The following is a 461373-nucleotide window of genomic DNA, read 5'->3' as shown; positions in this document are numbered from 1 at the left end:
TGTGCGAGAGCGGCGATGTCGTGATCGTCACGATCAACTACCGGCTCGGCGCGCTCGGCTTCCTCGACCTGTCGTCCTTCTCCACGCCCGGGACCACCTTCGAATCCAACGTCGGCCTCCGAGACCAGATCGCCGCCCTCGAATGGGTGCGCGACTGCATCGCCGACTTCGGTGGCGATCCGGACTGCGTGACGCTCTTCGGCGAATCGTCGGGTGCGGGGTCGATCACCACGCTCATGACGGTCCCGAAGGCCAAGGGCCTCTTCCATCGTGCGATCGCCCAGTCGCCGCCCGCCACCTCGGTGTACGGCAGCGACCGTGCCGCGACCGTCGCGCAGCGCTTCCTCGAGATCCTCGACCTGTCGCCGTCCCGGGCCGCCGAACTACTCACGATGTCGACCGACACGCTGGTCGAGGCGTCGGAGGTGCTCGTCGCCGAGACTCCGACGAAGGTGCCGGGGACGCTCGCCATGACACCGGTCGTCGACCGCGGCCTGGTGCCGAAATATCCGGTCGCGGCCTTCCAGAAGGGGCTGTCGCACCGGATCCCGCTGATCATCGGCTCGAACAAGGACGAGCCGTCCATCTTCCGCTTCATGAAGTCCCCGCTGATGCCCGTCGACGACACGGCGGTGCAGGCCATGTTGGCGGCGTTGGCCGACGACCGGACGGATCTGCCTGCCGAGCGACTCGCCGAGATCGTCGCGGCGTATCCCGACCTGCCCAAACCCATCGGGGCGATGGCGCTCTCGCGCGACGCCGGTTTCCGCATGCCGGTGCTGTGGGTCGCCGAAGCGCACAGCGCGCATTCGCCGACCTGGGTGTACCGCTTCGACCACGCCACCCCGATGCTCAAGGCCGCCCGGATCGGAGCCGGGCACGCGACCGAATTGCCATATGTCTTCGGAAATTTCGGCACTCTCGGCCGGGATCCGTCCTTCTGGCTCGGCGGCCGCAAGGCCGCCGGTGAGGTCTCCGGTCGCGTGCAGCGGCGCTGGTTCGCGTTCGCGCACCACGGTGTGCCGGCGGCACTGGACGGTTCGAAGCACTGGCCGCAGTACGAGGCGGAGGAACGCTCGACCCTGCTCATCGACTCCACGGACAGGGTCGAGTCGGATCCGGACGGCGAGATGCGCCGGGTCTGGGGTACCGAGGTCATGGCCTTCACCTGAGCGCGCCCGCGCACCGGTGCGGCACGTGCTCCGATGGCACATGCCGTGAGATGACACATACGGTGCGTTGACCGGGTTGAACACGTGTGCAATCCTTGAAACGTGCATTCAACCGCCGCCGGTGACGACCTCACCACCCGTGCACGGATCCGCGACGCTGCCATCCGGTGCATCGCCGCGTACGGGGTCGGCGTGCCGCTGCGGACCATCGCCGCCGAGTGCGGCGTCAGCGCCTCGCTGATCGTGCACCATTTCGGATCCCGCGCCGGATTGAAGGAACACTGCGACCGGTACGTGCTCGACGGGATCCGGCAGGCGAAGAGTGCCGTCCTCGACCCGAAGGTCGGACCGGCCGCGCTGAACGACCAGATGGAACACATCGAGAACTACGCGACCACGGTCGCCTACCTCTTCCGCACCCTCCGGACCGGCGGCGCCCCCGCCGCCGACTTCCTCGACCGGCTCGTCGCCGACACCGAGGCCTATCTCGAGGAGGCTGTGGCCGCCGGAACCGTGCGGCCCAGCCGGTTCCCCTCCGAACGAGCACGTGCCCTCATCTCGTTCAGCGTCGGCGCCGTGCTCATGGACCTTCCCGGTCCCGACGAATACCTCGACCTCGAAACCTTTCCTGCCAGGCTGCGCGCCTACACCGAACGCCTCGCGCTGCCGATGCTCGAGCTCTACACCGAGCCGTTGCTGACGGACTCGACCCTTCTCGACGCCTGTCTGGCAGCGCGTGAGGCACCCCCCGACTCCTGACGGAGGAAAGATGGACACCCCTCTTATCGAAATCCGCGACATCGTCAAGACATTCGGAACCACCAGAGCTCTCGACGGGTTCTCGATGACCGTCGAACGCGGCACCGTCGCGGGATTCCTCGGACCGAACGGCGCCGGCAAGTCCACGGCGATCCGCGTGCTGCTCGGAATGCTGCGTGCCGATTCCGGCACCGCCCGTGTCCTCGGATTCGACCCGTGGACCGACGCCGTCGCGATCCACCGCCGACTCGCGTACGTGCCCGGCGACACGAATCTGTGGCCCACCCTCACCGGGGGCGAGATCATCGACGTCCTCACCCGCATCCGCGGGGGAGAGGCGCGCACGCGTCGTCGCGCCGAACTCCTCGAACGGTTCGAACTCGACCCGACGAAGAAGGCCCGCACCTACTCGAAAGGCAACCGGCAGAAGGTCGCACTCGTCGCCGCCCTCGCATCGGACGCCGAGCTCTACCTGCTCGACGAACCCACTTCGGGTCTCGACCCGCTCATGGAGGCGGTCTTCACCGACGAGGTGCGAGGGCTCCGCGACCGCGGCGCGACCGTGCTGCTGTCCAGCCACATCCTCGCCGAGGTCGAGAAGCTCTGCGACACGGTGACGATCATCCGGGCCGGACGCGACGTCGAGACCGGCACCCTCGCACAACTGCGGCACCTGACCCGCTCGTCCGTGCGGGCCACGACCACCGCCCCTGCCGAGCGACTGGCCGGGCTCTCCGGAGTCCACGACCTCTCCACCGACGACGGCAGGCTCGCGTTCGACGTCGACAACACCGCCCTCGCACCGGTCCTGCAGGAACTCGCCGGACTCGGCGTCGAGAACCTCACCATCACACCCCCGTCACTCGAAGAGCTGTTCATGCGGCACTACGGCGACACCTTCGACACCGGTGACGGGAACGGTGCCGGTGCCGGTGCCGTGGAGGAGGTGTCCTCATGATGACCACGACGACACCGACAGCAGTGCCGACCCCGAGCGGTACCTCCGCGACGTCCGCGGCACCGTTCACCGGGCTCGGCACACTGCTGCGGTTCTACCTGCGGTTGGACCGCGTGCGGATCACCGTCTGGACCCTCGCGCTCGCCCTCACGGTGTGGTCGACCGTCCTCAGCCTGGCCGCGGTCTATCCCGACGAGGCCTCCCGGCAGGCCCGCGCGGCCCTGCTGGAGAATCCGGCAGCCGTGCTCATGACGGGACCGGCCTACGGGATCGACAACTACACGCTCGGGGCGATGACTGCGAACGAGCTGAGTCTGACCGTCTTCGTCGCGACGGCGATCATGAGCATCCTGCTCGTCGTCAGGCATACCCGAGCGCAGGAGGAATCCGGCCGGCTCGAACTCCTGCGGGCTCTGCCCGTCGGGGCCTACGCCCCGCCGGCGGCCGCCCTGCTGTTGGTCTCGGTCGCGAATCTCGTGGTGGGTACCGGCATCACCGTCGCGCTCATCGCCGGCGGGCTCGATGTCGTCGGCTCGATCGCCTTCGGTGTGGCCTCCGCCGTCACCGGGGTGCTCTTCGGCGCAGTCGCCGCGGTGACCGCCCAGTTCGGCGAGCACTCCCGCTCGGCCACGGGCACCGCGCTCGCAGTGCTCGCCGCGGCCTTCTTCGTCCGCGGAGCCGGCGACATCATCGAGGCCACCGGGTCGTGGCTGTCGTGGCTCTCGCCGATCGCCTGGGCCCAGCAGACCCGGCTCTACGTCGACGAGCGGTGGTGGCCGCTGCTGTTGTCCGTCGCCACGACGGTCGTGCTGCTCACCGTCGCCGTTGCGCTGTCGCGGCGCCGCGACCTCGGAGCCGGTCTACGGGCGCCGAAACCAGGCCCCGCCGAGGCCGATTCCGCGTTGCTCGGTCCGGTGGGGTTGATCCGGCGCCTGCTGCGCGGAGCGTTCGTGGGATGGCTGACGGGACTGGTGCTGTTCGGTGTCGCGATGGGCGCCCTCGCCAGTTCCGTGGAGGATCTCATCGACGAGATGCCTCAGGTGCTGGACATGGTCGGCGTGGATCCCGACGCCCTCACCGCCTCCTTCGCCGGGATGATGCTGATGTTCCTCGCCCTCGGCGCCACCGCCTTCGGTGTGTCCGCGGTGGTGCGAATGCGCAGCGAGGAGGACGGCGGACGGTCCGGTCTCGTGATCATCACCGGAACTGGGCGCAGCGCATGGCTGTCCGCGGCACTCGGTGTGATCGTCGTCCAGATGGTCGTGGCGCTGCTCGTCTCCGGCGCCGCGACCGGACTGGGGGTCGCATTCGCGGTGGGCGACTGGGCGTGGGTGCTGCGGATGATCGCGGCGTCCCTGGCCTACGCGCCGGCGGCGATCCTCGTCGTCGCCGTGGCGTTCGCGCTGCTGGGCTGCGTGCCGCGCGCGACCGGGCTGGTGTGGGTGCTGGTGGTGTGGACGGTGTTCGTCGCGTGGCTCGGCGAGATGCTCGACCTACCCGACGAACTCGTCGCACTGTCGCCGTTCTCGCACATCCCGCTGGTGCCCGCAGAGAATGCGACGGCGATGCCGCTGATCATCCAGGCGGTCGCGGCGGTGCTGCTCGTCGCAGCGGCGATCGTGGGTTTCCGCCGCCGCGACGTGCAGGTGTGACGGATCAGTTGCGGTATTCGGGATGTTCGGAGACGAACTTCTCGACGTACGAGCAGGACGTACCGATCTTCAGTCCCTGCTTCTTGGTCTCGTCGAGGGCGTGCTTCACCACGACCCCGGCGAGACCCTTACCGCGGAACTGCGGGTCGGTGACGGTGTGGTCGAAGTCCCGCAGGTCGCCGTGCTGCGTGTAGTCGGCGTAGGCCGCGAGGTCGTCGCCGAGATAGAGCGCGAAGCGGGCCTTGTCGGCGTCGTGCTCGATCCGGGGTTCGGTGCCGTCGATGTTCTGCGTCATGATGTCACCGTACTCGGGGCGTGCTCTGGAGGAGTGTCGACGACGATCGCGTCGTCGTCGGTCAACGCCACGTGCTCGACGCCGTGCTCGCGCAGGTACAGCAGGGTCCGCTGTATCCCGTCGTCGGCCAGCAGCGAGTCGCCGGCGTGCGGCACGATCGCGTGCTCGACCCAGCCGAGTCCGTCCCACACCACCGGGATACCGCAGGTCGCGGCGACCTCGTCGGGGTCGTCGGAGAACTCGATGCCGCGCAGCGACGGTGTCGCGACACAGGCCCCGGCGCTGTATCCCCCGTACACGAGACGGTTGCTGCGCACCAGATCCGTGAGCACGGCGTCGCCTCCACTGCGGGCCAATTGCGCTCGCAGGACGAAGGTGTTGCCGCCGCGCACCCACACGGACGTGCAGCCCGACAGTCGCTGCCGCAGCGAGTCGGGATCGTCGAGGTGATCGCGCAGATCCACCTCCTCCGGAGCGAAGCCGAGCGACCGCAGCGGGCCCATCTCGCTCGTGACCGCCGCCGCGCGGGCGGAGGCCGGCCACGCGTCGGCGGCGTTCGCGATCACCGCGATCCGGCCCGGCGCCACCAGACGGACGAAGGTGTCCGGGTCGGCGCCGAACCGGTAGGAGGACAGGAACAGCCGCACGACGTCAGATCGTGAACGCGAGGTTGTCGACGATGCGGCGCCCGACCTCGGTGTCGCCGCCGAGGGTGATCTCGTCGATTCGGTCCTCGGCGCGCACGCGTCCTCCGGCGAGCCGAACGAACAGTCCCGAGTCCATCGCGATCGTCGTGGTGGCCGGTTCGGAGAGGGCCGGGACCTCGGTGGCCCGTCCGTGCACCTCGACGTGGACGGTGCGTGCGAGGGGACCGGAGAGTTCGATCGTGATGCGTGCTCCCTCGGGGGCCTTGCCGCGCTTGCCCACAATGAACGGAACCGCACCGAAGACCTCCGCGGATCCGAGTTCGGCACGCGGGCCGCCCTCGCTGCCCGTCCTGCCGAGAGCGTCGCAGATGTCGAGTTCGTGGAGCCAGCAGTCGAACACGCGGATCCGCATGAAGCGTCCGTAGGGCGCCGGCCCGACGGGAGTGTTCGACTGCTTCCCGAAGTCCGCCTGGGTCATCGCGCCGAGTTGCTCCGTGCGTAGGGCGACGATCTCCCGGTAGCGCTCGAGCACGTCCGGGCCGGGAACGGGACGCAGCGACTCCACCCACAGCTCGTTGAAGGCCGCGATGTCGTTGCGGACGTGGTCGAACGAGCGCACGTCGCGTTCGATGCGCGGCGCTTCGATGCCCGCGAGCATCGACTCGGTGCCGATGAGATGCGCAGTGATGTCCTTGACCGTCCATCCCGGTAGGCAGGTGGCGGTGGTCCACTCGTCCTCGGTCGGTCCCGAGAGCAGATCGTCGAGCACGGCGAACTGCTCGAGCAGCAGCGGCCGGATCGTGTCGATCGGGAACTCGGCAGCGGAGGTATCGGGGGTGGTGTCGGGCTGCGATGTCACTGGTGCTCCTCGGCGGTGAGACGTTCGAGACCGGCGCGGATGAGTGCCGCGGTGGTCTCGGGGTCGTGGGGTCGACGGCGGACCAGACCGATACCCATCCGGACACGGTCGCCGCCCCAGCGGGGCAGGACGTGCAGGTGGGTGTGGAAGACGGTCTGGAAGGCTGCCCGTCCGTCGTTCAGGACGAGATTGGTTCCGTCGGTGGCGAGTTCGGAACGGGTCATCGCCCGGGCGATCCGCTGTCCGGCGCGGAAGACGGCCGCGCCCGACGCCGGATCGAGGTTCTCGAGGCGTGCGGCGTGCACGCGCGGGATCACGAGGGTGTGCCCGCGCGCGATCGGCCGGATGTCGAGGAAGGCCACGACCTCGTCGTCCTCGTACACCCGTGTCGCCGTACCGCTGCCGTCGGCTATGGCGCAGAACACACAGGAACTCACCGGGTCACCTTAACGCGGTGTGTCGGTCCCGATCCCCAGCGCGTCGACGAGGACGGGAAGACCCACGGCGGCCGTGGTGCGCCAGGCGTGGTCGACCTGATCGCTCAGATCGGTCTCGCGCGGATCGATCTGTACCACCGGCACGCCGTGACTGCGCGCGAGCGACGGCAGGCCGGCCGCCGGGTAGACGACGCCCGAGGTGCCGACGACCAGCAGCAGGTCGGCCTCGCGCAGGGACTCGGTCGCGGTCTCCCACGGGTCCTGCGGCAGCATCTCGCCGAACCACACGACGCCCGGCCGGCCGTCGCCTCCGCATGCGGGGCACGACGGCGGATCGAGACGGGCGACGGGATCCTCCGGCGGATCGGGGAGGTCGACGGCACGCTCGCACCGGCTGCACCGCGGGGCGAACAGGCTCCCGTGCAGATGGGTGACCTCGTGGCTTCCGGCACGCTCGTGGAGGTCGTCGACGTTCTGCGTCACGATCTGCACGTGGGCCGCCCGTGCCCAGTCGGTGAGGGCCCGGTGTCCGGCATTGGGCTGTACACGCCGGACGAGCGCGACCCGCCACTGATACCAGGCCCAGACCGTCGCGGGATCGTCCGCCCACGCCGCTGGTGTGGCGAGGGCAGTGGCGTCGAAGTTCTCCCACAATCCGGTCTGCGCATCGCGGAAGGTGGGGACACCGCTCTCGGCGGACATCCCGGCGCCGGTGAGGACGGCGACGCGGCGGGCCGAGCGGGCGAGGTCGAGGACGGGTTCCGGCACGTTCATGGGGCCAGGTTAGGTGCTCGGGTCAGGAGGGATCCGGGATCGGGTGCTCCCTGCCGCATCGCGGGCACGGTTCCTCCTCGGAGGTGAGCATCGCCCCGCAGTCGGGGCAGAGGAGATGGAGCCAGCAGACCGGGTCGCCGCCGAGGTCGGCCGTGCCGGGGTCGTCGTCGACCGTGAAGTCGGCGGGCGTGTCGTTCGCGGGGTCCTTCCGAGGTTCGTGTGTCACGGACACCCCCTACGCGGGCTGCCGGACGAGCGCAAAGGCCGGGTCCGGTGACCGAGTATCTGAATCGATTCCGAAGTGTTCTGAATCGGTACACACCGCCGTTCGGTGCACACGGAACGAATCTGTTTGCACTCCGCCTTCTTTCGCATCGGGGGCCGCTCCCGGGCCGTTTTCGGGACCGATTCCGATCGTCCTGCACGGTCTTGCTCACCGGAGGAAAATGGCATTTGTGAGGTGAGCTGCCTCACAAACTTGCGCCGTCTTGCTGTTCGGACTCGATTCAGATGATCTGACCAGGTTGCGAGGTCACGGGAGGGCACGGTAGGTCTGCTTAAGCCTTTCAGTGCATGACAGGCCGTCACATGGCCTTCGATAACGCATCTTTCGCCGCCGATCGCGGCACGACGCGCACTTTCATCGACGCAGGAGTCAAGAATTGAGTACCGAAGGATCGAACACGGGGAGCGGAGCGCACCGCCGTCCGACCGTCGGCGTGGTTCGTGAGACGAACGACGGGGAACGGCGGGTCGCGCTCGTGCCGAAGATCGTGCCCTCCTTGATCGGCAAGGGTCTCGACGTCGTCGTCGAGTCCGGTGCCGGCCAGGGCGCGCTGATTCCGGATGCGGCCTACAAGGAAGCCGGCGCGACCGTCGGCGACGCCTGGTCCGCCGACATCGTCGTCAAGGTCGCTCCGCCGAGCGACGCCGAGATCGCCCACCTGAAGTCCGGCCAGCGCCTGATCGGCTTCCTCGCCCCGCGCAACGCAGACAACCAGATCGGCGCCCTCACGCAGGCCGGAGTCGAGGCGTATGCCGTCGAGGCCATTCCGCGTATCTCCCGCGCGCAGGTCATGGATGCCCTGTCGTCGCAGGCGAACGTCGCCGGCTACAAGGCCGTGCTGGTCGCGGCGAGCGAATCCACCCGCTTCTTCCCGATGCTCACCACCGCAGCCGGCACCGTGAAGCCGGCGACCGTGCTGGTGCTCGGGGTGGGCGTCGCGGGTCTGCAGGCGCTGGCCACGGCGAAGCGTCTCGGTGGCCGCACCACCGGTTACGACGTGCGTCCCGAGGTCGCCGACCAGGTCCGGTCGGTCGGTGCCCAGTGGCTCGACCTCGGCATCGACGCCGCGGGTGAGGGCGGCTACGCACGCGAGCTCACCGAGGCCGAGCGGGCCCAGCAGCAGCAGGCGCTCGAAGACGCCATCAAGGGCTTCGACGTCGTCATCACCACCGCGCTCGTGCCGGGCCGCCCGGCGCCGCGCCTGGTGACCGCCGCCGCGGTCGAGGGGATGAAGCCGGGTTCGGTGATCGTCGACCTCGCCGGCGAGACCGGTGGCAACTGCGAACTCACCGAGCCGGGGCAGACCGTCGTCAAGCACGACGTCACCATCTGCTCGCCGCTCAACCTGCCCGCGACGATGCCGGAGCATGCCTCCGAGCTCTACTCGAAGAACGTGTACGCGCTGATCGAGCTGCTCCTCGACGAGTCGGGTGCCCTGGCCCCGGACTTCTCGGACGAGATCCTCGAGGCCGCCTGCGTGACGCGTTCGAAGGAGAACTCCTAGATGTACAACGAACTACTCGCGAACATCGCGATTCTGGTCCTGGCCGGATTCGTCGGTTTCGCCGTCATCTCCAAGGTGCCGAACACGCTGCACACGCCGCTGATGTCGGGCACCAACGCGATCCACGGCATCGTCGTGCTCGGCGCTCTCGTCGTGCTCGGTCATCTCCCCGGTGATGCCCACTGGGGCATCAAGATCATCCTGTTCGTCGCTCTGGTCTTCGGCACCCTGAACGTCGTCGGTGGCTTCGTCGTCACCGACCGCATGCTCGGGATGTTCAAGCAGCGCAAGGACTCCCCGGCTGCACAGAAGAAGGGGGCTGACGCCTGATGGGCTACCTCGTCTCGGTCCTGTACATCATCGCCTTCGCGATGTTCATCTACGGTCTGTCGGGTCTGACGGGCCCGAAGACCGCAGTCCGCGGCAACTACATCGCCGCCGTCGGTATGTTCATCGCGGTCGTCGCGGTGCTCATCGACATCCGTGACACGGAGAACTGGGGTCTGATCATCGGCGGTCTGGCCGTCGGCATCATCCTCGGCGTCCCGCCGGCACTGAAGACCAAGATGACGGCCATGCCGCAGCTGGTCGCGCTGTTCAACGGCGTCGGTGGTGGCACCGTCGCACTCATCGCGTGGGCCGAATATCTCGAGTCCACCAGCTTCACGACGTTGGACGACGACCCGACCGTGGTCATGATCGTCGGTTCACTGTTCGCCGCGATCATCGGCTCGATCTCGTTCTGGGGTTCGCTCGTCGCCTTCGCGAAGCTGCAGGAACTGCTGAACAAGACTCTCGAGCGCAAGCTCGTCGCGTCGGCGAAGCTGTTCCAGCTGGCCAACATCGTCCTCGTCCTCGCGTCGATCGCCATCGCCGTCTACATCGGCATCAGCGCCGACGGTGACCCGCTGGCCTCGTGGTGGATCCTGGCGCTGCTCGTCGCCGCCGGCCTGATGGGTCTGTTCGTGGTGCTGCCGATCGGTGGCGCCGACATGCCCGTCGTCATCTCGCTGCTCAACGCCCTGACCGGTCTGTCGGCAGCAGCCGCCGGTCTCGCGCTGAACAACCAGGCCATGATCGTCGCGGGCATGATCGTCGGCGCCTCGGGCACCATCCTGACCAACCTCATGGCCAAGGCCATGAACCGGTCGATCCCCGCGATCGTCTTCGGCGCCTTCGGTGGCGGCGAGGCGGCCGCCGGTGTGGCCTCGGCGTCGGGTGGCACGGTCAAGGCCACCTCGGCCTCGGACGCCGCCATCCAGATGGCGTACGCCAACCAGGTCATCGTCGTTCCCGGCTACGGTCTGGCCGTCGCCCAGGCGCAGCACGCCGTCAAGGAGATGGCAGCGCTGCTCGAGGACCGCGGTGTCGAGGTCAAGTACGCGATCCACCCGGTCGCCGGTCGTATGCCCGGCCACATGAACGTCCTGCTCGCCGAGGCCGACGTCGAATACGACGCGATGAAGGAGATGGACGACATCAACGGCGAGTTCGGCCGCACCGATGTCACCATCGTCATCGGCGCGAACGACGTCACCAACCCGGCTGCCCGCCTGGACTCGACGAGCCCGATCTACGGCATGCCGATCCTCAACGTCGACCAGTCGAAGTCGGTCATCGTGCTCAAGCGCTCGATGAGCTCCGGTTACGCCGGTATCGACAACCCGCTGTTCACCGCCGACAACACGTCGATGCTGTTCGGTGACGCGAAGAAGATGGTCTCGGAGGTCACCGAGGAACTGAAGGCCCTGTAGGCCTTCCGGACCTGTCGCTGCTCCGTCACGGCGCCCACGCGGATCACCGCGTGGGCGCCGTCGGCGTCAGTACGGGAGCCAGCAGTGCGGCGAGGAGCACGCATGCGAGCGGTACGACCATCGCCGTCGTGAGGGAGGTCGCCTCGGCGATCCACCCGATGCACGCAGGGCCGGCCAGGAAACCCAGATAACCCAGACCGACGACGCGGGACATGTTCGCGCCGGGGGATCCCGAATCGAGATTGCCCGCGGCGCTGAACAGCTGCGGGAGGGCACCGGACAACCCCAGGCCGAACAATGCCCATCCGGCGAGTGTGAGGACCAGCCACGGCGACAGTGCCACGGCGCCGATCCCGACCGCGGCGACCAGCGTTCCGTATCGGATGACGGCGGCGCTGCCGAACCGGGCGGTGACCCGGTCGGCGACGAAGCGCCCGATCGTCATGGTCGCCGAGAACGCACCGAACGCGAGCGCGGCCACCGACTCCGGGCTGCCGAGCCGTTCCTGCACCTGCAGCGCGCTCCAGTCGTTCGCGACCCCCTCGCACAGCATCAGCGCGAACGCCACACCTCCGAGCAGCACCACGCGGCGCGAGTAACCGGCCCGGGGCCCCGGTGACGACGATCGGATCGGCGGCTCCGTCCGGACGAGGCGCGGCCCCGCCCGGCCCACCACCGCGGCCGCGACGACCCCGGCGACCGCGAGCGTGAGCGCGGGGCGAACCCCGGCGGCCAGGGCGGCCGCGCCCACCAGCGACCCGGCGATCCCGCCCGCGGAGAACAACCCGTGGAAGGCCGACATGATCGGTCGCCGGTACCGCTGTTCGACCACGACCGCCTGGGAGTTCATCGACACGTCCAGCGCGCCGTTCGCGAAACCGAACACTGCGAGAGCGAGTCCGAGCTGCCACGGCGCCGCGGCCAGGCCCGGCCCGACCACCGTCAGGGACAACATCAGAGCGAAGACGATCGTCGTGCGGTGGCTACCGATCAGGTCGGCGAGCCGACCCGTCACGTGCATCCCGCCGAGCGCCCCGAGGGCGAGCAGCAACAGCAACGATCCGAGTGCCGCGTGATCGATGCCCACCCGTTCCCGGATCGCCGGGATGTGGACGACCCACAGGGCGAGCAGGAAGCCGTTGAGCCCGAAGATCGCGAACACCGCCGCCCGGGCGTGCGTGAGCCGGTCCGTCGTCCGTTGCGAATCCACCACGTGGAGGCACGCTACCGAGCGTTCGCGGCCCCTACGTATCGGCGAGCAGCATGGGCACGGGATCGCCGAGGAACGCACCGATCGTCGCGAGTGCCCGTCCCGCCTGCTCCCCGTCGACGAGCCGATGGTCGAACGACAGCGACAACGTGACCACCTTCCGGATCGCGAGAGCACCGTCCACGACCCACGGGCGGTCGGAGATCGCTCCGACGGCGAGGATCGCCGACTCGCCGGGATTGAGGATCGGTGTTCCCCCGTCCACCCCGAACACCCCGACGTTCGTCACCGAGACCGTCGAACCCGTCAGCTCGGACGGCGTGGAGCGGCCCGTCCGCGCGCGGTCGGCGACCTCGGCGATCGACCGGGCCAGACGCGGCAACGACAGGCGCTGGGCCTCCCGGACCACGGGGACCTTCAGGCCGTCGGAGGTCGCAGTGGCGATCCCGAGATGCACGTCGTGGTGGAGCACGATCTCGCCCGTGTCGTCGTCCCAGTGCGCATTGAGCGACGGCTCGTCGGCGATCGCGTGCAACAGTGCGTGGGTGACGATGCTCAGCGCCGTCGGACGGACGCCTTCGAAGGCCGGCGACGCGCGCAGGGTCGACACCAGGTCGACGGTGGCGGTCGCGTCGCACGTGAGGAAGACGCTCGCGTGCGGGGCGGTGAAGGCGCTGCGGGAGACTGCCTCGGCGGTCCGCTTGCGCACCCCTCCGACGGGTATCCGTGTGGTCCGTTCGGGGGACGCCTCAGGGGCGGGTGAGTGTGGTCGTTCGGCGGTGGGTTCTTCGTCGTGGCCTGCGGTAGGTTCGTCGCCGTGTCCGGCGGTGCGCCGCACGTCGTCGCGCGTGATCACACCGCCGCGGCCGGTGCCCGTCACCGTGTCCAGATCGACCTCGAGGAGAGCCGCGAGTTTGCGTGCGCCGGGCTTCGCGTCGGGTCGTGCGGGAGGGGGATCACCGTCGCGGGCACGACCGGCGTCCGCCGAGGCACGGCGGGTCGCGCGTCTGCTCTGCGGGGCGTCGCCGGGTCCGTATCCGACGAGCACCGACGGTCGGGACGGGCCGTCGCTGTCACCGGCCGGTTCGGCGGGCCCGTCCTCGGTGGCGATCCGCAGCAGGGGTGCCCCGACCGGCACCGTCTGTCCCGGCTCGACCAGCAGTTCCTCGACCGTGCCGCCATAGGGCGACGGCAGTTCCACCGTGGCCTTGGCGGTTTCGACCTCCCCGATGACCTGGTTGAGTTCGACACGATCGCCGACCGCGACGACCCAGTGCACCCAGTCCGCTTCGGTGAGTCCCTCACCGAGATCGGGGAGACGGAATTCCTCTACTGCGCGTGTGGGATTCGTCATCGGTGCGCCTCACGCTGCGAGTGCGCGGTCGACCGCGTCGAGGATGCGATCCGGGTCGGGACGGTGGTGGGATTCGAGTTTGGCCGGGGGATAGGGGATGTCGAATCCGCCGACCCGCAGGACCGGTGCCTCGAGCTGGTAGAAGCACCGCTCGGTCGTGCGGGCGGCGATCTCCGCCCCGATGCCGCAGAAGACCGGCGCCTCCTGCACGACGACGAGCCGGCCGGTTCGCCGCACCGACGCCTCGATCGTGTCGAAGTCGATGGGGGACAGCGACCTCAGATCGACGACCTCGAGCGAATGTCCTTCCGCTTCGGCGATGTCGGCTGCGCGTAGCGCGGTAGCGACCAGCGCACCGAAGGTCACGATCGTCGCGTCCGAACCGGACCGGACGACCCGCGCGGACGTGAGCGGCAGGTCGGGTGCGGTCTCCGTGTCGATCTCACCGCGTTCCCAGTAGCGGTGCTTCGGTTCGAGGAAGATCACCGGGTCGTCGAGCGCGACGGCCTGCTGGATCATCGAGTACGCATCGGACGGGGTACTCGGGCTCACGACCCGCAGACCCGCGGTGTGGGTGAAGTACACCTCCGGTGATTCCGAATGATGTTCGACCGCACCGATGCCGCCGCCGTAGGGGATCCGGACGGTGAGCGGGGCCACCACGGCACCGGCCGTGCGGTAGTGGATCTTCGCGACCTGCGAGACGATCTGGTCGAAGGCCGGATAGACGAAGCCGTCGAACTGGATCTCGCACACGGGTCGGTAGCCGCGCAGCGCCATCCCGAACGCCGTTCCCACGATCCCGGATTCGGCGAGGGGAGTGTCGATCACACGACCTTCACCGAAATCCTTCTGCAGGGTGTCGGTGATGCGGAAGACGCCGCCGAGGGTGCCGACGTCTTCACCCATGATGACGACCTTGGGGTCGCGTTCGAGTGCGCGGCGGAGTCCGGCGTTGAGGGCACCGCCGAGGGTCATCGTCGTGGTGGTCATCGTCGCGCCTCCTCCGTGGGGCCGAAACTCGCCAGATATTCGGCGTAGTCCGCGCGTTCCTGTTCGACGAGCGGATGCTCGGTGGCGTAGACGTGGTCGAACAGGGCGGCGGGTTCGGGGTCGGGCATCCCGAGCGTGCCGCGCCGGAGCCGCATCGCGGCATCGTCGGCAGTGGTCCGGACCTCGTCGAAGAAGTCGTCGTCGGCGTGCCCTTCGCGTTCGAGCAGTCGTCGCAACCGATCGATGGGGTCGCGTGCCTGCCACTCCTCGAGATCGGCGGGTGTGCGGTAGCGGGTGGGGTCGTCGGAGGTCGTGTGCGGGCCCATGCGGTAGGTGAGTGCCTCGATGAAGAACGGACCGGCACCCTCGCGGGCATGCCGGACGGCACGCCGGGTCACCGCCAGGACTGCGAGGACGTCGTTGCCGTCGACCTGCACGGCCGGCATCCCGAATCCGGCGGCGCGCCGGGCGAGGGGGACCGGACTCTGCACGTGGGTGGGCACGCTGATCGCCCAGTGGTTGTTCTGGCAGATGAACACCACGCCGACACCCCAGCTGACCGAGAAGACCATGGCCTCCGAGAGGTCGCCCTGGCTCGTGGCGCCGTCGCCGAAGTACACGACGGTGGCGATCTCGGCTCCGTCGAGCTTCGCGCCCATCGCGTAACCGGTGGCGTGCAGGCCCTGGGCTCCGACGACGATGGCCGGGTTGGTGGTGGCGACCGTCTGCGGATCCCATCCGGACAGGCCGCACCCACGCCACAGGCGGGTCATGTCGGCGGGGTCGACGCCGCGGCACAATGCGACGGCGTGCTCGCGGTAGCTGGTGAAGACGTAGTCGTCGGGCGCGAGTGCCCGGGCGGAGCCGACCTGCGCGGCCTCCTGGCCCTGGAGCGGCGCCCAGAGGCCGAGCTCACCCTGCCGTTGGAGAGCCGTCGCCTCAGCGTCGACGCGTCGCGCGACGACCATGTCGCGGTAGAGCCCGCGCAGTTCGTCGGGGCCGACGTCGGCGACGAGTGGGCCGTACTCGGTGTCGAGGACGCGTCGCCCGTCGGGTTGGATCAACTGGACCGGATAGGCGGTCGGTACAACCATCGGATCACCTCGTCGGTGCGGATCCGGCGTGCCCTCGTGAGGCCCGACCGGATGATGTGTGCCGTACATCACATCATCCGGGCAAATCGCGCGTGCGCAATCGATCAGCCTGCAACCGTGCAGAAAGCACGGTTTCGGGGTGCTCCGAGCTGGCAGACTGCGAAGAATGACCAGTCTGGATGCCACCGATGCGCGTCTGCTGCTCGAACTCACGCGCACACCGCGGGCCACGGGAGTCGAGCTGGCGCAGCGTCTCGGGTTGTCCCGCAACACCGTCCAGGCGCGCCTTGCCCGATGGGAGGCCGAGGGCGTGCTCGCCTCGTTCGACCGGCGGGTGGACCCCGTCAGCCTGGGTTATCCGCTCGCCGCCTACGTGGCCACCCGCGTCGATCAGCACCGTCTCGACGAGGTCGTCGACGAACTCGCACAGATCCCCGAGGTCACCGAGGTCTACGGGCTGACCGGGCAGATCGACCTGTCGGTGAAGGTGGTCGCCCGTGACGCCGACGACCTCTATCGGCTCGCGGGCCGGATCCTGAAGATCCGCGGCGTCGAACGCACGGACATGTCGCTGGTCATGCAGGACCTCGTCCCGCAGCGCACGGCGCCGCTGCTGGCCCGGGCCGCCGGGCGCAGCGGAGACGAGGCGACCTAGAGCACTAGCGGCCCGCGTTCGGGGTGGCCAGCTGGGCGGCGGCCTTGCGGATCTGATCGGGGATCGGGACGGGGCGGCGCGTCTGCGGATCGACGTAGACGTGGACGAACCGGCCGGTCGCCGCCGGGATCAGGGTGTCGTCGGCCTCCCGGAAGATTGCGAGCGAATAGGTGATCGACTGTGTGCCCAGACGTTCGACCGCCAGTCCGACCTGCAGGCGGTCGGGGAAGGACAGCTCGGCGAGATAGCGGCAGGAGGTCTCGGCCACGACCCCGATCGCGTCGAGTTCGCGGATGTCGACACCGGTGGTGGAGATGAGCCACCCGTTGACCGCCGAGTCGAAGTACGAGTAGTACGTGACGTTGTTGACGTGGCCGTAATGGTCGTTGTCGGCCCAACGCGTCTGCATGGGCCACAACACCGGGAACTGCTCCGGCTCAGGCGGGGCGGCTGGGCTCGTCGGTTGGCGGTTGCTCACGTCTCGACGATAGTGCTCTCCGCACGTCAAATCAGACCAACCCCCACGCCAATCCCGAACCGAGACGCAAAACCCCCGAATCGGACGTGCACAGGGCGTGTCCGCCCGCCGGGGTCGTCCCGGCACGCACGGCGTGTCGCCCCAAAGCCGGAACGGCGTGTGCCGTTCGTGTCAGGATCGGGTCATGTCCGATACCCCCGTTCTTCTCTCCACCGTCGAACTCGCCGAGATGATCGAGCAGGGCCGGTCGCCGGTGATACTCGACGTCCGCTGGGCACTCGGCGACAGACACGGACGGGACCGATTCCACGAGGGGCACATCAGCGGAGCGGTCTACGTCGACCTGGACGAGGATCTCGCCGATCCGCCCGCACCCGAGCTCGGTCGTCATCCGCTGCCCGACATCGACCGTTTCCAGGCCATCGCACGCCGGTGGGGGATCGACGACGGTGCTCTCGTCGTCGCATACGACGACAGCGGCGATCTCGCCGCGGCCCGCGCGTGGTGGCTGTTGCGCTGGGCGGGGCACTCCGAGGTGCGATTGCTCGACGGCGGACTGCAGGCGTGGATCGCCGGCGGGCACCCTCTCGCCGCAGGACCGGGCGGCGAGAAGAAGCCCGGCAACGTGACGTTGAGCCCCGGCCACATGCCCACCATCGGTCCCGACGAGGCCGCGACCTACGCCACCCACGGAGTTCTGCTCGATGCGCGCGCCCACGCGCGGTACCGCGGCGACGAGGAGCCGGTGGATCGCCGGGCGGGCCACATCCCCGGCGCAGTCAGCGCGCCGACCACCGAGAACCTCCGTCAGGACGGGTCGTTCCTGCCCGCGGATCAGATCGCGCACCGCTTCTCGACGCTGGGCGTGAAGCGCACCGACGTCGCCGTGTACTGCGGATCGGGAATCAACGCCGCACACGAGATCGCCGCACTCGAGATCGCGGGCATCGACGCCGCGCTGTATCCGGGTTCGTGGTCGCAGTGGTCGGCGGATCCGAAGCGGGAGGTCGCCACCGGCAGTTGAGCGGCGACCCGCCGGCCGATGCGCAGTTCTCGTCGACGATTCGCAACATCGCCGACGAGAACTGCACTCCGGAGGCGGGACCACCGGTCGTGAATGGGACAGCTGCCACGGTAGGTGCTGCAGTCCTGGCGACCCTGCTCGGAGCGATCGTCGCCCACCTCGTCGAGGCCGCACCGGTGATCGCCGGCGAGTGCGAGGCGACCTACGGCGTCGACCTCGGCCCGTTCTTCACCGGCTGGTTCGTCGGCGACCTGGGGGGGCGACACCGTGACCACCACGTTCGTGTTCCAGTCGGCGCGAACGGCCGCGTGGGTCAACAACTTCGATCTGCAGAACCCCCGCCACGCACGACATCACCCGCGTCGAGATGACCGTCGCGGTCGATGCCGCCGCCGTGGTGCTCGACGGTCTCGAACAGGGCCATATCGTCTGACGGCCGAGTCCTCCTCCGTCCCGACCGTTCAGGAACGGGAGTACTCCGACGCGCGGCGCACCTGCTCGCGCGTCGGGGTCACTCCCGTGTAGAGCTCGAACTGCAGTGCCGCCTGCAGCGCGATGACCTCGTCGCCCGTGATCACAGGGATGTCGTGCTCGCGGGCGAATCGGACGAGTGGGGTGTCCGGCGGGACGGCCACGACGTCGAAGACCCTCGACGCTGCGGCCACGAAGTCGTGGGGCAGTGGCAGGTCGTCCGCTTCGGCGCCGCCCGCCATCCCGATCGGAGTGGCGTTGACGATCAGCCCGGGTGCGACGTCGCTCGTGTCGGCGCGCCATTCGTAGCCGTACTTGCGTGCGAGCGGTCGTCCGGTGTCCCCGTTGCGCGCGACGATCGTTCCGTCGGTGAATCCGTTGTGGCGCAGCGCCGCTGTCACCGCCTTCGCCATGCCGCCGCTGCCCACCACCGTGACGGGCAGGGCGGAATCGACGCCGTGCTCGACGAGCAGATCGCTCACCGCCTGGTAGTCGGTGTTGTAAGCGTGCAGGACGCCGTCGTCGTTGACGATCGTGTTCACGGACTCGATGGCCCGCGCCGAATCGTGCAGCACGTCGACGAGGGGCAGCACGGCTTCCTTGAACGGCATCGACACCCCGGCGCCGCGGATGCCCAGGCCGCGTATCCCCGCCACGGCGTCCTCGATGTTCGCGGGCGCGAACGCCTTGTAGACGAAGTCGAGGCCGAGTTCCTCGTAGAGATGGTTGTGGAACCGGGTGCCGATGTTGCTGGGACGGCCGGACATCGAGATGCACAGCCGGGTGTCCTTGGAGATGCGCTCGAGCATTTGCTCACCGTAGACCCTACATGTTCGGAAACAGCGATTTTCTCAGGAGAGCACGTTGTTCTCACAACAAAGAGCAAGATACTGCCCGATGCAAGGGAGACGATCTGGGTGCAGGAGGACTGAGATTCGAACGGGAAGGCGCGATCGTCTGGTGCATCATCGACCGGCCCGCAGCGCGCAACGCGTTCACCCCGGCGATGTACTGCGGACCCGAACGTGCGGTGCGACTGGTCGATTCCGATCCCGACCTCGCCGCCCTCGTCATCTCCGCCGTCAACGGCATCTGCCAGGCGGGGAGACTGCTGGTCGCGATGATGTCACGGGCACGACTCCGCCGCGCCCACCAAGGCACGGTGGTCGTCGACCGTGATCGGCAACGCGTAGCGCACCGCCACGGTCAGGTACCGGCCGGCGAACCAGCAGCGGTAACCGGGAGCCGGTGGCAGCCACTGGGCCGGCGTGCCGTCGCGCTTGTCGAGGTTGGCCTGCCCGTCGACAGCGACGAGGTTGTAGGTGATGTCGTTCGCGAACCGGAGTCGACGTTCGGCGGGCCATGCGGCGGCACCGAGATCCCAGGCCGCGGCGAGCGGATAGATGTGATCGATGTGCACGGCGTTCGCCTCGGCACGCCGGAACTCCACGCGCGCACCGGTGTACGGATCGTTCAGGACCCCACTCGTCACGACACAGTCGTCGGTGCCGGCCCGGAAGGTGGGGGAGGTGAGGTCGCGCGCGAGGACGTTGTTGCGGGTATCGCAACCGTCGTGCCCACCGGCCCCGGGATGGTCGTCGGACCAGGCCGGACCGAACACGCATCGCTCGCCCGCGCCGCAGCCCCGCTGATAGCCGGGAACCTTCCGGCGCTGATCGACCACCGTCACCTGCTCGAGCAGGAGATGCACCTCGGCTCGGGTGGGGCTGCCCGGCACCGTCCCGGACCCCGGCGCGGTGCGGTCCCACAACCAGGACACCGCCACCGCGACCACCACTGCCGCCACCCACCACGTCGCGTTCCCCCCACGCACGCGGCGATCCTGACATGCCCTGCCGACAGGATCTTCAGGGCACGGTGACGACGATCTTCCCGCCGACGTGCCCGGACTCGACGAGTTCCAGCGCAGCCCCGGCCTCGGTGAGCGGAAAGGTCCGCTCGACGCGCGGCGTCAGAACACCACGCTCGACGAGCGCCACGACCTGCTCGAACACCTCCCGGGTCCGTCGCCGCGTGATTCCCGAACCGCCCAGCTCCTCCGCGCGTGCCGGATCGGCGACACTCACGACCCGTTCCGGTGCCCGCGTCAGCGCGACCGCCCGCTCGAGCACGTCGCCACCGACGAGGTCGACGACCGCGGTCACCGCCCCGCACCGTTCCGCGGTGGCCGCGACCCGCGCGTCGAACCCGTCACCGGACTCGATCCACAGACCGCCGCACGATTCGACGAGATCCCGTTTCCCCGCACTCGCCACACCGAGGACGGCGGCCCCGGCGTTGTGCGCGAGCTGCGTCGTCGCCGACCCGACACCACCACCGGCACCCAGGACGAGGACGGTGTCCGCATCGACGATCTCGAGAGACTCGACGATGTCGAAGGCCGTTCCGGCCGCGACCGGAAGGGTCGCCGCCACCTCGAACGGCACCGACTCGGGCACGAGCGCAGCAGCCCGCGCGTCGACGAGGGTGTACTCGGCGTAGCCGCCGTAGCCCTCCGCGGCGGCCCCGAAGACGGCGTCGCCCGGCCGGAAGCCGGTGTCCGGACCGGCGGCCTCCACCACACCGGCGACCTCCCGGCCGAGGACCGCCGGGAAGTGCACCGTGACGCTGCCTGTGCGCCGTCCGGACCGCACCTTCCAGTCGGCGGGGTTCACGCCCGCGGCCCGGACTGCCACGAGGAGCTGCCCCGGACCGGGCGGTGGGACGGGGGTGTCGAACAGCTGCTGTGTCTCCGGACCGCCGTACTCCACGAAGCCGTATGCGCGTGCCATGGGACCCAGCCTGCCATCGGGGTCGGGTGCGGCTGGCACGATAGTGGGCATGTTGCACGGGCTGTGGTCACCGGGATCCGGCCTGATGCTGTGGTGGGACCCCGCCGCAGAGCCCGATCCCGACGCGCTGCCGTCTGCGCTGCGCCGGTGGATCGACCGCCCGTTCCGCCATCGCGTCACCCTCACCTTCCCTACGGAGACCGAGCCGAGCACGCTGCCCGCCGTCGCGGTCGCACCGGCGGACGCAGCCGAGCTTCTGCTGGACATGCCGCGGCGTCCCGGGGGTGTCGGCGGCGATCTGCGATATCTCGCGCACGTCGCCCGTGGCATCGAGAGGTGGGCGCAGGCCGGCCGCGTCGCACCGGAGCTCGTGCGTGTCGAGAAGCAGTGGTGGGCGCGGTGGCGCCTGCTCGGCGGCGAGAAGACGCGGGCCTGGTCCGCCGAACTCGCGGCCGCGATGTCTCCCGCGCAACGACAGCTCGGACGGCCCGTCGATCTCCTCGACGATCTGTGCCGCGAACTGACCGACCCCATCGTGCGCACCCTCCACGGCTCGTCGACCTCGCTGCACCCCCTCGTCGCTGCGCTGGCCGAGGGCAGTCCCCATCCCCGTGGCACCCAGCGCATGGCCGATGCGCTCGAGGAATGGCGCGCCAGCCTCGCCGGATACGAACCCGACCTCGTGCTGCGCCTCGTCGAACCGGACGACGTCGACGACGGGGTCGGAGCCGACTCCATCTGGCGGCTCGAGGTGTGCCTGCGTCCGGAGGGACAGTCCCCGACGCCGCTGCCCGTCGAGGACACCGACCCGCACCTGCTCCAGATCGGCGTGCGCAAGCTCGGGACCGCGCTCCAGGCCTATCCCCGCCTGCAGGACGTGCCCCGCGATCCCGACAGTCTCGACCTTCTGCTGCCCACCCCGGTCGTCGTCGATCTCGTCGAGCACGGCGCCCGGGAGCTCGACGCCGCAGGCATCGCGGTGCTGCTACCGCGCGCTTGGACCCGGGTCGATCCGTCCCTGCGTCTGCAGGTCGAGTCACCCGTCGCCCCCGTGAGCGCCGACGACAGCGTCGTCGGGATGAACGCGATCGTCTCGTACGAATGGCAGCTCGCCGTCGGCGACATGCTGCTCACCCCGTCGGAGATGGAAGAGCTCGTCGCGGCCAACAGCGACCTGGTCAAACTGCGCGGCAAATGGGTGCGGGCCGATGCCGAGGCGCTGGCCCGCGCGGCCCGGTACGTCACCGCGCATTCCGCCGAGGATGCGACCCTCGGGTCGTTGTTCGCCCAGTTCACCGGCGACGATGCTCCGCCCGCGGAGGTCACCGAGATCTCCGCCTCCGGCTGGGTCGAGATGCTGCTCGACGGGCAGGCGCACCCCGAGCCTGTCCCCGTGCCGGCGGGATTGAACGCCGAACTGCGTCCCTACCAGCAGCGCGGCCTCGACTGGCTCGCGTTCATGAGCCGGCTCGGTCTCGGCGCCGTGCTCGCCGACGACATGGGCCTGGGCAAGACCATCCAGGTGCTCGCGCTGCTCGCCCATGAACGAGAGTCGGGCCTGCGGAACGCCCCGACCCTGCTGGTCTGCCCGATGTCGGTGGTGGGCAACTGGCAGCGTGAGGCCGAACGGTTCGTGCCCGACCTGCGGGTGCACGTCCACCACGGCGCCCAGCGGCTGAGCGGACCGGCGCTCGCCGCCGCTGCCGCCGACCACGATCTCGTGGTGACGACGTACGCCATCGCCGCCCGCGACGTCGCGCAGCTCGCGACGCTGACCTGGCAACGCGTGGTCCTCGACGAGGCCCAGCACGTGAAGAACACCGCGACCGCGCAGTCCCGCGCCACGCGCGCCGTGCCCGCGGCGCACCGGATCGCGCTCACCGGCACACCGGTGGAGAACCGGCTCGAGGAACTGCGCGCGATCCTGGACTTCGCGAATCCGTCCCTGCTCGGCACCGCGGCGTCCTTCCGGGCCCGCTTCGCGGTGCCGATCGAGCGCGACCACGACGCCGTCGCTGCGGCGCGGTTGCGGGCGTTGTCCGCACCGTTCGTGATGCGCCGCGTCAAGACCGACCCCGACGTGATCTCCGATCTGCCCGAGAAGTTCGAGCAGACCGTGCGCGCCAACCTCACGGCCGAGCAGGCCGCCCTGTATCGGGCCGTCGTGGACGACATGATGCGCCGGATCCGGGACAAGGAGGGCATGGCCCGCAAGGGCGCGGTGCTCGCGGCGCTGACCCGGCTCAAGCAGGTGTGCAACCACCCCGCGCACTATCTGGGCGACGGCTCGCCCGTCCTGCGTCGCGGACGGCACCGCTCGGGCAAACTCGGCCTGGTCGAGGACATTGTCGAGTCGGTGCTGGCCGACGGCGAGAAGGTGTTGCTGTTCACGCAGTTCCGCGAGTTCGGTGAGCTCGTCGTGCCCTATCTCGAGGAGCGGTTCGCCACGACGGTGCCCTTCCTGCACGGGGGAGTGTCCAAGGGCCGGCGCGACGCGATGGTCGACGGCTTCCAGAGCGAGGGCGGACCGCCGATCATGGTGCTCTCGCTCAAGGCGGGCGGCACCGGACTGAACCTCACCGCCGCCAACCACGTCGTGCACCTCGACCGGTGGTGGAATCCGGCGGTGGAGAACCAGGCCACCGACCGTGCGTTCCGGATCGGGCAGCGTCGCGACGTCCAGGTCCGCAAGCTCGTCTGTGTGGGAACGGTGGAGGAACGTATCGACGAGATGCTTACCGGCAAGCAGGAACTGGCCGAGATTGTGGTCGGGGCAGGGGAGAACTGGATCACCGAGCTGTCCACCGATCAGCTGCACTCCCTGCTCACCCTCGGCGACGACGCGGTGGGGGACTAGATGGCACGGGGCAACGTACGCCGCTACGGCACGGCCCGCCGGATCGACGGCGGCATCGAGGCGCGCACCAAGCGGGGCTCGATCGGCCGCAGCTGGTGGTCGAAGGAACTGATCTCGGCGATGGAGGAGGTCGCCGAGAAGGGGCGACTGACGCGGGGCCGTGCGTATGCACGCGCCGGCCAGGTGATCTCCATGCGGCTCGAACCCGGAGCGGCCGTCGGCGACGTGCAGGGCAGTCAACTCACCCCTTTCACCTCGGCGGTGCGGGTGCGCACGCTCGACGAGGAGGCGGTGGGAGACCTCGTCTCGCTCGTCCGCTCGTCGCCGGGCATGCTGACGCGACTTGCGGCGGGCATCCTTCCCGAGGAACTCGGATCGGCCCTCCTCCCGCGACGCTCGGGTGAACTCGACTTCGACTGCACCTGCCCCGACGACGGGTGGCCCTGCAAGCACGCCGCGGCCGTCGCCTACCTGCTCGCAGAACACGTCGACGACCAACCGTTCGCGGTCCTGACCCTGCGCGGGGTGGACCTCGCGACGCTGATCGGCGGCGTCGACGATGCGGACGCCTACGAAGAGGTGGCCGCGGCGCGGGACTTCTACGGCGACGACACCGAGTTGTCCGAGCTGCCCACGGAACGGTTCCGTCCCGCGCTCGAGGACCTCGATCCGATGCTGCTGCGCCGCGCGTTGCGGGCCGGCGGAACCGACGAAGCCGTGGTGATCCGGGGGATCATCGACCTCGAGGATCTCTACCGCCGCATGCGTTGACCTCGATCGGTCGCCGGTGGTTGTGTCGTCCGTCCCTGGGGTATGCCGCCCGTGAAGGTGACGGCTCCGGTCGCGCCACCGACAGCACATGCCACGAGTGGAGGATTCATGCGGACTCCGGAAGCATCGTCGACAGCGCGGGAGAACGCCGAACGTGCGGTCGATGCGGTCCAGCAGGAGGCCGACACCTATCGGAACGGGGAGGATCGACCCCTCGGTGGATATGCGGTGCTCATGTCCGTGTACCTCACCACTGTCGGCACGCTCGGCGCCGTCGCGGCAAAGCGCGGGCGGCCGATGCCGAAGCCCGATGCCGGCGATCTCGTGGTGACCGCGCTCGCGAGCCACAAGGTCTCCCGGATCGTGAGCAAGGCGGCGGTGACCAGTCCCGTCCGCGCACCGTTCACGAAGTTCGACGGCCCCGGTGGTCCGGCCGAGGTGATGGAGCAGCCCCGCAAGTCGTCGCGGGTCCGTCACGCCGTCGGGGAACTGCTGGCCTGCCCCTTCTGCCTCGACCTGTGGACGGTGACGGCGATGGTCTTCGGCCGCGTCTACGCTCCGAATCTCACGCGTCTGGTGGCGGGTTCGTTCGCGGCGCTGACCGGAGCCGACTTCCTGCACCTGGCGTACGCGAAGGCGCAGCAGATCGCCGAGGGCTGATATCGGCCCCTCGCGCATCGACCGTGCGTGAGGGTGCCGGCGGATCCGGTCCGGTGTGACGGTAGACATACGTGGACTTCCAACTATAGGATGAGCGAAGACTTCGGGCCTGGGCCCGTTCGTGCCGAAATCGCACACCCCACGTCATCGCACACCAGTAAAGGACGGGATCGGACATGAGCGTTCGAGAATTGACCCACTTCGTCGGCGGGCAGCACGTCGCCGGCACCTCCGGCCGCTTCGCCGACGTCTTCGCCCCCAACACCGGAGAGGTCCAGGCCCGCGTGCCGCTCGCGGCCGACTCCGAGGTCGACGCCGTCATCGCCAACGCCGCCGAGGCGCAGAAGGTGTGGGCGTCCTGGAATCCGCAGAAGCGCGTGCGCGTCCTCATGAAGTTCGTGTACCTCGTGCAGGAGAACATGGACGAGCTCGCCCACCTGCTGTCGAGCGAGCACGGCAAGACCGTCCCCGACGCGAAGGGCGACATCCAGCGCGGCCTCGAGGTGATCGAGGTCGCGATCGGCGCCCCGCACCTCCTCAAGGGTGAGTACACCGAGTCCGCAGGCGGCGGAATCGACGTGTACTCGATGCGTCAGCCCCTCGGCGTCGTCGCCGGGATCACCCCGTTCAACTTCCCGGCCATGATCCCGCTGTGGAAGGCCGGCCCGGCGCTCGCCGCCGGAAACGCGTTCGTGCTCAAGCCTTCCGAGCGCGACCCCTCGGTGCCGCTCCGTCTGGCCGAGCTGTTCCTCGAGGCCGGCCTGCCCGCCGGTGTGTTCAACGTCGTCAACGGCGACAAGAGCGCCGTCGACTACCTGCTCGACGACCCGCGCATCAAGGCGATCGGCTTCGTCGGCTCGACTCCCATCGCGCAGTACATCTACGAGACGGCCGCGAAGAACGGCAAGCGCGCACAGTGCTTCGGTGGTGCGAAGAACCACGCGATCGTCATGCCCGACGCCGACCTCGACCAGGTCGCGGACGCACTCGTCGGCGCCGCCTACGGCTCGGCCGGTGAGCGCTGCATGGCGCTGTCCGTCGCCGTCCCCGTGGGCGAGGAGACCGCGGATCGTCTCGTCGCCAAGCTCACCGAGCGCATCGCCGAACTGCGTATCGGCACCAGCTTCGACGAGAAGGCCGACTTCGGTCCGCTCGTGACCGCCGCCGCCCGCGACCGCGTGCACGGCTACATCGCCCAGGGCGTCGAAGAAGGCGCCGAGCTGGTCGTCGACGGCCGCGACTTCGTCCTCGAGGGCCACGAGAACGGCTTCTTCTCGGGCGCCACCCTGTTCGACAAGGTCACCCCCGAGATGTCCATCTACAAGGAGGAGATCTTCGGTCCCGTGCTCACCGTGGTGCGTGCGCGCGACTACGAGGACGCCCTGCGCCTGCCCACCGAGCACGAGTACGGCAACGGCGTCGCGATCTTCACCCGCGACGGCGACACCGCCCGCGACTTCGCGGCCCGCGTCGAGGTCGGCATGGTCGGCATCAACGTCCCGATCCCCGTCCCGATCGCGTACTACACCTTCGGCGGCTGGAAGGCCTCCGGCTTCGGCGACCTCAACCAGCACGGCCCCGACGCCTTCCGCTTCTACACCAAGACCAAGACGGTCACGCAGCGCTGGCCGTCCGGTGTCAAGGAAGGCGACATCGAGGGTGCGCACGTGGCCGACACCGACCACTTCGTCATCCCGACGATGAACTAGGCGGTCCATCGATGTTCGTTCTCACCGACGACGACCGGGCGATCCGCGACACCGCCCGGGACTTCGCCACCGAATATCTGGCCCCGAACGCGGTCGAATGGGACCAGAGCAAGCACTTCCCCGTGGACGTGCTGCGCAAGGCCGCCGAACTGGGCATGGGCGGGATCTACGTCCGCGAGGACGTGGGCGGATCGGGGCTGCGACGCCTCGACTCCGTCCGCATCTTCGAGGAGCTCGCGAAGGGTTGCCCGTCCATCGCCGCCTACATCTCCATCCACAACATGGTCACGTGGATGATCGACAAGTTCGGCAACGACGACCAGCGCAAGCAGTGGATCCCGAAGCTCTGCACGATGGAGCACCTCGCGAGCTACTGCCTCACCGAGCCGGGCGCCGGATCCGATGCGGCGGCCCTGAGCACCAAGGCCGTTCGTGACGGCGACGAGTACGTGCTCACCGGAGTCAAGCAGTTCATCTCCGGGGCCGGCACGTCCGACGTCTACGTGGTCATGGCCCGCACCGGCGATACCGGCGCCCGCGGTATTTCGGCGTTCATCGTCCCGAAGGACACCGCCGGGCTGTCCTTCGGCGCCAACGAGAAGAAGATGGGCTGGAACGCGCAGCCCACCCGCCAGGTCATCCTCGACGGCGCCCGCGTGCCCGCCGAGAACCTCCTCGGCACCGAGGGCGGCGGCTTCCGGATCGCCATGCACGGCCTCAACGGCGGCCGCATCAACATCGCCGCGTGCTCGGTGGGCGGCGGCCAGACCGCCCTCGACCGGGCGGTCGCCTACCTCGCCGAGCGCAAGGCATTCGGCGAGCGGCTGCTCGACTCGCAGGCGCTGCAGTTCCGCCTCGCCGACATGCGGATCGAACTCGAGGCCGCACGCACGATGCTGTGGCGTGCCGCCGACGCTCTCGACCGTGGCGCCGACGACGTCGTGGAGCTGTGCGCGATGGCCAAGCGCTTCGCCACCGACACCGGTTTCGAGGTCGCGAACGAGGCGCTGCAGTTGCACGGCGGCTACGGTTACCTTGCCGAGTACGGGATCGAGAAGATCGTCCGCGACCTGCGCGTGCATCAGATCCTGGAAGGAACCAACGAGATCATGCGGGTGGTCGTCGCGCGGAGCGTGGTGGCTGCAGCGCAGAACGGAGTGGCATGACCGGGCAGGAACCCGAGATCCTCATCGACGTGAAGGACGGCATCGGCCGTATCACGCTCAACCGGCCCAAGGCCATCAACGCCCTCAACCACGCCATGGTCCTCGAGATGTCGAAGGCCCTGAGCGCGTGGGAGAACGACGATTCGGTGCGTGCCGTGCTGGTGCGCGGTGCCGGTGAGCGCGGCCTGTGCGCCGGCGGCGACATCGTCTCGATCTACCACGACGCCAAGGACGGCGGCACGGGATCGCAGGACTTCTGGCGCGACGAGTACATCCTCAACGCCGCCATCGGTCGTTACCCGAAGCCGTACATCGCGATCATGGACGGCATCGTCATGGGCGGCGGCGTCGGGATCTCGGCGCACGGCAACGTCCGGATCGTCACCGAACGCTCGAGCATCGCGATGCCCGAGACCGGAATCGGATTCGTTCCCGACGTCGGCGGCACCTACCTGCTCTCGCGCACCCCCGGCGAGATCGGCACGCACATCGCGCTGACCACCGGACGGATGAAGGCCGGCGACGCCGTCACCCTGGGCTTCGCCGACCACTACCTGCCGTTCGATTCGCTCGACAAGTTCGTCGCCGCACTCGAATCCGGCCCGCTCGAGGACGCGCTCGCCGAATACTCGCAGCCCGCACCGGAATCGGCGCTGCTCGGGCAGCGCGAATGGATCGACGCGGCGTACTCCGCCGACACCGTCGAGGAGATCGTCGAACGCCTTCGGGCTTCCGATGTTCCGGAGGCACGGGAGACCGCCGGCCAGGTGCTCGCGAAATCGCCTGTCGCGCTGAAGGTGACCCTCCGCTCGCTGCGTCACGCCCGGCAGCTCGGCAGCCTCGAAGAGGTGCTGAACGAGGAGTTCCGGGTCTCGACCGCCTCGCTGAAGTCGCACGACCTCGTCGAGGGCATCCGCGCACAGGTCGTCGACAAGGACCGCAACCCGCAGTGGTCGCCGGCGACCCTCGCCGATGTCACCGAGGCCGACGTCGACGCCTACTTCCAGCCGCTCGGCGATCTCGAACTCGGGCTCGCCGCTCCCAAGGAGAACGACCGATGAGTGAACTTCCCACCGTCGCCTTCCTCGGCCTCGGACACATGGGTGGGCCGATGGCCGCGAACCTCGTCCGCGCCGGGTACACAGTCAACGGTTACGACCCGGTTCCCGCTGCGCAGGAAGAGGCCACGAAGAACGGCATCACCGTCGCCGAGACCGCGACCGACGCGGTGCGCGGCGCCCAGGTCGTGATCACCATGCTGCCCAACGGCAAGCTCGTCCTCGACCTGTACGACGAGATCCTGCCTGCGGCCGAGGCGAACACGTTGTTCGTCGACAGCTCGACCATCGACGTCGCCGATGCCCGCGCGGCGGCGGAGAAGGCACGCAAGGCCGGTCACCGTGCCGTCGACGCCCCGGTCTCCGGCGGTGTCGCCGGTGCCGCCGCAGGCACCCTCGCGTTCATGGTCGGCGGCGGCGAGGACGACTTCGCCACCGCGAAGCCCCTGCTCGAGGCCATGGGACGTAAGATCGTCCACTGCGGCGGGTCGGGCAACGGCCAGGCCGCGAAGATCTGCAACAACATGATCCTGGGCATCTCGATGATCGCCATCAGCGAGGCATTCGTCCTCGGTGAGAAGCTGGGCCTCGACAACCAGGCACTGTTCGACGTCGCGTCCAACGCGTCCGGTCAGTGCTGGGCGTTGACGAGCAACTGCCCGGTGCCGGGCCCCGTCCCGACCACCCCCGCGAACAACGACTACACGCCAGGCTTCGCGGCCGCGCTCATGGACAAGGATCTCGGACTGGCCGCGAACGCGGTGCGCGCCAACGGTGTCGAGGCCGAACTCGGACTGCGTGCAGCCGAGCTCTACCATCGTTTCAACACCGAGGGTGGTGGAGGACTCGACTTCTCCGCCATCATCACCGACATCCGAGACCGCTCGACCGTGAAGGACAGCCAGTGACCGATTTCGAGACCATCCTGCTCGACCGCAAAGGCCGCGTCGGCATCGTCACCCTCAATCGGCCGAAGGCGCTCAACGCCCTCAACAGCCAGTTGATGCGTGAGGTCGTCGCCGCCGTCGAGGAACTCGACGCGGACGACGAGATCGGTGCGATCCTGCTCACCGGCTCGGAGAAGGCGTTCGCCGCCGGCGCCGACATCAAGGAGATGGCTCCGAAGACCTTCGCCGAGGTCTACGCGGAAGACCTGTTCTCGCAGTGGGATCGGCTCTCGTCCGTCCGCAAGCCGATCGTCGCTGCGGTGTCGGGCTACGCGCTCGGTGGCGGTTGCGAGCTGGCGATGCTGTGCGACTTCATCATCGCGTCCGACACCGCCAAGTTCGGTCAGCCCGAGATCAAGCTCGGCGTCATCCCGGGCATCGGCGGATCGCAGCGTCTCACCCGCGCCGTGGGCAAGGCCAAGGCCATGGACATGTGTCTGACCGGCCGCAACATGGACGCCGAGGAGGCCGAGCGCGCCGGACTCGTCTCGCGCATCGTTCCCGCCGCCGAACTGTTCGACGTGGCGCTCGAGACGGCGACGACCATCGCGTCGATGTCGCTGCCGGTTGCGATCATGGCGAAGGAGGCCGTCAACCGGTCCTTCGAGACGACGCTGGCCGAGGGCGTGAAGTTCGAGCGCCGCGTGTTCCATTCGACGTTCGCCACCGCCGACCAGAAGGAAGGCATGGCGGCCTTCGTCGAGAAGCGCGCGCCGGAGTTCAAGCACGCCTGATCCGCACCACCCGTACACGACGAAGGGCCGCCCCGAACGGGGCGGCCCTCCTCGTTTCTCGGCAATCTCTCGCGCCTCACCACTTGGAAGGCGCACCGCCGGTGTCGAAGTCGCCGGCGTCGTGCCGCATCGTCGCGATGATGCGCAGCAGTGTGTCGATGTGCTCCTCCGGAATGCCGGGCCGGGCGAAGACCTCCGTGTTGAGCTTCTCCGTCGCCTGGATCGCCAATGCCCGTCCCTCGTCGGTGAGTTCGATGAGTGTGGCCCGTCGATCGCTCGGATGCGGGGTACGCCGGACCAGTCCGGCCTTCTCGAGCCGGTCGACGGCATTGGTGACGCTGGTGGGGTGCACCTGCAGGCGCGCGCTGGCCTTCGCCATCGGCAATGCTCCCGACCTGGTGAAATGCAGCAGCGTGAGCAGTTCGTAGCGGGCGAAGGTCAGGCCGAAGGGCTTGAGCACCTCCTCGACCCGCGCCATCATGATCTGCTGTGCCCGCATCACCGAGGTGACCGCGGCCATGCCGTCCGCGACTTCGCCCCAGCCGTGGGCGGTCCACTGGCGGTGGGCTTCGGCGATGGGGTCGAGGGGGAGTGGTGCGGGCATGCCTCCATCATCCCACGGACGAACGCGCAGGTAGCCAGGGCACACCGGTTTCCGGTGCCTTTCCTGCCGGGTTCAGCGGTACGCGTAGTCGCGGAAACGTTCGTCGACCTCGCCCACACTCAGCCCGAACTCCTCGAGCGTGTACCGGTGCGCGGGTTTCCTTGCCCCGCTGCGGCTTTCTTCGTGCAGGTCGGCCATCGCGCGTTCGGCCTCCGCGGTGAACGGCAGACCGAACCGGTCGTACAGGCCGCCGACGGTGCCGAGCGGATCGGCGACGAAATCCCGGTAGTCCACGTCGACGAAACGAGCGGGATCGTGCCGGCGGCGCACCTCGGTGAAATGATCGAAACCCCGTGCCCAGAGGTCGAGCTGGCTGCGCCCGATCGTCTCACCGGCGAACGCGTCGGACCATCCCTCTGTGGCCTGCGCCGCGAGGCTGCACACCGACGGGATCACGGTGCGCGGATCTCGATGGGTGACGACGACGAGCGCGTCCGGATACACCGTGAGCAGTTCGTCCAGTGCGAACAGATGACTGGGATTCTTGAGCACCCACCGCTTGTCGGCGTCCGGCAGTCCGATGAGCTGCAGATTCCTCCGGTGCCGGGCATAGGCCGCGGTCCAGTCCTGCTCCGCGAGCCACTGCGAATAGGTGGGCAGGTGGGCCAGGCACTCGTAGGAGATCGAGCGGAACGACTGGCGCAGCAACTGCCAGCATTCCTCGACCTCGGCGGCCGACATGTAGTGCACACCCATGAATTCGGGATGCTCGACGTGGTGCTGTGCGAATCCGGCCTCGATCCCGGCGAAGACGGGATTCTCCGCCCAGGTCTCGCGAGGAGGTCGCGGTTGCGGCATCTCGGTCAGCCACATCTCGAGCCCCTGATGGGCGGGATCCGCGGCGAGTAGGCGGTGCAGTGCCGTCGTGCCGGTACGGGGCAGGCCGGTGACGAAGATCGGCCGGGTGACCGGGACGTCCGTGTGCTCGGGATGGGCAGACCAGGCAGATTCCGACAGCAACCGCGCCACGAGGGCGCCGCGCAGGAAGACCCGTGACATCTTGCTGCCGAGCGGGGTGAGCTTCTCGTCCCGCGCATACGACTCGAGCAGGACCTCGAGCCCGTCACGGTAGTCGTCGTCGCCGAAATCGGTCAGGCCCGTCAGGCGGGTCGCGGAAGCGTGCAGATCCTCGACGGTGCCGACGGTGGTGCGTTCGCTCATGTGCTTTCCCGTTCAGTGGTGGTATTCGCCGCAGTTGACGTCGAGGCACTGGCCGGTGATCGCCGACGCCATCGGCGAGGCCAGGAAGATCACCGCATCCGCGATTTCCTCGGTTGTCGGGAGACGCTTCAGATCGGAGGTGGCGGCGGTGTGCTCGTAGATCTGTTCGACGGTGGTGCCGTACTTTCCCGCCTGGTGTTCGAAGTACCCCTGCAGGATCGGCCCCCAGATGTACCCCGGTGCAACGGAGTTCACCCGGATTCCCTGCGGTCCGAGTTCCGTCGCCAGGGACTGCGACATCGCCAGCAACGCCGACTTCGCGAGTTTGTAACTGCCGTAACGTTCTTGGGAGTGCCGCAGCACCATCGAATTGATGTTGACCACCGCGCCGGCCGACTCGGCGAGGGCGGGGGTAAACAACTGCGTGAGCCGCAGCGCGCCGAGGACGGTGAGCTCCACGCTGTCCCGGATCTGCTGGAAGTCGGTGCGCGCCAACAGTTTCATCGACGGAACGGAGAACGCGTTGTTGACGAGCACGTCGACACCACCGAACTCCGAGACCGCAGACTCGACAAGGGCGGCGGCGGACTCGTCGTCGGTGATGTCGGTGGGCACGACCAGGGCCCGGCGGCCCGTGCTCTCGACTTCCGCTGCAACCTTCTCGAGCCGCTCCCGGGTCCGGGCAGCGAGCACCACGTCGGCGCCGTGTTCGGCGCACCGCAGCGCGAGGGTGCGCCCCAGTCCCGGGCCGACACCGGAGATCACGACGACGCGGTCGCGGAGCAGTCCCGCTGCCGCGCTCATGCGAGCATCCGATCGGCGACGCCCCGCTGACGGTCCGCGATGCGCTGCGCCCAGGCCTCGGGAGTGATGCGGTTCGAATCGTGGAAGGGCAGGACCTCGGAGAGTCGGTCGAACGGCACCACCTCGGCGGTCGGGCCGTCGGCTGCGGTGAGTTCGCGATCGAGGCGCTGCCAGCGGAACTGCAGGATCCCGCGGCTGCGGCCGAGGGTCTCGACCCAGTTGGTCAGCCCCGGATCGCGGGCCGAGACCACGATCCGGACCATCCCGTCGGGATCGACCTGCGCCTGACTGTTGTTCAGGGAGGTCTGGTGGTGGATGTAGTCCAGGGAGATGTACCAGAGGCTGCCGATCTGGAAGCCCAGATAGGGCGCGTCGCTCGCCGGGAGGGTCAGGACCATCGCCTCGTCGTCGCCGAGTTCGTAGTGCCCGACGGATGAGTACTGCGTGTCGAGACCACCTGGGGTGCGGCGCGGCTCGGTGACCGTGTTCACCGGCAGCTTCAGGTAGAACCACTCGGGGAACTGCAGCCAGGTCTTCACCCGCGAGACCAGTGCGCGACCGGCGCGTTCGTAACGGGTGACCGCGTCCTGGTGGGTGGGTTCGGGTGCCGGGGTGCCGAGACTGTCGAGCCGGTGGATGCTCAGCATGCCGCGGCGCTGCGTCCAGTCGCTGTAGACCTCGCGGACCACGAGCTGCGACGAGCCGGGCGCGAGCGGGAAGTAGTTACGTTCCGGGTCTCGTGGGCCGGGTCCGAACCGCACCTGGAAGGTGCCGTCGTCGGCGATGGTCAACGCGCGGTCGTCGAAGGCCGTGACGTTGCCGGGCACCTCGGCGTCGGTGTAGTTGCCGGCCAGCACCTGGAAACTGAGATCGCAGGTCGTGCCGCGGCGCCCGGCGACGACGTACTCGGCGTCGTCGCGTATCGATGCGCCCCAGTACAGGGTGTCGGGATTGTCGAGGCCCATCTTCGCGTAGGGGCCGGTGCCGGTGACGAAGACCGGATGGGATCGGCTGTACGCGAAGGTGGCGTGGACGCACGCCGAGATCCCGCCCGCCAGATATCCGTATCCCTCGACGAGGTCCTGTTCGGTGCGGATGTGCGGGGCTGTGGCGACGAGCTTCTCGGCCTCGGCTATCGCCGCGGTGAGCGGATCGGTGAGCACTACGATCTCCTGTGGTCCAAATATGTACCGCTGCGGTAGTCTTCCGCTGCGCCGAGAGTAGAACGTGTTCCAGGGAGGGTCAATGGCTCGTCGCGAGACCGAGACACTCGGGAAGCCGACCGCCGGGGCGGGAGCCGCCCGCCGGTCGCCGCCCACGGAACGCGTCGTGCAGGTCCTCGACCACCTCGTCGCGCGACCCGGCGTCCGGTTCGGACTGTCGGAACTGGCGCGCGATCTCGATCTGAGCAAGCCCACCTGCTTGGGCATCCTCACCGTGCTCGCCGACGCGGGTTATCTGATCCGCGACCCCGTCGACAAGACCTACGGTCTCGGGCCGGCACTGATCGTCGCGGGACGCGCAGCCCAGCGCGGCTTCGCGTCCGGGCCGGTCGCCCACCGGCATCTCGCCGCCCTCTCCGAGGAGTTCGCCGTGATGTGCTCTGCGTCGGCGGTCGTCGGCGACCGGATCGCGGTGCTCGACGTCATCGGTGGCCACGGCACGGCCGCGGCGGCACGCGTGGGGGAGGTGTACCCCTTCGCGCCCCCGGTGGGGCTGATGTACGTGCTGTGGGACACCGACGAGCGCATCGAACAGTGGCTGCGGCGAGAGCCGACCCTGCCCGTGACCGTCGACCGCGACGAGCTGTGGCGGATCGTCACCGAATGTCGCCGGACCGGTTATCTGGCGGAGTCCCTCACTCCCGGCGGCCGTCGCCTGTACGCGCTCATGGCGGGAGTGGTCTCGCACGACCTCGCGCCCGAGATGAGGGAGATGCTGGCGGAACTCGTGGCCAGCCCCGGCGAGCGCGTGCTGCTGCCCGACGCCTTCGCCGCGGGGGAGAAGCGGGCGGTCAACCTCGTGGCCGCCCCGGCCTACGATCCCGACGGCCACCAGTCGCTCGTGCTCACGCTGCACCTCGAGCGGGAGGTGGACGCCGCCGGGATCGAACGCTACGGCGCGGCGCTCGTGGCGGTCGCGGATGCGATCACCGCAGATCTCGGCGGACACCGGCCACTGCGCTGACGGAGGGCTGCGGAGACCACCCGTTGACCTGGAATTGAAACTCGTTCTACTGTTGCGGAGTAATCTTCGACCGCATCGGTACACATGTGTACCGAGCTGGGTGAGAGGGGCACGAGTGACCACGGTGCCACCGCAACGACCACCGACCTACGAACTTTCGCTGCTCGGTGCGCTCGAAGCCGAGTCCGTGCACATCTTCCGCGAGGTCGCCGCGACCTTTTCCCATCCCGTCCTGCTGTTCTCGGGTGGTAAGGACTCCGCGGTGATGCTCCACCTCGCGGCCAAGGCGTTCTGGCCGGCGCCGCTGCCGTTCCCCGTCCTGCACATCGACACCGGGCACAACTTCGACGAGGTGATCGACTTCCGCGACCGCACCGTCGAGCGCCTGGGGATCCGGTCGATCGTCGCCTCGGTGCAGGACGACATCGATGCCGGGCGTGCCGTCGAGGACGACGGACCGCACGCGACCCGCAACCGGCTCCAGGCCGGAACCCTCCTGCGCGCGTTGCGGGAAGGGGGATTCGACGCCGTCTTCGGGGGTGCTCGTCGCGACGAGGAGAAGGCCCGCGCGAAGGAACGCATCTTCAGCCTGCGCGACGAGTTCGGGCAGTGGGACCCGAAGGCGCAGCGACCCGAACTGTGGCAGCTGTACAACGGCCGGCACCGCCGCGGCGAACACATGCGGGTCTTCCCGCTGTCCAACTGGACCGAACTCGACATCTGGCGCTACATCCGCGACGAGGGCGTCGACCTGCCGTCCCTGTACTACGCCCACCGGCGACCGGTGATCGAGCGCGACGGAATGCTGCTCGCGCACAACCGTTTTCTTACCCTCCTCCCCGGGGAGACTCCGCGCGAGAGTCTCGTCCGGTTCCGCACCGTCGGTGACGCGACGTGCACCGGCTGCGTCGAATCCGCCGCCACCACCGCGGACGAGGTGGTCACCGAGGTCTCCGCCAGCAGGGTCACCGAACGCGGCGCCACGCGGGCGGACGACCGGATCTCCGACGCCGGAATGGAAGACCGCAAGAGGGAAGGCTATTTCTGATGTCCTACCTGCTGCGCATCGCCACCGCCGGCAGCGTCGACGACGGCAAGTCCACGCTCATCGGACGATTGCTGTTCGACTCGAAGGCCGTCTTCGAGGACCAACTCGAGGCGGTGACCCGCACGAGCCTCGACCGCGGCGCCGACCGCGCCGATCTCGCGCTGCTCACCGACGGCCTGCGCGCCGAACGCGAACAGGGCATCACGATCGACGTCGCCTATCGCTATTTCGCCACGGCGCACAGAACATTCGTCATCGCCGACACTCCCGGTCACGAGCAGTACACGCGCAACATGGTCACCGGGGCGTCCACCGCAGACCTGGCACTCGTCCTCGTCGACGCCCGCAACGGCATCGTCGAGCAGACCCGCCGGCACGCCTTTCTCGCGTCGCTGCTCGGGGTGCGGCACGTGGTGCTGTGCATCAACAAGATGGACCTGGTGGACTGGTCGCAGAGCCGGTTCGACGAGATCTGCGACGAGTTCCGGAATCTCGCGGCGAAGCTCGACATGCCCGACCTCGCCTTCGTTCCCGTCTCCGCCCTGCACGGCGACAACGTCGTCTCCCGCACCGCGAACATGCCGTGGTACGAGGGGACTTCGCTGCTGCACCATCTCGAACAGGTCCACATCGCGTCGGACACCAACCTCATCGATGCCCGACTGCCCGTGCAGTACGTCATCCGGCCGGGCGAGGGTGAACACCGCGACTTCCGCGGCTACGCCGGGACGGTCGCCGCCGGCGGATTCGCGCCCGGCGATGAGGTGGTCGTTCTCCCTTCCGGTTTCGGAACGCGGGTGCGAACGTTGTGGGGGCCGGGCGGGACGGAACTCGAGCACGCCTTCGCCGGTGCGGCGGTGTGCGTCGAACTCGAGGACGACCTCGACGTCGGACGCGGCGACATGCTGTGCCGCCCCAACAATCGTCCGCTCGTCGGCCACGAGATCGACGCCATGGTGTGCTGGTTCGACGAACGCTCCGCCCTCGATCCGGACGCCCGCTACGCCCTGCTGCACACCACGCGCTCGACCATCGCGCGGGTCGCGCGGCTGGACTACCGCCTCGACGTCAACAGCCTGCACCGCGACGAGGCCGCGACGACGCTCGGTCTCAACGAGATCGGCCGCGTGCAATTGTGGACGCAACAGCCGCTGCTGTTCGACCCCTACCGGCGCAACCGCACTACCGGAAGCTTCGTGCTCGTCGACGAACGCACCGGCAACACCGTCGCGGCCGGAACGATCACCGGCCCGACACTCGCCGACACGGCGGTGGTCTGGCACTCGGCGGCGGTCTCACGGCCCGAACGGGGGAGAGCCGGGGCGACGGTATGGCTCACCGGGCTGTCCGCCTCCGGCAAGTCCACCCTCGCCGTCGAACTCGAACGACGACTGCTCGCCGAGGGCATCCCCGCCTACCGCCTCGACGGCGACAACCTCCGGCACGGCCTCAACGCCGACCTCGGCTTCGGTCCGGAGGACCGCGCGGAGAACGTCCGCCGCGTCGGTGCGGTCGCACAGCTGATGGCCGACGCCGGACTCGTCGCGATCTGCGCGCTCATCAGTCCCTACCGTCAGGACCGCGACCGCATCCGCCGGCAGCACGAGGAGTCCGGGATCCGGTTCGTCGAGGTCTTCGTCGATACGCCGCTCGCCGACTGCGAGGCCCGCGACCCGAAGGGCATGTACGCGCGGGCACGTGCCGGTGAGATCACCGGTTTCACCGGCGTCGATGATCCCTACGAACCACCGTCCGATCCCGAGCTGGTCGTGCGCCCCCACGACGGCACGCCTGCCGTGCAGGCGGGCCTCGTCGTGGAATTGTTGAGGCCATGACGCACGACAACACCGACGACGCTCGGCTCGCGGCCGAGACGGCTTCCGGCGCAGGTGAACTGCTGCTCACGGTCCGCGCCATCGAATCGGATGCCCTTACCGGGCGCGAGCTGGGCCGGCGCGGCGACCACGCCGCCAACACCTACATCCTCGAACGGCTGGCGACCGCGCGGCCCGGCGACGCGGTGCTCTCGGAGGAATCCGCGGACGATCCGGCCCGGGTCGGCGCCGACCGCGTCTGGATCATCGACCCGCTCGACGGGTCGAAGGAGTACGGGATGCCCGACCATGTCGACTGGGCGGTCCACATCGCGCTCTGGGAGGCAGGACGAGGGCTCACCGCCGCCGCGGTCGCGCAACCGGCGATCGGCGTCGTCCACAGCACCGCAGATCCGGTCCCGGCGCCGCGGCCGGCCCGCCGTCGCCCCCGCATCGTCATCAGCGGGAGCAGGCCGCCCGCCTTCGTCTTCGATCTGGCCCGCGATCTCGGTGCCGATCTGATCCGGATGGGGTCGGCCGGTGCCAAGGCCATGGCGGTGGTCCGCGGGGAGGCCGACGCCTACATCCACGCCGGAGGTCAGTGGGAGTGGGATTCGGCGGCGCCGGTCGCGGTCGCGCGCGCTGCGGGTCTGCACTGCGCGCGGATCGACGGCAGCGAACTCGAATACAACCGGCCGCACCCGTATCTGCCCGACCTCGTGATCTGCCGCGCAGACTGGGCACCGGAGGTGATGGCCGCGCTGGCCGCGCACGCCACCGGGCCGACCGACAGCCCCCGCGCCGCGATGGCACGCGCATACATCCGATCCCTGGTCAGCCACGACGCGTCCCACGTCCGGCTCGCCGAGGACGCCTGGCGGGTCGAGAACGGGGAACGCACCGGCGACAGCGGCATCGAGATCCGCGACCGCCTCGAGAACGGCCCGGAATACCGGCCCATCCGCCGCGTCCGCGACCTGCAGTTCCGCGAATGGCAGCACAGTGTCGTCGCGCGGTTCGTCCTGGACATCGCAGCAGGTCCGGGCGCCGAGACGTCGGTCGCGGTGACCGAGCACTTCGACATCCCGGCGGGGGAGATCCGATCGATCGTGGCGATCATCGAGCCCGCGCAGGGTAATAGTTGAATTCATTGTTGTAGCTTTCGAACGAAAGTCACCATGATCGAGAGGCATCACCATGGCCGAAGCGCGTGATATCGGGGACGGCATCCACGTCGTTCCCGTCCCGGTGGCGGACCTGCCGGTCGGCGACACCCAGGTCTACGTGATGGAATCCCCGCGTGGCGTCGTCCTCGTCGACGTCGGCTGGAACGACGACCGGTCGTGGGCGGCCCTGCAGGACGGCCTGGCCACCGCGGGCCTGTCGGTCACCGACGTCGAGGGCGTGGTGGTCACCCACTTCCATCCCGACCACGTCGGGCTAACCGGACGCATCCGGGAGGCCTCCGGGTGCTGGGTCGCGATGAACGAGGCCGACTTCGCCCACCTCGAGGTCATGCTCTCCGACGACGATCGCCGTCCCCAGGAAGCCGAACTGCTGCGCCGCGCAGGGGCACCCGAGGACGCGATCGAGGAGTCGCTGGCCACCCTCGTACCGGCGGTCGGCCGTCCCGACGCGCTGCCCGACCGCAAACTCGGTGCCGACGAGACGATCCCGCTGACGGGACGATCCCTGCGCACCGTGCTGACCCCCGGCCACACCGCCGGCCACGCGTGTTTCCTGCTCGAGAAACACGGCGTGCTGTTCAGCGGCGACCACGTCCTCGCGACCACGACCCCGCACGTCGGCGAGTTCGATTTCCCTCTGCCGCAACGCGACGCGCTGGGGGAGTACCTCGACTCGCTGCGCGCGGTCGCCGGCCTGCCCGTGCGACGCGCACTGCCCGCGCACCGGCAGCAGATCGACGACCTGCCGCACCGCGTCGGCGAATTGATCGCCCATCACGACCAGCGCCTCGACGATCTCTACGACGCGTTCGGCGACGAGGAACTCACGCTGTGGGAGGCCACCGCCCGCATGCGCTGGTACCGGCCGTGGGACGAGACTCCCTTGCACGGCAAGCGGATGGCGCTCGCAGAGGGCTCGGCGCACGTCCGGCAGCTCATCGAGCGGGGACGGGTCCGTCGCGTGCCCGGTACGGAACCCGCCCGCTTCGCGCGCGTGCAGACCCGATGAGCCCCGACGAGCTGGTCACCGAGTTCTGCCGTCGCTGGGCCGATCCCGATCCTGCCGAGCTCGCGGCCTTCTTCGCCGAGGATGCGGTCTTCCACAACATCCCGATGGAACCGATCCGCGGCCGCGCGGCGATCGAGAAGTACATCGTGGGCTTCGTGACGTCCTTCGGGGCCATCGACTACCGCATCCACCACCAGGCGGTCTCCGGCAACGTCGTGCTCAACGAACGCACCGATGTGTTCACGATGAACGGCCGGACGATCGAGCTGCCCGTCACAGGCGTCTTCGAGATCGTCCACGGTAGGATCGCGGCCTGCCGCGACTACTTCGATCCCACACCCTTCACCACCGGAAACTGACCGGCCTCTGGGACACCGAAGGCCCTGGAACACCTGAAGGCCCCGCTTCATGAGAAGCGGAGCCTTCGTGGTGCCCTCGGCAGGATTCGAACCTGCGACTTCTTGCTCCGGAGGCAAGCGCTCTATCCCCTGAGCTACGAGGGCATCCGGACCACCGGATGACCGGAGGTGCGGGAGTTAGCCTAGCGCATCGAACGCTCAACTCCACATCGCCAGGTCAGAGCCGGTTTTCGGCCCGAAGTTGCGGTTCGCCCGCGCGAAGACTCAGTTGAGGGGCAGCGGTTCGGCGCCGCGCTCGGCGAGCAGCGACCTCATCAGGTCCGACTCACCCTGCTGCGTCGCGACCATCGTGCCCGCCAGATTGCGCACTGCCGAGGTGCTCGCGTACTGCTCGCCGTACTCCATCATCGGCAGACCACCTTCGTGGTGGCGCAGCATCAGCTGAAGGAAGAGCACGTCCAGTTCGGGACCGCGAGCGGCCCGGAGATTCGCGAGATCCTCGGAGGTCGCCATCCCCGGCATCAGGTGCGAGCCGTCCGAATCCTCGGACTCGGCGGTCGCACCGTGATCACCGTGTCCGTGACCCGTCTCCGTCTCGGTCATCCACTCCATGTACTCGCCCGTCGGCAGCGCCGGCTGTCCCCACAGTGACAACCAGCCCTGCATCTGACCGATCTGGTTCTGCTGGGTGGTGAGGATGTCGTACGCGATGTTGCGGATCCGATCGTCCTCCGAGTTGGAGACCACCACGGCGGCCATCTCGACGCCCTGGTCGTGGTGCACGATCATGTCCTGCGCGAATCCGACGTCCACCGAGCCGGCCTCCGGCGCCGCCTGCGCGGAGTCCTCGAAGGGGATCCGGGACAGGAACCCCGCGAGGAAACCGACGGTGACCGCAGCGACGGTGAGCAGCACCAGCAGCAGCCGGTTTTGCCCACCACGCTCGGGGGTGGAGATGTCCGAGGAGGTCTCGCTCATCGTCAGCTCCCGGCCGGTGCCTGCTGCATGTCGCCCGCGGTCTCCGCGTTCATCGGCACCGCGTCGGGGCCGGGCTCGGAAGCGTCGAAGGCCGGCGGGTTCGCCGGATCGAACGAACCGGGGATCGTCGAGCAGCTCGCACCCACCTCGGGGTAGGTGTACTGGTTCAGGCGCAGCGCGCTGATGAACTGGTCGATGCGCTCGTCGTCGACGCTGTCGACCTCGAGCCGGTGACCCCACGACTGCAGTGAGACGGGAGCCTCGAGTCCCGGATACGGTGACATCACCATGTAGGTGCGGCCGTCGACCTTCGCGCGGAGCGTGTCGACCGCGGCGTCGTCGAGCAGATCGGGGTTGTATGCCACCCACACGGCGCCGTGCTCGAGCGAATGCACCATGTTCTCGTTCCGCACAGGCTGCTCGTAGACCGTTCCGGTGCAGGTCGCCCAGACGGAGTCGTGAGGGCCACCGAACGGCGGCGACTGGTCGTACGCGACGCGCTGGCCCGGCGCGACGTGCACACCGGCCGGGTACTCCATCTTCAGCACGCCCTCGATGTCGTCCGACGGGTCCTGGTTGGACTCCGACGGCGTCCACGCCGACATCTCCTGCTGGTTCTGATACTTCGGGATGAGGCTCACAGCGATCACGGCGACCAGCACGACGACCAGGGCCACGCCGCCGATCGTCAACCACGGGATCTGGCGCTGCCCGGAGACCCCGGGAGCGCCGCCGCTCTTCTTCTTGGCGGCCTGAATGGCCTTCGACGACTTGGCTCCGGTCTTCTTGTTACCGGAGCCGCCACTAACCGAACCGCTGGGCATCGCTGTGTGCTCTTTCGACGGGTGGACAGGCGGACGCGCGCCCATCGGGCGCACAAACACCCACAACTCTACGGGCGTGCTCTCGCGCGGTGCCCCGACCTGCCGGTAGGGGGAGCGTCGGCGCCGCGATCGACCAGCCAATAGGATGGACACCTGTGACTCCCTCCGACCTTGCTCAGCTGCTCCGCGGAACCGCCGCCGGTGTCCTCACCGACCGTGGTCTCGACGCGTCCGTTCTTCCCGAGACCCTCACCGTCGAGCGCCCGCGCAATCCGGAGCACGGCGACTACGCGACCAACGTCGCGATGCAGGTTGCGAAGAAGGTCGGCGTCAATCCCCGCGAACTCGCCACCTGGCTCGCCGAAGCCTTGACCGCCGCCGACGGCATCGACTCCGCCGAGGTCGCGGGCCCCGGCTTCCTCAACATCCGGCTCGCCGCCGACGCCCAGGGAGCGATCGTGGCGAAGGTGCTCGCCGAGGGCGCCGCCTACGGCACCGGCAGCGACCTCGCGAACACGAGGATCAACCTCGAGTTCGTCTCCGCCAACCCCACCGGCCCGATCCACCTCGGTGGCACCCGCTGGGCCGCGGTCGGCGACGCGCTCGGACGCATCCTCACCGCCCAGGGCGGCGAGGTCACCCGCGAGTACTACTTCAACGACCACGGCGCGCAGATCGACCGCTTCACCCGGTCGCTCATCGCCTCCGCACTCGGACAGCCCGCCCCCGAGGACGGCTACGCCGGCGCGTACATCATCGACATCGCCTCCTCCGTGCTCGAGCAGCGCCCCGACGCCCTCGAGCTCCCCGAGGACGAGCGGCACGAGACGTTCCGCTCGATCGGCGTGGACCTGATGTTCGCGCACATCAAGCGCACCCTCCACGAGTTCGGCGTCGACTTCGACGTGTACTTCCACGAGAACTCCCTCTTCGAGAGCGGAGCCGTCGAGAAGGCCGTCGAGACCCTGAAGGCGTCGGGCAATCTGTACTTCGACGACGGCGCGTGGTGGCTCAAGAGCACCGATTACGGCGACGACAAGGACCGTGTCGTCATCAAGTCCGACGGCAACGCCGCCTACATCGCCGGCGACATCGCCTACTTCCAGGACAAGCGCTCGCGCGGCTTCGACCTGTGCATCTACATGCTCGGTGCCGACCACCACGGCTACATCGCGCGTCTGAAGGCCGCCGCGGCGGCGTTCGGCGACGACCCCGACACCGTCGAGGTGATGATCGGCCAGATGGTCAACCTCGTCCGTGGCGGCGAGGCCGTGAGGATGAGCAAGCGGGCCGGCACCGTGATCACCCTCGACGACCTCGTCGAGGCGATCGGCGTCGACGCCGCCCGCTACTCGCTCGTGCGTTCCTCGGTGGACCAGAGCATCGACATCGACCTCGAGCTGTGGGCGAGCACCACGAACGAGAACCCGGTCTACTACGTCCAGTACGCCCACGCACGACTGTCGTCGATCGCGCGCAACGCCGCCGATCTCGGCCTGACCGCCGAGGGCGCCGACTTCTCGCTACTCACCCACGAGCGCGAGGGCGACCTCATCCGCACCCTCGGCGAGTACCCCCGGGTGCTGGCAAAGGCGGCCGAACTGCGCGAACCGCACCGCGTCGCCCGCTATCTCGAGGAACTCGCGGGCACCTACCACCGCTTCTACGACGCCTGCCGGATCCTGCCGCAGGGCGACGAGGAGGCCGGACCGCTGCACACCGCGCGACTCGCGTTGTGCGCGGCCGCACGCCAGGTCCTCGCCAACGGCCTCGGCCTGCTCGGCGTCACCGCCCCGGAGCGGATGTGAACGCGCACCCCGCGGGACCGCGTCACGCCCAGATCCCGCACGCCCCCAACCTGCCCGAGCGCCCGGCCGACACCGCGGCGCTCAACGCGCTGGCCCCACACGTGTGGCCCCGCAATGCCGCGCGCGGCGAGGACGGCGTCATGCGCATCGCCGGTATCCCGGTGACCGAGCTCGCCGAGAAGTACGGCACCCCGCTGTTCGTCGTCGACGAAGACGACTTCCGCTCCCGCTGCCGGGAGATCGCCGAGGCCTTCGGCCCGTCGGCGAAGGTGCACTACGCGTCGAAGGCGTTCCTGTGCAGCGAGATCGCACGGTGGGTTCATCAGGAAGGGCTCTCGCTCGACGTCGCGTCCGGCGGTGAGCTCGCCGTGGCCCTGCACGCCGGATTCCCCGCCGGGAAGATCGCGATGCACGGCAACAACAAGTCCGTCCGCGAACTGCAGGCCGCCGTGACCGCCGGGGTCGGGCACATCGTGCTCGACTCGCTCGCCGAAATCGACCGGCTCGACGCGGTCGCCGGTGAGGCCGGTGTCGTCCAGGACGTGCTCATCCGCGTGACCGTGGGCGTCGAGGCCCACACCCACGAGTTCATCTCCACCGCGCACGAGGACCAGAAGTTCGGGCTCTCGCTCGCCGGTGGCAACGCCATGCAGGCCGTGCGCCGCGTCTTCGCGGCCGACAATCTCCGCCTCGTCGGCCTGCACAGCCACATCGGCTCGCAGATCTTCGATGTCGACGGCTTCGAACTGGCCGCCCACCGCGTCATCGGCCTGCTGCGCGACATCGTCGCCGAGTTCGGTGTCGACAAGACCTCGCAGATGAACATCGTCGATCTCGGCGGTGGTCTGGGCATCTCGTACGTGCCGAGCGACGACCCGCCGCCGGTCGCCGACCTCGCGGCGAAGCTGGGCGACATCGTCCGCACCGAGTCCGCGCTCGCCGGGCTGCCGGTCCCGACCCTCGCGGTCGAACCGGGTCGCGCCATCGCCGGACCGGGCACAGTGACGCTCTACGAGGTGGGAACCCTCAAGGACGTCGAGGTCGGTTCCGGGCACGTCCGCCGCTACATCAGCGTCGACGGCGGCATGAGCGACAACATCCGCACATCGCTGTACCAGGCGGAGTACGAGTCGCGCCTCGTCTCCCGCGTGAGCGACGCCGAGCCGGTGGTCTCGCGCGTCGTCGGCAAGCACTGCGAGAGCGGCGACATCGTCATCCGCGACGCTTGGATGCCCGCAGACGTCGCAGCCGGTGATTTACTGGCGGTCGCGGCGACGGGTGCATACTGCTACTCGATGTCGAGCAGGTACAACCTGCTTCCTCGCCCCGCCGTCGTGGCGGTCAAGGACGGCGTCTCGCGCGTTCTGCTGCGCCGCGAGACCCTCGAAGATCTGCTCAACTTGGAGGTTTCGGAGTGACCAGTGTAACGGCGACCGATGCTTCGGGCCGGCGTCCGGTGGGTGTGGCGGTTCTCGGACATGGCACCGTCGGTGCCGAGGTCGCGCGGATCATCCGCGAGGACGCCGCGGATCTCGAGGCGCGCATCGGTGCCCCCCTCGAGCTGAGGGGCGTCGCCGTGCGCGACGCCGCCCGCGACCGGGGTCTTCCCGCGGAACTGGTCACGACGAACGCCGAGGCGCTGATCCGCCGCGACGACGTCGACATCGTCGTCGAGCTCATCGGTGGCATCGAACTGCCCCGCAAGCTCGTGCGCACGGCGCTCGACGCCGGCAAGTCCGTCGTCACCGCCAACAAGGCACTGCTCGCCGCCTACACCGGCGAACTGGCCGAGGTGGCCGAGGCCCGCAACGTCGACCTGTACTTCGAGGCGTCCGTGGCCGGCGCGATCCCGGTGATCCGCCCGCTTACCCAGTCGCTCGCGGGCGACAAGGTCAACCGGGTCGTCGGCATCGTCAACGGCACCACGAACTACATCCTCTCGGCCATGGACGAGACGGGCGCCGACTACGGCGAGACGCTCGCCGAGGCGGGCCGCCTCGGATACGCCGAGGCCGATCCCACCGCCGACGTCGAAGGCTTCGACGCCGCCTCGAAGGCGGCGATCCTCGCGTCGATCGCCTTCCACACCCGCGTGACGGCCGCCGACGTCTACCGCGAGGGCATCTCCTCGATCACCGCCGCCGACCTCACCTCGGCGCGCGCGCTCAACTGCACGATCAAGCTGCTCGCGCTGTGCGAGCGCGTCCCGTCCGTCGACGGCAAGGACCGCGTGTCCGCCCGGGTCTACCCGGCCCTCGTGCCCCGCGAGCACCCGCTGGCCTCGGTCAACGGTGCGTTCAACGCCGTCGTCGTCGAAGCGGAGTCCTCGGGTCGGCTCATGTTCTACGGCCAGGGTGCCGGTGGCGCCCCCACCGCCTCCGCCGTGATGGGCGATCTCGTGATGGCCGCCCGCAATCGGGTGCAGGGCGGTCGTGGTCCGCGTGAATCGAAGTACGCGCAGCTGGAAATCGCGCCCATGAGTGACATCCTCACCCGCTACTACGTCAATCTGAAGGTCGCCGACCGCGCCGGCGTGCTCTCCGCGGTCGCCGCCGAGTTCGCCACGCGGGGCGTGAGCATCGCAGCGGTCCGCCAGGAAGGCGCGGGCGACGCTGCCCGTCTGGTGGTACTCACCCATCAAGCCACCGACCGTGCGCTGGCGGATACCGTCGCAGCGCTCGACAAACTCGAATCCGTGATCGCTGTGACCAGCGTCCTGAGACTGGAGGGATCCGCCGAATGAGCGCGGCCGAGAAGAACACCACCCCCGTACACACGCCGTGGCCGGGCCTGATCGAGGCGTACCGTTCGCGCCTGCCGATCGGTGACGACTGGAAGACGGTCACGCTGCGCGAGGGTGGCACGCCGCTGCTCCCGGCTCCGCGCCTGTCGGAGATCACCGGCTGCGAGGTGCATGTCAAGGTCGAGGGTCTCAACCCCACCGGCTCGTTCAAGGACCGCGGTATGACCATGGCGGTCACCGAGGCCCTCGCGACCGGCAAGCAGGCGGTGCTGTGCGCGTCCACCGGTAACACCTCGGCCTCGGCCGCCGCCTACGCCGCGCGCGCCGGCATCGGCTGCGCGGTTCTCGTCCCGCAGGGCAAGATCGCGATGGGCAAGCTCGCCCAGGCCGTCATGCACGGCGCGAAGATCGTGCAGGTCGAGGGTAACTTCGACGACTGTCTGGAACTGGCACGCAAGACCACCGCGGAGTTCTCCACCATCGGTCTGGTCAACTCCGTGAACCCGGTGCGTATCGAGGGCCAGAAGACTGCCGCCTTCGAGATCGTCGACGCGCTCGGCGACGCCCCCGACGTGCATGTGCTGCCCGTCGGCAATGCCGGCAACATCACCGCCTACTGGAAGGGCTACAGCGAGTACGCCGCCGACGGCCTCAGCACGCGCCGCCCGCGCATGCTCGGCGTCCAGGCCGCTGGTGCCGCGCCGCTCGTCCTCGGCCATCCGGTGAAGGATCCCGAGACCATCGCGACCGCCATCCGCATCGGCGCTCCCGCATCGTGGAACGGCGCGGTGGCCGCCAAGGAGGAGTCGAACGGCGCATTCCGTGCGGCGACCGACGAGGAGATCCTCGAGGCGTACCGGCTGCTCGCGAAGTCCGAGTCGATCTTCGTCGAGCCGGCCTCGGCCGCCTCCATCGCAGGTCTGCTCGCCGCGAGCAAGGAAGGCTGGCTCGAGCGCGGCCTGAAGGTCGTGTGCACCGTGACCGGCAACGGTCTCAAGGACCCCGATACGGCCCTGCGCGACGTGCCCGTGGTCGAGCCCATCCCGGTCGACCCGGTCGCGGTCGCCTCCGCGCTCGAGTTGGCCTGAGTTGACCGCCACGCCTTCCTCCGTTGGGAATCAGGACATGACGCAGACGTTGCCCGTGGGGCTTTCGGTGACGGCACGGGTTCCCGCTTCGAGCGCGAATCTCGGTCCCGGCTTCGATTGTCTGGGTCTCGCCCTCGGTCTGTACGACGAGATCACCGTCACGACAACGGCTTCCGGGCTCGACGTGAAGGTGGAGGGGGAAGGCGCCCAGGAGGTTCCGTGGGGACCCTCCCATCTCGTGGTCCGTGCCGTCGAGCGGGGACTCGAGGCCGCCGGTGTGTGGGCGGACGGACTGGACGTCGTGTGCCACAACGTCATCCCGCACTCGCGTGGCCTGGGATCCTCCGCCTCGGCGGCGGTGGGAGGGCTGGCAGCGGCCAACGGGCTCGTCCGCAAGATCGCTCCCGAGCGCGTCCTCGACGACGAGCAGCTCGTGCAGCTCGCCTCCGAGTTCGAGGGCCATCCCGATAACGCCTCCGCGAGCGTCCTCGGTGGGGCAGTGGTGTCGTGGACCGAGGTCGAAGTCGACTCCGAACAGCGGACCTACCGCGCGGTGAGCCTGCGTGTGCACCCGGACATCAAGGCGTACGCCTTCGTCCCGTCGGTCCGTTCGTCGACGGCCCACACCCGGGGCCTGCTGCCCGAACTCGTCCCACATCGGGACGCGGCGTTCAACGTCAGCCGAGCGGCTCTCGCGGTCGTCGCGCTCACCGAGCGGCCCGAGCTGCTGATGCCGGCAACGCAGGATCTGCTCCACCAGGCCCAGCGGGCACCCGCACTCCCGCTCACCACCAAATGGGTGGCCGCACTGCGCGAGGCGGGCATCCCCGCCGTCGTCTCGGGTGCCGGGCCGACCGTGCTCGCGCTCACGACCTCCGCGCTGCCCGACGAACTGCGGGCCGCCGCCGAGGCCGACGAACTGACGGTGCTCGAACTCGAGATCGCCGAGGGCGTCCAGGTCGACTGAGTAGACGCGCAGTGCTGGGGGACCGACGGATGGTGCCGGATGGAGGTCGACGGGTGGTGCAACACACACGTCCCATCTGGCACGGCGATTCTTGCTCTACGTACAGATCGTCGCTATTCTGTGGGGTGTCCGCACGTCGTGCGTATCAGTCGCCGGATTCTCCAGGGTAATCACTCCAGCTCCATCGGGGCGTCGAGCCTGGATCGATCCTCACCTGCTCCCGGATCCGGGAGGGGGACAGACCGCACCTACCGGGTTTCGGTGTGGTGGCGGACGTGCCGACCGTTCGTTTTCCCTGAACTCGTACGGCAAATCCCAGCTCAGTGGACGAACTGATCTGCGGGACGAACCCTCTGCTGCGCATGAGCGAGCGAGGGAAGGAAGGATCTCCGTGACAGATACGGACCTGATCACTACACCTGCTCTCGACATTCCCGAGGCCGGTAGCCGGACGACCACGCGCGGTCGCCGCGGAGCAGGCCTTTCGGGCATGGTGCTTGCCGAGTTGCGGACTCTTGCCGCCGAGCTCGGAATCAAGGGCACCTCCGGGATGCGCAAGGGTGATCTCATCGCTGCGATCAAGGAGAAGCAAGGAGGCGGCGCCGCCGCACCTGCCGAGCAGCCTGCAGCCGAGAAGACCGCTGCCCCCGAGAAGACCGACGCGGCAGCGAAGACCGAGACGGCGGGGAAGCCCGAGACTGCCGACAAGCCCGAGGGAGCACCCTCGCGTGGCACCCGCGGTCGCCGTGGCCGTGCCGCCACCGACGAGACCGCCGCGCCCGAGCAGAAGGCCGACGCCGCACCGGCCGAGCAGAAGGCCGACGCCGAACAGGCCGAGCAGAAGGCCGACGTGAAGCACGGTGAAGAAAGCTCGCAGGAGAAGCCGCAGGGCGGCCAGACCCCCAGTGGCGACAACGAATCCGACGGTAACCGCCGCGGCCGTGGCCGTCGCGGACGCCGCGGTGGCGACAACGCCGACCAGAACCAGCAGACCGAGGGTGCCGACGCGTCCGAGGACGGTCGCCAGGATCGCGACTCGCAGCGCGACAAGGTCCAGGATCGCGACTCGCACCGCGAGCGTGGCCAGGACCGTAACTCCGGCGACGGCTCCTCGCGCCGCGACCGTAACCAGGGCGACCGTAACCAGGGTGACCGCAACCAGGACGCCGGCGATCGCGACGGCGGTAACCAGGGTCCGCGCCAGGGCCAGGACAACCGTGGGGGAGACGACGAGGAAGGTGGCCGCGGTCGTCGGGGTCGTCGCTTCCGTGAGCGTCGTCGTGGACGCGACCGCGGCGAGAGCGGTTCGGACTCGCGCGAGCCCGAGATCCGCGAGGACGACGTCCTGCAGCCGGTCGCCGGCATCCTCGACGTCCTCGACAACTACGCGTTCGTCCGCACCTCCGGCTACCTCGCCGGCCCGAACGACGTGTACGTGTCGATGAACATGGTGCGCAAGAACGGCCTGCGCCGCGGCGACGCCATCACCGGCGCCGTGCGGGTCCCCCGTGAGGGCGAGCAAGGCAACCAGCGTCAGAAGTTCAACCCGCTGGTTCGTCTCGACACCGTCAACGGCCGCGAGGTCGACTCGGCCAAGCGCCGCCCCGAGTTCAACAAGCTCACGCCGCTGTACCCCAACCAGCGACTGCGCCTCGAGACCCAGCCGAACATCCTCACCACGCGCGTGATCGACCTGGTCATGCCGATCGGTAAGGGTCAACGTGCACTCATCGTGTCGCCGCCGAAGGCCGGTAAGACCACCGTCCTCCAGGACATCGCTAACGCGATCGCCGTCAACAACCCCGAGTGCTACCTGATGGTCGTGCTCGTCGACGAGCGTCCCGAAGAGGTCACCGACATGCAGCGTTCGGTGAAGGGTGAGGTCATCGCCTCGACCTTCGACCGGCCGCCGTCGGATCACACCTCGGTCGCCGAGCTCGCCATCGAGCGTGCGAAGCGTCTCGTGGAGATGGGCCAGGACGTCGTGGTGCTCCTCGACTCCATCACCCGTCTCGGCCGCGCGTACAACAACTCGTCGCCGGCATCCGGACGCATCCTCTCCGGTGGTGTCGACTCGACCGCGCTGTACCCGCCGAAGCGTTTCCTCGGTGCCGCCCGCAACATCGAGAACGGCGGATCGCTCACGATCATCGCCACCGCGATGGTCGAGACCGGTTCCACCGGCGACACAGTGATCTTCGAGGAGTTCAAAGGCACGGGTAACGCCGAGCTCAAGCTCGACCGGAAGATCGCCGAGCGGCGCGTGTTCCCGGCGGTCGACGTCAACCCGTCCGGTACCCGCAAGGACGAGCTGCTCATGAGCCCCGACGAGTTCGCCGTGGTGCACAAGCTCCGCCGCGTGCTTTCCGGCCTCGATTCGCACCAGGCGATCGATCTGCTCATCGACCGGCTCAAGAAGTCCAAGACGAACATCGAGTTCCTCATGAATGTGGCGAAGACCGCACCGGGGGCACTCGACGACTGACGTCGGCGCCCCGGGGAATTTCCTCCCGGGGCCCTACGTTTGGCATAATCGGCAGGCTCAGTCCGGCTCCGGTTCACGTCTTCGACCCGCGAAGGCGACCCGGCGGCCATGAAAGGGACACCATGAAGGCAGGAATCCACCCCAACTACGTGACGACGACCGTCGTCTGCGGTTGCGGTAACACGTTCGAGACGCGCAGCACCAAGGAGTCGGGACGTATCAACGTCGAAGTCTGCTCCAACTGCCACCCGTTCTACACCGGCAAGCAGAAGATCCTCGATACCGGTGGACGCGTCGCGCGCTTCGAGGCTCGCTACGGCAAGCGTGCTCCGAAGAAGGCCGCTTCCGATAGCTAGCTGTCACGCCGACGCCCGGTACTGCCCTCGTGCAGGCCGGGCGTCGGCTTTTTCATTGCAAGACCGAAATCAGAGCGGAGCACACTCATGGCGGGGCAGACCAAGCCGTCGGCCATCGACGACATCCTGGCCGAACACGCGGGTCTGGAGCAGCAGCTGTCCGACCCGTCGCTGCACGACGATCCTGCAGCAGCGCGTCGGGTGGGCAAGCGGTTCGCCGAACTCGCCCCCGTGATGTCGACCTACAACGCTCTGAAGCAGGCCCGCGAGGACCTCGAGGCGGCGCGCGAACTCGCCGCCGACGACGCGACTTTCGCATCCGAGGTCGACGACCTCGAGGCGCAGGTCGCCGAGCTCGACCGCTCGCTTACCGACCTGCTCGCCCCGCGCGACCCGCACGACAGCGACGACGTGGTCCTCGAGGTCAAGTCCGGTGAGGGCGGCGAGGAATCCGCCCTGTTCGCCGGCGATCTCACCCGGATGTACACGCGCTACGCCGAACGTGCCGGTTGGCGCGTCGAGGTCCTCGGTGCCACCTACTCCGATCTCGGCGGCTACAAGGACGTCACGCTGTCGATCAAGTCGCGGACCGACGTGCGCGACGGCGTGTGGTCCCGCCTGAAGTTCGAGGGCGGCGTGCACCGCGTCCAGCGTGTGCCCGTCACCGAGTCGCAGGGACGCGTGCACACCTCCGCGGCCGGCGTCTTCGTCTACCCCGAGCCCGACGAGGTCGAGCAGGTGCAGATCGACGAGAGCGACCTGCGCATCGACGTCTACCGGTCGTCCGGCAAGGGTGGTCAGGGTGTCAACACCACCGACTCTGCCGTGCGCATCACGCACCTTCCCACCGGCATCGTGGTGACCTGCCAGAACGAACGCTCGCAGCTGCAGAACAAGGCCCGCGCGATGCAGGTCCTCGCGGCGCGCCTGCAGGCAGCGGCCGAAGAAGCTGCCGAGGCCGAGGCGTCAGCGGGTCGCGCCAGCCAGGTCCGGACCGTCGACCGGTCGGAGCGCATCCGCACCTACAACTTCCCGGAGAACCGGATCACCGATCACCGCATCGGCTTCAAGTCCCACAACCTCGACGCGGTGCTCGACGGCGAACTCGACGCACTGCTCGACGCCCTGGGCGCCGCAGACAGAGAGGCCCGGCTCGCGGCGGAGTAACCGCGAACCGGGCTCGTCGCCAGGGGATCAGGCAGGAGTGTCGTCGCCCTGACCGGCCTCGCCGTCCTCGACCGCCGCCGGTGGAACGTTCGTGAGATCGACGCCCGGCAGCAGGAAGCAGCCCTCGCCGCCGGCGTTCTGATGGGCACCCCAGACTGCGCTGACGACGAGTCCGTCACCGGTCTGGAGAGCGACGGCAGGTTCCTCCTCGTCGATTGCGTCCGGAAGGACACCACCACCCAGCCGCAGCGTCCTCAGGTTCACCCAGCTGATCTGGCCTCCTCCGCTGCCCTCCTGCTCGATCTCGTACTCGATCTGGCCGGGCTCCGCGTCCTCCTCGGCGAGAGCGGTCTCCGTGTCGACCACGCCGATACCCGCCGGGCATCCGATGGGGATCGGCTGGAAGTCGATGGGCTCGGCACTCGCGAGAGCAGGGGCCGCGAAGGCGGTCGCACCCGCAGCGGCAAGGACGGTGATTCCACGCACAGTCCGCGTCTTCATGGAGCAATCCCTTTCTGTCGATGAAACCGACCGGAAGGTATCGGTCCTCGTTCGGGTGCCCATCCCGCCGTGCCGTCAATCACGTTGTCGGAAACACCCTCGATGTCCGGTCCGGGTGTTCTGCGTGCAATGCGAGGGCTACCTCGGCGTAGTGCAGGTACGAGGTCGTGGCACGCTGTAAGGCGTGAGCCGTCAACCTCTGCGCCTGGCCATCATCGAAGCGGCATCGGTCCTCGAGGAAGCCGGAGTCCCGAGTCCCCGGGTCGACGCCGAACTTCTCGCAGCGCACCTGCTCGGCATCGAGCGCGGGCGACTCGGTCTGGTCCCGCTCGTCGAGGCGACGACCATCGACGCCTACCGCTCGATGGTCGAACAGCGGGCGAAGCGGATTCCTCTGCAGTACATCACCGGCACCTCGCCGATGGGGGAGATCGACCTGGCAGTGGGGCCGGGGGTGTTCGTCCCGCGACCCGAGACGGAACTGCTGCTCGGCTGGGCGCTGGCCTTCCTCGAACGCCACGGCAGCCGCAACCCGGTCGTCCTCGACCTGTGCACCGGATCCGGCGCGCTGGCGCTGGCGATCGCGCATGCGCGTCCCGACGCCGAGGTCCACGCCGTCGAACTCGAAGCGAAGGCTCTCGCCTGGGCGCGTCGGAACGCCGAGACCCGCGCGGAGGAAGGGGACTCCCCGATCCGGCTGTACCAGGGCGATGTCACCGACCGCATGCTGCTCACCAACCTCGAAGGCAGTGTCGACCTGGTGGTCGCCAACCCGCCCTACATCCCGGAAGGAGCCGACCTCGAACCCGAGGTGGTCGAACACGATCCGCACTCGGCGCTCTTCGGGGGAGCGGACGGACTGTCCGTCATCCGGCCCATGGTTTCCAACATTGCGCGGTGGCTGCGGATCGGGGGAGCGGCAGCGGTTGAGCACGACGACACGCACAGCCTGCTGGTCGCCGAACTGTTCGAGCAGCGTCGGGTGTTCGGCGACGTCGTGCGGCACCCCGACCTCGCCGGGAAGGCCCGCTTCGTGACCGCGCACCGTGTTCCCACGGCGGTGGAGGCCGACCGCATGAAGTCGGTACGGTCTGCGGCGGACGGCTGACGGGCAGGACCCGTCCGGTGCCGATTGCGGCCGAAGTGGAAGAATGAGCGCGTGAGCACCGTGTACGACTGCAACAACGAAGCTTCGCGCGCCGCCGGACTCAACGCGGCGCGCGGCGCACTCAAGGCCGGACGACTCGTCGTCGTACCCACCGACACGGTGTACGGCATCGCTGCCGACGCCTTCGACTCCGACGCCGTAACGGCGCTCCTGCGCGCGAAGGGGCGCGGCCGCGACATGCCGGTGCCGGTCCTCGTCGGCTCCTGGACGACCATCGACGGTCTCGTCGCCTCGGTGCGTCCCGAGGCGCGGGAGTTGATCCGCGCGTTCTGGCCGGGCGGACTCAGCCTCGTGGTGCACCAGGCACCATCCCTGGCCTGGGATCTCGGCGACACCCGCGGCACCGTCATGCTCCGCATGCCGCTGCACCCCGTCATCCTGGAACTGCTGCGCGAGGTCGGTCCGCTCGCGGTCTCCAGCGCCAACGTCTCCGGTCGGCCCCCCGCCACGAACGTCACCGAGGCGCGCGAGCAACTCGGAGCATCGGCGAGTGTCTATCTCGACGGTGGCCCGGCAGAGCACGGGGTCGCATCGACGATCGTCGACCTCACGGGCGACCGCCCACGCATCCTGCGCGAAGGCGCGGTGACGGCCGAAGCACTCGCGGAGGTGCTCGGCGACGATCCCGAGCGCCTTCGGTCCGGCGGGGAGTAGCGGCGGAGGAACGGAGCACGTGACTGCAGCCGACACCACCGCCGTACTGCTCGCCCAGGCCGGGCGCGGCGCCGGCGTTCCCATCCGGGAGCTTCTCCTCGTCCTGCTCACCGCCGCGGTGGTGACCTTCCTCGCGACCGGTGTGGTGCGGATCCTCGCGCTGAAGTTCGGAGCGGTCGCCGTTCCCCGCGACCGCGACGTGCACGTGACCCCGACCCCGCGGATGGGTGGGGTCGGCATGTACATCGGCCTCGTCGCGGGAATCGTCTTCGCTCAGCAATTACCTGCTCTGACAAGGGGTTTCGAATTCACCCCGGATATGGGGGCGGCGCTCGCTGCGGCCTCGATCATCGTCGTCGTCGGCATCGTCGACGACCGGTGGGGACTCGACGCGCTCACCAAGTTCGTCGGCCAGGTCACCGCGGCCGGCGTGCTCGTGATCATGGGCGTGAGCTGGATCGTCATCTACGACCCGTTCAGTGCCTCGACACTCGTACTCGACCAGCTCCAGGGCGGTCTCATCACCGTCGCCGTCGCCGCGGTGACGATCAACGCGATGAACTTCGTCGACGGGCTCGACGGACTCGCGGCCGGACTGGGTCTCATCGCCGCACTCGCGATCTGCGCGTTCTCCGTGGGTCTGCTGCTCGATCAGGGCGGCGACGTCTCCGCCTACCCGCCGGCTCTCATGGCCGCGGCCCTCGCCGGCGCTTGCCTCGGCTTCCTGCCGCACAACTTCCAGCCCGCCAAGATCTTCATGGGCGACTCCGGGTCCATGCTCATCGGTCTCATGCTCGCCGCAATCTCCACAAGCGCCTCGGGCCTCATCCCGCTCAGCGCCTACGGTTCGCGCGACCTGCTCGGTCTGCTCTCGCCGCTGATCCTGGTCGGTGCCGTGATGTTCATCCCGATCCTCGACCTGCTCCTCGCGATCGTGCGGCGCACCCGGGCCGGCGTCAGCCCCTTCAGCCCCGACAAGATGCACCTCCACCACCGCCTGCTGCAGATCGGGCACTCGCACCGTCGCGTGGTGCTGCTGCTCTACCTGTGGGTCGGAATCCTGGCCTTCGGGGCTGTCGGTTCCTCGCTGCTCGACCGGCGGGCCGTGGTGTTGATCCTCGCGGGCGGTCTCGTGTTCGCCCTCGTCGTGACCGCTGTGCCGTCGCTGCGGCGGCACGACGAGTCGGGGGAGACGCCGCCGGAGCACTCCCGAGAGGTCGGTTAGGCTCGGATATCGTGACGAACCCGGATCATCCCGAACCCGACCACGGCCTGCCCTCGCTGCCCGATCCGATCGCGCCGATGCGCGCGGCCGTGCGGTACGGCGCCCTCGGTCTTCTCGCGCTCGCCGTCGTGGCGTCGGTGATCTCGGTGCTCGTCGCCGGGATGCCCGGTCTGTGGGGTGCACTCATCGGAGCGGCCGTCGGCGGAGGGTTCATCCTCTTCACCGCACTCGGCGTTCTCCTGACGTCGAAGATGCCGGCGATGACCGCCGGAGCCGTACTTCTCGGCACCTGGCTGCTGAAGCTGATCCTCGCCATCGTCGTGATGGGCTCGCTCGACTCGCTCGACTTCTACAACCGCAACGCGCTCGTCCTCACCATCGTGTTCGCCCTGGTCATCGTTCTGGGAGCCGAGACCTACGGGGTGCTCTCGCAACGTGCCCTGTACGTCGATCCCCAGGCATCGTCCGGATCCGACAACGACGATCGGTAGTAGCACCGCTTGTCCATAACCCCCCACGTAGGAACCCACCTACGCACTGTCGTAGAGCAGTTGGTAGGGTGAGTTCTACGAGAGTGACGCTGCCCGCATCGGGTTCGAAGAGGGTGCGCAGTTGTGACTTCGTAGGCGGTCGTGTTCAAATGGCCGCCGAGTCGACGAGAGTCGCCGACACCGGCAGGAAGCGGGACCGTTCACGCGGTTCGGACCACTGGCGAATACGCGAGCCGACCTGGTCGACTTCTGGATCGTCAATGTCCGATCGAACCGCAGACGGCATGCCTGCGGCCGACTACGGGAGAGAGCGCTGAGCGTCACCACCTTGGCAGCCGGAGAATTCCACGCGCCGTCACTAGCTGATTTTTTCCCACCGGCAGTCCTGTTCGAAGGAACCCCCTTCGAGATGGACCGGTTGATGCTCATCCGCGTCGCCGTCGCCCTGATCGTCGCGCTGTTCTTCTTCTTCGCGTTGCGGAGTCCGAAGATCGTGCCGCGGGGCGTGCAGAACGTCGCCGAGATCATGCTCGACTTCGTCCGGATCCACATCGCCGAGGACATCCTCGGTAAGGAACAGGGACGCCGGTTCCTCCCGGTGATCGTCACCATCTTCTTCCTGGTGGTCGGTCTGAACCTGACATCGGTCATCCCGTTCCTCAACATCTCGTCCAACGCACGAATCGGTATGCCGATCGTGCTCGCGGCACTCGCCTACATCGTCTTCAACTATGTGGGCATCAAGAAGTACGGATTCTTCCGCTACGTCAAGAGCAGCATCGTCATCCCGAACCTGCCGCCCGCTCTCCACGTGCTGGTGATCCCGATCGAGTTCGTCTCGACGTTCATTCTGCGGCCGTTCACGCTGACCATTCGTCTCATGGCCAACATGCTGGCCGGTCACATCATGCTCGTGCTGTTCTTCAGTGCCACGCAGTTCTTCTTCTTCGATTCCGACGGCTTCATGAAGGTGTTCGGCATCGGTTCTCTCATCGGCGGAATCGCGTTCACCTTCTTCGAGCTCCTGGTGATCGTCCTGCAGGCCTACATCTTCGCGCTGCTCACCGCGGTGTACATCGACCTGGCCCTGCACGCCGAAGAGCACTAGCTCGACGAACGGCACGACCCACATCTACACAAAGACTGACTCGGTTGCCGACTCCCGGGGCCGAGCCACAAGAAAGGGAATGGAACACCAATGAGCGTTGCGCTTCAGGCAGCAGACGTCCTCGCCCAGGAGACCACGATCTCGGGTGCAGGCGCCATCGGCTACGGCCTCGCCGCCATCGGCCCCGGCATCGGCATCGGCATCGTCGTCGGCAAGGCGATCGAGGGCATGGCTCGTCAGCCCGAGATGGCCGGCCAGCTGCGCACCACGATGTTCCTCGGTATCGCCTTCACCGAGGCCCTCGCGCTGATCGGCATCGTCGCCGGCTTCATCTTCTGATCCGACGATCACAATGGCTGACAGCATCCTGATCCTCGCGGCAGAGGAAGGGGAGACTCCCAATCCCCTTCTCCCCGCGACATACGACATCGTCTGGTCGCTGGTCGCCCTGATCCTCGTCGGATTCGTCTTCTGGAAGTTCGTGCTTCCGATGTTCCAGAAGGTGCTCGACGAGCGTTCGGAGCTGATCGAAGGCGGCATCAAGAAGGCAGAGGAAGCTCAGGCGGAGGCTGCGGCCGCGCTCGAGCAGTACCGTAGCCAGCTCGCCGAGGCTCGCACCGAGGCGGCGCAGATCCGTGAAGAGGCCCGTGCACAGGGCCAGCAGATCATCGCCGACATGAAGGCGCAGGCCCAAGAGGAGAGCGACCGTATCGTCGCCGCCGGTCACAACCAGCTGCAGGCCCAGCGCCAGCAGATCGTGGCCGAGCTGCGTAGCGATCTCGGACGCAGCTCCGTGGATCTCGCCGAGAAGATCCTCGGCGAAGCGCTCGCGGACGACGTGAAGCGTGCCGGCTCGATCGATCGGTTCCTCGACGAACTCGACTCCCTCAGCGCTGACTCTGCATCCGGAAAGTGAGCACCATGTACGCAGCAAGCCGTGAGGCACTCGCTCATACGCGTTCCGCGTTGCAGTCCGCCCTGGGCTCGGGTGCCGCGACTGCCGCTGCGGCTCAGGCCGGTTCCGAACTCTTCTCGGTGGTCGAGGCGCTCGACAGCCAGCGCGCCCTCCGGACCGCGCTGGCCGACGCCTCGGCCCCGGCTGCCGTTCGCGAGCGGCTGGCCGAGCAGGTCTTCGGCGGCAAGGTTTCGGCCCAGACCCTCGCGACCGTCAAGGCCGCAGCGGGGCAGGACTGGTCGGCACAGTCCGACCTGACCGACTCGCTCGTCCAGCTCGGCCGTGAGGCACTGCTGAAGGCCGCAGCGGACCAGGACCAGCTCGACACCGTCGAGGACGAACTGTTCCGCCTCGGTCGCATCGTGGCAGGCGACCCGGAGCTCGAGCAGACGCTCTCGGATCGCAGCACCCCGGCTTCGGCCAAGCGTGATCTGCTGACGCGCCTGCTGTACGGCAAGGTCACCGCAGTCACCGAGGCGCTGGCGGTCCACGCGGTCGGTCGGCTGAGCAAGTCGCCGGCCGAGACGTTCGACGAGTTGTCGGCGCTCGCCGCGGCCCAGCGGGACCGTGCCGTCGCGCACGTCCGCAGCGCGGCACCGCTCGATGCGAAGCAGGAGGAGCGGCTCACCGCGACCCTGACCCGCATCTACGGGAAGCCTGTGACGGTTCACGTCGAGGTCGATCCCGAGCTTCTCAGTGGATTGGTCGTCCGGGTGGGCGACGAGGTCATCGACGGTAGTGCCGCGGGTCGACTCGCTGCAGTGCGCAAGAGCCTCACGTAGTCCACTACCGAACACACACATAGATCTTTTCGAAGACCAGATACCGAGAGCAGGAAGAACATGGCGGAGCTGACGATCTCCTCCGACGAGATCCGTAGCGCGATTGACAATTACACCGCGAGCTACTCCCCGGAGGCCTCCCGCGAGGAGGTCGGCGTGGTCGTCGACACCAGTGACGGCATCGCGCACATCAGCGGTCTGCCGTCGGCGATGGCCAACGAGCTGCTGGAGTTCCCCGGTGGCGTCCTCGGCGTGGCCCTCAACCTCGAGGCCACCGAGATCGGTGCCGTTATCCTGGGCGACTTCCAGACCATCGAGGAAGGCCAGGAAGTCAAGCGGACCGGCGACGTTCTGTCGGTGCCGGTGAGCGACAACTTCCTCGGTCGCGTCGTGAACCCGCTCGGTCAGCCGATCGACGGCCTCGGCGACATCGAAGCCGATGAGACCCGCGCCCTCGAGCTGCAGGCCGCGACCGTGCTGGAGCGCCAGCCGGTCGAGGAGCCGCTGCAGACCGGCATCAAGGCCATCGACGCGATGACCCCGATCGGCCGTGGCCAGCGTCAGCTCGTGATCGGCGACCGCAAGACGGGCAAGACCGCCGTCTGCATCGACGCGATCCTGAATCAGAAGGCGAACTGGGAGACCGGCGACCCGAAACAGCAGGTCCGCTGCATCTACGTCGCGATCGGCCAGAAGGGCTCGACCATCGCGGGTGTCAAGCAGGCACTCGAGGAGAACGGCGCGATGGAGTACACCACCATCGTCGCGGCTCCGGCCTCCGACTCCGCCGGCTTCAAGTGGCTCGCCCCCTACACCGGTTCGGCCCTCGGCCAGCACTGGATGTACCAGGGCAAGCACGTCCTCATCGTGTTCGACGACCTGACCAAGCAGGCCGAGGCCTACCGCGCCATCTCGCTGCTGCTGCGTCGTCCGCCGGGCCGCGAGGCATACCCCGGCGACGTCTTCTACCTGCACTCGCGTCTGCTGGAGCGCTCCGCCAAGCTCTCCGACGAGCTCGGTGGCGGCTCGCTGACGGCCCTGCCGATCATCGAGACCAAGGCGAACGACGTGTCGGCCTACATCCCGACCAACGTCATCTCCATCACCGACGGCCAGGTCTTCCTCGAGTCCGACCTGTTCAACAAGGGTGTCCGCCCCGCCATCAACGTCGGTATCTCGGTTTCCCGAGTCGGTGGCGCCGCCCAGACCAAGGGCATGAAGAAGGTCTCCGGTTCGCTGCGTCTCGAGCTCGCGCAGTTCCGTGAGCTCGAAGGCTTCGCCGCCTTCGCCTCCGACCTCGACGCCGCGTCGAAGGCTCAGCTCGAGCGCGGTCAGCGTCTCGTCGAGCTCCTCAAGCAGGACCAGTACGCGCCCATCGCAGTCGAGGACCAGATCGTGTCGATCTACCTCGCCGGCGAAGGTGTCTTCGACTCGGTTCCGGTCGAGGACGTGCGTCGCTTCGAGACCGAGCTGCTCGAGGATCTGCACCGCAACGCCGCAGGCGTCTACGAGCAGATCGCCGGTGGCAAGGCCCTGTCCGACGAGTCGATCGAGGCCCTCCGCGCCGCGACCGCCAAGTTCAAGGAGGGCTTCATCGCCTCCGACGGCAGCCGTGTCGTGAACGAGGCAGAGGCCGAGGCCCTCGGTGCCGACGAGATCCAGCAGGAGCAGGTCTCCGTCAAGCGCACCACCGTTCGCAAGTGAGCGGGGAGTCCATGACCCAGCGTCCAGTGAAGGGAGTGTGATCGACGAATGGCGAACTTGCGCGAACTGCGCTCGCGGATCAAGTCGGTCAACTCGACCAAGAAGATCACCAAGGCGCAGGAACTGATCGCGACGTCGCGTATCACGAAGGCCCAGGCCCGAGTGGCAGCGTCCAAGCCGTACGCCGAGGAGATCACCAAGGTGCTCTCCGAGCTGGCGAGTGCGTCGGCCTCGTTGGATCACCCCCTGCTCAACGAGCGCGAGAACCCCAAGCGTGCCGCAGTGCTGGTCGTGACCAGCGACCGCGGTATGGCCGGCGGTTACAACTCCAACGTCCTCAAGGAAGCCGAGGAGCTGCGTCAGCTGCTCCTCAGCGAGGGCAAGGAGCCTGTGCTGTACGTGATGGGCGGTAAGGGCCTCGGCTACTACACGTTCCGTGAGCGTGAAGTGGCCGCTGCCTGGACGGGCTTCTCGCAGGACCCCCGTTACACGGACGCCGCGAAGGCGAGCCGTCACCTGGTCGAGCTGTTCATGGCGGGTTCGGGCACCGAGGTGCCCGCACCGAACGGCGAGGGCACCATCGAGGGCGTCGACGAACTGCACATCGTCTACACCCGCTTCGTGTCGATGCTGACCCAGACCCCCCAGGTTCGCAGAATGGCTCCGCTCGAAGTGAGCATCACCGAGGACGAGATCGACCTCGGCGAGGACATGCTCACCGACGGACGCCGCGCCACGGACAACGAGGGACCGCAGGCCGTGTACAACTTCGAGCCGGAGGCCGGAGTTCTGCTCGAGGCTCTCCTGCCGAAGTACATCAGCACGCGCATCTACGCGTCGCTGCTGGACGCGGCGGCCTCCGAGTCGGCAGCCCGTCGTACCGCCATGAAGGCCGCGACGGACAATGCCACGGAATTGGTGAACACCCTCAGCCGTCAGGCGAACCAGGCCCGGCAGGCCCAGATCACCCAGGAAATCAGCGAGATCGTCGGCGGTGCCGGTGCGCTCGCCTCGAGTGCAGGAAGTGACTGAACCACAATGACCGCAGCAGTAACCGACAACAACGCCGGTGCGGCGTCGGCCCTTGCCGGGCGCGTCGTCCGCGTCATCGGCGCCGTCGTCGACGTGGAATTCCCGCGTGGCGCCGTGCCCGAGCTGTTCAACGCCCTGCACGCAGAGGTCACTCTGCCGTCCGTGGCGAAGACCCTGACCCTCGAAGTCGCGCAGCACCTGGGTGACAACCTGGTCCGCACGATCTCGATGCAGCCCACCGACGGCCTGGTGCGTGGCGCCCCCGTCAGCGACACCGGCAAGCCGATCTCGGTTCCCGTCGGCGACGTCGTCAAGGGCCACGTGTTCAACGCGCTGGGCGACTGCCTCGACGCGCCGGGCACCGGACGCGACGGCGAGCAGTGGGGCATCCACCGCAAGCCCCCGGCCTTCGACCAGCTCGAGGGCAAGACCGAGATCCTCGAGACCGGCATCAAGGTCATCGACCTGCTGACCCCGTACGTGAAGGGCGGCAAGATCGGTCTGTTCGGTGGTGCCGGTGTCGGCAAGACCGTTCTGATCCAGGAGATGATCACCCGTATCGCGCGTGAGTTCTCCGGTACGTCGGTGTTCGCCGGCGTCGGTGAGCGCACCCGTGAGGGCACCGACCTCCACCTCGAGATGGAAGAGATGGGCGTCCTCCAGGACACCGCCCTCGTCTTCGGCCAGATGGACGAGCCGCCGGGCACGCGTATGCGCGTCGCCCTGTCGGCCCTGACGATGGCGGAGTACTTCCGCGACGTCCAGGGACAGGACGTGCTCCTGTTCATCGACAACATCTTCCGCTTCACGCAGGCCGGCTCGGAGGTTTCGACCCTCCTCGGCCGTATGCCGTCGGCCGTGGGTTACCAGCCCACGCTCGCGGACGAGATGGGTGAGCTCCAGGAGCGCATCACCTCGACGCGTGGCCGCTCGATCACCTCGCTGCAGGCGATCTACGTGCCCGCCGACGACTACACCGACCCCGCGCCGGCCACGACGTTCGCTCACCTCGATGCGACCACCGAGCTCTCGCGTCCGATCTCGCAGATGGGTATCTACCCCGCTGTGGACCCGCTGACGTCGACCTCGCGAATCCTCGAGCCGGGCATCGTCGGTGCCGACCACTTCCGGGTGGCCAACGAGGTCAAGCGCATCCTGCAGAAGTACAAGGAACTGCAGGACATCATCGCCATCCTCGGTATGGACGAGCTCTCCGAAGAAGACAAGGTCACGGTCGCCCGTGCCCGTCGTCTCCAGAAGTTCCTCGGCCAGAACTTCATCGTCGCCGAGAAGTTCACGGGTCAGCCGGGTTCGGTCGTGCCGCTCGCCGACACCATCGAGGCCTTCGACCGCGTGTGCAAGGGCGAGTTCGACCACCTGCCCGAGCAGGCGTTCAACAGCTGCGGTGGACTCGACGACGTCGAGGCTGCAGCCAAGAAGATCGCCGGAAAGTAGGCCACCGTGGCTGAGATGAGCGTGGACATCGTTGCCGTCGAGGAGCGTGTGTGGTCCGGATCGGCGACTCTCGTCACCGCCCAGACCACCGAGGGCGAGATCGGCATCATGCCCGGTCACGAGCCCGTGCTCGGCCAGCTCGTCGAGGGTGGCGTCGTGTCCGTCAGGACCGCGGACGGTGAGCGGATCGTCATGGCCGTCCATGGCGGATTCCTCTCGGTGACCGCGACGACGGTGACGGTGCTCGCCGAAGCCGCCGACCGCGTGGAGGACATCGACGTCGAGGCAGCCAAGTCGACTCTGAACGATGCAGATCGTGACGAGTCGGAGATCGCAGCGGCCCGCGGCCGCCTGCGGGCTGTCGAACGAGCCTGATCGTCGAACAACGAGAAGCCGCGACGGAGCCGACGAGCAGTGTCACCTGGATTTCTGATTCTCAGTATCCTTGTGGTGCTGCTCGCGGTCTCCGTCGCGGCTTTGTTGTACCGCCTCTTTGCCCTGCGCGGCGGGGGTACCGCCGCCATTCTGCGAGTGATGCCTCAGAACGAGGGTTCCGGCTGGAGGCACGGAATCGTTCGGTACGGCGACGAGACACTCGCGTTCTACAAGCTTTCGAGCCTTCGGCCCGGACCCGACGTACGACTGACCCGTCAGGGCATCGATGTGCGTTCGCGACGGAAGCCGGAAGGCAGTGAATTCGACATCATGACCGAGGACATCGTGATCCTCGATGTGATCGACCGCGACGACTCGTACGAGATCGCGCTCGACAGCGGCGCTTTGATGGCCTTCATGTCCTGGGTCGAATCCAGGCCCGACGGCCGGTCGCAGCGCCGCCGCCCCCTCTAGAGGGACTTCCTCACGCGCCCGCTCCCGGCTTCCACAGCACGTCGCCGTCCGGGTTCGCGATCCGGCCCAGGATGAACAGCAGATCCGAGAGCCGGTTCAGGTACTTCGCGGGCAGGACGTTCGTGTCGTCGGGAGCCGCGTCCACCGCCGCCCACGCCGACCGTTCCGCACGTCGTGCCACCGTCCTGGCGGTGTGCAACAGAGCCGCCCCCGGCGTGCCGCCCGGAAGAATGAACGAGTTGAGCGGTTCCAGCTCCTCGTTGAATTCGTCGCACCAGCCCTCGAGCCGGTCGATGTACTGCTGGGTGATCCGCAGCGGCGGGTACTTCGGGTTCTCGACCACGGGCGTCGACAGATCCGCGCCGGCATCGAAGAGATCGTTCTGAATCTGTCGGAGTACCGGGATGAGCCGTTCCGGGAGCGCTCCCAGTGCGAGGGCCACACCGATCGCCGCGTTGGTCTCGTCGCAATCGGCGTAGGCGACCAGACGAGGATCGTTCTTCGAGACGCGCGAGAAGTCGCTGAGCCCCGTTGTTCCGTCGTCTCCGGTGCGCGTATAGATCCGTGTCAGGTGGACTGCCATGCGCGTCACGGTACCGGCTCTGCTCTTCCCGCGGACACGCCCGTTACGCTGTGTCGTTGTGAGTGAACGCTTTCTTGTCACAGGTGGGAACCGCCTTTCCGGCGACGTCGTCGTCGGGGGTGCCAAGAACAGCGTCCTCAAGTTGATGGCTGCGGCGCTGCTCGCCGAGGGCACCACCACGATCACCAACTGCCCCGACATCCTCGACGTGCCCCTGATGGCCGACGTCCTGCGTGGACTCGGCTGCGAGGTCGAACTCGAAGGCGACGCCGTACGCATCACGACGCCTGCCGAACCCGAGTACCGCGCAGACTTCGCGGCAGTGCGGCAGTTCCGGGCGTCGGTCTGCGTACTCGGCCCGCTGGTTGCACGCTGCCGCAAGGCGATCGTGGCGCTGCCCGGCGGCGACGCCATCGGCTCCCGTCCGCTCGACATGCACCAGGCGGGTCTGCGACTGCTCGGCGCCCATTCGTCGATCGAGCACGGATGCGTCGTCGCGGAAGCGGACGATCTGCACGGTGCCACCATCCGTCTGGCGTTCCCTTCGGTGGGAGCGACAGAGAACATCCTCATGGCCGCGGTCCTCGCCAAGGGGGACACGACAATCGACAACGCGGCCCGCGAACCCGAGATCGTCGACCTGTGCAACATGCTCGTCCGCATGGGGGCACGGATCACCGGTGCGGGCAGTACGACGCTGCGGGTCTCGGGAGTCTCGTCCCTCCGTCCCACCGAGCACCGGTGCATCGGGGACCGGATCGTTGCGGCGACGTGGGGGATCGCAGCTGTGATGACGCGGGGCGATATCGCCGTCCGTGGCGTCAATCCGAAGCATCTCGCGTTGGTGCTGGACAAGTTGCGCAGTGCCGGCGCCGAAGTCATGCCGTTGGCAGACGGATTCCACGTCGTGCAGAAGGAGCGGCCCCGTGCCGTCAACTTCGCGACGCTGCCGTATCCGGGATTCCCCACCGACCTGCAGCCCATGGCCATCGGTCTCGCGGCCATCGCCGACGGGACGTCGATGATCACCGAGAACGTCTTCGAAGCACGGTTCCGGTTCGTCGAGGAGATGGTGCGTCTCGGAGCGGACGCCCGCACCGACGGCCACCACGCGGTCGTGCGGGGAGTGGAGCAGTTGTCGAGTGCTCCCGTGTGGGCATCGGACATTCGTGCGGGCGCAGGTCTGGTGCTCGCCGGCCTGTGTGCGGACGGGGTCACGGAAGTGCACGACGTCTACCACATCGACCGTGGTTATCCGCGGTTCGTCGAGATCCTCCAGGAGCTCGGCGGAACCATCGAGCGGGTGGGTGTCGAGGAAGGCCGACTCCTGTCTCACTAGGGAGGAAACCCTGTTCGGGCCCTGTGTCCGGCGTCACCGGAAGCGATTTCGGTCCGGTCGGCGCCTCTCGGAGACATTCACCTGGGCTTTTCTCGAGGACTACCACCTCTGACCAGGCGATTTGGCAGGGAGTTGATCCTCGCGTAACTTATTCCAGGTCAGAGCGACACGGACACCGACCCGGGCCGAGAGGAACGGGACAACGAGGTTGGACGAAGGCGCCTGAACTTGGTTACGAGCCCCCGATTCTTCTGGTAAGGTCGGTGGCCCCGGAGGTCGAAGAGACCTCCTGATGGACAATCACCCCGGAGTGAACGAACCGGAAGGTTCGGGAGCGATGGTGTGTGCGTGTTCTTTGAGAACTCAACAGTGTGCCGATGAATGTCAGTGCCAATATTATTTGGTACTCCGCTCCATCGTTTCGATGGGGTGGGTATTTGCTGATCGTCTCATTCTTCCGTCTGGGATGGTCAGTGTTTTTGAGCTAGTTTGAGTTTTTTTGCTAGTGATTTGACTCTTTTGTCTTTGACTGATTGCCCCTTCGGGGTGATTGTGAGTCTTCAACGGAGAGTTTGATCCTGGCTCAGGACGAACGCTGGCGGCGTGCTTAACACATGCAAGTCGAACGATGAAGCCCAGCTTGCTGGGTGGATTAGTGGCGAACGGGTGAGTAACACGTGGGTGATCTGCCCTGCACTCTGGGATAAGCCTGGGAAACTGGGTCTAATACCGGATATGACCTCGGGATGCATGTTCTGGGGTGGAAAGTTTTTCGGTGCAGGATGAGCCCGCGGCCTATCAGCTTGTTGGTGGGGTAATGGCCTACCAAGGCGACGACGGGTAGCCGGCCTGAGAGGGCGACCGGCCACACTGGGACTGAGACACGGCCCAGACTCCTACGGGAGGCAGCAGTGGGGAATATTGCACAATGGGCGCAAGCCTGATGCAGCGACGCCGCGTGAGGGATGACGGCCTTCGGGTTGTAAACCTCTTTCACCCATGACGAAGCGCAAGTGACGGTAGTGGGAGAAGAAGCACCGGCCAACTACGTGCCAGCAGCCGCGGTAATACGTAGGGTGCGAGCGTTGTCCGGAATTACTGGGCGTAAAGAGCTCGTAGGCGGTTTGTCGCGTCGTCTGTGAAATCCCGCAGCTCAACTGCGGGCTTGCAGGCGATACGGGCAGACTCGAGTACTGCAGGGGAGACTGGAATTCCTGGTGTAGCGGTGAAATGCGCAGATATCAGGAGGAACACCGGTGGCGAAGGCGGGTCTCTGGGCAGTAACTGACGCTGAGGAGCGAAAGCGTGGGTAGCGAACAGGATTAGATACCCTGGTAGTCCACGCCGTAAACGGTGGGCGCTAGGTGTGGGTTTCCTTCCACGGGATCCGTGCCGTAGCCAACGCATTAAGCGCCCCGCCTGGGGAGTACGGCCGCAAGGCTAAAACTCAAAGGAATTGACGGGGGCCCGCACAAGCGGCGGAGCATGTGGATTAATTCGATGCAACGCGAAGAACCTTACCTGGGTTTGACATGTACCGGACGACTGCAGAGATGTGGTTTCCCTTGTGGCCGGTAGACAGGTGGTGCATGGCTGTCGTCAGCTCGTGTCGTGAGATGTTGGGTTAAGTCCCGCAACGAGCGCAACCCTTGTCCTGTGTTGCCAGCACGTGATGGTGGGGACTCGCAGGAGACTGCCGGGGTCAACTCGGAGGAAGGTGGGGACGACGTCAAGTCATCATGCCCCTTATGTCCAGGGCTTCACACATGCTACAATGGTCGGTACAGAGGGCTGCGATACCGTGAGGTGGAGCGAATCCCTTAAAGCCGGTCTCAGTTCGGATCGGGGTCTGCAACTCGACCCCGTGAAGTCGGAGTCGCTAGTAATCGCAGATCAGCAACGCTGCGGTGAATACGTTCCCGGGCCTTGTACACACCGCCCGTCACGTCATGAAAGTCGGTAACACCCGAAGCCGGTGGCCTAACCCCTTGTGGGAGGGAGCCGTCGAAGGTGGGATCGGCGATTGGGACGAAGTCGTAACAAGGTAGCCGTACCGGAAGGTGCGGCTGGATCACCTCCTTTCTAAGGAGCATTTCTCCCGGCGAGGGGTCACACAGGTGACTTCCTCACGGGCAGAGACTGTTTCGTTCCCGCAGGTGGAACGGCAGAAGCTCATGGGTGGAACGCTGACAAGCACTCTTCGGATCGTCTCTTCCACCTGGAAGGGATCGAAGGGTTATATCGGTGCACTGTTGGGTCCTGAGAGAACACGCAATGTGTTTGATCAGCGACGATGATCCGCGAAACAAGGAAATCAGTTTTCTTGCGGTAGGGGTTGTTGTGTGTTGTTTGAGAACTGCACAGTGGACGCGAGCATCTTTGTTGTAAGTGTTTATGAGCGTACGGTGGATGCCTTGGCACCAGGAGCCGATGAAGGACGTGGGAGGCTGCGATATGCCTCGGGGAGCTGTCAACCGAGCTGTGATCCGAGGATTTCCGAATGGGGAAACCCAGCACGAGTGATGTCGTGTTACCCGCATCTGAATATATAGGGTGTGTGGAGGGAACGTGGGGAAGTGAAACATCTCAGTACCCACAGGAAGAGAAAACAACATGTGATTCCGTGAGTAGTGGCGAGCGAAAGCGGATGAGGCTAAACCGAGTACATGTGATACCTGGCAGGGGTTGTGTATTCGGGGTTGTGGGGTTCGTTGTGTCGGCGCTGCCATGCCGGCCGACAGTGAGAAATCGTCGTGTTAGTCGAAGTGGTCTGGAACGGCCTGTCGTAGAGGGTGAGAATCCCGTAGACGAAAACACGGTGACTGTCGATTCGAATACCCGAGTAGCACCGGGCCCGTGAAATCCGGTGTGAATCTGTCGGGACCACCCGATAAGCCTGAATACTCCCTGGTGACCGATAGCGGACTAGTACCGTGAGGGAAAGGTGAAAAGTACCCCGGGAGGGGAGTGAAATAGTACCTGAAACCGTGCGCTTACAATCCGTCAGAGCCGATGCACGATTCAGTTCGTGGTGGGTGATGGCGTGCCTTTTGAAGAATGAGCCTGCGAGTTAGTGGCATGTCGCGAGGTTAACCCGTGTGGGGTAGTCGTAGCGAAAGCGAGTCCGAATAGGGCGCATGTAGTGGCATGTTCTAGACCCGAAGCGGAGTGATCTACCCATGGCCAGGGTGAAGCGATGGTAAGACGTCGTGGAGGCCCGAACCCACTTAGGTTGAAAACTGAGGGGATGAGTTGTGGGTAGGGGTGAAAGGCCAATCAAACTCCGTGATAGCTGGTTCTCCCCGAAATGCATTTAGGTGCAGCGTCGCGTGTTTCTCACCGGAGGTAGAGCTACTGGATGGTCTAGGGGGCCCACAAGCTTACCGAAATCAGCCAAACTCCGAATGCCGGTGAGTGAGAGCGCGGCAGTGAGACTGCGGGGGATAAGCTTCGTAGTCGAGAGGGAAACAGCCCAGATCGCCGGCTAAGGCCCCTAAGCGTGTACTAAGTGGAAAAGGATGTGGGATCGCTGAGACAACCAGGAGGTTGGCTTAGAAGCAGCCACCCTTGAAAGAGTGCGTAATAGCTCACTGGTCAAGTGGTTCTGCGCCGACAATGTAGCGGGGCTCAAGTACACCGCCGAAGCCGCGGCACTCACACAACACCCATTCGTTCCTGCGGGAACGTGTGCAGTGGTGTGGGTGGGTAGGGGAGCGTCGTGCAGCCGTGGAAGCGCCGGAGTGATCCAGGTGTGGAGGCTGCGCGAGTGAGAATGCAGGCATGAGTAGCGAAAGACGAGTGAGAAACTCGTCCGCCGGATGACCAAGGGTTCCTGGGCCAGGTTAATCCGCCCAGGGTGAGTCGGGACCTAAGGCGAGGCCGACAGGCGTAGTCGATGGACAACGGGTTGATATTCCCGTACCCGTGTATTCGCGCCCAATGGCGAATCAGTTGTGCTAACCGTCCAAAAGTTTCCGCTGTTCCTTCGGGAATTGTGGGGATGGCTGCACGGGACCCTGATTGTAGTAGTCAAGCGATGGGGTGACGCAGGAAGGTAGCTGGGCCAGGTGATGGAGTACCTGGTGTAAGCCGGTAGGGCGAATGGTAGGCAAATCCGCCATTCATGCAGCCTGAGAGGTGATGCGTACCCGTTGAGGGGAATTCAGTGATCCTATGCTGCCGAGAAAAGCCTCTAGTGAGTTGGTACACGGCCCGTACCCCAAACCGACACAGGTGGTCAGGTAGAGAATACCGAGGCGATCGAGAGAACTGTGGTTAAGGAACTCGGCAAAATGCCCCCGTAACTTCGGGAGAAGGGGGACCACGCTCGGTGACGGCCCTTGCGGTCCGAGCTGGGGGTGGTCGCAGAGACCAGAGAGAAGCGACTGTTTACTAAAAACACAGGTCCGTGCGAAGTCGTAAGACGATGTATACGGACTGACGCCTGCCCGGTGCTGGAAGGTTAAGAGGACCGGTTAGCGGAGCAATCCGCGAAGCTGAGAATTTAAGCCCCAGTAAACGGCGGTGGTAACTATAACCATCCTAAGGTAGCGAAATTCCTTGTCGGGTAAGTTCCGACCTGCACGAATGGCGTAACGACTTCTCTGCTGTCTCGACCACAGACTCGGCGAAATTGCATTACGAGTAAAGATGCTCGTTACGCGCGGCAGGACGAAAAGACCCCGGGACCTTCACTATAGCTTGGTATTGGTGTTCGGTTCGGTTTGTGTAGGATAGGTGGGAGACTGTGAAGCTCATACGCCAGTATGGGTGGAGTCGTTGTTGAAATACCACTCTGATCGTATTGGACCTCTAACCTCGGACCATGATCTGGTTCAGGGACAGTGCCTGGTGGGTAGTTTAACTGGGGCGGTTGCCTCCCAAAATGTAACGGAGGCGCCCAAAGGTTCCCTCAGCCTGGTTGGCAATCAGGTGTCGAGTGCAAGTGCACAAGGGAGCTTGACTGTGAGACTGACAGGTCGAGCAGGGACGAAAGTCGGGACTAGTGATCCGGCACCGGCATGTGGAAGCGGTGTCGCTCAACGGATAAAAGGTACCCCGGGGATAACAGGCTGATCTTCCCCAAGAGTCCATATCGACGGGATGGTTTGGCACCTCGATGTCGGCTCGTCGCATCCTGGGGCTGGAGTAGGTCCCAAGGGTTGGGCTGTTCGCCCATTAAAGCGGCACGCGAGCTGGGTTTAGAACGTCGTGAGACAGTTCGGTCTCTATCCGCCGCGCGCGTTAGAAACTTGAGGAAGGCTGTCCCTAGTACGAGAGGACCGGGACGGACGAACCTCTGGTGTGCCAGTTGTCCCGCCAGGGGCATGGCTGGTTGGCTACGTTCGGAAGGGATAACCGCTGAAAGCATCTAAGCGGGAAGCCTGTTCCAAGATGAGGTTTCTCACCCCCTCGAGGGGGTAAGGCCCCCGGCAGACCACCGGGTTGATAGGCCGGAACTGGAAGCCCAGCAATGGGTGGAGGTGACCGGTACTAATAGGCCGAGGACTTACCACGAAGATGTTACGCGTCCACTGTGCGGTATCTGAAACAACACACACAGATCCGAAAATCCTGCAGCAGCAGGTGATTCGAGGAATCTGCGTGGACTATTGTTTCATAGAGTTACGGCGGTCATAGCGACAGGGAAACGCCCGGTCCCATTCCGAACCCGGAAGCTAAGCCTGTCTGCGCCGATGGTACTGCACTCGACAGGGTGTGGGAGAGTAGGACACCGCCGAACACCCGTTCCGAAAGGGGACCCACACTGTGGGTCCCCTTTCGTGTTCTCCGGGCTCTCTCCGGACCGTCGGATGATTTCATCTCACGGGAAAGTACTCACGCTCCGAACGGTTCTCGGGTACGGTGCGCCCCTTTTCCATCGCCGGCGCCCGGCCGATCACGACCTCGTAACAAACACGCCCTGTTCCAGGCTATGCCTACTTATGTCGGTAACGTCCGCTCATGCACGATCGCACGGTTCGTGTGGGTTCGGCGTGTGAGCGCCTGTCGGGGGCGTTCTCGTCGACGACGAGGAGGGGCGAGACGATGACGAATCGATCGACTACGGGTACCGCCGGCAAGTTCACGGCGGTGATCGCGGGACTGGGACTCATCGGCGCGGCCATCACAGGATGTACGAGCGTCGACACCGACACCGAGGGCTCGACCCTCGAACGGCTCCAGCAAGAAGGCACCGTCACCGTCGGGTTCGCCGGCGAGGCACCCTACAGCTTCATGCAGGACGGCGAACTCACCGGCGCCACCGTCGCTCTGCACCGCGAGATCTTCAAGAACCTCGGCATCGACAACGTCGAAGGTGTGGCCACCGACTTCGGTGCGCTCATTCCCGGCCTGCAGGCCGGACGATTCGACGTCGTCAGCGCCGGCATGTCGATCCTCCCGCAACGTTGCGAACAGGCACTGTTCAGCGAGCCGGAGTTCAACTACACCACCGCACTCATGGTCCCGCAGGGCAACCCGGAACAACTCGCCGACATGCAGTCGATCGCCGAGAGCGGCGTCCGGATGGCCGTCATGACCGGCGCGATCGAAGCCGACTACGCGTCCGCCCTCGGCATCGACGCGATGCAGGTGGCGTCTCCCCAGGACGGGATGGATGCCGTCGTCAACGGACGCGCCGACGTCTTCGCCCTGACGGGTATCTCCTTGAACTGGATGAAGCAGAACAACGAGGGTGCGCCCGTCGACGTCACCGAGTCGTTCGTCGCGGAGATCGACGGGGTACCTCAGGTGGGCGCCGGCGGGACGGTCTTCCGCAAGGAGGACACCGAACTGCGCGACGCCTACAACGAGGAACTGGCGAAGATCACGTCCGACCCGCAGAAGTACCTTTCGATCGTCGGCGACTTCGGGTTCACGGAGGCCGAGATGCCCGATCCGGGGCTGACGACCGAGATGCTCTGCGAGGGCGTTTCCTGATCTCGGCTGCGTCGTAATGGATTTCGGTTCGAAGATCGAACTGCTGTGGAATTCCTTCCCCCAACTGTTCGACGGTCTGCTCGTCACCGTCGAATTGACCCTGGGGAGTGCGGTCTTCGCGTTCCTGCTCGCAGTGGCCCTCGGGCTGGCGGCAGGCGCGAAGAACCTCGTCCTGCGTGGCAGCGCGAGAGTGTTCATCGAGTTCTTCCGCGGTACTTCGCTTCTCGTGCAGCTGTTCTGGTTCTTCTATGTTCTGCCGTTATTCGGGTTCCGGCTCGAATCGATCGTGTGCGGGATCCTCGCGCTGTCGCTCAACTACGGCGCCTACGGAGCGGAGGTGGTGCGCGGTGCGATCGCCTCGGTGCCGAAGCCGCAAATCGAGGCGGCGACAGCGCTGAATTTCGGCTACTGGCAACGCATGCGACGGGTGGTCTTCCCGCAGGCCTGGGCCGAGATGATCCCGCCGTTGACCAATCTGCTCATCCAGCTGCTCAAGGGAACAGCACTGGCGAGTTACATCCTCCTGCAGGACCTCACGTTCCAGATCGAGCAGCTCCGTAGAGGCAGTGGCGACACCATCTTCGCGTTCGGTGTGGGGTTGGTGCTGTACTTCGTGCTCGGCTATCTGCTGACGCTGCTGATGAATGCGCTCGAGGTGCGTGCGAAGAGCCGACTCGGGACCGGTCCGACGCTCCGTGAGATCTTCGGGCTCGCCCCGGTCTTCGATCAGCCGGTGGGGGCACGCTCATGACCGTCGACTGGAGTTGGCAACGCGCGGCCGACGCGCTTCCGGTACTGCTCGAAGGATTCCGGATCACCCTGCTGGCCACGGTCCTCGGATTCGTGGTCGCCGCGGTGCTGGGGCTGGTCGTGGCCGTCGCCCGCCGCTCGTTGCCGAAGGTGCTCGCGACGGCGCTGTCCGCCGTCGTCCAGTTCATCCGGCTCACACCACTCGTGGTGCAGCTCCTGTTCGTGTACTACCTGCTCCCGCAGTTCAGTGCGCTGCAGATCGGCATCGCGGTACTGGGGATCCACTACTCGACCTACATGGCCGAGGTGTACCGGGCGGGCATCGACGCCGTGCCGAAGGGACAATGGGAGGCGTGCCGCGCCCTGTCGTTGTCGCCGATGCGTACGTGGCGTGCGGTGATCCTGCCGCAGGCCGTGCGCCGTGTCGTGCCCGCGCTGGGCAACTACGCGGTGTCGCTGTTCAAGGACACCCCGTTCCTGTTCACGATCTCCGTCGTGGAGATGGTGACCGCAGCCCAGCAGTTCGGTGCGCGCAACTTTCAGTACCTCGAGCCGCTCACGCTGGCCGGCCTGATCTTCCTCATCGCCAGCTACCCGACGTCGTTGCTCGTCCGCCGATTGGAGCGTCGCCTTGCCTATTGAGATGCACAAGGAAGCCGGTGCCGACGGCGACTCGCTTCCCGCCGCCAGCTCCGATGGATCCATGATCCGTTTCGACTCCGTGGTCAAGAGATTCGGCGACCACGTAGTACTCGACCACTTGGACTTCACCGTCGCCCCGGGGGAACGGGTCACGTTGATCGGTCCGAGCGGTTCGGGCAAGACGACCATCCTGCGCCTGCTCATGACCCTCGAGAAGATCGACGACGGTGTGGTGTGGGTCAAGGGCGAACCACTCAGCCACGAACGCAAGGGGACGCGTCTCGTCCCGGCCTCCGAGCGCTACCTGAGGACGATGCGCCGCAGCATCGGCATGGTCTTCCAGCAGTTCAACCTCTTCCCCAACATGAACGTGATGGAGAACCTCACCGAGGCTCCGGTCCACGTCCTCGGTCGCAGTAAGGCCGAGGCACGCGACCGTGCGCGGGAGCTGCTCGCGATGGTCGGTCTGTCCGACAAGGAGACCGCCCACCCCACGCAACTGTCGGGTGGTCAGCAGCAGCGGGTCGCGATCGCCCGTGCCCTCGCGATGGATCCGGAGATCCTGCTGCTCGACGAGGTGACCTCGGCCCTCGACCCCGAACTCGTCGCCGATGTGCTGGACGTGCTGCGGACGATCGCCGAGACGACCGACATCACGATGCTGATCGTGACGCACGAGATGCACTTCGCCCGCGACGTCTCCGATCGAGTGCTGATGTTCGATCGGGGTCGCATCGTGGAGGAGGGGCCGCCCGAGCGCATCTTCACCAGCCCCCGGGAGGAACGCACCCGCAAGTTCCTCGACGCGGTGCTGGCGGGAGAGTGAGGCCTGCCGTCAGTCCGCGCGCGGAATCGCCAGGCGCGTCGGCTCGGAACGACCGCGCAGGGTGATCTCCTCACCCAGTTCCCACCGTGCGCGTTCGTCCTCGGGGGCGAGCTGCACGGTGCGGGCCGACGCCGCGACGTAACCCGGAACGGTCTTCGCGAGATCCGACAGCCTCGCTGCTTCGTTGACCGGATCGCCGATCACGGTGTACTCGAAGCGTTCCTGCGCGCCGATGTTCCCGGCGACCGCACGACCTGCCGTAACCCCGATACCCGCGCGACACTCCGGGACTTCCTCGGCGAGGCGTCGCGCCATCCTCCTCGCGGCGCCGAGCGCGGAACCGGCGGCGTTGTCGAGGGCGACCGGCGCCCCGAAGATCGCGAGCGCGGCGTCGCCCTCGAACTTGTTGACGAATCCTTCGGCCGCGTGCACCTCTTCGACGACGACCGCGAAGAAGCGGTTGAGCAGCGCTACCACCTCTGTCGGTGGGCGACTTGCGGCCAACGCGGTGGACCCGACGATGTCGACGAACAACACCGCGACGTCCCGTTCCTCACCGCCGAGGACACCGGGATTGGCCAGCGCCGCAGCCGCGACCTCCCGTCCGACATGGCGGCCGAACACGTCGCGCAGTTTCTCGCGTTCGCGCAGGCCTTCGGCCATCCGGTTGAACCCCGTCTGCAGCTGCCCCAATTCGGTTCCGTCGTAGACGACGACCGCGGTATCGAAATCGCCCGACGCGATGCGCTGCATCCCGGCGCGCACCGATTCGATCGGCGCGATCGTCGACCGGATCGTGAGGAACATCAGCAGCGAGCCGGTGAGCAGACCGAGTCCGCCGATGGCGAGGATCGTGATCGCCAGGCGCGTCGATGTGACGGGGCGGATGAAGCTGAACACCGCGATGAACAGCAGACCGACAACGGGCACCGCGCTGCCCAGGGCCCACGCGAGCATCACGCGTCCGGTGGTGCCGGCCAGGCGCGGGCGACGAGGCGTCCCGACCTCGAGCGCGCGCGCCGCGATGGGGCGCAGCGCGAAATCGGTGAACATGTACGCGAATCCGCACACCGTGACACCGGCCAGGGTGATGGTCAGCGCGACCTTCGGGATCGTCTGCGGGTCGATGACCCCGAACCCGACGGTGAACAGGATCAACCCGATGAACCACAGTGCTCCCTGCTGGAGGGTGGTACGCCAGGGCATCCGCAACGCGATCCGCTGTTCCTGCAGGGTGGGCGGCCGGTTCTCCAGCGCCCACCGCAGCCTGCGGAGGGTCGCCCGGGTACCGAGCACCGATCCGACCACGACGGCCGAGACCACGTAGACAGGAGCGAGGATCGCGGTGATGACGAGGAAGTCGGAGGTCAGTACGGACGGGCCCGGGATCACGACGTTGATGAGAGCGGCCACGATCAGGGCACCGACGAGATGCGTACCGATCAGGGAGAACGTCAACAGGGTCTGGATCCTGATGCGTTGCCGTCGGATCGGTTCGGCAGGCTCTCCCAGGATGGCCGATCCGAGCGGGGCCGTGCGGTGACTGCGTGCGGGCATGGTCGTTCGAGACTAGTCGAGTCGATCCTCTAGGGTGGCTGTGTGCGTCTTGTGATTGCCCGTTGCCGTGTGGACTACATCGGACGCCTGACGGCTCATCTGCCGACGGCCCGACGTCTCCTCCTCGTCAAATCCGACGGTTCGGTGAGTGTCCACGCCGACGACCGTGCCTACAAGCCTCTGAACTGGATGAGCCCGCCCTGCTGGCTCGAAGAGGAGTCCGTCGAGGACGCCGAGGCCCTGTGGGTCGTCACCAACAAGGCGGGCGAGCAGCTGCGCATCACTCTCGAAGAGATCGACCACGATTCGAGCCACGAGCTCGGTGTCGACCCCGGTCTGATCAAAGACGGTGTCGAGGCGCACCTGCAGGAACTTCTCGCCGAGCACGTCGAGACCCTCGGGACGGGCTTCACCCTGATCCGGCGCGAATACCCCACGGCGATCGGCCCTGTGGACCTGTTGTGCCGTGATGCCGACGGAGCGACCGTCGCCGTGGAGGTGAAGCGCCGCGGCGAGATCGACGGCGTGGAGCAGCTCACCCGTTATCTCGAACTGCTCAACCGGGACCCGCTGCTCGCACCCGTCAGTGGCGTGTTCGCGGCCCAGCAGATCAAGCCGCAGGCGCGGACACTGGCCACGGACCGCGGCATCCGCTGCCTCGTGCTCGACTACGAGGCGCTGCGGGGCACCGAGAGCACCGAGTTCAGATTGTTCTGATCGTGCCGCGCCGCAACAGATCCCGCACCGGCCGCAAGCGCGGTGGGGCGGCCGACGAATCCCCGACCTACTTCGGGGCGACGGTGCGCACCGAGAACGGTCCCGCGGGGGCCGAAGGGGAGCGCTTCACCGTGCGCACCGTGCCGGGTTCGCGTGCCACCAAGCCGTACCGGTGCCCGGGATGCGATCACGAGATCGCGCCGGGAACACCCCATCTCGTCGCCTGGCCGACCGATGCGCTCGGCGGTGCGGAGGACCGGCGGCACTGGCACAGCGGATGCTGGGCGGGACGCGGGACCCGCCGACCGACCCGACGCTGGTCCTAGCCACCCTCACCGGTCGCTGCACGCCGGTCCGAGGGCACCCGTTAGCGGACGGTGCCCGGCGCGGACGCTCGCGGCGCCGTATCGCGGTCGGTGATCGCCCGACGCACCTCGTGGACGGCCGTGCGGATGATGTCGCGGTAGGGATCGTCGGGGAGTGCGGACAGGTGGTCCTGCGCGCGGTCGAGATGATCCGCGGCCGCCCGGAACGATCCGAGTCGTCGGCCAGGTTCAGGTGCAGGCTCGGATAGAAGCCTGCGACCCGGAGGGTGTCGTGGTGTCGCTGTGCGCGCTCGTCGGTGAGGGCATCGGCAGCGTCGAGGGCGCGGATATTCCAGACCAGGGACTCGGCGGGATCGTCGTGCAGGTCGGATCGGTGGGCGCGAGCGTCCGGGTGGCGATCCGGTACCGGTCGGTGGCGGTCAGCCTCACGCAGCCGGATCCGGTTTCCCTGTGCACGCCGTTCAGTACCGGGATGTCGGGGTCGTGACCGGTGGCGGCGGAGACCTGATCGACGGCGCCGGCGAGGACGGGTCCGGGCACCGTGCAGATCACGCGACGCGATTCGGCCCGCAGGGACGCACCGAGCGTCTCGGCGGCCCGTCGGAGCCGCTCGGCCTCCGTGGTCATCCCGGTGACGTGGTCGTCGAGCAGTCGCGCGGCCTCGTCCGTGTCGGCGGCGAAGAACTCGCCGATGGCGGGCAGCGGCATCCCGATCTCCCGCAACTGCCGCAGCCGGCAGGCGCGGGAGACCTGGGATCGGCTGTAGAACCGGTATCCCGTCGACGGGTCGACCTGCGCGGGGCGCAGCATGCCGGCGTCGTCGTAGAACCGCAATGCGCTCGCGGTCAGTCCGACGAGTTCGGCGAACACGCCGATCGACATCATCTCCGGGTCGGTCACCGGCCCATCATGGAGCTTCGACCGACTCGAAGGTCAAGCCCGACGGCCGGCGACCGTCAGTTGCGGACCTTGCTGGCCACGGCGGGGGAGCGACCCTGCACACCGGAACCGACCGAGGGGGAGCGATGCGGTGCCGAGGCGTTCGGCGTACGCGGAGTGGACTGCGATCCCTGCCCGCCGGTGTTCGGCTGCGCGGCCGAGTTCGGGCCGGAGACCGAGCCGGGGGCATCGCTCTTCGGGATCCGCACCGTCCGGTCGGCCTGCGGCATGGGCGTGGTCTTGTCGGTCTGCGGCAGCGGCGTGGTCTTGTCCGCCTTCGCGTCGGCCTCGGTGGATGCCGGCTCCGTCGGGCTCTCGTCGTCCGAGCCCTGCTTGTCGCTGCCCTGCTTGTCGCTGCCCTGCTTGTCGCGCGCCGTGCCGAGGACGGTCGTGCGGGGCTCGTCGAGGGAGATCTCCCGGTCGAGCAGTTCGCCCTCGCGGTTGATGCCCGCGAGCAGCGTGGGGACGTCGTCGAGTTGCTCGCGAACGGCGTCGAGCTGGCCGAGGATGCGTCCGCGCAGCACGCGGAGCTCCTCGGTGAGGTCGCGCGCGTTGGCGACCTTCCGCTCGGACTGTTCGGTGGCGCGGGCGAGCCGTCGTTCGGCTTCCTGCGTGGCTTCCTCGATGCGGCGCTCGGCTTCGGCCTTACTCGTCCGTTCGAGTTCGTCGAGGGCTCCGAGCAGCTTCGTGCGACGCTCGGACATCGTGATCTCGAAGTCCTGCTGCACCTGCTCGCGCTTGGCCTCGGCCTCGGCGTCGAGTCGCTCGGCCTCCGCGCGGGCAGCAGCCACGATCCGCTCGGCCTCGGCGCGGGCCGCAGTCATCGTCCGCTCGTGCTCGGCAGCGAAGGCGACGCGGGTGTCCTCGAGTTCGGCGAGCTTCTTCTCGTAGTCGCCCCGGAGGCGGATGCCCTCCTGCTCCGCCAGCGAGATCATCTCGGCGGCGTCGGCCTCGGCGCGGGCCCGCAGCTCGGAGGCCTCGTCGGAGGCGAGACGCAGCATCCGGGAGATGCGGTCGCTCATGCCCTCGGCGGTGGTGGGCGGCACCGACAGACGGTCGACGTCCTTGCGGAGTTCGTCGATCTCGTTGCGGGCGTTCTCGAGCTGACGGGCCAGATCGCGGGCCTGCGCGGCGGCGGCGTCGCGGTCGGTGGCAGTCACGCGCAGCTCGGCCTCGAACCGGGCGAAGTAGTTGGTCACCTCGTCGCGGTCGAATCCCTTCCGCACGATGGAGAACGGCAGGTGGCTGGGTGCGCGATCACGATCGAAGACCATGGAGACAATCTACCCGGTCCCTGCGGGTACGACCCGGATGCGCTCCCGCCCCATCCGTCTTCGGGAGCGCACCGGAACGGCCGTCAGTGAGCGGGATGTGCAGCCGGCTCGACGAGCTCGACGAGGACGCCGCCCGCGTCCTTCGGATGCAAAAAGTTGATGCGCGAATCGGCGGTGCCGCGACGGGGTGCGTCGTACAGCAAGCGGACGCCGCGCTCACGAAGCGCAGTGGAGACGGCATCGATGTCGGAGACGCGGTAGGCAAGCTGCTGCAGACCCGGGCCATTGCGGTCGATGAACTTCGCGATCGTGGATTTCTCGTTCAGCGGGGCGAGCAGCTGGATCATGGTGGACCCTTCGAAGGTCCCCGGAACGGCCAGCATCGCCTCGCGCACGCCCTGCTCCTCGTTGACTTCCTCGTGGGTGGACACGAGACCGAGGTTCTCGGCGTACCAGGTGAGAGCGGCATCGAGGTCGGGCACTGCGATGCCGACGTGATCGATGGCGGTGACGAGTCCGGAAGCGAGAACGGACGCCGCCGGAGCGGATGTGGGAGAGGTCTCGGTCATGCTCTAGACGGTAGCGGTACCGTTGAGTGCACTCCTATCGGGATTCAGGTGAATATCCGAGTGGAGTTTTCCGATCACATGCCGATCTTTCGGAGGAATGTCCCGTGAGCAGTTCTGTCATCGTCGCCGGAGCCCGTACGCCCATGGGGCGTCTTCAGGGCTCGCTCAAGGATTTCTCCGGATCGGATCTCGGTGGCGTGGCGATCTCCGGTGCGCTCGAGCGCGCCGGTCTGGCTCCTGAGCAGGTCGAATACGTCATCATGGGCCAGGTGCTCACCGCCGGCGCCGGCCAGATCCCGGCCCGTCAGGCGGCCGTCGCCGCCGGCATCCCGATGGACGTCCCGGCGCTGACCATCAACAAGGTGTGTCTGTCGGGCATCAACGCGATCGCGATGGCCGACCAGCTGATCCGCGCGGGCGAGTTCGACGTCGTCGTCGCCGGCGGCCAGGAGTCGATGAGCCAGGCCCCGCACATGCTCGAGAAGTCCCGCGCCGGCTTCAAGTACGGCGACGTGACCCTGCGCGACCACATGGCCTACGACGGCCTGCACGACATCTTCACCGACCAGGCGATGGGCAACCTCACCGAGTCGGCCAACTCCGGCGACCGCTTCGTCTCCCGCGCCGAGCAGGACGCCTTCGCCGCCGCCTCGCATCAGAGGGCCGCCCGCGCCTGGAAGGACGGCCTGTTCGAGGACGAGGTCGTGCCGGTGTCGATCAAGCAGCGCAAGGGCGACCCGATCGTCTTCGCCGCCGACGAGGGCATCCGCCCGGAGACCACCACCGAGTCGCTCGGCTCGCTGCGTCCGGCCTTCTCGAAGGACGGCACCGTCACCGCCGGTTCGGCCTCGCAGATCTCCGACGGTGCCGCCGCGGTCGTCGTGATGAGCAAGGCCAAGGCCACCGAGCTCGGGCTGAGCTGGATCGCCGAGATCGGCCGCCACGGCGTCGTCGCCGGACCGGACTCGACCCTGCAGTCGCAGCCGGCACGGGCGATCGCCAAGGCCTGCGAGCGTGAGGGCGTCGACCCGAAGGACCTCGACCTGATCGAGATCAACGAGGCGTTCGCCGCCGTCGGCATCGTCTCAGCCCGTGAGCTGGGCATCGATCCCGCGAAGGTGAACGTCAACGGCGGTGCGATCGCGCTCGGCCACCCGCTCGGCATGTCGGGCGCGCGCATCGTGCTGCACCTGGCGCTCGAGCTGAAGCGCCGCGGCGGCGGTGTCGGCGCTGCCGCCCTGTGCGGTGGTGGCGGCCAGGGCGACGCGCTCATCGTGCGGGTGCCCGAGAACTGACCCCTTTCTCTGAAGCATGATCACGGCCCCGGCGCAAGCATGCCGGGGCCGTGATGTCTCTCACTGAACTACGGCTTGTCGTAGGCCTTTCGGCACAATGGCCGCATGACCAACATCCTCGACGTGTCCACGCCCGCGAAACGATTCCGGCTGATCGCGATCTGGGAAGCGGTGACCTGGCTCGCCCTCCTGATCGCCATGTTCTTCAAGTGGGTGCTCGGCTACGAAGAGGCCATCGCGATCCCGGGCATGGTGCACGGCGTGGCCGGCTTCATCCCGTTCGTGCTCATCGCGCTCCTCACGGCGTGGTCGTTGAAGTGGGATCTCAAGACGACCTTCCTCGCCCTCGTCTCGAGCGTGCCCCCGTTCGGCACGATCGTCTTCGAGCGCTGGGCCGTGCGCACCGGTCGCCTCGGAGAGCTGTCCGCTCCCGCCACCCGCGAGGACGCCACCGCGACCGTCTGACCTCACGGCGACGTCCCCCGGTCCGCGCAGCACGATTCGGACCACTCGTGACAAAATGGTGGATGTGACTCGACCCGGTTCCCGTCCAGCACGTTCTGCCGCCGTCGCCGCGGCGATGTCCGGCGCGGTGGATCTCTCACCGCTCAAGGAGAGGGCCTCCGCGCCGCCGCCTCCGCCTCCGTCCGGTGGCGACGGCGCCGCACCCGGTGCCATCGCCCCGATCGTGGACGTCACCGAAGCGACGTTCGAGACCGAGGTGCTGCAGCGGTCGATGCAGGTGCCCGTGATCGTCGACCTGTGGGCGACCTGGTGCGAACCGTGCAAGCAGCTCTCACCCGTTCTCGAGAAGCTCGCGAACGAGGCAAACGGTGCGTGGGTCCTTGCGAAGGTCGACGTCGACGCGAACCCGCGGATCGCCCAGGCCTTCGGCGTCCAGTCGGTGCCCACGGTCGTCGCGATCGCGGCCGGCCAGCCGCTCGCCGACTTCCAGGGCGTGCAGCCCGAGCCCGCGCTGCGTCAGTGGCTCGACGCCATCCGGAACGCCGTCGCAGGCAAGCTGTCGGGCCCGCCCGGCGCCGAGCCGGAGGAACAGCCCGCCGACCCGCGTTTCGAGGCTGCCGAGCAGGCACTCGAGAACGGCGACTTCGAGGGCGCCGAGGCGGCCTACCAGCTCGTCCTGAACTCCGAGCCGAACAACACCGAGGCGCAGGCCGCGCTGCGCCAGGTGCGTTTCCTGGCCCGCGCGAGCAAGATTCCCGAGGATGCGATCGAGCGCGCCGATGCCGCTCCGAACGACCTCGAAGCCCAGTTCACCGCGGCCGACGCCGAACTGTTCGCGCAGCAGCCGGAGGCGGCCTTCGGTCGTCTCATCGAGTTCGTGCGTCGCAGCGCCGGGGACGAACGCACCGCGGCACGCACCCGGCTCCTCGAACTGTTCGAACTGTTCGATGCCGCGGATCCGGTCGTGGTGTCGTCGCGCCGCAAGCTCGCGATGGCCCTCTACTGATCCGTACCGATCCGCCGGACCGGCCGCTCACCACTCGTGGTGGGCGGCCGGTGTCGTCTCAGCGGTAACGGCCGGTGCAGCCCGCCTCGCCGCCGAGGACGCCGGTGCGGAAGGCATCCACCCGCGCGAACCCGCTCGGCACCGTGTTGCCGTTGACGTCGCTCGCGGCCAGACCGTCGGTGAGCAGGCCCGAGACCGCCTCGTCGAGGTCGCCGGGGGACAGCCACACCAGCACCTGGCTCGGATCGACGTTCGAGGCGAGGGTGCTGTCCGGGCTCAGCGCGGCACTGATGACCCCCGACAGGCACGCCGCCCGCAGCGCCGTGCGCGGCTCGGTGAGCGACTGGCCGGCCTCCTTCTGCACCGCGAGAGCGTAGCGGGAGGCGACGAGCACGTAGGCGTTGTAGTCGCCGCGGACACCGGGATCGAAGCCGCTTCCCGGCGGGGCGGCCGTACCGCGCTCGCTCAGTGCCTCCATGTCGACGCCCACGGTGTTCGTCGCGGGGCAGTACGACACCGGTGAGGTGGCCCGGGCGTCCGAGCACCCGAGGTCGGCGCCCGACAGATCGAGTTGCGGCAGGGCGTCCAGGTCGAAGACCTGGTGGAACGACTCGAAGATCGCCTCGACCGACTCGTCGGTGACCGGCAGTTCGCCGTCGTCTGCGGAGTTGTAGTACTGCGGCAGGTCGGCGCGGCGCGACTCGATCTCGGCGGCGTCGATGCGTGCACATGAGCCGGCCCCGTCGGTGAATCCGATCTGCACGGCCGTCACGCGTTCGAAGGCCGAGCCGTGGATCGAGTCGGGGTCGTTCGGATCGGCGTCGCGGAAGAGCACCATCGACGCGAGCACGTTGTTCAGCCCGTCGGAGGTGTCGAGCTGGAAGTGCGTCGACCGGCCCTCCGCGACGTGCCGCATGAACGCACCGGCGAAACAGTCGGCCTGCTGCTCGAACACGATGCCGGGGTCGTCCTCGGCGACCAGCCCCGCCGTGTGCTGGACGGCGTGCCCGTATTCATGAGCGAGGACCGTCACCGCGGCCATCGGTCCGAAGCTGTCGATGAGCTGCGGCATCAGGTAGGTGCGGTCCCATCCGATCTCGTCACCACCGCTGCAGTAGGCCGCGTTGATGAAGTCGTAGGTGGGTTTGCCGCAGAAACGCGGGCCCCGTCGCTCGGACGGATCCCACGACACGATCGTCTCGACCGGGCGGAAGGTGCCCCGGGCGACCGACGCGAACTCCTGACGCCAGTACTCCTCGATGTCGGCGATCGCGTTGCCGGCCAGGACGTCGACGGGACCGCCGTCGGTGTTCTCGATCTCGATGTCCGCATCGGGCACCCCGCTGCGCGGACCCGACGCCCCGGAGGTGACGGGCAGCCCCGCCACGGTGAAGGGGTTGTCGTAGATCGACACCGCCGTTCCTTCGATCCGCTGGGCGCAACCCGCCAGCAGGACGACGGTCAGTGCGGGCACCACCAGTCGCGCGAACCGATGCGTCCGTCGCATGTCGTTGTGCTCCTGTCGTCGGGCAGCGTCACCTCCGCAACGACAACCAGATGGCACCGTGCGCAGGCAAGGTCACCCGAGCCGAGGCGGGACGCCCGTGCCACGAATGTTCGTCGGCCTCCACGGCCCCGAAGTTGCCCGCTCCGTTGCCCTGGTAGGCGGTCGCGTCCGTGTTGAGCACTTCCTCCCACGTGCCCGGTTCGGGCAATCCGACACGATAGTCGCCGTAGGTCGTGCCCGAAAAGTTGTGCAGGCACGCGACCACCGAGCCGTCGCTGCCGTAGCGCAGGAACGACAGGACGTTGTTGTGCGCATCGTTGGCGTCGATCCACGAGTATCCGCCGGGCGTGGTGTCGAGCGTGTAGAGCGCCGGGTGCGAGCGGTAGATGCCGTTGAGATCGCACACCAGGCGGTGGATACCGGCGTGGAGCGGTTCGTCGAGCTGCCACCAGTCGAGGCCGCGTTCCTCGGACCACTCGGCGACCTGCCCGAACTCCTGGCCCATGAACAGCAACTGCTTGCCGGGATGCGCCCACATGTAGGCGAGCATCGACCGCAGGCCGGCTGCACGCGTGGCGTCGTCGCCCGGCAGTCGCGTCCACAGCGTGCCCTTGCCGTGGACGACCTCGTCGTGGCTGATGGGGAGTACGAAGTTCTCGCTCCACGCGTACACGAGCGAGAACGTGATCTCGTGGTGGTGGTAGGTGCGGTGCACGGGATCGCGGCCGAGATAGCCGAGGGTGTCGTGCATCCAGCCCATGTTCCACTTCATGCTGAAGCCGAGCCCACCGACGTTCGTCGAGCGGGTCACGCCCGGCCAGGAGGTCGACTCCTCCGCGACCGTCACGATCCCCGGATAGTGCTTGTGGACGGTGGCGTTGAGTTCCTGCAGGAACTCAACGGCCTCGAGGTTCTCGCGCCCGCCGTAGATATTCGGCGTCCAGCCGCCCTCGGGGCGCGAGTAGTCGAGGTACAACATCGAGGCCACGGCGTCGACGCGCAGACCGTCGATGTGGAACTCCTCGATCCAGTACAGGGCGTTGGCAACGAGGAAGTTCCGCACCTCGGGCCGGCCGTAGTCGAAGACGTAGGTGCCCCAGTCCAGCTGTTCGCCGCGGCGCGGATCGGGATGTTCGTACTGGGGGCTGCCGTCGAAGCGCGCGAGCGCCCACTCGTCCTTCGGGAAGTGGGCGGGCACCCAGTCCATGATCACGCCGATCCCGGCGGCGTGGAGACGGTCGACGAACGCGCGGAACTCGTCGGGAGTGCCGAACCGGGAGGTGGGAGCGTAGTAGGAGGTGACCTGGTAACCCCACGACCCGCCGAAGGGATGCTCGGCGACCGGCAGCAGCTCGACGTGCGTGAAACCGGTCTCGAGGATGTACTCGGCGAGCTGATCGGCGAGTTCGACGTAGTTCAGGCCCGGGCGCCACGAACCGAGGTGCACCTCGTAGACCGCCATCGGTTCCTGCCAGGGCTGCGCTTTCTCGCGGGTCGCGACCCAGTCGTCGTCGTTCCAGGTGTAGCGACTCTCCGTGACCCTCGACGCGGTCGCGGGGGGCACCTCGGTGGCGAACGCCATCGGGTCGGCCTTGTCGCGGACGGATCCGTCGCGGCCGTGCACCCGGTACTTGTACAGCGCGCCCGGTTCGACACCGGGAACGAAGACCTCCCAGACACCGCTCGAGCCGAGCACCCGCATCGGGGCGGTGCGTCCACCCCAGCCGTCGAAGTCGCCGACGACGGTGACCCCGCGTGCGCCCGGTGCCCACACGGCGAAGGACGTGCCCGTCACCGGGCCGTCCGGGGTCTCATAGGTCCGCGGATGGGCGCCGAGCACCTCCCACAGCCGTTCGTGCCGGCCCTCGCTCAGCAGGTGACGGTCGAGCTCGCCCAGCGTCGGCATGAAACGGTAACCGTCCGCGACGACCTCGACGTGATCGAACGGGTAGGTCACCACGAGCCGGTAGTCGGCGAGATCGAAGACCGGGATCAGGGCGCTGAAGACGTCCTCGCCCACGGGTTCGAGCGGATGGTCGCGACCACCGATCCGGGCGGCGACCTTCTCGGCCCCGGGGCGCAGTGCCCGGATGACCGTCCCCTCCGGATGCGAATGAGCCCCGAGCACCGCGTGCGGATCGTGGTGCTCACCGGCGGCGAGCAGGTCGAGGTCCTCCGGTCGCGGGCTGTGGCGCCGGCGCGGAACATCGGCGCCCGGCGTCTGGGGCGGCACGGTCACGACTGCCTCCTGTAGGCGAGCGTTGTGCGGGTGGGGATGCCGATCGGGGGCAGGACCAGGATGTGCGCCACCGCCCGCCACGGCTCGAGGCGCACGTAGTTGGCCTGTCCCCACGAGTACTGTTCCCCACTCACCTCGTCGTAAACAGGGAAGTGGTCGTGCCAGTCGTGCCCGATCGCCGGCATGTCGAGCCAGACCGTGCCCTGTTCGGCCCCATAGGGGTTGAGGTTGATCACCGTGAGGACGCAGTCCCCGGTGGACGGATCGAACTTCGAGTAGGCGATGAGCGCGTCGTTGTCGACGTGGTGGAAGGCGATGTTGCGCAGTTGCTGCAACGCCGGATGCGCGCGCCGGATGCGGTTGAGGGTGGTCAGCCACGGTTCGAGCGACTCGCCGCGCCGGCGTGCCTCGTCGTATCGGCGCGGCCGCAACTGGTACTTCTCCGAGTCGAGGTACTCCTCGCTGCCCGGCCGCACCGCGAGGTGCTCGAACAGTTCGTACCCCGAGTACACGCCCCACGAGGGAGCCAGGGTGGCGGCGAGCGCCGCGCGCAGCGCGAACATGCCCGGTCCGCCGTGCTGCAGGGTCTCGTGCAGGATGTCGGGGGTGTTGACGAACAGGTTCGGCCTGGCCTCGTCGGCCTTCGCGGCGATCTCGGTACCGAACTCGGTGAGCTCCCATTTCGCGACCCGCCACGTGAAATACGTGTAGGACTGCGTGAATCCGCGTCGCGCGAGCCCATACATGCGGGCGGGCCGGGTGAACGCCTCCGACAGGAACAGCACGTCGGGATCGGTGCGCTTGATCTCGGCGATGAGCTGCTCCCAGAAGTTCGGGGGCTTGGTGTGCGGATTGTCGACGCGGAAGATGTCGACGCCCAACCGGATCCAGTGCCGGACCACGCGCAGGACCTCGGCGTAGATGCCCTCGGGGTCGTCGTCGAAGTTGATCGGATAGATGTCCTGGTACTTCTTGGGCGGGTTCTCCGCATACGCGATCGTGCCGTCGGGCAGCACGGTGAACCATTCCGGATGCTCACGCGCCCACGGGTGGTCGGGGGCGCACTGCAGGGCGAGATCGAGGGCGACCTCGAGCTCGAGTTCCTTCGCGCGGGCGACGAAATCGCGGAAGTCCTGCTCGGTGCCGAGTTCGGGGTGGATGGCGTCGTGGCCGCCCTCGTCGGAACCGATCGCCCAGGGCGACCCGACGTCGTCCGGGCCGGCGACGAGGGTGTTGTTCGGTCCCTTGCGGTTGACCTTGCCGATCGGATGGATCGGGGGGAGGTAGACGACGTCGAAGCCCATCGCCGCGATGCGCGGCAGATCTGCGGCGGCCGTGGCGAAGGTGCCGTGCCGCGGGGTTCCGTCCTCGTACCAGCCTCCGGTGGACCGGGGAAAGAACTCGTACCAGGAGCCGAACAGCGCGCGGCGACGATCGGCGAACGCCGTGAACGCCTTTCCACGCGTGATCAGCTCGCGAAGCGGATGGGCGCGGAGGATCTCGGTGACGTCGGGGGCGAAGGCCGGGGCGATGCGCTCGGCCAGCGGACGGTCGGAGCGCAGGGACGCAGCGACCGCGAGGAGAGCGGGACGGTTGCCGCGCGGTGCGCCTTTCGCGGCCTTCTCGAAGATCCGTGCGCCGACCTCGAGGTCGTTCGCGAGTTCGGCGGCGTCCTGCCCGGCGTCGGTCTTCGCGGTGACCGCGTGCCGCCAGGTCGCCACCGGGTCGCTCCACGCCTCGACCCGGTAGGTCCACGCACCGACGCTCGTGGGGGAGAAGGTGGCGTGGAAGGTGTCGGGTTCGGTGCCCGGAACCATCGGGATCCGCACCAGCCTTCCGGCGGATTCGGGATCGTCGGCCGGTCCTCGAACGGCGAGTGTCGCGGCGATCGCGTCGTGGCCCTCGCGCCACACCACGGCGGAGACCGGCACCACCTCCCCGACGACCGCCTTCGTCGGATAACGCCCTCCGTCGATGGAGGGTTGTACGTCGTCGATGGCGAGCCGACCTGTCACGCTAGCTCCGTTCCGTGCGGGTCCGGGTGGACGAGCAGGGCCGATGGGGGCAACGACCGTGTCTCGAACCACCGTAATGGAGGTCGCGCCGCGCGGCTGTGCATGCGGCGGGACCCGCGAAGGATCCCCTCTGCAGCGGCGAAATTATCTGTAACTCACCGTTCACTTCAATTGACCGGACGGCAACACCCCGCTCCCTACTGTTTGTTCTGCAAGAGGACAACAGCCTCCTCGGAGGCACGACGAAGGGAAGAACACATGGGTCTGGTTGCCGGGCTGATCGGAGTCGTCGGAGACCTGCTGCACCTGCTCCTCGGCGGACTCTGAGTCCACCGGTCGACGGGAGGTCGGCCGCAGGAGAGAAGGCCCCGCGGTGTGGCCCTCTCCGGGTGCCGGGCGATCCTGTCCGCGACCGGCATGGATCCGGGCACATGAGATCCGCCGCCCGGCCGTCACGAAGCTCGGTCGGTCGGTAGTGTGCACCCCGTGAAAGCACTGCGCCGGTTCACCGTACGAGCCCATCTTCCCGAGCGGCTGGCTGCGCTGGGAGCCCTGACGGCCAACCTCAGATGGTCGTGGCACCCGCAGACCCAGGACCTGTTCGAATCGGTCGACCCGGACCTGTGGCGCCGGTGCAGCAATGACCCTGTCCGACTGCTCGGCGAGGTGCCGCCGGCCCGACTCGATGCGCTCGCCGAGGACGGCGACTTCCTCGCCCGGCTCGACGCCGCTGCCGCCGACCTCGAGCACTACCTCACCCGCCCCCGCTGGTTCCAGGAACAGCAGGAGCGCGGCACGACACTGCCCGCCGGCATCGCCTACTTCTCCATGGAGTTCGGTGTCACCGAGGTGCTGCCGAACTACTCCGGCGGCCTCGGAATCCTTGCCGGCGACCACCTCAAGGCCGCCTCCGATCTCGGCCTGCCGCTCATCGGCGTCGGCCTGCTCTACCGGTCCGGCTACTTCCGGCAGTCGCTCAGCGCCGACGGATGGCAGATGGAGCACTACCCCTCCTACGACCCGCAGGGCCTGCCGCTGCGACTGCTCACCGAGGCCGACGGCACCGCCGCGCTCGTGCAGGTCGCCGTGCCTGGCGGGCGCACACTCGACGCGCGAATCTGGATCGCCCAGGTCGGGCGCGTCCCGCTGCTGCTGCTCGACTCCGACATCCCGTCCAACGACGAGGAGCTGTGCGGGGTCACCGACCGCCTCTACGGCGGCGACCAGGACCACCGCATCAAGCAGGAGATCCTCGCCGGCGTCGGCGGTGTCCGCGCGGTGCGCGCCTACACGCGCATCCACGGCCTGCCCGACCCCGATGTCTTCCACATGAACGAGGGACACGCGGGCTTCCTCGGCGCCGAACGCATCCGCGAACTCGTCACCGGCGCCGGACTCGACTTCGACGAAGCGCTCGCCGCCGTGCGGGCCGGCACGGTCTTCACCACCCACACCCCCGTGCCCGCGGGTATCGACCGCTTCCCGATCGATCTCGTGCGCCACTACTTCTCGGGCACCAACGGCGAGAACGAGTCGGCACTGTTGCCCGGCCTCACCGTCGACCGCATCCTCGCGCTCGGACGCGAGAGCAACCCGAACGTGTTCAACATGGCACATCTCGGTCTGCGCCTCGGCCAGCGCTGCAACGGTGTGTCGAAGCTGCACGGCGAGGTCAGCCGCGGCATGTTCGAAGGACTATGGCCCGGATTCGACGCCGCCGAAGTGCCCATCGGCTCGGTCACCAACGGTGTGCACGCCCCCACCTGGGCCGCGCGCGAATGGATCGCGCTCGCCAACCGCCTCGCCGGACCCGACCGCGTCGAGGAGGCCCGCGGCTGGGAACTGCTCCAGACCATCGACCGCAAGGAACTGTGGTCCACCCGGAACGCGCTGCGCGCCCAGCTCGTCGCCGAGGTGCGTCGCCGGCTGCGCGAGTCGTGGCTCGAACGCGGCGCCACCGAGGCCGAACTGGGCTGGATCGAGTCGGTCTTCGATCCGAACGTCCTCACCGTCGGGTTCGCGCGGCGCGTGCCCACCTACAAGCGCCTCACCCTGATGCTGCGCGACCCCGAACGGCTGCGCGCCCTGCTGCTCGACGACGAACGGCCCGTGCAGCTCGTCGTCGCCGGCAAGAGCCACCCCGCCGACGACGCCGGCAAGGCGCTCATCCAGCAGGTCGTGCGGTTCGCCGACGAGTACGACGTGCGGCACCGAATCGTCTTCCTGCCCAACTACGACATGTCGATGGCCCGCTATCTGTACTGGGGTTGCGATGTGTGGCTGAACAACCCGCTGCGCCCGCTCGAGGCGTGCGGTACGTCGGGCATGAAGTCGGCTCTCAACGGCGGTCTCAACCTGTCCATCCGCGACGGATGGTGGGACGAGATGTTCGACGGCGAGAACGGCTGGGCCATCCCCACCGCCGACGGGGTCGACGACACCCGCCGCGACGATCTCGAGGCCGCCGCGCTGTACGAGTTGCTCGAACGCTCGGTGCTGCCGCGCTTCTACGACCGCGACTCCGACGGTGTGCCGGCCCGCTGGATCGAGATGGTGCGCCACACGCTCGAGGATCTCGGCCCGAAGGTGCTCGCCTCGCGCATGGTGCGCGATTACGCCGTCGACTACTACATCCCCGCGGCCGCGGCAGCCTCGAAGGTGACCGCCGACGACTACGCGGGTGCGCGGGCGCTGGCCGACTACCGGCACCGCATCGAGGCGGCGTGGCCGGGAGTGCGTGTCGCGCAGGTCGATTCGACGCCGATTCCGGACGTGCCGCAGATCGGTCTGCCGCTGGGGCTGACCGCGCACGTCCAACTCGGCGACCTGACCCCGGAAGATGTCGAGGTGCAGGCCGTGGTCGGACGCGTGGGCTCCGACGACACGATCGGCGACCCCGTCACCGTGCCGATGCAGCACATCGGTACCGACCCGCTGGGAGAGGAGTTCACCGCGACCGTGCCGCTGCCGCTCGCCGGCGCCGTCGGCTACACGGTGCGGGTGCTGCCCAGGCACGGGCTGCTCGCCTCACCCGCCGAACTCGGCATGGTCGCGCTCCCGTAGGAGATCAGGACCCGCCGGGTGCTCAGCCGCGCAAACGCGTGAGTGCCCGGCGGACCACCGCCGGATCGGCCGTCTCCCAGAACGGCGGCAGCGACGCACGCAGATAACCGCCGTACCGTGCGGTCGCCAGGCGCGAGTCGAGCACCGCCACCACGCCCCGGTCGTCGGTGCTGCGCAACAGTCGCCCGACACCCTGCGCCAACAGCAGAGCGGCGTGATTGGCGGCGACCGCCATGAACCCGTTGCCGCCGCGAGCCTCCACGGCGCGCTGCCGGGCGACCAGCAGCGGATCGTCGGGGCGGGGGAACGGAATCCGGTCGATGATCACCAGCGACAGCGACGGGCCCGGAACGTCGACGCCCTGCCACAGCGACAGGGTGCCGAACAGGCTCGTCGCGTCGTCGGCTGCGAACTTCTCGACCAGCGCGCCGGTCGCGTCGTCGCCCTGGCACAGGATCGGCGTGTCGAGACGCTCGCGCAGCGCCTCGGTGGCGGCCTTCGCGGCGCGCATCGAGGAGAACAACCCGAGCGTGCGCCCCTCGGCGGCGGTGACCAGTTCGGCGATCTCGTCGAGATGCGAGGGCGGCAGACCGTCGCGGCCGGGTGGCGTCAAATGCTTGGCGATGTAGAGGATGCCCGCCTTCGCGTGATCGAAGGGCGACCCCACGTCGATCCCATTCCACGCGAGATCGCCCTTTTCGGAAGGAGGTTCGGCACCCGACGCGGAGGTGGTGTCGCTGCGGGCCGGCGACTGCGGCGGCAGACCCCAGTTGACCGCGAGGCCGTCGAACGACCCGCCGACCGTGAGGGTCGCGGACGTGAGGACGACGGTGGACTCACCGAACAACCGGCTGCGCAACAACCCACCGACCGACAGCGGCGCGACCCGCACGGTGCGGCGCACGTTGCCGCGGAACTCGTCGGCGGCAAGCCACACGACGTCGGGTCGCTGCGAAGGGTCTCGCTGCTCGAAGGTCGTCAGCACCCGGACCGCGCAGTCGTGCACCTCGTCGATCTCCGCGAGCGCCTGACTGCGGGCCGCGGCGACCTCGGGATCGGTGCCGGGCTTGGCCGGTCCGATCGCCGTGTGTACGGCCCAGGCGGCATCGCGGATCGAGGCCAGCGCGGCCGCCGCGCCCTCGGGCAGTTCGTCCCAGCGCCCAGCCGGCAGTTCTTCGAGGAACGACTCCCAGTTCTCGGCGGCACCGTCGAGCCGGTCGATCTCCTGGTCCTCGACGAGCTTGACGCAGCGCCGCGCAGCCGCCGACACCGTGCCCGGCGACAACTCGGCCGTGGCGACGTTCGTGATCCGATCGACGAGTTCATGGGCCTCGTCGACGACCACGACATCGTGCTCGGGCAGGATCGAGATGCCGGTGATCGCATCGATCGCGAGCAGCGCGTGGTTGGTGACGACCACGTCGACCTGCGCGGCCTCGGCGCGCGCGATCTCGGCGAAGCAGTCTTCTCCCACCGGGCACCGCGACTTGCCGAGGCACTCGCGGGCGGTGACGGACAGCTGACGCCACGCCTGATCGGAGACACCGGGGGACAGGTCGTCGCGGTCGCCGGTCTCGGTGGTGGACGACCACTCCGTCACCCGCCGCACTTCGCGGCCGATGCGCGAGAGGGCGAACGCGTCGAACAGTTCGGCGTCGGGCGTCTCCTCGGCGAGACCGGTATGGATCTTGTTCAGACACAGGTAGTTTCCGCGACCCTTGAGGATCGCGAAACGCGGGCGACGGCCGAGCGAACCGGCGAGGGCGTCGGCGAGTCGCGGCAGGTCGCGCTCGACGAGCTGCCGCTGCAGCGCGATGGTCGCAGTGGAGACCACCACGGTGCGACCCGTCTTCACCGCGTAGCGGATGCTCGGCACGAGATAGGCCAGCGACTTGCCGGTACCCGTGCCGGCCTGCACGGCGAGGTGTTCGCCGGTATCGATGCTGTGCGCGACGGCCGAGGCCATCGTCAGCTGGTTGCGCCGCTCCTTACCGCCCAGCGCGTGCACCGCGGTTCGCAGCAATTCTGGGACTTCGGGGAGATCCGGCACCGGCACAGGCTATCGGTCCCCACCGTCACCTTCGGTCTGCGGCCCAGCTACCTGTGACTTCGGTGATATCGGTGACGCAGGGAAGGTCGGTGACCAGCTCGACACCGGCCTCGCGCATCCGCTCGAGGGCTGGGCGGATCGTCGTCTCCGACACCCCAGCGGTGTACGGCAGCAGCACCCGGGCGCCGAAACCCTCCGCGATCGCGTCGAGCGCGGTGGCCCGCACACAGTGGTCGGTGGCGATCCCGACGATGTCGACGTCCGTCACGCCGCGGTCGCGCAACCACGACGCCAACGTCGTGCCCTCGTCGTCGATTCCTTCGAAGCCCGAATAGGCGGCGTCGTCGGCACCCTTCGAGAAGACGGCCTCGAACCGGTCCGTAGTCAGTTCGGGGTGGAAGTCCGCGCCCGGCGTCCCTGCCCGGCAGTGCGGCGGCCACGAGTCGACGAAATCGGGTTCGGGAGAGAAATGGTCTCCGGGATCGACGTGGTGGTCGCGGGTTGCGGCGATGTACGCGTAGTCGTCACCGTGCGCCTGCAGGAACCGGGTGATGTCGGACGCCACCCGCGAGCCGCCCTCCACGGCGAGCGAACCGCCCTCGCAGAAGTCGTTCTGGACGTCGACCACCAGCAATGCGCGCATGGCACTCACCCCTCACGGACGAAGCGGGTGGGGAGGGCGGGATCCCCGGCCGAGAGCGTCAGGCCCTCCCACGGCAGACGCACCATGCCCTGCCGGAGGTACTCACGGCTCTCCTCCAGGGTAGGCAGATCGCCGACCGCCTCGCCGCCGCGGACCAGCGGGATCATCAGTTCGTGGACCTGTGAACCCTCGCCCGGCGGGACCTGCTCGGCGCGGGCCGGGTACACGACCTCCTCGACGAGCGTGCCCGTCCTCCGCGCGTACCGGACGGCCCGCTTCGCGCCCCCTCGGGACTCCTTCGACGCACTGCGCTTCTCGACCGCGAGGCCGTCGACCTCCACGAGCTTGAAGACCATGCCCGCCGTCGGAGCCCCCGAGCCGGTCACCAGCGAGGTGCCGACGCCGTAGCCGTCGACCGGTTCGGCGCGCAGACCCGCGATCCCGTATTCGTCGAGATCACCGGACATCACGATCTTCGTGCGGGTCGCGCCGAGTCCGTCGAGTTGTTCGCGCACCTGGCGGGCGAGCACACCGAGATCGCCCGAATCGATCCGCACGCCACCGAGTTCGGGGCCGGCCACCGCGATCGCCGTGTTCACGCCCTCGGTGATGTCGTAGGTGTCCACCAGCAGGGTCGTGCCCACACCGAGACTCTCGACCTGGCTGCGGAAGGCGGACGCCTCGTCGCGACCAGCCGTCGTGGTGTGCAGCAGGGTGAACGCGTGCGCGGCGGTACCCGCTGCGGGGATGCCGTACCGCTGTGCGGCCTGCAGATTGGACGTCGAGTCGAAGCCCGCGAGATAGGCCGCGCGCGCCGCGGCGACCGCCGCTTCCTCGTGGGTACGCCGCGACCCCATCTCGATGAGCGCGCGGCCGTCGGCCACACTCACCATGCGCGCCGCCGCAGAGGCGATCGCACTGTCGTGGTTGAAGATCGACAGCGTCAGCGTCTCGAGTAGCACACACTCGGCGAAGGTGCCGCTCACCGACAGGATCGGTGAACCCGGGAAGTAGAAGTCGCCCTCGCGGTAGCCGTCGATGTCGCCGGAGAACCGGAAGTCGCGCAGCCACTCGACGGTGCGCGGAGCGAGAAAACCGGCGGCGAGTTCGAGTTCGGCCTCGTCGAACCGGAACGATCCGAGTGCCTCGATCAACCGCGCGGTGCCTGCGACGACGCCGTACCGCCGGCCCGGGGGAAGACGCCGGGCGAAGACCTCGAAGACGCACGGGCGGTCGCCCGTGCCGTCCGCCAGGGCAGCCTCGAGCATGGTCAACTCGTACTTGTCCGTGAACAGTGCGGTGCCGGGACGACCGGCACGGTGAATGACTTCGGGCACCCGATCACTGTAGAGCCACGGCCTCCGAGGCGGGTTTTTCGCCGTGCTCCGAAGTCGTACCCTGGGAACATGGCGCCGTGTAGTACGACCACTCCGCTCGACGTCCGATTCATGGCCGGCCAGGCCGTTCCGGCCATGGCGGGACAGGCCGTTCCGGCCGAGGCCGAAATCGTCGAGGAGATCGAAGCGGTCGACAGGCCATGGGTGACCGTGGTCTGGGACGACCCCGTCAACCTCATGCACTACGTGACGTTCATCTTCCAGAAGCTGTTCGGGTACAGCAAGGCCAAGGCCACCGAGCTCATGCTCAAGGTCCACAACGAGGGCAAGGCCGTCGTGTCGAGTGGTTCGCGTGACAAGATGGAACACGACGTGCAGCGTCTGCACGCCGCCGGACTGTGGGCGACGATGCAACGCGACGAATGATCCCCACAGGAGGGCCCGACCGACGTGCGGCAGTGGACCAGGAAGAACTCGCTCAGCGGCCCCAAGCTCCGGTCGGAGATGGACGCCCACGAAGCGTCGGTGCTGCGGTCGCTCGTGTCCTCCGTGCTGGGCATGCTCGAGGAACGCGCCGGACAGGCCCCGCAGGACGACCTCGCGGCGCTGACCGGCCTGCGCACCGGTAACGCCACCCCGCCCGAGATCCCGGCGCTGCGACGACTCCTTCCCGACTTCCACCGCCCCGACGCCGATGCCGTCGCCGATGTCGGCGACGACGCCGCCGACCTCAACGGTGCGATGCGGAGCCTGCACGAACCGAGCATCATCGATGCGAAGCTCGCCGCCGGCGCGGTCATCCTGCGCACCGTGCCCGAAGGCGGCGGCAAGGTGGTGCTCAATCCCGAACAGGCCGAAGCCTGGCTGTACGGGCTCAACGACGTGCGGCTCGCGCTCGGCACCACCCTCGGCATCGACGCCGACACCCCCGACGTCCTCGACGACGACGATCCGCGTGCCCCGCATCTCGACGTCTACCACTGGCTGACATGGATGCAGGACTCCCTCGTCCAGGCGCTTCAGCCGTGACCGTGCCGGGGCCGACCGATTCGCTGCTCGACGTGGCGGGTCTGAGTGTCGGTCACTGGCAGCGTCTCGATCCCGAGGTCACCGTCGGCACCCCCGAGATTCCCGGTACGGGCGCCGCCACGGGATGCACCGTCGTGCTCGCCGACCCGTCCGCCGTCGCATCGGTGGACGTGCGCGGCGGGGGACCGGGCACCCGGGAGACCGACCTGCTCGATCCGAGTCATTCCGTGCAGCGTGTCGACGCGGTCCTCCTCACCGGTGGCAGCGCATACGGGCTGGCCGCCGCCGACGGCGTGATGCGCTATCTCGAGAAGAACGGCAAGGGCATCCCGATGGGCGCGCCCGGCGCGGTCGTCCCGATCGTCCCCGGCGCCGTCATCTTCGACCTGCCGGTGGGTCAGTGGTCCGCGCGCCCGACCGCCGATTCCGGATGCACCGCCGCGGCCACCGCCAGCTCCACGCACCTCGAGCGCGGCAGCGTCGGCGCCGGCACCGGTGCCCGCGCCGGGGCGCTCAAGGGCGGCATCGGCTCGGCGAGCGTGCGGATCACGGACGGTCCCGCGACCGGGGTGACCGTGGCGGCACTGATGGTCGCCAACCCCATCGGCTCGGTGTTCGACCCCGTGACCGGACTGCCCTGGGGCGTCGACGCCGCGCGAGCCGAAGAACTCGGACTGTCGTCGCCCTCTGCGGCGGATCTGGCCGCGGCCCGCGCGCTCGGCGACAAGGGCACCGTCCTGAACACCACGATCGGTGTGGTCGCCACCGACGCACCGCTGTCGAAGGCGGCGTGCCGTCGCGTCGCGGTCACCGGGCACGACGGTCTCGGCCGCGCGATCCGTCCCGCGCACTCACCGCTCGACGGCGACACGATCTTCGCCCTCTCGACCGGCACCGCCGACGTCTCCGACGCACTGGGCGACGCCTCGTCGATCCTGGCCTTCGCCGCCGAACTGCCGATCCTCGCCGCGGTGTGCGAGGCCGCCGCGGTGGTGGTCGAACGCGCGATCGTCGATGCGATCCTGTCCGCGACCTCCGTGGCCGACATCCCCGCCTATCGCGACGTGCTGCCCTCGGTCTTCGGCCACTGACCGGTACGTGACGGCAGAATGGTGCCATGACCATTCCCAGCGGCACCGGCGCCGACACCCGCATCCGGCCGATCTGGCAACGTGCCGGACTGTGGATCGGCGGGTTCGTCGCGATGCTCTACGGCATCGAGACCGTCGATGCGGTGCTCCCCGCCGATCTCGACGCGGCCGGTGTCGAACCCCGCACCGCCGACGGGCTGTGGGGCGTGCTGTTCGCGCCGATCCTGCACGCCGACTGGGCCCACCTCACCGCCAACACCGTGCCCGCGCTCGTCCTCGGCTTCCTGGTGCTGCTCTCCGGCATCGGGCGCGGCCTGGCCGCGACCGCGATCATCTGGGTCGTCGCAGGAGTGGGGACGTGGCTGATCGCGGGCTCGGGCGAGACCCACATCGGAGCGTCGAGCCTGATCTTCGGGTGGCTCACCTATTTGATCGTGCGCGGAGTGTTCACCCGCAAGGCCGGGCAGATCCTGCTGGGAGTCGTGGTGCTGTTCCTCTACGGCGGCATGCTGTGGGGGGTGCTGCCGAGCGAACCGTGGATCTCCTGGGAGGGGCACTTCTTCGGTGCGGTCGGCGGCGTTCTCGCGGCGTGGGCGCTGTCCGCGGACGCGCGTCGCGCCCGTCGCACCACCCCCTCGGTCGTGCCGCGCTGACCACCCGCGCCGACAACCCGCCGATCGGCCGCGCGAAGTGGCCGAACGATCCGCGCGTCACACCTTCCCGGCCACTGTGAGTCTGCGCCGCAATACGCGCGTTGGCTTCATCGAGGGACCTTCGGCATGGCAGCATGGCTGATATGCGCATGACCGTTCTGGGGTGCTCGGGCAGTGTGGCCGGGCCGGATTCCGCAGCCTCCGGCTACCTGCTGACGGCACCGGACACCCCGCCCCTGGTCATCGACTTCGGTCCCGGCGTCCTCGGCGCGCTCCAGCGCCACGCCGACCCCGGCGAAGTGTCGATCCTCCTGTCCCATCTGCACGCCGATCACTGCCTCGACCTGCCCGGTCTGCTGGTCTGGCGCCGCTACTCGCCGTCCCCGCCGCAGGGCCGCGTCCTCACCTACGGTCCCGCCGGCACCGCCCACCGCATCGGTGTGGCGTCCGCGGAGATCCCCGGCGAGGTCGACGACGTCAGCGACACCCTGGACGTCCGGATGCTCGGCGACGGCGAGCAGATCCGGTTCGGGAGCCTGACCATCTGCCCCGGCCGCGTCCACCACCCGCCGGAGGCCTACGGCTTCCGCATCACCAGCGACTCCGGCCGCACCCTCGTCTACACCGGCGACACCGGCATGTGCGATTCGGTCGTCGAACTCGCCCGCGGCGCCCACGTGCTGCTCGCCGAGGCGTCGTGGACCCACGCGCCGGGGGAACGCCCCGAGGGCGTGCACCTCTCGGGCGCCGAGGCCGGTCGCGTCGCGGCCCTCGCCGGTGTCGGCGAACTCCTCCTGACCCACATCCCGCCGTGGACCTCCCGCGAGGACGTCATCGCCGAGGCCAAGGCCGAGTACTCCGGACCGGTCCACGCGGTCACCGCCGGAGACGTGTACCGCATCTGAAAGGCCCGCCCCCGGATCGCCTAGGCTCGGACGAGTGACGACACGAGAAGACGGCAGAGCGGACGACGAACTCCGGAGCATTCGCATCACCCGGGGTTTCACCAACCACCCGGCGGGCTCCGTGCTCGTCGAATTCGGACAGACCCGCGTGATGTGCACCGCCAGCGTCGAGGAAGGCGTGCCGCGGTGGCGTAGGGGCTCCGGTCTCGGCTGGCTCACCGCCGAGTACGCGATGCTTCCCGCCGCCACCCACACCCGCAGCGGACGCGAATCGGTCAAGGGCAAGCTCGGCGGCCGCACCCAGGAGATCAGCCGGCTCGTCGGCCGGTCGCTGCGCGCATGCATCGACCTCGCCGCCCTTGGCGAGAACACCATCGCGATCGACTGCGACGTGCTGCAGGCCGACGGAGGCACCCGCACCGCGGCGATCACCGGCGCTTATGTCGCACTGTGCGACGCGGTGACCTACCTGCGTGCCGCGGGCAGCCTCGCCGACCCGCAGCCCATCTCGTGCCAGATCGCCGCCGTCAGCGTCGGCGTGGTCGACGGACGTGTCCGTCTCGACCTGCCCTACGAGGAGGACGTGCGCGCCGAGGTCGACATGAACGTCGTCGCCACCGAGACAGGCACCCTCGTCGAGGTCCAGGGCACCGGCGAAGGCGCGACCTTCCCGCGTTCCACGCTCGACGCGATGCTCGACTCCTCGCTCGCCGGCATCGAGGAACTGTGCCGGATCCAGCGCGAGGTGCTCGCCGAGCCGTACCTGGGCACCCTGCCCGAGCCGGTCGAGGCGGAGGTCGTCAAGAAGAAGTTCGGAGTCTGACGTGCGGGTGCTGGTCGCAAGTCGCAACGCGAAGAAGCTGCGCGAACTGCAGCGCGTGCTCGACCGCGCCGGGATCGACGGCATCGAACTCGTAGGTCTCGACACCGTCCCGCCCTACCCGGAGGCACCCGAGACGGGGGAGACCTTCGAAGCGAACGCCGGAGCCAAGGCCCGCGACGGCGCAGCCGCCACAGGGATGCCCTGCGTCGCCGACGACTCCGGTCTCGAGGTCGACGCCCTGCGCGGCATGCCCGGCGTGCTCTCGGCGCGCTGGAGCGGACGCCACGGCGACGACGAGGCGAACACCGCACTGCTGCTCGGCCAGATGCAGGATGTGCCGGACGCGCGTCGCGGCGCGGCCTTCGTGTCGGCGTGCGCGCTCGTGGTGCCGTCGGACGACGGATTCGTCACGACCGTCGTGCGCGGCGAATGGCGCGGCAGCATCGTGCGCGAGCCGCGCGGCGAGAACGGTTTCGGCTACGACCCGGTCTTCCGCCCCGAAGGCGAGGAACGCACCGCCGCGGAACTGTCCGCGGAGGAGAAGGACGCACAGTCGCATCGAGGACGGGCACTCGCCCAGCTCGTGCCCGCCCTCGCTGCGCTCGCCGCAAGCGCCTGATTCGCGGCTCGCCGCGAGTCGCTAACGCGCGCCGGCCTGCGTCCCACGTTCCTCGCGCACGGGTTCCGCGGCGCCGGTATCCGATGCAGCAACAGCGTCGGATGCCGGCGCCGCAGTCGTCCCGGTCGTCGGTTGCGTATCCGGTTCGACGGGTTCGGTCGCCTCGTCGCCGCGGGAGAGTTCACCGCCCACAACGGGCCAGCCCGCAGCGACCAGCTGCTCACGGACGCGCTCGACGTCCTGCGGGTCCGGTTCCTCGTGGATCACCCCTGCCACGATCTTCCGCAGGGTGTCGTGGTCGACCTGCCGCTCCGGGTGCTCGGACGCGGTCGCCGCCGCCGTCTCGATCGCCTCGAGAAGTTCCTCGTCGGTGAGCCGACGCTCGAGCACGGCAAGCAACGCGAAGTGATCCTTGGCCGGGATCCCCTCGGGATATCCCGCACGCAACCAGTCCAGTACCACCCGTGGATTCCAACGCGCCATCGCCGCCTCCTCACTCACCGTCCCGCATCGGACCCTTCGAACCGAAGGGTCCGGCGGGAACCCCCTGTCAGGGCCACAGGGTTCCCGCCACGATAGCGAGGAACACCTGGTTCGCCCCGTCAGGGGAGCGACATGTCCCGCAGATACGCCGTGACCATGGCGGTGAGCTCGTCGGCCACGACGTCCCGATCCACCGGGGGACGGTCGAGAACACAGGAGACGGCCACGTTCTCGACCGTGCGCACGAAGATCCACGCGATCGCCTCCACAGGGCGGCTACCGCGTCCGCGGAGATGGAAACGCAGCGACATGGTCCTGACGAGATCGGCTCCCGGGCGCCGGTTGCTCGAACACCTCGGCGACCGTGCGGCACGCCGCGAACTGGCACCGAAGTTCGGTCCCGCGAAGCCGGACGTGGGTGCCCTGCAGGTATGACGAAAGCGGCCGCGGGAGGAGCATGGTGCTCCTCCCGCGGCCGCTTCGATCGGGAACTCGCGACGCGCGCCTACCGCGCAGTCAGCTCGCGTCGTGGGACGAGAGTTCGTCCCCTGCCCTGTCGTCCCCTACCCTGTCGTTCTCTGCCCTGTCCGTCTCCTCGAGGACCCAGCGCATCTCGACGACCGTGCCCTTCGGGCCGGCCGAGACCTGGACGTCGCTGGCCAGATTGCGGATCAGCGTCAGCCCGTGACCGCGTGAACGTCGGGCGTCGCTGTCGACGGCGTCGTGCCAGGAGCCGTGGTCGACGACCCGCACGACCACCTCACCCTCGTTGGGCAGATACGTCGCCTCGTAGTCGAGCGTGCCGTGCGCGTCGTCCGGCGCATAGGCGTGCTCGACGGCATTCGCGAGCGCTTCGTAGCTCGCGAGCAGTATGTCCTGTCGTTGGTCCTCGCTGAGGGGGAGCTTCGCCAGCCACCGCCTCGTGACGACCCGCAGGCCTGCAATCTCGGTCGGGTCGGCTCGTACACCCGACGAACGGATCTCGTCGGGAAAAAGCAAAGCTGACTCCTCGGGCGCAGACGACATGGCTCCTCGGTTCGTCGGGTACGGCGGTCTACTCGGAGACGCCTTCCGGCGAGTTACCGAGGCCGACGAGCGCGTCGTCGAGCTTCGGATGGATCGCCAGGACCTCTCCGAGGCCGAGGAGTTCGAGCGGGCGTGCCGTGGCGCTGCCATGTGCCACGACGGCGAAACCGGTGTTGTCGCCGGCTCGCTTGGACAACTCGACCAACAGAGCGATACCCATCGAAGCGAGGAAATCAACCCCGCTGAGGTCGACGATAAGTCCGGAGATGTCGGTGTCGAGGAGTGCAAGGGCTTCCTGCTCGAGGAGGGGGGCACTCGTCATGTCGACTTCGCCGTTGACGGACAGTACGGCCACGGAGCCGATACGGGTCGTGGAAACAGTCATATGCGGATGCGCGGTCATGGGATCGTTCACCTTGCCATCATGCAAGATCGTGCCGATAGATGCACATATCGGTCCGTCGGCCGAGGCCGCGACCCGCCGTGACCACCCTGTGACCATGCTGTCGCCGAGTCTGTAATGTTCCCTTTCGAGCAGGGAGGGAGGGGCGCCGAGTGGACATGCACCGAGCGCAGAGCGAGTCGGTCGAACCACCGTCGTTGCTCCTCATCGAGGACGATCCGGGCGACGCGCTCATCGTGGAGGAACTCGTCGTCGACAGTGCCCCCGAGATGACCGTCGTGTGGGTGCAGACACTTGCGCAGGCCCGCGACGAACTCGCCACGTCGGCTCCCGACTGCGTACTTCTCGACCTCCACCTGCCCGATGCGAGCGGCCTCGAAGCCGTCGCCCGCATCCAGGAAATCACCGATTCCGTCCCCATCGTCGTCCTCACCGGCCTCGCGGAGGAACAGACCGGCCTCGCCGCGCTGTCCGTCGGCGCCCAGGACTATCTCGTCAAGGGACGCGTCGAACCCGATCTGTTCGGCCGCGCCGTCCGCTACGCCATCCAGCGAAAGCAGACCGAGATCGCTGCGGCGGAACTCCAGGCGAGCCAGCTTCACGCGCAGGAGAACGCCCGACTCGAACGCGGCCTGCTCCCGTCCCCACTCCTGCGCGACGGGCAGGACTTCGACGTCGTCGCCCGTTACCGACCCGGCCGGTCGTCTGCTCTTCTCGGCGGCGACTTCTACGACGTCGTGCAGACCGGCGACGGCACCGTCCACGTCCTCATCGGCGACGTCTCCGGTCACGGCCCCGACGAGGCCGCCCTCGGCGTGGGCCTGCGCATCGCGTGGCGCACGCTCGTGCTCAGCGGGGTAGACGGTCCCCGCCGCTTGCACCAACTCGAGGAACTGCTCGTCGCCGAGCGCACGGAGAGTCGCTTCTTCGCGTCGATGACGAACCTCACGATGTGTGCCGACCACGGCACCGTCGAGGTCATGCGGGCCGGTCATCCCGGGCTGCTGCTCCGCCACCGCGGAACCATCGACTGGATCGAAGCGCCCGGTGGTCCCGCTCTCGGCCTGCTGCCGGGAGTGGCCACCTGGCCCGTCCACGAGTTGGATCTGCCCGAGGACGGCGCGATCGTGTTGTTCACCGACGGATTGTTCGAGGGTCATCGAGGCGACGGCCCGGAACGACTCGGTGAGGAAGGACTCCTCGAGCTCGCGCGCGAACGCGCCCATCTGCCGGCTGCCGAGTTCACCGACTCGCTGATCGACGGTGCCGAGAAACTCGCGGACAGTAGGGGAGGGCTGTCCGACGACGTGGCAGTCGTCCACGTGCAATGGAACAGGAAGTGATCATCACCGCATGACGAACAGCGACGCAACGGCGGAGACGGGGGACGTGCGTCGCCCTCCCTCTCGCAGGATGACGGTCCAGGCATGGTTCCTGCTCGTACTCGGCGTGATGGGTGTGTTGGTGGTCGTCGGCACCGTGGTCGGCAGCCACTTCCTCCGTGAGACGACCGAATACTCCAACTACGTGCGCGACCGGATCCAGCCCGCCCGCGTCGAGGCGTACCGGTTGCAATCGGCGCTGATCAACCAGGAGACGGGCGCGCGGGGCTACATCCTCGCCGCCGATCCGGATTTTCTCATGCCTTACGAAGAGGGGAGACGTGACGAGGAGGCCGCGGCCGCCGAGTTGCGAGCTCTCGTCGGCGACGAGGAGACGCTCATGGCGGACCTCGAAGCGATCGAAGCGCACGCGGCGGAATGGCGACGCGTGTATGCCGAACCTCTCATCTCCACGGTCGTACCGGGGGAGCCGCAGTTCGTCGACCCGGCCGTCGTCGCGGCCGGCCGGGACGCCTTCGACCGGATCCGGGCAGCGTTCGAGGTCCAGAACGCCGATCTCACGCAGGCCCGAGAGGACGGCATCGCGACTCTCGAGGACACCCGCACCACGCGCGACCGCATCCTTGCCGGCATGGTCGTGGTTTTCCTGCTCGCCGGCGTGGGCCTGGCAGTCCTGCTCCAGATGATCATGGTCCGTCCGATCCAGCGTCTGCGACAGGCATCGCGCAGCGTCGTCGCGGGCCAGAACTTCGAGCGCGAGATCGAGCCGCAGGGCCCCGCCGACATCTATGCGCTGGGTCGCGACGTCGAGGACATGCGCGAGCGGATCGTGCGCGAACTGCAGGTCGCGCACGAGCGTGAGGAGCAACTCGAGAACCAGACGACGGAACTGCGGCGCTCGAACTCCGAACTCGAACAGTTCGCCTACGTCGCCTCCCACGACCTGCAGGAGCCGCTGCGCAAGGTCGCGTCCTTCTGTCAGCTACTCGAGAAGCGTTACGGCGACAAGCTCGACGAACGCGGCACCCAGTACATCGCCTTCGCGGTCGACGGCGCGAAGCGTATGCAGGTGCTCATCAACGACCTGCTGACCTTCTCCCGCGTCGGACGCGTCAGCGACGCGCACGTCCGCACCGAACTGGATGTGACCCTCGACGCGGCTCTGACGAACATCTCCCAGGCGGTCGAGGAATCCGGGGCGGAGATCACCCGGCCCGAGTCCCTGCCGACGATCGTGGGCGATCCCACACTGATGATCATGTTGTGGCAGAACCTGATCGGCAACGCGATCAAATTCCGCCACGAGGACAGGCCCGTGGAGATCCGGGTCGACTGCGAGGAGATCGTCGACGGGGACGACGAGTTCTGGCGATTTTCCGTGCAGGACAACGGAATCGGTATCGCCGAAGAGTTCGCCGACAAGGTCTTCGTGATCTTCCAGAGGCTGCACGGCCGGGACGTCTACACCGGCACCGGCATCGGCCTGGCCATCTGCCGCAAGATCGTCGAATACCACGGTGGAGAGATCTGGCTCGACCCGCAGTATCGGGAAGGCAGTCGATTCTGCTTTACGATTCCCAAGGCAGGCGACGACATGTCTGCAACCGAAGTCGCTCTGAAAGGGGCATCTGCATGAGCGTTTCCGGGCGGCCGATCGACGTCCTCCTCGTCGAGGACGACCCCGGCGACGAATTGATGACGCGCGAAGCGTTCGAGGACAACAAGATCGGAAACACCCTTCACGTGGTCCGCGACGGCGAGGAGGCACTCGACTTCCTCTACCGGCGCGGAGAGTACGAGAGCGCCCCTCGGCCCGACCTGATCCTCCTCGACCTGAACCTGCCCAAGTACGACGGACGGCAGGTCCTCGAGCAGGTCAAGTCCGACACCGACCTCACCGACATCCCCGTCGTCGTCCTCACGACCTCGGCAGCGGAAGAGGACATCCTCCGCAGCTACAAGCTGCACGCCAACGCGTACGTGACGAAGCCGGTCGACCTCGATCAGTTCATCCACGCGGTGCGCCAGATCGACGAGTTCTTCGTGCAGGTGGTGCGCCTGCCGCGACGCTGAGCGCGCTCGTTCGCAACGAAATCGGGCGGATCCTTCGAGAGGATCCGCCCGATTCGTGTTCGTGGAGGTTACCGGCTCAGACGCCGAAGTCGGCCTTCACCTGCTGGGTGCGCTTGTGCTCGACGAAGAAGGACAGGAACGGGATGGTGCCCGCCAGGAGCGTCCACACCGTCCGGGCGATCGGCCAGCGCACCTTGATCGACAGGTCGAAGGTGAGGACCAGGTACACCGCGTACACCCAGCCGTGCACGATCGCGATCCAGGCCGGCACGTTCTCGACACCGATGATGTACTTGGCGACCATCTCACCGGTGAGGATCAGCAGCCAGATACCGGTCGCGTAGGCGAGCACGCGGTAACGCAGCAGAGCCGACCGGATCTTCTTGCGGTCGGCCTCACTGACGACGCGCGGCGTGGTGGCCTGGCCGGACGCCTGCTCGGGGGTCGTGCTCACTGAGCGCTCCTATCGGACCTGCGCGCGAGCTGCGCGAGGTACTCGTTGTACTCGTTGATCTGTTGTGCGTCGGGATCCGCGGCCTCCTGCTCGCGTGCCTCAGCGAGCGTGCGCGGACGGGTGGGAAGAAGATCCTCGGGAATCTCGGTGGGCTCGTCCGGCTCGGAGGGGCGTCGTCCGCCGGTGCTCTCGGCTTCCTGCTCCTCGGCCTCGAGGCGGACGAAGCGCCGGTAGGCGTAGACGCAGAAGAAGGCGAAGGCCGGCCACTGGAGGGCGTAGCCGAGATTCTGGTAGGTGCCGCCGACCGCTTCGAACCGGACCCACTGCCAGTAACCGAGGCCGAGGCATCCGGCCGCGGCCACCAGGACCAGGATGATCAGGGCCAACCGGCGGGGAGGGCGATGCTCGGACACGCCCTCGACGGTACCCGAACGGTGCACCGACCTGCCAAGACCGGTCGGTGCACCGTGGGTGAGGTCACGTGGTGCGCGAGGGGGGACTCGAACCCCCACGTCCTATGGACACTGCGATCTAAACGCAGCGCGGCTGCCTATTACGCCACTCGCGCGGACCTCCGCAGAATACGTCATCGCAGTCGCTCGTGGGCGATCCGGGCCTGCACGTTTCGTCCTGCCCAGGTGGGCGTCTGACTGTGGCAGTTCGGACACAGGAATCGGACGTTTTCCGGCCGGGAATCGTGCGAGTTTCCATCAATATGATCGACGTGGAAGGTTATCGGTTCCCCACGCCACATCGGCTCGATCCCGCATCCCTCGCACTTGTGGGGACGTCCCGACTCGACGAGTGCGCGACGCAACCGTTTCGGGGACTGTCGATTGGATCCGACCGGCTTGAGGGTGAGGACTTCGGTCCAGGCGAGCCGGTTGCGCGGAGGTCGGCCTTTCTGGTGTGCCTGCCCGGTGAAGTGGGACGTGTCGATGCCGAACTTTCGTATCCGGCGACTGATGTGCGCATGCGCGCCCCCGGTTGCTTGTATCCCGAGATATCGCAGCACCCCCGCCACGCTGACAGACTCCGCTACAGCCTCTTCGAGTATTTCCCGTGTGTACTTCATCCCTGCCCCCATCGAATGTCTGTTCGATCCGGCCGAAGGCTAACCGCGGGCGCCGACACGTTTTCGATCTTGCGATGCACGATCCGCGACGCCCGTCAATAGGTAACGATTTGATAACGAAAAACGTGAGGGATTCCTCGGGTTCGTGGACGTCCACGCATCGACGCAGCCAGGAGCGATTCGGGTTACCGACCAGTTACCTTCGAGGAAGCATGTGAGCGAAATCACTGGTGGGAGAGGTGCCGGGCAAACTGCGGGAAACAAAACATGAGGAACCCCTCATGATTTTGTGCGAACCTGGGCGTGCCCGAACAGCGGACCACTAGTCCAGCAGCACACCGGCGCGCAGCGCTGACACACGAAGCCTCGACGCCGGGGTGTTCAGGAGAGGAACCACACGCGTGACGATCGACGAGACCACACCAGGCGACAACGGACGGAACTCGAAGGCATCACGACGCACCACCGATCGGTCCACGGCAGCCGCTCCGGCCCGTGCCCTGGTCGACAAGCTCCTCGCGGGTGAGCCCTACGCGCTCGCCTTCGGCGGCCAGGGCGCTCCCTGGCTCACCTCGCTCGAGGAGCTCAGCCGCGACAACGGACTCGAACCGGTCCTCACCGACCTGGTCAACCGCGCCACCGCGCACCTCGCCCCGGTCGCGGGCGACCTCGTCGTGGTCCGCCCGACGGGCTTCGACCCCGTCGCGTGGATCCTCGAGGCCGAACTCGCCGACGAGGACGACGCGCCCGCCGGCCCCTCCGAAGCAGCTCTCACCTCTGCCGCCGTGTCGCTGCCCGGCGTCTTCCTCACCCAGGTCGCCGCGCTGCGCGCGCTCGCGAACCAGGGCCTCGACGTCGACTCCGTCGCACCGAGCGCGGTTATCGGCCACTCGCAGGGCGTCCTCGCCGTCGAGTCCGTCGCCGCCGCCGGCCGCAAGGACGCCGAAATCCTCGCGATCGCCCAGCTCATCGGTGCCGCCGCGACCCTCGTCGGTCGCCGCCGCGGCCTGATCTCCGGCGCCGGCAAGTACCCGATGCTCGCCGTCGCCAACGTCGACCCCGAGCGCCTGCGCGCGATCGTCGCCGAGGTCTTCGAGGGCCAGGACCCCGAGCGCAGCGCCGTCGTCGCGATCCGCAACGCCCGTCGTCGCGTCGTGCTGTCGGGCCCGCCCGCCGCTCTCGAGCGCGTGCAGCAACGCTGCGAGCAGATCTCCGCCGCGGAGATCCGTGAGCGCGAGGCCAAGAAGCGCGGTGGCGCCGTGTTCTCCCCGACCTTCGAGCCCGTCGCGGCCGAGGTCGGCTTCCATCACCCCGCCTTCGCGGATGCCGTGGAGCAGGTCGCCGACTGGGCCGCCCGCTGCGAGCTCGACTCCGAGCTCGCGCGCAGCCTGGCGCAGGCCATCCTCGTCGCCCCGATCGACTGGGTCGAGCAGGTCGACTCCGCCGTCGCGTCCGGTGCCTCGTGGATCCTCGACCTCGGTCCGGGCGAGCTCCTCACCCGCATGACCAGCTCGGGCCTGCGCGGTCAGGGCGTCGGCATCATCGCCGCCGCGACCCGCGGCGGTCAGCGCAATCTCCTCACCCCGGGCGCCGAGCCCGAGGTTCCGCGTGCCTGGTCGGAGTTCGCTCCGAAGCCGGTCGCGCTGCCCGACGGCCGCATCGCCGTCGAGACGGCCTTCACCCGCCTGACGGGCCGCTCGCCGATCCTGCTCGCAGGCATGACCCCCACGACCGTCGATCCGAAGATCGTCGCCGCGGCCGCGAACGCCGGTCACTGGGCCGAGCTCGCCGGTGGCGGTCAGGTCACCGAGCAGATCTTCGCCGACCACGTCGCCGAGCTCACCGAGCTGCTCGAGCCGGGCCGCGCCGTCCAGTTCAACTCGATGTTCCTGGACCCCTACCTGTGGAAGCTGCACGTGGGCGGCAAGCGCCTCGTACCCAAGGCCCGCGCGGCCGGTGCGCCCTTCGACGGTGTCGTCGTCACCGCCGGTATCCCGGAGCTCGACGAGGCCGTGCAGATCATCTCCGACCTGCGTGAGGCCGGCATCGAGCACGTCGCCTTCAAGCCGGGCACGGTGGCGCAGATCCGTTCGGTGATCCGTATCGCCAACGAGGTCCCGGACTATCCGGTCATCGCCCACATCGAGGGCGGCCGCGCCGGTGGTCACCATTCGTGGGAGGACCTCGACGATCTGCTCCTCGACACCTACGCCGAGCTGCGCACGCGCCCGAACTTGGTGCTGTGCGTCGGCGGTGGGATCGGCACGCCGGAGAAGGCTGCCGAGTACCTGACCGGTCGCTGGTCGACCGTCTACGGTTTCCCGGCGATGCCGCTCGACGGCATCCTCGTCGGTACCGCCGCGATGGCGACCCTCGAGGCCACCACGGCTCCCGAGGTCAAGCAGCTGCTCGTCGACACCCCCGGCACTCCCGACTGGGTTGCCGCCGGCACCGCGACCGGCGGTATGGCCTCCGGTCGCAGCCAGCTCGGCGCCGACATCCACGAGATCGACAACGCCGCTTCGCGCACGGGCCGCCTCCTCGACGAGGTCGCCGGTGATGCCGACGCCGTGGCCGCGCGCCGAGCCGAGATCGTCGATGCGCTGAACGGAACGGCGAAGCCGTACTTCGGCGACCTCGACACCATGACCTACCTGCAGTGGCTCGAGCGCTACCTCGAGCTGGCGGTCGGCGCGGACAACGGTGCCGAGTTCGACTGCGGCACCGATCTGGCGGACGTCCTCGCCGAGGCGCACACCAGCCCGTGGCTGGACGTGTCGTGGCGTGAGCGTTTCCGCGACATGCTGCAGCGCGCCGAGGCCCGCCTGCATCCCGTCTGCCGGGGCCCGATCCCGACGTTGTTCGACGACGACGCGGTGCTCGAGCGCCCGTACGCCGCGATCAAGTCGCTGCTCGCGCAGTATCCCGACGCGGGTGACGTCGTGCTGCATCCCGCCGACGTGCCGTTCTTCGTGTCGCTGTGCCGCACCCCCGGCAAGCCCGTCAACTTCGTTCCGGTCGTCGACCAGGACGTGCGTCGCTGGTGGCGTTCGGATTCGCTGTGGCAGGCCCACGATCCGCGTTACTCCGCCGACCAGGTGTGCGTGATCCCCGGCACCGTCGCCGTAGCCGGCATCACCCGTGTCGACGAGCCGGTCGGTGAACTCCTCGACCGTTTCGAGAAGGCCACGGCCGACGAGCTCGTCGCCGAGGGCGCGGAGCCGGTGGAGCTCGCCGCGCGTCGTCACCGCGACATCGCGCCGGGTCTGCTCGACGCCGTGCTGTCCTCGCCGGACGTCTCGTGGGCGGGTCGCCAGACCCGCAACCCGATCCACCGTCTCGGTGATCTGGACGAGTGGACCGTCGAGTCGGAGACCGCTGCTTCGCACGCCCCGACGGGTGCGACCCTGACGATCCTCGACGACGAGCACGTCGGCCTGCGGGTTCCGCTGGTGCGCGACAAGGCCGTCGAGATCCGCCTGACCGTGCCCGCCTCGGTCGTCTCCGGTGGCGCGCCTGTCGTCACCGAGGCCGACGCCGATGCGTCGATGTCCGCTCTGCTCGGTGTCGCCGCCGGTCAGGAACTGCCCGAGGTCAGGAAGGGCGCTGCCCGTATCACTCTCGGCTGGCTGCCGGAGAAGATCGCCGACCACGCCGGTGTCACCGGTTCGGGCCTGCCCGCCACCCTGACGCCGAGCGGCAATGGTGTGCCCGATGTGCTCGTGGGTGCCTGCTGGCCGGCCGTCTTCGCCGCGCTGGGCGCCGCCCGCACCGAGACCGACCTGTCGGTCATCGAGGGCATGCTCGACCTGGTCCACCTGGACCACGCGATCGACGTCAAGAACGGTCTGCCGACCGATCCCGCCTTCCTGGGCGTCAAGGCCGAGGTCACCGGTGTCTCCGACACCGACCTGGGTCGCGTCGTCGAGGTCGACGTGGTCATCACCGCCGACAGCGGTGACGGCTCGGGCGACCGGGTGGTCGCCACCCTGGCCGAGCGGTTCGCGATCCGCGGCCGCACCGGCACCGCCGATCTCGCCGATCCGGTTCGCGCCGGTGGCGCTCTCACCGAGGCCGTCACCGACACGCCGCGTCGTCGCCGCCGCGATGCCGTGATCGTCGCGCCGACCGACATGAGCGCCTTCGCGAAGGTCTCCGGCGACCACAACCCGATCCACACCTCCGACAACGCCGCGCTGCTCGCTGGTCTCGGAAGCCCGATCGTCCACGGCATGTGGCTGTCGGCTGCGGCCCAGCAGGTCGTCACCGCGATCGAGCAGGACGCGAAGCTGCCGGTCCGTCGCCTGACGGCATGGACCACTCGCTTCCTGGGCATGGTCCGTCCGGGCGCGAAGATCGACGTGCGCGTCGACCGCATCGCCACCGACGGTGGTGCCGAGGTCGTCGAGGTCGGCTGCCGCGTCGACGGTGATCTGGTGATGGTCGCGACCGGCCGTATCGCCGCGCCGAAGACCGTCTACGCGTTCCCGGGCCAGGGCATCCAGCGTCCCGGCATGGGCCTCGACGCCCGTGCCCGCTCGAAGGCCGCCCGCGAGATCTGGGAGCGCGCCGACAAGCACACCCGCGAGGCGCTCGGCTTCTCGATCCTGGCAGTGGTCCGCGACAACCCGACGGTCCTCAAGGCCCGCGGTGTCACCCACAAGCACCCCGACGGCGTGCTGCACCTGACCCAGTTCACGCAGGTCGCGATGGCGACCCTCGGGGTCGCGCAGATCGCTGAGCTCGAGGAGGCCGGTGCGTTCGTCGACGACGCCTTCCTGGCCGGTCACTCGGTGGGCGAGTACAACGCGCTCGCCGCGGTCGCCGGTGTGCTGCCGCTCGAGGCCGTCCTCGAGGTGGTCTTCCAGCGTGGCTCCGCGATGCACGCTCTCGTGCCGCGCGACGAGCACGGCCGCTCGAACTACCGCATGGCCGCGATCCGGCCGTCGCAGTTCGGTGTGGACGACGCGGATTTGCAAGCCTTCGTCGCCGGTGTCGCCGAGGAGACCGGGGAATTCCTGGAGATCGTCAACCTCAACCTGCGCGGTTCGCAGTACGCGATCGCCGGTACGGTCGCCGGCCTCGAAGCCCTCGAGTCCGTGATCGAGCGCAAGGTCGCCGAGTTCGGTGGCAAGCGCGCGTTCATCCTCGTCCCGGGCATCGATGTGCCGTTCCACTCGACCGTGCTGCGCGGCGGTGTCGACGACTTCCGTGAACGTCTGCTCGCCCTGCTGCCGCAGGAGATCGACCCGAACATCCTCATCGGCCGGTACATCCCGAACCTCGTGCCCAAGCCGTTCAACCTGGGTCGCGAGTTCATCCAGGAGATCGCCGACCTGGTGCCGTCGCAGCCGCTCGCCGACGTCCTCGCGGATTTCGACAGCTGGTCGGCCAAGCCGGTCGAGCTCACCCGCGTGGTGCTCGCCGAGTTGCTGGCATGGCAGTTCGCGTCGCCGGTGCGCTGGATCGAGACGCAGGACCTGCTGTTCGCCGACGAGACCGACGGTGGTCTCGGTGTCGAGCGGTTCGTCGAGGTAGGCCTCGGTGGCGCGCCCACCGTCGCGAACCTCGCGTCGCAGACGCTGAAGCTGCCCGGTCGTTTCGGTCAGCCCGTCGAGGTGCTCAACATCGAGCGCGAGGCGTCGATCGTGTACTCGACCGACACCGATCCCGCTCCGGTCGAGGACGACGAGCCGGTTGCACCGGCTGCCGAGTCCGCTCCCGCCGCTGCTGCGGCCCCGACACCCGCCGCGGCTCCCGCTGCGCCGGCCGGTGGCCCGACCCCGGACGACATCGCGTTCAAGGCCGCCGACGCCACCAAGGTGCTCATCGCCCTGTGGACGAAGCTGCGCCCGGATCAGATCGGCCCCGCCGACACGATCGAGGCGCTGTGCGACGGCGTGTCCTCGCGTCGCAACCAGCTGCTCGTCGACCTCGGTTCCGAGCTCTCGCTCGGCGCGATCGACGGTGCCGCCGACGCCGACATGGGTGCCCTCGCCGGCACGGTCGACCGTCTCGCCCGCACCTACCGCCCCTTCGGCCCGGTGCTGTCGGACTCGATCAACGATCACCTGCGCAAGGTGTTCGGTCCGTCGGGCAAGCGTCCCGCCTACGTCGCCGACCGCGTCGCCAAGGTGTGGGGTCTGGGTGAGGGCTGGGCGTCGCACGTCATCGCCGAAGCTGCTCTCGGCAGCCGCGACGGTTCGTCCGTCCGCGGCGGCGACCTGGGGGGCCTGACCGATGGTGCCCTCGCGGATGCCGCTTCGGTCGACAAGCTGATCGACGCCGCCGTGCAGTCGGTGGCCTCGCGTCGCGGAATCGCCGTGTCGATGCCGTCCGCCGGTGGCGGCGGGGGAGCGACGGTCGACGCCGCTGCCCTCGGCGAGTTCGCCGAGCAGATCACCGGCCGCGACGGGGTTCTCGCCAGTGCCGCACGTCTCGTGCTCGAGCAGCTCGGCCACACCGAGCAGGTCTCGGGCCTGGCCGACAAGGCCGACGACGAACTCGTCGACCTGGTCTCCGCGGAGCTCGGCTCCGACTGGCCGCGTCTGGTCGCTCCGGCCTTCGACGAGCGCAAGGCCGTCCTGATCGACGACCGCTGGGCCACCGCCCGTGAGGACCTGGCCCGCGTCTGGCTCGGGGAAGGGGCGAGCGGAGCGACGGGGGATTCGAACAGCTTCGACGTCGAACGCTTCATCGGTGCGGGTCGGACCGTGGCTGCGCACGCCGAGTTCTGGGGCCGCAAGGCCACCGAGGCCGGCCGTACGGAGCTCGCGCAGACCTACGCGGCGATCGCCGAGACCGCCGTCGTCACCGAGGGTGCCGAGTACGCGGACGAGGTCGCCGTGGTCACCGGCGCCAGCAAGGGCGGTATCGGCGCAGCCGTCGCCGCGAAGCTGCTCGCCGGCGGTGCGACGGTCGTCGTCACCACGTCCTCGCTGAACGACAGCCGCCTGGGCTTCTACAAGGAGCTGTACGCACGCAACGCTCGTGCCGGCGCCGCGCTGTGGGTGGTTCCCGCGAACATGGCGTCCTACAGCGACGTCGACGCCCTGATCGAGTGGATCGGCACCGAGACCGTGGAGGTCGCGGGTGGTGCGAAGAAGCTCATCAAGGACGCGCTCACCCCGACGCTGCTCTTCCCGTTCGCCGCGCCGCGCGTGGCGGGCTCGCTCGCCGACGCCGGTGCGCGGGCCGAGATGGAGATGCGGGTGCTGCTGTGGTCGGTCGAGCGACTGATCGCCGGACTGTCGAAGATCGGGTACGACCGCGACGTCGACACCCACCTGCACGTCGTGCTGCCCGGTTCGCCGAACCGCGGCAAGTTCGGTGGCGACGGTGCCTACGGTGAGGCCAAGGCCGCACTCGACGCGGTCATCAACCGCTGGAGCGCCGAGCGCACCTGGGCCGAGCGCGTCACCCTCGCCCACGCCCTCATCGGCTGGGTGCGCGGCACGGGCCTGATGGGCGGCAACGACCCGCTGGTCGAGGCTGTCGAGGCTGCCGGTGTCCGCACCTGGTCGACGGACGAGATGGCCGACGAGCTGCTGAAGCTGGTCGGACCGGAGGCCACGCGTCTCGCTGCCGAGGCTCCGCTCGTCGCGGACCTGACCGGTGGACTGTCCGAGGTGGACGTCGACCTGCCGGCGCTCGCGAAGCAGGCGCAGGAGGCGGCCGACGCCGTCGAGGCCGACGAGGACGGCACCGCGACCATCGCGGCGCTGCCCGAGCCTCCGCGCGCCGAGGAGCTGCCGACCCCCGAGTGGGGCACGGTCACCGCCGACCTCGCCGACACGGTCGTCATCGTCGGTGCCGGCGAGCTCGGCCCCTACGGCTCCGCTCGCACCCGCTTCGAGATGGAGGTCGACGAGGAACTGTCGGCCGCCGGTGTGCTCGAGCTGGCGTGGGTCACGGGCCTGATCGGCTGGGAGAACGATCCCAAGCCGGGCTTCTACGACACCGAGACCGGTGAGCTGGTGCCCGAGGCGGAGATTGCCGACCGCTACCACGACGCGGTGGTCGAGCGTTGCGGCATCCGCCGCTACGGCGACGACGGTGCGATGATCGACAACACGGCTCCGCTGCTGACCTCGGTCTTCCTCGACAAGGACCTGTCCTTCGTCGTCGGTTCCGAGGCCGAGGCCCGCGCGTTTGTCGACTCCGATCCGGAGAACACGGTCGCGTCGGTCGACGCCGAGTCGGGCGACTGGACGGTCACCCGCAAGGCAGGCACCGAGATCCGCGTGCCGCGCAAGGCGAAGCTGACCCGCACGGTCGGTGGCCAGATCCCGACCGGCTTCGACGTCACCAAGTGGGGCATCCCCGCCGACATGGCGGACTCGGTGGACCGGGTGGGTCTGTGGAACATCGTCACCACGGTCGATGCCTTCCTCACCGGTGGCTTCACCCCGTCCGAGCTGCTGCGCTGGGTACACCCGTCGATGGTCGCCAACACGCAGGGCACCGGCATGGGTGGCATGTCCTCGATGCGGTCGCTGTACATCGACACGCTGCTCGGCGAGTCGCGGGCGAACGACATCCTGCAGGAGGCCCTGCCGAACGTCATCGCCGCGCACGTCGTCCAGTCGTACGTCGGCGGCTACGGCGCGATGGTGCACCCGGTCGCGGCGTGCGCCACGGCTGCGGTCTCCGTCGAGGAGGGCGTGGACAAGATCAAGCTCGGCAAGGCCGATCTGGTCGTCGCCGGTGGTTTCGACGATCTCGGTATCGAGGGCATCGTCGGCTTCGGTGACATGTCCGCGACCGCCAAGTCGGAGGACATGCAGGCCAAGGGCATCAGCGATCGTCGCTTCTCCCGCGCCAACGACCGTCGTCGCGGTGGATTCGTCGAGTCGGCCGGTGGCGGCACGATCCTGCTCGCCCGCGGCGATGTCGCGCTCGAGATGGGCCTGCCGGTGCTCGGTGTGGTCGCCTGGGCCGGATCGTTCGCCGACGGTGTGCACACCTCGATCCCGGCGCCCGGCATCGGTGCGCTCGGTGCGGGTCGCGGTGGACGCGAGTCGGGTCTCGCGAAGGAACTGCGCAAGCTCGGTCTCACGGCCGACGACATCGCGGTGATCTCCAAGCACGACACCTCGACCGCCGCGAACGACCCGAACGAGGCCGAGCTGCACGAGCGTCTGGCCGGTGCGCTGGGCCGCAGCGAGGGCAACCCGATGTTCGTGGTCTCGCAGAAGTCGCTGACCGGTCACGCCAAGGGTGGCGCCGCCGCCTTCCAGCTGATCGGCCTGTGCCAGGTCCTCGCGCAGGGTGTGGTTCCGCCGAACCGCAGCCTCGACTGTGTCGACGAGAAGATGGCGGAGTTCGAGCACCTGGTGTGGCCGCGCACGCCGATCCGGTTCGGCGAGCAGCTCCCGCTCAAGGCGGGTCTGCTCACGAGCCTCGGCTTCGGGCACGTGTCGGGTCTGATCGCGGTGGTCCATCCGCAGGCGTTCGTCGAGGCGATCCCGGCGGAGCGCCGGGAGGTCTACCTGGCGAAGGCGGCCGAGCGCACCGTCGCCGGCAAGCGTCGCCTGGTGGACGCGATGACCGGTGGAGCGTCGCTCTACCAGCGGCCCGCGGATCGTCGTCTCGGTGACGATCACGTGCCGGCTTCGGCCACGCGTCAGCTCGAGGCGGACATGCTGCTCTCGCCGGAGGCTCGCCTCGGTGAGGACGACGTGTACCGCTCCGGTCTGCCCGGCTGCAAGTAGGCACGGGTCTCGGGATGGGAGTTGCGGGTGTCGGGTTCGACCTCGTGTCGGTGCCGGAGTTCGCGGAACAGCTGGGTCGGACGGGAACGACGATGCTGGCGAACTTCACACCGGGTGAGCGTCGCGACGCGAACACCCGCAGCTCCGATCCCGCCCGGCACTTCGCCGCCCGGTGGGCGGCGAAGGAGGCGGTGATCAAGGCGTGGTCGGCGTCGCTGTTCGGCAGCCCACCGGTGCTACCGGAGACGATCCATCAGCAGATCGAAGTGGTCTCGGACGCGTGGGGTCGCCCGAGCATCCGGCTGCACCGGCAGGTCGCCGAGAAGCTGACCGGCGTCCGGATCCATGTGTCGTTGACCCACGACGGTGACATGGCCGGCGCGTTCGTCGTCCTCGATGAGGTCGACGGCCGGCGTACGTAGATGTGGGGACTCAGGCCGAGGGGGCGCTGGCTTCCTCGGCCTGATCCGTTTCGGTGTCCTGCCGGCCGGCCTGTCCGCGTGCGGATTCCTCGCGTTCCTCGCGGCGTTGGCGTCGCTTGGCCTGAGCGCGTGAGTCCTGTTCGGCGATCTGCAGGTAGGCGACCATGATGCGCTTGAGTTCGACGACGGCGTCGGCGTGGGTCTGGTCGTCCTGCACCGAGAAGTTGAGCATCGAGTACACGATGTGGACGAGCACTTCGGCCATGAGCTTCCGGCGCGGTCGCGGGGTGTCCGGGGTGAGCGGTGCCAGCATCCGCGCGACCTGCTCGGCGAACTCGCGTTCGTGGATGGCGCCGGTGGCCCGGGTGGACGGGGTGGACTGCATCGCGAGCCACACCTCGCGGCGGGACGGATCGGTGGTCCACAGTCCGGCGAGGTGGTCGACGAAGCTGTTGAGGAAGCGCAACCAGTCGACGGACGGGATCTTGCCGTTGAACTGGGCGAGTTCGCTCTGGACGCCGACGAGGTCCTGCCGGTTGAGCTCGCACACGATCACGTACTTGTTGGCGAAGAACTGGTAGAGCGTGCCGATGGGGACGTCGGCGCGGGACGCGACCTCCTCACAGGTGAACGACTCGAAGCCGACCTCGGTGAGCAGTTCACGCGAGGCGGCCAACAGGGCGTCGAACTTGCGGCGGCTCCGTTCCTGGGTGGGCCGCCGACGCGGCACGAGCTCCTGGGGCTCGGCCTGAACCTCGAGCGCCGGATCGATCCGGCGCGGGGCGCGGCGGCCGTTCGTTGCTGACTCCACGCGCCCAGGCTAGCCGGACGTCCGTGCTTTCCCGAATACTTGTTGTGAGTCAGAGTGTCACAAACCGGGCAGCCACAGGTCAGCGTGCGGTCCGCTGTCGGAACAGTGCTGTGGCGGCGACCAGGCCGATTGCGGTGAACGCCGCGCACCACCCGATCGCGACGATCGCGGACGACCCGATCCCGGTGCCGGTGAGCAGTCCCCGGACGGTCTCGATCACCGGGGTGACCGGTTGGTGTTCGGCGAAACCGCGCAGCCATCCGGGCATCGTCTCGGGCGGGACGAACGCGCTGCTCACGTAGGGGAGGAAGAGCAGGAGGAAGGTGAACCCGCTCGCGGCCTCGTCATTGCCCGCGAGCATCCCGAGCGCGGCCGAGACGGCGGAGATCGCCAGGACGAACAACGCGATGACACCGGTGGCGGCCACCCATTCGACGAGGTGGGCGTCGGGCCGGAATCCCATGAGTGCGGCCACCACGAACACCACGACGGTGCTGGCGAGATTGCGGACCAGACTCGCGACGACGTGCGCGGTGAGCACGGCGGAGCGGGCGATGGGCATGGACCTGAACCGGTCGACGATGCCGCGGTGCATGTCGGAGGCGACCGCGACGGCCGTCTGTGCCGCCCCGAAGGACGCCGACAACAGCACGATGCCGGGCACGACGTAGTTGAGATAGTCGGTGCCGGTGTCGATCGCGCCACCGAAGACGTAGACGAACAACACGAGCAGCAGGACCGGCAGCGCGAGACCCATCAGCAGCGCGTCGGGGCTGCGGAGCATCCGCCGCAGGTTCCTGCCGGTCACGGCGGCGTGGTCGCGCGAAGCGAAGCGGAGCGGGGTGGGGTGCGCGAGGAGTGTCATCGGACGACCTTTGTTTCGTCGGTGGAGCCGGTGAGGGTGAGGAAGACGTCGTCGAGGGTGGGGGAGTGCAGCCCGAACTTCTCGACGGGGACCGCCTCGGCGGCGAGGCGGTCGAGCAGGGCGGCGACGTGGGGCAGATCGCCCTTGGTGTGGACCTGCAGTGTCAGTGCTGCCCGGTCGATCTCGCCGTCGAGCACCGACGCGGCATGGGTGAGGTCGGCGTCGGTGGAGAAGCGCAGTTCGAGATAGCCGCCGCGCACAAGCGACTTGAGTTCGTCGGGTGTGCCCTCGGCGACGATCCGCCCGCCGTCGAGGACGGCGATGCGGTCGGCGAGTCGGTCGGCTTCCTCGAGGTATTGGGTGGTCAGGAAGATGGTGACGCCGTCGTCGGCGAGTTCGCGGATCGCCTCCCACATCACGAGGCGGCTGCGCGGGTCGAGCCCGGTCGTGGGTTCGTCGAGGAACAACACCTGCGGGGACGCGACGAGACTCATGGCGATGTCGAGGCGTCGCATCGTGCCGCCGGAGTACGTGCCGGCGCGCCGGTCGGCGACGTGCGCGAAGTCGAAACGTTCGATCAGGTCACGGACGCGACCGGGAATCGCGGCCGACGGCAGGTGCGCGAGGCGCGCTGCGAGACGGAGGTTCTCCGTGCCGGTGAGGACGTCGTCGATCGCGGCGTACTGGCCGGTGAGTGCGATGTTCTCGCGCACGGCGTGGGCGCGGCCGGGGAGTGGCAGGCCGGCCACGGTGACGGTGCCCGCGTCGGGGCGCAACAGGGTGGTCAGGATGCGGACGGTGGTGGACTTGCCGGCGCCGTTCGCGCCGAGCAGTGCGAAGACGGATCCGGTGTCGACCCGGAGGTCGACGCCGTCGAGAACGGTGGTCGGGCCGAACGACTTGCGTAGGCCCCGGACGTCGATGGCGGGAACGGAACGAGTCATGACATCTCACTAACTGTGTATGCAATATACCGATGTGTATAGCGTACGCAGTTTTAGGATGGCGGCAAGACCCGAAATCTGGAGGAGCATGAGCAGTCCCGAGCCCGACGATCCGCTGCCGCAGAGTGTGCAGCTGGCATGGGGATTGAGCGATACCGGCACCCGGGGCCCGCGACGGGGACTCACGCTCGAACAAGTCCTCGATGCGGCGATCGAGGTGGCGGGCGCCGAAGGGCTCGAAGCGCTCTCGATGAGCCGGGTGGCCAAGCAACTGGGTTTCACCACCATGTCGCTGTACCGCTACGTGAGCAACAAGGACCAGCTCGTCGAACTCGCGTGGGACCGCGCCATCGGGTCGCCCCCCGAGCTACCGGTCGGAGGCGACTGGCGGGAACGGCTCGAGGCATGGGCGATGGCCGAGTACCGGAGTCTGCGCGCGCACAAGTGGCTGACGCAGTACCCGATCCGCACGGCGCCGTACTATCCCAACAACCTGCTCTGGCTCGACGCGGGACTCGGCGCGCTGTCCGCCACCCCACTCGACGAACCTGCGAAGGTGCAGGTGGTGATGATGATCTCGCTCTACGCCATCGGTCGCGCACGCTTCTCGTGGGAACTCGGAACCGATGTCGCGGACGACCCGTCCGACACCCCGGCGATGCTGCGGCGCATCCTCGATCCCGAGAAGTACCCCTCGGTGCTGGCGGCGGTCGAGGGCGGCGCGTTCGACCCCGACGGGAGCGACGCCGACGACGAGGCAGTATGGCACGAGCAGGACTTCCGTTTCGGTCTCGAACGATTGCTGGACGGAATCGACGTACTCATCCGACGTGCGGAGGACGGATCATGACAGCGACAGACACCGACGCGACGCAGCGCATCCGCGAGCGGATCCGGGAGGCGATGCCGGCTGCGCGCGACGATCTCGCGCGGCTCGTCGCGTTCCGTTCCGTCGCGGATCCGCGCCAGTTCCCGGTGGAGGAATGCGTCGGTGCAGCGAACTGGGTGCGGGATGCCTTCACCGAGGCGGGAATCGAGAGCGTCGAGACGATCGAAACCGCCGACGGCTCGCTCGCCGTACTCGGACATACGCCCGCCCCCGACGGCGCCCCGACGGTTCTGCTCTACAGCCACTACGACGTTCAGCCGCCCGGCGACGAATCACTCTGGCGCAGCGAGCCCTTCACGCTCACCGAACGGGACGGCCGCTGGTACGGCCGCGGCGCCGCCGACTGCAAGGGCAACGTCGTTATGCACCTGCTCGCACTGCGGGCGCTGTGTGCGGACGGCCCACTGCCCGTCGGTGTCCGCATCGTCGTCGAGGGCTCGGAGGAGATGGGCGGCGCCGGCCTCGACCACCTCGTCGCCGAACGACCCGAGATGTTCGACGCCGATCTCATCGTCATCGGCGACAGCGGCAACGCCGAGGTGGGCCGGCCCACCCTCACCACGACGCTGCGGGGCATCGCGAACGTCGACGTCCACATCGAGACGCTGAAGGGCGAGATCCACTCCGGGATGTACGGGGGAGCGGCCCCCGACGCGCTGGCCGCGCTGATCCATCTGCTCGGCACCCTGCGCGACGAGCACGGCAACACCGTCGTCGACGGACTGGACTGCACCGCGACCTGGGACGGTGTGCCCTATCCCGAAGACCGTTTCCGCGCCGACGCGGGCGTGCTCGACGGTGTCTCGCTCCCCACCTCCGGAACCGTCGCCGACGCGGTGTGGGCGCGACCGGCACTGACCGTCCTCGGGATCGACGCTCCGCCGATGGTCGGATCGGCCGCCGCGGTCGTGCCACGCGCGTCCGCACGCCTGAACCTGCGCGTGCCGCCCGGCATCGACGCCCGCACCGCCCAGGACGCGCTCGTTGCCCATCTCGAGGCCCACGTGCCGTGGGGAGCGCATCTGCGCATCGACCGCGACGTCCTCGGCGAACCCTTCCGGGCGGCGACGGACGGTCCGGGTTACGCCGCACTGCGCGCGGCGCTCGAGACCGCCTACGGCCGGGAGGTCGGGACCGCCGGGCAGGGCGGATCGATCCCGCTGTGCACCGCGCTGCACCGCGCCGTGCCGCGGGCCGAGATCGCCCTGATCGGCGTCGAGGAACCGCGCTGCGTCATCCACGCGCCGAACGAGAGCGTCGACCCCACCGAGATCGAGAATCTCGCCGTAGCCGAGGCGCTGCTGCTGACCTCGCTGGCGCCGCGGTAACGCTGCCGGCCGGGCACCCGGGCGTCAGACGGACAGGTCGCGGCGCAGCTTCGCCACGTGCCCGGTCGCGCGGACGTTGTACTGCGCGACCTCGATCTTCCCGTCCTCGTCGACGAGGAAGGTCGAGCGGATGACGCCGGTGACGGTCTTGCCGTACATCTTCTTCTCGCCGAAGGCACCCCATGCCTGGAGGGTGATCTTCTCGGGATCCGACAGCAGCGGGAAGGTCAGCTGTTCGGCGTCGCGGAACTTCGCGAGCTTGGCAGGCTTGTCGGGCGAGATGCCGATCACCTCGAGGCCCGCCTCGTTCAGCTCGGCGAGACTGTCGCGGAAGTCGCACGCCTGCTTCGTGCATCCCGGGGTGCTCGCGGCGGGGTAGAAGTACACGATGACCTTGCGTCCGCGATAATCCGACAGCGACACCTCGTTGCCGTCGGCATCGGGAAGGGTGAAATCGGGTGCGGGATCACCGGGGGCGAGTCTGCTGTTCTCGGTCATGGAGGCGACAGTAGTGGACCGTGCAGCCATTCCCGGCGCGCGTCCATTACCGTGGTCGCAGCACACTGCAGCGACCTTCTGGAGGACACGTGGCTAGGGACACCGAGGACATCGAGCGGGAGATCGAGAAGGCCCGCAATCAGCTCGCGAGCACACTCGACGAACTGAGCGTCCGCGCCAACCCGAAGAATCTGGTGGCAAGCACGAAGCAGACCATCCTCGCGAAGGTGAACCAGCCGCAGGTGAAGAAGTACGCGGCGATCGCGGCCGGCACGGTCGTCGGATTGCTGGTACTGCGCAGAATCCTGCGCTGATCCCCGGCTGCACACAGGAACACCCACGCCGACCCGGCGTGGGTGTTCCTCGTTCCGGGGCCGAACCGCCGCGAACGACGAAGGCCGGACACCGTTTCCGGTGTCCGGCCTTCGTGTTGTGCGCCATCAGGGACTCGAACCCCGAACCCGCTGATTAAGAGTCAGCTGCTCTGCCAATTGAGCTAATGGCGCGTGGCGATGTGTCTCCCGGTCGTCGCCGGGCGACGCGGAGGACGGTGTCACCGCCAGAACGAAGGCCGGACACTGGGTGTCCGGCCTTCGTGTTGTGCGCCATCAGGGACTCGAACCCCGAACCCGCTGATTAAGAGTCAGCTGCTCTGCCAATTGAGCTAATGGCGCTTGACGATGTATTCCCGGGATGCCGTCCCAGCAACGAGAAGAACATTACACACCGTCGCGCGACGCGCCAAATCGGCTGGTCAGAATGTTTCTGTAAGGTTGTGGAAGTAACGGATCGGACGGTCGGAGCGATTGTCATTCGAACGTTACCGACGTACGGGGGAGTCGCGTCGGGTCGGCCGCAAGAGAAGCTGGCATCATCGTGTTCGGTGTTGTGACGTGCGTTTTCGGTGCCTTGGGGGAGGCGGGATCGGAGTATGGAAGTGACGGAGTCGAGTGCGGGGAACCCCCGGGGTCGTCGGGTACGGGGAATCCTCGGAGTGGTCGTCGTCGGCGTTGTTGCGTTCGTCACGGGATGTGCCGGCGGTTCGGGAACGGGCGCCGAAGAAGTGCCCATCGATTCCAATCCCGTGGCGGCGCTGATCAAGCCGACGGTGTCGTCGAGTGTCGCCGACGGATCGGTCGGCTTCTCGCCGATCGACCCGGTGACGGTCTCGGTGGTCAACGGCAAGCTCGACTCGGTGACCCTGCTCAACCCTGCAGGGGAGCCGGTGCAGGGCGAACTCGCCGACGACGGACTCACCTGGGTGAACACCGCACCGCTCGGCTACAACCGCTCCTACACGCTCGAGGCCGTCGCGTACGGACTCGGCGGCGCGACCACGTCGACGGCGGCCTTCACCACTTCGTCGCCGGCCAATCTCACCCAGCCCTACGTGTTGCCCGGTGAGGGTTCGATCGTGGGTATCGGCCAGCCGATCGCCGTGCAGTTCGACGAGAACATCCCGGATCGGCTCGCGGCCGAGGCGGCCATCACCGTCACCACGAACCCGCCCGTCGAGGGCGCCTTCTACTGGGTCAACAACCGCGAGGTGCGGTGGCGGCCGGAGAACTACTGGGTGCCCGGCACCGCCATCACCGTAGATGTGAACGTCTACGGCAAGGATCTCGGCGACGGCCTCTTCGGTCAGTCCGACGTCCACTCGTCCTTCACCATCGGCGATGCGGTGGTCATCACGGCGGACGACGCGACCAAGCAGGTCACTGTCACGCGCAACGGCGTCGACGTCATCGCGATGCCGACCTCCTTCGGCAAGGACTCCACGCCCACGCCCAACGGCGTCTACATCATCGGCGACCGGTTCGAGTCCATGATCATGGACTCGTCCACCTACGGCGTCCCCTCCGACTCGGCGCAGGGTTACCGCACGCCGGTCGAGTGGGCGACGCGGATGTCCTACAGCGGCATCTTCTTCCACTCCGCCCCGTGGTCGCTCGGCGACCAGGGTGTGCGCAACGTCAGTCACGGCTGCCTGAACCTCAGCCCCGCCAACGCCAAGTGGATCTTCGACAACACCAAGCGCGGCGACATCGTCGTGGTCCGCAACACCGTGGGCGGCACTCTCCCCGGAACGGACGGACTCGGTGACTGGAACATCCCGTGGTCGACATGGAAAGCCGGCAACGCTGCGGCGTGACGGGTGAAGGGGGATCGATGGCCGTTCGGGGGAGATGGTGGAGCGCTGCCTTCTGCGGTGCCGTGCTGCTCGCGGCGCTGTCACCGGCAGGGGCGGCGGCCTCGCCGGTCGCGTCGTCGTCCGCTCCGGCACCGGGTTCGGTGGTCTCGCAGCTGCCGCTGCCCGACGAACTGTCGGTGCCCGGTGCCGCGACGGCCATCAAGCTCGAGTACGCCACCGAGTGGCGGTCGGGGGAGCCGACCGTCGCCACGGGCGCGTTGTTCCTGCCCGGGGGGGATGCCCCCGAGGGTGGCTGGCCCGTCATCGCGTGGGCACACGGCACGACCGGTGTGGGCGACGACTGCGCGCTCACGACCCGCACGCCGCGTTCCGATCTCGAGCGGACCTATCTGCAGCACTGGCTCGATTCCGGGTACGCGGTCGTCTCGGCCGACTTCCCGGGTCTGGGCTCCGAGGGTCTCCACCGTTATCTCGACGGCCCCAGCGCCGCGAACAGCATCGTCGACATCGTCCGGGCCGCCCGCGACGGTGGGGCGCCGCTGTCGGAGCGCTGGATCGTGATGGGGCAGTCGCAGGGAGGACACGCGGCGCTGCACACCGCTGCGATCGCGACCTCCCGCGCTCCCGAACTCGACTTCCGCGGAACGGTCGCGACGGGTGCTCCGGCGAACCTCGAACGGGCCTTCACGATCGGCGTCCCGGGCTTCCCCGATCCTGGACTGTGGGGCCTCGTCAGCTTCAGCGGGTACATCTTCGCTGGGCTGCGCGACGCCTACCCCGAGGCCGACGTCGAGGGCTACCTGACCCCGATCGGCCATGAGGTCGTCGATCGCGCCGAAGAGCTCTGCTACGACGATCTCGAGGAGTCGGTGCGCGACATCCCGGTCGGGGATCTGCTCGCGCGCCCGCTGGCCGAGGGTCCGATGCCGTCGCTGCTGGCCGATTATCTCGCCGCCCCGGTGGACGGCTACGACCGGCCGGTCTTCCTCGCGCACGGCATCCACGACGTGATGGTCCCGTTGCCGCTGTCCGCGGCGCTCGCCGCCGATATGAAGGTCGCAGGGGCGGACGTCGACTACCGCGTCTATATGGCCGGGCACTACACGACGGTGGAGCGCTCCCGGGCCGACGTCGACGCCTTCGTGACGCGCTCGTTCGAATAGACCGGCCTGCGCGTGAGGAACCGCTGTGCGTGAGGATTCTTCCGGGAACGAGAAAACCCCCGATCGGAAATCCGATCGGGGGTTCTCTTCGGGGTGCCTCGCATCCACGTTCCCGACATCTGGACGCTTGACCGAAGCACTGCGGAACAGCTCGCTGACGCAACAACCCGGCTCGCCGCAGCGGTCAAACGTGCAGTCAATCCGGACGGGCTCAATGTCATCCAGTCCAACGGCAGTGCGGCGAGCCAGACCGTCTTCCACCTGCACATTTATCTTGTGCCTCGCTGGGAAGGCGACCCCATCGGACACATCTGGCCGCCCGAAAGCAACTACAGCGAGAAGGAGAAGGACGACGCGTGGGAAGCGCTGAGAGTCGAGTGTCGGAAGGCGAGCAACAGTAGAGCACGTCGAGCGCACCCTCTGAAGAAGATCGGCGGAAGCACCTCGACTTCATCCAGGCAGTCGTCACTCGCATGTCCGCTGCGTCATCAAGCGCGAAGGGGTGGCTGCTGCCAGTTGCGACGGCCACCTATGGGTTCGCGCTGATCCAGCACTCCCGGGCGGTAGCTCTGCTCGGACTCGCCGCGGTCGTGCTCTTCATGTTCCTCGACGCCAACTACTTGCGACAAGAACGCGCCTATCGGCGCCTGTACGACACAGTTGCACGGGGCACGCGGGCCGTCCCGCAGTTCTCACTCGACCCATCCGAAGCTGACGATCCGATACCGGCGTCGGCCGGATGGCGTGAGCGAGTCAACACTGTTGTTGGCCGATGGGTACCGACCTGGAGCGTTTGGTCTTCGTGGTCGATTCTGCCCTTCTACGGCGCGCTCTTGCTGATGGGAGTTGGCATCTTTATCCGCGCAGTCCTCTCCTAGCTGCGGCCCAACCGGGGCCGACCGTGTACCTCGTCGGTAAGTGAAACGCCGAGAGGAACCAACGATGGCCAGCTTGAGTGATGTCGCGAGCGACGAGCGCACCGCGAGGATGGTGCTGTCCATGCTGGTCGAGCCCAATGACCCGGTGACAGGTCGCATCCTGTCCAGGCTGGGAGCAGTCGAGACGCTTTGGCTCGCTGAGCGTGACGGGGCGGTGGTGGGGCTGAGCCCCGTGGACGCGCAGGTCTGGCGCGACCACCTCAGCGTGCCAGACGCGAAGGAGCTCGCCGCACGTATCGACCAGGTGCAGCAATCGGGGGTTCGAGCACTGATCCCAGGCGATAGCGATTATGGCCCGTCTGCCGATGCAGCTGTCCGAACTCAACGGACGCGGTGCGGGACGATAGGCCCCCGACCGGGTCGGCGAGGTGGCGTCGATCGGAGTGCCCTTCTGGGTTGGGCGCGCTGCCGACGACTAAGCGTGGCCGTTCGACGTGCAGGTAGAGATGGCCAGTCGGCTCGGCACCGAAGTCGTCGTCGCGCCATCTGCCGCGCATGTCCCCACCGTCGAGGCGCCTCGGGAGTTCGTCGACAGCTTGCGCCTGCTGAGCATCATGCTCGAGGGAGAAGGTTATGCCCCTGACGTCAGCGTCGCGGCCTCGGCGAGGGCGGCGGCGAGATACGGTGCTGAAGCGCTGTTTCTCGACGCGGCGACCTCTGCTGGCGTTCCGGACGCGACCACTGTGCCGCCGTTGTCACCGGCTCCCGGCCCGAGATCGATGACGTAGTCGGCTGCGCCGACCACTCGCATGTCGAGTTCCACCATCACGACCGTGTTGCCCGCATCGACGAGAGTCTGAAGGTGGGTAACTAGACGGTCTGCGTCGGCACAGTGCAATCCGGAGGTCGGCTCATCGAGCACGTACAGAGTGTCGCCGCGCTGCGCTCGTTGCAGTTCGGTGGCCAGCTTCACACGCTGCGCCTCCCCACCGGAGAGCTCTGTGGCCGGCTGTCCCAAGCGCAGATAACCGAGCCCGACATCGACCAGCGAGGTGAGGGAGCGCATCACGTCGTACTCGCCGGCGAAGAACTCGTGAGCCTCTTCGACGCTCATCGCGAGGATTTCCGCGATGTTGCGCCCTCGCCAGGTGATCTCCAGGGTGCTCGATTGATAGCGGGTGCCATGGCAGTCGGGACACACGGTGTAGACCGAGGGCAGGAAGAGCAGCTCGACCATCACGGAGCCTTCACCCTCACAGGTCGGGCAACGGCCGCCTGCGACATTGAAGGAGAACCGACCGGGCTTGTATCCGCGTGTCCGAGCTTCCAGCGTCGCGGCGAACCGGCGCCGCACATGATCGAAGAGTCCTGTGTAGGTCGCGACGTTGGAGCGGGGCGTGCGGCCGATGGGTTTCTGGTCGATGCTCACCACACGCCGGACGGTCGTGAGATCGCCCTCGACCGACCCTCCGAGTTCATCGGACTCGTCAGTGAGGAGCAGGGCGTCGGCCTCAGCGCTTTCCTCCTCGACGCGAGGGGCGTCTCCTTGCCTGGCGCCGATGAGGGCAGGCAGGACTTGACTGACAAGGCTGGACTTCCCCGACCCTGACACGCCAGTGACAGCCGTGAGCGTTCCGAGCGGTAGCGCCACGGATACGTCCCGCAGGTTGTTGCGGGTGACGTGCTCCAGCTGCAACCAGTCGTGGGCGGCACGGGGCTGGTGCGGTGGAAGGCCGCTGCCCCCGAAGATGTATCCGCGCGTCACCGACTCGTCGACCTCCGCGAGCCCGTCCGTGGGTCCGCTGTAGATCACGCGCCCGCCGTGTTCCCCGGCTCCGGGGCCGATGTCGACCAGCCAGTCCGCGTGCCGCATGACGTCGACGGAATGCTCCACGACGAAGAGGCTGTTGCCGCGCTGCTTCAGCCCGTCGAGGATACCCAGCAGCGCGGTGACGTCGTGCGGATGGAGACCGGCTGACGGTTCGTCGAGGACGTAGACAACACCGAACAGTTCCGACGTGAGCTGCGTGGCGAGTCGAAGTCGTTGTAGCTCCCCTCCGGACAGTGTCGGCGTAGTGCGACCTAGCGAGAGGTAACCGAGTCCGAGATCGATGATGGGGCGCAGGCGGTCCAGCAATTCTGCGCCCAGGCGGGCTGCCGCGGCGCGCTTCTCGACAGACTGATTCGGTGTGCGACGGACATCCGGCGCAGCGGAGTGCGCGGAGCCGCCAGCAGCAACGCGCTGCTCGACGGCTTCACGTCTAGTCGCGACGTCGACCACGGCGCCGGAGGTCTCGCCCTCGCGGTCAGACTCGGCGACGACGGACTCGAGGAGCTCAGCCAATTCACGCAGTGGCAAGGCTGAGAAGTCCGCGATATCGAGTCCTTCGAACGTCACCGTCAGTGCTTCGGGTTTGAGCCGCTTCCCATGGCACACCGGGCAGACCGCCGCGCTCATGAACTGGGCTACGCGGCGCTTCATCGACGCGCTCTTCGTGTTCGCGAAAGTGTCGAGCACGTACCGCCGCGCGCCGACGAAGGTGCCCGAGTAGCTCGGTTCGATTCCTGCTCGGATTGCCCGGCGCGCCTCGGCGAGTGTGAGTCGAGAGTGGACGGGAACGAAGGGGGTCTCGTCGGTATAGAGGATCCAGTCCCGATCCTTCTTCGGCAGATCCTTCCACGGTACGTCGACGTCGTAGCCGAGCGCGACGAGCACGTCCCGCAACTGGTGGCCGTGCCAGGCGGTCGGCCACGATGCGATGGCGTGCTCCCGGATGGTGAGTGAGGGATCGGGCACCATCCGCTCCTCGGTCACCGCGTACACTCTGCCGATGCCGTGGCACTCGGGGCACGCGCCCTGCACGGTGTTCGCGGAGAAGTCCTCGGCGTAGAGCATCGGCTGACCGTCTGGGTATTCACCGGCTCGCGAATAGAGCATCCGAACCACACTCGACAGCGTGGTGATGCTGCCTACAGAGGAGCGCGCGCTGCGCCCTCCGCGCTGCTGCTGCAAGGCGACTGCGGGCGGCATCCCGGTGATGGAGTCGACGTCGGGGACACCCGCCTGGTCGATCAGTCGCCGCGCGTACGGGGCAACTGACTCCAAGTAGCGCCGCTGCGACTCCGCGTACAACGTGCCGAAAGCCAAGGAGGACTTCCCGGATCCGGACACGCCCGTGAACACAACCATCGCGTCACGCGGAACCGTGAGATCGACGTCCTTGAGGTTGTGTTCGCGGGCACCACGCACCCGGACATCGGGCTGGACGTGGGTGGACACTGAGGAAAGGTGATCCATTTCGGAACTGTACCAAGCGGGTCTCGTGGTAAGCAGGTTCATCGACCGTGGGAGGCAAGACGATGCGGCTGTTTACCATCGGGTTCACGAAGAAGAAGGCGCGCGAGTTCTTCGGTCTGCTCTCCGACAGCGGCGCGACGGCTCTTGTTGACATACGGCTCCGGAACCGTTCGCAGCTCGCAGGATTCGCGAAGCGAGACGACCTCGAGTTCTTCCTCAGTGAGATTTGCGACATGCATTATCGGCAGGAGTTGCTCCTCACCCCGACAGAGCAAGCGCTACGTGACTACCAGCACGGGGCTGTGTCGTGGGAGCGATACGCCGCTGAGTACGTGCGCCTCTTGGAAGGTCGCCAGGTCGAAGCGGTGCTCAGTCCTGCTGACTTCAACGCGGAACTTGTCAAGGTGATTGAGTCCAACGGGTGTTACGCGGCCGCCTGATCTGCCGCAGGTTCGGTGCCGTCGATGACGGCGGGCTGGTTGATCCACGCCTCGGTGGGCAGGTCCAGGATCTTCGGCCCTCGGTCCGTGGCTCCGAATCGTTCGGGATGGGCGCGACGAGCCTCAGCGAGGACGATGGAGCGCTCCGCGGCCTTCTGGGCAGCGAGCCCGAAGTGAACGTCTGCGGGGGTGTGCAGACCGATTCCGCTGTGCCGGTGATCGTGGTTGTTCCCCCGCAAGCGGGAGGTGCCCCCACAGGTGACGAACGTTTCCATGAACTGTCGGGCGTGGTGGATCGACCCGAAGCGTTCCGGGAACGCCGGCCCGTACTCGAGGGTCTTGAACAGCGATTCGGAGTACGGGTTGTCGTTGGAGACCTTCGGGCGCGAGTGTGAGCGGGTCACCTCGAGATCGGCGAGCAGGGCAGCGACGGGTTTGCTGGTCATCGACGTCCCCCGGTCCGCATGCACGACGTTCGGGATACCGTGCACGGCAAAGATTTCGGTCATGAATTCCACCGCGAGCAAACCGGATTCGCGGGTCTGGACGTGTACTCCGACGATGTAGCGGGAGTAGATGTCGACCATCGCGTAGGCGTCGAAGTAGACGCCCTTGGTCGGGCCGGGCAACTTGGTGATGTCCCAGGTGTAGACCTGCCGCGGCGCGTCGGCCACCAACTCCGGACACGCCTTGGCGGGATGCCGGGCCTGCCGCCGGCGGTCGCTGACCTGCGTGTTCTCCCGCAGGACCCGGTACATCGTCGACACCGAACACAGGTAGGTGCCCTCGTCGAAGAGTTGCGCGTAGACCTCGAGCGGGGCCTGGTCGACGAACCGGTCGCAGTCGAGCGTGCTGAGCACAGCGGCGCGTTCTTCGGTGGTGAGCTTGTTCGCCGGCACCCGCCGCGGGGGCGCCGTATCCCGCGCCGGGCCGCGGCCCGGGTCTTGTCACGGGCGGCCGTCGACCGCACAACCGACGTCAATGTTGTTGCGGCCCTGGTGCTGACACCGGCTGCGGTGAGAGTGTGGTGGGCGGCCATCAACGCTTCTTGCGCGGCTCGTCGGTGTCCGCGCTCTCTTCAGATCTGTTCCAAGAGCGCGTGCGCTTTTCCCATGATCTCGAGGGCCACCTCGGTCGTCGCGAGACGCTTGTTGGTGCGGTCGAGTTCACGCCGCAGGCGGGCGATCTCGGCCTGCTCGGCGGTCAGCTTCCCGACCTTCGCGTCGGCCGGCTTGTCGTCGAGGACACCGGCGTCGCGTTGCTTGCGCCACTCACTGATCAGGGACGAGTACAAACCCTCCCGGCGCAAGTAGGCGCCGCCCTCGCTTCGCTCGCAGGCCTGCTCGTACGCGGCCAGATACGCGAGCTTGTCCGCCGGTGAAAAAGCGCGGCGTCGGCGCGGGCCATCCGATCGGGGATGCGAAGAGTCCATGCGGGCATTGTCCCCGGCCACGGCCAGGCTGGAAATCGTCATCGAGGAGTTGATCCGTATCTCGCCCTGCAGGCGGGGTTGCTGTGAAGCGCTGGACTCAACTCACCCTGACACGCAGGGGTTCCGTAGCACTCCTGGTGCGGCGGACGTAGCCTTCACCGAGCGAGATGGCGTGTGCGGCGGCATCCGCATCGTGAACACAAGTATGGCTGCCATCGTCGACGTGACGAGTTTGACCGCCAGCAGCCAAGGCAACATGGCGGGGTCCCAGGCCAGCAGCACGGCACCGAGGAGCGCGCCAGCACCTAGCCAGCCGAACGCACCATCTCAACGCGAGCGAACTGCGCATCGTGAGACCCGTCGCTGGGACGCAATGCTGTCAGGAAGGCGTATAGCGATCCGTAGTGCAGCTGCATCCCGGCGGCGCAGATCGCGCTCCCGGCAATCGCCCCGGGCCAACCGGGTACGAGTAGGTAGACGAGCATCGCGATGGCTCGGAGCAACTGTCCGGTGCCGATCACCCTGCGAGGGCCAACTCGGTCGACCAGCGTCCCGGCGAGCACGGGGAACAGCAGTCCGACGCCTGCCCCGATGCCCAATGCGAGGCCCGCGTCCGCAACCGAGAATCCGCGAACTTGGATGAGGAAGAGTGCCGCAACGGGGAGGTACATTCCCGCGCCAGCGCTGTCGAGGGCGACGAGCGCCCTGCCATCGGGTGTTCTTGTTCGCTCGGGCAGGCGTACCGACGCGCCCCGCGACGCCTGACGACTCAGGAGCGCACTTCCTGGGTTCGTGTGCCTCGGCGGCTGGCTTCGAGGGCTGAGGTGAGCGTTCGAGCGTCGTAGCTACCCAGCAACCGTCGGCCGTCTACGAAGAACGTCGGGGTGGCGTGCGCCCCGCTTGCATCGGCGCTTTCGAGATCCCGCTCCACACGGGCACGTACGGCGGCACTATCGAGGTCAGCCGTGAACTGGGCGACATCCAGGCCCAGCTCTTCGGCGTAGCGGATCAGATCTTCGCGCTCGAGCGCATCTTGCCGCGTGAAGACGAAGTCCAGCCACGGCCAGAACATCCCCTGATTCGATGCCGCCTCCGACGCTCGTGCGGCTATGGGGCCGTGAGGGTGATGTGGCAGATGGCGAACGACATACCGGAGATCGTCCCCGAACCGGCTGCGAAGGTCCTCCCAGGAACCCGTTGCGTGCGCGCAATAGGGGCATTCGAAGTCGATGTACTCGACGAGCGTGAGCTGGGCGTCCTCTGGTCCGCGGATGTGGTCGACTTCAGGATCAACGGGTGGTGTGAGCACCATCGGCAGATCTGCCGTCTCCTCTCCCCAGCGTTTCGCAGCAATCCGGAAAATCAGCCAACCAAGCGCGGTAGCGAGCATCATCGCGACCAACACGCCGACGGTCGCTTGCCGACCCAGGTCGGGCGTCGAGCCGAACGCGAGGCCGATCACCAGGAGCGACACGGTGAACCCGATCCCCGAAAGCGCCGCGCCGCCAAACACGCTGCCCATCCCGACACCCTCGGGTAGCCGACCGGCTCCAAGCTTCACAGCGACGAAGGTGGCGAGACCGATGCCGAGAAGTTTGCCGAGCACGAGACCCACGATGACTCCCCACGTCACGGAGGACTGGAAGGAATCGACGAGCACGCCGCCGCGCAGGTCGACGCCAGCGTTCGCGAGCGCGAAGATCGGGACGATGACGAGCGCGGTCGGCATGCGCAAGACCTCGTGCATGCGTTCATTTACCGAGATACCTCGCGCCAAGCCTCGATCGACTGCGCGGGCCGATGCCGCGCTCGGCGACTGCCAGAAGTCGCGGAACAGCTGACGAGCCGCGACCACCTTGTGCCGACGCGTCGGGTAGGCGGGGATAAGGAGTCCTGCGACCATGCCCGCGAGGGAGGCGTGGACTCCGGAATCAACGGTCGCGAACCAGAGCACAATGACAATCAGCACGTACGGTGTGGCGCTCCATTGCCGCGAACGACCCAGAAGCCACAACCCGGCGAGGCAGGCAACTGCGATCAGCAGCGGAACGAGCCGGATCTCGTCGCTGTAGAAAATGCCGATGATGGAGACGGCGAGGAAGTCATCGACGACGGTGAGGGTGAGTAGGAACACCCGCAACTGGCCGGAGAGTTTCGGGCCGACGAGCGCGAGGGCACCCAACAGGAACGCGGTGTCGGTACCGACCACCGCGCCCCATCCACCGAGCCCGTCGCCGCCCGCGGCGGCCACGATCAGGATGTAGAAAACTGCGGGCAGTGCAACGCCAGCGACGCCAGCGATCAACGCGAGACGCGCGCGGCTGGCGTCTCGGAGCGACCCATGCGCGAATTCCTGTCGCACCTCGAGGCCAACGACGAAGAAGAAGACCACCATGAGGCCGTCGTTGATCCAGTGGTGCAGGTTCATGTGCAGTCCGAACCCGCCGACATCGAACCCGATCTCGACATCCCACAGCCCGAAATAGGCCTCGGAGAGTGGCGAGTTCGCCCAGAGCAAGGCGACCGCTGCGACGACGACCAAGAGCACAGCCGAACCCGACTCCGTGCGAATCGTTCGCCAACTAGTGTGCCGTTCCATCTGCCCACTCGTCATGCGGGAAGTATATCGGGACCCAAGGGCAGCGCCCGGCGGCGAGACTTGTCGACCGTGCAGCGCGCAAGGCGGAATGGAGACGAAGCGGGTTATGGGGCTCATCGCATTTGAGGGTGTAGCAGTGGTCTGAATCCTCCGGTTTCGAGGAGCGATCGGGCGATGTAGTTGGTGAGGTTGCGGAAGCCGAGGGCGGAGCCGCGGAGGTGCTCGAGGCGGCCGTTGATCGCCTCGGTCGGGCTGTTCGAAGTGCCGGGCCGGTCGAAGTAGGCGAGCACGTCGGTGGCTCGTCGTTTCAGTGTCCGCCCGAGTTTGTCGATCTCCTTGAGCGCTAGCCAACTCGCTGCTTGCGAATGCCGAGACCCGGATCGTGTACCGGCAGGAGTCCGACCAGCTCGGGCCGACCGCGACCGCGCTCGGCCTAACCGGTACTGAGCAGCAACTCTTGCCGAACCTCGGCGTCGGCCAAGGCCTGTGGCGGATCAAGGCCAGGAGCTTCGTCTGCCAGCACCAACTCCACCCGGCGGAGCTCGCCCTGTTCGACACCAGCAGCCGCGCAGCAGGAGGCCACCGATGAACCTCACCAGCCCACGCCGATCCACCCCAACCGACGAAGATGCCACGGCTCCCGTCGAGCTGCCGCACGTCCTCGTCACCGTCGCCGAAGACGGCACGCTCACCGCGACGGTCGATGGAACACCGTTCCCGTCACCGGACGTGAGCGCGTGGACGCGGGCGACGTTCGGGTCGCTCATGGATGCCATCACCCAGGACCGCACGATCGCGGCTCGGGTCGAGGTGCGCGAGAGCGACGGCAGCGTCTTCACCGACATCCTCCGCACCCGGAAGCCACGACGGGCAGTGGCCTCGTCCGAGACCCCTGTGCCGGAGACTCGTCGGAGTCGCCACGCTCGACGGGTGCCGCGCTTGGCTGAGGTCACCGCCGATGGGTTCGTGCCCGGAGAGGATGTCGCCGTCGCGGCGATCGTCTCCCACACCGACGCCACCGGAACCGGCGAAGCCCGCGCAATCATCGACCTCGACGTCCTGTCCGACGCAAGCACACACGAGGTGATCCTGCTGGGGCGTATCTCGGGCACGCGCGCGGTGCGGCGGCTGCCATGAACCAGCGGCAAGCCAGTGGCATGGGCGACGAACTCACCAACGCCGCCCTCATTGGCTTGATCGGCATGTTCGGGATCGCTCTTGTTCTCCGCGCCGCCGGTAGCGTCGCCGCGTTCCTCACCGGCACACCGCAGCCCGAAGCCGGCGACCGCGCTCGGTGCCGACGGGCTCAACCCGGTCGTTTACTGGCTTGTCAGCGCGGCGCTTCTGGGTGGGCTCGCCGCAGGGATCGTCTGGGTGTGGATCGTTCTGCGTCGGTACACGCGGAAGACAGAGACCGACCCGCGCCGACTCGCGGGGATCGCGACCAGCCACGAGGCCAAAGGCCGCAGCATCCGCGAAGGCACTGCTTAACCGCGCGGCCACCCTGCGACCCTCCGTGGAGTCACCAGCCCCGCAGGATGTCGGGTACCTCCTGGGTGCCAGCCGTAGCACGAAGGTCTGGGCATCGGTCGAAGACTCGATCCTGCTGATCGGCCCACCCCGCTCAGGCAAGGGCCTGCACGTCGTCATCAACGCGATCCTCGACGCACCCGGCGCGGTCGTCACGACCAGCACGAGGCCCGACAACCTCACCGCGACCCTTCGCGCCCGACGCCGCAAGGGCGGACCGGTCGCGGTATTCGACCCGCAGCACCTCGCCGAGGGCATCCCCGCAGGGCTGCGCTGGTCACCCATTCGCGGCTGCGACGATCCGCTGACCGCGATGATCCGCGCCAACGGCCTCGCCGCCGCCACCGGACTGTCCGCCGGAGGCGTTGAATCCGGCGGGTTCTGGGAGGGCAAGACCCGCACTGCACTCCAGAGTCTGCTGCACGCTGCCGCGCTCGACGCCCGCCCGCCGGCAGAGCTGTTCAGATGGACACTCGACCCCAGCGCCGCGTCCGAGGCCGTCGCCATCCTCAACTCCCACCCGGACGCCGCAATGGGCTGGGCCGACTCCCTTGGCGCGATGATCGACGCCGACCCCCAAGACCCGCGACAGCATCTGGCAAGGCGTCTCCCTCGCACTCGCCGCACTCGCCGACCCCTGCGTGCTCGATGCCGTCACACCAGGCCCGCACGAGCACTTCGACCCCGAGACCTTCCTCACCGAACAAGGCACCCTCTACCTGCTCGCCACCGGAGCCGGAACAGGAGCCTCCGCATCTCTGGTCGTGGCGTTCGTCGAAGACCTCATCGAAACCGCCCGCCGACTCGCCGCACGCTCACCCGGAGCCCGGCTCGACCCGCCGCTGCTTCTCGCGCTCGACGAGATCGGTAACCTCGCACCGCTACCGTCCCTGCCGACACTCATGGCCGAAGGTGGCGGCACTGGGATCACGACGATGCCGGTCTTGCAGTCCCTCGCACAGGCTCGTGACCGGTGGAGTGAGCATCAGGCCGGCGCGATCTGGGACGCCAGCATTGTTAAGATCATCCTTGGCGGCGCATCGAACAGCCGCGACCTCCAAGACCTCTCCACCCTCATCGGCGAGCGAGACGAGTACACCGACAGCGTGACCCTCGGCGACCACGGCACCCGCTCGAACCAACGCTCGATCCGCCGCGTCCCGATCCTGCCTCCAGACCGCATCCGCACCCTGCCATTCGGCACCGGTATCACGATGCTGCGCTCCGCGCCGCCCATCGTCACCGATCTGCGCGCCTGGCCGACCCGGGCCGATGCCGCGCAACTCGGCAGGGACCGCGACGAACTCGAAGCACTGCTGCGTCGCCGTCCCGCCTCCTGAGCGCGGACCTGGGCGCGGAAGCGCACCTGCCTGACACAGCGGCCACGCACGACTGGTCGCCCGAGTCCAGGAGGACGCCATCATGGCCATTCGCACCCACCAGTCCATTTCCGGTTTCGTCGCCTCGGACCCGCAGCTCAGTTACACCGAGCGCGGTGACGCGCGTCTGTACATGAAGGTCGGGATCGAGCACTACCGCAAGGAGCCCGATAACACCTTCACGCAGTTCGAGACGACCTTCCACGATCTCATCGCGTATCGCGGTGCTGCTGAGCAGGGAGCCGAGCGGCTCGCCAAGGGCGACAACATCATCGCCGACGGACGGGTGCGCGACTACTCCTACGAGCGAGGCGGCCAGCGGTACGAAGGCGAGGAGTTCATCGCAACGCGCATCGGTCACGACCTGGCCCGAACCCGCTACGAGGTGGACCGCAGCGAACGCACTTCCGGCCGGGACGCAACGGCTTTCGCCGCTCCGCAGCAGGCTGCGCCGTCCAACGCGACCGCCATCGGAATGTGAGCGACTTCGCCATGACCGATCAGTTCTTCCCAGAGCACGACGACACGCCGCCCGAGGCAGGCCCGGCATCACCTCGATTCGACGTGCCCGAGCCGCCGCACCCGGTCAACTGGAACCTGCTGACCGCCAACGATCTCGAAGCCGAGTTGCTCGAACTGAACCGCTGGGTGGACTGGCTCCGCCACACCTACGGACTTCCCGCAAGCGTCGTACCGCCGTACGGGCACCGCCACCCCGAACTCCTCTGGGAGCTGTCGGCGCTACACCTGCACTGGCTGTGCGCGTACGACCCGGAGCAGAACGGGTCCGCACCGCTCGGCTGGCACCGCGACTTCGCCGATAGCCGCGCCCGCCTTCGCGACTGGGTGGCGGCGTGCGGCACTCGGCTCGAAAGGGACCGCCCGACTCGCCAGACGAGCTGGCCCGGTGAAGACCCCGCGCAACCCATCGAGGACTCGCCGATCACGGATCGCGATGAGGACTTCGTTCGGTTCGTGATCGACATGGTGGACGCGCGCCAGGAGGCAGAGGATGCCTTCTTCGCGGGCGTCGACCCGGAGACCGGCGAGGTGTGAGTCGTGGCGCGCCGCTATGAACGGAAGACCGGGCAGCGTCAGCAGAGCGAGCGCGAGCTGACAATCCGCGCCGAGTTCCACGAACCGCCCGACCTGGACAAGCTCTGCGAGCTGCTGATCCGCCTGGCACTCCAGCAATCGGGCTCGTGCCGCTCGGGAGATGCGACGCGACCGAAGCGCCCTCGTGCCGCGACGAGCGCGTCGTCGTAGAATGTAGGCATCCGTCGCGGATGGCGGATGTTGTGGTCCTAGCGCTTCACCTCGGCGGGGCAAAGTAAACGTGGCCGATTCGGCCTAGTCCTACAGCCTTCGGGCTCTTCTCACGATCAACATCCGCTCTCACAAGTCCGCGTCGGCAGGACCAGTGACTGTGGAGAAGAGCCATGACGATCATCGACGCGGACCGCACCGCGATAGACAGCCTCGTAGCGCCAACCCCGTTCCCCGGATCGTTCGCCGTCTCGTACCTGCGGGTCTCCACGAAGGAGCAGGCGGAGAAGGGTGGCCAGGCGGAGGGCTTCTCGATCCCGGCGCAGCGCGAGGCGAACCAGCGCAAGGCCGACCAGCTCGGCGCAACGATCATCGAGGAGTTCGTCGACGCTGGCGAGTCCGCGCGGAAGGCCGACCGGCCCGAACTGATGCGGATGATTCAGTACGTCGCGAAGCACAAGACGAACTACTGCATCGTCCACAAGGTCGACCGGCTCGCCCGCAATCGCGCCGACGACGTGACCATCCACCTCGCACTCAAGGACGCCGGCGTCACGCTCGTGTCTGCGACGGAGAACATCGACGAGACTCCATCGGGGATGCTGCTGCACGGCATCATGTCCTCGATTGCCGAGTTCTACTCCCGCAACCTCGCCACTGAGGTCGTCAAAGGCTTGTCGCAGAAGGCCGCGCAGGGCGGCACAGTGACGAAGGCGGCGATCGGCTACCGCAACGTCGGCGTGCGCGACGACTTCGGGCGGGAGGTACGCACCGTCGAGATCGACGAGGAACGAGCCCGACTGGTCCGGTGGGCGTTCCAGGTGTTCGCATCCGGTGGCTGGACGACCAGCCAGCTCCACCATGAGCTGGTGGCGCGCGAGCTCACGACGGCAGCGTCGCCGCGGCGGCCTTCTCGGCCCATCGGGAAGTCGTCGGTGCATCGGATGCTGACGAACCCGTACTACAAGGGCAGCGTCCGCTACCAGGGAGTGACGTACGCGGGAGCGCATGAAGCGATCGTCCCCAACGAGGTGTGGGATCAGGTGCAGACCGTGCTCGGCACGCACCGCTCGGCAGCCGATGCCACCCAAGTGCACGAGCGCTACCTGAAAGGGACGGTGTTCTGTGGGCAGTGCGGCTCGCGGCTACTGGTGTGCAACTCCAAGAGCAGTCAGGGCACGATCTACCCGTACTTCGTGTGCGCGAGCCGGCATGCAGCACGAGGCGACTGCACCCGGCAAGCGATGCTGATCGAGCAGGTCGAACGGCTCATCGAGCGCTTCTACGCCAAGGTGCAGATCGACCCGGAAACGATCGAGGCGATCTCGGCGATGATTCATGCCCGGTTCGACGAGATGATGGCGGAAGGAGCCGCCGAGCTCGCCGACCTAGCGTCCCGGAGAACCCAGCTCGAAGGCGAGCAGGACCGGATCACCGCGTCGCTGGAGACCATCGAGCACCGGATCACCGCGCACCACGGCCACTACGCTGATGCGCGGGCGAACCTCGATGACTCGCTGAAGCTGCTGTCCAACGCCGCGGACCTCTACGAGCACGCCGACGACCCGAACCGCCGCCTGTGCAACCAAGGGCTGTTCAAGGCGATCTACATCGACGAGGACAACGACGTGCGCGTCGGCTACCGCAACCCGTATGACGGGCTGAGCCTGTCCGGCCTCCATGCCGACGCCCTGAGCTGGGCCGCCGAGGCAAAGAAGATGGGCCAGGGGCGAACTTGCGACCAAGGGCGGACCCTTGGTCGCAAGTTCACACCTGACCCGTTTGGGGTGAGTGACGGGACTCGAACCCGCGACAGCCAGGATCACAACCTGGTGCTCTACCAACTGAACTACACTCACCATTGCATTCGCCGGCAACCTTTCGGTGGCTTGCGCCTGCGGTACAGATACTAGCCTGACGAAGACGAAAAAGACGAATCGGCTGGTCAGGCCGGTCCCAGGTCCTTCACGACGGCTGCAAGATCGGCCGGAGTGGGGCCGGGAGGCGCCACGAAGGCCGTGCGCCGGTAGTAGCGCAGTTCGCGGATCGACTCCTTGATGTCCGCTAGTGCCCGGTGCGACAGGCCCTTCTCCGGCTGACCGAAGTAGATGCGCGGATACCAGCGCCGGCACAGCTCCTTGATCGAGCTGACGTCCACCATGCGGTAGTGCAGGTAGTTGTCGAGCTCGGGCATGTCGCGGGTGATGAACGCGCGGTCGGTCGCGATGGAGTTGCCGGCCAGCGGCGCCGTGCCCGCCTCGGTAACGTGCTCCCGGATGTACGCGAGGACCTGCTTCTCCGCTTCGGCGAGGCTGACCGTCGAGCGGCGCACCTCTTCGGTGAGGCCGGACCGCTCGTGCATCTGCTGCACGACTTCCGGCATGTCGGCGAGGGCGTCGTCATCGGCGTGGATCACGATGTCCACGCCCTCGCCGAGCACGTTGAGATCACTGTCGGTGACCAGAGCCGCGATCTCGATCAGTTTGTCGCTGCCGAGACGCAGCCCCGTCATCTCACAGTCGATCCATACCAGTTTGTCCTGCACGACAGACAGACTATCCACCGACGCCGCACCCATGAGGCGCGGCGTCGACGGTCCGGTAGGAAACGGGCACCCTCACGCCTTCACGGAGGCCGTGCGCGGCGCCGCCGGACGGGTGGAACGACGTGCCGCCGGGGTGTACTGCCGGTCGAGGGTCCGGCCCACTGTGCTCACTTCCGGGGCGGTGAAGTCGTGCCGAAGGAAGGACTCGGGGGAGTCGTCGAGGATCTCCATCCACGGTGCCGGCAGCGGCGGAGCGACGGTGCCGGTGAGCGTCGAGGGGTAGCTGTTGTTGCGGTAGCCCATGATGTCGCGCTTCTTGTCCTGTTTCCACTGCTTGAACACCTCCCCCTGGCGTTCGACGTGGAACTCGGGGTAGTCGGTGCGGTCGACGAGATCGCGGATGTACGCGGCCTGGAAGTCGATTTCCTCCACCGGCGACGACAGCTTCTCCTCGCGTGCCCGCCAGTGGTCGATGTCCTGCTCGCGGGTGTCGAAGTCGGGCAGGTCGACGCGGCCGAGCATGAAGTCGCGTGCGTACCAGGCTTGGGCGTCGAACATGTTGAACGTGAAGTACTGGTCCTGTGCGCCGAGGTACATCAGCTTCGGGTTGCGCTGGAAGAAGATGCCCTTGTAGATGTCGCGCGGGTAGAGCCGGTTGTCGGTGCGCAGTGCGAGTTCGTCGGGCAGGAACGGGTAGTGGTGTTTGTACCCCGTGCACAGCACGATGGCGTCGACCACGCGGGTGCTGCCGTCACGGAAGTGGGCGACCTTGCCGTCGACATGGGTGAGCAACGGCACCTCGGAGAACTGCTCGGGCCAGTGGTGACCCATCGGTGCGCTGCGGTAGCTGAAGGTGACCTGTTCGGCGCCGTACTTGATGCATTGCGTTCCGATGTCCTCGGCCGAGTAGCTGCTGCCGACGAGCAGCAGTCGCTTGCCGGTGAACTCGCGGGCGTCGCGGAAGTCGTGGGCGTGCAGCACACGTCCCGGGAACCGGTCGAGACCGTCGAAGTGGGGGACCTGCGGGGTGGAGAAGTGTCCGGTGGCGACGACGACGTGGTCGAACTCGTCGGACTCCAGCGCGCCCCGGTCGTGGTTCATCACCGTCACGGTGAATTTCTGCGTCTCGTCGGACCACTCGACCCACCGCACCGCAGTGTTGAACCGGATGTACTTGCGCACGTCGCTCTTCTCGACGCGACCCATGATGTAGTCGAGCAGGACGGCGCGCGGCGGGTACGACGGGATGGGGCGTCCGAAGTGCTCCTCGAAGGAGTAGTCGGCGAACTCGAGGCATTCCTTCGGGCCGTTGGACCACAGGTAGCGGTACATGCTCCCGTGGACGGGCTCACCGTGCTCGTCGAGTCCCGTGCGCCAGGTGTAGTTCCACATTCCTCCCCAGTCGGGCTGCTTCTCGTAGCAGACGATGTCGGGGATCTGCTCCAGACCGGCCTTTCGGGCTGCTTCGAAAGCGCGCAGCTGTGCGAGTCCACTGGGACCTGCTCCGAGAATGGCGATCTTGGGCGTCAATGTGTTTCTCCTGTGTTCGTGGAATATGTCGCGTAGTTCGTTGCTAGCACACGTCGTTGTTTTTGCGAACGATCCTCACGTCGTCGACGGAACGGATTCTCGTAGAGAAAGTGCAGGTCAACGCGGTGTACTAACTGGGAAACCGTGCCGCTGCGGTTGTGATCGGAATCACTGTAATGCGACAATTCCGGCATCCGATAAGAATGGTTCTTCCGTGGGTTCGACGGCCCGGTACCGTCGCAGTGGGCGAGGTCGAGGCCGGAGGGGGCGAGCATGACCGACAAGCCGGAGATCACCGCCGCGACCATCGCGGCCGGGTACGAGGTGATCGGCGAGGCGCTGGAACTGGGCACCGTCGTGCTCGACGGCGTCGCCGATCCCGACGCGCCGGTGCGCATCCCGCTCGCCACTCTGAATCGTCACGCGCTGGTCGCCGGTGCGACCGGCACGGGCAAGACCAAGACGCTGCAGGTCATGGCCGAACAACTGTCGGCGGCGGGCGTGCCGGTGGTGATGGCCGACGTGAAGTCCGATCTGTCGGGCCTGTCGGCCGCCGGCGAGCCCGACGATGCGGTGCTCAACCGCGCGGGCGACACCGGCGACGAGGACTGGACGCCCACGGGGCACCCTGTGGCCTTCTACTCGCTCGGTACCGACGGGGTCGGTATCCCCGTCCGCGTCACCGTCACCTCGTTCGGGCCGATCCTGCTCTCGAAGGTGCTGGGGCTCAACGCCATTCAGGAGTCCACTCTCGGGTTGATCTTCCACTGGGCCGACCGCAACGGCCTGCCGCTGCTCGATCTCGCCGACCTGCGGCAGGTGATCCGCCACCTGACGAGCGACGAAGGGCGCGGTGCACTCGACGATCTCGGTGCCGTGTCGCCCGCGACCGCCGGCGTCATCCTCCGCGCGGTCGTCAACCTCGAGAACGCGGGTGGGGACGGATTCTTCGGCGAACCCGAACTGGAGGTCGAGGACCTGCTGCGGGTGATCGACGGTCAGGGCACGATCAACCTGTTCGAGTTCGGCGACGAGACCACTCGACCCGCGCTGTTCTCGACATTCCTGATGTGGTTGCTCGCCGACCTGTTCCAGTCGCTACCGGAGGTCGGCGACGTCGACACACCGCGGCTCGTGTTCTTCTTCGACGAGGCGCATCTGCTCTTCACCGATGCGTCGAAGGCGTTCCTGCAGCAGATCGAACAGACCGTGAAGCTCATCCGGTCCAAGGGCGTCGGTGTGGTCTTCTGTACGCAGTCGCCCACCGATATCTCCCGGAGCGTGCTCTCACAACTGGGAGCGCGGATCCAGCACGCGTTGCGCGCCTTCACCCCCGAGGACGAGGCCGCGCTCGCGAAGGTGGTGCGTACCTTCCCGAAGACCGACGCCTACGATCTCGCCGACGCTCTGACCGGTCTGGCGACCGGGGAGGCGATCGTGACGGTCCTGTCCGAACTGGGCACGCCCACGCCCGTCGCCTGGACGCGTCTGCGACCGCCGCGCTCGCTGATGGGCACAGTGGGGGAGAGCGCGATGCGTGCGTCGGCGCAAGCGAACCCGCTCTACGGGAAGTACGGCCGCACCATCGACCGGGAATCGGCCTACGAGAAGCTCACCGCATCGGTGGTCGGGGCCACCGACATCGAACCGATCCCGGACATGCGGTCGCAGGCGCCGGACGATGCCGGGGCGTCGGTCGTGGAGCAGGTGCTCGGCAGCGCAGCCGTGCGCAGCTTCATCCGCTCGGCGGCGTCCGCAGCCGGCCGGGAGATCGGCCGGAGCCTATTCGGCACAGGACGCCGCCGAAGGCGGTGAAGGAACGATTCGTTGGGCGGTGGCCCGTCAGCTGCCGCCGAGCTTCTTGTAGAACGCGCCGGCGATCGGGGCCGAGATGGACCGCGGCGAGAACTGACCGGCAGCCGACATGGCCTTGCTGATCACACCGGGCACGATGCGCATCCGGTTCGCGGCGAGCGCGTCGAGCGACACCTTCGCGGTGTGTTCGCTCGAGATCCACAGGAAGTCCGGGACCAGCTTGTCGACGATCGACGCCTCGGCCGGGTCGGGTTCCTCGGTGCGCACCGGGCCGGGGGCGAGCAGCGTGACATGCACGCCGGTGCCCTTGAGCTCACCGCGCAGGGACTCGGAGAAGGTGTTGACGAACGCCTTCGTCGCGGCGTAGGTGGCGTTGTTCGGGATCGGCATGTTGCCTGCGGCCGAACCCACCATGAGGATCGCGCCGGAGTTCCGCTCGACCATCTGCGGCAGCACCGCGAGGGTGAGGTCGTGGACGGCGACGGCGTTGAGCTCGACCTGTGCCCGCTCGTAGGCCGCGTCGAGCTCGGCGACCGCGCCGAAGGTGGCGATACCGGCGTTGTTGCACAGGATGCTGATGCGCCTACGTCCGAGTTCGTCGGCGAGTGGTGTCCGTGCGTCGCGGTCCGACAGATCGCAGGCGCGCACCTCGACGGTCACGCCGTGCTTCGCGCGCAGGGTCTCGGCGAGGACCTCCATCACCTCTCCGCGACGGGCGACCAGGATCAGCGAATGGCCGCGGGTGGCGAGTTCGGTTGCGAGGGCCTCGCCGATGCCGGAGGACGCTCCGGTGACGACGGCACGGGCATCGGGATGGGGATTCGGCAGAGTCACAGTGGGTCAGCGTAGCGGCAGGCTCGGGAGCGGCGACCGGGCCCGCCCCGGCCATGGGGCCGAGTCGTTCGGTGCCGCGCGACGGAGTCGTTCCATGCCACCGCAGCTCCGGAAGCCTAGGCTCCGGGGCATGAATGCGTTCACGGACACGGCGAGCGGGGCCGGGGAGGCCACGACACGTCGTCAGGTCGTCTCGTGGGGTCTGTGGGACTGGGGTTCCGCGGCGTTCAACGCCGTGATCCTGACGTTCGTATTCTCCGTCTATCTCACCGACGCGGTCGGCGACGACCTGCCGGGTGGGATCTCGGCGAGCACCTGGCTCGGATGGTCGCTCGGCATCGCCGGGTTCGTCATCGCCGTGACCGCGCCGGTGTCGGGCCAGCGGTACGACGCAGTCGGGCGACGGAAATGGTCGCTGGGCATCCTCACCGGGGTCACCGTCGCGGCGATGGCGGCGATGTACTTCGTGCGCGACGACTACCACTATCTGTGGCTCGGGCTGGTCCTGCTCGGCGTGGCATCCGTGATGGCCGAGCTCGCGCAGGTCCCGTACAACTCGATGCTGCGCCAGGTGTCGACGCCGGACGACATCGGACGGGTGTCGGGCTTCGGTTGGGCGATGGGCTATTTCGGTGGCATCGTGCTCCTGCTGTTGTGCTACACCGGGTTCATCGCCGGCGACGGCGACACCCGCGGTTTCCTCGGTGTGCCCACCGAGGGCGGCACCAACATCCGGCTCGTCGCGCTGTTCGCGGCCGTGTGGTTCGCGGTGTTCGCTGTGCCCGTGCTGCTCGCCGTCCCGGAGAAGCCGGTCGCGCGTGGCGACGTCGCCCGCCGCGCCGGTTTCGTCGAGTCCTACCGCGTGCTGTGGCGCGACCTGACGGAGTTGTGGCGGGCGGATCGTCGCACCATCTGGTACCTCGGGGCGTCGGCGTTGTTCCGGGACGGTCTCGCCGGCGTCTTCACCTTCGGGGCGGTCCTCGCCGTCACGGTCTACGGGATCGGAGCGGGCGACGTGCTGATCTTCGGTGTCGCCGCGAACGTCGTCTCCGCGGTGGGCGCACTGGTGGCCGGACGCGTCGACGACCGGGTCGGGCCCAAGGCGGTCATCGTGGGCTCGCTGGTCGCGATGATCGCGACCAGCATCGTCCTGCTCGTGGTGTCGGGTCCGACGATGTTCTGGATCTTCGGTCTGGTGCTGTGTCTGTTCGTCGGTCCGGCCCAGTCGTCGGCGCGGACCTTCCTGGCGCGCCTGACGCCGCCGGGACGGGAGGGGCAGATGTTCGGTCTCTACGCGACGACGGGACGTGCGGTGTCGTTTCTGGCACCGACGCTGTTCGGGTTCTTCGTGTGGTGGTTCGGCACCGACCGAGCGGGGATCGTGGGGTTGCTGATCGTGCTCGGCGCGGGCCTGGTGTCGTTGCTCGCCGTGCGGGCTCCCGAGACGCCGGAGCAGGCGTGAACCGGCTCAGTCGGTGATCGTGGCGAGCACCTGGTCGGCGGCGTTGCGGTGCCCGGCCGCGTTCGGATGCAGCGGGATCGATCCGGCGGCCGGCTGCAGGCCGGCCATCCACCGGGTCTCCGGATCGGCGCACACGTCGTGGTCGCGGCTCGAATCGCGCAGATCGACGTAGTCCACGTCCGCGGCCTCGGCCTGCTCGCGCATGACGGTGTTCAACCGGTCGATCTTCTCCTGCAGGTAGGTCGCGTCGTCGGGCCAGATCCGCTGCTCGGGGAAGCACCCGCCGTCGCGGATTCCGGTGGGATAGCCGACGAGCACGATGCGTGCCTCCGGGGAACGCCGGCGGATCTCGTCGATCACCGTGGTGTAGACGGGCGCGAAGGCGTCGATGGCGGCGTCGACACGGTCGGTGCCGTCCGGGGTGTTCGTGATCGCGCACGACGCGCCATCGGGTGGCGCCGAGAGATTGACGCATCCCAGCGCCAGCTGGACGAGACCGATGTCGTTGCCGCCGATACCCACAGTGACGAGTTCGGTGTCGGGGCGCAGCGCGTCGTACTGCGGTGGCACCGTCGCGCCGCGGAAGGTGGTCTGCGGCATCGCGAAGTCGAGTGAGGTGGCGGCGCCGCACGACGCGTCGACGAAGTCCTCGATACCGAGATCGGTCGCGACGAGGGTGGGGTAGTTGCTCGCCGACCGCCCGCACGGATCGCCGTCGGTCTGCGGCGGGATGCCGGGCCCGGAGGTGAACGAGTCTCCCAGGGCGACGTACGACGCGTAGTCCGCGGCCGGGGGCATGTCCTGCGTGTCGGCGCAGGCGACCGTGCCCACGGTCGTGAACGCGATTGCGGCGCAGGCGATGACCCCCGACCGTCGGAGAAGTCTCGGCATCGTCACAGTGGACCTCGCAATCCGGTGGGTGGATGTTTCCGAGGCTACAGGTGTGCCGGTGACCGGAACGGGCGCCGAATGCCGACCGGTCGGGTCGATCGAATACCGACCGTCCCGCTCATGCCTTGAAGTAGACGATCTGGTGCGAGGTCGCGAGCAGAACGCCGTCGCGACCCCACAGTTGTGCGCTCTGGTCGAAGAAGCCCTGTTCGAACCGATTCGCACGTGCGGTCGCGAGCACGGGGCTGTCGGATTGCGCGGCAACGGTCTCCGGGTCCGCGTGGAAGTAGACGGTCATCGAGACCGTGCCGGCCGGCAGCACCCGACCCAGACGCAGGAATGCCCGGGGGTAGAAGATGTCGCACATCGCGGTGAGCGAGGCGAAGTCGAGCGGGCGCGACGGGACGTCGCGGACCCACAGCGTCGACGTGGAGTCGGCGACCTCCGCGCTGCCCTCCTCGGGAACGACTCCTGCGATGTACCGCATCTCGTAGTTGCGTGCCCACGCGATGAAGTCGGGCAGCGGTGTCGGCTCGAGCGAGTCGGGTGCCGGGGCGGCCGGCGCCTGCAGTTCGGTCGACGACCAGGTGGGGCGACGGAGACCGAAGACGGCCGTTGCGGTGGTGGCGACCTCGCCGCCCTGCGACAGTTCGATCGACCAGTGCTGGGTGGTCCGGTTCGTGCGCACCGGGCGCACCGCGATGTCGAACGGTCCGTCGGCGATGGGGCCGGCGTAGTTGATCGTCAGGGACAGCGGCATGCCGAGGACGTCCGGGTGTCGTTCGACCGCGCGGAGGAGAGTCGCGGCCGTGATACCGCCGAACGGGCCGACCATGTTCGCGTAGGCGGGGTGCGTGTGCCCTTCGGTGCGATCGTCCCGGACCTCGAACAGGTCGACGGCAGCGTCGAAGACGTGAGTGGTCACCGAGACGTCGGTCATGGCAGGGTCTCCTCGGAAGATGGTGTCGCGCAGGATCGGATCCGTACGACAACATACACAGAGTATGGGGGACCACCACCACTGCCGGAGGAACGGGTGATCGCTGCAGAACGGCGGGACGGACCGCGCGCGGCGATGATCGCCGGCGCGATCGCGCTGATGAGCGAACGAAGTGTCGCGGCCACGTCGTTCCGGGACGTGCTCGAGAACAGCGGGGCGCCGCGCGGCTCGATCTACCACCACTTTCCCGGCGGTAAGGCGCAACTCGTCGAAGAGACGACGGACCGGGCAACCACCCGGATCGAGCGGTCGCTGACGGCCGCCGGCGTCGGTGCAGAGCGTGCCGGTCGTTGGCGAGCCTGGTCATCGCCGCCCTGGAGGGCGCGCTGGTCGCGGCCCCGGCGCAACGCAGTCCGGCTCCGCTCGATGCGGTCGTCGCCGAACTCGAGGTGCTGCTCGCCCCGGTGGTGGGCTGACCGAAGCTGCAGCGGCCGGAAGCCACGGTCGGTGGACTCTCAGCCGTTCCGTCGCCGCGAGATTGCGTTCGCGATCTCGGCCGGCGCTTCCTCCGGAATCCAGTGCGAGACGTCGGGCAGGACCACGAAGTCGTACTCGGCGTCGACGAATTCGCCGCAGCGTTCGGCGCCGGCGCGGCCGATCGCGATGTCGGCGGTGCTCCAGATGTAGGTCGTCGGGACGCGGACCGGGGGAGTCGAATCGAGATCCCGCGTCATGGCGCGATACCAGTTCAGGGCGGCGGTGAGAGCGCCCGGCGCGGACAGGGCGGAGACGTAGTGGTCGACCGAGTCGTGGTCGACTGCGGAGGTGAACATCGCCCGCAGGCGCCGCGCGTCATCGGCGAGGAGCAGGGTCTCCGCCTTGCCTTCCTCGCGGAAGAGACCGATGTAGGAGGAGCGTTCGCGCTGGTCGGCGTCCTCCCGCAACGCCCAGCCGTAGGCGGCGAGGTGGGGGACCGAGACCGCGGTCAACGCCGAGACGCGATCGGGATTGTGGGCGGCGAAGTACCACGCCACAGCGGCGCCCCAGTCGTGTCCGACGAGGTGGACGCGATCGAGCCCGAACTCGTCGAGCAGGCCGAGGACATCACCGGCGAGCGCCGGCACCGCGTAGTGCTCGACGCCGTTCGGCCGGGCACCGGGGGAGTACCCGCGCTGGTCGGGGGCGATCACGCGGAAACCGCGCTCGACGAGCAGGCGCGCCACCGGCGTCCAGCTGCGTGATGTCTCGGGGAAGCCGTGCAGGAGCACGACGGGTGGGCCGTCCCTCGGACCCGCCACGCGCACGTCGAAGGTCAGGTCGTCGTAGGTGGCGGGTTCGGTCGATGCCATGGGAACCACGTTACGGAAGAGGAGTGTCTGCGACAGGATTTCCTGGCCACCGCGACGAACCGGCGTCGAGCCGACCCGTCACCGGTCGTTCGACGTCTGTCGCGGCCGCCACGCCGCCGCGCCCAGCAGGATCAGACGCATCTGTTTCTCCGCGCGCGTGACCACCTCCGATTCCTGCGCACTGCCGGGACGTTCGACGGCGAGCAGGTCGAGGACGAAATCGAGCATCGCGGTGACCAGCAGATCGGCGGCCATCTCGAGATCGTCGAACTCCCAGTCCTCGAGGCCCGGGGAGCGGCCCAGGTCGGCGGCGAGCTCGCTGGTCAGCAGGCGCAGTTCGACGGAGATCGCGGCGGCGACCTCGGGAACGCCGCCGTGGCGTTCGCGTGCCAGGAACCGGAAAGCCGCCTTGTGTGCCCGTACCTGTTGGACCAGCACGTCGAGCGATTGCCGCGCACCTGCCGGACCGGGCGTGCGACGCGCGTCGCGCAGCAGGCGCCGAAGTACCCGCATCGTGTCCGCCGCAAGGGTGACGCCGAGCTCGTCCATGGACGAGAAGTGCCGGTAGAACGCGGTGGGCACGATGCCCGCGTGACGGGCCACCTCCCTCAGACTCAGCCCGCCGAGTCCCCGGTCGGCGGACAGGTCGAGGGCGGCGTCGAGCAGCGCCTGACGTGTGCGTTCCTTGCGTTCGGCGCGTGTGGTCGGCGGAGGTGCGGAAGCGGTGGACACCCCCTGAGTCTAGGCATGACGTTCCCAGCGGTGTCCGTACATCTGTGTCAGCAGTCACATCGGGGTTGACAGGCGGGTGTGTCCGGCTGTCACACTGATTTCAGTGCACATTCGTTCACTGAGCACGCAGAGGTCTACCGAAAGGCGGACAGACATGATCGTGCGCGCCCGTCCGACGCCCGTCCGGCGCTCGGGTTCGTTGCGAAAATTGCTGGTAGAGGCACTCGGAGTGCTGTCCTACCCGCATCACCCGGACCGCTACCTGGAACTCGCCGACCCGCTTCTCGTCACGTCGGCGAACTATGCCCGGATTACAGATGTGGACCGAAGCGCCACCGACTCGCTCACGATCACGGTGCGCCCCGCGCAGCCGTGCCGACCCCTACCCGGGCAGTACGTGACCGTGTCGGTGCGTGTCGACGGTGTGCGGCATACGCGCTGCTACTCGCCGACGCTCGTCGAAGCGGAGTCGAAGCGCCGGCCCGACCTGCGGTTCACCATCGGCAGGCATCCCGAGGGTACCGTCTCACGCCACCTCCACGACCGAGCGCAGGTCGGAGACGTCATCGAACTCGGTTCTCCCGCAGGCGAGTTCGTGCTGCCGAGCCCACGCCCCCGACGTCTGCTGTTCGTCGCCGCGGGCTCCGGGCTGACTCCCGTGCTGTCGATGCTGTCCGGTCTCGTCGCCGAGGGGTACGACGGGTGCGCGGTGCTGCTCTACTACACCCGCACCCCCGGGCATGTTCCGCGCCGCGCCGAACTCGACGCTCTTGCCGACCGACCCAACATCGAGATCGTCCACGCGCACACCCGCTCCGACGACGGGCTGCTGCAGGGTCGGTTCGACCGCAGCCACCTCGCGGCCGTCGCACCCTGGTACGCCGACACGCCCACCTTCGTGTGCGGTCCGGCGGAGATGGTCGCGAGGATCCGCGAGGTCTACGCCGAGCGGGGCGCCGAGACCATGGTGAACACCGAGGAATTCGTCCTCGCGCCACCGGTCGTGTCGACGGACGATGCCGGCGGCGAGATCTCCTTCGCCGAATCCGGCGTGGTTGCCCAGAACACGGGGTCGACGCTGCTCGAACAGGCCGAAGCGGCCGGTCTCACGCCCGAACACGGATGCCGCATGGGCATCTGCCACAGCTGCACCGCCGTCCGGCTGTCGGGGTGCACGCGCGACGTGCGTACCGGCGACGTCGATTCGGAACCGGGCCGCCGCATCCAGATCTGTGTCAACGCCCCGGTCGGCGACGTCGCCGTCGAACTCTGAACCGGCCGTCCGGCGACACCACCGAAATCATTGGAGGACATCATGTTCGGATTGTCCCTACCCACCGTTCCCTTCCTGCCCTTCCTGTCCGGCCGCAGCTCTTCGGTCGGGAACGAACCGCTCGTCCTCGACCACGACAGTGTCGAGGAGATCGGCCGCGAACTCGACGCACTGCGGGAGCAGACGCTCGCATCCCTCGGTGACGAGGACCGTGAGTATCTCTACCGGATCATCAGGGCGCAGCGCGGATTCGAGATCGCCGGTCGCGGTCTGCTCTTCGTCGGATTCCTCCCGCCCGCATGGGTCGCCGGTGTCGCGGCGCTGAGCGTGTCGAAGATCCTCGACAACATGGAGATCGGGCACAACGTCATGCACGGTCAATACGACTGGATGCGCGAGCCGTCGCTGAATTCCCGTGTCTTCGAATGGGACACGGTGTGCCCGTCGGACCAGTGGCGGCACTCGCACAACTACGTGCACCACACCTACACCAACATCCTCGGTCAGGACCGCGACATAGGATACGGGATCCTGCGCATGGACCCGGCCCAGAAGTGGCATCCCTACTATCTCGGCAACCCGGTCTACGCGACCGCCCTCATGCTGCTGTTCGAGTGGGGCGTGATGATGCACGACGCGGAGGTCGACCGGATCGTCGCCGGGAAACGCTCGTGGCGCGACGTGATCCCGATCGCGAAAGGCTGGTGGCGCAAGGCGCGCCGTCAGGTGATCAAGGACTACATCGCCTTCCCGCTGCTGAGCGGACCGATGTTCTTCCCGACGCTGCTCGGCAACGCGACCGCCAATCTGGTGCGCAACGTGTGGGCGTACTCGATCATCTTCTGCGGCCACTTCCCGTCCGGCGTGCAGTCCTTCACGGAGGAGGAGACCGCCGAGGAGACCCGTGGTGAGTGGTACGTCCGGCAGATGCTGGGCAGCGCGAACATCACCGGGTCGCCGTTGTTCCACATCATGTCGGGCAACCTGTCGCACCAGATCGAGCACCACCTGTTCCCCGACCTGCCGGCGCACCGCTATCCGGAGCTCGCGCCGAAGGTCAGGGAACTGTGCGAGAAGCACGGACTTCCGTACAACACCGGTGGCTTCACCGCCCAGGTGACGTCGGTGTGGAAGAAGATCTTCACGCTTGCTCTCCCTCCCGGCTGGTTCGCGCCCGAACCCGAGTCGCGGGTGATCATCGAACGTCACCGCTCCACCGATCGCCCGCTCGACGATGCGGGTACCCTCGCGGACGACACGATCGAGGGGGTCGAACATGGTGGGAAGATTCGAGCGTAACAAGGACACGATCCAGGAGGTCACCGAGTCGGCGGCCACCCACGTCGGCGCGATCGCGGGGATCATCACCGGAGCAGTCCGCGACGTCACCCGCGAGATCGGTGAGTTGATCACCGACGCGATCGAGATGCGCGAGGCCGCCCGCGCGGCGCGCGACGACGAGGAACGCGGAGAAGGGCCGGCGACGTCGGATCGTCGCTCGGCCCCTCCCGCGGAGTAGCGGATCGGAAGGGCGGATCGAGTTCCTACCGCGCGGGGACGCTCGAGGTGGTGCGGGGTGACGGACCCGGCCACCTCGTCGCGCACTGGAGCGCTCTGCACGCACTGTTCTGCGGGGCGACGGCCGAGGCGATCGGCCTCTACCTCCGTGCGGCCCGGGTGCATCGTGCGCACGGCCACCACGCCGCCCAGCTGACCTGGCTGTTCCAGCTGGCGATGGCGCAGACCTACGACGGACGACGCGACGACGCCCTGAAGGCGTGTGCTCGTGTCGTCGAGATGGCGGGCCAGCACGGCGAGCGGTGGAACAAGGCCTCTGCGCTGTGGCTCTCGGGGCTCGCCCATTTCCATCTCGGGCGCCTCGGCTCTGCAGTCGACGCGGCGAACGGTGCCCTGGAACGGATCCTCGACACACTCGGCGTGCACTCCCGCACGCAGGTCGTCTCGTGGTTGCACACCCACGAAGCGCCCCGAGTGTGAGCGAGCAGGGCGGCGCTCCGGATCAGGACCGGGCCGAGGCCGACTCCCGGCGTGCCGCGGGTACCTTCGTGATCATCGTGAGCACGACCGATACGAGCGCGATGATGCCGATGGTGGTGTAGGCGAGGGTATAGGCCTTGTCGTCGCCGAGGAGCGTAGACGCGATGATCGGGCCGATGATGCCGCCGATGCTCCACCCGATGAGCATCAGGCCGTAGATGGCGCCGGCGTTGCGGACCCCGAAGAAGTCGCCGGCGGTGGCGGGCATGGTGCCGAATGCGCCGCCGTAGCAGAGATAGATGATCGCGGCCAGGACCGAGAACAGCACCACGCCGGTGGCATGCGGCAGCACGATCAGGCACACGCCCTGCAGCACGAGCAGTGCGGTGAAGGTCTTCATCCGGCCGATATGGTCGGAGATCGCCGCCCACACGATCCGGCCGGCGCCGTTGAAGATCGCGAGCACGCCCACGAGTGCCGCCGCGCCGGAGGTGCTGAAACCGGCGATGTCGGACGCACTCGGCTTCGCCTGCGAGATCAGGGAGATGCCGGCGGTCACGCACAGGGTGAGGATGGCGGTCAGGAGGTACCACTGGGGCGTGCGGAGGGCCTCGTTCTGGGTGTACTCCTTGCCGCGGTCCGCTCCGCTGCCGTCGCGGCCGACGGGGTCGAAGCCCGGCACGGTGTACCCCTCGGGCGGGTTGCGGAAGAGTGCCGCACCGGCCAGCGACATCACGAGGTAGGCGATACCCAAAGGCAGGAAGGCGCTCGTGGGGTCGTCCGGATTCCGGTCGATGAGCCACTGCGCGACCGGCGAGGTGAGCACGGCGCCGAACCCGAAACCGCCCACAGCGAGTCCGGTGATGAGACCGGTCTTGTCGGGGAACCACTTCTGCAGCATGGCGATCGGGACGATGTACGCGAAGCCCAGCCCGAAACCGCTGATGATGCCGTACCCGAGGATGAGCAGCCAGTAGTCCTCGGCTCCGTCGGTGAAGGAGGCGAGGAGGATGCCGAGCGCATAGATGATGCCGCCGATCAACGCGACGACTCGGGGACCTTTCAGATCCTGCAGTCGGCCACCGAGATAGGTGCCGATGAAGATCATGCCGATGGTCACGGTGAACGGCAGTGAGGCCCGGACCGTGCTCAGTTGCCAGGAGTCGGCGCTCTCGAGGGCTCCGCCGAAGACCGACCACGCGTAGACCGCGCCGATCGAGAACTGCAGCAACAGACCCCCGGCCACGAGGAGCCAGCGGAAGCTGCCCGGAGGCTGAGCCGTCGCGGCGTCGCCGTGTGGTTCGCGCGTAGGCTTGCCGGAGTCCATGCGTTCTCCTTCGTCCTGCCCGCGAGCCGGATCTCAGCTGCGGTAACGAACGGGTTCCCCGCGATCGACTCGTTCACGCTGGGGAACGACGGTGTACTTGGGATCCTTCGCCGACGCGATGCCGGCCTCGTAGACGCCGAGTCGCGTGCACAGCGAACCGGCCATGAGAGCGGCACCGGACACTGCCGATACCACGCGATTGCGGCGGCCGGCGAGTGCGCCGAGCGCGCCGGCCACCGTCAATGCCTTGCTGGCCCTCATCAGTCGCCCGGGGCGGCCCTGGTGGAGCGTCTCGGCCGAAAGGCCCATCGACTTCTCCATCTGCTGCTCGGTCGCGAGTTCGACGAGCGCACCGCCGACGGCGAAGGCGCGTGCCGGCCCGGCCTCGGCGACCGGCGCACCCAGCAGTCCGAGACCACCCGATGCGGCCGCTGCCGACCCACAGAACACGAAGGGGATTTCCTTGAAGGCGGAGTGCCAGGCTGGGGTTGCGGTGTCGGACAACAGGACTCCGGTATAGGCGGCGACCGGCGGTGCCGTCAGTGCACCCACGATCCCGGCGGGCCGGCCCAGGGCGAGCAGCAGGCGCACCGGCCCGCGCTTCCACCGAGCGGGGAGCATCGCGGCGATCTCCGCGGCCGCCGCGACGCCCGCGAACGGACCGTGCAGCGACAGGATCCACGTACCGACCGACATCGGGGAGGTCGGTTTGGCGACTCGCAGCATGTTGAGGAAGCGGCTCGGTTTGCCGAGATCGTGAACCAGCGCACCGACACTGACGAGCAGCGATGTGAGCGAACCGAATCGGGCGACGCGACGCAGGGCGGGCCGCCCCGTGAGATCGGCACCCGCGGCGAGCAGCGAGCTGCCCGCGGCCACGCCGCCGGTGAACAGATAGATCGCGATGTCGTGTTCCCACGGGGCCGGCTTCACGATCTGGCGTCCGTAATAGGACTCGAAGTCGGCCTCCGGCACCATCACCCGGTCGCCGCCGCGACCACCTCCGGACCGGCGGGGGTTGCCCGGGCTGCCGCCGTGCTGCACCTGGGTCATCAGCGCCTCCTCAGGAACGACGCGGCGGCGCCCGCCAGCATCGCGACCGCTGCCACTGCGGCGCGGGTCCACATCTCCGGCAGATCCTTGGTCGTCACCACCGGATCCGGCGGCAGGCCGTAGACCTCCGGTTCGTCGAGGAGCAGGAAGAAGGCGCCGGTCCCGCCGACCCCGTCCTCGGGATCGTTGCCGTAGAGTCGTGCCTCGCTCACGCCGCGCTCGTGCAGGGCGGCCAGTCGTTCCTCGGCGCGAGCGCGCAGTTCCTCGACGTCGCCGTACTGGATCGACTCCGTGGGGCACGCCTGCGCGCAGGACGGGGTCTGGCCGTCGGTGAGCCGGTCGTAACAGAGCGTGCACTTCTGGGCGATACCGACCTTCGGGTCGCCCTCTGGACCCTTGCGACGGTCGATGACGCCGTACGGGCACGCAGCGACGCAGTATCCGCAGCCGTTGCAGATGTCGTCCTGCACGACCACCGTGCCGAACTCGCTGCGGAACAGCGACCCGGTCGGGCACACGTCGAGGCACGCCGCGTGGGTGCAGTGCTTGCACACGTCCGAGGACATCAACCAGCGGAAGTCCGGCTTCTCCTCCTCCGGAAGCTCCGTCGGGGTCGCGCCGACGGTCGGCATCCCCAGCGAGACCGGCGGTTTCGACTCCGCAGGGCGCTCGATGAAGGCGACGTGCCGCCACTGATTGGCGTTGAGCGAATGACTGTTGTCGTACGAGGTGCCGAGCATCGCGAAGGCGTTCTCGGGGACGTCGTTCCACTCCTTGCAGGCCACCTCGCAGGCCTTGCACCCGATGCACACACTGGTGTCGGTGAAGAAGCCCTTGCGAGCCGGCGGATCCTCGTACCCGGCATCGGGTGCCGGGTCGATCGGTCCGAAGAAGCTGTTGGGACCCGTCACTCGTCCTCCTCCAGGGCACGTGGGTCGTCCGAGGCCTCCGGGGCACGTGGGTCGTCCGAGGCCTCCGGGGCACGTGGGTCGTCCGAGGCCTCCGGGGCACGTGGGTCGTCCGAGGCTGTATCGCCGTCCGGGACCGTCACGATGGGTGGGTACACGTGATCGGTTACCCCGGCCCGCCGCGCATATCCCTCGACGTACTCTCGCAGTGCCGCTCCGGACGGTCGGCGTCCTGCCCGGACGTCGCACGTACCGACCTTGGTCTCCTGGATGAGCACGTTGGGGTCCAACGTGATTCCGAACAGATCGTTGGTCGAGTCGCCGGTCACCATGCCGCCGCTGCCCCAGTGATAGGGCATCCACACCTGGTGGACGGTCCGTCCCTCCACCTTCAGCGGACGCAACCGCTCGGTCACCAGGACCCGGCCCTCGATCGCAGAGCGGGCGGTGACGACGTGGCACCAGCCCATGTGCTCGAGTCCGCGTTCGGCCGCCAGGGCGGGGGAGACCTCCACGAACATCTCCGGTTGCAGTTCGGCGAGATGTTCGAGATAGCGGCTCATGCCGCCGGCGGTGTGGTGCTCGGTGAGACGACTCGTCGTGAACACGAAGGGGAACACGTCGCTGTGTTCTTCCGGCGGTGAGGGGTTCATCGGATTGTCGTCACGCCGGTACTCCATGCGCGTCGGGTTGGCCTGCTGCGCGTAGAGCGGATTGCGGAACGGCGACTCCACCGGTTCGTAGTGCGTCGGCATCGGACCGTCGACGAGCCCCTGGGGGGCGTAGAGGGCACCCTTGCCGTCGCCCTGCATGATGAACGGATCGATCCCTTCGAGCGCCTCGACACCGTCGGCGCCGTCGGGGGAGCGGTAGCTCGGCGGCTTCGTCTTCTCGAAGTCCGGCACGTCCGCACCTGTCCACTGCTGTGCGTCCTCGTCCCACCACACGTAGGCCTTGCGTTCGCTCCACGGCCTGCCCTCGGGGTCGGCGGATGCCCGGTTGTACAGGATGCGGCGGTTCATCGGCCACGCCCAGCCCCACTCGGGAGCCACGAACGACTGCTCGTGCCGGGACTTACGCCGGTTGGCCTGGTTGACGCCGTCGGCGTAGACCCCGGTGTAGATCCAGCAGCCACCGAGGGTGGAGCCGTCGTTCTTCATCTCGGTGAACGACGACAGTGGCCGACGGGTCGCGACGTCGTAGCCGTTGATCTCCATGAGCACTGCGTCGGCACTCGGCTCGTCGTACTCGCCGTGCACGGGGTAGTCCCATGCCAGGTCGAGCAGCGGACGGTCGCGCTCGTCGGTCGACTCGGCCAGACGCTCCCGCATCATGCGGCCGAGGTGGTAGAAGAACCACAGTTCCGAGCGGCAGTCCTCGGGCGGCTCGACGGCCTTCTCCCGCCACTGCAGCATCCGCTGGGTCTGCGTGAAGGTGCCTTCCTTCTCGGCGTAGGAGGCCGCCGGGAAGAGGAACACCTCGGTGGCGCACTCCTCGGTCACGATCTCACCGGTCTCGATCTCCGGGGAGTCCTTCCAGAAGTTGGCGCTCTCGATCTCGAACAGGTCGCGCACCACGAGCCAGTCGAGGTTCGCCATCCCGAGCCTCTGCGCGCGCCCGTGGGCGGAGCCGACGGCCGGGTTCTGCCCGAGGAGGAAGTAGCCCTTGACCTTTCCATCGATCATGTCGAGCACCGAACGGTAGGTGCCGTGGTCGCCGGTGATCTTCGGCATGTAGTCGAAGCAGTAGTCGTTGTCGGCGGTCGCCGCGTCGCCCCAGTATGCCTTGAGCAGGTTCACCGCGTAGGCGTCGGCCTTCGACCAGAAACCCTTGCTGCCCGGGTTGCGCACGCTGTCGACCCAGTCCGTGAACGAGTGGTGCTTGTTCGCGTCGGGCATCGGCAGGTAGCCGGGCAACAGGTTGAACAACGTCGGGATGTCGGTCGAGCCCTGGATGCTGGCATGACCGCGCAGCGCCATGATGCCTCCGCCGGGGCGGCCCATGTTGCCGAGCAGCAGCTGCAGGATCGCGCCGGTGCGGATGTACTGCACACCGACACTGTGCTGGGTCCAGCCCACGCTGTAGACGAGCGCCGTCGTCCGCTCCCGACCGGAGTTCTCGGTCCACGCGCGGCAGACGTCGAGGAAGTCCTCCTGCGAGACGCCGCACACCTGCTCGACCACCTCGGGGGTGTAGCGGGCGAAGTGCCGCTTGAGCACCTGGTAGACGCACCGCGGGTGCTGTAGGGTCTCGTCGCGCCTCGGGTGGCTCGCCGTCTGCATGCCGTGCGACTCGTTCTGCAGGCCCGCGGCCGTGTCCCGATGCCCGGCGTGCTCGTCGGAGCCGTTGGCCTGCGACTTGTGCAGGTCGCCGGATTCGTCCTCCACGTCGTACTGCCAGCTCGTCGGATCGTAGGTCCGCTTCTCGGGGTCGAAGCCCGAGAAGAGCCCGTCGAGATCGTCGGTGTCCTCGAACTTGTCGCTGACGAGCACCGCGGCGTTCGTGTAGTTGACGACGTACTCGCGGAAGTCCAGCTCGTTGCTCAGGATGTAGTTGACGATGCCGCCGAGGAAGGCGATGTCGCTGCCGACCCGGATCGGGACGTGCTTGTCCGCCACCGCGCTGGTACGGGTGAAGCGCGGGTCGATGTGGATGACGCGGGCACCGCGTTTCTGGGCCTCCACGACCCACTGGAAGCCCACCGGGTGGGCTTCGGCCATGTTGGAACCCTGGATGATGATGCAGTCAGCGTTGGCCAGGTCGGCTGTGTAGCCGGTGGCGCCGCCGCGCCCGAAGCTGGTCCCCAGACCGGGGACGGTGGCGGAGTGTCATATGCGGGCCTGGTTCTCGATCTGGACCGCCCCCATCGCTGTGAACAGCTTCTTGATGAGGTAGTTCTCCTCGTTGTCCAGCGTGGCACCGCCGAGGCTGGCGATGCCCATCGTGCGCCGGACACGGTGGCCCTTGTCGTCGAATTCCTGCCAGGTCTCGCGGCGGGTCTTCAGCACGCGGTCGACGACCATCTCCATGGCCGTGTCGAGATCGAGGTCTTCCCATTCGGTGCCGTAGGGCCGGCGGTAGCGGACCCGGGTCTCTCGCAGCTCGCTGGTGACGAGGTTCTTGCTCGCCGAGCCCTTGGGGCACAGGCGCCCGCGGTTCACGGGGCTGTCGGAATCGCCTTCGATCTGGACGACCTTTTCGTCCTTGACGAAGATCTTCTGTCCGCATCCGACAGCGCAGTAGGGGCACACGCTGCGGGCGACACGATCGGCGGTGGAGGTGCGCGGTTCGATCTCCTCGGTACGACGGGACCGTGCGGCCTTGCCGCGTCCGAGCAGGTCCTTACCGAGGAACTGGCGCAGGACGGGCCAGGGGAGGGACGTGTCTTTCTCCGCCATCGGTGCTCCTTTCCTGCGCTCTCGTTCCGAAGTTACCGTCTACCCGCGCTTCGTGCCGGTTAATCCGGATCCCGTGCAGGTGTGTCGGCATGTCCGTCGGGGTCAGCGCACCCGGATCGCGTGTTCGCCCGCGGGGACCACCTCCCCGATGACCGGATGGCCGGGGAGCTCCCCGACGACCAGGAGACCGCCGGACGTCTGAGCGTCGGCGAGCAGGAGTAGTTCGTCGTCGTCCACCTCGGAGTCGACCTGCTCGCGGACCCAATCGAGATTGCGACGGCTCCCGCCGGGCACGAATCCCTCCGCGAGCGACTCGCGCGCTCCCGCGACGTACGGCACGGCCGCGGAGTCGATCACGGCGGTCGTGCCGCTGGCCCGCATCATCTTCATCAGATGGCCGAGCAGACCGAAACCGGTGACGTCGGTGGCGGCGCGGACACCGGCCTCGTGCGCAAGTTGTGCCGCCTCGCGGTTGAGTGTCGTCATCACCGCGACCGCTTCCTCGAAACGCTCGCCGGTGGCCTTGTGGCGGTTGTTCAGGATGCCGAGACCGAGCGGCTTGGTGAGAGTCAGCGGCAGGCCGGGCGTGGCAGCGTCGTTGCGCAGCAGGCGATCCGGATCGCCCAGACCGGTGACCGCCAGTCCGTACTTCGGCTCCCGGTCGTCGATGCTGTGCCCGCCGGCGAGATGGGCACCCGCCTCGGCGCACGCGTCGGCGCCGCCGCGCATGACTTCGGCGGCGAGTTCGAACGGGATGAGCTCGCGCGGCCAGCCCAGGAGGTTGACCGCGATGATCGGCGTGCCACCCATCGCGTAGACGTCGGACATGGCGTTGGTGGCGGCGATCCGTCCCCAGTCGTAGGCGTCGTCGACGACCGGGGTGAAGAAGTCGGCCGTCACGATGACGGCCCGGCCGCTCCCGTCGGGCGCCGGATCGATCCGGACCGCGGCTCCGTCGTCGCCGTTCTCCACACCCACCAACAGTTCGCCGGAGGCCCGTCCACCCTGCAGACCGCCGAGCACCCGCTCGAGTTCACCCGGCGGAACCTTGCATGCGCACCCGCCGCCGGCGGCGTACTGGGTGAGTCGGATGGCGCCCTCGGGAAAGTCGACGTGTGCGGTCATGAACCCAAACATACGGGCGAGTCGTAACCGAGGGCCCGACTTCGGTTAGGGTGAGCGCGGAGGTGGTTCTCGTCTGGTGACGGTCGCGGTCTTCAAAACCGTTGTGGCCCAGTATCTGGGCTGGGCGGGTTCGATTCCCGTCCGCCTCCGCCAAAAGTTTTCGCCGACCGTGGGATGAGGAGCGCGTGCCGGATCCGAGGCGGGACGTTCCCCGCACCGACCAGGTCCTGGCCGATCCGCGCCTGCGCGAGGCCGTCGACCGGCTCGGCGCCCGACTGGTCAAGCAGACCGTCGTCGCGGCCCAGCAACGGTGCCGCGACGGCGAGATCGGGCCCGATGCCGTCGCCGACGTCGCGGTCGCGTCGCTGCCGCAGCAGGCGACCACCCTGCGCCGCGTCGTCAACGCGACCGGCGTGGTGGTGCACACCAATCTCGGTCGCGCCCCGCTGTCCCGAGCGGCGGTCGAGGCGGTGTCCACCGCGGCGGGCGCCACCGACGTCGAACTCGACCTGGCCACCGGTCGGCGCGGACGGCGAGGACGCGGCGCCCTCGAAGCACTCGCCGAACAGGTACCCGACGCCGGCGGCATCCACGTCGTCAACAACGGTGCCGCAGCTCTCGCCCTGGTCACCCGGGTGCTCACACGCGGTGGTCGCTCGATCGTGATCGCACGGGGCGAGCTGGTCGAGATCGGTGACGGCTTCCGGATCCCGGAACTGCTGGAATCCGTGGGCGCGACGCTGCGTGAGGTCGGCACCACCAACCGCGTGCGCCTGAGCGACTACGCCGCGGCCGTCGACGACGACACCGCCTTCGTCCTCAAGGTGCATCCCTCGAACTTCACCGTCAGCGGCTTCACGTCGTCGGTGTCGGTCCGGGAACTCTCCGGACTCGGACCGCCCGTCGTGGTCGACATCGGATCGGGTCTGCTCGCGCCGCATCCGCGGCTGTCGAACGAACCCGACGCCACCACCGCGCTGCGTGCCGGCGCCGACCTGGTGACCGCCTCGGGCGACAAGCTCCTCGGCGGTCCGCAGGCCGGCCTGCTGCTCGGACGGGCCGAACTCGTGGAACGCCTGCGGCGCGACCCGTTCGCGCGGGCGCTGCGCGTCGACAAGCTCACCCTGGCCGCTCTCGAAGCGACCCTGACGGGACCGATGCCACCCGTGGCGTCGGCGCTGGCCTCCCGCCCGGAAGATCTCCGCGCCCGCGCACAGGCGATCTGCGTGGCGCTGCCCTCGGAGTGCCAACCCGAGGTGGTCGACTCCGACGGCGTCGTCGGGGGCGGTGGCGCCCCGGACGTCGTCCTGCCGAGCGTCGCGATCGCCCTGCCCGAACATCTCGCACTTCCGTTGCGGCTCGGTGAGCACCCCGTCGTCGGCCGCGTCGAACGCGGCCGGTTGCTGCTCGACCTGCTCGCGGTCGACCCCGCCGAGGACGGCGAGCTGATCGACGCCGTGACGCGCGTGGCCGCTCGCGAAGGATCCTGATGCAGGTCGTCGCGACCGCCGGTCACGTCGATCACGGCAAGTCGACGCTGGTCGAGGCGCTCACCGGTGCGAACCCGGATCGGCTCGCCGAGGAACGGCGACGAGGACTGACCATCGAGCTCGGCTACTGCTGGACGTCCTGGCCAGAGGTGGGGGAGGTCGCCTTCGTCGACGTCCCCGGGCACGAGCGATTCCTGACGACGATGCTCGCCGGAGTGGGATCGGTCCCGGCCGCGCTGTTCGTGGTGGCCGCCGACGATCCGTGGATGCCGCAGGCGGCCGAACACCTCGCAGCACTCGACGCGCTCCGCGTGCGCCACGCGGTCGTCGCCGTTACCCGGGCCGATCTCGCCGATCCGGGACCCGCGGCCGCGCGGGCCGCGGCGGAGGTCGCCCGCACGAGTCTGGCGGGGGCGCCCGTCGTCGCCGTGAGCGGGCGCACCGGGATGGGCCTCGACGACCTCCGGAGCGCACTGACGACGATGGTCGCGTCGCTTCCGGACCCCGATCCGCAGGCCGACGTCCGGCTCTGGGTGGACCGCCGGTTCACCGTGCGTGGATCCGGAACCGTCGTCACCGGAACCCTTCCCGCGGGCACGGTGCGCGTGGGGGACACCCTCGTGCTGGGGGACACGCCGCTGCGGGTCCGCAGCGTGCAGGCACTCGGTCGCGACCGGAGCGCGGTGAGCGGCGTGGCCAGGGTCGCCCTCAATCTCACCGGCCGGGTCGACGATCTGGGACGGGGCAGTGTGCTCGTCACGCCCGGCGCGTGGCACCACACCACCGTCGTCGACGTTCGGATCAGCGGCGACGACCGGCCGCCCGTCGCTCCGGTGCTGCACATCGGAGCCGCGGACGTCGGTGTCCGGTGCCGTCCGCTGGCAGACGATCTCGTCCGGCTCACCCTCGACCGCCCGCTGCCCCTGCGGATCGGCGACCGCGCGTTGCTGCGCGACCCGGGCCGCCGGATGATCTGGCGAGCCGACGTTCTCGACCCCGATCCACCCCGATTCCGGCGTCGCGGCGCGGCGGCACGCCGCGCGCTGCAACTGGCAGGGGCCGACGGGACGCCGCACCTGGCCGACGAACTCGCCCGCCGCGGACTCCTGCACCGGCAACGGTTGCGACAGTTGGGCATCCCACTCGCACGGGGAGAGCACCTGACGGTCGGGCCGTGGCTCGTCGCACCCGGTCTCGCGAAGACCGTCGCCGACCGGCTGCCCACACTCGTGCAGGCCCATGCCCGCACCCATCCACTGGATCCGGCGGCGCCGTTGACGGTGCTGGCGTCGCAGCTGCGTCTTCCCACACCGGACCTCGTCCGGGCGCTGGTGCGACCTCCGCTCGAAGTGGTCGGGGGGCGGGTGATCGCTCCCGGCGCCGACGGTCTACCGCCGAAGATCCGCAAAGCCGTCGAGCAGGTGCGCCGCGACCTGTCGGCCGCCCCGTTCGCGGCCCCGACCGCCGATCGCCTACGCGAGCTCGGCCTCGACGACCGGGCCCTCGGCGCGGCCGAACGCAGCGGACGGTTGTGGCGGGCGGGCCCGGGCATCGTCCTGCTCCCCGACGCCGCCGACACGGCCGTGGAGCTGCTGGGCGAATTGGACCAGCCCTTCACGACCAGTGCCGCGCGCGAACGCCTGGGAACGACACGGCGGGTGGTCCTGCCGTTGCTCGACCGGCTCGACAAGGCGGGTCGCACACGCCGGCTCCCTGACGACCGCCGCCAGATCGTCCGCTAGAGTCGCCGTCCCCGCACTCTCCGGCGGGACGACCCTTCACCCGAAACGCGAAGTGCGGGTACCGAACTCGTCGGTACCCGCACTTCGCATGAAGAATCAGTCGTCAGGTGACGCCCAGTGCGAACACAGCGTCAGATGACGCCCAGTGCGAACATGGCGTCGGCGACCTTCACGAAGCCGGCGATGTTGGCGCCGTGGATGTAGTCGCCCGGCTTGCCGTACTCGGCGGCGGTCTCGACGCAGCGGCCGTGGATGTCTGCCATGATCCCGGCGAGACGCTCGTCGGTGTAGTCGAAGTGCCACGAGTCGCGCGAGGCGTTCTGCTGCATCTCCAGCGCCGAGGTCGCCACACCACCGGCGTTGGCGGCCTTGCCGGGCGCGAAGGCGACTCCGGCGTCGCGGAAGACACTGATGCCGCCCGGGGTGGTGGGCATGTTGGCGCCCTCGGCGACGATCTTCACGCCGTTGTTGACGAGGGTCTTCGCCGAGTCCTCGTCGAGTTCGTTCTGCGTGGCGCACGGCAGTGCGACGTCGCACGGCACGTTCCAGATGTTGCCGCCGGGGAAGAACTCGGCGTCGCCGCGCTCGTCGACGTACTCGGAGATGCGTCCGCGGCGGACCTCCTTGATCTCCTTGAGGAGAGCGACGTCGAGGCCCTTGCGGTCGACGATGTAGCCGGAGGAGTCGGAGCACGCGATCGCGGTGCCGCCGAGCTGGTGGATCTTCTCGATGGCGTAGATCGCGACGTTGCCCGAACCCGAGACGACGGCGGTGCGGCCGTCGAGCGAGGTGCCGGCGGTCTTGGCCATCTCGTTGACGAAGTAGGCCGCGCCGTAACCGGTGGCCTCCTTGCGCACCTGCGAACCACCCCAGGTCAGGCCCTTGCCGGTAAGGACGCCGGACTCGTAGGAGTTGGTGAGGCGCTTGTACTGGCCGAACAGGTACCCGATCTCGCGGCCGCCGACGCCGATGTCACCGGCCGGGACGTCGGTGTACTCACCGATGTGGCGGTGCAGCTCGGTCATGAACGACTGGCAGAAGCGCATGATCTCCTGCTCGGAGCGACCCTTGGGGTCGAAGTCCGAGCCGCCCTTGCCGCCGCCGATGGGCAGGCCGGTGAGGGCGTTCTTGAAGATCTGCTCGAAGCCGAGGAACTTGACGATGCCGAGGTTGACGCTCGGGTGGAAGCGCAGCCCGCCCTTATAGGGGCCGAGAACGCTGTTGTACTGCACGCGGAAGCCACGGTTGACGTGGACGTTACCTTGATCATCGATCCACGGCACGCGGAAGATGATCTGCCGCTCCGGCTCGCACAGGCGCTCGATCAGACCGGATTCGAAGTATCCGGGGTGCCGCTCGAGCACGACATGCAGAGACTCGAACACTTCGGCCGCAGCCTGGTGGAATTCGGGTTCACCTGCGTTGCGGGCCTTGACCTGCTCGTAGATCTCTTCGATGCGGTCCGATGTCGACACGCCCACCTACCTGACTCTGTGAGGATTCTGTAACACGGGATTTACGACGAGAACTATAGGACGTGGCCCTTAGCATGTGTTAACCCTGCGGCAAGGTGGGATGAGAAACACACGATCCGAACGGCCTGTCTGCCGGGCGAAATGCCCAGTTCACCGGTATGATGTGCGGCCCCGCGACGGGTGGTCCGCCGGCGGTCGAGGTGCCCCCGGCAGGACTCGAACCTGCGACCTAGAGATTAGAAGGCTCTTGCTCTATCCAGCTGAGCTACGGAGGCGCGGCCAGAATCTTAGCGGGTGCTCCCCGAGGTCGCCGCACACACCCTCGTACCCGCCGGGGTCAGCGCTCGAGCGTGCTGCCCCGTTCGTCGTCGGGGCTCGATTCGCCCCGCGGAACGTCCACTCGACCGGTCTTGAACCGTTGGATGAGATGGTCGATTCCGACACCCAGGACCACCGCGACGCAGATGGCGACCGCGGCGCCGAACAGCGGCTGCGATTCGAACCAACCGCCGACGAGGCGCCCCACGAACGCCGAGTACAGCGCCCAGGTCGTGCCACCGAGGATCGTGAGCGGCACGAACTTCTGCCGCGGGTAGCGGGTCGCTCCGGCCGTCATGTTCACAGCGATCCGGCCGATCGGGATGTATCGCGCCGTGAGGATCACTGCGGCGCCGCGCTTGTCGAGTCCGCGCCGCGCCCACGCGAAAGCGGCTCGTGCCCTCGGGCGGCGCATCCACCGGAACCGTTCGGTACCGACCTTCCGTCCGATCGCGTACGCGATGTTGTCACCGATGATCGCGCCGAGCGCCGCGAGCACGATGACGATCCACAGGTAAGGACGCCCGGTCGAGCCGGAGAGGGACGACAGGGTCACCAGGACGGTCTCGCTGGGCACCGGTGGGAAGAAGCCGTCGAGGATGCACACGGCGAAGAGCAACGGGTAGACCCACAGGGCTGCGGCCTGGCCGATGATGAATTCGTTGATCACGTCCATGGATCTGTGTGGTGCTCCCGTCGGGTCCGCCGGTCGGCTCCTTCCACGCTATCCGCTCGCACCGCCGAGGACTCCGGACGACGGCGGCGTTACGGCACACACCGTCGACCGCAAGGGAACGATTCGATTCCGATTCGCCCGTTTCGTCGCATCGATCTCGAGTCGGGTCTACTATGAGCGCACCAAGGGGGAATCGTGGGCGGCTGGTGGGGGAAACCGGTCCGCGCCACCTGATGGCGGGAGTTCTTCATGCAGGTTCCTGGCCCATTCGAGTACGAGCGTGCCACCGGAGTGGATCACGCCGTCGAGTTGCTCGACCGGCACGGAGAGGGGGCCCGGGTCGTCGCCGGCGGGCACAGTCTGCTGCCGATGATGAAACTTCGGCTCGCGAATCCGGAGTACTTGATCGACATCAACGATCTCGCGGACGAACTCGATCACATCGTGTTCGAACCCGGGTCCGTGCGCCTCGGTGCCCTGGTCCGGCACCGCCGGCTTCTCGAATCCGACGAACTCGCCGAGATCTTCCCGATCTTCCGCGATGCCGAGCGCGTGATCGCCGATCCTGTCGTCCGCAATCGTGGAACGCTCGGTGGGTCGTTGTGTCAGGCAGATCCTGCCGAGGATCTGTCCACCGTGTGTGCAGTGCTCGGCGCGACCTGTGTCGTACGCGGACCGGGCGGGGTGCGCGAGCTCGATTTCCACGACTTCCATCTCGGCCCCTACGAGACGGCGGTCGCCCCGAACGAACTGCTCGTCGAGGTGCGGCTGCCGAGGAAGGGCACCGGGGCCAGTGCGTACGAGAAGGTCGAGCGTCGCACCGGCGACTGGGCGGTGGCCGCCGCGGGCGCCGCGCTGTGGATGTCGGACGACGGACGCATCACCGACGCGCGTGTCGGGCTGACGGCGGTGCGCGCCGACGAGGCGGCGCTGTCGAGGGTGTCCGAGCTGTTGCGCGGCTCGCCGGCCTCGGAGGAACTCTTCCGCGAGGCGGGAGCGGCGGCCGCGTCGGCATGCGATCCCGAGACCGATCAGCGCGGCACCGCCGCCTACAAGCGTCACCTCGCATCGGAGTTGACGGTGCGGGCCCTGCGCCAATCCGCCGAACGTCTCGGCGTCACCGAAAGGGTGTGAACCGATGCAGATCTCGATGACGGTCAACGGCGAGAGTGTCACCGCCGACGTCGAACCCCGGACGCTGCTCGTGCACTTCCTGCGCGACCACCTCGGTCTGACCGGAACCCACTGGGGTTGCGACACGAGCAACTGCGGTACGTGTGTCGTCGCCGTGGACGGCGAGCCGGTGAAGTCGTGCACCACGCTGGCGGTCATGGCCGCCGGCCACGAGGTGCTCACCGTCGAGGGACTCGAACGCGACGGTGTCCTCGACCCCGTGCAGGAAGGCTTCGTGCGCTGCCACGGACTGCAGTGCGGCTTCTGCACCCCGGGAATGATGATCACCGCGCGGTCCCTGCTCGACCGCGATCCCGACCCCGACGAGGCGACGATCCGCGAGGCGATCTCCGGGCAGATCTGCCGCTGCACCGGCTACACCACCATCGTCCGGTCGGTCCGGTGGGCCGCCGAACACTCCTCGAAGGCGCAACCCACGGAGGTGTCGTGATGACCGCGGTCGAACCGGACACACGCCCGGAGGAACAGGACAACGATGGCAAGCCGTGCGGACACGGCCGGATGCTGCGCAAGGAGGACCCGCGGTTCGTGCGGGGCCGCGGCAACTACGTCGACGACGTCCGGCTGCCCGGCATGCTGCATCTCGCGGTGCTCCGATCGCCGGTTGCGCATGCGCGCATCAACGGCATCGATACGTCCGCCGCCCTCGCGCACCCGAAGGTGCGGGCGGTGATCACGGGCGCCGATCTGGCAGAGAAGGGACTCGCCTGGATGCCGACGCTGTCGAACGACGTACAGGCCGTGCTGGCCACCGACAAGGTGCGCTTCCACGGTCAGGAGGTCGCCTTCGTCGTCGCCGACGACCACTACTCGGCGCGCGACGCCCTCGAACTGATCGACGTCGACTACGAGATGCTCGACCCGGTCGTCGACGTGCGCACGGCGCTGTCGCCCGAGGCACCGGTGATCCGGACCGATCTCGACGGCAAGACCGACAACCACTGCTTCGACTGGGAAACCGGCGATGCCGCGGCCACCGACGCGGTCTTCGCGAAGGCCGACGTCGTCACCCGGCAGGAGATCGTCTATCCACGCGTGCATCCCGCGCCGATGGAGACCTGCGGTGCGGTCGCCGATTACGACCGGATCTCCGGGAAGCTGACGCTCTGGTCCACCACACAGGCCCCGCACGCCCATCGCACGCTGTACGCGCTGGTGGCGGGTCTGCCCGAGCACAAGATCCGCGTCATCTCACCCGACATCGGCGGGGGATTCGGCAATAAGGTCCCCATCTACCCCGGCTACGTCGGAGCGATCGTCGCGTCGCTGGTCACCGGTCATCCGGTGAAGTGGATGGAGGACCGCAGCGAGAACCTCATGAGCACCGGCTTCGCACGCGACTACATCATGGTCGGGGAGATCGCGGCGACGAAGGAAGGTCGCATCCTCGCGATCAGGTCCCGTGTCCTCGCCGACCACGGCGCCTTCAACGCCACCGCGGCCCCGGTGAAATATCCGGCCGGCTTCTTCGGTGTGTTCACCGGCAGTTACGACATCGAGGCCGCCTACTCCCACATGACCGCGGTCTACACCAACAAGGCACCCGGCGGCGTCGCCTACGCCTGCTCGTTCCGCATCACCGAGGCCGTGTACTTCGTCGAACGGCTCGTCGACTGCCTCGCCTACGACCTCGACATGGACCCTGCGGAACTGCGCCTGAAAAACCTCCTGCGCCCTGATCAGTTCCCCTACACGAGCAAGACCGGCTGGAAGTACGACTCGGGCGACTACGAGACCACCATGCGCAAGGCCATGGACATCGTCGGCTACGACGAGCTGCGCCGCGAGCAGGCCGAACGCCGCGCACGGGGTGAGCTGATGGGTATCGGCATGTCGTTCTTCACCGAGGCCGTCGGCGCCGGTCCGCGCAAGGACATGGACATCCTCGGTCTCGGCATGGCCGACGGCTGCGAACTGCGTGTCCATCCCACCGGCAAGGCCGTGGTGAGATTGTCGGTGCAGTCCCAGGGGCAAGGACACGAGACGACTTTCGCGCAGATCGTCGCGGAGGAGATCGGCATCCCGCCCGACGACATCGACGTCGTCCACGGAGACACCGACAACACCCCCTTCGGGCTCGGCACCTACGGAAGCCGCTCGACACCGGTGTCCGGCGCGGCCGCCGCGCTGGTAGCCCGCAAGGTGCGCGACAAGGCGAAGATAATCGCATCGGGCATGCTCGAGGTCTCCGTCGCCGATCTCGAATGGGAGAAGGGCACCTTCCGAGTCAAGGGCGACCCGTCGGCGGCGGTCACGATCCAGGACATCGCGATGCGGGCCCACGGCGCCGGCGATCTGCCCGAAGGTCTCGAAGGCGGTCTCGAGGCGCAGATCTGCTACAACCCCGAGAACCTCACCTATCCCTATGGCGCCTACTTCTGTGTCGTCGACGTCGATCCCGGCACCGCGGAGGTGAAGATCCGCCGGTTCCTGGCCGTGGACGACTGCGGCACCCGCATCAACCCGATGATCATCGAAGGGCAGGTGCACGGTGGCATCGTCGACGGGATCGGCATGGCCCTGATGGAGATGATCGCGTTCGACGAGAACGGCACCTGCCTGGGCGGGTCGTTCATGGACTACCTGATCCCCACCGCCCTCGAGGTACCCACGCTCGAGACGGCGTTCACCGTCACTCCGTCACCGCATCACCCGATCGGCGCGAAGGGCATCGGCGAATCCGCCACGGTCGGTTCCCCGCCCGCGATCGTCAACGCCGTGGTCGATGCGTTGAAACCCCTCGGCGTCCGGCACGCCGACATGCCGTTGACACCGTCGCGGGTGTGGGAAGCCATGCAGGGTCGCGCGACCCCGCCGATCTGAGCGACGCGACAGAAGGATTCGAGTGGAACGAGCGGAGTACGAGGACATGGACCTTGCGGTGCGGGCAGCACAGTTGCGCAGCGAACGCCGCCCGTTCGTGGAAGCGACCGTCGTACGGGCACAGCCGCCGACGTCCGCGCACTCGGGCGACCGGGCGCTCGTCCACGCCGACGGCACGATCGAGGGGTTCGTCGGCGGACAGTGCACCGAGAACTCGGTGCGCGAAATGTCCCGCACGGTGCTCGAGCGAGGGGAGAGCATGCTCCTACGGGTGCTGCCGGCCGGAGCCGCCGAGTTCCCCGACACCCCGGGGGCGACGATCGCGGTCAACCCGTGCATGTCCGGTGGGGCCACCGAGATCTTTCTCGAGCCGCGGATGCCTGCGCTCGTGGTGGCCGTCTTCGGGGACTCGCCCGTGGCCGACGCCGTGAGCGACTTCGCGCGGCGCGTCGACTACTCGGTGGAACGGATTCGCGGGACGCGAGTGCCTGCCGAGGCGTCGGTGGTGATCGTCGCGAGTCACGGAGGCGACGAGGGGAGTGTGATCCGCGCGGCGCTCGACGCCGGAAGCCGCTATATCGGTCTGGTCGCCAGTCACACCCGTGGCGCCGCGGTGCTCGACGAGGTGGATCCGACCGACGACGAGCGTGCCCACGTGCACACCCCGGTCGGGCTCGATATCGGTGCCCGCACCCCCGCGGAGATCGGTCTGTCGATCGTGGCCGACATCGTGCGAGTCGCGCGCAGCGGCAGCCTCATCCGCCCCTCCGAGGAGAGTTGTCGACGCGTCGAGGTGCCGAGGGAGACGGAGTCGAAGCCGCAGACGGCCGTCGACCCGGTGTGCGGGATGACCGTCACGATCACCGAGTCCACCCCGCACCTCGTCGTTGCGGGCCGGACGATGTGGTTCTGCTGCCCGGGTTGCCGCAGCCGCTTCGAGAAGGACGACGTCGCGTGACCGACCCGTCCTCTCCGGGCATCTTCACCGGCGTCGACGACGTGATGGCCAGATTCGACAGCCACGATCACCTACTCGATCAGGGCACCGCCGCCGCGATCCACCTCGCCGTCGCATTGGGGCGACCGCTGTTGCTCGAGGGCGAACCTGGGGTCGGCAAGACCACTGCCGCCAAGGTGCTCGCGCAGATTCTCGGCAGCCCGCTGATCCGGTTGCAGTGCTACGAGGGACTGTCGGTCGCCGAGGCCCTCTACGACTGGAACTACCAACGCCAGTTGCTCGCGATCCGGCTCGCCGAGGCGCGCGGCGACGTTCCCGCCGAAGCCGACCTGTACTCCGAGGAATACCTCCTCGAACGCCCCATCCTGCGCTGCGTCCGCCACCGCGGCGACACACCCGCCGTTCTGCTCGTCGACGAGATCGACCGTGCCGACGACGAATTCGAGGCGTTGCTGCTCGAGTTCCTGGGGGAGTTCGCCGTCACCATTCCCGAACTCGGCACCCTCACCGCGACCCGCCCGCCCGTTGTCGTGCTGACCTCGAATCGGAGCCGCGACCTACACGACGCACTGCGGCGACGTTGCCTGTACCACTGGATCGACTACCCCGACCGCGCCCGGGCGGTGGCGATCCTGCGTCGCACGGTGCCATCGGCGAACCTCGCGCTCGTCGAACGTGCCACAGATTTCGTCGCGGTGGCCCGCGGACTCGATCTCGACAAGGCACCCGGAATCGTGGAGACCATCGACTGGGTATCGGCCCTCGCCGCGCTCGGTGTCACCGACCTCGTCCGGCCCGAAGCGGCGATGTCGCTCGCGGCACTGGCGAAGACTCCCGACGACGGCGACGCGCTGGGGGAGGCGCTGACCCGCTTCGTCTCCACCGAAGTGTAATGAGCGCCGGGCTGCTCCCCGGGGTCGATCACGCCGCCTTCACAGTCGCGTTGGTCGACCGGCTCAGGTCCGCCGGGATCGTGGTCCCGGCGGACGGAGCGGCGACCTTCACGCGCGGCTTGCGTGCGTGTCCGCCAACCACGCGGACTCGGTTGTACTGGACCGCGCGGCTCACCCTCGTCGACCGGTACGAGAGCCTGTCCACCTTCGATACGGTCTTCGACCGGGTGTTCGGCGAGGCACCAGTTCCGCTCGACCCGCACGCCCGTCGCACGGGACCCGAGGACGAAGGCGCGCCGGGGGCGTCGACACCGGACGGACCCAGCCGGCCCATCGGGGTTCCCACTTCCGGGCACGACGTTCCATGGGTCACCAGGACGATCGTCGAATCCGCAGAGGGGGAGCGGGCACCCGGCCGCCCGGGGCGCGAGGTGGCGAGCGCACTGGTCGAGATCGCCGATCAGCGGTTCGACGACCTCGACCCGGCGCAACTCGCACTCCTCGAGACATGGATCGAGGCGGCCGGAGCGCGCTGGGCGATCCGCCGCACCCGCCGCCGGGTGCAACGCCACACCGGACGCGTCGACATCCGCGCGAGCATCGCAGCCTCCCGCGGCACGGGGTTCGAGCCGCTCCGGCTGATCCGCACGCGACCGGGTCGACGCCGGCGGCAGGTCGTCGTGTTCTGCGATGTCAGCCGTTCCATGCGTCCCTACATCGGGGTGTATCTGCATCTCGTGCGTGCGCTCGCCCACACCGGAACGGCTGAGGTCTTCGTGTTCTCCACCACAGCTGCGCGTCTGACGCCGGTCCTCCGGCACCGGTCGGTCGATCAGGCGATCGGCGTCGCCAACGAGCGGGTACGGACGCGGTTCGGAGGCACCCGCATCGCCGGTTCGCTCGCCGAGGTGGTCGCCTCCCATCACGGACACCTGATGCGCGGAGCGATCGTCGTCGTCGCGTCCGACGGTTGGGACAGCGACGATCCCACCGAACTCGCCCACGTCCTGGCCAGGATCCGGCGTCGCGCGCACCGGCTGGTGTGGCTCAACCCCCGGGCCGGGCAGTCCGGTTTCACGCCCTCGACCGGGTCGATGTCCGCCGCGCTTCCACACTGCGACGCGATGGTGGCGGCCGACACACTCGTGGCCCTGCAGCACGCCGTCGACGTTGTTACGTCCACGGATACGGGGGACGGGGGACTCCGACGGCGTGTCGTAGGTCATGGCGTGAACGTCCTACCCTGGTAGGCATGGCAACATCCGAGCTCGCGTCTCCCGCGCAGCCTCCGGCGCCCGCCCCCATGAGGGGAAACCCGCCGGCACTGCTGATTCTCTTCGGCCTCCTCGCCGCCCTCGTCGCGGCGTTCGCGGTCGGACTGTCCGCTGCGCAGGCTCTGGTGTTGCTCGGCATCCCCGATCCCGGTCCGCTCACCACCTACGGTCTCCCGGCGGTCCGCGCGATCTCCGAGATCGCGACGGTCATCACGATCGGCTCGCTGTTCTTCGCCGCCTTCCTCGTGCCCCCGCAGCGGAGCGGGGTACTCGACGTCGGCGGTTATCGCGCCGTGCGGACGGCGGGCGTCGCGGCGACGGTGTGGGCCGTGACAGCGGCGCTGATGGTGCCGCTGACCTTGTCCGACACTTCCGGCAGTCCGCTGAGTGAGGCCATCCGTCCGGAGAACCTGTTCTCGGCGCTCGGTCAGGTGGAGGTCGCGCTGGCCTGGGCCTGGACGACCGTGCTCGCGCTGATCACCGCGCTGCTGACCCGACTCGCAGTGCGCTGGTCGTGGACGCCGTATCTGTTGCTGCTGTCGTTCGTCGCCCTCATGCCGATCGCCCTGACCGGGCACTCCTCGTCGGGTGGTTCGCACGATATGGCGACCAACAGCCTCGTGCTGCACCTCGGCGCGGCGTCCGTCTGGGCCGGCGGGTTGTTCGCGCTGCTCGCCCATTCGATGCGGGGAGGGGAGCACACCGATGTCGCCGCCCGGCGGTTCTCCTTCGTCGCCGGACTCGCGTTCGTCGTGATGGCTGTCAGCGGCGTGATCAACGCCGCGGTCCGCATGTCGTTCGACGACCTGACGACCACCACCTACGGCGGGTTGCTGCTCGCGAAGACCGTCGCGCTGGTCCTGCTCGGCATCTTCGGCTGGGCTCAGCGACGCCGGGCGCTTCCGGCCCTCGAGGCCGACCCCACCAGCCGGTCCGCTCTCGTCCGGTTCACCCTCGCCGAGGCGTTCGTCCTCGCCGCGACCATCGGCCTGGCCGTGGGACTCGGCCGCACGCCCCCGCCGCCGCCGGCCTCGGTACCGACGATCCAGGAGGTCGAGCTCGGCTACCAGCTCGACGTACCGCCGTCGTTCGTGAGCCTGTTCTTCGGCCAGTGGCGCTTCGACCTGATCTTCGGCACGGCTGCTCTCGTGTTCGCCGCCGCCTACGCCATCGGTCTGTGGACGCTGCGCAAGCGCGGCGACTCGTGGCCGGTCGGCCGGTCGATCGCCTGGTTCTCGGGTTGCTTCGTGCTGTTCGTCGCCACCAGTTCGGGCGTCGGGATGTACTCGCCGGCGATGTTCAGCGTGCACATGGGCGCGCACATGGCCCTGTCGATGCTCGCTCCCGTACTTCTGGCGCTCGGCGGGGCGATGACCCTCGCCCTGCGTGCGTTCAAGCCGGCCGGACGCAACGCCCCTCCCGGCCCGCGCGAATGGATCCTCGAGTTCCTGCACAGCCCGCTGTCGCGCTTCTTCACGCATCCGATCGTCGCATCGGTGATGTTCGTCGGCGGTTTCTACGCGTTGTATCTCGGAGGGATCTTCACCGCGTTCATCGACAGTCACACCGCCCACGTCCTGATGAACCTGCACTTCCTGCTCAGCGGCTACCTGTTCTACTGGGTGGTGATCGGCGTCGACCCGTCGCCACGCGACCTGCAGCCCGTGACGAAGCTGGCGATGGTCTTCGGCTCGCTCCCGTTCCACGCCTTCTTCGGCGTGACCCTCATGAGCATGGGCACGGTGATGGCCGAGAGCTACTACCGTGGCCTGGCCCTGCCGTGGAACTACGACCTGTTCTCCGATCAGAAGGTCGGCGGCAGCATCGCATGGTCGGCCGGCGAGATCCCGCTCGTGCTCGTGATGCTCGCCCTGCTCGTCCAGTGGTCGCGCAGCGACCGGCGCACGGCGCGACGCGTCGACCGGGCCGCCGAACGCGACGACGACGCCGATCTCGCGGCACACAACGCGATGTTCGCCGAGCTGGCGCGCCGCGACCGCGAAGGCCGCTAGCCGCGCCGATCCGACGTGCACATCCTGTCGCGCCGCGGCGAATCGGACGAATACGGACGCCGCGGCCGGACGGTCCGTATCGTCCTCGGCGTGACCCGTACCACGCACGTCCCCGCCCTGCTGCTCGCCGGTGCTCTGGCACTGCTGACGACCGTCGTGTCACCTCCCGCGGTGGGCGCGAACCCGGCGCCGGGAAAGGTTGTCGAGGTCGCCCCGCTCGACCCGGAATCGTCCCTGCCCGGGGCGTCCTCGGCTCGCGTCCTCGCCTATACCACGCAGTGGCGCGACGGCGCCCCGACCACGGCGACCGGGGCACTGTTCGTCCCTCCCGGCACGCCGCCCGAGGACGGGTGGCCCATCGTCGCATGGGCCCACGGCACGGTCGGTCTCGACGATTCGTGCGCGCCCTCGCGGTTGCCGCGCACACCGCGCGACACTGCCTATCTCGACCACTGGCTCGGGCAGGGCTATGCCGTCGTGGCAGCCGACTATCCGGGCCTCGGGTCGGGCGGGCTGCACCGCTATCTGGACGGGCAGAGCGCCGCGAACAGCGTCATCGACATCGTGCGGGCGGGACGCGCTGTCGAACCGTCGCTGTCCGACCTCTGGGTCGTGATCGGCCAGTCGCAGGGTGGGCACACCGGTCTACACACCGCGCACGCGGCGACCACCCGCGCGCCCGAACTGGACTTCCGCGGGACGCTCACGACGGGCGCGCCGTCCAACCTCGAGTACGTGTTCCCGCTCGGATTCCCGGGCTTCCCCGATCTCGGTCTCGACGGGCTCACGGCGTTCGCCGCCTACATCTTCGCGGGTCTGCGCGACGCCGATCCTTCCCTGGACGTCGACGGATACCTCACTCCCCTCGGTCGCGAGGTGGTCGACGCCGCCGAGCGACTCTGTTACGACGAGCTGATGGACCGCTACGGCGAGATCGGCATCGGCGAGGTCCTTGCCCGTCCGCTGAGCGACGACCGGTTCCGCGCCGCCTTCACCGACTATGTCGCGGTGCCGACCCGTGGTTACGACCGGCCACTGTTCCTCGCGCAGGGTCTGCGCGATACGACGGTGCCCGCGCCGCTCGCGTTCGAACTGATCGGGGACCTGTGGGCCGGGGGCGCGAACGCGCAGTTCCGGACGTATCCGACAGGGCACTCGGAGACGATGTTCGCGTCGCTGCCCGACACGACAGGCTTCGTCGCGGAGCTGCTGCGGCGCTGACGCGGGCGCGGCCCGGGCATCCCGTGGTCGCACGATGTGGGTTATCGACCGTCGACCGATACGCTGGTGGTCATGGCGGAGTTCATTTACACGATGAAGAAGGTGCGCAAGGCGCACGGTGACAAGGTCATCCTCGATGACGTCACCATGAGCTTCTACCACGGCGCGAAGATCGGCGTCGTCGGACCCAACGGCGCGGGCAAGTCGTCGATTCTCAAGATCATGGCCGGGCTCGACCAGCCCAGCAACGGCGAGGCCTTCCTCGATCCGGAGGCCACCGTCGGCATCCTCCAGCAGGAGCCGCCCCTCAACGAGGAGAAGACGGTCCGGGAGAACGTCGAGGAGGGCCTCGGCGAGATCAAGGTCAAGCTCGACCGGTTCAACGAGATCGCCGAGCTCATGGCCACCGACTACTCCGACGAGCTGATGGAGGAGATGGGCAAGCTCCAGGAGGAGCTCGACCACGCCAACGCGTGGGATCTCGACTCGCAGCTCGAGCAGGCCATGGACGCACTGCGCTGCCCTCCGCCGGACGAACCCGTCACCCACCTCTCCGGTGGTGAGCGCCGCCGTGTCGCGCTGTGCAAGCTGCTGCTGAGCAAGCCCGACCTGCTGCTCCTCGACGAGCCCACCAACCACCTCGACGCCGAGTCGGTGCTGTGGCTCGAGCAGTTCCTCGCGTCCTACCCGGGCGCCGTGCTGGCCGTCACCCACGACCGGTACTTCCTCGATCACGTCGCGCAGTGGATCTGCGAGGTCGACCGCGGCAAGCTGCATCCCTACGAGGGCAACTACTCCACCTACCTGGAGAAGAAGGCCGAGCGTCTCGAGGTCCAGGGCAAGAAGGACCAGAAGCTGCAGAAGCGGCTCCGCGAGGAACTCGAGTGGGTCCGCTCCGGTGCCAAGGCACGGCAGACGAAGAACAAGGCGCGTCTGGCCCGCTACGAGGAGATGGCAGCCGAGGCCGAGAAGTACCGCAAGCTCGACTTCGAGGAGATCCAGATCCCGACGCCGCCGCGTCTGGGCAACGTCGTTGTCGAGGTCGAGCACCTCGACAAGGGCTTCGACGGCCGTGTCCTGATCAAGGACCTGTCGTTCACGCTGCCGCGCAACGGCATCGTCGGTGTCATCGGCCCCAACGGCGTCGGCAAGACCACGCTGTTCAAGACCATCGTCGGTCTCGAGGAGCCCGACAGCGGCACCGTCAAGGTGGGCGACACGGTCAAGCTGAGTTACGTCGACCAGAACCGCGCGAACATCGACCCGAAGAAGACGGTCTTCGAGGTGGTCTCCGACGGTCTCGACTTCATCGAGGTCGGGCAGAACGAGATGCCGTCGCGCGCGTATGTGAGCGCGTTCGGGTTCAAGGGTCCCGACCAGCAGAAGCCGGCCGGCGTGCTCTCCGGTGGTGAGCGCAACCGCCTGAACCTGGCGCTCACGCTCAAGGAGGGCGGCAACCTGATCCTCCTCGACGAGCCGACCAACGACCTCGACGTCGAGACCCTGTCGTCGCTCGAGAACGCGCTGCAGCAGTTCCCGGGTTGCGCCGTCGTGATCTCCCACGACCGCTGGTTCCTCGACCGCACCTGTACCCACATCCTGGCGTGGGAGGGCAACGTCGAAGAGGGCAAGTGGTTCTGGTTCGAGGGCAACTTCGAGGCCTACGAGGCAAACAAGATCGAGCGTCTCGGAGCCGATGCGGCACGTCCGCACCGCGTCACGCACCGGAAGCTCACGCGTGACTGAGCGCAACGGCCACCGGCCCTACCGGTGCCCGGTCGAGGTGCGCTGGGGCGACTCCGACCGGCTCGGGCACGTCAACAACGCCAAGGTCGTGGAATACCTGCAGGAAGGGCGCATCAAGTTCTTCCGGAGCGAGCTGCCGGCCCGCGATGCCGTCGTGCTCCGGAAGATGGACGTCGAGTTCCTGCGTCCGATCAAGGATTCCTCGGCGCCGATCGAGGTCGAGACGACGGTGCTGCGTCTCGGCACGAGCTCGTTCACGGTGCGTCAGACGATCCTCGACCGGGACAGCGTGGTGTGCGCGGTCGCCGACACCGTGCTCGTCGGCTTCGATCCCGAGACCGACACGTCGCAGCCGTTGACAGACGAGGTACGGGCGGTGCTCGACCGGCACCGCGCCGTCACGCCCACCGGCTGAGCGGGTACATCCTGTCGACCGGCCCGGCTGTTACCCGACCCGCCGGTTCCGACCCCCCGACTGCGCGCCGCGGATAGGCTCGATCACGAGTCCGTCCGCGGCGCGCGGTGTATCCGCCCGACAGAGCAGGAAGGGTGTCGATGGCCGATCCGGCTGTGGTGCAGACAAATGCAACGGACAGCGATGCCTCTCCCGAGGCGGTCCTCGAGCGGATCTATCAGGGCTCCGGAGAGTTCACCACGGACCACGGCGCGGCCGCGCTCGAGCACGTCCGTCTCGGTCGTCGCCGCGCACCGGGCACCGCTGTCGTCGGTGTGCGCCGCACCGAGGGCATGGGTGTCGCCGTACAGATCGTCACCGACGACATGCCGCTGCTCGTCGAATCGGTGCTGGCACTGCTGTCCCGGCTGGGTGTCTCGGTGGCGACGGTCATCCACCCCGTCCTGTCTGCGCGCCGCACCGCCGAGGGCGACCTCGAGCGCCTGGCCGACGAAGGCGGACGGGCCTCGGGTGGAGTCGCCGAATCGTGGATGCACATCGAGTTGCGCGGGCCCGTCGACGACGAATCGCTCGAGGAGATCGATCACGGCCTGCGGCGCGTACTGTCCGATGTGCGGCAGGTGGCGTCGGACTCCGGGAAGATGCACGCCCTGCAGCGCGACCTCGCGGACGCGCTCGACGGCCTGGCCGCCGATCCGCCGGCGCACTACACGGCCGACGAGCTCACCGAGACCGCCGAACTGCTGCGCTGGTTGAGCGGCGGGAACTTCACCCTCCTCGGCTACCGGCGCTACGACTTTGTTCCCGACGGCGGCGACGACAACGTGCGCGCGACGCCCGTGCCCGGCAGCGGCAGGGGAGTGCTGCGCACCGATGCCTCGGTCGCGGACCCGCTCGACCTGCCCGGTGAGGTCGGCACGTGCCGCCGCCCGCTGCTCGTGCTCACTCAGGGCGCGCTTCCCGCCACCGTGCACCGTTCCGTCTATCCGTACTTCGTCGGCGTCGCCCGGCTCGACGCCGACGGCGCGCTCGTCGGGGAGGATCGTTTCCTCGGTGTCCTCACCGTGACCGCTCTGCACGAGAACATCCTCGACATCCCCGTGGTCTCGCGCCGGGTGCGGGAGGTCGTCGCGCGGGCGCGGGTCGAGCTGTCGTCCTACAGCGGCCAGGCGATGCTCGAGATCATGCAGACGGTGCCCCGCGCGGAACTGTTCTCCATGGACACCGACACCCTCTACGAGACCGTCACGGCGGTGGTCGACATCCGCAGGCAGGTGCGGTTGTTCGTCCGCGTCGACACCTACGGGCGGTACATCTCGTGCCTCGTCTACCTGCCGCGCGACCGCTACACGACGAAGGTGCGCGTGGCGATCCAGAACATCCTGTTGCGCGAGTTCGGTGGCGGCGTACTCGACTACACCGCGCGGGTCTCCGAACGTGACCTCGCGTTGCTGCACGTGACGATCCGTTTCTCCGGGCGCGCACGTCGCGAGGTGGACACCTCCGAGGAGAACCGCCTGCGGATCCAGGCGATGCTCGCGGAAGTGACCCGCAACTGGGCCGATCGGCTCGGTGAGGCGGCGGCCGCGACCGGCGATCTCGATCCGTTGCTGGTGCAGCGGTACGCCGAGGTCGTGCCCGAGGCGTACAAGGAGGACTTCGGCTCCGAACGTGCCCTGGACGACCTGCGGCGTCTGGAAGCGCTCGACTCCGGCGATCTCGACACGCACCTGTACCGTCCGGGTTCCGACGATCCGTTGTCGTTGCGTTTCACCCTGTACATCGCCGACGAGGCGGTCACCCTCGGCCGGATCCTCCCGGTGTTGCAGAGCCTCGGCGTCGAGGTCGTCGACGAGCGGCCCTACCGGCTGCCGCGATCGGACGGAATCGAGTGCGGGATATACGATTTCGGACTCTGTCTGCCCGAGGACATCGAGCACGGCATCGTGGAGGCCGATCCGACCCTGGCGGATCGTCTCACCGACACCTTCACCGTGGCCTGGCGGGGGGCGGTCGAGACCGACCGGTTCAACCAGCTCGTGCTGCGCGCCGGGCTCACCTGGAAGCAGGTCGTGCTTCTCCGCGCCTACGCGAAGTACTTGCGCCAGACCGAATTTCCGTACAGCCAGTACAACATCGAAGGTGTGCTGCTCGGCGCCCCCCACACCGCGGCGCTGCTCGTCGGGCTGTTCGAGTCCCGATTCGATCCGGAGAACGCCTCCGCCGAACGCGAACAGCAGATCGCCGAGGAACTCACGACGACGATCGCAGAGGTGACCGCCCTGGCCACCGACCGCATCCTCCGGGGACTGTTCTCGTTGATCCGTGCGACCCTGCGCACCAACTTCTACGTGGCCGGCGGTATCGGGCACGAGCGCCCGGACGGCCGGGCGTTGTCGCTCAAGTTCGATCCGCGACGGATCGCCGAACTACCCCAGCCGCGGCCGGCTTTCGAGGTGTTCGTCTACGCCCCGGGCGTCGAGGGCGTCCACATGCGGTTCGGTCCCGTCGCCCGCGGTGGTCTGCGCTGGTCCGACCGCCGGGAGGACTTCCGCACGGAGGTGCTCGGCCTGGCCAAGGCGCAGGCCGTGAAGAACGCGGTGATCGTGCCCGTGGGTGCGAAGGGCGGCTTCGTCGTCAAGCACGCCCCGCGTCCGACCGGTGACGCCGAGGCGGACCGGCGCGCCGTCCGCGAACGTGGCGAGCGGTGCTACCGGTGCTTCATCGCCGGTCTGCTCGACATCACCGACAACCTCGACGCCGCCCGCAACGACACGGTCCCGCCGCAGCGGGTCGTGCGTCACGACAACGACGACCCGTATCTCGTGGTGGCCGCGGACAAGGGCACCGCGTCGTTCTCCGACCTCGCGAATTCCGTTGCGGCGGAATACGGCTACTGGCTCGGCGACGCGTTCGCGTCAGGTGGCTCCGCCGGTTACGACCACAAGGAGATGGGCATCACCGCGCGCGGTGCATGGGAGAGCGTCCGGCGTCACTTCCGCGAACTCGGATCCGACCCGCAGACGGACGATTTCACCGTCGTCGGCATCGGTGACATGAGCGGTGACGTCTTCGGCAACGGCATGCTGCTCAGCCGGCACATCCGGCTCGTCGCGGCCTTCGACCATCGGCACATCTTCCTCGATCCCGATCCCGATCCGGAGCGGTCGTTCGAGGAGCGGCGCCGGTTGTTCGAACTGCCGCGGTCGTCGTGGAAGGACTACTCGACCGAACTCGTCTCGGCCGGGGGCGGGGTGTGGGACCGGACGGCCAAGTCGGTGCCCGTCGGTCCCGAGGTGCGTGCGGTGCTCGACCTGCCCGACGACGTCACCGCACTCCCACCGCCCGAACTGATCCGCGCGATCCTGCGCGCACCCGTCGACCTGTTGTGGAACGGCGGTGTCGGCACCTACGTGAAGGCGTCGACGGAAACCCATGCGGACGTGGGGGACAAGAGCAACGACGGCGTGCGCGTCGACGGGCAGGAACTGCGTGCCCGGGTCGTGGGCGAGGGCGGCAATCTCGGTGTCACGCAACGCGGCCGCATCGAGTTCGCGCGCGCCGGCGGAAAGATCAACACCGACGCGATCGACAACTCGGCCGGCGTCGACAGCTCCGATCACGAGGTCAATATCAAGATTCTCCTCGACGCTATGGTGACCGCCGGCGAACTCGCGGCGGAGGACCGCAATCCGCTGCTCGCGTCGATGACCGACGACGTCGCCGAACTCGTTCTCGCCGACAACATCTCGCAGAACGCCGTGCTCGGACTCGAGCGGGCCGTCGCGCCGTCCCTGCTGGGGGTGCACCGTCGGATGCTCGCAGCCCTGGAACTCGATCGTGGACTCGACCGCGGCCTCGAGGCCCTGCCCGACGAGGCCGAGTTCGATCGTCGTGAAGCGGCGGGGGAGGGATTGACGTCGCCGGAGCTGGCGCAGCTCCTCGCCCACGTCAAGCTCGCCCTCGTCGACGACCTGCTGGCCACGGACCTGCCCGACAACGAGACCTTCGCGTCGATCCTGCCCGCCTACTTCCCGCCCGCTCTGCGCGAGCGGTTCCGGGCCGGAATCCGGGCGCATCCGCTGCGTCGGCAGATCGTTGCGACCATGCTGGCCAACACCACGGTCGACAACGGCGGCCCCACCTACGTCTACCGGCTCGCCGAGGAGGCCGGGGCGACGGCGACCGACGCCATCCGCGCCTACACCGCCGTCACCACCATCTTCGGGCTACCGGCCCTGTGGGACGAGATCCGGGCCGCCGGGCTGCCTGTCGACATCGAGGACGACCTGCTGCTCGAATCCCGCCGCGTGCTCGACCGGGCGTCGCGCCGGCTCCTCGCCACGCGACCGCAGCCCCTCGCGGTCGGTGCCGAGATCAGCCGTTACCGCGATGCCTTCGCGCGTCTCGCACCGCGGGTCGCGGACTGGATGCGCGGGCACCACGCCGAGGACTTCCTTCGTCGTACCCGCCCGCTCCTCGAACGAGGAGCACCGGAGGAGCTCACGGGCGTCGTCTTCCGGCTCCTCGACCAGTTCCCGCTGCTCGACGTCATCGACATCGCCGACATAGAGCAGCGCGACGAGGCGGAGGTCGCCGATCTCTACTACGCCCTCGACGCGCGTCTCGGCGTCGACCGCCTGCTCACGGCGGTCTCCGGTCTGGAGCGGGGCGACCGCTGGCATTCGCTGGCACGCCTCGCGCTGCGCGAAGACCTGTACGGCTCGTTGCGGTCGCTCGTCCTCGACGTGCTCGCCGGCGCCGAACCCGGGGAGTCGACCGAGGAGATGATCGAGGACTGGGAGTCGTCCAACGGCTCCAAACTCGTCCGTGCGAGGGCGGCGCTCGACGAGATATTCGCGTCTGGAAGTCTGGACCTCGCCACCCTCTCGGTGGCGGCACGACAGATCAGGGGCATGGTGCGCACGCGCGCATCCGATCGGAGGTAACGAGTGAGCGGTGCGGGCGAACAGTTCGGTTTCCACACCGAGGTGATGGTGCGGTGGTCCGACATGGACGTCTTCCAGCACATCAATCACGCGCGGATGGTCACCCTCCTCGAAGAAGCGCGGATCCCGTGGTTGTTCGCCGACGGTCGCCCCACCCGGGACCTGCGCGAGGGGGCCGTCATCGCCGATCTCCACGTCCGCTACCGAGGGCAGTTGCGCCACGACGACGGTCCGCTCGACGTGCTGATGTGGACCGAGAAGGTACGCGCGGTCGACTTCACGATCGGGTACGAGGTGCGGCCGGGCGGTGCCCCGGTCGACTCGGAGCCGGCGGTGGTCGCGTCCACCCAGATCGCGGCGTTCGACATCGAGACCCAGCGCCTGCGCCGGCTCAGCGACGACGAACGCGAGTTCCTGCGTCAGTGGCAACGAAACTGACGGTGGCACCGCAATTGACGAGGGACGAGGCCGACGTGACCGACGACCGGATCCGACGCGCAGAGCGCCTCCTGACGCTCGCCGACCCCGACGACAGCGTCGACCTCGCCGCATTCCTGGCCCGGGCCGCGCGTCTCGACGAGGCTGCCGTGGTGCGGTTGCGCCGCCGCGGCGACGGATTGCTCGGTGTGTGGACACGCACCGGTTTCGAGGTGCTCGCCGGACGCGTCGTCCGCGGAACCGTGGCTCCGGCCGACACCTGCGTGGCCGCCGAGTCGCTGCGGGCCGCGCTTCTCGCCGGGTCCGAACCGCGCACCGAGGTCGACCCGGGCTGGGGGATGGATTCCGCCTGGCGCGGCGCACTTCCACCCGACGACGGCTACGTCCACGTCGACGACGTGCCGGCACGGATCCTCGTCGCACTCGCGCAACGCGGCGTCGCGCTCACCCGCGAGCACGGCGCGCAGGGACCGCCGGCGTCGTTGCTCGCCCAAGAGGTTCTCGAGGTGAGCGGTGCCGGGACGACCGTGGGTGTGCCGATGCGCATGGTGTTCGCGCTCGGTGCGATGGGCTTCGTGCCGGGTTCCGGTCGTGACAGCGTCGACTCGACGGGTATCGATCCCGCCGAGGTGGTCCGGGTCCGGGCGTCCGCCACCTGGATGCGCCTCGACGCCCGCTTCGGGTCGGTCTATCTGCGCCGCGGCGGGGGGCTCGGTCTGAGCGTCCTCTGAGGGAGCCTCACGCCAACCAGGCGGCGGTGTCCGGTGGCAGTGCGTGTCCGGTGAGCGGCGCACTCGCGAGCAGCACCTCGCCGGGAGGCAGATCGACCGCGACGTCGCCGGCGTTGAGAACACAGGTCAGGCCGTCGGAACGGCGGAAGGCCAGGCACCCCGCCGGGCTTCCGTACCAGCCGATCCCACCGCCCTCGGATCGCCTTCGCTCCGTGCTGATGGATCGCCTTCGCTCCGTACGGATCTCGATCGCCTGGCGGTACAGCGAGAGCGTCGAGCCCGCATCCTCGAGTTGCTTCTCGACGGTGAGCGCCGACCACTCCGGCGGCTGGGGCAGCCACGCGGACCCGGCGGAGGTGAACCCGAAGGGCGGTGTTTCGCCCTCCCACGGCAGCGGCACGCGGCATCCGTCGCGTCCGCGCTCGGTGTGGCCGGATCGCTCCCAGACCGGATCCTGCAGCACCTCGTCGGGCAGGTCGACGTTCGGCAACCCCAGTTCGGCACCGTTGTAGACGAACACTGCTCCCGGGAGCGCGAGGGCGACGAGGATCATCGCGCGTGCCCGCGCGAGCCCGACCTCACCGCCTCCGTAGCGAGTGACCTCGCGGTCGACGTCGTGGTTCGACAGCGTCCACGTCGGTGAGGCATGCACCGACGTCACCGCCGCCAGGCCCTTCTCGATCGCGTCGCGGACGGCGTCGGCGTCCCAGTCCGACAGCGTCAGGTGGAAGTCGAAGGCGAGATGCAGTTCGTCCGGGCGCAGGTACTCGGCGAACCGTTCGTGGTCGTCGACCCAGATCTCACCGATCGCCACCGAGTCCGGATACTCGTCGAGGACCCGCCGGATGCGGCGGTGGATGTCGTGCACCTCGGGATTGTTGAACCGAGGGTCGGCGGGGGAGTGCCCGAGCAGTTCGTTGGTCTCCCACCCCTCGTGGTCGGGAAGATCTGCGGGCTTGGCCATCCCGTGGGCCACGTCGATCCGGAAACCGTCCACGCCCCGGTCCAGCCAGAACCGCAGGGTCTTGTCGAGGTCCTCGACGACCTCCTCGTCGTCCCAGTTCAGATCGGGCTGCCCGGGAGCGAAGACGTGCAGATACCACTGACCGGGCGTGCCGTCGGGTTCGGTGATGCGGGTCCAGGCCGGCCCGCCGAAGACGCTCGGCCAGTTGTTCGGTGGTGCGCTGCCGTCCGGTTCGCGCCCGTCGCGGAAGTGGAAGCGCCGGCGTTCACGGCTGCCCGGCCCGGCTTCGAGCGCGGCCCGGAACCAGCGGTGCTCGACGCTGACGTGGTTCGGCACGAGGTCCATCACCACCCGGATGCCGCGCGCGTGGGCGTCGGCGACCAGCGCTTCGAGATCGGCGATGTCCCCGAACAGCGGGTCGATGTCGCGAGGATCGGAGACGTCGTAGCCGTGGTCGGCCATCGGTGAACGCATCACCGGGTTGAGCCAGATCGCGTCGACACCGAGCAGTTCGAGATAGCCGAGGCGGCTGCGCACCCCCGCGAGGTCGCCGATGCCGTCACCGTTCGCATCGACGAACGAGCGGGGATAGACCTGGTAGAAGACAGCGTTGCGCCACCACGGCGCCGTCGGGTCGCCTCGTCCGGAGGTCGGTGCTGCGGGGTGGGCCACGGGACTCATCGTGTCAGACGACAGGGCGAAAGGCAGGGCGAACGTGGCCGCGGCCGTTCCGTCCGGGCCTGCCCGCATGATAGGACGAACGGCATGAATACGACATCGATCGTCGCGGTCCGGTTGGACGACGTGGAGCTGCGCGACGACCCGATCGACCCTGCGTGGATCCGCGAGGGCGCGCCCGTGGCGCGCAGCGGTCAGTGGGCGACCAGCGCCGACCGCACCACCACCACACACGTGTGGGACTGCACGGCCGGTCGCTTCGACTGGCATTTCGGCGTCGACGAGATTGTTCACATCGTGGAGGGCTCGGTCATCGTCTCGTCCGCAGACTCCGAGCCGCGCACCTTGCGTGCCGGGGACGCGGCGATCTTCCGAGCCGGGACCACCGCTCTGTGGGAGGTCCCCGAATACGTGCGCAAGCACGCCGTCCTGCGTCGTCACCTGTCGCCGGCGGCGCGGTTCACCCAGAAGGTGGAGGACCGCCTGCGCCGGATTCTGGGCCGCTGAGCTGCGCCGACCTCGGTCAGATGGGGGAATTCATCATCGAGTCGGCCGCCATGTTCATGTAGTCGACGAGCTGCCGGCGGTGCTCGTCGTCGAGCGTCTTCTCGTCGATCGATGCGATCGCGGTGTGCATGCAGCGCAACCAGGCGTCGCGCTCGAGCGGCCCGATCCGGAAGGGATGATGACGCATGCGCAGCCGCGGGTGGCCCCGCTCCTCGGAGTAGGTGCGCGGGCCGCCCCAGTACTGCTCGAGGAACATCCGCATGCGTCGTTCGGCCGGACCGAGATCCTCCTCGGGATACAGGGGCCGGACGATCTCGTCCCGTGCGATCTCCTCGTAGAACCGTGCAGTGAGCCGGCGGAACGTCTCGGCGCCACCGACCGCCTCGTAGAAGGTCTGCTCGTCACTCATCTGTATTCGTTCACCGTCCCTCTCGACCGTCCATTGTGCCCGCTCCCGACCGCACACCGCCCGACGAGCCGTGCCGGGCGGGACCGTCACCGGATGTTCACCGGCCCGACCTGGACCGGTCCGCTGATTTGGGGTGCGATTCGGGAGCATCCGTGGTCCACTGTTCCCAGTCTTTTCGGAGGTCGTATGAAGCACAGCAGCAGCTCGCATCGACAACTCCCGCCCGCGGACGCCCCTGCAGGGGTGCCGGGGGCTACCACACTGCGCGTGGTGCACGACAGCACCGCGACGGTACCCGACTGGTTGAAACGTCGAGTGTTGCTGCTCAACGCCACCTACGAGCCACTCACGGCCCTGCCCGCTCGCAGGGCCGTGGTCCTGATGGCCGGGGGCAAGGCCGATACCGTGCACGACGATCCGCTCGCCCCGCTGGTGCGGTCGGCAGAATGGTCCGTGCAGCTGCCATCGGTGATCCGTCTGCGCAACTATGTACGCGTTCCGTATCACGCGCGGGTGCCGCTCACCCGGGCCGCGCTCATGCACCGCGACCTGAACCGGTGCGCCTACTGCGGGGGCAAGGCCGAGACGATCGACCACGTCGTGCCGCGCAGCCGAGGCGGCGAGCACACCTGGGAGAACTGCGTCGCATGCTGCGCGCCGTGCAACCACCGCAAGGCCGACAAGCTGCTCACCGAACTCGGATGGACCCTGCGTGTGGTGCCGAATCCGCCCAAGGGCCGGCACTGGCGCCTGCTCGCCACCCTGCCCGAGTTGCACCCCACCTGGCTGCCCTATCTGGGGGAGGGCGCGGCCTGATCGGGCCGTTCTCCGGGGCATATGAGGCCTTTCGGGCCCGGCTGGGCTAACGTTTGGCTGTGAGCATTCTCGAGACAACCCTGATCTTCGTCGGCATCCCGCTGCTGATCGTCTTGGTCTTCGGTGGGCTGTCCTTCGTCCTGAGCAAGTACCCGGGCTCCACGCCGTCGGACGACCCGTACACGCTCGACCGGAAATGGGAGCACGGACCGCTCCTGTGGACCGCGACCGACGAATCGACCCATCCCTGGAAATACCCGCATTATGGTCACGGTCATGCCGCTCTGACCTCGGCGGAGCTGATCGGAGGTACCGCAAGTGGCAAGTGGTGACGTGATCCAGCGTCCGGTCGTCGCGCCGGAGAACCTGCCGCACGGTGCGGCACTCACCGCGAGCGGACGCATCTCCGCCGTGCGCGGTCTCGGTCAGGCCTTCACGGGTGCGCCCTTCAAGGACCGCGACCTCATCACCCTCGACGACACGCTCACGCACGCGACGCGGATCACCAATGTGCGGTTCACCGTCTACATCGGTGACGACGAGAATCCGGCCGCGGCGACCGACGCCCTGCTGCCGACGACGCCGGACGCCGACAACTCGGTCCTCGTCGCCGTCTTCCCGAACCAGCGGAGCATCGAGATCCGCTCGGGTCGCACCGCCGCCGACCGCGCCACCGACCGGGTGCTGCAGCTCGGCGTGACCGCGGCCGTGTCGTCCTTCGGCCAGGGGAATCTGCTCGACGGCATCACCAGTGCCGTCCGCGTCATCGCGAACGCCATGGTCGCTCCCTAGTCCGGAGCCCACGACCATCTGTGGCCCGCTGCCACTCCGCGAAGGAGAGGCGGCGGGCCACAGTCGTCTCATGTGGGCGTCTCATGTGGGCACCGCCCACGGTCGTTCGGTGAGGTCGTCGCGTCAGGACGCGTCGAACGCGCGTGCCTTCAACGAGCGCACGACCCCGGCACGACCCTCGACGACGAGCCGGCGCAGCGCCGGCGGATGGTCGCCGGCGAGGAACTCGTCTGCCGCAGCCACCGACTGCTCACTGATCGACCACGACGGGTAGAGCCCGATCACGACGGTCTGCGCGACCTCGCTCGAACGGCGCTCCCACACTCCCGGCACCTCCGCGAAGTACCGCGCGACGTACGGCTCGAGCAATTCGCCCTGACCGGCCGGGGCGAAACCGCCGATCACGGCGCGCGCCGTGATGTTCGGGACGCTGTCGTCGTGCACGACGGTCTGCCACACCTGCTCCTTGACGGCCTCCTGCGGACGGGCCGCGCGGGCGGCCGCCGCCTGGCGGGCACCCGCGGCCGTCGGGTCGCGTTCGGCCTCCGCGTCGATGAACGGCGACTCCACGCCCTCGCCGTCGACCTCACCCGCCGCGGCGAGCGCCTGGACGATCCGCCAGCGCAGATCGGTGTCGACCGTCAGCCCGGGCAGGCCGACCGTCGCCGGATCGGCGCCCAGCAGCTCCTCGAGCACCTCGGTGTGCCAGGGAGACAGGTACGCGGTGGTCAGCGCGTTGACGAACGCGAGCTGATGGTCGGAGCCGGCGACGGACTCGCGGGCGAGCTCGAGCAGACGGTTGGCGAAGTCCGCCCGGCCCTGCTCCGCGGCCCAGGACGGGTCGGCGTAGCTCTCCAGCGCGGTGTGCGCCTGCATGAGCAGACGCTGGACGACACCGACCTCGGTCTCGGCGGCGATACCGCGCTGCACGAGGGCGACGAAATCGCGCGCCTTCATCTCGGCCTGACGGGTCATCTCCCACGCCGCCGACCACACCAGGGTGCGCGGCAGCGACTCGGCGATGTCGCCGACCCGGTCTATGACGGTCGCGAGCGACTCCTCGTCGAGCCGCACCGAGCAGTACGTCAGGTCGTCGTCGTTGACGAGGACGAACGCGCCGCGCGGCACGCCCACCAGATCGGGGACCTCGGTGCGCTCGGCGGCGTCGACGTCGATCTCCACGCGGTGCGTGCGGACGAGCTTGCCGGAGCCGTCGTCGTCGTACACACCGATCGCGAGGCGGTGCACGCGGAACTCACCGGCGCCGGGCTGGGCACCTTCCTGCACCACCGCGAAACGCGTGAAGTGTCCCTGGTCGTCGACCTCGAAGTCCGGTCGCAGGATGTTCAGGCCGGTGGTCTTGAGCCACTGGGCACCCCAGTCCGACAGGTCGCGGCCGGAGGCCTTCTCCAGCGCGGCGAGCAGGTCGTCGAAGGTGGCGTTGCCGTAGGCGTGGTCGCGGAAGTACTCGCGCAGACCGGCGAGGAAGGGCTCCTGCCCCACATAGGCGACGAGCTGCTTGAGCACCGACGCGCCCTTGGCGTAGGTGATGCCGTCGAAGTTGACCTCGACCGCGGCGAGGTCGGGGATGTCGGCGGCGATCGGGTGCGTCGACGGCAGCTGGTCCTGCCGGTAGGCCCACGACTTCTCGACGTTCGCGAAGGTCGTCCACGCGTTGGTGTACTCGGTGGCCGAGGCCTGGCACAGCACCGACGCGAACGTCGCGAACGACTCGTTGAGCCACAGGTCGTCCCACCAGCGCATAGTGACGAGGTCGCCGAACCACATGTGCGCCATCTCGTGCAGGACGGTCTCGGCGCGGCGCTCGTAGGAGTAGCGGGTGACCTTGGACCGGAAGACGTAGTCCTCCAGGAAGGTCACCGCTCCGGCGTTCTCCATCGCCCCGGCGTTGAACTCGGGCACGAACAGCTGGTCGTACTTGCCGAAGGCGTAGGGGATCCCGAAGTTGGCGTGGTAGAAGCCGAAGCCCTGTTTGGTCTCGGTGAACAGCCGGTCGGCGTCCATGTACTCCGCGAGCGACGCTCGGCAGAAGATGCGCAGCGGGATGGTGCCGTGCTCGTCGGTGTACTCGTCGGACCACACGGCATACGGACCGGCGATGAGCGCGACGAGATAGGTGCTCATCCGCGGGGTGGTGCGGAAGATGTGCAGACCCGGCTGCGCGGCCGCCGTCTGTACGGTGTCGGCGTTGGAGATCACGGCCCAGTCCTGCGGCGCGGTGACCTGCAGGTCGAAGGTGGCCTTGAGATCGGGCTGGTCGAAGCACGCGAACATCCGCTTGGCGTCGGCCGTTTCGAACTGCGAGTACAGGTACACCGCGTCGTCGGTGGGGTCGACGAACCGGTGCAGGCCCTCGCCGGTGTTCGTGTACAGGCAGTCGGCGTCGACGACGAGTTCGTTGTGAGCGGCGAGCCCGGTAAGGGCGATGCCGGTCTCCTCGGAGTATCCGGACACGTCGACGGGGTCGCCGTTGAGGGTCGCCGAATGCACGGTCTTCGCGATGAGGTCGATGAACGTCGAGGCTCCCTCGGTCGCGTCGAATCGCACGGTGGTCACCGATCGGAAGGTCGTGGTGCCCGGCGCGCCGGCACCGTCGGTGAGATCCAGTTCGATGCTGTAGTTGTCGACGGACAGGATCGCGGCCCGTTCGGCGGCCTGCTCGCGGGTCAGATTCGGTGGTGCCACGGGAGAACTCCTTCTCACGACGGAATGTCGGTCGGCGTCCATCCCATCATGATCGGCGAACCCTCACGGAGCGACGTCGGACAACGGCACCGTGGTGTCCGTCAGCCGGCCGACGTCGACGGGCCGCCCGGAGGCGATGAGTGCGCGGAGGTCGTCCCCGGCATCCCAGATGTTGACGTTCATCCCCGCCCGGACCCGCTGCTCGTCGTCGAGCCAGAACGCGAGGAACTGCCGTCCCGGCACGTCGCCGCGGGTGACCACCCGCGCGTCGCGGGGCGCGAGCCCGACATACTCCATGCCAAGGTCGTACTGGTCGGTGAAGAAATATGGGAGCCGGTCGTAGGTCGCCTCACGTCCGAGCATCGTCGCGGCCGCGACGGCCGGCTGGTTCAGGGCGTTCGCCCAGTGTTCGACGCGCACACGGGTGCCGAGCAGCGGATGCTCCGCCGACGCGATGTCGCCGACGGCGACGATGTCCGGGTCGCTCGTCCGCAGCGACGCGTCGACGAGCACGCCGTCGTCCACCGCGAGTCCGGCGTCGCGGGCCAGCTCGATGTTCGGGCGCGCCCCGACCGCGACGAGCACGGCGTCGGCGGGCACCACACTGTCGTCGCCGAACCGGATGCCGCTCGCGCGACCGTCGTAGGCGACGATCTCGCGCACCGAGGTGTTCGTCCGCAGATCGACACCGTGCGCGCGGTGCAGGTCGGCGAACACCGCACCCATCTCCTCGCCGAGGGCACCGGACAGGGGTTGCTTCGCGGTCTCCGCGACCACCACGCCCGCGCCCCGGTCGCGGGCGTTCGCGGCGATCTCCATGCCGATCCATCCCGCGCCGATGACGGCCAGCCATCCCGCGTGGTCGGTCTCGCCCTGGATCGCGGTGAGCAGCGCATCGGAGTCCTCGATGGTGCGCATGACGTACACGCGTTCGGCGTCGGCTCCGGGAATCGGGACCGTGCGGGGCGTCGAGCCCGTGGCGAGCGCGAGCTTGTCGTAGTGGAGCGTCGACCCGTCGGGCAGCGTCACCGTGTGGGCGGCCGGATCGATCGCGGTGACCTTCGTGCCGAGCAGCAGTTCGACGCGGTGGTCGCGGTACCAGTCGCCGTCGTGCACCGTGAAGTCGGCGAGTTGCTTGCGTCCGGCGAAGTAGTCCTTCGACAACGGCGGTCGCTCATAGGGCAGGTGCTCCTCCGCGCCGATGAGCAGGATGCGCCCGGGAAAGTCGCGGGCGCGCAGTTCCTCTGCCAGCTTGGCGCCGGCCAGACCCGCGCCGACGATCAGAAACGTTTCCTCACCCGACATCGTGGTGCCTCCGCTGTGATGCGTGCCGGACCTGCTTCCCGGCTCCGACGTTACGGCTACCGCCCGCACTACGGCCCGGTTCAGGAAGAATCGTCGACGGGGCCGTGTTGAACATGCTTGTAGTTGTCCGGCCCGTACGAACTCTTGTGAGGAGATCTCTTGAGCGACCTGACCGCCGCGTCCTCGACCGGCAAGGACATCGCCGACTTCTGGTTCGATCCGTTGTGCCCGTGGTGCTGGATCACCTCGCGCTGGATCCTCGAGGTCACGAAGGTGCGCGACATCGAGGCGCGTTTCCACGTCATGAGCCTGGCCGTGCTGAACGAGGGGCGCGACCTGCCGGAGGAGTACGCCGAGCTGATGACGAAAGCCTGGGGCCCGGTGCGCGTCGCGATCGCTGCGGCGCAGAAGTACGGCGACGACATCCTCTCCCCGCTGTACACGGCGATGGGCACCCGCATCCACAACGAGGGCAACAAGGACTTCGCGGACGTGATCGCCGCGTCGCTCGCCGAACTCGACCTCGACGCCTCGCTGGCCGAGGCCGCCGACAGCGACGCCTACGACGAGGCTCTGCGCACGAGCCATCACGCCGGCATGGACAAGGTGGGCCAGGACGTCGGTACCCCGACGATCCATGTCAACGGCATCGCCTTCTTCGGGCCCGTCCTGTCGAAGATCCCGCGCGGGGAAGAGGCCGGCAAGGTATGGGACGGTGTGGTTGCCCTCGCGTCCTACCCGCACTTCTTCGAGCTCAAGCGCAGCCGCGACGAGGAGCCCGACTTCTCCTGACCGGGCACCGCCGTGGCGCTCGGTAGAGTGCAACGGCGTGTCGAACGATCATGTGGTCCGGCCGGCGACGGTGCACGATGTCGAGAAGGCGACGGCAACGCTCGGACGAGCGTTCCGCGACTATCCGTTCACCCGCTACACCGTCGACGGCCGGGACCACGAGACCCGGGTCCGCGACCTCCAAGGGCTCTTCCTCGCCGAGATCGGCATGCGCTGCGGCGAGGTATGGGTCTCCGACGACGTCGACGCCGTGGCCGTCTGGACGACGCCCGGCTCCACCGGACTCGAGGAGGCGTTCACGTCCGTCTCCGATCGGGTGACGGAGCTGCGGGGTGATCGTGCCCGCGCCGCCGAACTGGCCGAGCAGGCCACCGCGGAACTGCAACCGAGCGAGCCAGGGTGGTTCCTGGCCACGGTGGGCGTCGATCCCGCCTCGCAGGGGCGCGGCCTGGGACGGGCCGTCCTCGAACCAGGACTTCGCGCGGCCGAGCGGCAGGGGGTCGCGGCCTGTCTGGAGACCTCCTCGGAGGCGAACGTCGCGCTCTACGAACGTCTCGGATTCGTCGTTACCGCTGTCGTGGAGCTGCCGGACGGCGGCCCGAAGGTCTGGGCGATGCGCCGCTGACCTGCCGGGGCGGGGTTCGCCACGCTCGCGACCGAAGGTCGCAACGCTCCGCCGTACAGACTTGTGCTCACTCCGAATTCGATTCTCGGCTTCGGGTCGGGCGCGGACTACCGTGATGCATCACGGCTCGCGGCCTCCGGACTGCCAGCGGCACCCACCCGCCGCGCTACGGTGCCCTCTGACCCGCCCCCGGCGTGGTGCCCTCTGACCCGCCCCCGGCGTGGTGCCCTCTGAACCGCCCCCGGCGTGGTGCCCTCTGACCCGCCCCGGCGGGGTGTGCTCCGACCCGCCCCTCGCACGGCGAACGGCGCCTGCGGGCGAGCGGACGAGTCTCGTTAGACTCGGCCCATGCGCGTTTACCTGGGAGCCGACCACGCGGGCTTCGAACGGAAGAATGAGATCATCGAGCACCTGAAGAAGAACGGCCATGAGCCGATCGACTGCGGTGCGTTCGAGTACGACGCCCTCGACGACTACCCGGCCTTCTGCATCGAGGCTGCTCGGCGCACCGTCGCCGACGAGGGCAGCCTCGGTATCGTGCTCGGTGGCAGCGGTAACGGCGAGCAGATCGCCGCCAACAAGGTGCGAGGTGCGCGCTGCGCCCTCGCCTGGAGCGTCGACACCGCCAAGCTTGCGCGCGAGCACAACAACGCGCAGCTCATCGGCATCGGTGGCCGCATGCACAGCCTCGAGGAGACCCTCGCGATCGTCGACGCCTTCCTGTCGACCGAGTGGTCGAACGAGGAGCGTCACCAGCGCCGTATCGACATCCTCGCCGAGTACGAGAAGACCGGCGAGGCTCCGGCAGTTCCCGGCGCACCTGCCTGATCCGTGCCCGAAGGACACATCCTGCACCGGCTTGCCCGGCTGCACCACGAGTGGTACTCGGGTGCGCCGGTGCGGGTGTCCAGTCCGCAGGGGCGGTTCGCCGACGGTGCCGCCGCCGTGGACGGGCGCGTCCTGACCCACGCGGACGCGTGGGGCAAGCATCTCTTCCACCACTACGAGGGCGGTCTCGCCGTCCACGTGCACCTCGGTATCTACGGTGAGTTCACCGACCGCGAGTTGCCGCTCGGCGAACCGGTCGGACAGGTGCGGATGCGGATGATCGGCGCGCGCCACGGCAGCGACCTGCGTGGTCCGGCGGCGTGCGAGGTGCTCACCCCCGGCGAGGTCGAGGCGATCGAGGCCCGGCTCGGTCCAGACCCGCTGCGACCCGACGCCGATCCCGAGCGGGCATGGCGCCGTATCGGCAGATCACGCACCGCGATCGGCGCGTTGCTCATGAACCAGGCCGTCATCGCCGGCGTCGGCAACGTCTACCGCGCAGAAGTGCTCTTCCGTCACGGCATCCATCCGGAACGTCCGGGAAACAAGCTGTCCCGCAGAGAGTTCGACGCGATCTGGGCCGACCTCGTCGAACTGATGAACGTCGGTGTGGAGCACGGGCGCATGCACGTCGTGCGACCCGAACACGACCACGGCGCACCGGCCTACGCCAAGAACAGGCCCCGGACGTACGTCTACCGCCGTGCCGGCGAACCCTGCCGGATCTGCGGGACTCCCGTTCTGCACTCGGTCATGCAGGCGCGGAACCTGTTCTGGTGCCCGGTCTGTCAGCCGAGCTGACCCGACTCAGCTGACCCGACTCAGCAGATCCGACTCAGCAGATCCGACTCAGAAATCGAAGCCCCCGAAATCGAATCCGCCGCCGTCTCCGCCACCGAAGTCGTCACCGCCTCCGTACTCGTCGCCCCCGCCGTACTCGTCACCACCGCCGAAGTCGTCGCCGGCACCTGTCTCCGCCGACGGATCACCGACACCGGATTCGAATGCCTGCGCGTCGTAGGGGACACCGGCCATCCCGGCGAACATCGTCGAGAAGAGCAGCATCGAGCCGACGCCCCACGCGCCCGCGACCAGGGCGGGCTTCCACCACGGCTCCGAATACCAGCCCGCAGGGACAGGCCGGCCCGCGACGCGGCCGCCGGGGTAGTAGTTCGGCGTCGCGGAGGACGGTGACGGCGACGCGGCGATGGTGCGGCCCTCGAAGTCGACGGTGCGCTTCTCGGTGACCTCGCCGGCGGACTTCTGTCCGTCGAGCGTTGGGATCTCCGGCCCCGGGTCCATGCCCATCGCCAGGCGCGCAGCTCGGATGTAGTACAGACCTTCGAGCGCGGTCTGTTTCGCGAGACGCGCCTGCATCGGCGAGTTCGCCTGCTCGATCTGGGAGCCGGCGGCGGTGAAGCGCTCGGAGGCGTCCGCCAGCGCCTGACGCGAGGCGTCGTCGGTGCCGGTCAGGTTGTAGATCTGGCCGCCGAGACGCTCGATCGCCTGCCGTGCGTCGGCCTTGGCGTCGTCGAGGGTGACGGTGCGGTGACGGGTGGTGCTCTTCTGGGAGCGGGAGACGAAGTACACCACGGCACCGATGGCGGCGAGGATGAGCAGAAGTTCCACGGCCCGATCCTTCCGGTGGGGGAGGGTCCTGTCCTCCAGCGTACCGACGCGGGGAGTCACTCCCCGAGGACCGCGCGCATCCCTTCCTGCAGGCACGAATCGAACGAATCGCGGTTGGGGACGACCGTGGGGTCCACCGCCAGGCCCATGCAGCAGGTGTCGCGATAGGACATCGCCGACGCGGTCATCATCGCGCCGTCGGCCGCACCGAAGCCGTAGTACCGCTCGATCTTCGCGCCGCCGACGTAGAGCGGCGCGTGGGAACCGGGGAGCGTGGACACCACCACGTCCCGCGGACCGACGGCGATGTCGGAGTGTGCTCCGGCGGAGGACGGGAACGAGATGTCGATGCGTCGCATGAGATCGACCGTGTCCATCGCGTGGATGTCCGCCTCGTCCTCGGGTGCCATAGGCACCGCCCCGCCGTCCGGCCCGGGGACGACGACACGCAGATCGCCGATCGAGCGGCCGTGCCGCCGCCGGTACTCGCTGCACGCGAGGAGCATCGCAGTGGAGAACCCGCTCGACACGCGGCAGCCCGCGCGTTCGCAGGCGTGACGCAGGGCGGCGAGATCCGCGTCGAGTACGTGCAGTCGCGGCGCGCGGGGTGCGGGCTCCTCGTGGTCGCCGGTGCGTCCGAGCAGGGCGTTGATCAATCCGGTGCCCAGCGAGGTGAACATGTGCGCCGCGGTGCGGAACGACTCGACGCCCTGTTCGGACACCGATCTCGCCCACGACAACATGGACTCGGACTGACCGGGTGAGGGTGCCGAGCCGAGATGCCGGAGCCGGATCACCAGCGCCGACTGGCCACCGCCGAGGCCGTCGAGCAAGGTCAGTTCCCAGCGCGGGTGCCGGAGACCCGAGGGGTCGGGGGCCGTGCGGGCGTAGGCGAGTACCTCCTCGAAAGTCGCCGGGGCGGGCAGGGCGACCCGCTCGAGATGCCACGGCGGATCCGAGTCGGGATGCCCGGCGCGGCGCGGCGGATCGAGCCCGAACGGCAGTTCCACCACCCGGTGCCGGAAACTGGGCGACTCGTGGTTGCCGGGCGCGAGCACGGCGGCGACCCGATCCCAGTCGGGGGTGGCATCGAGAAGGACCGCGGCGACGACGGAGGCGCCGGGAGAGAGGGCCCGGGGGAGGTCGTCGGAGGTGTCCTTCACAAGAGGGACGGTCTCATATCGTGAACGACGCACACCCCTGCTTGACTCTCGCTTTGCACTATCGAGTCGAAAAGGTGACACGTCGTTGCTGGATTCGGGATCTCCCCACGTGCCGGTTCTCACCTCCGTGAGTGCCCTTTCCGGCGTACCACCACCGCTGCGCCCAGACCCGCTGCGGCGATCCACGGTGCGCCGGAGACGAACGGATCGAGCCACTGGTGGTTGACGTCGGCACGCGAACTCCGCCGCCTCGACGCCCCGCCGTGCGCGGTGATCTCCGACCGGATCCCGCTCTCGGTCACGGGATTGTCGGGACGGCCCTGCATCAGGGCCCGGACCCGGCTCTCGGCGACGTCGATGCGGTCGGCGCCGATCAGGAGCAACCAGTGCGCGGCGCGGCCTTCGCTGTAGCGGCGGTAGGCGTGCCTGCGCACGACGCCGGACAGTCCCTTCAGCGGCGCCGTGGTGCCGAAGACCGGGGTGACGAAGGCATGCTCGATCGAGCGTTCGCGGGTCTCGTACCCGGGCTGGCGTTCGGGGAAGTCCCAGTGCGCGCCGGTCGTCTCAGGTGCGAAGCGTTCCTTCGGCACCGAGGGCCGATCGCGAGGATCCAGGTCGACTCCCCATCCGGGGATGCGGGCGCGCAGTTGGTCGGGGGTCTCCGGGGGTTCGGGCTTGTCTGCGGTGTAGGCCATGGCGGATCCTCCTCAACTCCCGTCGGCGACGATGATCGGCTTGATGCACCTGTCGAGCTTCGACGAGAACATGTGGTAGGCCTCGGGGATGTGTTCGAGCGGGACACGGTGCGTGACGATGTCGTTCGGCTTCAGATAGCCGTTGCGGACGTGCTCGAACAGACGGGGCCACTGACGTTTGACGGGGCACTGGTTCATCCGCAAGGTCAGCCCCTTGTTGAGTGCGTCGCCGAACTTCACGGCACTGAAGATCGGGCCGTAGGCACCCACCACCGAGACGGTGCCGCCCTTGCGGACACCGTCGATGGCCCAGTTCAGCGCGACCGGCGAGCCACCTTGCATCTTCAATTTCGCGGCCGTGACGTGCTGCAGGAAGTTGCCGTCGGCCTCCGCCCCGACCGCATCGATGGCGACGTCCGCTCCGAGATGACCGGTGATCTTCTTCAGGTGGACGATGATGTCGTCGTACTCCGCGAAGTTGTAGGTCTCGGCGTGAGCGAAGGTCCGGGCCTTCTCCAGCCGGTACTCGAGGTGGTCGATCACGATGACCCGGCCGGCACCCATGAACCAGGCGGACTTCGCCGCGTACAGGCCCACCGGTCCGGCGCCGAAGACCACGACCGTGTCGCCCTCGACGATGTCACCCAGCTGTGCACCGAAGTAGCCGGTCGCGAGGGCGTCGGTGAGCATCAGGGCGTCCTCGCCGTCCATCCAGTCGGGCACGATGGTTGGGCCGACGTCGGCGAACGGCACCCGCACGAACTCGGCCTGGCCGCCGTCGTAGCCGCCGCAGGTGTGCGAGTAGCCGTAGATGCCGCCGACCGCGGTGGCGTTGGGGTTGACGTTGTGGCAGTTGGAGTACAGGCCGCGCGCGCAGAAGAAGCACGACCCGCAGAAGACGTTGAACGGGACCATGACCCGGTCGCCGGGTTTCAGGTTCTGCACCGACGGCCCGACCTCGTGGACCACCCCGACGAACTCGTGACCGAAGGTCGTACCGACGCGGGTGTCGGGCATCATCCCGTGATAGACGCCCGGTGGAGCGCGTCGACGACGTCGGCGACGGCGTGACGGCGGGCGAACGCGCGTCGCTGCAGCATCGCCCCGGTGCCGCGGGCGAGGATCGCCTCCCACATCGCCACCGCGCACCGGCGGTCGCCGGCCTCCTCGAGTCGGGGGCCGATGTACCGGAGGAAGGCGCGGAAGGACTGCTGCGCGGTGGTGGGCCGCCCGGTGAACACGTCGACGGCACGTCCGGTCGGCCCCTCGCGAGCAGCGCACAGGTACGCGGCGTGGACGACCTCGTCGGCGACCGGGGGAGCAGTGATGCCCGCCCGGACCTCTCGTTCGGCGGTGGCGACGAGCGCGCGGACGAGCATCGCCAGGAGAACAGTCTCGTCGACGGTCGCCGGCACGTCGCTCACCCGGATCTCGACGGTGGGCAGATGCGCCGAGGGACGCACGTCCCAATAGACCATGCCCGGATCGAGGATGTTGCCGCTCTCGATCATCATGGCGACGATCGCGTCGTAGTGCTCCGCCGACGTGAACCGCGGGGGAGGACCCGCGCACGGCCACCGGGAGGCCATGATCGCCCGCCAACTGGCGTACCCGGTGTCGCGGCCTCGATGGATGGGCGAGTTGGCCGTCGCGGCCAGCAGGGTGGGCAACCATACCCGGACGTGATTGCACACCAGGACGGCGGTTTCGCGGTCCGCGACACCGACGTGGACGTGGCAGCCGCAGACCTCCTGCTCCTCGGCGAGACGTCCGTACCGCTCGGCCATCGTCCGGTAGCGCGGCACATCCGTCACGGACGCGAGCTTCTGGAGCGTGGGCGACACACCCGACGCGAGCAGACCCGCGTGCGCCTCCCGCGCGGCCGCGGCTGCGACGGTCCGGCCCTCGACGATACGCGCGCGCAACTCGGCCGAGCTGCGGCAGACCGGTGTGTTCACCTCGACCTGGATGCGTTTGAGCTCGTAGTCCATGTCGAGTCCGAGCCGGGCGGCTGCGGCCACGACGAGGTCGTTGCTCGCGGTCAGCCGTTCGGAGGTCGGGTCGACGAGGAAGAACTCCTCCTCGACGCCGACGGTCGGAGCGGGGGTCGGGGGCATGTCCGGAGTCGGTCTGTGGCGCCGAGGCATCGTTGCTTCCCTGCATAGCGAGGCGCCGTCGGTACAGCCGGCGCCGTCGTTGACGCCGGCGCCTTCTCGACCGACCGCTGACCTACGGGGGTGAGACGACGATACTCGGATTTCACACCGGAGAACGGCATTCGATGGTGGAGAGGGACCGACCGGAGGTGGGGCGGGGTCGGTCCCTCCACACCCCCTGCGGTGTCATCCGACGACGCCCCACCCGTTCGCGGTCGCGTCCGCTGGAGGGACGCGACGAGGAATCACGACGCGGTGGTTCGTGCGGTCGTCGGAATGCGGATGGGCTGGGCCGGACGGGACGGTCCGGAACGACGAAGCCCGCCGGTGCTGTGTGCACCCGGCGGGCTTCCTCCGTGGAGGGGATGACGGGAATCGAACCCGCGTAGCCAGTTTGGAAGACTGGGGCTCTACCATTGAGCTACATCCCCGTTGCGCCTGCAGCGCCGGTGTCGACCGGTGCTGCGGCTTGCGAGATGAGACTGTACCGGACCTCGCTTTGGATTTCATAATCGGGGGGCCGTAGGATTCTGCGATGGGTCCCGCGGTCGGATGCGGTGCCTTCACGACCGGGATGTGGCGCAGCTTGGTAGCGCATCCGCTTTGGGAGCGGAGGGTCGCAGGTTCGAATCCTGTCATCCCGACCAGATCGAACAGCGTCAGCGCGCTCAGTAGTGACACGAACGACCGACAAGAGAGCACGACAGAAGGAGCATGTCCGTGAAGAGCACCGTCGAGCAGCTGAGCCCGACGCGAGTCCGTATCAATGTTGAGGTGCCCTTCGAGGAGCTCCAGCCTGATTTCGACCGCGCTTTCAAGGCCCTCGCCGGCCAGGTCCGCATCCCGGGCTTCCGCCCCGGTAAGGCACCTCGCAAGATCCTCGAGGCCCGCGTCGGCCGCGGAGCCGTCCTGGACCAGGTCATCAACGAGGCCATCCAGAGCCGCTACAGCGAAGCCGTGACCGCGAACGACGTCAAGGTCATCAGCCAGCCCGAGATCGACGTCACCAAGCTCGAGGACAACGTCGAGCTGGCGTTCACCGCCGAGGTCGACGTGCGTCCCGAGATCACCCTCCCCGATTTCTCCGAGATCGCCGTCACCGTCGATCCCGTCGAGATCACCGACGAGGACATCGCCGAGCAGCTTCTGTCGCTGCGTCAGCGCTTCGGCACCCTGACGGGTGTCGAGCGTCCGGTGCAGGACGGCGACTTCGTCTCCATCGACCTGTCCGCGACGGTCGACGGCAACGAGGTTCCAGAGGCCGCCACCGAGGGCCTGTCGCACGAGGTCGGCTCCGGCCAGCTCATCGACGGACTCGACGAGGCGATCATCGGCCTGTCCGCCGGCGAGTCGAAGGAGTTCACCTCCACGCTGGTCGCCGGCGAGTACGCCGGTAAGGAAGCCGTCGTCACCGTCAAGGTCAACACCGTCAAGCAGCGCGAGCTGCCCGAGGCCGACGACGAGTTCGCGCAGCTCGCGAGCGAGTTCGACACCATCGGCGAGCTCGAGGCCGACCTCCGCGAGCGCGTCCAGCGCGTCAAGCAGGTCGAGCAGGCCGGCCAGATCCGCGACAAGGTCCTCGAGGTTCTCCTCGAGACCGTCGACATTCCGGTTCCCGAGGCTGCCGTCCAGGCCGAGGTCGACAGCGCGCTGCACGACGCGATCCACGAGCTCGATCACGACGAGACCAAGCTGAACGAGCTGCTCGAGGCCCAGGGTTCGAGCCGCGAGGAGTTCGACAAGGAAGCACGCGAGTCCGCCGAGCGTTCGGTGAAGACCCAGCTGCTCCTCGACGCGATCGCCGAGGCGGAGAACACCACGGTCGAGCAGCAGGAGCTGACCGAGCGCATCTTCTTCCAGGCGCAGCGCTACGGCATCCCGCCGGAGCAGTTCATCCAGCAGATCAGCCAGGCCAACCAGCTAGGTGCCGTCTTCGCCGACGTCCGCCGCGGCAAGGCGCTCGGCACCGTCGTCGATCGCGCCAACGTGACCGACACCACGGGTGCGACCGTCGACACCGCCGAGCTGTTCGGCACCAAGAAGGACGATGACGCCGAGGGCGAGAACGCCGAGGCGGAGACCACCGAGGACTCGGCCTCCGAGTAGTCGGACGACCCGCGGAGATTCGAAACCCCAGGGGTCACGAATTTCCGCTTTCAGCGAAGAGGGGCGGCACCGGGCATCCGGTGCCGCCCCGTTTCGTTAGTGTCAGTGTCAGCAACCCACGATCGACGAGAAGGCAGGTACCCGTGACTCCTCAGAATCCGGCGACATCCATCGGTCCCGCGATGACCTCGGCCACTGCTGGGCTGAACCTCAGCGACTCGGTGTACGAACGCCTGCTCCGCGAGCGCATCATCTTCCTGGGCACCCAGGTCGACGACGACATCGCGAACAAACTGTGCGCGCAGATCCTTCTGCTGTCGGCCGAGGACCCCACCCGCGACATCTCCCTGTACATCAACTCACCGGGCGGTTCGGTCACCGCCGGTATGGCGATCTACGACACGATGAAGTTCGTCGAGTGCGATGTCGCGACCTTCGCGATGGGTCTCGCCGCCTCGATGGGTCAGTTCCTGCTCTCCGCCGGTACCAAGGGCAAGCGTTACGCACTCCCGCACGCGCGGATCATGATGCACCAGCCGTCCGCAGGCATCGGTGGTACGGCGAGCGACATCGCGATCATGGCGGAGCAGTTCGCACACACCAAGCGCGAGATGGCCGAGCTCATCGCGGAGCACACGGGCCAGTCGGTGGAGCAGATCACCAAGGACTCCGACCGCGACCGCTGGTTCACGGCGCAGCAGGCGCTCGAATACGGCTTCGTCGACCACGTCGTCTCCCGGGCGCAGCAGGCCGGCGGCACCGCCAACTAGGTCCCGGCCCGATCTGCCCTCACACCACCGAATTCTTGGAGAAGCGATGACCAACATGTTCGATCCGCGCCAGCTCGGCGGCGCCGCTCCTGCCTCGCCCGCGAGCCGCTACATCCTCCCGTCGTTCATCGAGCACTCGAGCTACGGCGTCAAGGAATCCAACCCGTACAACAAGCTGTTCGAAGAGCGCATCATCTTCCTCGGCGTCCAGGTCGACGACGCGTCCGCCAACGACGTGATGGCCCAGCTGCTGGTGCTCGAGTCGCTCGATCCCGACCGCGACATCACCATGTACATCAACTCGCCGGGTGGTTCGTTCACCTCGCTCATGGCGATCTACGACACCATGCAGTACGTCCGCGCCGACATCACCACGGTGTGCCTCGGGCAGGCGGCATCCGCCGCGGCCGTCCTGCTCGCCGCCGGCACTCCCGGCAAGCGTCTGGCGCTGCCCAACGCTCGCGTGCTCATCCACCAGCCCGCGACGGGTGGCATCCAGGGACAGGTCTCCGACCTCGAGATCCAGGCCGCCGAGATCGAGCGCATGCGTACCCTCATGGAGAACACGCTCTCGAAGCACACCGGTAAGGATCCCGAGCAGATCCGCAAGGACACCGATCGGGACAAGATCCTCACGGCGGAGCAGGCAGTCGAATACGGTCTGATCGACCGGGTCCTCGAGTACCGCAAGCTCTCGGCCCAGAAGTAGAACGTCGCAGGCGGTTCCGGAAGGCACGGTGCCTTCCGGAACCACCGAGGCCGGGACTGTGATCGCCGACACATGTTGTGGTGTACAAATATGACCGGAAACGCGCAGAACCGGTCGACCTGCGCGCCGACATCCGGGTACGGTCGATCAAAGGGCCCGCTCCCCGGGACCGCCCCGTGTGGTGGTTGCGGGACCGGTTGCACGCACACGAGGAAGTAGGGACCTGACTGATGGCACGTATCGGTGACGGCGGAGATCTGCTCAAGTGCTCCTTCTGCGGAAAGAGCCAGAAGCAGGTCAAGAAGCTCATTGCGGGCCCCGGTGTCTACATCTGCGACGAGTGCATCGATCTCTGCAACGAGATCATCGAGGAGGAGCTGGCCGAGACCAGCGAGGTCAAGCTCGACGAGCTGCCCAAGCCGGCCGAGATCCGCGACTTCCTCGACAACTACGTGATCGGCCAGGATGACGCCAAGCGCACGCTGGCCGTGGCGGTCTACAACCACTACAAGCGCATCCAGGCCGGCGACAAGGGCCGCGACTCCCGCGGTGAGACGGTCGAACTCGCGAAGTCCAACATCCTGCTTCTCGGCCCCACCGGTTGTGGCAAGACCTACCTCGCGCAGACGCTCGCGAAGATGCTCAACGTGCCCTTCGCCATCGCCGACGCCACCGCACTGACGGAGGCCGGCTACGTCGGTGAGGACGTCGAGAACATCCTCCTCAAGCTCATCCAGGCCGCCGACTACGACGTCAAGCGCGCCGAGACCGGCATCATCTACATCGACGAGGTCGACAAGATCGCCCGCAAGAGCGAGAACCCGTCGATCACTCGCGACGTGTCGGGCGAGGGCGTGCAGCAGGCGCTGCTGAAAATCCTCGAAGGCACCCAGGCATCCGTCCCGCCGCAGGGTGGTCGCAAGCATCCGCACCAGGAGTTCATCCAGATCGACACCACGAACGTGCTGTTCATCGTGGCGGGTGCATTCGCGGGTCTCGAGAAGATCGTCTCCGACCGCGTCGGCAAGCGCGGCATCGGCTTCGGCGCCGAGGTTCGGTCGAAGGCCGAAATCGACACCACCGACCACTTCGCCGACGTCATGCCCGAGGACCTCATCAAGTTCGGCCTGATCCCGGAGTTCATCGGTCGTCTGCCGATCCTCGCGTCGGTGACCAATCTCGACAAGGAATCACTCGTCCAGATCCTGTCGGAGCCGAAGAACGCTCTGGTCAAGCAGTACGTGCGCCTGTTCGAGATGGACGGCGTCGAACTCGAGTTCTCCCAGGACGGACTCGAAGCGATCGCCGACCAGGCGATCCTCCGTGGCACCGGCGCCCGCGGGCTCCGCGCCATCATGGAGGAGGTGCTCCTGCCCGTGATGTACGACATCCCCAGCCGCGACGACGTCGCGAAGGTCGTGGTCACCGCCGAGACCGTCAACGACAACGTCCTTCCGACGATCGTGCCGCGCAAGACCGATCGGGAACGGCGCGACAAGACCGCCTGATTCCGAAGACCCTTCGGAACTGCACGAGCGTCTCGGCACGAAAGTGCCGAGGCGCTCGTCGTCGTTGGCGGTCGAATCCGGTCCGTCGGTGGATCAGCGCAGTGTGATGGTCCCGCCGTCGACCATGAGTGTCTGGCCCGTCATGTAGGACGCATCCTCACTGGCCAGAAAGACCGCGACACGGCCGATATCGGCCTGCGGGTCACCGAAGCGGTGCATCGGGGTCTTCGCCAGTAGCGCCTCCTCGACGCCGGGGTTGGCCGCGATGTACGCCTCGACGCCCTCGGTCAGTGCCAGAGGCGAGATGACGTTGACATTGATGTCCTCCGCGGCCCATTCGTTCGCCGCGACCCGGCTGATCGCCCGGATCGCTTCCTTCGCAGCGGCGTACGAACTCTGCGTGGCGCTCCCTTCGATCCCGGCTCCCGACGCGAAGTTGATCACCGACCCCTTGTTCGCGGCGAGCTGGGCGTGCGCTGCCTTCATCAATCGGAAGGTCGGATAGAAGCCCGTGCCGAACGACAGGTCGAGCATCTCCTGTGTGGTCTCGAGCAGTGGCGCCTGCTGGGACGCGTGCGCGTTGTTGACGAGCACGTCGAGCTTTCCGAAATGCTCGACGGCGGCCGCGACGATCGTCTCGGCGCTCGACTCGTCGGAGATGTCCGCGTACAGGAATTTCCCGGCTTCGCCGACCTCGGCTTCGAGGGCTTCACCCGCGGGCCGGTCGATGTCGACGAACAGGACGCGGGCACCCTCGCCCATGAATGCTCTGACGATGCCGCGTCCGATCCCTCCGGCACCACCGGTGACGATCGCGACCTTGTCTGCAAGTCTCATGTTTGCTCCCTTCGTGGGTGCGGTGTCAAGCGATCAGTCGACGGCCAGTGCGACCTTCTCGAGTTCCGCGATGCTGTAGGCGGCGTAGGTCTCGTACGGGCCGCGGCCGGTGAAGTACGACGAGAGCTGCTCGTCGAGTTCCTCGACCGTGAATGCCGAACCGGCGGCGTCGAATCGGTTCTCGACCGTGGGTGCGGCCATGAGCGCGACCATCTTGCCGTACACCACGAACACCTGTCCGGTGATCTCCGACGACGCCGGTGAGGCGAGGTAACGTACGAGGGTTGCCACGCGCTCGGGCGCCAGCGGGTCGAGTCCGCTTGTCGTGGCGTCGGCATCACCGAAAGCCTCCGCGGTCATCGCGGTGCGTGCACGGGGGCAGATCGCGTTCGCAGTGACGCCGTAGCGGGCCAGGCCCTGGGTCGTGGACAGTGTCAGTGCCGTGATGCCTGCCTTTGCGGCGGAATAGTTCGGTTGTCCTGCGGAACCGAAGAGGAAAGCCTCCGACGACGTATTGACGACGCGGCCGTAGACCGGTCCGCCCGCGGCCTTGTTCGCCTGACGCCAGTGCACCGCCGCGGCGTGGGAGGTGGCGGCGTGGCCCTTGAGATGGACTCGGATCACGTCGTCCCAGTCGGACTCGGTCAGGTTGAAGATCATCTTGTCGCGGATGATGCCCGCGTTGTTGACCAGGATGTCGAAGGATCCGAACGCCTCGACGGATTCGTCGACCAGACGGCCGCCGAGGGACCAGTCGGACACGTCCCCGGTGACGGCGATGGCCTGGCCTCCCGACGCGACGATTTCCTCTGCCACCTCGTGCGCCGCATCGCCCATGTCGTTGACGACGACTGCGGCGCCTGCGTCGGCGAGGGCGAGGGCTTCGGCGCGGCCCAGACCGGCCCCGGCGCCGGTCACAACCGCCGCGCGCCCGGCCAGACTTACGGACTCACCCATGGAACGTCTCCTGTTCGATTGCGGCGGTTCGTCAGTGCACCGCGCCGGAATTAGTATTCATTCTAGTCTCGGGTGGTGGGTGGTCCACCCACGGGACAGGTCCCACTGGCCGGGATCGGGCGGGATGCGGGACGTGCCCGCCTGGAACGTTCGTCGCCGGCGGTGGTCGATGCGCCACCGGCGGTGAAGGGGAGGAACCGAGCATGCCCAGACTTGCGGAGGTGCGGGACGCCGCCGAACCGAATTCGGCGGAACAGCACGCGCGATACGACAGGATCATCGATGCTGCTGCGCACCTGGGCGCGATGAAGGAACTCGAGCGCGTCCGGATGCAGGAGGTCGCCGAACTCGCCGGCGTCGCCATCGGCACCCTCTACCGGTACTTTCCGTCCAAGACCCACCTGTTCGTCGCGGTCATGGTGGACCAGATCGATCGGATGGGAATCCACCTGTCCAGGCGCTCACAGTCGTCCACCTCGCCCGTCGACGTCGTGTACGACGCATTGCTGCAGGCCACCCGGGCGCTTGTGCGTACGCCGCTGTTGGCGAACGCGATGATCCAATCCGCTGCGTCGTCGAACGCTGCCACGATTCCCGACGTGGCGAAGATCGATCAGCACTTCGACCGATTGCTCCTTGCCGCCGCAGGCATCGCGGAACCGACGGTCCGGGACGCGACCGTCGTGCGGTTGGTCGTGGCGTTGTGGTTCGGTCTCGTCCAGTCCGCGCTCAACGGGCGAAGCTCGATCCCCGAGGTCGAGTCCGATCTGCGTGTCGCGTGCGACCTTCTGTTGGTCGACCTGTCCGCCGGTGCGCGCTGACGGGCGATTCCCCGGGGCCGCGTTCCGCAAGGCATGTCCCGTTCGGTGGGACGGCACAGGAATCTGCGGCCTCCGTCACTAGAATAAATTTCAATATCTTCGAGAACTGGGAGTAGGCATGAGCAAGGTCGTCATCGTCGAGGCCGCGCGAACACCGATCGGTCGTCGCCGCGGACAGCTGGCCGGGGTGCACCCCGCGGTATTGCTCGGCGCCGCCCAGAAAGCCGTTCTCGACCGCACCGGACTCCCCGCCGACCGGATCGGTCAGCTCGTGGGAGGTGCCGTCACCCAGGCAGGGGAGCAATCCAACAACGTCACTCGTCAGGCCTGGCTCCACGCAGGTCTCCCGTACACGACCGCCGCGACCACCATCGACTGCGCGTGCAGTTCGTCGCAGCAGGCGATCCACATGGTGGCCGGACTGATCGCGTCCGGGCAGATCGACGCCGGAATCGGATGCGGCGTCGAGGTGATGAGCCGCGTGTTCCTCGGTCAGGCCAACGCACCGGGCACCGGCAACCCCTATCCGGACGACTGGTCGATCGACATGGGCGACCAGTTCACCTCCGCCGAACGGATCGCCCACAAGCGCGGCATCAAACGTGACGATGTCGATGCTCTCGGATTCGAGTCGCAGCGTCGCGCCGCAGCCGCGTGGGCCGAGGGGCGCTTCGACCGCGAGATCGTCCCGGTGCAGGCGCCGGTCGTGACCAAGGAGGGCGAGCCCACCGGTGAGATCGCGATCGTGACGCGTGACGGAGGTCTTCGCGACACCACCGCGGAAGGACTCGCCGGTCTCCGGCCGGTCATCGAGAACGGAATCCACACCGCCGGAAACTCCTCCCAGGTCAGCGACGGCGCGGCCGCCGTACTGCTGATGAGTGAGGACAAGGCGCGCGAGGCGGGTCTGCGGCCACGTGCCCGTATCCTCGCGTCGACGCTCGTCGGTTCGGACCCGTACTACCACCTCGACGGCCCCATCGACGCGACTCGCGCGGTACTCGAACGCACCGGAATGTCCTTGTCCGACATCGACATCGTCGAGATCAACGAAGCCTTCGCTTCGGTCGTGTTGTCCTGGGCTCAGGTCCACGGGGCCGACATGAGCAAGGTCAACGTCAACGGCGGCGCCATCGCGCTCGGCCACCCCGTCGGTTCCACCGGCTCGCGACTGATCACCAGTGCACTGCACGAACTCGAGCGTTCGAACCGTTCGACGGCGCTGGTCACGATGTGTGCGGGTGGCGCGATGGCCTCCGCCACCATCATCGAGCGCATCTGACGCCGGACATTCTGCTATCCGAAGGGACCCGATCATGACTCTGGGATTGAGTGACGAGGACCGCGAGCTCCGCGACTCCGTGCGCGGCTGGGCGGCACGACACGCCACACCCGACGTGATCCGCACGGCCGTCGAAGCGAAGACGGAAGCCCGCCCGACGTACTGGAGCTCGTTCGCCGAACTCGGAATGCTGGGATTGCACCTGCCCGAAGAGGTCGGAGGCGCCGGTTTCGGTCTGCTCGAAACAGCAATCGTCGCAGAGGAACTCGGACGGGCCATGGTGCCCGGCCCGTTCCTTCCGACCGTGATCGTGTCCGCGGTCCTCGACGAGGCCGGCCGTCGCAGCGAACTCGACGGGCTCGCGGACGGCTCGCTGTTCGGTGCGGTCGCCCTGCAGCCCGGGGACCTGCGCGTGGAGCGCGACGGCGATTCCGTCACACTCTCGGGAACCTCCGGTGTCGCCCTCGGCGGCCAGGTCGCGGATGTGTTCCTGCTCGCGGCCGACGACGGTGGTGAGCGGGTCTTCGTCGTCGTGACCCGTGACCGGGTCGAGGTCACGAACCTGCCCAGCTACGACGTGATCCGCCGCAACGCCGAGATCACCGCAAGTGCCGTGACATTGTCCGACGAGGACGTGCTGAGATCGGACCCGCATCGGATCGTCGATATCGCCGCGACCTTGTTCGCCGCCGAGGCCGCCGGTCTCGCGGACTGGGCGACCACCACCGCCGCGGACTATGCGCGGGTCCGCAAGCAGTTCGGCCGTGTCATCGGACAGTTCCAGGGTGTCAAGCACACCGTCGCCCGGATGCTCTGCCTCACCGAACAGGCTCGGGTCGTGGCCTGGGACGCAGCGCGAGCGCGGCGCGAGGACGTGCCGGACGACGAGGCGTCGCTGGCCGTGGCGGTCGCCGCGTCCATCGCCCCGGAGGCCGCCTTCCAGGTCACCAAGAACTGCATCCAGGTGCTCGGCGGTATCGGCTACACCTGGGAGCACGACGCGCACCTGTACATGCGCCGCGCGCAGTCCCTCCGGATCCTGCTCGGCTCCACGGCGTCGTGGCGGCGCCGGGTCGCCCACCTCACGCTCGACGGTGCCCGCCGCGTGCTGAGCGTCGATCTTCCGCCCGAGGCGGAACGGATCCGCGCCGACGTCCGTGCCGAACTCGAGCCGGCGAAGTCGCTGGAGAACGCAGCGCGGAAGGCGTATCTGGCGGAGAAGGGCTACACCGCTCCCCACCTGCCCGAACCGTGGGGGAAGGCCGCCGACGCCGTCACGCAACTCGTCGTCGCCGAGGAACTGCGCGCCGCCGAACTCGAACCGCACGACATGATCATCGGCAACTGGGTGGTGCCGACCCTGATCGCGCACGGCAGTACCGAGCAGATCGAGCGATTCGTCCCGCAGTCGCTGCGCGGGGATCTCGTGTGGTGTCAGCTCTTCTCCGAGCCCGGCGCCGGGTCCGACCTTGCGGGCCTGTCCACCAAGGCCGTCAAGGTGGACGGCGGATGGAGGCTCGATGGCCAGAAGGTGTGGACGTCGATGGCGCGGGTCGCGGACTGGGGCATCTGCCTCGCCCGCACCGACGCGGAAGCGCCCAAGCACAAAGGCCTGTCCTACTTCCTGATCGACATCAGGAACACCGAGGGGCTCGACATCCGGCCGCTGCGGGAGATCACCGGCGAAGCCCTGTTCAACGAGGTGTTCCTCGACGGCGTGTTCGTGCCCGACGAGTGCCTCGTCGGCGAGCCCGGGGACGGATGGAAGCTCGCCCGTACCACCCTCGCGAACGAACGCGTCTCCCTCTCGCACGATTCGACTTTCGGTGCCGGCTGCGAGACCCTCATGGCGCTCGCGAACGGTATGCCCGGTGGGCCGGACGACGAACAACTCACCGTCCTCGGCAAGGTTCTCGGCGATGCCGCGTCCGGTGGCCTCATGGGTCTGCGTACCGCTCTGCGGTCCCTGGCCGGTGCACAGCCGGGTGCCGAGTCCTCCGTCGCCAAGCTCCTCGGCGTCGAGCACCTCCAGCAGGTCTGGGAGACCGCGATGGACTGGGCCGGTACTGCGTCGTTGCTCGACGACCAGGACCGAACCTCGGCGACCCACATGTTCCTCAACGTGCAGTGCATGTCCATCGCCGGTGGGACGACCAACGTCCAGCTGAACATCATCGGTGAGAGGCTTCTCGGCCTGCCCCGCGATCCCGAACCCGGAAAGTGACGCCCATGCCCATCGATACCGATGTCGCGCTCTCCGCTGCGCCCACCGTCCGCGATGCCTCGTGGACCGAACGCGATGTGATCCTCTACCACCTCGGTCTGGGTGCGGGCGTCGACTCGCTCGATCCCGCCGAACTGCGGTGGGTGTACGAGAAGGACCTGCGGGTCCTGCCGACCTTCGCGATGGTCGCCGGTCAGGGTGTCTCTGCCGGTGCGGTGACACAGGCCGGACTGAGCCTGCCGGGAATCGACATCGACCTGCGCAGGATCCTGCACGGTGGCCAGTCCGTCAACGTGCACGCCCCGATCCCGATCTCGGGTTCGGCGACCGTCTCGTCTCGCATCTCCGATGTGTGGGACAAGGACAAGGCCGCCGTGATCGTGCTCGAACAGTCCGCAGTGGATGCCGACGGAAACCCGTTGTGGACCAGTGCGATGCAGATCTGGGCGCGCGGTGAGGGCGGCTTCGGCGGAGACGCCGGGCCCCATGTGTCGAACGCAGTGCCGGAACGGGACGCCGACAAGACCCTGGTGTCACCTACGAGCACGCAACAGGCGCTGGTGTACCGGCTCAGTGCCGACATGAACCCGCTGCACGCGGATCCCGAATTCGCGAAGACAGCCGGTTTCGATCGGCCGATCCTGCACGGACTCGCCTCGTACGGTGTCGTGTGCAAGGCCGTCGTCGACGGTGTGCTCGGTGGAGACCCGACCCGGGTCCGGTCGTTCTCGGTCCGCTTCGCCGGCACGCTGTACCCCGGGGAGACGATCGAGACGGAGGTCTGGCGAGACGACGACACCCTCACCCTGCTCGCCACATGTCCCGAGCGCGACGGGCAACCGGTGCTCACCCACGCCACGATGGAGATTCGATGAGAGTCGACCCGGACACCCACCCCGTCGTCGGACACGCGCCCGACGGTACGGTTCTGACCTCGGCACCGCAGGACACCGCCGTCGACCGCGCCACCGCCGCCGCGCGGCGCGTGGTGGACGCGTTGCTGCGCACCGACCGTGGCAACGCGAATCTCGAGCGGGTCGCCGAAGAGCTCGACAATATCGCCGAGCACCTCGAGGAACACGCTCCCGAAGTGCGGGAGCGACTGATCGACATGTGGCACGGGGAGGGCGTCACCCGGCACGATCCGGTCACCGGTCCGGAGAACGCGCTCGCTCCGCCGCTGGTGTTGGCCGGTCGCGAAGACGGATCGGTGGATGGCGTCGTCGAACTGACCTTCCCGTACCAGGGCCCGCCCGGGCACGTGCACGGCGGAGTCTCCGCCCTCCTGCTCGATCACACGCTGGGTGTGGCGAACGCCTGGGCCGGGCGCAGCGGCGCCACCGCACAGCTCAACGTGCGGTACCACCGGCCGACCCCACTGTTCGAGCCGCTGACGATCACCGGTCGTCTGGTCGAGCAGGACGGCCGCAAGATCAACACGGTCGGCGAGATCAGGACCGCGGACGGCACGGTGTGCGTGTCCGTGGAGGCGCTGTTCATCGACAGGACAGTTCCCCGTCCTCGCTGACGGCCTGCGCCGCACACGCCGTCGTATCGGAAAGGAACGGCATGGGGAAGTTGGACGGGCGGGTGGCGATCGTCACCGGCGCCGGGATGGGGATCGGCCGCGGATTTCGTCCCGACCGACGTCACCGACCGCGAACAGGTGCACGCCATGGTGGATGCCGCGGTGCGCGAATTCGGCACTGCGCAGCACGACCGTACTGCGGCTCGGGAATGGGCGCCGAAACAGGTGTGCTGCAACGTGATCTGCCCCGGCGTGCAGAGCGCGGCATACCGACGGGTGGCGGCGGCCGACCCGCAGATGGCCGCCACGCAGGCCGCGGCGAACCCGATGGGCCGCATCGGCGACCCTCTCGACGACATCGGCACGGTCGCAGCCTTTCTCGCGAGCGACGACTCCCGCTATCCCACAGGCAACACGCTGTTCGTCGACGGCGGTAGCCACGTCAACGGCGTGCAGTGAGCGCCGAACGTGGACTGACATCCCAACGGAGGATTCATGCTCTCTCGTACTTCCCGGCGTGTGATGGCAGTACTCGCCGCAGCGTCGATGCTCGGCATCACGTCCTGCTCCGACTTCGGCGACGACGCCGAGGAGACTGCCGGGGGACCCGGCTCCCTCGTCACCGAACGCACCCTCACCGGTACGGCGGCGCTTCCCAGCGCGTCGCGAACGCATCTGATCACCTACCTGTCCGATGGTGCCGATCGGCGCCCCACCCTCGTTTCGGGCACGGTCGCGATCCCCGAGGGAGAAGCACCCGCCGGAGGCTGGCCCGTGATCAGCTGGGCGCACGGCACCACCGGGGTCGGTGACGCCTGTGCGCCGTCCGCCGACACCTCCGGTGGTCCCGCCCACTCCTACATCAGCAGGACGACTGCCATGCTCGACCGGTGGGTCGCAGACGGCTACGCCGTGGTCCAGACCGACTACGAAGGCCTCGGCACACCGGGCGGACATCCCTACATGAACGGAGACAGCGCAGCCGACAGTGTCGTCGACATCGTGCGTGCCGCTCGTCAACTCGATCCGGCTATCGGCACCCGATGGATCGCGATGGGACACAGTCAGGGCGGGCACGCCGCGCTGTATGCGGCGGCTCGTGGCACGGAACGCGCCCCTGAACTCGAACTGCAGGGCGCGGTCGCCTTCGCCCCGGGCAGTCGCACGAGTGAGACGGCCGAGTACTACGCGACCGCCGGACCGGCGATCGGTCCGGCGCTCGGGTTCCTGCCGGTGCTGCTGCTCGGAGCGCAGGCGGCGGACCCGAGCATCGACGCCGACGCGATGCTCACCGACGCCTCGCGCCCCTTGCTCGACGCCGCGCGCACCGGGTGCATGGACGACATCCGCGAGGTGGCGAGCACGGTACCGGTGGATCAGGTGTTCGCTCCGGATGCGGACCTCGAACCGCTCGTTGAGTACTACGCCGGTCAGGAGGTCGAACCGCTCACCCTGAGGGTGCCGACGCTCGTCGTGCAGGGAAGCGACGACGCGCTGGTACTGCGTCCGGTCACCGATCAGGTGACCGCGGCGCTGTGCGGCAACGGAGCCGACCTGAGCTATCGGGTATACGACGGAGCCGATCACCGAGCGGTACTCGAGGAGTCCGTCGACGACGTGCGGGCGTTCGTCGACGGAGTACGCGCGGGCGAGGCGCAGGACGGCACGTGCGGTTGATGCCGCCGATCAGTCGGTCTTGATGCGTTCGGGGACGGTGTAGACGTTCATCGTGTCGCCGCGGAGGAAGCCCACGAGGGTGAGGTCGGACTCCGCGGCGAGATCGACGGCCAGCGACGACGGCGCCGAGACCGCCGCGAGCACGGGGATCCCGGCCATGACCGCCTTCTGCACGAGTTCGAACGAGGCGCGTCCGCTCACCATGAGCACGCTGTGCGAGAGCGGCACCCGGTTGTCGGTCAGGGCCCAGCCGATCACCTTGTCGACGGCGTTGTGCCGGCCGACGTCCTCGCGCAGGGCCAGCAGCGCCCCGTCGGGGGTGAACAGTGCGGCCGCGTGCAGACCGCCGGTCGACTCGAAGACCTGCTGGTGCCGACGCAGCGTGTCGGGCAGTTCGGTGAGGGTGTGCGTTCCGATAGAGGTGGTGCCGGCATCCTTCAGTGGATATCGCGTGCGCGTGCGCACCTCGTCGAGCGAGTTCTTCCCGCACACCCCGCACGCGGAGGTCGTCGTGAATGCGCGTCGCCCCGTCCCTTCGGGGACGGTGACGCCGGGCGCGAGGGCGACGTCGAGAACGTTGTAAGTGTTGGCGCCGCTCTCGTCCACCCCGTCGCAGTAGCGAACGGCGGCGATGTCCTCGCGACTGCCGATCATCCCTTCGGCCAGCAGGAATCCGTGGACGAGATCGACGTCGTGACCGGGGGTGCGCATCGTGATGGTGAGCGACTCACCGCCGACCCTGATCTCGAGCGGTTCCTCGACGGCGAGGGTGTCGGGACGTCGCGTCGCCCTGTCCGCAGTGATGCGCAGTACCGGTCGACGTGTCGTGACCCGTCCCATCGTCTACCTCCCAGATGCGTGCAGCGGTTCGAGCCGTCGTTCCCGCGGAACCCGGGCAGGGCAGGGATACCCGGGTGGCACAGGTTGTGCACACCGCGGGATGCGGCGTCTCGTCCTCCATACTGCCTGCCCGGACGCAACGGCATCCCCGTCCGGTGAACTGCGGTGGCGTTACACGAAGTTCACCCGCGCCTCGCAGGGACATTACAGAGTGGGTCCACTCTCAGGGGACGGTGATGAATGTGGGTCACCGACTGACGTAGGGGTCGTGAACCCCGGGATCGAACAGGGTGGACTTATATGGAACAGGCACTCGCGGCCGCCGATACCGCCTGGGTTTTGGCGGCGTTCACAGCAGTCGTACTGATGGTTCCGGGCCTGGCGCTGTTCTACAGCGGCATGCTCGGAGTCAAGAGCGCGCTCAACATGATCATGATGGTGTTCGGTGGATTCGCCGTCACAGCCGTCCTGTGGGTGCTGTTCGGTCCGGCCGCCGTGCTCGGTGACAGCGTCGGGGGCCTCGGCCTCATCGGCGATCCCTTCACCGACATCGGTCTGGGCTCGCTGCTCGAGGAGGACCCGGACGGAGGGATGCCCGCCGCACTGACCGCGGCCTTCCACCTCCTCTTCGCAGGCATCACGGTGGCGATCATCGCCGGTGGTGTCGCGGACCGGATGAAGTTCTCGGCGTGGCTGGTGTTCTCGGGCATCTGGGTCGTCCTCGTCTACTTCCCGGTCGCGCACTGGGTCTTCGCCTTCGACGACGAGGAAGCGGGCACGAAGGGCGGATGGATCGCCAACACGCTCGCCGCCCACGACTTCGCCGGCGGCACCGCCGTGCACATGAACTCGGGTGTCGCGGCGCTGGCACTCGCCATCGCACTCGGTCGCCGCCGTGGATTCCCGCACGTGGCACGTCCCCACAACCTGCCCCTCGTCGTGCTCGGTGGCGGAATCCTGCTGTTCGGCTGGTTCGGCTTCAACGGCGGTTCGGCGGGCGGCGCCAACCACACGGCCGGTGTCGTCGTCCTCAACACGCTCGTCGCCGCGATGGCCGGCCTGCTCGGCTGGCTGATCGTCGAACGCATCAAGGAGAAGCACGCGACGACGCTCGGTGCCATCTCGGGCGTGATCGCCGCACTCGTGGGCATCACGCCCGCAGCGAGCCTCGTGTCCCCGCTCGGTGCCCTGCTGATCGGCGTGGTCTCCGGTGCCGTCGGCTGCTTCGCCGTGAGCTGGAAGTTCCGCATGGGCTACGACGACTCACTCGACGTCGTTGCCATCCACCTCATGGGCGGCGTCGTAGGCACCACCCTCATCGCCTTCGTCGCGACGGCCGCCGCGCCGGCCGGTGTCGACGGTCTGTTCTTCGGCGGCGGGATCGACTTCTTCGGACGCCAGATCGTCGCGATGGCCGCGGTGTTCGCCTACTCGTTCGCGGTGACCTTCCTGATCGCGAAGGCGCTCGACAAGATCATGGGCATCCGGGTCGACACCGAGACGGAGATGCGGGGCATCGACGTCCCGGTCCATGGGGAGACGGCCTACGTGATGGACTCGTTCTCACCCACCGGTCCGTCGACGCTGCGTCCCGAGGTGTTCGCCGAGGATCGCGACGTGATCGTGCCCAAGTCCTGACCGGCGAGCTTCACCGATCGAACGGCAGGAGCCCTCACCGCACCGGGCGGTGAGGGCTCCGTCGTGTTCACGGTTGCCGGTCGTTCACGGCTGGTGATTGTCGGGATACGCCGTGACGGCGAGGAACCGGATGGGCAGCTTCAGCAGCTCGTTCGGTCCGTGCAACCCTTCGCCGTCGAGGAGCAGGGCGTCGCCCGGTTGCAGGTGGTACTCGGAATCGCCGTGGCCGTAGAGCATCTCGCCCTCGAGCATGTACAGCAATTCCGTGCCGGGATGCTGGAAGAGCGGGAAGACGTCGCTCGCATCGGTGAGGGTCACCAGCACCGGTTCGAGTCTCTTGTGCTGTCCCCGCAGCGCGCCGAGCAGTTCGTAGTGATGGCCCACCCGCGTACCGCGACCGACGATCTCGGCGCCGTGCCCGTTCTTGGTGAACACCGCGTCGCGGTGCGCGTCCGCGCCCCGGAAGAGCGAGGTGACGGGGACGTCGAGGCCGACGGCGAGCCGGGCGAGCGTCGACAGACTGCACGAGGTCTGGGCGTTCTCGATCTTCGAGAGCATCGCCTTGGAGATCCCCACCTTCGCGGCCATGTCGCCGACGGACAGGCCGCTGGCCAGCCGCAACGACCGCACCTGGTGGGCGATCGCGCGCTCGAGATCCACACCCGTCGGGGTGCCGCGCGGAACTTCGCGTCCGGAATCGTCGTACAAGACGGGACGATCTGGGCTGGCCATCTCGTCAGCGTAGCGTGTGTCCACCGGTGGTGAACGCCGCAATGCAGACATGGCGGTGCCCTCCACAGATCCGGACGACAGGGATCCGGCCGGGTCCGTGGAGGGCACGAGTGCTGAGTAGGTGGGGATCAGCGCATCTCGCCGGCGCCTTCGTAGGGGTTGAGACTCAGGAGCAGATCACCCTCCTCGAAGCGGGAGAAACGGAAGTCGTCCGGGTTCACGTTCGGAAGGTCGGTCTTCCCGTCGATCAGCAGGTCGGCGACCAGCTTGCCCACCGCGGGGGAGATCTTGAATCCGTGCCCGGAGAATCCCGTCGCCAGGAACAGACCCTCGACCGGTGCCGGACCGATGACGGGGTTGTAGTCCTCGGTGACGTCGTAGGCACCGACGTACGAACTGGTGATCCGCGGGTCCGGCATGTCGGGAAGGCGGTTGCCGAGCTTCATGATGTTCTTCTCGATCGTCGAGTCGTCGGCGCGGTTCACGTACTTGTCGGGATCGATGTACTGCGGCGTTTGATGATCGGAATTGCCCACCAGGAGTTCACCGTTCGGCTCACGGCAGATGTACTGTAGACCCGCCAGATCGGACAGCACGGGCACCTCCGGGGTCGGGACACCCTGGTCGACGAGAACCAACTGCGCGCGTTGCGCCCGGACGTCGATGTCGACGCCGACACCGGCGACGAGTGCCGGCGTCCACGGTCCCGCCGCGACGACGACCTGCTCGGCGTGCACCTCGGACCCGTCGGCGAGAGTGACGCCGTAGACCCGGCCCGCGGCGTTCTGCAGCAACGACACCACCGGGGTGCTCTGTCGGATCTTCACGCCCATCCGACGTGCCGTTGCACCGAACGCCATTCCCGCCATGTAGGCCTCGCCGCGACCGCCGAGCGGTTCGTAGGCGAACAGGGCGAAATCGTCGAGGTTCAGGCCCGGCCACAGTTCGGCCATCTTGTCGTGGGAGATGAGTTCGGTGGCGATGCCCAGGCCCTGCATCATCTCGATGTTCGCCTCGAGCGGCTTGACGTTGTTCTCCGCGACACCGACGACGTAACCGCACCGGCGGAATGCCATGTCGTCGCCGAAGATTTCGGTCGCCCTGGTGAAAATATCGACGCCGTACCAGGACATCGCGGCCAGCGAAGGGGTGCCGTAGTGGCACCGCACGACGCCGCTCGATTTACCGGTCATGCCCGAGCAGAGGGTGTCGCGCTCGAGGACGAGGACGTCGGTTTCGCCGCGGTCGGCGAGGGAGTAGGCGATGGCCAGGCCTTCGAGGCCGCCGCCGACGATCAGAAACTTGGTCGTGTCCGTCACCTGAGGATCCTTCGTTCGGTCGGCCTCCGAATCAGGAGGTCGGTGGGGGAGTCGATGTCAGAGGGAGGAAGTGGGTTCGATGCGGACCAGGAGTCCGGTGGCCGACGAGCCTCGTAGGGTGACGGCCTCGCCGCGGATCAGGACGCAGTCCCCGGGCGCAGCTCGTTCGGTACCGGCCTGCACCGAGCCCGATCGCACGTAGAGGGCCGTGACACCATCTGCGGCGGTGTCGCACACCGTGTCGAGCGCGAAGTACCCGACGGCCGCAGTGGCGCCCCCGCGCTCGGTCATGACATTGAATGCACGGGTGGCGCCTCGGGGGACGCAGTGGGGCGCGTCCTCACCGGCGAACGAGTGTGGACGCCACGGATCCAGCGAACGGGGTCTGTGGCCCGAGTCGAGGTCGGCGCCGTGCTCACCGATGACGGTGAAGATCCGTTCCGTGCCGGGAAAGGCCGAGAACTCGCTGGGCTCGGAGCCCAGCTCGGCCACGCTGATCCGCCACAGCGGACGGCCGGAGGGGCCGTCGGGTCCGGTCGCGATCTCCTCCGTGATCCCGGCGCCGTTGCGCCAGGGCACCCGCCGCCGCTCGCCGGGCCGGATCACCTGCGCGGCCACCTAACTGCCCGTCGTCCAGTCCGCCATGATGTCGGCCAGCGCCTGCGCTCCGATGTTGCAATCGTCGGCCTCGGCGAACTCGTGCGGTGAATGCGAGACACCGGTGGGGTTGCGCACGAACAACATTGCGGTGGGAACCTTCTCCGAGAGGATGCCCGCGTCGTGTCCCGCCTGGGTGGGCAGTACCGGGATGTCCCCGAGATGCGACAGCGCGCGGCGCAACCGTTCGCGCGGTCCGGCCGGGAACTCGACGATCGGGGTGATCGATTCGGCGAAGACATCGAGTCCGATCTCGTCCGGCAGGCAGTGTTTGCGGGCCTCGGCCTCGATCTCGGCGACCAGCGTCGTCAGGGTCTCCTCGTCCGCGGCGCGAGCGTCGAGCCAGGCCTTGATCTCGGAGGGGATCGCGTTGGCCCCGTTGGGCAGCACCTCGAGTTTGCCGAAGGTGGCGACCGCACCGGCCGCCGCGGCACACGAGCGGGCGCTGTGCACCGACGAGGCGTAGGCGAGCATCGGGTCGCGGCGGTCCACCAGGCGCGTGGCTCCGGCGTGGTTGGCCTCACCGGTGAAGGTGAACTGCCATCGGCCGTGCGGCCAGATCGACGACGCGACCGCGACCGGTGCATCGACGAGGTCGAGGGCCCGGCCCTGTTCGACGTGAAGTTCGACGTACACCCCGACCCGGTCGACGAGGGTGGGGTCGGTGCCGATGTGTTCGGGCACGCGACCGGCGCGGGTCATGGCCTCGGCCAACGTTATTCCGTCACGATCACGCAGGCCGAGCGCACGCTGCGGAGCGAGCGCCCCGGTGGTGAGCTGACTGCCCACGCAAGCCACACCGAAGCGGGCACCCTCCTCGTCGGAGAACGCGGTGATCGCGATCGGCACGGTCGGGACGATGCCGCGCTCCCGGACCAGATCGACCGCGGCGAACGCCGAGACCACGCCGAGTGGTCCGTCGAACGCGCCGCCGTCGGGCACCGAGTCCAGGTGCGAACCGGTGACGAAGGCGTCGGTGGGATCGCCTTCCCAGCCGACGGGGAGCCACCACGCCCACAGGTTCCCGTTCCGGTCCTCTTCGACGTCCATGCCGCGCTCGGCGGCGCAGCCGCGGAACCACTCGCGGAGAGTGAGATCGGCGTCGCTCCAAGCGAATCGGCGATAGCCCCCGGTCGTCGGATGCTTACCGACATCCAGGATCGATGCCCAGAGCGTGTCGAAGGCGGTCATATCTTGTGTCCTCTCGGGAAGTGCGGTGGCAGGCCTGTCGCCACGGTCAGAAGGCGCTGCGGCCGGGGATCCAGTCGGTGCCGGCCAGGGGCACCCGAGCCATCGCGGCGGCCTCCATCGTGACCGCGACGAGGTCCTGCGGTTCGAGATTGCGCAGGTGCGACTTGCCGCACGCCCGGGCGATGGTCTGGGCCTCCATGGTGAGCACCCGCAGGTAGTTCGCGAGGCGGCGGCCACCCTCTACCGGATCGAAGCGGGCCTGCAGGTCGGGATCCTGCGTGGTGATGCCGGCGGGGTCCTTGCCGTCCTGGAAGTCGTCGTAGAAACCGGCTGCGGAGCCCAGCTTCTCGTATTCGGCCTGGTACTTCGGATCGTTGTCGCCGAGGGCGATCAGCGCGGCCGTGCCGATGGCGACGGCGTCCGCGCCGAGGGCCATCGCCTTGGCGACGTCGGCGCCCGAGCGGATACCGCCCGAGACGATCAGCTGCACGCCGCCCGGGGTGCGGTGCACACCCATCTCCTGCAAGGCCTGCACCGCCTGGGGGAGCGCGGCCAGGGTCGGGATGCCGACGTGCTCGATGAAGACGTCCTGGGTGGCAGCGGTGCCACCCTGCATCCCGTCGACCACCACGACGTCGGCGCCGGACTTCACGGCGAGCTTGACGTCGTAGTAGGTGCGGGTCGCGCCGACCTTGACGTAGATCGGCTTCTCCCAGCCGGTGATCTCGCGCAGTTCGAGGATTTTGATGGCGAGGTCGTCGGGGCCGGTCCAGTCGGGGTGCCGGCACGCGCTGCGCTGGTCGATGCCCACCGGCAGGGTACGCATCCCCGCGACCCGCTCGGTGATCTTCTGCCCGAGGAGCATGCCGCCGCCACCGGGCTTGGCTCCCTGGCCGAGCACGACCTCGATGGCGTCGGCCTTGCGGAGGTCGTCGGGGTTCATGCCGTATCGCGACGGAAGGTACTGGTAGACGAGGTGCTTGGACTGCCCACGTTCTTCCGGGGTCATGCCGCCGTCGCCGGTGGTGGTGGACGTGCCGACCTCGCTGGCGCCACGCCCGAGGGCCTCCTTCGCGCGACCGGACAGCGCACCGAAGCTCATTCCGGCGATCGTGACCGGGATGTCGAGGTGCAACGGGTACTTCGCGTTGCGGTCGCCGAGGACGACGTCGGTCTCACACTTCTCGCGGTAGCCCTCGAGTGGGTAACGCGACATGGACGCGCCGAGGAAGAGCAGGTCGTCGAAGTGGGGAACCTTGCGCTTGGCACCCCAGCCGCGGATGTCGTAGATGCCGGTCGCGGCGGCGCGCTGGATCTCGTGGATGACGTTGCGGTCGAAGGTGGCCGACTCACGCAGTCCGGGCTGGAAGGTCATGGAAGTCTCCTCGGGGGTCGAGCGGGCGGAAGAACGTCGGGGGCTCTCAGTAGGCCGAAGCGTTGTCGACGTGGAAGTGGTAGAGCTGCCGGGCCGAGCCGTAGCGGGTGAACTCGGCCGGGTCGGCGTCGAAACCGGCCGTGTCGAGCAGTTCCTGCAGCTCGGCGATGTGCTCGGGGAGCATCTCCTTCTTGACGCAGTCCGCACCGAGCGAGGCGACGCTGCCCCGCACGTAGATCCGCACCTCGTACAGTGAATCGCCCAGGGCCTCACCGGCATCGCCGAGGACGACGAGTCGGCCGGCCTGTCCCATGAAGGCGCTCATGTGACCGATATCACCGCCGACGACGATGTCGACGCCCTTCATCGAGATGCCGCAGCGTGCGGCGGCGTTGCCTTCGATGACCAGCAGCCCGCCGTGGGCGGTCGCACCGGCGGACTGCGAGGCGTCGCCGGTGACGCGCACACTGCCCGACATCATGTTCTCCGCGACCCCGACGCCGGCGTTGCCATCGATGGTCACGTGGGCGTGCTGGTTCATCCCGGCTGCGTAGTAGCCGACGTGGCCGTCGATGCGGACGTCGATCGGCCGGTTCAGGCCGCAGGCGAGTGCGTGGGCGCCTTGCGGGTTCACCACCTCGATCGAGGCCGGGGCCTCCATCGCGTGCAGTGCCGCATTGAGTTCGCGGGTAGTGGTCGTCGCCAGGTCGTAGGTGGCGGTCGGGAGCAGGGTATCGGTGGTCATGATTGCCTCCGGGGATGAGATCGGGACGGCGGAGTCGGGATTCGCGCGGCCGGTCAGCGTCGCCACACGTAGACCCGGTCCGGCTCGGGTTCGAAGATGCGGGCGTCGGCGATGCCGGGAAGTCCTGCCAGGGCGCGGAATTCCGAGGCCATCGCGACGTAGGCGTCGCACTCGGCGACGATCGCGGGCTTGCAAGCGATCGGATCGCGGACCACGGCGAACGAATCGGAGGTGGACACCAGCAGGGTGTAGAACCCGTCGAAGCGTTCACCGAGCAGACGCAGTGCCTTCTCCAGGTCGGCGCCCTCGGCGAGATGTTTGGCGACGAAGCGTGCGCCGACCTCGGTGTCGTTCTCGCTGTCGAACACCACGCCCTCGTCCTCGAGTTCGCGCTTGATCGACAGGTGGTTGGAGAACGAGCCGTTGTGCACGAGGCACTGGTCGGGGCCGACGGCGAAGGGGTGCGATCCTGCTGCGGTGACGGCGGATTCGGTGGCCATGCGGGTGTGGCCGACACCCCGCCGGCCGGAGGCGGCGGGCAGGCCGAAGGTCTCGGCGAGATCGCGGGGATCGCCGGTGCCCTTGAGGACGGTCACGTCGTCGCCGAAACCGATGACGGTCGCGGTGGGAGCCAGCGTGCGGACGGTGTCGGCGAGCAGGGTCGCGGGGACGGGGGCGTGCAGCACGGTGGTGGGGGCGAGATCGAGCGCCCCGACGGTCACACCCAGTGCATCGCCGACGGCGGTGACGAGGTCCGAGGGTGCGTCGAGCACCGAGACCGACGACTCCCCGGCGGGGGAGAAGACCGGGTTGCCGTAGACGGCGACGCCCGCCGAATCCGGTCCGCGGTCCACCATCTGCCCGAGCATCCCGGTCAGCAGGCTGCCCAACCGGGGCTCGAGCGAGGCGTCTCGCAGATGAAGTCCGACGATTCCGCACATGGTCGTCTCTCCTGTTCGATGGGTCTGGAAGAAGTCGGGTGATCAGAAAGCGGTCAGATAGCTGTCGATCTCCCACGGGGTCACGGTGTTGTGCCAGTGGAAGAACTCCTCGCGCTTGAGGGAGGCGAAGTAGTCGGCAACGCCCGCACCGGCTGCGTCGAGTGCGCCGGAGACCACCGGATCGGCCTCGAGGGCGTCCATGGCGTGCAGCAGCGTCATCGGCAGCGTCGCGGTGCCGCCGGTGCCCGGCTCGCCGGGATCGAGGTCGCGTTCGATGCCGTCGAGGCCGGCGGCGACGGTCGCGGCGGTGGCGAGATAGGGGTTGGCCGAGCCGTCCCCGCCGCGCAGTTCGACGCGGTTGGCGTCGGGGACGCGCAGGTAGTGGGTGCGGTCGTTGCCGCCGTAGGTCGCGTAGCGCGGCGACCAGGTGGCGCCGGAGGCGGTGCTGGTGGCGCCGGTGCGCTTGTAGGAGTTGACCGTCGGTGCGATGACACCCTGCAGGGCGCAGGCGTGCTCGAGGATGCCGGCGACGAACGAGTAGGCGGTCTTGGACAGTCCGAGTCCGCAGGAATCGTTCGCGTCGGGGAAGACGGGGGTGTCGCCCTGCCACAGCGACAGGTGCATGTGCATCCCGGAGCCGGTGCGATCGGCGAACGGCTTGGGCATGAAGGTCGCGGTCATGCCGCGCTGCTCGGCGAGCACGGAGATGAGGTAACGCAGGGTGATGACGCGGTCGGCGGTGGTCAGGGCGTCGGCGTACTGGAAGTTCTGCTCGAACTGCCCGTTGCCGTCCTCGTGGTCGTTGGCGTAGTTGCCCCATCCGAGGGTGTTCATCGCCGAGGAGATCGACGTCAGGTGCTCGTACATGCGGGTGACGTCGCGGGCGTCGTAGCAGGGCTGGCGGGAGGTGTCGAGGGCGTCGGCGGTGCGCAGGGTTCCGTTCTCGTCGCGCTGGACGAGGAAGTACTCGATCTCGGTGCCCACCTTGACGCCCAGGCCCTTGGCGGCGGCCTGCGCGAGCGCGGTCTTGAGGATCACCCGCGGGGCGTACGGCCAGGGCTTGCCCTCGACGTAGGGGTCGCAGTGGACCAGCGCCAGGCCCTCGCGGACGAAGGGGATGGGGGTGAAGGACGAGACGTCGGGGATGGCGACCAGGTCGGGGTCCTTGGGGACCTGGCCCATCGAGCCCGCGGCGTAGCCGGCGAAACCGACACCGTCGGTGGCGAGCTCGTCGACGGATTCGACGGGAACCAGCTTGGCGCAGGGCTTTCCGGACAGGGTGGTGAAGACGGCGAGGATGAAGCGGGTGCCGGTCGCGTGTGCGAGCTCGGCCAGACCGGCGGTGCCGGAGGTCTCGGGGGACCGGCCGTTCGTGGACGGGAGGCGCAGCACGGATGTGTCGGTGGCTTCCAGCGTCATGGGGGCTCCTCGGTTCGACGAAGTTTCACTGTAGGAATCGCTGTCGAATAGAAGGAAACACGGTATCCATGACGGGCGTGTTACGCAACCGTGAGATCGCGGTGACGCTTGGCGTGGAAACCGCCCTGTATGCGAACGACAAACAGCGGCGGGACGGTCGAAGGACCGTCCCGCCGCTGCGATGTTCGTGTGAGCGAGGGTTCTATCGGAGACCGAACGAGTTCCCGATGATGTCGCGCTGGATCTCGTTGGTTCCGCCGTAGATCGTCGCGCCGAGGGCCGCGCGCACGTGCTGCACCATGTCGAACTCGGTGGAGTAGCCGTAGCCGCCCATCATCTGCACGCACTCGAGGGCCGTGTTCTTGGCGACCTCCGTCGCCTCGAGTTTGGCCATCGACGACGCCCGCGCCAGACCCTAGGGGTCGTCGAAGGCACGTTCGGCGACGCCGAGCATCTGGGCGGCGAGGATCAGCGCTCGGTCGCCGGCCCGGGCATGAGCTGGGACCAGCCCTGGCCGACCTCACCGACCACCGAGTCGGCGGGCAACTCGCAGTCGGAGAAGTAGAGGTCGTCGACCTCGGTACCGTTCAGGGTGTCGATGCCCTTGACGGCAACGGTGCAGGAAATCGTCCATGCGGAGGCGGAATCCGTCCAGTGCCCGCGGGCACCGGCGACCTCGGCGCTGGTCAGCTGCATCGCGGCTCGCGGACTCGCCCGCTCGTAGCGGGGTCAGCAGCTCCGGATCGTCGAGCAGATGGGCGCGTTCGCGCAGCCCGTCGTCGAGCACGAGCGGCCCGAAGATCTCGTTCCACCCCTGGATCGGGATGTCGGTCTCGACGACCTCGTGCCCGAGATCCGACAGGATTCCGGCGACGGTCTCGACGGTGCGGGCGACCGCGGGATCGACCGGACGTCCGTCCGGGCGCCGGAAGAAGGCGATCCGCCGGTGCCGCACCGCGGTGCGTTCGAAGGTCGTCTCGGCGAGGATCTCCGTCATGATGCGGGTTTCGTCCACCGTCCAGGCCGGCGGGCCGGCGGTGACGAAATCAGTCATCGCGCGGAAACCCCGTTCGTCCGCGCACGATCCGGTGGTCGGCTTGAACCCGACGAGCCCGCGGCGCGCAGCCGGGCGACGGCACCGGAGTCGGACCGGGCGATCCGCCCGCGCTGGGTCGGACTACGTCTGGTACGCGCAGGACGCCCTGCAGGAGACGCCCATACCGCTCGAACGGGCCGCCGAGATCGTCACGCGTATCTGGCATCGCGCCCTCTTCGATCCCGGCCGCTGACGGATGTTCCGTCCAGGTTCCGGGGAACCTCCTCGAGGGTCCGGATTCCCTTGCCCTCGAGAGGAATCGGTTACGCGCGTTAACAGAACTGCAACCATCGCTGCGTTTCTTCCCATTATCGTCTGTTTCACGTCAGCGATCGACGTTCTCATTGCACACCGCGCGTTCGCGCATTCCTTCCCTTTGAGGAGTTGCCATGTCCGAGACCACCACCGTGCCCGCATTCCGAGTGACCTCCGGTTTCTGGAAGAACCTCCCGCAGATGTCGGTCGACGAGTTCCCGGGAACGAAGGGCTACATCGACGACGTCCACCCGAATCCCGAAGGCTGCCCCATGGCCTCCGGCTACTTCCGTCTCGAACCCACCGAGGCGCCCCTCGACTACACCTACGAATACGACGAGATGAAGGTCGTCCTCGACGGCGAGTTCCGCCTCGAGAACCTCGACACCGGCCAGGTCGAGATCGCCCGTGCGTACGACGCGATCTTCTTCCCCAAGGGATCCCGCATCCGCTTCACCACCCCCGAAGGCGCGCTCGCCTTCTACGTCGGCCTCCGCTCCTTCGCGCCCTAGGAGATGCCGTGAACGTCTGTATGGACACCACCAGTGTGCCGAGGTGGGACGAGGAACGGAGCATCGCCGGCGGGGGACGGACCTTCACGATCCTGTCCTTCGGCGACGAGGCTGCCGAGCAGGCGCGGAATCTCTTGCTGTCCTTCGACGGTCGGCGGGTGGACTGGATGCGTCTGCCCGCCGAGTGGGGCGACACAGCTGCCCGCGTCCTCCGACGGCAGCTCGACGCCTCCCGGGTCGGCTGCCGACTCGTCCTCGTCGGATCCGAGGCCGCCGTCCTCGCCGCAAGGGCCGTGGCGGTGGCCGGCGGGCTCGTCGACGAGGAGATCATGCCCGTCCCGATCGACACCGCCGACCACGCGGTCTACTGCGCACACTGTCACACCACCCATCTCGCCGACGTCGAGGTCGGCCGGTGCACCACCTGCCCGAACTGCCGCGCGGAACTCGTGGTCTACCACCATGTCTCGCGTCACCACGCGGCCTACCTCGGCTACATGATCGACGCGGAGGAACGCTGATGACCCTGATGTCCGACAGCCCCGCAACGAACGTGCCGTCCGACGCCGGCCTGGTGCTGGCGGTCGACGAGGTCACCGCACTGACCCCGACCGTGCGGCACATGCGGCTGGTCGCGTCCGACGGCGCACTCCTGCCCTCCTTCACCCCGGGCAGTCACATCGTCGTGACCTGCGGAACCGGGCCGGAGGGGCAATCCCGCCGAAACTCCTACTCCCTCACCGGACCCGGTTTCGAGCCCGACCACTACGGCATCTCCGTACGGCTCGAGGAGGACGGCCGCGGTGGCTCCCGCTGGATCCACTCCCTGCGAGCGGGGGACAGGGTGCAGGTGAGCACCCCGCGCAGCGCCTTCGCCCCGGTCCTCACCGCGCGGCACCACCTGCTCGTCGCCGGCGGAATCGGCGTCACCCCGATCCTGTCCCACGTCCGCGCCGCCGTGCAGTGGGGCCGCTCGTTCGAGGTGCACTACGTCCACCGGGAGGGCGACGCCGCCCACCTCGACGACCTGGAGCAGCTGTGCGGCGACCGCCTCCACCTCCACACCGGCCGCGACGGCTTCTGGGAGCATATGGGACCCGCGCTGCTGGACCAGCCGATCGGCACCCACCTCTACGCGTGCGGCCCGGCTGCGCTCATCGACGAACTCACCGACCGTGCCGGTCGCGCCGGCTGGCCCGGCGCCCGCGTGCACTACGAGCACTTCGGGGTCGGCGACCTCGACCCCGGCGAACCGTTCACCGCACACCTCACCCGCAGCGGCGTCGACGTGGACGTCGCCTCGGGTGTCAGCCTCCTCGAAGCGCTCGGATCCCGCGGCATCGCGGTCCCCAGCCTCTGCCGTCAGGGCGTGTGCGGGGAGTGCCGGCTGCCCGTGGTGAGCGGCGACATCGAACACCGCGACCTGTATCTCGGCGCCGCCGAGAAGGAGGCCGGAGACTGCCTCATGCCGTGCGTCTCCCGCGCGAACGGACCCCGATTGGAGCTGGATCTGTGAGTACCACGATCGACCTCGAGGCCCTCGGCGACAGCGCGGCGATCCCCGACCGCATCGCCCGCTTCCCGTTCCCCTTCCCCCGCGACACCTACCGCTACAGCACCAACGTCGAACCCGCCGGCAGTGTCGTGGAGACACCCGTCGGGGGATGGGGGACCCACCCCGTCGACGTCGACGGCCGGTACCGGGAGGATCTCGCCGAACGCACCCGCATCCTCGCCGAGGACCCCACCCGGTTCCAGGCTCTGCCGCACATGGAGATCGCCCAGTGGGACGCGATGCTCACCCTCATGCGGATGCTCACCGACGCCCACCCCGAGAAGTTCTCGCTCGACGGGGACGGTGCGGCCCGGCGATTCACCAACCGGGCACTCGGCGTCGAACAGTCCTTCGTGTTCGGTGATCCGTCCACCCTGCCCGAACCACCCCTGCTGTTCGTCGGCAGGCACCTCCAGGAGGACGTCGTGCTGCTCGACCAGCGTGAGGGTGCCCTCTGGGGCGACGCCGGACTGGTGACCTTCGCCGCCGACTGGTCGCTGCGCTTCGACGTCGGCATGAGCTTCCTGCAGATCCACGGGCCCGTCCCGCGCGTGCACACCGAAGGGGTCATCCCGCGCGCCCAGCAGTTCCTCATGGGCCTGCAGCCCGGCCGGCAGTACCGCCGCACCAACTGGTCGCTCAGCGTCGACCGCCTCCTCGACCAGTCCACCGAGACCTATCCCGTGTGGGGACGCGACCGGCGGCTGCTCGCCGAGGGGCCGCTCGAGGACGTGGGGCGCCGGCTGAACCTGCGCGTCGAGGTCCAGCACCTCGTGCGCCTCGGTGTCTCCGGCGCGATCATGTTCCTCATCCGCACCTACCTGCTGCCCTTCGAGGACATCGCCCGCGTACCGGAATGGGCCGAGCGGTTGTGCCGTGTCCTCGAGGAGCTGCCCGAGGATATGGCCGACTACAAGGGCATCACCCGCACCCGCGAACCGGGGGTGCGCTGGCTCCGCACCTACGGGGGTGTGCGGACGTGAAGGCCTCCGGATTCGTCCACGGCGACCCACCCGCACTCGACCGTGCCGGTCGCGCCTTCCTCGTCCTCGCCGCGAGCGACTGCGAACTCGCGCGAAAGGCGGTGCGGCACTGGATGGCCGACGCCTCCGAACTTGGACGCGACGCCGCCGCCCTCTACGACCCGACACCCGGTCGCGCCGCCGAAGCGGTCGCCGCGCTGAGGGCGGGATCACGCATCCTCGTCGCCGGTCCGGCCGCCGAGGCCATGGCCTACACCGCCGCCGCCCGGCAGGCCGGCGCCCTGCCCTGCGAACTCATCACCTACGTCACGTCGACGGTGACGCTGACGGTTTTCTGCCCCCACTGCGAGACGACACAGCGGGCCGACGCGCGACCCGGCGACAGGATCTCGTGCGCCGGGTGCGGGATCTCCCTCGAGATCCGCCCGCACCTGTCGAGTCACCACGGCACCTATCTCGGAGCCGTCGCCTGACAGAACCGACCGGAAGGACCGAATGTGACCGTTACCAGCGACCTGTCCTATCTCCCGTGGCCTTTTCTCGAAGGTGAGAACAGATTCCGCTACGGGGTCAACGTCGAACCCGCTCGCCGCCGCGTCGACACGTTCGTCGGCGGCTGGGGCGAACACATCGTCGACCTCGGACCTGACTACGTCGAGATGATGGCCCTGCGACAGGGGATCCTCGAGCGGGACCCGCACCGGGTCCGCTACCTCCCGCACATGACCCCGGCCTCGTGGGACCTGCTGATGTTCTACTTCCGCGAGATGGCCGCGTCGTATCCCGACCTCATGACCCTCGACCGCCTCGGATCCGGATACCGTTGGCGCAACCAACCTCTCGGAATCGACTGCACCTTCGTCCCGGGTGATCCGGAGACGCTGCCCGAACACCCGCTGGTGTTCGTCGCCTGCCAGATCCCCGACGACGTCCTGCTCGTCACCGAACGCGACGGCCACTTCTACTTCGACGCCGCCGTGGTGACCTCCTCCGCCGACTGGTCGGTGAAGTTCGACATCGGCATGAGCATGCACGAGATCCACCGTCCCGTACCCGGTCTCACGCGCGACGGGGTCACCGACCGGGCCGAGCAGTTCCTGCGCCGGCTCACCGCCGACCAGCCCTACCGACGGGTGAACTGGACCTTCTCGGCCGTCGGCTCGCGGCGCCGCGACACGAGCCTCGAGACGATGCCCGAGTGGATGGACGACATCCCCCGCCTGATGGCCGAGAAGGACTGGGGGAGGATCCAGCTGCGCATCGAACTCGAGCACCTCATCCGGCTGCCGACGACCGGTGCGATCGTGTTCAACATCCGCACCTACATGGCACCCCTCGCCGAGATCGCCGCCTACCCGCAGTGGGCGTACCAGCTCGCCGACATCGTCGAGGAGCTGCCGCGCGAGATCGCGCAGTACAAGGGCATCGACGAGTACCGGATGGAGGCGATGGCCTGGCTGCGCGAACGAGCAGCCTGAGGCCGCGGGGCCCCTTCACCGCGCGCCCGAGGTCGGTGGCCGGTCCTACGATGACGGCCATGGCCGCACCCAGGATCGACGTGGACGAACGCCGGGCACGACTGGCCGTCCGGCACCGGTTGCATCCCGCCCACCGCGCCCCCGACGCCGTCGACGCGGCGACGTCCCTGGTGTGCCTGCACGGCACCGACCCGGCGACCGTCTACCTGTCGGCGTGGGCACGTGTGGACGGGTTCACCGTGGCCGACCTCGACAGGGCGCTCTACGACGACCGCACCATGGTCAAACACATGGCCATGCGGCGCACCGTCTTCGTCGTCCCGCTCGACACCCTCCCGGTGGTGCAGGCCGGGGCGAGCGCCCGGGTTGCCGCCGCACAACGGCGCACGGTCGTCAAGGACGTCGTGAAGGCCGGATTGCACGACGACGGCGAGAGCTGGCTCGACGAGGTGAGCCGCCACATCCTCGCCGCCCTGGCCGACGGGCGGGAGGCGACATCGAGCGAGCTCAAGGCCGAGATCCCGCTCCTCGACGGCGCGCTGGAGTTCGGTGCCGGCAAATCCTGGGGTGGGCCGGTCACCTTCGCGCCTCGCGTGCTCACGGTGCTCTCCGCCGAGGGGAAAGTGGTCCGGGCGTCGAACAAGGGGTCGTGGCGGGTTTCGCGCCCCACCTGGACGACCACCGAGTCGTGGCTGGGCTCGGCCGTCGACCCCGTCGACGAGGCGACGGGTGTGCGCGAACTCGTGCGGATGTGGCTGCGCGCATTCGGTCCCGGCACCGAGGGGGATCTGAAATGGTGGCTCGGCTCCACCCTCACTGCCGTCCGCGCGGCCCTCGCCGAACTCGACGTGGTGGAGGTCGATCTCGACGGCCGTCCCGGCTACCTCCTGGCCGACGACGTGGACGAGCCCGCTCCCGTCGAACCGTGGGGTGCACTGCTGCCCGGTCTGGACCCCACGGTCATGGGGTGGACCGAACGCGAGTGGTATCTCGGGCCGTACAAGGAGGCGCTGTTCGACTCCAACGGCAACGCCGGTCCCACCGCCTGGTGGGACGGACGGATCGTCGGCACGTGGTGGCAGACCGACACGGGAGCGGTGAGCCTGCATCTGCTCGAGGACATCGGCGCCGAGGGCACCGCGGTGCTACGCGAGGAAGCCGCCCGCCTCGACGACTGGCTGGGTGGGGTGCGGGTGATGCCGCGGTTCCCCACGCCCCTCGCGAAGGAACTGGCGACGGAAGGCAGGTCGTCGGGCACGTCTTCGTCGTAGGCTGCCGACATGGCCGTCGAACCGAGAACCGCCACGCGCCGCGACATTCCGGTCTTCGCTCGGGTGATCGCCGAGGCGTTCTTCGACGATCCGGTCTTCGCGTGGATGTTCCCGGACGAGGAGCACCGTATCCGCCGCATGACCCGTTTCTTCGCCGCCGACGCCCGCCACCACATGGTGCCGTTGGGAGCCACCGACATCGCCGAGTCCGATGGGACCGTCGGAGGCGCGGCGATGTGGGCGCCGCCCGGACGATGGCGCACCGATGCGTGGACCTCCCTCCGCCTCCTGCCCGGCTTCTACGCCGCGCTCGGCCGCTACATGAAGCGGGGAGGGCAGGTCAACGTCACCCTCGACGCGGCGCATCCGGACGAACCGCACTGGTACCTGTCGACGATCGGCACCTCACCTGATGCGCGGGGGACCGGCCTCGGCAAAGCCCTGATGAAGGCCGGCCTCGACCGCGCCGACGCCGAACACGCCCCCGCCTACCTCGAGTCGAGCAAGGAATCGAACGTTCCCTACTACGAGCGGTTCGGGTTCGAGGTCACCCGCGCCATCGTCATCCCCGGTGGTGGGCCGACCCTGTGGGGGATGTGGCGGCAGCCGCGCTGACGGGATGCTTCCCGCCTTCGGATCAGGCGCCCTGCCAGACGGTGTCGAACGGGGTGTTGGCGGACACGCGGCCCTTGATCCCGGTCGTGACGAAATCCTTCGCGCGGGCCGCGGCGTCGGCGACCGACGCGCCCTTCGCGAGTTCGGCGGTGATCGCGGCGGCGAGGGTGCAGCCGGCGCCGGAGACACGCTCGTTGCCGACCTTCGGTGCCGTCAGGAGGGTGACCTCGGAGCCGTCGAACAGCACGTCCACGGCGTCCTCGCCGTCGAGTTCGACGCCGCCCTTCGCGACGACATACTTCGGGCCGAGGTCGTGGATGCGACGCGCCGCCTCGATGAGCTGGTCGACCGAGGTGATCTCGTCCATCCCGGACAGCGTCCGTGCCTCGAACAGGTTCGGGGTGACGACCGTGGCGTGGGGGAGCACCTGCGCGCGCAGGGCGTTGTCGGTGTCGAGGGCCGCGCCGGCCTCCTGGCCCTTGCAGATCAGGACCGGGTCGAGCACGACGTGCCGCCAGTCCTGCTTCTCGAGTCCCTCGGCGACGACGTCGATCGTCGCGGGCGTGCCCAGCATGCCGATCTTCACCACGTCGAGATTGTGGGCGGCGGTGGCGGCCTCGATCTGCTCGGCGATCACGTCGGCCGGGACGGGGAAGAAGCGGTGGCCCCAGTTGTTCTTCGGGTCGAACGAGACGATGCACGTCGTGGTGCCCACCCCGTACACACCGAGCTGCTGGAACGTCTTGAGGTCGACCTGCAGACCGGCGCCACCGGTCGCTTCCGAGCCGGCGATGACGTATGCGAGGTCGACCATGTGAGTGCTCCGTTCGGACTGGGTGACGGCGTTGCCACGGGATGTACCCGCCGAACGACCAGGTTACAGACGAACTCGGTGCCACCTTGCGGACCGCCCACCGCCGCTCCCGATATCGTCCAGGCATGACGGCCTTCCACGAGCTCGACGACTACCTGGCGCTTCCTCGCGTCACCTCCCTCACGATGTCCCCGGACGGGAATCGCCTGGTGATCACGCAGTCGACGCTCGACGACAAGGCCACCTCGTACACCGAGGCTTTGTGGGAGGTGGATCCCGAAGGCAACGCCCCGGCGCGCCGCCTCACCCACGGCACCACGGGTGAATCGAACCCGACCTTCACCGCGTCCGGCGACCTGCTGTTCACCGCCGCCCGGGGCAAGGACGATCCGCCGGTGTCGTTGTGGCGACTGCCCGCAGCGGGCGGCGAGGCCGAGCAGGTCGGATCCCGCAAGGGTGGATTCGCATCGGTGCACGCGGCATCCGAGGCCGACCGGATCGTCCTCGTCGCGTCCGTCCTCGGCCACAGCGAGTCCGACGACGAACGGATCCGGGACGCCCGTAAGGACAAGGTCGTCACCGCGGTGCTGCACACGGGCTATCCGGTGCGCTACTGGGACCACGATCTCGGACCCGACCAGCCGCACCTGCTCGTCCCGGACAACTGCGGCCACGGGTTCACCGACCTCACGCCCGGGATCCGAGGGTCGCTGCGTGATGGCTCCGTCGACATCGCTGCCGACGGTTCGTTCGCCGCCGCGACCTGGGTGGTCCCCGGTCCGCTCGCCTCGCGCCGGGTCACGCTCGTGCGGGTCGATCTCGGCACCGGCCTGCGCACCCCGCTCGTCGACGACGAGACCGGCGACGCGACGCACCCGTCGATCTCGCGCGACGGGACGAAGCTCGCCTACCTGCACGAATCGATGGGCGACGCGGAGAACCCGCCGCAGATCACCGTCCGCGTCCTGGACATCGCGAGCGGAACCACGACCATCGAGGCCCCTGAATGGGACAGACGTCCCACTTCCGTCACCTGGCTGCCCGACGGTTCCGGTCTCGTGCTCACCGCCGACGACCACGGCCGTGCGCCGGTCTTCGTGCAGAGACTCGGGTCCGCGCAGCCCGACCGCCTGACCGCGGACGACGCCGCCTACACGGACGTCTGTCTCGCACCCGACGGCAGCAGGGCGTACGCGCTGCGCGCCTCCTACGAAGCGCCGCCGCACCCCGTGCGCATCGACCTCACCGGACCGGACGCCGGCACCGTCACGCCGCTACGTGCTCCCGCTGCGCTCCCGGAACTGCCGGGACGTCTCGAGGAACTGACCACCGAGGCCGCCGACGGCACGCCGCTGCGGGCGTGGTTCGCGCTTCCGCACACGGCGTCCGCCGACGACCCCGCGCCGATGCTTCTGTGGGTGCACGGCGGTCCGCTGAGCAGCTGGAACACCTGGTCGTGGCGCTGGAACCCGTGGCTCCTCGTCGCCCGCGGCTATGCGGTGCTGCTGCCCGATCCCGCACTGTCCACCGGCTACGGCGACGACTTCGTGCGGCGTGGCTGGGGTCGGTGGGGGAACGAACCGTACACCGATCTGATGGCCGTCACGGATGCCGCGGTCGCGCGTGAGGATATCGACGAGGAGCGGACCGCGGTGATGGGCGGATCGTTCGGTGGATATCTCGCCAATTGGATCGCCGGGCACACCGACCGGTTCCGCGCGGTCGTCACCCACGCGGGTCTGTGGGCGCTGGACCAGTTCACCCCGACCACCGACGTTGCCTGGTACTGGCAGCGGGAGATGACCCCGGAGATGGCGGTCGAGAACTCACCGCACCTGTTCGTCGCCGACATCGTCACGCCCATGCTCGTGATCCACGGCGACAAGGACTATCGCGTCCCGATCGGCGAAGCCCTGCGCCTGTGGTACGAGCTGCTCAACGAATCGGGTCGACCCGCCGAGGACGACGGCACCACCGTCCACCGTTTCCTGTACTTCCCGTCCGAGAACCACTGGGTGCTGAAGCCTCAGCACTCGAAGATCTGGTACCGGGCCGTCGAGGCGTTCCTGTCCGAGCACGTGCTCGGTCGCCCGCTCGACCTGCCGGACGAGCTGGGCTGACCGAGGACGTCCGCTCGGGGTCTACTGCCTCGCTATTCGGGGGGGCGCCGCTGGTCGCCCGGCGAGACCGGCGGACGCGTGGGCTCGTCGGTGGCCGGTGTCGACTCGCTCGTCGCGGAACCGGAACCGGCCGAGTGCTGACCCGATCCGCCGCGATGGGTGACCTTCTCGGCGAGACCACCGACCGTCTCCTGGAGGTGCGGTGCCTTCTCCTTCACGACGCCGGCCGCTTCCGTCACCTTGTCCTGTACCGCAGGAATGACCTTTTCCTGCACTGCCGGGTTGTGCCACAGCTCGTTCGAACGCCCCCGCATCTTGTCGTAGGTCTCGCGTCCCGCCCGGGTCCCCGCGACGAATCCCGCGGCCGCACCTGCAGCGAAGATCAATGCCCGCATCATGACGGTGTCCTCCGTCCTGTCCGTTCGGCGTCCGCGCATTCGGCCGCCCGGCACTGCGATACCCGGTCGGGGAGCGGGCCACACTCTTCTGTCGCGACCCCTGTCCGGCTCTGTCGCGACCCTTGTCCATCTCTGTCGTGGCCCGTGTCCAGGAGGTTCGCCGCGACGCTTACGATTGACGGGTGACCAGTGCGCCAGAGAACTCGCAGAACCCCGCCGACGCCCTTCCCAAGAGCTGGGACCCCAGCGCCGTCGAAGCGGAGCTCTACCAGCAGTGGGTCGACGCCGGCTACTTCGAGGCCGACCCCACGAGCGACAAGCCCGGGTACTCGATCGTCCTGCCGCCGCCGAACGTCACCGGCAGCCTGCACATGGGTCACGCCCTCGACCACACCCTCATGGACGTGCTCTCCCGCCGTAAGCGCATGCAGGGCTACGAGGTGCTGTGGCTGCCCGGCATGGACCACGCCGGCATCGCCACCCAGACCGTCGTCGAGAAGCAGCTCGCCGCCGACGGCAAGAAGAAGGAGGACCTCGGTCGCGAGGCCTTCATCGAGAAGGTCTGGCAGTGGAAAGCCGAGTCCGGCGGCATGATCCAGGGCCAGATGCGTCGCATCGGCGACGGTGTGGACTGGTCGCGCGACCGCTTCACCATGGACGAGGGGCTGTCCCGCGCGGTGCAGACGATGTTCAAGCGCCTCTACGACGAGGGGCTGATCTACCGGGCCGAGCGCCTGGTCAACTGGTCGCCCGTGCTGCAGACCGCGATCTCCGACATCGAGGTGAAGTTCGAGGAGGTCGAGGGCGAACTCGTCTCCCTGCGCTACGGCTCCCTGAACGACGACGAGCCGCACGTCGTCGTCGCTACCACTCGTGTGGAGACGATGCTCGGCGACACCGCCGTCGCGGTGCACCCCGAAGACGAGCGCTACAAGGACATCATCGGCACGACGCTCGAGCACCCGATCACCGGCCGGCAGATCCCGATCATCGCCGACGAATACGTCGACCCCGAATTCGGTACGGGCGCAGTGAAGATCACGCCTGCGCACGACCCCAACGACTTCGAGATGGGCCTGCGGCACGACCTGCCGATGCCCACGATCATGGACAAGGCCGGTCGTATCGCCGACTCCGGCACCCGCTTCGACGGCATGGACCGTTTCGAGGCGCGCATCGCGATCCGCGAGGAACTCGCCGCGCAGGGCCGCGTCGTCGCCGAGAAGCGCCCCTACCTGCACAGCGTCGGCCACTCCGAGCGGTCCGGCGAGACCATCGAGCCGCGGCTGTCGATGCAGTGGTGGGTCAAGGTAGACAAGCTCGCCAAGGCTGCCGGCGACGCGGTGCGCAACGGTCACACCGTCATCCACCCGGCGAGCCAGGAACCGCGCTGGTTCGACTGGGTCGACAACATGCACGACTGGTGCATCTCGCGTCAGCTGTGGTGGGGTCACCGCATCCCGATCTGGTACGGCCCGAACGGCGAGGTCGAGTGCTTCGGCCCCGACGAGATCGCCCCCGAGGGCTGGGAGCAGGACCCGGACGTGCTCGACACGTGGTTCTCGTCCGGCCTGTGGCCGTTCTCCACGATGGGCTGGCCGGAGAAGACCCCCGAGCTCGACAAGTTCTATCCCACCAGCGTTCTCGTCACCGGCTACGACATCCTGTTCTTCTGGGTCGCCCGCATGATGATGTTCGGCACCTACGTGTCGGGTGACGACGCGGTGCACCAGGCGCAGGTGCCGTTCCGGGATCTGTTCCTGCACGGCCTCGTCCGCGACCAGTTCGGCAAGAAGATGTCGAAGTCGCGCGGCAACGGCATCGACCCGCTCGACTGGGTCGAGCGTTTCGGCGCCGACGCCCTGCGCTTCACGCTGGCGCGCGGCGCGAACCCGGGTGGCGATCTCGCCGTCGGTGAGGACCACGCCCAGTCGTCGCGCAACTTCGCGAACAAGCTGTTCAACGCGACCAAGTTCGCATTGATGAACGGCGCGGTGATCGGCGAGCTCCCGGCCCGCCAGCAGCTCACCGACGCCGACCGGTGGATCCTCGACCGCCTCGAGCAGGTGCGGACCGAGGTCGACGCGGCCTTCGATCATTACGAGTTCTCGAAGGCGTGCGAGGCGCTCTACCACTTCGCGTGGGACGAGGTCTGCGACTGGTATCTCGAGCTCGCCAAGGTCCAGCTCGCCGAGGGCAGCGCCCACGCCGACGGCACCAAGATTGTGCTCGGCACCGTCCTCGACCAGCTGCTGCGCCTGCTGCACCCGGTCATCCCGTTCGTCACCGAGACCCTGTGGAAGGTGCTCACCGGTGGCGAGTCCGTCGTCGTCGCGTCCTGGCCCGAGACGTCCGGCATCGCCACCGACGAGACCGCGGCGCAGCGGGTCGCCGACCTGCAGAGGCTCGTCACCGAGATCCGCCGGTTTCGCAGCGACCAGGGTCTCAAGCCGTCACAGAAGGTCGCGGCCCGGCTCGTCGGTGTCGAGGACGCCGATCTCGTCGCGCAGGTGCCGGCCGTGCAGTCGCTCGCGCGCCTGACCGCGCCGGAGGACTCGTTCTCGGCCACCGCGTCGATCGAGGTCCGGCTGAGCCGCGCGACGGTCACCGTCGAGCTCGACACCTCCGGCAGCATCGACGTCGGCGCCGAGATCGCGCGCCTGCGCAAGGATCTCGCCGCCGCGGAGAAGGAACTGACGGGCACCTCCGCGAAGCTGTCGAACGAGGCCTTCCTCGCGAAGGCACCCGATCAGGTGGTCGAGAAGATCCGCGGTCGCAAGCAGATCGCGGAAGAGGAGATCGCACGGATCACCGCACGACTGAAGGAGCTGGGCGCGGCGTGAGCACCGACACCCCGGGGGCGCCGTCCCCGGTGGACCTGGCCGAACTGACGCTCGTCGAAGCCGAGCTCGACAAGCGCTGGCCGGAAACGAAGATCGAGCCGTCCCTGGCGCGGATCGCCGCGCTCATGGACATCCTCGGCTCGCCGCAGAACAGCTACCCGTCGATCCACGTGGCCGGCACGAACGGCAAGACGTCGACAACCCGGATGATCGACGCGCTGCTCACCCGCATGCACCACCGGGTCGGCCGGACGACGAGCCCGCACCTGCAGCTCGCCTCCGAGCGGATCAGCATCGACGGCGCGCCGGTCTCGCCGCGGACCTACGTCGACACCTACCGCGACATCGAACCGTACGTCCGGATGATCGACGAGCAGTCCGAGGCGGCCGGTGGCCCGAAGATGAGCAAATTCGAGGTCACCACGGCCATGGCGTTCGCGGCATTCGCCGATGCACCCGTCGACGTGGCGGTCGTCGAGGTCGGTCTCGGCGGACGGTGGGACGCCACGAACGTCGTCACCGGGCAGGTCGCGGTGATCACGCCCGTCGGCATCGACCACACCGGCTATCTCGGCGACACCCTCACGGAGATCGCGGGGGAGAAGGCCGGGATCATCAAGAAGGCACCCGACGACGGTCTCGTGCCCCGCGACACCGTGGCGATCATCGCGCAGCAGGAACCGGAGGCGATGGACGTGCTGCTGCGGCAGGCCGTCGAGGCCGACGCGGCCGTGGCCCGTCAGGGATCCGAGTTCGCGGTGGTGCGGCGTGCGGTCGCCGTCGGCGGACAGCAGATCGACCTGCAGGGTCTCGGGGGTCTCTACACCGACATCTTCCTGCCGCTCCACGGCGAGCACCAGGCGCACAACGCGTCGGTCGCGCTGGCCGCGGTCGAGGCGTTCTTCGGGGCGGGCCCCGGCAAGCAGCTCGATGTCGAGGCGGTGCGCGACGCGTTCGCGTCGGTGACCACGCCGGGCCGGCTCGAGCGGGTGCGCAATGCGCCCACCGTCTTCCTCGACGCCGCGCACAATCCGCACGGCGCGAAGGCCCTCGCGGCCGCGCTCGCCCAGGAATTCGACTTCCGCAAGCTCGTGGGCGTCGTGAGCGTGATGGCCGACAAGGACGTCGCAGGTCTGATCGAGGCGCTCGAACCGGTCTTCGACGAGATTGTCGTCACCCACAACGGGTCGCCGCGAGCGATGGACGTCGACGATCTCGCGAACATCGCCGTCGCCCGATTCGGCGACGAACGGGTCGTCACCGCGGCGACGCTCCCGGATGCGATCGAAACCGCGATCGCGATCGCGGAGGAGGTCGGCGAGCCCGGCGAAGCGGTGTCGGGCGCCGGGGTCGTGGTCACCGGTTCGGTGGTGACCGCAGGTGCGGCCCGCAGTCTGTTCGGAAAGGATCCCGCGTGAGCAACGACAAGCCGGAGGAACAGAAGTTCCGGCCGCCGACGACGGACCCCTGGAAGGGCTTCCGCGGCGTGATGGCGGGAACGCTCGTGCTCGAGGCGATCGTGGTGCTGCTGGTGCTGCCGGTGATCGCGACCGTCGGCGGGGGACTGAGCGCGTGGTCGACGACCTACGTCGTGGGCCTCGCCGTTCTCATGTTCCTCGGAGCCGGGGTGCAGAAGAAGTCGTGGGCGATCCCGTTCAACATCACGCTGCAGGTGCTCGCCGTGCTCGGCTTCTTCGTCGACCTCGCGTTCGGTGCGGTGGGTGTGCTCTTCGCCGCGGTGTGGGCGTACATCTTCTACCTGCGCAAGGACATCAGGGATCGCGAATCCAGGGGTCTGCTGCCGGGCCAGCGGGACGACCTCTAGGCTTGTCGCGTGACTGAGCGGACCCTGGTACTGATCAAGCCCGACGGCGTCGCACGCCGTCACGTCGGAGAGATCCTCTCGCGCATCGAGCGCAAGGGGCTGGACATCGTGGCTCTCGAGCTGCGCACTGCGACGGAGGAGGTCGCCGGAGCGCACTACGCCGAGCACGAGGGCAAACCCTTCTATCCCTCGCTGATCGAGTTCATTACCGGCGGCCCCCTCGTGGCCGCGGTCCTCGAAGGCCCGCGCGCGATCGCGGCGTTCCGTCAACTCGCCGGTGGCACCGATCCGGTCGAGAAGGCCGTGCCCGGCTCGATCCGCGGCGACCTCGGCCTGGACCCGGGCGAGAACCTGGTCCACGGCTCCGACTCGGTGGAGTCCGCCGAGCGCGAGATCGCTCTCTGGTTCCCCGCCCTGGCTGCGAAGTAACAGCCCCGCACGAGCGGCGCCTGGCGTGTCGCTCACGAAACCTCTCGGGGCGTCGCGCTTCGCGCCTCCCGACACCGCCGACGGCGCCCTCCGGGGCGCCGTTGGCGTATCCGTGCATCTCCGTGTGGGATACTGGCAGAGGTTGCTCCGCACACACCGCGTGCGGAGCGGCCGAACGACATCACGGATCGATGCCCGACATCGCTGTGGCCGAGGACGAAGGAGACACCTCGCTCGGCGGCACGCTGGATGTTCCGGCGCTCGACCCGCGATCAAGCCAGGCATTGCTCGGCCGTGCAGTGAAAACGGGCACCGGACGACCGCGCGATGCGAGACCGGAAGGACTCGCGCCCACCCGGCGCGAGTACACAAGCTGCGCCCCCGCGTGGCCGCTCACATCGCTGTTGTCGGTGGTGGACGCGCCCGGGGGCCTTAGGAGACCTACGTGGCCGATCAAGAGCCGCCGGAGAACAACTCGATCGAAGCGTCGGACGCAGGGGGACGGAACCTCCTCGGTCTGCCTGCCAAGATCCGCGTCCATGCCCTCGCCAAGCTGCTGGGGCTGACCAGTAAGCAGGTGATCGCGAAAGCCGCCGAGCGCGGCACCGAGCTGCGCAGTGCGCACTCGACCCTCCCACGCGACGTCGCGGAGGACCTGCACGCTGCGTTGAGCGACGACACGGGCACGGCCGAGCCCGCCGTGCAGGAAGCCGAGACGGCTCCCGAGGCCGAGACCGCCCCCGAGCCTGCCGCGGAGGCGACTCCCGAGCCTGCGGCCGAGGCTGCGGAGACCGCCGAGGCCGAGCCGGTCGAGAGCGACGAGCTGCGACCCGCCGAGAAGACCGCGGACGAGACCGCACCGCAGGCCGTCGAGATCCCCTCCGTCGGAGGACCCACCGGGTTGTTCACGTCGGTGGAGCAGAGCACGCCGCTGTTCGAGATGCCCGAGCCGTCCACCACGGCCGAGCCGATCGTCGCTGCACCGCTGTTCCTCCAGCCCGAGGTACCCTCGCCTGCCGAGGGAGAGGAGGAGACCCGCCCGCGTCGCCGGCGCGCACGCCGCGGAAAGGACACCGAGCAGGCACCGGCCGAGGACGAGCAGCAGACCGCCGAGCCGGCCGCCGAGTCCACCGAGGAAGCGCCGTCGCACCAGGCGGACGAAGACCAGGACGACCAGCCGCGTCGCCGCCGACGCGGACGTCGCGGTCGTGGACGTGGACGCGGGGACGGCACCGACACCGACCAGCAGGACGAGACGACCGCGACCGGCGAGGACTCCGAGTCCGCCGCCGCGGAGACGGAGAAGTCCGCGGCCGCGGAGACGGAGAAGTCCGCCGAAGCGGAGTCCACCGCAGCGGAGACTCCCGCCGAGGAGACCGCCGGCACCGAGGAGAGCACCTCCGACGAGTCCGCCTCGGGCGACGAGCAGAGCAGCGACGAGCACGACACCGACGACGAGCAGGGCGGGGGGACGTCCCGTCGTCGCCGCCGTCGCCGTCGCCGTCGCGGTTCCGACACCGACACCGCGAGCACCGACGACGACTCGGTTCCCACGGTCGTCCACGAGCGGGAGCCGCGTCCGAAGAGCCGCGCCAAGGACGAGGTCCAGGGCATCAGCGGTTCGACGCGCCTCGAGGCGAAGCGTCAGCGTCGTCGCGACGGTCGCGAGGCCGGTCGCCGCCGGCCCCCGATCCTCACCGAATCCGAGTTCCTCGCCCGCCGCGAGGCTGTCGACCGGGTCATGGTCGTGCGCGAACGCACGGGCGGTTCCCACGCGGGCATGACGCAGGTCGCGGTGCTCGAGGACGGCATCCTCGTCGAGCACTTCGTCACGACCTCCGGTTCGGCGTCGATGGTCGGCAACATCTACCTCGGTCGCGTGCAGAACGTCCTCCCGTCCATGGAGGCGGCGTTCATCGACATCGGCCGTGGCCGCAACGGCGTGCTCTACGCGGGTGAGGTGAACTGGGAGGCCGCCGGCCTCGGAGGCAACTCCCGCAAGATCGAGCAGGCCCTCAAGCCCGGCGACCAGGTGGTCGTGCAGGTCAGCAAGGACCCGGTCGGTCACAAGGGCGCGCGTCTGACCACCCAGATCAGCCTCGCCGGACGCTTCCTGGTCTACGTGCCGGGAGGTTCGTCCACGGGCATCAGCCGCAAGCTCCCCGACACCGAGCGCAAGCGTCTGAAGGACATCCTCCGCGAGATCGTCCCCTCCGAGGCGGGCGTGATCATCCGTACCGCCGCCGAGGGCGTGAGCGAGGAGGAACTCTCGCGCGACGTCACCCGCCTGCAGACGCAGTGGGAGTCGATCCGCGAGCAGTCCGAGAAGCTGCAGGCCGACGCCTCGGGCCAGCCGAAGACGCTCTACGAGGAGCCGGATCTGCTCGTGAAGGTCGTGCGAGACCTGTTCAACGAGGACTTCTCCAAGCTCGTCATCGAGGGCGACTCGGCGTGGAACACCGTCGAGAGCTACATCCGGACGGTCGCACCCGACCTGCTGCCGCGCGTCGAGCGCTACCGTTCGGAGAACTCGGTGGACGTCTTCGGTGCGCACCGCATCGACGAGCAGCTCGCGAAGGCTCTCGACCGCAAGGTGTGGCTGCCGTCCGGCGGCACGCTCGTCATCGACCGCACCGAGGCGATGACCGTCATCGATGTCAACACCGGCAAGTTCACCGGTTCCGGCGGCAACCTCGAGGAGACGGTCACCCGTAACAACCTCGAGGCGGCCGAGGAGATCGTCCGCCAGATGCGCCTGCGCGACATCGGCGGCATGATCGTCGTCGACTTCATCGACATGGTCCTCGAGTCGAACCGCGACCTCGTACTGCGTCGCCTGACCGAGGCCCTCGGCCGGGACCGCACCCGCCACCAGGTCTCGGAGGTCACCTCGCTCGGCCTGGTCCAGATGACGCGCAAGCGGCTCGGGACCGGTCTCGTCGAGGCGTTCTCCACCACCTGTGAGCACTGCAGCGGCCGCGGCCTCATCGTGCACTCGGAGCCGATCGAGTCGAAGTCCTCGGACGACTCCGGTCGTTCGTCCGGCGGTGGTTCGCGGCGTAAGCGTGGACGCGACAAGAGTTCGCAGGAGCCCGCCGCCGAGACGCACACGACGCCGTCGCCCGAAGAGGTCGTCAAGCGTGCCGCGCACCCCGTCGCGCTCGCGATGGCCGCGCACAACTCGACACCGGCCGCGGACGCTCCGGCCGCAGAGCCGGCAGCGACCGAGACCGCATCCGAGGCGGCGTCCGCACCTGCGGGCGACGTCGACCCGGTCAAGGTCACCGAGCCGCTGCGGGCCGTCGAGCCCGAGAAGGGCGCCGCACCGACGAAGGAGCCCGTCGCAGGGGAGGACGCCACCACGGTGACGACCGCCTCCGACGAGCCCGCCGAGATCGAGGCAGAGGTCGCAGCAGCCGAAGCCGCGGTCGCGGAGACCGCTGTTCCCGAGGCTGCCGTGTCCGAGACGGCCGTCTCCGGCGCAGGGGAGAGCACCGACGGAGCGGCTTCCGTCGAGGCCGCAGGACCGGCTCCGCGTCGCCGTCGGGCACGCAGGGTCGCCCGGGCGGCCGCAGCGCCCGCCGGGGACGGTGGGCCTACAGCCAAGGTGTTCGTCGTCCCCGCGACGACCGGGTCGTCCACGGGGGTCGAGTCGGACTCCCGGCCGAGCACACCGGTCGAGACGCCGGTGGAGATCGTGCGGCGGCCGCGTTCGCGGCGTGCCGCAGGGCGCCCCGCCGGACCTCCGGTGGACGCCGAAGCATGACCCTCCGCTTCCGGGCCGGTCACGACCGGCCCGGAAGCGGGCACTACCGTGCCACCCGGTTTGACCCTGGGAGTCACCTTCCCGTAATCTTGTTCAGTCGCTACTCGGCGATAGTGCCCAGCCGCGTCCGGATTCAGGATGCCGGCGGGACCCGAGTCAGCAACCACACCAGACCAGTCGCGTCCGCAGCACTGTGGCGCGAGCACGTTCGAAGAAGCAAGGGGTAGCCGTCCGATGGCAACGTACGCGATCGTCAAGACCGGCGGTAAGCAGTACAAGGTCGCTGAAGGCGACCTCGTCAAGGTCGAGAAGATCGAGGGTGAGCCCGGCGCTGCTGTCTCGCTTGCCCCGGTCCTCGTCGTCGACGGATCCGAACTGACCACCGACGCCGACAAGCTGGCCAAGGTCTCGGTCACCGGCGAGATCGTCGAGCACACCAAGGGCCCGAAGATCCGCATCCACAAGTTCAAGAACAAGACCGGGTACCACAAGCGCCAGGGCCACCGTCAGAAGCTGACGGTCGTCAAGGTCACCGGCATCAAGTAAACCGAGCTTCGAGCTTCAACCCCAGGAGGGTTCGTCATGGCACACAAGAAGGGCGCATCCAGCTCCCGTAACGGTCGCGATTCGAACGCACAGCGACTCGGCGTCAAGCGCTTCGGTGGCCAGGCCGTCAACGCCGGCGAGATCATCGTGCGCCAGCGCGGCACCCACTTCCACCCCGGCGTGAACGTGGGACGCGGCGGCGACGACACGCTGTTCGCCCTCGCGGCCGGTGCCGTCGAGTTCGGTACCAAGCGCGGTCGCAAGACCGTCAACATCGTTCCGGCTGCGGCAGACGCCTGATCTGCCGTCCGGTAACGGACACCGCGGGACCAGCTCCCGCGACATACTCCCAATAGGGGCGGGCCAGGGTCGCACACCCTGACCCGCCCTTGTTGCGTTGATCACCAGGTTTGTTTTTTAGGACGAGAGAAGGTCCACCCATGTCCCGCTTCATCGACCGGGTGGTGCTGCACGTCAGCGCCGGCAAGGGCGGCAACGGCTGCGCCTCCGTCCACCGCGAGAAGTTCAAGCCGCTCGGCGGCCCCGACGGCGGTAACGGAGGAAACGGCGGCGATGTCGTCCTCGAAGTCGACCGGAACGTCCACACCCTGCTCGACTTCCACTTCCACCAGCACGCCAAGGCGACCAACGGTGCCCAGGGCGCCGGCGGCCACCGCAACGGTGCCAACGGCGGCGACCTCGTCCTGAAGGTTCCCGACGGCACCGTCGTACTCGACCGCGACGGCCGCATCCTCGCCGACCTCGTGGGCACCGGCACGCGTTTCGTCGCCGCGCACGGCGGTCGCGGTGGTCTCGGCAATGCCGCACTCGCGTCGAAGGCACGCAAGGCCCCCGGCTTCGCGCTCCTCGGTGAGGAAGGCGAGGAACTCGACCTCGTCCTCGAACTGAAGTCCGTCGCCGACGTCGGCCTCGTGGGCTTCCCCTCGGCCGGCAAGTCGTCGCTCGTGTCGGTGCTGTCGGCCGCCAAGCCGAAGATCGCCGACTACCCGTTCACCACCCTCGTGCCGAATCTCGGTGTGGTGCAGTCGGGCGACACGACCTTCACCGTCGCCGACGTGCCCGGCCTGATCCCCGGCGCCAGTGAGGGTCGCGGCCTCGGCCTCGACTTCCTCCGTCATCTCGAGCGCTGCGCCGTGCTCGCGCACGTTGTCGACTGCGCGACCCTCGAACCCGGCCGCGACCCGATCTCCGACATCGACGCGCTCGAGGCCGAACTCGCCGCCTACCAGCCTGCGCTGTCGGGCGACAGCGGACTCGGCGACCTCGCCGAGCGCCCCCGCATCGTCATCCTCAACAAGGCCGACGTGCCCGACGCGAAAGAACTCGCCGAGTTCGTCACCCCCGAACTCGAGGCCCGTGGCTGGCCGGTCTTCACGATCTCGGCCGTGAGCCGCGACGGCCTGCGTCCGCTGACGTTCGCCCTCGCGAGGATGGTCGACGAGTACCGGGCGGCGCATCCGCCGGCCGCGCCCACCCGCCCGGTGATCCGTCCCGTCGCCCGCGACGAGGAGGCCTTCACCGTGGTCCGCGATCCCGAGGTGCCCGGCGGATTCATCGTGCGGGGCACCCGTCCCGAGCGGTGGGTGCGCCAGACGGCCTTCGACAACGACGAGGCCGTGGGTTACCTCGCCGACCGACTCGCCCGTCTCGGCGTCGAGGACAAGCTCGTCAAGCTCGGCGCGGAACCCGGATGCTGGGTCACCATCGGCGAGGTCGGCTTCGAGTGGGAACCGCAGACGCAGGCCGGCGTGGACGTCGTGCCCACCGGTCGCGGCACCGATGCCCGTCTCGACCAGGTCGACCGCGTCGGCGCTGCCGAGCGTCGCCACGCGAAGAAGGTGCGCCGCGGCCTGGCCACCGACGACGAGTTCGAGTAACCGTCCGCGCGCCCCCACCGTTCAGGAAACCCGAAGCGTACCGAGGAGAACATGAGCGACACCCGGGAGGTCGTCTCCCACGCCCGCAGCGTCGTGGTCAAGATCGGCTCGTCGGCGATCACGAGCCTGGTGGGTGGACTCGACCGTGGCCGGCTCGATCGTCTCGTCGATGCCATCGAGGCCCGCATCCGCACGGGTTCGAGTGTCATCGTGGTCTCCTCGGGTGCGGTCGGTGCCGGGCTCGCACCGCTCGGTCTCACGAGTCGGCCGCGTGATCTCGCGACAAAGCAGGCCGCGGCCAGCGTCGGGCAGCTCACCCTCGCCCACGCCTGGGGCACCTCCTTCGCCCGCTACGACCGCACGGTGGGCCAGGTGCTCCTCACCGCCGACGACATCGGCCGGCGCACTCAGCACCGCAACGCGCAACGCACCCTCGACCGGCTGCGTTCGCTCGGGGCGGTGCCGGTGGTCAACGAGAACGACACCGTCGCGACCGTCGAACTGCGCTTCGGCGACAACGACCGGCTCGCTGCACTCGTCGCGCATCTCATCGGCGCCGACGCGCTGATCCTGCTGTCCGACGTCGACGGCTTGTACGACGGGGATCCCCGCAAGGGCTCCGCGAACCTCATCCCCGAGGTCCGCACCCCCGAGGATCTCGACGGTGTGGTCGCCGGGTCGGGCGGCGCGCTGGGCACCGGTGGCATGGCGTCGAAACTGTCCGCGGCCCGTCTCGCGGCGGACTCCGGCGTGCCGGTGCTGCTCGCCGCGGCCTCCCAGGCCGATCGTGCGCTGGGCGCCGCCGACGTCGGCACGGCCTTCGCGGCCCGCCCACAGCGTCTGTCGGCGCGGCGTTTCTGGGTGCGGCACGCCGCCGACGTCCACGGTTCGCTGTATCTCGACGAGGGTGCCGTGCGGGCCGTGATGGAGCGGCGACGCTCGTTGCTCGCCGCCGGAATCACCGGCACCAGTGGCGGTTTCCACGCCGGCGACGTCGTCGGCATCGTCGCGCCCGACGGCCGCACGGTCGCGCGCGGGGTGGTGGCCTACGACGCGTCCGAACTCGATTTCATGATCGGCTTCTCGACCGGTCAGCTGCCGCCGGATCTCCAGCGACCCGTCGTGCACGCCGACGACCTCGTCCGGGTGGTCTGAGAACCTCACGAAGTCGGTGCGGTCACCGCGTCGGCCAGGAAAGCGAGGGTCTCCGAGGTACCCGCCTCGAGCTTGAGGATCGCCAGCGCATCCCCGCGGGTGGGGCCACGATTGATCACCACCACCGGGATGTTCCGCTGCACGGCGCGACGTACGAACCGCAACCCCGACTGCACCGTCAGTGAACTCCCGGCGACCAGCAGGGCGTCGGCACCGTCCACCACCGAGAAGGCGAGATCGACGCGCGGGCGCGGCACCGTCTCCCCGAAGTACACGATGTCGGGTTTGAGCATCCCGTCGCAGCGCTCGCAGTCGACGACGACGAAGTCCTCGGTGTCGGTGACCACCGCGTCCGCATCGGGGGCGACCTCGAGACCGGTCGTCGCGCGCATCCGGTCGTCGAATCCCGGATTGGCCGCGCACAGCCGTTCGTGCAGCGTGAACCGCGAGATGCGGTGTTCGCACGACAGGCATCGGACCTGCGCGTAGGTGCCGTGCAGGTCGATGACCTGCCGGCTGCCGGCCTTCGTGTGCAGCAGGTCGACGTTCTGGGTGATCACGCCGACGACGGAACCGGCGCGTTCGAGGGCCGCGAGCGCCCGGTGCCCGGGATTCGGGCGGGCGGCGTCCATGTGCTTCCAGCCGACGTGGTTGCGGGCCCAGTAGCGTTGCCGGAACTCCGCGTCGCCGACGAACTGCTGGTAGGTCATCGGGTTGCGGGGCGGCGAGTCCGGTCCGCGATAGTCGGGGATACCGGAGTCCGTCGACAGCCCGGCGCCGGTGAGAACAGCGATCCGACGGCCGTGCAGGAGAGTGGGCAGGTCGTCGGAACGGAGTGGAACGTCGATCACTCCTTCTACGGTAGGCGGCTTCCGGGAACCGGTGCCGCGGGCAGCAGCGCGCGGACCGCATCGATGGTGTCGGCGTCGGCGGCCGACTTGTCGGGCCGGTACCGCAGCACCCGTGCGAAGCGCAGCGCCACCCCGCCCGGATAGCGGCTGCTCGTCTGCACTCCGTCGAGTTCGATCTCGACGACGATCGCGGGTCGCAGGTGGACGGTGTGCTCGTCGCGGTGTGTCTCGTGGCGTGGGAATTCCTCTGTCTGCCACTGCAGCAGCGCGTCGCTGAGTCCCTTGAACGTCTTCCCGACCATGATCGGCGGACCACCGTCGGGGTCGCGGGCACCGAGGTGCAGGTTGGACAGGAAGCCGGTGCGGCGCCCGTAACCCCATTCGGCGGCGAGCACCACGAGATCCAGGGTGTGCTCGGGTTTGACCGTCTGCCAGGCTCGGCCCCGGCGGCCGGCGGTGTAGGTCGATGTGAGCGACTTCACCATGACGCCCTCGTGACCGTTGCCGAGCGAGTCACCGAGGTGCGCCTCGGCGCTGTCGGCGTCCGGAGCGACGAGCGCGGGGATGCGGTGCTCACCCGCGACGCGGGCGAGATGGTCGCGACGCACCGACAGCGGCTCGTCGAGCAGGTCGGCGCCGTCGAGGTGCAGGCAGTCGAAGAAGTACGGGTGGAGAAGCAGTTCGCGTTCGGAGCGGGCACCGAACCGGCTCATGGTCTCCTGGAACGGTCGGGGACGGCCGGCATCGGTGAGCGCGAGTGTCTCGCCGTCGAGCACGACACTGCGGCACGGCAGCGCCCGGACGAGTTCGACCAGTTCGGGGACCGATGCGGTGATGTCGCGCAGCGTGCGGGTGAAGATCCACACCGCGTCCTCGTGGCGGTGCACCTGGATGCGTGCACCGTCGAGTTTGTACTCCACGCTCACCGCCCCGTCGAACTCGATGAGTGCCGCCTCGAGCGACTCGGCGGGTGAGGCGAGCATCGGCCGGACCGGTCGGCCGAGCTCCAGGCCGAACTCCGCCAGCGCGTCGACACCACCCTCGAAGGCCGCCGCTGCGGCCTGCGCGAGTCGGCCCGACAACATCACCGCCCGACGGACCGGTTCGACGGGGAGACCGGCTGCCGCTGCGACCGCATCGGTCATCACCCCTTCGAGCGCGCCCTGCCGCAGCTCACCGCCGAGGAGCGCGACGAGGAAACGCTGCTCGGCCTCGGTGGCCCGTCCGAACAGATCCAGGAGCAGTTGCTGCCGCGCGGCGGTGGATCCGGAACCGGAGATGCCGGCGAGGCGGTCGAGGAAGCCGGACACCTCGTCGACGTCGAGCACGGGATCGTCGGCGACCGGTGCGGAGAGGCCGGCGAGGGTGCGGAAACCGACACCCAGGCGACCCTGGGTCATCTCTCCGGACAACCATGAGACCACCGCTTCGACCTCGTGAGGTTCGGCGCGCCCGAGTAATTCCCGCAGCAGATCGATCTTGGTGCGTCGTGACCGTGTGGCGGCGACGGCGACGGAGGTGTCGACAACCGAGTGCAGCAGCATCGCTTCGACGTTAGCGCCCGGACGTGCCACGCGGAGGAAATCGCGCGCCGGGGTGTAATTCCGCACGGGGTGGGAATCGAGAGGCCAGGATAGTGCACAGGACGCCTCCACGCAGGGAGGGACGGGAGACGCGGATGAGCAAGGACGCCGATGCAGTCGAACTCGACGTGGACGGTCGCACGGTGCGCATCTCGCACCCCGAGCGCGTGTACTTCCCCGAGATCGGGGCGACCAAGCTCGACCTCGCGAACTACTACCTGAGCGTGGGGGAGGGGATCGTCCGGGCACTCCGCGAACGGCCCTGCATGCTGCACCGGTTCCCCGACGGGCTCGAAGGGCGGAAGGTACACCAGAAGCGTTTGCCGCGCGGGGCTCCGGACTGGGTCGAGACCGTGCGGGTGCACTTCCCGCGCTACGACCGCGATGCCGACGAACTGTGCGTGACCCATCTCGCCGACGTCGTGTGGGCCGTGCAGATGTCCACCGTGGAGTTCCATCCGTGGAACTCGCGGCGCAGCGACGTGGAGCGACCCGACGAGTGGAGGATCGACCTCGATCCGATGCCCGACTGCGATTTCGACCGGGTCCGGCGTGTCGCGAAGGTGGCGCACGAGGTGCTCGACGAACTCGGTGCCGTGGGCTGGCCGAAGACCTCGGGCGGCGACGGCCTGCACGTCTACGTCCGGATCGCGCCGGAATGGGAGTTCGACGACGTCCGAAGGGCCGCATGGGCTTTCGCGCGGGAGGTGGAACGACGCGCGCCCGGCGACGTGACGACGGCATGGTGGCGCAAGGAACGCGACCCGTCGGCGGTCTTCGTCGACTACAACCAGAACTCGCGCGACCACACGATCGCCAGTGCCTATTCGGTCCGCGGTGTGTCGGAGGCGACGATCTCCACTCCGGTGCGGTGGGAGGAGATCGACGACCTCGAACCGCGGGACTTCACGATCCGGACCGTGCCGAAGCGGTTCGAGGAACTCGGCGACCTGCACTCGGGTATCGACGACGCGGTCTTCTCCCTCGATCCGCTCCTGGAATGGGCGGAACGCGACGAGAAGCCGTCGGAGTGAGCCCTATGGCCCGGTAACGGTGGCCCGGTAGACGTGGCCTAGTAGCCGGCGCTGGGATCGACGACCCCGATCGGCACGAGGCCGGATGCGAAGCGTGTGACGTTCTCGATCACGTGCTCGAGATAGGCCGGGATGCGCAGCGGGGGTGGATTGGCGTCGTGGGGAGTGATCACGGCGTTGGGGAGCGTCCACAACGGATGATCCTCGGGGAGCGGTTCGGGATCGGTGACGTCGAGCCCTGCACCACCGATCGCGCCGGATCGGAGAGCGGCGACGAGGGCGTCGGTGTCGACGAGATCGCCCCGGGCGACGTTGACGACCCACGCCGTGGACTTCATCGCTGCGAGCTCGGTTGCGCCGACGAGCTGCTCGACGTCGAGAGTGGCCGTCGCGGAGATGACGAAATGATCTGCCAGAGGCCATATCTCGTCGATACGTTCGACGGGGAACGTCTCGATGGCTCCCGGCACGGGACGACCGCTGCGGGTGACGGCGAGCGCGCGCGCCCCCAGCGCGGCCAGCATCGGGATCAGCGCCCGGCCGACACCCCCGGCGCCGATGATCCCGACCGTCGCGCCGCGGAGGGTGCCGACGACCGGCGCGAGACTCTCGGGTGTCCACGAGGTGGCCGCCAGATGGGCCGGCAGGGCCCGGACCCCGGCGAGCAGGAGCAGGAGCGCGTGCTCGGCGACGGTCGTGGAGTAGGCCGCGGCCGCCGACGTCCAGGTGACGCGAGGATGGGCCTTGACGACGCCCTGCGACAGCCAGTACTCGACACCGGCGGACGGTAGCTGCACCCAGCGGACGGAGGCGGGGAGGACCTCGGGGAAGTCCTGCGGCCCGGCCGTCCAGACGAGCGCGTCGGGGGTCTCCTCGAGTCCGCAGGGCACGCCGCCCCCGCCCGTGACCGCCCGTTCGAAAACGGGGGTCGCGCTCGGGGCCGACAGCGATGCGGGGCGCACGCTCGGGAGTCATGGTCTCGACTCTAAGCGTCCGCCCCGCATCGGTCACGTGGTTACCGCGCTCAGGCAGGTTCGACGATCAACGGGTACACACCGTTCTCGTCGTGCACCTCACGGCCGGTGACCGGAGGATTGAAGACGCACAGCATGCGCATGCGCGTTTCGGGGAGCACGCGGTGACGCTCGTGTCCGTTGAGCAGGTACATCGTGCCCGGAGCGAGGTCGTACTCCACGTCGTTGTCGAGGTCCTGGAGCTTGCCGGTGCCCTCGACGAGCCATACGGCCTCGACGTGGTTGGCGTAGTGGAACTCGTTGACAGTGCCGGGTTCGATGGTGGTCTCGTGGAACGAAAAGCCCACCTTGTCGCCGGCGAGGACGATGCGCTTGCTGCGCCACTGGCCGTCCTCCGAGACGACGTCGCGCTCGGTGCCGGTGATCTCTTCTGTCGTACGAACGATCATGGGTGTCGAAAGTCCTTCTTCTGCAAGTGGGTTCGGAACGGGCGGAGCGGGGGACCGCTCAGGAACGGACCTTGGCGGTCGCTTCCGCCAGGATGTTCAGCCCGAACTCGAGTTCGTCGTCGGTGATGGTCAGCGGCGGCAGCAGCTTGACGACCTCGTCCGACGGACCGGAGGTCTCGGCGAGCAGACCCTCTTCGAAGGCCAGGGCGCAAACCTTGTCGGCGTCCTCCGGCTTGTCGAAGACCAGGCCCTGGACCAGGCCGCGGCCGCGGGTCGAGACGCCGTCGAACATGTCCGACAGGTTCATGAAGGTCTGACGGATGCGCTCGCCCTTGCGCAGGGTGTCGCGCTCGAGCTTGTCGTCGGCCCAGTAGTGCTCGAGGGCGGCAGCCGCCGTCACGAAAGCCGGGTTGTTGCCGCGGAAGGTGCCGTTGTGCTCGCCCGGGCCCCACACGTCGAGCTCACGCTTGAACAGGGTGAGCGCCAGCGGCATTCCGTATCCGCCGATCGACTTCGACAGGGTCACGATGTCGGGCGTGATGCCGGCGATCTCGAACGAGAAGAACGGGCCGGTGCGGCCGCAGCCCATCTGCACGTCGTCGACGATCAGCAGGATGTCGCGTTCCTTGCACAGGTCGGCCAGAGCGCGAAGCCACTCGGGGCGAGCAACATTCACGCCGCCTTCACCCTGCACGGTCTCGACGATGACCGCGGCCGGACGGTTCAGGCCGCTGCCCGCGTCGTCGAGGACGCGCGAGAACCACTGGAAGTCCTCGGTGACGCCGTTGAAGTAGTTGTCGAACGGCATCGGCGTGGCGTGGACGAGGGGGATACCCGCGCCGGCGCGCTTCATCGAGTTACCGGTCACCGACAGCGCACCCAGGGTCATGCCGTGGAAAGCGTTGGTGAAGTTGATGATCGACTCGCGACCGGTCACCTTGCGGGCGAGCTTGAGCGCCGCCTCGACGGCGTTCGTGCCGGTCGGGCCGGGGAACTGGACCTTGTAGTCCAGGCCGCGCGGCGCGAGCACGTGCGACTCGAAGGTCTCGAGCAGCTTGCGCTTGGCGACGGTGTACATGTCGAGGCCGTGGGTGACGCCGTCGCTCATGATGTAGTCGACCAGGGCCGACTTGAGAACCGGATTGTTGTGGCCGTAGTTCAGGGCTCCGGCGCCGGCGAAGAAGTCGAGGTAGTCCTTGCCGTCCTCGCTGCGCAGCCAGGATCCCGATGCCTTGTCGAAAACGGCGGGCCAGCCGCGGCTGTAACTCCGGACCTCGGATTCGAGGTGCGAGAAAATCGCAGTATCGGGCTTACTGGTGGTCTCGGGCTTGTTTTCCAGGATGGTCATGTCGTGGTCCTCCTGTGATTATTCGAGAATTACGAAGATGTCGTGCGCACACGCGCTGCGATCATTCGCCGATGGTGTAGAGATCCTCGGCCAGATGTGAATCGGGGAAATCGTCGGGCGCGAACAACTCGGTGCGAGTGATATGCGTTCCGCGGCGACGCGCGAGAGCGGTGAACATTGCGATCGACGCTTCGTTGTCGGGACTCACCGTCGTTTCCAGACGGGTCACGCCGAGCGGCTCGAGTCGGTCGAGCAGAGCGTCGAGCATACGGCCGGCCACTCCACGTCCACGCTGGTCTGCGTCGACTGCCACCTGCCAGACGAACAGGGTGTTCGGGAAGTCGGGACGGCGGTAGCCGGTCACGAATCCCACGGGGCGATCGGTGTCGTCCGTTGCGACGACCGATGTGTCGGCGAAATCGCGACACCACAACACATATGCGTAACCGGAATTGACGTCGAGAACCTGCGAATCACGCGCGATCTGCCAGAGTCGTCTACCGTCGGCGATACGCGGACGCCGGAATTCGATTGCAGCCGGCTCACTACCGGACTCGGTGGCGGCCACCTCCGAAGAGGTGGTCGCGGTATTCGATTCAGCCGAGTCGGGGGTCGGGGTACTTCTTTCCTTGACGGGCCTCATATGTCCTTTCAACCTAACAACTTCCGGTGTCGAGATCACGCCCGTGTCCGGAATCGGGATCGGAACCCTGTGGTCCGTGCAGGTCGAGCGCATGTTGTGATGCCGGTCACAAACATGTTACGTCGGTCCTCCTCGTGGCGATTACTTCGGGCTCGCGAGTGCGTACGGCAACACCGCGTCGGCTCCCGCGGCGACGAGAGTTCTCGCCGCCATCGTGAACGTCCAGCCGGTGTCGGTCACCGCATCGACGAGAAGGATCGGACCACTCGACCCGAGGTTGTCGGGTCGCTCCCACGCATCGATCAGTGCGGCGACCCGATATGCCGAGTTCGCTGCCGTCGGCTCCGTATTCCCGCTTCGGCGTCGCAATACACCTAGATCTCGTAATCGTCCGATTTGTGCCAATCGGGACGCGAGTGACTCGACGAGCAGGGGATGTGTGGGGGAGTCCATGGCCATGACGGCGGTGGGCCGCTCCTCCCAGTCCCACGCGGCGAGCACCGCGATCGACGCGTCGACCACCGCCTTCGGCACTTCGCGGTCCGGTCCGTCGAGCAGTTCGCGCAGTCGCGGTCCCCATCCCAGATCCGACAGCCTGCCCAGCACTCGCCCGGGGTGCGGACCGTCCGTGATCCGGCCCGACAGCGGGATCCCGAGGGTCGACATTCCCGTGGGCCACTGCCGGCGAGGCGGCAGATCCACACCGGGGCGTTCGAGCCGGGCGCGGGTGCGGGCGACCTCGTCGTCGCCGACGGACGTCTCCCACCGGGAGCCGATGCAGTTGTCGCACCGGCCGCAGCCGGGGCCTCCGGCGGTGTGATCGCAGCCGGGGCCTCCGGCGGTGTGATCGCAGCCGGGGGTCCGGGTGTCGAGATCGGGGTCGTCGAGCTGACGGCGGAGGAAGACCATGCGGCATTCGGTGGTGCGTTCGTATTCGAGCATCGCCTCCTGTTCCGCGGCGCGCGCCTCCTCGAGCCGCCCGTAGCGCTCCTCGTCGTACATCCAGGGCTGCCCGGTGGCGATCCAGCCACCCTTGACCCTCTTCACCGCTCCGTCGACGTCGAGGACCTTGAGGACCATCTCCAGGCGGGAGCGCGTGAGGTCGACCCGCGGTTCGAGCGCGGGTGTCGATACCGGCCGTTCGGTATCGAGCGCTGCGATCACACGGCGTACGAGTGCCTCGTCCGGGAAGGCGACCGAGGCGAACCACTGCCAGATCCGGCGGTCCTCCGGGCCGGGGAGCAGAACCACCTCGGCGCGTTCGGTGGAGCGACCCGCACGCCCGACCTGCTGGTAGTAGGAGATCGGGGACGAGGGAGCGCCGAGGTGCACCACGAAGCCGAGGTCGGGCTTGTCGAAGCCCATGCCGAGTGCCGAGGTCGCGACGAGCGCCTTGACCTTGTTGTCGAGGAGATCGGCCTCGAGCTGTTCACGTTCGGTCGGTTCGGTCTGACCGGTGTATGCCGCCACTGCATAGCCGTGGTCGGTGAGCAGCGCCGCGAGGTCGCGGGCGGCGGAGACCGTCAGCGCGTACACGATGCCCGAGCCCGGCAGATCCTTCAGATGTTGCGCGAGCCATGCTGCGCGTCGTGCCGGTTCGTCGATCCGCACCACCGACAGGTGCAGCGACGGACGGTCGAGGCCGCCGCGCAGCACGAGCGTGCCGTCGGAGCCGGCATTGCTGCTTCCACCGAGGTCGCTGCCTCCGCCGACACCGAGCTGGGCGGCGATGTCGGCGACCACCCGGTCGTTGGCGGTCGCGGTCGTCGCCAGGACCGGGATGTCGTCGCCGAGTTCGGCGACGAGGGTGCGGATGCGGCGGTAGTCGGGCCGGAAGTCGTGACCCCAGTCCGACACGCAGTGCGCCTCGTCGACGACCACCAATCCGGCGTCGCGGGCGAGGGAGGGCAAGACCTGGTCGCGGAAGTCGGGGTTGTTGAGGCGTTCGGGGCTGACGAGGAGGACGTCGACCTCACCCGCCGCGATCCGCTCGTGGATCGCCGCCCATTCCGTCACGTTGCCGGAGTTGATGGTCGCGGCGTGGACGCCCGCCCGCTCGGCGGCCGCGACCTGGTTGCGCATCAGGGCGAGCAGCGGCGACACGATCACCGTGGGACCGCGGCCCTGCCGGCGCAGCAGTTTGGCGGAGATGAAGTAGACGGCCGACTTTCCCCAGCCTGTGCGCTGGACGACGAGGGCGCGGCGACGGTGTACCACGAGCGCCTCGATCGCGACCCATTGGTCGTCGCGGAGCCGGGCATCGGGGCCTGCCAGCTCGCGGAGGAGGTGCTCGGCATCGTCGCGCAACAGGTCGGTGGAGTTCGTCATGCTGCAATCGTGCCCGACGACGTTCCGTCACGGCGACGGTGAACGGTTCTCCGGGGGCGGCGAACGGTACTGATGCGGCGGCGAACGGAGATACCGTAGAGATAGCGACGGAGTGGCTCTCACGAAAGAGGGTGGCACCCAGTGTCAGTCGGCGTGGCAGAGATCATGCTGTAAAAGCTTGCGAAACAACAACTCCCGATTGCATCGATCTTGGAGTGCGACTCGTGGCACTCTGTGTCCGAATTGGTGACGGCGATCGCTGATCCGGACCGAGTGTGATGAGCGGATCATCCGCGTCGCTATGGTCGTCGTCATGTACGCAGCCCTTTCATCCCCCGCAGCGCCGTCTGTGGAGTCGGTCGTCGTGACCCCGGCCGAGGCTCGGGTACGTCATGAGACCTACCGCAAGAAGATCGTGTCGGCTCAGGACGCCGTCCAGTGGATTCGCCCCGGCGACACGGTCGCCATCAGCGGCTTCGCCAGCGCAGGCACCCCGAAGGCAGTGACCCCGGCCCTCGCCGAACACATCCGGCGCACGCGGGCGACCGGCGGCGACTTCCGGATCAACCTGCTCACCGGAGCGTCGGTGGCCTCCGACACCGAGCGCATGCTCGCCGACGTCGACGGAATCGCGCTGCGTATGCCGTACCAGGCAGAGCCCACCGCCCGAGGGCGGATCAACGAAGGCCGGATGGACTACGTCGACATACACCTGTCGCACGTCGCCCAGCAGGTCTGGGAGGGCTACTACGGACACATCGACGTCGCCGTCGTCGAGATCTCCGGCATCACGGAGACGGGCGAGCTGATCCCCGCCACGTCCATCGGTAACAACAAGACCTGGCTCGACGTCGCCGAGAAGGTGATCCTCGAGGTCAACTCGTGGATCCCCGCCGCCATGGACGGCGTGCACGACGTCTACTACGGCACCGCGCTTCCCCCGAACCGTCGTCCGATCGACCTCACCGACGTCGAGGACCGCATCGGCCAGCCCTACTTCCGGATCGATCCGGAACGCGTCGTCGCGGTCGTCGAGACCGACCGTTCCGACAGCGCCACCGCGCTCACGGCGCCCGACGCCACCAGCCGGGCCATCGCCGACCACGTCCTCGACTTCTTCGCGCACGAGGTCGCCGCGGGACGGCTGCCCGCCGACACGCTGCTTCCGCTGCAGTCGGGTGTCGGCAACGTCGCCAACGCCGTTCTCGCCGGTCTCGACAGCGGACCGTACCGGGGGCTGACCTGCTACTCGGAGGTCATCCAGGACGGCATGCTCGACCTCGTCAAACACGGCACCGTCCGGTTCGCCTCGGCGACTTCCCTCGCACTGTCCGAAGCGGGGCTGAACGACTTCGTCGAGAACATCGACTTCTACCGCGACCACATCATGTTGCGGCCGCAGGAGATCAGCAACCACCCCGAGATCGTCCGCCGACTCGGCATCATCGCCATGAACGGCATGCTCGAAGCCGACGTGTACGGCAACGTCAACTCCACCCACGTGATGGGCACCCGCATCATGAACGGCATCGGTGGCTCCGGCGACTTCGCGCGCAACGGCTACCTGTCGATGTTCCTGAGCCCGTCGACGGCCCGCGACGGCGCGATCTCGTCGATCGTCCCGATGGTGCCGCACGTCGACCACACCGAGCACGACGTGCAGGTCATCGTGACCGAACAGGGTCTCGCCGATCTGCGCGCACTGTCCCCCCGCCGTCGGTCGCGGGTCGTCGTGGAGCGCTGCGCGCATCCCGACTACCGCGCCGAACTGCTCGACTACATCGAGCGCGCAGAAGCCACCCCCGGAGCAGGTCACACCCCGCACCTGCTCGGTGAGGCGTTCTCCTTCCACGAGCGCTACCAGCGCACGGGGACCATGCACGCGTCCTGATCGACGCGGCGACGAACACGGTCGGCCCCGGCACCACACCACGGTGCCGGGGCCGACCTTTCTCGTCCGTCCGGCTCAGCGGATCGGCGCCGGATCGATCTCCTGCTGCGGGAGCGCCGCGGAGATCGTCGCCGTGATGTCCTGCAGCGGGGTCGGCCCAGATCCGTCGGGCACGGTCAAGGCCACGTAGACCGGACGGTCGACGGCGAACCACGTACTCGCCGGGATGCCCTGCTCGGCGCCCGACACCTCGAACCACTGCACGTCGTCGATCACCTGCAGCGCCGCCGCTCGGTCGAACTGGTCGGGCCGGTCGAGACCGCAACGCAGGACGACCTCCTCGCCGTCGTCCGACTGCCAGGCCGCAGCACCCACCGGTGCCGGATCGGCCAGTTCGGCGCGCGTGTAGTCGCCGAGCTCCTCCGGCAGCGCGTCGAGCAACTGCGAGCAGGATTCGGATTCCGCCTCCGGAGCGGGCACGGGACCGAGACCCACGGGTGTATTCACCGGTGACTGCGACACGATCACGGCCGCCACCACCACTCCGACCAGCAGGGCGACGGGCAGTGCGATCGCCGTGGCGATCAGAGCGGGACTGCGTCGCATCCCGTCCGATCCGGGTGCCTCGACGGGGGCGTCGTCGGAAGGTTCGCGATCGGAAGCAGAGGTGTCGTTCATCGTGTCCAGCATCCGGGCTCGGGGACAGGGGGCGGTAGCGTGATCGAACGTAGCAGGGCACGTGCCGGCTCTCTCCCACCGCCGACCGAGAAAGAGGCGACCGTCACCGTGACGAACCCGAGCGGACCCACCGTCGCCGACATCGGCGAATTCCCAGTGATCGAGCGCGCGGTGAGAGCACGGCGGCAACCCGACAGCACACTCGTCGGGCCGGGCCACGACGCAGCGGTCGTGACAGCATCCGACGGGCGCATCGCGATCTCGACCGACATGCTGGTCGAAGGACGTCACTTCCGGTTCGACTGGTCGAGCCCGGAAGAGGTCGGACGCAAGGCGGTCGCCCAGAACGGAGCCGATGTCGCCGCGGTCGGCGCCCGCCCCACGGCCTTCGTCGTCGGCCTCGGTTGTCCGCCCGAGACTCCCGTCGCCGTGCTCGACGGCATCTCGGCGGGCATCGGGGAGGCTGCGGAGGAGATCGGCGCCGGAGTCGTGGGAGGCGATCTCGTGCAAGCGGGTCAGGTGATCGTCTCGGTCACCGTGCTCGGCGAACTCGACGGACGGCCACCGCTGCTCCGCTCCACCGCCTGCCCCGGCGACGTCGTCGCCCTCGCCGGTCGCATCGGTCGTTCCGCGGCGGGTCTGGCCCTGCTGCTGGCCGGCAACCGGGACTTCCCCGAACTCGTCGCGGCGCATCGTGTGCCCACTCCGCCCTACGCCGCAGGTCCTGCAGCGGCCGCAGCAGGCGCCCACGCATGCACCGACATCTCCGACGGTCTCGTCGCCGATCTCGAGCACATCTGCACGGCTTCGGAGGTCGCGATCGACCTCGACTCCGGTGCGCTCGCTCCCGACACGCAACTCCGCGAGACCGGTCGGGTGCTGGCGGCCGACCCGTGGGAGTGGATCCTCACCGGCGGCGAGGACCATGCCCTCGCAGCGTGCTTCCCTCGCGAGGTCGCACTGCCGGACGGATGGCGGCCGATCGGCGTGGTCCTGGAAGGCTTCGGCGTCACCGTCGACGGGCAGCGCCGCGACGGATCCGGAGGCTGGGAGAGCTTTGCGGCGGGCGCTGGTCACTAGGGCGACCACTTCGGGTGGGGTTCGCTCGAGATAGGTTCTGCAGTCATGGCTGTCTACGCACTCGGCGAGCGTGTCCCCGATATCCATCCCGACGCGTGGGTTCACCCCGACGCGGTCGTGATCGGCAACGTCACCCTCGGTGCCGGTGCCTCCGTGTGGCCCTCGGCGGTGCTGCGCGGGGACTACGGCACGATCACCGTGGGGGAGAAGACCAACATCCAGGACGGCACGATCATCCACTGCACCGCGATCGAGGCCACCGTGATCGGCGCGCGGTGCGTCGTCGGGCACAACGCGCACATCGAGGGCTCCACGATCGGTGACGGCGCGCTGATCGGCTCGGGTTCGCTCGTCCTCAACGGATCGGTCATCGGCGCCGGAGCGCAGGTCGCCGCCGGCGCCCTGATCCCACCGCGCTTCGAACTTCCGCCCCGCCGCATGGCGATGGGCATCCCCGCGAAGGTCCGCGAGGGCTACGAGATCCCCGAGAACAAATTCGACCCCAACGCCGAGATGTATGCGGCGAACGCCGCCTACTACCGGACCGCTCTCCGCCGCATCGACCAGGAGTGACAGGTGGCCGACACCGTCGACACACAGTCCGCGGACGGGGGAGCGGACGAGCCCCGTGCCGGTCGGCCCCTGTCCGAACTCGTCGACCCGGGCTGGGCGCGAGCACTCGAATCCGTCGCAGGTGACATCACCGCGATGGGGCAGTTCCTCCGCGCCGAACTCGCCGCGGGCCGCAGTTACCTGCCGTCCGGTCCGAACGTGCTGCGTGCCTTCACACAGCCGTTCGAGTCCGTCCGCGTCCTGATCGTCGGGCAGGATCCCTATCCCACTCCGGGTCACGCTGTGGGACTGAGCTTCTCGGTGGCTCCGGCCGTACGGCCGATCCCGCGCAGTCTCGCCAACATCTACCGCGAGTACACCGACGATCTCGGTCTGCCGCAGCCCTCCACGGGCGACCTGTCGCCGTGGACCGAGCACGGTGTCCTGTTGCTCAACCGGGTCCTCACCGTCGCGCCGGGCCAGCCGGCCTCGCATCGCGGCAAGGGCTGGGAGGCCGTCACCGAGCAGGCGATCCGCGCGCTGGTCGCGCGCGGTACCCCGCTCGTCGCGATCCTGTGGGGCCGCGACGCGGCGACCCTCGAACCCATGCTCGGTGGTGTGCCCACCGTGAAGTCGGCGCACCCGTCCCCGCTGTCGGCCTCACGCGGATTCTTCGGGTCGCGTCCGTTCAGCCGCGTGAACGCCCTGCTCGTCGAGCAGGGCGGCGAACCGGTGGACTGGCGACTGCCCTGACCACCGATCCGCCGCCCGGATGTCAGGCGCGGGCCGAATCCCAGTCCGGACGCCGCTTGGCGACGAAGGCGTCGACACCCTCGATACCCGTGGGCGTCGTCGCGGCCGCGGAGATCGAGGCGGCTTCGGCATCGAGGTGGTCGGACAGCGATCGTCCGGCCGAGCCCGCCACGAGCGAGCGGATGGCGGCGTAGGACTGCGTGGGGCCGTGCGCGAGGGTTCGTGCGAGTCGTAACCCTTCGCTTTGGATCTCGCCGTCGGCGACGAGCCGGCTGAGCAGACCCAGGCGCACGGCTTCGTCGGCGCCGATCACGGCGTCGGTCATGATGATCTCCCGTGCCCGCGACGGGCCGACGATCCGCGGCAGGGTCCACGACATGCCGCCGTCGGGGGAGAAGCCGATCGACGGGTACGCGGCGCGCATCTTCGTGCCGGGGCCGGCGAGCGCGATGTCGGCGAGCAGCGCCAGGCTCATGCCGGCGCCGGCGGCCCAGCCGTGCACGGCGGCGACGACCGGCACGGCCGCCTTCTCCAGTGCGCGCACGAAGTCATGGAAGAGGTTCGCGATCTCGAGCAGGTGGGCGCCACGGTCCTCGGCCGCGGCGAATCCGTGGACGTTGCCGCCCGCGCAGAAGTTCGCACCCTCACCGACGAGCAGCACGGCGCCGATCTCCGGGCCTGCCGCACGCAGGGCTGCGATGCCCTGCTCCATCCCTGCGGGGGACAGGGAGGTGCCGTGCTCGGAGGTCGCCACGGCGATCCGCAGGACGCGGTCCTCCACGCTCACCAGTGAACGGAGAGAGTCGCTGTCGGGGAAGGAAACTTGGTTCTCGGTCATTCCCGCACGATATCGGGCCGCAGGATCGAACGGCGAAGGCCCCCTGCGCAATCAGCGCAGGGGGCCTTCGCGACGACTCGACCGGGAATCAGCCGCGGACGACCTTGCCGGCCTTGAGGCAGGAGGTGCACACGTTCATCTTGCGGGTGTTGCCCGGTGCAACCTGAGCGCGCACGCTCTGGATGTTCGGGTTCCAGCGACGGTTGGTACGCCGGTGCGAGTGCGAGACCGACTTCCCGAAGCCGGGGCCCTTGGCGCATACGTCGCAGACGGCAGCCATGTCGCGAACTCCTTGTGTCTAGTGGATAGATCTTCTGTCTGTTGTTTCGCCTTGCGAACACGGGGAACGAGCCGCCCGTGCGAGGCAACCCGGCAAGCTTAGCGAACTCGAGGGCGGTTGGCCAAACCGGACGGTGCGACGACTCGCGGCTAACCTGTTCGCCAGGGCTCGGCACCGTGCGCAACGGTACCGATCGCAGAGGTGGACGATGCTCGCAGGACGAGGCGAAGGGGGTGGAATCGTTGCTCGGAGCCGAGGACACGGTGGACGGGCGGGCGCTGCGCCGGTGGGTCGAGTTCGGTGTGGAAGCGCTCGAACAGCGCCGAGCGGAGATCAACTCGCTCAACGTCTTCCCGGTGCCCGACGGGGACACCGGAAACAATCTGCTGATCACCCTGCAGGCCGCGGCGGCCCGGATCGGCGGGCCCGTGGACGGCGCGCTCACCGCATCCGACGTCGCCGAAGGGCTCGCGCGTGGTGCCTTCGCCGGGGCGCGGGGCAATTCCGGGATCATCCTGGCACAGGCACTGCGCGGTCTCGCCGACGCGATCGCGGGACTGACGACGGTCGGCGCCCGGGACCTCGCCGCCGCCTTCTCCAACGCCGCGACGCTCGTGACCGGAGCGCTCAGCGCACCCGCGAAGGGCACCATCGTCAGCGTCCTCGAAGCTGCGGCCGAGGGCGCGACCCGCGTCGCCTCGGAGACGGATGCGACCGTGTGCGATGTCGCCGTCGCGAGTGCCGACGCCGCCGCCGACGCGCTGCAGCGCACCACCACCCAGCTCGACGTCCTCGCCGAGGCAGGGGTCGTCGACGCCGGCGGCCTCGGCCTGCTCGTGCTGCTCGACTGCCTGGTGGAGGTCACCACCGGAATACGGCCCGATCGCCGGATGGTGCTCGCCGGCACCTCGCGGCCTGTCGTCGAACCCGAGATCGTCGACGAACGTCACGACAGCGACCAGCAGGAGTACGAAGTGATGTATCTCGTCGGGAATTCCGACGACGCGCGCATGGATGCCTTGAGGTCCTCCCTCGACGCGCTCGGCGACTCGGTCGCGATCGTTTCCGGGGGATCGGGGTGCTGGTCCGTTCACGTGCACTGCTGCGAGCCCGGAGCTGCCGTGGAGGCCGGTCTCGCGGCGGGTTCGCTGACCCGCATCGACATCACGTGCTTCGCGCTCGAGTCCGCGCGTCGCGGGTGCGGCGACGGTCCCGTGGCGCTGGGCACGGCTCCCGCCCGGGTCCGTGCCGAGTCGGCGGAGGAACAGTCCCGGGCGGTCCTCGCAGTGGTGGGCGGCGAGGGCGCGGCCGAACTGTTCGAGGCGGAGGGTGCCCGGGTGCTGCGGGCCGAGGAGATCTCAGCCCCGGACGAACTGCTCGAGGCGATCCGGGCACTGCCGAGCCGGGACGTCCTGGTGCTGCCCAACGGTGCGCTCTCCGCGCAGGACGTCGTCGCCGTGGGCGCCCGGGCGCGGCGGGACGACCGTGACGTGATGTTCCTGCCGTCCTCCTCCGTCGTCCAGGGGCTGGCCTCGTTGGCCGTGCACGATCCGATGCGCGCGACGGTCGACGACGCCTTCGCGATGTCGGAGGCGGCGTCGTGCGTGCGCTGGGGATCGCTGCGGTACGCGAACGAACGCGCGCTGACCTGGGTCGGAACGTGCGAGCCCGGCGACAGTCTCGGACTGGCCGGCCATGATGTCGTAGTGATCGAGCATGATCTGGTGACAGCGGGAGCGTCGCTGCTCGACAGGATTCTCGCCGCGGGCGGCGAGCTCGTGACGATGCTGGTCGGCGCCGACGCCCCCGACGGACTCGTCGAGCAACTGGCCGCCCACCTCGATCGCCGTCACCCGGAGATCGACGTGGTGGTCTACCAGGGCGGTCAGCGCGGCGACCTGCTGCAGCTCGGCGTCGAGTAGCCGGTGCGCCGCGAGGCCACCGCAGGAGTAGCGGAAGGGACGGCAGTGGCGACACTCGCGGACCGGCTCGATCATGTCCTCGGCCGCAAGACGGCGGACGCCTTGCACGACGCGTTCGGGATGACCACCGTCGAGGATCTACTGAGGCACTATCCGCACCGCTACGCCACCCAGGGCGCCGAACTCGGCGAGAGCCAGCCCGCGGAGGGCCAGCACATCACGATCATCGCGCGGGTCGAGTCGGCGCAGGAGGTGCCGATGAAATCCCGCGCCGGCAAACGCCTCGCGGTGCGGTTGCGCTCCGATCGCCACAGCATCGACGTCACCTTCTTCAACCCGCACCGGGTCAAGCACAACATCAAGCCCGGCGTGCGCGCGATGTTCTCCGGCACCGTGAAGTACTTCCGCGACAAGTGGAGCCTGACCCATCCGAGCTATCTCGTGCTGCCCGAACCGCGCGACGCCGAGGACCTGGTCTCGGCGACCCCCGCGCGGGTGCGGGGCGCCGGCGCCCTGGCGGGTCTCGCCCGCACCGCGCAGGACGGATCGGGAGTCGACATGTCGGTCTTCGACCGCGCGCTGATCCCGATGTACCGCGCGACCCGCGAGGTCGAGTCGTGGACCGTCATGCGCTGCGTGCGGCAGGTGCTCGACCAGCTCGACCACGTCGACGATCCGCTGCCCGAGTGGGTGCGCGACGAGCACGGCTTCGTGGGCCTCGACGAGGCGCTCCGCTCGATCCACCTGCCCGACACGAAGCAGGAGATCGACCGGGCACGCGACCGTCTGCGGTTCGACGAGGCCGCCGCGGTGCAGCTCGTGCTCGCCGGACGCCGGCACGACGTCGAGGTGCGGTCGGCGCCGTCCTGCCCGCGCCGCGAGGGCGGGATCGCCGACGAGTTCGACCGGCGGCTGCCCTTCGAACTGACGGCCGGGCAGCTCTCGGTGGCCGACGAGATCGCGGCCGATCTCGCACGCGAACACCCCATGAACCGGCTGCTCCAGGGCGAGGTCGGTTCCGGCAAGACCATCGTGGCGCTACGGGCGATGCTGCAGGTGATCGACTCCGGTCGGCAGTGCGCGTTGCTCGCACCCACCGAGGTGCTCGCGGCGCAGCACGCGCGCTCGCTCACGAAGATGCTGGGCGATCTCGCCGCGGCGGGCGAACTCGGCGCTCACGAACTCGCGACCCGCGTGACCCTGCTGACCGGCTCGATGGGGGTCGCACGCAAGCGGGCCGCGCTCAACGAGGCGGTGACGGGCGATGCCGGCATCGTCATCGGCACGCACGCGCTGATCGAGGACACGGTGCAGTTCTTCGACCTCGGCCTGGTGGTGATCGACGAGCAGCACCGCTTCGGTGTCGAACAGCGCGACGCACTGCGCTCGCGGGGTCGCGACGGCGCGTCCCCGCACGTGCTGGTGATGACCGCAACACCCATCCCGCGCACCATCGCGATGACGGTGCTCGGCGACCTCGAGGTCTCGACCCTGCGCGAACTCCCCAGAGGACGGTCGCCGATCGTCAGCCGCGTGGTGCCGGCGAAGGTGCATCCGAAGTGGGTCGACCGCGCGTGGGAACGCATCCGCGAGGAGGTCGCCGAGGGGCGGCAGGCCTACGTGGTGTGTTCCCGCATCGGCGACGGCGATTCCGACGACGACGCGCTCTTCGATCCGGACGGGCCCGAGCCGTCGGGATCGGGGAAGGGCAAGCAGGCCCCGCCCGAAACCGTCTCTGTGCTCGAGCAGTTCGAGTTCCTCACTTCCGGTCCGCTGCGGGATCTGAGGGTGGGGCTGCTGCACGGTCGCCTCCCCGGCGACGAGAAGGACGCGGTGATGCAGGCCTTCAACGCCGCGGAGCTCGACGTGCTCGTGTGCACGACCGTCGTCGAGGTCGGTGTCGACGTGCCGAACGCGACCGTGATGGTGATCGTCGATGCCGACCGGTTCGGTGTCAGCCAGTTGCACCAGCTGCGGGGTCGTGTCGGTCGTGGCGGCCACCAGGGCCTGTGTCTGCTCGTGACCGACGCGAAGCCCGCGACCCCGACGATGATGCGGCTCGAGGCCGTCGCCGGCACCACCGACGGTTTCGAACTCGCCCAGCTCGACCTGCAGTTGCGCCGGGAGGGCGACGTCCTCGGCGTCGCCCAGTCCGGCACCGTGTCGACGCTGCGGTTACTCTCGCTCGTCGACGACGCCGACGTCATCGAGGCGGCTCGCGACTTCTCCCGGACGGTGACGGAGAAGGATCCTGGCCTCGAACACCACCCGGGGCTCGCAAGCATGGTGCGGGCCGCGCTCGACGCCGAGCGCGTGGCCTATCTCGACAAGTCCTGAGTTACGTTCCGTACACCGTGCCGCAGAACCCGCGGTGAGGTTTCGGTGGCCGTGCCCGGCATGTTGACGCCGTGTTACGACGGGGCCGACTGCATCGTTCCAGTCGTGCCATCCGGGCGCCTTGTCCCACGATGTGGAACGCGCGTCGAAGGCGGCATGTTACGTCGCGGTACCGTCGACCAATGTTCTCGAAAGTGCTTGTCGCCAACCGTGGCGAGATCGCGATCCGCGCATTCCGTGCCGCCTACGAACTGGGCGCCGGGACGGTCGCGGTGTTCCCGTACGAAGACCGGAACTCCCTGCACCGGTTGAAGGCCGACGAGGCCTATCAGATCGGTGAGGAGGGGCACCCGGTCCGCGCATATCTGTCGGTCGAGAAGATCGTCGAAGCGGCCGTGTCGGCCGGTGCCGACGCGATCTACCCCGGCTACGGCTTCCTCTCCGAGAATCCGGACCTCGCCGCGGCGTGCGCCGAAGCGGGCATCACCTTCGTCGGTCCGTCGGCGGAGATCCTCGAACTGACGGGCAACAAGGCCCGCGCGATCGCCTCGGCGAAGGCCGCCGGCCTCCCGGTGCTGGCGTCGTCGGAGCCGTCGTCGGACGTCGACGAGCTGGTCGCCGCCTCGGAAACGATGAACTTCCCGGTCTTCGTCAAGGCTGTCGCCGGCGGTGGCGGACGCGGCATGCGCCGGGTCGCCGAGCCCTCCCAACTGCGCGAGGCCATCGAAGCCGCCTCCCGCGAGGCCGACGCGGCCTTCGGTGATCCCACCGTCTTCCTGGAGCAGGCCGTGGTCAACCCGCGGCACATCGAGGTGCAGATCCTCGCCGACAAGCACGGCAACGTCATCCACCTGTACGAGCGCGACTGCTCGGTGCAGCGCCGCCACCAGAAGGTCATCGAGCTCGCCCCCGCCCCGAATCTCGATCCCGAGCTTCGCGACCGCATCTGCGCCGACGCCGTCGCCTTCGCCAAGGAAATCGGCTACCAGTGCGCGGGCACCGTCGAGTTCCTCGTCGACGAACGCGGCAACCACGTGTTCATCGAGATGAACCCGCGTATCCAGGTCGAGCACACGGTCACCGAGGAGATCACCGACGTCGACCTCGTGCAGTCCCAGCTGCGCATCGCCGCAGGCGAGTCGCTCGAGGAACTGGGCCTGTCGCAGGAGGGCATCACCATCCGCGGCGCGGCACTGCAGTGCCGCATCACCACCGAGGACCCGGCCAACGGGTTCCGTCCGGACACCGGCCGCATCACCGGCTACCGCACTCCGGGCGGTGCCGGTATCCGTCTCGACGGCGGCACCTCGGTCGGCGCGGAGATCTCCGCCCACTTCGACTCGATGCTCGTCAAGCTCACCTGCCGCGGCCGCAACTTCGAGACCGCCGTCGCCCGCGCGCGCCGCGCGGTCGCCGAGTTCCGTATCCGCGGTGTCGCCACGAACATCCCGTTCCTGCAGGCGGTGCTCGACGACGAGGACTTCCGCGGCGGCAACGTCAACACCTCGTTCATCGAGGAACGCCCGCACCTGCTGACTCTGCGCTCGTCCGCCGACCGCGGCACCAAGATCCTGCGGTACCTCGCCGACGTGACGGTGAACAAGCCGCACGGCGAGCGCACCACCACGGTCTACCCGCACGACAAGCTGCCCGCGATCGACCTGAACGCCGAGCCGCCGGCCGGTTCGCGTCAGCGCCTGCTCGAGCTCGGACCCGAGGGCTTCGCCCGTGCGCTGCGTGACCAGAAGGCGATCGGCGTCACCGACACCACCTTCCGCGACGCCCACCAGTCGCTGCTCGCGACCCGCGTGCGCAGCAAGGACCTGCTGACGGTGGCCGGGCACGTGGCCCGGATGACGCCGCAACTGCTGTCGATCGAGGCGTGGGGCGGCGCGACCTACGACGTCGCACTGCGCTTCCTGCACGAGGATCCGTGGGAGCGGCTCGCGGCGCTGCGCGAGGCGATCCCGAACATCAACCTGCAGATGCTGCTGCGCGGACGCAACACCGTCGGCTACACCCCCTACCCGGAGGCCGTCACCCGCGCCTTCGTGCAGGAGGCCACCGACACCGGCATCGACATCTTCCGTATCTTCGACGCGCTGAACAACGTCGACCAGATGCGTCCGGCAATCGACGCGGTGCGCGAGACCGGCACCACCCTCGCCGAGGTCGCGATGTCCTACACCGGCGACCTGTCGAACCCGAACGAGTCGATCTACACGCTCGACTACTACCTGCGTCTGGCCGAGGAGATCGTCGAGGCCGGTGCGCACGTCCTGGCCATCAAGGACATGGCGGGTCTGCTGCGCGCCCCGGCCGCCGCGACGCTCGTGTCGGCGCTGCGGAGCAACTTCGATCTGCCGGTGCACGTGCACACGCACGACACCCCGGGCGGTCAGCTCGCCACCTACCTTGCGGCCTGGCACGCCGGTGCCGACGCCGTCGACGGTGCGTCCGCGGCGCTGGCAGGTACGACGAGCCAGCCCGCCCTGTCGGCGATCGTCGCCGCCGCGGCGAACAGCGAGTTCGACACCGGTCTCGACCTGCAGGCCGTGTGCGATCTCGAGCCGTACTGGGAGGCGCTGCGCAAGGTGTACGCACCGTTCGAGTCGGGGCTGCCCGCACCGACCGGCCGCGTCTACACCCACGAGATCCCCGGCGGTCAGCTGTCGAACCTGCGCCAGCAGGCCATCGCGCTGGGCCTCGGCGACCGATTCGAAGAAGTCGAGGCCGCCTACGCCGGCGCCGACCGCCTCCTGGGCCGCCTGATCAAGGTCACGCCGTCGAGCAAGGTCGTCGGCGACCTCGCGCTGCACCTCGTGGGCGCGGGCGTCTCGGTCGACGACTTCGCCGCCGAGCCCGGCAAGTACGACATCCCCGATTCGGTGATCGGCTTCCTGCGCGGCGATCTCGGGACCCCGGCCGGCGGCTGGCCGGAGCCCTTCCGCAGCAAGGCGCTGTCGGGCCGCGCCGAGCCCAAGCCGATCACCCCGCTCGCGCCGGAGGAGGAGAAGGCCCTCGGCGGTTCGTCCGACGAGCGTCGCCGCATGCTCAACCGCCTGCTCTTCCCGGGCCCCGCGAAGGAGTTCGAGCAGCACCGCGAGACCTACGGCGACACCACCGAGCTGTCGGCCAACCAGTTCTTCTACGGTCTGCGGCACGGCGACGAGCACCGGGTGCGCCTGGACAAGGGTGTCGAACTGCTCATCGGCCTCGAGGCGATCTCCGATGCCGACGAGAAGGGTTACCGCACGGTCATGTGCATCCTCAACGGGCAGCTGCGCCCGGTGTCGGTGCGCGACCGCTCGGTGGCCGCGGAGACCCCTGCCGCGGAGAAGGCCGACCGCAACCATCCCGGTCACGTCGCGGCGCCGTTCGCCGGCATGGTCACCCTCGTCGTGTCCGAGGGCGACAGCGTCTCGGCGGGCGACGCCGTCGCCACGATCGAGGCCATGAAGATGGAGGCCGCGATCACCGCGCCGCGCGGCGGCCGCATCACGCGCGTCGCGATCGGGCCGGTGCAACAGGTCGAAGGTGGCGACCTGCTCGTCGAGGTGTCCACGGGAGACAGCGCCGAGTGACACGGATCGTCGCCGGCCGGGCAGGGGGGCGGCGCCTGAAGGTGCCGCCCCGCGGAACCCGGCCCACCTCCGAACGGGTGCGCGAAGCCCTGTTCAGTTCGCTCGACGCACGCATGGACATCGACGGGGCCGCCGTCCTCGACCTCTACGCGGGGTCGGGGGCGCTCGGCCTCGAGGCGCTGTCCCGCGGCGCCGAGCACGCGATGCTCGTCGAGTCCGACGCGAAGGCGGCGGGCGTGATCCGCGAGAACATCGCGACGGTCGGACTGTCCGGTGCGGTGCTGCGCACCGCACCGGTATCCGCGGTGCTTGCGGGCACCCCCGACCGCGTCTACGACCTCGTCCTGGCCGACCCGCCCTACGCCGTGACCGAGGAGGCCGTCACCGGCGTGCTCGGGACGCTGATGTCCGGAGGTTGGGTCGAGGACGGCTCGATCGTCGTGGTCGAACGGTCGTCGCGATCACCGGAAACGGTGTGGCCGCAGGGATTCGAGGTCGGCAGGTCGAAGCGCTACGGCGAGACGAGAGTGGAAATCGCCACCTGCTACGGTGCTGGGTCATGAGCCGCGCGGTCTGCCCAGGATCCTTCGACCCGGTCACCAACGGACACCTCGACGTCATCGGCAGGGTCTCGGCCCAGTTCGACGAGGTCGTCGTGACCGTCACGATCAATCCCAACAAGCAGGGGATGTTCACGATCGACGAACGCCTCGAGATGCTCACCGAGGCCACGTCGCACCTGCCGAACGTCACGGTCGACGCCTGGCAGGGCCTGCTCGTCGACTACGCCCGCGAGCGGGGGATCACCGCGATCGTCAAGGGCCTGCGCGGCGCCAACGATTTCGACTACGAGCTGCAGATGGCGCAGATGAACCACAAGCTCACCGGCGTCGACACGCTGTTCGTCGCCACCAACCCGGTCTACAGCTACCTTTCGAGCTCGCTCGTCAAGGAGGTCGCGACCTACGGTGGCGACGTCTCCGAGATGCTGCCGGGCTCCGTGCACGATCGTCTGCTCACGCGCCTGGCCGAGCGGGCCGCCGCGAAATAGACCGGACCCTCCGCACGGCCTGTGACGGCCGTATCCCGACACACCGAGCGCAGGGCACACGAGCGTGCCCTGCGCTGCGGCAGACTGGACGGCGGCGCGGCCGCACCGGTCGTGTCGAGCGAGTGATTGGGGTTGGGCGTGTACCGGGTATTCGAGGCACTCGACGAGCTGGTCGCAATCGTCGAAGAGGCACGTAGCGTTCCGATGACGGCGAGCTGCGTGGTACCGCGCGGCGATGTCCTCGAATTGCTCGACGACGTGCGCGATGCGCTGCCGCCCGAACTCGACGACGCGCAGGACGTCCTCGATCACCGTGACAAGCTGATCAACGACGCGCGGGCTCAGGCCGACAAGACGGTCGGGGACGCCGACGAGGAGGCACGCACCCTCCTCGAGGACGCGCGCGCCGACGCCGACCGCATGCTCGCGGACGCGAAGGCCCAAGCGGACCGGATGGTCAAGGAGGCCCGCGCCCACGCCGAGGAACTGGTGCGCGATGCGCAGGCCGAGGCCGACGATCTCGTCGCCGAGGGCAACAAGCAGTACGAGAGCGTGACCGGGCGTGCCCGCGTCGAGGCCGACCGTCTGGTCGAGTCCGGGCAGGCGTCCTACGAGCGTTCCGTGGCCGAGGGCGAGGCCGAGAAGGCACGTCTGGTGTCGCAGACCGAGGTCGTGCAGGCCGCACACGCCGAGTCGGCGCGTGTCATCGATTCGGCCCACGCCGAGTCCGACCGTCTCCGGACGGAGTGCGACGAGTACATCGACGGCAAGCTGGGAGAGTTCGAGGAACTGCTCGGCACCACGCTGCGGTCCGTCGGCCGCGGCCGGCAGCAGCTGCGGCTGTCGGGTGCTCCCGACTTCGCGGAGGCCGACCACCGGGCGAGCCGTCGCCGCTGACCCGCGGGATTTTCGCTCCTGCCGCCCATCGCGTATCATGGAGCGGTTGCCCTATCACGACCGAGTCGTGTCCTGCGTCGTCCGAAGAAGGTGAGTTCCCCGTGTCCACCCGTGATTCCAGCACGTCCCGTTCCGGCCGGGACTCGGGGCTGGTGTTCGACACGCTCTCCCTGGGTCGCCGGCCCGGTTCGATGCGTACGGTCGAGCGGAAGGTGCCGTCACCCTCGCGCATCGGGCTCGATCTGATCGCGATCGAGGAAGGCTCCGAGATCGATCTCGATCTCCGCCTGGAGTCGGTGTCCGAGGGCGTCCTGGTCACCGGTAGTGTTCGTGTCGACGCCCTCGGCGAGTGCTCTCGATGCCTCGAGTCGTTCACCGAGCCGGTGGACGTGTACCTCACCGAGCTGTTCGCCTACCCGAACAGCGTCACTGAGCAGACCACCGAGGACGACGAGGTGTACCGCGTCGAGAACGATCTGATCGATCTCGAACCGGTCCTCGTGAACGCGGTTGGTCTGGAACTTCCGCTGCAGCCGTTGTGTAGTGACGACTGTGCGGGATTGTGCCCCGAATGCGGCATTCGCCTGGCGATTGCAGAATCCGGGCACCGTCATGAGACAATGGATCCTCGCTGGGCTGGGTTGGCAGCCAAGTTCGGCGCGGGCTCCGAAGAACCCAGCAGTCAAATCGACAGCTCGAACAACGAGGAGAAGTAGACGTGGCCGTCCCCAAGCGCAGAATGTCGCGTTCCAACACCCGGTCGCGGCGCAGCCAGTGGAACACCACTGCGCCGACGCTCGTCACCTGCCCGAACCGGGGTTGCGGAGAGAAGAAGCTGCCCCACGTGGCGTGCCCGTCGTGCGGCACCTACAACGGCCGTCAGGTGACCGCGCCCGTCTAATCGGTATTCACGTGACGAGCAAGTCCTCCGAAACAGCTACCGAGGGCGGCGAAGAGAGCCACGAGTCTCTCCTCGCCGCCCTCGGCGTGCCTCTGGACGCAGAACTCCTGTCCTTGGCGCTCACCCACCGCTCGTACGCCTACGAGAACGGCGGATTGCCCACCAACGAACGTCTCGAGTTCCTCGGCGATGCCGTCCTCGGGCTCGCGGTGACCGAAAAGCTCTACCTCACCCACCCGGACAAGTCCGAGGGCGAACTCGCCAAGATCCGCGCGAGCGTTGTCAACATGCACGCGCTCGCCGAGGTGGCGCGCGGCCTCGGAGAAGGCGGGCTCGGAGTGCATCTCCTGCTCGGCAAGGGCGAGGAACTGACGGGCGGACGCGACAAGGCCAGCATCCTGGCCGACGGAATGGAATCGCTCCTCGGCGCCGTCCATCTCGCGCACGGCATCGACGTCGCGCGCGAAGTGGTTCTGCGCCTGTTCGCCGCACTGCTCGAACGCGGCCCGCGCCTCGGTGCCGGTCTGGACTGGAAGACGAGTCTGCAGGAACTCACCGCCGAGCGCGGTCTCGGTGTTCCCGCCTACGAGATCACCGCCACCGGTCCGGATCACGACAAGGAATTCACCGCCACCGCCCTCATCGGTGGCAATCCCTACGGCACCGGTGTCGGACGCACCAAGAAGGAAGCCGAGCAGAAGGCCGCGTCGGCCGCATGGAACGCGCTGACCGAGGGCACTGCTGCCGAGACCGGTGATGCCGGGGCTTCCGACCAGCAGTCCGGATCCGCCGACACGCCCACCGAGGACAACTGACCGCAGGTGCCCGAACTTCCCGAGGTCGAGGTGGTCCGTCGCGGACTCGACGCGCACGTCGTCGGCGCGACTGTGGACTCGGTGCAGGTGCTGCATCCGCGTGCCGTCCGACGGCACGAGCCCGGTCCGCGCGATCTCGCACTGCAGGTGACCGGTCAGAAGGTCGCTTCGGTCGAGCGCCGCGGCAAGTACATGTGGCTCGTGCTCGAACCGGCCGATCTGGCTCTCGTGGTGCATCTGGGGATGAGCGGGCAGATGCTCGTGCAGCCTCCGACCGTGCCGGACGAGAAGCATCTGCGTATCCGCGCCGTCCTCGACAACGGTGCCGATCTGCGTTTCGTCGACCAGCGCACCTTCGGAGGCTGGGCCCTGGCCCCGCTCGTGGAGGTGGACGGTGATCGTCTGCCGCTGCCGGTCGCGCACATCGCCCGCGACCCGATGGATCCCCGGTTCGACCCGGATGCGGTCGTGGCCGTGCTGCGCACCAAGCACACCGAGATCAAGCGTGCGCTGCTCGACCAGACCGTCGTCTCCGGCATCGGCAACATCTACGCCGACGAAGCGCTGTGGCGCGCAAGGATTCACGGCAACCGGCCCACCGACGCGCTGTCGCGTCCGAAGCTCCGGTCGGCTCTCGATGCGGCCACCGAGGTGATGGCGGAGGCCCTCGGGCAGGGTGGTACGTCGTTCGACGCCCTGTACGTCAACGTCAATGGGGAGTCCGGCTACTTCGAGCGTTCCCTGAACGTCTACGGACGCGAGAACGAGCCGTGCCGACGCTGCGGCGCGCCGATCCGCCGCGAGAAGTTCATGAACCGCTCGTCGTACAGCTGCCCGAAGTGTCAGCCACGACCGCGAACGACCCGGTAGCGCACGCGCATACCGGGCCGTTCGGAAAGGTGGTGGTTCAGATGTCGAAGAAGACCGTCTCGGCGCCACCGTCCGGAGTGTCCTGCAGCCGGATGTCGATCGTGTAGACGGTGCGTCCGTCGCGCTCGGAACGCGACGCGATCAGGGTGTTGCGCCGCACCTCCCATTCGATGCCCTTCAGGACGGGATCCTCGGCGTTGAGTCCGGCCTCGTCCTCGAAGTAGACCCGCGTGTGCAGCCCGAGGTTGATTCCGCGCGCGAAGATCACCAGCAGGATGTGGGGTGCCGAGACGGAGCCGTCGGGGTTGGTGACGGCCCCGGGCTTGATCGTCTCGATCGTGAACACGCCCGTCTCGAAGTCGCCGCCGGTGCGTCCCCAGCCGCGGAAGTTCGGATCGAGATCCTTGTCCTGTGCGTCGTCCGGATGTGCGTACCGGCCGTGCGCGTTCGCCTGCCAGCTCTCGAGCAGGGCGTCGCGCACCGGGGTGCCGGTGCCGTCGATGACGCGGCCCTCCAACACGATTCGCTCGCCCTCGGTCTCGTCGGTGACGAGGACGTTGCCGAAGTTGTTGTCGAAGATGTCGAAGCCGGCCTGCTGCGGCGCGAGCCCGATGTGGACGTACGGGCCGCCGGTCTGCGAGGGCGTTTCCGGGAAACGCGTGACCATCGCGCGGGGGAGCAGCGGGGGCACGGGCCGGTAGGGATCGGTGGGCAGGCTCATCGCGGGGCTCCCGGGAGGTCGGTGTTCTCGAAGAAGGTGGCGCGGCGACCGCGCAGGGTGATGTCCCAGCGGTAGGCGCGGGCGTCGAACGGCGCGTTGGAGGCGGGGTCCTCCTGGGCGATCAGGCTGCGGAGCTGATCCACGGTCGGGATCGTCCGCGCGATCGGGCACTTCTCGATGAGCGGGTCGCCCTCGAAGTACAGCTGGGTGATCAGGCGCTGCGCCCACCCACGGCCGAGGATCGACACGTGGATGTGCGCCGGGCGCCAGGCGTTGCGGCTGTTGCCCCACGGATATGCGCCGGGTTTGATCGTCCGGAACTGGTAGTAGCCGTTCGCGTCCGTGAGCATCCGCCCGCAACCGCCGAAGTTCGGATCGATGGGAGCGAGATAGGTGTCCTTCTTGTGGCGGTACCGGCCACCGGCGTTGGCCTGCCACACCTCGACGAGTGCGCCCTCGACCGGATTGCCGAACTCGTCCTTGACGAAGCCGTGGACGATGATGCGCTCACCGATCGGCAGGCCGTCCTTCGAGAAGTTCAGGATCAGGTCGTTGTCGAGGGCGCCGAGCTCGTCGCTGCGGAAGACAGGTCCGGTGATCTCCGACAGGGTCGGCTTCGGCGTGATGAGCGCGTTGCGCGGTGCGCGCAGCACCGACGTGCGGTAGCCGGGGGTGAGCGCGGGTGGGTGCAGTGTGTGGTCGCGCTCGACGTATTCGCCGGTGGACATGCGATCTCCGATCTCTGAGCTGTGGACACAACCATAAGGTGAATAAAAACTCATGTAAATTGACAAAACAGCAGTTGATTCATAACTTTCAGTAATGCAATCCGCGTTCGGTCCGTCCTCGTCCGTCCCGGAGCAGGTGCGACGCATCCGCCTCCGGCACCTGAGATGTTTCGTCACCGTCGCGCGCGAGGGTCAGGTCGGTCGGGCCGCCGAGCTGTTGCAGCTGAGTCAGCCGGCCGTCACGAAGACACTCAACGAGCTCGAGGTGCTCGCCGGAGCGAAACTCCTCGACCGCGGCCGACACGGTGCGCGCCTCACCGCGGCGGGTCACCGCTTCCTGCGATACGCGCAGGACGTCACCACCTCACTGGACGCAGCTGTGGCCGCACTGGCGGGAGCGGCCGAACCCGCCCGCGAGCCGCTGCGGATCGGGGCCCTACCCACCGTGGCCGGGTACGTACTCCCCGAAGCTCTGGCGGAGCTGCGCCGCGTGCGCGCCGATCTGGACATCCGGATCCGCACCGACCCCAATGCCGTCCTGCTGTCGGCGCTCGCCGCCGGCGCCCTCGACGTCGTCCTCGGGCGCATGGTCGAACCGTCCCGGATGGTGGGGCTGTCGTTCGAGCTCCTGTACGCCGAGACGCTGATCCTCGTCGTCCGGCCCGGCCACCCCCTCGCCGGGCGTTCCGTCTCCGTCGCCGACACGCTCGAACACCCCCTGGTGGTCGCGACCAGCGGAACCGTACCGCGCCACGCGACCGAGGCATTGTTCGAACGTCACGGCCTGCGACTGCCGGTCGGGCTGATCGAGACACTCGACCTCGCCGTGGCACGCGGGGTGGTGCGGCGCAGCGACGCCGTGTGGATCACCACCGAACGCGCGGCCCGGGACGACCTCGCCGACGGCGTGGTCCGGCGCCTGGACCTACCCACCGCGGGCACCGTCGAACCGGTCGGAGTGCTGCGACGCAGTGCCGACGCGTCGTCCGCCGAGGTCGAGGACTTCGTGACCATCCTGCGCGACATCCCGGTCGACGGGACATGGCAGGATTTCCTCCATGGCTGACCAGACTTCCGACCTTCCCACCACCGAGCTGTGGGTCGAGCGCACCGGCACGCGCCGTTACACCGGACGCAGCTCCCGCGGCGCCGAGGTGCTCATCGGCTCGGAGAGCGTCGAGGGCGTCTTCACCCCGGGCGAGCTGCTCAAGATCGCGCTCGCCGCGTGCTCCGGCATGGCTTCGGACTTCCCGCTGTCCCGCAGGCTCGGCGACGACTACGACGCGACGATCCGCGTCTCCGGTGCCGCCGACCGCGAGAACGAGGTCTACCCGCACCTCGAGGAGGAGATGATCCTCGACCTGTCGGAGCTCGACGCAGACGCACGGGACCGCCTCATCGCCCTCGTCGAACGCTCCGTCGACAAGGTGTGCACGGTGGGCCGCACCCTCGAGGCGGGCACCGAGGTCTCGCTGACGATCACCCCCGAGGACTGATCGATGAGCGCCCCCGCAGACGTCGAACGGCTCACGGCGTGGGTGCACGGCCGCGTCCAGGGGGTCGGTTTCCGCTGGTTCACGCGTGCCCGCGCACTCGAACTCGGTCTCGTCGGGCACGCGACGAATCATCCCGACGGTCGCGTCATGGTCGTGGCCGAAGGCCCCCGGCCGGCACTCGAACAGCTCCTCGCGTGGCTGCGATCCGGCGACACCCCCGGTGAGGTGCGGCTCGTCGTCGAATCGTGGGATCCCGCGCGCGGCGACCTCGACGGTTTCGTCGAACGCTGACATCCGTCCTGTTTGTCCGTTCGGCTTGGTATCCTGCCGCGATCGGGTGCAAGCGGCCGGGGGGGTCGCGGTCGGCGAGGGGGAGACATATGGGCAGGCGTGCACGTTCGACGATGGTGGCGGCAGCAGCCGCCGCTGTGGCAGTGGCACCCCTGGCCGCAGCACCGGCGGCGGCCGGTCCCACTGCCGCAGCACCGGCGGCGGCCGGTCCCGCTGCCACAGCACCGGCGGCGTTCGTTCCGGCTGCCTGCGCACCGCGGTCCGTCACGACGGTCGCGTCGGGGCTCGGTGTCCTCGAGAACCTGGCGTTCGACGAGCGGGGCGGTCTGCTCGTCTCGGACACCTCCTTCGTCGGCCCCGGAGCGCTGCGCCGGATCACTCCCGACGGCAGCGTGACCACCGTGCTGTCCGAGGTGACCGGTCCGGGCGGCATCGTCGTCGACGTTCCCACCGTGTACCTGAACGTGGGCAACACGACCGTCTCGGGGTTGGCCGGGATCGCCGACGGCACGATCGACACGCTCGACCTCGATACGGGTGAACGCGGCACCCACGGCACCGGGCTGGTCATGCCCAACGGCCTCGGCCGGCTGTCGGACGGATCGATGCTCACCTCACGCGATCTCGGCGAGGTCGGACTCACCCTCGTGCCCGCCGGCGGTGGCGAGGCCCGCGTCGTCCGTACCGATCTCGGATCCGTCAACGGCATCGCCGTCGACGGCGACACCGTCTACACCGTGACGACCTTCGAGAACGTCAACCGGCTCCACATCCTCGACGCACGCGACCTCGAAGGACCCGTGCGCAGCATCGACCTGCCCGGGCCGGGGCTGCTCTCTATGCCCGACGACCTCACGATCGGTCCCGACGGCGCGCTGTACATCGCGCTCAACCTCGCCGGCGCGGTCCTGCGGGTCGATCCGGCGACCGGGCACAGCTGCCGCATCGCCGAGGGCATCCCACTGATGTCCTCGCTCGCCTTCGGTTCGGGACCGGGCTGGGACCCGAACGTCCTGTACACGACCGGTTTCGACGGGACGGTCCGCGCGGTGCACCCGGCCTAGGAAAGCGGTCACAACCCGCCGGTAGAGTTCTCACCCATGTACCTCAAGAGTCTGACGTTGAAGGGCTTCAAGTCCTTCGCCTCGTCGACGACTCTCCGTTTCGAACCGGGTATCACCTGTGTGGTGGGCCCCAACGGGTCCGGCAAGTCGAACGTCGTCGACGCACTCACCTGGGTGATGGGGGAGCAGGGCGCCAAGGCCCTGCGCGGCGGCAAGATGCAGGACGTCATCTTCGCCGGAACCGCCGGCCGCCCGCCGCTCGGACGCGCCGAGGTCACGCTCACCATCGACAACTCCGACGGTGCGCTGCCCATCGAGTACTCCGAGGTCTCCGTCACTCGCCGCATGTTCCGCGACGGCGCGGGCGAATACGAGATCAACGGCAGTTCCTGCCGTCTCATGGACGTACAGGAACTGTTGTCCGACTCCGGTATCGGCCGCGAGATGCACGTCATCGTCGGTCAGGGCCGCCTCGCCGCGATCCTCGAATCCCGCCCGGAGGACCGACGCGCCTTCATCGAGGAGGCCGCCGGCGTCCTCAAGCACCGCAAGCGCAAGGAAAAGGCGCTGCGCAAGCTCGACTCGATGCAGGCCAACCTCGCGCGCCTCACCGACCTCACCGCCGAGCTGCGCCGCCAGCTCAAACCGCTCGGCCGGCAGGCCGAGGTCGCGCGTCGCGCCCAGACCATCCAGGCCGACCTGCGCGACGCGCGGTTACGTCTGGCCGCCGACGACCTCGTCACGCGCCGCGCCGAACTCGCCGGGCACGACGAGCAGGAAAAGATGGTCCGGGAGCGGCTCGACACCGTGCTCGCGGCCTTCGACGACGCTAACGCCGAACTCGCCCGCCACGAACAGGCCCTCGCGCAGCTCACTCCCGGTGCCGAAGCGGCGTCGCAGACCTGGTTCCGCCTGTCCGCCCTCGCCGAGCGCGTCTCGGCGACCGTGCGGGTCGCGCAGGAACGCGCCCGGCACCTGCACGCCGAACCCGAGGACCGTTCCGGTCAGGATCCCGACGAGATGGAAGCCCGTGCCGACCGGATCGACGCCGAGGAAGCGGAACTGGTCGAGGCCGTCCAGATCGCGCACGGAGCCCTCGAGGCGGCCCGCGAGCAGCTCGCCGCGCAGGAGGAGGCCGCAGCGGCCGCCGAACGCGCACATCTGGCCGCGGTGCGTGCCGTCGCCGACCGGCGCGAGGGCCTCGCGCGTCTCGCAGGCCAGGTCGAGACGATGCGCACCCGCGCCGAATCGATCGACGCGGAGATCGCACGCCTGACCGTCGCCATCGAGGAGGCCCGGCTCCGCGGCGTCGCCGCACAGGCCGAGTTCGAGACCGCTCAGGCACGCATCGACGATCTCGACGCCGGTGAGATCGACGCCGACGCGCAGCACGAACGAGCGCTGGAAGCACAGCGGCTCGCCGACGAGCGGGTCACCGAACTCCAGGAGGCAGAACGCGCCGCGGGCAAGGTGGTCGCCTCGCTCGGCGCCCGTATCGAAGCCCTGTCGATGGGACTCGAACGCACCGACGGCGCGGCCTGGCTGATCGACACGCGTTCCGGCGACGGACTCGTGGGGCGCCTCGCCGACCGGCTCCGGGTGTCCTCGGGATACGAGGCCGCCGTCGCAGCTGCCTTCGGCGCCGCGGCCGACGCCCTCGAGGTGGAGTCGGCCGACGCCGCGATCTCGGCGGTCGCAGCGCTCGCCGAAGCCGACCAGGGCCGGGTGGCATTCGTCCTGTCCGGCACTGCCGGTCCCACCGACACCGGCGACCTGCCGTCCGGTGCCCGATGGCTCCGCGAGGTCGTCGAGTGCCCCGCCGACCTGCGCGGAGGCGTCGACGGCCTGCTGGCCCGCACCGTCGTGGTCGACGACCTGCCCACTGCCCTCGGGGTCTGCGCTGCCCGGCCCGATCTGCGCGCCGTGACGCGCGGAGGAGACCTCGCCGGCGCGGGCTGGGTGGTCGGCGGCTCGCACCGCGCCCCGAGCACCCTCGAGATCCAGGCGGCGATCGATACTTCCCGTGCCGGCCTCGAACAGGCCGAACGTCGCTCCGAGGAACTGGCCGCAGCCCTCGCGGGCGCACTCGCGGAACAGGCCGAACGCGCCGAACACGTCGAACAGACTCTCGCCGCGCTCAACGAGTCCGACGCGGCGATGTCGGCCGTCTACGAACAACTCGGTCGGCTCGGCCAGGCGGCACGCACCGCTCACGCCGAATCCGGACGCCTCGCAGCCCAACGCACGGAGGCAGAGAAGGAACGCGACGCGGCACGGGAGAAGCTGGTCGAGCTCGAGGAGCGACTGCGCCTGGCCGAGGACGACTCGGCCGGAAGTAGCGACGGTGCGGGCACCGATCACACCGCCGCCGAGCGGGAGATGGCCGCGACCGCGCTCGCCGAGGTCCGGGCCGTCGAGGTCGAGGCGCGACTCGCGGCGCGCACGGCCGAGGAACGTGCCGAAGCGCTTCGGGGCAAAGCGGATTCGCTTCGTCGTGCCGCGCAGGCCGAGCGCGAGGCCCGTGCTCGTGCCGAACGTGCCCGGATCGCGCGTCGTCAGGCGGCGGCCGTCGCCGCTGCGGTGGCCGAATCAGGGCAGCGACTCGCCGAACAACTCGAGGTGGCCGTGGCGACGGCACTCGCACAGCGCGACGACCTGAACCGGCGCCGCGCCGAATGCGCCGAGCAACTCGAACGGGCCCGCGAACTCGTCCGCGAACTGTCCGTGCAGCGCGACCAGCTCACCGACGCGGTGCATCGCGACGAAGTGGCCCGGGCGCAGGCCTCGCTCCGGATCGAGCAACTCGAACAGACCATCCTCGAGCAGCACGGCATCGCCCTCGACGACCTCGTGGCCGAGTACGGCCCCGACGTGCCGCTGCCGCCGACGCCGCTGGAGATGGCCGAGTACGAGCAGGCCCGCGAACGCGGCGAACAGGTCGTCGCTCCCCAACCGATGCCCTACGACCGGGTCACCCAGGAGCGGCGGGCCAAGCGCGCCGAGAAGGATCTCGCGACGCTCGGACGCGTCAACCCCCTCGCGTTGGAGGAGTTCGCGGCGCTCGAGGAGCGGTACAACTTCCTGTCTACCCAGCTCGAGGACGTCAAGAGCGCCCGCAAGGACCTGCTCGCTGTCGTCGAGGAGGTCGACGCGCGAATCCTGCAGGTGTTCACCGAGGCGTACGCCGACGTCGAACGCGAGTTCGAACAGGTCTTCGCGAAGTTGTTCCCCGGCGGTGAGGGGCGGCTCGTGCTCACCGACCCGAGCGACATGCTCACCACCGGCATCGAGGTCGAGGCCCGGCCGCCGGGCAAGAAGGTCAAGCGCCTGTCGCTGCTGTCGGGCGGCGAGAAGTCCCTGACCGCGGTGGCGATGCTGGTCGCGATCTTCCGGGCCCGTCCGTCGCCCTTTTACGTGATGGACGAGGTCGAGGCCGCGCTCGACGACACCAACCTGCGACGGTTGATCGGGCTGTTCGAGCAGCTGCGCGAGAAGTCCCAACTCATCGTCATCACCCACCAGAAGCCGACGATGGAGGTCGCCGACGCGCTGTACGGCGTGAGCATGCGGGGCGACGGCATCACCCGGGTCATCTCGCAGCGACTGCGCGGACGCGAGATCGCGACACCGGTCCCCGAACCGGAGGAAGAGCTCCAGGCCTGACAGTATGGGTGCGTGAGTACCGGAGCCTGGATAGTCATCGCCGCCGCGCTGGCGGTCGTTCTCGTCGCGCTCGTCGTCGGTCTGACCCTCTACCGGCGGCGGCAGGTGTCGCTGAAGGCGCCCGAGACCCCGCAGCTCGATTCCGCCGAGACAAAGGACCGCTCGGGCGGTTACAAGGCACAGAGCGGATTCAGTTTCTCGCAGGGCACGGCCGCGCCACCGGCGCCGGCCCCCCGACCTGCGCCGAAACCGGCACCGAAGCCTGCGGTGAAGCCGGAGCCGGCGCCCCGCACGGTGCCGTTGCCGGAGGAGATCACCGAAGCTCCGCCGAGCGCACCCGCACCCGCCGAGCCGAAGGCGGAACCTGCGCCTGCGCCGAAGGCGGAACCTGCGCCTGCGCCGAAGGCGGAGCCGAAGCCCGAGCCGAAGGCGGAACCGAAGCCCGAGCCGAAGGTCGAGCCCAAGCCCGAGCCGGAGCCTGCGGAGCCGAAGCCTGCCGAACCGGAGCCGGTCGAGCCCGAGGTCGCCCCGGAGCCGGAGCGTCCCGCTCCCGAGCCCGTCGAGCCCGAGGTCGAGCCCGCCCCGGCGACAGAGACCGTTGCCGAACCCGAGGTCACCGAACCCGAGGTCGTCGAACCGGCCGGACCGGCCGCTGTTCCTCCGGCAGCCCCGATCGAGGAGATCGAACCCACCGCAGGTCGCCTTGTCCGCCTGCGCGGCCGTCTGGCCCGCTCGCAGTCAGCGGTCGGCAAGAGCCTGCTCGGCCTGCTCGGTGGTGGCGATCTCGACGAGGACTCCTGGGAGGAGATCGAGGACACGCTGCTCGTGGCCGACCTCGGTGCCGCGACGACCACCAAGATCGTCGACCGTCTGCGTGAGGAGATGGTCGTGAACAACGTGCGCAGCGAGGCCGACGCCCGCGCTGTGCTGCGCAGCGTGCTTGTCGATGAGCTCCGCCCCGAGCTCGACCGCTCCATCCGGGCCCTCCCGCACGAGGACCATCCCGCGGTGCTGCTCGTCGTCGGTGTCAACGGCACCGGAAAGACCACGACGACCGGCAAGCTCGCCCGCGTGCTCGTCGCGGACGGACGCCGGGTGCTGCTCGGTGCCGCCGACACCTTCCGTGCCGCGGCCGCCGACCAGCTGCAGACCTGGGCCGAACGCGTCGGCGCCGAGGTCGTCCGCGGCAAGGAGGCCGCCGATCCGGCCGCGGTGGCGTTCGATGCCGTCGCGAGGGGCATCGACAACGGTGTCGACGCGGTCCTCGTCGACACCGCCGGCCGCCTGCACACCAAGACCGGCCTGATGGACGAGCTCGGCAAGGTCAAGCGCGTCGTGGAGAAGAAGGCCGCCGTCGACGAGGTTCTGCTCGTCCTCGACGCGACGATCGGCCAGAACGGTCTGATGCAGGCCCGCGTGTTCGCCGAGGTCGTCGACATCACCGGTGTGGTGCTCACCAAGCTCGACGGAACCGCCAAGGGCGGCATCGTCTTCCAGGTGCAGCACGAACTCGGCGTCCCGGTGAAGCTGGTGGGTCTCGGTGAGGGCGCCGACGATCTCGCCCCCTTCGAACCGGAAGCCTTCGTGGACGCCCTGTTGGGCTGATCCGCACCGCGTCCGTTGTTCCGGCCGCTGTCCGCTCATGCGGGCAGCGGCCGGTTCCGTCGGTGGGGATGCGGTGTCCGAAAAGTGTGAAACAAGGATGAAACAAGGTCGGTTCCTGCGTTCACGCCCACGAAACAGCGCGGCGCCTCCACGGAAACATCCGGGCAGCAAGCTTTCCCTCGACAACGCGCCGCTCGGCGCGGCCTACAGGGAGGTTGCAAGTGGAGGAAGTGGTGAACACCGGCGACGCAGCGTGGATGCTGATAGCAGCGTCGCTCGTGCTTCTGATGACCCCGGGCCTGGCGTTCTTCTACGGCGGGATGTCCCGTTCCAAGTCCGTGCTCAACATGATGATGATGTCCTTCGGCGCGATGGCCGTGATCGGGGTCATCTACGTCCTGTGGGGCTGGTCGATGTCCTACGGCAACGAGAGCGTACTCGGGATCTTCGCGAACCCCTTCGAGCAGTTCGGTCTGCAGGGAGCCATGTACGGCGAGGATGGTGAGTTCCTTGCAAGTGGTTCGGGCAACTACCCGCAGATCATCGACATCGGTTTCCAGGTGACCTTCGCGATCATCACCACCGCCCTGATCAGCGGTGCGCTGGCCGAGCGCGTGAAGTTCGGTACGTGGATGGCGTTCGCGGCCATCTGGGTCACCTGCGCCTACTTCCCGCTCGCCCACATGGTGTGGGGTGGCGGCCTGCTCTCGGGCTCCGAGGACAGCATCGCAGCGGCCATGTTCGGCACCGTCGAGGACGGCGGAGAGGTCAGCGCCGCGGTGGAGCCGATCGACTTCGCCGGTGGCACGGTCGTACACATCAACGCCGGTATCGCCGCTCTCGTCCTGGCCGTCGTCATCGGCAAGCGTGCCGGCTTCGGTCGCACCGCCTTCCGTCCGCACAACCTGCCGTTCGTCATGCTCGGTGCCGCGCTGCTGTGGTTCGGATGGTTCGGCTTCAACGCCGGTTCGGCCTTCGCCGCCGACGGTACTGCCGGCCTGGCCTGGGTCAACACCACCACCGCCACCGCCGCCGCCATCCTCGGCTGGCTCCTCACCGAGCGCATCCGTGACGGCAAGGCCACCAGCCTCGGTGCCGCGTCCGGTACCGTCGCCGGCCTGGTCGCCATCACCCCCGCTGCCGGCTCGCTGAGCCCGGTCGGATCGATCGCCCTCGGCGTCATCGCCGGTGTCCTGTCCGCCCTCGCGGTGGGTCTGAAGTACAAGTTCGGTTACGACGACTCGCTCGACGTCGTGGGTGTCCACCTCGTGTCCGGCCTGTGGGGCACGGTCGCCATCGGCTTCCTCGGCACCGAGACCGGATTGTTCTACGGTGGCGATTACAAGCAGCTCGTCATCCAGATCGTCATCGCAGTCGTCGCCCTGGTGTTCACCGCCGTCGTCACCGCAGTGATCGCCTTCGCACTCAAGCCCATGGGCTGGCGTGTGAGCGACGAGGAAGAGGCCCGCGGTATCGACGAAGCCGAACATGCGGAATCCGCATACGACTTCGCGCCGGCTCTCAAGTGATAAGAAGACCACGACAGTGAGCAGGGATGACAGCGGCCAGCGGGCTCTGGGAAGGATGAGGATATGAAGCTGATCACGGCGATCATCAAGCCGTTCACGCTCGAGGACGTCAAGGCAGGCCTGGAGCAGGCCGGTGTGCTGGGAATGACAGTCAGCGAGGTGCAGGGGTACGGCCGCCAGAAGGGCCACACCGAGGTCTACCGCGGAGCCGAGTACTCCGTCGACTTCGTGCCGAAGGTCCGTGTCGAGGTCGTCATCGACGACTCCGCTGTCGACAAGGTCGTCGAGACCATCGTCGAGGCCTCCCGTACCGGCAAGATCGGCGACGGCAAGGTGTGGGTCACGCCCGTGGAAGCCGTTGTCCGGGTCCGCACCGGAGAACGAGGTTCGGATGCGCTCTGACCCCCAGGGGTCCGGCACTCGAGGCCCTGATCGCGCTGCTTCGGCAGCGGGATCGGGGCCTTCGGTGTCCTCGGCCCGCACAACCGCACCGGCGGGCGCCGCCGATCTGGCGGCCGCCCGCGACACCCTGCTCTCCGGCGGCCCCCGCAGCCGCCGCCTCGACACCGTGGCCCTGCGCCACGCCCTCGTGGACCTGCACGAATTCTGGTTGACGACGAAGGGCTCCGAACTCGGCATCAAGCGCGAGGGAGGCTTCGCCATCGTCGCCGTCGGGGGTCTCGGACGCCGCGAGATGCTCCCGTACTCCGATCTCGATCTCATCCTCCTCCACGACGACATGGCGCCGTCCGTCGTGTCGAAGGTCGCCGACGAGCTCTGGTACCCGCTGTGGGACGCGCACATCAAGCTCGACCACAGTGTCCGGACGGTGCCCCAGGCCCTCCAGGTGTTCTCGTCCGATCTGACGGCCGCGTTGGGAATGCTCGAGGCGCGGCACATCGCGGGCGACGCCCAGCTGAGCAATCTGCTCATCGGTGGTGTGCGACGGCAGTGGCGCACCGGCATCCGGTCCCGCTTCGACGAACTCATCGAGACGACCGAGGTGCGATGGCAGCGCAGCGGGCAGATCGCCCACCGGGCCGAACCCGACCTCAAGAGCGGTCGCGGCGGGTTGCGGGACGTGCAGTTGCTCAATGCCCTGTCCGTTGCGCAGCTCACCGACGGCATGCCAGGACTCGGACCCGACGTCCCGGGCGGCGGGCTCGCGGCCGCCCACCGGCGACTGCTCGATGTACGCACCGAGCTGCACCGCGTCGCCGGCCGCTCCCGCGACCAGCTGCGCGCGCAGGACGCCGACGAGATCGCCGCGGCGCTGCGGATCGGCGACCGTTTCGATCTTGCGCGGGTGCTCACCGAATCGGCCCGCACGATCAGCTATTCCGTCGACGTCGGTCTGCGCACCGCGGCCAATTCGCTGCCGCGCAAGGGTCTGTCGCGTCTGCGCCGCGGACCGGTGCGGCGTCCGCTCGACGAAGGGGTCGTCGAGCACGGGGGAGAGGTCGCCCTCGCACGCGACGCGCATCCGCGTCGCGATCCGGGCCTGATCACGCGGGTCGCGGCGGCCGCTGCGCAGGCCGGACTGCCCGTCTCGGCGGCCACGCTCACCCGACTCGCCGATCACGCACCGGAGCTGCGCGAACCCTGGCCCCGGGAAGCCCTCGACGACTTCCTGGTGCTGCTCGGCTCGGGACGTCGCGCGGTCGACGTCATCGAGTCGCTGGACCGCACCGGACTGTGGGGGAGGTTGCTCCCCGAATGGGGTGCGGTGCGCGACCTGCCGCCCCGCGACGCCGTCCACACGTGGACCGTCGACAGGCACCTCGTCGAGACCGCCGTGTACGCGAGCGAACTGACGACGCGGGTCTCCCGTCCGGACCTGCTCGTCCTCGGCGCATTGCTGCACGACATCGGGAAGGGACGCGGGGGCGACCACAGCGTGGTCGGTGCCGAACTGGCCCTGCAGATCGGGCGGCGGATGGGCCTGTGGCCTTCGGATCTGGCGCTGCTCACCTCGATGGTGCGGCACCATCTGCTCCTGCCGCACACCGCGACCCGCCGCGACCTCGACGATCCGGAGACCGTGGCCGCGGTCGTCGGCGCCCTCGACGGGGATCCGGTGCTGCTCGACCTGCTCCACGCCTTGGCCGAGGCGGATTCGCAGGCCACCGGCCCGGGGGTGTGGGGGGACTGGAAGGCGTCGCTGATCCGGGAACTCGTGCGCCGCTGCCGCATGATGATGGCGGGGGACGAGCTGCCGGCACCGGATCCGATCGATCCCGCCCTCGCGAACCTCGCCGAGGACGGCGCCCTGCACGTCGCGCTCGAACCACGCGAGGACGGCCGCAGCTTCTCCGCGACCTTCGTCGCGCCCGACGAGCGGGGCGTGCTCTCCGACGAGGCCGGTGTGCTCTCCCTGCACGGTCTGCGGGTGCTGTCGGCCTCGATCGGCAGTCACGCCGGCAGCACGGTCAACAGCTTCGTCGTGGCTCCGAGATTCGGTTCACCGCCCGAAGCGGCCCTGCTCCGGCAGGAACTCGTGCGGGCGCGCTCCGGCGATCTCGACCTCCTCGGTGCCCTCGAGGCCAAGGACCGCGCCGAACGCGAGAGCCGGCTTCCCGAGCGAACGGCCCGGGCGGTTCCGGTCAGCGCCGCTCTCGCGCCGCCGCGGATCATCTGGTTCGAAGGATCCGAATCGGACCAGGTCGTGCTCGAGATCCGGTCGGAGGACCGGATCGGTCTGCTGTGCCGTCTCGCGGACGTCTTCGAGCGTGTCGGAGCCGACGTGCGGTGGGCGCGGGTGAGCACGCTGGGTTCGACGGTGATCGACTCGTTCTGCGTCGATCTCGCCGGTGCCCACACCCGTGTCTCCCGGGAACATCTCGAGAAGGAACTGTTGTCGGTCCTGCCTGCTCCCGAGCCGCCCGCACCCGTCGACAGAGCGTGACCGACGGATCGTGACAGCGCGGGTGGCCCGCGCTGTGGTGTGGCCACCCGCGATCGCGAGGGATCGGGAGCGGTTACCCTGGTTCGCAGCAATGTCCGCATCTTCGTCAGAGCTCAGGAGCGCATTCGGTGTTCGAATCCCTTTCCGACAGGTTGACAGGGGTCCTGAAGGACCTGCGCGGCAAGGGGCGGCTGTCCGACGCGGACATCGACGCGACCTGCCGTGAGATCCGCCTCGCCCTGCTCGAGGCCGACGTCGCGCTGCCCGTCGTGCGCGAGTTCATCAAGAAGATCAAGGTGCGCGCCAAGGGCGCCGAGGTGCATGGCGCGCTCAACCCGGCCCAGCAGGTCGTCAAGATCGTCAACGAGGAACTCGTCGGGATCCTCGGCGGCGAGACCCGTCGTCTGCAGTTCGCGAAGAACCCGCCGACGGTCATCATGCTCGCCGGTCTGCAGGGTGCCGGTAAGACCACGCTCGCGGGTAAGCTCGCGAAGTGGCTCAAGGCGCAGGGGCACACCCCGATGCTGGTCGCCTGCGACCTCCAGCGCCCCGGCGCTGTGACCCAGCTGCAGGTGGTCGGTGAGCGTGCCGGCGTGTCGGTCTTCGCGCCCCATCCCGGCACCTCCATCGGCGGAGGCGAGAACGAACTCGGAGTCACCGCCGCCGACCCGATCGCCGTGGCCGAGCAGGGCATCGCCGAGGCGCGCAACAAGCAGTACGACGTGGTCATCGTCGACACCGCCGGTCGCCTCGGTATCGACCAGGAACTCATGGCGCAGGCCGCGGGCATCCGCGACGCAGTGCAGCCCGACGAGGTGTTGTTCGTCCTCGACGCGATGATCGGTCAGGACGCCGTGAGCACAGCCGAGGCGTTCCGCGAGGGCGTCGGCTTCACCGGCGTGGTGCTCACCAAGCTCGACGGCGACGCTCGCGGAGGTGCCGCGCTCAGCGTCCGCGAGCTCACCGGCCAGCCGATCATGTTCGCCTCCACCGGTGAGAAGCTCGAGGACTTCGACGTCTTCCACCCCGAGCGCATGGCCAGCCGCATCCTCGGCATGGGCGACGTGCTCACCCTGATCGAGCAGGCCGAGCAGGTCTTCGACGCCGAGCAGGCCGAGGCCACCGCCAACAAGATCGGTTCCGGCGAGCTCACCCTCGAGGACTTCCTCGAGCAGATGATGGCCGTGCGGAAGATGGGCCCCATCGCCAATCTCCTGGGCATGCTGCCCGGAGCCGGGCAGATGAAGGACGCCCTCGCCAACGTCGACGAGAAGCAGCTCGACCGCATCCAGGCGATCATCCGCGGCATGACGCCGGAGGAGCGCGCCAACCCGAAGATCATCAACGGCTCGCGGCGATTGCGCATCGCCAACGGTTCCGGTGTGAAGGTCTCCGACGTCAACCAGCTCGTCGACCGGTTCTTCGAGGCCCGGAAGATGATGACGGCCATGGCCGGCCAGATGGGCATGCCGGGCGCACGCAAGAATCAGCGCAAGAAGGGCAAGAAGGGGAAGAAGGGCGGTCGCGGACCGACGCCGCCGAAGGTGCGGGGCGGTATGCCCGGCGGCTTCCCCGGTCTCCCAGGCGGCATGCCCGCCGGGATGCCCGACCTGTCGAAGATGCCGAAGGGCCTCGACGAGCTTCCTCCGGGACTCGAGAACTTCGACCTGTCGAAGCTGAAGTTCCCCAAGAACTGAGCCGGTCCGGGGATGACCGTGACCGAGGGTGATGCGCGTTCCTTCGTCGTGTGAGGCCGGTCGTTGGCCGACGGCGAACCCGTCGAACTGTTCGTCGGGGCCGACGGAGCGTTCACGGCCGAGCCCGGCCGCGACGCCGAGGTGCTCTGCGCCGACGGCTGGATCCTGCCGGGCCTCGTCGACGCGCACTGCCACGTCGGCCTCCGGTTCGGTGGGGGAGCGGAGGACGAGGAGGGTCTGCTCGCGCAGACCGTCACCGAACGCGACGCGGGTGTCCTGCTGCTCCGCGACGCCGGGTCGCCTGTCGACACCCGGGCCCTCGATCAGCGGGCGGACCTGTCCCGGATCATCCGGGCCGGCCGGCACATCGCCCTGCCCAGCGCTCGCTGATGTAGCCCGCTAAAGTAGCCGATCCCTCGATGATGGGAAGGACGGAAGTACATCCCTGACCGGGGGAGGCCCGTGTATGGGTCCGCACACGTGTTCTGCGGATGGGCGGTCATGTCCCGCACTCGGCAACTGGGGCCTTTCGTGACTTCACAATGGTGGTTTCGCCTCGCTGGTGATGAAGCACCGGTGCTGTGGGAATGGCGCTCGATGGGTGCCCCGGATCCGAGATCGCTGGTGTCGGTGCGGCGGCCGCGGTCGTCGGTGCGGCAGCGACACATTCCAGTGTCGGCGTCGCGAAAGGCGATGTCCTCGACCCGGTGATCACTCGGATCACCCGCGGCCGTCCCTATCGGCACGTCATGGGATTCGAGGCAGGCGAGCAGCGTCGCGCGGACAAGGACGCACTCTTCAACACCGACCGACGCACCGGCGAGTACCCGTTGATCGACTGGGGGTGGTCACGCGCCGACGCGATCGACTACACCCGCTCGATCCTCGGCACCAGCGTCGGCAAGAGCGCGTGCACATTCTGTCCGTTCAGCTTTGCCAGCAAGAGCAGTCGCGCCGAGAACTTCGCTCGTTATGCCGAAGCACCCGAAGTCGGCGCGAGAACTCTGTTGATGGAACACCTCGCACTCGCGCTCAATCCAGCGCAGGGCCTCGTCGGCGGCCGCCGCCTGATCGAGATGCTCCGCGAGCACCAGCTCGACAACGTCCTGGATGCCGTCGAGGCAATCCTCGAGAGCCACGAGCACGCCATCTACGAGATTCGCCGCATTCTGCGGCCCCGCAAGACCGACCCGACCGAACTCGGCGATGCCGCACGCTCGGTCCGCATCCGCGGCTGCGGCTCCCGGGCCAGCATGCACAACATCCTCGGTCGCCTCGCGGCCGACGGAGCCGCACAGAACAAGGTTCGCCCGGACATCGGGGACGATGGAAATCGTGCGTGTCTACCAGCACGAACGTGGCCCGGTGTGCCCGACCGTCGAGCGGTACTTCGTCGTAGCCCCGGCCCTGGCGTTACCGAAAGAGCACGCCAACGTCGACCAGTGGTGGACACAAGCCTTCGCCGCCGAGGCGATGCAGCCGGCAGTGTAAGGCGCAGGGGACGTGCCATTTACGCATGTCAGTGGGGGTGTACCGGGTGGGCCGCCGGTCAACGGTCCAAAGATGGTCACATCTTCCACAGAGCCAGCACCGCGGCGCGCAGGTTCGCAGAGATGATGCGGTGGTCGCGGTGCAGGCGCGGGTTCGAGTGACCGCGGTCGGTGAGGATGCGCGTGGCGTCGGATATGGCGATGGGGTCGAGGTCGGCGCGGGCGCGTAACCGGTAGGCCAGGGCGTGGCGGGTGTGGGGGATGCGGTGGGGGCCGGTTGCGACGACGGCCGGCGGGTCCAGCCGGGTGTCGTCGTTGCTGATCCGGATCACGACGTCGCCGGGCTGGAGACGGGTGCGGCGGTCGGGACCAGGGTTGTCCTCGCGGACCTAGTGGGTGCGATAGCCCGGGGCCGATCCCGGCCAGGGGTACGACGCGGCCGATCTGCCAGATGGCGGTGGCGCTGTCGAGGAACACCTCGTCGACGACGGTGTCCTCGAGACGGTCGAGGAAGGCATGTGCTGCTGCGATGGCGCCGGGATCGTCGGCGATCAGCGCGGTTTTGTCGGCGACGGTGGAGGCGTGCGAGGCGCTGGCCGGGCCGACGATCACCTTCTCTGCGGTGACGATCAGGCCGGTGTGCAGGTTCGCAGTCGACAGCACCTGCACGCCGGCGTCGAGGAAGTGGGCGAGGGTGGTGGGGATGTGGCGTGTGCGCGCACGGCGGCGCGGGCGGTGTCGACGATCAACTGGCCCCCGCTGCGCAGCGGCAGCAGGTCGGGCGCGGTGTGGTCGAGGTAGGCGATGGCGACGCGCCGGGGTCCGGGCCGGCGCAGGGCCGCAGTGATGGCAGGCCAGGGGTGAGGTGCGTGCAGGGTCGTGCCCATGCTCGGCACGGTAGCGAACAACGACGTCGTGCACGATGCAGACATGGACCGAGAGAGGCGCTGTCGGCGGCGGTGCGGATCGGGTATCGACCCGCCCTCGTCTCGGCAGGACTGTGGAGGCGACACTGTGCACCTGCAAGTGCAGACCGGAGACGGCCCGGCTCCGGTCGAGTCCGTGGAGCGAGGAGCGGGGATGTACGGAATGCGGACGAGCCGGGAGCACTTCTCGATACCCGGATCGAATCCGGTGGCAACCTCGGTCGATGTGCACGCTCTCGCCGAGACCGCGCGCCGCATAGGCGGTGTCGGTCGGGGTCCGGCGCCGGTGATCGCCGAACTCGTCACCGGCGACTGGCAGCTGGTGTACTTCGCCGAGGCGGACCGGTTGCGGGAGATCACCCGCGCCCAAGGCCGCAAGTATGAAGGGGTGCGCGCCGGTCGGCTGCGGTGGTCCTCGACCGTGCGCGCTGTTCCCCCGGTGACGGAAACCGCCGTACCGCCCCGTGATCTCGATGTCCCTGCTGCGTCCCGAGCCCATCCGGAACCGTGGTGATGCCCACCGACGATGTGACGCCGCTCCGGCCGCGTACCGCCACCGGAATGATGATCGCGGTGCTGTAGGTCACCTTCGCGATGTGGTTCGCCGCTTCCGGTCAGGCAGGTCCCGGTGTCGGCGCGGGTCTACTGACCGTGATTCGGCTCATCGCCGTGGCGTGCGGGTGCCGCGCACGCGACCGCACTGCCACCGTCGATGGCGCGGGGACGTGTCATCGAGGCAGTTAAATGGCGTTGCATTATGAATGTACTGCGCTTCATGATGTCGTCTCCCCGGATGATCATCTTCCCCGGTGCCCAGCGATTCCGGCCGGTACGAGTTCACGACTCGTGCGTGGGACCCCTACAACCCGGCTCCAGGGGTCGGGATCGCTCAACGGGCACCCGATCGAACAGTGCTCCGCCGGTTTCGCGATTTTCAGAGGTACCGTGACTACTCCGACCGATAGTCCGCTTGCTCCTGGGTTATCCCGAGAATGACAGCTCCGGTACGGCTGCGGGGACGGTGGGAGGAGCCGGGAAGGAACCGGACGTACGTTCCTGCGGGATGACACCGATTTCCTTCAAGGATTTCGCCCCGAAGAACGTAGTACCATTCCTCCCGGTGTGACGGCCCACCTCGGGCCAACAACTGCCGGGGGCGAATTCGATCAGCCAACTCGACGCGAAATCCGAACGATGAATGCGCCGCCGCAGAATGCCGTCGGTGACCGGTTCGGCCTCGATGTCGAACACGGACAGCACGTGGCAGAGCGGCTCGTTGGTCATCGTGGCATCACCTTTGCTGCGGACACGTCCTCCGACACCCTGACGGCGTGAGCCCGCCGGTGAGGTCGGACCACGCGGAGAACTGCACAGGCGAAGGCAGCAAGAGCGACAGCACAGACGACAATCATCCCGTCGCGATAGTCGGCGGGTGTGGCTACGACACCGACCGAAGTTCCCTGCGGGAGCCGGAGTGTCACGACCGCCAGCACAAGCGCTGAGCCCAACTGATAGCCGGTCTGGGCAACCGCGGCAGCTACGCCCTGGTCCCGATCGGGAACTCCGGAGGTGGCTTGCACATAAGCGCCGGTAAAACTCATCGGGAAAGCGAAACCGACAAGCACCACAGTGGGAAGGACGAGATCCCAGAACGAACCCCCACCGCCGATTCGCAGGAACAACAGGTACGCGACTGCATAGATGCCGAAACCGGTAGCGATGACGAGGCGGGTTCCCACAGCGCTGATCAATACGCCGACCTTAGGTCCGATGATTGCCACCAGGACACTCAACGGGAGGAACCCAAGCGCCATCTGCAGCGGTGACCAGTGCAGGTTCTGCTGCAGATATAGCGCACTGAGGAACTGAAAGCTTGTGTAGGTTCCCATGATTGCAGCGCTGAACAGAGCGGCGGAGAGCAAGTCCCCCCCGCGGAACAGGTGCCGGGGGAACAGAGGTGCGACGCTACGCCGTTCCGTGTATGCGAACCCTGCGGCGAGAACGAGCACACCGGTTGCCAGGGCGAGTGTCGACGTCGAGGTCCAGCCTGCTTGTGGCGCTTCAACCACGGTGTAGACAAGCAGCAGCATCGTCGCAGTAAGAGCGAGCGATCCGGGCAGGTTCAATGTTCTCCGCTCGGTGCGGATTGGTCGATCAGGGGGGGACGAAGGTCACTGCGCCGGCCCAGACTACAGCGGCCATCACCACTGACAGCGCGAATACCCAGCGCCACCCGACACTGCTGAGCAGGCCGCCACCGAGAAGGCCGGCCGAGAAGCCGACGGCTCCGCAGGCCGTGTAGATGCCGACGGCACGATTTCGGGCTGGTCCTTCAGGGAAAGTCGTGGTGATGATCGCGAGCCCGGCTGGTGCGGTCAGCGCTGCGCCCACACCCATACCGAACCGGGCAACGATGATCAACTCGACGGTGGTAGCGAACGTTCCGAGCAGAGATCCAGCAAGCAGGATCGCCACGCCGACGAGCAGGACCACACGGCGGCCGATCGCATCGGCGAGCCTGCCGGCGAACAGCAGCAGACCGCCGAAGCTGAGAACGTAGGCGCTGACGGTCCACTGAACGGCGCTGGCTGATGTCGCAAACTCGGATTGTATCGACGGTACAGCCACACCGATCATGGCGCTGTCGAGGCCATCGAGGAACAACGCACCACACACCACGACGAGGACTGCCCATAAACGTATGTCCCAGCCGGACTCGCTTGGTTCGATGGTCCCGGATGACGCGGTCGGTTCCGAATCGTTCATGCGCGGCCTCCGGCCGTGAGGGGATCCAATCGAGGACCGCACACGGCTCGGGCCAGAACCTTCAAGCCGCGGTCGAGATCTACGGGAGGCCGAGCGATGGCGACACGCAGATACCCGGGCCGATCGAACACCTCCCCGGGGATGACGAGTACACCCTCATCAAGCGCCCGTCGGGCCACGGCGAGACTGTCGAGGGACTTATCGATCCGAAGCCACGCGAATGGCAGATCGTCCCGAGCATTGACGATGCTGACCTGCGGGAGCACAGACGCCCATTCCTGCAGAGTGTGAGCACCACTTCGACAGAGGGTGCGGGCTCGGGCGAGAAACCGGTCGCCGTCGCGCAGGACGGCCGTCGCGATGGACTCGCACAGTACCGAGTTGGAGATGGTGGTCAGGTGCTTCCGCTGCGTACAGCGGTCGACCAGGTCAGCAGTGGCGATACACCAACCGATACGAAGCCCCGGCAGACCGTGCAGCTTCGACAACCCGCTGATGACGGCAACGCAGTCGGAGATCCCCGCCGCCGACATATCGGGATCGCAAACATACTCCTCGTCGACCACGAGCACGGCGTCGTAGGCATCGGCGATGTCGGCGACCGCTTCGATGAAGTCGCGGGACGCGGTCCAACCGGTCGGGTTCTCCGGTGTGGCGACGACGATGACCTTCGTTCGCCAGGTCACGGCCTCCGCGACCGCAGCCAGCAGAGTGTGCTCACACGGATCGAGTGCGACCGTCACAACCGAGAGCCCGACCTCGGCCGGATAATAGGTGTGCTGGCTCCAGCCCGACCCGATCACTACCGCTTCGCTGCGATCGGTGATTTCGAGGCTGCGGACCAGAAGGGAGAATGCCTCTTGGGCACCGTGGCAGACAAGAACGTCTGCCGGGTCGACATTGTGGTAGCGCGCAGCGATAGCTGCACGCAGTTCGGGCAGCCCGGCCTGGTGACCATATCCGAGTGGCACGGTGGTGATCTCGGCGAAGCCCGGGACAGTGGTAATGTCCGCGAGTTCGACGTTGCTGTCACCAAGATCGAGGGTGTAACGACCGTAGCTCTCGACGAAGATCCATTGTTGCATCGTCAGTGTCATGCTGGTGTGATCCTTCGTTGGACGATAGCGAGGTCCTTCCGGACACCTTCGAGGTCCGCCACCCCCGTGCACATGCCGACGCGATCGAAACCGAATCTGGCGAACAACTGGACGCTCGCAGCGTTGTCGGCGAACATGCTGGTGACGACCGTGCGGATGCCTAGGCGAGGAGCGTCGTCCAGGAAGGTGCGTAGCAACGTCGATCCGATCCCGCGACCTTGGAAGGCCGGATCGAGATAGACGCCGCAGTCTGCGGTGACGCGGTAACCGGGACGATCGTTCCAAAAATCGGATACGGACAGATATCCGGTGACCGTGCCATCGTCGACAGCCACATAAATAGGTCGGGACCCGAAATCTCTTCCGGAGAACCATCCTTCGATATCGTGCACGCCACGCGACTCGAGGTCACACGTACTGGCACGCGATTCGATTGCGTGATTGTAGATCTCGCATATGCGCTGCGCGTCGGCGACTGTGGCGTGACGGACGGTCAGTGTGGTCATAATGCAGCTACCGCCTTCGGGGAGGGGGGTCGGACGGTGCCCGCGAACACATGGTGCGCCCGTCCGGTCTGCCAAATTTGTGTGCCGCGCCGATCGACGGTGAGCTGGCCACCGGGCATCCGAACGGTCACCGGGGCGGTGGTCGAACCGCGCGACAGTGCGGCCGCCGCGGCGGCGCACGCGCTGCTACCCGAGGCGAGAGTACGGCCGGATCCACGCTCCCAGATGTCGATGTCCATCCCGGCTGCGTCGATCCGTGCGACGAACTGGACGTTGGTGCCGGAGGCGAACAGAGGATGAGTGGCGATCTGCGGTCCGAGGGTGTTCTGGATATGGGGCTCGACCGGGGTGAACACGACCGTATGTGGATTTCCGACGGACAATGCGGTCACGTCGAGAGCGCCGGCGGAAGTATCGAGCACGAACCGCTGTGGATCGATCGAGGGGTCGGTCAGCCCGATCGCGTGGGGCTCGAACACCGCCGGTCCCATTGCCACAGTGAGCGTGCCATCGTTGTTGACCTCGATCGGGGACGTTCCGGCGAGGCAGTCGATCTCGAATCGATCGCGATCGACTGCGCCGATATCGAGCAGCCACTGAGCATAGATGCGCAATCCGTTGCCGCTGCGCTCGCATTCGCTGCCGTCAGAATTGAAGATGCGCACTCGGAACGGCCCGCTCGCCAGGGACGGGCAGTGGACGAGAATACCGTCGGCGCCCACACCGAATCGGCGATCGCACAGCCTGACGATCTGCTGTACGTCCAAGGTCGTGCCGAAGTGACCGCCGTCGAAGACGAGGTAGTCGTTGCCCAGCGCGGTGTACTTCGTGAAAGGGAGATGCTCAGTGCTGGTCATCGATACCGAGCCCTTCCGGGTAGCCGAACATGATGTTCAGATTCTGAATTGCGGCCAGCGACGCGCCCTTGCCGAGGTTGTCCAGGTGGCACACCAAGGTCAGGTCGGTGCCGTCGTCGAAGCAGTAGACGGCAGCGTTATTGGTGCCCACAACGTCGTCGACCATGAGCAGACCGTTCGGGTCATCCGGTTGCGCGGTGCGCACCTGGACGAATTGCTCGTCCGCATAGGACTGTTCGTACTGCTTCAGGACGGCGACGGCGTCGGTCTCGTCGGTCAGGGCTTCGCGACCGAGGGTGATCGTCACCGACATCCCGCGTTCGAAGGCACCGACGGACGGTACGAACTGTGGCTTGCGGCCGAGTGGGCTGTGTCTCACGATCTCGCGCACGTGCTTGTGCTCGTGGTCGTGGGTGTAGCTGCCGGTGCGCAAGGTCTCGCCGGCGCGTTCGAAGCGCTGCAGCATCGCGCGACCGCCTCCGCTGTAGCCGGAGATTCCGAAGATGGGAACGTGCGCATTCCGGCGGAGGAGACCGGCGCGCGAGAGCGGGTTGAGCAACAGGAGCGCCCCAGTGGCGTAGCACCCGGGGTTGGCTACCCGCCACGCACCACTGATCCGATGTCGCTGGGCACCGCGGTCCAGTTCGGGCAGCCCGTATGCCCAACCGTCCGACACCCGGTGTGCACTGCTGGCGTCGAGCACGCGCACACCCAGTTCGTCTGCCAGAGCAGCGGATTCCATCGCAGCGGCGTCGGGAAGACACAGCACAGCACATTCGGCCTCGGCGAGGAGAGCGCGCTTGGCGGCGAGATCCTTTCGATCGTCGTCCGACAAGTGCAGGATTTCGAACTCGGGGTGATGGCGTCGCAGCAGGTCTTCGATCAGAAGACCTGTGGTGCCGGCTGCCCCGTCGAGGAACAAGGAGATGCTCATAAGTGATGTCCTCGCCGGCCGATCACATCCGGCCCGGGACAACGTGCGGTTCGAGCACGGCCGTGTCGTGCTCGTCGCCGTACCACCGTTCGTCCCACCGTGAGTAGGCAACGATGAGGATGTCCCGGGTGCCGCGGACATCGGTGGCCGCCTGGATGTCGGTCACATCATGCAGGACCGCCCGATCGTCGAGCAGCAACGTTTGACCGGGGGTCATCGTGTGTTCCCATAGCGGCTGTCCGGCCTCCTCGTCACTCCACACCCGAGTGCAGCCGCCGGTGACGTTCGAACGGGCGAACGCGCTGATGGTGACGAACTCGTGACCGTCCTTGTGCCGGCCTTCCGGAGTCAGCTGGCCGGAGCGCCGGGGTTCGGCGATGCTCCGGTTCTGGTGCACGTTGATCTGCCAGGCGGTCGTGCGGTCGAGGCCGAGCTGGTCCGCCAGTTCGGTGACGATCCCGCTGAAGTCCACCTCGAGCGGCTCGTACGGGCGCTTGAATCCGCCACCGACCGGGTTGAACTCCTTTGGCGCGGTGTAGGCGCGTGCCGGCAGCAACTCGGTGCCCCAACCATCGCTATCGTGGACGAGCTTGAACTGGGAAAACCGCTTGTATCGGGTGCCGTTGCCCATGAACGGATCGTGCGGACAGTTCTCATAGGAGATCAGTTGCTCGGCGGTGGCGAACAAGCCGTCCACGAGTGCGTAGCCGCGCTGTGCGAGATCTGTGTTCATCGGGCACTTCCGTAGGTCAGGGTCTGCAGGGTGGAGTCGAGGTAGCGCTGCGACGAGTTGAGGCGCGCCACGGCGCCCCAATAGATCTCGGGTGCCACCTCGGGACGTTCCTCGACCAAGGGAATGATGACGTTCTTGAAAAACCCCGACGCATGGCGCGCATCGATGCCGATGTGCTCGCGGTGGTACTCGATTCCCTCGACGGAGAGCGCGTTACGCCGCCACGCCTCGAGCAGCTGCGCGCACCGGCGCGGAAACAGGAATTCGGTCACGGCGAAGCTGCCCACGGCACGGAAGATCAAAGGCCTGCGCAATGCCAGCATGGCTGAGAGGTTCCCGCATACCATGGCGTCGACACTGAGATTCTCGCGGATGAAGTCGTCGGTGGCACCGACCTCGTTGAGAGCGTTCTGGAACATCACGGTGTGCACGCGCGGTTCGGTACCGTTTCCCATCTCGTCCCAGTAGTTGCCGGCCAGTTCGAGTTTCGGGCGTACGGACATCCCGATTTGCATCAGAGCGATGAAGTCGTCGAACCGCGGATCCAGCGCCGACTCCTGCGCAAGGTAGTAGGCGATGTCGCCGATTTCAGCACTGTCGGGCAGGAATTCGATATAGAACGGGTGCCGGTTCGCTGGGTGCTCGCGAACGATCGATTTCAGACTGCGCACGAATTCGAGCCCGCCCCCGGACGTTGACGGGCATGCGGCGTGGTCGATGAATCGGTCCTCGTATGAGAGCATGCGCTCTTCGATCTGCAACGCACAGTGCAGGTCGGAACGCAAGGTGTCCAAGCCGGTCCGGGGCACGGAAGAAGGAATTTCGAACGAACGCGCATGAACGTCCGCAAGGCGCTGCTGAACCCGCAGCAAGGCGTCACTGTCGCCATACGTGTATGCGCGGTCGAGGAGTTCGGGCAGGTCGTTGATTTCGGCGGGCTGCTCGAGCAGGCCAGAAGAGAGTGATGCCATGAGATCTCCGAAGGTCGCTAAGGGATCAGCCGAGAACAGCAGTGGACATGGAGCTGGAAACGAATTGCATTGCACGAAGATCGAACTCGTACATCTCGGGAACGGGACGGAACTGGGACGGCAGTCCGAGGATTGCGCACACGGCCTGCATCGACCCCCACGAGGTGGCCAGCAGGCACGAGGCGCTCACTGAGGCGACCTTGTGGTTCTCGAAGTCGAGATTCGGATCGTCGAGATAGGCGCGATGCAACGCGTTCGGAGCGAGTGTGTTTCCGAAGTTCTCGAGGTTCTGCTGCTCGTCGTTCGAATCGGACTGGTGGAACAGGACGTCGAAGTCGATTCGATCGTTCTCGTGATAGTTGAAGTAGTGCCCCGTCACGCCGTACGCGACCGGGCAGCACAACACGGTGGGCACCTTGTGAATGAGAGCCTGACGGTGCAGCATCCGACGCTCGTTCATGGCGAAGAAGTCGATGGTGTCGCAGAGCGCCGAGGCGCCGGCGACGAAGTCGGAGACATTGTCTTCGTCGATGTCCGGGAACCGCGTGACGGTGATCTCCGGATTGATCGAGCGCAAGCGCTCTTCCAGCACCTCGGACTTCAGACGTCCGACGGTGTCCACTGTCGCACCGAATTGGCGATTCATGTTCTCCGGCCCGAAACGGTCCGTATCCGAGAGGCGGAAGTTGCCGATGCCCATCCGTGCGAGGCACTCCGCATACGTGTACCCCGTTCCGCCGCAACCGGGTATCGCCACTGTGGCCTTGCCCAGTGCGCGCAGCTGTTCCTCTGTAACCAACCCCAGCATGCGCCCGAACAGCACTTCCCGTGGATACACATTTCCCCCTCTGATCACGTTGAAGGCAAAGAACCCGGCATCGACCAAACCTGCGTCGAGACGTGCACGAGCAGGCGGAACAGATGCTGTGGTGATGGCCCCCGGACATCGAAAAGAAACCATCCGAGCGGTTTCTTTCGGGCAACTATAGCGCCCGATCGGGGCTTCGCAAGTGCAACAAAACGGATCCCTAGGCTCGGGCTTTCGCCCTCAGTTGTAGTTGGTGACTCGTCACGGATCGCTGACCGGATAACCCACCGGACTCAAGGTGAGGCGCCCGACAGGCTGTTTCCGAAACAAAGGCGCACCCACCAGATGACGGATGCAGAAGAGTGTCGCGAGTCGCTCTTCCACTCTGATCCGCCGACTGAACGCGTCCGGGATCACGACACAGAACACCTTCCCGCACGCGTCGTATGTTCAGTGGGGGAACCACCCGACACGAAGCGCTCAGGGGACTGCTGCTGACCTACAACTCGTTCGGTCGCAACCGAGCTGCACGTGACACCCATAGCCATGGTTGGGTCGGCGGGCATGCGGCGGTGGCTGTAGGCACCGCGAGGGGCGACGTGGATTTCCCGGATCAAACCGGGCGGCTAATGCCGGTGCAACTCGGCTGCCGACGCGGGCCGCCACCTGGATCGACAGGAGTCCCGCTGGGATACTCCGAGCGCTCTGCAGCATATGTCGAGGGGGAGTCCCGACGTCGGTCGATGAGCGGGTCGATGCGGAGAGCTAGTGCCTCGTCAAGCAACCTTGGCCGTGTAATGCGGGTACTCGGTCCACGATCGGATCGGTGAGTCCGGGGCGAACCGGGTCTTCGGCTCGGCACGAGCATTGCGCCACCGCACGTATGCGGCGATCGCAGCGTTCTGCTCGGCATGACTGCGATGATCGGTGCCATTGAGCGCGAAATACCGCAACGCCGCGAACTCGGATTCGATCCAGTTGAGCCACGACCCGTAGGTCGGCAGAAACACCAACTCAACATCGTTGTCGGCGGCCCACCGACGAACACTCTGGTGCCGGTGCGGGGAGAAGTTGTCGAGCACCACATACAACTTCTCCCCAGGCCACCGGGCCCGCAACACCTTCAGAAGATCGAGGAACTCACCCACGCGCTTGCGCGGACGAATCCGGTAATACATTCGGCCGCTGGACAAATCGAGGGCGGTAAGCATGTGCATCACCGGAGTCGTAGCGGTGATACGTCGCCCGCAACCGCAACGGATGCGTCTGCGGTCGCCACGATTTCCCTTTCCGCGGCTGCAGGTTCAACGGACCGAACTCGTCGACGCAGACCACCAGACCGTCGGCCGGCGGGGTGTCGTACAGGGCGAGGATCGTGTGCATCTTCGACAGGAAATCCGGATCGGTCGATGCCTTCCACGTGGTGGTGGCCTGCCAGGTGACCTTTCCGTCACGCAGGATGCGACGCAGTGTCTCGCGGCTGATCGCCGGCACGACCTTCTGCGCGATCAGATGCTCGGCGAGCTTGGCCGGACTCCAGGTGGAGAACGCGGTGATTTTCCAATCGGCGGGGGACGTCCGGGCTATCAAGCAGATCTTCTCGCGGGTCTGCTCATCGATCGCCTTCGGTCGTCCCCCGTTCCATTTTGGGTGCAACGCCTCGAATCCCTGCTCGTTGAATGCGTGGATGACATCGCGGACGTAGTCGTCGCTGACCTGCATCAACGAGGTGATGTCCTTGACACTCTGGCCTTGGGCAGACATCAGCACCACGATGGCGCGACGGAGTTTGATCGGGTCCTTGGCGGTGCGACTGATCTTCTGCAGCCGTCGCCCTTCCTCCATGGTCAACGATCGGACGAACACGCTCGGTTTGCGTGCCACGACCACCTCCTTGTCTCGACTCGGAGATAGTCTGCCGTGGACGTGTCGGTCAGCCGGGGATTACCCGGTCAACGATCTGTGTCGAGCCACTAGGCCGTGTTTCGAAAGTGATCTTGAACCGAGATGGTGCCAGCAGGAGTGTCGCAACAACTGAATGAGTGAAGTCTCCGGTATCGGGGTTTAGCGACCAAGCAAAACCTTGAATACCGGAGACCTCGTGCCCAGCGTAGCCGTCCAGCGGCGCGCGGACCTGACCGACGCCCAGTGGGCGCGGTTGGCGCCGCTGCTGCCCTGTCCACAGAAGACCGGCCGTCCACCGAAACGGACGAAACGCCAGCTCATCGACGGAATCAGGTGGCGCATCCGCACCGGCGCACCGTGGCGGGAGATGCCGACACGATATGGACCGTGGCAGACGGTCTACGGACTGTTCCGCCGGTGGCAACGCGCCGGGGTGTGGACGCAGATCCTGACCGCGTTGCAGGCCCTGGCCGACGCTGCCGGTGAGATCACGTGGGACGTGAGCGTCGACTCGACGATCGCACGGGCCCACCAGCACGCCGCTCGAGCCCGCAAAGACGGTGATCTCCAGCGTGAGCCACCCGGCGGGGTAGAGACCGAACCGGACGACCACGCCTTGGGTCGTTCGCGGGGCGGGTGGACCACCAAGGCGCATCTGGCCTGCGAACAGGGCCGCAAGCCCTTGTCGATCGTGATTACCGCCGGTCAATACGGGGACAGCCCGCAGTTCACGACGGTTCTCGCTGCGATCGAGGTGCCTCGCCTCGGTGGTGGCCGGGCTCGGACGCGACCGGATCGAGTGTTGGCGGACAAGGCGTACAGCAGCGCTGCCAATCGTGCTCACCTGCGTAAACGCGGGATTCGGGCGACGATTCCGGTCAAGTCGGATCAGGTGGAACATCGCCGACGCAGAGGATCGGCCGGCGGTAGGCCGCCGGAGTTCGATCCCGCACACTACAAGCAGCGGCATGCTGTCGAGTGCGGGATCAACCTGCTCAAGCAGAATCGTGCTGTGGCAACGAGATACGACAAGCTCGCGGTCCGTTACACAGTGGTGGTGCGTATCGCTGCGATCAATATGTGGTTGCGGAGCGCTTGCTTATGAAACAGGGCCTAGATCCTAGCGAGAGGGCTCTGCGTGGTCTTCTCATGCCCATCGCTGCACGTCGCATGGTACCGACCCAGCCGGTTGTTGCGCTCGATCCCGCGCCGGGCGATGCCACGCCCGCAGCCACCGCCGGTGCACGAGATGGTCGTAGCCCTTGTCCGCCCGAACCCGCCCGAACCCGGCCGGGCTCGCGGCGGGGCGGCCCCCGATGCGAGCGCACCATCTTCGATCGCGGTGACCATCGGCAGCAACATCACACTGCCGTGGGTGTTCGCGCAGGTCACTGTCGACGTCGATAGAGGTGAAGTTCTTCTTGCCTGACATGAACTTCAATCATGAAATGGAGACCGGTCCGGTTGTGCCGGTCACGGTCCACTGTCCGTCGACCTGGTCGAGGACGTAGGTGAGGCCGAGTCCGCAGTCGATGCCGCACCAGAGTCCCGCGCTGATATGGACTGTTCCGTCGTCCTGCGGCCAGGTGGGGGACAGGCCGACGATGACGCCGTCGTGTGCGACCCCGGTCAGGCCCTGCCGTGCGGGATCTGCGTACTGCTGCGGATCGGCGGTGAACTCGACCGGCGGCAGATCCGCGGACTGCGCGGTGATCTCGTTCTTCAGTTCCGTGTCGAACGGTGGCCCGTCGGCGACGGTGAACATGTGTGCGCTGCGTGAGGCAGGGCCGTCGATGATGTAGACGGACCCGATCGGGGTCGGTGCTGTCGCGAAGGGATTGTCGACAAGGATGAGGTGGTGTAAGGCCACGGCATAGAGCTGTGACTGCTCGCTGGATGGCAGAGGACTCGTGGGCGGGTCGAGTTGATCGGTGCCCGCGTCGGTGTCTGTGCTCGCGCAGCTGGCCAGGATGGCAGCAAGGACCACCGAGAAGGTCGCCGCTCGAACGCTCATGGTTCGGAGGGTACCGATTGCCGAGGTGATGCCGGCTTTTCGTGGATCCTCCGGAGGGGTCGGCTCGCCCGACACCCGCCGGTGGTTGTGCTCTGGTGCGGGGGTGCGTGCGAAGGTGAGTTATGACTGTCGCTGGGCGTCCGGCTCGTTGGTGGACTGTGCTGTCGGGGGTGACTGCGGTCTTTGTCGGGCTGGTGTGCGGGGTGATCGTGTGGACGTTCGTCCCGCCGGTGGTGTTCTTCCCGTGGTTTGCTCTGGCGTCCTGGGTTCTTCTGATCCTGGGGGCGGTGTGGTTGGTGGTCGGGTTGATCGGCTGGTTCAAGGTTCGCGCTCTGCGCGCGACCGCGATCGCGCCGGCGTTGGTGCTTGCCACTGCGGTGTTGGTGGTGTTGTCGGTTCCGTCGACGGTGGCGTTTGCGGTGTCGAAGGGGTCTTTGGTCACAGCGTCGGCGCAATGTGCGCCGTCCTGGGACGGTCGGCGGATCGGTGTGTATCAGGTGTGGCGGATTCAACCCGTCGACGGTGGGTGTCTGTTCTACATCGAAGGTGGGCTGATCGACCCGATCGGACTTGCGTATCTGCCCGGTGGCGCGCCGTATCTGGGTAAGCCCCGCCACGACGGCGACATCGGGTACGAGCAGTACAGCGGCGATTGGTATCGATTCGTGGAACGTTTCTGAGCTCTGCCCGTAGGCGGCGGTAGCGCGCTGAGTTGATTGCTGGACGGCGACCCCTGAGGCCGACCGGTCTGTCGGCGGTTCGTATCGCGATCCTGTAGCGCCGCGAAGGCGATCACCGTGATAATCAGGATGGATGTGTGCGATCGGGTGCGATCGGGTGCGGTCGGGTGCGGTCGCGCTGTCGTTCGACCGACAGCCCACGGGGCTATCGCCACGAGCGCGACCAACCCGATTGCCAACGGCGTCATACCGATGAGACTGCCGGAAAGACCGTGCGCCGGTGCGCAAGACGTCGGCGAACCTGCGGACGCCGGTATCGCGCGAACGTGTCGGTTTCCGGTGCCACTGTCGAAGTGCGGGCGGTCAGGCTTCGGACCAGGTTTCGGTGTTGGTAACACGCACCCAGTCGACGATGTCGCCGTCGGCGTGGACGTCGTCGGTGAGCCAGAATGTTTCGTCGGGTGCCCAGCCCGCGATCACCGACGCCGTGTCACCGTCGACGTCGATGGCAGTGCCCGCCGCGGCGAGATAACCGGCCACGGTCAGGTGCACTCCTCCGTACACCTCGGCGACGGCCCGCCAGTCGGGCAGAACCCACTTTCCGTCGCGGCCGGTGGTGCGGTACCAATCGTGACGTTTCTGGGCGGTGACCTCGAGTGGAAACCGCCGGCAGAGTTGCGCCCAGTCGTCGGGCCCGTGGATTTCGAGCACGTCGACGGTGTCGGGAACGAAGTGTCGCCGTGCCCCGGCATGGTTCTCGCCTCCGGAGTCTTCGACGAACCGCAGACATGCGGGTGAGCCGTCGTCCAGTGCTCGTGTGGAGCACAGGACGCCGAGCGGCGTCGACCACCACACCCCGGACCAGTTGGCCGTCGGGTTGGTGGGGCGTTCCCGTGCTGCTCGTTTCTCCTCGGTGACGACCTTCTCGCGCCAGGTGGCGAGCGCGTGCCCGACCCGAGGGACATTGGCGTGTGGTTCGACCCAGCCCAGTGACCACTGCTCGTCCCGCACGATGCCGGCGGTCCACCACCGAGTGTGCTCCGATGCGGTGAGGTGCTCGGCGATGCGTCGCAGTTGCGGGCGCATCGGCTCCGTCGCAGCGAGAATGTCGTCGCCGTCGGGTTCTTGCCAGTATCGGGCGGAGTCGGTGGTGGCGGCGAGCACGGTGCGCAGGTCCTTTTCCGTCACTTGCGGCAGCGGCACGTTTGCCAACCGTCGCGCTACGTCGCCGGGGGAGATGTTCGGGAGGGGTCCGTCGGCACCGTGCCCGTAGAGGACGCCTGCGGTTCCGCGTGCCACGTCGATGCGGTAGGTGGCGTAGAAGACACCCGACGAGAACGAGTCCTGCGTATGCCCGTCGCGGGTACGGTCGTCGGCGATCTGCGCGTATTCGAGGAGAAGACGACGACCGCGCGGACCGGCCGGCAGTGCCTCGGTCAGGTTCGCCGGAGTGTCCCGTGCCGTCATGGCGTCCAGTAGATCATTACCACCGCGACCGTGACGGGCGGAAGATACTGACGCCGCGGCGCGCGGCGTCAGGTCGCCGACCCGACGTGTGTTCGACCTGTCGCGGGGCTCCCACGCTCGTCGCCCGCCACATCTGGATCAGATAATCCTCGACGGGGTCACCGTCGAGATAGCCGTCGAAGCGAGTATCTCTGCCTCGGACGCAGATACGGACTCGGTATCGGTGATTGTCGGGCTCGGTGATGTCGGAACTGTCATTCGGAATCCACCGCAGCCGATCAGGCTCCCTACCACTGCACCGGCGCCGGCCGCCATCGAGCAACCCCGCCCCACGAAGGAGAACTGAGTCGATGTCGCGAAGCGTAATCGAAGACCAACTGCTCACCGAGGTGGTCACGGGGCTGCCGCTGCCGGACACGGCTCTGGAAGCGGTGGTGGCGGCAGCCCACTGCTGACGGGTGGGAACACCGGACCAGCAAGTGGGCTCCTGGTAAGGGCAGGGACGTAAGCAATCGCCGACCTACCAGGAGTTCGCCCGTATTCGGTCCGTCACACGCCGACGCTCACCGAGTTTTCAGATGCGCCGAGTCGTTGACATTGTGCTGCGGCTCACATACGGTCTCCGCAACACATTCAGATGAAAATATTTCACGTGAATATGTTCCTCCGGGGCGTCCGCTCCTGAGCGTTACCCTTCCACAAGGAGTGTGTCGTCATGGCACTGTCGGTACAGGAACTTCTGGCGAGCAAGGGCATACGCCCGCCGCAGGATCGGATCGCCGCGCTCGAGTCCAAGTGGGCCGAGATCGTTCAGCGACGCGGTGACCTCGAGGCTGTGGCAGTCGACGACGCGGACATTTCTGTTCGCAATATCCCGGGAGGCGACCATGTCCGCTGACGAACTCGTCACCAAGTCGGTGACCGAACTCGCGCCCCTGATCGAGAGCAAGCAGGTGTCCCCGGTCGAGGTCACCACGGCGCTACTCGATCACGCCAAGGCGCTGAATCCGGAGATCAACGCCTACATCAGTTTCCGCGAGCACGCCCTCGACGATGCCCGACGTGCCGAGGAAGAGATCGGCCGAGGCGATTACCGAGGGGTCTTCCACGGAATTCCCTTGGCACTGAAGGACAATCTGTATGTAGGTGGCGAGGTCACCACGATGGCATCGAAGATCCACAAGGACTTCGTGCCCACCGAGGACGCGTCCGTGGTGCGCCGTCTCCGCAACGCCGGCGCCGTGCTGACCGGCAAACTCAACATGCACGAATACGCATGGGGTATCGACAACAACAGTCCGCACTTCGGCAGCGTCCAGAACCCCTGGAATACCGCGAAGGTGCCGGGGGGCTCCAGCGGCGGCTCGGGAGCGGGCGTCGCGGCGCACATGACCTACGCGACCCTGGGCACCGACACCGCCGGCTCGATCCGGATTCCTTCCGCCGCCTGCGGCATCGTCGGCCTCAAGCCGACGCACGGTCGTGTCCCCAAGGACGGATGTTTCCCCCTCGCATGGACTTTGGATCACATCGGACCGATGACCAAGACCGTGGACGACGCCGCGGCGATGCTGCAGGTGATCGCCGGGTTCGACCGTGCGGATCCGACAGCGGTCGATGTCCCGGTGGGGGATTACACCTCCCATCTCACCGGTGATGTCTCCGGATTGGTGATCGGCATCGAGGAGGACTATTACTTCCGCGACGTCGACAACGAGATCGAACGACTCGTACGCGCCCAGATCGACGAGCTCGTGTCTCTGGGCGCCCGGGTACGGACGGTCGAGATCCCGACCCTGCGCTACTCGGAATGGGCCGAACTGGCCACCAGCCTGTCCGAAGCATCAGCGATTCACCACAACGACCTTGTGCACAGGGCCGACGACTTCGGGGCCGACATCCGCTTCCTGTTCGAACTGGGGGAGCTGTTCTCCTCGGTGGACTACCTTCAGGCGCAGCAGGTTCGGCGCCAACTCAAGAACGACTTCGGAGCGGCCCTGTCCGAAGTCGATGTGCTGATCGCCCCGACCCTGCCGGTGATGGCTCCGGACATCGGATCGTCCGAGGCCGACCTCAATGGAACGAAGGTCGATCTCATCGACTCGTTCATCCGGTTCACCGGCCCGAGCAACCTGACCGGCCTGCCCGCGATGTCCGTTCCGGTGGGCTTCAACGGTGATCTGCCCGTCGGCCTCCAGATCATCGGTCGGGCCTTCGACGAGCGCACTGTGCTCAACGTCGGTAAGGCGATCGAAGCCGGCGGACCGATGGGGGATCGGACTCCTCCCGCGCTCCTCTGAGCCTGCTCGACCCACTGCACCTGCTCGACCCGGATATCCGGCCTGCCGATGCCTTCCGGCACGGCACCCGGCCGTCCGGTTCGAGTGGGTGTTTCCTCTCCTCATCGAAGGGATGTCACATGGTCCCCGTGGCACTGTTGTTCGTCGGGGCGGTGCTCCTGGTCAACGGATTGGTCTTCCTCGACAGGGTCACTCCGCGATCGGCCGTGGCAATCAATCTCCTCACCGGCGCCCTGTTGGTCGGTACGGCACTCGTGCTGCTCCTACCCTCGGACAGTGCCTCGTCCGACGGGCTGGCGTCGGCGGTGGCGGCCGGAGGGTTCGCATTGTTCGGCTTCACCTACCTCACGGTCGCGATCAACTCGCTCTCGAACGCTCCCGGCGCCGGCCTCGGCTGGTACTGCGGTTGGGTCGGGGCGGTCGCCCTCTTCCTGTCGATGGTGCATTTCGTTCAGCTCGGGGACGCTCGTCTCGCCTGGCTGTGGCTGGCATGGGCCGTTCTGTTCGCCGCCTTCTTCCTCGCCCTGACCACCCCCGCAGCGGAATGGGCCGGCAAGGCGACGGGAATGCTCACAGTCATGCAGTCGCTGTCCACTGCGAGCATCCCCGCTGCGCTGATGCTTACCGGGAAGTGGGACGACACGCCGGTACTTGCCGTCGCTGTCACGCAGATCGTCGTCGTCATCGTTTACGTTCTCCACGTCGCCGATGCTCGGCGCCGCTATCGATCGACCACCACCCGCGACCGCGCGTCCGTGACGACGACCTGACAATCTACAGTGGAGGACCCATGCGATCAGTGGCCCTGTCGGCCGTACTGATCGGGATGCTGATCGCATACGCACTGTTTGCGCCGCGGGTTCAGATCGTCGACCTGGTCGGCCGTCTGGGCCCGATCGTGCTGTTCCTCGCCACCATTTCGGCCGTGATCAACCTTGCTGCCAGGGCGGGGGTCTTCCACCGGGTCGCCGCAATCGCGGCCAGTGGACGGGCAGCCAGCGGACCAGGGCTATGGATTCTGGTGGTGCTGCTGTCTGTGGTGTCCACGATCTTTCTTTCCCTCGACACCACCGCCGTTCTCGTGACACCCCTGGTATTGGCGCTCGCCGGGCGGGCCGGCAACGATCCGATACCGCTGGCACTGACCGTGGTGTGGATCGCCAACACCGGATCGCTCCTACTTCCGGTGTCCAATCTGACGAATCTGCTGGCGATGGAGACGGGACTGTTCGACGAGACGAGTCACTACGTGAAAGTCGCCGCGATGCCCGCAGCCGCATCGCTCGCGGTAACAGTGGGATTCGTTTGGATGGTGTTCCGCAGGCGCATATGCACACCCACCGGAACCCCGGTAGCGTCGCGCGAGCCCGGCACACCGGCTTCATCGCACCCGCTGCTTCCCTTGGCCGGGATCGTCATGGTGATACTGCTGCCGCTGCTCGCGACGTCGATCCCCTTCTGGTGGTCGACGACGGCGGCGGCCATCGTGCTCGTGACAGCCTTCGCGGTCACAGACCGATCGGCTCTGCGCCCGAGCTTGATCCCGTGGACAGCCCTGGCTCTCGCCATCGGCCTGACCGTTGCGGTTCAGGTCGTTCATTCCCTCGGCGTCGAACAGCTTGTTCGTGCGGCGTTCGCGCACGTGGAGGGCGACTCCGTCGGCACGCTGTTCGTGTCGGCCGCAACAGGAGCGGTGCTGAGCAACCTGATCAACAACATTCCGGCCTACTTGCTTCTCGAGCCTGCGGCCGCGTCCGGTGCAGCCCTGATCGCTCTGCTCATCGGCTCGAATGCCGGGCCGATCGTGACACCGTGGGCCTCTCTGGCCACGCTGCTGTGGGCAGATCAGTTGCGCCGAGCCGGCCACATCGTCCCCTGGCGGCAGTTCGCCGCCCTGGGGATACCACTGGCGATCGGTGCAATCACGGTGTCCGTGGCCGCGTTGTCGTTGTCCCAGCGGTGATCCGGCCGCGTATACACGCTGGTCAGAGAGCGGCAACCACCTCGAAATCCAAACCGTTCGCTTGCGCGAGATAGATCTGCTGCCGCGCTTGGTTCCCCTCGAATCGAACGACGCCGCGAGGACTGTCGAACTCCAACCCGTCGATCCGGGCATCACAGCGGGTCGGATCCAATCCTCCGGCTCGGCGTGCAAGATGGCTGAGAGCGTAGATCCCCTGATAACAGGACTCTGCCATGTTGTTCAGAGCGGGAGCCTCGTAGCCGTTGGCGTTCACGTAACTGCCGACGAACTGCAGAGAGGATTCGGTGCTCAAGGCGCGGAAATAGGCTGCGGATGCGAACAAATTCTCGGTCGTCTCGGCGCCGCCGGCCAGGAGCATGTTCTCTTCCATCAGGGGACTGAACCGGAGCATGCGGTGATGGAGGTCGCGGGCAGCGAAATTTCGGTGGAAGTCCACGGCGTCCTGGCCGACCAGAAGTGTCAACACCGCCTGGCATCTGCTCTCCGCAGCCATCACTGGCAGTTGCGGGTCATCGGCCCGGCCCATCGGAACGAACGACGAACCGACTATGTCCACCCCGAGCGCAGCAGCGAAGTGTCCGATCAGTTGATACGTACGCAACGGCCAAATATAGTCGGCGCCGACGACGTACCACGACCGCACACCGTGGTGATCGCGCAGCCACCGCATCGCCGGATAGATCTGTTGTTCGGGAGATTCTCCCGAACAGTAGACGTTGGAACTGACCTCGCCTCCCTCGTAGAGCGAGGTGTACACATACGGGACCCGACCACGAACGACGGGCGCGAGATGTCTTCGGATCGAGGAGATGTGCCATCCGCTGATCGCATCGAGGGCGCCGGCATCGAGCAGGTCGGACACCTCGGCTGTGACCGCGCGGGGGTCGCGACCGCCATCGATGAACTCGAGCTGAATTTCACGGCCGCCGAACCCGGCTCCCGCATTGAGTTCGCGTCGAGCCAATTCGCTGACGGCCATGCACGAAGGTCCGAAGATACCGCCCGGGCCTTGCAGCGGGATCACCATGCCGACCCGGTAGACCTCCGACCGGCGGTGTGGCGCAGATGCCAGCATCGGATCCTCTCGGGTAATGTCGGCGGAGGTGCATCGGCTCATCGTCCCGCCACTCGTACAGATCGAAGGGCTGAAAAGGCAGGAGACTCACGTGGCTCCCCGAAACTCCGATCGGCTGGCGACCCGAGCAACGGCGATTTCCGGCGATATCGCTACCATCGACTCTCCTTCAGCGGTCGTTGCGCTACTGCAGGCTACCAAAGCCATTGTGTCCTCGCTCACGTCGATCGGCTCCGAATTCGATTTGACCTGCGATGATGTGCTCGTGCTCGATGCACTCGCACGCCACGGAAGCGCATCGATGGCCGAGCTGTCGTCGCATACCGCCATATCAGGAGCCACCCTCACCCGGTCCGTCGACAGGCTGGTCTCCCGGACACTGGTCTACCGTGAGGTGAGCGCCGAAGATCGGCGCCGGGTCGAAGTTCACCTCAGCACCCGCGGAGTCGAAACCCACCGAGCACTGGAAGCACAACTCGCCGAACTCGATGCAAGAGCCGGCCGAATCTGCAGGACTCCGAGTCAGGCGTGAACCGAGCCGAACTCGTGTTCGTTTCGGCGAGTCGAGGTGAACCCGGAGTCGCCCTCCAGATGCCACGTCACAACGATTGCGCCTCCCGGACGGACGCACGGCTGCGTGCCGAGCTGAAACGGCGCGTCAAGCAGATCTCCCGCCAGATCCGCGCCATCAAAAAATCCTCGAACTTCAAATACTGAAGGCATTTCATCATGGATCTTCACGATCCGTGAGAGCAGCCACCGCATCCACAACCCGCTGACCCCCGACAAATTCGCCACCCTCGGACAGGCACTCCACGTCCCCCCGGGACACGGGTACTCGACCTCGCCAGCGGCTCGGGCGAGATGCTCTGCACGTGGGACCGTGATCTGGGATTCACAGGCACGGGCGTGGACATCAGCACGCTCTTCACCGAGCAGGCCCGCGCCCGCGCTGTCGGCCTCGGTCTCGCCGACCGCGTGGCGTTCGTCCATGGCGACGCATCCGGGGCACGTCGCGGACGAGTCGGTCGATCTCGCCGCGTGCATCGGCGCCACGTGGATCGGTAACGTGTCCCTATGGATTCGTCAAGCGGCGGCAGCAGCGGGCGTGCGGTAGAAAAGTCTTGTTCTTGAGCATCGCGTAGAGCACGTCGCAACGACGGCGAGCGAGACAGATCAAGGCGGCATTGTGCTTCTTGCCCTCGGCGCGTTTGCGGTTGTAATAGGCACGGCTGGTTGGGTCGTGCAACGACGCGAACGCAGACAAGAACAACGCCCGTTTAAGCTTGCGGTTACCCGACCGAGCTGGGTGCTCACCACGGATCGACGATCCGGAGCGATGGGTCACCGGAGCGATATCGGCATAGGCCGCCAGATGTGCCGCCGAAGCGAACGCCGAACCATCACGGACTTCGAGCAGGATGCGCGCTGCAGTCCTGATGCCGACGCCGGGCATCGACATCAGGACTTGGGAAAGAGGGTGGCCTTCGAGCATACTCTCCACATCTTCTGCAATGCTCTTGCGCTGTTGCAGAACCTCTTTCAACGAGCCGGCCAGTTTCGGCAGGACGATTTCGGCGGCGTTGCTGCCCGGCACCGTCACCGTTTGTGCATCGAGGGCAACGAGGACCTCCTCGGCCAGTCGGGCTCCCATCCGCGGAGCATGCTTGGTCGCGAGGGCGGTGAGCCGGCGCTTGCCGGCCTGTCGGATACCGACCGGACCGCCGCAGCGCGACAGGATTTCGAGCACCGCCGGATGAGTGATCCGTGGGCCGAGAACGCGTTCGAGCGCGGGGTGGATTCCGGTGAGCAATCCGCGGATACGGTTGCTGATGCGGGTGGCCTCCCCGGCGAGATCGTCGTCGAACCCGACGATCACCAGCACCGAGCTGTGTTCGGCCAGGCGGTCGAACACAGCGCGGAGTTTGGTCTCGTCGTTGGGCAGGGCTTTGTCGAACAGTCGAGTGCCGGCGGGGTCGAGTCCGACGGCGTGGTGTTCGCCTTTGCCCACGTCGATGCCGCAGAACACGGCGTAGGTGGGGTCCATGAAGCGCGCCTTTCGTTCCGCTCCGGACGGTCACCGATCCGACGTCGATACCCGGCACCCACGTTACGAGGAGACCTGCCCGATGCCCCGGCACAGCAGGCGGCCGTGTCCCTATCAGCGGTCCATCGACGTCACCAGGTTCGGCGACATCACCCCCCGGATCATTCGAGTGACAGGGGCAAGAAGTCATACCGAACTTGGCGACCGTCGCCCTGTGTTGCAGGGCTACGAAGAAGGTAACGGGGGGGTTCGGTGGCGGTGCGGGTTCCCCGGAATCCGGCCAGCAGCTACCAGCGCTCCGAGCATCAGCACGACGGTTACGATCACGGGGCCTCCTGGCAGATAGGGATCAGCGGCGGGTGTGCCGGGGCTGCTGGTACTCGGCGAGGACGAGCGTCACGGCGTCGTCACCGGTGTTCTCACTGCGCAGCCGACGGCAGGCGACGACGCTGCCGAGTGCGGGCCGGTGGCATCCGTCGCCGCAGCGCTACGCCGAGATCGCTTTGGACCTGATGGGAGAACGGCTATTACGAGACCGGTCTGGAGTGGGACGCGCGGCGGGCCCGCGTACAGGCTGCCGCCGACGGCGCTGCGAGCATCCAGGAGTTGCATGGCCCGTTGGCGGCGGCGGTGAAAGTGGCCGGTGGGAAGCACTCGGTCTTCCTCGATCCGGCGAAAGCGGCCCGGTCGTCCTCGGCTGCCACCGCCGAGCTTTCCGAACCTACGGTCACCACAGTGGACAGCATCACCACCGTGACGATTCCTGCCTTGGGTGCGGTGTCGGACGAGTTGCAGCAGCGCTACGCCGACGCCGCGGCGGTCGGCATTCTCGGCGCGGCGGATCGGACCTGCGGGTGGATTGTCGATCTGCGCGGCAACACCGGCGGCACGATGTACCCGATGTTGTCCGGCCTGACCCCGCTGCTACGGAACGGGACCGCGATGACCTTTCGCACCCGCGCGGGCGAGGACATGCCCGTGACCATCTTCGACGACGGTGCCGGGATGGGCGGGACCGTCATCTCGGTCGGTGCTGTCGCGAAGATCGCCGATCGGTTGCGTCCATCAGGATGGTGTACGAGCCGGATCGGATCCGATGACCGGCGTGTCGTAACCGGACGAAAGACGGTCACCGCGTGATTCTTCGAGAGAGCTACCAACTCGACTCGACGAAAGAGCACGCGATGACCACTGCCCACGATATCGACCTCCGCCAGCTTGTCGAAGACCGACTCACCGGCGCCAGCCCCGACCTGCTGCGCGAGCTGCTGACGATGTTCATCCACGCCCTGATGGGCGCCGAGGCCGACGCCCTGTGCGGCGCCGACTACGGCCAACGCTCCGACGAACGCGTCAACGTTCGCAACGGCTACCGGCACCGCGACTTCGACACCCGCGTCGGCACCCTCGACGTGGCCATCCCCAAGCTGCGGTCCGGCTCGTACTTCCCGGACTGGCTGCTGCAACGGCGCAAGCGGGCCGAACGAGCCCTGACCTCGGTTGTTGCGACCTGCTACCTGCTCGGGGTCTCGACCCGGCGGATGGAGAAACTCGTCGATACCCTCGGGATCACCTCGCTGTCGAAGTCGCAGGTCTCGGTGATGGCGAAAGACCTCGACACCCAGGTCGAGGCCTTCCGGAACCGACCCCTCGATGCGGGCCCGTACACGTTCGTCGCCGCCGACGCCCTGGTCCTCAAGGTCCGCGAGAACGGACGGGTGGTGAACGTGCACGCCCTGGTCGCGGTCGGGGTCAACGCCGACGGCTACCGCGAGATCCTGGGGCTGGACGTCACCTCCGCCGAGGACGGCGCCGGCTGGCTGACCTTCTTCCGCGGGTTGGTCGCCCGCGGCCTGTCCGGGGTGCGGTTGGTGACCTCCGATGCCCACGCCGGCCTCGTCGCGGCGATCGGCGCAACCCTGCCCGGCGCCTCCTGGCAGCGGTGCCGCACCCACTACTCGACGAACCTCATGGCCGTCACACCGAAGTCGTCGTGGCCCTGGGTGAAGACACTGCTGCACTCCGTGTACGACCAGCCCGACGCGGATTCCGTTCACGCACAATACGATCGAATCATCGATGCACTCACCGAGAAGCTGCCGAAGGTGGCCGATCACCTCGACGCCGCCCGGTCGGATCTGTTGGCGTTCACCGCGTTCCCGAAGCAGATCTGGAGCAACAATCCGCAGGAGCGCCTCAATAAGGAGATCCGCCGCCGGACCGACGTGGTGGGGATCTTCCCGGACCGCACCGCTCTGATCCGACTCGTCGGGGCGGTGCTGGCCGAGCAGCACGACGAGTGGATCGAAGGCCGCCGCTACCTCGGCCTCGACGTACTCGCCCGCTCCCGCACCGACAAGCCCGCCGACAGTGTCACCGAGGGCACCGAGGAGGTGACACCGGCCTTGACCGCCTGATCCACCGACGAGGAATCACGCGACGACGTCGTACACCACCTCACGGGACTTGACCCGCCGATCAGCCTGTTGTGGTGCTCCAGGACGGTGACACGGTCTCGAGTGGTGAGGCGGTGCTCACGGCGTTCCGTGGTCTCGACAACGCCCGGTCGTTCGGGGCGGACAGCGCGGGATACACGTCAGCGAATTCGGTGCACCCGCTCTACGACGGAGCACTGTTGGTTCTCACCGAGAGTACGTATTTCGACCGCGACGGCGTCAATCTCGCCGAGGAACCCGTCGCTGCCGATCACCGCACCTCCAGCGACGGCGCGGAGGTGGCCGCACTGGAATGGTTGCGCGATCACGGATGCAACTGAGCAACGACACCGCTTCGACCGCGTCGGAGGGGCCCATGCCGTCGGGGCAGTCCAGCGCACATTCGACCAATCACGAGTGTCACGCCCACGTCGATCGAGACACGGCGTGGAATCCGTAGGGGCTGATCGCGATGACACATTTCATGTTCAGAGTCGTTGCCTTCCAGGCAGGTTCGTCGAGACGAGTCGGGATCGACATGAGCCATGTTTCCCACGGTGTCCCGGCTGATCGAGGAGGGCGCGGTGCAGCTGACGTAGTAGTCCCACAGTTCCTGCTCACTGAAAACGAATTCCACCGGTGGATCGACGGGCGTATTGTCCGTTGCGGTCAGTTGTAGTTGGCCGGCATCGTCGAGTCCCATCTGATAGCCGGCGCTGCCGCCACAACGAATCACGGACTCGATGACGTCGTCCATACCGGGATCAGGTCCGTCCACGACAACCTTCTGCGGTCTCTTACGGTTCGCTCCATCCCAGCCAGGCGATGTCCGACGGTCGCGCCGGCGATCGCAATGTCGATCCGGGTCTCCGCCGACGGCCGCTTCCCCGCGCAGTGGTCCTTGATCCCGCCGCGACCGACGCCGGATCGTCCCGCGCGGCCGCGGGACGGCCCTCGACGCCGTGACCACCGCCGAGGTTGGGCTCGTTTCTGTGTCCGCCGGCGCGCTCTCCACCCGGGGGTGCGGGGGACGTGTCATCTACGCAGAGCGCAGCGCATCCCGTACTGGTTCGCGTTCGTGCTGTAGGCGTCCGTCGATGCAGCGGGTCCGACGGGTCAGCGGATTTCTTCGATCACGCTCGTACCCTTTCCGGGGCGGGATTCCCAGGCCCAGTTCTCTTCTACGCGTAGGCGACCGTCGGTGAGCACTTCGATCCGACTGTCGCAGACTCCACTCGCGGTAGTGCCGTCGACACTGAGGTGGGTGTAGCGAAAGTGCAGCCGTTCACCGTCACGTGTCCCGACGAGGAAACCCCGCACTATCTCTCCGCCGTCGTAGTCGGCCCAGATGACAGCGTTGTCCTGGTGGTACCGAAAACGTGTGGCGCTACTGACCTGTCCGGTGGGCGAGTTGCTGACACCGGTGAACACTCTGCCCTCGAGGTCGATGGTGGAGGACGAGGGGTGCGCAGCATCGGTAGTGGTCATCTCGGCACCATAGCCAAGACCCACCCAGCCGTGTTGGCACGCAGACCCGCGTGGAGCATCCGCCGATCGTGGTGGACAAGCACTTCCGGGCGATCATCCGGTCGGGTTCGTCTCGGATCGTGGTGTCGCCGCGTCGAAGTTGTCGAGCATCGTGGCCAGCGTCCGCAGGACGGTCTCGTAGTCCTCGGCGGAGACGCCGTCGGTCAGGGTCTGCGCGGTGCGCGCTTGCGTGCGGCTCATCTGCTCGAGCAGCTCGCGGCCCGCATCGGTGATTCGCATGGCGGTGGTGCCCGGGGCGACCGGATCGAGGTGCAGCCAGCCGTTGTCGGTCAAGGAGGCGCACGGCGCCGGCCCGGCTCTGCTGCCCGCCGCCGTGGCCCGATTCCTCGAGCACGAACAGCGCGCCGGCACCGTGGCCGCCGACGCCCCCATCGACGGAGTCGCCGCATCGATCGCCGGTGCCTGCTACCTGCGGGCGTTCCTCGAACAGTTCTACGGACCCGACCATCCCCAGCAGCCGATGACCGAGTTCGCCGCCTCGATCATGGCCACGGTCCTGCCCGCCCTGACCACACACCCCGCCGCGTCCACCCCCAGCGACTGACTCACAGCCACACAGACGACGATCTGCGGTTGGAGTCACCGCAGAGCCGCGTCCACGCTGGTGAGGCATGGCCTGGAATCCGTAGGCGTTCAGCGCGGTGACACATTGCATGTTCACAGTCGTTGCTCGCGCCGTACTCGGCGAAGCTCGCACGGACCGACACTCGAAGAATCAACCCTGAACAGTCACTCGAGGTGGGAACTTCAACGGCATCAAGACTGTGATTTACCCTGTGATCAGGAGGTGGATTGTTATGACAGCCGCACACCCACGCCCTGACCTCGCCGCCTACAACGACGCCGCCCGCATGACCCAATCACAGCTGGTCACCGCACTGCGCGACCTGCTCGGCGCCAAGCTCGTCGCCTACCTGGGGAAGGTCAAGGAAACCCGCGCGGTCCGCCAGTGGGCCGAGGGCACCCGCACTATCAACAACGACACCGACGTCGAACGCCTGCGCATCGCCTACCGCGCCGCCCGGCTGATCGCCGAACGCGACACCCCCGCCGTAGCGCAGACGTGGTTCCAGGGCCTGAACCCGATCCTCGACGACCGCCCGCCGGCGCTGCTGCTGCGCGAAGGCGAGCTGTCCGACGTCGGCCCGAAGGTCCTCGCCGCTGCCCGGCAGTTCGCGACGGTCGGACGAGCGCACCGGACCGCACGCTGATCTCCACCTCGCGCGGGGATGTCCGCTGCGTCCACGTCGACGGTGTGGCCGCCTACCGGGTCGGCTACTCGCCGACCTCGTGGGCACCGTGGGAGTTCGCCACCGACGGGCGCTTCACCGGCAGCGGCACGATCAGCGGATGGTTCGTCGTGCCCGGCGACCCCGAATCGGTGGCCACCCTGCGCACCCTGTCCGGCGCCATGCGATCCGACACGGTCTGCTCGACCTCGACACCGCGGCGATCCGCAATGCCCGCCCGCGTGCCCTGACCCGGGCGATCTCCCAGTGGATCAACACTCTCTCCGATCCCGGCGGTGAGCCGGTGGCCGGCATCGAGTTCGAGTCCTGGCACGGTGACGGGTTGGTGCTCTGGGCGCTGTACGAGCGTCCCGGTGACGGACCGGTCAGCAAGAACGTCACGGTGCTGGATTACGGCCCTGTCGAGGAGCACGATTCCGATCTGATCGAAGCGATGCGTCTGCACAAACTGGTCTGAGAGGACGACTGAATCATCGGCTTGCCCCGTGGCCGCCGCGGTGTTCCTGCGCCCGACCTGCGTTTTCCCGCGTGCTGTGAACGTGCCACGGTCTATGTAGGAGCGTAGCCCCCTCGAACCACTGGTCTGCCTTGCGGAACAAGGAGAATGGAGGTGGGCGGACGCGGCCGGACCGGTGATCGGGCGGCGTGCGTACACGGACCTGCGCCTCGTGAGTGTTCGGCTACCGGAGGCGGGAGCGGTCGAGGAGTTCGGCGACATCGAGCAGTTCCGGCGGGTTCATGTGCTGGTGCGGCAAGGAATGCACGCCCGCAGCGGTGACCCACACGGTGCCGGCTCCGTCGATGGTGACGTCCGGGCGGGGACTGCGGATCGGGATGCTGGCGATCGGCCCCCAGGTGACCGGATCGAGGCGGGTGAACAGCCAGTATTGGTGGTGATCGGCCGGATACACGGCCGGCCCCGGCAGTGGCCACCACTGCCCACGGCCGGAACCGTCCGGGGGATGGCCGACGATCCAGAGCAGGTCATCGATCTGTCCGCCGCCGAGGACATGATCAGGCAGCGAGTTCGGCTGGGCGAGGGTGAGATCGTCGAGTATCCGGTATGCGGTGGTGCCGTCGACGATCGTCGGTGGAAGGCCCGTCAGAAACGGCCGATAGGACATCATCGCGGTCTCCAGCGGCGGACCGACGGTCACGGCGGCGTGCAGATCGACCCGGACCAGGCGCGCCGCTCCGAGCGCGCCGGTGCTCGGGTCACGCCGGCGAAACAGCAGGACAAACCCACCTTCGCAGGTGGTCATCGATTCGAGGTCGCCCCACGGCTCGGGTCCGTGCGTCACCGGGTCCTGGCCGGGGCGAGCGAGGATCAGCTCGGTCGTGCCGCGCTCCGGGACCGCCACGGCGAGCAGGGTCTGGGCATGGGCTGCGCCGTCTCGAATCGGTGTGTCGGTGATCGCCTCGACGGTGCCGCCCCGGGTGCAGTGGAAGATTCCGTCCCAGCCGCCCACCCAGCAGCCGTCGGCGTGTGCCCACACCGAACGGGTGCGATCGGCCGGCGGAGTATCGAAGATCTGCCCGGGCACGATGTATTCGCGCACGCGCCGGTCGGCGTCGAGATGCACGACCAGGGGCAGTTCACGGTCGGCGATCCACAGGTCCGACTCGTGCGCGGATATCGCAGCGGGGATCATGCTCGGCCGCAGCGGCGGTGGTGGCACCTCGGTCAAGTCGAGATCGACAAGCACGCCCACCTCGTGAGTGCGCTCGACCAGCGGGTCGGGGCCGGGGGGCCGGGCAACATGGGCGAACGATCGTGGGGAGGTGGTGACCTGCCGATAGCGGCGGGTGCCGGGCACCGGCCGGAACGGCGAGTGCGGCTGATCGACCTCGCGCCGGTATCGATCGGATGCGACGTGGATGCGCCGGACCCGACCGCGGATCTGCCCGGTGGTGGCGTAGGACAAATCGCCGATCAGCCGGCCGGTGACCTCGACCTGACCGAGCACCGGACGACGGGTGTACCAGGTGGCCGTCCACCCCACACCGCGCAGCAGCACCGTCCAGTCCCACCACTGCCGTCCGTCCCCGGGCTGCTGCAACGCGGGCTTTCCCGAATGCAGGGGCTCGGCCACAGCGCCAAGCGTGACGATCGACGGATCCGCCGGATCGGCGGGCATCTCCTCGAACAACAACGGGAACACCGCGACGGCACCGACCTCCGGGGGCGGTGTCTCCCCGTCTTCGATCGACACGGCGGTCACCAACACCGGCAGCTGAGTCTGCGGACGCCCCACCTGGTCAGGCTCTGTCACCCTGCCAGCGTGCCCGACACGCTGCCGCCGCGCACGATCGGCGCTGCGGTCGACCGAGTCGCGCATTTGCACGAGTACTGTTGACACACCCGGGACCTGTCGATGTGCAGCAGCGTGTCCGGCCAGTCTTCGCTGCATCCCTACACCCGTCGACCTCGAGGACGAGTCGTAGCTGCCCGACGAAGTGGCCCGTCAGGCCCGGGCCGGTGACGGCTGGGTCAAACTCATCGGCGACGCGATTCCCGGTGTATGCGGCGCACATGCGCGCTCTGTACGGTACGCGCGCGTCGACGGGACCATCGGCGCTGCTGCCCACGAGGCCGGCATCCCGATCTACGCGGGCACCAGGTGCAGCACGGGCGCATCGCCGACGAGATCGCATCGCTCGTGCGCGTGGGTCTCGATCCGACCGAGGCGTACGCTGCGGCGAGTTGGAAGGCCCGCGCATGGCTCGGGCACCCGAGTCTCGAATCGGGGACGTCGGCGGATTTCGTCGTGTACCGGGAGGATCCGCGCAGCGACCCCGCGGCCGCGCGTCCCGATCTTGTGGTGCTCCGCGGCCGGGTGGTCTCGGGGCGCCCCGCGCGGCTGTAGAGAGGGTGCGCGGAGTCACCGGGTGCCGGTTTCGTCCTGGCTCGCGCGTCTGGCAGAATGGTTCGCTGTCGTCGCATCCGGTTACGTACCGCGCGGCGGTCACAGGCTAGAGGCAAAACCGGGCGTGCCAGAAGGGCGCGTCGTCCGAATTGCACGTGACACGCGCCTCGGCGCACCCCGAAGGAGAACGCAGCAGTGGCTGTCAAGATCAAGCTCACCCGTCTCGGCAAGATCCGCAACCCGCAGTACCGCGTCGTCATTGCGGACTCGCGCACCCGTCGCAACGGCCGGGCCATCGAGACCATCGGCAAGTACCACCCCAAGGAAGAGCCCTCGCTGATCGAGATCGACTCGGAGCGTGCGCAATACTGGCTGGCCGTCGGCGCGCAGCCGACCGAGCCGGTCCTCAACCTCCTCAAGGTCACGGGTGACTGGCAGAAGTTCAAGGGCCTGCCGGGCGCCGAGGGCACCCTGAGGAAGGCGGAGCCGAAGCCGTCCAAGCTCGAGCTGTTCCAGGCCGCTCTCGCGCAGGCCGAGAACGAGCCGGCTGCCGAGGCCGTCACGCCCAAGAAGAAAAAGGCTGCCAAGGAAGAGGCCGCCGAGGCGTCCACCGAGGCCGAGTCCACCGAGGCCGCCGAGTAATGAGCGCCGTGGTCGCCGATGCCGTCGAGCATCTCGTTCGTGGAATCGTCGCCCATCCCGACGACGTCCGCGTCGACCTGATCGCGGGCCGTCGGGGCCGCACCGTCGAGGTGCACGTCAATCCCGACGACCTCGGCAAGGTCATCGGCCGCGGCGGTCGCACCGCGACCGCGTTGCGGACCCTCGTCACCGGAATCGGTGGCCGGGGTATCCGTGTCGACGTCGTCGACACCGACCGCTAGGCGAGCGTCGATGGAGCTCGTCGTGGGCCGTGTGGCCAAGTCGCACGGCATCAGAGGCGAAGTCGTCGTCGAGGTTCGCACCGACGAACCCGAAGAGCGCTTCGCCGTCGGCGCGGTCCTGCGTGGCCGTAAGCCTCGCGACAGGCACCTGCACGAGTACACAGTGGAAGCCGCCCGGGAGCACTCCGGGCGGCTTCTGCTGCGCCTGCAGGGCATCGACGGTCGCGACGCCGCCGACGCACTGCGCGGGGTGCTGTTCGTCGTCGACAGCGCCGACCTTCCGCCGTCCGACGACCCGGACGAGTTCTACGACCACGAACTCGAAGGGCTGACGGTGCGGATCGTCGCCGGTCGCCCCGACGGCGGAACCGAGGTCGGCACCGTCCGCGAGGTCCTGCACACGGCCGCCGGCGAACTGCTGTCGATCCGGCCAGCCGGCCAGGAGCGCGGAGAGTTACTCGTCCCGTTCGTCACCGAGATCGTCCCGACGGTGTCGGTCCGGGACGGCGTGATCGAGATCGATCCGCCCGAAGGACTCCTCGACCCCGACTTCGGGGAACCGCCGTCCAAGAAGAAGAAGTCGACCGAGGGGAAGCAGTAGTCCGTGCGGCTCGACGTCGTCACCATCTTCCCCGAATATCTCGAACCTCTGCGCGTCGCCCTGCTCGGCAAGGCGATCGACAAGGGGCTCATCTCCGTCGGTGTGCACAACCTGCGCGACTGGACGCACGACGTGCACAAGGCCGTCGACGACGCGCCCTACGGCGGCGGACCGGGCATGGTCATGAAACCCACCGTGTGGGGACCGGCGCTCGACGACGTGCTCGCCGGGCCCGACGGTGAAACCGATCCCGACGTACTGCTCGTCGTCCCGACGCCCGCCGGTCGCCGCTTCGATCAGGCCACCGCACAACGGTGGTCGAAGGAGAAGCGGATCGTCTTCGCCTGCGGCCGCTACGAAGGAATCGACCAGCGCGTCTTCGACGATGCCGCGCGGCGCGTGCGCGTCGAAGAAGTGAGCATCGGCGACTACGTCCTCATCGGTGGGGAGGTCGCCGTCCTCGTCATGGTCGAGGCCGTCGTCCGTCTGCTGCCCGGTGTACTCGGCAATCAGGCGTCGCATCAAGAGGATTCGTTTTCCGACGGACTGCTCGAAGGGCCGAGTTACACTCGGCCGGCGGTGTGGCGCGACCTCGAGGTGCCACCGGTGCTGCTGTCCGGCGACCACGGCAAGGTCGCTCGCTGGCGCCACGAGCAGTCGCTCGAACGCACCCGCGAACGACGACCCGATCTGCTCCCGTCCGACGACTGACACCGGGCCCGACGGTCCTCAGGGCCGGTGCGCGCTTCCGAGCGTCGTCTCGACCGCCAGCGTGACGGTCTCGCGCGCGTGTTGCGCGCTCCCGTCGTCCGTCGCGTCGTACATCGCCGTGTCGGGCAGGAAACCGGTGTCGTAGAAGGGATCCGACTCTTCGTAGGTGACGGTCTCCCGCGCCGCGACCACGACCGCGTACCGGTGGTCGTCGCCGAAGAACCCGGTGGACAGGTGCAGCCATTCACCGGCCAGGCAGCACATCCACCCCTGCTTTACACCCAGGTCCGTGGAGTCGCCGAGACCCTCGGGAAGCCCGAAATGCTGGTCGTATCCGTCGATGCCCTCGTCGGTGAACTCCACCAGATGGCCGACGATCCGGGCCGCGCTCTCATCACCGGAGGCACTGTCGCCGAGCAGATCGTCGTACCAGGTCAGCAGGTCCGACGCCGTCGTGGTCGTGTTCCACCACCAGGACCCCGGATCCGGGGGAGTCGTGCCGGTCAGGTTGTGCCGCTCCACGACGTGCTCGACGATCTCGGGACCACCGTAGGTTTCCCACAACAGCGTCGCCGCGTTGTCGTCCGACGACCGCAGCATCGACCGGATCAACTCGTGGTCCTCGTCGGCGAGCGTCGCCTCGCCCGTCACCTCGCGGTACAGGACCTCCTCGGCGATGAACAGCTTCACCGTCGAGGCGGTCTCGAAGGGTTCGTCCGAACCGCCGAGCACGCGGGTCCCGGATTCCCGGTCGAGCACGGCGACAGTCAGGCGCGCTCCGCGGCTGTCGGCGAGCGCGACGGCCGCGTCGATCTGTCGGGGCAGTTCGGCCGTCGACAGCGTCACGGTCGATTCGTCGGAATCGGTGTCCGTCACCGAGGCGAGACCGAGCGCCTCGTGCGGGAGCGGATGGGAGTCCATCGATTCGCAGCCGGATACGGCCAGTGCGGTGGCCACGCACAGTATCATCGCGCCCGATCGTGCGCGTCCGCGCCCGTGCTTCATGTCCGGTTCCTGCATTCCATTGTGCTGTGGACGATAGCGCCGGTCCACCCGGCAGCCTGCACGGACCCCGCTCGCGAGCGCGAGTGCCGTTACGCGCGCGGGCGCCCCACGGTCACGGGCGCGGGCGCTGCCACAGGCGCGGGCGGGGGACGGCAACTGTAGGGTCGTTCGACGTGACGACCGAACTCGACACCGTGAACCGGCGGATCGCCCAGGAACTCGACGTCCGCGAAGACCAGGTCGCTGCGGCCGTGGGGCTGCTCGACGGCGGCGCGACCGTGCCGTTCGTCGCGCGCTACCGTAAGGAGGCGACCGGCGGGCTCGACGACGCCCAGCTGCGCACCCTCGAGGAACGCCTCCGCTATCTGCGTGAACTCGACGAGCGCCGTGTCGCGATCCTCGAATCGATCGAGGCGCAGGGCAAGCTCGACGACACGCTGCGCGGACAGATCATGCTCGCCGACACCAAGGCGCGGCTCGAGGACATCTACCTGCCGTTCAAGCCGAAGCGGCGCACCAAGGCGCAGATCGCGCGCGAGGCCGGTCACGAACCCGTCGCCGACGCGCTCATCGGCGACCCCACCACCGACCCCGCCGGATACACCTCCGAGCAGCTCGACGGTGCGCGCGCCATCCTCGTCGAACGCTTCGCCGAGGACGCGGACCTCGTCGGCGAGCTCCGCGAGGCGATGTAGACGCGCGGCAAGGTGAGCTCCACCGTGCGGTCCGGCAAGGAAAACGACGGCGCGAAGTTCTCCGACTACTTCGAGTTCTCGGAACCGTTCACCCAGCTGCCCTCGCACCGCATTCTCGCCCTCCTGCGCGGCGAGAAGGAGGAGGTGCTGTCGCTGTCGTTCGATCCCGAGATCGACGAGCCGGTGCCCGGTGAGCGCACTTACTACGAGGGCCGGATCGCGACGCGCTTCGACATCGCCGACGAGGGACGCGCCGCCGACAAGTGGCTGCTCGACACTGTGCGGTGGGCGTGGCGCACCAAGCTGCAGATGTCGCTGTCGCTGGACATCAGGATGCGGCTGCGGCAGTCCGCCGAGAAGGACGCGGTCGACGTCTTCGCCGCCAACCTCAAGGACCTGCTGCTCGCCGCACCGGCCGGAACGCGACCGACGATGGGCCTCGACCCCGGCTACCGCACCGGCACGAAGGTCGCCGTCGTCGACGCGACCGGCAAGGTCGTCGACCACGCCACCATCTATCCGCATCAGCCGCACAACAAGCGTGACGAGGCCCTCGCGGTGCTCGCCGCGCTGGTCGCGCGGCACGGTGTCGAACTGATCGCCATCGGCAACGGCACGGCGTCGCGTGAGACAGACGCTCTCGCAGCCGAACTCGTGTCGCTGACGAAGGTGCCCGGGCTGACGAAGATCGTGGTGTCCGAGGCGGGCGCGTCCGTCTACTCGGCCTCCGAGTACGCCACCAAGGAACTCCCGGATCTCGACGTGTCCATCCGTGGTGCGGTCTCCATCGCGCGCCGCTTGCAGGATCCACTCGCCGAACTGGTCAAGATCGACCCGAAGTCGATCGGGGTCGGCCAGTACCAGCACGACGTGTCCGAGACGATGCTCGCGCGGTCGCTGGGCGCGGTCGTCGAGGACGCGGTGAACGCCGTTGGCGTCGACGTCAACACGGCATCTGTCCCGCTGCTGTCGCGGGTCTCGGGGATCACCGGCTCGCTCGCGGAGAGCATCGTCGCCCACCGCGACCAGAACGGTCCGTTCCGTGCACGGCGAGCGCTCGAGGACGTTCCGCGACTCGGCCCGAAGGCCTTCGAACAGTGCGCGGGCTTCCTGCGCATCCCCAACGGCGACGACCCGCTCGACGCGTCCGCGGTGCACCCCGAGGCGTATCCGGTGGTGCGGCGGATCGTCGACCGGACCGGCAGCAGCGTCCGCGAACTGCTCGGCAACATCGCGACCCTGCGGAAGCTGCGCGCCGACGAGTTCGCCGACGACCGCTTCGGTGTCCCGACCGTCACCGACATCATCTCCGAGCTCGAGAAGCCCGGCCGCGACCCGCGTCCGGAGTTCAAGACCGCGACGTTCGCCGCCGGTATCGAGAAGGTCGCCGACCTGAAGCCCGGCATGGTCCTCGAAGGAGTGGTCACCAACGTCGCGGCCTTCGGTGCGTTCGTCGACGTCGGTGTGCACCAGGACGGCCTCGTGCACGTCTCCGCGATGTCGCGCAGCTTCGTGAAGGATCCGCACGACGTCGTCCGGTCCGGTGAGGTCGTCAAGGTGAAGGTTCTCGAGGTCGACGTCGCGCGCCAGCGCATCGGTCTGACGCTGCGCCTCGACGACGAGGTCCCCACCCCGGGCGCCGAGAAGTCGGGCGGCCAGCCGCGCGGAGGTGGCCGTCGCCCCGGAGGTCAGGGCAGCGGCAACCAGGGCGGCGGTCGTGGACGGAGCGGTCAGGGCAATCGTGGGCAGCAGGGCCGTGGCGGCGACCGCCGTTCGACGCCGGCCGCCTCCGGATCCTTGGCCGACGCCCTGCGACGCGCCGGTTTCGGCAACAACTGACGCGAATCACCGGGTCACTCCTGCAATGCTGTGGACATGAGATCCACGGTGGCCGGGGTGATCCGGTGATGCTCGACTGGATGCGGCGCGAGATCGTCGATCAGGGCCGCCTGCCGCTGCTGTTCTTCCTGCTCGGTTTCGTGGCCGCGTTCGTCTTCATCCGGATCAGCGTGCGGTTGATCCGCGCGCAGGTGCGCTGGTGGCCCGGCAACATCACCCCGGGCGGTCAGCACGTGCACCACGTGGTGTTCGGTGTCGTCACGATGGTGATCGCCGGTGGGGGACTGATCGCGATCTCGGAGGACGCGAACCGCGTCGCCGCGTGCATCCTCGCGGCGCTCTTCGGAGTCGGTGCCGCACTGACACTCGACGAGTTCGCGTTGATCTTCTATCTGAACGACGTGTACTGGGAAGAACAGGGACGGGTGTCCGTCGACGCCGTCTTCGTGGCGATCGCCGTGACCGGGATGTGGTTGCTCGGTCTGCGACCGTTCGAACTCGGGGACACCACGAACTTCGAGGACAGCGGTGACTGGGCCGGACGGGCCGCGCTGGTGGTGGCCGTGCTCGTGAACCTCCTGCTCGCCGCGATCGTCCTGGCGAAAGGAAAGATCTGGACGGGCCTGGTGGGGCTGTTCGTCGTTCCGCTGCTGTGGGTCGGCGCGATCCGGCTCTCCCGGCCCGGCGCGCCCTGGGCTCGCTGGCGGTACGGCAAGCGGCCCCGTCGCATGGCGCGCGCGCTCGAACGCGAACGTCGACTGCGGCGCCCGGTGATCCGCGCCAAGATCTTCGTGCAGGATCTCGTCGCGGGCGCACCGACGCTCGAAACCGTGCGGGGCAGTGTCGAGCACTCGCGCACCGCGACCGAGGCCGAACTGGACCGTCGCGTCAAGCCGGCGCCACCGCCGATTTCATCGATCGATGTTCCGTCTGGCACAATGGACGGGTTGCCCCGTTCGGGCACGCCTACCTGACCTGGGCACGAACCGGTCGAGCCCGCCACACGGCGGTCGCCGCCAGGTTCCTCTGCTCGAGCGAACAAGAGGATGAAAAACCGATGAACACCCTGGACTTTCTGGACGCCAAGTCGCTGCGCGACGACATCCCGGACTTCCGTCCCGGCGACACTCTCGACGTGCACGTCAAGGTCATCGAGGGCAGCAAGGAGCGTGTGCAGGTCTTCAAGGGCGTCGTGATTCGGCGTCAGGGCGGCGGCATCCGCGAGACCTTCACCGTCCGCAAGGTTTCCTTCGGCGTCGGCGTGGAGCGCACCTTCCCGGTCCACAGCCCCAACCTCGCCAAGATCGACGTGCTGACCCGTGGCGACGTCCGTCGCGCGAAGCTCTACTACCTGCGTGAGCTGCGCGGCAAGGCTGCCAAGATCAAGGAGAAGCGCTGATCTTCGGCCGCTGACCAGCCCCTCGGGCTGCTCGGCACGGCTCCCGAGCCACCCGATACAGCATCCGACGACCCGGCCCGGACTTCCGTCCCGGCCGGGTCGTCGTCGTTGTGGGCAGCGGTCTGTCGCTCTCCCGTCCGGTCGACGGTCGTCCTCGGCGGGCCGCCGTGCCGCAGACGCTAGTCTGTCGAGGTGGCAGATTCCCCGCACGATCCGGCTCGACCGGATGTGAACCGCAACGATGTTCGAGGTTCGGCTCGGAGCGATCGAGCCGACGGTGCACACCACCGGCGCGAGGACCCCGCAGCGAAGGACACCGCCCCGAAGGCGAAGAAGCAGAAGTCGTTCTGGCGTGAACTGCCGATCCTGGTCGTCGTCGCACTGGCCCTGAGCTTCCTGCTGCAGACCTTCGTGGCGCGGGTCTATCTCATCCCCTCGGAGTCGATGGAGCCGACACTGCACGGCTGCCCGGGCTGCACCGGCGACCGCATCGTCGTCGAGAAGGTGGGATACCGCTTCACCGACCCCCGTCCCGGCGACGTCATCGTCTTCGAAGGCCCCGACTCGTGGTCGGCCGGCTACACCTCGACCCGTTCCGACAACGTCGTCGTGCGGGGACTGCAGGAGATCGGTTCGCTCGTCGGCGTCGTGCCGCCGGACGAGAACGACCTCGTCAAGCGCGTGATCGCGACCGGCGGGCAGACGGTGGAATGCTGCGACGACCAGGGCCGCGTCCTCGTCGACGGTGTCCCACTCGACGAGCCGTACGTGACCATGGACTTCCCGTTCACCCCGGGTGTCGTCACCTGCGAGACCGAAGTCACCTCCGGGCGTTGCTTCGGGCCCGTCACCGTGCCCGAGGACCACGTCTGGGTGATGGGTGACAACCGCAGTAACTCGGCCGACTCGCGCTACCACGTCGGGGACGAGCACCAGGGCTCTATCCCGCTGGACAATGTCATCGGAAAAGCCCGCTTCATCGTGCTGCCTCCCGGCCGATGGGGCCTCATCGACTCACCGGAGATCCTTCCCTCGTGACTGCCTGGCCACCTCGACCCGTGATCCGTCGCTCCTCCGGACTGCGCACCATGGAGTCCGCGCTCGCGCGGTGCGGTCTCGGTCCGGTCGCGGGGGTCGACGAAGCCGGCCGCGGTGCCTGCGCCGGGCCGCTCGTCGTCGCCGCCTGCGTGCTCGGCGACCGGCCGCACGCGTCGCTCGACCGGCTCGACGATTCGAAGAAGCTCACCGAACGCACCCGCGAGGAGTTGTACTCGGTGATCGTGCGACGCGCCCGGGCGTGGAGCGTGGTGGTGATCCCCGCGGAGGAGGTCGACGCGATCGGCATCCACGTCGCCAACATCGAGGGCATGCGACGCGCGGTGGCAGGTCTGTCGACTCCGCCCGGCTACGTGCTGACCGACGGCTTCCGAGTGCCCGGACTGCCCGCGCCGTCGCTGCCCGTGATCGGCGGCGACGCGGCGGCCGCGTGCATCGCGGCGGCCAGCGTGCTCGCGAAGGTTACACGCGATCGCATGATGGTCGACCTCGACGGCGAGCTACCGGAGTACGGTTTCGCAGTACACAAGGGCTACAGCACTCCGACGCACATGGCGGCGTTGGCCGAGCACGGCCCGTCACCGCAGCACCGGCGGTCGTGGGCCAATGTGCGCTCGGTGTGCGGAGTGCCCGCAGTGCGACGTCGGCTGTTCGCCGACGACCTGGTTCGTCGATCGTATGCAGACGACCTGGGGCGTCGATTGTTCACCGACGAGGCGGATGCGGGATGATTGCAGGACACACCAGACTGGGAGGACACCGAGACCGATGAGTGCCGAGGATCTCGAGAAGTACGAAACCGAGATGGAACTCTCGCTGTACAGGGAGTACCGGGACATCGTCGGTCAGTTCGCGTACGTCGTGGAGACCGAACGCCGGTTCTACCTGGCGAACGCGGTGGAATTGCTGCCGCACAACGCCAACGGCGAAGTGTACTTCGAGGTGCGCATGTCCGACGCCTGGGTGTGGGACATGTACCGTCCCGCCCGCTTCGTCAAGCACGTCCGTGTCATCACCTTCAAGGACGTCAACATCGAAGAGCTCGACAAGCCCGAACTGAGACTGCCCGACAAGCTGGGCTGACGCCCTCGGGGATGACCCTGCGCACAGCGGCCGCATCCTAGCCGGGGCGCCGACACCGAGCCGTTCTCCGTGGCTCGTCGCCCGCCGTTATGCACAGGCACCGCACTCATCCACAGTTTCCCCGATCTTCGTGCTCGGACCCCGATTCCGCGTGCCCCGGTCCTCCACAGTGGGGGCATGCAGGGGACCAATCGGACATCACACAACCGGGATCTGGGCGCGCGAGGCGAGGATCTTGCCGCCGAATACCTCGAGTCGACCGGCATGGTCGTGCTCGAACGGAACTGGCGCAGCCGATACGGCGAACTCGATCTCATCGCACAGGACGGCGCGTCCGTCGTCTTCGTCGAGGTCAAGACCCGCACCGGCACCGGCTACGGCACCCCCGCCGAGGCGGTGACGCCCGCGAAGGCCGAACGGATCCGTCGCCTCGCCGGACAGTGGTTGTCCGAGCAGACGCGCCGCTGGTCGCACATCCGCGTCGATGTGGTCACCGTCCTGCTCGCGCGGGGACACGCCCCGGAGATCACCCATCGCAAGCAGGTCCTCTGATGGCGCTCGGCCGTGCCTGGTCGGTCGCCGTCTCCGGGATCGACGGGCAGGTCGTCGAGATCGAAGCCGACATCGGGCGAGGTCTGCCGGGCGTGACGATGGTCGGGCTGCCCGACACCGCGCTCCAGGAGTCGCGCGACCGGGTGCGCGCCGCCGTGTCGAATTCCGGTGCCAAGTGGCCGGATTCGAAGGTCGTGCTCGCACTGTCGCCGGCCACGCTGCCGAAGGTCGGCAGTGTCTACGATCTCGGACTGGCGTGCGCCGTGCTCGACGCAGCGGATGTCGTGCCGACCGAGGCCGTCTCCCGGACGGTGCTGCTCGGCGAACTCGCGCTCGACGGGCGCGTCAGGCCGGTGCGCGGTGTGCTGCCCGCCGTGCTCACGGCGAAGAAACACGGCTGGTCGCGCGTGGTGGTGCCGACCGCGACGATGACCGAAGCGGCGCTCGTCGACGGCATCGACGTCTACGGCGCCGAGACACTGCGCGAGTTGGTGCTCTGGCTCCAGGGCGACGGTCCGCTCGAACGGCCCGATCCGCGCGCGCTGCCACCGCGGTCGGTGCGCGGCGATCTCAGCGAAGTGGTCGGCCAGCACGAAGCGCGTCGCGTGATCGAGGTCGCTGCGGCCGGCGCGCACCACCTGATGTTGACCGGCCCGCCGGGAGTCGGGAAAACAATGCTCGCGCAGCGACTTCCGGGGATCCTGCCGGACCTGGACGAAAGTCACGCCCTCGAGGTGACGGCCATCCATTCGGTGGCGGGCACCCTCACCAGCGACCGGCCGCTCGTGACGGAACCGCCCTTCATCGCGCCCCATCACACGGCGTCGGTGAGTTCGCTGATCGGAGGCGGTACCGGCATGGCCAAACCCGGCGCGGTGAGCCGGGCACACCGTGGCGTGCTGTTCCTCGACGAGGTCGCCGAGATGGGGACGAAGACACTCGAAGCGCTGCGGACGCCGCTCGAGGACGGGGAGGTGCGCATCGCCCGCCGGGACGGTGTCGCGCGATATCCGGCCCGCTTCCAGCTGATCCTCGCCGCCAACCCATGCCCGTGCGCACCACCACGCGACGCCGACTGCGTGTGCGCGCCGACCGCACGTCGCCGCTATCTGGGGCGTCTGTCGGGCCCGCTCCTCGACCGCGTCGACCTGCGGGTCCGGATGCAAGCCGTCGCGACCAGCGCGTTGATGGGGGAGACCGGCGAGAGCACCGACGACGTACGGGCGCGCGTCGCCCGGGCGAGAGCCGCGGCACGCGAGCGGTGGGCCGAGCACGGCTGGGCCACCAACGCCGAGGTGCCCGGGCCGGCTCTCCGGCAGAAGTTCCGTCTTCCACGTGCTGCGCTCGAACCCGTCGAATGGGCGCTGCGCAAGGGCGCCATCACCGCGCGAGGAGCGGATCGGGCACTGCGGGTCGCGTGGACGCTGAGCGACCTCGACGGTTCTGATTCGCCGACGGCGACGCACGTCGCTGCCGCACTCGACTTCCGGGATCGGGGTGTCGCATGAGCGGGCACGGCGACGAACGGCGCCTGGCCTGGGCCTATCTGTCGACCGTCGCACAGGGTGCGTCGCGTTCGTTGTCGGCGGCAGTGGAAGCCGAGGGTGTACTCGAGGTGGCAGCCGCCATCCGGTCGGGTGCGGGCCTCGACGAACTCTCGTCGCGGTACTCGGTGCGGGCGCACCTCGATACCGCGGCACGGGATCTCGATCGTTTGGGACGGGCCGGAGGGCGACTGGTCACGCCCGACGACGACGAATGGCCTGCCTGGCAGATGCTCGGCTTCGGCACTCTCGACACCGCGACCGACGCCGAAGGGCCACCCCTCGCGCTGTGGGTGTGGGGGAGCCGGCGGATCGACGACCTCGCCGAACGCGCGATCGGCATCGTCGGGACCCGCGCCGCGAGCGATTACGGGGAGCACGTCACCGCCGAGATCGCCGGGGATCTCGCCGCCGACGGATGGACGGTCGTGTCCGGCGCGGCCTTCGGCGTCGACGCGGCCGCACACCGCGCGGCGCTCGGGGTGGGTGGCACCACCGTCGCGATCCTGGCCTGCGGTGTCGACCGGGCGTATCCGGCGGCACACGCGACGATGTTGCGGCGGATCTCCGAATCGGGTCTGGTGGTGAGCGAGTATCCCCCGGGCACGACTCCGGCGCGGTACCGGTTCCTCGCCCGCAACCGGCTGATCGCGGGGTTGTCCGCCGGCACGGTCGTCGTCGAGGCGGGCTGGCGCAGCGGGGCGCGCAACACCGCGGCGTGGTCGCGACGACTCGGGCGGCCTGTCATGGCGGTGCCCGGACCGGTGACCTCGGCGGCCTCGCAGGGCTGTCACCGCATGATCAGGGAGGGCGAGGCGCGTCTGGTGGGCGCGGCGCGCGACGTCGTCGAGGAGTGCGGTCCGCTGCTGGCGGGCGGGGACGACGACCTCGACGGCCTGTTCCGCCGCGACCTGGACGGATTGTCGGGCGACATGGCCCTGGTCTACGAGGCGCTTCCGGCGTCGGATGTCTGTGATCCGGCGATGGTGGCCGAGTCCGCGGGGCTGCCGATCGAGCGGGTGCGGGCGGCGCTGCCCCTGCTCGAACTCGACGGTCTGGTGGTGGTGACGGACGGAGGGTGGCGGCGGACGTGACGGCGGATCGACGCCCGGGGCGGTCTACCCCCGGTCGGGAGGGGTGCCGAACATGCGGTCGCGCAGGCTGTCGTAGATGGGCGGGACCCGCGTGGAATACGCCACGACGACGGCGCAGATCGTCGCGGCGAGCATCGGGACCGTCACTCCCGTCGCCGCGGTCATCTCCACGACGAGGACGACTCCGGTGATCGGGGCCCGCACCGACGCGCCGAAGAGAGCGGCCATCCCCGCGATGGCCATCGGCACGGCCAGGGACGACCCGATCCCGGGGACGATCGCGGTACAGATCCCGGCGCACAACAGACCCCAGAGAGCGCCCAGTGCGAGGAGCGGCGCGAACAGTCCGCCCGGTGTCCCGGCCGCGTACGACAGCGGGCCGGCGACGAACCGCAGCAGGACGTACCAGGCGACCACCGGCAGTGCGAGCGCACCACCGCTCACCACGTGCTGGACGAGGGAGTCGCCGCCACCGCCGGCCCACGGTGCGACCACGGACAACAACCCGACGAGTCCGCCGATGATTGCAGCCTTCATCACCGGGGAGAGCGACCGGACCGACTCCACCACGCTCAGCGAGCCCAGGACCATCCGGTTGTAGGCCGCGCCGAGCAGTCCGGTGAGCAGACCGAACACCACGAACACGGGCAGCAGGACGATCGACGGGGGAGCGATGGGGTCCACGGCGAAGTCGGGGGTGTCGCCGACGATCGTCCGCGAGCACACCACCGCGGCGGCCACCGACAGGACGACGGGTACGACCGTGCGGAAACGGAAGCTGCCGGTGACCTCCTCGAAGACGAACAGCGCACCGCCGATCGGGGCATTGAACGCGACCGCGAGTCCGGCACCGGACACCGAGGTCTGCAGCAGACGTTCGTGCTCGGGACGCCGGGCGCAGCGTGCGGTCTCGGCGCCCACCGCGGCACCCATGTGCACGATCGGGCCCTCCCGTCCCAGGACGAGACCCGACCCGATCGACAGGAGCGCCCCGACGAATCTGGAGGGCAGCACCGACAGAGGTGGGGGCTCGGCCTGCCCGCGGTCGACGGCTTCGACGTGCTGGATTCCGCTACCCGAGGCGAGGGGGACCATCCGGACGATCAGCGCTGCGAGCAGAGCGCCAAGGATCGTGATTCCCACCGGCACGAGCCATCCCGGACCGGGAAGTTCGTGGGCCCACTCCGCGGTGTGGATCCGCCATCGCTCGAGCCGTTCCAGGCACCAGCGGAAGGCCCCGCCGACGACGCCGATGACGGCGCCGGCCACGATCGCCAGCACACAGATCGTCGCCAGTTCGCGAGCGGGAACGGTAGGTTCCCGCACGTTCTCGATGTCCACCCGGCGCCCTCCGACCTGCCGCCGACGCGCCGATCCGCCCGGCGGTGCCGGAGACGGTCGCGCGAAGGAGTCGTGACCGTATGTTCACAGACTCCGAGACGTTTCGCGGGGACGCGCGAGGGTGAATTCGGAGGAGGACCGCCTACTCGGCCGAGGTGTCGGCGGTCGGCTCGTCCTCGACGTACCAAGCGCGGTCCTCGCGGTCCCATTTCACGGCACCGCGGTGGGCCTTGCGGAACTCCTTGAGGACGGCGCGGTCGATCGAGGGGTGGCCGTTGTCGTTCACGTAGATCCACTCGGAGCCGAACTTGGCCTCGATCGCGTCGACCATGTCGGTCTGGGTGACCCTGCGTTCGGTGGTGATGATGTCGGTCATCCATGTGGCGATGTCGGCCGCGGTGGTGCTCATGTTCTCGAGCCTAGAGCCTCGCCGATCGTGACCTCCCCGCCGCACCCCGCGCCAGAGTACGGTGACGCGAGATAGGTAACCCTAATAGGAGGTTCGGTGGCACGGAAAGCGCCCATGGGGACGACACTCACGGTTCTGCGGACCGAGGCGATCGGCGAGCACTTCGTCCGCGTGGTGCTCGGCGGAGACGGCTTCGGCGAGTTCCAGGCCCGTGCGGAGACCGACAGCTACGTGAAGATCGAGCTGCCCGCGGGGGACGAGACGGTCGTCCGCACCTACACCGTCCGGCGCGTGGACCCGGACGCCGGGGAGATCTGGATCGACTTCGTCGTGCACGGCGACGAGGGTGTCGCGGGGCCGTGGGCTCGCTCGGTGCAACCGGGCACGCAGGTCGTGGTGCGGGGGCCCGGCGCGGGATACCGGCCCGATCGCTCCGCCGACTTCCATCTGCTCGCCGGCGACGAGACCGCGATCCCTGCGATCGCGACTGCGCTCGAGGACCTGCCCGCCGACGCGCGGGGCGCGGTCTTCCTGGAGGTCATCGGTCCAGGCGACGAACTGAAACTCGACGCGCCGGCGGGTGTGGACATCACGTGGCTCCATCGCGGTGTCGCGGCCGGTGACGCCGGTGCCGACCTGATCGACGGCAACTCGCCGCTCGTCGCAGCGGTGAAGGCCCTGCCCTGGCCGGGCGGCGACGTGCAGGTCTTCGTGCACGGTGAGGCCGAGGCCGTCATGAAGCACATCCGGCCGTACCTGCGAAAGGAACGGGCCGTACCGCCGGCACGCGCGTCGATCTCGGGTTACTGGCGTCGCGGACGCACCGAGGAGGGCTTCCGCGTATGGAAGAGCGAACTGGCGGCCGTCGAGAGCAACTGACGGCGGCGGTTCGCGTCAGCTCGAGGACTCGCGCGCCGGCACCGCGGCCGAGTCACGCGCCAGCACCGCAGCGGAGGTGAGCGCGAGTCCCGAGCACACGACGATGGCGACGGCCATCGGGATACCTGTGCCTTCGCCGCCGAGCCCGACGAGGGGGGAGACCACGGCGGCGAGACCGAACTGGGAGGCGCCGATCACGGCGGAGCCCGTACCGGCCGCCTTCGGGACCTGCGACTGGGCCAGCGCGGTGGCGTTGCCCAGCGTCAGGCCCATCATGCTGATCGCGACGAACAGCAGCGGCAGGATCAGCGCCGCGACGTAGCCGACGACGACCATCGTCAGCAACAGCAGGGCGCCCGCCGTGAACATGGTGGTCACACCGAAGAGCAGCAGTGTCCGCACCTCGAACCGGCCGATGAGGCGGGTGTTGACGGCATTGGCCAGCACGAGACCGGCCGAGTTCACGGCGAACACCATCGAGAACTGGCCGGGGCTCAGACCGAGGATGTTCTGGGTGACGAACGGCGAGGCCGAGATGTACGAGAACATGGCGCCGAAGCCCAGGGCCATCGCGGCGGCGTAACCGACGAAGCGTCGCTGCCGGAGGACGTACCCGAAGTTGCCGGCCATCGTCTTCAGACCGCCGCCGTGCCGCTCCTCCGGCGGCAGGGTCTCCGGGACGAACGCGAAGGCGCCGACGGCCATCAGGACGGCCAGGCCCGTGAGCACCCAGAAGATGCCGCGCCATCCGATCGGTCCAAGCAGCACACCACCGAGCAGAGGAGCGGCGACGGGCGCGATGCCACCGATGATCATCATCAGGCTGAACAGCTTGGCGGCCTGATTGCCTCGCGCCCGGTCGGCGATGACCGCCCGGGCGAGGACAATGCCGGTGCCGCCGCTGAAGCCCTGGACCAGACGCGCAGCGATCAGGATCTCGACGGTGGGTGCCATCGCGCAGATCGCGCTGCTCACCGCCAGGACGATCGTGCCGGCGAGGATCAGCCGTCGACGGCCCCAGCCGTCCGACAGGGGACCCACGAGCAGCTGGCCGAGTCCGAGACCCGCCATGAACGTCGTGAGTGTGAGCTGGACGCCGACGGTCGAACTGCCCAGGCTCTCCGCCATGACGGGAAGTCCCGGGAGGTACATGTCCGTGGCGAGCGGCGCGATCGCCGACAGCAACGCCAGGGCGCACAACATCGGTACCGGGATCGTTTTGTTCACGAAAGCACCTTAGTCGGCGCGGGCCGTTGCACCCGAGGCGGTCGTGCCGCACGGTAGACCCATGCGAGGCAAGGAATCCGACATGCTCCCCGCGACGCTGGACGTGCACCTCGGGGACTTCGTCGACCACCTCCGCCTCGAAGGCAACCGCTCGGAACACACGATCCGCGCCTATCGCGCCGACATCCGTTCGCTGTTGCAGCACCTCGCCGACCGGAATCCCGATGCGCGCATCACCGACCTCGACCTCGATCTGCTGCGATCCTGGCTCGCCGGGATGGTGGCGGCGGGAGCGGCCCGCACCACGCTCGCGCGGCGCACCTCGTCGGCACGCGTCTTCACGGCATGGCTCGTACGCACCCGCCGACTCGACGCCGATCCGGCGACGCGTCTGGTCTCGCCACGTCCGCACCGCTCCCTGCCCGCCGTGCTCCGCGACGACCAGGCACTGGAGATCATGGAGGCCGCGAAATCCGGTGCGCGTGAACTCGATCCCGTCGCACTGCGTGACCGGGTGATCGTCGAGCTGCTCTATGCCACCGGAATCCGGGTCGGTGAGCTGTGCGCGGTCGACATCGACGACGTCGACGCCGAGCGGCGGGTCGTCCGGGTTCTCGGCAAGGGCGACAAGGAACGGATCGTTCCCTACGGAGGTCCCGCGGCAGAGGCGCTCGACGCGTGGCTGCGTCACGGACGCCCGCATCTCGCACGACCGTCGTCGGGTGCGGCGCTGCTGCTGGGCAAGCGTGGTGGCCGGATCGATCAGCGGCAGGTCCGGTCTGTGGTGCACGACGCCGTCTCGTCGGTGCCGGGCGCACCCGACCTCGCACCGCACGGCCTGCGGCACAGTGCTGCGACGCACCTGCTCGAAGGGGGAGCGGACCTGCGCGTGGTCCAGGAGGTGCTGGGCCATTCGAGTCTGGCCACCACGCAGCTCTACACCCACGTGTCGGTGGCGCGTCTGCGCGCCGCGCACGATCAGGCTCATCCCCGCGCCTGATCGGCCTGCCCGAGAAGCCGTCCCGGTTTGATAGCGTGCGCCGGCACCATCGAATCGGGGGAACAGATGAGACGCAACGAACCGGGTCCTGCCGTGCCCGCCTGGCTGCAGGACCCACCGGAATCCGGAACCGACCACGCGCGCCGCGGCCTCCGCCGCGCGGCCAGAGTCGCCGAGACGCTCGGCTCCTCCACTTCGCCTGGCGACGGTGCGATTCCGCCCACTGCCTCCGCTCCGATCGAGATGACGGCCTCCGTGCCTCTCGGCATGGCGTTGCGGCCCCGGATCAGCGCAGACGACCCGGAGCCGGAGGCGTCCGAACCGCTCGTCGCGCACAAACCGGCGCGACCCGAGAATCCGGTGCTCCCATCGTCGGAGCCCGAGGCGGCGGTCTCGGCAGCGACCGATGCGGTGGTTCCGGAAGCCGTGACCGAACCCGAGCCTGAGCCCGTCTTCTCGGAAGCGGCACCCGAAGCCATGGAGACGCAGCCCGACACTGTGGCACCTGCACCTGCACCTGCACCTGCACCTGCACCTGAGGTGTCGGGCCCGGAAACTACGGAGGTCGCTCTTGGACCGGTCGAACCCGAGGTCTCGGGCCCGCTACCGGCGCGAACGGACGCTCCGGTCGACGACCTGCAACACGAGGCCCAGCGGTTCGACCATCAGCCGTCGAATGTCGACCTCGCGTCGGGAGTGCTCGTCCGCAGGTCACGACGTTCCACGCGGCGGTGGCGGGAGCGGGTCGACCGGCTGACCGGCGGCAGGCTCGACGGAGGAGGCAGTGAGCGCCGCGAGGAGCTCGTCGCCCGGATCCGCCAGCCGATCCCGGGCGACTACCGGATCGCGGTGCTGTCGCTGAAGGGCGGGGTGGGAAAGACCACCACGACCGTCGGGCTCGGGTCGACGTTCGCGTCGCTGCGCGGCGACTGCGTCATCGCCGTCGACGCGAATCCGGACTTCGGCACCCTCGGGCAGAGAATTCCGCAGCAGACCACCTCGACGGTGCGGGACCTGCTCGCGAACGCGTCGAACATCCGCCGGTACTCGGACGTGCGTGCCCACACCTCCCAGGCGCCGAGCCGGCTCGAAGTGCTCGCGAGCGAACGCGATCCCGCTGCCTCCCAAGCGTTCAGCGAGGAGGACTACCGCCGCGTCGTCGGCATTCTGCAGGTCTACTACAACGTGATCCTCACCGACTGCGGGACCGGGATCATGCAATCGGTTATGCGGGGCGTGCTGGACCTGGCGAACACCCTCGTCCTCGTCGCCTCACCTGCGGTCGACGCGGCCCGCAGTGCGGCGGCGACCCTCGACTGGCTGCAGGCGCACGGCTACTCCGACCTGGTCGAACGCACGGTCGTGGTGATCAGCTCGCCGCGCCCGGGTGCGGCGAGCATCGACATGGACGCGCTGACCGCGCATTTCCTCGCGCGGTGCCGGGCGGTGAAGGTGCTGCCCTTCGACGAGCATCTCGCCGAGGGAGCCGAGATCGATCTCGAACGCCTCCGCCCCGCGACACGCACGGCGTTCGTCGAACTCGCCGCGATGGTCGCCGACGACTTCCCTGCACTGTCGGGTCGACACGCGGGGCGCTAGTCGGGTCGACACGCGGGGCGCTAGTCGGGTCGACACGCGGGGCGCTAGTCGGGTCGACACGCAGTGCGCCAGGCGGGGCGCACGGGCCCCGGGACGTCTCATACCGGCAGCAGGCGGATCACCGGGCGCTCGACGAGGGGCAGCGGGTCGAGATAGTCGTCGCGGCCGCGTCGGAGTCCCCAGTGCAGGCATGCGGGGGAGGCGCAGCTATCGTGACCGGCGACGACGGTGCCGATGGGATCGCCCCTCGTCACCCGGCGACCCGCGGCGACCGCCGCCTCCACCGGCTCGTAGGTGGTGCGCAGCCCGCCCTCGTGATCGACGGAGACCACAGGCTTCCCGGCCACGACACCGGCGAACGCGACGACGCCGTCACCGGCGGCCACGACGGTCTGCCCCACGTGTGCGTCGAGGTCGACACCGCGGTGACCGGGGAGCCAGTTCTGCTCGGGCGGGTCGAACTGCCGGCTCACGACCGGCCGGGGATCGAGCGGCCACACGAACCGTCCGGCGTCGGCCGATCCGGGTCCCGGCGCAGCGGTGAGCACGACGACCACGGCGATCACGACGGCGAGCGACCGGAGGGGAGCGGTGAGGAGCATGCCCGCCAGCCTCGTGAATCGGAGTCGCTGCGCACCAGGGGGCGACGCGATCTGTGGACAGCTCCGGATCCGTCCACAGGTCCGGTGACTCCCGGTTAGGGATCCGCGCCTGCTCCGCGTACACTTGTCGGGCGGTCTGTATACGCAGATCGACTTCGCGCGTCCGCGCATCGATGCCGACCCGTTTCTCCGGGCCGCATCGGAAATGGCCGTCGGCCGGTCCCGCAAGGGTTCGACGGGCATGTGGGCGCCAGGGCGGGGATCGGAAGATCCACCGCGGAAACCGACACGAAAGAGAGAAACAGGCATGCCTGTTGTGACTATGCGGCAGCTGCTCGACAGCGGCGCCCACTTCGGACACCAGACCCGTCGCTGGAACCCGAAGATGAAGCGGTTCATCTTCACCGACCGCAACGGCATCTACATCATCGACCTGCAGCAGACCCTGACGTACATCGACAAGGCGTACGAGTTCGTCAAGGAGACCGTCGCTCACGGTGGAACCGTGCTGTTCGTCGGCACCAAGAAGCAGGCTCAGGAATCCATCGCCGAAGAGGCCACCCGCGTGGGCATGCCCTACGTGAACCAGCGCTGGCTCGGCGGCATGCTCACCAACTTCTCGACCGTTCACAAGCGCCTGCAGCGCCTGAAGGAGCTCGAGTCGATGGAGCAGACCGGCGGCTTCGAGGGACGCACCAAGAAGGAAATCCTCATGCTCACGCGTGAGAAGAACAAGCTGGAGCGCACCCTCGGCGGCATCCGCGACATGGCGAAGGTTCCGTCGGCGATCTGGGTCGTCGACACCAACAAGGAGCACATCGCCGTCGGTGAGGCCCGCAAGCTGAACATCCCGGTCATCGCCATCCTCGACACCAACTGTGATCCGGACCTCGTCGACTACCCGATCCCGGGCAACGACGACGCGATCCGTTCCGCGGCGTTGCTGACCAAGGTCGTCGCTTCCGCCGTCGCCGAGGGCCTGCAGGCCCGCGCCGGCAAGAGCAGCGACGCGGAGGCCAAGCCCGAGGCCGGTGCCGAGCCTCTCGCCGAGTGGGAGCAGGAGCTGCTCGCGCAGGCCACCCCCGCCGCCGACGCCGAGGCGCCCGCAGCGGACGTAGCCCCCGCAGCAGACGCGGCCCCCGAGGCCTGATTCGTTGCCCGGCCCCGACCTTCCGATCGAGAGATCCTGGTCGGGGCCGTCGCATCGCGGCCCGAGCTCATCCGCGCGACAGGGCCGCCCCCAGAGACTTTTCCACCACAGACACAGGAGGCTCGCTTCCATGGCGAACTACACCGCCGCCGACGTCAAGCGTCTCCGTGAGCTCACCGGCTCCGGAATGCTGGACTGCAAGAACGCTCTCGCCGACAACGACGGCGACTTCGACAAGGCCGTCGAGCAGCTGCGCATCAAGGGTGCCAAGGACGTGGGCAAGCGCGCCGAGCGCTCCACCGCCGAAGGCCTCGTCGTCGCCAAGGACGGCGTTCTCGTCGAGCTGAACTCCGAGACCGACTTCGTCGCCAAGAACGACGAGTTCCAGGCTCTCGCCGACAAGGTCGTCACCGCTGCCGCACAGGCCCGCGCGAACGACGTCGAGGCGCTCAAGGCCGTCGAGGCCGACGGCAAGACCGTCGACGCCCTCGTCCAGGAGCTGTCCGCGAAGATCGGCGAGAAGCTCGAGCTGCGTCGCGTTGCCGCTTTCGACGGTCAGACCGCCGTCTACCTGCACAAGCGTGCTTCCGACCTGCCGCCGTCCGTCGGCGTGCTCGTCGAGTACACCGGTGAGGGCGACGCTGCTGCAGAGGCCGCTCGCGCTGCCGCCATGCAGATCGCCGCTCTGAAGGCCAAGTACGTCACCCGTGACGAGGTTCCCGAGGACATCGTCGCCAACGAGCGTCGTATCGCCGAGGAGACCGCCAAGGCCGAGGGCAAGCCGGAGCAGGCTCTGCCGAAGATCGTCGAAGGCCGCGTCAACGGCTACTTCAAGGATGTCGTCCTGCTCGAGCAGGCGTCCGTGACGGACTCGAAGAAGACCGTCAAGGCGATCCTCGACGAGGCCGGCGCGAACGTCGTCCGCTTCGTGCGTTTCGAGGTCGGCGCCAGCTAGTTCTTCCACTCCACGACCCCGTCGGTGCTGCTACCGGCGGGGTCGAGGTGTGTCGGGCCACGCCGCCTCGGGGCCCGGAGGCGCCCGCGCGTGCTGCGCGGTGACAGGTGTGGCGTGTCTATCCGCCCGATCTCGGTTCCCGCGAGCGGATGAGGCAGGATGATAAGGGCCGATTCATGCGCAACCAGAGGAGAGTCATGTCCGACCACGCCCACGATCGGCCCGGATTCCGCCGGGTACTGCTCAAGCTCGGCGGCGAGATGTTCGGCGGCGGCAAGGTCGGACTCGACCCGGACGTGGTGACGACGGTGGCCCAGCAGATCGCGGAGGTCGTGCGCGGTGGCGCCGAGGTCGCGGTCGTGATCGGTGGCGGCAACTTCTTCCGCGGCGCCGAACTCCAGCAGCGCGGTCTCGAACGCGCGCGATCCGACTACATGGGCATGCTCGGCACGGTCATGAACTCCCTTGCGCTGCAGGACTTCCTGGAGAAGGAAGGCATCGACACCCGCGTCCAGACCGCCATCACGATGGGGCAGGTCGCCGAGCCCTACCTGCCGCTGCGTGCGCGCCGCCACCTCGAGAAGGGGCGTGTGGTCATCTTCGGTGCCGGCATGGGCATGCCGTACTTCTCCACCGACACCACCGCCGCGCAGCGCGCACTCGAGATCGGCGCCGAGGTCGTCCTCATGGCGAAGGCCGTGGACGGTGTCTATTCCGACGATCCCCGCACGAACCCGGATGCGGTGCTGTTCGAGGAGATCACCCATCGCGAGGTCATCGAACAGGGCCTCAAGGTCGCCGACGCGACCGCCTTCAGCCTGTGCATGGACAACGCCATGCCGATCATGGTCTTCAATCTGCTGACCAAGGGCAATATCGCCCGAGCCATCGCCGGTGAGAAGATCGGAACACTCGTACGGTCATGAACGGACAACGGAACATGGAGGAACTGCCGTGATCGATGAAGCCCTCTTCGAAGCAGAAGAGAAGATGGAGAAGGCCGTCACGGTGGCCCGGGACGATCTGGGTGGCATCCGGACCGGTCGCGCGAACCCGGGCATGTTCAACCGCATCGTCGTCGACTACTACGGGGCTCCCACGCCGATCACGCAGATCGCCAGCATCAATGTTCCCGAGGCGCGCATGGTCATCGTCAAGCCGTACGAGGCCTCGCAGCTGAACGCGATCGAGACCGCGATCCGCAACTCCGATCTCGGTGTCAATCCCACCAACGACGGCAACATCATCCGCATCTCGGTCCCGCAGCTCACCGAGGAGCGTCGCCGCGAACTCGTCAAGCAGGCAAAGGCCAAGGGCGAGGACGCCAAGGTCGCCGTGCGCAACGTCCGCCGCAAGGCGATGGAGGAACTCGGCCGCATCCAGAAGGACGGCGAGGCCGGCGAGGACGATGTGAACCGCGCCGAGAAGGAACTCGACAAGACGACCGCCAAGTACGTCGGTCAGATCGACGAGTTGATCAAGCACAAGGAAGCCGAACTGATGGAGGTCTGACAGTGGGTCGAGCCGACGGGTCCTCCGACCCGCAGCTTCCACTCGGTGCCGGAGCCGACTCCGGTGCCACCCCTGCAGACCCGGCACCGGCCCCCGACCCTGCGTCGGAGCCGGTGAAGAAACCCTCACGGGCGGGACGCGACCTGCCGGCCGCCTTCGCGGTCGGCGGGGGTCTGGGTGCGCTCGTCATCGGGATCCTGCTGTTCGCCCCGAAGGCGTGGCTCGCCGTCGTCGCGATCGCCATCGGCATCGCGACCTGGGAGGTCACCAAGCGTCTGCGTGAAGCCGACGTGCTCGTCCCCAGACTGCCGCTGCTGGCCGGTGGTCAGGCGATGATCTGGCTCGGGTGGCCGTACGGCACAACGGGTGTGCTCGGCGCGTTCGCGGGCACGGTCGTCGTGACGATGCTGTGGCGCCTGTTCGACCACGGTCTCGTCGCGCAGCCACGCAACTACCTGCGCGATACCGCTGTCGCGGTCTTCGTCGCCGCCTGGTTGCCGCTGCTGGCGTCGTTCGCGACCCTCATGGTCCTCGAGGATCAGGGCGCGCAGCGCGTGTTCTGCCTGATGCTCGTGTGCGTGGCGTCGGACATCGGTGGCTACGCAGCGGGCGTGCTCTTCGGTAAGCACCCGATGGTGCCGGCGATCAGCCCGAAGAAGTCCTGGGAGGGGTTCGGCGGGTCGCTCGTGGCGTGCGTCGCCGTCGGCGTCCTCACGGTCATGCTTCTGCTCGACGGCCCGTGGTGGGTCGGTGTGATCCTCGGTGCGGTGCTCGTGTTCACGGCGACGGCCGGAGATCTGATCGAGTCGCAGGTCAAACGCGACCTCGGTATCAAGGACATGGGCACCTTGCTGCCCGGTCACGGCGGCATCATGGACCGGCTCGACTCGATCCTGCCGTCGGCCTTCGTCACCTGGCTGATCCTCACGGCCTTCGTGTAGTCGGCCGATGGTGCGTCCGTCGAAGCTTCGTGCGCCGAAGTCGGGAAGTGGTGTGATCGCCAGCCCCAACATCTGGCACTGGCCCGAGGTGTACGAGGAGGAGAACCGCGCGCAGGACCCCCGCGGCGCCGTGTACGCGGCGCTGCGGGAGGCCGCGGACTGGATCGGCCGCCACGTCGTCGACGTCGGGTGCGGTTCGGGTTTCCACCTTCCGATGTTCGCGTCCGACGCACGCACGGTGACCGGAATCGAGCCGTACCCGCCGCTGGTCGCCGCGGCCCGCACCCGCGTGAAAGGTCTTCCGTCGGTCACCGTGACGGAAGGCTCCGCCGCGGACATGCCGCTGCCTGACGCCTCGGTCGATCTCGTCCACGCCCGCACCGCCTACTTCTTCGGCCCCGGGTGCGGCGCCGGAATCCTCGAGGCCATGCGGGTGCTGCGTCCCGGCGGGGCGCTCGCCGTCGTCGACCTCGACGCCACCGCCCATCCCTACGGCGACTGGATGCGCGACGACCTCCCGCACTACGACCCGGCCGCGGTCGAGGCGTTCTTCGAGGCGCAGGGATTCGATCTGCGCCGCATCGACACGCTGTGGGAGTTCCCGGACCGCGCGACCCTCGAGCGGGTGCTCGGCATCGAGTTCGCACCCCGCGTCGCGACCCGGGCGATCCGGGAGACACCCGGCACGACGCTTACCGTCCGCTACCGGCTGCACGTGCGCCGCAGACCCATCGGCGGCCTGGAACTGAGCTGAGACCGGTCAGCGCTACCGGCCGATACCGAACATCCGCGCCAGCTCGGTGATCTTCTTCGCCTTCGCGAGGTTCGGCAGGTCGCTGCCGTCGCGGACGTTGCGCCCGTCCTCACCGAGCTTGTCGATGATGCCTTCCGCCCAGTCCACGTCCGTGCTGTTCGGGCTCAGAGCCACGTTCGCGTACGACGCGCGTTCGCCGGTCATGCACAACTTGCCGGTCATCCCCATCGAGCGCGTCAGCTCGGCCTCACGTTCGAGGACCTCGGGGTCGTCGCTGAGTGTGGGTCCGTCGATGGGTCCCGGCAGGCGCGCGGCGCGGCTTGTGATGACCAACCGGGATCTCGCGTATGCCATCGCCATCGGGCTGTCGCTCATGCCGGTGTCGCGCCGGAAGTCGCCGCTGCCGAAGACCAGGCGGAAGGTGCCCTCCGCGCGGGCGATCTCGGGAGCCGCCTCGAGACCCATCGCCGACTCGATCAACACGAGGATGCGCGTGCCCTCCGGCAGCAGGTCGGCGGTGGCCTCGACCTGGTGACCGCTCTCCGCCTTCGCGAGCATGACGCCCTGCAGGCCCGATAGGCCGGCGAGCGCGGCGAGATCGTCGGCCCAGAACGACGTGGTGGCGTCGTTGACCCGCACCCAGGCCTTCCCACCCTCGCGCAGCCACGCCACGATGCCGTCGCGAGCGGCGGGTTTGGCCGCGGCGGGTACGGCATCCTCGAGGTCGAGCACCACCGCATCGGCGGGCGAGTCGGCGGCGGCGTCGAAGAGATCGGGGGAGCGGCCCGGAACGAGCAACCACGAGCGTGCGACTTCGGGAGCGACGAGACCGGTCATGATGTCCATGCTCCCGTATTCCCCCTCCGCGCCCGGGTGACTCGGCGTGAGGGAGACCGAGCGGTGACACCGGCACAGGAATGGGGGCGAGTATCACAGCGACACCGCGACCCATCCGTCCCGGATCATGGGACAATGGGTGATTATGGCTTCTTCTCTGCCCCTGGTCTTCGATGCGCCCAAGCGTGGTCTTCCGCCGCGCCATCTTGCCGACCTCGACGCAGATCAGCGTCGTGATGCGGTGCGCGAACTGGGGCTGCCGGCCTTCCGTGCCGACCAGCTCGCCCGGCAGTACTACGGACGGCTCGAGGCGGATCCGGCGAAGATGACCGATCTTCCCGCCGCCGTCCGCGACAAGGTGGGGGAGTCGCTGTTCCCGCCTCTGCTCAGCGCGGTCAAGCACATCGCGTGCGACGGAGGGGAGACCCGCAAGACGTTGTGGCGCGCGCACGACGGCACCCTTCTCGAGAGCGTGCTCATGCGGTATCCCGACCGCGCCACGCTGTGTATCTCGAGCCAGGCGGGGTGCGGCATGGCGTGCCCGTTCTGCGCGACAGGCCAGGGCGGCCTCGACCGGAACCTGTCCACGGCGGAGATCGTCGATCAGGTGCGTGCGGCTGCTGCGGCGCTGCGCGACGGTGACGTCGCCGGCGGACCCGGACGGCTGTCGAACGTCGTGTTCATGGGCATGGGGGAGCCGCTCGCGAACTACAAGCGGGTGGTCGCGGCGGTGCGCCGCATCACCTCACCTGCCCCCGAAGGGCTCGGCCTGTCGCAGCGCTCGGTCACCGTCTCCACCGTGGGACTGGCACCGGCCATCCGGCGCCTCGCCGACGAAGGTCTGAGCGTCACCCTCGCGGTGTCGCTGCACACCCCGGACGACGAACTGCGCGACACCCTCGTCCCCGTCAACAACAGGTGGTCGGTCGCCGAGGTTCTCGAGGCGGCGCGGTACTACGCCGACAAGACCGGCCGGCGCGTCTCGATCGAGTACGCCCTCATCCGCGACGTCAACGACCAGCCGTGGCGCGCTGACATGCTCGGCAAGAAGCTCCACAAGGCGCTCGGGTCGCTCGTGCACGTCAACTTGATCCCACTGAACCCCACACCGGGCAGCGAGTGGGACGCCAGCCCGAAGGACGTCGAACGCGAATTCGTGCGGCGCGTGCAGGCCCAGGGCGTGTCGTGCACCGTGCGCGACACGCGTGGCCAGGAGATCGCGGCAGCCTGCGGGCAGCTCGCCGCCGAAGGCTGAGGCGGCACCGAAGACACGACGGGGCCCGTCCGGAGAATCCGGACGGGCCCCGAACGTTCGTGGAACTAGCGCAGACGGCGCCGGCGCACCGCGTCGCGCGCGACGATGAACACGAGCAGGGCCGCCGAGCCGATCAGGTACAGGCTCTCCACGTGTCCTTCGTGGTTGCCGATGAGCATCAGCAGCAGGAACGCCGCGACGACCAGGGCCATGACGCGGAAGAACCTGGGGGCTTCCCCGCTCCAACCCCACTCGGCGGACGGCACTTCCGCCGCCACATCACCACGAGTGGACTGCAACTCGGTACCGGCCACGGTTTCCTCCTGCTCACCAGATGCTGCTGTTGCTGCTTATCGTGACATACGACCCCGCGTCGTACGAAGCGGGGCATGCGTGCGGTGCGTTCCGACGGGTGGAAGCCGGGCGGTTCAGGAACCGTTCAGGTGCGTGGGGAACAATGCTCGCGTGGCCGAGACTCGATCTTCTTCCCGCACCCGGGTGCTCCTGCTGGGCAGTACCGGTTCCATCGGTACCCAGGCACTCGACGTGATCGCCGCCAATCCCGACGACTTCGAAGTCGTCGGTCTCGCCGCGGGCGGAGGCAAGACGGACCTACTCGCCGAACAGATCCGCGCGACCGGCGTCCGCGAGGTCGCCGTGGCCGACCCTGACGCTGCCGCACGTCTCGACCTGCCGGTCCGGAGCGGCCCGACCGCCGTCACCGAACTCGTACGCGAAGTCGAGGCCGACGTCGTGCTCAATGCCCTGGTCGGTTCCCTCGGTCTCGAACCAACCCTCGCGGCGCTCGACACCGGTGCACGACTCGCGTTGGCGAACAAGGAATCGCTGGTCGCGGGCGGCTCGCTCGTCACGAAGGCGGCGGGGCCGGGCCAGATCGTGCCCGTCGACTCGGAGCACTCCGCGCTGGCGCAGTGCCTGCGTGGCGGCAGCGGCGACGAGGTGGCGCGTCTCGTGCTCACCGCCTCGGGCGGTCCGTTCCGCGGCTGGACCGCCGATCGTCTCGAATCGGTGACGCCCGAACAGGCCGGCGCCCACCCCACCTGGTCGATGGGGCCGATGAACACCCTCAACTCGGCGACCCTCGTCAACAAGGGACTCGAACTCATCGAGACCCACCTGCTCTTCGGTGTGGACTACGACCGGATCGACGTGACGGTGCACCCGCAGTCGATCGTGCACTCGATGGTCACCTTCGTCGACGGATCGACCCTTGCCCAGGCATCGCCGCCGTCGATGAAGCTGCCGATCGCGCTGGCCCTCGGCTGGCCGCACCGCGTCCCGCACGCCGCCCCGGCACTCGACTTCTCGACCGCGTCCACCTGGGAGTTCGAACCCCTCGACGACGACGTCTTCCCCGCCGTGCGGCTCGCGCGCCAAGCGGGCGTGGGCGGCGGATGCCTCACCGCCGTCTACAACGCGGCCAACGAGGTCGCTGCCGAAGCCTTCCTCGCGGGGACGCTGTCGTTCCCGCGGATCGTGCAGACCGTCGAGGCCGTGCTGAACGACGCACACGAGTGGTCCGCCGAACCCAGTACCGTGGACGACGTGCTCGCCGCCGACGGCTGGGCCCGCGACCGGGCGCGCACACTCGTATAGGAGGATCGGCCACTCATGATGTTCGTACTGGGCGTGGTGGTGTTCGCCCTCGGCATCGCCGTCTCCATCGCCCTGCACGAGGCCGGCCACATGTGGACGGCGCAGAAGCTGGGCATGAAGGTCCGGCGCTATTACATCGGGTTCGGTCCCCGTGTGTTCGCCTTCCGCCGCGGGGAGACCGAATACGGTCTCAAAGCGGTTCCGGCCGGCGGGTTCTGCGACATCGCCGGCATGACGGCCCTGGACGAACTCGCGCCCGACGAGGTCGAGCGCGCGATGTACAAGCAGAAGACGTGGAAGCGTCTCGTCGTGATGTCGGGTGGCATCGCGATGAACTTCCTGCTCGGCATCGTGCTCATCTACGGCCTCGCTGCCAGCGCGGGACTGCCCAACACCGACAACCGTGCGGTGGTCGGCACCGTCGGCTGTGCCGCGCCGACCCAGGACGGGCCGCCCGACTACACCCCGGCCGACTGCTCGGGTCCCGGCCCGGCCGAGCAGGCCGGCATCGAACCGGGGGACGTGATCGTCGCCGTGGACGGGCAGTCCGTCGAGACCTTCGGCGACCTCGTCCGGGCCACGCAGCCCCTGTCGGGCACCGTACCGTTCACCGTCGAGCGTGGTGACGAGACCCTCACCGTGCCCGTCACGGTCCAGCAGGTCCAGCGCTGGGTCTACGAGAGCGAGTCGCTCGACGCCGAACCCGTCTCCCGCACCGTCGGTGCGATCGGGGTCGGGGGAGAGCCGGGCATCATCGAGTACACGCCGCTCTCGGCGATCCCCGCGACCTTCGACTTCACCGGTTACCTGGCGGTCCGCACGGCCGAGGCCCTCGTGAGCCTGCCGAGTAAGGTCGCCGACCTGTGGACGGCCGTCACCGGGGGAGAGCGCGCGGTCGACACCCCGGTCAGTGTCGTGGGCGCCAGTGTCATCGGCGGCCAGTTCGCCGAGCGCGGCATCTGGGAGTCGTTCGTGTTGTTGCTCGCTCAGCTGAACTTCTTCCTCGGTGCGTTCAACCTCCTCCCGTTGCTGCCGCTCGACGGTGGGCACATGGCCGTCGCGATCTACGAGAAGGCCCGCAACTGGCTGCGCGGCCTGCGCGGACTGCCGGTCGGCCCTCCCGTGGACTACATGAAACTGCTGCCGCTGACCTATGTGGCGGTGGTCATCGGTGGCGCCTACATGGTGCTCACCCTTACAGCAGACATCGTCAACCCCATCAAGCTGTTCTGATCTGCGCCGGTAGACTTGCCGAGTAGCGACGAAAGAAGGCGAACTGTGACCAGCCCCGTCGGATTGGGCATGCCCGAAATTCCTGCGGTCCTCGCACCCCGACGCAAGACCCGCCAGCTCATGGTCGGAAATGTCGGCGTCGGCAGCGATCATCCGGTGTCCGTGCAGTCGATGACCACCACGAAGACGCACGACGTGAACGCCACCCTCCAGCAGATCGCGGAGCTCACGGCGTCCGGCTGCGACATCGTGCGTGTCGCGTGCCCGCGTCAGGAGGACGCCGACGCACTCCCGATCATCGCGAAGAAGAGCAAGATCCCGGTAATCGCCGACATCCACTTCCAGCCGCGGTACATCTTCGCCGCGATCGACGCCGGCTGCGCGGCCGTGCGCGTCAATCCCGGCAACATCAAGGAGTTCGACGGTCGCGTCAAGGAGGTCGCCAAGGCGGCCGGAGACGCCGGGATCCCCATCCGGATCGGCGTCAACGCCGGCTCCCTCGACCCCCGGCTCCTCGCCAAGTACGGCAAGGCCACCCCGGAGGCGCTCGTCGAGTCCGCCCTGTGGGAGGCGAGCCTGTTCGAGGAACACGGCTTCGGCGACATCAAGATCTCCGTCAAGCACAACGACCCCGTCGTGATGGTCGAGGCCTACCGGCAGCTCGCCGCGCAGTGCGACTACCCGCTGCACCTCGGTGTGACCGAGGCCGGCCCCGCCTTCCAGGGCACCATCAAGTCGGCCGTCGCCTTCGGTGCGCTGCTGAGCGAGGGCATCGGCGACACCATCCGCGTGTCCCTGTCGGCGCCGCCCGCCGAGGAGATCAAGGTCGGCACGCAGATCCTGCAGTCGCTGAACCTGCGTCCCCGCAAACTCGAGATCGTCTCGTGCCCGTCCTGCGGGCGTGCCCAGGTGGACGTCTACTCCCTCGCCAACGAGGTCACCGCCGGACTCGAGGGCATGGAGGTGCCGCTGCGGGTTGCGGTGATGGGTTGCGTCGTCAACGGACCCGGTGAGGCTCGTGAGGCGGACCTCGGTGTGGCCTCCGGAAACGGCAAGGGCCAGATCTTCGTCAAGGGCAAGGTCATCAAGACCGTGCCCGAGGCGCAGATCGTCGAGACCCTCATCGAGGAAGCGATGCGCATCGCCGACGAGATGGACGGCAACGACTCGGGCGGCGGCCCCGTGGTGTCGGTGGGCTGATACGGGTGGGGCGCACGGGACGGCGTTCTCTCACTTTCGAGGACTCAGGTTTCCACGCCGCCGTCCGGCATGGCACTCTGATCTCGTATCGGCTTCTCGACGGGTGGTGAGCGAGTGCTCAAGCTTCTGGGCGTCCGGTCGTTGGGCGGACGTGACACCGCCGCGGTGCTCCGGGTGCTCTCCCGCGACCCCGTGGCCGCGTGCATGGTGGCCGGCCGCGTCGAGGAGTACGGACTCGACGGGCGTGCCGTCGGCGGCGAGATGTGGAGCCGCGGAGGCCCCGAGACCTCGCTGTGCTTCTCCGGCGCGAACCTCATTCCGCTGCTGGGTAGTCCGGACGACATCCAGGCGTTCGCCGAGCGCGCGAGTCGCGGGCCGCGGTTGTGTTCGTCCATCGTCGGTCGCGCCGAGTACGCGCTGCCCATGTGGGAGCGGCTCGAATCCACGTGGGGCGCTCCCCGCGAGGTGCGCGCCGAACAACCCCTGCTCGTTCTCGACCGCGAGCCGCTCGTGGACCCCGACCCGCTGGTCCGGCCCGTGCGGACCGACGAACTGGATGTGTATCTGCCCGCCGCGATCTCGATGTTCATCGAGGAGGTCGGCATCGATCCGCGAACCGGCGACGGCGGTGCGGGTTACCGGCGCCGCGTCGCGAGCCTGATCGCGGCGGGACGCGCCTGGGCGCGGTTCGAGGACGGACAGGTCGTGTTCAAGGCGGAGGTGGGTTCGCAGTCGTCCACGGTGGGCCAGATCCAGGGCGTCTGGGTCGATCCCGCGCATCGTGGCTCGGGCCTCGGCACGATCGGCACGGCCGCCGTGGCCTGCGCGGTCGCTCGCAGTGGTCGCCTGCCCAGCCTCTACGTCAACAGCTTCAACGCCCCGGCTCGTGGAGCCTACGCCCGCGCGGGTTTCCGTCAGGTCGCGACGTTCTCCACGGTGCTGCTCGACTGATTTCCCGTCGGCTCTGCCTACGATGACGGGCGATGAGACCTCGAAGTTCCACCCCGGCATCCCTGTACGCACGCGCACTCCGGATCGGCGCTGTGTGGTCGGCGGCCGTCGTGCTCCTCGGCCTGGCCGTCGCGTGCACGCCGCGGCCGGCCGGGCCGGAGGCCGCCGCCCAGGCGTTTCTCGACTCGTTCGCCGCGCAGGACGTCGCGTCGGCGGCGGATCGCACCGACCGCCCCGACGACGCGGCCGTCGCGATGCAGGAGGTCCTGGACGGGATTCAAGCCGAATCCCTCATCGCCACAACGACATCCACCCGGATCAGCGGCGACTCCGCGACGGTGGGCTACAACTACGAGTGGCACCTGCCGAAGGAACGGGTATGGCAGTACACCGGTGAGCTCAACATGGGGCGCAGCGGGAACGACTGGATCGTGCGGTGGGCGAAGTCCGCGCTGCACCCGCAGCTCGGCGAACGGCAGACCATGCAGCTCCGCAGCAGCCCGGCGCCGCGTGCCCGGGTCAACGAGCACGCGGGCAGCGACATCCTCGTCCCCGGCACGGTCTACGGCATCGCCTTCGACGCCGCGCAGACCACCGACGTCGCCGGCGCCGCCCGCCAGCTCGCGTCGACGTTGTCGGAGTTCGATTCCTCGCTCACGGCGCAGGCGATCGCGGAATCGGTGACGGCCTCCTCCGGGCCGCGCTCGGTGATGCGATTGCGCGAGGACGACTACGAGCGCGTCGCCCCACGTCTCGCCGGGATCGACGGTGTCGTGGTGACCGAGCAGGCCGACCTCGTCGCGACCGATCGCAACTTCGCGCCGGATCTCGTGGGTCAGATCAAGAAGACCGTCATCGACGAGGTCGACGGCACGGCCGGGTGGAGCGTCGTCGTGGTGAACCAGTACGGCGTGGACACCGGGGTGCTCACCGAGACGCCGCCGCAACCGGTGCCGTCGTTCTCGGTCAGTCTCGACCGTCTCCTCCAGCTCGCGGCCCAGGCGGCCGTCGATGCCCGCACCGAGCAGGCGATGACGGTCGTGATCGAGGCGTCCACGGGTGCGGTGCTGGCGGTGGCCCAGAACAAGGCCGCCGACCGGGACGGCCCGGTCGCGCTGGCCGGCCAGTACCCGCCGGGCTCGACGTTCAAGATCGTCACCTCGGGTGCGGCGATCGCCGAGGGGAGCGCGACCCCGAACACGATGGTGCCGTGCCCGGGCCGCATCACGATCGGTGAGCGCAGCGTGCCGAACTACAACGAGTTCGAGCTCGGGACGGTCTCTCTCGCTACCGCTTTCGCCCGATCCTGCAACACCTCCTTCGCCAAGCTCGCCTCCGAGATGGCCCCGGACGCGCTGACCGTCGCCGCTTCGCAGTTCGGTATCGGTGTGGACTACGAGGTGGTCGGGATGCCGACCTTCACCGGATCGGTTCCGCCCGCGGAGGATCTCGTCGAACGGACCGAGGACGGCTTCGGTCAGGGCAAGGTGGTCGTGAGCCCGTTCGGGATGGCGCTCACCGCGGCGACGGTCGCCGCCGGCCGTACCCCGGTGCCCTATCTCATCGCGGGTCGCGAGACCGTTGTGAGCGGTTCACCGCTGCCGGTGACGCCGGAGATGGTGGAGGGTCTGCGCGAGATGATGCGCCTGGTGATCACGAGCGGTACCGCCGACCGCATCCGGGACCAGGGCGACGTCTACGGCAAGACCGGCGAGGCCGAGGTCGAGGGCGGGTCGCACTCGTGGTTCGTCGGTTACCGCGGTGATCTGGCGTTCGCGACGCTCGTCGTGCGCGGCGGCAGCTCCGACAATGCGGTCGCGGTCACCCGCGACATGTTCGCCGCCCTGCCGCCGGAATACGACGAGGGAGCCTGAGCTCAGGTCGTACTCGCGGGCCGACCGTCGCGCCGGCCTGCGAGTCGCGTCACCAGCCACAGCACCACACCGATCCCGAGCAGCACCCCGGCCGTCCGGTACTGGGTCACGGGCCGGTCGACCCACGGCAGGACGAGGAACAGGCAACTGGCCGCCCCGAGCACCGGGAGGATCGTCGGCGCGCGGAAGTGCCGGTGCTCCACGTGGTCCCGGCGCAGGACCAGGGCGGCGACGTTGACGATCGCGAACACCCCCAGCAGGAGCAGCGCCGTCGTCCCCCCGAGTTCGGGCACCCCGCCGACGAAGACGACGAGACCGACCGCGAGCAGCGTCGTGAACACGATCGCGACATAGGGCGTGCGGCGCGTGGGGTGCACCCGCCCCAGGACGGCGGGCAGGACGTCCTCGCGGGCGATGCCGTAGACCAGCCGGCTCGCCATCAGCATGTTGATCAGCGCGGTGTTGGCCACCGCGAACATCGTGACGAAGGCGAAGATCCCGACCGGGAACGCCGGCGCGCCGACCTCGACCACCCGCAGCAAGGGCGTCTCGCCCGCCCCGAGCTCCTCGGGCGCGACGAGCGCGATCGCGGTGATCGAAACGAGCACGTACACCAACGCGGCGAGACCCAGGCCGAGCAGCAGCATCCGGGGGAAGATCCGGGTGGGCTCCTTGCACTCCTCGGCCATGTTCACCGAATCCTCGAACCCCACCATTGCGAAGAAGGCCAGGGCCGTCCCTGCGACCACCGCGGAGAAGACGGACCGGTCGCCGGGATCGATCTCGACCACACGCGAGAAGTCCCCGCCGCCGAAACCCAACGCCCACATGCCGATCGCGACGATGATGAGCAGGCCGCCCAACTCGACCATCGTGAGCACCACGTTGGTCTTCACGCTCTCGCCGACCCCGCGGAAGTTGATCACCGCCAGGACGAGGACGAAGACCAGCGCGATCACGGTGATCCCGGCCGTGCCGGCCAGGTCGAGTCCGAAGGCCTCGGCGAAGTTCGCGGCGAACGCCCGCGCAGCAGTGGCGGCAGAGGTGATGCCCGAGGACATCACGGCGAAGGCCACCAGGAAGGTCAGGAAATGCACGCCGAACGCCTTGTGCGTGTAGAGCGCCGCTCCGGCCGCCCGCGGATACTTCGTGACCAGCTCCAGATAGCTGAACGCGGTCACCGTCGCGACGGCGAACGCGACGAGGAACGGCAGCCACACCACGCCGCCGACCTCGTTCGCGACCTCCCCGGTGAGAGCGTAGATGCCGGTGCCCAGGATGTCGCCGATGACGAACAGCAGGAGCAGACCCGGTCCGAGGACGCGGACGAGCTGGGGTGAGTCGGTCGTCTCGGCCACCGCAGGCCCCCTTCCGCACCCTGTCCGCCGATGGGGGACCGGCCGGATATCAGGGCAGCAGACCCGATTTTCGCGCGGCGACGACGGCCTCGTGGCGGGAATGGACGTCGAGCTTGCTCATGGCGCTGCGCAGGTAGCTCTTGACCGTCTCGGCACCGACCGACAGGCGCTGGGCGATCTCGGCGTTGCTGCACCCCAGCGCCACATGGGACAGCACGTCGGTCTCGCGCGGGGACAGCACGACGTCCGTCGATTCCGGTTCCGTTCCGTCGAGCACCCCGGCGAGACGGTCGGACAACGAGCGGAGCTTCTCCTGCAGCGCCGGATCGGTCGTGCCCTGCGCGAGCACCCGCAGCTCGGCGTGGACCTCGCGGACCTGCGCGGTCGCGACGGGATCGCGGTCGCCGGACGACCGCTCGAGCATCGCGAGTCGCCGATCGACCTCGTCGCGCACCTCGATCTCGTGCGCGAGACGTGCGGCCGCCTGCGCGAACGCCGTCACCGCCCGATCACCGACCGGCGCGCACTCGCGCGCGGCGCCGTACAACACCGCGCGGGCCTTGCCCTCGACGAGTACCGGCACGGCGAGGATGGACCGCAATCCCTCGTACAGAACGGGACGGTCGAAGTGGTGCGTGATCGACGCAGAGCGACCGTAGTCCGACACCGTCACCACCCGCGACTCCGCGAGGACGCGACCGCCGAGACCGGCCCGCGGAGGCACCACGACCCCCGCCAGGCTGTTGGTGCGGGTGCCGAAGAATTCGCTGAGCTGCAGCGATCCCTGCTGGACCTCGCCGGCGAAGACCACCGGCAACTGTGCCTGCGCCGCGGTGCGGCGGAGTTCACCGCGCAGGGCGTCACCGTCACGGGGACGCAGCAGCGCCGACGAGGAGGACGACACGAACGCCACCCCTTTCCGGGGGTATCGGGGAACATGGTGTGACTCGAATCATAGACGTCGAACGGGTGTGCTCCACAGATCAGGAACACCCTGGCCGGTACGGACGAAAGGACCACAATGGGCGACACAGCGAGCCGCGTGCGGACACTGCTCGAGCGGTACGACACGGCAGACGCCTGCGCAGCCCGACTGCTGTGCGACGACCATCCCGCCGACGCGGTGGCGTTCACCGTCGTCGACGCGGACCTGAGCTCCACCGATCTCACCTACGGCGAGCTCCGCGAACGGTCGATCCGCTTCGCCGCGGCGCTGGCGGATCTCGGTGTCGAACCCGGCGACCACGTCGCGACGCTCATGGGCAAGTCGGCAGACCTGGTGGTCGCGGTTCTCGGTATCTGGCGTCGCGGCGCCGTGCACGTGCCGCTCTTCACCGCCTTCGCCCCGCCGGCGATCGCCTTCCGGCTCGACGCGAGCGGCACCAAGGTGGTCGTGGCCGATCGTGATCAGGCCGGCAAGCTCGCCGCCGGATCGGATCTTCCCGCCGAGGTGCCGTGGCAGGTCGTCGTGGCCGGTGAGGGAGACGCCGACGCGTCCGGGCGTGGGGCCCGCGACTTCGGCGAGCTGGTCGCCGCGCAGTCGGCCGACGACCCGCGTGGCGAGGCTGTCGCCGTCGGCGCCGAGGGGCGCCTGGTCCAGCTGTTCACCTCCGGCACGACCGGCACTCCCAAGGGTGTTCCCGTCCCGGTGAAGGCGCTGGCGTCCTTCCACGCCTACCTGGAGTTCGGCCTCGACGTGCGCAAGGACGACGTCTTCTGGAACGCGGCCGATCCGGGATGGGCGTACGGGCTCTACTACGCGCTACTAGGGCCGCTCGCGGCCGGTCGGCGCAGCCTCCTGCTGCACGCCGGTTTCTCGCCCGCGCTCACCTGGCAGATCCTCGACACCTTCGGGGTGACCAACTTCGCGGCGGCCCCGACGGTCTACCGCAGCCTCAAGGCCGACACCGCCGAGCACCCGCCGGTGCGGCTGCGTCGTGCCTCCTCGGCCGGTGAGCCGCTGACCCCGGACGTCCTCGAGTGGTCGAAGGAGACCCTCGGTGTCGTGGTGCGCGACCAGTATGGACAGACCGAACACGGCATGTTCGTCGTCGACGCGTGGGCGGACGAGCTGCGCGAGGACACCCCGGCGCGTTCGATGGGCAAGCCGCTGCCGGGCTGGAGCTGCGCGGTGCTGCGCGAGGACAGCGACGAGATCGCCGAGCCCGGTGAGGTCGGACGCGTCGCGATCGACGTGCACGCGAGCCCGCTCGTGTGGTTCACCGGCTACGTCGACGCACCCGAGAAGACCGCCGACCGGTTCAGCGAGGACGGCCGCTGGTACCTGACCGGCGACGCCGGCAAGGTCGACGAGAACGGCTTCTTCTTCTTCTCGTCCCGTGACGACGACGTGATCATCATGGCCGGTTACCGCATCGGCCCGTTCGACGTCGAGTCGGTGCTCGTGATGCACCCCGACGTGATCGAGGCCGCCGTGGTGGGTCTGCCGGACGAACTGCGGGGGGAGGTCCTCGAGGCGTTCGTGGTGCTGCGGGAGGGTGTCGAGGGCGACGACGCGGTCGAGGCGGAGCTGCAGAAGCTCGTGAAGCAGAAGTACGCCGCCCACGCCTACCCGCGCGCGGTGCACTTCGTGCCGCACCTGCCCAAGACGCCGAGCGGCAAGGTTCAGCGCTTCAAGCTGCGCCAGGCGGGCGCTGTGGGCTGAGCGGCGCACGACGGCCCGATCGGTGGATGACGGGGGAGCGGGGCGCGGCGGCTAATCTGGAAGTCATGGCTACCCGCGCTCCGCTCGTCCCCGGCACTCCGACTCCCGTCCGGGAGGTGCCCGCATCGATCGAACGGCCGGAGTACGTGTGGAAGCCCACGGCGAAGGAAGGCAACGAGCCGTGGGTGCAGACACCCGAGACGATCGAGAAGATGCGACTCGCGTCGAAGATCGCCGCACAGGCCCTCGTCGAGGCCGGTAAGGTTGTCGCGCCGGGCGTGACCACCGACGAGATCGACCGCGTCGCGCACGAGTACATGTGCGACCACGGCGCCTACCCGTCGACCCTCGGCTACCGCGGCTTCACCAAGTCGTGCTGCACCTCGCTCAACGAGGTCATCTGCCATGGCATCCCCGACTCGACCGTCGTCGAGGACGGCGACATCGTCAACATCGACGTCACCGCCTACATCGACGGCGTTCACGGCGACACCAACGCCACCTTCCTGGCCGGCGACGTCTCCGAGGACGTCCGCCTGCTCGTCGATCGCACCCGCGAGGCCACGATGCGCGGCATCAAGGCGGTCAAGCCGGGCCGGGCCCTCAACGTCATCGGCCGGGTTATCGAGTCCTACGCCAACCGCTTCGGCTACGGCGTCGTCCGCGACTTCACCGGCCATGGTATCGGCGAGACCTTCCACAACGGCCTGGTGATCCTGCACTACGACCGGCCCGACATCGACACGATCATCGAGCCCGGCATGGTGTTCACCATCGAACCGATGATCAACCTCGGTACGCCCGACTACGAGATCTGGGACGACGGCTGGACGGTCGTCACCAAGGACCGCAAGTGGACCGCGCAGTTCGAGCACACCATCGTCGTCACCGACACCGGCGCCGAGATCCTCACCCTGCCGTGACCTCCGCTCGCTGAGCGAGCACGGAGTTCGGCCCCGACCGGGAAAGGGTCGGGGGCGAACCTGTTTCGGAAGGCGGCCGGCCTGGGGTGCCGCGTTGCGGGCGACCTGCCAGGTCGCGCCCACGCACACCGCGGCCACCAGCAGGGGGAGCGCCACCAGGGTCGTCGTCGGCGACGCGTCGACGATCCACGACCACAGCGACGACCACGACCGGGTCCACGTGACGAGGGTCGCGGCGAGACCGCCGATCACGACGACGGACGCGGCGGCCGTCAGCAGACCCGTTGCGCGCCAACGGTGCTGGATTGCCCCGACGAGCATCGACAGCGCAACGATCAGGAGCATGGTGGCGAAGAATCCCAGGAACTGCACCACGGAACTGTCGGTGACGAAACGCAGGATCCCGAACATCCGCATGTCCACTCCCCAGCCCGTCGTCGATACGGCAAGAGGCGGAGCACGGACTGCGGCCATGTAGCGTTTGCCCATGGAATCGAGGACGGTGACCACGCCCGGTGGGGACGTGCAGGTTCGGATCGGCGGCCCCGAAAGTCGTTACACGGTGCTGCTCTTCCCCGACGCGGGGGAGGACGCAGGTGTGTACGACGTCGTGTGCGAGCGGCTGCACACGTCCGACCTGCGGACGATCGTGGTCGAGAAGATCGACGGACTCGCGCCCGCCGACGTGTTCGCCCTACTGGACGCCCTCGCCCTGCCCTGGGTTCATCTGGCGGGCAGCGGCGCGGGAGCCGAACTGGCCTGGGCCGTCGCCGCAGGACGCTTCGGACGCTTCGCGAGCCTGGTGGTCGCCGACCGCGGCCATCCCGCGGTCGCGGATCGTGACGGCACGGTGCGCGACGCGTCGGCGCCGCCCGCGGAGGTGCCCACCACGATCGTCGTGGGCGATGCCTCGCGTCGACCCGAAGCGGACGCATCGATGCGCTACGTGACGGGAGAGTTCCGGGTGGTCGAACTCGCCGGGGTCGCCAACGTGCCCGCCGAGGCGCCCACCGACTTCGCGTCCGCGATCGCGCTGCGCACCGGAAGCTGGTGAGACGCGTGTGGCCTGCGGCCCGGAGAGGGCAGCAGGCCACACGGCGCTGGTGAAGGTGCTCGGAGACCCCGAAGTTCAGAGACCCAGCAGGGCGTTCTCGACGAGTTCGGGCAGCGCGGGGTGGATCCAGTACTGCCCGGTCGCCATCTCCCGCGCGGGCAGACCGAACGACATGGCCTGGATGAGCGGCTGGATGACCGTCGACGCCTGGGCCCCGATGATGTGGGCGCCGAGCAGCAGACCCGTCGACCGATCGGCGATCAGCTTGCAGAAACCTTCGGTGTCCTCCATGGCCCAGCCGTAGGCGACGTTGCCGTAATCCTGGATCTTGACGGAGATGTCGAATCCCACCTCCCGGGCCTCGGCCTCGGTGAGACCGACCGACGCGATCTGCGGATCGGTGAACACCGCGGAGGGGACGTAGCGGTGGTCCGTCTGCTGCAGACCCGTGGTGTCGCCGCTCCACGCGTCGTGCAACAGGTTGTGCTGGACGACCCGCGCCTCGTGGTTGGCCACGTGCTTGAGCTGGTAGGGCGACGACACGTCGCCGAGGGCGAACACACCCGCCGCGGACGTGCGCTGGAACTCGTCGACCACGATCCGGCCCTTCGCATCGAGTTCGATGCCGGCCGCCGCGGCGTCGAGCAGGTCACCGTTGGGCTGCCGACCTGTCGCGACGAGCAGGGCGTCGCCGCTCACGACGGTGCCGTCGGCGAGTTCGACCTCCACGCCGTCGCCGACCGGACGGAACGCCCGGGCCGGATTGGCGAGGTGGACGTCCCACTTGGCCGCGGCGAGCGCCGTGAACCGCTCGGAGACGTCGGCGTCGAGGTGCCGCAGTAGACGGTCGGTCCGCGCGATCACCGACACCCGCGTGCCGAGCGCCGAGAAGACGTGGGCGAACTCCATCGCGATGAAACCCGTCCCGAGGATTACGAGGGACTCGGGCAGTTTAGGCAACCGCATGATGCCGTCGCTCGTGTGATATCTCACACCGGAATCGAGTACCTCCTGCGGGATCGCGGGCCGCGAACCGGCCGCGACGACCACCTGGTCCGCGGTGATCACCTCACCGGTTCCGGTGTCGATGCGGCGCTCGCCGACGAACCGCGCGTGACCGTCGTAGACGGTGACGTTCGCGCAGTCCTCGCGGCGGTAGCGCTCGCCGCCCGCAGCGATGGGATCGATGCGACCGAAGACCCGGTCGACGATGTCGTTCCACCGCACTCCGTCGATCGACGCGTCGACGCCGTACTTCGCCGCGGTGCGGACCGTGTGGGCGACCTCCGCGGCGTAGACGTACATCTTCGTGGGGATGCAGCCCACGTTGAGGCAGGTGCCCCCGAAGGTGCCTTCTTCGAGGAGAGCGACGCGCTTCCCGTCGTACCGCTCGTCGAGGATCGAATTCCCCGATCCTGTGCCGATGATCGCGAGGTCGTAGTGGGTCACGCGTGCTCTCCCGTGAGTCGGTGCAGTACGGAAACGGTGGCGGAGTCGTCGGAGTCGTCGGCCTCGGTTCGGGAACCGGAGGTGTCCGCCTCGTCCGCTCCGTCCAACCATTCCAGCCACAAGTCCAATTCCCGGAAGGCCTCCGCCAGGGGACCGGGTGTGGACAGGAACACGTCGTGACGGGCACCGTCGATCGGCACGATCGTCGTGCGGTTGCCGAGGCATCCCGCCCATCGGGCTATCTGGCGGACGTCGAGGACCGCGTCGACGGTGTCGACGCTCGCGTCGTACCGCGGAGCGAAGCGCGAGGCACCGGACCGCAGGATCAGCGACGGCACCCCGATGTCGAGCCCGCGGTGCAGGACGGCCTGGCCCCGCCGCACGGCACGTAACCAGCCGAAGCGGACGGGGAACCCGGTCAACGGCTTCCAGTCGAGGTCGTAGCGCCAGCCGTCGCACTGCAGGCTGCGGCCGTAGGCCTCGGTCTTCGGCAGCGGTATGAGCGCGCGCGGGCGGAGGCGGCCGACGATGTCGACGGCCGCCGTGCCGACATTGCGCAGGTAGGACGGTCCCTGCAGGTCGAACCACGGACTGTTCAGGACGAGACCCACGATGCCCGCCGCGGCAACCCCGCCGGGCCGGCGACGGAGACGGTCGAGCCACAACGGCAGGACGAGCCCGCCCGTCGAGTGGGCCGCCAGCAGCACACCGCCACCGACCTCCTCGCGCACCACGCGCAGCGCCTCGTCGAGTTCGGCGTCGTAGTGGGAGAGATCGGTGACGAAGTGAGGGGTGTGCCCGGGTGCCCGCGAACGACCGCACTTGCGAAGGTCCAGCGCGAAGAAGCGGTAACCGCGCGCCGCGAAGTGCTCGGCGAGGTGCTGCTGGAAGAAGTAATCGGTGAAGCCGTGGACGTAGAGCACCGCCCGGTCGGGGAGATCGGTAGACGGAGGCTGGTAGCGCACCAGGGTCGCCGAGATCTCGCCTTCGCCGTCGGGGTCGGTGCCCAGCGGCAGTTCGAGCTGTTCGTAGCCGTCTCCGAGGACGTCAGGACGCCAAGTAGTCACTATCACACCCTAGGTGTGTTCGCCGACCACCGCTCATGGGTACACAATGAGGTGAAATGAAACGTCGGACCACGCGCGGGTAACCTGTCGGTCGCATTCGCGCGCCGCGTTGACGGGACACCCACGCGAGACGGTACCTCCGTACTTCGGCGGCGCGTGCGAACCAGACAAGGAAGTCGATTTCCCAGTGTCAGAGAACGTAGTAGCGAAAACCGATGTAGTGCTCGTGGGCGCGGGCATCATGAGCGCAACCCTCGGTGCGTTGTTGCGTCAGGTGCAGCCCGACTGGTCGATCACCGCGTTCGAGCGCCTCGACGCCGCGGCCGCCGAGAGCAGCGACCCCTGGAACAACGCCGGTACGGGCCACTCCGCGCTGTGTGAGCTCAACTACACTCCTGAGAAGCCGGACGGTTCGGTCGACATCGCGAAGGCCGTCAACGTCAACGAGCAGTTCCAGGTCTCGCGCCAGTTCTGGGCGTACGCCGTCGACAACGGCATTCTGTCCGACCCCAAGAACTTCATCAATCCGGTTCCGCACGTCAGCTTCGTACACGGCGCCGAGAACGTGAAGTACCTGCGTGCCCGCTACGACGCCCTTGCCGGCCATCCCCTCTTCGAGGGCATGGAGTACACCGAGAGCCCCGAGGTCTTCACCGAGCGTCTGCCGCTCATGGGCAAGGGCCGCGACTTCTCCGACCCGGTTGCCCTGAATTGGACGCAGACCGGCACCGACATCGACTTCGGTGCCCTCACCAAGCAGCTCATCAACCACGTCGCGGCCTCCGGCGGCACCGTCTTCTTCGGCCACGACGTCACCGACGTGTCCAAGCAGTCCGATGGCAGCTGGATCGTGAAGGTCCGCAACCGCCGCACCGGCGAGTCGCGCAAGGTCCAGGCGAAGTTCGTCTTCGTCGGCGCCGGCGGCGGCGCGCTGCACCTGCTGCAGAAGTCGGGCATCAAGGAGATCAAGGGCTTCGGTGGCTTCCCCGTCTCCGGTGCCTTCCTGCGCTGCACCAATCCCGAGGTCATCGCGCAGCACAGCGCCAAGGTCTACGGCAAGGCCGCGGTCGGTGCCCCTCCGATGTCGGTGCCGCACCTCGACACCCGCGTCATCGGCGGCAAGCAGGGTCTGCTCTTCGGTCCCTACGCCGGCTGGTCGCCCAAGTTCCTCAAACAGGGCGGCATCATGGACCTGCCCAAGTCCGTCAAGCCCGGCAACCTGATGTCGATGCTCGGCGTCGGCGTCACTGAGCTCGGCCTGGTCAAGTACCTCGTCGGTGAGCTCATGCAGTCGCCCGCCGACCGCATCGGCACCCTCGCCGAGTTCGTGCCCGAGGCGCGCCTCGAGGACTGGGAGCTCATCGTCGCCGGCCAGCGTGTGCAGGTCATCCGCCGCAAGGGTGCGGGCGGTGTCCTCGAGTTCGGTACCGCCGTGGTCAACGCGGGTGACGGTTCGATCGCCGGTCTGCTCGGTGCGTCGCCGGGTGCCTCGACGGCCGTTCCGGCCATGCTCGACGTCCTCGAGCGCTGCTTCCCGCAGCAGTGGGCGGGCTGGCAGTCCAAGCTCCGCGAAATGGTCCCGTCGCTCGGTCTGAAGCTGTCCGACAACCCCGACCTGTTCCGCCAGGTATGGGACCACAGCACGAAGTCGCTGCAGCTCGACGTCGTCTCCGACACCGTGGCCGAGGCACCCGCAGAGGCCGCCGCGGTCTGATCCGATCACTGCACCTGTGGCCCGGGGCGATGCCCGGGCCACAGGTGTCCCGAAGGTGGGTCCGATCGGATTCGCCCCGACACGAGAGATGGGGAGATGCCCGTGTCCGCTGCCGCTGAGGACGAGACCAGTTACCTGGTCGGACTCGATCTCCGTGGACGCCGCGTCGTGATCGTCGGAGGAGGCAGCGTCGCGCAGCGGCGTCTCGGTCTGCTCGTCGCGTCCGGTGCCGACGTCCACGTGGTCGCCCGGGCCGCGACCCCCGTGGTCGAGAGCATGGCGACGAAGGGCCGCATCTCCCTCGACCTGCGCGACTACCGCGACGGCGACCTCGACGGCGCGTGGTACGCCATGGCCTGCACCGACGAACCCGAGACCAACGCAGCGGTCGTCGCCGAAGCCGAACGCAACAGGATCTTCTGCGTCCGCGCGGACAACGCCCGTCACGGCAGTGCCGTCACCCCCGCCACGGCCCGCTACGAGGGTCTGACCGTCGGCGTCCTCGCCGGTGGCGACCACCGCCGGTCCGCCGCCGTGCGCACCTCGATCCGTGACGCCCTCGCCGGAGCGGCCGTCGCCGAGTTCGCCGAGACCGCGCCGAAGCCGGTCGGCGTCGCCCTCGTGGGCGGAGGGCCGGGCGATCCCGACCTGATCACCGTGCGCGGTCGACGCCTCCTCACCCGCGCCGACGTGGTCGTCGCCGACCATCTCGCCCCGCAGGAACTGCTCGCGGAACTCGACTCGCACGTCGAGGTGATCGACGCGGCGAAGCTCCCGTACGGACGGGCCATGGCTCAGCAGGTCATCAACGAGACCCTCATCGACCGCGCAAAGGCCGGCAAGTTCGTCGTCCGACTCAAGGGCGGCGACCCGTACGTCTTCGGTCGCGGTTACGAGGAGCTCGAGGCCTGCACCGCGGCCGGCATCCCGGTGACCGTCGTCCCCGGCATCACCAGCGCGATCTCCGTGCCGTCCGCGGCCGGGATCCCCGTCACCCACCGTGGGGTCACCCACGAATTCGTCGTGGCCAGCGGCCACGTCGCGCCCGGACATCCCGACTCGCTCACCGACTGGGACGCGCTCGCCAAGCTGCGCGGCACCCTGGTCCTGCTCATGGCCGTCGAACGCATCGAGCAGTTCGCCGACGCCCTGATCGCCGGCGGACGTCCCACCGACACCCCCGTGGTCGTCGTGCAGGAGGGCACGCTGAGCAGCCAACGTGTGGTGCGTGCCGATCTGTCGACCGTCGCTCAGCGTGTCCGGGACGAGGCCGTGCGCCCGCCCGCGATCGTCGTGATCGGGCCGGTGGCCGGATTCGGACTCGATCCGCGGACCGGCTCCGACTCGGACGGTGGGTAACGTTGGATCACGTGTCAGCCACTTCGCATCCGTCGGCCACCCGCGCGGTCGCTCTGGCCATGCTGGTCCTCAGCGGCCTCCAGTTGATGGTCGTGCTCGACGGAACGGTCGCGAACCTCGCGCTCGCGCCGCTGCAGAGTGATCTGGGACTGTCGGATGCGGGTCGCAACTGGGTCCTCACCTCCTACGCCCTCGCCTTCGGCGGGTTGATGCTCCTCGGCGGCCGTCTCGGCGACAGCTACGGACGTAAACGCACGTTCATGGGCGGAGTCGGCCTGTTCACCCTGGCGTCCCTGCTGTGCGGTCTGGCGACCGGCGAGGCGATGCTCATCGGCGCCCGCGCCCTGCAGGGCGTCGGCGCCGCGGTCGCGTCCCCGACCGCCCTCGCGCTCGTCGCGACGACCTTCGCCGCAGGTCCGGCACGCAACCGCGCCATCGCGGTCTTCGCGGCCATGACCGGTGTCGGGTCCATCGCCGGACTGATCCTCGGGGGTGCGCTCACCCAGCTTTCGTGGCGCTGGATCTTCCTCATCAACGTCCCTATCGGCGTCCTCATCGTCGTGCTCGCCGCGATCGCGCTGCGTGAGACCGCCTCCGAACGCCTCGCGCTCGACGTGCCGGGCGCGATCCTCGCGACACTCGGATGCACCGGCCTGGTCTTCGGTCTCACGGAGGGTCCCGAAATCGGTTGGTCGAGCCCCTCGGTCATCGGCGCGATCGTCGCCGGCTTCGTGCTGCTCGGAGTGTTCCTGCTCGTCGAGCGGCGGGCGGAGAACCCGCTGCTGCCGTTCGTGCTGTTCCGCAACAAGGACCGCGTCGCGACCTTCGTGGCGATCTTCTTCGCGGGCGCCGTGATGTTCAGCCTCGCGGCCTTCGTCGCCCTGTTCGTGCAGGACGTCCTCGGCTACAGCCCGCTCGCCGCGGGTCTGGCCTTCGTGCCGTTCGCCTTCGGTCTCGGCGGTGCCGCCGCGGTGTCGTCGAAGCTGGTCGCGCGGATCGAACCGCGCTGGCTCGTGGTCACCGGCTCGGCGATCATGACTGTCAGCCTGCTCTACGGCTCGACCATGGACGGCAGCGTCCGCTACTTCCCGACCCTGTTCGTGCTGGTGCTCGTTGTCGGCTTCGGGGTCGGCCTGGCCGTGGTCCCGCTGCCGCTGTGCGCGATATCCGGGGTGGGACCGCACGAGATCGGACCGCTCTCGGCGATCGCGCAGGTCGCCCAGACTCTCGGAGGTCCGGTCGGCCTCGGGGTGATCGGTGCGATGGCCACCTCGCGGACGATGTCGCTCGGTGGTGTCTCCGGAGCCGTCGCCGACATGACCGACGCCCAGCTCGTCGCCCAGGGCGAGGGATACATGTTCGCGCTCGTCGGCTGCGCGGTCTGCGCGGTGATCGCCGGTGTCGCCGCGCTGTTCATCCGCTTCACTCCCGAAGAGGTCGCGCAGGCGCAGGAGGCCGAGAAGGCCGCGCAGACCTCCTGACCGTCGGACCGTCACCGTGGCGGACGAGCGACCGCTGCGGCGGATGAGTTTGCTCACGCCTGCCACGCACGACCCCCGGGTACCCGACACTCATGCAGGTCGGTGTTCTCGAACGGGGCAGATTCGTCGGATCGTGGATGGTCCGCGCGGTGCGCGAGGCCGGACACGAGCGGTACGTTGCCCTCCAGGCGTTCCGGTCCACGCTCGCCGCGGTCGTCGCGTGGCTCGTCGTGACCGAGGTCTTCCACTTCCAGCAGGCCTTCCTCGCGCCCTACGTCGCGGTCTTCCTCGTCGAGGCGACACTCGTGCGCTCGCTCCAGCAGGCGGTGGTGCAGGTCGGGGCGGTGGTTGCGGGTCTGCTGGTCGCGGTCGTGGTGACGCGGCTCGTGGAGTCGACGACCGCTGCGATCGGCATCGCCGTGGCGATCGGCTACTTCGCGGGTCGCTGGCGACGGTTCGGGGCCAGTGGCATCTGGGTGGCGATCACCGCGCTGCTGGTGATCGCGACGGGCGCCTCGGACAGCCCGATCCTGCTCGGTGAACGACTCGCGGAGACGGCGATCGGCGCGGCGATCGGCGTGGCCGTGACGGCGCTGGTCTTCCCGCCGGTGTACTCGGCGGGCAAGGAGGCCCGCGAACTCACCGGTGAGCTGCGCGACCTGCTGCGGGACATGGCGTCCGGATGCCGTGAGGGATCGTCGGGGGTGCGGGACTGGGTGCAGCGCGCGCGGGGCATCGACAGCCTCGTGCAGCGCGCCTTCGAGGAATCACGGTGGGCGCACGAGAGTGCCCGGATGAACCCACGCCCCGCCGCTGCACGGGCCGGGGAATGGGCACGTCGCTGGGACCGGACCCTCGACGATCTCTCGTCGGTGTCCAGCGCTGTCGAGGAACTCGCGCACGCTCTGGACCCCGTACTCGGCGACGACGTCGCCGAAGCCGACCGTCGCCGCCTGCGGACGGGGATCGCAGCGATGCTCGACGCCCTCGCCGAGATGGTCGATGCCGTGGGGGCGGGCCGGGAGGTCGACCCCGACGGGACGTGCCGCAGCAATCTCACCGACCTCGAACGGTTCGCCACCGAATCGGACGACCTGGTCCTGACCGCACGACTCGGCGCCGTCCTGCACACGGCTCGCCGGATCGTCGCGGCGATGGGACTCGAGGTCAGGTGAGCACGACCAACTCGGTCGGCGACTCCACCTCGACCCTCAGTCCCGCCTTCGTCGCGACGCGGGCGAGCGCTCCGATATCGCTCGGCTCCGCGCGGGTGAGGACCAGCGCGCGGGCCAGCAGGCCCTTGTGGTGCTTGTTGAAGTGGCTGACGACCTTGCGGGTGCCGTCGGGCTGCTCGGTGAGCACGGTTGCGGTCACCGCACCCAGCACGGGACCGAGCTGCTGGTAGACCCCGGAGCGGAGATCGACCACGAGGTCGCCGCCGGCTTCGGCCACCAGCGCGTCGGTGAGCTCGTTCCGCCACACGGACTTCACGTTGCCGAAGCCGGGCAGTTTCGACCCTCCGGAGAGGCGGTAGGCGGGGATCGGATCCGCAGCCCGGACCGCGCCGAACAGCGCCGACCCGATGCCCAGGCGTCGATAGGCCTTGTCGCGCTGCGCCTTCGTGAAGGCTCCCGCGTCGAGCGCGTCGTACAGCACGCCGGTGTACCGCTCCAGCGCCGGGCGGGTGGGGGAGACCCACAACTTCGCGTTGCGTTCGATCTCGTCGGCGCCCTTCGTACCCAGCCCGAGTGCGCGGCTCGACTCCTCGGGGTCGGCGGAGAGGTCGACGAGGGCCTGCACGAGCATCTCCCGCGTCTCCGTCAACTGCGGCATCGACAGGTCGGCGAGATCGAGCGGTCCGCCGTCGCCGCCGTCGGACTTGGTTTCGGAAGGGGGGAGAAGCACCAGCACAACCGGTAACCGTACCGACGTCGCGGAAGGTGGCCACGGTAGGCTGCACGGTCGTGATCACCCGCATGTCGCACCTGTTCCTCCGCACCCTCCGAGACGACCCGGCCGACGCCGAGGTCGCGAGCCACAAGCTGCTGGTCCGAGCCGGATACGTGCGACGAATCGCGCCAGGTGTGTACTCGTGGCTGCCTCTGGGGCTGCGGGTGCTGCGGCAGATCGAGCGGGTGGTGCGCGAGGAGATGAACTCCATCGGAGCGCAGGAGATCGCTCTGCCCGCGCTGCTGCCGCGCGAACCCTACGAGGCCACCAACCGGTGGACGGAATACGGCGACAGCCTGTTCCGGCTGAAGGACCGCAAGGGCGGCGACTACCTCCTCGGACCCACCCACGAGGAGCTCTTCGCGCTCACCGTCAAGGGCGAGTACAACTCCTACAAGGACTTCCCGGTCACGCTCTACCAGATCCAGACGAAGTACCGCGACGAGGAGCGCCCCCGCGCCGGCATCCTCCGCGGTCGCGAGTTCGTCATGAAGGACTCCTACAGCTTCGACCTCACCGACGAGGGCCTGGCCGACTCGTACAAGGCTCACCGCGACGCCTACGAGCGCATCTTCGCGCGTCTCGGCGTGAAGTACGTGATCGTCTCGGCCACCTCCGGTGCGATGGGTGGCAGCGCCTCCGAGGAGTTCCTGGCCGACTCGCCTGCGGGTGAGGACACCTACGTGCGGTGCCTCGAATCCGGTTACGCGGCGAACGTCGAAGCGGTGAAGACGCTCGCGCCGGAACCGCTGCCGATCGACGGACAGCCCGAGGCGGTCGTGCGCGATACCCCCGACACCCCGACGATCGCCTCGCTCGTCGCCGCCGCGTCGGAGGTCCTCGGCCGGGAGGTCACCGCGGCCGAGACGCTCAAGAACGTCATGGTCAAGGTCCGGCAGCCCGGTGGCGAGTGGGAGCTGCTCGGCATCGGCATCCCCGGCGACCGCGAGGTCGACGACAAGCGCCTCGAGGCCTCGCTCGAACCCGCCGAGGTCGAGTTGCTCACCGACGCCGACTTCGAGGCCAATCCCTTCCTCGTCAAGGGCTACATCGGCCCGAAGGCGCTGCTCGCCAACGGGGTCCGCTACCTCGTCGACCCCCGCGTGGTCGACGGCACCAGCTGGATCACCGGCGCCGACGAGCAGGGCAAGCACGTCTTCGGGCTGGTCGCAGGTCGCGACTTCACCCCGGACGGCACGATCGAGGCCGCCGAGGTGCGCGACGGCGATCCGTCGCCTGACGGAGCCGGCCCGCTCCTCTCCGCCCGCGGCATCGAGATCGGCCACGTCTTCCAGCTCGGCCGCAAGTACACCGATGCTTTCGCGGTGGACGTCCTCGGCGAGAACGGCAAGCCCGTCCGCCCCACGATGGGCTCCTACGGCGTCGGCGTGTCACGCCTCGTCGCGGTGGTCGCCGAACAGCAGCACGACGAGAAGGGCCTGCGCTGGCCGTCGGAGATCGCACCGTTCGATGTGCACCTGGTCATCGCCAACAAGGACGAGCAGGCCCGCGAAGGCGCCGAGAACCTCGCTGAGGAACTTTCGAACGCCGGCCTCGAGGTGCTCCTCGACGACCGCAAGGCGTCGCCCGGCGTGAAGTTCAAGGACTCGGAGCTGCTCGGCATGCCGCTCGTCGTCGTGGTCGGCCGCGGCTTCGCCGACGGCAAGGTCGAGGTCCGCGACCGTTTCTCCGGCGAGGCCGACGAACTGCCGATCGGTGAGGTCGTCCAGCGCATCGTCAACCGCTGACGCTCTTATTCGCCGATACAGGCGGAACCCGGTGTCCCTGCGACCTGCCGTCGCGGGGGCACCGGCGTATGTGGCAGAAGTCGCCGTGGTGCGCTGCGCGCCGAACCACAATGAGGTACATGGCCGACAACTGGAGTGCGACCGACAACTACCTCACCGACGTGCTGATCGGCGACGATCCTGCGCTGAGCTCAGCGCTCGAGGCGAACGCCGCAGCGGAACTGCCGCCCATCGACGTGTCCGCGCCGCAGGGCAAGTTCCTGCACCTGCTCGCACGGATCCGGGGTGCCCGCCGGGTCCTGGAGATCGGCACCCTCGGCGGATACTCGACCATCTGGCTCGCCCGGGCCGTCGGGGAGTCCGGCCGGGTGGTCACCCTCGAATACGAGCGCAAGCACGCCGAGGTGGCCCGCGCCAATCTCGACCGCGCCGGCGTCGGTGACCGTGTGGACATCCGAGTCGGCCCCGCCCTGGACTCGCTGCCGGGCCTGGTCGACGAGGATCCCTTCGACCTGGTGTTCATCGACGCCGACAAGGAGAACAACAGCAACTACGTGCGCGCGGCGCTCGGGCTGTCGCGACCCGGCACCGTCATCGTCGTCGACAACGTGGTGCGGGCAGGGGCCATCGTCGATCAGGGCAGCGACGACGAACGGGTCCGCGCGTCGCGGGACGTGCTCGAACTGCTCGCCCGCGAACCGCGCCTCGACGCGACGGCGTTGCAGACCGTCGGATCGAAGGGCTGGGACGGCTTCGCGCTGGCGGTCGTGACCGGGTGACCCGTGCTTCGGAGTCGACCGGATCGAGGCCGACCGGATCAGGGTTGACCGGGGAAGGCCACCGACGGCACGACTCCGCGGCTCTGCCGCCACCGCGCCGCCCGCAGGGCCGCCTCGGTGAGTGCGTCCACGGCCGTGGCCCGGGTGGCCTCGCTGCGTGCCCGTTCGACGACGGACCGCCACGCGACCGCGGTGTCGCTCTCTATCTGTTCGGCGAGCTGCGCGGCGGACGCGGCGTCGATCACCGGGAACGGCACGGTGTAACCGGGTGCCGCGACCGGCGGCTCGACGCTCGCGGCGCGCAACGCCTCGATCGTTGCATCACGGCGTGCGCGGTGCGCTGCGGTGTCCTCCGCCACGGCGTTCGCGCGGGCGGGATCCGCGAAGGCCGCGACCACACCGTATCCGAAGACCGCCGCGTGTTCGGCCTCGAGGGCGTCGACGAGGGCCTGCTGTTCGGAACCGAGTTCGGGTGAGCTCACGGCAACATCACCGCCGTCTGCACGGCGCAGGACGCGCTGATCGAGGCGAGCAGACCCGCGCGGTAACCCGAGAGCGTGCGTGCGAGGTCGGCGGCTTCGCGCTGCGACCGGTTCAACCGCTCACGGAGCGCCTCGACGGTCGGCAGCTCACCGGTGGGAGTGGTCACGGTGGTCGACGGGGGAGTGAAACTCGTGGTGGCGCCCTCCATCCGGGCGATCTCGGCCTCGAGCGCGTCGGCGTGGGAGGTCCGCTCGGCCGCGATCGTGGTGAGCGGCGCGGACAGCTCCGGCGCCCGCGCGACCAGCGCGGTCGCGATCGCGGCGTCGGTGCGGGCGCGGGTCGCCTGACCCGCCAGCGGATCCGGTTCGGCGGCATCCTCGTCGGAGGCGCCGCACGCGGTGATCGTCGTGATTCCGAATCCACCGACGGCGACCGACGACCATCGCAGGAGGGTTCGTCGGGAGACGGTGGGACGGTCGAGTGGCATCGGCACCGGACCATCCTGCCAGTCGCGTCGTCCGACGAAGGACGCCGCCCTGGTCACAGCAGCAGGAGACGCGGGTTAGGCTTGATGTCTGCCGGTACGCATCCGTTCCGGCCCGCTGTCCGCTGCGACCACAACTGAACGAGGAGCCCGCCCGCCATGCCTGTGCCGCCCCCGGAGAGGATCGTCGAGCTCGTCTCCGATCTGCTCGCCAGAGAGGGATACGACCTCGAGGACGTGGTGGTCACGGCCGCCGGAAAGCACAGTACGGTGCGCCTCCTCGTCGACAGCGACGCAGGTCTCGGTCTCGACGAGGCGGCCCGCCTGAGCAGGATCGTCTCCGAGGCATTCGACGGAGTCTCGGACTTCGGCGAGTCGCCCTACGTCCTGGAGGTCACCAGCCCCGGGATCGGCCGGCCCCTGACCGAGCCCCGCCACTGGCGGCGCGCTCAGGGTCGCAAGACGAAGGTGGAACTGGCCGACGAGACCCTCGTCGCACGCATCGGCGAGCTCGTCGGCGACGAGATCAGGCTCGTCCTGCCCGATCGGTCCGGGCCGGTCGTGCGTTCGGTCCCGCTCTCGGCGGTGCGCAGAGCGGTGGTGGAGGTGGAGTTCTCCCCGCCGCCACCGAGGGAACTCGAGCTCGCGGGCGGGGTTCCGGACGGCCGGGTCGCGGCCGGGGAGCTGGCCGAAGGGCCCGAGGACGACACGGGCAGCGACGACCACGACGAGACGAACGAAACGAAGGTGGACAAGTGAATATCGAGATCGCCGCCCTGCGCATGCTCGAGGCGGAGAAGAACATCCCGTTCGACGAGCTGATCGCGACGCTCGAGACGGCCCTGCTCACGGCGTACAGGCACGTCGACGGACACCAGCCGCACGCGCGGGTCGTGGTCGACACGAAGACCGGCGCCATCCAGGTCCTCGCCGAGGAGCGCGACGCCGACGGCAACCTGATCGCCGAGTGGGACGACACTCCCGAGGACTTCGGCCGGATCGCGGCGACCACCGCGCGTCAGGTCATCATGCAGCGCATCCGCGACGCCGAGCACGAACAGCGCTTCGGTGAGTTCGCGACCCACGAGGGTGAGATCGTCAGCGGCGTCGTGCAGCGCGACTCGCGTGCCAACGCCCGCGGCATGGTCGTCGTGAAGATCGGCGGCGAGACGAACAACGCCGAGGGACTGATCCCGCCGGCCGAGCAGGTGCCGGGGGAGTCCTACGAGCACGGCGACCGCATCAAGTGCTACGTCGTGGGCGTCTCCCGCGGACAGCGCGGCCCGCAGATCACCCTGTCGCGGACGCATCCCAATCTGGTGCGCAAGTTGTTCGCCCTCGAGGTCCCGGAGATCGCCGACGAGTCGGTGGAGATCGTCGCCGTCGCCCGCGAGGCCGGGCACCGCTCGAAGATCGCCGTGCACTCGACCGTCCCCGGCCTCAACGCCAAGGGTGCGTGCATCGGCCCGATGGGGCAGCGGGTGCGCAACGTGATGCGCGAACTCGGCGAGGAGAAGATCGACATCATCGACTACGACGAGGACCCCGCGAAGTTCGTGGGCAACGCACTGTCGCCGTCGAAGGTGGTGTCGGTCACGGTCGTCGACCCCGACGCGCGCGCCGCCCGGGTGGTCGTTCCCGACTTCCAGTTGTCCCTCGCGATCGGCAAGGAAGGGCAGAACGCCCGGCTCGCGGCCCGGCTGACCGGCTGGCGGATCGACATCCGCAGCGACGCGGCACCGGCCGGGAACGACGATTCGCGCGGCGGCTCGACAGGCGCGTAGGAGTGGGATGCGGGATTCCGGGCAAATCAGCGGTACAGTGGTCGATGGTTCAGCATGACCTGTCCTCGACCGGCGGGGAACGCGCCACTACGGTGCGGACCTGTGTCGGATGTCGGCAGCGAACGCTGGCTGCCGAACTGCTCCGGGTGGTGGCGCGCGAGGAGGAACCGTCAGGTTTCGCCGTGATTCCCGATCCCCGACGCAGGCTTCCCGGGCGAGGTGCTTGGTTGCATCCCAACCCGGAATGTCTGGGCCTGGCGGTTCGGCGTCGAGCATTCGGCAGGGCACTGCGCGTGACCGGGTATCCGGACACCACAGCGCTGGATCAGCTGGTCGGGTCCACGGCACAGTGATCACGGACGCATCGAGTCGGCCTCGGCCGGGTACGACGATCGTGGGAACGACGACGAGGAACACCAACAGTGACATCGCACTCTGAGAAGAACAGGCACGAACACTCATGAGCACACCGTGAAGCACCAGCGATGAACGTCCATCGGAGATAACCCGAGGTCGTGCGGGCAGTCGGCCGCTCGACCTCATCAGTGAGGAGAGCAGTGGCAGGCAAGGCCCGCGTGCACGAGTTGGCGAAAGAACTCGGTGTCACCAGCAAGGAACTACTCGCACGCCTGAAGGAACAGGGCGAGTTCGTCAAGTCCGCGTCGTCGACCGTCGAACCGCCGGTCGCGCGTCGACTGCGCGAATCGTTCGGTAAGACCGAAGGCGATGCAGCCGCGAAGGCTGCACCCAACCCCGCACCGAAGCCCGGTGCCCCCCGGCCGGGTCCCCGGCCCACCCCTGCGAGCCCGGCCCCCGCGGCCGAGACCGCGCGTCCGAAGCCCGGCGCACCGAAGCCGGCTGCTCCCAAGCCCGCTCCGGCACCGGAGGAGCCCGCGGCTCCCGCGCCGCAGGCCCCCGCTGCCCAGGCGGCACCGCAGTCCCCGGCTGCTCAGGCTCCCAGCGCGACGCCGCAGGCTCCCGCGGCCAAGCCCGGCCCCAAGCCGGCCGGTCCGCGTCCGGGTCCGAAGACCCCGCGCGTCGGTAACAACCCGTACTCCTCGGCTCCGGCCGAGCGTCCCGCTCCGCGTCCGGGTGCCCCGCGCCCCGGCCCGGGCGGACCGCGTCCTACCCCCGGACAGGGCGGCCCCCGCCCCACGCCCGGACAGGGACGTCCCGCAGCAGGCCCCGGTGGCCCGCGTCCCGGACCCGGCCAGGCCGGTCCGCGTCCGGCTCCCGGACAGGGCGGTCCCCGCCCCGCGCCCGGACAGGGCGGTCCCCGTCCGTCCCCGGGTTCGATGCCCCCGCGTCCCAACCCGGGTGCGATGCCGCAGCGTGCTGCGCGTCCGGCCGCATCCGGTCGTCCGGGTCGTCCGGGCGGAGCTCCCGGTGGACGTCCCGGTGGTGGTGGCGGCGGCTACCGCGGTGGCGGTGCCGGTGGCGGCGCACCTGCAGGTGCAGGTGCTCCCGGTGGTTTCCGCGGTCGCCCCGGTGGCGGTGGCGGTGGACGCGGTCGCGGCGGTGCAGCCGGCGCGTTCGGTCGTCCCGGTGGCGCTCCGCGTCGTGGTCGTAAGTCGAAGCGGCAGAAGCGGCAGGAATACGATTCGATGCAGGCGCCGTCGGTCGGCGGCGTGCGGTTGCCGCGTGGCAACGGCGAGACCATCCGTCTCGCTCGCGGCGCATCGCTGTCCGACTTCGCCGAGAAGATCGACGCGAACCCGTCGGCCCTGGTGCAGGCGCTGTTCAACCTCGGTGAGATGGTCACGGCCACTCAGTCGGTGAACGACGACATCCTCGAGCTGCTCGGCTCGGAGATGAACTACGTCGTGCAGGTCGTCTCGCCCGAGGATGAGGACCGCGAGCTGCTCGAGTCGTTCGACATCCAGTACGGCGAGGACGAGGGCGGCGAGGAAGACCTCCAGCAGCGTCCGCCGGTGGTCACCGTCATGGGTCACGTCGACCACGGCAAGACCCGCCTGCTCGACACGATCCGGAAGGAGAACGTCGGCGAGGGTGAGGCCGGTGGCATCACCCAGCACATCGGTGCCTACCAGGTGATGACCCACCTCAACGGTGAAGATCGCCTGATCACCTTCATCGACACCCCGGGTCACGAGGCGTTCACCGCGATGCGTGCCCGCGGCGCGAAGGCGACGGACATCGCGATCCTCGTGGTCGCAGCCGACGACGGCGTCATGCCGCAGACGGTGGAGGCGATCAACCACGCACAGGCCGCCGATGTCCCGATCGTGGTCGCGGTGAACAAGATCGACAAGGAGGGTGCGAACCCTCAGAAGATCCGTCAGCAGCTCACCGAGTACGGGCTGGTGGCGGAGGAGTACGGCGGCGACACCATGTTCGTCGACATCTCCGCGAAGCAGAACCTCAACATCGACCAGCTGCTCGAAGCGGTGCTGCTCACCGCCGACGCAGCGCTCGATCTGCGGGCCAACCCGGACATGGAGGCGCAGGGCGTCGCCATCGAGGCGCACCTCGACCGCGGTCGCGGTCCGGTGGCCACGGTGCTCATCCAGCGCGGCACTCTGCGGGTCGGCGACTCGATCGTCGCCGGCGACGCCTACGGCCGCGTGCGCCGCATGGTCGACGAGCACGGCGAGGACGTGCTCGAGGCACTGCCTTCGCGTCCGGTCCAGGTCGTCGGCTTCACGTCGGTGCCCGGCGCCGGGGACAACCTCGTCGTCGTCGAAGAGGACCGCATCGCGCGTCAGATCGCCGACCGGCGTAATGCCCGCAAGCGCAACGCGCTCGCAGCACGTAGCCGTAAGCGCATCAGCCTCGAGGATCTCGATGCCGCTCTCAAGGAGCACAACGAGCTCAACCTCATCCTCAAGGGCGACAACTCGGGTACCGTCGAGGCCCTCGAAGAGGCGCTCATGGGTATCGAGATCGACGACGAGGTGCGCCTGCGGGTCATCGACCGCGGTGTCGGTGGCGTCACCGAGACCAACGTCAACCTCGCTGCCGCGTCGAACGCCGTGATCATCGGCTTCAACGTCCGCGCCGAGGGCAAGGCCACCGAGCTCGCGAACCGCGAGGGTGTCGACATCCGCTACTACTCGGTCATCTACCAGGCGATCGACGAGGTGGAGAAGGCCCTCAAGGGCATGCTCAAGCCGATCTACGAGGAGGTCGAGCTCGGCCGCGCCGAGATCCGCGCGATCTTCAAGTCGTCGAAGGTCGGCAACATCGCGGGTTGCCTCGTGCAGTCCGGCATCGTCAAGCGCAACGCGAAGGCCCGCCTCATCCGCGACAGCAACGTCGTGGCCGAGACGGTCACCATCTCGTCGCTGCGCCGCGAGAAGGACGACGTCACCGAGGTCCGCGAGGGCTTCGAGTGCGGTTTGACGATCACCTACTCCGACATCAAGGTCGGCGACGTGATCGAGGCGTACGAGTTGCGCGAGAAGCCGCGCGACTGATCCACCCGCACCCGTGGCGGTGAACGATTCGTCGTTCGCCGCCACGGGTGTGTCGGGACGCCCGACCCGGCCGGCACGGAGCCGACCGGACGGCCGACCGGAGTGTCCTCGAGGAGAGAAGCGAATGTATCTGGGAGCGCTCGAACTCGACCTGCTGCTCGGCGACGTGCATTCGCTCAAGCAGAAGAGATCGGCGATCCGTCCGGTGGTCGCAGAACTGCGCCGGCTCGGGGTGTCCGCCGCCGAAACCGGGGAACACGATCTGTACCGCCGGGCGCAGGTGGGTGTGGCGGTCGTCGCCCCCGACCTCGCGCACGTCGGAGAGATACTGGACAAGTGTGAGCGGCTGGTCGCCCAGCGGCCCGAACTCGACCTGCTGTCGGTCAGACGCAGGCTGTACGGGCCCGAGGACTGATCCCGGCCGCACGACAGGCCGCCTGCCGGCGGCTACAGAAGGGAACGAACGACATGGCCGATCCAGCACGGGCTCGCCGACTCGCGAAGCGCATTGCCACCATCGTGGCCACCGCCATCGACCTCGAGATCAAGGATCCGCGCCTCGAGTTCGTGACGATCACCGACGCGAAGGTCACCGCGGATCTGCACGACGCCACCGTCTACTACACGGTCCGGGGCGCGGATCTGAACACCGAACCCGATCACGAGGCCGCTGCTGCCGGCCTCGAGAAGGCCAAGGGCGTGCTCCGCTCGAAGGTCGGCGCCGGCACCGGTGTGCGGTTCACCCCGACGCTGACGTTCGTCACCGACACCGTGCCCGACACGGCACGGCACATGGAGGAACTCCTCGCGCGCGCTCGCGCGGCCGACGACGAGGTCGCACGCGCCCGTGAGGGCGCCGTTCCGGCCGGCGATGCCGATCCCTACAAGGAATCCCGTGAGCGCGACGCCGGTGACGACGACGAATAACGCACCGGTGCCCGACCCGACTCCTCCGGTGGTCCCGTCGCACCGGGACGATGCCGGCGTCCCGTCCGGCCCGGCAGGATCCGTCGACCTGCACGGTGCCGCCGCACTGCTCGACGCGGCGGCCACCGTGACGGTGCTGTGCCACATCAACCCCGACGCCGACACCCTCGGCAGCGGGCTGGCCCTCGGGCTGGCGCTCGAGCGACGCGGTGTCACCGTGCAGGTCGCGTTCGGTTCGCCCGCGAACATGCCGGACTCGATGCGGTCGCTGCCGGGCGCACACCTGGTCACGCCGGTCGCGGAGGTACGCCGTGAGGCCGATCTCGTGGTGACCGTCGACTGCGGTACCGCGGGCCGTCTCGGTGTCCTGCGCGACCGTCTGAAGACCGCCCCGAACGTCCTGGTGATCGACCACCACCTGTCCAACACGCGGTTCGGCACCCACAACCTCGTCGACCCGGAGTCCGAGGCCACCGCGATGGTGCTCGCCGACCTCTTCGACGTGTGGGGTGTCGAGATCGACGCCGCACTCGCGCACTGCCTGTACGCGGGACTGGTGACCGACACCGGATCGTTCCGCTGGGGTCGCCCGCAGGCCCACGGACTTGCCGAGCGCCTGCTCGCCACCGGTATCGACGGCACGTCGATCACGCGGGCCCTGCTCGACACCCATCCCTTCGGGTGGTTGCCGATGCTGTCGTCGGTGCTGGCCACCGCCACACTCGAACGCGACGCTGCTCAGGGCAGGGGACTGGTCTACGCCTTCGTCCGGCGCGCCGACTCCGCGCATCTCGGTCCGGAGGAGGTCGAGAGCGTCATCGACATCGTGCGCACCACCGCCGAGGCCGAGGTCGCCGCGGTGTTCAAGGAGGTCGCTCCCGAGGAGTGGACCGTCTCGCTGCGCGCGAAGACCTCGGTGGACGTGTCCGCCGTCGCCACCGCACTCGGCGGCGGAGGACACCGCCTGGCGGCGGGGTACACCGCCCACGGCGACACCGATCGGATCGTCGCCGCCCTGCGCGGCGTGCTCGGTTGACTGCGTCCGGCGGGTCGCCCGCCTCTGAGACGCCCGGCGGCTCACGCGCCTCTGAGACGCCCGGCGGCTCACGCGCCTCTGAGACGCCCGGCGGCTCACGCGCCTCTGAGACGCCCGGCGGCTCACGCGCCTCTGAGACGCCCGGCGGCTCACACGCTTCCGACGTCACCGGACGGCGGATCCTCGGGCTCGTCCTTCCCGCCCTCGGGGTGCTCGCGGCCGAACCGCTCTACCTGCTGTTCGACATCGCCGTCGTCGGCCGGCTGGGGGCGCTGCCCCTGGCCGGTCTCGCGATCGGCGGGTTGATCCTCGCGCAGGTGAGCACCCAGCTCACCTTCCTGTCGTACGGCACCACCGCGCGCGCGGCGCGTTTCCACGGTGCGGACCGGCACGACGACGCTGTCGGCGAGGGCGTGCAGGCGACCTGGCTCGCGATGATCGTCGGACTTGCGATCCTGCTCGTCGGCCAGGTGCTGGCCGGCCCCGTCGCGCGGCTGCTCGCCGGCGATGCCGAGATCGCCGACGCCGCCGTCTCGTGGCTGCGCGTCGCGCTGTTCGGGGCTCCCCCGATCCTCGTCGGCCTGGCCGGGAACGGTTGGATGCGCGGCGTCCAGGACACGATGCGGCCGCTGCGATTCGTCATCGCCGGCCTCGCCCTGTCGGCGGTGCTGTGCCCGGTACTGGTCCACGGACTGCTGGGCGCTCCCCGGTGGGAACTCGTCGGTTCCGCCATCGCCAACGTGATCGGGCAGTCCGTGACGGCCGTCCTGTTCGTCGTGGCGCTGCTGCGGTCCGGGGTTCCGCTGCGACCGCGACCCGCCGTGATCGGGGCACAGTTGCGGCTCGGACGTGACCTGATCGCGCGCAGCCTCGCATTCCAGGCCTGCTTCCTGTCCGCGGCGGCGGTGGCGTCGCGTTTCGGTGCGGCCGCGGTGGCCGGTCATCAGGTCGTGCTGCAACTGTGGACCTTCGTGACCCTCACCCTGGACTCGCTGGCGATCGCCGCGCAGGCCCTCGTCGGCGCCGCGCTCGGTGCGGCCGACCGCCGGGGCGCGACTCGCCTGGCGTGGCGGTTGTCGGCGTGGTCGGTGGTCTTCGCCGTCGTCCTCGCGGTGGTCTTCGTGGCGGGGAAGGATGTGATTCCTGATCTGTTCACCACCGATACCGAGGTGCTCGACCAGATCGGCGTCGCGTGGTGGTTCTTCGTCGCGATCATGCCGCTCGCGGGAATCGTCTTCGCACTCGACGGTGTTCTCCTCGGTGCGGGGGACGCCGCCTTCCTGCGCACCGCGACGCTGGCCTCGGCGCTGTTCGGCTTCCTGCCGTTGATCTGGTTGTCGCTCGCGTACGACTGGGGTCTGGCGGGTATCTGGACGGGGCTTACGGTGTTCATCGTGTTCCGGATGATCGCCGTCGTGTGGCGCACGCTCTCGGGACGATGGGCGGTGACGGGCGCGGACCGGCAGGTGCGCGTCCAGGACGAGTCGGGAGGTTAGTGCGTGGCAGCGAAGCTGTGGGCGATCAGCGACATCCATGTGGGTCATCGGGGCAACCGGCCGGTCACCGAGGACCTGTATCCGGAGTCGCCCGACGACTGGTTGATCGTCGCGGGCGACGTGTCGGAGAAGACCGACGACATCCGGTGGGCGCTGTCGCTGCTCCGCAGCCGGTTCGCGAAGGTGATCTGGGTACCCGGCAACCACGAACTGTGGACGACCGCCAAGGACCCGGTGCAGATGTTCGGGGTCGCGCGCTACGACTATCTCGTCACGATGTGCCGCGAACTCGACGTGCTCACCCCTGAGGATCCGTATCCGATCTGGGAGGGCGAGGACGGGCCGGTGGTGCTCGTGCCGATGTTCCTGCTCTACGACTACTCGTTCCTGCCGGAGGGCACCACGACGAAGGCGGACGGGCTCGCGCTGGCGCGCGAACGCAACGTCGTCGCGACCGACGAGTTCCTGCTGAAGCCGGATCCGTACATCACGCGCGACACCTGGTGCCGGGTACGCGTGGATCAGACCCGCGCCCGTCTCGACGCGCTCGACCCCGCCCTGCCCACCGTGCTGATCAACCACTTCCCGCTGGTGCGCGAACCCACGCGGATGCTGTTCTACCCCGAGTTCGCCCTGTGGTGCGGTACCACCGAGACGGCCGACTGGCACCTGCGCTACCGGGCGCTGTGCAGCGTGTACGGCCACCTGCATATCCCGCGGACCACCTACTACGACGGGGTGCGCTTCGAGGAGGTCTCGGTCGGCTACCCGCGCGAATGGCAGCGACGCGGCATGCCGGAGCAGCCCCTGCGGCAGATCCTCCCCGTCCCGGAGTATCCGCCGGGCAGCCTGAACAAGTGGGGCGGTCATTTCACCGTGACCCCCGAGATGGAAGCCGAGGCCGAGAAGATGCGGGCTCAACGAGAGAAGGAGTTGCGGTGACCGAACCGGACACCGGGCAGAAGACGGACACGCGCGGCGCGCTGATCGGGCGCATCGTGCCGGACGGCGTCGCTGCAGCCGAGTTGTTCGAGGACCCACCGGGACTGCGGCCGCATCCCCAGGAGGAGCCGCTCGTGGCGCGGGCCGTGGAGAAGCGGCGCCGCGAGTTCGCCGGTGCCCGTCATTGCGCCCGCCAGGCCATGCGCACCCTCGGCGTCGACCCCGCGCCGGTACTGCGCGGAGAGATGGGCGATCCCGTCTGGCCTCGCGGCGTCGTCGGCAGCCTCACCCACTGCGACGGCTATCGCGGTGCCGTGCTGGGCTATTCGCTGCAGATCCGATCGCTCGGCATCGACGCCGAACCGCACGACGTGCTCCCCGACGGGGTGCTGCCCGCGGTGAGCCTCGAACCCGAACGCGAGTGGCTCGCCTCAGCCGGCGACGACCTGCACTGGGACCGTCTGCTGTTCTGCGCCAAGGAGGCCACCTACAAGGCGTGGTTCCCGCTGACGAAGAGGTGGCTGGGCTTCGAGGACGCCCACATCACCTTCGAGCGCGACACCACCTCGGACGTGGTCACCGGCACCTTCCACTCGCGACTGCTCGTCCCCGGCGACACCCTCGACGGGCAGCCGCTGACGGGCTTCGACGGACGGTGGCTCATCGCCGACGGTCTCGTCCTCACCGCGATCACGGTGCGCTGATGAACGACGCCGCACCCCCGCAGGAACATCCGGCACTCGCCCGCGCAGGCCTGCTCGTCGTCGACAAGCCGGCCGGCATGACGAGCCACGACGTGGTGGCGCGCTGCCGCCGACTGCTCGGCACCCGCAAGGTCGGGCACGCGGGCACTCTCGACCCCATGGCGACGGGCGTGCTCGTCCTCGGCGTCGAGCGCGCCACCAAGCTGCTCGGGCTGCTCGCACTGACGACCAAGTCGTACACCGCGACGATCCGTCTCGGGCAGAGCACCGTCACGGACGACGCGGAAGGCGAGACCGTCGCGACCACCGATGCGACGCACGTGACCGACGAGCAGATCGGCGAGGGCGTGGCCGCGCTGACAGGCGACATCCAGCAGGTGCCCGCCAGCGTCAGCGCCATCAAGATCGACGGCAAGCGCGCCTACGCCCGCATGCGCGAGGGGGAGGCGGTCGAGTTGAAGGCCCGGCCGGTCACGGTCTCGCGGTTCGACGTCCTCGCCCGCCGCGATGTGCCCGGGAGCGGCTTCGTGGACGTCGACGTCGACGTGGACTGCTCGTCCGGCACCTACATTCGGGCGCTCGCACGCGATCTCGGCGCGGCCCTCGGAGTGGGCGGTCATCTCACGGCGCTGCGTCGCACGAAGGTCGGCCCGTTCGGCCTCGAACATGCCCGCACGCTCGAACAGCTCGCCGACGACCCGACGCCGAGCCTCGACATCGACGCGGCCGTGCGCACGGCCTTCGAGTGCCGCACCATCAGCGACGAGGAGGTGGGGCTGCTCGCGAACGGCCGCTGGCTCGAGCCCGTCGGGATCCACGGCGTCTACGGCGCCGTGGATGCGCAGGGTCGGGCTGCAGCGCTGCTGCAGGAGAAGGGCAAGCGGGCTGCGGCGGTGTTCGTGGTGCGCCCCTCCAACATGTGAGCGGGCTCGGACGGGCCGGATCGCAGCCGGCTCAGACGAGCCAGATCGCTTCCGCCGCCGGGTGACCGAGATCGATCGTGCGGCCCTCGGTCCGGCCCAACCGGACCGAGATGGTTCCGGCGAAGTCGCGACGTTCGAGCACGGTGATGTCGGTGTCGAGGGCGATCCCGACCTCGTCGAAGTAGCGCAGCATCGCGGGGTCTGAGTCGGAGATGCGGGCCACGCGGCCGTGGTCGCCGTCGTTGAACTCGCTCAGGGCGCGGGCGGGTGGTGACGGGATCGTGCCGTCGGGCGCCGGGATCGGGTCGCCGTGCGGGTCGCGTTCGGGATGACCGAGTTTGGTGTCGATCGCTGCGACCATCCGTTCGGAGACGGCGTGCTCGAGGATCTCGGCCTCGTCGTGCACTTCGTCCCACCCGTAGCCGAGCTCGCGGACCAGGAAGGTCTCGATGAGGCGGTGGCGCCGGACCATCGCCACGGCGGCCTGCCGGCCCTCGTCGGTGAGGGAGATCGCGCCGTAGCGCTCGTGGTCGACGAGTCCCTGGTCCGCGAGGCGGCGTACCGCTTCGGACACCGTGGACGCCGACACGCCCAGCTTCTCGGCGAGCAGCTTGGTGGAGATCTTCTCCCCGGACCACTCCTGGACCGTCCACATGATCTTGAGATAGTCCTGTGCGACCGAGGACAGCAGCTCGGTCGCGGTGGTCTCGTTACTCTCAGGCACGCGTCCAGCTTAGGTAACCGTCACCCGGGAATCACGCTCTCCGTCGGCTCGCTGGTCCTTTCGCCCTCCGGCGCGCGGCGACGCATCACGAGCCGGGTGACGACACCCTGACGCGGAGCGAACAGGTACGCGAGGGTGAAGACCACGGCCTGGGCGAGCACCACCACGCCGCCGGTCGCGGCGTCGGTGTAGTAGCTCGTGTACACACCGACCACCGAGGCGATCACTGCGAGTACCGGTGCGATCACCAGCATCCGGGCCATCCGGTCGGTGAGCAGATAGGCGGTCGCGCCGGGGATGATGAGCATCGCGACGACGAGGATCACGCCGACCGCCTGCAGCGCGCTGACGATCGTCACCGCGAGCAGCGACAACAGCAACGCCGACAGCGCGGCGGGGGACAGGCCGAGGGTGTGCGCCTGGACGCGGTCGAAGGCGAACAGCGTCAGATCGCGGCGCTTCGCGACGAGGACGGCCAGCACGACGGCCGCCAGGATCGACACCTGCCAGACGTCGCCCGTCGCGAGCCCGAGCAGGTTTCCGAACAGCACGTGGTGCAGGTCGATCTGGCTCGGGTTCTTCGAGATCAGCACCACGCCCAGGGCGAACAGTGTCGTGAAGACGATGCCGATGGTGGCGTCCTCCTTGACGCGGCTCGTGCCGCGGACGAGCCAGATCAACGCGACGGCGATGCCGGCGAAGACGAGGGCTCCGAGCGCGAACGGCACCCCCACCAGATAGGCGAGGACGACACCGGGCAGCACGGCGTGCGAGACCGCGTCGCCCATCAGCGACCAGCCGATGAGCACGAGCCAGCAGCTGAGCAGCGCGCACACGATCGTCGCGGCGACCGCGACGAGCAGCGCGCGCTGCATGAAGCCGTACTGCAGGGGTTCGATCAGCACGTCGATCATCGTCCGGCCTCCTGTGCGTATGTCTCCCGTGCGACGTCCTCGGCTCGTCCACCGTTCGCAGGTGGGGGAGCGCCGAAGGCGCGGGCGAGGTTCTCCGGGAGGAGGACCTCCTCGGGGGAGCCGTGCACCAGCACGCGCCGCTGCAGCAGTACCGCCTCGTCGCACAGTTCCGCCAGACCTGCAAGATCGTGGGTGGCGACGAGGATCGCGTGGCCGCTCGCCGCCAGTTCGCGGATGACGCCGGTCAGCGCGTGCTCGGTGGTGGTGTCGACCCCCGCGAACGGCTCATCGAGCAGCAGCAGCGGCGAGCCCTGCGCGATCGCCCGTGCCACGAAGACACGCTTGCGCTGGCCGCCCGAGAGCTGCCCGATCTGCCGGCCGGACAACGCGGTCATGCCCACGCGTTCGAGCGCGGCGTCGACGGCTTCGTGGTCGGCGGGGCGCGGGCGGCGCAGGAAGCCCTGGTGGCCGTAACGGCCCGTCATGACGACGTCGCGCACGCCGATCGGGAAGTTCCAGTCGACGGCCTCGGACTGCGGCACGTAGGCGACCTGCGTGCGGCGACGCGCCACGGCGGTGGTCGTCCCGCCGATGGTGACGCGACCCGAGGTGGGTCGCACGAGACCCATGATCGTCTTGAACAGCGTCGACTTACCCGAGCCGTTGGTTCCCACGAGTCCGCAGACGCGGCCGGGTGCGAGTTTCAGGGTGACGTTCTGCAGGGCCAGGACGGTGTCGTAGCGCACCGTCACGTCGTCGACGAACAGTGCCGGTGTGTCGAGTGTCGAAGTCATGGCCTCAGTCCCGTCGTGATGACGTCGATGTCGTGTCGGAGCAGATCGAGGTAGGTGGGGACGGGACCGTCCGCCTCGGAGAGCGAATCGACGTAGAGGATTCCGCCGAATTCCGTTCCGGTATCGGCCGCGACCTGCCGTTGCGCCTTGTCCGAGACGGTCGATTCGCAGAACACCGCCGGAACCTCGTTGGTGCGCACGAAATCGACGGTCCGGGCGATCTGCTGCGGGGTGCCCTGCTGGTCGGAGTTCACCGGCCACAGATAGGCCTCCTGCAGCCCGGCGTCGCGCGCGAGATAGCTGAACGCGCCCTCACAGGTGACGAGTGCGCGCCGGTCGGCGGGCACGCTGTCGAGGGCGGTGACGAGTTCGGTGTGGAGACCGTCGAGTTCGGCCTTGTACGCCTCGGCGCGGGCCGCGAAGTCGTCCGCGTGCTCGGGGGCGAGGTCGGCCAGCGCCGCGGCGATGTTGTCGACGTAGACGCGGGCGGCGAGCGGGGACATCCAGGCGTGGGGGTTGTAGGGACCCGTCGTCGCGCCCTCACCGATCGGCAGTGGGTCCACACCCTCGCTCACGACCACGTGCTCGGCGTCGACATCGGCGACGAACTGTTCGAACCACCGCTCGAGACCGAGTCCGTTGTCGAGGACGAGGTCGGCCTCGGTCGCGAACCGCAGGTCGCCCGGCGTGGGCTCGTAGCCGTGGACCTCGGCGCCGGGCTTGGTGATGGACTCGACCCGCACGTGGTCGCCGCCGACGTTGCGCGCCATGTCGGCGAGGACGGTGAAGGTGGTCAGGACCAGGGGCCGATCGTCGGCGGAACCGGTGGTCGAACATGCCGCGAGGGCGGCAGCGCAGGCCGTGGCCGCGAAGGCGGCGATCATGCGACCGGCACGGGAGGATACGGACCGTGTTCTGTGGGCTCTCGACGAAAAGTTCGGCACACCGAAATTATGCATTCGCCGAGCCGTCACCGTCATGTGGGGCGCTCCGGGAGCCATCCGGGCGTGCCCGACCCGCTCACGGGCCGTAGGCTGCCGATGTGCAGAGATGGCGAGGTCTGGACGAAATTCCTGCGGACTGGGGTCGGTGTGTACTCACGATCGGCGTGTTCGACGGCGTACACCGCGGCCATCAGCAGCTCATAGCGCGTGCCGTCGAGGCCGCGCGGGCACGCGGTGTGGCCGCCGTGCTCATGACCTTCGATCCCCACCCCATGGAAGTGGTCCGCCCGGGCAGCCACCCGGCGCAGCTGACCACCCTAGCGCGACGCGCCGAGCTCGCCGAGGAACTCGGTATCGACGTTTTCTGCGTCATGCCGTTCACCCCGGAATTCATGAAGCTCTCGCCGGAGCGGTACGCCCACGAGATCCTCGTCGAGCGACTGCACGTGGCCGAGGTGGTCGTGGGGGAGAACTTCACCTTCGGAAAGAAGGCGGCCGGCACCGTCGACATGCTGCGCTCGATCGGTGAGCGTTTCGGGTTCGCGGTGCAGGGGCTCACGCTGGTCGCCGAGCACGCCGTGACGTTCTCGTCGACCTACATTCGTTCGTGCGTCGACGCCGGGGACGTCGTTGCGGCCGCGGACGCACTCGGTCGCCCGCACCGGGTCGAAGGCGTGGTCGTGCACGGCGACGGTCGCGGTCGCGGACTCGGATTCCCGACCGCCAACGTCGCACCGCCGATCTACGCGGCGATCCCCGCCGACGGCGTGTACGCGGCCTGGTTCACGGTGCTCGACTCCGGTTCTCCCGTCGAGGGACTCACAGCTGGTCAGCGCTACCTCGCAGCCGTGTCGGTGGGCACCAATCCGACCTTCTCCGGACGCAAGCGCACGGTGGAGGCGTTCGTCCTCGACGAGAAGGCCGATCTCTACGGCCAGCACGTGGCGGTCGACTTCGTCGAGCGGCTGCGGGGCATGGAGAAGTTCGATTCCGTGGAAGCGTTGATCTCCGCGATGCACCGCGACGCCGAACGGGCGCGAGAGGTTCTCACGAAGACTCCCCAGTGACACCGACTTCGAGTGATACCGACTCTCGAGTGACGTGGGTGTCCGTCGACCGTCCGGTGTCGTCCGAACGAACGAAACTGCGAGTTCGGTACGAAGAAGGCCTTGTCCGCCGTCTTCTCCGAGGACCGGGGGCGCACCCCGGACCGCGAGTCGATTCTGTCGTTCTTCGCCTCCCGCATGCACCTGGTCAGTGCTCTGGCACGTCGGATCGCCGACGCGCCGGGCTCACTGGACTATCCCTACTGGGTGAAGGCCGACCTCGCCGTCGACGACGGTGTCGCTCGCGATGGAGCGCTACTACCGCGAGCGCGGGGAGGATCTGCCCTCGGAGTACGCGGCGGTGCCCGTGGCGCTCGGCGGTCACCGTCCTGGCCCCGGCGCGGGACGACCTCCGTCCCGACCGTGACATCGACCGGTACGTCGAGTTGCTCGACCAGGTTTTCGCCGAGGTGTCGGCCGCGGTGGGCCGCGCGGGTGCCGGCCGGCGCTGAACCCGATCGTGGTTCGGCGGCAGAAGTCGGCTCTGATAGGCTGGACCGTCGGTGCGCGCTGCGGTTCGCGGTGGCCGTACCGGGCGGACTCCGGTCCGTCTACCGTCACGCGGACGTCAGTTGTACAGGAGTGACCCAGTGGCTCTGACCACCGAACAGAAGAAGCAGATCCTCGGCGAGTACGGCCTCCACGAGACCGACACCGGCTCCCCCGAGGCGCAGGTGGCACTGCTCACCAAGCGCATCGTGGACCTCACCGAGCACCTCAAGCAGCACAAGCACGACCACCACTCCCGCCGCGGCCTGCTGCTGCTGGTCGGTCGTCGTCGCCGCCTGCTGAAGTACGTCGAGAAGGTCGACGTCGAGCGTTACCGCTCGCTCATCCAGCGTCTGGGTCTGCGTCGCTGACGCGGACAGGACACGACCTGATCTGCATTCGCTGATCTTTTCCGGCAGCCGACGGGGTACCCACTACACTGGGCCTCGTTGGCTGTCGGTGTTTGTGCCGGTTCGGCCGGCGACTTCCATCGCCTCCAATGGTGATGATCCGTATGCACCGACGGTGTCGGTCCTCGGTAGTGACCTTCCGGTCCCGTCGGGTGTCGTATCCCGAATCCGCCGGAGGGTTTCGATCGACGACCGCCTCCGTGAGTCGGTGCGCAGCCGTGGCCACGGGGGTCGCGGCGCCCGCGCGGGTACGGCGAAGACGAAGAGGGAAGAGAAGACATACAGATGACAAGCACTACCGCAGTCGAGATCGACGAAGGGGTCTACGAGACCACCGCAACGCTCGACAACGGTGCCTACGGCACCCGCACCATCCGTTTCGAGACCGGCCGCCTCGCACGCCAGGCCGCCGGTTCGGTCGTCGCCTATCTCGACGACGAGACCATGCTGCTCTCGGCCACCAGCGCCTCGAAGCAGCCCAAGGACCAGTTCGACTTCTTCCCGTTGACGGTGGACGTCGAGGAGCGCATGTACGCCGCGGGTCGCATCCCCGGCTCGTTCTTCCGTCGTGAGGGACGCCCCTCCACCGACGCGATCCTGACCTGCCGTCTGATCGACCGGCCGCTGCGCCCGTCCTTCGTCGACGGTCTGCGCAACGAGATCCAGGTCGTCGTCACGGTTCTGAGCCTGAACCCGAACGACCTCTACGACGTCGTCGCGATCAACGCCGCGTCGGCCTCCACCCAGCTCGCCGGCCTGCCGTTCTCCGGCCCGGTCGGTGGCGTGCGTGTCGCGCTCATCGTCTCCGACGACAACAAGTCGGGCCAGTGGGTCGCGTTCCCGACCGTCGAGCAGCTCGAGAACGCCGTCTTCGACATGGTCGTCGCCGGTCGCATCGTCGGTGGGGGAGACAACCCCGACACCGCGGATGTCGCGATCATGATGGTCGAGGCCGAGGCGACCGAGAACGTCATCGCGCTCGTCGACGGTGGCGCCCAGGCGCCCACCGAGTCCGTCGTGGCCGAGGGCCTCGAGGCGGCGAAGCCGTTCATCGCCCGCCTGTGCATCGCGCAGCAGCAGCTCGCCGCCGCCTCCGCGAAGCCCACCGGTGAGTTCCCGCTGTTCCCGCCCTACCAGGACGACGTCTACACCGCGGTCGAGTCCGCCGCGTCGGAGAAGCTCGCCGAGGCGCTCACCATCGCCGGCAAGCAGGAGCGCGACGACCGCACCGACGAGATCAAGGTCGAGGTGCTCGAGCAGGTCGCTCCGAACTTCGAGGGTCGCGAGAAGGAGATCGGCGCTGCCTTCCGCTCATTGACCAAGAAGCTCGTGCGCCAGCGCATTCTGCGCGACCAGTTCCGCATCGACGGCCGCGGTGTCACCGACATCCGTGCCCTCTCCGCCGAGGTCGCGGTCGTTCCCCGCGCCCACGGTTCGGCGCTGTTCGAGCGCGGCGAGACCCAGATCATGGGTGTCACCACGCTCGACATGGTGAAGATGGCGCAGCAGGTCGACTCGCTCGGTCCCGAGACCAGCAAGCGCTACATGCACCACTACAACTTCCCGCCGTACTCCACCGGTGAGACCGGTCGTGTCGGCTCGCCGAAGCGTCGCGAGATCGGCCACGGTGCCCTCGCAGAGCGCGCGCTCATCCCGGTTCTGCCGAGCCAGGAGGAGTTCCCCTACGCCATCCGTCAGGTCTCCGAGGCCCTCGGCTCGAACGGCTCGACGTCCATGGGTTCGGTCTGCGCCTCGACGCTATCGATGCTCAACGCCGGTGTGCCGCTCAAGGCCCCGGTCGCCGGTATCGCCATGGGCCTGGTCTCCGACGAGGTCGAGCTCGAGGACGGCACCCGCGAGACCCGCTACGTCGCCCTCACCGACATCCTCGGTGCGGAGGACGCGTTCGGCGACATGGACTTCAAGGTCGCCGGCACGAAGGACTTCGTGACCGCCCTGCAGCTCGACACCAAGCTCGATGGTATCCCGTCGCAGGTCCTCGCCGGTGCGCTCTCGCAGGCCCACGATGCCCGCGCCACGATCCTCGAGGTCATGGCCGAGGCCATCGACACGCCCGACGAGATGAGCGAATTCGCTCCGCGGATCACCACCATCAAGGTCCCGGTGGACAAGATCGGTGAGGTCATCGGCCCCAAGGGCAAGATGATCAACTCGATCACCGAGGAGACCGGCGCCAACATCTCCATCGAAGATGACGGCACCGTCTACGTCGGTGCAGCGGACGGCCCGTCCGCGCAGGCCGCGATCGACAAGATCAACGCCATCGCCAACCCGCAGCTGCCGAAGGTCGGCGAGCGCTTCCTCGGCACCGTGGTCAAGACCACGGCGTTCGGAGCGTTCGTCTCCCTGCTCCCCGGCCGCGACGGCCTGGTGCACATCAGCAAGCTCGGCAACGGCAAGCGCATCGCCAAGGTCGAGGACGTCGTGAACGTCGGTTCGAAGATCCGCGTCGAGATCGCCGACATCGACAACCGCGGCAAGATCAGCCTCGTCCCCGTCGAGGACGAGTCGGCCGAGGCCGCTGCGACCGGCGAGAACGCCGAGTCCTGATCACCCCACCCGCCTGCCGGTTCCCGGTGGGCGCGTGAACCCCGCACCCGTGGCGCCCGACATCCGGTCGGGCACCACGGGTGCGTCGTTTCCGGCAGACCATGGTTACCGGGGTGCAACGGCCGGACGTCATCCGGGTGAGGTTCCGCCGAACCGGGTCCGGACCGCGCCCGGGAATGGTTCCCTGAGTATGTGAGAACGGCCACGCAGGCGGATTTCGGGAGGTTGCGCGGAGCGAATCTGGCTCTGGCAACCTGGGTGTCCGCCATCAACTTCTGGGCCTGGAACATGATCGGGCCGCTGTCGACGACCTACGCCACCGACATGTCGCTCAGCAGCACGGAAGCGTCGATGCTGGTGGCCACGCCGATCCTCGTGGGCTCCCTCGGTCGCATCGCGGTCGGGGCGATGACGGACCGGTACGGCGGACGGGCGATGTTCATCGCCGTCTCGCTGTCGTCGATCGTTCCCGTCGTCGCGGTCGGATTCGCCGCCGAGGCCGGCTCCTATCCGCTGCTCCTGGTCTGCGGGTTCTTCCTCGGCATCGCCGGCACGATCTTCGCGGTCGGGATCCCGTTCGCCAACAACTGGTACGAACCCGCCCGCCGCGGCTTCGCGACCGGCGTGTTCGGGGCGGGCATGGTGGGTACGGCCCTGTCGGCCTTCTTCACCCCGCGTTTCGTGAACTGGTTCGGGCTGGTGCCCACCCACATCGTCGTGGCGGCCGCCCTCGCCGTGACCGCCGTGGTGTGCATCCTGGTGATGCGCAATGCTCCCGATTTCCGTCCCAACACCGACCCGGTGCTGCCCAAACTGACAGCCGCGGCGAAACTCGGTGTGACCTGGGAGATGTCGTTCCTGTACGCGGTCGTGTTCGGCGGATTCGTGGCGTTCAGCAACTATCTGCCCACCTACATCAAGACGATCTACGGCTTCTCCGCCGTCGACGCCGGTACGCGCACGGCGGGTTTCGCGCTCGCCGCGGTCCTCGCCCGGCCTGTGGGCGGAGCGCTGTCGGACCGGGTGCCGCCGAAATACGTGGTCCTGGCCTCGTTCACCGGCACCGCCGTGATGGCGGTGATCGCGACCTTCCAGCCCCCGCCCGACCTGTGGTCGGCGCTGACGTTCATCACAATGGCGATCTTCCTCGGCATCGGCACCGGCGGTGTCTTCGCGTGGGTGGCGCGCCGCGCCCCGGCGCACACAGTGGGCAGTGTCACCGGCATCGTCGCCGCTGCCGGTGGGCTCGGCGGCTACTTCCCGCCACTGGTGATGGGCGCGACCTACGACGCCGAAGGCAACGACTACACCGTCGGTCTGCTCCTGCTCGCGGCGACGGCACTGGTGTGCCTGTTCTACACCGCATTTCGGCTGCACGCCCATGAACCGCCCCCTGTCGCACGATCCGGAACCCGCGACGTACGTGAGGAGAAGCCGTGACGGACACCGCCGGAGTCGGGAATCGGATCGAGGAACTGCTCGTGCGCAGCGGACGGTTCTTCACCTCCGGCGAGCAGTCCGACGACACACGCACGGTCACGCGGCGCGGTGGCCGCGAGGGCGACATCTTCTACCGGGACCGCTGGAGCCACGACAAGGTCGTCCGCTCGACGCACGGGGTGAACTGCACCGGCTCGTGCTCGTGGAAGATCTACGTCAAGGACGGCATCATCACCTGGGAGACCCAGGAAACCGACTATCCGACAGTCGGTCCCGACCGTCCTGAGTACGAACCGCGCGGATGCCCGCGCGGCGCGGCCTTCTCCTGGTACACCTACTCGCCGACGCGCGTGCGCTATCCGTACGCGCGCGGGCTGCTCGTCGAGATGTACCGGGAGGCGCGGCAGCGACTCGGCGATCCGGTGCTCGCCTGGGCCGACGTCCAGAACGATCCCGAACGGCGCCGCCGCTACCAGCGTGCCCGCGGCAAGGGCGGACTGGTGCGCGTCACGTGGGCCGAGGCCACCGAGATGATCGCCGCCGCGCACGTCCACACCATCAAGGAGTACGGACCCGACCGGGTGGCCGGCTTCTCGCCGATCCCCGCCATGTCGATGGTCTCCTTCGCCGCCGGATCCCGGTTCGTCGAACTGCTCGGCGGCGTGATGACGTCGTTCTACGACTGGTACGCCGACCTACCGGTGGCGTCGCCGCAGGTCTTCGGCGATCAGACCGACGTACCCGAGTCCGGGGACTGGTGGGACGCCTCCTACCTGATGATGTGGGGTTCGAACGTGCCCGTCACCCGCACCCCGGACGCGCACTGGATGACGGAGGTCCGCTACCGCGGCACCAAGGTCGTCTCGGTGAGTCCGGACTACGCCGACAACACCAAGTTCGCCGACGAGTGGATGGCGTGCGCGGCCGGTACCGACGGTGCCCTGGCGATGGCGATGGGCCACGTGCTCCTCACCGAGTTCTATGTGCGGCAGCGCGTGCCGTTCTTCGTCGACTACGTGCGCCGGTACACCGACCTGCCCTTCCTCGTGCGGGTCGAGGAACGCGACGGAAGGCTCGTGCCGGGCAAGAACCTCACCGCCGCCGATCTCGGGCACAGCGTCGAGAACGCGGCCTTCAAACCGGTCTTCGTCGACGGTGCGACCGACACCGTCGTCGTACCGCCGGGCTCCCTCGGCTTCCGCTACGGCGACGACGGCATCGGAAAGTGGAATCTCGAACTCGGCGACCTCGTCCCGACATTGACGGTCGCGCCCGGCGGCGGGGGAGCGGGCGAGACCGCGGCGGTGTACCTGCCGAGCTTCGACACCGTCGACGGGCACGGTGAAAGCATCGAACGGGGCGTGCCGGTCCGTCGGATCGGGGACCACCTCGTGTGCACCGTCTTCGACCTGATGCTCGCGCAGTACGGGGTGAACCGTCCGGAGCTCGACCTGCCCGGGCAGTGGCCGAGCGGGTACGACGACCCGGGCTCGCCGTACACCCCGGCCTGGCAGGAGGCCCTCACCGGGGTGCCCGCGGCCCAGGCGATCCGGATCGCGACGGAGTTCGCCCGCAACGCCGAGGAGTCGGGCGGGCGTTCGATGATCATCATGGGGGCCGGCATCTGCCAGTGGTTCCATGGCGACGCGACCTATCGCGCCGTACTTGCGCTGCTCATGCTCACCGGCTGCATGGGACGCAACGGAGGCGGGTGGGCGCACTACGTCGGCCAGGAGAAGTGCCGTCCCGTCACGGGATGGGCGGCCATGGCGATGGGGACGGACTGGTCTCGCCCACCTCGCCAGATGGCCGGCACCTCCTACTGGTACGTGCACACCGACCAGTGGCGCTACGACGGTTACCGTGCCGACGCGCTGGCCAGTCCGCTGGGACGAGGTCGTTTCCGCGACAAGCACACGATGGACGTCATGGCGTCCGCGGTCGCCATGGGCTGGACACCCTTCTATCCCCAGTTCGACCGCAACACCCACGAGATTGCCGAACAGGCACGGGCGGCGGGACGGGAGATCCCGCAGCACGTCGCGCAGCAACTCGCCTCGGGTGAACTGAAACTGTCGGTGACCGACCCCGACGACCCGCGGAACTGGCCGCGCGTGCTCAGCGTGTGGCGGTCGAACCTGCTCGGCTCGTCCAGCAAGGGCAACGAGTATTTCCTGCGGCACCTGCTCGGCACCGATTCCAACGTGCAGGCCGAGCCGACCGCCCCCGGCCTGCGGCCCGGTGAGGTGGCGTGGCCCGACGACCTGCCCGAAGGAAAACTCGACCTGCTCATGTCGATCGACTTCCGCATGACCTCGACAACGTTGTTCTCCGACATCGTCCTGCCCGCCGCGACCTGGTACGAGAAGGGCGACCTGTCGAGCACCGACATGCACCCCTACATCCACGCCTTCACCGCAGCGGTCGATCCGCCCTGGGAAACTCGTTCGGACTACGACGCTTTCGGCGCCATCGCGCAGACCTTCAGCACCCTCGCCCGGACCCACCTGGGAACCCGCACCGACATCGTGATGGGGACACTGCAGCACGACACGCCCGCAGCGATGGCGTATCCGTCCGGCACCGAGCGGGACTGGCGCTCGACCGGCGAGGTGCCGGTTCCGGGGAGGACGATGGGTCCGCTCACCGTCGTCGAACGGGACTACGGTGCGATCGCGGAGAAGTGGGCGACGCTCGGTCCGCTCGTCGAGTCCCTCGGGTTGAACACCAAGGGCGTCGTGACCCGGCCGGACCGTGAGGTCGCCGAACTGGCACAGAGATTCGGCGTGATGGATTCCGGTGCCGGACAGGGACGTCCGGCGATCACCACCGCCGAACGCATGGCCGACACGATCCTCGCGCTGTCGGGCACGTCCAACGGCAGGCTCGCCGTCGAGGGTTTCCGTGAACTGGAGAAACGCACCGGACGGCGACTCGTGCACCTCGCGGAGGGCAGCGAGGAACGGCGGATCACCTACGCCGACACCCAGGCCCGTCCCGTACCGGTCATCACGAGCCCGGAATGGTCGGGGAGCGAAACGGGAGGTCGCCGGTACGCGCCGTTCACGATGAACATCGAGGAGCTGAAACCGTTCCACACGTTGACGGGCCGGATGCACTTCTACGTCGACCACGACTGGCTCGAAGAGCTCGGGGAGCAGCTCCCGGTCTACCGGCCCCCACTCGACATGTCGCGGTTGTTCGGCGAACAGGCGGTCGGCTCCGGCGACGGTGTCGGTCTGACGGTGAGATACCTGACCCCGCACTCGAAGTGGTCGATCCACTCGGAATATCAGGACAACCTGTTCATGCTGTCGCTGTCCCGGGGCGGGCCGACGATGTGGATGTCGCCGGCCGACGCCGCAAAGATCTCGGTGAGCGACAACGACTGGGTCGAGGCCGTCAACCGCAACGGTGTCGTGGTGTGCCGGGCGATCGTCTCGCACCGGATGCCCGAAGGAGTGGTGTTCGTCTACCACGCCCAGGACCGCGTCATCGACGTCCCGCGCAGCGAGACCACCGGACGCCGCGGCGGCATCCACAATTCGCTGACCCGCATCCTCATCAAGCCGAGCCACCTGGCCGGTGGATACGCGCAGACGGCCTACGCGTTCAACTATCTCGGCCCGACGGGCAACCAGCGCGACGAGGTGACGATCGTGCGTCGCCGATCCCAGGAGGTCGTCTACTGATGCGTGAGCAGGAAGCGAGGCGATCGTGAAGGTCATGGCACAACTCGCGATGGTGATGAACCTCGACAAGTGCATTGGATGCCACACCTGCTCGGTGACCTGCAAACAGGCGTGGACCAACCGGTCGGGCACCGAGTACGTGTGGTTCAACAACGTCGAAACCCGCCCGGGCCAGGGCTATCCGCGCACCTACGAGGACCAGGAACGCTGGCGCGGTGGCTGGGTCCGGGATACCAAGGGACGGCTGCGTCTCCGCGACGGTGGACGCCTCGCGAAACTCGCCCGCATCTTCTCGAACCCGAAGATGCCGTCGATCCACGACTACTACGAACCGTGGACCTACGACTACGACAACCTGACGAACGCCCCGCTCGGCGACCACGTCCCGGTGGCCTCGCCGCGCAGCCTCATCTCCGGTGAACCGATGAAGGTGGAATGGTCGGCGAACTGGGACGACAACCTCGGTGGCTCACCGGCGATCGTGCCCGACGACCCGATCCTGAAGAAGGTCGGCGACCGGATCAAGCTCGAGTTCGAGCAGACCTTCATGTTCTACCTGCCGCGGATCTGCGAGCACTGCCTCAACCCGTCGTGTGTGGCGTCGTGTCCGTCCGGCGCGATGTACAAGCGGTCGGAGGACGGCATCGTCCTCGTCGACCAGGACCGGTGCCGCGGCTGGCGGATGTGCGTGTCCGGATGCCCGTACAAGAAGGTGTACTTCAACCACAAGACCGGGAAGGCCGAGAAGTGCACCTTCTGCTACCCGCGGGTCGAGGTGGGGCTGCCGACCGTGTGTTCGGAGACGTGCGTGGGCAGGCTCCGGTACATCGGTCTGGTCCTCTACGACGTCGATCGGGTCCTGGAGGCGGCATCGGTGGAGAACGACACCGACCTGTACGAGGCGCAACGCGGCCTGCTGCTCGACCCCCGTGACCCCGAGGTGATCGCCGGCGCCCGCGCCGAGGGCATCTCCGACGAGTGGATCGAGGCCGCGCAACGGTCCCCGGTCTACGACCTGATCAGCACGTACCGGGTCGCGTTGCCGCTGCATCCGGAATACCGGACGATGCCGATGGTCTGGTACGTGCCACCGCTGTCACCGGTCGTCGACGCCGTCAGCCGGGAGGGACACGACGGCGAGGACATCGGCAACCTGTTCGGCGCCCTCGACGCCCTGCGCATCCCCATCGCGTACCTCGCGGAACTGTTCACCGCCGGGGACACCGCGACGGTCGAGGCGGTGTTGCGACGACTCGCCGCGATGCGCTCCTACATGCGCGACATCAATCTCGGCCGCGAGACCCGCCCCGAGATCCCCGAGGCCGTCGGCATGACCGAGGAACGGATCTACGAGATGTACCGGCTCCTCGCGCTCGCCAAGTACGACGAGCGGTACGTCATCCCGACCGCCTACGCGGCCGAAGGGCATCGGCTCGAGGAGTCGGCGACGGACTGCGCGCTGTCCTACGAAGGTGGCCCCGGCATGTACGAGTCGGGTCCGTTCGGGGAGGCCAGCGGCGTCCCGGTCCCGGTGGCGGTCGAGACCTTCCACGCCCTCGCACAGCGGCAGACCAGTGAGGGGATGGCGGCGAACGCGTCGAACCCGTCGCGGGTGAACCTCCTGAACTGGGACGGCAAGGGCGTACCGACGGGCATGTTCCCGGGCGGTCACGACACGAGGGGGGAGAAGCAATGAGACTGCTGCGTCCACGGCGCGCCGGCGTCGCTCGCGCCCTGCACCGTCGCCTCGTCCGTCAGGCCGCGTCGCTGCTGCTCGCCTATCCCGACGCCGGACACGCCGGACGGCTGGACGTCGCCGGGCAGCTCGTCGACCACATCACCGGTCCCGAGCAGGACATGCTGGGGACGGCGGTCCGCGCACTGGACGAACCGGATCTGCTCGTCCTGGCCCAGCGGTACGTCGAGACCTTCGACCTGCGGCGACGCTCGACGATGTACCTGACCTACTGGACCGCGGGCGACACCCGGAATCGCGGCGCCGAGATGCACGCCTTCGCGAGTGCCTACCGCGCCGCGGGAGTCGAGCCGCCCGCCCACGAATCACCCGACCATCTGCCGGTCGTCCTCGAATTCGCGGCCACCGTGGATCCCGCCGCGGGCGAGGAACTCCTCACCCGGTATCGGGTGGCCCTCGACGTGCTGCACACCTCCCTGCACGAGGCCGGCTCGGCGTACGCGCAGGTCGTCGCGGCCGTGTGCGCGACGCTCCCGCCGGTCACCGCCCGGGACGAGGAACGGGCCCGGCGCCTCGCGCAGGCGGGACCGCCCCGCGAGTCGATCGGTCTGCAGCCCTTCACCCTGACGGTGCCGCCCCGGCGAGGAGTTCCGGAATCATGAGTGCAGGAGAGATCTTCTGGGACGTGGTGCCGTACGTGACACTCGCGATCGTCGCGGTGGGGACCTGGTGGCGGTACCGATACGACAAGTTCGGATGGACCACCCGTTCGTCCCAGCTGTACGAGGCGCGGTTGCTGCGCATCGCGAGCCCCATGTTCCACTTCGGGATCCTGGTCGTGATCGTCGGCCACGTCATCGGCCTGGTGATCCCGCAGTCGTGGACCGACGCCGTGGGATTGAGTCAGCACGCCTATCACGTGCAGGCCATCACGCTCGGCACGATCGCGGGTGTCTCGACGCTCGTCGGCATCTCCCTGCTCGTGTATCGCCGTCGCACCAGCGGTCCCGTCTTCAGCGCCACCACTCTCAACGACAAGGTCATGTATGTCGTGCTCGTCGCCGCGATCGTGGCGGGTCTCGCCACCACGCTGATGGGGTCGGGTGTCGTGGGCGAGGAACACAACTACCGGGAGACCGTCTCGCCGTGGTTCCGGTCGATCTGGGTCCTGCAACCCCGCGGCGACCTGATGGTGGAGGCGCCGTTCAGCTTCCAGCTGCACGCGCTGATCGGCCTCGTGCTCTTCGCGATATGGCCGTTCACCCGCCTAGTCCACGCCTTCAGTGCCCCCGTCGGATACCTGTTCCGGCCGTACATCGTCTACCGCAGCCGCGAGGAGGCACGTCCCGGCCGGCTCGTGGGTTCGCAACCGCAACGACGGGGGTGGTGAGCGCGACCGATGGTGGGGGACAGTCCCGGTGTACTGTGAAATGTTCCGCGCCCTCCGACCTTGTCAGGACCACCGAAGATCCCCATGGCTTCCAGTTCCCACGTGAAGAACGACGCTTCGACCCCCGCACCCGTCGCGGCCACCGGCGTCCGCCGCTCGGTCCTTCCCGGGGGAGTGCGGGTCGTCACCGAGCACGTCCCGGGAGTGCGCTCGGCGGCCGTCGGCGTGTGGGTCGGTGTCGGATCCCGCGACGAACAACCGTCGGTCGCAGGTGCCGCCCACTTCCTCGAGCACCTGCTGTTCAAGGCGACCCCGACGCGTACCGCTCTCGACATCGCCGAGACGATGGACGGGATCGGGGGAGAGCTCAACGCGTTCACCAGCAAGGAACACACCTGCTTCTACGCGCACGTCCTCGACGACGACCTGCCGATCGCCGTCGACGTCGTCGCAGACGTCGTCCTGCGCGGCCGGTGCCTGAGCGCGGACGTCGACGTCGAGCGTCAGGTGGTGCTCGAGGAGATCGCGATGCGCGACGACGATCCGGAGGATCTGCTCGGCGACTCGCTGCTCACCGCGCTGTACGGCGATCACCCCATCGGCCGGCCGATCATCGGATCCGTCGAGTCGATCGAGTCCATGACCCGGACCCAGTTGCACTCGTTCCATGTGCGCCGCTACACCCCGCCGCGGATGGTCGTCGCGGTCGCCGGCAACGTCGACCACGCGCACACAGTCGAACTGGTCCGCCGCGCCTTCACCGGTCACCTGGACGACGCGGCCACCCCCGCGCCCTGCCGCGACGGACGGCTCGAACTGCGCACTGCACCGACGATGAGCATCGTCGAGCGCGACAACGAGCAGGCGCACCTGACGCTCGGCGTGCGGTCCTTCGGTCGGCACGACGGGCGTCGCTGGGCGCTGTCGGTGCTCAACGCAGCCGTCGGCGGTGGGCTGAGTTCGCGTCTGTTCCAGGAGGTGCGCGAGAAGCGGGGCCTGGCCTACTCGGTGTACTCCGGCACCGACACCTTCGCCGACACCGGCGCCTTCTCCGTGTACGCGGGCTGCCAGCCCGACAATCTCGGTGAGGTCGGCGCGGTGGTCCGTGAGGTGCTCACCGACGTGGCCGAACACGGCATCACCGACGCGGAATGCGCTCGCGCAAAGGGGTCGCTGCGCGGCGGTCTCGTGCTCGGACTCGAGGACACCGGGGCGCGCATGCACCGGATCGGCCGCAGCGAACTGAGCTACGGGCAGCACTGGGGCATCACTGAGACCCTCGAACGCATCTCGTCGGTGTCCACCGAGGAGGTGCGCAGCGTGGCAGCCGACCTGCTGCACCGGCCGTTCGCGGTCGCCGTCGCCGGCCCCTACCGGCGCACGCGTGATCTTCCGGCGTCGGTGCGCGCGCTCGTGTCCTGAATCGTCCTCAGCTGAGCCAGTCGGCTCCGGAGGCGTCCGATGTCGTGCGCGACGGGTCCGGTTCTGGCGGCGAGTTCCGACACGGCGACCTCCGAGACGAACACGACCCGCGCGTCGCGGTCGTGGAGCACGTCCACCAGATTGGCGAAGCGCTGCGCCGGTTCGCGCCCCGCGGCCGTCAGGTCCGGGATCCCGTCGACGACCCAGAACAGGTGGTCCGCCGCGACCGCCAGATAGTCGGCCGGCGCCGTGGTGTGCCCGCAGAGATCGCCGAAGTCGAACCAGAGACAGTCCTTCTCGGCCCGTAGAGCGCGGAGCGGACGTCCCGCCGGGCGCAGGACCCGATGTTCGGCCGGTGCCGGCCGCTCGAGACCGAGTCGTCGTAGCTGCAGGTCGGACGGGGAGACGGCCCAGATCCCCGACGCGAAGCCCCGCGCACGGTCGGAATCGAGCCGGTGATCGCGCGGACCGTCCAGAGCGACGACCGTCGCGCACCGCTCGACGAGCTCGATGGTCGGGACGAAACCGTCGTGGAAGAGCGGGTTGGGGAGCAGGTCGCGGGGAGGATAGTTCGAGGTCAGGACGAGACGCGTGCGGCGAGCGAGCAGAGCGGGGAGCAACCGGGCGACGAACGTGCCGTCCGCCGGGTCGTGGACGTGGAACTCGTCGAAGCACACGAGCTCGGCGCGGCCGATCAGGTGATCGAGTGCGGCGTCGAGATCGAAGCGGTGCCGTCGCAGCTCGACGTGCAGGTCGCGGAAGAACTCGTGGAAGTGGACGCGCAGCTTGTTCCGTCCGGGATAGGCCGAGAAGTACACGTCGGCGAGCCAGCTCTTGCCGCGTCCGGGTGGGCCCCACAGGTAGACGTTCGGGCGCTCGGGATGACACAGCTGTTCGACAGCGTCGTGTTGCGCGGGATCGAGCACGAACCCCCGGCTGCGCGAGGCGTCCTCGAAGACCGTGCGGGGGACGGGGTTCGACGAGGCGGTGTTCGGCGACATGCGGTTTCTGCGTCGGCGCAACCTCACGGCCGTTACTCTATCATCGTAGAGTGACGACTTCACCCGAACGTCCCTCCCGGCGCACGGCCATCAGCGATGCCGCCCTCGAACTCGCCGCCCGCGGTGGCAACCACGCGGTGACGCACACGGGCGTCGACGTGCACCTCGGCCTGCCGAAGGGATCGACCTCCTACTACTTCCGAACCCGCCACGCGCTCGTCTCGGCTGCGATCACCCGCCTCGCCGAACGGTCGCGCGCGGATTTCGCCGCGCTGTTCGACGACACGACCGGCGACCCGAGCCCTCCTGCCGACCTGATCGCGCGCTATCTCGAACGCCTGCTCACTGTGCGTCGCACCGATGTGCTGGCTCGCTACGCGCTCGCGCCCGACGCGCGCCTCGAACCGGAGGCTGCCGAGGCGCTCGCGGCCTGCATGTTCTCGATCTCCGCGGCCACCGATCTCGTGCGGGAGCTCGGTGCGCCGGACCCCGAGACCGCGGGGCGCGATCTGGTGACCCTGCTCGAAGGAGTTCTGTTCGACCGCACCCACGGCGCTCGTGCCCACACATCCTCGGATTCGGACACGGCGTGCGTCGACGAGATCCGTTCGGCGGTCGCTCTGTGGCTCGACGCGCTCTGCGCGCAGCAGTAGGTGGCGTTCGACCCGCTCGGGACGTCTACGGGTGGTTGCGTAGGATTTCCGGGGGAGACGGCAACGAAAGGGCGTGACGACGCAAGTGGATGCAACAAAGGTTCGGGTGGGTGTACTCGGTGCTGCCGGCAAGGTCGGCCAGGCGATCTGCGCCGCCGTCGACGCCGCGTCCGATCTCGAGCTCGTCGCCACCGTCGACAAGGGCGACAGCCTCGACGCCTTCGTGAACTCGCAGACCCAGGTGGTCGTCGACTTCACCCACCCCGACGTCGTCATGGACAACCTGCACTTCCTCGTCGAGAACGGCATCCACGCCGTGGTCGGAACCACCGGCTTCGACGACGAGCGCCTCGACCGGGTGCGGAGCTGGCTCGCGGATCGTCCCGAGGTGGGCGTGCTCATCGCGCCGAACTTCGCGATCGGTGCCGTGCTGTCGATGCGCTTCGCTCAGGCCGCCGCCCGGTTCTTCGATTCCGTCGAGGTGATCGAGCTGCACCATCCGAACAAGGCCGACGCCCCGTCCGGCACCGCCTACCGCACCGCCCGTCTGATCGCGCAGGCCCGCGCCGAGGCCGGTGTGGCTCCGAGCCCGGACGCCACCACCACCGAACTCGACGGTGCGCGCGGCGGTGACGTCGACGGTGTCCGCGTGCACTCCGTGCGTCTCGCCGGCCTCGTCGCTCACCAGGAGGTGCTGCTCGGCACCCAGGGCGAGACCCTCACCATTCGGCACGACTCGATCGACCGTTCCTCCTTCGCTCCCGGCGTGCTGCTCGGTGTGCGGGAGATCGGTAAGCGACCGGGTCTGACCGTCGGAATCGATCCCCTCCTCGACCTGTGAGAACCGGCTCGCTCAAGGTCCTCGTCCCCATTGCGTTCATCGTGGTGGCGCTGGGGTTCTACTTCGTTCTGCTCGGCTCCACCGGCCTGGAACTGGTCCGGTCCGGTGAGGTCGCGGCGATCGGTCTCGGGATCGGCATCCTCATTCTCCCGATCGTGGGAGCCTGGATCGTCTACGCGACCCTCCGCGCAGGGCTGCAGCATCAGCACCTCGCGCGGCGGATCCACGACGAAGGCCTCGAACTCGACGTCGACGACCTGCCCCGCATGCCGTCGGGGCGGGTCGAGCGGGACGCCGCCGACGAACTGTTCGCGACCGTGAAGCAGGAATGGGAAGCCGACCCCGACAACTGGCGCAACTCCTACCGGCTCGCACGCGCCTACGACTATGCGGGCGACCGCAGTCGTGCGCGGGAGACGATGCGCCGAGCCGTTGCGCTCGAGAAGCTCGAACGGGACGGCCAAGCCGGTTCCTGAACCGGCGAGCGGCTTTGACAACCTCGAGATCGTGCAGCAGCCTGCTGATGTGATGGACGAGGCTGTGGAAGACCGGGCAGGGGCGGGCGAAGCAGGGCGCGAGGACGGATCCAGCACAGTGCTGGTGGTGCATCACACCCCCTCGCCGCCGACTCGCGAGGTCCTCGAAGCCGTCCTGGAGGGAGCGCGGGACCCGGAGATCACGGGTGTCACCGTCCGGGTGGTCCCCGCGCTGGGCGCCACGGTGCCCGATGTGCTGGCCGCCGACGGCTTCCTGTTCGGCACGACAGCCAATTTCGGTTACATGTCGGGTGCGCTCAAGCACTTCTTCGACACGGTCTACTACCCGTGTCTCGATGCCGTGGCCGGCCGTCCCTACGGTCTGTGGGTGCACGGGAACAACGACACCGCCGGCGCTGTGGCGTCGGTTCGGCGCTTGACCACCGGGTTGGGTCTCGTGCAGGCTGCTGCCGATCTCGAGATCACCGGACCGGTCGACGCGAAGGTACGCGAGCAGTGCTACGAGCTCGGCGCCATCGTCGCGGCGACCGCGGCCGGTGACATCTGACGTCAGCGGAAGTTCTTCTCCGTGAACGACTTGAGGCCCTTTCCGGCGGTTTCGAGGGCCATCTTCTCGGCGCGCCGCACGAGGAATCCGGGGATGGGTACCTTCGGATCGATGGTCAGTGAGAACTCGGCCGTCGTGCCGGATCCCTTGGCGGTGAGGGTGTAGGCGCCGTCCTGCTGGCGCTGCTGGCTGCTCTCCACCAGGGTCCACGACATCGACCCGTCGCCGTTCCAGGAGTACTCGACGACCTGCTCGTCGGTGATGCCGACGATCGAGACGGTCATCCGTACGCGGTGGGGTCGTCCGTCGGGGTGGGTGGACTCGACGGTGACGGACTTGTGGGTCGACGACCACTCGGGCAGGCGTTCGACCGCGGCGAGCGCGGCCATCACCTGCTCCGGGGTTGCGTCGATGTCGAAACTCCTGGTGCTGCTGACTGCCATGCGCCCTCCGCGTCGCCCGATTGTGTGCGTCGGCACTCTATCGTGCGGTGAGGTGCCTTACGCGTCGCTGCGCGGGTTCGTGTCGTCGGGGCCCGCAGTGTCGTTGCGGCCGGCGGCGTCGTCCGGGCCCGCGGTGTCGCTCGGGTCGGACGGCTGCGGCTCGGTGGGTGCGGGCGGGGTGGGCTTCGCCCAGCCACCCTGACGGCGCCATTCGTCGGCGCGGCGCTGATAGCGCATCTGCTCCCGTAGGGCGCCCTGTACCGCCTGCGCCATCCAGGAGTTGAGTGACACTCCGCTCTGCTGCGCCGCTTCCTCGGCCTTGGTCTTGATCTGTTCGACGAGGCGCAGGGTGACCCGGCTGATGTCGCCCGTCATCTCCTCGAAGGACGGCGTCGGATCCTCGTGCGGGGGAGCGGGTTCGCTGTGGACGGCGAGGACGGCATCGGTGCCGTCGAGGCGCACCGTGACGGTGCGGTCGCCGAGTTCGTCGCTGATCTCGTTGGCCATGTCGGACAGTGCTGCCAGGACCGCGAGGCGGACGGGTGCGGCGATGGCGGTCGCGAGGGCTGCGGCGGTGCGTCGGGTCTGCTCGTCGCCGAGTTCGGCTGCGGAGATCACGGAGTCCGTGATGGCGGACGTGTACTTGTCGATGTCCATGACGCCAGTGTGACGTCACCGATGATGTCACGCAAGGTGTCATCGTGATGTCATCGATCGTCGCAGGTCGAGGCGCGTTAGTGTGCGGACGGAAGAGACGGCGCGTCCGGAGGATGCGCGACGACCGAGGCGAGGAGGAGACGATGGCGCCCGAACCCGCCGTTCCGAAGGTTCGGCTCATCGCCACGACGGAGTTCCACGTCCCCGACGACGTCGACTGGGACACCGACGCCGAGGGCGGCGAAGCGCTCGTCGAGTTCGCCGGTCGCGCCTGCTACCAGAGCTGGTCCAAGCCCAACCCCCGCACCGCGACGAACGGCGGATATCTCCGTCACCTGCTCACCGTGGGGCACCTGTCCGTTCTCGAACACGCGACGGCGACCTTCTACATCACCGGCATCTCCCGTTCGTGCACGCACGAGCTGATCCGGCACCGGCACTTCTCGTTCTCGCAGCTGTCGCAGCGTTTCGTCGCCGACGGTGAGGTGCCCGTGGTGGTTCCGCCCGCGATTGCGGGCGATGCCGAACTCGAGGAGTTGTTCTTCGCGGCCGCGGAGCGCAGCCGCGAGGCGTATGTGGCGCTGTTGGCGGCGCTCGACGAGAAGCTCTCGCATCTTCCCGCCGGTCCGTTGCGCGCCAAGCAGGTCCGGGAGGCCGCCCGGGCGGTGCTCCCCAACGCCACGGAGACCCGCATCGTCGTCACCGGAAACTACCGATCGTGGCGTCACTTCGTCGCCATGCGCGCGACCGAACATGCCGACGTCGAGATCCGGCGTCTCGCCGTCGAATGTGTGCGTCAGCTCGCGGATGCCGCACCGAACGCGTTCTCGGACTTCGCGATCACGAAGCTGGCCGACGGCAGTGAGATCGCAGCTCCCACGCTTGCGACCGACCTCTGATCGACCGCTACACCGATCTGTGATCCGTCTCCGAGGGGCGGGCGTGTGTCGAGGCGGCCCTGCCACGCGGTAGCCTTCTGACCATGACCAACGGTGATTCCGCAACTGCTGTCGAGCTTCCGTTCGGCACCGTCGCCACAGCGATGGTGACCCCGTTCACTGCCGATGGCAAGCTCGACGTGGATGCGGGCGTGAGTCTGGCGAACTACCTCGTCGACGGTGGCTGTGACGCACTGGTTCTCGCCGGTACGACCGGCGAATCGCCCACGACGACCGAGAACGAGAAGATGGAGCTGATGCGGGCCGTGCTCGCATCCGTCGGCGACCGCGCCAAGATCATCGCCGGGGCCGGCAGCAACGACACCGCCCACAGCGTCGAGCTCGCCCGCGACGCCGCGCGAGCCGGTGCACACGGCCTGCTCGTGGTGACCCCGTACTACTCGCGGCCCCCGCAGGCCGGCCTCTACGCCCACTTCGTCGCGGTGGCCGACGCGACCGATCTGCCGGTCATGCTCTACGACATCCCACCTCGATCCGTCGTGCCGATCGAGACCGACACACTGCGTCTGCTCGCCGAGCACCCCCGGATCGTCGCGGTGAAGGACGCCAAGGGCGATCTGAACGCGGGCGCCGAGCTGATCGGTACCACCGACCTGAAGTTCTACTCGGGCGACGACCCCCTGAACCTGCCGTGGCTGTCCGTCGGCGCCGTCGGATTCGTCAGCGTCATCGGCCATCTCGTGCCCGGTCGCCTGCGCGAGCTGCACACCGCTTTCGAAGCCGGCGATCTCGAACTCGCCCGCCGCATCAATCTGTCGATGGTGCCCATCTATCGCGCCGTCGCTCGGCTGGGCGGCGTGAGCGCCTCGAAGGCCGGCCTGCGGCTGCTCGGCATCGACGTCGGAGAGCCTCGTCTGCCGCAGGTCGCCCCGGTGACCGCGCAGATCGACGCTCTCGCGGCGGATCTCCAGGCTGCGGGGGTGCTGTGATGAGCCGCCCCGCACGCGGCCGGGGCCGCGCCACCCGCAACGCCGGTCCGCCCGCCCGCGTTCCGCGGCGTGTCGCGCAGAACTCGGCGAACCCCCAGCGTCCGGACGCCCGCATCGTCGATCCCACCGAGCGATTGGGTCTGCCGCCGAAGGCTCCTCGCGACGGTCTGCGGGTCGTCGCGCTCGGCGGTATCGGCGAGATCGGCCGCAACATGACGGTCTTCGAGCACCAGGGCCGGCTGCTCGTCGTCGACTGCGGGGTGCTCTTTCCCGAGGACCAGCAGCCGGGCGTCGACCTGATCCTGCCCGACTTCCGGTACATCGAGGACCGGATGGAGGACGTCGAGGCGATCGTCCTCACCCACGGCCACGAGGACCACATCGGTGCCGTGCCGTTCCTGCTGCGCCTGCGCCCCGACATCCCGGTCGTCGGGTCCAAGTTCACCCTGGCGCTCGTCGCGGCGAAGTGCCGCGAACACCGCCAGCGTCCCAACCTCGTCGAGGTCGTCGAGGGGCAGACCACCTCGCACGGTCCGTTCGAGTGCGAGTACTTCGCGGTCAACCACTCCATCCCGGACGCGATCGCCGTCGCGATCCGCACCGCTGCGGGCATCGTGCTGCACACCGGCGACATCAAGCTCGACCAGCTGCCGCTCGACAACCGTCTCACCGACCTCGCGGGCTTCTCCCGCCTCGGCGACGAGGGTGTCGACCTGTTCCTCGTCGACTCGACGAACGCCGAGGTCCCCGGCTTCGTCACACCGGAGCGCGAGATCGGCGGAGTGCTCGACACCGTCATCGGCAAGGCCGCCAACCGGGTGATCGTCGCGTCCTTCGCGAGCCACGTGCACCGCATCCAGCAGATCGTCGACGTCGCCGAGCGCTACAACCGGCGTGTGGCGTTCGTCGGCCGGTCGATGGTCCGCAACATGCAGATCGCGCAGGATCTGGGCTACCTGAACGTGCCCGACGGCCTCGAGGTCGACATCGACACCGCCGCGAGCCTGCCCGACGACCGGGTCGTGCTGGTCTCCACCGGTTCGCAGGGCGAACCGCTCTCGGCGCTGTCCCGGATGGCGCGCGGCGAGCACCGGCAGATCAACATCCGGGCCGACGACCTCGTCGTCCTCGCGTCGTCGCTGATCCCTGGCAACGAGAACTCCGTGTTCGCGGTCGTCAACGGCCTGGCCAAGCGCGGCGCGAAGGTCGTCACCCAGCAGAACGCGAAGGTGCACGTCTCCGGTCACGCGTCGGCCGGCGAGCTGCTGTATCTCTACAACGCGGTGCGACCCACCAACGCGATGCCCGTCCATGGCGAGTGGCGCCACCTGCGGGCGAACGCCGCACTGGCCGAGGCCACGGGTGTTCCCCGCGAGCGGATCGTGCTCGCGGAGGACGGTGTGGTCGTCGACATGGTCGACGGACTCGCGGAAATCGTCGGGCGCGTCCCGGTCGGTCACGTCTACGTCGACGGCCTGTCGGTAGGCGACGTGGGCGAGTCCACGCTGTCCGATCGTCTCGTCCTCGGCGAGGGTGGTTTCATCTCCATCTCAGTCGCGGTCGACGCCGCGACCGGCCGTGCGGTGAGCACCCCGGAGGTCTCCGGTCGCGGTTTCTCCGACGACCCGGACGCACTCGACGAGGCGGCGCAGCTCGTCGACAAGGCGCTCAACGAACTCGCTGCCGAAGGGGTCACGGAGACCCATCGCATCGCCCAGGGCATCCGCCGGGTCGTCGGCCGCTGGGTCGCCGAGACCTATCGTCGTCGCCCGATGATCGTGCCCACGGTGATCCCGGTCTCCTGATTTCGGTCCGCGCGGGCCCGCCGAACACGCGGGCTCGCGCGATGGGCGAGGGCAGGAGTGATCGCTAGAGTGGCGGAATGAGCCTCGCCCGAAGCGAACGACATGCCCTCGTCCGCACCATGTCCGAGGTCGGACCCGACGCGCCGACGCTCTGCGGCGACTGGACGGTCCGGGATCTCGCCGCGCACCTGCTCGTCCGCGAGCGCCGCGTGGACGCGATGCCCGGCATCGTCGTCCCGGCCCTGGCCGATCACACGGAGAAGGTGCGACGCTCCGCCACCGACCGACAGTGGGCACACGTGCTCGCCGACGTCGATTCCGGCCCGCCGAAGTGGTCGCCGATGTTCCTGTTCGACGCCGTCGCCAACGCGGCGGAGATGTTCGTGCACCATGAGGACGTGCGCCGCGCGCAGCCCGGATGGGAGCCGCGGACGCTGTCGGCGGACGATCAGGACCAGCTTTGGCGCATCGCGCGGATGATCGGACGCAACAGCTACGGCGGATGCGACGTCACGGTGATCTTCGAGAGGTCCGGTTCCGGCGAGCGGGTCGCCCTGCGCAAGCGCGGTCCGCGCACCGTCGTGCTGCGCGGCGAACCGTCCGAACTCGTGCTGCACGCCTTCGGCCGCGACCAGGTGCGGCTCGAGATCGAGGGCGACGAGTCGGCGGTCTCCGAACTGGCGGGATCGAAACGCGGCCTGTGAGCGCTCGCCCGGACGGCGTGTGACCAGTGCCGCCGACCGGTACCCGTGTTGCTGATGGTTCATGAGAGGTCCGTGCGGCTACCCTGGCGGATATGGCAGGAAAGTCGTCGGGCAGCCGCGGAACGTCGTCTACGACCTCTCGGTCGCGGACGGGGGCGCGGGGCTCGGGCGGCAGCACCTCCCGTGCTCGCAGCGCGGGTGCCTCCACCTCGAAGACCAGATCGACCGCGAAGACGAAGGCGTCCGGATCGACCCGGTCCACCCCTGCGCGCAAGCCGCGCGCCGCGGCCTCGACCGCGAACCGTCGCAGCGGCGGCACCGCACGTCGCGCTCCGGCCGCGAGTCGACGCCCCGCGCCCGCTCGTCCCCGGCGCAGTTCCGGGGGGATCCTCACCGCCGTGGGCCGCACCGTCGGCGCCGGTTGGATGATGACGGCCCGCGCTGTCGGAGCCACGACCCGCACGATGGGTCGCGCCACCGAGATCGAGTCCGGACACCGTCGCGACGGCATCGCGCTCGGATTGATCTCCATCGGTGTGATCATCGCCGGCACGGTGTGGTTCGGCGTCGGCGGCCCGGTGGGGGAGTGGGTCGAGACGGCCGTCCGCGCCATAACCGGTGGTGCGAGCGCGGTCCTTCCGCTCGTCGCGGTCGGCATCGCGGTGACGCTCATGCGCACCGAACCGCATCCCGAGATCCGTCCCCGGCTCGTCGTCGGCGGACTGCTCGTCGGTCTCCCCGCACTGGGCCTGTGGCACGTCGCCTCCGGTTCACCCACCGACGCGGAGGGCCGCTCGGAAGGGGCCGGTTTCGTCGGTGCCGCCGTGGGCGGCCCGCTCACTTCCGGGCTCACCGTCTGGCTGTCCGTGCCGCTGATGCTCCTCGCGGCGGGCTTCGGGATCCTGCTGCTCACCGGCACCACGGTGCGGGAGCTGCCCGAACTGTTCCGCGACTACTTCGGCCTCGGCTACCGCGCCGACGACGAGTACGGCGACTACGACGACGATTACGGCTACGACGAGCCGCCGATGTTCGACGCCGACGGCTACCCGATCGACGAGCCGCCCGCCCCCAAGCGGTCCCGCCGCCGGCGTACCCCGGTGGAGAACTACCCGCCTGACGAGTTCGACGGCGACGCGAAGACCGAGGTGCTCCCGCTGTGGGACGACCGCGCATCCGAACCCGAGGCGCCCGCCTCACCGCCGGCCACACTGGAGGTGCCCTCGGTCGCCGAGACCCCGGCCGCAGCGCCGGCCCCGGCTCCCGCCCGCAAGAAGCCGAAGGCCGCCCCGGTACCCGAGGTCGTCGACCAGACCTCCGAGCCGGAACCGGCCGAGACGTTCGTGCGCGACCGCGAGGTCGACGGCGACTACACGCTGCCCTCACTGGAGCTGCTCACCAAGGGCGACCCGCCCAAGACGCGGTCGGCCGCGAACGACCAGATGATCGAGGCGATCACCGAGGTCCTCGAACAGTTCAAGATCGACGCCGCGGTCACCGGCTTCACCCGTGGCCCGACCGTCACCCGCTACGAGGTCGAACTCGGCCCCGGCGTCAAAGTCGAGAAGATCACCGCGCTCGCCCGCAACATCGCGTATGCGGTTGCGACCGACAACGTCCGGTTGCTCGCACCGATCCCGGGTAAGTCCGCCGTCGGCATCGAAGTCCCCAACACCGACCGCGAACTCGTGCGGCTGTCGGACGTGCTCGCAGCACCGTCGACCCGCCGCGACCATCACCCCCTCGTCATCGGTCTCGGCAAGGACATCGAGGGCGACTTCGTCTCCGCCAACCTCGCGAAGATGCCGCACCTGCTGGTCGCCGGTTCGACCGGTTCCGGTAAGTCGAGCTTCGTCAACTCGATGCTCGTGTCGCTGCTCATCCGCGCGACGCCCGACGAGGTGCGGATGATCCTCATCGACCCCAAGATGGTCGAGCTGACGCCCTACGAGGGCATCCCGCACCTGATCACGCCGATCATCACGCAGCCGAAGAAGGCCGCGGCGGCACTGGCCTGGCTCGTCGAGGAGATGGAGCAGCGCTACCAGGACATGCAGGCCAACCGCGTGCGCCACATCGACGACTTCAACACGAAGGTGAAATCGGGGGAGATCACCGCACCGCTCGGTAGCGAGCGCGTGTACCGGCCGTATCCGTACATCCTCGCCATCGTCGACGAGCTCGCCGACCTGATGATGACGGCCCCACGCGACGTCGAGGACGCGATCGTCCGCATCACTCAGAAGGCCCGCGCCGCCGGCATCCACCTCGTGCTCGCCACCCAGCGACCCTCGGTGGACGTCGTCACGGGTCTCATCAAGACGAACGTGCCCTCGCGACTCGCGTTCGCGACGAGTTCGCTCACCGACTCGCGTGTCATCCTCGACCAGCCCGGTGCCGAGAAGCTCATCGGTATGGGCGACGGACTGTTCCTGCCGATGGGTGCGGGCAAGCCGATCCGCCTGCAGGGTGCGTTCATCACCGACGAGGAGATTGCAGGGGTCGTCGACTTCGCCAAGAACCAGGCCGAACCCGAGTACAACGAGGGCGTCACCGCCCCGAAGGCCGGCGACAAGAAGGACGTCGACCCCGACATCGGCGACGACCTCGACGTCTTCCTGCAGGCCGTCGAACTCGTCGTCACGAGCCAGTTCGGTTCGACGTCGATGCTGCAGCGCAAGCTCCGCGTCGGCTTCGCCAAGGCCGGTCGCCTGATGGACCTGATGGAGACCCGAGGCGTGGTCGGGCCGAGCGAGGGCAGCAAGGCCCGCGAGGTGCTGGTCAAACCCGAGGAACTCGACGGCCTGCTGTACTCGATCCGTGGCGGCGGGGATCCGGTGGAAGTGCCTGCCGCAGAGCAGTGAGACATGCCCGTTCGACCGGCCGTCCCTGTTGCCTTCCGGCGGGAAGTGACGATGTGTGGCACAATCGTGGGAGCTGTGGAGGGGAGTATCCCCAGATCCGCGGCGGTCTCGTCAACACGTTCGGCACCGATGCCGTCCCGGGGCCGTCGGTCCGGCGATAGTCCGGGCGGGAGAGACCTCCGGCAGGTACACATACCTACCGGAAGGCCTATGTGCCCATGCACGTAAACCTGACTACCTGGTTGATCACGATCGCCGTCATCATCGGGTTGTTCATCTTCGACTTCTTCGCCCACGTCCGCAAGCCGCACGCGCCCACACTGCGCGAATCCGGTTTCTGGTCGGCCGTCTTCGTCGCCATCGCGATCCTCTTCGGCGTGATCGTCTTCGCGGTCTGGGGACCGACCTACGGCGGTGAGTACTTCGCCGGCTACATCACCGAGAAGGCGCTGTCGGTCGACAACCTCTTCGTGTTCGTCATCATCATGGCCACCTTCGCGGTGCCCCGTGAGTACCAGCAGAAGGTCCTCACCATCGGCATCGTGCTGGCGCTGGTCATGCGCGGAGCCTTCATCGCGGTCGGTGCCGCGGCGATCAACGCCTACAGTTGGGTGTTCTACCTGTTCGGCTTCTTCCTCATCTACACGGCGGTCAAGCTCATCCGCGACCACGGTGAGGACCCGCAGGCCATCTCGGAGAACCGGATGGTCAAGCTGGCCCGGAAGTTCCTGCCGGTGCACGACGAGTACGACGGCGACCGCCTCGTCACCCGCATCGACGGCAAGAAGTTCGTCACGCCGATGCTGCTCGCGCTCGTCGCGATCGGCTTCACCGACATCCTCTTCGCGCTCGACTCGATCCCCGCGATCTACGGTCTGACCAACGAGCCGTACCTGGTGTTCACTGCGAACGCCTTCGCGCTGATGGGCCTGCGCCAGCTGTTCTTCCTCATCGGCGGTCTGCTCGAGCGGTTGGTCTACCTGTCCTACGGACTGTCGATCATCCTCGCGTTCATCGGCGTGAAGCTGGTGCTCCACGCCCTGCATGAGAACACGCTCGGCTGGATCAACGGCGGCGAGCACGTCGCCGTCCCGGAGATCTCCACCGGCGTGTCCCTGATCGTGATCGTCGGAGTGCTGGCCGTGACGACGGTGGCCAGCCTGCTCAAGACGCGCGGTGAGAAGGAATCCGTCAGGAGTTGAACACGCCCATCACCGGGTTCCACCCGGTGATGCGCACGGCATCGACGAGGTCGCGCTGCGCGAACGGGTCCTGGGCCATCAGTTCGCGCGCCGCGGCCTCGTCGGCCACGTCGACGAGGATGAGCGCACCCGAACCGTCGGTCCACGGGCCGGTCGCCCGCACGATGCCCTGTTCGACGAGATCGCCGAGCCATGCTCGGTGCTTCGGGCGGTGCTCGTCGCGCGCCGAGGCGGTCGCATCCGAATAGGTGTACTCGACGGCGAACAGGGCCATGCGGGCCTCGCTTTCGTGGGTCTCGATCAGAGGGTGAGGAGCATCCGGGTGTTCCCGAGCGTGTTCGGTTTCACGTAGCTCAGGTCCAGGAACTCCGCGACGCCCGTATCGTACGACCGGCACATCTCCGCATAGACCTCGGCCGTCACCGGAGTCCCCTGGATCTCCGTGAAACCGTGCCGCGCAAAGAACTCCACCTCGAAGGTGAGCACGAACAGTCGTTCCAGCTCGAGCTCGCGGGCGACCTCGATGAGGCGCTCGACGATCAGGTGACCTGCGCCGTGGCCCTTGACGGACGGGTCGACGGCCACGGTGCGCACCTCGCCGAGATCCGACCACAGCACGTGCAGGGCCCCGCACCCGACGACCCGACCCCCGAGTTCGGCCACCCAGAACTCCTGGACGGCCTCGTACAGGGTCACCAGATTCTTCTCGAGCAAAATCCTGCCCGCATAGATGTCGATGAGCCGCTTGATCTCGGGCACGTCGGAGGTTCGGGCGCGCCGTACGACCATTCGATCGTTCGAGTCGTGGTTCGTCGGCGGTGTCGTCATGCGGTGAACAGTAGCGCGTGCGGCTACCGATATTGTGGGGCACATGAGCACGCCCCGCCAGCATGTCACCGCGTCGGGCGGGAGCGGCGCCGCACCGGGACCGCACGCCGGGAGCCCGCACGATCCGGTGCCGTTGTGGAACATCGCCAACATCTTGACGGTGGGTCGGATCGCGTTGGTACCGGTCTTCCTGGTGCTGCTCTTCGTCGGCGACGGGCACGACATCGGGTGGAGGCTCGCGGCGACCGGAGTCTTCGCGATCGCCGCCATCACCGACCGGATCGACGGTCAACTCGCGCGAAAGCACGGTCTCGTCACCGATTTCGGCAAACTCGCCGATCCTATCGCCGACAAGGCCCTCATCGGTGCCGCGCTGGTCGGGCTGTCGATGCTCGGTGACCTGTCGTGGTGGGTCACCGGGATCATCGCTGCTCGGGAGCTGGGGATCACCGCCCTGCGGTTCGCCGTGCTCCGGCACGCCGTGATCCCGGCGAGTCGCGGTGGCAAGCTCAAGACGCTGGTGCAGACGCTCGCCATCGGTGTCTACCTGCTGCCGCTGCCCGAATCGGTGGCGCCGGTGGCGATCGGCCTGATGATCCTGGCGGTCGCCCTGACGGTGGTGACGGGACTCGACTACGTGGTCCAGGCGATCCGGCTGCGTACCGGGGTGCGCCGGAGCGAGAGCGAGACCGCCCGTGCGGAGGACGTCCCGAGGGTGGACGTCGCGGGGGAGGGCGCCGCGGGGGAGGGCGCCGCTGCCCAGGACATGCCGGGCGACGGCCGCACGGTGGGTGAGGACGCCCGGTAACCACGGGGCGGGACGTGCGGGATCCGGCTCGGTGCGGTCGACACCGCTGTGTCGGGACTACGCTGTGTCGGGACTACGCGGTGTCGGGACTACTCGGGCGTCTGCAACCGCCGTCGGCGTTGTAATGTCTGGACACCGCGGTATCGAGGTCCGATCGATCTGCGGGAACCTCGCAGCGTCGTCGTGCGTTGACGAGGTGTCGGCACGACGGACGAAGGAGGATGGGATGGCGCTGTTGTTGCGTGAGGCACTCGGTGACAGCCTTCGGCGCACCCGTGTTTCGCAGAGCCGCACCCTGCGCGAAGTCTCCAGCAGCGCCCGGGTCAGCCTCGGCTATCTCTCGGAGATCGAGCGCGGCAGGAAGGAGGCCTCGAGCGAACTGCTCGCGGCCATCTGCGATGCACTGGAGGTCCCGCTGTCCGACGTGCTGTTCGATGTGAGCGGTCTGCTGGCGGACGGCCTCGACCGTCGCACGGACATGGAGACCACCGCAGCCGACACGGCACCGGCCGAGCGGTCCGACGACGGCGCCACCGCCGAGCCCGGGTTGCTCGCGCAGGAGCCGCGCATGGTGATCCCTGCACCCGCCGCACAGGCGCTGGCAGCCGCCTAACATGGATCACGAACCGTGCCGGTCTCGCCGGATACGGTCGTAAGCGACATCGAGCCGGGGCGTGGTGCGTGCACGGACCCGGCCGGGGCAGGTGGGTCGTCGGGGGTAGCAGCGGACCGGCGATCTTCGAACCGGGGCGCGAGGGCCGCGTACCGGGTCGCGTTCGGCGCGGCGTACCAGATGGAGGCAGGATCACACCCATGGCTAATCCTTTCGTCAAGGGCTGGAAGTACCTGATGGCGCTTTTCAACTCGAAGATCGATGAGAAGGCCGATCCGAAGGTCCAGATTCAGCAGGCGATCGAGGACGCGCAGCGTCAGCATCAGGCACTCTCGCAGCAGGCGGCCTCCGTTATCGGTAACCAGCGTCAGCTCGAGATGAAGCTCAACCGTCAGCTGGACGAGGTGGAGAAGCTCAACGCGAGTGCCCGCCAGGCCGTCATGATGGCCGACGAGGCCACGGCGGCGGGCGACACCGAGAAGGCGATCCAGTACACGAACGCGGCCGAGGCCTTCGCGGCACAGCTCGTCACCGCCGAGCAGTCCGTCGAGGACCTCAAGGTGCTGCACGACCAGTCGCTCCAGGCCGCCGCGCAGGCCAAGAAGGCCGTCGAGCAGAACGCCATGGCGCTGCAGCAGAAGGTCGCAGAGCGCACGAAGCTGCTCAGCCAGCTCGAGCAGGCCAAGATGCAGGAGCGCGTGAGCGAGTCGCTGCGTTCGATGGATTCGACCCTCGCAGCTCCGGGCACCACTCCGAGCCTCGATGCCGTCCGCGAGAAGATCGAGCGTCGCTACGCCAACGCTCTCGGTTCGGCCGAGCTCGCCCAGAACTCGGTGCAGGGCCGCATGCTCGAGGTTCAGCAGGCCACCGTCCAGATGGCCGGTCACAGCCGACTCGAGCAGATCCGGGCGTCGATGAAGGGCGAGGCGCTTCCGGGCACCCCCGCCAACCCTGCCGTCGACACGCGCAAAGAGCCCCCCAACGCTGCCGGTACCACCGGCCGCTGATCCGCACGCCTCGGAACTGATCCGCCGTGAACGTCTCCGGAGACGACCGGACCGGGAACATCCCCGGTTCGGTCGTCTCTGCGTTCCGTGATGCCACCGGCAACGCGATGGAGGCCGCGCGCCGCTGGCGCGATCCCGCCGCCCGCTTGCGGCGTAAGAAGCGTCGCGCGCGTCGGCGTGCCAGTTTCTTCGGTGCCGGCTCGGGCACCACGGCGATCGGCACCGCGACCCTGGCCGTCGCGTCGGCTCCCGAATGGACGCTCGTCGCGGCCGGGGGAGCGACGGCGGCTCTCGCAGTGCCTGCCGTCCTCGCCGTCCGTACCTTCCGTCGCCTCGATGCGGTGCCGCTGCCCCCACCGCCGCCGCGCCGCCGGTCGCTGCCACCGGCCGGTTCGGTCGCCCGCGCCCCGATGGAACGCCTCGCGGCGAACGAGGAGAGCCTGCGGCGCCTGCTCGGTGTGCTCGTGCGGTCGAACTCCGTGGCCCCCGACGACCTCACCGAGATCGACGACGCGGCCCGCGCAGCCGCATCCGCACTCGATGCCGTCGTCGAGGACGTCGTTGCCCTCGAATCCGCCGCGCAGGGCAGTGCGGCCGCCAAGACCCACCTGTCCGCGGCCATCGTCGACGCGGGCGAGCGTCTCGGGACGGGTGTCGACCAGTTCGAGGAACTCGTCGCCGCCGCAGCACGCCTCGCCGCGACCGCCGAGGGTAACCGGTCGCTGGCGATGCTCGACCAGCGACGCGCCGAACTGATCGCCACGTCCGACAAACTCGAGAGCTGGGCGCAGTCCTGGCGCGAGTTGGGGCAGATCGAGCAGCGTTACCACCCCTGAGGGGTGGAACACCCCCATCATCGATACCGCGAGCCGAACACGTCGGTCGTCGACACCTCTCAGTCGTCGACACCGCGAGCGGCGAGGGCCTCGCCCATCGCCTCCGCGGTGCGGAGGGCTCCCACCACCACCGGAACCACCAGCGCCCGCAACGAGAATCCGAGACCGCGCGCCTTGCGTGCCTCGGTCACGCGGGTGACCACGGTGCCGATCAGCGGGATCGCGCGGACGGTCATCACCAGCACGAGTCCCACCCGGTCGGGATCGACCCCGACGCGCGCGAGGGGACGGGCCGCCCGCACGATCGCGTCGAGCATGTCGGTGGTCCGCGTCGTGAGGGTCACCAGGGCGGCCAGGGCGACCGCCACGAGCAGCGACCCGCAGATCACCACCGCCCGTTCCCACCCCGCCACGAGCACCTGGAACGCTGCAATGATCGCCAGCATCCACACCAGCGGCCGCAGCTGCACAACCGCCAGACGCGGAGGTATGCGCGCGGCCGCATACGCGAGCACGGCCAAGGCCAGGGCGGGAAGCACCTGCCAGGGTTGCCGGATCCACAGGGTCAGCGCAAGGATCAGTGCTGCGACCGCGAGCAGCTTCGCTCCCGCCGGAAGCCGGTGCAGGACGGAGCGTCCGGGATGGTAGAGGCCGAACGTGTTCACCCGATCATATTCCGGTAGAACGCGAGCGCGGACGCCGGTTCGTCGTCGGCGACGACCCGCCCCGAGTCGACCACCAGCACACGATCGAAGTCCACGAGGAGTTCGAGATTGTGGGTCACCGCGATCACCTGCTGCGGAAGGCTCGCGAAGGTGCGCGCGATGAGCTTCGTATTGCGCAGGTCGAGCAGGGTCGTCGGTTCGTCCGCGACGAGCACCGCCGGGTCGGTCACCATGATCGCGGCGAGCGCGAGCAACTGCTTCTGGCCGCCCGACAGCAGGTGGCTGGGGTGGTCGTGATGCCCCGCGAGCCCGAAGTCGGCGAGGACCTGCCCTACCCGGGCTTCGCGTTCCTCTTTGCCGAGTCCGCTGCGTCGCAGCGAGAAGGCGACGTCCTCGGCGACCGTCGGCATGACGATCTGATGGTCCGGGTCGGTGAAGACGAATCCGACCTTCTTGCGGACCTCCCGGCCCTTGCGCGCCGTGTCGAGGCCGTCGACGGTCACCGAGCCGGACGACGGGACGAGCAGGCCGTTGATCATGCGCGCCATCGTCGACTTGCCGCTGCCGTTCGCTCCGACGATGCCGACGCGTCGTTCGGTGAGGACCACGTCGACCCCGTCGAGGACGGTGCGGTCGCCGTAGGCGTGCCGCACCTCCCGGAATCGGATCTCGCTCATCGACGGTCGGACGGCGTCAGTGCGCGGGATCCGCAGCGGGGCGGTGCGCGATGCGCGGTGCCGCCAGTGCGGGATAGGCGCGATGCACTTGGGCGGCGACCGCTGCGGCGACGACCGCCTTGGCCAGATCGCCCGGCAGGAAGGTGACGTTGGCCGCGGCGGCGGCCCACACCGTGAGATCCGTGCGCAGGACCATGCCTGCGATACCGAAGGCGTAGAGGACGACGATGCCACCGAGGACGTTGACGGCCACACCGGGCAACGTGCGGTATCGCGGCAGCATCTTCATGCTCAGCCAGCCGATCACGGCGACGGCAGGGATCCAGCCGATGAGGAAGCCCACCGTGGGACCTGCCAGCGAGGTGAGGGTCGTGCGCCCGCCGGCGAGTACGGGCAGCGCCAGCCCCAGCACGATCACGGTGAGCACCGACAGGACACCTTTGCGTGCGCCGAGCAGTGCACCCGCGAGCATCACGCCCAAGGTCTGCAGCGTGATGGGCACGCCGGACGATCCGATACTGATCTGACCGGGCAGTCCCAGGGCGATGATCAGGGCGGCGAAGACGGCGATCTGCGCGAGGTCGCGCGCGGGGATACGGGGGGACGAGGACACGGTTACTCAGCCTTCTGGTATGGACGGCGAACCCGTAGAGCCTAAGCCGTACCGGCGTGCCGCGGGTCACCGACCCGTCTCCGGGTGCCCGTGGGCCACACCGGGGTGCGCCTCCGGGTGTCCCCTGATCTTTCCCTGATATCTGCGCTGACCTGCTGTTTTTCATTGCTCGAGCTGTCAGGATCGAGGCGTACCGAGCAAACGGAGTCCGACTCGGAAGAGGTCGGCATCGAGGGTGGGAGTACCCAATGTTCTGGAAGATCGTAGGAATCGTCGCGGTGGTGTGGGTCGGTCTCGCCGTCCTCGGCGCCCTGCTCGACAACCTGTTCGGCTTTCTCGTACTCGGCGCCGTGATCTTCGGCGGATACCTGCTGTACAAGGCAGTATCGGGAGGTGACAAGCACGACCTGACACGTCTGTAGACGAAGGGGGCAGCTGTGGAGGCGGTACCGGAGAACTGGCAACGCGGACTCGTCGTCGTCGCCCACCCGGACGACATCGAATACGGCGCGGCGGCGGCGATCGCGCGGTGGACCCGACAGGGCAAGGAGATTTCCTACGTTCTGGCCACCAGTGGCGAGGCGGGCATCGCCGGTCTGTCGCCCGAGAAGAGCGGGCCGGTGCGGGAATCGGAGCAGCGCGAGTCCGCGCGGATCGTCGGAGTGGATACCGTCGAGTTCCTCGGGCACCCGGATGGTCGACTCGTCCCGAGTCTCGATCTCCGTCGCGACATCGCTTCCGCCATCCGACGTCATCGTCCTGAGATGGTGGTCACGCTCGCGTTCGGGCTGTCGCCCCGGCCGGGCTGGGTCAACAGTGCCGACCATCGGGCGCTCGGGATCAGCGTCCTCGACGCCGTCTCCGATGCCGCGAACGAATGGATCTTCCCGGAACTCACCGAACGCGGTCTGGAACCGTGGCACGGCGTGCGATGGGCTGCCGTGTGTCCGGGTTCGCCTCCGACCCACGCGGTGGACGTGACCGATACGGTCGAACTGGCAGTCGAGTCCCTCGCGGCGCACCGTCTGTACCTGCAGGCTCTCGACGACAGGCCGGTGGAGGCACAAGCGCGCGAACAGGTGGAGCGCGCATCGGCGCCGCTGCCGGGATTCGCTGCCGAGCGCGCCTCCGGGTTCGAGTTGTACACCTTCGCGGGATAGGAAGCGTCCCGCCGTCGGTGGCCTGTGGCAGGCTGTGCGCGTGCGAGTGGCGGTGGTGGCCGGGCCCGATGCGGGTCATGCGATTCCGGCGATCGCGTTGTCGCTGCGGCTCGCGGATGCCGGGCACGACGCGGTCGTCCTCACGGGCGAACGATGGCTCGGCCTCGAGCTGCCCGGTGTGACGTTCGCTGAGTTGAAGGGGCTGGCGCCCCGGCTCGGGGACGACGACGGCGACGCGGGGGCGAAGATCCACGCCCGCGCCGCCCATATCGCGAGCGAGATGCTCCCGGATCTCGGGGCCCTGCTACCCGACCTCGTCGTGGCGGACGTGCTCACCGCCGGCGGAGGGATGGCCGCCGAGCGCCTGGGGATCCCGTGGGTCGAGCTCTCGCCGCACCCGTTGTACCTGCCGTCGCGCGGGCTCCCGCCGATCGGCAGCGGTCTCGATGTGGGCAGGGGCGTGCGGGGCCGGTTGAGGGATGCCGCGTTGCGAGCGATGACCGCGAGATCGCTGCGGCAGGGGGAGCGCGAGCGTTCTGCCGCACGCGTCGGGATCGGTCTGCCGGCGCGCGATCCCGGGCCCCGGCCCCGGCTGATCGCCACCCTGCCGGCACTCGAGGTGCCACGTCCCGACTGGCCCGGGCACGCGCACGTCGTCGGTCCGCTGCTGTGGGAACCCACCGTGGAGATCCTCGATCCGCCGCCAGGGGACGGACCTCTCGTGATGGTCGCGCCGTCGACCGCGGTCACCGGCGTGACCGGGATGGTCGAGACGGTCTGCGACGCACTCGACGGGGCCGGGATGCGGGTCGCCGCGACGATGCTCGACCCTCCGCCGCAGTCGCTCCCCAGCTGGGCCGTCTCGGGTCGCGGCAGGCAGGACGTCCTGCTCCGGCAGGCCGATGTCGTCGTGTGCGGGGGTGGGCACGGGATGCTCGCCAAGACGCTGAGTGCGGGGGTTCCGGCGGTGATCGTTCCCGGGGGCGGCGACCAGTGGGAGCTGGCGAACCGCGCCGCACGGCAGGGGAGTGCGGTGGTGGTGCGTCCGCTCGACGCGGATGCGGTCCGCTCCGCGATCGACACCGTGCTGTCGTCGCCGGACTTCGCCGCCGCGGCTCGTGCGGCCGCGGACGGTGCCGGCGACGTGGAGGATCCGGTCGCGGTGTGCGAGGCCGCAGCGGACTGACTGTCGCGCCACACCGCGCGCGACTACCGTGGTCGGGGTGCGGTTGACGGAGTTCTACGAGGTGGTCCGGGACGAGTTCGGACAGATGCACGGCGATGCCCTGCTGCGCGATCACGTGCTGCTTTCGCTCGGTGGACGGACGGCGGCCGAGGCGATCGAGGCGGGACAGGAGCCCCGGGAGGTATGGCGCGCTCTCTGCGACGAGTTCGACGTCCCACCCGTGCGGCGGTAGCCGCGGAGCCGGTCGGGGCTGTTCCCGACCGGAATCGGTGCAGGAGTAGATGCCGGAATCGATTCTCTGTCCGACCGGGATGAGACCATTCCTGGCGTACACGAAGCGACCGGATTTCGAACACGTGTTCGGCTATGCTGGGAACGCCGGGTGGGTTGTCCACAGGTGGTGATTCCATCCACAGATACGGCGTTTCCGCGGTCGCGACAGCGAACTTGTCGGTGCCGGGTTCTAACGTCGTCGACAACAAGGACGAGATTCTATTAAGGGGACCAAGATGGCAGCACAGGCTCACGACCGCGAGAAGGCGCTCGAGCTCGCCCTCGCGCAGATCGACAAGAGCTTCGGTAAGGGCTCGGTGATGCGCCTGGGCGAGGACGTCCGTCCGCCCATCGCAGTCATTCCCACCGGGTCGATCGCACTCGACGTGGCTCTCGGTATCGGCGGCCTGCCGCGCGGGCGCGTCATCGAGATCTACGGCCCGGAATCCTCGGGTAAGACGACGGTGGCCCTCCACGCGGTCGCCAACGCGCAGGCCGCCGGCGGCATCGCGGCGTTCATCGACGCCGAGCACGCCCTCGATCCGGACTACGCGCGCAAGCTCGGTGTCGACACCGACGCCCTGCTCGTGTCCCAACCCGACACCGGTGAGCAGGCCCTCGAGATCGCCGACATGCTCATCCGATCGGGTGCGCTCGACATCATCGTCATCGACTCGGTCGCGGCGCTCGTGCCCCGCGCCGAGATCGAGGGCGAGATGGGCGACAGTCACGTCGGTCTCCAGGCCCGCCTGATGAGCCAGGCACTGCGCAAGATGACCGGTGCGCTCAACAACTCCGGCACCACCGCGATCTTCATCAACCAGCTGCGCGAGAAGATCGGCGTGATGTTCGGCTCGCCCGAGACCACCACGGGCGGTAAGGCGCTGAAGTTCTACGCCTCCGTGCGTCTGGACGTGCGCCGGATCGAGACGCTCAAGGACGGGGGCGACGCGGTGGGCAACCGCACCCGCGTGAAGGTCGTCAAGAACAAGGTCTCGCCTCCGTTCAAGCAGGCCGAGTTCGACATCCTGTACGGCCAGGGCATCTCGAAGGAGGGCTCGCTCATCGACATGGGTGTCGAGCAGGGCTTCATCCGCAAGTCCGGCTCCTGGTACACCTACGAGGGCGACCAGCTGGGGCAGGGCAAGGAGAACGCCCGCAAGTTCCTGCTCGAGAACACCGATGTGCGCGACGAGATCGAGAAGAAGATCAAGGAGAAGCTCGGCATCGGTGCCGTTCTCACCGATCCGAGTGATGTCGAGGAGCCGGTCGACTTCTAGTCACCGCCCACGTCCCCACGGGGGCACGGACGCACGTCGTCCGTGCCCCCGTGGCGTATCCGCACCCGGCCGCGCTGTCGGTGCGTCCGGCTACTGTGCGCGTCATGGACGATTCCGAGGAGCGACGCCCCGACGCTCGGCGCGAACGACGCGGACGGCGGCGCTCGGCTCGCACCGAGCAGGAACTGCCCGGCGGCGGCACCGAAGCGCAGGCCAAGGACGTCTGTCTCCGTCTGCTGACCGATCGGGCACGCAGCCGATCCGAGCTCGCGACGAAGCTCGAGCAGAAGGGGTTCGCGTCCGACGTCGCCGAACGTGCCCTCGACCGTCTCACCGAGGTCGGGTTGATCGACGACGCGGATTTCGCCAACCAGTGGGCACGTTCACGGCATCTGCACGCGGGGAAGGGTAAGCGCGCGATCGCACTCGAACTGCGCCGCAAGGGAATCGACGCCGACGACGCGGCGGCTGCCCTCGAACAGATCGACACCGCCGACGAACGGGAACGGGCGGTCGAACTGGTCCGCAAGAAGCTCCGCACCCAGCCGCCGCTGCCCACCGAAGGGGATCGGCGCGAGATCGCGGCCGAACGCGACAAGTTGGTGCGGCGGCTGGTCGGGATGCTGGCCCGGCGCGGCTACGCGCAGGGGATGGCGTTCGATGTCGTGCGGGAAGAACTCGCGACGTTCGGTGCCGACGCGAGCGACCTCCCGCACGACTGAGCCCGACTGCGAAACGCCTGGGCTCGACTGCGAACTTCGCAACCGCAGTGCTGCTGTTACTTGCGGCCCTCGCCGCTCAGGTCCAGGCCCGGCACCGACATCGTGGGCATCGTCTGCGGCTCTTCGGCCGCCACGGCACCCTTCTTCCGCTTCCCGGATCGCAGACGCTTCTCGAGCCAGATCGCGAACTGTGTCAGCGCACTGTTGAGGATGATCATGATCGCCGCGACCACCAGCAGCGACGGCAGGTAGTTCTGGAAGAACGCGCCGAGCTGCTGGCCGGAACGCACCACTTCGACATAGCCGATGAGGTAGCCGAGCGCGGAGTCCTTGAGCGCGATCACCATCTGCGACACGATCGCCGGGAGCATGACCGTCACGGCCTGCGGCAGCAGGATCAGTCGCATGAGCTGGTTCTTCCGCATACCGATCGCGTAGGCGGCCTCGCTCTGACCACGCGGAAGCGATCGGATGCCCGCGCGCACGATCTCGGCGATGACCGAGCCGTTGTACAGGGTCAGGCCGGTGATGACCGCCGCGAGCGCGAGATATCCGGACTTGAAGACGCGGTACTCGGCGAACACCTGGTAGGCGAAGATCATCAGGATCAGCACCGGGACGGCGCGGAACAACTCGACGATCGTGCCGGCGATCCAGCGGACCCACCGGTGGTCGGACAGACGCGCGATACCCAGGACCGTGCCGAGCACGAGTGCCAGCACGATCGACGCGACGGCCGCGATGATCGTGCCGCGGATGCCGGGCAGCAGATAGGTGGTCCAGCTGGACGATTCGACGAACGGCTCCCACTTGGCGGCCGTCAGCTGTCCGTTGGCGTCGAGCGCGCGGTAGACGATCCAGCCGACCAGGACGAGGAGCGCGACCACGACCACCGACAGGATCCGGTAGAGCGCCTTGGCGCGGGGCCCGGGTGCGTCGTAGAGAACGGTTCCGTGTGCACTCATCGGGCGACCTCGTATCGCTTGCTGAGCCGGCCGAAGAGCAGGCCGGTGGGAAGGGTGAGGATGACGAATCCGAGCGCGAAGATGCCACCGACGACGAAGATGGCCGCTTCGTTCTCGATCATCGTCTTCATCAGCAGCGAGGCCTCGGACACGCCGATGACGGAGGCGATCGTCGAGTTCTTGGTCAACGCGATGAGCACCGAACCGAGCGGGGCGATGACCGCGCGGAAGGCCTGGGGGAGGACGATCAGGCGCAGATTCTGGCTGAAGGTCAGACCCAGCGAGCGGCCGGCCTCCGACTGTCCGAGCGAGACCGTGTTGATGCCCGAGCGGAGCGACTCGCACACGAAGGCCGCCGTGTAGACGCTCAGGCCGAGCACAGCGAGTCGGAAGTTGTTGTCCACCAGGAAGGTCGGCGACGACTCGGAGGCCAGCTTGATGCCGAGCGTCTGGGACAGACCGAACAGGCAAAAGATGATGATGAGGGTCAGCGGGGTGTTCCGGAAGATCGTCACGTAGGCGGCGCCGACGGCACGCGCCACCGGGATGGGGGACACGCGCATCGCGGCGAGGATCGTTCCGAGGATCAGTGCACCGATCGCCGAGATGACGGTCAACTGGATCGTGGTCCAGAACGCGTCGAGTAGCTGGCTGCTGTACTTGCTCAACAGATCCACAGGTCACTCCGGGATCGAGGGGACGGGTGGGAGTCCGGAACGGTCCGGCCGGTCCGTGGGATTACGGACCGGCCGCACCGCCGGACGTGACGGGTGGTACCCGTACTCGGTGACGATCGACACTCAGTAGCGATCGACGCTCGGCTGCTCCGGGAGCTCGTAGCCCGAGGCGCCGACCGTCTCCTGGAATGCGGCCTCCCACGCACCGCTGGCGATCATCTCCTCGATCGCGTCGTTGATCGCATTGCGCGACTCGTCGTCGCCCTTGGCGAGACCGATGCCGTAGCGCTCGGTGGTGAACGGCTCACCGACGACCTTGAAGTCGCCCGGGCTCTGCGCGGCGTAGCCGGCGAGGATGATGTCGTCGGTGGTCACCGCGTCGACCGCGCCGTTGCGCAGCGCCTCGACACACAGCGAGTAGGTGTCGAACTCCTGGAGCTGGACGTCCTGCGCGTAGTTGTCCTTCACGTTCTGGGCCGGGGTCGAACCCGCCACCGAGCACAGGCGCTTGCCGCCGTTGAGCGAGTCGGGTCCGGTGATCTCGGTGTCGTCCGCGCGCACGAGGAGCGACTGGCCCGCAATGAAGTACGGGCCGGCGAAGTCCACCTTCTCCTTGCGGGAATCGGTGATCGAGTAGGTCGCGACGATGTAGTCGACCTCACCGTTCTGGATGAGGGTCTCGCGCTGGGCGGACGGAGCTTCCTTGAATTCGATGTTCTCCTCGGACACACCGAGCTGACCGGCGACATACTTGGCGACCTCGACGTCGAACCCGCTGAACGAACCGTCCGGGTTGCGCAGGCCCAGGCCCGGCTGGTCGAACTTGATACCGACCGTCAGGGTGCCGTTGTCCGCGGACTGCGAGACACTGCGCGTCTCGTCGCCACCGCACGCCGTGGCGACGACTGCCACGGCGACGGCGCCGATGCCCAGGCGGATGGAGCGGGACAATTTCATCGAATACCTCCGGTGCGGTTCGGAACTACGTCCGACGGACCGGGTGGCCCGTCGGTGCGGGAATCAGGTCAGTGACTGAGGATCTTGCCGAGGAAGTCCTTGGCGCGATCGGATTTCGGTGTGGTGAAGAAGGTCTCGGGATCGGTGTCCTCGACGATGCGACCGTCGGCCATGAACAGAACGCGGTCGCCGGCCTTGCGGGCGAATCCCATCTCGTGGGTGACCACGACCATCGTCATGCCCTCTTTCGCGAGGGAGGTCATCACGTCGAGGACCTCCTGGACCATCTCGGGGTCGAGGGCGGAGGTGGGCTCGTCGAACAGCATGACCTTGGGATTCATCGCGAGCGCGCGTGCGATCGCCACGCGCTGCTGCTGGCCGCCCGACAGCTGCGCCGGGTATTTGTCGGCCTGATTGGCGATCCCGACCCGGTCGAGCAGCTGCATCGCCGACTCGCGGACCTTGTCCTTCTTGATCCTGCGCACCTTGAGGGGGCCGAGCATGACGTTCTCGAGGATCGTCTTGTGGGCGAAGAGGTTGAACGATTGGAACACCATGCCGACGTCCGAACGAAGGCGGGCGAGTGCCTTGCCCTCCTCCGGCAGCAGGGTGCCGTCGACGTGGATCTCTCCCGAATCGATCGGTTCGAGCCGGTTGATGGTGCGGCAGAGGGTCGATTTGCCCGAACCCGATGGGCCGACGACGATGACGACCTGTCCTCGCGGAATCTCGAGGTTGATGTCCTGCAGTACGTGCAGGGATCCGAAATGCTTGTTCACCCCGTTCATGGAGATCATGGACGAGCTGGTGTCCGACTTCTCGGACGGACGATCCGTTCCGGCGGCCGCTGATGTCATATCTGCAGACCCTATGCCGTCCGACGCCCGAGACTTCGCATTTCGGGACACCTTCGGTGCACGCGTCACGGGATTTTTACTGCACGAGCAGTAACGGATACCTCGACGGGGCACGCGCGGTCGGCGCGAGGAAAGGGGACCCGCCGAGGTGAGATACCCTGAGACGTGTCACTGATCGACGAAGAAGCCCCCCGTACCGGTGCCCGGACCTACGAGGTCCGTACCTACGGCTGCCAGATGAACGTACATGACTCCGAGCGTCTGTCGGGGTTGTTGGAGGACGCCGGCTTCACCAAGGCCGTGCCCGGCGCGTCACCGGATCTGGTGGTCTTCAACACCTGCGCGGTGCGGGAGAACGCCGACAACAAGCTGTACGGCAATCTGAGTCATCTGCGTCCGGTCAAGGATGACAACCCCGACATGCAGATCGCCGTCGGAGGCTGCCTCGCCCAGAAGGACCGCGACACGGTCGTGAAGAAGGCGCCCTGGGTCGACGTGGTCTTCGGCACGCACAACATCGGCAATCTCCCCGCACTGCTCGAACGCGCGCGGCACAATCGCCGTGCCGAGGTCGAGATCCTCGATGCCCTCGAGGCGTTCCCCTCGACGCTGCCCGCCAAGCGCGAGTCGTCGTACGCCGGATGGGTGTCGATCTCCGTCGGCTGCAACAACACGTGCACCTTCTGCATCGTGCCGTCGCTGCGCGGCAAGGAGGTCGACCGGCGCCCGGGTGACATCCTCGCCGAGGTGCAGGCGCTCGTCGACGAGGGCGTGCTCGAGGTGACACTGCTCGGCCAGAACGTCAACTCCTACGGCCGGTCCTTCGCCGATCCGGAGCAGCCCCGCGACCGGGGCGCCTTCGCGTCGCTGCTGCGCGCGTGCGGCGACATCGAGGGCCTCGAGCGGGTGCGCTTCACGTCCCCGCATCCGGCGGAATTCACCGACGACGTCATCGACGCGATGGCGCAGACCCCCAACGTGTGCCCGCAACTGCACATGCCGCTGCAGTCCGGCAGCGACCGGATCCTGCGCGCCATGCGCCGCTCGTACCGCAAGGAACGCTTCCTTGGCATCATCGAGCGGGTTCGGGCCGCGATGCCGCACGCCGCGATCACCACCGACATCATCGTCGGTTTCCCCGGTGAGACCGAGGAGGACTTCCAGCAGACCCTCGAGGTCGTCGAGAAGGCGCGTTTCACCAGCGCGTTCACCTTCCAGTACTCGAAGCGTCCCGGCACGCCCGCAGCAGACATGGAGGGTCAGGTCCCCAAGGCCGTAGTGCAGGAGCGCTACAACCGTCTGATCGCGCTGCAGGAACGCATCACCCTCGAGGAGAACCGCAAGCTCGTCGGCACGGAGGTCGAACTGCTCGTCGCGGCGGGGGAGGGTCGCAAGAACGCCGAGACCGCCCGGATGAGCGGGCGTGCCCGCGACGGCCGCCTCGTCCACTTCCGTCCCGAGGGCGCGATCGACACCGCGGTGCGTCCCGGCGACGTCATCACGATCGTCGTCAGCGACGCCGCGCCGCACCACCTCGTCGCGGACACCCCGATCCTCACGCACCGCCGTACACGTGCGGGCGACCACTTCGAACAGGGCCGGTTGCCCAAGACACCGCCGATCGGTGTCGGACTCGGACTGCCGAGCATCGGCGTCCCCGACCCGCTGCCGCCTCAGATGGGATGCAACGCATGACCACCGACAAGCCGCACGATCACCACGCGACGGGTGACGTACGCGCCGAACTCGAAGCCGCCGAACGGAAGGTGGCGACCGACATCGACCCGGGCGCCCGGGCGATGTTCGTCGCGATCGCCGTCCTGATCCTGCTGGCGACCTTCAGCCTGCCCCACGCCGGATCCGCCAACGGGTGGGAGGTGCTGTCCTTCGCCCCGGACGCGACCACCGAGGAGATCGGTCTGCCGTCGCGGCTGTTCGTCGGCTTCGCAGTGGTCTTCGCCGGGCTGGGCTCGATTCTCGCGCTCGTCACCCGCAAGTGGGCGTTGGCGTGGGTGTCCCTGGCCGGCTCGGCGGTGACCATCGTCTTCGGCATGCTCGCGATCTGGTCGCGCCAGACCCTGCCCGTCGAGTCGTCCGCCGCGGGACCGGGATTCGGTCTCGTGATCGGCTGGTTCGCCGTCATGGTGATCGTCTTCCACTGGGCCCGCGTGGTGTGGGCGCGGACCTCGGCCCAGCTCGAGGCCGAGGCCGAGTTGCGGAAGGTCGCAGCACAGCACGAGCGGCCCCGCCTGATGCGCGACGACCCCGAGGCCTGACGCCTCCGGCACGAACACGACGATCCCCCTCTCCCGGACCGGGAGAGGGGGATCGTCCGTCTCGGATGTCGCGGGGTCAGCGCTCGCCGACGGCACCTTCGGCCGCGTCGGCCCACTCGCGCCACTGCGCGGCCTGGGCGAGAGCCTTCTCGGCCTCCTTCGCCCGGCCGGCGGCGGTCGCCTTGGCGGCCTGCTCCTCGAACTGACGCACCCGCTCACGGAACTGGGCCGCACGCGCGAGGGCCTCGGGATCGGTGCGGCGCCACTCGGAATCCGCGGCCTCGCGCACCTTCTTCTCGATGGCCCGCAGACGGCCTTCGAGATCGTGCATGCGCTCGCGCGGCACCTTGCCGACCGCCTCCCACTGGTCCTGCAGCTCGCGCAGGCGCGCCCGGGCACCTTCGAGATCGGCCGACGGGTCGATCGAGGAGGCCACCTCGAGCAGGGCCTCCTTCGCGCGGGCATTCTCCTCGAACTCGGCGTCGCGCTCGGCGTTCGCGGCGTTGCGTGCGGCGAAGAAGACGTCCTGGGCGCCCTTGAACCGCTTCCACAGCTGGTCGTCGGCGTCCTTCGGTGCCCGTCCGGCCGCCTTCCACTCGGCGAGCAGGTCGCGGAAGGCCGCGGCGGTGGCACCCCAGTCGGTGGAGTTCTGCAGCTCCTCCGCCCGGGCGACGAGTTCTTCCTTGCGGCTCTTCGCCGCGGCGCGCTCGCGGTCGAGTTCGGCGAAGTGGGCTCCGCGACGCCGGTTGAACGCCTCGCGTGCCTTCGAATAGCGACGCCACAACACGTCGTCGACCTTCCGGTCGACCCCGCGGATGGTCTTCCACTCCTCGAGGATCTCGCGCAGCCGGTCGCCCGCGGCCTTCCATTGGGTGGATTCGGCGGCGATCGTCTCGGACTCGGCCGCGAGGGCCTCCTTGCGGGCCGTGCTCTCGGCGCGCCGACGCTCCTTTTCCTGCTTGGCGAGAGCCGCAGCCTCCTCGGAGTGCTCGATGATCGCGGTGAGCCGGGCGGCGAGCGCATCGAGATCACCGATGACGGCGGCGGTCGGCAGCGACTCGGCCAGTGCCTCGGCGGCCGCGCGGGTCTTCTTCACGTCGGCGGTGCCGGAGGTCAACCGGGTCTCGAGGATCGCCACCTCGGTGACGAGATCGTCGTAACGGCGTCCGAAGTGCGCGAGGCCCTCGGCGGCGTCGCCTGCCTGCCACGATCCGATGCACCGCTCGCCCTCGCTCGTGCGGACCCATGCGGTGCCGTCCTCGTCGACGCGTCCGAACCGACTCGGATCGCTCGCGGGCACCGCCGGGACGTGGGGGTGCGTCTGGGCCGCGACGGGATGCGGCTTCGGGGGTGCTGCGGTGGAACTGCCGTTCTCTCGGCCCGCGGGGCCGGGCGTCGCAGCATGGGCTCGGGGTGTGGCGGGACCGGGACGCGGGGTCCGCTCCTGCGTCGACTCGCCGGTTCGGTCCTGTGCGTTCGGGTCGCTCATCGATACCTCATCTCTGCCGCGCGGCACGGCTGCCTGGTCGCATGGGTCTACCGCCGGTCGATCCCGGGGCTCCGCGATCGTGTCCGCTCACTATTGAAACAGGTCGTGTCCATGCAGGGCGCCGGGTCCGGTGGACTACGGTTGCCGATGTGTTGACCGCCGCGGCGTTCGTGCCGTCCCCACCGCTGCTCGTCCCCGAGCTCACCGGTCTCGCCGTCTCCGAGACCGACGATCTGCGCGAGGCGGTTCTCGAGGTCGGTCGCAGCCTGTCCGGTGCCGCGGAATGGGTGGTCGTGGGAGCCGAGACGGCCGAACAGACCGTTCCTTCCACCGCGCGCGGAACCTTCCTCGGGTTCGGTGTCGACGTCACGGTGCAGCTCGGTCCTGAGGCCGCCGGTGAACCCGATCCCGCGCTCGCGTTGACCGCGCTGGTGGCCGGCTGGATCCGCGACCGCACGGCACCCGGCACCCACGTGACGACCCACGTGGTGGCCGCCGACGCCGACGCCGCCCACTGCGCCGATCTCGGCCGCGACCTGCGTGCGCAGCTCGACCGCGACGATCTGCCGCGAGCACTGCTCGTCGTCGCGGACGGAGCGACGACCCTCACCGCCAAGGCGCCCGGCGCCTACGATCCGCGCTCGGAGGAGGTCGAGGCGGCCCTGGCCTCAGCGCTCGGCGCCGGCGACACGGAGGTGCTCGCGGCGCTCGACCCCGACCTGTGTTCGGACATCAAGCTGACCGGCCGCGCTGCCTGGCACGTCCTGGCGGCCACCCTCGGAGCGCGCCCGCGCTCGGCGTCCGTCACCTACTCCGCCGCGCCCTACGGCGTGGGCTACCACGTGGGGATCTGGACACCGTGAGCGCAGAAAGCACCGGTCCCGCCGACACGCTCGTACCGATCGCGGTGGTGGGCCCCACCGCCACGGGCAAGTCCGATCTCGGACTGGACCTCGCCGAAGCGCTCGGCGGCGAGATCGTCAACATCGACGCGATGCAGCAGTACCGCGGGATGGACATCGGGACGGCCAAGCTGGCACCGGACGAGCGTCGCGGGATCCCGCACCATCAACTCGACGTCCTCGACGTCACCGAGACCGCGACGGTCGCCCGCTACCAGCAGGCCGCGATCGCCGACGTCGAGGCGATCCTCGGCCGCGGCCGCCTCCCGATCGTCGTCGGCGGATCGATGATGTACGTGCAGGCACTGCTCGACGAATGGCAGTTCCCGGCGACGGATCCGCAGGTCCGTGCCAAGTGGGAGGCGGTGCTCGAGACCGAGGGGCCCGCCGCGGTCCACCGGGCGCTGCAGAGCGCCGATCCCGCCGCCGCGGCGACGATCCTGCCCACCGACGGCCGCCGCATGGTCCGCGCGCTCGAGGTCGTCGAGCTGACCGGGCAACCGTTCACGGCGTCGCAGCCGACGATCGGTGAGCCCCGCTGGGGCACCGTGATCCTGGGCGTCGACCGCGACACCGCCGAACTCGACGACCGCATCGCGCGGCGCACCGACCTGATGTTCGAACGCGGCCTCGTCGACGAGGTGCACGGACTCCTCGAAGTCGGGCTGCACGAGGGCGTCACCGCACGTCGCGCGATCGGCTACGCACAGGTGCTCGCGTACATCGACGGGGAGTACGACCTCGACCACGCACGCGAGCGGACGTTCATCGGGACCCGACGCTACGTGCGACGGCAACGCTCGTGGTTCCGCCGCGACCCGCGCATCCACTGGCTCGACGGCGCCGACCCCCACCTGCTCGACGTCGCGTTGCGGGCCGTCCGGGACGCACGCACATCACCGGCCTCACCAGCCCGATAAGGTAGCGCGCATGGAGTTCAGCAAAGGGCACGGAACCGAGAACGACTTCGTGATCCTTCCGGATCCCGACGCCCGCCTGGACCTCGACGCAGGCCGGATCGCGGCCCTGTGCGACCGGCGTCGCGGGCTCGGCGCCGACGGTGTGCTCCGCGTGGCCCGGGCCGGGGCACTGGTGTCGGCCGGCGCGCTCGGAGAACTGCCCGAGGGCACCGACGCCGACGACTGGTTCATGGACTACCGCAACGGCGACGGATCCATCGCCGAGATGTGCGGCAACGGTGTGCGGGTGTTCGCGCACTATCTGACCGCGCACGGGTTCGAGGACCGCCGCGAGTTCGTCGTCGGCAGCCGGGCGGGAGGCAAGCCCGTCACCGTGCACGAGACAGGACCGGTCCTCGGCGAGGTGACCGTGGACATGGGGACGGTGCGCACCCTCGGCGAGTCGGCGGCGACCATCGACGGGCGGGTCTATCCGGGCATCGGCATCGACGTCGGCAACCCGCACCTCGCGTGCGTGGACCCGCACCTGAACGACACGAGCCTTGCCGGTCTCGACCTCACCTCGCCCGGCTTCGACCCGGGCTTCTTCCCGCACGGGGTCAACATCGAGTTCCTGACCCCGATCGCGGCCGGGACGGTCCACATGCGCGTCCACGAACGCGGCGTGGGGGAGACCCGCTCGTGCGGAACCGGCACGGTGGCCGCGGCTGCTGCGGCCCTGCGCTTCGACGGCGCATCCGACGGCGCGGTGCAGGTGCGGATCCCCGGTGGCTCGGTCGAGGTGCGCATAGAGAACGGTCGCGCCTGGTTGCGCGGGCCGTCTGTGCTGGTCGCGACGGGAGAACTCGACGACACCTGGTGGTCGGCGCCGATCTGATCGGCGCCGCTCGGCCCGGCCGGCGCGCACTTGGGTACCCCCCGCGCGGATGCGGCAGAAAAACTCGAATGCACCGATTCGGGCTTCGTGACACCATGGAGGTGTATGACGAACACACAGCGCATGCATCGCGCAACCACAGATGACAGCACTCCGACCGCGTACGACGCATCCGGAGGCTGGACCGCCGAGGATCCGTCCGTCGGCGAGATGCAACTCGAAGACCGTAGCGCGTTGCGGCGTGTGGCCGGTCTGTCCACCGAACTCGAGGACATCACCGAGGTCGAATACCGCCAGCTCCGACTCGAGCGTGTCGTGCTCGTCGGTGTCTGGACGGGCGGAACGGCCGCCCAGGCGGAAGCGAGCCTGGCCGAGCTGGCCGCGCTCGCCGAGACTGCGGGCTCCGAGGTCCTCGAAGGCCTGGTCCAACGTCGTGACCGGCCCGATGCCTCCACCTACATCGGCTCCGGCAAAGCCGACGAACTCCGGGAGATCGTCCTGTCCACCGGCGCAGACACCGTGATCTGCGACGGCGAACTCACCCCCGCCCAGCTCACCGCGCTGGAGAAGGTCGTCAAGGTCAAGGTCATCGACCGGACCGCGCTGATCCTCGACATCTTCGCCCAGCACGCCACCTCGCGAGAGGGCAAGGCACAGGTCTCCCTCGCACAGATGGAGTACATGCTCCCGCGTCTGCGTGGCTGGGGCGAATCGATGTCGCGGCAGGCCGGTGGACGTGCCGGCAGCAACGGCGGTGTGGGCCTGCGCGGTCCCGGTGAGACGAAGATCGAGACCGACCGTCGCCGGATCCGTGAGCGGATGGCCAAGCTCCGTCGCGAGATCAAGGCGATGAAGGCCGCGCGCGACACCAAGCGCACCCGGCGTCTGCGCAACAAGATCCCGTCCGTCGCGATCGTGGGATACACCAACGCCGGTAAGTCGAGCCTGCTCAACAAGCTCACCGGCTCCGGTGTCCTGGTGCAGAACGCACTGTTCGCGACCCTCGACCCGACGACCCGCCGGTCGGCGCTGCCCGACGGCCGCGAGTACGTGCTCACCGACACCGTCGGTTTCGTCCGGCACCTCCCGACCCAGCTGGTCGAGGCGTTCCGGTCGACTCTCGAGGAGGTCGCCGACGCCGATGTGCTGCTCCACGTCGTCGACGGCTCCGACCCCATGCCCACCGAGCAGATCAAGGCGGTGCGCGAAGTCGTCACCGAGGTACTCCGCGAATCGGACGCACCGCCGCCGCCGGAACTGATCGTCGTCAACAAGATCGATGCCGCCGACCCGGTCACCCTGACGCAGTTGCGCAGCGCGATCCCCGGCGCGGTGTTCGTCTCCGCGCACACCGGCGTGGGCGTCGAGGAGTTGCAGACCCAGCTCGCGGGTCTGCTCGAGGATCCCGACGTCGAGGTGAAGCTGCTCCTGCCGTACACCCGCGGTGATCTGCTCGCGCGCATCCATTCGGACGGTCAGATCCTGTCGTCCGAGCACGAGGTGGACGGCACGCGGGTGCACGCGAAGGTGCCGGCAGCGCTGGCGTCGGCATTGGTCGACTTCGCGGCCTGATGCGGGTCGTACGCCGGGCGGCGCTGCTCGCTGCCGTCGCGGCGTTCGTGCCGGTCTCGCACGCAGGCGCGCAGGACACCGGGATTCCGGTCGCGGATCTGCCGACCGAGATGCTGTGTACCCCCGACGATCCCGTGCTCACCGAACTGTCCGGCCTCGCGACGATCGGCGACCGGCTGTTCGCGACGCCCGATGCCGGGGAGGACGAACGCATCGTCGAACTCGACGACGATTGCTCGGTGCTGCAACGCGTTCCGTCGCCCGTCGATCCCTACGACGTCGAGGATCTCGCCGCGGGGCCCGACGGCCGGTTGTGGCTCGGGGATCTCGGCGACAACACCCGCGTCCGCGAGACGATCGCGCTCATCTCCCTCGACCCCGACACCGGGCAGGGAGATCTGCACCGGCTGACCTATCCCGACGGTCCCCGCGACGCCGAGACCGTGCTCGTCTCCGCGACAGGCGAACCTGTGATCGTGACGAAGGCGCTGTTCGGCTCGAGCAATGTCTACCGGCCCGCACGCGGACTCACGATCGACGGCCTCCCCGTGCCGGGACCTGCCCCCCTCGAGAGGGTCGGGTCGCTGGCACTCGGACCGTCGGACACCCCCGGCGGTCCCATTCCCGGTGCGTCCTCCTCGATGATCACCGGCGGTGCGGTCAACGCCGACGGGACGGTCGCGGCGGTCCGCACCTACACCGACGTCTACCTGTTCCACGTCCCCGACGGCGATCTCGCGTCCGCTCTGGTCGCCGGTCCGCGCTTCCGCGTCCCGGTCCCGGACGAACCGCAGGGCGAAGCCGTCGCATTCACCGCCGACGGTGACCTGGTCACCGCGTCCGAGCGCGGCGCGGCAGGCACGGAGAATCCACCGATCCGTATCCGTCGCGGTGCGACCGATCTCTTCGCACCCGCGGACGACGATGCCGCGGACGAGATGTCGCCCGCGGCACTGCCGGTCGTCGGTGCGGGCGTGGCCGCCGGAGTCATCGCCCTCGGGGTGCTCGGACTCGTCGTCCGGCGCCGCGCCCGCCGCTGAGATCAGACGCCGCGACCGCGGCCGAGATCAGACGCCGCGACCGCGGCTGAGATCAGGCGTCGAGGTCCGCGGCGACCAGCTCCGCGACCTGCGCGAGGACCGCGTCGTCATCGCACGAGATCGTGACCTGCGTGCCCTTTTCTGCGCCGAGCGTCATGATCATCAGGGCCGAACCGGCGTCGACGGGCTCGCCGCCGTCGACCGCGAGGGTCACGGGGACACCGGCCGCGACCACGGCCTCGGCGATGATCCCTGCAGGACGGGCGTGCAGGCCGATGGACGAACCGACGGCAACGGTGGTGCTGGGCATGGGAATCTCCTTCGTGGTGGGGAAGTGCAGGAAGTTGGGTAGATCAGGCGCGTGCCGCTGTGATCAGGAGCGTGCCGCTGTGATCAGGAGCGTGCCGCTGTGATCAGGAGCGTGCCGCTACGGGCTGGGGGTTCGCCTCGTCGGCGGCAACCCGGGCGGGACGCGTGATCGACTTGGCGATACTGACCGCGAGTGCGGCGACCACCGTACCGGCTGCCAGTGCGATCAGGAACCACACGACGCGGTCCATCGCGAACAGCACGAACAATCCGCCGTGGGGAGCGGTGAGCGTGACACCCGTCGCCATGACGATGCCGCCGGTCACGGCGCCGCCGAGCATCATCGACGGGATGACCCGGAACGGGTCGGCCGCCGCGAACGGGATGGCGCCCTCCGAGATGAACGATGCACCGAGCAGCCAGGCGGCCTTGCCGTTCTCGCGTTCGGCCGTGCTGTAGAGACGCGGACGCACCAGCGACGACAGTGCCATGGCGAGCGGCGGAACCATACCGGCGGCCATGACCGCCGCCATGATCTCGAGCGAACCGGTGTTGGCGACGTCGAGACCCGCGACCGCGAAGGCGTAGGCGGCCTTGTTGACCGGTCCGCCGAGGTCGAAGCACATCATCAGGCCGAGGATCGCACCGAGCAGCACCGCGGAACCACCGGACAGACCGTTGAGCCAGTCGGTGAGACCGGTCGTGATCGCGGCGAGCGGGCGACCGAGCAGCAGGAACATGAGCCCACCGACGATCAGGCTCGCGAGCAGCGGGATGATCACCACAGGCATCAGGCCACGAGCCCAAGTGGGCAGCGGGATACGGCCGACCCACAGGGCCGCGAAGCCGGCGATGATGCCGCCGACCAGACCGCCGATGAAACCGGCGCCGACGAAGACGGCCACCGCACCGGCGGTGAAGCCCGGAGCCAGACCCGGACGGTCCGCGATCGCGAAGGCGATGTACCCGGCCAGTGCCGGGACGAGGAACGAGAACGCCAACGAGCCGATCTGGTACAGCACCGCACCGAGATAAGTGCCGAGCCCACCCTCGGGAAGGTTGGTGAGCGTGTTGTCGAGGACGATGTCGGCGGCCGAGTCGGTGATGTCGGGACCGGCGAGCAGGAAGCCCAGAGCGATGAGCAGACCACCGGCCGCGACGAACGGGATCATGTAACTCACACCGGTGAGCAGGATCTGCCGCAGCCGGGTACCCCAACCGAGGTCGCTGCCGCTCTCCGACTCACCCGCCGGGGCGCCCGCGGTGCCCTCGACGGTGCGTGCGGACGGATCGGTGGCGGCCCGCAGGGCCTCGTCGACCATGGTGTCCGGTTCGTTGATCGCGCGCTTCACGCCCGATGCGATCACGGGCTTCCCGGCGAACCGTTCGCGGCCCTTGACCCCCACGTCGGTGGCGAAGATGACGGCGTCGGCGCCGGCGATCACGTCGGGGGGCAGGGGAGTGCTGCCGCTCGATCCCTGCGTCTCCACCCGGACCGTCACGCCCGCGCGTTCACCGGCGGCGGCCAGCGCATCGGCGGCCATGTAGGTGTGCGCGATACCGGTCGGGCACGCGGTGACCGCGACGATCGTGCGGCCTCCGGGCTGTTCCGCGCTCTGCGGAGGCGCGACCGCCGGCTTCGCAGCGGCTGTCGGTGACGGCTGTTCCGGCGCTGCGGTCGAGCCGGCAGGAGCGCTGCCCGACGACTCCGGTCGGGGCGGGAGGACGTCCTCGACCAGCGCGATGACCTCGTCCGCGGACGCGGCCGCGCGCAGCGACGCGACGAAGTCCGGGCGCACGAGTGCACGAGCGAGAGCGGTGAGCAGCTTCATGTGGTCGCCGCCCGCACCTTCGGGCGCGGCAATGAGGAAGACGAGGTCGGCGGGTCCGTCGGGCGCACCGAAGTCGGCCTTCGGGGACAGCCGGGCGAAACCGAGCGACGGCGTGGTCACCGCTTCGCTGCGTGCGTGCGGGATCGCGATCCCGCCGGGAAGGCCGGTGGCGGACTTGGCCTCCCGTTCGAGAACGGCCGCGGTGAGTGCGTCGGCGTCGGATGCGCGACCGTTCGCTGCGAGACGCTCGGCGAGCGCGGCGATGACGGAGTTCTTGTCGGATCCCAGGTCTACATCGAGCGAGACGAGTTCCGTGCCGATGATCGAGGAACCGCCTGCGGAGCCGGAGGTGGTGTCGGACATGACGTTCCTTAGGAGTGGGAGGGGAGCGGTCGGGGTCGGCGGTGGACGTCGGTGACGTGCACTCGGGATGGATCGACGGAATCGGGTGTGGGCAGGGCTGTTCCGGGGAGCATGACGGCTGCGGTTCCGTACGCCACGGCGAGGCGCAGGCACTCGTCGGGGGTGTGACCGGCCTGCTCGGCGAGCAGATATCCGGCGAGCGACGAGTCGCCCGCGCCGACCGTGCTGCGGACCGTGACGTCGTCGGCGGTGGCCCGCCACGCGCCGGTGGCGGTGACCAGCACCGCGCCCGCACCGCCGAGGGTCGCGAGTACCGCGCCGACCCCGCGTTCCACCAGCACCCGTCCCGCGTCGACCACGGCGCCGACGTCTCCTGCGGCGGCGCCGGATTCGAGTTCGTGGGCGTCCGCGCCGGTGAGCTGGGCCAGTTCGTCGGCGTTCGGCTTGATCACGTCCGGGGCCGCCGCGGGGAACCGCTCGGCGAGGGCGAGCAGTGGCCGCTCGGAGGTGTCGACCGCGATGCGGCATCCGAGACCGCGCAGGGCACCCACGAGATCGGCATACCACGACTCGGGCACACCGGGAGGAAGAGAACCGGACAGGACGGTCCACGCGGCTCCCTGCGCGCATTCCAGCAGGACTGCGTGCAACTCGCCGAGTGTGCTTCCGGTGCAGGGGGTTCCGGGTTCGTTGAGTTTGGTCGTGGTGCCGTCGGGTTCGGCGACGGTGATGTTGTTGCGCGTCGGCCCGGAGGTGGGCACGGCCCGATGGGCGATGCCCTGCTCGTCCAGCGCGGCGAGCAGAGGATCGCCGGCGTTGGCCGGGAGAACGGCGACGACCTCGGTCGTCGCGGCGTGCAGCACACGCGCGACGTTGATCCCCTTGCCGCCCGGATCGACGGTGGATCGCTCGGTGCGATGCACCTTCCCGCGCTCGAGCGGGCCCGTCAGCCCGACCGTGCGATCGAGACTGGGGTTGGCCGTGAGCGTGACGATCATGTCGTCACCACCTCGATTCCGTGTTCGATGAGTTGCCGACGGTCGGTGTCGTCGAGATCGGTGTCGGTGACCAGAACGTCGATCGGTTCGAGCGACGCGAAGCTCAGCAGATTGCGCCGACCGACCTTCGACGAATCGGCGACCACGACGACCCGGTCGGCGGTGCGCACCATCGCGCGCTTGACCGCGGCCTCGTCGGCGTCGGGGGTGGACAGGCCGTGGTCGATGCTCAGCGCGTTGGTGCCGATGAAGGCCACGTCGACGTGCACCGTCGACAAGGTGGCGAGGGCCTCGGCACCCACCGCGGCCTGCGTGACACCGCGGACGCGACCGCCGAGCAGGTGCAGCTGCACGGTGCTCATTGCGGCGAGGCGCGCGGCGATCGGCACCGAGTTGGTGACGACGGTGAGGTCGAGCTCGGGCGGCAGCGCTCCGACGATCCTGCCGGTCGTGGTGCCGGCGTCGAAGAGCACGCTTCCGCCGGACGGCGGGAGGAAGGACGTCGCGGCGGCGGCGATGCGGTCCTTGTGTTCGGCGCGGGTGTGTTCGCGCTCGGAGAGGGCAGGCTCGGCCACCGAGAGCGAGGCGGCCGGGATCGCGCCGCCGTGAACCCGCCGCACGAGCCCCAGGCGTTCGAGGTGTGCGAGGTCGCGGCGCACGGTCTCGGTGGTGACGCCGTACCGGTCGGCGAGCACTGCGACCGACACGCGGCCACGTGCCGCCACCAGTGCTGCGATCGCCTGCTGCCGTTCCTCTGCGTACACCGACACTCCTGGGGGTACCCGATCTGTGGGGAAAACAATGTTGGTTTATGTTGTTTTACGCCCGTCCGTGTTGACATGTCAAGGCTTCCGAGTAATCTGAGTCACAACGAACTACTGCGGTGAGGAGATCTCCATGGAGCAGTCGGCGTCCGTCCTGCACGGCACCCCCGTCGTCCCCGGTATCGGATACGGGCCGGTCATCCGTCCCGTCGCGCGTCCTGTGGTCCCGGCGCAGGGCGCCTCGATCCCCGACACGGCGCGCGAGGCCGAGGTGGGCCGGTTCGAGGACGCCGCGAAGGTCGTGGCCGAGCGGCTGCGCGCCCGCGCCTCGCGTGCATCGGGTGCCGCGGCAGAAGTGCTCCAAGCCACCGCTGTGCTGGTCGAGGACCGCGCCTGGCGCGGGGCGACCGCGACGAAGATCCGGTCCGGGTCCGACGCGGTCGGTGCCACCGTCGCCGCCACCGACCAGTTCGCGGCCCTGTTCGAGAAGATGGGCGGGCTGCAGTCCGAGCGGGTCACCGACCTGCTCGACATCCGCGACCGCGTGATCGCCGAACTGCAGGGCGCCCCCGAACCCGGTCTCGAGATGCCCGATTCGCCGTCCGTGCTCCTCGCGGCCGATCTCGCACCCGCCGACACCGCCGGACTCGACCCGTCCGTCGTCGTCGCGCTGGCCACCTCCCTCGGAGGACCCACGAGCCACACCGCGATCATCGCGCGCCAGCTCGGCATCCCGTGTGTCGTCGCGGTGGCAGGTCTCGACGACGTCCCTGCCGGCACCGAGGTGCTGGTCGACGGCGCGACGGGCCGGATCGTGATCTCCCCGGACAGCGCCGAGGCCGCAGCCGAGGTCGAACGCGACCGCGTCGAGCGCGAGCGGGTGGCGGGCTGGTCCGGTCCCGGCGCCACCGCCGACGGTCACCCGGTCGAGATCCTCGCCAACGTGCAGGACGGATCGGGTGCCCGTGCGGCGCGCCGGACGCCGGCGCAGGGCGTCGGACTGTTCCGCACCGAGTTGTGTTTCCTCGACCGCGACACCGAACCGACGGTGGACGAGCAGGCCGACATCTATGCAGAGGTCTTCGAGGCGTTCGAGGGACGGAAGGTCGTCCTGCGGACCCTCGACGCCGGCTCCGACAAGCCCCTCCGGTTCGCCAACCACCCCGACGAACACAATCCCGCCCTCGGCGTCCGCGGTATCCGCATCACGACCACGGCGCCGGGAGTCCTCGATCGTCAGCTCGACGCGGTGGCCGCCGCGGCCTCGCGCACCGGCGCCATGCCGTGGGTCATGGCACCGATGGTGGCGACCGTCTCGGAGGCGGCCGATTTCGCCGCGCGGGTGCGCGAGCGCGGGCTGTCTTCCGGCGTCATGATCGAGGTTCCGTCCGCGGCGCTGCTCGCCGATCGGTTGCTCGAACACCTGGACTTCCTGTCGATCGGCACCAACGACCTCGCCCAGTACACGATGGCGGCCGATCGGATGTCGCCGCAGCTGGCCGCACTCACCGACCCGTGGCAGCCCGCGGTGCTCGCACTCGTGGCCCGCGCGGCGCAGGCCGGGGCGGCCGCGAGCAAGCCGGTGGGGGTGTGCGGCGAGGCGGCGGCCGACCCGCTCCTCGCCTGCGTCCTGACCGGAATGGGCGTGACGTCCCTGTCGTGCGCCGCGTCGGCGGTGACGGGTGTCGGCGCCCGGCTCTCCTCGGTCCCGATGGACCGTTGCCGTGAGGCGGCCGAGGCGGTCCTCGCGAGCGACGACCCCGTCGCGGCACGTGCCGTGGCAGCGAAACTGCTGGACTGAGCGGCGCGGCCGGGACGGCCTGTTCTACGCGGCCGGGACGGCCTGTTCTACGCGGCCGGGGCGGTCTGTTCTACGCCGATGAGGCTGCCGGTTCTACGATGACCTGTCGTGACCGAACGAGCGAACACGACCGGACGCACGACCACACGCCGCGGCTGGACCCTGCACGGCGACGGACGTCGCATCAACCCCGGTGCGGTGGTCGCACCGCACGAGCGACTGTCGTGGCCGCGCACCATCGGCATCGGGATGCAGCACGTCATCGCGATGTTCGGCGCCACCCTGCTCGTGCCGACTATCACGGGCTTCCCCGTCACGACCACGCTGCTGTTCTCCGGTATCGGCACCGCGCTGTTCCTGATCATCACGCGCGGCCGGGTGCCCAGCTATCTCGGTTCGTCTTTCGCGTTCATCGCGCCGCTCAGCGCCTCGGCCGGTTCCGGTCCGGCAGCGCAGCTCGGCGGGATCGTCGCCGTCGGTATCGTGCTGGTGCTTGTCGGCCTCGTGGTCAAGGCGGCGGGTTCGCGCATCATCGACGCGGTCATGCCGCCGGTGGTCACCGGGGCGATCGTCGCCCTCATCGGCCTCAACCTCGCGCCGACGGCCACCGGATCGTTCGAAGCCCAACCGCTCGTCGCCACGATCACGCTCGTGGTCACACTGCTCGTGACGGTGGTCGGCCCGGGCATGCTCGGCCGCCTCGGCATCCTCGTCGGTGTGATCGTCGGATGGATCTTCGCGGCGTTCACCGGGGCGATCGCGTCCGAGCGCATCGACGCCATGCGCGACGCGGCGTGGTTCGGCCTGCCCGATCTGCACGGCCCCACCTTCGAACTGTCGGTCGTGCTGTTGGCGCTGCCCGTCGTCGTCGTGCTGGTCGCGGAGAACGTAGGCCACGTCAAGGCGGTCGCCGCGATGACCGGTCGAAACCTCGACGACATGGCCGGCAATGCGCTCATCGCCGACGGCCTTGCGACCACCCTCGCGGGTGCGGGCGGCGGCTCGGGCACGACCACCTATGCCGAGAACATCGGCGTCATGGCGGCCACACGCGTGTACTCGACCGCTGCATACGCCGTTGCGGCGGTCACCGCCGTCGTGCTGGCCTTCTCGCCGAAGTTCGGTGCGCTGGTGTTCACCGTGCCCGAGGGCGTCCTCGGCGGCGCGACCCTCGTGCTCTACGGCCTGATCGGCATCCTCGGTGTCCGCATCTGGACGGAGGCGAAGGTCGACTTCACGGATCCGGTCAACCTCACGGTCGCGGCCGCGGCGCTCGTCGCCGGCATCGGCGACCTGACCTTGTCGATCGGCTCGGTCGAACTCGGCGGTATCGCCTGGGGTTCGATCGGCATCCTCGTCGCGTACCCGCTGCTGCGCAGACTCGAGGATCTGCGCCGCTGACCGGAACCCGGCGCATCAGCCGACACCGACCCGTGCCCGCGGGTCGTTCGATACCGACGCGTACCCGCCGGGGTCGTCCGGGTCACAAAATGCGCTCGGTTGTGTCAGCGTCACCGCGCCCTCGTCTGCATACCGTGAGTATGTCGAACGACGTCTCACACAGGAGCGCAGATGCAACGCACCCTATTCGAGCCCGAGCACGACCTCTTCCGGGAGTCGTACCGGAAGTTCCTCGAACAGGAGGTGGCCCCCTTCCACGAGCAGTGGGAGAAGGACAAGATCGTCGACCGTGAGGTGTGGAAGAAGGCCGGCGCGCAGGGCTTCCTCGGCATGGCGGTGCCGGAGGAGTACGGCGGCGGTGGCATGGACGACTTCCGCTACAACGCCATCATGGCCGAGGAGACCACCAAGCTGGGCTTCAGCGGTCTGGGCTTCATGCTGCACAACGATGTCGTCGCTCCCTACCTGCTCGAGCTCGCCAACGAGGAGCAGAAGAAGCGTTGGCTCCCGGGCTTCTGTTCGGGTGAGCTGATCACGGCCATCGCGATGACAGAGCCGGGCACCGGCAGCGACCTGCAGGGCATCAAGACCCGCGCGGTGCGCGACGGTGACGACTGGATCCTCAACGGCGCCAAGACGTTCATCACCAACGGCATCCACTCCGATCTGGTGATCGTCGTCGCATGCACCGACCCGGAGAAGGGCGCCCAGGGCTTCTCGCTGCTCGTCGTCGAGCGCGGCATGCCGGGCTTCGAGCGGGGACGCAACCTCGACAAGATCGGCCTCGACGCTCAGGACACGGCGGAGCTCAGCTTCAACGACGTTCGCGTCCCGGCGGCCAACCTCCTCGGCCAGGAGGGCATGGGCTTCATCTACCTGATGCAGAACCTGCCGCAGGAACGTCTCGCGATCGCCGTCGTCGCCGCTGCTGCGATGGAGCGCGTGCTCGACGACACGATCCAGTACTGCCGCGACCGCAAGGCGTTCGGCAAGCCGATCGGCAAGTTCCAGAACACCCGCTTCGAGCTCGCCGAGCTCGCCACCGAGACCCAGCTGGCCCGGGTGTTCGTGGACCGGTGCATCGAGCTGCTCAACGAGAAGAAGCTCACCGTCCAGGAGGCCGCGATGGCCAAGTACTGGACCACCGACAAGCAGGTCGAGCTGATCGACCGCTGCCTGCAGCTGCACGGTGGCTACGGCTACATGCGCGAGTACCCGGTCGCCAAGGCGTACCTCGATGCCCGCGTGCAGAAGATCTACGGCGGCACGAACGAGATCATGAAGGAAGTCATCGGGCGCGGCCTCAACGTCTGAGGCACGTACGAGAAGGTCGGGGTGGCTCCGCTGTGCGGAGCCACCCCGGTCTCGTTCGTCGCCGGTGGCCCGGGGATCAGATCTTGCGGACGACCGTGACGACCTTGCCGAGGACGACTGCGTCGTTGCCCGGGATGGGTTCGAACATCGGGTTGTGCGGCATGAGCCAGACGTCGCCGTCGACCCGCTTGAACGTCTTGACGGTGGCCTCGCCGTCGAGCATCGCGGCGACGATATCGCCGTTGTCGGCGACGTTCTGCTGCCGGACGACCACCCAGTCGCCGTCGCAGATGGCTGCGTCGATCATCGACTGGCCGACGACCTTGAGCAGGAACAGCGAGCCCTGACCGACGAGTTCGCGCGGCAGCGGGAAGATATCCTCGACCGATTCCTCGGCCAGGATCGGACCACCGGCAGCGATCCGGCCGACGACGGGAACCATTGCCGCCGAAGGGATGTCGTCGGTCGACGAGCCGGCGACCACCTCGGGCGAGGACTCGGGTGCGGGGGTGGGCTCGAGACCGCGGACGTCCACGGCACGCGGACGGTTCGGATCCCGGCGCAGGAAGCCCTTCCGTTCGAGCGTGCGCAGCTGGTGTGCGACGGAGGATGTGGAGTTGAGGCCGACGGCGTCGCCGATCTCACGGATGCTCGGCGGGTACCCCCGTTCGCTGACGGAATCGCGGATGACCTCGAGCACACGACGCTGACGCTCGGTGAGGCTCGCGGTGGGATCGTCGGTCGCGGGTCCGCCCCGGCGGGCTGTGGATGTTCCGTCCGCCTTCATCGTGACCTCCGTGCGGCGAGTGTCGGATGGGTTGCAAGTTGCCTTTCGAATCTATCGAGATCCCGCGCGTATATCAAACAGATGTTCGAGATTCACCCTCCGAGGAGCTGCCGTCAGGCTGTGACTCGTGATAGAACATTCGAACAGACTTTCGTTCGAACACATGATCGAGTGGTCGGACGGGGTCGGAAGACCACGCACAGCGACACGGACGGGGTCGGAAGACCACGCACAGCGACACGGAGGATTTCCGATGAGCAGAGCGGTTCGGATCGACACGGCGGTTCCGGTGGGTACGGCGCGACAGGGCGCGGTGGTCCGAACCGGTGCCTCAGTCCGGACGAGCACGGCAGGGCGGACCGTCGTGGGCCCGCCGGGAGCAGGTGCGCCCGGGGCGGCGGCATATCGCATCCGGCCGATCGCGACGTCGACGCTGCACCATCGCACCCGTGTCCCGGCGCGGACGAGACCGCGCGTCGCCGCGCCCTCGCGGGAACCCCTGCACCGCCGTTCGGAGATCGCACCGCGCAGTCGCCGGCCTGCGGAGGGGACGAGTTGGCGGCAGATGGCCACGACGGTGCTCCTCACCGCGCTCGCGACCACGATGCTCCTCGTGCTCGCCCACGTGCGCACCGATGAGGTGATCTCGCAGAGCGCCGGCACCACGGTCGTGCGAGAGGGGGAGAGTTTGGAGGCCTTGGCCGCTCGCGTGTGGCCCGACGTCACGGTCGCGAGGATCGCCGACCTCAACTCGCTCGACGGTACGGCCGTGCAGGCCGGAAGCCGCCTCCTCTTGCCGGATTCCAGCCGGGAATGAGGGCGTCGTGGCCCCGCCGGACCCGCGATCCGCTCCCGAGCCGGACAGGCGGGTATTGTCTAACACTGTCAGTCACACCACTCCGTGTGGTTGCGGCGGTGTCGGCCCACTCGCGGGTGGAGACGGTTCCGGTCGGGAGACATCGCTTCGGCGCCGACGTCGCGACCCGCACGGGCACGACGAAGGAACCGACATGTACTGCCCGTATTGCCGCCATCCCGATTCCCGGGTGGTCGATTCGCGCGAGGCAGACGAGGGTGCCGCGATCCGTCGTCGGCGGGCGTGTCCCGAATGCGGGCGCCGCTTCACCACAGTCGAGACGGCCGTGCTGTCCGTCGTCAAGCGCAGCGGCGTGACCGAGCCGTTCAGCCGCGAGAAGGTCGTGCGCGGCGTGGCCCGCGCCTGCCAGGGACGCGATGTCGACAACGACGCACTCAACAAGCTCGCGCAGCAGGTCGAGGACGCGGTGCGGGCGAAGGGCTCACCCGAGGTCCCGAGCCACGAGGTCGGACTGGCGATCCTCGGACCCCTACGCGATCTCGACGAGGTTGCCTATCTTCGATTCGCCTCGGTCTACCGTTCCTTCAGTTCTGCAGAGGATTTCGAACGCGAGATCCAGGAACTGCGCGAGCACAAGAAGTCCTGCTCGGTCGAGACCGACTGAGCGACCCGGTCGAAGCCGACCGCACGCCGGCCGGTCCGGTCGCTACCGGATCCCGTCGATCGCCTTCAGGACGCGCTTCTCCGACACTGGGATCCGCGTTCCGAGACCCTGCGCGAACAGGCTCACGCGCAGTTCCTCGATCATCCAGTAGATCTCGACCACCTCGGGCGCGGCGCGCCGTTCCTCCGGCAGTCGTGCGAGTAGCTTGTCGTAGGCGCCGTAGACGCGATCGAGCACATCCATTCCCGCGGCATCGCGATGCGCACTCGCCGGCAACGCCTCCAGGCGTTGCGCGGCCGCGGTGAGATAGCGCGGCAGGTCGGCGATCCGCCGCGACCCCAGATCGGTGACGAAGCCGGGGAACAGCAACGACTGCAGCTGTTCGCGTACGTCGTCGGCAGCCTCGCCGTCCGACCGATCGAGGAGCACACCCACCTCGTGGGCGCGGGACAGCACGGGCACAACCGCTTTCAACAGACGGGCCACGCGCCCCGGCAGGTGTGACCGCACCGTGGCCGCGAGCGCCTCGAACTCGTCGGGCGTGCGCACGGGTGCGCCGTGTGCGGCGATAAGTTCGTCCACCGCGCAGGCACGGCAGTCCTCGATCAGCGCTTCGAACGATCCGTCGGGGTTCCGCCCGAGCGCGAGCCGCTCCATGTTGGTCAGCCCCGAGGTCACGGCCTTCGCCTTCGTCGGTGCCGACGACAGAAGCAGGGCACGCAACCCCTGACGCGTCGCGTTCTGCTGGGCCTGCGGTGTGCTGAGCACGCGCACCGCGACGCCGTCCTTCTCCGCGACCAGGGCAGGGTAACCGGTGACCTTCCGGCCACCGACCTCGCGGGTGACGGTCTCCGGCAGGTTCCCGAGGGTCTCGGCCGTCCACACCACCGCCGCGGGACGTTCGGTGCCCGCAGCGGCGCGCGAGACCTCCGCTTCGACCCGCGGAGCCAACTTCTTCCGCAGGGCCGCCAGGCTCTTGCTGCGGCCGAGCACGGTGCCGCGCTCGTCGACCGCGGCGAAGGTCATCCGCAGATGGTCGGGCAACGCACCGGTATCGAAGTCCGAGGACTCGATCGTGCACCGGCCGAGCCGGGACAGCTCGCGGGCCATCGCATTGACGAGCGGTTCGGAGCGCGGCGTCACCGAGGCGAGGGCGGCCGCTGCGAAATCGGGAGCCGGTACGACCTGCCTCCGAAGGTGTTTCGGCAGGGTCTTGATGAGGGCCGTGACCAGCTCGGTCCGCATCCCGGGTACCAGCCAGTCGAAACCGACGGACTTGAGGTTCGCGAGCAGCGCGACGGGGACGCGGGCGGTGACACCGTCCTCCTCCGTGCCCGGCTCGAACTGGTAGGTGAGGGGGAACTGGATCTCGCCCTGGCGCCACGCGTCCGGATAGTCGCCCTCGAGCACCGAGGCGGCGTCCTGGTTCACCACGGTGTCCGGCGTGAACGTCAGCAGGTCGGGTTGCTGCCTGCGGGTCTTCTTCCACCACGTGTCGAAGTGCCGGGCCGAGATCGCCTCCGGGCCTACCCGCTGGTCGTAGAAGTCGAACAGGGTCTCGTCGTCGACGACGATGTCGCGCCGGCGCGCACGGTGTTCGAGTTCCTCGACGTCCTCGAGCAGCGCCCGGTTGTCGTGGAAGAACTTGTGCTGCGTGCGCCATTCGCCTTGCACGAGGGCGTGGCGGATGAACAGTTCGCGCGAGACCTCCGGATCGATCCGTCCGTACGGCACGGGACGCTGGGCGACCAGGGGGATGCCGTAGAGCGTGACGCGTTCGTAGGCCATCGCCGACTCGCGGCGCGTCGACCAGTGCGGCTCCGAGTAGGTGCGCTTGACCAGGTGCGGAGCGAGCTTCTCGACCCATTCGGGTTCGATGCGCGCGGCCGTCCGCGCCCACAGCCGTGAGGTCTCCACGAGTTCGGCGGCCATGACCCAGCGCGGAGGCTTCTTGAACAACGACGATCCCGGGAAGACGGCGAACCGTGCGCCGCGGGCACCGAGGAAGTCGCGCTTGTCGCCCTCGCGAAGACCGATGTGCGACAGCAGACCTGCAAGCAGGGACTTGTGGACGTCGTCGGGATTCACGTCGCGGTGGTGCGTCTGCCAGCCCATGTCGACAGTGATCTGACGGAGCTGCCCCTGCAGGTCCTGCCACTCACGGATCCGCAACCAGTGCAGGAACTCGTCGCGGCACAACCTGCGGAACCTGCTCGACGACAGTTCCCGCCGTTGCTCCTTCAGGTAGTCCCACAATCGCAGGAAGGCCAGGAAGTCCGAGCCCTCGACCGCGAACCGGGCGTGCTTCTCGTCGGCGGCCTGCTGGAACTCGGTCGGGCGTTCGCGCACGTCCTGGATCGACAGGGCCGCGACGATGATGAGCACCTCGCGCAGACATCCGTTCCGGTGGCCCTCGACGATCATGCGGGCCATGCGCGGATCGACGGGCAGGCGGGCGATCTCGCGGCCCGTCGCGGTCAGGCGCGGCGTCTCGCCCTTCTTGGCGGGTTCGAGCGCGCCGAGCTCCTCGAGCAGAGCGATGCCGTCGCGGATCGCGCGGGGATCCGGGGCCTCCACGAACGGGAACGCCTCGATGTCGCCGAGACCGAGCGCCGTCATCTGCAACACTACCGACGCGAGGTTGGTGCGCAGGATCTCGGGCTCGGTGAACTCCGGCCGGCCGTCGAAGTCGTCCTCCGAGTACAGACGGATGCAGATGCCGTCGGCGACACGACCGCACCGTCCGGCGCGCTGCCGCGCCGAGGCCTGCGAGATCGGCTCGATCGGCAGTCGCTGCACCTTCGTCCGCACCGAGTACCGCGAGATACGTGCGGTGCCGGGGTCGACGACGTAGCGGATACCGGGAACCGTCAGGGACGTCTCGGCGACGTTGGTGGACAACACGACCCGCCGGCCCGTGTGCGGTGCGAAGACCCGGTGCTGTTCGGCCGCCGACAGGCGTCCGTAGAGCGGGAGGATCTCGGTGTTGCGGAGCTTGCGGTCGCGCAGTGCGTCGGCGGTGTCGCGGATCTCGCGCTCGCCGGAGAGGAAGACCAGGATGTCGCCGTCGCCCTCGCGCTGGAGTTCCTCGACGGCCTCGCAC

General features: G+C 68.3%; 419 protein-coding genes, 9 tRNA genes, 3 rRNA genes and 19 pseudogenes (2 of these 450 only partly in view). 281 read left to right on the top strand and 169 right to left on the bottom strand.

All coding sequences use genetic code 11. The features are described from left to right. From BLV31_RS17975 to BLV31_RS17960, 4 genes are all read left to right on the top strand, one after another. A protein-coding gene (locus tag BLV31_RS17975) for a carboxylesterase/lipase family protein (protein WP_006552905.1) crosses the window boundary here: on the top strand, window positions 1–1172 show its 3' portion. Its footprint begins 367 nt before the window's first position; only the last 1172 of its 1539 coding nucleotides appear in the window; its start codon lies off the left edge, out of view; its stop codon occupies window positions 1170–1172. Between the two features lie 102 nt (window positions 1173–1274). After that, on the top strand, window positions 1275–1931 hold the full coding sequence (locus tag BLV31_RS17970; RefSeq protein WP_006552906.1) for a TetR/AcrR family transcriptional regulator: 657 nt from the start codon (window positions 1275–1277) through the stop codon (window positions 1929–1931). Window positions 1932–1941: 10 nt separating this feature from the next. Beyond that, the gene (locus BLV31_RS17965) at window positions 1942–2889 is read left to right on the top strand and encodes an ABC transporter ATP-binding protein (RefSeq protein WP_064061208.1); all 948 of its coding nucleotides are present in this window, start codon (window positions 1942–1944) and stop codon (window positions 2887–2889) included. Continuing rightward, complete coding sequence (locus tag BLV31_RS17960; protein ID WP_231411917.1) at window positions 2886–4541, top strand: ABC transporter permease; 1656 nt, start codon at window positions 2886–2888, stop codon at window positions 4539–4541. The genes BLV31_RS17965 and BLV31_RS17960 overlap by 4 nt, the downstream gene beginning before the upstream one ends. A 4-nt stretch (window positions 4542–4545) precedes the next feature. Here BLV31_RS17960 and BLV31_RS17955 read toward each other — a convergent pair whose 3' ends face one another. The 6 genes from BLV31_RS17955 to BLV31_RS17930 are packed head-to-tail and all read right to left on the bottom strand — an operon-like array spanning window position 4546 to window position 7779. After that, window positions 4546–4836, bottom strand: coding sequence for a GNAT family N-acetyltransferase (locus BLV31_RS17955; RefSeq protein WP_019288935.1), 291 nt, complete (start codon window positions 4834–4836; stop codon window positions 4546–4548). After that, window positions 4833–5483, bottom strand: a complete 651-nt coding sequence (locus tag BLV31_RS17950) for a Type 1 glutamine amidotransferase-like domain-containing protein (RefSeq protein WP_064061210.1) — start codon at window positions 5481–5483, stop codon at window positions 4833–4835. The genes BLV31_RS17955 and BLV31_RS17950 overlap by 4 nt, the downstream gene beginning before the upstream one ends. Before the next feature lie 4 nt (window positions 5484–5487). Beyond that, window positions 5488–6342 carry a maleylpyruvate isomerase family mycothiol-dependent enzyme gene (locus BLV31_RS17945; protein WP_006552911.1) on the bottom strand — a complete coding sequence of 285 codons (855 nt, stop codon included), beginning with the start codon at window positions 6340–6342 and terminating at the stop codon, window positions 5488–5490. Continuing rightward, complete coding sequence (locus BLV31_RS17940; protein ID WP_064061211.1) at window positions 6339–6779, bottom strand: HIT family protein; 441 nt, start codon at window positions 6777–6779, stop codon at window positions 6339–6341. The genes BLV31_RS17945 and BLV31_RS17940 overlap by 4 nt, the downstream gene beginning before the upstream one ends. A 9-nt stretch (window positions 6780–6788) precedes the next feature. Continuing rightward, window positions 6789–7553 carry an SIR2 family NAD-dependent protein deacylase gene (locus BLV31_RS17935; RefSeq protein WP_064061212.1) on the bottom strand — a complete coding sequence of 255 codons (765 nt, stop codon included), beginning with the start codon at window positions 7551–7553 and terminating at the stop codon, window positions 6789–6791. Window positions 7554–7575: 22 nt separating this feature from the next. Continuing rightward, entirely contained in the window at window positions 7576–7779 is a 204-nt protein-coding gene (locus BLV31_RS17930) for a hypothetical protein (protein WP_006552914.1), read from the bottom strand. 436 nt (window positions 7780–8215) lie between these two features. Here BLV31_RS17930 and BLV31_RS17925 point away from each other — a divergent pair, with 436 nt between their 5' ends. From BLV31_RS17925 to BLV31_RS17915, 3 genes are read left to right on the top strand one after another with little or no spacing between them, the layout of a single operon-like run. Next, window positions 8216–9343 (top strand): Re/Si-specific NAD(P)(+) transhydrogenase subunit alpha, encoded by a 1128-nt coding sequence (locus BLV31_RS17925; RefSeq protein ID WP_006552915.1) that lies wholly within the window; start codon window positions 8216–8218, stop codon window positions 9341–9343. Further along, the gene (locus tag BLV31_RS17920; RefSeq protein ID WP_006552916.1) at window positions 9344–9673 is read left to right on the top strand and encodes an NAD(P) transhydrogenase subunit alpha part 2; all 330 of its coding nucleotides are present in this window, start codon (window positions 9344–9346) and stop codon (window positions 9671–9673) included. After that, the gene (locus BLV31_RS17915) at window positions 9673–11097 is read left to right on the top strand and encodes an NAD(P)(+) transhydrogenase (Re/Si-specific) subunit beta (protein WP_064061213.1); all 1425 of its coding nucleotides are present in this window, start codon (window positions 9673–9675) and stop codon (window positions 11095–11097) included. The genes BLV31_RS17920 and BLV31_RS17915 overlap by 1 nt, the downstream gene beginning before the upstream one ends. Before the next feature lie 43 nt (window positions 11098–11140). Here BLV31_RS17915 and BLV31_RS17910 read toward each other — a convergent pair whose 3' ends face one another. From BLV31_RS17910 to pdhA, 4 genes are read right to left on the bottom strand one after another with little or no spacing between them, the layout of a single operon-like run. Then, a complete protein-coding gene (locus tag BLV31_RS17910) occupies window positions 11141–12310 on the bottom strand; it encodes an MFS transporter (protein ID WP_081263462.1) in 1170 nt (389 codons plus the stop codon). 31 nt (window positions 12311–12341) lie between these two features. After that, window positions 12342–13661, bottom strand: a complete 1320-nt coding sequence (locus BLV31_RS17905; protein WP_064061214.1) for a dihydrolipoamide acetyltransferase family protein — start codon at window positions 13659–13661, stop codon at window positions 12342–12344. A gap of 9 nt (window positions 13662–13670) precedes the next feature. After that, window positions 13671–14654, bottom strand: a complete 984-nt coding sequence (locus BLV31_RS17900; RefSeq protein WP_006552547.1) for an alpha-ketoacid dehydrogenase subunit beta — start codon at window positions 14652–14654, stop codon at window positions 13671–13673. Further along, window positions 14651–15748: a pyruvate dehydrogenase (acetyl-transferring) E1 component subunit alpha gene (gene pdhA / locus BLV31_RS17895; protein WP_006552548.1), complete on the bottom strand. Its 1098-nt coding sequence runs from the start codon at window positions 15746–15748 to the stop codon at window positions 14651–14653. The genes BLV31_RS17900 and pdhA overlap by 4 nt, the downstream gene beginning before the upstream one ends. A gap of 166 nt (window positions 15749–15914) precedes the next feature. On the opposite strand from pdhA, the gene BLV31_RS17890 reads away from it, so the two are divergent. Next, a complete protein-coding gene (locus tag BLV31_RS17890) occupies window positions 15915–16403 on the top strand; it encodes an Lrp/AsnC family transcriptional regulator (protein ID WP_006552549.1) in 489 nt (162 codons plus the stop codon). Window positions 16404–16407: 4 nt separating this feature from the next. Here the strand turns inward: BLV31_RS17890 and BLV31_RS17885 are convergent, their stop codons facing one another. Then, window positions 16408–16881: an acyl-CoA thioesterase gene (locus BLV31_RS17885; protein WP_024103679.1), complete on the bottom strand. Its 474-nt coding sequence runs from the start codon at window positions 16879–16881 to the stop codon at window positions 16408–16410. 184 nt (window positions 16882–17065) lie between these two features. Between BLV31_RS17885 and BLV31_RS17880 the strand changes: the two genes are divergently transcribed. Next, window positions 17066–17905, top strand: a complete 840-nt coding sequence (locus tag BLV31_RS17880) for a sulfurtransferase (RefSeq protein ID WP_006552551.1) — start codon at window positions 17066–17068, stop codon at window positions 17903–17905. After that, a complete protein-coding gene (locus tag BLV31_RS17875) occupies window positions 17902–18276 on the top strand; it encodes a hypothetical protein (protein ID WP_139192967.1) in 375 nt (124 codons plus the stop codon). The genes BLV31_RS17880 and BLV31_RS17875 overlap by 4 nt, the downstream gene beginning before the upstream one ends. Window positions 18277–18366: 90 nt before the next feature. On the opposite strand, the gene BLV31_RS17870 is transcribed toward BLV31_RS17875, so the two are convergent. From BLV31_RS17870 to BLV31_RS17860, 3 genes are all read right to left on the bottom strand, one after another. Further along, window positions 18367–19185 (bottom strand): shikimate 5-dehydrogenase, encoded by an 819-nt coding sequence (locus BLV31_RS17870; protein WP_064061216.1) that lies wholly within the window; start codon window positions 19183–19185, stop codon window positions 18367–18369. A 317-nt stretch (window positions 19186–19502) separates the two neighbouring features. Next, the gene (locus tag BLV31_RS17865; RefSeq protein WP_006552554.1) at window positions 19503–20174 is read right to left on the bottom strand and encodes an HNH endonuclease family protein; all 672 of its coding nucleotides are present in this window, start codon (window positions 20172–20174) and stop codon (window positions 19503–19505) included. A 70-nt stretch (window positions 20175–20244) separates the two neighbouring features. Further along, window positions 20245–21168 carry an NADP-dependent oxidoreductase gene (locus BLV31_RS17860; RefSeq protein WP_064061217.1) on the bottom strand — a complete coding sequence of 308 codons (924 nt, stop codon included), beginning with the start codon at window positions 21166–21168 and terminating at the stop codon, window positions 20245–20247. Between the two features lie 49 nt (window positions 21169–21217). On the opposite strand from BLV31_RS17860, the gene BLV31_RS17855 reads away from it, so the two are divergent. The 8 genes from BLV31_RS17855 to BLV31_RS17820 all read left to right on the top strand — a co-directional run bounded on the left by BLV31_RS17855 (window position 21218) and on the right by BLV31_RS17820 (window position 31070). Next, window positions 21218–24025, top strand: a complete 2808-nt coding sequence (locus tag BLV31_RS17855) for a DEAD/DEAH box helicase (protein ID WP_064061218.1) — start codon at window positions 21218–21220, stop codon at window positions 24023–24025. Then, on the top strand, window positions 24026–24796 hold the full coding sequence (locus BLV31_RS17850) for an SWIM zinc finger family protein (RefSeq protein WP_064061219.1): 771 nt from the start codon (window positions 24026–24028) through the stop codon (window positions 24794–24796). A 108-nt stretch (window positions 24797–24904) separates the two neighbouring features. Then, window positions 24905–25456: a DUF1360 domain-containing protein gene (locus BLV31_RS17845; RefSeq protein WP_006552558.1), complete on the top strand. Its 552-nt coding sequence runs from the start codon at window positions 24905–24907 to the stop codon at window positions 25454–25456. A 176-nt stretch (window positions 25457–25632) separates the two neighbouring features. After that, the gene (locus tag BLV31_RS17840) at window positions 25633–27165 is read left to right on the top strand and encodes a CoA-acylating methylmalonate-semialdehyde dehydrogenase (protein ID WP_006552559.1); all 1533 of its coding nucleotides are present in this window, start codon (window positions 25633–25635) and stop codon (window positions 27163–27165) included. Window positions 27166–27176: 11 nt separating this feature from the next. Then, window positions 27177–28331 (top strand): acyl-CoA dehydrogenase family protein, encoded by a 1155-nt coding sequence (locus BLV31_RS17835; protein WP_064061220.1) that lies wholly within the window; start codon window positions 27177–27179, stop codon window positions 28329–28331. Next, entirely contained in the window at window positions 28328–29392 is a 1065-nt protein-coding gene (locus tag BLV31_RS17830) for an enoyl-CoA hydratase/isomerase family protein (RefSeq protein ID WP_064061221.1), read from the top strand. Before BLV31_RS17835 ends, BLV31_RS17830 begins: the two co-directional genes overlap by 4 nt. Next, complete coding sequence (mmsB, locus tag BLV31_RS17825) at window positions 29389–30297, top strand: 3-hydroxyisobutyrate dehydrogenase (RefSeq protein ID WP_006552562.1); 909 nt, start codon at window positions 29389–29391, stop codon at window positions 30295–30297. Before BLV31_RS17830 ends, mmsB begins: the two co-directional genes overlap by 4 nt. Beyond that, window positions 30294–31070 carry an enoyl-CoA hydratase gene (locus BLV31_RS17820; protein ID WP_006552563.1) on the top strand — a complete coding sequence of 259 codons (777 nt, stop codon included), beginning with the start codon at window positions 30294–30296 and terminating at the stop codon, window positions 31068–31070. The genes mmsB and BLV31_RS17820 overlap by 4 nt, the downstream gene beginning before the upstream one ends. A gap of 76 nt (window positions 31071–31146) precedes the next feature. On the opposite strand, the gene BLV31_RS17815 is transcribed toward BLV31_RS17820, so the two are convergent. From BLV31_RS17815 to BLV31_RS17800, 4 genes are all read right to left on the bottom strand, one after another. Next, entirely contained in the window at window positions 31147–31674 is a 528-nt protein-coding gene (locus BLV31_RS17815) for a MarR family winged helix-turn-helix transcriptional regulator (protein WP_006552564.1), read from the bottom strand. A 72-nt stretch (window positions 31675–31746) separates the two neighbouring features. Further along, window positions 31747–32895 (bottom strand): sulfotransferase family protein, encoded by a 1149-nt coding sequence (locus tag BLV31_RS17810; RefSeq protein WP_064061222.1) that lies wholly within the window; start codon window positions 32893–32895, stop codon window positions 31747–31749. A 12-nt stretch (window positions 32896–32907) separates the two neighbouring features. Beyond that, window positions 32908–33699, bottom strand: coding sequence for an SDR family oxidoreductase (locus tag BLV31_RS17805; RefSeq protein ID WP_064061223.1), 792 nt, complete (start codon window positions 33697–33699; stop codon window positions 32908–32910). Continuing rightward, on the bottom strand, window positions 33696–34862 hold the full coding sequence (locus tag BLV31_RS17800; protein ID WP_064061224.1) for a hypothetical protein: 1167 nt from the start codon (window positions 34860–34862) through the stop codon (window positions 33696–33698). The genes BLV31_RS17805 and BLV31_RS17800 overlap by 4 nt, the downstream gene beginning before the upstream one ends. Before the next feature lie 82 nt (window positions 34863–34944). Here BLV31_RS17800 and BLV31_RS17795 point away from each other — a divergent pair, with 82 nt between their 5' ends. The 6 genes from BLV31_RS17795 (at window position 34945) to BLV31_RS17770 (ending at window position 41303) form a co-directional block, all read left to right on the top strand. Further along, the gene (locus BLV31_RS17795; RefSeq protein WP_064061225.1) at window positions 34945–35886 is read left to right on the top strand and encodes an IclR family transcriptional regulator; all 942 of its coding nucleotides are present in this window, start codon (window positions 34945–34947) and stop codon (window positions 35884–35886) included. A gap of 115 nt (window positions 35887–36001) precedes the next feature. Further along, window positions 36002–36934, top strand: coding sequence for a sulfate adenylyltransferase subunit CysD (gene cysD / locus BLV31_RS17790; RefSeq protein ID WP_064061226.1), 933 nt, complete (start codon window positions 36002–36004; stop codon window positions 36932–36934). After that, window positions 36934–38769 carry an adenylyl-sulfate kinase gene (gene cysC / locus BLV31_RS17785; protein WP_064061227.1) on the top strand — a complete coding sequence of 612 codons (1836 nt, stop codon included), beginning with the start codon at window positions 36934–36936 and terminating at the stop codon, window positions 38767–38769. The genes cysD and cysC overlap by 1 nt, the downstream gene beginning before the upstream one ends. After that, entirely contained in the window at window positions 38766–39893 is a 1128-nt protein-coding gene (locus tag BLV31_RS17780) for a 3'(2'),5'-bisphosphate nucleotidase CysQ (protein WP_064061228.1), read from the top strand. The genes cysC and BLV31_RS17780 overlap by 4 nt, the downstream gene beginning before the upstream one ends. 52 nt (window positions 39894–39945) lie before the next feature. Beyond that, window positions 39946–40944: an MBL fold metallo-hydrolase gene (locus tag BLV31_RS17775; RefSeq protein WP_064061229.1), complete on the top strand. Its 999-nt coding sequence runs from the start codon at window positions 39946–39948 to the stop codon at window positions 40942–40944. Then, window positions 40941–41303: a nuclear transport factor 2 family protein gene (locus BLV31_RS17770; protein WP_064061230.1), complete on the top strand. Its 363-nt coding sequence runs from the start codon at window positions 40941–40943 to the stop codon at window positions 41301–41303. The genes BLV31_RS17775 and BLV31_RS17770 overlap by 4 nt, the downstream gene beginning before the upstream one ends. A 68-nt stretch (window positions 41304–41371) precedes the next feature. Here BLV31_RS17770 and BLV31_RS17765 read toward each other — a convergent pair. The 3 genes from BLV31_RS17765 to BLV31_RS17755 form a co-directional block, all read right to left on the bottom strand. Further along, window positions 41372–41447, bottom strand: a tRNA-Arg gene (locus BLV31_RS17765). Window positions 41448–41567: 120 nt separating this feature from the next. Further along, a complete protein-coding gene (locus tag BLV31_RS17760; protein WP_064061231.1) occupies window positions 41568–42281 on the bottom strand; it encodes a DUF305 domain-containing protein in 714 nt (237 codons plus the stop codon). A 2-nt stretch (window positions 42282–42283) separates the two neighbouring features. Beyond that, window positions 42284–43105, bottom strand: coding sequence for a thioredoxin-like domain-containing protein (locus BLV31_RS17755; RefSeq protein WP_064061232.1), 822 nt, complete (start codon window positions 43103–43105; stop codon window positions 42284–42286). A 155-nt stretch (window positions 43106–43260) separates the two neighbouring features. On the opposite strand from BLV31_RS17755, the gene argS reads away from it, so the two are divergent. From argS to prfA, 8 genes are all read left to right on the top strand, one after another. Then, window positions 43261–44913, top strand: coding sequence for an arginine--tRNA ligase (argS, locus tag BLV31_RS17750; protein WP_064061233.1), 1653 nt, complete (start codon window positions 43261–43263; stop codon window positions 44911–44913). After that, on the top strand, window positions 44910–46331 hold the full coding sequence (gene lysA, locus BLV31_RS17745; protein WP_064061234.1) for a diaminopimelate decarboxylase: 1422 nt from the start codon (window positions 44910–44912) through the stop codon (window positions 46329–46331). The genes argS and lysA overlap by 4 nt, the downstream gene beginning before the upstream one ends. Window positions 46332–46369: 38 nt before the next feature. After that, window positions 46370–47656 (top strand): homoserine dehydrogenase, encoded by a 1287-nt coding sequence (locus tag BLV31_RS17740; protein WP_006552579.1) that lies wholly within the window; start codon window positions 46370–46372, stop codon window positions 47654–47656. Next, entirely contained in the window at window positions 47653–48744 is a 1092-nt protein-coding gene (thrC, locus tag BLV31_RS17735; RefSeq protein WP_006552580.1) for a threonine synthase, read from the top strand. Before BLV31_RS17740 ends, thrC begins: the two co-directional genes overlap by 4 nt. Before the next feature lie 37 nt (window positions 48745–48781). After that, window positions 48782–49711, top strand: a complete 930-nt coding sequence (gene thrB / locus BLV31_RS17730; protein WP_033097981.1) for a homoserine kinase — start codon at window positions 48782–48784, stop codon at window positions 49709–49711. 391 nt (window positions 49712–50102) lie between these two features. Continuing rightward, window positions 50103–52196 (top strand): transcription termination factor Rho, encoded by a 2094-nt coding sequence (rho, locus tag BLV31_RS17725; RefSeq protein ID WP_072740568.1) that lies wholly within the window; start codon window positions 50103–50105, stop codon window positions 52194–52196. Window positions 52197–52318: 122 nt separating this feature from the next. Next, a complete protein-coding gene (gene rpmE, locus BLV31_RS17720; RefSeq protein WP_006552583.1) occupies window positions 52319–52552 on the top strand; it encodes a 50S ribosomal protein L31 in 234 nt (77 codons plus the stop codon). An 87-nt stretch (window positions 52553–52639) separates the two neighbouring features. After that, window positions 52640–53719: a peptide chain release factor 1 gene (gene prfA / locus BLV31_RS17715; RefSeq protein ID WP_006552584.1), complete on the top strand. Its 1080-nt coding sequence runs from the start codon at window positions 52640–52642 to the stop codon at window positions 53717–53719. 27 nt (window positions 53720–53746) lie between these two features. Here the strand turns inward: prfA and BLV31_RS17710 are convergent, their stop codons facing one another. Further along, on the bottom strand, window positions 53747–54220 hold the full coding sequence (locus BLV31_RS17710; RefSeq protein WP_064062107.1) for a hypothetical protein: 474 nt from the start codon (window positions 54218–54220) through the stop codon (window positions 53747–53749). A 184-nt stretch (window positions 54221–54404) separates the two neighbouring features. Here BLV31_RS17710 and prmC point away from each other — a divergent pair, with 184 nt between their 5' ends. The 13 genes from prmC (at window position 54405) to BLV31_RS17645 (ending at window position 65643) form a co-directional block, all read left to right on the top strand. Then, on the top strand, window positions 54405–55328 hold the full coding sequence (gene prmC / locus BLV31_RS17705) for a peptide chain release factor N(5)-glutamine methyltransferase (protein ID WP_064062108.1): 924 nt from the start codon (window positions 54405–54407) through the stop codon (window positions 55326–55328). 51 nt (window positions 55329–55379) lie between these two features. Continuing rightward, window positions 55380–56042: an L-threonylcarbamoyladenylate synthase gene (locus BLV31_RS17700; protein WP_024103704.1), complete on the top strand. Its 663-nt coding sequence runs from the start codon at window positions 55380–55382 to the stop codon at window positions 56040–56042. Window positions 56043–56061: 19 nt separating this feature from the next. Further along, the gene (locus tag BLV31_RS17695) at window positions 56062–57267 is read left to right on the top strand and encodes an MraY family glycosyltransferase (RefSeq protein WP_006552588.1); all 1206 of its coding nucleotides are present in this window, start codon (window positions 56062–56064) and stop codon (window positions 57265–57267) included. A gap of 11 nt (window positions 57268–57278) precedes the next feature. Continuing rightward, window positions 57279–57758: a Cg1360 family ATP-synthase-associated protein gene (locus tag BLV31_RS17690; protein ID WP_006552589.1), complete on the top strand. Its 480-nt coding sequence runs from the start codon at window positions 57279–57281 to the stop codon at window positions 57756–57758. Between the two features lie 328 nt (window positions 57759–58086). After that, on the top strand, window positions 58087–58866 hold the full coding sequence (gene atpB, locus BLV31_RS17685) for a F0F1 ATP synthase subunit A (protein ID WP_170318521.1): 780 nt from the start codon (window positions 58087–58089) through the stop codon (window positions 58864–58866). Window positions 58867–58956: 90 nt separating this feature from the next. Next, on the top strand, window positions 58957–59205 hold the full coding sequence (locus BLV31_RS17680) for an ATP synthase F0 subunit C (protein WP_006552591.1): 249 nt from the start codon (window positions 58957–58959) through the stop codon (window positions 59203–59205). 13 nt (window positions 59206–59218) lie between these two features. Continuing rightward, a complete protein-coding gene (locus BLV31_RS17675; protein ID WP_006552592.1) occupies window positions 59219–59782 on the top strand; it encodes a F0F1 ATP synthase subunit B in 564 nt (187 codons plus the stop codon). 5 nt (window positions 59783–59787) lie between these two features. Then, a complete protein-coding gene (locus BLV31_RS17670; RefSeq protein ID WP_024103705.1) occupies window positions 59788–60603 on the top strand; it encodes a F0F1 ATP synthase subunit delta in 816 nt (271 codons plus the stop codon). Window positions 60604–60663: 60 nt separating this feature from the next. Further along, window positions 60664–62307 carry a F0F1 ATP synthase subunit alpha gene (atpA, locus tag BLV31_RS17665; RefSeq protein WP_006552594.1) on the top strand — a complete coding sequence of 548 codons (1644 nt, stop codon included), beginning with the start codon at window positions 60664–60666 and terminating at the stop codon, window positions 62305–62307. 48 nt (window positions 62308–62355) lie between these two features. Further along, window positions 62356–63339 (top strand): F0F1 ATP synthase subunit gamma, encoded by a 984-nt coding sequence (locus BLV31_RS17660; RefSeq protein WP_006552595.1) that lies wholly within the window; start codon window positions 62356–62358, stop codon window positions 63337–63339. 6 nt (window positions 63340–63345) lie between these two features. After that, window positions 63346–64794 (top strand): F0F1 ATP synthase subunit beta, encoded by a 1449-nt coding sequence (gene atpD / locus BLV31_RS17655; RefSeq protein ID WP_016692470.1) that lies wholly within the window; start codon window positions 63346–63348, stop codon window positions 64792–64794. Window positions 64795–64800: 6 nt separating this feature from the next. Beyond that, window positions 64801–65169 (top strand): F0F1 ATP synthase subunit epsilon, encoded by a 369-nt coding sequence (locus BLV31_RS17650; RefSeq protein WP_006552597.1) that lies wholly within the window; start codon window positions 64801–64803, stop codon window positions 65167–65169. Window positions 65170–65208: 39 nt separating this feature from the next. After that, window positions 65209–65643, top strand: a complete 435-nt coding sequence (locus BLV31_RS17645) for a DUF2550 domain-containing protein (protein ID WP_024103706.1) — start codon at window positions 65209–65211, stop codon at window positions 65641–65643. A 10-nt stretch (window positions 65644–65653) separates the two neighbouring features. On the opposite strand, the gene BLV31_RS17640 is transcribed toward BLV31_RS17645, so the two are convergent. After that, a complete protein-coding gene (locus BLV31_RS17640; RefSeq protein ID WP_064062109.1) occupies window positions 65654–66226 on the bottom strand; it encodes a cob(I)yrinic acid a,c-diamide adenosyltransferase in 573 nt (190 codons plus the stop codon). Between the two features lie 58 nt (window positions 66227–66284). Here BLV31_RS17640 and murA point away from each other — a divergent pair, with 58 nt between their 5' ends. The 8 genes from murA (at window position 66285) to ehuA (ending at window position 76725) form a co-directional block, all read left to right on the top strand. After that, on the top strand, window positions 66285–67565 hold the full coding sequence (gene murA, locus BLV31_RS17635; protein ID WP_019288974.1) for a UDP-N-acetylglucosamine 1-carboxyvinyltransferase: 1281 nt from the start codon (window positions 66285–66287) through the stop codon (window positions 67563–67565). Between the two features lie 560 nt (window positions 67566–68125). Next, window positions 68126–69647: ribosomal RNA gene (locus BLV31_RS17630) — 16S ribosomal RNA — on the top strand. A gap of 300 nt (window positions 69648–69947) precedes the next feature. Continuing rightward, window positions 69948–73082 (top strand): 23S ribosomal RNA (locus BLV31_RS17625). A 109-nt stretch (window positions 73083–73191) separates the two neighbouring features. Then, window positions 73192–73308 (top strand): 5S ribosomal RNA (rrf, locus tag BLV31_RS17620). The 16S, 23S and 5S rRNA genes sit together here, the layout of an rRNA operon. A gap of 305 nt (window positions 73309–73613) precedes the next feature. Further along, complete coding sequence (ehuB, locus tag BLV31_RS17615; RefSeq protein ID WP_006554718.1) at window positions 73614–74507, top strand: ectoine/hydroxyectoine ABC transporter substrate-binding protein EhuB; 894 nt, start codon at window positions 73614–73616, stop codon at window positions 74505–74507. Between the two features lie 16 nt (window positions 74508–74523). Further along, window positions 74524–75258, top strand: a complete 735-nt coding sequence (gene ehuC, locus BLV31_RS17610; protein WP_006554719.1) for an ectoine/hydroxyectoine ABC transporter permease subunit EhuC — start codon at window positions 74524–74526, stop codon at window positions 75256–75258. Beyond that, a complete protein-coding gene (gene ehuD, locus BLV31_RS17605) occupies window positions 75255–75899 on the top strand; it encodes an ectoine/hydroxyectoine ABC transporter permease subunit EhuD (RefSeq protein ID WP_006554720.1) in 645 nt (214 codons plus the stop codon). The genes ehuC and ehuD overlap by 4 nt, the downstream gene beginning before the upstream one ends. Window positions 75900–75960: 61 nt before the next feature. Further along, window positions 75961–76725 carry an ectoine/hydroxyectoine ABC transporter ATP-binding protein EhuA gene (ehuA, locus tag BLV31_RS17600; RefSeq protein ID WP_024100498.1) on the top strand — a complete coding sequence of 255 codons (765 nt, stop codon included), beginning with the start codon at window positions 75961–75963 and terminating at the stop codon, window positions 76723–76725. 9 nt (window positions 76726–76734) lie between these two features. Here ehuA and BLV31_RS17595 read toward each other — a convergent pair whose 3' ends face one another. After that, window positions 76735–78282: an adenylate/guanylate cyclase domain-containing protein gene (locus tag BLV31_RS17595; protein ID WP_033096416.1), complete on the bottom strand. Its 1548-nt coding sequence runs from the start codon at window positions 78280–78282 to the stop codon at window positions 76735–76737. A gap of 42 nt (window positions 78283–78324) precedes the next feature. Here BLV31_RS17595 and nucS point away from each other — a divergent pair, with 42 nt between their 5' ends. Further along, window positions 78325–78999, top strand: a complete 675-nt coding sequence (gene nucS / locus BLV31_RS17590; RefSeq protein ID WP_006554723.1) for an endonuclease NucS — start codon at window positions 78325–78327, stop codon at window positions 78997–78999. A gap of 2 nt (window positions 79000–79001) precedes the next feature. Then, window positions 79002–79325 (top strand): Rv1322 family protein, encoded by a 324-nt coding sequence (locus BLV31_RS17585; protein WP_064060679.1) that lies wholly within the window; start codon window positions 79002–79004, stop codon window positions 79323–79325. A 41-nt stretch (window positions 79326–79366) separates the two neighbouring features. Here the strand turns inward: BLV31_RS17585 and BLV31_RS25545 are convergent. From BLV31_RS25545 to mce, 4 genes and pseudogenes are all read right to left on the bottom strand, one after another. Then, window positions 79367–79695 (bottom strand): annotated as a pseudogene (locus BLV31_RS25545) (hypothetical protein); the annotation flags it as partial. Window positions 79696–79763: 68 nt separating this feature from the next. Continuing rightward, a pseudogene (locus BLV31_RS17580) lies at window positions 79764–80207 on the bottom strand (MerR family transcriptional regulator); the annotation flags it as partial. 74 nt (window positions 80208–80281) lie between these two features. Next, window positions 80282–81538: a coiled-coil domain-containing protein gene (locus tag BLV31_RS17575; protein ID WP_064060680.1), complete on the bottom strand. Its 1257-nt coding sequence runs from the start codon at window positions 81536–81538 to the stop codon at window positions 80282–80284. A gap of 83 nt (window positions 81539–81621) precedes the next feature. Continuing rightward, window positions 81622–82107: a methylmalonyl-CoA epimerase gene (gene mce, locus BLV31_RS17570; protein WP_033096419.1), complete on the bottom strand. Its 486-nt coding sequence runs from the start codon at window positions 82105–82107 to the stop codon at window positions 81622–81624. Between the two features lie 104 nt (window positions 82108–82211). Here mce and BLV31_RS17565 point away from each other — a divergent pair, with 104 nt between their 5' ends. From BLV31_RS17565 to BLV31_RS17555, 3 genes are all read left to right on the top strand, one after another. Next, window positions 82212–83402: an acetyl-CoA C-acetyltransferase gene (locus BLV31_RS17565; protein ID WP_064060681.1), complete on the top strand. Its 1191-nt coding sequence runs from the start codon at window positions 82212–82214 to the stop codon at window positions 83400–83402. Window positions 83403–83507: 105 nt separating this feature from the next. Continuing rightward, window positions 83508–83867 carry a DUF3817 domain-containing protein gene (locus BLV31_RS17560; RefSeq protein ID WP_006554730.1) on the top strand — a complete coding sequence of 120 codons (360 nt, stop codon included), beginning with the start codon at window positions 83508–83510 and terminating at the stop codon, window positions 83865–83867. Window positions 83868–83982: 115 nt separating this feature from the next. Continuing rightward, the gene (locus BLV31_RS17555; protein WP_019288978.1) at window positions 83983–84873 is read left to right on the top strand and encodes a tetratricopeptide repeat protein; all 891 of its coding nucleotides are present in this window, start codon (window positions 83983–83985) and stop codon (window positions 84871–84873) included. Between the two features lie 58 nt (window positions 84874–84931). On the opposite strand, the gene BLV31_RS17550 is transcribed toward BLV31_RS17555, so the two are convergent. The 3 genes from BLV31_RS17550 to BLV31_RS17540 are packed head-to-tail and all read right to left on the bottom strand — an operon-like array spanning window position 84932 to window position 90634. Continuing rightward, the gene (locus BLV31_RS17550; RefSeq protein WP_019288979.1) at window positions 84932–86380 is read right to left on the bottom strand and encodes a neutral zinc metallopeptidase; all 1449 of its coding nucleotides are present in this window, start codon (window positions 86378–86380) and stop codon (window positions 84932–84934) included. Between the two features lie 28 nt (window positions 86381–86408). Beyond that, the gene (gene glgB / locus BLV31_RS17545) at window positions 86409–88619 is read right to left on the bottom strand and encodes a 1,4-alpha-glucan branching protein GlgB (protein ID WP_006554733.1); all 2211 of its coding nucleotides are present in this window, start codon (window positions 88617–88619) and stop codon (window positions 86409–86411) included. Next, the gene (locus BLV31_RS17540) at window positions 88616–90634 is read right to left on the bottom strand and encodes a maltotransferase domain-containing protein (RefSeq protein ID WP_024100506.1); all 2019 of its coding nucleotides are present in this window, start codon (window positions 90632–90634) and stop codon (window positions 88616–88618) included. The genes glgB and BLV31_RS17540 overlap by 4 nt, the downstream gene beginning before the upstream one ends. 486 nt (window positions 90635–91120) lie before the next feature. On the opposite strand from BLV31_RS17540, the gene glgP reads away from it, so the two are divergent. Further along, window positions 91121–93697, top strand: coding sequence for an alpha-glucan family phosphorylase (gene glgP / locus BLV31_RS17535; protein WP_024100507.1), 2577 nt, complete (start codon window positions 91121–91123; stop codon window positions 93695–93697). Between the two features lie 22 nt (window positions 93698–93719). On the opposite strand, the gene BLV31_RS17530 is transcribed toward glgP, so the two are convergent. From BLV31_RS17530 to BLV31_RS17520, 3 genes are read right to left on the bottom strand one after another with little or no spacing between them, the layout of a single operon-like run. Next, window positions 93720–95747, bottom strand: coding sequence for an ATP-dependent DNA helicase (locus BLV31_RS17530; protein ID WP_174556275.1), 2028 nt, complete (start codon window positions 95745–95747; stop codon window positions 93720–93722). Window positions 95748–95772: 25 nt separating this feature from the next. Continuing rightward, window positions 95773–96390, bottom strand: coding sequence for a nicotinamidase (locus BLV31_RS17525; RefSeq protein WP_033096423.1), 618 nt, complete (start codon window positions 96388–96390; stop codon window positions 95773–95775). A 5-nt stretch (window positions 96391–96395) separates the two neighbouring features. After that, window positions 96396–97727 (bottom strand): nicotinate phosphoribosyltransferase, encoded by a 1332-nt coding sequence (locus tag BLV31_RS17520; RefSeq protein ID WP_064060683.1) that lies wholly within the window; start codon window positions 97725–97727, stop codon window positions 96396–96398. A 69-nt stretch (window positions 97728–97796) separates the two neighbouring features. Between BLV31_RS17520 and clpS the strand changes: the two genes are divergently transcribed. The 7 genes from clpS to rdgB all read left to right on the top strand — a co-directional run bounded on the left by clpS (window position 97797) and on the right by rdgB (window position 102847). Then, window positions 97797–98153: an ATP-dependent Clp protease adapter ClpS gene (clpS, locus tag BLV31_RS17515; protein ID WP_024100510.1), complete on the top strand. Its 357-nt coding sequence runs from the start codon at window positions 97797–97799 to the stop codon at window positions 98151–98153. Window positions 98154–98177: 24 nt separating this feature from the next. Beyond that, window positions 98178–98756, top strand: coding sequence for an oxidative stress transcriptional regulator AosR (gene aosR, locus BLV31_RS17510; protein WP_024100511.1), 579 nt, complete (start codon window positions 98178–98180; stop codon window positions 98754–98756). After that, a complete protein-coding gene (locus BLV31_RS17505; RefSeq protein WP_064060684.1) occupies window positions 98717–99847 on the top strand; it encodes a P1 family peptidase in 1131 nt (376 codons plus the stop codon). The genes aosR and BLV31_RS17505 overlap by 40 nt, the downstream gene beginning before the upstream one ends. A gap of 26 nt (window positions 99848–99873) precedes the next feature. Further along, a complete protein-coding gene (locus tag BLV31_RS17500) occupies window positions 99874–100500 on the top strand; it encodes a rhomboid family intramembrane serine protease (protein WP_006554742.1) in 627 nt (208 codons plus the stop codon). 143 nt (window positions 100501–100643) lie between these two features. Beyond that, the gene (locus BLV31_RS17495; protein ID WP_033096427.1) at window positions 100644–101405 is read left to right on the top strand and encodes a cyclic nucleotide-degrading phosphodiesterase; all 762 of its coding nucleotides are present in this window, start codon (window positions 100644–100646) and stop codon (window positions 101403–101405) included. Between the two features lie 34 nt (window positions 101406–101439). Further along, a complete protein-coding gene (rph, locus tag BLV31_RS17490) occupies window positions 101440–102228 on the top strand; it encodes a ribonuclease PH (RefSeq protein ID WP_006554744.1) in 789 nt (262 codons plus the stop codon). 7 nt (window positions 102229–102235) lie between these two features. Beyond that, entirely contained in the window at window positions 102236–102847 is a 612-nt protein-coding gene (rdgB, locus tag BLV31_RS17485; RefSeq protein ID WP_039587351.1) for an RdgB/HAM1 family non-canonical purine NTP pyrophosphatase, read from the top strand. Between the two features lie 192 nt (window positions 102848–103039). On the opposite strand, the pseudogene BLV31_RS25940 reads toward rdgB, so the two are convergent. Together BLV31_RS25940 and BLV31_RS17475 are read right to left on the bottom strand one after the other, a co-directional pair. Then, window positions 103040–103330 (bottom strand): annotated as a pseudogene (locus BLV31_RS25940) (DUF3349 domain-containing protein); the annotation flags it as partial. 119 nt (window positions 103331–103449) lie between these two features. Beyond that, on the bottom strand, window positions 103450–103641 hold the full coding sequence (locus BLV31_RS17475) for a hypothetical protein (RefSeq protein WP_019288989.1): 192 nt from the start codon (window positions 103639–103641) through the stop codon (window positions 103450–103452). Here BLV31_RS17475 and BLV31_RS25730 point away from each other — a divergent pair. Then, a complete protein-coding gene (locus BLV31_RS25730) occupies window positions 103640–103765 on the top strand; it encodes a hypothetical protein (RefSeq protein ID WP_019288990.1) in 126 nt (41 codons plus the stop codon). The genes BLV31_RS17475 and BLV31_RS25730 overlap by 2 nt on opposite strands. Window positions 103766–103846: 81 nt before the next feature. On the opposite strand, the gene BLV31_RS17470 is transcribed toward BLV31_RS25730, so the two are convergent. Further along, window positions 103847–104329 carry an ATP-binding protein gene (locus BLV31_RS17470; RefSeq protein WP_024100519.1) on the bottom strand — a complete coding sequence of 161 codons (483 nt, stop codon included), beginning with the start codon at window positions 104327–104329 and terminating at the stop codon, window positions 103847–103849. A 55-nt stretch (window positions 104330–104384) separates the two neighbouring features. Next, window positions 104385–104759, bottom strand: coding sequence for an STAS domain-containing protein (locus BLV31_RS17465; RefSeq protein WP_006554748.1), 375 nt, complete (start codon window positions 104757–104759; stop codon window positions 104385–104387). 158 nt (window positions 104760–104917) lie between these two features. On the opposite strand from BLV31_RS17465, the gene BLV31_RS17460 reads away from it, so the two are divergent. The 3 genes from BLV31_RS17460 (at window position 104918) to BLV31_RS17450 (ending at window position 108175) form a co-directional block, all read left to right on the top strand. Next, the gene (locus BLV31_RS17460; RefSeq protein ID WP_232333466.1) at window positions 104918–106102 is read left to right on the top strand and encodes a PP2C family protein-serine/threonine phosphatase; all 1185 of its coding nucleotides are present in this window, start codon (window positions 104918–104920) and stop codon (window positions 106100–106102) included. Window positions 106103–106172: 70 nt separating this feature from the next. Beyond that, window positions 106173–107738 (top strand): sensor histidine kinase, encoded by a 1566-nt coding sequence (locus BLV31_RS17455; protein WP_033096429.1) that lies wholly within the window; start codon window positions 106173–106175, stop codon window positions 107736–107738. After that, window positions 107735–108175 carry a response regulator gene (locus BLV31_RS17450; RefSeq protein WP_006554751.1) on the top strand — a complete coding sequence of 147 codons (441 nt, stop codon included), beginning with the start codon at window positions 107735–107737 and terminating at the stop codon, window positions 108173–108175. The genes BLV31_RS17455 and BLV31_RS17450 overlap by 4 nt, the downstream gene beginning before the upstream one ends. A 76-nt stretch (window positions 108176–108251) precedes the next feature. Here the strand turns inward: BLV31_RS17450 and BLV31_RS17445 are convergent, their stop codons facing one another. The 4 genes from BLV31_RS17445 to BLV31_RS25935 form a co-directional block, all read right to left on the bottom strand. Further along, entirely contained in the window at window positions 108252–108629 is a 378-nt protein-coding gene (locus BLV31_RS17445) for a DUF3817 domain-containing protein (protein WP_006554752.1), read from the bottom strand. Continuing rightward, window positions 108626–109042 (bottom strand): hypothetical protein, encoded by a 417-nt coding sequence (locus BLV31_RS17440; protein WP_024100522.1) that lies wholly within the window; start codon window positions 109040–109042, stop codon window positions 108626–108628. The genes BLV31_RS17445 and BLV31_RS17440 overlap by 4 nt, the downstream gene beginning before the upstream one ends. A gap of 69 nt (window positions 109043–109111) precedes the next feature. Beyond that, a tRNA-Leu gene (locus BLV31_RS17435) sits at window positions 109112–109197 on the bottom strand. Between the two features lie 18 nt (window positions 109198–109215). Continuing rightward, window positions 109216–109383 carry an HNH endonuclease signature motif containing protein gene (locus BLV31_RS25935; protein WP_307718227.1) on the bottom strand — a complete coding sequence of 56 codons (168 nt, stop codon included), beginning with the start codon at window positions 109381–109383 and terminating at the stop codon, window positions 109216–109218. A gap of 722 nt (window positions 109384–110105) precedes the next feature. Between BLV31_RS25935 and BLV31_RS17425 the strand changes: the two genes are divergently transcribed. Next, complete coding sequence (locus BLV31_RS17425; protein WP_072740506.1) at window positions 110106–119417, top strand: type I polyketide synthase; 9312 nt, start codon at window positions 110106–110108, stop codon at window positions 119415–119417. A 14-nt stretch (window positions 119418–119431) separates the two neighbouring features. Then, window positions 119432–119839 (top strand): holo-ACP synthase AcpS, encoded by a 408-nt coding sequence (acpS, locus tag BLV31_RS17420; protein ID WP_006554757.1) that lies wholly within the window; start codon window positions 119432–119434, stop codon window positions 119837–119839. A 10-nt stretch (window positions 119840–119849) separates the two neighbouring features. Here the strand turns inward: acpS and BLV31_RS17415 are convergent, their stop codons facing one another. The 3 genes from BLV31_RS17415 to BLV31_RS17405 form a co-directional block, all read right to left on the bottom strand. Continuing rightward, the gene (locus tag BLV31_RS17415) at window positions 119850–120650 is read right to left on the bottom strand and encodes a TetR family transcriptional regulator (protein WP_006554758.1); all 801 of its coding nucleotides are present in this window, start codon (window positions 120648–120650) and stop codon (window positions 119850–119852) included. A 79-nt stretch (window positions 120651–120729) separates the two neighbouring features. Then, window positions 120730–121515: an ABC transporter permease gene (locus BLV31_RS17410; protein WP_064060687.1), complete on the bottom strand. Its 786-nt coding sequence runs from the start codon at window positions 121513–121515 to the stop codon at window positions 120730–120732. Beyond that, window positions 121512–122459, bottom strand: a complete 948-nt coding sequence (locus BLV31_RS17405; RefSeq protein ID WP_019288999.1) for an ATP-binding cassette domain-containing protein — start codon at window positions 122457–122459, stop codon at window positions 121512–121514. Before BLV31_RS17405 ends, BLV31_RS17410 begins: the two co-directional genes overlap by 4 nt. A gap of 88 nt (window positions 122460–122547) precedes the next feature. On the opposite strand from BLV31_RS17405, the gene BLV31_RS17400 reads away from it, so the two are divergent. Continuing rightward, window positions 122548–123309 carry a TetR/AcrR family transcriptional regulator gene (locus BLV31_RS17400; RefSeq protein WP_019289000.1) on the top strand — a complete coding sequence of 254 codons (762 nt, stop codon included), beginning with the start codon at window positions 122548–122550 and terminating at the stop codon, window positions 123307–123309. Then, window positions 123306–124676: a dipeptidase gene (locus BLV31_RS17395; protein WP_064060688.1), complete on the top strand. Its 1371-nt coding sequence runs from the start codon at window positions 123306–123308 to the stop codon at window positions 124674–124676. The genes BLV31_RS17400 and BLV31_RS17395 overlap by 4 nt, the downstream gene beginning before the upstream one ends. A 24-nt stretch (window positions 124677–124700) precedes the next feature. Here the strand turns inward: BLV31_RS17395 and bcp are convergent, their stop codons facing one another. After that, on the bottom strand, window positions 124701–125174 hold the full coding sequence (gene bcp, locus BLV31_RS17390) for a thioredoxin-dependent thiol peroxidase (RefSeq protein WP_006554761.1): 474 nt from the start codon (window positions 125172–125174) through the stop codon (window positions 124701–124703). An 89-nt stretch (window positions 125175–125263) separates the two neighbouring features. Here bcp and BLV31_RS17385 point away from each other — a divergent pair, with 89 nt between their 5' ends. Further along, window positions 125264–125488 (top strand): DUF3618 domain-containing protein, encoded by a 225-nt coding sequence (locus BLV31_RS17385; RefSeq protein ID WP_006554762.1) that lies wholly within the window; start codon window positions 125264–125266, stop codon window positions 125486–125488. A gap of 119 nt (window positions 125489–125607) precedes the next feature. On the opposite strand, the gene BLV31_RS17380 is transcribed toward BLV31_RS17385, so the two are convergent. Further along, window positions 125608–125680: transfer RNA gene (locus BLV31_RS17380), tRNA-Lys, on the bottom strand. Between the two features lie 95 nt (window positions 125681–125775). Then, a tRNA-Lys gene (locus tag BLV31_RS17375) sits at window positions 125776–125848 on the bottom strand. 257 nt (window positions 125849–126105) lie between these two features. Here BLV31_RS17375 and BLV31_RS17370 point away from each other — a divergent pair. The 3 genes from BLV31_RS17370 to BLV31_RS25930 all read left to right on the top strand — a co-directional run bounded on the left by BLV31_RS17370 (window position 126106) and on the right by BLV31_RS25930 (window position 129035). Then, window positions 126106–127326 carry a L,D-transpeptidase gene (locus BLV31_RS17370; RefSeq protein WP_211269804.1) on the top strand — a complete coding sequence of 407 codons (1221 nt, stop codon included), beginning with the start codon at window positions 126106–126108 and terminating at the stop codon, window positions 127324–127326. Between the two features lie 17 nt (window positions 127327–127343). Then, window positions 127344–128489 carry a lipase family protein gene (locus BLV31_RS17365; RefSeq protein WP_064060715.1) on the top strand — a complete coding sequence of 382 codons (1146 nt, stop codon included), beginning with the start codon at window positions 127344–127346 and terminating at the stop codon, window positions 128487–128489. Between the two features lie 93 nt (window positions 128490–128582). Beyond that, on the top strand, window positions 128583–129035 hold the full coding sequence (locus BLV31_RS25930; protein WP_072740505.1) for an HIT family protein: 453 nt from the start codon (window positions 128583–128585) through the stop codon (window positions 129033–129035). 963 nt (window positions 129036–129998) lie between these two features. Here BLV31_RS25930 and BLV31_RS17350 read toward each other — a convergent pair. Continuing rightward, on the bottom strand, window positions 129999–132665 hold the full coding sequence (locus BLV31_RS17350; protein WP_064060690.1) for an excinuclease ABC subunit UvrA: 2667 nt from the start codon (window positions 132663–132665) through the stop codon (window positions 129999–130001). A gap of 47 nt (window positions 132666–132712) precedes the next feature. Here BLV31_RS17350 and BLV31_RS17345 point away from each other — a divergent pair, with 47 nt between their 5' ends. Next, a complete protein-coding gene (locus BLV31_RS17345) occupies window positions 132713–133105 on the top strand; it encodes a DUF488 domain-containing protein (RefSeq protein WP_248846213.1) in 393 nt (130 codons plus the stop codon). Here the strand turns inward: BLV31_RS17345 and BLV31_RS17340 are convergent. From BLV31_RS17340 to BLV31_RS17320, 4 genes and pseudogenes are all read right to left on the bottom strand, one after another. After that, a pseudogene (locus tag BLV31_RS17340) lies at window positions 133090–134537 on the bottom strand (DDE-type integrase/transposase/recombinase). The gene BLV31_RS17345 and the pseudogene BLV31_RS17340 sit on opposite strands and share 16 nt — an antisense overlap. Before the next feature lie 305 nt (window positions 134538–134842). Further along, the gene (locus BLV31_RS25925) at window positions 134843–135274 is read right to left on the bottom strand and encodes an MFS transporter (RefSeq protein WP_367889069.1); all 432 of its coding nucleotides are present in this window, start codon (window positions 135272–135274) and stop codon (window positions 134843–134845) included. A gap of 32 nt (window positions 135275–135306) precedes the next feature. Continuing rightward, complete coding sequence (gene nhaA, locus BLV31_RS17325; RefSeq protein WP_064060692.1) at window positions 135307–137136, bottom strand: Na+/H+ antiporter NhaA; 1830 nt, start codon at window positions 137134–137136, stop codon at window positions 135307–135309. Window positions 137137–137249: 113 nt separating this feature from the next. Further along, window positions 137250–137477: pseudogene (locus tag BLV31_RS17320) on the bottom strand (transposase); the annotation flags it as partial. 244 nt (window positions 137478–137721) lie between these two features. Here BLV31_RS17320 and BLV31_RS17310 point away from each other — a divergent pair. From BLV31_RS17310 to BLV31_RS25915, 7 genes and pseudogenes are all read left to right on the top strand, one after another. After that, window positions 137722–138273 carry a hypothetical protein gene (locus BLV31_RS17310; protein ID WP_006554365.1) on the top strand — a complete coding sequence of 184 codons (552 nt, stop codon included), beginning with the start codon at window positions 137722–137724 and terminating at the stop codon, window positions 138271–138273. Between the two features lie 157 nt (window positions 138274–138430). Continuing rightward, window positions 138431–138907: pseudogene (locus tag BLV31_RS25920) on the top strand (type IV secretory system conjugative DNA transfer family protein); the annotation flags it as partial. A gap of 343 nt (window positions 138908–139250) precedes the next feature. Beyond that, a pseudogene (locus tag BLV31_RS25535) lies at window positions 139251–140006 on the top strand (type IV secretory system conjugative DNA transfer family protein); the annotation flags it as partial. Between the two features lie 82 nt (window positions 140007–140088). Next, window positions 140089–140526 (top strand): single-stranded DNA-binding protein, encoded by a 438-nt coding sequence (locus tag BLV31_RS17300; RefSeq protein ID WP_006554366.1) that lies wholly within the window; start codon window positions 140089–140091, stop codon window positions 140524–140526. After that, window positions 140523–141101 carry a hypothetical protein gene (locus tag BLV31_RS17295; protein WP_006554367.1) on the top strand — a complete coding sequence of 193 codons (579 nt, stop codon included), beginning with the start codon at window positions 140523–140525 and terminating at the stop codon, window positions 141099–141101. The genes BLV31_RS17300 and BLV31_RS17295 overlap by 4 nt, the downstream gene beginning before the upstream one ends. Before the next feature lie 3 nt (window positions 141102–141104). Beyond that, window positions 141105–141311, top strand: a complete 207-nt coding sequence (locus BLV31_RS17290; RefSeq protein WP_006554368.1) for a hypothetical protein — start codon at window positions 141105–141107, stop codon at window positions 141309–141311. Between the two features lie 173 nt (window positions 141312–141484). After that, a pseudogene (locus BLV31_RS25915) lies at window positions 141485–142579 on the top strand (recombinase family protein); the annotation flags it as partial. Between the two features lie 120 nt (window positions 142580–142699). Here the strand turns inward: BLV31_RS25915 and BLV31_RS24750 are convergent. From BLV31_RS24750 to BLV31_RS17260, 4 genes are all read right to left on the bottom strand, one after another. Then, window positions 142700–142993: a hypothetical protein gene (locus BLV31_RS24750; protein WP_138941598.1), complete on the bottom strand. Its 294-nt coding sequence runs from the start codon at window positions 142991–142993 to the stop codon at window positions 142700–142702. A gap of 101 nt (window positions 142994–143094) precedes the next feature. After that, window positions 143095–143170: transfer RNA gene (locus BLV31_RS17270), tRNA-His, on the bottom strand. An 86-nt stretch (window positions 143171–143256) separates the two neighbouring features. Continuing rightward, the gene (gene orn / locus BLV31_RS17265; RefSeq protein WP_024100533.1) at window positions 143257–143856 is read right to left on the bottom strand and encodes an oligoribonuclease; all 600 of its coding nucleotides are present in this window, start codon (window positions 143854–143856) and stop codon (window positions 143257–143259) included. Window positions 143857–143928: 72 nt separating this feature from the next. Beyond that, window positions 143929–145386 carry a trimethylamine monooxygenase gene (locus BLV31_RS17260; protein WP_064060693.1) on the bottom strand — a complete coding sequence of 486 codons (1458 nt, stop codon included), beginning with the start codon at window positions 145384–145386 and terminating at the stop codon, window positions 143929–143931. A 273-nt stretch (window positions 145387–145659) separates the two neighbouring features. On the opposite strand from BLV31_RS17260, the gene BLV31_RS17255 reads away from it, so the two are divergent. Continuing rightward, on the top strand, window positions 145660–147201 hold the full coding sequence (locus BLV31_RS17255; RefSeq protein WP_064060694.1) for a helicase HerA-like domain-containing protein: 1542 nt from the start codon (window positions 145660–145662) through the stop codon (window positions 147199–147201). 27 nt (window positions 147202–147228) lie between these two features. Here the strand turns inward: BLV31_RS17255 and cmrA are convergent, their stop codons facing one another. Next, complete coding sequence (gene cmrA, locus BLV31_RS17250) at window positions 147229–148035, bottom strand: mycolate reductase (protein ID WP_006554373.1); 807 nt, start codon at window positions 148033–148035, stop codon at window positions 147229–147231. A gap of 130 nt (window positions 148036–148165) precedes the next feature. Here cmrA and BLV31_RS17245 point away from each other — a divergent pair, with 130 nt between their 5' ends. Continuing rightward, window positions 148166–149497 carry an MFS transporter gene (locus tag BLV31_RS17245; RefSeq protein ID WP_019289006.1) on the top strand — a complete coding sequence of 444 codons (1332 nt, stop codon included), beginning with the start codon at window positions 148166–148168 and terminating at the stop codon, window positions 149495–149497. A 6-nt stretch (window positions 149498–149503) separates the two neighbouring features. On the opposite strand, the gene BLV31_RS17240 is transcribed toward BLV31_RS17245, so the two are convergent. Together BLV31_RS17240 and BLV31_RS17235 are read right to left on the bottom strand one after the other, a co-directional pair. Further along, window positions 149504–150394: an SGNH/GDSL hydrolase family protein gene (locus BLV31_RS17240; protein ID WP_006554375.1), complete on the bottom strand. Its 891-nt coding sequence runs from the start codon at window positions 150392–150394 to the stop codon at window positions 149504–149506. A 112-nt stretch (window positions 150395–150506) separates the two neighbouring features. Next, complete coding sequence (locus tag BLV31_RS17235; protein WP_064060695.1) at window positions 150507–151328, bottom strand: acyl-CoA thioesterase; 822 nt, start codon at window positions 151326–151328, stop codon at window positions 150507–150509. A gap of 135 nt (window positions 151329–151463) precedes the next feature. Between BLV31_RS17235 and BLV31_RS26025 the strand changes: the two are divergent. After that, window positions 151464–151804 (top strand): annotated as a pseudogene (locus tag BLV31_RS26025) (TetR/AcrR family transcriptional regulator). A gap of 39 nt (window positions 151805–151843) precedes the next feature. On the opposite strand, the gene BLV31_RS17225 reads toward BLV31_RS26025, so the two are convergent. Together BLV31_RS17225 and BLV31_RS17220 are read right to left on the bottom strand one after the other, a co-directional pair. Further along, window positions 151844–152677, bottom strand: a complete 834-nt coding sequence (locus BLV31_RS17225; protein ID WP_024100537.1) for an alpha/beta fold hydrolase — start codon at window positions 152675–152677, stop codon at window positions 151844–151846. 78 nt (window positions 152678–152755) lie between these two features. Continuing rightward, a complete protein-coding gene (locus BLV31_RS17220) occupies window positions 152756–153409 on the bottom strand; it encodes a TetR family transcriptional regulator (RefSeq protein WP_064060696.1) in 654 nt (217 codons plus the stop codon). A 154-nt stretch (window positions 153410–153563) separates the two neighbouring features. Between BLV31_RS17220 and BLV31_RS17215 the strand changes: the two genes are divergently transcribed. Genes BLV31_RS17215 through BLV31_RS17200 form a run of 4 tightly spaced genes read left to right on the top strand, consistent with a single transcriptional unit; the run spans window position 153564 to window position 156680 of the window. Next, window positions 153564–154682: a ferredoxin reductase gene (locus BLV31_RS17215; RefSeq protein ID WP_064060697.1), complete on the top strand. Its 1119-nt coding sequence runs from the start codon at window positions 153564–153566 to the stop codon at window positions 154680–154682. A gap of 42 nt (window positions 154683–154724) precedes the next feature. Beyond that, entirely contained in the window at window positions 154725–155981 is a 1257-nt protein-coding gene (locus BLV31_RS17210) for a fatty acid desaturase family protein (RefSeq protein ID WP_064060716.1), read from the top strand. Next, entirely contained in the window at window positions 155959–156201 is a 243-nt protein-coding gene (locus BLV31_RS17205) for a hypothetical protein (RefSeq protein ID WP_006554382.1), read from the top strand. The genes BLV31_RS17210 and BLV31_RS17205 overlap by 23 nt, the downstream gene beginning before the upstream one ends. 50 nt (window positions 156202–156251) lie before the next feature. After that, the gene (locus BLV31_RS17200; RefSeq protein WP_174556274.1) at window positions 156252–156680 is read left to right on the top strand and encodes a hypothetical protein; all 429 of its coding nucleotides are present in this window, start codon (window positions 156252–156254) and stop codon (window positions 156678–156680) included. Window positions 156681–156702: 22 nt separating this feature from the next. On the opposite strand, the gene BLV31_RS17195 is transcribed toward BLV31_RS17200, so the two are convergent. The 5 genes from BLV31_RS17195 to selD all read right to left on the bottom strand — a co-directional run bounded on the left by BLV31_RS17195 (window position 156703) and on the right by selD (window position 164491). Continuing rightward, the gene (locus BLV31_RS17195) at window positions 156703–158007 is read right to left on the bottom strand and encodes an L-lactate MFS transporter (RefSeq protein WP_006554384.1); all 1305 of its coding nucleotides are present in this window, start codon (window positions 158005–158007) and stop codon (window positions 156703–156705) included. A 33-nt stretch (window positions 158008–158040) separates the two neighbouring features. Beyond that, window positions 158041–159060: an NrfD/PsrC family molybdoenzyme membrane anchor subunit gene (nrfD, locus tag BLV31_RS17190; RefSeq protein ID WP_064060699.1), complete on the bottom strand. Its 1020-nt coding sequence runs from the start codon at window positions 159058–159060 to the stop codon at window positions 158041–158043. Next, a complete protein-coding gene (locus BLV31_RS17185; protein WP_024100544.1) occupies window positions 159060–159971 on the bottom strand; it encodes a 4Fe-4S dicluster domain-containing protein in 912 nt (303 codons plus the stop codon). Before BLV31_RS17185 ends, nrfD begins: the two co-directional genes overlap by 1 nt. Then, complete coding sequence (gene fdh, locus BLV31_RS17180) at window positions 159968–163366, bottom strand: formate dehydrogenase (RefSeq protein ID WP_248846217.1); 3399 nt, start codon at window positions 163364–163366, stop codon at window positions 159968–159970. The genes BLV31_RS17185 and fdh overlap by 4 nt, the downstream gene beginning before the upstream one ends. A 102-nt stretch (window positions 163367–163468) precedes the next feature. Next, entirely contained in the window at window positions 163469–164491 is a 1023-nt protein-coding gene (gene selD, locus BLV31_RS17170) for a selenide, water dikinase SelD (RefSeq protein WP_024100547.1), read from the bottom strand. A 58-nt stretch (window positions 164492–164549) separates the two neighbouring features. On the opposite strand from selD, the gene BLV31_RS17165 reads away from it, so the two are divergent. The 3 genes from BLV31_RS17165 (at window position 164550) to selB (ending at window position 167723) form a co-directional block, all read left to right on the top strand. Further along, window positions 164550–164644, top strand: a tRNA-Sec gene (locus BLV31_RS17165). A 32-nt stretch (window positions 164645–164676) separates the two neighbouring features. Beyond that, window positions 164677–165981, top strand: coding sequence for an L-seryl-tRNA(Sec) selenium transferase (gene selA, locus BLV31_RS17160; protein ID WP_064060701.1), 1305 nt, complete (start codon window positions 164677–164679; stop codon window positions 165979–165981). Next, complete coding sequence (selB, locus tag BLV31_RS17155) at window positions 165981–167723, top strand: selenocysteine-specific translation elongation factor (protein WP_064060702.1); 1743 nt, start codon at window positions 165981–165983, stop codon at window positions 167721–167723. The genes selA and selB overlap by 1 nt, the downstream gene beginning before the upstream one ends. 131 nt (window positions 167724–167854) lie before the next feature. Here selB and gdhA read toward each other — a convergent pair whose 3' ends face one another. From gdhA to BLV31_RS17140, 3 genes are all read right to left on the bottom strand, one after another. Then, on the bottom strand, window positions 167855–169198 hold the full coding sequence (gene gdhA, locus BLV31_RS17150) for an NADP-specific glutamate dehydrogenase (RefSeq protein ID WP_019289021.1): 1344 nt from the start codon (window positions 169196–169198) through the stop codon (window positions 167855–167857). Window positions 169199–169399: 201 nt separating this feature from the next. Beyond that, window positions 169400–169473, bottom strand: a tRNA-Arg gene (locus BLV31_RS17145). Between the two features lie 62 nt (window positions 169474–169535). Then, a complete protein-coding gene (locus tag BLV31_RS17140; protein ID WP_006551111.1) occupies window positions 169536–170192 on the bottom strand; it encodes a DedA family protein in 657 nt (218 codons plus the stop codon). A 249-nt stretch (window positions 170193–170441) separates the two neighbouring features. Between BLV31_RS17140 and BLV31_RS17135 the strand changes: the two genes are divergently transcribed. From BLV31_RS17135 to BLV31_RS17075, 13 genes are all read left to right on the top strand, one after another. Next, window positions 170442–171326: an FAD binding domain-containing protein gene (locus tag BLV31_RS17135; protein ID WP_024100552.1), complete on the top strand. Its 885-nt coding sequence runs from the start codon at window positions 170442–170444 to the stop codon at window positions 171324–171326. 4 nt (window positions 171327–171330) lie between these two features. Continuing rightward, a complete protein-coding gene (locus BLV31_RS17130) occupies window positions 171331–171816 on the top strand; it encodes a (2Fe-2S)-binding protein (protein ID WP_019289024.1) in 486 nt (161 codons plus the stop codon). Continuing rightward, window positions 171816–174209, top strand: a complete 2394-nt coding sequence (locus BLV31_RS17125; protein ID WP_064060703.1) for an aerobic carbon-monoxide dehydrogenase large subunit — start codon at window positions 171816–171818, stop codon at window positions 174207–174209. Before BLV31_RS17130 ends, BLV31_RS17125 begins: the two co-directional genes overlap by 1 nt. Before the next feature lie 46 nt (window positions 174210–174255). Further along, a complete protein-coding gene (locus tag BLV31_RS17120; RefSeq protein ID WP_037216509.1) occupies window positions 174256–175167 on the top strand; it encodes an XdhC family protein in 912 nt (303 codons plus the stop codon). A gap of 44 nt (window positions 175168–175211) precedes the next feature. Continuing rightward, window positions 175212–176060: an AAA family ATPase gene (locus BLV31_RS17115; RefSeq protein ID WP_094981093.1), complete on the top strand. Its 849-nt coding sequence runs from the start codon at window positions 175212–175214 to the stop codon at window positions 176058–176060. After that, entirely contained in the window at window positions 176060–177310 is a 1251-nt protein-coding gene (locus tag BLV31_RS17110; RefSeq protein ID WP_072740504.1) for a vWA domain-containing protein, read from the top strand. Before BLV31_RS17115 ends, BLV31_RS17110 begins: the two co-directional genes overlap by 1 nt. A 2-nt stretch (window positions 177311–177312) precedes the next feature. Next, window positions 177313–179346: a bifunctional copper resistance protein CopD/cytochrome c oxidase assembly protein gene (locus BLV31_RS17105; RefSeq protein ID WP_064060706.1), complete on the top strand. Its 2034-nt coding sequence runs from the start codon at window positions 177313–177315 to the stop codon at window positions 179344–179346. A 90-nt stretch (window positions 179347–179436) separates the two neighbouring features. Further along, window positions 179437–180567, top strand: coding sequence for a lipase family protein (locus tag BLV31_RS17100; protein ID WP_371850699.1), 1131 nt, complete (start codon window positions 179437–179439; stop codon window positions 180565–180567). Window positions 180568–180639: 72 nt separating this feature from the next. After that, the gene (gene ettA, locus BLV31_RS17095) at window positions 180640–182313 is read left to right on the top strand and encodes an energy-dependent translational throttle protein EttA (protein ID WP_006551119.1); all 1674 of its coding nucleotides are present in this window, start codon (window positions 180640–180642) and stop codon (window positions 182311–182313) included. Beyond that, entirely contained in the window at window positions 182306–182728 is a 423-nt protein-coding gene (locus BLV31_RS17090; protein WP_064060708.1) for an acyl-CoA thioesterase, read from the top strand. Before ettA ends, BLV31_RS17090 begins: the two co-directional genes overlap by 8 nt. A gap of 140 nt (window positions 182729–182868) precedes the next feature. Further along, window positions 182869–187677, top strand: a complete 4809-nt coding sequence (locus BLV31_RS17085; RefSeq protein ID WP_064060709.1) for an NAD-glutamate dehydrogenase — start codon at window positions 182869–182871, stop codon at window positions 187675–187677. Window positions 187678–187680: 3 nt separating this feature from the next. Beyond that, on the top strand, window positions 187681–188115 hold the full coding sequence (locus tag BLV31_RS17080) for an acyl-CoA thioesterase (protein WP_064060710.1): 435 nt from the start codon (window positions 187681–187683) through the stop codon (window positions 188113–188115). A 2-nt stretch (window positions 188116–188117) separates the two neighbouring features. Then, window positions 188118–188846 carry a DUF8185 domain-containing protein gene (locus BLV31_RS17075; RefSeq protein ID WP_371850698.1) on the top strand — a complete coding sequence of 243 codons (729 nt, stop codon included), beginning with the start codon at window positions 188118–188120 and terminating at the stop codon, window positions 188844–188846. A 7-nt stretch (window positions 188847–188853) separates the two neighbouring features. Here BLV31_RS17075 and BLV31_RS17070 read toward each other — a convergent pair whose 3' ends face one another. Further along, entirely contained in the window at window positions 188854–190491 is a 1638-nt protein-coding gene (locus tag BLV31_RS17070; protein WP_064060718.1) for a glycoside hydrolase family 13 protein, read from the bottom strand. A gap of 84 nt (window positions 190492–190575) precedes the next feature. Here BLV31_RS17070 and BLV31_RS17065 point away from each other — a divergent pair, with 84 nt between their 5' ends. Beyond that, on the top strand, window positions 190576–190995 hold the full coding sequence (locus tag BLV31_RS17065; RefSeq protein ID WP_064060711.1) for a cupin domain-containing protein: 420 nt from the start codon (window positions 190576–190578) through the stop codon (window positions 190993–190995). 16 nt (window positions 190996–191011) lie between these two features. On the opposite strand, the gene BLV31_RS17060 is transcribed toward BLV31_RS17065, so the two are convergent. Continuing rightward, window positions 191012–191404 carry a globin gene (locus tag BLV31_RS17060; protein ID WP_006551125.1) on the bottom strand — a complete coding sequence of 131 codons (393 nt, stop codon included), beginning with the start codon at window positions 191402–191404 and terminating at the stop codon, window positions 191012–191014. A gap of 186 nt (window positions 191405–191590) precedes the next feature. On the opposite strand from BLV31_RS17060, the gene BLV31_RS17055 reads away from it, so the two are divergent. From BLV31_RS17055 to BLV31_RS17045, 3 genes are read left to right on the top strand one after another with little or no spacing between them, the layout of a single operon-like run. Continuing rightward, window positions 191591–192220, top strand: a complete 630-nt coding sequence (locus tag BLV31_RS17055; RefSeq protein WP_024100561.1) for an HNH endonuclease — start codon at window positions 191591–191593, stop codon at window positions 192218–192220. 59 nt (window positions 192221–192279) lie between these two features. Then, complete coding sequence (ctaJ, locus tag BLV31_RS17050; RefSeq protein ID WP_064060712.1) at window positions 192280–192552, top strand: aa3-type cytochrome oxidase subunit CtaJ; 273 nt, start codon at window positions 192280–192282, stop codon at window positions 192550–192552. After that, window positions 192539–193012 (top strand): DUF5130 domain-containing protein, encoded by a 474-nt coding sequence (locus BLV31_RS17045; RefSeq protein WP_006551128.1) that lies wholly within the window; start codon window positions 192539–192541, stop codon window positions 193010–193012. The genes ctaJ and BLV31_RS17045 overlap by 14 nt, the downstream gene beginning before the upstream one ends. 123 nt (window positions 193013–193135) lie before the next feature. Here BLV31_RS17045 and pepN read toward each other — a convergent pair whose 3' ends face one another. Continuing rightward, window positions 193136–195718: an aminopeptidase N gene (gene pepN, locus BLV31_RS17040; RefSeq protein ID WP_064060713.1), complete on the bottom strand. Its 2583-nt coding sequence runs from the start codon at window positions 195716–195718 to the stop codon at window positions 193136–193138. 63 nt (window positions 195719–195781) lie between these two features. Beyond that, on the bottom strand, window positions 195782–197023 hold the full coding sequence (locus tag BLV31_RS17035; protein ID WP_024100563.1) for an NAD(P)/FAD-dependent oxidoreductase: 1242 nt from the start codon (window positions 197021–197023) through the stop codon (window positions 195782–195784). Between the two features lie 159 nt (window positions 197024–197182). Between BLV31_RS17035 and BLV31_RS17030 the strand changes: the two genes are divergently transcribed. The 4 genes from BLV31_RS17030 (at window position 197183) to BLV31_RS17015 (ending at window position 200069) form a co-directional block, all read left to right on the top strand. Continuing rightward, window positions 197183–197815, top strand: a complete 633-nt coding sequence (locus BLV31_RS17030) for a mycothiol-dependent nitroreductase Rv2466c family protein (RefSeq protein ID WP_006551131.1) — start codon at window positions 197183–197185, stop codon at window positions 197813–197815. A gap of 37 nt (window positions 197816–197852) precedes the next feature. After that, a complete protein-coding gene (locus BLV31_RS17025) occupies window positions 197853–198440 on the top strand; it encodes a GNAT family N-acetyltransferase (protein WP_064062145.1) in 588 nt (195 codons plus the stop codon). A 348-nt stretch (window positions 198441–198788) separates the two neighbouring features. Beyond that, window positions 198789–199268: a ribose-5-phosphate isomerase gene (locus tag BLV31_RS17020; protein ID WP_006551133.1), complete on the top strand. Its 480-nt coding sequence runs from the start codon at window positions 198789–198791 to the stop codon at window positions 199266–199268. Window positions 199269–199271: 3 nt separating this feature from the next. Continuing rightward, window positions 199272–200069, top strand: a complete 798-nt coding sequence (locus tag BLV31_RS17015; RefSeq protein ID WP_024100566.1) for an Fpg/Nei family DNA glycosylase — start codon at window positions 199272–199274, stop codon at window positions 200067–200069. 48 nt (window positions 200070–200117) lie between these two features. Here BLV31_RS17015 and BLV31_RS25070 read toward each other — a convergent pair whose 3' ends face one another. The 6 genes and pseudogenes from BLV31_RS25070 to BLV31_RS16985 form a co-directional block, all read right to left on the bottom strand. Beyond that, window positions 200118–200897, bottom strand: coding sequence for a hypothetical protein (locus BLV31_RS25070; protein ID WP_064061830.1), 780 nt, complete (start codon window positions 200895–200897; stop codon window positions 200118–200120). A gap of 56 nt (window positions 200898–200953) precedes the next feature. Then, the gene (locus tag BLV31_RS17005) at window positions 200954–202060 is read right to left on the bottom strand and encodes a wax ester/triacylglycerol synthase domain-containing protein (RefSeq protein ID WP_064061831.1); all 1107 of its coding nucleotides are present in this window, start codon (window positions 202058–202060) and stop codon (window positions 200954–200956) included. 119 nt (window positions 202061–202179) lie between these two features. After that, a complete protein-coding gene (locus tag BLV31_RS17000; RefSeq protein ID WP_064061832.1) occupies window positions 202180–202755 on the bottom strand; it encodes a hypothetical protein in 576 nt (191 codons plus the stop codon). A 12-nt stretch (window positions 202756–202767) separates the two neighbouring features. After that, a pseudogene (locus tag BLV31_RS16995) lies at window positions 202768–203787 on the bottom strand (zinc-dependent alcohol dehydrogenase); the annotation flags it as partial. Then, on the bottom strand, window positions 203772–204872 hold the full coding sequence (locus tag BLV31_RS16990; RefSeq protein WP_064061833.1) for a carboxylate-amine ligase: 1101 nt from the start codon (window positions 204870–204872) through the stop codon (window positions 203772–203774). The gene BLV31_RS16990 and the pseudogene BLV31_RS16995, both read right to left, overlap by 16 nt. A 396-nt stretch (window positions 204873–205268) precedes the next feature. Then, window positions 205269–205342: transfer RNA gene (locus BLV31_RS16985), tRNA-Gly, on the bottom strand. 139 nt (window positions 205343–205481) lie between these two features. Here BLV31_RS16985 and BLV31_RS16980 point away from each other — a divergent pair. The 5 genes from BLV31_RS16980 (at window position 205482) to clpX (ending at window position 210004) form a co-directional block, all read left to right on the top strand. Further along, window positions 205482–205558: transfer RNA gene (locus BLV31_RS16980), tRNA-Pro, on the top strand. Between the two features lie 73 nt (window positions 205559–205631). Then, window positions 205632–207017, top strand: coding sequence for a trigger factor (gene tig, locus BLV31_RS16975; protein ID WP_346772272.1), 1386 nt, complete (start codon window positions 205632–205634; stop codon window positions 207015–207017). Window positions 207018–207160: 143 nt separating this feature from the next. Then, a complete protein-coding gene (locus tag BLV31_RS16970) occupies window positions 207161–207787 on the top strand; it encodes an ATP-dependent Clp protease proteolytic subunit (RefSeq protein WP_016691866.1) in 627 nt (208 codons plus the stop codon). A gap of 46 nt (window positions 207788–207833) precedes the next feature. Next, on the top strand, window positions 207834–208496 hold the full coding sequence (locus BLV31_RS16965; protein ID WP_016691867.1) for an ATP-dependent Clp protease proteolytic subunit: 663 nt from the start codon (window positions 207834–207836) through the stop codon (window positions 208494–208496). Window positions 208497–208726: 230 nt separating this feature from the next. Continuing rightward, complete coding sequence (gene clpX, locus BLV31_RS16960) at window positions 208727–210004, top strand: ATP-dependent Clp protease ATP-binding subunit ClpX (protein ID WP_006551142.1); 1278 nt, start codon at window positions 208727–208729, stop codon at window positions 210002–210004. 93 nt (window positions 210005–210097) lie between these two features. Here the strand turns inward: clpX and BLV31_RS16955 are convergent, their stop codons facing one another. Together BLV31_RS16955 and BLV31_RS16950 are read right to left on the bottom strand one after the other, a co-directional pair. Continuing rightward, window positions 210098–210841 (bottom strand): SDR family NAD(P)-dependent oxidoreductase, encoded by a 744-nt coding sequence (locus BLV31_RS16955; protein WP_064061834.1) that lies wholly within the window; start codon window positions 210839–210841, stop codon window positions 210098–210100. 33 nt (window positions 210842–210874) lie between these two features. Continuing rightward, window positions 210875–211798 (bottom strand): 3-oxoacyl-ACP reductase, encoded by a 924-nt coding sequence (locus BLV31_RS16950; RefSeq protein WP_064061835.1) that lies wholly within the window; start codon window positions 211796–211798, stop codon window positions 210875–210877. Between the two features lie 203 nt (window positions 211799–212001). Between BLV31_RS16950 and BLV31_RS16945 the strand changes: the two genes are divergently transcribed. The 7 genes and pseudogenes from BLV31_RS16945 to BLV31_RS16915 all read left to right on the top strand — a co-directional run bounded on the left by BLV31_RS16945 (window position 212002) and on the right by BLV31_RS16915 (window position 219330). Continuing rightward, entirely contained in the window at window positions 212002–212619 is a 618-nt protein-coding gene (locus BLV31_RS16945) for a TetR/AcrR family transcriptional regulator (protein ID WP_064061836.1), read from the top strand. Between the two features lie 118 nt (window positions 212620–212737). Then, window positions 212738–213901: a steroid 3-ketoacyl-CoA thiolase gene (locus BLV31_RS16940; RefSeq protein ID WP_064061837.1), complete on the top strand. Its 1164-nt coding sequence runs from the start codon at window positions 212738–212740 to the stop codon at window positions 213899–213901. A gap of 34 nt (window positions 213902–213935) precedes the next feature. Then, window positions 213936–216125, top strand: a complete 2190-nt coding sequence (locus tag BLV31_RS16935; RefSeq protein ID WP_064061838.1) for an acyl-CoA dehydrogenase family protein — start codon at window positions 213936–213938, stop codon at window positions 216123–216125. 5 nt (window positions 216126–216130) lie between these two features. Continuing rightward, window positions 216131–217000: a MaoC/PaaZ C-terminal domain-containing protein gene (locus tag BLV31_RS16930; RefSeq protein ID WP_064061839.1), complete on the top strand. Its 870-nt coding sequence runs from the start codon at window positions 216131–216133 to the stop codon at window positions 216998–217000. Next, on the top strand, window positions 216997–217653 hold the full coding sequence (locus BLV31_RS16925) for a PaaI family thioesterase (RefSeq protein WP_064061840.1): 657 nt from the start codon (window positions 216997–216999) through the stop codon (window positions 217651–217653). The genes BLV31_RS16930 and BLV31_RS16925 overlap by 4 nt, the downstream gene beginning before the upstream one ends. 41 nt (window positions 217654–217694) lie before the next feature. Beyond that, a pseudogene (locus BLV31_RS16920) lies at window positions 217695–218112 on the top strand (SDR family oxidoreductase). A 36-nt stretch (window positions 218113–218148) separates the two neighbouring features. Beyond that, window positions 218149–219330 carry an alpha/beta hydrolase family protein gene (locus BLV31_RS16915; protein WP_064061841.1) on the top strand — a complete coding sequence of 394 codons (1182 nt, stop codon included), beginning with the start codon at window positions 218149–218151 and terminating at the stop codon, window positions 219328–219330. A gap of 9 nt (window positions 219331–219339) precedes the next feature. Here BLV31_RS16915 and fdhD read toward each other — a convergent pair whose 3' ends face one another. Beyond that, the gene (fdhD, locus tag BLV31_RS16910; RefSeq protein ID WP_019289053.1) at window positions 219340–220170 is read right to left on the bottom strand and encodes a formate dehydrogenase accessory sulfurtransferase FdhD; all 831 of its coding nucleotides are present in this window, start codon (window positions 220168–220170) and stop codon (window positions 219340–219342) included. A 300-nt stretch (window positions 220171–220470) separates the two neighbouring features. Between fdhD and BLV31_RS16905 the strand changes: the two genes are divergently transcribed. Beyond that, on the top strand, window positions 220471–221808 hold the full coding sequence (locus tag BLV31_RS16905; RefSeq protein ID WP_064061842.1) for an ammonium transporter: 1338 nt from the start codon (window positions 220471–220473) through the stop codon (window positions 221806–221808). Window positions 221809–221892: 84 nt separating this feature from the next. Here the strand turns inward: BLV31_RS16905 and BLV31_RS16900 are convergent, their stop codons facing one another. The 10 genes and pseudogenes from BLV31_RS16900 to BLV31_RS16855 form a co-directional block, all read right to left on the bottom strand. Beyond that, complete coding sequence (locus BLV31_RS16900; protein WP_024100581.1) at window positions 221893–222540, bottom strand: helix-turn-helix domain-containing protein; 648 nt, start codon at window positions 222538–222540, stop codon at window positions 221893–221895. Between the two features lie 128 nt (window positions 222541–222668). Further along, on the bottom strand, window positions 222669–223859 hold the full coding sequence (locus tag BLV31_RS16895; protein ID WP_006551155.1) for an NAD(P)/FAD-dependent oxidoreductase: 1191 nt from the start codon (window positions 223857–223859) through the stop codon (window positions 222669–222671). A 57-nt stretch (window positions 223860–223916) separates the two neighbouring features. Then, entirely contained in the window at window positions 223917–224477 is a 561-nt protein-coding gene (locus BLV31_RS16890; protein ID WP_064061843.1) for a HutD family protein, read from the bottom strand. Then, on the bottom strand, window positions 224478–225707 hold the full coding sequence (locus tag BLV31_RS16885; RefSeq protein WP_039586895.1) for an allantoate amidohydrolase: 1230 nt from the start codon (window positions 225705–225707) through the stop codon (window positions 224478–224480). Window positions 225708–225753: 46 nt separating this feature from the next. After that, window positions 225754–227082 (bottom strand): FMN-binding glutamate synthase family protein, encoded by a 1329-nt coding sequence (locus BLV31_RS16880; RefSeq protein ID WP_006551158.1) that lies wholly within the window; start codon window positions 227080–227082, stop codon window positions 225754–225756. A 46-nt stretch (window positions 227083–227128) separates the two neighbouring features. Further along, on the bottom strand, window positions 227129–227827 hold the full coding sequence (locus tag BLV31_RS16875) for a GltB/FmdC/FwdC-like GXGXG domain-containing protein (protein WP_050993466.1): 699 nt from the start codon (window positions 227825–227827) through the stop codon (window positions 227129–227131). A 53-nt stretch (window positions 227828–227880) separates the two neighbouring features. Continuing rightward, window positions 227881–228768 (bottom strand): class II glutamine amidotransferase domain-containing protein, encoded by an 888-nt coding sequence (locus tag BLV31_RS16870; protein WP_064060924.1) that lies wholly within the window; start codon window positions 228766–228768, stop codon window positions 227881–227883. 42 nt (window positions 228769–228810) lie between these two features. Beyond that, window positions 228811–230187, bottom strand: coding sequence for a type III glutamate--ammonia ligase (gene glnT, locus BLV31_RS16865; RefSeq protein ID WP_064060925.1), 1377 nt, complete (start codon window positions 230185–230187; stop codon window positions 228811–228813). 202 nt (window positions 230188–230389) lie between these two features. Next, window positions 230390–230796, bottom strand: a pseudogene (locus tag BLV31_RS25525) (acyl-CoA dehydrogenase family protein); the annotation flags it as partial. Continuing rightward, window positions 230708–231310: pseudogene (locus BLV31_RS16855) on the bottom strand (amidase family protein); the annotation flags it as partial. The pseudogenes BLV31_RS25525 and BLV31_RS16855, both read right to left, overlap by 89 nt. Window positions 231311–231672: 362 nt before the next feature. Between BLV31_RS16855 and BLV31_RS16845 the strand changes: the two are divergent. From BLV31_RS16845 to BLV31_RS16810, 8 genes are read left to right on the top strand one after another with little or no spacing between them, the layout of a single operon-like run. Further along, window positions 231673–232050, top strand: a complete 378-nt coding sequence (locus tag BLV31_RS16845; RefSeq protein ID WP_006551167.1) for a cupin domain-containing protein — start codon at window positions 231673–231675, stop codon at window positions 232048–232050. Window positions 232051–232058: 8 nt separating this feature from the next. Beyond that, window positions 232059–232571, top strand: coding sequence for a dimethylamine monooxygenase subunit DmmA family protein (locus tag BLV31_RS16840; protein ID WP_248846230.1), 513 nt, complete (start codon window positions 232059–232061; stop codon window positions 232569–232571). After that, a complete protein-coding gene (locus BLV31_RS16835; RefSeq protein WP_006551169.1) occupies window positions 232571–233566 on the top strand; it encodes a PDR/VanB family oxidoreductase in 996 nt (331 codons plus the stop codon). Before BLV31_RS16840 ends, BLV31_RS16835 begins: the two co-directional genes overlap by 1 nt. After that, on the top strand, window positions 233563–234588 hold the full coding sequence (locus BLV31_RS16830) for a heme-dependent oxidative N-demethylase family protein (protein WP_081263438.1): 1026 nt from the start codon (window positions 233563–233565) through the stop codon (window positions 234586–234588). Before BLV31_RS16835 ends, BLV31_RS16830 begins: the two co-directional genes overlap by 4 nt. Further along, window positions 234585–235061, top strand: a complete 477-nt coding sequence (locus tag BLV31_RS16825) for a dimethylamine monooxygenase subunit DmmA family protein (protein WP_006551171.1) — start codon at window positions 234585–234587, stop codon at window positions 235059–235061. The genes BLV31_RS16830 and BLV31_RS16825 overlap by 4 nt, the downstream gene beginning before the upstream one ends. Window positions 235062–235085: 24 nt before the next feature. After that, a complete protein-coding gene (locus BLV31_RS16820; protein WP_064060929.1) occupies window positions 235086–236066 on the top strand; it encodes a heme-dependent oxidative N-demethylase family protein in 981 nt (326 codons plus the stop codon). Window positions 236067–236125: 59 nt separating this feature from the next. Further along, complete coding sequence (locus tag BLV31_RS16815; protein ID WP_019289065.1) at window positions 236126–237337, top strand: winged helix DNA-binding domain-containing protein; 1212 nt, start codon at window positions 236126–236128, stop codon at window positions 237335–237337. A gap of 9 nt (window positions 237338–237346) precedes the next feature. Beyond that, entirely contained in the window at window positions 237347–237952 is a 606-nt protein-coding gene (locus BLV31_RS16810) for a GNAT family N-acetyltransferase (protein ID WP_006551174.1), read from the top strand. Window positions 237953–237974: 22 nt separating this feature from the next. Here the strand turns inward: BLV31_RS16810 and thiD are convergent, their stop codons facing one another. After that, entirely contained in the window at window positions 237975–238766 is a 792-nt protein-coding gene (gene thiD, locus BLV31_RS16805; protein WP_006551175.1) for a bifunctional hydroxymethylpyrimidine kinase/phosphomethylpyrimidine kinase, read from the bottom strand. Between the two features lie 125 nt (window positions 238767–238891). On the opposite strand from thiD, the gene BLV31_RS16800 reads away from it, so the two are divergent. Continuing rightward, window positions 238892–240886: a S9 family peptidase gene (locus BLV31_RS16800; protein WP_064060930.1), complete on the top strand. Its 1995-nt coding sequence runs from the start codon at window positions 238892–238894 to the stop codon at window positions 240884–240886. Window positions 240887–240918: 32 nt separating this feature from the next. On the opposite strand, the gene BLV31_RS16795 is transcribed toward BLV31_RS16800, so the two are convergent. After that, window positions 240919–241284 (bottom strand): hypothetical protein, encoded by a 366-nt coding sequence (locus BLV31_RS16795; protein ID WP_064060952.1) that lies wholly within the window; start codon window positions 241282–241284, stop codon window positions 240919–240921. 182 nt (window positions 241285–241466) lie between these two features. On the opposite strand from BLV31_RS16795, the gene BLV31_RS16790 reads away from it, so the two are divergent. From BLV31_RS16790 to proB, 9 genes are all read left to right on the top strand, one after another. Beyond that, a complete protein-coding gene (locus tag BLV31_RS16790; RefSeq protein ID WP_064060931.1) occupies window positions 241467–244127 on the top strand; it encodes a valine--tRNA ligase in 2661 nt (886 codons plus the stop codon). Next, window positions 244124–245545, top strand: coding sequence for a bifunctional tetrahydrofolate synthase/dihydrofolate synthase (gene folC, locus BLV31_RS16785; RefSeq protein WP_064060932.1), 1422 nt, complete (start codon window positions 244124–244126; stop codon window positions 245543–245545). Before BLV31_RS16790 ends, folC begins: the two co-directional genes overlap by 4 nt. Continuing rightward, complete coding sequence (locus BLV31_RS16780) at window positions 245542–245952, top strand: DUF4233 domain-containing protein (RefSeq protein WP_006551180.1); 411 nt, start codon at window positions 245542–245544, stop codon at window positions 245950–245952. Before folC ends, BLV31_RS16780 begins: the two co-directional genes overlap by 4 nt. A gap of 9 nt (window positions 245953–245961) precedes the next feature. Continuing rightward, window positions 245962–246381, top strand: a complete 420-nt coding sequence (ndk, locus tag BLV31_RS16775) for a nucleoside-diphosphate kinase (protein ID WP_006551181.1) — start codon at window positions 245962–245964, stop codon at window positions 246379–246381. Window positions 246382–246826: 445 nt separating this feature from the next. Continuing rightward, on the top strand, window positions 246827–250147 hold the full coding sequence (locus BLV31_RS16770) for a translation initiation factor IF-2 N-terminal domain-containing protein (protein ID WP_064060933.1): 3321 nt from the start codon (window positions 246827–246829) through the stop codon (window positions 250145–250147). Between the two features lie 234 nt (window positions 250148–250381). After that, a complete protein-coding gene (gene rplU, locus BLV31_RS16765; RefSeq protein ID WP_006551183.1) occupies window positions 250382–250693 on the top strand; it encodes a 50S ribosomal protein L21 in 312 nt (103 codons plus the stop codon). A gap of 36 nt (window positions 250694–250729) precedes the next feature. After that, window positions 250730–250993 carry a 50S ribosomal protein L27 gene (rpmA, locus tag BLV31_RS16760; protein ID WP_006551184.1) on the top strand — a complete coding sequence of 88 codons (264 nt, stop codon included), beginning with the start codon at window positions 250730–250732 and terminating at the stop codon, window positions 250991–250993. A 140-nt stretch (window positions 250994–251133) separates the two neighbouring features. Further along, window positions 251134–252591 carry a GTPase ObgE gene (gene obgE, locus BLV31_RS16755; RefSeq protein WP_019289071.1) on the top strand — a complete coding sequence of 486 codons (1458 nt, stop codon included), beginning with the start codon at window positions 251134–251136 and terminating at the stop codon, window positions 252589–252591. Between the two features lie 51 nt (window positions 252592–252642). After that, entirely contained in the window at window positions 252643–253746 is a 1104-nt protein-coding gene (proB, locus tag BLV31_RS16750) for a glutamate 5-kinase (RefSeq protein ID WP_006551186.1), read from the top strand. 5 nt (window positions 253747–253751) lie between these two features. On the opposite strand, the gene BLV31_RS16745 is transcribed toward proB, so the two are convergent. Both BLV31_RS16745 and BLV31_RS16740 read right to left on the bottom strand, forming a co-directional pair. Further along, complete coding sequence (locus tag BLV31_RS16745; protein WP_064060934.1) at window positions 253752–254597, bottom strand: NAD-dependent protein deacetylase; 846 nt, start codon at window positions 254595–254597, stop codon at window positions 253752–253754. 5 nt (window positions 254598–254602) lie between these two features. Further along, entirely contained in the window at window positions 254603–256141 is a 1539-nt protein-coding gene (locus BLV31_RS16740; RefSeq protein ID WP_064060953.1) for an ATP-dependent DNA ligase, read from the bottom strand. A 134-nt stretch (window positions 256142–256275) separates the two neighbouring features. On the opposite strand from BLV31_RS16740, the gene ligD reads away from it, so the two are divergent. Beyond that, window positions 256276–257214: a non-homologous end-joining DNA ligase gene (ligD, locus tag BLV31_RS16735; protein ID WP_006551189.1), complete on the top strand. Its 939-nt coding sequence runs from the start codon at window positions 256276–256278 to the stop codon at window positions 257212–257214. A 38-nt stretch (window positions 257215–257252) separates the two neighbouring features. Here ligD and BLV31_RS16730 read toward each other — a convergent pair. From BLV31_RS16730 to BLV31_RS16705, 5 genes and pseudogenes are all read right to left on the bottom strand, one after another. Then, window positions 257253–258189: pseudogene (locus tag BLV31_RS16730) on the bottom strand (D-isomer specific 2-hydroxyacid dehydrogenase family protein). Between the two features lie 49 nt (window positions 258190–258238). Then, window positions 258239–258637, bottom strand: a complete 399-nt coding sequence (locus BLV31_RS16725) for an ectoine synthase (RefSeq protein WP_006551191.1) — start codon at window positions 258635–258637, stop codon at window positions 258239–258241. A 58-nt stretch (window positions 258638–258695) separates the two neighbouring features. Beyond that, entirely contained in the window at window positions 258696–259985 is a 1290-nt protein-coding gene (gene ectB, locus BLV31_RS16720; RefSeq protein ID WP_006551192.1) for a diaminobutyrate--2-oxoglutarate transaminase, read from the bottom strand. Between the two features lie 61 nt (window positions 259986–260046). Then, window positions 260047–260553, bottom strand: coding sequence for a diaminobutyrate acetyltransferase (gene ectA, locus BLV31_RS16715; protein WP_064060935.1), 507 nt, complete (start codon window positions 260551–260553; stop codon window positions 260047–260049). Between the two features lie 216 nt (window positions 260554–260769). Further along, window positions 260770–262956 (bottom strand): RecQ family ATP-dependent DNA helicase, encoded by a 2187-nt coding sequence (locus BLV31_RS16705; RefSeq protein WP_064060936.1) that lies wholly within the window; start codon window positions 262954–262956, stop codon window positions 260770–260772. Between the two features lie 349 nt (window positions 262957–263305). Here BLV31_RS16705 and scpC point away from each other — a divergent pair, with 349 nt between their 5' ends. After that, a complete protein-coding gene (gene scpC, locus BLV31_RS16700) occupies window positions 263306–264847 on the top strand; it encodes a succinyl-CoA:acetate CoA-transferase ScpC (protein WP_039587366.1) in 1542 nt (513 codons plus the stop codon). A 75-nt stretch (window positions 264848–264922) separates the two neighbouring features. On the opposite strand, the gene BLV31_RS16695 is transcribed toward scpC, so the two are convergent. Continuing rightward, complete coding sequence (locus tag BLV31_RS16695; RefSeq protein ID WP_024100608.1) at window positions 264923–265537, bottom strand: DUF3515 domain-containing protein; 615 nt, start codon at window positions 265535–265537, stop codon at window positions 264923–264925. Between the two features lie 96 nt (window positions 265538–265633). On the opposite strand from BLV31_RS16695, the gene BLV31_RS16690 reads away from it, so the two are divergent. The 3 genes from BLV31_RS16690 to BLV31_RS16680 are packed head-to-tail and all read left to right on the top strand — an operon-like array spanning window position 265634 to window position 267910. After that, window positions 265634–266605: a thiamine-phosphate kinase gene (locus BLV31_RS16690; RefSeq protein ID WP_052227379.1), complete on the top strand. Its 972-nt coding sequence runs from the start codon at window positions 265634–265636 to the stop codon at window positions 266603–266605. Window positions 266606–266650: 45 nt separating this feature from the next. Beyond that, window positions 266651–267178, top strand: a complete 528-nt coding sequence (locus BLV31_RS16685) for a gamma carbonic anhydrase family protein (RefSeq protein ID WP_006551198.1) — start codon at window positions 266651–266653, stop codon at window positions 267176–267178. Between the two features lie 3 nt (window positions 267179–267181). Continuing rightward, a complete protein-coding gene (locus BLV31_RS16680; RefSeq protein WP_064060937.1) occupies window positions 267182–267910 on the top strand; it encodes a uracil-DNA glycosylase in 729 nt (242 codons plus the stop codon). Between the two features lie 22 nt (window positions 267911–267932). Here the strand turns inward: BLV31_RS16680 and BLV31_RS16675 are convergent, their stop codons facing one another. After that, window positions 267933–268748: an enoyl-CoA hydratase/isomerase family protein gene (locus tag BLV31_RS16675; RefSeq protein ID WP_006551200.1), complete on the bottom strand. Its 816-nt coding sequence runs from the start codon at window positions 268746–268748 to the stop codon at window positions 267933–267935. An 88-nt stretch (window positions 268749–268836) separates the two neighbouring features. Beyond that, the gene (rpmB, locus tag BLV31_RS16670) at window positions 268837–269028 is read right to left on the bottom strand and encodes a 50S ribosomal protein L28 (protein ID WP_006551201.1); all 192 of its coding nucleotides are present in this window, start codon (window positions 269026–269028) and stop codon (window positions 268837–268839) included. Window positions 269029–269261: 233 nt separating this feature from the next. Between rpmB and BLV31_RS16665 the strand changes: the two genes are divergently transcribed. The 10 genes from BLV31_RS16665 to mutM all read left to right on the top strand — a co-directional run bounded on the left by BLV31_RS16665 (window position 269262) and on the right by mutM (window position 281405). Then, the gene (locus BLV31_RS16665; protein ID WP_064060938.1) at window positions 269262–270950 is read left to right on the top strand and encodes a DAK2 domain-containing protein; all 1689 of its coding nucleotides are present in this window, start codon (window positions 269262–269264) and stop codon (window positions 270948–270950) included. A gap of 45 nt (window positions 270951–270995) precedes the next feature. Next, window positions 270996–273287, top strand: a complete 2292-nt coding sequence (gene recG / locus BLV31_RS16660; RefSeq protein WP_033096481.1) for an ATP-dependent DNA helicase RecG — start codon at window positions 270996–270998, stop codon at window positions 273285–273287. A gap of 182 nt (window positions 273288–273469) precedes the next feature. Then, window positions 273470–276871: a pyruvate carboxylase gene (locus tag BLV31_RS16655; RefSeq protein ID WP_064060939.1), complete on the top strand. Its 3402-nt coding sequence runs from the start codon at window positions 273470–273472 to the stop codon at window positions 276869–276871. After that, a complete protein-coding gene (gene rsmD / locus BLV31_RS16650) occupies window positions 276868–277434 on the top strand; it encodes a 16S rRNA (guanine(966)-N(2))-methyltransferase RsmD (protein ID WP_039586930.1) in 567 nt (188 codons plus the stop codon). Before BLV31_RS16655 ends, rsmD begins: the two co-directional genes overlap by 4 nt. After that, window positions 277431–277922: a pantetheine-phosphate adenylyltransferase gene (coaD, locus tag BLV31_RS16645; RefSeq protein WP_006551205.1), complete on the top strand. Its 492-nt coding sequence runs from the start codon at window positions 277431–277433 to the stop codon at window positions 277920–277922. The genes rsmD and coaD overlap by 4 nt, the downstream gene beginning before the upstream one ends. A 138-nt stretch (window positions 277923–278060) precedes the next feature. Next, window positions 278061–278819 carry a DivIVA domain-containing protein gene (locus tag BLV31_RS16640; protein WP_006551206.1) on the top strand — a complete coding sequence of 253 codons (759 nt, stop codon included), beginning with the start codon at window positions 278061–278063 and terminating at the stop codon, window positions 278817–278819. Between the two features lie 101 nt (window positions 278820–278920). Then, the gene (locus BLV31_RS16635; protein WP_006551207.1) at window positions 278921–279535 is read left to right on the top strand and encodes a YceD family protein; all 615 of its coding nucleotides are present in this window, start codon (window positions 278921–278923) and stop codon (window positions 279533–279535) included. Between the two features lie 2 nt (window positions 279536–279537). After that, complete coding sequence (rpmF, locus tag BLV31_RS16630) at window positions 279538–279720, top strand: 50S ribosomal protein L32 (protein ID WP_006551208.1); 183 nt, start codon at window positions 279538–279540, stop codon at window positions 279718–279720. 11 nt (window positions 279721–279731) lie between these two features. Then, window positions 279732–280535, top strand: coding sequence for a ribonuclease III (rnc, locus tag BLV31_RS16625; RefSeq protein ID WP_006551209.1), 804 nt, complete (start codon window positions 279732–279734; stop codon window positions 280533–280535). 6 nt (window positions 280536–280541) lie between these two features. Further along, window positions 280542–281405 carry a bifunctional DNA-formamidopyrimidine glycosylase/DNA-(apurinic or apyrimidinic site) lyase gene (mutM, locus tag BLV31_RS16620; protein ID WP_006551210.1) on the top strand — a complete coding sequence of 288 codons (864 nt, stop codon included), beginning with the start codon at window positions 280542–280544 and terminating at the stop codon, window positions 281403–281405. A 37-nt stretch (window positions 281406–281442) separates the two neighbouring features. Here the strand turns inward: mutM and pcaG are convergent, their stop codons facing one another. Both pcaG and pcaH read right to left on the bottom strand, forming a co-directional pair. Beyond that, the gene (gene pcaG / locus BLV31_RS16615; protein WP_006551211.1) at window positions 281443–282126 is read right to left on the bottom strand and encodes a protocatechuate 3,4-dioxygenase subunit alpha; all 684 of its coding nucleotides are present in this window, start codon (window positions 282124–282126) and stop codon (window positions 281443–281445) included. Beyond that, window positions 282123–282854 (bottom strand): protocatechuate 3,4-dioxygenase subunit beta, encoded by a 732-nt coding sequence (pcaH, locus tag BLV31_RS16610; protein ID WP_006551212.1) that lies wholly within the window; start codon window positions 282852–282854, stop codon window positions 282123–282125. Before pcaH ends, pcaG begins: the two co-directional genes overlap by 4 nt. A gap of 94 nt (window positions 282855–282948) precedes the next feature. Between pcaH and BLV31_RS16605 the strand changes: the two genes are divergently transcribed. The 11 genes and pseudogenes from BLV31_RS16605 to BLV31_RS16555 form a co-directional block, all read left to right on the top strand. After that, window positions 282949–283920 (top strand): LysR substrate-binding domain-containing protein, encoded by a 972-nt coding sequence (locus BLV31_RS16605; RefSeq protein WP_064060940.1) that lies wholly within the window; start codon window positions 282949–282951, stop codon window positions 283918–283920. Next, window positions 283913–284350, top strand: a complete 438-nt coding sequence (locus BLV31_RS16600) for an OsmC family protein (RefSeq protein ID WP_033096484.1) — start codon at window positions 283913–283915, stop codon at window positions 284348–284350. Before BLV31_RS16605 ends, BLV31_RS16600 begins: the two co-directional genes overlap by 8 nt. A gap of 3 nt (window positions 284351–284353) precedes the next feature. Then, window positions 284354–284641: an acylphosphatase gene (locus tag BLV31_RS16595; protein WP_019289083.1), complete on the top strand. Its 288-nt coding sequence runs from the start codon at window positions 284354–284356 to the stop codon at window positions 284639–284641. A gap of 89 nt (window positions 284642–284730) precedes the next feature. Next, on the top strand, window positions 284731–285705 hold the full coding sequence (locus tag BLV31_RS16590) for an SMP-30/gluconolactonase/LRE family protein (protein WP_081263439.1): 975 nt from the start codon (window positions 284731–284733) through the stop codon (window positions 285703–285705). Window positions 285706–285741: 36 nt separating this feature from the next. After that, window positions 285742–289368, top strand: a complete 3627-nt coding sequence (gene smc, locus BLV31_RS16585) for a chromosome segregation protein SMC (protein WP_064060941.1) — start codon at window positions 285742–285744, stop codon at window positions 289366–289368. A 12-nt stretch (window positions 289369–289380) separates the two neighbouring features. Next, entirely contained in the window at window positions 289381–290973 is a 1593-nt protein-coding gene (ftsY, locus tag BLV31_RS16580; RefSeq protein ID WP_064060942.1) for a signal recognition particle-docking protein FtsY, read from the top strand. A 221-nt stretch (window positions 290974–291194) separates the two neighbouring features. Further along, window positions 291195–292502, top strand: a complete 1308-nt coding sequence (locus BLV31_RS16575) for an ammonium transporter (protein WP_006551219.1) — start codon at window positions 291195–291197, stop codon at window positions 292500–292502. 63 nt (window positions 292503–292565) lie between these two features. Further along, window positions 292566–292904 (top strand): P-II family nitrogen regulator, encoded by a 339-nt coding sequence (locus tag BLV31_RS16570; protein ID WP_006551220.1) that lies wholly within the window; start codon window positions 292566–292568, stop codon window positions 292902–292904. Next, window positions 292894–295407: a [protein-PII] uridylyltransferase gene (locus tag BLV31_RS16565; protein ID WP_024100623.1), complete on the top strand. Its 2514-nt coding sequence runs from the start codon at window positions 292894–292896 to the stop codon at window positions 295405–295407. The genes BLV31_RS16570 and BLV31_RS16565 overlap by 11 nt, the downstream gene beginning before the upstream one ends. A gap of 128 nt (window positions 295408–295535) precedes the next feature. Further along, window positions 295536–297104, top strand: coding sequence for a signal recognition particle protein (gene ffh / locus BLV31_RS16560; protein ID WP_024100624.1), 1569 nt, complete (start codon window positions 295536–295538; stop codon window positions 297102–297104). Window positions 297105–297167: 63 nt separating this feature from the next. After that, window positions 297168–297482, top strand: a pseudogene (locus BLV31_RS16555) (amidohydrolase family protein); the annotation flags it as partial. A gap of 470 nt (window positions 297483–297952) precedes the next feature. On the opposite strand, the gene BLV31_RS25065 reads toward BLV31_RS16555, so the two are convergent. Next, entirely contained in the window at window positions 297953–298249 is a 297-nt protein-coding gene (locus BLV31_RS25065; RefSeq protein ID WP_162273066.1) for a hypothetical protein, read from the bottom strand. Window positions 298250–298439: 190 nt separating this feature from the next. Between BLV31_RS25065 and BLV31_RS25060 the strand changes: the two genes are divergently transcribed. Next, window positions 298440–298595: a hypothetical protein gene (locus tag BLV31_RS25060; RefSeq protein WP_162273067.1), complete on the top strand. Its 156-nt coding sequence runs from the start codon at window positions 298440–298442 to the stop codon at window positions 298593–298595. Window positions 298596–298671: 76 nt separating this feature from the next. Here BLV31_RS25060 and BLV31_RS25520 read toward each other — a convergent pair whose 3' ends face one another. Both BLV31_RS25520 and BLV31_RS25515 read right to left on the bottom strand, forming a co-directional pair. Further along, window positions 298672–298926: a hypothetical protein gene (locus tag BLV31_RS25520; protein WP_248846231.1), complete on the bottom strand. Its 255-nt coding sequence runs from the start codon at window positions 298924–298926 to the stop codon at window positions 298672–298674. Between the two features lie 297 nt (window positions 298927–299223). After that, window positions 299224–299481: a hypothetical protein gene (locus BLV31_RS25515; RefSeq protein ID WP_248846232.1), complete on the bottom strand. Its 258-nt coding sequence runs from the start codon at window positions 299479–299481 to the stop codon at window positions 299224–299226. 247 nt (window positions 299482–299728) lie between these two features. Between BLV31_RS25515 and BLV31_RS16540 the strand changes: the two genes are divergently transcribed. After that, window positions 299729–300034, top strand: a complete 306-nt coding sequence (locus BLV31_RS16540) for a hypothetical protein (protein WP_248846233.1) — start codon at window positions 299729–299731, stop codon at window positions 300032–300034. A gap of 467 nt (window positions 300035–300501) precedes the next feature. Here the strand turns inward: BLV31_RS16540 and BLV31_RS26020 are convergent, their stop codons facing one another. The 12 genes from BLV31_RS26020 to BLV31_RS25490 all read right to left on the bottom strand — a co-directional run bounded on the left by BLV31_RS26020 (window position 300502) and on the right by BLV31_RS25490 (window position 310076). Beyond that, window positions 300502–300804, bottom strand: coding sequence for a hypothetical protein (locus tag BLV31_RS26020; protein WP_006551226.1), 303 nt, complete (start codon window positions 300802–300804; stop codon window positions 300502–300504). Continuing rightward, window positions 300801–301610, bottom strand: coding sequence for an MFS transporter (locus tag BLV31_RS25505; RefSeq protein ID WP_254778511.1), 810 nt, complete (start codon window positions 301608–301610; stop codon window positions 300801–300803). Before BLV31_RS25505 ends, BLV31_RS26020 begins: the two co-directional genes overlap by 4 nt. A 64-nt stretch (window positions 301611–301674) precedes the next feature. Next, window positions 301675–302286 carry an MFS transporter gene (locus BLV31_RS25500; RefSeq protein WP_248846235.1) on the bottom strand — a complete coding sequence of 204 codons (612 nt, stop codon included), beginning with the start codon at window positions 302284–302286 and terminating at the stop codon, window positions 301675–301677. After that, on the bottom strand, window positions 302283–303383 hold the full coding sequence (locus BLV31_RS16525) for a pyridoxal phosphate-dependent aminotransferase (protein ID WP_064060945.1): 1101 nt from the start codon (window positions 303381–303383) through the stop codon (window positions 302283–302285). The genes BLV31_RS25500 and BLV31_RS16525 overlap by 4 nt, the downstream gene beginning before the upstream one ends. After that, window positions 303380–303889: a GNAT family N-acetyltransferase gene (locus BLV31_RS16520; RefSeq protein ID WP_006551229.1), complete on the bottom strand. Its 510-nt coding sequence runs from the start codon at window positions 303887–303889 to the stop codon at window positions 303380–303382. Before BLV31_RS16520 ends, BLV31_RS16525 begins: the two co-directional genes overlap by 4 nt. Beyond that, window positions 303886–304746: a diaminopimelate epimerase gene (gene dapF / locus BLV31_RS16515; protein WP_064060946.1), complete on the bottom strand. Its 861-nt coding sequence runs from the start codon at window positions 304744–304746 to the stop codon at window positions 303886–303888. The genes BLV31_RS16520 and dapF (BLV31_RS16515) overlap by 4 nt, the downstream gene beginning before the upstream one ends. Beyond that, complete coding sequence (gene argC / locus BLV31_RS16510) at window positions 304733–305680, bottom strand: N-acetyl-gamma-glutamyl-phosphate reductase (RefSeq protein ID WP_033096491.1); 948 nt, start codon at window positions 305678–305680, stop codon at window positions 304733–304735. Before argC ends, dapF (BLV31_RS16515) begins: the two co-directional genes overlap by 14 nt. Window positions 305681–305702: 22 nt before the next feature. Beyond that, a complete protein-coding gene (locus BLV31_RS16505; RefSeq protein WP_006551232.1) occupies window positions 305703–306413 on the bottom strand; it encodes a 2OG-Fe dioxygenase family protein in 711 nt (236 codons plus the stop codon). After that, the gene (locus tag BLV31_RS16500) at window positions 306410–307384 is read right to left on the bottom strand and encodes an iron-containing redox enzyme family protein (protein WP_230826425.1); all 975 of its coding nucleotides are present in this window, start codon (window positions 307382–307384) and stop codon (window positions 306410–306412) included. Before BLV31_RS16500 ends, BLV31_RS16505 begins: the two co-directional genes overlap by 4 nt. 25 nt (window positions 307385–307409) lie before the next feature. Next, window positions 307410–308222: a ThiF family adenylyltransferase gene (locus BLV31_RS16495; RefSeq protein WP_198162495.1), complete on the bottom strand. Its 813-nt coding sequence runs from the start codon at window positions 308220–308222 to the stop codon at window positions 307410–307412. Window positions 308223–308968: 746 nt separating this feature from the next. Beyond that, window positions 308969–309370, bottom strand: a complete 402-nt coding sequence (locus BLV31_RS25495; protein ID WP_231411751.1) for a transposase — start codon at window positions 309368–309370, stop codon at window positions 308969–308971. After that, the gene (locus tag BLV31_RS25490; RefSeq protein WP_248846236.1) at window positions 309333–310076 is read right to left on the bottom strand and encodes an IS630 family transposase; all 744 of its coding nucleotides are present in this window, start codon (window positions 310074–310076) and stop codon (window positions 309333–309335) included. Before BLV31_RS25490 ends, BLV31_RS25495 begins: the two co-directional genes overlap by 38 nt. 217 nt (window positions 310077–310293) lie before the next feature. Here BLV31_RS25490 and BLV31_RS16485 point away from each other — a divergent pair, with 217 nt between their 5' ends. Next, window positions 310294–311202 carry an IS5 family transposase gene (locus BLV31_RS16485; RefSeq protein ID WP_064060947.1) on the top strand — a complete coding sequence of 303 codons (909 nt, stop codon included), beginning with the start codon at window positions 310294–310296 and terminating at the stop codon, window positions 311200–311202. A gap of 68 nt (window positions 311203–311270) precedes the next feature. Here the strand turns inward: BLV31_RS16485 and BLV31_RS25485 are convergent. Both BLV31_RS25485 and BLV31_RS16480 read right to left on the bottom strand, forming a co-directional pair. Further along, a pseudogene (locus BLV31_RS25485) lies at window positions 311271–311489 on the bottom strand (IS5/IS1182 family transposase); the annotation flags it as partial. 49 nt (window positions 311490–311538) lie between these two features. Then, window positions 311539–312111, bottom strand: coding sequence for a hypothetical protein (locus BLV31_RS16480; protein ID WP_064060948.1), 573 nt, complete (start codon window positions 312109–312111; stop codon window positions 311539–311541). Window positions 312112–312281: 170 nt separating this feature from the next. Between BLV31_RS16480 and BLV31_RS16475 the strand changes: the two genes are divergently transcribed. After that, window positions 312282–312791 carry a hypothetical protein gene (locus tag BLV31_RS16475; protein WP_248846237.1) on the top strand — a complete coding sequence of 170 codons (510 nt, stop codon included), beginning with the start codon at window positions 312282–312284 and terminating at the stop codon, window positions 312789–312791. A gap of 363 nt (window positions 312792–313154) precedes the next feature. Here the strand turns inward: BLV31_RS16475 and BLV31_RS16470 are convergent, their stop codons facing one another. Continuing rightward, window positions 313155–314258, bottom strand: a complete 1104-nt coding sequence (locus BLV31_RS16470; protein ID WP_064060950.1) for a hypothetical protein — start codon at window positions 314256–314258, stop codon at window positions 313155–313157. A 715-nt stretch (window positions 314259–314973) separates the two neighbouring features. Between BLV31_RS16470 and BLV31_RS16465 the strand changes: the two genes are divergently transcribed. The 4 genes from BLV31_RS16465 (at window position 314974) to BLV31_RS16450 (ending at window position 318521) form a co-directional block, all read left to right on the top strand. Then, window positions 314974–315156 carry a hypothetical protein gene (locus tag BLV31_RS16465; RefSeq protein ID WP_064061644.1) on the top strand — a complete coding sequence of 61 codons (183 nt, stop codon included), beginning with the start codon at window positions 314974–314976 and terminating at the stop codon, window positions 315154–315156. Continuing rightward, window positions 315146–316558 carry an Asp-tRNA(Asn)/Glu-tRNA(Gln) amidotransferase GatCAB subunit A gene (locus BLV31_RS16460; RefSeq protein WP_064061643.1) on the top strand — a complete coding sequence of 471 codons (1413 nt, stop codon included), beginning with the start codon at window positions 315146–315148 and terminating at the stop codon, window positions 316556–316558. Before BLV31_RS16465 ends, BLV31_RS16460 begins: the two co-directional genes overlap by 11 nt. A gap of 119 nt (window positions 316559–316677) precedes the next feature. Next, the gene (locus BLV31_RS16455) at window positions 316678–317328 is read left to right on the top strand and encodes an AmiS/UreI family transporter (protein WP_064061642.1); all 651 of its coding nucleotides are present in this window, start codon (window positions 316678–316680) and stop codon (window positions 317326–317328) included. Window positions 317329–317348: 20 nt separating this feature from the next. Further along, the gene (locus tag BLV31_RS16450; protein WP_064061641.1) at window positions 317349–318521 is read left to right on the top strand and encodes an ArsB/NhaD family transporter; all 1173 of its coding nucleotides are present in this window, start codon (window positions 317349–317351) and stop codon (window positions 318519–318521) included. A gap of 22 nt (window positions 318522–318543) precedes the next feature. On the opposite strand, the gene BLV31_RS16445 is transcribed toward BLV31_RS16450, so the two are convergent. Continuing rightward, entirely contained in the window at window positions 318544–319569 is a 1026-nt protein-coding gene (locus BLV31_RS16445; protein ID WP_139192963.1) for a substrate-binding domain-containing protein, read from the bottom strand. Window positions 319570–319708: 139 nt separating this feature from the next. On the opposite strand from BLV31_RS16445, the gene BLV31_RS16440 reads away from it, so the two are divergent. Beyond that, entirely contained in the window at window positions 319709–320149 is a 441-nt protein-coding gene (locus tag BLV31_RS16440; protein ID WP_162273074.1) for a MarR family transcriptional regulator, read from the top strand. Here the strand turns inward: BLV31_RS16440 and BLV31_RS25055 are convergent. Then, complete coding sequence (locus tag BLV31_RS25055) at window positions 320140–320415, bottom strand: hypothetical protein (protein ID WP_217636624.1); 276 nt, start codon at window positions 320413–320415, stop codon at window positions 320140–320142. The genes BLV31_RS16440 and BLV31_RS25055 overlap by 10 nt on opposite strands. A gap of 66 nt (window positions 320416–320481) precedes the next feature. Here BLV31_RS25055 and BLV31_RS25480 point away from each other — a divergent pair, with 66 nt between their 5' ends. Then, entirely contained in the window at window positions 320482–320685 is a 204-nt protein-coding gene (locus tag BLV31_RS25480) for a class I SAM-dependent methyltransferase (RefSeq protein WP_248846298.1), read from the top strand. A gap of 18 nt (window positions 320686–320703) precedes the next feature. On the opposite strand, the pseudogene BLV31_RS16425 reads toward BLV31_RS25480, so the two are convergent. Further along, window positions 320704–321664: pseudogene (locus tag BLV31_RS16425) on the bottom strand (IS110 family RNA-guided transposase). Between the two features lie 735 nt (window positions 321665–322399). Between BLV31_RS16425 and BLV31_RS16420 the strand changes: the two are divergent. From BLV31_RS16420 to BLV31_RS16410, 3 genes are all read left to right on the top strand, one after another. After that, window positions 322400–322804 carry a S41 family peptidase gene (locus BLV31_RS16420; RefSeq protein ID WP_162273073.1) on the top strand — a complete coding sequence of 135 codons (405 nt, stop codon included), beginning with the start codon at window positions 322400–322402 and terminating at the stop codon, window positions 322802–322804. A gap of 44 nt (window positions 322805–322848) precedes the next feature. After that, window positions 322849–324081: an IS256-like element IS1164 family transposase gene (locus tag BLV31_RS16415; protein WP_064061646.1), complete on the top strand. Its 1233-nt coding sequence runs from the start codon at window positions 322849–322851 to the stop codon at window positions 324079–324081. Window positions 324082–324152: 71 nt separating this feature from the next. Continuing rightward, a complete protein-coding gene (locus tag BLV31_RS16410) occupies window positions 324153–324440 on the top strand; it encodes a S41 family peptidase (RefSeq protein WP_064061636.1) in 288 nt (95 codons plus the stop codon). On the opposite strand, the gene BLV31_RS24740 is transcribed toward BLV31_RS16410, so the two are convergent. From BLV31_RS24740 to BLV31_RS16400, 3 genes are all read right to left on the bottom strand, one after another. Further along, the gene (locus BLV31_RS24740; protein ID WP_139192961.1) at window positions 324425–324856 is read right to left on the bottom strand and encodes a hypothetical protein; all 432 of its coding nucleotides are present in this window, start codon (window positions 324854–324856) and stop codon (window positions 324425–324427) included. The two genes, BLV31_RS16410 and BLV31_RS24740, sit on opposite strands and share 16 nt — an antisense overlap. 359 nt (window positions 324857–325215) lie before the next feature. After that, entirely contained in the window at window positions 325216–325587 is a 372-nt protein-coding gene (locus tag BLV31_RS16405) for an avidin-fold protein (protein ID WP_052227382.1), read from the bottom strand. Window positions 325588–325680: 93 nt separating this feature from the next. Next, a complete protein-coding gene (locus BLV31_RS16400) occupies window positions 325681–325920 on the bottom strand; it encodes a winged helix DNA-binding protein (protein WP_064061635.1) in 240 nt (79 codons plus the stop codon). Between BLV31_RS16400 and BLV31_RS16395 the strand changes: the two genes are divergently transcribed. The 4 genes from BLV31_RS16395 to BLV31_RS25470 all read left to right on the top strand — a co-directional run bounded on the left by BLV31_RS16395 (window position 325910) and on the right by BLV31_RS25470 (window position 327354). Then, on the top strand, window positions 325910–326191 hold the full coding sequence (locus tag BLV31_RS16395; RefSeq protein ID WP_006551241.1) for a hypothetical protein: 282 nt from the start codon (window positions 325910–325912) through the stop codon (window positions 326189–326191). The two genes, BLV31_RS16400 and BLV31_RS16395, sit on opposite strands and share 11 nt — an antisense overlap. A gap of 253 nt (window positions 326192–326444) precedes the next feature. Beyond that, window positions 326445–326858, top strand: coding sequence for a hypothetical protein (locus BLV31_RS16390; protein WP_064061634.1), 414 nt, complete (start codon window positions 326445–326447; stop codon window positions 326856–326858). Window positions 326859–326902: 44 nt separating this feature from the next. Continuing rightward, complete coding sequence (locus BLV31_RS25475) at window positions 326903–327127, top strand: hypothetical protein (protein ID WP_248846297.1); 225 nt, start codon at window positions 326903–326905, stop codon at window positions 327125–327127. 53 nt (window positions 327128–327180) lie between these two features. Further along, window positions 327181–327354 (top strand): hypothetical protein, encoded by a 174-nt coding sequence (locus BLV31_RS25470; RefSeq protein WP_248846296.1) that lies wholly within the window; start codon window positions 327181–327183, stop codon window positions 327352–327354. A 223-nt stretch (window positions 327355–327577) separates the two neighbouring features. Here the strand turns inward: BLV31_RS25470 and BLV31_RS16380 are convergent, their stop codons facing one another. Next, window positions 327578–329170, bottom strand: a complete 1593-nt coding sequence (locus BLV31_RS16380; protein WP_248846295.1) for a hypothetical protein — start codon at window positions 329168–329170, stop codon at window positions 327578–327580. A gap of 227 nt (window positions 329171–329397) precedes the next feature. Between BLV31_RS16380 and BLV31_RS24490 the strand changes: the two are divergent. The 5 genes and pseudogenes from BLV31_RS24490 to trmD all read left to right on the top strand — a co-directional run. Further along, window positions 329398–329764: pseudogene (locus tag BLV31_RS24490) on the top strand (amidohydrolase family protein); the annotation flags it as partial. Window positions 329765–329959: 195 nt separating this feature from the next. Continuing rightward, on the top strand, window positions 329960–330406 hold the full coding sequence (gene rpsP, locus BLV31_RS16370; protein ID WP_024100625.1) for a 30S ribosomal protein S16: 447 nt from the start codon (window positions 329960–329962) through the stop codon (window positions 330404–330406). After that, window positions 330406–330648 carry an RNA-binding protein gene (locus tag BLV31_RS16365; RefSeq protein ID WP_006550954.1) on the top strand — a complete coding sequence of 81 codons (243 nt, stop codon included), beginning with the start codon at window positions 330406–330408 and terminating at the stop codon, window positions 330646–330648. Before rpsP ends, BLV31_RS16365 begins: the two co-directional genes overlap by 1 nt. Window positions 330649–330658: 10 nt before the next feature. Further along, window positions 330659–331249, top strand: a complete 591-nt coding sequence (gene rimM, locus BLV31_RS16360) for a ribosome maturation factor RimM (RefSeq protein ID WP_019289112.1) — start codon at window positions 330659–330661, stop codon at window positions 331247–331249. Between the two features lie 3 nt (window positions 331250–331252). Beyond that, window positions 331253–331960 carry a tRNA (guanosine(37)-N1)-methyltransferase TrmD gene (gene trmD, locus BLV31_RS16355; RefSeq protein ID WP_006550956.1) on the top strand — a complete coding sequence of 236 codons (708 nt, stop codon included), beginning with the start codon at window positions 331253–331255 and terminating at the stop codon, window positions 331958–331960. An 18-nt stretch (window positions 331961–331978) separates the two neighbouring features. Here the strand turns inward: trmD and BLV31_RS16350 are convergent, their stop codons facing one another. Continuing rightward, entirely contained in the window at window positions 331979–332917 is a 939-nt protein-coding gene (locus BLV31_RS16350; RefSeq protein ID WP_248846294.1) for a serine hydrolase, read from the bottom strand. A gap of 221 nt (window positions 332918–333138) precedes the next feature. Here BLV31_RS16350 and BLV31_RS16345 point away from each other — a divergent pair. The 9 genes and pseudogenes from BLV31_RS16345 to dprA all read left to right on the top strand — a co-directional run bounded on the left by BLV31_RS16345 (window position 333139) and on the right by dprA (window position 342227). Next, window positions 333139–335499, top strand: a pseudogene (locus BLV31_RS16345) (Tex family protein). Window positions 335500–335567: 68 nt separating this feature from the next. Then, on the top strand, window positions 335568–336473 hold the full coding sequence (locus BLV31_RS16340; RefSeq protein ID WP_024100629.1) for a hypothetical protein: 906 nt from the start codon (window positions 335568–335570) through the stop codon (window positions 336471–336473). 83 nt (window positions 336474–336556) lie between these two features. Beyond that, window positions 336557–336898 (top strand): 50S ribosomal protein L19, encoded by a 342-nt coding sequence (rplS, locus tag BLV31_RS16335; RefSeq protein WP_006550960.1) that lies wholly within the window; start codon window positions 336557–336559, stop codon window positions 336896–336898. 228 nt (window positions 336899–337126) lie between these two features. Then, window positions 337127–337936: a signal peptidase I gene (gene lepB, locus BLV31_RS16330; RefSeq protein WP_064061631.1), complete on the top strand. Its 810-nt coding sequence runs from the start codon at window positions 337127–337129 to the stop codon at window positions 337934–337936. Further along, on the top strand, window positions 337933–338685 hold the full coding sequence (locus tag BLV31_RS16325; RefSeq protein ID WP_072740502.1) for a ribonuclease HII: 753 nt from the start codon (window positions 337933–337935) through the stop codon (window positions 338683–338685). The genes lepB and BLV31_RS16325 overlap by 4 nt, the downstream gene beginning before the upstream one ends. A 37-nt stretch (window positions 338686–338722) precedes the next feature. Further along, window positions 338723–339037 carry a DUF2469 domain-containing protein gene (locus BLV31_RS16320; RefSeq protein WP_006550963.1) on the top strand — a complete coding sequence of 105 codons (315 nt, stop codon included), beginning with the start codon at window positions 338723–338725 and terminating at the stop codon, window positions 339035–339037. Between the two features lie 177 nt (window positions 339038–339214). Next, window positions 339215–339589 carry a YraN family protein gene (locus tag BLV31_RS16315; RefSeq protein WP_019289117.1) on the top strand — a complete coding sequence of 125 codons (375 nt, stop codon included), beginning with the start codon at window positions 339215–339217 and terminating at the stop codon, window positions 339587–339589. Beyond that, window positions 339589–341097: a YifB family Mg chelatase-like AAA ATPase gene (locus BLV31_RS16310; protein ID WP_064061630.1), complete on the top strand. Its 1509-nt coding sequence runs from the start codon at window positions 339589–339591 to the stop codon at window positions 341095–341097. The genes BLV31_RS16315 and BLV31_RS16310 overlap by 1 nt, the downstream gene beginning before the upstream one ends. Continuing rightward, window positions 341094–342227 carry a DNA-processing protein DprA gene (gene dprA / locus BLV31_RS16305; RefSeq protein ID WP_064061629.1) on the top strand — a complete coding sequence of 378 codons (1134 nt, stop codon included), beginning with the start codon at window positions 341094–341096 and terminating at the stop codon, window positions 342225–342227. The genes BLV31_RS16310 and dprA overlap by 4 nt, the downstream gene beginning before the upstream one ends. Window positions 342228–342251: 24 nt before the next feature. Here the strand turns inward: dprA and BLV31_RS16300 are convergent, their stop codons facing one another. Further along, complete coding sequence (locus BLV31_RS16300; protein ID WP_033096504.1) at window positions 342252–343568, bottom strand: ClC family H(+)/Cl(-) exchange transporter; 1317 nt, start codon at window positions 343566–343568, stop codon at window positions 342252–342254. Between the two features lie 142 nt (window positions 343569–343710). After that, window positions 343711–343977: a DUF6953 family protein gene (locus BLV31_RS16295; protein ID WP_006550968.1), complete on the bottom strand. Its 267-nt coding sequence runs from the start codon at window positions 343975–343977 to the stop codon at window positions 343711–343713. A 114-nt stretch (window positions 343978–344091) separates the two neighbouring features. On the opposite strand from BLV31_RS16295, the gene BLV31_RS16290 reads away from it, so the two are divergent. After that, a complete protein-coding gene (locus tag BLV31_RS16290) occupies window positions 344092–344856 on the top strand; it encodes a siderophore-interacting protein (RefSeq protein WP_006550969.1) in 765 nt (254 codons plus the stop codon). Between the two features lie 15 nt (window positions 344857–344871). On the opposite strand, the gene BLV31_RS16285 is transcribed toward BLV31_RS16290, so the two are convergent. Then, window positions 344872–346059 (bottom strand): multidrug effflux MFS transporter, encoded by a 1188-nt coding sequence (locus BLV31_RS16285; RefSeq protein WP_033096707.1) that lies wholly within the window; start codon window positions 346057–346059, stop codon window positions 344872–344874. 85 nt (window positions 346060–346144) lie between these two features. Here BLV31_RS16285 and BLV31_RS16280 point away from each other — a divergent pair, with 85 nt between their 5' ends. Both BLV31_RS16280 and BLV31_RS16275 read left to right on the top strand, forming a co-directional pair. Continuing rightward, a complete protein-coding gene (locus BLV31_RS16280; protein ID WP_006550971.1) occupies window positions 346145–347083 on the top strand; it encodes a tyrosine recombinase XerC in 939 nt (312 codons plus the stop codon). Window positions 347084–347149: 66 nt separating this feature from the next. Beyond that, window positions 347150–348682, top strand: a complete 1533-nt coding sequence (locus BLV31_RS16275; RefSeq protein WP_006550972.1) for a MinD/ParA family ATP-binding protein — start codon at window positions 347150–347152, stop codon at window positions 348680–348682. A gap of 98 nt (window positions 348683–348780) precedes the next feature. Here the strand turns inward: BLV31_RS16275 and BLV31_RS16270 are convergent, their stop codons facing one another. Beyond that, the gene (locus BLV31_RS16270; RefSeq protein WP_064061628.1) at window positions 348781–349284 is read right to left on the bottom strand and encodes a M23 family metallopeptidase; all 504 of its coding nucleotides are present in this window, start codon (window positions 349282–349284) and stop codon (window positions 348781–348783) included. A gap of 307 nt (window positions 349285–349591) precedes the next feature. On the opposite strand from BLV31_RS16270, the gene rpsB reads away from it, so the two are divergent. The 6 genes from rpsB (at window position 349592) to BLV31_RS16240 (ending at window position 354596) form a co-directional block, all read left to right on the top strand. Then, window positions 349592–350434, top strand: a complete 843-nt coding sequence (gene rpsB / locus BLV31_RS16265; protein WP_024100637.1) for a 30S ribosomal protein S2 — start codon at window positions 349592–349594, stop codon at window positions 350432–350434. A gap of 130 nt (window positions 350435–350564) precedes the next feature. Next, window positions 350565–351389: a translation elongation factor Ts gene (gene tsf, locus BLV31_RS16260; RefSeq protein ID WP_006550975.1), complete on the top strand. Its 825-nt coding sequence runs from the start codon at window positions 350565–350567 to the stop codon at window positions 351387–351389. A 197-nt stretch (window positions 351390–351586) separates the two neighbouring features. Beyond that, complete coding sequence (gene pyrH, locus BLV31_RS16255; protein ID WP_006550976.1) at window positions 351587–352315, top strand: UMP kinase; 729 nt, start codon at window positions 351587–351589, stop codon at window positions 352313–352315. Window positions 352316–352343: 28 nt separating this feature from the next. Beyond that, entirely contained in the window at window positions 352344–352901 is a 558-nt protein-coding gene (frr, locus tag BLV31_RS16250) for a ribosome recycling factor (protein ID WP_024100638.1), read from the top strand. 2 nt (window positions 352902–352903) lie between these two features. Next, window positions 352904–353842, top strand: coding sequence for a phosphatidate cytidylyltransferase (locus BLV31_RS16245; RefSeq protein ID WP_006550978.1), 939 nt, complete (start codon window positions 352904–352906; stop codon window positions 353840–353842). Window positions 353843–353849: 7 nt separating this feature from the next. Beyond that, on the top strand, window positions 353850–354596 hold the full coding sequence (locus BLV31_RS16240; protein ID WP_064061627.1) for a class I SAM-dependent methyltransferase: 747 nt from the start codon (window positions 353850–353852) through the stop codon (window positions 354594–354596). A gap of 12 nt (window positions 354597–354608) precedes the next feature. On the opposite strand, the gene BLV31_RS16235 is transcribed toward BLV31_RS16240, so the two are convergent. Continuing rightward, entirely contained in the window at window positions 354609–355442 is an 834-nt protein-coding gene (locus BLV31_RS16235) for an HpcH/HpaI aldolase/citrate lyase family protein (protein ID WP_039586971.1), read from the bottom strand. Between the two features lie 136 nt (window positions 355443–355578). On the opposite strand from BLV31_RS16235, the gene rlmN reads away from it, so the two are divergent. Further along, a complete protein-coding gene (gene rlmN / locus BLV31_RS16230) occupies window positions 355579–356688 on the top strand; it encodes a dual-specificity RNA methyltransferase RlmN (RefSeq protein ID WP_064061626.1) in 1110 nt (369 codons plus the stop codon). 65 nt (window positions 356689–356753) lie between these two features. Here the strand turns inward: rlmN and BLV31_RS16225 are convergent, their stop codons facing one another. Continuing rightward, window positions 356754–357002 carry a DUF2631 domain-containing protein gene (locus tag BLV31_RS16225; protein WP_064061625.1) on the bottom strand — a complete coding sequence of 83 codons (249 nt, stop codon included), beginning with the start codon at window positions 357000–357002 and terminating at the stop codon, window positions 356754–356756. 151 nt (window positions 357003–357153) lie between these two features. Between BLV31_RS16225 and dxr the strand changes: the two genes are divergently transcribed. The 5 genes from dxr to BLV31_RS16200 all read left to right on the top strand — a co-directional run bounded on the left by dxr (window position 357154) and on the right by BLV31_RS16200 (window position 363563). Beyond that, a complete protein-coding gene (dxr, locus tag BLV31_RS16220) occupies window positions 357154–358305 on the top strand; it encodes a 1-deoxy-D-xylulose-5-phosphate reductoisomerase (RefSeq protein WP_039586973.1) in 1152 nt (383 codons plus the stop codon). A gap of 15 nt (window positions 358306–358320) precedes the next feature. Continuing rightward, window positions 358321–359538, top strand: coding sequence for a M50 family metallopeptidase (locus tag BLV31_RS16215; protein WP_024100644.1), 1218 nt, complete (start codon window positions 358321–358323; stop codon window positions 359536–359538). 45 nt (window positions 359539–359583) lie between these two features. Beyond that, complete coding sequence (gene ispG, locus BLV31_RS16210; protein WP_024100645.1) at window positions 359584–360738, top strand: flavodoxin-dependent (E)-4-hydroxy-3-methylbut-2-enyl-diphosphate synthase; 1155 nt, start codon at window positions 359584–359586, stop codon at window positions 360736–360738. Window positions 360739–360852: 114 nt separating this feature from the next. Beyond that, window positions 360853–361689: a GNAT family N-acetyltransferase gene (locus BLV31_RS16205; RefSeq protein WP_006554252.1), complete on the top strand. Its 837-nt coding sequence runs from the start codon at window positions 360853–360855 to the stop codon at window positions 361687–361689. Window positions 361690–361721: 32 nt separating this feature from the next. Next, a complete protein-coding gene (locus BLV31_RS16200) occupies window positions 361722–363563 on the top strand; it encodes a penicillin-binding transpeptidase domain-containing protein (RefSeq protein ID WP_064061055.1) in 1842 nt (613 codons plus the stop codon). Between the two features lie 2 nt (window positions 363564–363565). Here BLV31_RS16200 and BLV31_RS16195 read toward each other — a convergent pair whose 3' ends face one another. Both BLV31_RS16195 and BLV31_RS16190 read right to left on the bottom strand, forming a co-directional pair. Next, window positions 363566–364921 (bottom strand): APC family permease, encoded by a 1356-nt coding sequence (locus BLV31_RS16195; protein WP_064061054.1) that lies wholly within the window; start codon window positions 364919–364921, stop codon window positions 363566–363568. 49 nt (window positions 364922–364970) lie between these two features. After that, window positions 364971–365834 carry a LuxR C-terminal-related transcriptional regulator gene (locus BLV31_RS16190; RefSeq protein ID WP_064061053.1) on the bottom strand — a complete coding sequence of 288 codons (864 nt, stop codon included), beginning with the start codon at window positions 365832–365834 and terminating at the stop codon, window positions 364971–364973. A gap of 108 nt (window positions 365835–365942) precedes the next feature. Here BLV31_RS16190 and BLV31_RS16185 point away from each other — a divergent pair, with 108 nt between their 5' ends. From BLV31_RS16185 to BLV31_RS16170, 3 genes are all read left to right on the top strand, one after another. Beyond that, window positions 365943–367586, top strand: coding sequence for an AMP-binding protein (locus BLV31_RS16185; protein WP_019289131.1), 1644 nt, complete (start codon window positions 365943–365945; stop codon window positions 367584–367586). Window positions 367587–367651: 65 nt separating this feature from the next. After that, complete coding sequence (map, locus tag BLV31_RS16180; protein ID WP_006554247.1) at window positions 367652–368509, top strand: type I methionyl aminopeptidase; 858 nt, start codon at window positions 367652–367654, stop codon at window positions 368507–368509. A gap of 487 nt (window positions 368510–368996) precedes the next feature. Then, window positions 368997–369563: an alpha/beta fold hydrolase gene (locus BLV31_RS16170; RefSeq protein WP_024100650.1), complete on the top strand. Its 567-nt coding sequence runs from the start codon at window positions 368997–368999 to the stop codon at window positions 369561–369563. Between the two features lie 75 nt (window positions 369564–369638). On the opposite strand, the gene mtr is transcribed toward BLV31_RS16170, so the two are convergent. Together mtr and BLV31_RS16160 are read right to left on the bottom strand one after the other, a co-directional pair. Then, complete coding sequence (mtr, locus tag BLV31_RS16165) at window positions 369639–371012, bottom strand: mycothione reductase (RefSeq protein WP_064061051.1); 1374 nt, start codon at window positions 371010–371012, stop codon at window positions 369639–369641. Then, a complete protein-coding gene (locus tag BLV31_RS16160; protein ID WP_064061050.1) occupies window positions 371009–372079 on the bottom strand; it encodes an alpha/beta hydrolase in 1071 nt (356 codons plus the stop codon). Before BLV31_RS16160 ends, mtr begins: the two co-directional genes overlap by 4 nt. A 187-nt stretch (window positions 372080–372266) precedes the next feature. Here BLV31_RS16160 and mqo point away from each other — a divergent pair, with 187 nt between their 5' ends. The 4 genes from mqo to BLV31_RS16140 all read left to right on the top strand — a co-directional run bounded on the left by mqo (window position 372267) and on the right by BLV31_RS16140 (window position 377808). Then, entirely contained in the window at window positions 372267–373793 is a 1527-nt protein-coding gene (gene mqo, locus BLV31_RS16155) for a malate dehydrogenase (quinone) (protein ID WP_024100652.1), read from the top strand. A gap of 96 nt (window positions 373794–373889) precedes the next feature. Next, window positions 373890–375152: a uroporphyrinogen-III C-methyltransferase gene (cobA, locus tag BLV31_RS16150; RefSeq protein WP_006554239.1), complete on the top strand. Its 1263-nt coding sequence runs from the start codon at window positions 373890–373892 to the stop codon at window positions 375150–375152. Window positions 375153–375211: 59 nt separating this feature from the next. Then, window positions 375212–376633: an MFS transporter gene (locus tag BLV31_RS16145; protein WP_248846254.1), complete on the top strand. Its 1422-nt coding sequence runs from the start codon at window positions 375212–375214 to the stop codon at window positions 376631–376633. A 92-nt stretch (window positions 376634–376725) separates the two neighbouring features. Beyond that, a complete protein-coding gene (locus tag BLV31_RS16140) occupies window positions 376726–377808 on the top strand; it encodes an FUSC family protein (protein ID WP_072740501.1) in 1083 nt (360 codons plus the stop codon). On the opposite strand, the gene yaaA is transcribed toward BLV31_RS16140, so the two are convergent. Next, entirely contained in the window at window positions 377801–378544 is a 744-nt protein-coding gene (gene yaaA, locus BLV31_RS16135; protein ID WP_072740500.1) for a peroxide stress protein YaaA, read from the bottom strand. The two genes, BLV31_RS16140 and yaaA, sit on opposite strands and share 8 nt — an antisense overlap. 53 nt (window positions 378545–378597) lie before the next feature. Here yaaA and BLV31_RS16130 point away from each other — a divergent pair, with 53 nt between their 5' ends. Beyond that, complete coding sequence (locus BLV31_RS16130; RefSeq protein ID WP_064062028.1) at window positions 378598–380331, top strand: proline--tRNA ligase; 1734 nt, start codon at window positions 378598–378600, stop codon at window positions 380329–380331. A 119-nt stretch (window positions 380332–380450) separates the two neighbouring features. Next, the gene (locus BLV31_RS16125; protein ID WP_033096518.1) at window positions 380451–381110 is read left to right on the top strand and encodes an O-methyltransferase; all 660 of its coding nucleotides are present in this window, start codon (window positions 380451–380453) and stop codon (window positions 381108–381110) included. 38 nt (window positions 381111–381148) lie between these two features. On the opposite strand, the gene BLV31_RS16120 is transcribed toward BLV31_RS16125, so the two are convergent. Together BLV31_RS16120 and BLV31_RS16115 are read right to left on the bottom strand one after the other, a co-directional pair. Further along, window positions 381149–381592: a ferritin-like domain-containing protein gene (locus tag BLV31_RS16120; RefSeq protein WP_006554231.1), complete on the bottom strand. Its 444-nt coding sequence runs from the start codon at window positions 381590–381592 to the stop codon at window positions 381149–381151. Continuing rightward, window positions 381589–382086, bottom strand: coding sequence for a hypothetical protein (locus tag BLV31_RS16115; RefSeq protein ID WP_006554230.1), 498 nt, complete (start codon window positions 382084–382086; stop codon window positions 381589–381591). The genes BLV31_RS16120 and BLV31_RS16115 overlap by 4 nt, the downstream gene beginning before the upstream one ends. Window positions 382087–382236: 150 nt before the next feature. On the opposite strand from BLV31_RS16115, the gene rimP reads away from it, so the two are divergent. From rimP to truB, 11 genes are all read left to right on the top strand, one after another. Then, window positions 382237–382836: a ribosome maturation factor RimP gene (gene rimP, locus BLV31_RS16110; protein ID WP_019289143.1), complete on the top strand. Its 600-nt coding sequence runs from the start codon at window positions 382237–382239 to the stop codon at window positions 382834–382836. Continuing rightward, a complete protein-coding gene (gene nusA / locus BLV31_RS16105; RefSeq protein ID WP_006554228.1) occupies window positions 382833–383861 on the top strand; it encodes a transcription termination factor NusA in 1029 nt (342 codons plus the stop codon). Before rimP ends, nusA begins: the two co-directional genes overlap by 4 nt. 44 nt (window positions 383862–383905) lie before the next feature. Continuing rightward, window positions 383906–384214, top strand: a complete 309-nt coding sequence (locus tag BLV31_RS16100; RefSeq protein ID WP_072740508.1) for a YlxR family protein — start codon at window positions 383906–383908, stop codon at window positions 384212–384214. 204 nt (window positions 384215–384418) lie between these two features. Then, complete coding sequence (infB, locus tag BLV31_RS16095) at window positions 384419–387298, top strand: translation initiation factor IF-2 (RefSeq protein ID WP_024100657.1); 2880 nt, start codon at window positions 384419–384421, stop codon at window positions 387296–387298. Between the two features lie 124 nt (window positions 387299–387422). After that, a complete protein-coding gene (locus BLV31_RS16090; RefSeq protein ID WP_006551275.1) occupies window positions 387423–387713 on the top strand; it encodes a DUF503 domain-containing protein in 291 nt (96 codons plus the stop codon). A gap of 53 nt (window positions 387714–387766) precedes the next feature. Continuing rightward, window positions 387767–388225, top strand: a complete 459-nt coding sequence (gene rbfA / locus BLV31_RS16085) for a 30S ribosome-binding factor RbfA (protein WP_006551274.1) — start codon at window positions 387767–387769, stop codon at window positions 388223–388225. A gap of 28 nt (window positions 388226–388253) precedes the next feature. Then, window positions 388254–389261, top strand: a complete 1008-nt coding sequence (locus BLV31_RS16080; protein WP_052227384.1) for a DHH family phosphoesterase — start codon at window positions 388254–388256, stop codon at window positions 389259–389261. Between the two features lie 179 nt (window positions 389262–389440). Then, window positions 389441–390757 (top strand): MATE family efflux transporter, encoded by a 1317-nt coding sequence (locus BLV31_RS16075; protein ID WP_064061597.1) that lies wholly within the window; start codon window positions 389441–389443, stop codon window positions 390755–390757. Window positions 390758–390760: 3 nt separating this feature from the next. Then, window positions 390761–391699: a metallophosphoesterase family protein gene (locus BLV31_RS16070; RefSeq protein WP_006551271.1), complete on the top strand. Its 939-nt coding sequence runs from the start codon at window positions 390761–390763 to the stop codon at window positions 391697–391699. 41 nt (window positions 391700–391740) lie between these two features. Then, window positions 391741–392403, top strand: coding sequence for a 4'-phosphopantetheinyl transferase Npt (gene npt / locus BLV31_RS16065; protein WP_033096709.1), 663 nt, complete (start codon window positions 391741–391743; stop codon window positions 392401–392403). Then, window positions 392403–393326: a tRNA pseudouridine(55) synthase TruB gene (gene truB / locus BLV31_RS16060; protein ID WP_019289147.1), complete on the top strand. Its 924-nt coding sequence runs from the start codon at window positions 392403–392405 to the stop codon at window positions 393324–393326. Before npt ends, truB begins: the two co-directional genes overlap by 1 nt. Before the next feature lie 31 nt (window positions 393327–393357). Here the strand turns inward: truB and BLV31_RS16055 are convergent, their stop codons facing one another. From BLV31_RS16055 to BLV31_RS16040, 4 genes are read right to left on the bottom strand one after another with little or no spacing between them, the layout of a single operon-like run. Continuing rightward, a complete protein-coding gene (locus BLV31_RS16055; RefSeq protein ID WP_006551268.1) occupies window positions 393358–394050 on the bottom strand; it encodes a metal-dependent transcriptional regulator in 693 nt (230 codons plus the stop codon). 20 nt (window positions 394051–394070) lie between these two features. Next, window positions 394071–394964 (bottom strand): metal ABC transporter permease, encoded by an 894-nt coding sequence (locus BLV31_RS16050; protein ID WP_006551267.1) that lies wholly within the window; start codon window positions 394962–394964, stop codon window positions 394071–394073. Then, on the bottom strand, window positions 394961–395758 hold the full coding sequence (locus BLV31_RS16045; protein ID WP_064061594.1) for a metal ABC transporter ATP-binding protein: 798 nt from the start codon (window positions 395756–395758) through the stop codon (window positions 394961–394963). The genes BLV31_RS16050 and BLV31_RS16045 overlap by 4 nt, the downstream gene beginning before the upstream one ends. Continuing rightward, entirely contained in the window at window positions 395755–396642 is an 888-nt protein-coding gene (locus BLV31_RS16040) for a metal ABC transporter substrate-binding protein (protein WP_064061595.1), read from the bottom strand. Before BLV31_RS16040 ends, BLV31_RS16045 begins: the two co-directional genes overlap by 4 nt. A 158-nt stretch (window positions 396643–396800) precedes the next feature. On the opposite strand from BLV31_RS16040, the gene BLV31_RS16035 reads away from it, so the two are divergent. The 9 genes from BLV31_RS16035 to BLV31_RS15995 all read left to right on the top strand — a co-directional run bounded on the left by BLV31_RS16035 (window position 396801) and on the right by BLV31_RS15995 (window position 410918). After that, complete coding sequence (locus tag BLV31_RS16035; RefSeq protein WP_006551264.1) at window positions 396801–397769, top strand: bifunctional riboflavin kinase/FAD synthetase; 969 nt, start codon at window positions 396801–396803, stop codon at window positions 397767–397769. A 629-nt stretch (window positions 397770–398398) separates the two neighbouring features. Continuing rightward, entirely contained in the window at window positions 398399–398668 is a 270-nt protein-coding gene (gene rpsO / locus BLV31_RS16030) for a 30S ribosomal protein S15 (RefSeq protein ID WP_006551263.1), read from the top strand. Window positions 398669–398992: 324 nt separating this feature from the next. Further along, window positions 398993–401278, top strand: a complete 2286-nt coding sequence (locus BLV31_RS16025; RefSeq protein ID WP_033096524.1) for a polyribonucleotide nucleotidyltransferase — start codon at window positions 398993–398995, stop codon at window positions 401276–401278. A 192-nt stretch (window positions 401279–401470) separates the two neighbouring features. After that, window positions 401471–402718 carry a nitrate/nitrite transporter gene (locus tag BLV31_RS16020; protein ID WP_064061596.1) on the top strand — a complete coding sequence of 416 codons (1248 nt, stop codon included), beginning with the start codon at window positions 401471–401473 and terminating at the stop codon, window positions 402716–402718. Beyond that, on the top strand, window positions 402715–406410 hold the full coding sequence (locus tag BLV31_RS16015; RefSeq protein WP_006551260.1) for a nitrate reductase subunit alpha: 3696 nt from the start codon (window positions 402715–402717) through the stop codon (window positions 406408–406410). Before BLV31_RS16020 ends, BLV31_RS16015 begins: the two co-directional genes overlap by 4 nt. 25 nt (window positions 406411–406435) lie before the next feature. Continuing rightward, window positions 406436–408106: a nitrate reductase subunit beta gene (gene narH, locus BLV31_RS16010; RefSeq protein ID WP_064060416.1), complete on the top strand. Its 1671-nt coding sequence runs from the start codon at window positions 406436–406438 to the stop codon at window positions 408104–408106. Beyond that, a complete protein-coding gene (gene narJ / locus BLV31_RS16005; RefSeq protein WP_064060417.1) occupies window positions 408103–408768 on the top strand; it encodes a nitrate reductase molybdenum cofactor assembly chaperone in 666 nt (221 codons plus the stop codon). The genes narH and narJ overlap by 4 nt, the downstream gene beginning before the upstream one ends. Then, entirely contained in the window at window positions 408765–409496 is a 732-nt protein-coding gene (gene narI / locus BLV31_RS16000; RefSeq protein WP_064060418.1) for a respiratory nitrate reductase subunit gamma, read from the top strand. The genes narJ and narI overlap by 4 nt, the downstream gene beginning before the upstream one ends. Before the next feature lie 84 nt (window positions 409497–409580). Further along, a complete protein-coding gene (locus BLV31_RS15995; RefSeq protein ID WP_064060419.1) occupies window positions 409581–410918 on the top strand; it encodes a M16 family metallopeptidase in 1338 nt (445 codons plus the stop codon). On the opposite strand, the gene zapE is transcribed toward BLV31_RS15995, so the two are convergent. Then, the gene (gene zapE / locus BLV31_RS15990; protein WP_371850697.1) at window positions 410867–411946 is read right to left on the bottom strand and encodes a cell division protein ZapE; all 1080 of its coding nucleotides are present in this window, start codon (window positions 411944–411946) and stop codon (window positions 410867–410869) included. The two genes, BLV31_RS15995 and zapE, sit on opposite strands and share 52 nt — an antisense overlap. Window positions 411947–411969: 23 nt before the next feature. On the opposite strand from zapE, the gene BLV31_RS15985 reads away from it, so the two are divergent. From BLV31_RS15985 to BLV31_RS15970, 4 genes are all read left to right on the top strand, one after another. Continuing rightward, the gene (locus tag BLV31_RS15985) at window positions 411970–412572 is read left to right on the top strand and encodes a TetR/AcrR family transcriptional regulator (protein WP_064060421.1); all 603 of its coding nucleotides are present in this window, start codon (window positions 411970–411972) and stop codon (window positions 412570–412572) included. A gap of 85 nt (window positions 412573–412657) precedes the next feature. Beyond that, window positions 412658–413413: a 4-hydroxy-tetrahydrodipicolinate reductase gene (gene dapB, locus BLV31_RS15980; protein WP_170318494.1), complete on the top strand. Its 756-nt coding sequence runs from the start codon at window positions 412658–412660 to the stop codon at window positions 413411–413413. Then, the gene (locus tag BLV31_RS15975; protein WP_064060422.1) at window positions 413410–413889 is read left to right on the top strand and encodes a hypothetical protein; all 480 of its coding nucleotides are present in this window, start codon (window positions 413410–413412) and stop codon (window positions 413887–413889) included. The genes dapB and BLV31_RS15975 overlap by 4 nt, the downstream gene beginning before the upstream one ends. A 52-nt stretch (window positions 413890–413941) precedes the next feature. Beyond that, window positions 413942–414457, top strand: coding sequence for a flavodoxin family protein (locus BLV31_RS15970; protein ID WP_064060423.1), 516 nt, complete (start codon window positions 413942–413944; stop codon window positions 414455–414457). 2 nt (window positions 414458–414459) lie between these two features. Here the strand turns inward: BLV31_RS15970 and BLV31_RS15965 are convergent, their stop codons facing one another. Both BLV31_RS15965 and BLV31_RS15960 read right to left on the bottom strand, forming a co-directional pair. Beyond that, window positions 414460–414900: an SRPBCC family protein gene (locus BLV31_RS15965; RefSeq protein WP_006551250.1), complete on the bottom strand. Its 441-nt coding sequence runs from the start codon at window positions 414898–414900 to the stop codon at window positions 414460–414462. 57 nt (window positions 414901–414957) lie between these two features. After that, window positions 414958–415557: a hypothetical protein gene (locus tag BLV31_RS15960; RefSeq protein WP_006551249.1), complete on the bottom strand. Its 600-nt coding sequence runs from the start codon at window positions 415555–415557 to the stop codon at window positions 414958–414960. Between the two features lie 143 nt (window positions 415558–415700). On the opposite strand from BLV31_RS15960, the gene thyX reads away from it, so the two are divergent. The 6 genes from thyX to BLV31_RS15930 all read left to right on the top strand — a co-directional run bounded on the left by thyX (window position 415701) and on the right by BLV31_RS15930 (window position 424020). Further along, window positions 415701–416456, top strand: a complete 756-nt coding sequence (thyX, locus tag BLV31_RS15955) for an FAD-dependent thymidylate synthase (RefSeq protein ID WP_024100675.1) — start codon at window positions 415701–415703, stop codon at window positions 416454–416456. A gap of 83 nt (window positions 416457–416539) precedes the next feature. Beyond that, window positions 416540–417445 (top strand): 4-hydroxy-tetrahydrodipicolinate synthase, encoded by a 906-nt coding sequence (gene dapA, locus BLV31_RS15950; protein ID WP_006551247.1) that lies wholly within the window; start codon window positions 416540–416542, stop codon window positions 417443–417445. After that, the gene (locus tag BLV31_RS15945) at window positions 417445–419250 is read left to right on the top strand and encodes a ribonuclease J (RefSeq protein WP_064060424.1); all 1806 of its coding nucleotides are present in this window, start codon (window positions 417445–417447) and stop codon (window positions 419248–419250) included. The genes dapA and BLV31_RS15945 overlap by 1 nt, the downstream gene beginning before the upstream one ends. Window positions 419251–419327: 77 nt before the next feature. Then, window positions 419328–419954: a TIGR03085 family metal-binding protein gene (locus tag BLV31_RS15940; protein ID WP_033096529.1), complete on the top strand. Its 627-nt coding sequence runs from the start codon at window positions 419328–419330 to the stop codon at window positions 419952–419954. Window positions 419955–420046: 92 nt separating this feature from the next. Then, window positions 420047–422818, top strand: a complete 2772-nt coding sequence (locus tag BLV31_RS15935; protein ID WP_174556273.1) for a DNA translocase FtsK — start codon at window positions 420047–420049, stop codon at window positions 422816–422818. 218 nt (window positions 422819–423036) lie between these two features. Further along, complete coding sequence (locus BLV31_RS15930) at window positions 423037–424020, top strand: TerC family protein (protein WP_006551278.1); 984 nt, start codon at window positions 423037–423039, stop codon at window positions 424018–424020. Here the strand turns inward: BLV31_RS15930 and BLV31_RS15925 are convergent. Both BLV31_RS15925 and BLV31_RS15920 read right to left on the bottom strand, forming a co-directional pair. Continuing rightward, complete coding sequence (locus BLV31_RS15925) at window positions 424010–424294, bottom strand: YciI family protein (RefSeq protein WP_033096530.1); 285 nt, start codon at window positions 424292–424294, stop codon at window positions 424010–424012. The two genes, BLV31_RS15930 and BLV31_RS15925, sit on opposite strands and share 11 nt — an antisense overlap. A gap of 26 nt (window positions 424295–424320) precedes the next feature. Further along, window positions 424321–424848, bottom strand: a complete 528-nt coding sequence (locus BLV31_RS15920) for an amino-acid N-acetyltransferase (RefSeq protein ID WP_228045020.1) — start codon at window positions 424846–424848, stop codon at window positions 424321–424323. A 43-nt stretch (window positions 424849–424891) separates the two neighbouring features. On the opposite strand from BLV31_RS15920, the gene pgsA reads away from it, so the two are divergent. From pgsA to pspM, 4 genes are all read left to right on the top strand, one after another. Further along, window positions 424892–425656 carry a CDP-diacylglycerol--glycerol-3-phosphate 3-phosphatidyltransferase gene (pgsA, locus tag BLV31_RS15915; RefSeq protein ID WP_072740498.1) on the top strand — a complete coding sequence of 255 codons (765 nt, stop codon included), beginning with the start codon at window positions 424892–424894 and terminating at the stop codon, window positions 425654–425656. A 226-nt stretch (window positions 425657–425882) separates the two neighbouring features. Continuing rightward, the gene (locus BLV31_RS15910) at window positions 425883–426269 is read left to right on the top strand and encodes a helix-turn-helix domain-containing protein (RefSeq protein WP_006551282.1); all 387 of its coding nucleotides are present in this window, start codon (window positions 425883–425885) and stop codon (window positions 426267–426269) included. Window positions 426270–426469: 200 nt separating this feature from the next. Continuing rightward, entirely contained in the window at window positions 426470–427276 is an 807-nt protein-coding gene (gene pspA / locus BLV31_RS15905; RefSeq protein ID WP_064060783.1) for a phage shock protein PspA, read from the top strand. Window positions 427277–427302: 26 nt separating this feature from the next. Continuing rightward, window positions 427303–428112, top strand: a complete 810-nt coding sequence (pspM, locus tag BLV31_RS15900) for a phage shock envelope stress response protein PspM (protein ID WP_006551284.1) — start codon at window positions 427303–427305, stop codon at window positions 428110–428112. 59 nt (window positions 428113–428171) lie between these two features. On the opposite strand, the gene BLV31_RS15895 is transcribed toward pspM, so the two are convergent. From BLV31_RS15895 to BLV31_RS15885, 3 genes are read right to left on the bottom strand one after another with little or no spacing between them, the layout of a single operon-like run. Beyond that, a complete protein-coding gene (locus BLV31_RS15895; protein WP_019289168.1) occupies window positions 428172–428777 on the bottom strand; it encodes a CbiQ family ECF transporter T component in 606 nt (201 codons plus the stop codon). After that, window positions 428774–429454: an energy-coupling factor ABC transporter ATP-binding protein gene (locus tag BLV31_RS15890; RefSeq protein WP_064060784.1), complete on the bottom strand. Its 681-nt coding sequence runs from the start codon at window positions 429452–429454 to the stop codon at window positions 428774–428776. Before BLV31_RS15890 ends, BLV31_RS15895 begins: the two co-directional genes overlap by 4 nt. Window positions 429455–429470: 16 nt before the next feature. Then, a complete protein-coding gene (locus BLV31_RS15885; protein ID WP_006551286.1) occupies window positions 429471–430067 on the bottom strand; it encodes a biotin transporter BioY in 597 nt (198 codons plus the stop codon). Between the two features lie 248 nt (window positions 430068–430315). Between BLV31_RS15885 and BLV31_RS25050 the strand changes: the two genes are divergently transcribed. The 6 genes from BLV31_RS25050 to recX all read left to right on the top strand — a co-directional run bounded on the left by BLV31_RS25050 (window position 430316) and on the right by recX (window position 434688). After that, on the top strand, window positions 430316–430489 hold the full coding sequence (locus tag BLV31_RS25050) for a hypothetical protein (RefSeq protein WP_006551287.1): 174 nt from the start codon (window positions 430316–430318) through the stop codon (window positions 430487–430489). Between the two features lie 15 nt (window positions 430490–430504). Beyond that, the gene (locus tag BLV31_RS15880) at window positions 430505–431227 is read left to right on the top strand and encodes a PIG-L deacetylase family protein (RefSeq protein WP_033096535.1); all 723 of its coding nucleotides are present in this window, start codon (window positions 430505–430507) and stop codon (window positions 431225–431227) included. A 40-nt stretch (window positions 431228–431267) separates the two neighbouring features. Continuing rightward, entirely contained in the window at window positions 431268–432413 is a 1146-nt protein-coding gene (locus BLV31_RS15875) for a glycosyltransferase (RefSeq protein WP_211269808.1), read from the top strand. A 37-nt stretch (window positions 432414–432450) separates the two neighbouring features. Continuing rightward, entirely contained in the window at window positions 432451–432645 is a 195-nt protein-coding gene (locus BLV31_RS15870) for a DUF3046 domain-containing protein (protein WP_006551291.1), read from the top strand. A gap of 277 nt (window positions 432646–432922) precedes the next feature. Next, window positions 432923–433966: a recombinase RecA gene (gene recA, locus BLV31_RS15865; protein WP_006551292.1), complete on the top strand. Its 1044-nt coding sequence runs from the start codon at window positions 432923–432925 to the stop codon at window positions 433964–433966. Window positions 433967–434070: 104 nt separating this feature from the next. Continuing rightward, on the top strand, window positions 434071–434688 hold the full coding sequence (gene recX, locus BLV31_RS15860) for a recombination regulator RecX (RefSeq protein ID WP_033096537.1): 618 nt from the start codon (window positions 434071–434073) through the stop codon (window positions 434686–434688). Between the two features lie 56 nt (window positions 434689–434744). Here the strand turns inward: recX and BLV31_RS15855 are convergent, their stop codons facing one another. The 4 genes from BLV31_RS15855 to BLV31_RS15840 all read right to left on the bottom strand — a co-directional run bounded on the left by BLV31_RS15855 (window position 434745) and on the right by BLV31_RS15840 (window position 438084). After that, window positions 434745–435653 carry an amino acid ABC transporter permease gene (locus BLV31_RS15855; RefSeq protein WP_006551295.1) on the bottom strand — a complete coding sequence of 303 codons (909 nt, stop codon included), beginning with the start codon at window positions 435651–435653 and terminating at the stop codon, window positions 434745–434747. Then, window positions 435650–436330: an amino acid ABC transporter permease gene (locus BLV31_RS15850; protein WP_006551296.1), complete on the bottom strand. Its 681-nt coding sequence runs from the start codon at window positions 436328–436330 to the stop codon at window positions 435650–435652. The genes BLV31_RS15855 and BLV31_RS15850 overlap by 4 nt, the downstream gene beginning before the upstream one ends. A gap of 123 nt (window positions 436331–436453) precedes the next feature. Continuing rightward, window positions 436454–437287 carry a glutamate ABC transporter substrate-binding protein gene (locus BLV31_RS15845; protein WP_064060786.1) on the bottom strand — a complete coding sequence of 278 codons (834 nt, stop codon included), beginning with the start codon at window positions 437285–437287 and terminating at the stop codon, window positions 436454–436456. Between the two features lie 68 nt (window positions 437288–437355). Next, entirely contained in the window at window positions 437356–438084 is a 729-nt protein-coding gene (locus BLV31_RS15840; protein ID WP_174556276.1) for an amino acid ABC transporter ATP-binding protein, read from the bottom strand. A 225-nt stretch (window positions 438085–438309) separates the two neighbouring features. Here BLV31_RS15840 and miaB point away from each other — a divergent pair, with 225 nt between their 5' ends. Together miaB and BLV31_RS15830 are read left to right on the top strand one after the other, a co-directional pair. Continuing rightward, entirely contained in the window at window positions 438310–439839 is a 1530-nt protein-coding gene (gene miaB, locus BLV31_RS15835) for a tRNA (N6-isopentenyl adenosine(37)-C2)-methylthiotransferase MiaB (RefSeq protein WP_033096540.1), read from the top strand. Further along, window positions 439827–440420: an Rv2732c family membrane protein gene (locus tag BLV31_RS15830; RefSeq protein WP_064060787.1), complete on the top strand. Its 594-nt coding sequence runs from the start codon at window positions 439827–439829 to the stop codon at window positions 440418–440420. The genes miaB and BLV31_RS15830 overlap by 13 nt, the downstream gene beginning before the upstream one ends. A 76-nt stretch (window positions 440421–440496) precedes the next feature. Here the strand turns inward: BLV31_RS15830 and BLV31_RS15825 are convergent, their stop codons facing one another. Then, the gene (locus BLV31_RS15825; RefSeq protein WP_064060788.1) at window positions 440497–441909 is read right to left on the bottom strand and encodes a DUF349 domain-containing protein; all 1413 of its coding nucleotides are present in this window, start codon (window positions 441907–441909) and stop codon (window positions 440497–440499) included. A gap of 149 nt (window positions 441910–442058) precedes the next feature. Here BLV31_RS15825 and BLV31_RS15820 point away from each other — a divergent pair, with 149 nt between their 5' ends. The 5 genes from BLV31_RS15820 (at window position 442059) to BLV31_RS15800 (ending at window position 447220) form a co-directional block, all read left to right on the top strand. Then, complete coding sequence (locus tag BLV31_RS15820; protein WP_064060789.1) at window positions 442059–442772, top strand: class III extradiol ring-cleavage dioxygenase family protein; 714 nt, start codon at window positions 442059–442061, stop codon at window positions 442770–442772. Then, on the top strand, window positions 442769–443731 hold the full coding sequence (miaA, locus tag BLV31_RS15815; protein ID WP_064060790.1) for a tRNA (adenosine(37)-N6)-dimethylallyltransferase MiaA: 963 nt from the start codon (window positions 442769–442771) through the stop codon (window positions 443729–443731). The genes BLV31_RS15820 and miaA overlap by 4 nt, the downstream gene beginning before the upstream one ends. A 10-nt stretch (window positions 443732–443741) precedes the next feature. Beyond that, entirely contained in the window at window positions 443742–444608 is an 867-nt protein-coding gene (gene dapF, locus BLV31_RS15810) for a diaminopimelate epimerase (protein ID WP_006551305.1), read from the top strand. Window positions 444609–444713: 105 nt separating this feature from the next. Then, window positions 444714–446180: a GTPase HflX gene (hflX, locus tag BLV31_RS15805; protein WP_006551306.1), complete on the top strand. Its 1467-nt coding sequence runs from the start codon at window positions 444714–444716 to the stop codon at window positions 446178–446180. Then, window positions 446180–447220, top strand: a complete 1041-nt coding sequence (locus tag BLV31_RS15800) for a hypothetical protein (protein WP_064060791.1) — start codon at window positions 446180–446182, stop codon at window positions 447218–447220. Before hflX ends, BLV31_RS15800 begins: the two co-directional genes overlap by 1 nt. Window positions 447221–447272: 52 nt before the next feature. On the opposite strand, the gene BLV31_RS15795 is transcribed toward BLV31_RS15800, so the two are convergent. The 4 genes from BLV31_RS15795 to BLV31_RS15780 form a co-directional block, all read right to left on the bottom strand. Beyond that, window positions 447273–447530: an HPr family phosphocarrier protein gene (locus BLV31_RS15795; protein ID WP_006551308.1), complete on the bottom strand. Its 258-nt coding sequence runs from the start codon at window positions 447528–447530 to the stop codon at window positions 447273–447275. 103 nt (window positions 447531–447633) lie between these two features. Beyond that, a complete protein-coding gene (locus BLV31_RS15790) occupies window positions 447634–449724 on the bottom strand; it encodes a PTS fructose transporter subunit IIABC (protein ID WP_006551309.1) in 2091 nt (696 codons plus the stop codon). An 8-nt stretch (window positions 449725–449732) separates the two neighbouring features. Further along, window positions 449733–450722: a 1-phosphofructokinase gene (pfkB, locus tag BLV31_RS15785; RefSeq protein ID WP_064060792.1), complete on the bottom strand. Its 990-nt coding sequence runs from the start codon at window positions 450720–450722 to the stop codon at window positions 449733–449735. Further along, window positions 450719–451486, bottom strand: coding sequence for a DeoR/GlpR family DNA-binding transcription regulator (locus tag BLV31_RS15780; RefSeq protein WP_064060812.1), 768 nt, complete (start codon window positions 451484–451486; stop codon window positions 450719–450721). The genes pfkB and BLV31_RS15780 overlap by 4 nt, the downstream gene beginning before the upstream one ends. Before the next feature lie 133 nt (window positions 451487–451619). Between BLV31_RS15780 and ptsP the strand changes: the two genes are divergently transcribed. From ptsP to BLV31_RS15765, 3 genes are all read left to right on the top strand, one after another. Further along, window positions 451620–453287 (top strand): phosphoenolpyruvate--protein phosphotransferase, encoded by a 1668-nt coding sequence (gene ptsP / locus BLV31_RS15775; RefSeq protein WP_064060793.1) that lies wholly within the window; start codon window positions 451620–451622, stop codon window positions 453285–453287. Window positions 453288–453395: 108 nt separating this feature from the next. Beyond that, a complete protein-coding gene (locus tag BLV31_RS15770; protein WP_064060794.1) occupies window positions 453396–454688 on the top strand; it encodes a solute carrier family 23 protein in 1293 nt (430 codons plus the stop codon). A 171-nt stretch (window positions 454689–454859) separates the two neighbouring features. Then, a complete protein-coding gene (locus BLV31_RS15765) occupies window positions 454860–456002 on the top strand; it encodes an acyl-CoA dehydrogenase family protein (RefSeq protein ID WP_064060795.1) in 1143 nt (380 codons plus the stop codon). Window positions 456003–456078: 76 nt separating this feature from the next. Here the strand turns inward: BLV31_RS15765 and lexA are convergent, their stop codons facing one another. Continuing rightward, on the bottom strand, window positions 456079–456789 hold the full coding sequence (lexA, locus tag BLV31_RS15760) for a transcriptional repressor LexA (protein ID WP_064060796.1): 711 nt from the start codon (window positions 456787–456789) through the stop codon (window positions 456079–456081). A gap of 253 nt (window positions 456790–457042) precedes the next feature. On the opposite strand from lexA, the gene BLV31_RS25465 reads away from it, so the two are divergent. Continuing rightward, window positions 457043–457606 carry a LysM peptidoglycan-binding domain-containing protein gene (locus BLV31_RS25465; protein ID WP_248846224.1) on the top strand — a complete coding sequence of 188 codons (564 nt, stop codon included), beginning with the start codon at window positions 457043–457045 and terminating at the stop codon, window positions 457604–457606. A gap of 193 nt (window positions 457607–457799) precedes the next feature. Then, window positions 457800–458270, top strand: coding sequence for a transcriptional regulator NrdR (gene nrdR / locus BLV31_RS15750; protein WP_006551317.1), 471 nt, complete (start codon window positions 457800–457802; stop codon window positions 458268–458270). Between the two features lie 42 nt (window positions 458271–458312). On the opposite strand, the gene hrpA is transcribed toward nrdR, so the two are convergent. Then, a protein-coding gene (hrpA, locus tag BLV31_RS15745) for an ATP-dependent RNA helicase HrpA (RefSeq protein WP_064060798.1) crosses the window boundary here: on the bottom strand, window positions 458313–461373 show its 3' portion. It continues 833 nt past the right edge of the window; the window shows 3061 of its 3894 coding nt (coding positions 834–3894); the start codon falls outside the window, past its right edge; its stop codon occupies window positions 458313–458315.

The sequence above is a fragment of the Rhodococcus pyridinivorans genome, from assembly GCF_900105195.1.
Taxonomy (GTDB): Bacteria; Actinomycetota; Actinomycetes; order Mycobacteriales; family Mycobacteriaceae; genus Rhodococcus; species Rhodococcus pyridinivorans.
This window is presented reverse-complemented; position numbering and strand designations above follow the sequence as displayed.

What these genes read in the sequence shown, in the direction of transcription:
- BLV31_RS17965 (WP_064061208.1), top strand. Translation starts at nt 1,942, where the DNA reads ATGGACACCCCTCTTATCGAAATCCGCGACATCGTCAAGACATTCGGA.
- BLV31_RS17960 (WP_231411917.1), top strand. Translation starts at nt 2,886, where the DNA reads ATGATGACCACGACGACACCGACAGCAGTGCCGACCCCGAGCGGTACC.
- BLV31_RS17955 (WP_019288935.1), bottom strand. Translation starts at nt 4,836, where the DNA reads ATGACGCAGAACATCGACGGCACCGAACCCCGGATCGAGCACGACGCC.
- BLV31_RS17935 (WP_064061212.1), bottom strand. Translation starts at nt 7,553, where the DNA reads ATGAACGTGCCGGAACCCGTCCTCGACCTCGCCCGCTCGGCCCGCCGC.
- BLV31_RS17920 (WP_006552916.1), top strand. Translation starts at nt 9,344, where the DNA reads ATGTACAACGAACTACTCGCGAACATCGCGATTCTGGTCCTGGCCGGA.
- BLV31_RS17915 (WP_064061213.1), top strand. Translation starts at nt 9,673, where the DNA reads ATGGGCTACCTCGTCTCGGTCCTGTACATCATCGCCTTCGCGATGTTC.
- BLV31_RS17905 (WP_064061214.1), bottom strand. Translation starts at nt 13,661, where the DNA reads ATGACGAATCCCACACGCGCAGTAGAGGAATTCCGTCTCCCCGATCTC.
- BLV31_RS17900 (WP_006552547.1), bottom strand. Translation starts at nt 14,654, where the DNA reads ATGACCACCACGACGATGACCCTCGGCGGTGCCCTCAACGCCGGACTC.
- pdhA (WP_006552548.1), bottom strand. Translation starts at nt 15,748, where the DNA reads ATGGTTGTACCGACCGCCTATCCGGTCCAGTTGATCCAACCCGACGGG.
- BLV31_RS17890 (WP_006552549.1), top strand. Translation starts at nt 15,915, where the DNA reads ATGACCAGTCTGGATGCCACCGATGCGCGTCTGCTGCTCGAACTCACG.
- BLV31_RS17880 (WP_006552551.1), top strand. Translation starts at nt 17,066, where the DNA reads ATGTCCGATACCCCCGTTCTTCTCTCCACCGTCGAACTCGCCGAGATG.
- BLV31_RS17870 (WP_064061216.1), bottom strand. Translation starts at nt 19,185, where the DNA reads ATGCTCGAGCGCATCTCCAAGGACACCCGGCTGTGCATCTCGATGTCC.
- BLV31_RS17860 (WP_064061217.1), bottom strand. Translation starts at nt 21,168, where the DNA reads ATGGCACGCGCATACGGCTTCGTGGAGTACGGCGGTCCGGAGACACAG.
- BLV31_RS17855 (WP_064061218.1), top strand. Translation starts at nt 21,218, where the DNA reads ATGTTGCACGGGCTGTGGTCACCGGGATCCGGCCTGATGCTGTGGTGG.
- BLV31_RS17850 (WP_064061219.1), top strand. Translation starts at nt 24,026, where the DNA reads ATGGCACGGGGCAACGTACGCCGCTACGGCACGGCCCGCCGGATCGAC.
- BLV31_RS17845 (WP_006552558.1), top strand. Translation starts at nt 24,905, where the DNA reads ATGCGGACTCCGGAAGCATCGTCGACAGCGCGGGAGAACGCCGAACGT.
- BLV31_RS17840 (WP_006552559.1), top strand. Translation starts at nt 25,633, where the DNA reads ATGAGCGTTCGAGAATTGACCCACTTCGTCGGCGGGCAGCACGTCGCC.
- BLV31_RS17835 (WP_064061220.1), top strand. Translation starts at nt 27,177, where the DNA reads ATGTTCGTTCTCACCGACGACGACCGGGCGATCCGCGACACCGCCCGG.
- BLV31_RS17830 (WP_064061221.1), top strand. Translation starts at nt 28,328, where the DNA reads ATGACCGGGCAGGAACCCGAGATCCTCATCGACGTGAAGGACGGCATC.
- mmsB (WP_006552562.1), top strand. Translation starts at nt 29,389, where the DNA reads ATGAGTGAACTTCCCACCGTCGCCTTCCTCGGCCTCGGACACATGGGT.
- BLV31_RS17815 (WP_006552564.1), bottom strand. Translation starts at nt 31,674, where the DNA reads ATGCCCGCACCACTCCCCCTCGACCCCATCGCCGAAGCCCACCGCCAG.
- BLV31_RS17810 (WP_064061222.1), bottom strand. Translation starts at nt 32,895, where the DNA reads ATGAGCGAACGCACCACCGTCGGCACCGTCGAGGATCTGCACGCTTCC.
- BLV31_RS17805 (WP_064061223.1), bottom strand. Translation starts at nt 33,699, where the DNA reads ATGAGCGCGGCAGCGGGACTGCTCCGCGACCGCGTCGTCGTGATCTCC.
- BLV31_RS17795 (WP_064061225.1), top strand. Translation starts at nt 34,945, where the DNA reads ATGGCTCGTCGCGAGACCGAGACACTCGGGAAGCCGACCGCCGGGGCG.
- cysC (WP_064061227.1), top strand. Translation starts at nt 36,934, where the DNA reads ATGTCCTACCTGCTGCGCATCGCCACCGCCGGCAGCGTCGACGACGGC.
- BLV31_RS17780 (WP_064061228.1), top strand. Translation starts at nt 38,766, where the DNA reads ATGACGCACGACAACACCGACGACGCTCGGCTCGCGGCCGAGACGGCT.
- BLV31_RS17775 (WP_064061229.1), top strand. Translation starts at nt 39,946, where the DNA reads ATGGCCGAAGCGCGTGATATCGGGGACGGCATCCACGTCGTTCCCGTC.
- BLV31_RS17770 (WP_064061230.1), top strand. Translation starts at nt 40,941, where the DNA reads ATGAGCCCCGACGAGCTGGTCACCGAGTTCTGCCGTCGCTGGGCCGAT.
- BLV31_RS17760 (WP_064061231.1), bottom strand. Translation starts at nt 42,281, where the DNA reads ATGAGCGAGACCTCCTCGGACATCTCCACCCCCGAGCGTGGTGGGCAA.
- BLV31_RS17755 (WP_064061232.1), bottom strand. Translation starts at nt 43,105, where the DNA reads ATGCCCAGCGGTTCGGTTAGTGGCGGCTCCGGTAACAAGAAGACCGGA.
- thrC (WP_006552580.1), top strand. Translation starts at nt 47,653, where the DNA reads ATGAGCGCGGCCGAGAAGAACACCACCCCCGTACACACGCCGTGGCCG.
- thrB (WP_033097981.1), top strand. Translation starts at nt 48,782, where the DNA reads ATGACGCAGACGTTGCCCGTGGGGCTTTCGGTGACGGCACGGGTTCCC.
- rpmE (WP_006552583.1), top strand. Translation starts at nt 52,319, where the DNA reads ATGAAGGCAGGAATCCACCCCAACTACGTGACGACGACCGTCGTCTGC.
- prfA (WP_006552584.1), top strand. Translation starts at nt 52,640, where the DNA reads ATGGCGGGGCAGACCAAGCCGTCGGCCATCGACGACATCCTGGCCGAA.
- BLV31_RS17710 (WP_064062107.1), bottom strand. Translation starts at nt 54,220, where the DNA reads ATGAAGACGCGGACTGTGCGTGGAATCACCGTCCTTGCCGCTGCGGGT.
- BLV31_RS17680 (WP_006552591.1), top strand. Translation starts at nt 58,957, where the DNA reads ATGAGCGTTGCGCTTCAGGCAGCAGACGTCCTCGCCCAGGAGACCACG.
- BLV31_RS17675 (WP_006552592.1), top strand. Translation starts at nt 59,219, where the DNA reads ATGGCTGACAGCATCCTGATCCTCGCGGCAGAGGAAGGGGAGACTCCC.
- BLV31_RS17670 (WP_024103705.1), top strand. Translation starts at nt 59,788, where the DNA reads ATGTACGCAGCAAGCCGTGAGGCACTCGCTCATACGCGTTCCGCGTTG.
- atpA (WP_006552594.1), top strand. Translation starts at nt 60,664, where the DNA reads ATGGCGGAGCTGACGATCTCCTCCGACGAGATCCGTAGCGCGATTGAC.
- BLV31_RS17660 (WP_006552595.1), top strand. Translation starts at nt 62,356, where the DNA reads ATGGCGAACTTGCGCGAACTGCGCTCGCGGATCAAGTCGGTCAACTCG.
- atpD (WP_016692470.1), top strand. Translation starts at nt 63,346, where the DNA reads ATGACCGCAGCAGTAACCGACAACAACGCCGGTGCGGCGTCGGCCCTT.
- BLV31_RS17640 (WP_064062109.1), bottom strand. Translation starts at nt 66,226, where the DNA reads ATGGCAGTCCACCTGACACGGATCTATACGCGCACCGGAGACGACGGA.
- ehuB (WP_006554718.1), top strand. Translation starts at nt 73,614, where the DNA reads ATGACGAATCGATCGACTACGGGTACCGCCGGCAAGTTCACGGCGGTG.
- ehuC (WP_006554719.1), top strand. Translation starts at nt 74,524, where the DNA reads ATGGATTTCGGTTCGAAGATCGAACTGCTGTGGAATTCCTTCCCCCAA.
- ehuD (WP_006554720.1), top strand. Translation starts at nt 75,255, where the DNA reads ATGACCGTCGACTGGAGTTGGCAACGCGCGGCCGACGCGCTTCCGGTA.
- ehuA (WP_024100498.1), top strand. Translation starts at nt 75,961, where the DNA reads ATGATCCGTTTCGACTCCGTGGTCAAGAGATTCGGCGACCACGTAGTA.
- BLV31_RS17595 (WP_033096416.1), bottom strand. Translation starts at nt 78,282, where the DNA reads ATGCCCGCACGCAGTCACCGCACGGCCCCGCTCGGATCGGCCATCCTG.
- BLV31_RS17575 (WP_064060680.1), bottom strand. Translation starts at nt 81,538, where the DNA reads ATGGTCTTCGATCGTGATCGCGCACCCAGCCACCTGCCGTTCTCCATC.
- mce (WP_033096419.1), bottom strand. Translation starts at nt 82,107, where the DNA reads ATGACCGAGACCTCTCCCACATCCGCTCCGGCGGCGTCCGTTCTCGCT.
- BLV31_RS17560 (WP_006554730.1), top strand. Translation starts at nt 83,508, where the DNA reads ATGACCAACATCCTCGACGTGTCCACGCCCGCGAAACGATTCCGGCTG.
- BLV31_RS17555 (WP_019288978.1), top strand. Translation starts at nt 83,983, where the DNA reads ATGTCCGGCGCGGTGGATCTCTCACCGCTCAAGGAGAGGGCCTCCGCG.
- BLV31_RS17550 (WP_019288979.1), bottom strand. Translation starts at nt 86,380, where the DNA reads ATGCGACGGACGCATCGGTTCGCGCGACTGGTGGTGCCCGCACTGACC.
- BLV31_RS17525 (WP_033096423.1), bottom strand. Translation starts at nt 96,390, where the DNA reads ATGCGCGCATTGCTGGTGGTCGACGTCCAGAACGACTTCTGCGAGGGC.
- clpS (WP_024100510.1), top strand. Translation starts at nt 97,797, where the DNA reads ATGGCGCCGTGTAGTACGACCACTCCGCTCGACGTCCGATTCATGGCC.
- BLV31_RS17505 (WP_064060684.1), top strand. Translation starts at nt 98,717, where the DNA reads ATGGATGCAGGACTCCCTCGTCCAGGCGCTTCAGCCGTGACCGTGCCG.
- BLV31_RS17500 (WP_006554742.1), top strand. Translation starts at nt 99,874, where the DNA reads ATGACCATTCCCAGCGGCACCGGCGCCGACACCCGCATCCGGCCGATC.
- BLV31_RS17495 (WP_033096427.1), top strand. Translation starts at nt 100,644, where the DNA reads ATGCGCATGACCGTTCTGGGGTGCTCGGGCAGTGTGGCCGGGCCGGAT.
- BLV31_RS25730 (WP_019288990.1), top strand. Translation starts at nt 103,640, where the DNA reads ATGGTCCTGACGAGATCGGCTCCCGGGCGCCGGTTGCTCGAACACCTC.
- BLV31_RS17475 (WP_019288989.1), bottom strand. Translation starts at nt 103,641, where the DNA reads ATGTCGCTGCGTTTCCATCTCCGCGGACGCGGTAGCCGCCCTGTGGAG.
- BLV31_RS17465 (WP_006554748.1), bottom strand. Translation starts at nt 104,759, where the DNA reads ATGACCGCGCATCCGCATATGACTGTTTCCACGACCCGTATCGGCTCC.
- BLV31_RS17460 (WP_232333466.1), top strand. Translation starts at nt 104,918, where the DNA reads ATGCACCGAGCGCAGAGCGAGTCGGTCGAACCACCGTCGTTGCTCCTC.
- BLV31_RS17455 (WP_033096429.1), top strand. Translation starts at nt 106,173, where the DNA reads ATGACGGTCCAGGCATGGTTCCTGCTCGTACTCGGCGTGATGGGTGTG.
- BLV31_RS17450 (WP_006554751.1), top strand. Translation starts at nt 107,735, where the DNA reads ATGAGCGTTTCCGGGCGGCCGATCGACGTCCTCCTCGTCGAGGACGAC.
- BLV31_RS25935 (WP_307718227.1), bottom strand. Translation starts at nt 109,383, where the DNA reads ATGTGGCGTGGGGAACCGATAACCTTCCACGTCGATCATATTGATGGA.
- acpS (WP_006554757.1), top strand. Translation starts at nt 119,432, where the DNA reads ATGGGAGTTGCGGGTGTCGGGTTCGACCTCGTGTCGGTGCCGGAGTTC.
- BLV31_RS17410 (WP_064060687.1), bottom strand. Translation starts at nt 121,515, where the DNA reads ATGACACTCCTCGCGCACCCCACCCCGCTCCGCTTCGCTTCGCGCGAC.
- BLV31_RS17405 (WP_019288999.1), bottom strand. Translation starts at nt 122,459, where the DNA reads ATGACTCGTTCCGTTCCCGCCATCGACGTCCGGGGCCTACGCAAGTCG.
- BLV31_RS17400 (WP_019289000.1), top strand. Translation starts at nt 122,548, where the DNA reads ATGAGCAGTCCCGAGCCCGACGATCCGCTGCCGCAGAGTGTGCAGCTG.
- BLV31_RS17395 (WP_064060688.1), top strand. Translation starts at nt 123,306, where the DNA reads ATGACAGCGACAGACACCGACGCGACGCAGCGCATCCGCGAGCGGATC.
- bcp (WP_006554761.1), bottom strand. Translation starts at nt 125,174, where the DNA reads ATGACCGAGAACAGCAGACTCGCCCCCGGTGATCCCGCACCCGATTTC.
- BLV31_RS17370 (WP_211269804.1), top strand. Translation starts at nt 126,106, where the DNA reads ATGGAAGTGACGGAGTCGAGTGCGGGGAACCCCCGGGGTCGTCGGGTA.
- BLV31_RS17365 (WP_064060715.1), top strand. Translation starts at nt 127,344, where the DNA reads ATGGCCGTTCGGGGGAGATGGTGGAGCGCTGCCTTCTGCGGTGCCGTG.
- BLV31_RS17350 (WP_064060690.1), bottom strand. Translation starts at nt 132,665, where the DNA reads ATGGATCACCTTTCCTCAGTGTCCACCCACGTCCAGCCCGATGTCCGG.
- nhaA (WP_064060692.1), bottom strand. Translation starts at nt 137,136, where the DNA reads ATGGAACGGCACACTAGTTGGCGAACGATTCGCACGGAGTCGGGTTCG.
- BLV31_RS17310 (WP_006554365.1), top strand. Translation starts at nt 137,722, where the DNA reads ATGAACCTCACCAGCCCACGCCGATCCACCCCAACCGACGAAGATGCC.
- BLV31_RS17300 (WP_006554366.1), top strand. Translation starts at nt 140,089, where the DNA reads ATGGCCATTCGCACCCACCAGTCCATTTCCGGTTTCGTCGCCTCGGAC.
- BLV31_RS24750 (WP_138941598.1), bottom strand. Translation starts at nt 142,993, where the DNA reads ATGGAGGCCGGACAGGCTCAGCCCGTCATACGGGTTGCGGTAGCCGAC.
- BLV31_RS17255 (WP_064060694.1), top strand. Translation starts at nt 145,660, where the DNA reads ATGACCGACAAGCCGGAGATCACCGCCGCGACCATCGCGGCCGGGTAC.
- BLV31_RS17245 (WP_019289006.1), top strand. Translation starts at nt 148,166, where the DNA reads ATGAATGCGTTCACGGACACGGCGAGCGGGGCCGGGGAGGCCACGACA.
- BLV31_RS17235 (WP_064060695.1), bottom strand. Translation starts at nt 151,328, where the DNA reads ATGACCGACGTCTCGGTGACCACTCACGTCTTCGACGCTGCCGTCGAC.
- BLV31_RS17225 (WP_024100537.1), bottom strand. Translation starts at nt 152,677, where the DNA reads ATGGCATCGACCGAACCCGCCACCTACGACGACCTGACCTTCGACGTG.
- BLV31_RS17215 (WP_064060697.1), top strand. Translation starts at nt 153,564, where the DNA reads ATGATCGTGCGCGCCCGTCCGACGCCCGTCCGGCGCTCGGGTTCGTTG.
- BLV31_RS17210 (WP_064060716.1), top strand. Translation starts at nt 154,725, where the DNA reads ATGTTCGGATTGTCCCTACCCACCGTTCCCTTCCTGCCCTTCCTGTCC.
- BLV31_RS17205 (WP_006554382.1), top strand. Translation starts at nt 155,959, where the DNA reads ATGGTGGGAAGATTCGAGCGTAACAAGGACACGATCCAGGAGGTCACC.
- BLV31_RS17195 (WP_006554384.1), bottom strand. Translation starts at nt 158,007, where the DNA reads ATGGACTCCGGCAAGCCTACGCGCGAACCACACGGCGACGCCGCGACG.
- nrfD (WP_064060699.1), bottom strand. Translation starts at nt 159,060, where the DNA reads ATGACCCAGGTGCAGCACGGCGGCAGCCCGGGCAACCCCCGCCGGTCC.
- selD (WP_024100547.1), bottom strand. Translation starts at nt 164,491, where the DNA reads ATGACCGCACACGTCGACTTTCCCGAGGGCGCCATCCGACTCACCCAG.
- selB (WP_064060702.1), top strand. Translation starts at nt 165,981, where the DNA reads ATGCAGGTCGTCGCGACCGCCGGTCACGTCGATCACGGCAAGTCGACG.
- BLV31_RS17140 (WP_006551111.1), bottom strand. Translation starts at nt 170,192, where the DNA reads ATGGACGTGATCAACGAATTCATCATCGGCCAGGCCGCAGCCCTGTGG.
- BLV31_RS17135 (WP_024100552.1), top strand. Translation starts at nt 170,442, where the DNA reads ATGCAGGTTCCTGGCCCATTCGAGTACGAGCGTGCCACCGGAGTGGAT.
- BLV31_RS17130 (WP_019289024.1), top strand. Translation starts at nt 171,331, where the DNA reads ATGCAGATCTCGATGACGGTCAACGGCGAGAGTGTCACCGCCGACGTC.
- BLV31_RS17125 (WP_064060703.1), top strand. Translation starts at nt 171,816, where the DNA reads ATGACCGCGGTCGAACCGGACACACGCCCGGAGGAACAGGACAACGAT.
- BLV31_RS17120 (WP_037216509.1), top strand. Translation starts at nt 174,256, where the DNA reads ATGGACCTTGCGGTGCGGGCAGCACAGTTGCGCAGCGAACGCCGCCCG.
- BLV31_RS17115 (WP_094981093.1), top strand. Translation starts at nt 175,212, where the DNA reads ATGGCCAGATTCGACAGCCACGATCACCTACTCGATCAGGGCACCGCC.
- BLV31_RS17110 (WP_072740504.1), top strand. Translation starts at nt 176,060, where the DNA reads ATGAGCGCCGGGCTGCTCCCCGGGGTCGATCACGCCGCCTTCACAGTC.
- BLV31_RS17105 (WP_064060706.1), top strand. Translation starts at nt 177,313, where the DNA reads ATGGCAACATCCGAGCTCGCGTCTCCCGCGCAGCCTCCGGCGCCCGCC.
- ettA (WP_006551119.1), top strand. Translation starts at nt 180,640, where the DNA reads ATGGCGGAGTTCATTTACACGATGAAGAAGGTGCGCAAGGCGCACGGT.
- BLV31_RS17085 (WP_064060709.1), top strand. Translation starts at nt 182,869, where the DNA reads ATGGCCGATCCGGCTGTGGTGCAGACAAATGCAACGGACAGCGATGCC.
- BLV31_RS17070 (WP_064060718.1), bottom strand. Translation starts at nt 190,491, where the DNA reads ATGAGTCCCGTGGCCCACCCCGCAGCACCGACCTCCGGACGAGGCGAC.
- BLV31_RS17065 (WP_064060711.1), top strand. Translation starts at nt 190,576, where the DNA reads ATGAATACGACATCGATCGTCGCGGTCCGGTTGGACGACGTGGAGCTG.
- BLV31_RS17060 (WP_006551125.1), bottom strand. Translation starts at nt 191,404, where the DNA reads ATGAGTGACGAGCAGACCTTCTACGAGGCGGTCGGTGGCGCCGAGACG.
- BLV31_RS17055 (WP_024100561.1), top strand. Translation starts at nt 191,591, where the DNA reads ATGAAGCACAGCAGCAGCTCGCATCGACAACTCCCGCCCGCGGACGCC.
- BLV31_RS17035 (WP_024100563.1), bottom strand. Translation starts at nt 197,023, where the DNA reads ATGTCGGGTGAGGAAACGTTTCTGATCGTCGGCGCGGGTCTGGCCGGC.
- BLV31_RS17020 (WP_006551133.1), top strand. Translation starts at nt 198,789, where the DNA reads ATGCGCGTTTACCTGGGAGCCGACCACGCGGGCTTCGAACGGAAGAAT.
- BLV31_RS17000 (WP_064061832.1), bottom strand. Translation starts at nt 202,755, where the DNA reads ATGGCCTACACCGCAGACAAGCCCGAACCCCCGGAGACCCCCGACCAA.
- BLV31_RS16990 (WP_064061833.1), bottom strand. Translation starts at nt 204,872, where the DNA reads ATGCCCCCGACCCCCGCTCCGACCGTCGGCGTCGAGGAGGAGTTCTTC.
- BLV31_RS16965 (WP_016691867.1), top strand. Translation starts at nt 207,834, where the DNA reads ATGACCAACATGTTCGATCCGCGCCAGCTCGGCGGCGCCGCTCCTGCC.
- clpX (WP_006551142.1), top strand. Translation starts at nt 208,727, where the DNA reads ATGGCACGTATCGGTGACGGCGGAGATCTGCTCAAGTGCTCCTTCTGC.
- BLV31_RS16955 (WP_064061834.1), bottom strand. Translation starts at nt 210,841, where the DNA reads ATGAGACTTGCAGACAAGGTCGCGATCGTCACCGGTGGTGCCGGAGGG.
- BLV31_RS16950 (WP_064061835.1), bottom strand. Translation starts at nt 211,798, where the DNA reads ATGGGTGAGTCCGTAAGTCTGGCCGGGCGCGCGGCGGTTGTGACCGGC.
- BLV31_RS16945 (WP_064061836.1), top strand. Translation starts at nt 212,002, where the DNA reads ATGCCCAGACTTGCGGAGGTGCGGGACGCCGCCGAACCGAATTCGGCG.
- BLV31_RS16940 (WP_064061837.1), top strand. Translation starts at nt 212,738, where the DNA reads ATGAGCAAGGTCGTCATCGTCGAGGCCGCGCGAACACCGATCGGTCGT.
- BLV31_RS16935 (WP_064061838.1), top strand. Translation starts at nt 213,936, where the DNA reads ATGACTCTGGGATTGAGTGACGAGGACCGCGAGCTCCGCGACTCCGTG.
- BLV31_RS16930 (WP_064061839.1), top strand. Translation starts at nt 216,131, where the DNA reads ATGCCCATCGATACCGATGTCGCGCTCTCCGCTGCGCCCACCGTCCGC.
- BLV31_RS16925 (WP_064061840.1), top strand. Translation starts at nt 216,997, where the DNA reads ATGAGAGTCGACCCGGACACCCACCCCGTCGTCGGACACGCGCCCGAC.
- BLV31_RS16915 (WP_064061841.1), top strand. Translation starts at nt 218,149, where the DNA reads ATGCTCTCTCGTACTTCCCGGCGTGTGATGGCAGTACTCGCCGCAGCG.
- fdhD (WP_019289053.1), bottom strand. Translation starts at nt 220,170, where the DNA reads ATGGGACGGGTCACGACACGTCGACCGGTACTGCGCATCACTGCGGAC.
- BLV31_RS16905 (WP_064061842.1), top strand. Translation starts at nt 220,471, where the DNA reads ATGGAACAGGCACTCGCGGCCGCCGATACCGCCTGGGTTTTGGCGGCG.
- BLV31_RS16900 (WP_024100581.1), bottom strand. Translation starts at nt 222,540, where the DNA reads ATGGCCAGCCCAGATCGTCCCGTCTTGTACGACGATTCCGGACGCGAA.
- BLV31_RS16885 (WP_039586895.1), bottom strand. Translation starts at nt 225,707, where the DNA reads ATGACCGCCTTCGACACGCTCTGGGCATCGATCCTGGATGTCGGTAAG.
- BLV31_RS16880 (WP_006551158.1), bottom strand. Translation starts at nt 227,082, where the DNA reads ATGACCTTCCAGCCCGGACTGCGTGAGTCGGCCACCTTCGACCGCAAC.
- BLV31_RS16875 (WP_050993466.1), bottom strand. Translation starts at nt 227,827, where the DNA reads ATGACCACCGATACCCTGCTCCCGACCGCCACCTACGACCTGGCGACG.
- BLV31_RS16870 (WP_064060924.1), bottom strand. Translation starts at nt 228,768, where the DNA reads ATGTGCGGAATCGTCGGACTTCATCTGCGAGACGCCTCGCTCGAGCCC.
- glnT (WP_064060925.1), bottom strand. Translation starts at nt 230,187, where the DNA reads ATGACGCTGGAAGCCACCGACACATCCGTGCTGCGCCTCCCGTCCACG.
- BLV31_RS16845 (WP_006551167.1), top strand. Translation starts at nt 231,673, where the DNA reads ATGTCCGAGACCACCACCGTGCCCGCATTCCGAGTGACCTCCGGTTTC.
- BLV31_RS16835 (WP_006551169.1), top strand. Translation starts at nt 232,571, where the DNA reads ATGACCCTGATGTCCGACAGCCCCGCAACGAACGTGCCGTCCGACGCC.
- BLV31_RS16815 (WP_019289065.1), top strand. Translation starts at nt 236,126, where the DNA reads ATGGCCGCACCCAGGATCGACGTGGACGAACGCCGGGCACGACTGGCC.
- BLV31_RS16810 (WP_006551174.1), top strand. Translation starts at nt 237,347, where the DNA reads ATGGCCGTCGAACCGAGAACCGCCACGCGCCGCGACATTCCGGTCTTC.
- thiD (WP_006551175.1), bottom strand. Translation starts at nt 238,766, where the DNA reads ATGGTCGACCTCGCATACGTCATCGCCGGCTCGGAAGCGACCGGTGGC.
- BLV31_RS16800 (WP_064060930.1), top strand. Translation starts at nt 238,892, where the DNA reads ATGACGGCCTTCCACGAGCTCGACGACTACCTGGCGCTTCCTCGCGTC.
- BLV31_RS16795 (WP_064060952.1), bottom strand. Translation starts at nt 241,284, where the DNA reads ATGATGCGGGCATTGATCTTCGCTGCAGGTGCGGCCGCGGGATTCGTC.
- rplU (WP_006551183.1), top strand. Translation starts at nt 250,382, where the DNA reads ATGGCAACGTACGCGATCGTCAAGACCGGCGGTAAGCAGTACAAGGTC.
- rpmA (WP_006551184.1), top strand. Translation starts at nt 250,730, where the DNA reads ATGGCACACAAGAAGGGCGCATCCAGCTCCCGTAACGGTCGCGATTCG.
- obgE (WP_019289071.1), top strand. Translation starts at nt 251,134, where the DNA reads ATGTCCCGCTTCATCGACCGGGTGGTGCTGCACGTCAGCGCCGGCAAG.
- proB (WP_006551186.1), top strand. Translation starts at nt 252,643, where the DNA reads ATGAGCGACACCCGGGAGGTCGTCTCCCACGCCCGCAGCGTCGTGGTC.
- BLV31_RS16740 (WP_064060953.1), bottom strand. Translation starts at nt 256,141, where the DNA reads ATGCTGCTGCACTCGGTTGTCGACACCTCCGTCGCCGTCGCCGCCACA.
- ligD (WP_006551189.1), top strand. Translation starts at nt 256,276, where the DNA reads ATGAGCAAGGACGCCGATGCAGTCGAACTCGACGTGGACGGTCGCACG.
- BLV31_RS16725 (WP_006551191.1), bottom strand. Translation starts at nt 258,637, where the DNA reads ATGATCGTTCGTACGACAGAAGAGATCACCGGCACCGAGCGCGACGTC.
- ectB (WP_006551192.1), bottom strand. Translation starts at nt 259,985, where the DNA reads ATGACCATCCTGGAAAACAAGCCCGAGACCACCAGTAAGCCCGATACT.
- BLV31_RS16705 (WP_064060936.1), bottom strand. Translation starts at nt 262,956, where the DNA reads ATGACGAACTCCACCGACCTGTTGCGCGACGATGCCGAGCACCTCCTC.
- BLV31_RS16695 (WP_024100608.1), bottom strand. Translation starts at nt 265,537, where the DNA reads ATGCTGGACACGATGAACGACACCTCTGCTTCCGATCGCGAACCTTCC.
- BLV31_RS16685 (WP_006551198.1), top strand. Translation starts at nt 266,651, where the DNA reads ATGGCTGTCTACGCACTCGGCGAGCGTGTCCCCGATATCCATCCCGAC.
- BLV31_RS16675 (WP_006551200.1), bottom strand. Translation starts at nt 268,748, where the DNA reads ATGACCGAGAACCAAGTTTCCTTCCCCGACAGCGACTCTCTCCGTTCA.
- rpmB (WP_006551201.1), bottom strand. Translation starts at nt 269,028, where the DNA reads ATGGCTGCCGTCTGCGACGTATGCGCCAAGGGCCCCGGCTTCGGGAAG.
- BLV31_RS16655 (WP_064060939.1), top strand. Translation starts at nt 273,470, where the DNA reads ATGTTCTCGAAAGTGCTTGTCGCCAACCGTGGCGAGATCGCGATCCGC.
- coaD (WP_006551205.1), top strand. Translation starts at nt 277,431, where the DNA reads ATGAGCCGCGCGGTCTGCCCAGGATCCTTCGACCCGGTCACCAACGGA.
- pcaG (WP_006551211.1), bottom strand. Translation starts at nt 282,126, where the DNA reads ATGAGCCTGCCCACCGATCCCTACCGGCCCGTGCCCCCGCTGCTCCCC.
- pcaH (WP_006551212.1), bottom strand. Translation starts at nt 282,854, where the DNA reads ATGTCCACCGGCGAATACGTCGAGCGCGACCACACACTGCACCCACCC.
- BLV31_RS16605 (WP_064060940.1), top strand. Translation starts at nt 282,949, where the DNA reads ATGCAATCCGCGTTCGGTCCGTCCTCGTCCGTCCCGGAGCAGGTGCGA.
- BLV31_RS16600 (WP_033096484.1), top strand. Translation starts at nt 283,913, where the DNA reads ATGGCTGACCAGACTTCCGACCTTCCCACCACCGAGCTGTGGGTCGAG.
- BLV31_RS16595 (WP_019289083.1), top strand. Translation starts at nt 284,354, where the DNA reads ATGAGCGCCCCCGCAGACGTCGAACGGCTCACGGCGTGGGTGCACGGC.
- BLV31_RS16590 (WP_081263439.1), top strand. Translation starts at nt 284,731, where the DNA reads ATGGGCAGGCGTGCACGTTCGACGATGGTGGCGGCAGCAGCCGCCGCT.
- smc (WP_064060941.1), top strand. Translation starts at nt 285,742, where the DNA reads ATGTACCTCAAGAGTCTGACGTTGAAGGGCTTCAAGTCCTTCGCCTCG.
- BLV31_RS16570 (WP_006551220.1), top strand. Translation starts at nt 292,566, where the DNA reads ATGAAGCTGATCACGGCGATCATCAAGCCGTTCACGCTCGAGGACGTC.
- BLV31_RS16565 (WP_024100623.1), top strand. Translation starts at nt 292,894, where the DNA reads ATGCGCTCTGACCCCCAGGGGTCCGGCACTCGAGGCCCTGATCGCGCT.
- BLV31_RS25515 (WP_248846232.1), bottom strand. Translation starts at nt 299,481, where the DNA reads ATGGGCACGACCCTGCACGCACCTCACCCCTGGCCTGCCATCACTGCG.
- BLV31_RS26020 (WP_006551226.1), bottom strand. Translation starts at nt 300,804, where the DNA reads ATGACCAACGAGCCGCTCTGCCACGTGCTGTCCGTGTTCGACATCGAG.
- BLV31_RS25505 (WP_254778511.1), bottom strand. Translation starts at nt 301,610, where the DNA reads ATGCTGCTGCTTGTCTACACCGTGGTTGAAGCGCCACAAGCAGGCTGG.
- BLV31_RS25500 (WP_248846235.1), bottom strand. Translation starts at nt 302,286, where the DNA reads ATGAACGATTCGGAACCGACCGCGTCATCCGGGACCATCGAACCAAGC.
- BLV31_RS16525 (WP_064060945.1), bottom strand. Translation starts at nt 303,383, where the DNA reads ATGACACTGACGATGCAACAATGGATCTTCGTCGAGAGCTACGGTCGT.
- BLV31_RS16520 (WP_006551229.1), bottom strand. Translation starts at nt 303,889, where the DNA reads ATGACCACACTGACCGTCCGTCACGCCACAGTCGCCGACGCGCAGCGC.
- dapF (WP_064060946.1), bottom strand. Translation starts at nt 304,746, where the DNA reads ATGACCAGCACTGAGCATCTCCCTTTCACGAAGTACACCGCGCTGGGC.
- argC (WP_033096491.1), bottom strand. Translation starts at nt 305,680, where the DNA reads ATGAGCATCTCCTTGTTCCTCGACGGGGCAGCCGGCACCACAGGTCTT.
- BLV31_RS16505 (WP_006551232.1), bottom strand. Translation starts at nt 306,413, where the DNA reads ATGAACACAGATCTCGCACAGCGCGGCTACGCACTCGTGGACGGCTTG.
- BLV31_RS16500 (WP_230826425.1), bottom strand. Translation starts at nt 307,384, where the DNA reads ATGGCATCACTCTCTTCTGGCCTGCTCGAGCAGCCCGCCGAAATCAAC.
- BLV31_RS25495 (WP_231411751.1), bottom strand. Translation starts at nt 309,370, where the DNA reads ATGTATTACCGGATTCGTCCGCGCAAGCGCGTGGGTGAGTTCCTCGAT.
- BLV31_RS16480 (WP_064060948.1), bottom strand. Translation starts at nt 312,111, where the DNA reads ATGAGCGTTCGAGCGGCGACCTTCTCGGTGGTCCTTGCTGCCATCCTG.
- BLV31_RS16470 (WP_064060950.1), bottom strand. Translation starts at nt 314,258, where the DNA reads ATGACGGCACGGGACACTCCGGCGAACCTGACCGAGGCACTGCCGGCC.
- BLV31_RS16465 (WP_064061644.1), top strand. Translation starts at nt 314,974, where the DNA reads ATGGCACTGTCGGTACAGGAACTTCTGGCGAGCAAGGGCATACGCCCG.
- BLV31_RS16460 (WP_064061643.1), top strand. Translation starts at nt 315,146, where the DNA reads ATGTCCGCTGACGAACTCGTCACCAAGTCGGTGACCGAACTCGCGCCC.
- BLV31_RS16455 (WP_064061642.1), top strand. Translation starts at nt 316,678, where the DNA reads ATGGTCCCCGTGGCACTGTTGTTCGTCGGGGCGGTGCTCCTGGTCAAC.
- BLV31_RS16450 (WP_064061641.1), top strand. Translation starts at nt 317,349, where the DNA reads ATGCGATCAGTGGCCCTGTCGGCCGTACTGATCGGGATGCTGATCGCA.
- BLV31_RS16445 (WP_139192963.1), bottom strand. Translation starts at nt 319,569, where the DNA reads ATGGTGATCCCGCTGCAAGGCCCGGGCGGTATCTTCGGACCTTCGTGC.
- BLV31_RS25480 (WP_248846298.1), top strand. Translation starts at nt 320,482, where the DNA reads ATGCTCTGCACGTGGGACCGTGATCTGGGATTCACAGGCACGGGCGTG.
- BLV31_RS16415 (WP_064061646.1), top strand. Translation starts at nt 322,849, where the DNA reads ATGACCACTGCCCACGATATCGACCTCCGCCAGCTTGTCGAAGACCGA.
- BLV31_RS24740 (WP_139192961.1), bottom strand. Translation starts at nt 324,856, where the DNA reads ATGGACGACGTCATCGAGTCCGTGATTCGTTGTGGCGGCAGCGCCGGC.
- BLV31_RS16405 (WP_052227382.1), bottom strand. Translation starts at nt 325,587, where the DNA reads ATGACCACTACCGATGCTGCGCACCCCTCGTCCTCCACCATCGACCTC.
- BLV31_RS16390 (WP_064061634.1), top strand. Translation starts at nt 326,445, where the DNA reads ATGACAGCCGCACACCCACGCCCTGACCTCGCCGCCTACAACGACGCC.
- BLV31_RS16365 (WP_006550954.1), top strand. Translation starts at nt 330,406, where the DNA reads ATGAGCGCCGTGGTCGCCGATGCCGTCGAGCATCTCGTTCGTGGAATC.
- rimM (WP_019289112.1), top strand. Translation starts at nt 330,659, where the DNA reads ATGGAGCTCGTCGTGGGCCGTGTGGCCAAGTCGCACGGCATCAGAGGC.
- BLV31_RS16340 (WP_024100629.1), top strand. Translation starts at nt 335,568, where the DNA reads ATGCTCGACTGGATGCGGCGCGAGATCGTCGATCAGGGCCGCCTGCCG.
- rplS (WP_006550960.1), top strand. Translation starts at nt 336,557, where the DNA reads ATGAACACCCTGGACTTTCTGGACGCCAAGTCGCTGCGCGACGACATC.
- BLV31_RS16320 (WP_006550963.1), top strand. Translation starts at nt 338,723, where the DNA reads ATGAGTGCCGAGGATCTCGAGAAGTACGAAACCGAGATGGAACTCTCG.
- BLV31_RS16315 (WP_019289117.1), top strand. Translation starts at nt 339,215, where the DNA reads ATGCAGGGGACCAATCGGACATCACACAACCGGGATCTGGGCGCGCGA.
- BLV31_RS16310 (WP_064061630.1), top strand. Translation starts at nt 339,589, where the DNA reads ATGGCGCTCGGCCGTGCCTGGTCGGTCGCCGTCTCCGGGATCGACGGG.
- dprA (WP_064061629.1), top strand. Translation starts at nt 341,094, where the DNA reads ATGAGCGGGCACGGCGACGAACGGCGCCTGGCCTGGGCCTATCTGTCG.
- BLV31_RS16295 (WP_006550968.1), bottom strand. Translation starts at nt 343,977, where the DNA reads ATGAGCACCACCGCGGCCGACATCGCCACATGGATGACCGACATCATC.
- BLV31_RS16290 (WP_006550969.1), top strand. Translation starts at nt 344,092, where the DNA reads ATGGGGACGACACTCACGGTTCTGCGGACCGAGGCGATCGGCGAGCAC.
- BLV31_RS16285 (WP_033096707.1), bottom strand. Translation starts at nt 346,059, where the DNA reads ATGTTGTGCGCCCTGGCGTTGCTGTCGGCGATCGCGCCGCTCGCCACG.
- BLV31_RS16280 (WP_006550971.1), top strand. Translation starts at nt 346,145, where the DNA reads ATGCGAGGCAAGGAATCCGACATGCTCCCCGCGACGCTGGACGTGCAC.
- BLV31_RS16275 (WP_006550972.1), top strand. Translation starts at nt 347,150, where the DNA reads ATGAGACGCAACGAACCGGGTCCTGCCGTGCCCGCCTGGCTGCAGGAC.
- BLV31_RS16270 (WP_064061628.1), bottom strand. Translation starts at nt 349,284, where the DNA reads ATGCTCCTCACCGCTCCCCTCCGGTCGCTCGCCGTCGTGATCGCCGTG.
- rpsB (WP_024100637.1), top strand. Translation starts at nt 349,592, where the DNA reads ATGCCTGTTGTGACTATGCGGCAGCTGCTCGACAGCGGCGCCCACTTC.
- tsf (WP_006550975.1), top strand. Translation starts at nt 350,565, where the DNA reads ATGGCGAACTACACCGCCGCCGACGTCAAGCGTCTCCGTGAGCTCACC.
- pyrH (WP_006550976.1), top strand. Translation starts at nt 351,587, where the DNA reads ATGTCCGACCACGCCCACGATCGGCCCGGATTCCGCCGGGTACTGCTC.
- BLV31_RS16240 (WP_064061627.1), top strand. Translation starts at nt 353,850, where the DNA reads ATGGTGCGTCCGTCGAAGCTTCGTGCGCCGAAGTCGGGAAGTGGTGTG.
- BLV31_RS16235 (WP_039586971.1), bottom strand. Translation starts at nt 355,442, where the DNA reads ATGGACATCATGACCGGTCTCGTCGCTCCCGAAGTCGCACGCTCGTGG.
- rlmN (WP_064061626.1), top strand. Translation starts at nt 355,579, where the DNA reads ATGGCTTCTTCTCTGCCCCTGGTCTTCGATGCGCCCAAGCGTGGTCTT.
- BLV31_RS16215 (WP_024100644.1), top strand. Translation starts at nt 358,321, where the DNA reads ATGATGTTCGTACTGGGCGTGGTGGTGTTCGCCCTCGGCATCGCCGTC.
- BLV31_RS16200 (WP_064061055.1), top strand. Translation starts at nt 361,722, where the DNA reads ATGAGACCTCGAAGTTCCACCCCGGCATCCCTGTACGCACGCGCACTC.
- BLV31_RS16185 (WP_019289131.1), top strand. Translation starts at nt 365,943, where the DNA reads ATGGGCGACACAGCGAGCCGCGTGCGGACACTGCTCGAGCGGTACGAC.
- map (WP_006554247.1), top strand. Translation starts at nt 367,652, where the DNA reads ATGGCTACCCGCGCTCCGCTCGTCCCCGGCACTCCGACTCCCGTCCGG.
- BLV31_RS16170 (WP_024100650.1), top strand. Translation starts at nt 368,997, where the DNA reads ATGGAATCGAGGACGGTGACCACGCCCGGTGGGGACGTGCAGGTTCGG.
- cobA (WP_006554239.1), top strand. Translation starts at nt 373,890, where the DNA reads ATGCCCGTGTCCGCTGCCGCTGAGGACGAGACCAGTTACCTGGTCGGA.
- BLV31_RS16145 (WP_248846254.1), top strand. Translation starts at nt 375,212, where the DNA reads ATGCTGGTCCTCAGCGGCCTCCAGTTGATGGTCGTGCTCGACGGAACG.
- BLV31_RS16140 (WP_072740501.1), top strand. Translation starts at nt 376,726, where the DNA reads ATGCAGGTCGGTGTTCTCGAACGGGGCAGATTCGTCGGATCGTGGATG.
- BLV31_RS16125 (WP_033096518.1), top strand. Translation starts at nt 380,451, where the DNA reads ATGGCCGACAACTGGAGTGCGACCGACAACTACCTCACCGACGTGCTG.
- rimP (WP_019289143.1), top strand. Translation starts at nt 382,237, where the DNA reads ATGCCTGTGCCGCCCCCGGAGAGGATCGTCGAGCTCGTCTCCGATCTG.
- BLV31_RS16100 (WP_072740508.1), top strand. Translation starts at nt 383,906, where the DNA reads ATGGTTCAGCATGACCTGTCCTCGACCGGCGGGGAACGCGCCACTACG.
- BLV31_RS16090 (WP_006551275.1), top strand. Translation starts at nt 387,423, where the DNA reads ATGTATCTGGGAGCGCTCGAACTCGACCTGCTGCTCGGCGACGTGCAT.
- rbfA (WP_006551274.1), top strand. Translation starts at nt 387,767, where the DNA reads ATGGCCGATCCAGCACGGGCTCGCCGACTCGCGAAGCGCATTGCCACC.
- truB (WP_019289147.1), top strand. Translation starts at nt 392,403, where the DNA reads ATGAACGACGCCGCACCCCCGCAGGAACATCCGGCACTCGCCCGCGCA.
- BLV31_RS16050 (WP_006551267.1), bottom strand. Translation starts at nt 394,964, where the DNA reads ATGATCGACGTGCTGATCGAACCCCTGCAGTACGGCTTCATGCAGCGC.
- BLV31_RS16045 (WP_064061594.1), bottom strand. Translation starts at nt 395,758, where the DNA reads ATGACTTCGACACTCGACACACCGGCACTGTTCGTCGACGACGTGACG.
- BLV31_RS16040 (WP_064061595.1), bottom strand. Translation starts at nt 396,642, where the DNA reads ATGATCGCCGCCTTCGCGGCCACGGCCTGCGCTGCCGCCCTCGCGGCA.
- BLV31_RS16025 (WP_033096524.1), top strand. Translation starts at nt 398,993, where the DNA reads ATGACAAGCACTACCGCAGTCGAGATCGACGAAGGGGTCTACGAGACC.
- narJ (WP_064060417.1), top strand. Translation starts at nt 408,103, where the DNA reads ATGAGACTGCTGCGTCCACGGCGCGCCGGCGTCGCTCGCGCCCTGCAC.
- narI (WP_064060418.1), top strand. Translation starts at nt 408,765, where the DNA reads ATGAGTGCAGGAGAGATCTTCTGGGACGTGGTGCCGTACGTGACACTC.
- BLV31_RS15995 (WP_064060419.1), top strand. Translation starts at nt 409,581, where the DNA reads ATGGCTTCCAGTTCCCACGTGAAGAACGACGCTTCGACCCCCGCACCC.
- BLV31_RS15970 (WP_064060423.1), top strand. Translation starts at nt 413,942, where the DNA reads ATGGACGAGGCTGTGGAAGACCGGGCAGGGGCGGGCGAAGCAGGGCGC.
- BLV31_RS15965 (WP_006551250.1), bottom strand. Translation starts at nt 414,900, where the DNA reads ATGGCAGTCAGCAGCACCAGGAGTTTCGACATCGACGCAACCCCGGAG.
- BLV31_RS15960 (WP_006551249.1), bottom strand. Translation starts at nt 415,557, where the DNA reads ATGGACATCGACAAGTACACGTCCGCCATCACGGACTCCGTGATCTCC.
- thyX (WP_024100675.1), top strand. Translation starts at nt 415,701, where the DNA reads ATGGCGCCCGAACCCGCCGTTCCGAAGGTTCGGCTCATCGCCACGACG.
- dapA (WP_006551247.1), top strand. Translation starts at nt 416,540, where the DNA reads ATGACCAACGGTGATTCCGCAACTGCTGTCGAGCTTCCGTTCGGCACC.
- BLV31_RS15945 (WP_064060424.1), top strand. Translation starts at nt 417,445, where the DNA reads ATGAGCCGCCCCGCACGCGGCCGGGGCCGCGCCACCCGCAACGCCGGT.
- BLV31_RS15940 (WP_033096529.1), top strand. Translation starts at nt 419,328, where the DNA reads ATGAGCCTCGCCCGAAGCGAACGACATGCCCTCGTCCGCACCATGTCC.
- BLV31_RS15935 (WP_174556273.1), top strand. Translation starts at nt 420,047, where the DNA reads ATGGCAGGAAAGTCGTCGGGCAGCCGCGGAACGTCGTCTACGACCTCT.
- BLV31_RS15930 (WP_006551278.1), top strand. Translation starts at nt 423,037, where the DNA reads ATGCACGTAAACCTGACTACCTGGTTGATCACGATCGCCGTCATCATC.
- BLV31_RS15925 (WP_033096530.1), bottom strand. Translation starts at nt 424,294, where the DNA reads ATGGCCCTGTTCGCCGTCGAGTACACCTATTCGGATGCGACCGCCTCG.
- BLV31_RS15920 (WP_228045020.1), bottom strand. Translation starts at nt 424,848, where the DNA reads ATGACGACACCGCCGACGAACCACGACTCGAACGATCGAATGGTCGTA.
- pgsA (WP_072740498.1), top strand. Translation starts at nt 424,892, where the DNA reads ATGAGCACGCCCCGCCAGCATGTCACCGCGTCGGGCGGGAGCGGCGCC.
- BLV31_RS15910 (WP_006551282.1), top strand. Translation starts at nt 425,883, where the DNA reads ATGGCGCTGTTGTTGCGTGAGGCACTCGGTGACAGCCTTCGGCGCACC.
- pspA (WP_064060783.1), top strand. Translation starts at nt 426,470, where the DNA reads ATGGCTAATCCTTTCGTCAAGGGCTGGAAGTACCTGATGGCGCTTTTC.
- BLV31_RS15890 (WP_064060784.1), bottom strand. Translation starts at nt 429,454, where the DNA reads ATGAGCGAGATCCGATTCCGGGAGGTGCGGCACGCCTACGGCGACCGC.
- BLV31_RS25050 (WP_006551287.1), top strand. Translation starts at nt 430,316, where the DNA reads ATGTTCTGGAAGATCGTAGGAATCGTCGCGGTGGTGTGGGTCGGTCTC.
- recA (WP_006551292.1), top strand. Translation starts at nt 432,923, where the DNA reads ATGGCAGCACAGGCTCACGACCGCGAGAAGGCGCTCGAGCTCGCCCTC.
- recX (WP_033096537.1), top strand. Translation starts at nt 434,071, where the DNA reads ATGGACGATTCCGAGGAGCGACGCCCCGACGCTCGGCGCGAACGACGC.
- BLV31_RS15855 (WP_006551295.1), bottom strand. Translation starts at nt 435,653, where the DNA reads ATGAGTGCACACGGAACCGTTCTCTACGACGCACCCGGGCCCCGCGCC.
- BLV31_RS15845 (WP_064060786.1), bottom strand. Translation starts at nt 437,287, where the DNA reads ATGAAATTGTCCCGCTCCATCCGCCTGGGCATCGGCGCCGTCGCCGTG.
- BLV31_RS15840 (WP_174556276.1), bottom strand. Translation starts at nt 438,084, where the DNA reads ATGATCTCCATGAACGGGGTGAACAAGCATTTCGGATCCCTGCACGTA.
- BLV31_RS15830 (WP_064060787.1), top strand. Translation starts at nt 439,827, where the DNA reads ATGCAACGCATGACCACCGACAAGCCGCACGATCACCACGCGACGGGT.
- BLV31_RS15825 (WP_064060788.1), bottom strand. Translation starts at nt 441,909, where the DNA reads ATGAGCGACCCGAACGCACAGGACCGAACCGGCGAGTCGACGCAGGAG.
- dapF (WP_006551305.1), top strand. Translation starts at nt 443,742, where the DNA reads ATGGAGTTCAGCAAAGGGCACGGAACCGAGAACGACTTCGTGATCCTT.
- hflX (WP_006551306.1), top strand. Translation starts at nt 444,714, where the DNA reads ATGACGAACACACAGCGCATGCATCGCGCAACCACAGATGACAGCACT.
- BLV31_RS15800 (WP_064060791.1), top strand. Translation starts at nt 446,180, where the DNA reads ATGCGGGTCGTACGCCGGGCGGCGCTGCTCGCTGCCGTCGCGGCGTTC.
- BLV31_RS15795 (WP_006551308.1), bottom strand. Translation starts at nt 447,530, where the DNA reads ATGCCCAGCACCACCGTTGCCGTCGGTTCGTCCATCGGCCTGCACGCC.
- BLV31_RS15790 (WP_006551309.1), bottom strand. Translation starts at nt 449,724, where the DNA reads ATGTCCGACACCACCTCCGGCTCCGCAGGCGGTTCCTCGATCATCGGC.
- pfkB (WP_064060792.1), bottom strand. Translation starts at nt 450,722, where the DNA reads ATGATCGTCACGCTCACGGCCAACCCCAGTCTCGATCGCACGGTCGGG.
- ptsP (WP_064060793.1), top strand. Translation starts at nt 451,620, where the DNA reads ATGGAGCAGTCGGCGTCCGTCCTGCACGGCACCCCCGTCGTCCCCGGT.
- BLV31_RS15765 (WP_064060795.1), top strand. Translation starts at nt 454,860, where the DNA reads ATGCAACGCACCCTATTCGAGCCCGAGCACGACCTCTTCCGGGAGTCG.
- lexA (WP_064060796.1), bottom strand. Translation starts at nt 456,789, where the DNA reads ATGAAGGCGGACGGAACATCCACAGCCCGCCGGGGCGGACCCGCGACC.
- BLV31_RS25465 (WP_248846224.1), top strand. Translation starts at nt 457,043, where the DNA reads ATGAGCAGAGCGGTTCGGATCGACACGGCGGTTCCGGTGGGTACGGCG.
- nrdR (WP_006551317.1), top strand. Translation starts at nt 457,800, where the DNA reads ATGTACTGCCCGTATTGCCGCCATCCCGATTCCCGGGTGGTCGATTCG.